Origin of the sequence: Agaribacter flavus (assembly GCF_042646125.1) — a bacterium.
Taxonomy (GTDB): Bacteria; Pseudomonadota; Gammaproteobacteria; order Enterobacterales; family Alteromonadaceae; genus Glaciecola; species Glaciecola flavus.
Window position 1 is genome coordinate 115344 of record NZ_JBHRSW010000005.1, and the last position, 373638, is coordinate 488981.

The window sequence follows — 373638 nt, forward strand, 5'->3', positions numbered from 1 at the left end:
ATGATAGCGATATCGAAACCATCATTCTCCGACTAGAGCGCTTCAGCGGTGGCGGTTTAGACAAGTTGAGAAAGGTGGCACAAGCTATTGAGAATTTCAAAACTTCAGGTAAGCCCGTTTACGCAATTGCAGACTACTACAATAGAAATCAATATTATCTCGCCGCGCACGCCGATAATGTCTATTTGAACCCAATGGGTGGCATGCTAATCGAGGGCTACGCGTATTATGGTAGTTACTATAAAGAAGCCTTAGAAAAACTCAAAGCCTCGCCTCATGTCTTTAAGGTCGGTAAATATAAATCAGCCGTCGAACCATTCATTAGAAACGATATGTCACCCGAAGCAAAAGAAGCTAACGCCGCATGGCTAAACGAGTTATGGGTACAGTATAAAACTGAGGTAGCGGCCGCGAGAGAATTTGAAACTCATAATTTCGACGAAACCTTTGATGTATTTTTGGAAAAATTTGAAAATGTAAATGGTGACTTTGCAGAATACGCGCTCAATAATGGATGGGTAGATGGCCTGCGCACGCGTGAAGAGTTCAGACAAGAAATCACAGAGTTACTGGGCAAAGGCAAAAACGACAGCCCTTTTAACTCTGTCTCATACCACGCTTATCTCAATTTAATTTCGCCTAAAGTCCCCGTACCAGAAGGCGATGGTGACAAAGTTGCTATTGTAGTTGCCAAAGGCACAATACTAGATGGTGATCGCAAACCAGGTACGATAGGCGGTGACTCAACTGCTAGGCTACTGAGAAAAGCAAGACAAGACAACAAAGTAAAAGCGGTTGTTTTGCAAGTAGACTCTGGTGGTGGTAGTGCCTTTGCTTCAGAAGTCATTCGACAAGAAATTGAATTGCTCAAAGCTGCTGGTAAGCCTGTAGTTGCCTCGATGTCTACGTATGCTGCTTCAGGGGGGTATTGGATCTCAGCAAGTGCTGATCACATTCTTGCAGAACCAAACACCATTACTGGTTCAATCGGTATATTTGGATTTTTTGCTACTTTTGAACGCTCTTTCAACTACTTAGGCATACACTCGGACGGTGTCAGTACCAATGAACTAAACGGTATTGCCATTGACCGTCCTTTATCTAGTGGATACGCCAGTTTCATACAAATGAATATTGAACGTGGATACGATAGGTTCATTAGCCTTGTCGCTAATGAGAGAGAAATGACGAAAGAAGCTGTTGATGAAATAGCACAAGGGAGAGTGTGGATAGGCACACAAGCACTTGAGTTAGGCTTAGTTGACGAATTGGGCGGTGTAGACCGTGCTGTCGAAAAAGCAGCGGAGCTTGCTGAAATAAGCGAATATAAAACTACTTACATCAAGCGACAACTAACTAAAGAAGAACAGTTCCTGCAACAGCTTTTCAATGCGTCAGCCAAATGGTTTGATGCTATCGATCTTTCTGTACCTGTAAACCCGTTGATGCAAATCGCAAAAGACGTCGAAAAAGAAATTGCCGAAATTAGCCAACTCAATGATCCTGATGCGGCTTATGTGCTTTGCATGGAATGTCGGGTAGAATAAACTCCATGCCAACTAAGACCCAAAAATAAAGGAAGCATAGCTTCCTTTATTTTTGCCTACATGTTTTGACCTTGCTCATGAGTACAAATCTATTAGCACAAGCCCAAACGACGCTTTCTAGTTTACTTGAAAAGCTCAGCGATACGCAGTTCAGCACAATGCCAAAGCCAAGCATTAGTTTAAACCAAACAGGCACGATTGCGGGTGCTGCGGAGCTGCAAAAAAATAATATCCGTCTGCACCCAAAACTATTTGAACAAAATCGCCAGTATTTTTTACAACAAGTGTTACCTCACGAATTGGCTCACCTCGTCGTATACAAATACTTCGGAAAAGTGAAACCACATGGAAAAGAATGGCAATATCTTATGCAAGACATCTTTCACTGCCCTGCGCACAGAACACATAAGTTAGACATTACTCAACTCGGCATCAAAGGTTTTACATATGCGTGTGATTGTGGGGAAATAGAGCTCAGTGTTCGTCGTCACAATAAAGTGAAAAACAAAAAGCAAATTTACGTGTGTAGAACCTGCAAAAAAGAACTATATTTTATTGCGGATAGAGTGAGTGAGTAATAGTTGCGAAATCGTACTCACAATCGGTCTCGCTCTGTTTAAGACAGTTAAAAAAGCTGCTTAGTAAACGCTTTGTCCAGTTGTTTAAACGCTGAGTTTAATAGTTTTGCTAGTGTCTTAAAGCTTGGCTTTGACGGCGTGTTTTCTAGCGCGCAGCCTTGTTCTTGCATTTTGTTGTACACTTCTTTGTAGAGCAACAAAATATGAGGAGGAAGCGGTTGGTTGGCTCTATGCCCCAGCCAAAACAGCCCCTGTACAGGTAGAGAAAAGAAGAAAATCCCAATAGCCAAAGCCTGCGGTAAATGCGTCACGCCTAAGTAATTCAGCTGCAAAGCAACCATCAGCACCGCAATTGGCGGCATTACTTGTATACCAAATTTAGTAGCAGCAATAATTCTGCACTCTGGAAATAATGAATACAAAGCTGGCTTCATCGGCCAAATAGACATGTACTCATGACCATCTTTTAGATAGCTTGGACGAAACTGGAACATGTTATGAACATTAACTCCTAATGATACCTACTAAAATTCTAGCACAGATGGTAGCCTTATCGGCAATTATAACTTTTCGTTTAGCTATACTCTTCTAGTAGAGTGACTATAATCCTAAATGTTCAAAGAACATAGGCATACAAAAATTAAGTGTACAACAGAATTGATTTACACGAAATAAGCCGTATATATAGAAACAATCGCGATTTTAAAATTTGGAGAATTACATGGCAGATAGCAGACACGTCCCTTTACTTATTTTAGGTTCGGGACCCGCTGGCTATAGTGCAGCCGTATACGCGGCAAGAGCTAATTTGAACCCCGTATTGCTAACGGGTATACAACAAGGTGGTCAGTTGACCACCACTACCGAAGTAGAAAACTGGCCAGGTGATCCTGAAGGCTTAACGGGTCCAGATTTAATGGTAAGAATGCAAAAGCATGCAGAGAAGTTTGATACTGAAATCATATTTGATCACATCAATGAAACAGACTTACTACAACGTCCTTTTACGCTGAAAGGAGATAATGGTACATACACTTGTGACGCACTTATCATAGCCACAGGTGCCTCTGCAAAATACCTCGGATTGGAGTCAGAGCAAGCCTTTATGGGTAAAGGGGTCAGTGCTTGTGCTACCTGTGACGGTTTCTTTTATCGAAATCAAAAAGTGGCAGTTGTAGGCGGCGGTAATACAGCCGTCGAAGAGGCACTATATCTGTCTAACATTGCCTCTGAAGTGCATGTTATTCATAGAAGAGACAGTTTTCGCAGTGAAAAAATTCTCGCCCAACGTTTGTTAGACAAAGCAGAAAATGGCAATGTCGTGCTGCATTTAAATAAGACGCTTGACGAAGTCACAGGAGACGACATGGGTGTCACAGGTATCAATATAAAAGATACCAATACAGGTGAAACTTCTTCGCTGGATATCATGGGTCTCTTTATTGCCATCGGGCACAGTCCAAACACCTCAATATTTGACGGACAACTGGAAATGAAAGATGGCTACATAGTGGTAAACAGTGGGCTAAATGGCAATGCAACTCAGACGAGTGTCCCAGGTGTTTTTGCCGCTGGCGACGTAAGCGACCATATATATAGACAGGCCATCACCTCTGCCGGCACCGGCTGTATGGCTGCCTTAGATGCAGAAAAATACCTCGATGCTTTAGAATAAGTCCTTCGTCGGCTTAAGCTTTGATGATTGAACTTTTTAAGCTTGATCATAGTTTAAACTTTCCTGCCCATCAGCTCGCGTTAAGCGAGCCAAATGGGCTGCTTGCGTTTGGCGGTGATTTAAGTCCCGAACGCTTATTGCATGCCTACAAAAATGGTATATTCCCGTGGTTTAGTGAGGGTGAACCAATATTATGGTGGACGCCAAATCCCCGTGGGATTATCAATTTAACGACTTACCAACCAAGCCGTTCATTGCGCAAAAACGTACGTAAATATAATTATCGCGCGACAATGAACCATGCATTTGACGCTGTTATAAAAAAATGCGCTACCATCCCACGTCATATTGAGAAAAATACAGAAAATCCCAATAGCACTTGGATCACAAACGAGATGATCCATGCTTATATTGATTTGCATTACATGGGTCACGCGCATTCAGTGGAAATTTGGGATACGAACAACACATTAGTAGGTGGTTTGTATGGTATTGCATTGAACAATATATTTTGCGGTGAATCCATGTTTCACGTGAGTACTGATGCTAGTAAGGCGGCGCTTTGGGCACTGGCCGAACATATGAGAGCCTTTGGCATGCCAATCATTGATTGCCAAATGTCTAATCCTCATTTGACCTCACTGGGTTGTGAAGAGATTGATCGCGACAACTTTTTACACATTCTAAAACAAGCATCAGAAACTGAAGTAGGCGCTGAATGTTGGAAAAAACAAACCCTATTCTTCAAATGAAATTTGGCGTAACACAGCGCTTTCCGTGTAATTATTTACAAGGAGAAGAAGAACAACTTCTGGTATGCATGTCACCCAGTGAAGAATTGCCTCAAGTATATGGAAACTTACTGAACAACGGTTTCAGACGTTCAGGTGAGCAATTATATAGACCTCATTGTGCACATTGTAACGCCTGTCAGTCTATCCGAATCATGGTAAATGAGTTTACCTATTCCCGTTCTCAAAAACGTATATTGCAAAAAAACAAATCTCTCACCCTACACGAAAGGCATGACGAGCGGGATGATTATTACCCGTTGTATGAATCGTACATCAATCAAATGCACGCAGACGGCACCATGTTTCCTGCTAACTACGAGCAATATGCTAATTTTGTTCGTTGCCAGTGGCAGCAACCTATCTTTCTTGAAGCGAGAGACGAAGGAAAGTTAGTAGCGGTTGCGGTAACAGACCAAGTAGAGCACGGTTTGTCAGCCTTATATACTTTTTACTCTCCCGATTACCAAGCACGCTCTTTAGGGTCTTTTATGATCCTAAAACAAGTGGCACTCACCAAAGACAAAAATCTGCCTTTTCTGTACCTCGGTTACCAAATTGATGAGTGTCGAAAAATGAATTATAAGCAAAAATTCAAGCCTCATCAGCGCTTGGTGAACCACAAATGGCTTATCTATCGATAAATTATCAGGAAATACTTTACTAATGCCTCAACTTTTTGTATGGTTCGCGCGGCAAAAATTTATCATAAAACGTTGAGGTTACAGCTTTAGATGGCGAAAGAAGATTGTATTGAAATGGAAGGTACGGTTTTAGACACGTTACCAAATACCATGTTCAGAGTAGAGTTAGAAAATGGTCACGTTGTGACAGCTCACATTTCCGGGAAAATGCGCAAAAACTACATTCGTATTTTAACAGGTGATAAGGTAACTGTAGAAATGACCCCTTACGACTTGAGCAAAGGTCGTATTATTTATCGCGCCCGTTAATTTATTGCTGAACGCCATTTAAAAATAAACCCGCTACATGCGGGTTTATTTCTTTATACTAGCAAACCAGGTGTTGTTTTGCCGTTTTATGATTGCGCTTCCTTTTTCGTGTCTTCCACACTGGTGTAAGAGAAAGTTAGTTTTTCTTTGTTCAGCCCTACTTTTACTTCCCCACCTTTGCTTAATTGACCAAACAGTAATTCAGACGCCAACTCTTTCTTAAGCTGCTCTTGAATCACTCTAGCCATGGGTCTCGCTCCCATTGCTTTGTCATAGCCTTTTTCTGCTAACCAAGAACGTGCTTTTTCAGTCACTTCAAGCGAGACACCTTTTGCGTCTAACTGCGCTTGCAACTCGATGATAAATTTATCCACAACTTGTAAAATCACTTCTTGATCTAAGTGATTAAACCATACAATACCATCGAGGCGGTTGCGGAACTCTGGTGTAAAGGTTTTATTAATTTCGGACATTGCATCGTGGCTATGATCTTGTTGCTTAAAGCCTATCGATTTTTTGACTGTCGCCTGTACACCTGCATTGGTGGTCATGACCAAAATCACATTCCTAAAATCAACTTTACGACCGTTATTATCAGTTAAGGTGCCGTGATCCATAACTTGTAGCAATATGTTGTAGATATCGCTATGTGCTTTTTCTATTTCGTCAAGTAACACAACTGAATAGGGATTTTTAATCACCGCATCTGTTAGCAAACCACCTTGGTCATAACCTACATACCCAGGAGGCGCACCAATTAACCGACTGACAGAATGCCTTTCCATATACTCAGACATATCGAAACGAATCAACTCAACCCCCATAATCTTGGCAAGTTGTTGCGTGACTTCCGTTTTACCCACGCCAGTTGGCCCTGCAAATAGAAAGTTAGCTATCGGTTTGGCTTCGCTACCCAAACCTGAGCGAGACAATTGAATCGCGTCATTCAGCTTTTCTATTGCTTCGTCTTGACCAAATACCACCATTTTTAAATTACGCGCCAAGTTCTTCAGTACATCTTTGTCAGATGCTGATACTGATTTTTCTGGTATTCTGGCGATTTTAGAAATGATTTGCTCGATATCGCTTACGCCAATGGTTTTCTTACGCTTAGACTCTGGTAATAAGCGTTGACGCGCGCCAGCTTCATCGATGACATCAATCGCTTTGTCAGGCAATTGTCGTTCATTAATATACTTGGCTGAAAGCTCTGCGGCAGCCTGTAAGGCTTTTTGGGTAAACCTTACACTGTGATGCTCTTCATAGCGCGATTTTAAGCCAATCAAAATTTTTGTGGTGTCTTCTACACTCGGTTCAACCACATCGATTTTTTGGAACCTTCTTGCAAGTGCCCTATCCTTCTCGAAAATACCTTGGTACTCCTGATAGGTAGTAGAGCCTAAGCAACGCAATTCACCACTCGACAATTTAGGCTTGAGTAAATTAGAGGCATCCATTACCCCACCAGAGGCCGCGCCGGCACCAATAATGGTATGGATTTCGTCAATGAATAAAATAGCGTGCTTGTCTTTGCTTAACTCTTTTAATATGCCTTTTAAGCGCTTCTCAAAGTCGCCGCGGTATTTTGTACCAGCTAGCAAACCACCTAAATCAAGCGAATAAATGGTGCTCTCACTGATAACCTCAGGCACATCGTCATTGACGATACGATAAGCCAAACCCTCTGCGATAGCGGTTTTACCCACGCCTGCTTCACCAACCAGTAAAGGATTGTTTTTACGACGACGACACAAAATCTGAATGCTGCGTTCTACTTCACTGTCACGACCGATTAGAGGATCAATTTTGCCCTCTTTTACGGCAACATTTAGGTTAGTTGCATACTTAACGAGCATCGATTGATTCTCTTCAGTATCTGCTCCCTCTTCACTTATTTCTTCCTGCGGACTGTCTTCACTGTCATCGTTTTTACTTACGCCATGTGAAATATAATTGACCACATCTAAACGCGTTACATCTGCTTTTTTGAGGATGTACACGGCTTGAGACTCTTGTTCACTGAAAATCGCCACAAGCACGTTAGCACCTGTCACTTCACCTTTCCCAGAAGATTGAACATGGAAGACTGCGCGTTGTAACACACGTTGAAAACCAAGGGTAGGTTGTGTTTCTCGCTCCACACTCTCATCATCAGAAAGCAAAGGCGTGGTTTCATTTACAAAATCAGTTAGTTCGGCTCTGAGTACGTCTACTTTCGCACCACAGGCTTTTAGGGCTTCATTTGCGGCAATATTGTCCAAGAGCATGAGCAGTAGATGCTCTACTGTCATAAACTCATGTTTATTTTGACGCGCATATACAAAGGCTTCGTTCAAGGTTTGTTCTAAATCTTTATTAAGCATAACTTCCCCTTATTGCGCAGGTTCCATGGAGCACATCAACGGATGTTGGTGTTTTCGAGAATATTGGTTAACCTGCATTACTTTTGTCTCTGCTATCTCTGCAGTATATATGCCACAAACAGCCTTCCCCTGATAATGCACGGTTAGCATTAGCTGGTTCGCCTTGTCTGAATCCATTGCAAAAAACTTCATTAATACCTCAATAACAAAATCCATAGGCGTATAGTCATCATTATTGAGCATTACTTTATACATCGGCGGTGGTTGCGTTTTCTGTCGCTGTTTTTCTAACTGCTTTTCACCTTCTATAGCCATAATAAAACTTTTTGCATCCCAGTTTACATATTAATCATTTTCGACCGTCGAACACTAGAGCCTGTTGGTTTTTACTAACTATTTATACTACAGACAATTCTTCGCTTCACAACCTTAAAAAAGCCTAGGTTTGGTGTGACTAGCTTAGGCTCTTTTAGAGAAGTATGACGCAAAATTCAGTGCAGCAAAAACAGCAAATTAAAAACGACAACCCATCGTGTTTTATAGATAACTTAAAACCAGTTTCTACTTAGAGCTAAACTTTAATGTAAAAGTTTAATCTTTAGTAGCATGGATTTGGTTATTTACTTGACAAATTTATCATCAAGACACTACATTTATACTGTGATGCTTATGTGTTGTGAGTCACGGCAGTCACCACTTGAATGAGTACGCCCAGTGTTTTCCTTGGCGCAATACAATACTTCGTAGTATTTATAGTGGAGACTAGATCAAAAGTTTTCAAGGAATACGAATAGGAAGTTGTATAATGGCAGTTGGTAAAGTTAAGTGGTTCAATAACGCAAAAGGGTTCGGATTTATCGTTCCTGAGGATGGTGGCGAAGATATTTTCGCGCATTACTCAACGATAAAAATGGACGGCTATCGCTCGCTAAAAGCAGGTCAGACGGTGACGTTTGAAATTGAGCAAGGCCCTAAGGGTTTGCATGCAGAAAATATTGATTTGGCGGAAGACGACGAATCAAGTAGGTAAAAGTCGTCTTACCTTTCCAAAGGCGTATTTTCTCATCTCGACACACACTCGATTAGGCAGAGGTTTTCTCTGCCTTATTGTTTTTGGATACTAGCAAGTAGTTCTTTAGCTTCATTTATCTGCTCATCACTACCATTTTCTATGACTTCGTTCAAGACCTCTGACGCTGCCTCATAGTCTTCCATATCAATATATACCTGCGCCAGATCTAAGTTACCTGCTTGGTCAACATCCAGCGTTTCAGGCTTGTTAGCAAGGTTGTCATTCTCTTTCAACTTATCTAGAGAACTACCCAAGTCGAGAGCAAGATCATTGTCAGTTTTAGGATCGGCTACGTCTGACTCTATAATTAAGTCATCGACATCAACAAAGTCTTCAACCGGATCTGTAAAGTCTGGATCTTTTTCATTTTCAGACATCAAGGCGTGAAGATCTAATCCTGAAGCATCAATTTCTTCCTCAAGCTCAGGTGCAGCTGGTGACTTTTCTTCATTAAATGCACTTGGCGCGTCTTCCTCGTCTAGGATATCCGCGACATCATCTATCTCAGCTAAAATCGAGTCGAAATCAGATTCAGCAATCGCAGCTAAATCGTCGCTCTCAGAGTTTTCACCATCGTCCAACGCTTCGCCGTCACTGGAAGCAGTTTCTTCGTCTAACCATTCGTCGAGATCAGGCAAGTCAGCCAAAAAGTCATCGTCGTCGCTCAAGGCTTCATCATTCGTTTTCGGCTCGATTTGTTTGTCCGTGTCATCAGCTTGTTCTGCGTCTGTAGGCGCTGATTCTGAGCCTTCATCTGTATTGTCCGACAATGAAGGAATATCATCCAACAAATCGTCAATGAAGTCTTGATCGCTCTCTTCAGCATCATTCGCTTCGCCCATTTCTTCCAACAGCGAATCTAATTCATCTTTTACTTCATTCTCTTCTGTTAATTCTTCTAACAAATCGTTGGCAAGCGAATCCGTTGAATCAATAGGGAGGGCTTCCGCCTCTAGATCGATTTCTTCACTGTCAACATCGCTCACTGACGCGTCAGTTTGCGGGTCTACTGCTTCACTAGATTCGCCTTGTGTACTGACATTACTCTCGCCATCGTCATTGGTGAATTCTTCCAACAGTTCATCTAGCTCTTGGCTAGCTAATTCATCTTCTGACAATTCTGCAACGAGTTCATCAGACAAGTCATTCGATTCTTCTTGCACTTGATCTGACAACTCTGCCAGTAATTCATCTGGGTCGACGATTTCATCATCGCCCTCAACATTGGCTGAATCAATTTTGCTTTCAATTTCTGAAGAACCCTCTGCCTCTTTTTGTATAGAGTCTGAATCTGCTTCTGAAGTGTCGATAGGGTCATCATCAGATTCAGTATTTTCGTCTAGTGCTTCATCCCTATTTACTGCACTACTAGGTTGACTGTTTTGTTCGAGCAGATCATCAATATCAGTGATGGCTTCGGGCTGCTCATCGGCTTCAAGGGGCGTATCATCATCGGCTACGCTTTCTAAATCAGACAATATTTCGTCGGTAAGTTGATTTATTTCTTCATCTTTTTGATGGATTTGTTGTTCAATTTGATCAATGGTGTTCTCATCAATTTCACCATCTTCGTTTAAACTCACGCCCGTGGGCATTCCATCGTCGTCATCGCCTTGTTCAGTCAGGCCATCAATTTCTAAGGCATTGTCTTCATCGTTGTTTGATGTTTCCTCATTCCCGACAATAGAATCAGCATCAGGATTATTCGATGCATTGTCTTCTGTTGATGTCTCTTCGTCAGCAGCAGACAATTGACCGTCCTGTTCTTCTAAATCCAATGACTCAAGATCTGTAGAATCAGTCTCTACTGTCTTTGCTGCACTCGTATCTTCATCTTCATCATCCGATAAATTAATGGACTCATTGCCCATTTCATCATCGTCGAGATCGATAGACTCGGCGTCAAAGTTGACTTCTCCCGTATCAACCGTGTCTGTTTTATCTATCTCATTATCAGTGGCATTAGGAACCAACATTTCGTCGTCCAAATCACCAAAATCGTCAATATCGTCGACTTTGATTTCATCTAAGCCGTCTTCCAATTGCTCACCAAGAATATCGTCACTGTCTTCTACTGGCAGCTCAGCTTCAAGCGCAGCCATAAGCTCATCAGCCTCAGCCGATGCCGCATCATCAATTTCACCAATGACGAGTTCATCGTCAACAATATCATTGCTTTCTTTTGCTTTCTCTAGTTGTGTTTCTTTCTCAGGAGCTTGTCCCCCAGAAGGACGTCTAAGTAGCCATATTGCTAAAGCGATCAGTACGACTAGAGTAAAACCTGTGCTCAACAAGATTATGCCTGTTGTACTTGTAAGCTTGGTCCATATGGATTCAGATTCTTTTTCTAATTGACGTTGTTGCGCTTCTTTTACGAGGGCAATCAGTTCTTTTTGAAGTACCAATTGTTCGTCTATTTGATCTTGAACATCGCCCTCTACTTTGTTCCGCAAATCGGCAATATCATTGTTGACTTGGTCAAGACGCGCATACAAACGTTTATTCTCGTCTAATAGAGCTTGGACACTATCGATAGATGACGATACCTGGTCTTTGATTGCGCCAAACTGCGCATTTTGCTGACGGTTCAGGGCATTGAGCTGGCTTTGAAGCTGTCGCTGGGTATTAGACAGATCTTCTTGATTAACTAAGGGAACCTCAGGTTTCAAATTTTCTGCTGAAATTTGTCCCGCTTCGTTTGTAGGCTGCACCGAGTTAGCACGTCCAAAGGCGTGATCATCAGCTTCAGCTTTGGCTTTAGCATGCTGGGGGTTCATGCGAGCGATGTAGCGATCACTCGGTAAGCGCAAAGTGGCACCGTTTACCATTGTATTAAAGTTTTGATTTTCAAAAGCTTGTGGATTTAGCTCGTAAATTGCCAGCATGGTTTGATACACAGAAAATTGCGCATCTTGTTTGTATCTGCTAGCTATTCTCCACAAGGTATCAGTCGCATCTATTGGACCATAGACAACACCCGAATACACATCCTCTGCATTTCGCGGACCTTGGATCTGAACTTGAGATTCAACGACGTGAGGGCGAAAACCTATGAGTAACATCACTAACATGAATAATGAAATGCGTTTAATACTCAAAGCTGTGTTCCACCTTTAAAAATATATGCCCCCAACTGACCGTCGGGGAATGGTTATCAACTATTTATCGGCATCAACATAAGATTGTTTACAGGTACTCGGCAATTAGGGCTTCGGCTATTTGGATGCTATTTGTTGCCGCCCCCTTTCTTATATTGTCCGACACCACCCACATATTGATTCCATTCGGGTGAGAAATATCATTGCGCACTCTGCCCACGTGCACACTGTCGTTACCACTAGCCTCACTCACTTGCGTTGGGAAGTCCTCGCGTTTGTCATATAGTGTGACGCCAGGCGCATCAGCAAGTAAGGCTGTAACCTGTTCTGCATCTATTGGTTGATGCGTTTCAATGTGGAGAGCCTCTCCATGACCATAAAAAACCGGTACTCTAACCGCAGTAGCATTGACCAAAATCGTACTATCACCCATAATTTTTTGGGTTTCCCACACCATTTTCATCTCTTCTTTGGTGTAGTCATTGTCCATAAAGACATCTATTTGCGGTATGACATTGAATGCAATTTGACGCGAAAACGCTTTGTCCGTAATGGGTTTGGCATTGAGTAATTCTGCGGTTTGTTTGGCTAAACCCTCAGCAGCACTTTTCCCTGCCCCCGAAACGGACTGATAAGTGCTTACGTTAATTCTGGCAATACCTACTGCCTCATGAATCGGTTTGAGTGCAACAAGCATCTGAATAGTCGAGCAGTTTGGATTAGCGATGATATTTCGATTTCGAAAATCTGCTAAAGCTGACTTATTTACCTCAGGTACAACCAAAGGCACATCATGTTCGTATCTAAACTCAGATGTATTATCAATGACGACACAGCCAGCATCTGCGGCTATCGGTGCATATTTAGCTGATACGCTACCACCAGCGGAGAAAAAGGCCAAATGCACGCTACTCCAATCAAATTCATCGGCATCGATAACGGTGATTTTTTCACCCTTAAAATCAAGCTCATCACCCGCTGAACGCGCGCTGGCGAGCGGAAAAAGTTGATCGATAGGAAATTTGCGCTCTGCCAGCAAGTCGATGATAGTTTGACCAACTAAACCAGTAGCACCCAAAATCGCAACATTGTATGCGTTTGACATATAGAAACATAACCCTTTTACTCAGACGGCATGCCCATCGAGCTTTTACCTAAGAGACTGAAAAGCCAAGTGAGCTTAACGTTAATTTATCTGCAGCGTCATCAACACTTATGTCAACTGCGTCAAACTCTCTTCTTATTGGGTAATTTTTTCGAATGGGCGTAATTGATTCGGATTTTGCCATGTGCTGACGGAAAAAACTATCATCATTTTCAATATCATAGAAACACTTCACGAGGCTACTTAAAGAAGTTTGATTCAAATTTTGATGTGCAAAAGACTGTGTGCAGGCAGTCAATTCATGAGAATGATCCATTTGGGGTAAAAATTCAGCTAAGCTATGTTGTTTTTCCACGCCAAGAAATGCGCAAAGCTTATCGTAAAGTATACTGGTTCCTCTTGCTTTACCCTCCAACGAATGGCCAGCGATATGTGCGGTTGCCAAACGGCAGCGTGACATCAAATCTGTCGATATGTAAGGTTCATTTTCCCAACAATCCATTACTAATTGCGGACAATCGTCATTCATATCGAGTAAGGCTTGAGTATCGATTAGTTCCCCTCGACTTGCACTGACAATATATTGTGAGCTTTGCATACTATTCAGCACATCACTATTAAACATGTGCTTAGTTGGGTATTGCCCATTATGTGTTAGTGGCGCATGCAAAGATATAATATCGGCCTGCAACACCTCTTCGAAGATTGATGAGCTAAAGTTGGCGTCGATGGCTGCTCTAGGCGGGTCATACAATACAACTTGCATACCTAATGCGGTTGCGATGTCTGCAACTTGCTTCCCCACGGCACCTACTCCCACAATAGCGATCTGCTTATTTTTGAGAAGAAAGCCATCCTGTTCAGCCAAATATAACAATGCAGCAAGGACGTACTCGGCCACCGCTCTGGCATTGCAGCCTGCTGCCGATGTCCACGTAATGTTTTTGTCATCTAAAGCGGCTGTATCAAAATGATTTATCCCTGCTGTCGCAGTTCCAACAAATTTAAGATTGTTTCCACATTCAAGTAGCGAGGCGTCAACTTTTGTTGTTGAACGTGTGAGCAGAACATCGGCATTCGCCAGCGCCTCACTAGAGATTTTTCCCAATTCGAAAGGTTCGCATATCCCGATATGCCCAAAGAACGCCTCGGCATAGGGCATGACACTATCATAAAGTATTTTCACGGCTTAACTTACTGATATTTCTTGAATACCAATGATGCGTTTGTGCCGCCAAAACCAAAACTGTTAGACATCGCAAGGTCTACCGCTTGTTCGCGCGCCGTCGTCACAATATCCAAACCTTTCGCTTGATCATCGAGCGTTTCAATATTGATGGAAGGGCTGATAAAGTCGTTTTGCATCATTAACAGCGTAAATATGGCTTCGTGCACCCCTGCTGCACCTAAGGCATGACCAGTTAAAGATTTCGTTGCACTTATTGCTGGACTATTTTCACCAAACACCTCTTGAATCGCTTTGAGTTCTTGCACATCACCCACAGGCGTTGAAGTGCCATGAGTATTCAAATAATCCAGTTTTTGATCGATGCCGTGCATTGCCATACGCATGCATCGAGCCGCGCCTTCGCCTGAAGGAGCGACCATATCATAGCCATCAGATGTTGCACCGTAGCCGACGATTTCGCCATAAATTTTTGCTCCACGCGCAAGCGCATGCTCTAATTCTTCAACGACAACCATACCGCCGCCGCCTGAGCTGACAAAACCATCGCGATTGGCATCATAGGTTCGAGAGGCCAATGCCGGCGTATCATTGTATTGACTTGAAAGTGCACCCATCGCATCAAATTGACTCGAAAGCGACCAATGAAGTTCCTCGCCTCCGCCTGCAAAAACCATGTCTTGTTTACCCAGTTGAATCAGCTCCCAGGCATTGCCAATACAATGTGCACTGGTTGCACACGCCGAGGCGATAGAATAATTCACACCTTTTATCTTGAAAGGTGTCGCCAAACAAGCAGACACAGTGCTTGCCATACAACGCGTTACCATGTAAGGCCCCATTCTTCTTACGCCTTTGGCTCGCAGTATATCCGCAGAGTTCACTTGATTTTCTGACGACGCACCGCCCGAACCCGCAATAATCCCTACCCTCTCACTTGAGTAGTCCTTTTCTTCTAACCCTGCATCTACGATAGCTTGTTGCATAGCTAGGTAGGCGTAACTTGATGCATCCCCCATAAAACGCAAAGCTTTACGGTCGATCATTTCCTTTAGGTCGAGTTTTACATTTCCCCATACTTGGCTTCGCAAGCCCATTTCTGCAAACTGCTCAGAAAATGTAATTCCAGAGCTACCGCTTTTTAATGACTCTGTTACTTCATTAGCATTATTTCCGATACTTGATACAATGCCTAAGCCGGTAATCACTGCGCGTTTCATTTATCACCTTTTAATATTTTACTTCTTTCAATTTCGCCAAAGGGCGGGATCATACTTTTTAGTAAATGCCCGACTAGAATAAAAGTCGCTGTAAAGACTTCAATTATACATGTACTTTCGTTTTTCATTTTTAAAAAACTAATTGTAATTCTAGCCGTCTTTTTACGACAAGGTATAACACAGCCGCAAATTTCGCTATATGTTAGCGGCTTAATCGATTCAACTGGTCTGCTCTTAAGGGTATACTGTCATATAATCAAACAAAAAGTCATTCACAATTTGAATACTTAATGAAAATACAACATGCCGCCGTTAGCTTTAATTCCCATGGAACCCTGATATCCGAAGCCTTCGATGATGTTTACTATTCCAACGATGACGGTATTGCAGAAACACAATATGTGTTTATTGACGGCAATCAACTGAAGCAAAAGTGGTTAAACCATAAGCAAAGTACCTTTGTCATAGGCGAAACTGGCTTTGGTACTGGTTTAAACATCATGTTGGTATTGCAACAATTTAAGCAATTCCGCACCGATAATCCTGATCATGACTTAACACATTTACACGTCATTTCTTTTGAAAAATATCCCTTAGCACAAGATATATTGAACGAAGTAGCCGCACAACGTCCCAGTCTAGAGGCAGAATATAATGCGCTAATTGACATCTACCCCCCTGCACTCTCTGGCCACCATAGACTAGATTTAGTTCATTTTAGTTCGAGCATTGATTTAATTTTGGGTGATATTAACGAATCGATAGAAGAAGTATACGCCTACGAATCCGGTAATGTTGATGCATGGTTTTTGGACGGGTTTGCGCCCAGCAAAAACGAGAGTATGTGGCAACAACGTGTTTTTTCAAACATTGCAAGGCTGAGTAAAGTCGGCGCAAGTTTTGCGACCTTTACTGCCGCGGGAGCCGTCAAGAGAGGGCTTCAGGCTGCTGGTTTTGAGATCACTAAACGCAAAGGCTACGGGCGTAAACGCGAGATGTTAGTCGGTACACTAATCGAAAAACAAAGCGTATGGACGAAGAAACAGCCACCGTGGTTTACTCGCGATACGGGTTCATCTGAAGGGTCGTCAAAAACGCATCCTGCATCAAAAAAAGTGGTGATAGTCGGTGGTGGTCTAGCGGGGGCAACATCCTCTTTGGAGCTATTACGTGCCGGATTTCAAGTCACGCTTGTCTGCGCTGATGAGGCGGTCGCAAGGGGAGCATCAGGCAATAAAATTGGCGGTTTTTACCCTCAGCTACAGGCTGAGGCTGGGATTTCTAGTCAGTTTTATGCACACAGCTTTTTATTTGCAAGACATTGGTACGACCAACTCAACGAACAACAGCCCTTTGAACACGATTGGTGCGGGGTAATACAACTTGGCTTTAATGACAACACGCGCACTCGCTTCCACAAAATGCAACAAAAAGACTTGTGGCCAGATTCATTTGCTCGCGTAATAAACACTCAAGAAGCAAGCGAAAAAGCCAATATTTCCTTACCATTCGGTGGACTGTACATACCCAATGCAGGTTGGATTTCACCAAAATCGCTTACCGAAGCTTGTATTGCTTCATGCCACCATTATGAACACTTTAATTTGTTAACAAATACAAGCCTGCAATCCTATTACTTAGGAAAAACAGGCAGCCCCATCAAGTCAACATGTCGCAATGATACAGACCAAGACTTGCACGTTATTTCTGACTATTTAGTTATTGCAGCTGCGGCTGGCTCGTCACCGTTTTTGAGTGACAATATTCCACTTCGATTAACGCGCGGCCAAGTTGAATATGTAAAGTCAACAGATGATAGCGCTGCGCTAAATACCGTATTGTGCCATAAAGGATACTTTACGCCCGCAGTAGATGGAAGGCACGCGCTGGGGTCAACCTATCACAAAAACGAACGCGGCACAGATTATCGTCTAAGTGATCGAGACCTAAATCTGCATACACATACGCAGGCTATGCAGGACACTGATTTCGCTAAGTGTATAGATATGTTTGCTAGGGAAGCAGAACCAATCGGCAGAGCAGCAATACGTTGTTCCACGCCTGATCACATGCCAATAATAGGTAACATGCCAGATTTTCTTGCCCAAGAAAAACAATATGTAGACTTGTACAAACACAACGATTTTCGTCGCTATCGTCCATCAAGGGTACAAAAAAATGTTTTTCTCTTAACGGGTTTAGGCTCCAGAGGACTCACAACAGCGCCCATCCTAGCGAGAACATTACGGGCACAAATCACACAGTCCTGCTTGCCTCTACCGAATAGTTTACTGAAAGCACTGCAGCCAAATCGCTACAAGATTAGGCAGTGGCTGACAAATAAATGAGTGCCTTGTCTACATACTCACATACTGCGGATGCACTGAATCAACAACAAAGTCGGGTATTAGAATATGTGCTGAAGCAATAACTCTGTTGTCGAGCAAGGAGATAATCCGTGCATTCACAAATGCGCCGTTTGCCTTCCTGATTATCGTACCTGACAAAACATGATCCATAATATTGTTGTTCGCTAACTGAGTAACATCCCTTGAAAATGCAATGTCGCCTCTTGTATTTACCTGAAGCGCGGGCATTAGCTTGTGATCGATCACGGACAAGCCATATGACTGAATTTCTCCGATAAAGTGCTCGGCCAGCTGATTGCCAAGAATTGACGTGGTTTGCAGGGTCTCATCAAGCTCAACAAACGAGCTTACGCCAATACGTAAATGACGGTTGATGCCGACGCTATTTTTGACCAAGGCCATCGACAGTTGCGCGGCATAATCTTCAATGCCTTTATATGAAAAAGAGGGCCGAAATGATTTTACTTGCTGATACTGGCTCATAAGCATCAGGTTTTCGTCAACTTCTACCTGCCCTTGTTTTTGATCTTGCGCACTGCCTCTTACCGAGTTTAAAGAGATTTGTCTAGCGCCTTTGCCGTCTGTATCCTGTAGCTCAGGTGGAAGCTCGCCAGCCAAAGCATATTGCTCGTTGAGCAAATCAGCAATAGTTTGTGGTGGTGTGTAGCCAGCCATGAACATTCTGCCCATTGCACAACCAGACAACACGAAAGCAAGCATGACGTACGCACAGGATTTGAAAATATTTGATTGTTCAGCATGATAGCTGAATTTTAGACAACTTCTCATTTCTATGCCTCGCTATTCACCACGAATGATGCGCACACCATCGAGCACTTCATTTTGACGGCTAGACTCACTCGGCATTAAGGCATCCACGATATAGTAGGGAATAAAACTCTGAGCGCTTGCCACTACTACTTTAGATTCCATACCTAACATCCTAGCATTGACAATATATCCTCCCTGATGTTTGGTCATAGTGCCAGTTAGCACATACTGAATCGGTGTTGAATTATTTAAATCTAAAAAGTCTCTAGACAAAAGATAATCGCCCGTCTCAGTAACGCGAATAAATTGCGTGGCCTTATATTCAACGACTGGCATTCTGAATTTGTGAAATTCGTGCACAAATGACTCTGCCATTTGCTGTCCCAAGAGGTTCGTCTCTTTTAAGTCGCTGTCGATTAGCGAAAAGTGCGTCACTGCCACCGGTGTGCGCTCGGTCACATATTCCATATTGGCGACGAGGTCGTTTGCCATATTCGTCACGTAATGCCCAACGTGTTTAGTTAAAGGTATGCTTTTATATGCGCCAGGTGTATGCGACATCACACTCGGTTTTAGCATTGAACCAAAGGCATCAACATTGCGCGAATCTGCTCGATTCACTAGGCTTTGATCTTGATTAGATTGTTCTGAAACGATATCAACCACTTGTGTATCTTCGACTTGTTCGTCTTTATTACTTTTTACCCAAAAATTATCGAGTGAAGGAAGGCTAGTACATGCACTCAAACTCAATATACCTGCCAACATGCTAATTCGTTTCATCATTACTCTCCTACCCTAGACTTTGCTTTTGCAGGCTTTTCTGCCCGATATAACAAGCCATTTCTTGTTGTCACTTGTTCTCGCTGCCAAAAAATTTCAGCAGGAAAAAATTTGGTTGCCGCCGCTATCACGTCTTTAGTGCGAACATTTATGATACGCGCGTTTACCATGGCACCCATTTCTTGTTCAGTAATCGTGCCAGTTATAAAAAAATCTATGTTTTGTGTGCTGCGAAGGTGCTCAACATTTCTGGACAAGGCACGCTCAGAATCAGCGCCCATAATGATGGTATTCGTCGCTTTGAAGTCTTGTGCAATATAACCCCTACGTACTGCTTCTGTTGTTAAGCCTTGCTCTAACTGATGCCCTAGCAACATCAACGGTCCTTGCTTGTTCAAGTTTTGTTTGAGGGTCGTCACGGGTACAAAACCGGCAACCGCATACCGGTATTGCCGGTCAGCGGCAAGACTAAGAAACAGTTCGTTTGCAAGTTCGTGTGTATACAACTCTGCATTACCCAACGCCTCAGGGGGAGCTGATGAATTTGTTTGAGAGTGACTCTGTACTGCCACTGCACAGCCGCTCAAGGACAACACAATATATACGCACAGCACACTGAGCAAGATACAGGCAAAGCTATTTAGTGTATTCTTCATAAATGCTACTCGTTAATAAACATTATTTGCCACCGAGTCACAAAGTGGCTTGCATGGCTGGGTTTCTAAAAAATCAGTAGCAATAATGAGTCCAGCTTTTCATTTGCACTTAAATAAACTGGTTCAGTAAATAAACGGGGGCAGTGTAAATTATCTTTTCGATAAAAAATCAGCGAGGTATGTGCCGCCTAAACGCACATACTAGACCTGAAAAATAAGAGCAATTCACACTAGGGTCTGTCCTCAGAGTTAGGATTGATTCAGGTCAAAAACTAATCGTTTTAGTAATGTAGTATGGGTATCAGTCCAGTCAAGTCAGGTTAAAAAAGGAACGAGACCATGCGAGCCAACATTGATCTTAGCCAATATGGAATTCAAGACGTCACAGAGCTTGTTTACAACCCGAGTTATGCTCAACTTTTTGAAGAAGAAACACGTACAGACCTTGAAGGGTATGAAAAAGGTATTGTAACTGAATCCGGCGCTGTGGCGGTGAGAACCGGTATTTTTACAGGACGCTCACCTAAAGATAAATACATAGTCAAAGACAAAATAAGCGAAGCGAATTTATGGTGGGACTCGACCCAGTCTCATAATGACAACAAACCTATTTCTGAAGATGTTTGGAAAGAGCTAAAAGCGTTAGTGGTAAAACAGTTGTCTTCAAAAAGACTTTTTGTCGTTGATACATTTTGTGGTGCAAATCCAAAAGTGCGAATGAAAGTCAGGTTTATCGTTGAGGTCGCGTGGCAAGCTCATTTCGTCACCAATATGTTTATTCGTCCAAATAAAGAAGAACTAGCGAATTACGGTGAACCTGATTTTGTTGTACTTAATGGATCAAAAACGAGTAATCCAAATTGGCAAGAACACGGCATGAATTCAGAGGTATTTACCGTGTTCAACATGACTGAAAAAATGCAAGTGATTGGCGGCACTTGGTATGGAGGCGAAATGAAAAAGGGGATGTTCGCAATGATGAACTATTATCTACCCTTAGATCATATGCCGTCTATGCACTGTTCTGCCAATGTGAGTGACACTGGTGAGACTGCGATCTTTTTTGGTCTGTCAGGTACAGGCAAGACCACCCTCTCGACCGATGCAAAACGCAAATTGATTGGTGATGATGAACACGGATGGGATGACGACGGTATTTTTAACTTTGAAGGTGGTTGCTACGCCAAGACCATTGATTTAGATCCCGACAGTGAACCGGATATCTATAAGGCCATCCGACGAGACGCATTATTAGAAAATGTAGTCGTTGACGAGGACGGCAAAGTTGACTATTTCGATCACTCAATTACCGAAAACGGACGCGTTTCTTATCCCATCTATCACATTGAAAACATTGTCAAGCCTGTATCTAGAGGCGGTCATGCTAAGACAGTTATTTTCCTAACTGCAGATGCCTTTGGGGTATTGCCACCTGTTTCCAAGCTAAATTCTGCACAGACAAAATATCATTTTTTGTCTGGCTTTACCGCAAAATTAGCCGGTACTGAACGAGGAATAACAGAGCCTGTCCCCACTTTTTCGGCATGTTTTGGTAAGGCATTTTTAACCCTGCATCCAGTAAAATATGCACAAGAATTAGTTACAAAAATGGAAGCAGTAAATGCGCGAGCGTATTTGGTCAACACAGGTTGGAACGGTTCAGGCAAGCGCATTTCAATCAAAGACACGCGTGCAATTATTGACGCCATTTTGAATGGTTCGATAGAACAGACCGACACTAGCATTTTGCCCATTTTTAACTTGGCCATACCCACCAGCCTACCCAACACGGATCTGAGTATCTTAGATCCAAGAAACACCTACGAAAACTCCGAGGTATGGACTGAGAAAGCGCAAGACTTAGCGTCGCGATTTATTAAAAATTTTGAGCAATACACAAACATTGAGGACGGTGCTGAGTTAGTGAAGGCTGGGCCCCAATTATAAGCAAACAGCGAAAAGGTGGATGAGCCAGCCGGAATTGTCTGGCGAGAATAACGGAAAAAGAAGCACACTATTTTTATTGTGGTGTAATTGCTCTCTTAACAATAATCCTAATGCCGTACTTCTATGTTTTATCGAAAGTTTTGTGGACAATTTGCGACTAACAATTTTCAGGTTAAACAGAGATTATCAACCAGTGTCGTATCGCTTGCATTTGCAATCTTCACCTTTAACAAGCCGACTCTTTGACTAAGCGTTAGCATGAAAAACGAAGAGATAAAGATCCGAATCGCTAGAGCCAGTGACGCACAAGCTCTATCTACCGTGGTAAAGTCATTAGCTCATTTTTACTTAGATGAACCGAAAAATGAGGTGCCAAATTGACTTGTTGCTCTTGTGACTTCCTATCATACGTTTGCTTTAATCAATCGTACTCCATACATAGGAAAGAAAGAGTCACATGTTATTATCTCTAAGCCCTCTGCTTGTGCTTGTGCAATCAACATTCTATCAAAAGGGTCCTTATGATGATTAGGTAAACTACCTGCTTGTTGTCCATGAAACACGGATATTGGTAATTTAGAAAATCCTACTTTCTCGATCACAGCATCAATATCTTCAGGAGCTTCAAGTAAGCCCTTGTTACGCTTAATAGAAATTTCCCAGGATGTAGCAGCACTTACATAAACTTTATTTGCTTCATCACTTATCAATTCGATAGCGTAATTACTCAGCTGATTGTCCCCATTTAACCACCAAAGAAATGCATGGGTATCCAATAACAAGTTTCTCATTAAACCCCAAATTCCTCTGCAATTTCATTCTGCGTTGCGTCAGAGTCAAAATTTTCAGATATCTTAATTTGCCCTTTATACAGGCCAAACACCCTCCTGCCTGAAGGTTTAAAAGGGACAAGCTTTACAGCAGGTTTGCCGCATCTAGCAATAATGACCTCTTCACCTTTCAAAGCTGTTTCTACTAATTGAGACAACTTACTTTTTGCTTCATGCATATTCGCTTGCACAATACACAACCTAGGTTAGCTAATATTAGCTAACACTATAGACGAATAAAAAACGTAGTCAAGCGCCTAAGTGCAATGTTTATTCCTTGCTTACTTTAACCTGAACTGGGGGTAAGGGAGTGTCATGCCAGAGCTTAATTAAACTATACCTAAAGGTCAGTACTCAATCAAAAAGGGCTATAAAACTTTCTGGGAATGAAGGCAGTTTGCGAAAAAGAGACTTAAGTACTGCAATAACAGCCACTGGCATCCACTTCGATGGTCGCAGACGGAAATCTAGTACTAGGATTTTGGATTGCCAAATCACGCTCAACATACTGTTTGAGTACATCATCAACTTGACCACTCGCGCTAAAGCATCCACTCCCTCTAGAGTATGGCCCCAAATAAATCAAGCGATGACGATCATCGATTGCTAGCACAGCAGGTGTGGAAGGAATCAATGGTTTCAACTCTGGATGTTCGTCTAGATTAACATCTATAATTGCAAAGTCTTGATTGGCAGCCCATAAACTCAGCTTGCTTATATGCGTTCTAGCAAGCCACTCACAAAAGCAATCCCCTTGATAGATGTGAAATAACTGTCTTGTCTCTCCAACAGTAGAAAGAGGAGCAAATTTTTCAACCACAGTATATTCAAAGTTCATATCCATGATGGCAGACGACAAGCGCATTTCGGGATCAAACTCACTTTTATTTGACGCCCCAACCCATACAATCAACGACGAACAAAGGATTAACCAACAGACCACGCCGAAAACTATTTTAGTCCTAGATGCCAACATGCGTCTATTGTCGAAATATTTAGTCCAACTTAAACTGACGTAACTGCTGGTTCAATTCGTCTGCCAAGTCATTTAACTTACTTAAATCCTCATGCAAGTAGGCCACTTGTTCTTTTTCACTCGCAAATGAGCTGCTCAAGTTATCCGTATTGCTGCTAATCGTTTTAGATACTTTGGCCTGTTCGTTCGTCGCATTAGAAACATTCGTCACGTTGGCATCCACATTCTCAATACTATCAAACACGATTTTCATGTTAGAGGTGGCGGTTTCTGAAGACGCTACCGCAAGCTCAACAACATCAACACAATCATCCATATTTTTCACCGAATGATTGGCACTTTCTGTCAACATTGCCGTGATTTTTTCTATTTCTTCTGCGCTTTCTTTTGACTTTATCGCTAGGTTGCGCACCTCATCCGCAACAACAGCAAAGCCTCTACCATGCTCCCCAGCACGTGCTGACTCTATCGCAGCGTTTAAAGCCAGTAGGTTTGTTTGTTCAGCAACGGACTTAATAGATTGCATCACCGAAGAGATATTCTCGCATTTATTGCTCAAATCACTGATCGCCTCAGAGGTAGTTTGTAAGGTTGACTTTAACTTGGCAATGTTAGTTTGACTGGTATTTATTGCTTCTGCAGTATCTGTCGTACTTTGCTTTGCGCTTTGTGCAATAGTATTGGCCCCCTGAGAAAGCTGCGCAATATCTTCTACACTAGCAGCTATCCGGCTAATAGACTCAGAGATGGTGAAAACTTGATTATTCTGCTCTTCTACAGTTTCATTTAGCGCCCCTGACGAAGCTCGTACCTTCTCAGCAATTGTCACTAAGGCTGAGCCAACATGCGCAGTTTGTTTAACGAGTCCTTTTACACTCAAGAGCATATTGGTAAACTCTTTTAACTGTGGATCACTGGGAATATTCTTGTCTCTGAGATCCAAGACATCCGGCGCGCTAACAATGTCATTAACAGTGGTTTGAATGTCTTTTGCTACCTTGTAGTCCTTTGCAGAACGCACAGCCAAAAAAGACAAGCCAATGCACTCAAGAATGGCGAATGTGGCATGAATTAAAAGGATATAAAAAGCAGGCGTAGCATCTTCAAATACCATGAGCCCACCACCTGACAATTGCATAACAAAGCCAAGTATGTGATGCACTGCAATAACTAAGGTACCAGTGACCACAACCTTCCAATCTCGATAAATAGATAAAAAGGCCAGCAACATAAACACTTGAAAGTGCATTTCGGTCATGCCTGCCGTTTGCTGCATATGCAACGCTGCCATTAGTTGTAAGGCCGTCGCGACAGCATGATTAGTCAACACTTTCTTAGGGTGTTTAAGACACAAAAAAATAGGGGGTACTAAGATAACGAAACTGGCTACCACCCCCAATAATAGGGTATCTGTGACCAGCCCAATACCAATTGCGGCAAGGGCTTGCAAAACCATAAGGGCAACAAACATTTTTTGTATCGAATTGATTTAAAGCGTATTCGCAGTGGGTTGCGGAGAAATATTGGCGCTGGTACTATTCATCATGCACTCAAGTTCCTCAGCTCATAGAATTGCATCCATTCTCTACAAGGTATAAGTTAAACAATATTATCTTGGTATCGACCAGTGAGGAGAATACTAAATATTGCACTTAAGTGATTCGTTGATCTAGATCAAGCAACTGACAAAGCATGGTATTCACATCTGCTGCATCTTCATCATCTAGCTCTTTTTTGTCGATGGCTGTATCGATGCTTGTGTAAAGCGCCTCACAAAAGCGTTTTGTATATTGATCAATAGTCTCTCGGTCGATTTCACCATCCTGAAGGTCAAAAACTTGGGCGGCAACAACGGATAAATGACCGTGGATATAGCTTGCTGCAAAAAGCTCTTGATCGCTTCCACAATCTATGAATTTATCTAAGAACGCTTCTTTTTTCTGCAAATACTGTTCAAAAGCTTGCGCTAGTACCATGTTTTATTCGCTCCTGACAAAATAAAGTACTTTGTCTTTGTAGCCTGTGATGACCTGGATAGGCCCAGCAAGTTTTGCATCGAGTTTGGTGTCTCCTGTATCCGCTACAAAACCATTTTGTTTTAGACCCAGCAACTTAGATTTCGTGCTAACTACCCACATATCGTCTTTGCTTAATTTAGCCAAAAATGTAGGGCTGAGTTGTTGATTCCCTCTTCCAAATATATGCCCCTGACCACCTATAGCAGTGATTAAAAGTTTACATGGTTTGTCAGCGATTAATGTTTCGAGAGCATAGGCTGTGACATCCTTAGCGACAATTTGACCTTTGTGCATTATATCTACGCCTAGTAAGGTATTATCTAAACCCATATCTTCCATGATGAAATCAATAGTACTTCCCGAGCCGACGACAATATAGTGCTCAGCATGCTCGTCGATAAGTTCTTGCACGGTAGCAGCGATGTCGGCTAACACCAGTTCATTTGATTCTTTGCCCCCTGCTTTGACGGATTGAATATAATGAAGAGATTCGGGTACTGACATCTCGCCGTAATACTTTGCGATAACCTGACCACCTCTAAACGCATCTTCATCAATGTCTTTGACGTCTGCTTGCATGATACTAAGCAACTCGCCATTTACAACTTGTTTTGCCACTATCCCAGCGGCATTGGGTGTCACAGCATATACGCCACTATGAATCTTACAGCCAGCCGGAATACCCAGCATGGCTTGTGAAGGGGAGAATATGTCGCACAAATTCCGAGCCGTGCCGTCGCCCCCCGCAAAAAGTAATAAATCAACACCTATATTAGCGATGGCCTTTGCCGCAGCAATGGTGTCTTCCGCCTCAGATTGCTCATGAGAGCGGTGATAAACCACTTCATATTTAAAGCCCATTTTGTCACAAAGACTTGCCCCCATATCACCATCACAGGTGTAAAATAGGATTTTTTCTCGTAAATCCAGCAGACTTTGCAAGCTTAGCTCACTGCGCTTTAAAGCAGTTTTTTCAGCCCCTGCCTTCAGTGCTTTTTCTCGTACTTCTTTCCCGTCACTGCCCTTTAGTGCTAGCGCGCCGCCAATACCAGCATATGGATTAATAATTAGTCCAATAGAAAAACGCCTCATCATTTAATTCCTATGGGTAAATTTGTCTGCAATAGTTACGGCGGGATTATACTTGGCAGTTTCCTTTACTTTTGTCGCAAAAACGCTTCGAGTATGTCCATATACGCTTTAATTTTTCATTCATGAAAAATAACTTTTTCGACAAAAGTAAAGGAAACTGCCAAGTATGATCTCACCGTACTGTAATAGTACACTTACAAACGAATTTTGTTTCATTTTACAACTTGTTGTTGAGCACAAGCTTAATATCAGATATGGACGTGCCATAAAAATCGAATAAACGCGATAAAAACTGCTTTGCTCGCAGTGGAAAGCCATTATTACAATAGCGGTCTAAAGCATTTAGCACTTTGCTTTCAAAATCTTTGTCATTGACTTCAGACATTGACAAATTGTCGATACTCACGCGAAAACCAGCGTTTGACGCAATAGAAAATGCCCACTCTAGTGCCTGCGGTTTTGACTCGACTTCTTCAAATAATTGCTGTTGACGGGTATTTCTGCCATCTGGAGCATACCAATACCCGTAGTCCACTTTTATTCTTCTCTCTTGACCGGCAATACACCAATGCGCTATTTCGTGCAAAGCGCTAGCAAAATAATTTGCTCGATAAAAGATACGGTGCTGATGACAACACGCATCGACCTCTGGAGTGACACTAATATGTTCCCTGTAACTCTGTGATGCCGGCAAGTAGAGAGGCTCAGAAGCATTTCCAAGTAAGAGAGTGTTTTCAGTCTCAGAAAACTCAGCATTAAATAGCTGCTCCAAGTGTTTGCTTGAATGAATATCAGTACTTAATTTGTGTGGCGCAGGAACTAAACACTTTTGGCTGTCAAACGGCATGGATGTAATGTTTACAACTTGTTTGGGGGCGATTTTATTTAACAGATTATACAGCATTCACTTTTTTTTACTCGCAAAAACAAATCGTGATTATATTCTCAGTGCATTGTAACATGTGATTTCTCTGCTTTATTTATAAATCAAGGAATGAACCTCCATGCACTATTCATGCAAAATGCTTATCATCTTAGTAGCCACTACTTTTGCCAATACCTCAAACGCAAAGGATTTGGTAAATATCAACGATTTTCCCTCGTGGTTTAAAGAATCGATGGCTAGAGAGGCTAGCTTAACAGAGACAAGTAAACTCAAAATTGAATCGCTTGTTATAGAAGGTGAAGTGTTAGGAAGCTATAAACTCGGCGAAAAAGGTGATGATTTTTGGTACTACACCGTGGATATTGGCAGTGCATATCCAGTCGAGTGCTATGTGTTCACCAGTTATGATGGTGCGGCGACTTCATTAAATGCAATCGTCGAAGCCGCTTTATCCAATACCCAAGAATTAAACAAGAAAAGTTTGAGTAGTCGATTTACATATGGATTGGATACGGGGGTAATAAATAGTAGCCCCTACATCACATTTGACGTCTTGTACAATTTAGGCGAAGGCAATGAAAAAGTGGCAGGCGTGATTAAGTCATTGGTATCTGAGAACAATGGTATTTTAAGAATGTGCTTGCATAATGAAATAGGATACAGAGACACATTTCTAAAAACCTTTGAGTCTTTCGTTACAACTATGGATCAGCGAAGTAATGACTCCTTTTTTGAGGCTACATACAAGCTCATTGTCAATAATTTACCAATGGGATATGTGCAAGAAATTTACGCCGTTGACGTTGACGGAGACATAGCCATTGAAAATCGAACAGCGTTAATTGCCCCTGTTGACGCTAACACAGTATCAACAAATGATGTTGTCAGAAGTGCTTGGAGTTCGCCAGATGGTTCGTTGATTAATGCCAATGAATATAGCTTACAGAATGGCAACGTAAATTTTCAGTTTTCCATACAATATATCGATGATTCTTGGCAAGTTGAAGGCACACTGCAAGGCAAAGAAATTAAAAAGACACTGGAATATAACGAATGGTTATTATCCGCTTATGGTAGCTACGTCTCTTTAGAAAATTTAAAAGCATCTGAGGATACCAGTACCGAGCTGTATATGTGGTCACCTGCAGCAGACCCAAGCAATGCAATCCCAGTGAAGTTAAGTCAATTGCCAGAAAATAAAAATGCTAACTTCGAAATTGATATGGGGCCGATTGTCATGCAGTTTTTAGCCGACCAAGACAACATATTTCGAAAAGGCACACTCCAACAAGGTCCAATGACTATGCAAATGTCATTGATACATGCCAAGGGAAAGCCGAAGCTACCATGAAGTATTGCATTTATCGACTTCTTGCATTTTCATTTATCACTGTATCGGCAATTACCAGTGCGCAAACGCCCTCTTTTTTGAGTAATATCCCGATCTCAATAGATGAAAATGTAAAACTTCCTCTAGATAGTAAGATTAGTATTACGCTAATTACCGCTAAGCCCAAAAAGCTTAGCCAAACATTATCAGACAATTTTGATATTGAACCGCTGACTGTGAATGAACAAAGTGTTCAATTACCTCTAACAAAAACATATGTTCACGATCGCAAACAAAGTAGTAAACACCTGCAAGATAGTTTTATTGTCGATTACACTGAACCAAGTGCCAGTGCCTTTACCAAGGAATTTAAAGACAAGTATAAAGAGACGTATCAGTTGTCAGATTTAGAGAGATATGTCAGTGAATACATTACCGAAACGACTTATATCCACGGTTTCAACATAGCGTCGGTTGTAGCGGATACGCGCAGTGGAGACTGCACAGAACATGCGGTACTTTTGGCCGCTCTTGCGCGTTCACTTTCTATTCCTGCAAAAATTGTGTTTGGCACGGCTATTGTTGAAGAGTCGGATAATCTCAATGCTTATGGGCATGCGTGGGTCGAAGTATATCAAAATGACCACTGGCAACTGTTAGATGCCGCTTTGTATGGTGCTATCGGCTCAAAAATATATTATCTACCTGCAAACGAATTAACGAATGAAGGACCCGGGTACGCATTTGGCATCGCCGAGATTGTTGGTTTGCTACCACAAGCCTTACATATAATGAAATAGCCAAATTGTTAAAACCTATTGCGAATCAAACAAATGCTGCCTAGTATACAGTTACTGATTGGAGGTTTTACTAACGCTCATGCTTGATTTCCCGAATGCCTCAGAGCCAGTCGACGATTTACGCGAGCTAAACTGGCTGTTGCCAGCGCCTTATATTGAAGTATGGCGCATTGAGTCTAATGATATTGACCACTACAATCACGTGAATAACACCGCTTACGTCGCGCAAATAGAAGAAGTGGCGTGGGCGCATTCCAATGCAATAGGTCTGAGTATCGAACATTATAAAACCTTAGACCGTGCTATGGTTATACGTCAACATCGCTTAAGTTATATACAGCCATGCCACTTACATGACGAAATAGCCTGCGCGACTTGGATTGTGTTTTGTGACAAAAAGCTGCGATTGCAGCGACAGTTTCAATTTATTTCGATAAAACACGGTAAAACGGTTTTTCACGCGCATACAGATTTTGTCTGTACTGTGTTGTCTACGGGTAAACCCACCCGAATACCGCCACTGTTTGCGGAAATCTACGCTAAACATGTTGTTCAGGATCGAGCCACAATTACTCAAGGCAATGAGCAGACGTGCTGAAATATATACTCTTAGGTATGTTAGCCGCGTCACTGTGTTTAAATGTGCTGCTTTTTTCACAAGTGCAACAAACAAAAGATCAATCGACGACAGCTTCACTATCACCCGTTTTCAAGCCAAAAACACTTGATCATCATGCTGAGTTGCCAAGCAAAAACAAGGTAAAAACATCAAATCCACATACGCAAAACAATGGTCTAGAGAGCAAATTAGAGAATCAAGACAATTCATACACGCATACAGAAAACACCTATTCCCCCGAACATCCAGAGAAATGGGAATACTTACAACTACTTCGCGGTCAAAAACGTCATGGTGAACTGCTAGTCGCTGTGCGCGAATACTTACGCGCATACCCTGATTCGATTCAGGCGCTGTTGCTAGAGGCAGAAACTATCTTTCACACTCAAGCCTTGAATGTAGCTATCGTGCACTATTACGGATTGCGCGAGTTACCTTTAGACGAAAGTCAACGATACGAAGTCGATAAGTTCATTGAAATTCACAGCAACAAGATAATTCAACAATTCAGCAACGACGAAAACTGGGCGCTTCTTGCTACTTTTCTAGAGCCGCTATTTCATATTGATCCAAGTAATCGCCACTATATACTCGCACTCGCCATGGCCTATGGGATGGACGAGCACTTTGGCTTAATGGAGGATATCTTGGCTAGCTTGTCGCCAAACGATCCTCGGGCAGAGCGCTTACGCGCAAAAATTTATCAAACTGAGCAACAAGAACAGGCGCCTAAACTGGCCAATAAGCAGCCGCTACCGAGTTTGCAGGATAGGTTCAATAAAAGCGAACTTAGCAGTATTAGACTGAGAAGACGTGATGCACAATACATAGCCTATGCAAGAATAGCCAAAGCCACGCTTAGTTTACTTGTAGATACAGGCGCGAGCATTACCGCAATCAGCGACACATACTTATCTGCAATAGAAAACACGGGAGAATTCTTAGGGATGTTTCCCGTGCAAACAGCAGGCGGTAAAATCTCAAGTCCGATGTACAAAATTCCCGCTTTATATATCGAAAACACTCGGATTGATCATGTAACGGTTATGGTTTTAAACGACAAAAATCTTGGTGACTTTGACGGCCTGCTCGGCATGAATGTGCTCTCACGGTATAACATCGTTAGTGACGACAACCAAGGTGGAATGATCTTGCGTTTAAATCCAGAATAGTTCGAAATAACTTAGTATAAACTTTCACACGCGCCTCCCCCACTTTATATCGTACAATTCGGCAATTTTTCAATTTGGGATTAACTATGTTTGAAATGTTTATTGCTATTATGTTTGCAGGCTTGCACGCCATTTTTGCCATTAAGGCGGCGTTCAGCTCAGTGTTAATCAATAGTGCAAAACGAAGCAAGTGGGTTGCTTTGTCCTTGCTAGGTGGCTTCGTGGGGCACTTTATCTACTACTCTTTGCAGTTAGACGACGAATACAAATCACTTCGCTCCTAACAATAAGGGTTGGCGGTACGATTGTCATGTTGCTGTGAAAGCGCAGACAATACGATACCGCCAATGCTTTTGTTCTCTAGAGCGTAGCTCTTTAGCCTAAATCTTATGTTCTAGTTCTAGCTCAGGCCTGCCTTTTTTATCGCGGTTTTTTCGCTTGTATTGATACAAAGCAAGACCCGAAATAATTGCGCCTGCCCCTACTACCGTATTGGTTGTTATTATCTCTTCGTTTAACCATGCACCCAGTAAAATGGCAAATACTGGAGTCATCATAGTAATTAAGGCCACTGTACTTGTAGTGAGTTTTTGTAACACAAAAAAATAGCAGACAAAGCCAATCAATGAGCCAAATATCCCCAAGTATAAGATGGATAAAACGGAACGTTCACTCCAAGTTTCGACAGGCAGAGTACCATCCATAAGATACCAAGTAATCAAGTACATTGGCGCAGTAAACAGCATCGAGCCAACCGTAGTTGCTGCGGGGTGTATATCAATCTTGACGGTTTTAATGAGTACCGCACTGTAACTAAAACAAAACACAGCAAACACGATCAATACCATGCCTTTCCACGCATTTTCAGACAAGGCTACACTATCCGAAAAAACGATACCCAATCCAATTATAGCAATAGTAATACCGACAAGCTTATAGCGGCTTAAGCGCGGCTCATCCAATAATTTGTATGCCATGATCCCTGTAAGAATCGGAGACATACCAAACACCAAAGACATTAAGCCTGAAGTGATATAAGCCGCCGCGAGGTAAGAACTATACATGCCACCGAACAAGCCTATCGACGAGTAGGCATACAGTCTGAGCCCACGTGGATGCCGTGGTAAATTAATTCGCCAAATTTTTAAACCGATTGAACCCAAGACTAAAGCGATAGCCATTCTCAAAAATCCCGCCATACTTGGGTGGACTGTTTCGCTGCTCCAAGCCAAACCAAGTGGTGTTGTAGACCATACCAAAACGACAGTGATGTAAGCTATCGCGATTTTCATTTTCTATCTCCTTTTGCTCGTTGTTAAAAACGGAATGAATAGAGATAAAACCCACGAAAATCAACAGTATGTGGATGCGTCTTTATCATTATTGAGGTGCTAAAAGATAAAAGCCGCAGTCTTCACGCTGCGGCTTTTTGAGGTGTTCTATCTAACTAATCAAAAACCACAGCATACCGTAGCCAATAATTGACGACGGTCAATCGGCTATGTAGCTGTGGTTTATGTAGTGTATTCAGAATCATTTAGAAAAAATCTTTTAAATATAAATCAACTAGGGTCGTAGACCCCATCGTGTCCGGAATATTTCCGTCATTGCTATTTTGCAAGAGTAACTCAATAAAAATCGATGTCAATGACAATTTTTTACGAAGCCAAACTGTTAGACGGTGTGATTGCTAGTGCCTTAAAGTGTGGCGGCGAGCCGTGTTCCTTGGTCAATGGCGCGCTTGGCATCTAGTTCTTCAGCGATATCGGCGCCTCCAATCAGGTAGTATGGGATATTAAGACCGTCAACCAAAGTTCTATTGGATAGTTGTCCAGCACAAACCACTACATTGTCTACGGCTAAAACTTGTTTTTCACCATTGATTTTTAGGTGTAAGCCTTGATCGTCTATTGCAAGATATTCTGCACCTGAAAGCATATTAACACCCTTCATCTTCAAACCAGCACGATGTGCCCATCCTGTTGTTTTACCCAAACCAGCACCAAGCTTAGACGTTTTACGCTGCAACAGGTAAATTTCTCTGGGTGACGGTTGCGGTTGAGCTATGACACCCTCCACGCCGCCTCTGGCTTGCAGACTCATGTCTATCCCCCACTCTTTCATAAATGCAGGAATATTAGTGGAGGTGTTGATTTTGCCATGAGACAAAAATTCACTGACATCAAACCCAATTCCACCTGCACCAATTACGGCCACACGCTTACCAACAGGCTTTTTGTGTTTCAGAACATCAATATACGTCAGTACGCTTGGATGGTCATTGCCAGGAATATCCAGCTGCCGAGGTTTAATGCCGGTTGCGACAATGACTTCATCAAAGTTCTCACTGTTTAACATCTCAACCGATGCGGGAGTGTTGAGTTTGATCTTGACCTTATACAAGGCCAATTGTTCTTTGAAATAACGAATGGTCTCGTAAAACTCTTCCTTGCCAGGCACTTGTTTCGCAATGTTAAATTGCCCACCAATTTCGCTATCTGCTTCAAATAATGTGACATCGTGACCACGTTGCGCAGCGGTTAAAGATGCCGCCAAGCCAGCGGGTCCGGCTCCAACAATCGCCACACGCTTGGCGCTGTTCGTGGGTGTAATCACTAGTTCAGTTTCATGGCAAGCGCGAGGGTTAACTAAACAACTAGTCATTTTGCCGTCAAAAACATGATCCAGACACGCTTGATTGCAGGCAATACAGGTATTTATCAAATGAGACTGACCTAGCTTTGCCTTACTCACAAACTCTGGGTCAGCAAGAAATGGACGCGCCATACTTACTAAATCGGCATCTCCACGCTGTAAAACTTCTTCTATAGTTTCAGGTGTATTGATTCTGTTTGAAGTAACGATTGGGATACTCAAGGCTTCACGAAATTTTGCGCTTACCCAAGTAAAGGCTGCTCTGGGAACTTTTGTTGCAATAGTCGGGATACGCGCTTCATGCCAGCCAATACCGGTGTTAATAATAGTTGCGCCAGCTTTTTCTATCGCTAAGCCCAGATCACGTACTTCATCAAAGTTGCTCCCTCCTTCGACCAGATCCAACATCGAAAGACGATAAATGATGATGAATTTATCACCTACTGCTTTCCTCACACGCCGAACAATCTCGACTGGCAAACGCATTCTGTTTGCATAGTCCCCTCCCCAGCTGTCTTGGCGGTGATTGGTGCGCGAAGCAATAAATTGGTTTAAAAAGTAGCCCTCAGATCCCATGATTTCAACGCCATCATATCCTGCTTTTTGAGCTTGCAAGGCTGTATTTACGAAGTCGTTGATTTGTTTTTGGATACCCGCCTCATCCAAGGCTTTCGGTACAAATGGATTAATCGGTGCCTGCAAGGCTGACGGTGCAACTAATTGAGGGTTATATGCATAGCGTCCCGTATGCAGTATTTGCATGCATATTTTTCCACCCTCTGCATGCACGGCTTTTGTCACGACTCTGTGATGTTCAACTGCTTCATCCGAGTCAATTCTTTTCGCTTGGCTATGCGTCGCTCCCTCCTGATTGGGGCCAATTCCGCCAGTCACCATCAAGGCCACGCCACCTTTTGCACGCTCGGCAAAGAAACGCGCCATCCGCACATGCCCATTGGGCACATCCTCTAAGCCAGTGTGCATGGATCCCATGATGATTCTGTTTTTTAGTTGGGTGAATCCCAAATCGAGAGGAGTGAAAATGTGAGGAAACGACTTGTTTGCAACGGGCATAGCACTTCCTTATTTACAAAATTGTATGGGCAAGCGATAGAGGCTGTTTAATCAACTAAATTGTTTGGCATTGATTGACGAAACTCTTGCCAAATTTTACCACTTTCAACGCCGTAATTACGCACAACACTGACCACGCGATCAGATTCTCCTGAATCCAACACTGCCAGTAGGTTGTCATAGTATGTTCGCGCTACTTGTCTCGCACGCTCACTTGAAAAGAAATGGCTACCAATACGTGAATAAATCGTTTTGAAGCCATTCATCATAAGTACATAAACAGGATTATTTGAAGCAAAGGCTAAATCGTGATGCATTTGGTAATCGTTATGAGCGAATGCTTCACCATCTTCACCAATATTTTTGTGACGCTCAATAATTTTGCGGCATTCTTCTGGGTTTTGTCGAAAAGCGCCTCGAATAAATACAGCACTAAGATTAGTACGTGCAGATAATAGGTTGTCCAATAGTTGCGGCTGTCCTTCTTGGTCAAGTCGAGCCAGTGTTTCTAAGATATTAAGCCCACAAGTTTCCCAATAATTATTTACCTTGGTAGGTTTGCCGTGCTGTATGGTAAGCCAACCATCTCTTGCCAAACGCTGTAGTACCTCTCTCAAGGTCGTTCTTGTTACACCGATTAATTCTGATAGTTCTCGCTCTGCAGGTAAAATAGTACCTGGGGGGAAGCGCCCACTCCAGATAGATTCAACAATGTATTCTTCTGCGAATCCTGCAGGACTTTGAGACTTATAAATCATACTCGTTTCATGTAACTATTAAGCAATTGTTAACTGATTGTACCAGATGCTAACCAATAAGGAAGAAGAATCGTTAATTCGGTTTTTTTTGATAAAAAATCAATAATTAACTGACAATGTCGATAAGATCTTTAAAATACGCTCGTTTATCAACATTTATTGGTTCTCTAACTATGCACACTAGCCCACTCATTGCCATCTATCGCAACTTTCTAGGTCCAGCACCAAACTGGTACAAACAAACGATCATTGCATTTTTAATTCTCAATCCATTTCTTTTTATGCTTAACCCCTACCTAGCTGGCTGGGCATTAGTAATCCAATTTATTTTTACCTTGGCGATGGCACTCAAATGTTACCCCCTGCAGCCTGGTGGACTGCTGTTAATTGAAGCCTTGTTTATCGGTATGACCAGCCCAGGACATATGTTGCATGAGATTGAAACAAACATTGAAGTACTTCTACTACTGGTTTTCATGGTCGCCGGTATATATTTCATGAAAGATTTACTGATGTTTTTGTTCACAAAGCTTGTCGTTAAGGTGCGTAACAAGACTATTTTATCCCTGTCATTTATTGCATCCTCAGCGATTTTATCCGCATTTTTAGATGCGCTTACTGTGGTGGCAGTTATCATTGCCGTCGGCTTAGGATTTTATTCGATTTATCACAAAGTCGCCTCAGGTAAAGAGTTTCACAGTGATCACGATCACACCGCGGATCACGATGTATCGCACCCCAAAAAAAATGACCTCGATCACTTTCGCGCTTTCTTGCGTAACTTGATGATGCATTCAGCTATCGGCACAGCTTTGGGTGGCGTGATGACCATGGTCGGTGAGCCACAAAATCTTATCATTGCCGACAAAGCAGATTGGGGATTCTTTGAATTCTTTATTAGGATGTCGCCTATCACCATACCTGTATTCTTCGGTGGCTTAATCACCTGTTGGCTGCTAGAGAAAACAGGGATTTTTAGCTACGGCGCTAAAATGCCCGATGCCGTTAGAGAAATTTTGCGCGATTACGACGCGCATATGGACAGCGAAAGAACACCACGAGATAACGCGCGTTTATTTGTTCAGGCACTAATCGGTGTTTGGTTAGTGGTTGCCCTTGCCGGCCATTTTGCCTCAGTAGGACTAATTGGTCTTAGTGTCATTGTGCTAGCTACATCCATGAGCGGGATTATTGAAGAACATGCGCTCGGAAAAGCGTTTGAAGAAGCCTTGCCTTTTACAGCCTTGCTTTGTGTATTCTTTGGTGTTGTCGCTGTTATAATTGACCAAGGCCTGTTTCAGCCGGTCATTGAGTACGTATTGACCTACGAGGGCGAAACCCAACTCGTCCTTTTCTATCTTGCCAATGGTGTACTATCCATGGTCAGTGACAACGTGTTCGTCGGCTCTGTTTACATAACTGAAGTCGCCGCTGCACTTGAGAAAGGTGAAATCACTCGCGACCAATTTGATTTATTAGCAGTAGCCATCAATACAGGTACCAATTTGCCGAGTGTTGCCACACCTAATGGACAGGCTGCGTTCTTGTTTATGTTAACCTCTGCAATAGCACCATTATTGCGCTTGTCTTACGGCAGAATGGTGCTCATGGCACTGCCTTATACTATCGTACTGACCATTATTGGCCTCGTCATGACTTACTTTAGCTTATACGAAATGACCGAAGTGTTGTATCAGCATCACTTGATTGAACATCATGCCGAATCTGGCGTCAGTCATGATGATAGCGCACATTAAAGCACGTTATTGTTTGCTTGAGTAAGCGCATCAACTATCGTCCCCAAAGCTTGACCTTGGGGACTAATCTTATGCCCCAATATCCCCTTACATTGCAGTGCTTGTAAGCCAATCAAAATCCTTGCTTTTATTAGCAAATACAGTAAATTGACCTTCAATTTTCCTGATTGGACGCCACATGCTCTGCTTATTATCTTGGAGTAAAACCAAACTCCCTTGGCTTATCTTGTTTTCCGTAGCGTTTGCATTAGTCTGCAGTGCCTTGTACTTCCACCATATTTTAGATCATAGACCATGCGTCAAATGCATTTATCAACGTACAGCAATGATTGGCATTGCTTTAAGTGCAGCTTTGCCGTTGGTATATATGCATGTATCTACCCGTATTATTGGCTTGCTTGCTTGGCTTGGACTTTCGCTTTGGGGCTTGAGCGTCGCGCAATCTCATGTCGAGCTTATTTACTTTGATGGGCTATTTATGCCGCCCTGTCCTATTGAGCCGAACTTTCCGTCATTTATGCCCTTGCACCATTGGTTTCCAGATGTGTTTAGCGCAACAGGACAGTGCAACGACAATACTTGGCAGTTTATGAGTATGGGCATGGCAGAATGGATGCGTATAATATTTGGCGTGTTCACGTTAGTGTCGGCTGCCGTCAGTCTGAGTTACCTTATTCGATTTCGTCAAGTGGCCAAGTAACGATATAGTCTTCGAATGCGGTAATATCGACATCGGCTTCGCTAACAGTTTTGTTTCGAATACTCACGCCTAGCGCGTGCATTTTGTTTTTTTTACCCCTATTCAGTAAAGGATGCCAACTCGCTAAGCCTCGCCCCTCATGTAATCTCCGGTAACTGCAAGAGGGTGGCATGAAGAAAATATTAGCTAAGTTTTCTTTTGTTAAGGTGACGCAATCGGGGACGAGTTCTGAGCGCTTTGCGTAGGCCGAGCAGCTACATTTATTGTCATTTAGTAGATAACATGCGATATTGGTATAATGCAGTTGTCCGTCGTCAGCGGGCGTGTCTGTGGGCGTAAAGTCTTCTTCTACCTCATCATCCTCAATAAATTTATGCAAGCAACACTTTGCGCAACCATCACAAATTGCCTCCCACTGTGCTCGATTCATGTCGTGTAAGCTTGTCCCTTCCCAAAACCGCGAGGCAATTAGCTCTGGGGTATACGGGGTATGAATTTTAGCCATAAGCTGTGTCTCTACTCTTCTATGCAAAAGGTCAGCAAACCCGAGTTTCAATCCGAATTATTTCTTTAGATTGGTCATCACTACCCAGCTGCTGTGACAATGAAGCGACGATAGTATCGCCGGAGAACAAAGGCCCTACGCCTTTTGGCGTGCCTGTCATCACAATATCGCCTGGTTCGATAGTGAACTCTTTCGAAGCCTCAGCTAACAAATCCAAGAATGGCCATAACATATATTTTGTATCGCCATTTTGCCGCAGTTCACCGTTGATACTGAGTTGAAAATTAAAATCCAAAGTTTGCGTCTTAGGCATTAAATAAAAGGGCGAAACGGGGCAACTGGCATCAAATGACTTGCATCTCTCCCATGGCAATCCGGCATCTTTGAGCATATTTTGCAGATCACGCAGTGTGAGATCTAGACCCAATGCCACGCCATAAATCGCGTGACGACAAGACTCTCGGCTAGCGTTAGAAAGTTTTTCTCCTATTAGTAAAGCAACTTCTAACTCGTTGTGACATTCCCCGCGATCATTGGGAATACTTAGGGTTTCCGAGAAATCACATAAGGCTGTTTTAGGCTTCATAAACAATACCGGTGAGCCTTTTTTAGGTGATGTTCCCTGACTACCACCCATTTCAACAATATGATCTAAGTAATTTCGTCCAACGCAAAGCACCTTTCCAACGGGTAAATCAATGCTATTGCCGGTGAGGTCTTTGTGAATATAGTCTGCCATATTGCGCCCTTACACTCGTAGTATTGAGAAGTATTATCTATCAGCGGATCTAAAATTTGATATCTGGAATTTTATCTAGGCCATTTTTTACACGGTGGGCTTCCATTAAATCTTCTTGCTTAGGTGGTAACTGCAAATAAAACCCTTGTTCTTCGAATTTTTCTATGAATTTATCTGTAGCCAAACCTGCAATGGTGCGTTTATCAGTTGTATTGACTAACATCACAAACTTAGGCACTCCAAAGGTTTGCATTAAGATTTCAGGCACCTGCGAAAAATCGTCCCGTTTAGCAATGTATAAAAAGGTATCTGCTTTCTTAGCTGACTTATAAACTGCGCAAAGCATTAAACTCGCCTTCATTTGAATCAAAAATTGGGCGTATTTTATCTAAGAGCAAGGTTCTTCGCCATCCCATCAACAAATCAGGTTTAATCCCTCTTTTCTCAAAATCGCAGTTTGCAAACCAACACCACTTTAACAGGTCGTTTATTTGCTTTTTGGACGCAATCATTGGTTCAGGTATACCCGTGCTAGATGAGACATCTGTAATCGTTTTTTTTAACTCACTAACAGCTTTCTTATACTTAGGGAATTCAATCAATCTTTCAATCCTATGCGGATACGTATGTTCTTCTGCAGTTTCAAGCTGTGCAATCATATCCAATATAAGCTGGCCGTAAACGCGCAGTTGTTTTGGCGTGATACCGTGTATACGAGACAACGCGTTCGGACTTTGCGGTAAACGCATTGCAATTTCGAACATGCAGTTTTCTCGCATTATAAAATTAATCGACGTGTTGCTCTCTTGTGCTTTTTCTAAGCGCCATTGGGCTAATAACTTTAAGGCCAACAATTGCTTACCATTCAGTTTCCAATTATTGCCAACATTCATGTATGCATCGTCATTGGGAATGGCGCATTGTTTCTTTTTGATCATGCCCTCACTTTCAGACAAAATGGCGTCGATCAAATTATTCTGTTTCGCCTGCTCAAACAAATTCTCGAACACAATATACAGGTAACTGACATCGGCTGCCGCGTATCTCAACTGCTCTTTTCTCAAAGGTCGAGCTAACCAGTCTGTGCGGGATTCAGTTTTATCCAAGCTGACATGGCATATTTTTTCAACTAAATTAGCGTAACCGATGCTATTACCGATGTTTAAAAAACCTGCAGCAATTTGCGTATCAAATAGCGGCGTAGGATAAGCACCCACATTGTGTTTTAATGCATCTAAATCTTCAGAACAAGAATGAATCACTTTCATTACTGTTTTGTCGGTCAGTAAATCTGCTAATGGCGAAAGATTTTTCACAGATTTAGGATCGAGCAAATAAATTTTTTCACCATCGAAAATCTGCACTAAACCTAAAAGCGGATATAAGGTTTTTGTTCTCACAAATTCCGTGTCCAGCATGATGTAATCAAGAGACTGACAACGCTGACACAGGCTTGCTAAAGCGGGATCTGAATCAATATAAACGAAGTTTTCGTGAAGACAATCAAAGTCGAGACGCATATTAGTCTTTCTTTTCTCTTAATTCTCTGCGCAAAATTTTACCTACATTTGTTTTCGGTAATTCATCTCTAAATTCGACGAACTTCGGTACTTTATAACCCGTCAAAAGCGACTTGCAGTGTTTGATTACTTCTGCTTCTGACAATGAGGGCTTGTTTTTCACGACGAATAGTTTGACAACTTCCCCGCTTACCTCATGGTCGATGCCTACTGCAGCCGCCTCTAATACACCTTCATGCATCGCTGCGACTTCTTCAATTTCATTCGGAAACACATTAAAGCCAGATACCAAGATCATATCTTTTTTTCTGTCAACAATGTACAAGTAACCTTGTTCGTCTATTTTGGCAATATCGCCCGTTGCTAGCCAACCGTCTTTAAGAATTTCAGCCGTAGCGTCTGGACGACCGAGGTACGCACGCATCACTTGAGGACCCTTTACATACAACTCGCCCGCTTCTTCAAGACCTAACTCCCGCCCATCTTCTGATACTATTTTGACTTCTGTCGAAGGTAATGGAATACCTATCGACCCTTTGTATTCACAATCCTTAATAGGATTAACAGATACCACAGGAGAGCATTCAGTTAGACCATAGCCTTCGACTAGCATTTTACCTGTCACTTGCTTCCATTTTTCTGCAACCGGTTTTTGCACGGCCATCCCCCCGCCCAATCCAAACTTAAAGTTTGTAAAGTTGAGGTCAGAAAACCCTGGAGTGTTAAGTAAACCGTTGAACAAAGTATTGACACCCGTTAATACCGCAAAAGGATACTTTTTTAACTCCGCGACAAAGCCTTTCATATCTCTAGGATTAGTAATGAGTAAATTAGGGCAACCATATTTTAGGAATAACAAGCAGTTAGCAGTAAGCGCAAATATATGGTAGAGCGGCAATGCCGTGACCGAAAGATCCTTACCTGGTGTGATTGCCGTTTCAAAAATACCTGACACCTGCTCTAGGTTAGCCACCATATTTCTGTGAGTAAGCATTGCTCCTTTACTAACGCCAGTTGTGCCGCCCGTATATTGTAAAAACGCAATATCATTCCCTGACATAGAAGGTCGAGAATAGTCTTGGGCTTCGCCTTTTTTCAATGCAGCATTAAACCAAGAAGCTTTGTCGATAGAATACTTTGGCACCATTTTCTTGATCTTTTTAATCACAAAGTTCATTAACCAGCGCTTATGCACAGGCATAAGATCAGGAATAGACGTCAGTACCACGTCTTTTACCGGCGTATTTTTAATTACTTTTTCTAGGGTACAAGCAAAGTTTTCGACGATAACGATAGTCTTAACATTCGCATCGTTCAACTGATGCTCAAGCTCTCTTGCGGTATACAGTGGGTTTACATTTACCACGGTCATACCAGCTCGTAGCACGCCAAACAACGCGACAGGGTACTGCAATAGATTTGGCATCATTAAGGCTACTGCGTCACCTTTTTGCAAACCTGAATTTTGAAGATATGCGGCAAACTGCATGGACATCACGTCTAGCTCTTCAAAACTAATAGTCTGCCCCATATTTATAAAAGCAGTTTTATTTGCAAACTGCGACACCGCTTTTTCAAAAATTTCGACTAGGGAAGGTACGATATCGGGATTAATCTCAGCTTCCATCGCCCCCTCATATTCTGCTAACCAAATCTTTTCCACGCCCATACCCTGATCTATAAAAATACTGCTGTAAGTTAAAGCTACATAGCCATGCTGTAGTGGCTATTTCGCATCACTTACAATTTTCATCATTATTGTTAATGTAATAGTAATTGACTGTTTACAAAATTTAAATGAAAGAATGCGTAGCGCCGGTTTTTTGTTGTTTTTTTGGGCGATGCATCATGACAAAACGAGTGTATTTAGCCTTTACATGCTCAGTTTACTGCGCAAGATCATCTGACAAAAAACCTATTAAACGAGCGGCAAGTGGCTTAGCCGATTCCATATGCACGTAATGCCCACCGTTTAGAGAATAAAATGATAAATCGGAAAAATAAACATAACGAGATTCGTATGCCCGCTTCAGTTTTTCGTAACCGTTAAGGCCAAACACAACCAATGTTTTACACTTTATTCCCTGAATAAATGCAATTGCTTGCGCTTCGGTTAATCGCAAGGGTGAGCTTGTTCTTAACTTTCTGTCCGTACGCCAAATATGCTCACCATTGTCATTCAGAGTAAGGTTTCTAGACATAATTAAGCGTGCATCAGCTTCTCGCATTTCGCTTACTTTGAGCCTTGCCTTGACGACTGCATCAAGAGGCTTGGGTTGTTTAATATTTGACATTGTTGCATGTAGGCGAGATTCACAGCAGAGTCTGAGTTGTTCACATGAGGTATCAGCATTTTCTACCAGAGGCCCAAATGACTCGATACACACCAAGCTCTGTATTCGCTCGGGAAAAGTGGCAGCAAACATACTGGCTACAATTCCACCTAAGGAATGCCCAACCAATACAATATCAGACCAATTTTCTTGAACGAGCAGTTTATAAAGATCATAGACGTAATCGCTGAGTTGATAAAAATGCCCGTCAGCATAGTGAGAGGAGTTGCCATGTCCCATCAAGTCTAGTGCGATTACGTGGTAGTCATCCAAATATTGTGAAAGAGGTAAAAAGCTTGCCGCGTTATCCAAATAACCATGTAAACAAACAAGCAAGGGTTTGCCTTGCTTGTTATTTGTTAATCCTGAATATTGCTTATTGTGTACTGAAAAACTGATTTCTTGCAAAAATTCCGCCGTTGCTAAGGCTTGTTAAGGGCAGTTGCTCTTTTCTATACGATAAAGGCCAAAAAACTAGATTTGCACACGCTTGTTGCTATTGCTTTGTTCTGTTCTTTTACGCCATGTAGGTTTTGGCTCAGAAATTTCTGGTTGAACAACACGAGGACTTACAGGTTTGGTAGGCTTCACGGGCACTACTTTTTTCCCCTGAGAATGGCCGCCGTTATATATTACTCTGTAGCGTTCTCTATGCCCCCCAAAAGGGTCATACCATGGGTTAAAAAAATTGCGGCGATAGTGACGACTATACAAGAAAGGAGAGAAACCGATATTATCTACTTGGACTTCCTCTGTTTTCTTCCACATGTAATACCCCACCGCGTCGACGGTTGGGTAAGTATAGTTTTGTTCGCCAATCAGTCCTTGAGAAAAGTCACCCACCTTTCCCACTACAGTGATCAAACGATCAGTTTCGAATACTAATGGATCAACAAAGCCCTCAACAACGGCTTTAAACCTGCCAGGGCTTTCTCCGCCCACATTAGGCTTGCCGGCATTGCCTTCAGGGAATAATACAACTTCTATCTCTGACACATCTTTTTTGTTTTCTACCCCAACAATCTTTCCACCCCAACGGGCAAGTTCGCCTTTTTGAGTTGGCGAGGCTTGGCTCGTATCAATGTTGGTGTAATGGATTAATTTTGCATTTTCATTCACAGAAATTTCTTGCGGAATGGTACTACAGGCTGAAAGACCAAGTATACATATCAAGATACCAAGTGTTTTCATGTTAATCTCCATTTAAGTGACTATAGGCGACCGTAACGCCTTATCTAGTGTGCAAACAACCAGAAAATAAAAAGGGCTTAACAATATAGACCGGTCAATAGCAATAAAGTTCTCATGCATATAGGGTAACAGTATAATCCTCCCCTATCATGCATACAAATCGACCCCCATCAGCTGGCTAAGCGTTTCCCGCTTTTCAGCATATGCAACATTGTTGTAGGCCTCTAGTTGCTTTTGAATCTTGTCCGGCGCATGGGCGTAATTATTGGGTCGCTTAAAAATATCCTCAGCATCTGCTGTCGTAACTAATTTGATGTTCCCTTCCGCTATTTTCAGCGAATCTTCTCTTTCAATAGCGTCTTTTTCTACTACATTCTGATGCTGTGTGACATGAGCGCTTTGGCTGGCATGAGGGTTTACAAACAACATCGGTGATGTGTGTCGAATAGGTTCCATTGCGATTATTTACCCGGTAGTTTTTTCCACGTAACCTTGTCTCTTATGTATGTAGGTGCGATATTAGCAGCACTCACTGTCCCGTTTTGTTTCGCGATATGTTTTGCTAGTGACAACATATATTTAGCATTAGGATACGATACATTTAGTTGTTTGGGTAGTGTCTCGATTTGTAAGGCTTCACGATAAGCGTGGTAGCCTGAACCCACATACGAGCTATCCCTTATTTTTTTAAGCTCGTCACTCAGCTCGTTGGGTGGCAGCACCGCTTCAACGCCAACCAATTTAACTACTTGACTCGAAGGATCGACACTATACATCCCTTTGTAGACTTCTTGCATTCGCGCGTCTATAAGAGCCATGCTGGACTCCACTCTAAAACGCTCATAGTTTTCTTGCGCCATCGTCGCTAGAGTAGAAATCTGCGCTACGGGTAAGTCAGCACCAAAAGACAAGCCTTGTATTGTACTGGCGGCTATTCGCACCCCAGTAAAACTGCCTGGGCCGCAGCCATATGCCAACAACTCCATGTCAGTTAAAGATAGCATGTGTTTAGACAATACTCGATCAATCATCTCGAGTAATTTTTGGCTATGTTGTTGCGGGCATATTTCGAATTCCCCGTCGATAAGGTCACGCGTGCAAATGGCGACACTGCAAGCTTCGGTAGAGGTGTCTATGGCTAATACATTCATTTTATTGATTTACTTCACTCGAACTTGATAAAGATTGTAAAAAAGACGCGACTTTATTTAGGTCTCGTGTTCTCGACATGGCGGGCACACTCTCTAAAAACGTGCTGGCATAATGCTTATTAACGAGCCGATTGTCACATATTACCAAAACCCCCCTGTCATTGTCGTCTCGGATTAACCGCCCTGCTCCCTGTTTAAGCGCAATAACTGCTTGAGGGATCTGAATATCGACAAAGGGGTTGCCGCCAGCATCCCGACAATCTTTTATTCGCGCCTTTAATAGCGGATCATCAGGCGCTGCAAAGGGGAGTTTATCAATCAGCACGCATTGCAAGGCTTCACCTTTTACATCTACACCTTCCCAAAACGCACCCGTAGCAAACAGTGGCAAGTCCCGCTTTTTAACAAATTTGTCGAGTAACGCTTGTTTGCTGGCATCACCTTGTACCAACACTTCTATGTCGTATTTGTCTACTACGCCTTTGGCTACACTGCGCATCATAAAATGGGAGGTGAATAAAAGGAACACTCTTCCTTTACTTGCTTCAATCAATTTATAGCTAATATCGATGAGGTGCTGTTGCATATCTCGGCTACTGGGTGCAGGCAAATATCGAGGTACGCATAACAAGGCTTGCTGTTGGTAATCAAAGGGGCTGGACAGTTGAACCGTCACAGCATGGTTTAAGCCCATCGATTGCTGGTAATGAGAAAAATCACTCCCTACACTTATTGTCGCAGAAGTAAAAATCCACGACGTATCACTCTTACTTACTATTTCTGAAAATTGTTTACTGATATTCAAAGGGGTCATGTGAAATATCAAATGACGTTTTGTGGTTTCATACCACAAACTAACGTCCGCTTGTTGTTTGTTTGTAATTGTCAGCAACTTACTCTGCATCTCAGCCAAACGTTCAAAGTAACGATCGAGATCCTTGTCTCGCCCCTCGTGCACATCTGCCGCCGCGAGCAGTTGCTCGACAATCACCTCTACTCTTTCCAATCGTTGATTAAAATCTTTCGCTGCAAATACTTTGTCTAGTTCGCCTCGCTCAGGATCAACTGCAAAATGTAAGCGCAGGTCTGACAGAGCCTGCTGTGCTTTAAGGGATATCTTCGACAACTGGTCCGCATCTTTAAGGCCAACCTTTTGCGTTTTTTCAATATCAATCAGCAAGTCATTCATTTGACGCGTAGAGAACGACTTTCCAAAGTACTCGCTAGCGATATCTGGGAGTAAATGCGCTTCGTCAAACACAATTGTCTCGGCTTGCGGAATAAGCTCGCCAAAACCATCTTCTTTGAGTGCTAAATCAGCAAAAAATAAATGGTGATTGACTACTACAACATCGGCTTTCATTGCCTGTTGCCGCGCCTTAATCAAGTAACAATCTTCGTAAACCTTGCAGTCTTTTCCTAAACAATTATCGACTGATGAAGTCACCAAAGGTATAACACTTGCCCCTTCTTTTAAGGTGCTGACTTCACCAAGATCGCCTGTTTTCGTTTTTAAACTCCATTTTTTGATCAGCTGATATTCGCTCAGTGTTTGTCGGTCTAAGCGCATGTGGTCACCGCCATTCAGTGACAAACGATGAATACATAAATAATTTGCCCGCCCTTTTAGTAGTGCGGTTTTGCGCGTTTTATCGATGGCTTTTTTGACCATGGGTAAATCTCGAGAAAACAATTGTTCTTGAAGATTTTTTGTGCCGGTCGAGATAATGGTTTTTTTATTTGATAGGATGGCTGGCACCAAATAGGCAAAGGTTTTCCCTGTGCCCGTACCGGCTTCTGCCACGAGTGTTTTTTTGTCTTTAATTGCAAGTTCAATACTTTCTGCGAGGTCAAGTTGAGGCTCGCGAACAGCATATCCCTTCACTAATTTTGAAAGCGCACCTTCATTGCCAAAGAATTGTCTTACGGATGTCATGTTTTGCAAAATATAACAGCGTTTTACGTCCCGAAAACGCTGTATTAGATATGAAATTGACTAGCGGAACAAGACCTTTTCTCGATTAAACCAATGCACACAAAACGCTATCAACAAACCAGCCAATAATACGCTAGAACTAAAAATACCCAATAATTGGAAATAATCCATCGTTCCTTTTATCAGCTCCTTGATAGCCAGCGCTACGTTTGTTAGTGGTATCCAAGCATACACGCCCTTGAGCTCTATACCAGGCATAAGTGCAATCATCACTGGAAAAATCACAACAAACACAAGTGGAGTCATGTAGCCTTGTGCCTCTTTGTATGAGCGTGCGTAAATTGACAAACTCAGTAGAACCGCAGCAAATATAGCCACCAACGGCACTAACATTAAAAATACAAGAAGAAAATCAATGATGCCAATTGCTGCCATGAATTCACCGACCATGGATATTGCCATGCCTTGAGAAAGCACGATACTCCATATTGCGATACTCAGCACGGTCACCAAAGCAGACACCACACCAGCAAAGCAAAGCGTAAAGAATTTTCCTAGGACGATTTGTGTGCGACTGATAGGGGATAACAATAGCGTCTCTAAGGTTCCGCGTTCCTTTTCTCCAGCTCCAATATCGCCTGCTGGTATCATCGCCCCTTGCAGGCAGAGAATGAACAAAAAATATGGGATCATACCGCCAAACGCTGCCCCTTGGCTTTCTCGCTTATCTGCAACATTGACTTTTTCTAATACAAAGGGTTTCACTAAACCCTCTTGTGTGTCTTCATCCACCCCCAAAGTCATGAATGCTTTGCGTTGATACATCGCTGCTAGGGTGTCTAAGACTTCTCTAATGCGATCCTGAACACGGTTGAATTGGGCATCATTCAAGTACACTTTAACCGTGATCTGGCCACTGTTTAAAATATCTTCGCTGTAATTGGCAGGGATAGCGACTAAAAAGTCAGCTTTACCGCTTTTTACAAAGGCTTTAAGCGCATCCTCAGAATCCGATTTGCCATCAAAATTCACCTTTTTTAAACTGGGCATTTCTTCTAGTTGGCGAGCAAGCTCCGTATTTTCAACAGGCGACACCAGTGCAAAGTTTAATTCCTTTGTTTGCGCTTCTGAAAACGCTTCCTGCATGAAATAAACCGCGCCGCCGATAAGTAATGGGAACACTAAAATAGGCAATGCGACCATAAAAAACAGAGTTTTGCGGTCACGTGTTAATTCCAGTACTTCTTTTTTAAAAATCAACCACATTATTGCTTTTCCCCTCTATTTAGACAGGCCATAAATGCCGCATGCAGACCTTCATTCGACTGTTGTTTGAATTCATCTACACTCCCTTCAAAGCTGGTTTCGCCGTAATCAATCACAGCCACTTTGTCGCATAATTCGCTCACTTCATCCAAGTGATGGGTAGAAAAAATAACGGGAACACCGGCTGCTTTGAGAGACTTAATAAATTCTATAACGGTATTGGCGGCCATAATATCTAAGCCTGTTGTCGGCTCATCCAGCACCACAACTTTCGGGTTGTGGACAACGGCTCGAGCAATAGAGGTTTTTTGCTTCATACCTGTTGAGTAATTTTCACTTCTGCGATCTAAAAACGTATGCATATCGAGCTGATCAGCCAGCTGCTCTACTTTGGCAGAAATGTCGGCGTCGCTCATGCCGTTCAATCGTCCAAAATAAGCAATGTTTTCGCGCCCAGTCAATCGACCGTATAAACCTGTAGAACCGGAGAGAAAACCGATTTTTTTGCGCGCCTCAACCGGATTATTGATCACATCTGTATCGCCAATAAAAATACTTCCTTCATCCGCTTGCAATGCCGTCGATAGCACCCGTAAGGTTGTTGTTTTTCCGGCACCGTTTGGCCCTAACAAACCAAGTACTTCGCCTTGCTCACAATACAATTGCACATTTTTAACAGAGTGGAAAAAACGCCCCTGCAAGCGCGGATCTTTTTTGTCTTGCTCACTAAGCTTCTTTGGGTTTTCAATTTTAAACTTTTTTGCTAGCTTGGATATTTTAATCATTTATTGTGTAAATCCTGTTAGAGCGTCAGGGCGTCTATATTGTTTTTCAAACGCTTATGCGAAAAAAGGCTTTATTCCGCCAGCATAGAACAAAGGCTAAACGCTAACAAGATAATGCATTTTTATTTATACAAGAAAATGTTACAAAGCTTGTCAAACAGTCACAATTGTCTTGAGGTACAGAAGTTCGAACTGCATAATCAACGGAAACCAGTTCCCATTTATGGAGTGTAAAGAAAAGTAATGGAATCAGAACAAACAAAAGAAATATCCAATCCGATTCAAGCCGCGAGCGAAGTGTTCTATCGCCCGCAAGCTGTGTTCAACACTATCGGTAAAGTTAATAACTGGTCTTGGATACCATTTATCATCGTTACTGCTCTGCTATTTATACCTTCATATTTGTACTACGGCATGGTCGATTTGGATTGGCTGATTCACCAAATGGCCTTAGCGAATGATCCTGAAGCGAGCCCAGCCGAGCTTGAAAACTTCAAAAGTCAATTGCCAAAAGAAGCAATCATATGGAGTGCCTATGGCATCCCTATCGGCGTAGCTATTGTCAATGCTATTATCGCGGGCTACTACACCTTGGTTACCCGCAACGATGAAGAAAATGTGCAAGGTTATATGGATTGGTACGGTGCTGGATGGTGGATACTAATGCCAACCGTCGTCAACGGTTTGATTGCATGTATTTTGCTGGCGCTGCAAGCGCATGGCACGCAAGTATCCCCTGCCATTGTTTCACCTTTATCACTGGCTTTCATGTTTGGAGTTGAGATTACTTCTGGTTGGTTTAATTTTTTATCTTCTGTACGTCTAGATAGTTTTTGGAGTATTTTGCTGGCTGGATATTGCATAAATTGTTGGACTAGTTATTCTTTTCAAAAATCACTGATATTGGCAGCCGTTCCTTCGTTATTCATTTGGTTACTGTCATTCATGTTTGCCTTATAAACGTGTAATTATGCAATGACAACGGTGGGGTTATAGTTGGCGGTTCCCCTTACTTTTGTCGAAAAATTTATTTTTCATGGATGAAAAATCAAAGCGTATATGGACATACTCGCAGCGGTTTTTCGGCAAAAGTAAGGGGAACCGCCAACTATAAACCCACCTTGATGCAATGAATACCGCTAAGCGCGCTTGTCTTTACTTGCTATTTGATCGCCCAATTCCCCTTACTTCTTGGGCATAAAGTAATTTTCATTATCATAAAAATCCTTGTCTTGCACATCGACATGCCATCCGGGTATGCCGAGCAGAGGCAAGGGTTTTAGTCTTTTCTTTTGCTGAAAAAACGCGTTTTCCCGCAAATATGCACAGAGCAAGTCGTCCATTTGGCTAGTAGACAAAGGCTGTTCAAATGTTGATACGTCAATCACAAGCGCTTTTGCTGTTAATCCTATGAATGGTTCGAGTAACATTTCCCATAGGGCATGACCAAAAACGAAGGGCGTGATGTCAGTAAACCATTTGTCTCTATTTTCAACAAAAAGCGCCTTCCAGTTATGCTCATTGAGCATAGCAGCAACATTTGCATCTTTTACGAACAACACCAAACCACATTCATCAAAATGCGTAATGCGGTCTCGAATGGCGCCGCGAGGTTTACAGCCAATTCTTTTGATTTCATCCATATGCATGCGGTTTAGCAAATTCTTAGTTTTTGGCATTTGTAACCAAATCAGGCCATTAAAAAAGTCGTGCCAATTGCTTTTTCTTGTCGGTATGAAACCGTCTTCAAAGATGATTTCCTCATAATACTTACAACTGAGTTTGGCTGACTTGTCTACACAGTCTTGACTCAAAAAAATTTTATCCAAGCCACTATTGTTGCAAAGTGTTGTCTTGAGATTTTCTATACACTCAGCAGAGAGCAACACATCAATTGGCAAATCGCGGGGTATTAGCTGTTGAAAAATTACACTAAATGCTGAGGAGAGTTTGCCGCTTTGGACTAAATCACAAAATTCAGCTACAGTCTGCGCTTGGTGATACCGTTCGATATTTTCAGGTTTCGCTCTACTAATCAATCAAAATAATCCTTGAAGCACATGTAAGATTGCATAAGGCTAAGGCCTTAAAAATCTACAGGCAATAACATAAAAAGGGAAAAACGATGGAAATGCTAACAAACAATAAGCCAATAATCAGCATTATTGCGTTGGGATGGCTAATGACATTAACGGCTTGCTCAAAAGAGCAAACGGCGGAAACTGCGCCACATAATAACTTTGACGAGATATATAGCAATATATCCGAAACGGAGCTCAAACAACACATCCAAACCTTGTCTTCAGATGAGTTTGGTGGACGGCTGCCCACCACAGAAGGTGAGACAAAAACGGTCGAATATTTAATAGAGCATTTAAAAGAAGCAGGGTTTAAAGGCGGAAACGGCGACAGTTTTTTACAAAAAGTCGAATTAATGCAAATCACCGCTGATGCTGACATGACGCTCAACTTAGGTGAACAAAGTTTAGATTACAAAATAGATATGGTCGCGGGCTCTAAACGCGAACAAGCAGAAATATCACTTGATAACTCGGAAGTCGTATTTTTAGGCTTTGGGGTAAATGCACCCGAATATGAGTGGAACGACTATGCCAATGTCGATGTAAAAGGCAAAACAGTTATCGTACTGGTTAACGACCCGGGGTTTGAGAACCCTGATAGTGGCAAGTTTCAGGGTAAAACGATGACCTACTATGGGCGATGGAGCTATAAATACGAAGAAGCCAGTCGTCAAGGTGCAGAAGCGATTTTTATCGTGCACGAAACAGCCCCAGCCTCTTACGGTTGGTCTGTGGTCGCCAATAGCTGGAGTGGCCCTCAATATGGCTTAGTTAGCAAGGATGCAGGCGCCAGTCGGGTAGCGGTTGAAGGGTGGATTTCTCGCCAAGCGGCAGAAGCACTTTTTGCCGAAGCAGGGCTTAATTTTGAAGATGAGAAAGCAAAAGCATTGCAAGGGCCTTATTCAAAAGCTCTTAAGGTGTCTGCCTCAGTTACGGTCAAAAATAGCATCGAAAAATCCGAGAGTGACAATGTCATTGCCACACTTCCCGGTACTGTGCGTTCGGATGAACACATTATTTACACTGCGCATTGGGATCATCTAGGTAGCGATGCGACAAAAGACGGTGACCATATATATAACGGTGCACATGACAACGCAACAGGCACGGCTGCCTTGTTATCAATGGCAAAGGCCTATGGGAGTTTAAGCCCTAAACCTGAGCGCTCTATTACTATGCTATTTGTTACGGCAGAAGAGCAAGGTTTGTTAGGTTCTAAATATTACGCTGACAACCCCATCATTCCTTTAAACAAAACTGTCGCAAATATAAACCTTGATGCCATGAATGTCTTGGGTCGCACAAAAGACGTAGCTGTAATCGGGAAAGGCAAATCTGAACTAGAAATCTATTTGACAAAAGCGGCTGAAAAACAGAATAGAATCATTACTGAAGAAGACCGACCTGAAGCTGGCTACTATTATCGCAGTGACCATTTTAGCTTTGCTAAACAAGGCGTGCCAGCACTCTACGCAAAAGGAGGTAATCAGGCGATTGATGATGAAACTGCCGCATATCGCAAACGGATGAATGTAATTGTGACAGGCTGTTATCATCAGGTTTGTGATCAATTCAGAGAAAGCTGGGACATTAGCGGCATACTGGAAGATACACAGTTACTATTCGACGTAGGGTATATGATTGCTAACACTGATAGCTGGGCTGCTTGGAGTCCAAGTAGTGAATTCCAGAGAAAATAGCCTTTTTACTTAGGGTCTGTTGACCTTTGGTGTGCAATTTTGCAGCGGTTTGTGCTTCATTTATACAATGCAGAGCGACTGCCGTGTAGTTGTTCTAAATCAAGGAGCGATAAAGCAGTAGAAATGAAGCAAAAGCCCTACCCAGAAGGGTTCAATTATAGTCTATCTGCTCCTTGTTGCAGCCTTTTGACTTAACCCATTAGGCCTGCAAGTCTGCGCCGCGATCAGATAGACTATAATTGAACAAAACTTGTACAACAAAGGTCAACAGACCCTAACCACACACAATGGCGACTTGAAGGTCGCCATTAAAATACAAATAATGATACCCCTCTTTATTCTCAGCCATTCATCATCGATTATTTTTTATCCTATAGCGAAAAAATATGGCATTTAACCGAATAAAAACTTGCAAATATTATCCATCATGGCACATTCACGGTGCATGATAATAAAGGTTGTATTAACAACCAGAATAAAAAGCAATTTTTGATACAGTATTAACAGTAGAAAGTAAAAATTTTAAGTAATCTTCCACTTAGACTGCATCCATTCACGACAGGTAGAGTTTGTTGATCGTTCCATTGTTAACGACCATAAGGCTCAACTAATCACACTTATATGTAGAACAGAGGCGAATCCTTTTATGTGCGGTATTTTTGGTATTCTTGATATTAAATCAGACGCGAGTGAGTTACGCACCTCAGCACTCGAACTGTCTAAGCTACTTAGACATCGCGGCCCTGATTGGTCAGGTATTTGGCATGACGAAAAAGCCATTTTGTGTCACGAGCGTTTAGCAATTGTTGATGTCGATACAGGGGCGCAGCCTCTAGTAAGTGACAATGGCAACCAAGTCCTTGCGGTCAATGGTGAAATATATAATCACGAAGAATTACGCGCAGGTCTTTGCAGTGACTACAATTTTGCAACGCGCTCGGATTGCGAAGTGATATTGCCACTATACCAAAAATTTGGCACTGAATTTATTGATAAGCTAAAAGGTATGTTTGCCTTTATCTTGTACGATAAATCGACAAGCGATTACTTGATCGCACGGGATCACATCGGAATTATTCCGCTTTATACTGGGTTTGATGAACATGGCAACTTCTACGTTGCGTCAGAGATGAAAGCGCTTGTACCGGTTTGTAAAACTGTACAAGAGTTCCCGCCAGGGCACTATATGTTGAATGGAAAGCTCAACAAGTATTATACCCGTGACTGGATGGAATACGACGCGGTTAAGGGCAACGAAACCAATCTCGCAGATTTAAAAGCGGCTTTTGAGAAAGCCGTAAAATCACATTTAATGTCGGATGTCCCCTACGCTGTCCTGCTATCTGGTGGGCTTGATTCATCGTTAGTATCTGCAGTCGCCGCAAAGTACGTGGCTAAACGAGTAGAAGACAACGACAAAACGGATGCGTGGTGGCCTCGCCTACACAGCTTTGCTGTAGGGCTTAAAGGTGCGCCCGATCTACTAGCTGCAAAGAAAGTAGCTGATATGATTGGTACAGTACATCACGAAGTGCACTTTACTATTCAGGAAGGTTTAGATGCCATTCGCGATGTGATTTATCACCTAGAAACTTTCGATACAACGACCATTCGCGCTGCAACACCGATGTACTTAATGACTCGAAAAATTAAAGCGATGGGTATCAAAATGGTATTGTCAGGTGAAGGCTCTGACGAAATATTTGGCGGCTACTTGTATTTCCACAAAGCGCCAAATGACAAAGAGTTGCACGAAGAAACCGTGCGTAAACTTGACCGCTTACACATGTTTGATTGTGCACGAGCCAATAAAGCGACCTCTGCTTGGGGCGTTGAAGCCCGCGTACCGTTCTTAGATAAAGACTTCATTGATGTCGCTATGCGTTTAAACCCACAAGACAAAATGTGTATTGATGGGCGTATGGAAAAGTGGATACTGCGTAAAGCTTTCGATGATGATACTTATTTGCCTGCTGAAGTGTTGTGGCGTCAAAAAGAACAGTTTGGCGACGGTGTAGGATATTCTTGGATAGATTCAATTCGCGACTTTGTTGAGAGTGAAGTGAGTGACCAACAATTAGCGACCGCGGAGTTCCGTTTTCCAATCAACACGCCAGATACCAAAGAAGGGTATTTTTACCGCACGATTTTTGAAGATTTCTTCCCACAAGAGACTGCGGCTAAATGTGTACCAGGCGGTAAATCTATTGCTTGTAGTACTGTTGAAGCACTTGAGTGGGATGCTAGCTTTAAAGAGTCTGCCGATCCATCAGGTCGTTCGATGAAGTCTGTTCACGCCGGTGAGTTTAAAGACTAACCTTCACTGATAAGCCATGTATCCAAACACTTGGGTGCATGGCAACACCTAAATAATAACACTAGCAATTAGCTTATTTTCTCGGTCTATACCATAAACTGGATTTATGAGTGGGTGCACTCATCGGCAACAGTGGGTTAGATAATTCGAAGTATTTAATATTCTCAAAGTTAAGATCCTCTAGTAGTTCTTGAAAATGAGAATAAAATAGCTCGTCAAAGCTGCCGTCATCTATTGCACGCTGAAGCCCCGTCTCTATTAGCTTTGCCAATGTTTTATTTTGTTTATTTACGAAAAAATACATCGCAGTGGGGTATTCAATTGCAAGTCCTGGTTTGAGTACCAGAGCATTAAACTCATCAGACTCCAACTCACTCATGATTTCGACCACAGAACGAGGAAAAAAGTTAGCCACACGACCAGATATCAAGGCCCTTGCTTCAGTGTAATCCCTTGCAGTCACAACATTGAAGCCGTTTGCTTGCAGGATCTTAGTATCAGGCCACGCAATGCCTTGAACTGGTTGATACTCCAATAACTGGTCAATAGTGTTTATTTCTGCAAGCAAAAACGGCTCATCTCTATGTACGATGAACATGCGCCAGCCAATAAGACCTTTGGTAATGGGAATGCGAATTGGCCTAAGCTGGTTTTCGCGGTGCATATCAGTCATTGACCACACCAAATTAACTTCAAGATTTTCCTCAAGACGTTTTAATGATTTTTCCTGACGCATGGGCGCTGAAGATGGCCTTATTTCATATCTCACACCTGTTTTTTCCAAAGCTAGATGCAATAGTGATAAGGGGTACACATAGCGCTCATCATTTTCAACCAAGCTTTGAGGATAAGTGATCACCCAAATTGCCGCATTGGTAGCCATCGAAAAAGTACTGAGGAAAACACAAAAGATGAGCCTCTTCATTGTTTATTCAACACCAATAAACTTGTGTGTTTGCAAGGATAGTCGCCAGTTGTTTTGGATGCACTGATTTACTGCAAAGTCTGTAGCACGCTTTTGCATGCTAATGGGTTGTAAATATACGACAGGAAGAGGCTTAGTTTGACGCTTAGCTAGAATCGATTGCAAATCGTCAACGTGACGTTGCATGGCAACAGGATGCTTAATTTCATTTGCACGTTCAATAGCTGATTGCAAGATTGTATAGCCTCCTTTCATATTAATTTTGGGCGACAAGGTCACCCATGTTTTTTCATGACAACGTATTTCAAATGTACCACTGGTTTCAATTTGTACAGTAAAGCCGCGTTGAATTGCTTCAGATGTTAATGTTTGCAAGTCAAACATACAGGGTTCTCCCCCTGTTATGACAATGTGTTTTGCCAAATATGCTTCTTCTTCAAACAAAATAAACAACTGCTCAACGTCTGTCTCAAAATAATGCGCTGTTTCCTCATTTTCTCGCATGACAATATCAGACTCTCGGACGTTATCTGGTAACACATCCCATGTATGTTTTGTATCGCACCAGGAACATCCCACTGGACAGCCTTGTAAACGCACAAAAATAGACGGTTGACCGGTATGGCTTCCCTCTCCTTGAATGGATTCAAAGATCTCATTTACTAACAACGACGCCATGTATTCCTCAATGTGTTATGGACTATCAATTTAGGTCAAAAACCAAGGTATGTCTAGGGTCTGTTGACCTCTAGTATAGTATACTTGATCGCTCTCCCTCTTTTGTCGCAAAACCGCTGCGAGTATATCCATATACGCTTTAATTTTTCATCCAAGAAAAATAAATTTTGCGACAAAAGAGAGAGAGCGATCAAGTATACTACCCCCGCGATGGGAAACAGATATTGGCTTGGGATTTTATCAGGGATAGCTTAAAATCCTGATATTATTTTTTGCTATTTTAGGTAAGGCGGTAAATGAGTGAAGTAACAAAGGCAAAAGTTGTCGTGATATTCTCTGGTGGCATGGATTCTTTCACCGTTTTACATAAAGCTTTGTCACAAGGCTACGAGGTGTACGCGGTATCTTTTAACTACGGTCAAAGGCATGACAAAGAACTGATATATGCAGCGAACGTTTGTAAGGAACTCAGTATTACCCACAAAATTGTTGATTTAACAAGCTTAAACCCACTTTTAGCTGGCTCTTCGTTGACAGACAATATAGATGTGCCAGAAGGACATTATGAAGAAACGTCAATGAAATCGACAGTGGTACCCAATCGCAACATGATTATGTTATCCATGGCTGTCGGTTATGCTGTCTCGATTTCAGCAGAAGCCGTATATTTTGGCGCACACTCTGGCGACCATGCTATCTACCCAGATTGCAGAACAGAATTCGTTGAAGCGATGAATGCTGTTTGTCAAATCGCCAATTACGCGCCTGTTGATATTCGTGCGCCCTACCTAAAAAATGACAAAATTGAAATACTAGCAGAAGGCTTATCAATGGGACTTGATTACCGAAAAACGTGGACATGTTACAACGGGAGAGACAAAGCCTGCGGAAAATGTGGTGCCTGCCAAGAGCGTTTAGAAGCTTTCGAGAAAAACAAGGCAGTTGACCCACTAGAGTATGAATAAATCATGGATGCCTTGTTGGCGCCCCATGGATGGATCAACGACAAGTTTGTTTTGTAAGTATCTACAATTAAAGCGGAATATAAGCTTTACTTTTGGCTCTCTGACACGAAGTATTCAATTTCTTTAATGCAATACCGAAGCACTGGGTTTAAGCGCGTGTTTTTTCCATTCATGACAAATAAGTCATGTGAAAACGGGAATAAGCTTCCCTTAGCGATCGGCACTAAACCGGTCGCAGCACCCTGCTCTTTCGCAATATAATCAGGCAATAATCCCACGTACTCCCCCGTCATCACGGCTGCCATACAGGCATCAAACGAATCAGAAAAGGTTTGAATAGATAAGCGCTTGTCATTAAATATGTAGTTGGAAGACGATAATCCAGAAATACCAATGGCAGGATAATCTTCGATATTAACATTGTCGGGCAGGCTGTCTGCTTCGCGAAATTTAGCTAATGGATGAGTAGGCGCACAATATAAACGCCCTACGCAACTCACGCCCACAGGGTGAAACATTACCGACTCTGGTTTCACCATATCGTACGTTGATAGCACCAAATGACACTCACCAGACAAAGCGACGTGCTCGACTTCGTTATACAAACGCGTCTGGATATTCACGTGAATGTCATCAAATTTTTTCATGGTGCTTTTAACGGCTTTACTTACCGCAAGTTGCATGGAAGTCGCCAAACCAGCCATCATTACAATGGTAATGTGACCAGAATAATCGTCATGCAAACTTTTTAAATTAAAGACAAAGTTGTCAAAAGCATTAAAAATCCGTTTAGTTTCTTGAAAAACTACTTCGCCTTCTTTTGTCATTTGAAAACCACCCCGTCCGCGGTGGCACAACACTAAGTCCAAGCGTTCCTCAAGCTTTTTAATCGCTGCGCTGATATTAGGTCGCTGCATTCTTAACACGGGTTCGGCAGCGGTGAAGCCATTGCAAGAAGCCACTGCATAAAATACCCGCAGTAACTTAATATCAGATTCTTGTAAGCGATTTAACATAACAATTCCTTCTAACTAGTGCACGTATGCCAAAATATATTTAAGCATAGAGAACCATCTCGAAATAGTTGTACACTTGTTTGGCATTATGTTTAGTTATCGTTTTATATAACTAAAACTTTACACCTTTTCGCTTAAATCGCCAAATTTTAAGACAATTTTACCACTTGATTACGCAGAGACTCGACTTCATCCCGCAATTTTGCTGCTTTTTCAAATTCTAAGTCTCGGGCATGTTCAAACATACGTTTTTCAAGTTTACTTATTTCAGCAACTAAGTCAGTGGCAGACATAGGTGAATAAGACGAAGATTTTTCAGCCACTTTACGCAGTTTGACTTGTCCTTGCCTTGCTTCACCTTCATTTTTATCACCTACGTCCATTATATCAGTGATTGGCTTAACCAAAGCTTGAGGCGTAATGTTGTTTTCTTTATTGAACAACATTTGTTTTTCTCTACGCCGAGCGGTTTCATCCATGGCTTTTTTCATCGATTTGGTGATGCGATCAGCATATAAAATAGCGCGTCCATTGAGGTGGCGAGCTGCCCTACCGATAGTTTGTATCAATGATTTCTCTGCGCGTAGAAAGCCTTCCTTGTCAGCATCTAGAATGGCTACCAGTGATACCTCTGGCATGTCCAAACCTTCTCTCAACAAGTTTATCCCGACAAGTACATCGAACTTCCCAATACGCAAATCCCGAATAATCTCGATTCGCTCAACGGTGTCAATATCAGAATGCAAATAGCGCACGCGTACATCATGCTCACTGAGATAATCAGTTAAGTCTTCCGCCATACGCTTGGTCAAAGTAGTGATCAAGACTCTCTCGTTCAGTGCAACTCGCTTGTTTATTTCGGACAAGACATCGTCTACTTGAGTATTTACTGGGCGCACTTCAATTTCAGGATCTAGCAATCCGGTTGGTCTAACAACCTGCTCGACAAATTCACCATCAGTCTTTTCTAATTCATAGTCCCCGGGTGTCGCCGAAACGTATATGGTTTGTGGTGAAATATGTTCAAACTCTTCAAACTTCAAAGGACGATTGTCCAGTGCAGAAGGCAATCTAAAGCCATACTCAACAAGTGTTTCTTTACGCGAGCGATCCCCCTTATACATTGCTCCAATCTGCGAGACTGTCACATGTGATTCATCAATAAACAAAAGCCCATCAGCCGGAAAATAGTCAATGAGAGTTGGCGGCGGCTCGCCAGGCGCTCTGCCAGAAAGGTAACGAGAGTAGTTTTCAATACCCGAACAATAACCTAGCTCCAACATCATCTCAACATCAAACTGAGTGCGCTGACTGATCCGTTGCTCTTCAAGTAATTTATGATTTTCTTTTAGCTGTTTTTGCCGCTTACTTAACTCCAGCTTGATGTGTTCGACTGCGTCAACTATTTTTTCCCTTGGGGTTACATAGTGCGTTTTAGGAAAAATCGTGGCTCGTACAACATTCTTTTCAATGGTGCCGGTCAGAGGGTCAAAAAAACTAATGCGCTCTATTTCTTCATCAAACAACTCGACCCTAACGGCTTGTTTTTCACTGTCGGCAGGAAAAATATCTATCACATCACCGCGCACCCTAAACGTACCGCGCTCAAACGCTAAGTCATTCCTTGAATATTGCAGTTCTGCGAGCCGACGAAGAATATCACGTTGATTCATGATATCGCCTTGACGAAGATGCAAAAGCATTTTCATATAGCTCTTAGGATCACCCAAGCCGTAGATAGCCGACACTGAAGCGACAATGACGACATCTCGCCGCTCCATCAAGGCTTTAGTCGCAGATAAACGCATTTGCTCAATGTGATCATTTATCGAGGCGTCTTTTTCTATAAACGTATCCGTACTCGGTACATAGGCTTCGGGCTGATAATAGTCATAGTAAGAGACAAAATACTCTACGGCATTTTTAGGAAAAAACTCCTTCATTTCCCCGTAAAGTTGCGCCGCTAAGGTTTTATTATGGGCGAGAATGAGGGTGGGCCGTTGAACCTCTGCAATAACATTTGCCATCGTAAACGTTTTTCCAGAACCGGTCACACCCAGTAGTGTTTGGCATGCTAACCCATCCTCTAAACCTTCTACTAAACTACTTATCGCCTTAGGTTGATCTCCCGCAGGAGAATATTTAGACGCTAATTCAAAACCTTTACTCATTTAAATTTTATGACCCAATTTAATTTGTCGCGGTGGAAACAATACCATCAACTCGATTTTTAACTAATATACGTTTGAACCACAGATAAGATACTACGGCAACTATAAAGTTCGCGATTACGCAAGCCCAAAACAAGCCCAATAAGCCAAACAACAAACTCCCCAAATATACGATTGGGATAAAACACATAAAAAGGCGGATGACACTCAATATAAGCGCGGAAAGTGGCAGATGCATAGCGTTAAATGAAGAGTTAGTTAAAATTACAATACCTTGAAAACCATAACCGAGCGGGACAATAAACAAAAACAATTCAATTTTATCTCGAACTAACTGCTCATCAGCAAATACAGCGGAAATATAAGGTGCAAAAGCAATGAGCAACAAGAACATTAAAAACTGCCATGCCATCACAGTTTTCATGCACAACATATATGCACTTTCGATTCGATGCCATTTATTAGCACCAAAATTCTGACTCAAAAATGGGGGGAGAGACATCGATAAAGCAAGCACAACGATGCAGGCTAATGATTCTAGACGACTACCCACACCCCAAGCCGCTACAGCTTCTGTGCCATAGCTAGCAACAATAGCAGTAATGATCGCCCCAGCAATGGGCGTTAGCATATTGGCGCCAGCCGCCGGTAAGCCAATTTTTAATACGCCAGACGATGCTTGTACAAAGTCCTCAAAGTTCAATAATTTAGCTTCTATTAGTTGCCGTTTGATAGCTAACAAATACAATATCCACACCACACACACCGCCCAAGCAACAGCTGTAGCTATCGCGGCTCCTTTTATCCCAAAAGCGGGTACAGGTCCAAAGCCAAATATAAGCAAGGGGTCTAGCAATGCATTAATGCCGCCACTCACTGCCATGATAACACTTGGCGTTTTAGTATCACCGTTAGCCCGCAATACGCTGTTACCCACCATAGGTAAAGCTAAAAATATGCCAGACAACAGCCAAATCCCCATATAATCGCGAATAAAGGGCATGGTTTCCTCGTTTGCCCCCATTGCCATGAATATTGGTTGCAGCAGCAAGAAACATAACAACGAGAGCAATGCCACCAATAAGACAGACAGTATTATAGCCCCAGTAGCGATAGATTTAGCGTGCTCTGTCTCCCCTCCTCCAAGGTATTTCGCAATGATTGCAGAGGTACCAATACCCAAGCCAATATTCAAACTTATAACGGTAAAAGTGACAGGAAATGTGAAACTGATCGCAGCAAGCTCTGTGGTGCCTAACATACTCACAAAAAACGTATCGACGACCGAAAAAGTCATCAGCATGATCATGGCCAATATCATTGGCATGGTCATATTTAATAGAGTTTTGGGGATATCTCCCTCAAGCATGTTGTTTACTTTAGATTTGTTCAAAGTATTTTTCTTCTTTTTTAGCGCTCATAGCAAACGGAAATTATATCCTAATAATTAGGGGCTGTTGACCTTTGGTGTGCAATTTTGCAGCGGTTTGTGCTTCATGTTTGAAACGCGGAGCGACCGTGGCATGGCTATTCTACTTGTAGGATTGAGATAACAATAGAAATAAAATACGAACTCGCCCTGTAGATTTTGTCCATCGCAAATCTTCGGTGCAACCTGACCAAGATTGCCTACATCATACTCGTACAGGAAATATCAACAAGTCCCTGAAACAGTTTTAGCAAATATGACAGTTTTGTGTATGAGTCGCAGGTTTCTTAGCGTTTGTAAGCTATTAGCTACGACAAAATACTGCCTACTACTTACATGTCAATAAACTGACTCCAAAATGGTATTTGTATGTCAAATTAATATATTTTTTATATATCAAAAAAAGTAACACACAGGGAAGATAAAATAAGCTAACCAGCAACTTTAAATTAGCAATTTCACTAATAAAAAACTTTATCTTATTGAAAAATAAAGAATTAATAGTTTTTAACACGAAATAAAATGAATTTGTTGTTGACAATATGCGTGTATTCAAAATCTGTCTCAAAAAAGTAATCAACATACTTATCCACAGGAAATGTTGATAACCTGCTGCGCCTTAATAATGACGCTATATCCAGCCGTTTTTGTTAAAATTTAGGTAAGTCTCTACTAACCTTTCACGTCTTTTTCTAATGTTACAAATTTATTAAACACTGTTCATGAATACAGTATTCAAACACTTTTTAATACTGAATTGTTATAGTGTAATGACTTTTTAATCCTTTGGTATTTTATAAAAAAGCTTGACAGCAAGCAGTAAAAACTAGGGTCTGTTGACCTTTGGTGTACAAGTTTTGTTCAATTATGGTCTATCTGATCGCGGCGCAGACTTGCAGGCCTAATGGCTTAAGTCAAAAGGCTGCAACAAGGAACAGCAGCTTCTAATAATTTCGGCCTACCGATTATTCACGTTGACGCCAAAAGGAGCAGTGAGAAAGCGCAATATCTTTTGAAAAAAAGGACATTGCTTATACTTTACGCACTTGAAGTCAAAATCGCCGGTATAAATACAAAAAACCAAAAAACCTTATTGACAGTGAGGAACTAGCTGATTAATATGCGCATCCGTTGAAAGTCAGGTCCCCCTTAGCTCAGTTGGTTAGAGCGACGGACTGTTAATCCGCAGGTCCCCCGTTCGAGTCGGGGAGGGGGAGCCAACTTTTAACACAATAAGTATCTGCTCCCCCTTAGCTCAGTTGGTTAGAGCGACGGACTGTTAATCCGCAGGTCCCCCGTTCGAGTCGGGGAGGGGGAGCCACTACTTCTATTCTGTATTTACTCTCCCTTATAGCTCTGTCAACGTCTTGCTTTTTAATACTGAGTGGTTTTCAGTCGAACATACATCCATACATTTTTGCGTAAATTAACTAGAGGCTGTTTATCAAAAACAATAATAACCTTAGGTTTTTCATGTTGTTTACCGCGCAGTAAAAGGCGATAATTGCTAGATTACGTTTCGCCTAAGTTTTTGCACCTTCTGTTTTGGTAAGTAAGCATATATGTCAGAATTATTACTACTACTCGTAGGTACGGTATTAGTTAACAACTTTGTATTGGTACAGTTTTTGGGGCTGTGTCCTTTTATGGGGGTTTCAGGCAAGCTTGAGACAGCTATGGGGATGTCACTTGCGACAACGTTTGTGCTGACTATTGCCTCCATGAGTAGCTACTTGGTTGAGTCATATATTTTGCAACCATTGAATATAGGCTACTTACGCACACTTAGTTTTATTCTTGTTATCGCCGTTGTGGTGCAGTTTACAGAAATGGTGGTGAGGAAAACCAGCCCAACCTTGTACCGCTTGCTCGGTATATTTTTGCCCTTAATTACTACCAACTGTGCCGTGCTCGGCGTCGCATTACTCAATACAACAAAGCAACATACCTTCGTAGAATCGATTGTCTACGGGTTTGGTGCTGCTATTGGCTTCTCTTTTGTATTGGTGTTATTTGCAGCCATGAGAGAACGCTTGGCTGCAGCGGATGTTCCGGCACCATTTAAAGGCGCATCTATCGCGATGATTACGGCTGGTTTGATGTCGCTAGCATTTATGGGCTTTGCAGGTTTAATTGGATGACTTTTACCTTTATTGCCATTCTCGCTTTTGCTTTACTCGCGCTCTGCTTTGGCTTGTTGCTTGGCTATGCGGCAATAAAGTTTAAGGTACAGAGTGATCCTTTAGTTGATCAAATCGACCAAATATTACCGCAAACGCAATGCGGTCAATGTGGTTATCCCGGATGCCGCCCATATGCAGAGGCTATTGCAAATGGTGATGAAATCAATAAATGTCCTCCGGGAGGAGATGCGACCATAAAAGAGCTAGCCGACTTGATGGGCGTAGACGCAAAACCTTTAGATGCTGCTCACGGTGTTGAAGATGTGAAAAAGGTCGCTTACATCCGAGAGGACGAATGCATTGGTTGTACAAAGTGCATCCAAGCTTGCCCAGTAGATGCGATAATTGGTGCCGCTAAGCACATGCATACAGTAATCATTGACGAGTGCACCGGTTGTGACTTATGTGTGGATCCCTGCCCTGTCGACTGCATAGATATGTTGCCGTTGACGCAAAGCACTGAGTCTTGGCAATGGCGTTTTGAAAAAATGACAGTGGGTGATATCCCCATTAAACAGGTTTAATATCAACGATGTTTGCAGATTTTGATCTTGTAATGGAACGGTTAGCAGCTAAACGACTTTGGGATTTTCCAGGTGGAGTGCATCCACTCGACCAAAAATCGTTATCAAACACCGAGAACATCGCTGACGCACCCTTACCCGAAAAGTTATTTATTCCCATCAAGCAGCACATCGGTGTGGACGCAGAACTAATAGTTAACATTGGCGACTACGTAAAAACCGGGCAGGCACTTACCCAAAGTCACAGTCCCTTTGCCGTACCAATACATGCTAGCAGCTCAGGAACCATTGTCGATATCACATCGCACGTCGCTGCACATGCCTCCGGTCTTGAGGAAACCACCGTCGTTATTGCCGTCGATGGTAAAGACAATGCGCTGAACTTTGAGCCCTTGCTAGACTACACCAAATGCGAAAAATCTGAATTGATTGAAGCAATTTGCCAAGCGGGTATAAGTGGCATGGGCGGAGCAGGTTTCCCTACTCACTTAAAGTCGAATAGCAATAAACCCGTTGAGTTTTTAATCATAAATGGTGTCGAATGCGAGCCCTATATCAGTGCCGATGATCGCCTGATGAGAGAACACGCTTGGCAAATAAGACAAGGCATTGACGTTTTGGTTTATTTGTTGTCTCCCAAACAAGTTATTGTGGCGATTGAGGACAATAAACCCGAAGCCTTGGAGACAATGTCCATTGCATGCCAGCAACAGGATAATTACCAAGTTGTCAGCATACCCACTAAATACCCTGCAGGCGGCGAAAAACAACTAATTCAGGTGCTAACGTCCAGAGAAGTCCCATCAAATGGCTTACCTATTGATGTAGGTTGTCTAATGTACAACGTAGGTACCTGCTATGCCGTTGCAGATGCAATAATGGAAGGTAAACCACTTACTAAGCGCGTAGTTACCCTTACTGGCAATGCTCTGACCAAACCACAAAATTATTGGGCATACATTGGTACCCCAGTAGCAGATTTACTTGCGCTGGCTGGATACTCCCCTGAAAAACAAGCTTACCCCAAAGTACTAATGGGCGGCCCAATGATGGGTTTTACCTTAAGTAGCGTAAAAATACCTATCGTAAAAACAACAAATTGTATATTAGCACCTGCAGACGACGAACTGCCATCTCTTGAAGATGAGCGAGCCTGCATTCGCTGCTCTGCCTGTGCCGATGCATGCCCAGTATCCTTACTACCACAGCAAATGTTCTGGTACAGCAAAGCGAAAGAGTATGAAAAGGCAGAAGAGTACAACTTATTTGATTGTATTGAATGCGGCGCATGTGCTTACGTATGTCCGAGTGAAATCCCGCTTGTCCATTATTACCGCATAGCGAAATCAGACATAAAACAACAAAAAGTGGACAAGGAAAAAGCGGAAAAAGCAAGAATTCGCTTCGAAGCAAGAAAAACGCGCCTATTAAAAGAGAAAAAAGCGCGTGACGAAAAGCACCGCTTAGCCGCTCAAGCAAGGCAACAAGCCATGAAGTCTGACAGTAGTGCAAAAGACAAAATAGCGGCAGCACTAGCGCGAGCCAAAGCAAAAAAAGCGGCGGTAACAAACAAAGCTTCATCCACTTCCGAGAAACCCATTTCTCAAACGAATGAACTATCAAATGCTGCGGACAAGCCAACCGAGCCCAAAGCAGACAATACTAATGCAAAAGATGACAAAAAAGCCAAAATAGCCGCAGCAATTGCAAGAGCAAAAGCCAAAAAAGCGCAGCAACAGGAAAAAAACAAACATGAGTAAACTAAATGTAGCGAGCTCGCCGCATCATCATAACAGGCGCGACACCGGCGTTGTGATGCGTATAGTTATGCTTGCTTGTGTGCCTGGCATATTAGCGCAAACTTGGTTTTTTGGTTTTGGTATACTCATACAAATTGTGATTTGCGTACTCAGTGCTGTTTTAGCCGAAAGTGTCATTGTCGAACTGAGAAAAAAGAACACTGAGCGCGTTGTCAAAGATTATAGCGCGGCACTTACTGGCTTACTCTTAGCAATTTGTTTGCCTCCACTAGCGCCTTGGTGGATTGCAGTGATTGGTAGTAGCTTTGCCATTGTGATTGTTAAACAGCTCTACGGCGGCTTAGGTTATAATCTGTTTAATCCTGCCATGGCTGCATACGTGATGCTGCTCATTTCTTTTCCAGTAGAAATGACATCTTGGCTGCCCCCTACTAGTTTAAGTGAACAAAACTACTCACTTTGGGACGCTATCCACACCGTTTTTACCGGATTCACAGCAAATGGATATAGTGTAGACCAGCTGCGTTCAGGCATTGACGGTGTCACGATGGCCACACCACTCGATCATGTTAGAACTCAATTACAGCAGTCATACACTGTACAAGAAGCAATGTCGGCAAACATATTTAGTGGTAGTAACGGTGTAGCTTGGGCACCTGTCGCTTTAGCCTACGCCATTGGTGGACTTATCTTAATAAAAGCAAAGATAATAAACTGGCATATACCCGTCAGTATGATTGTCGGCGGATTACTGGCTGCTTTAGTTTTGTATAGTATCGACAGTTCAGTTTATGCTTCCCCGTGGTTTCATTTAGTAAATGGCAGTCTAATTTTTGGTGCATTTTTCATCGCAACTGATCCTGTATCAGCGTCCACTACCAACAAAGGCCGTCTAATTTTTGGTGCATTAATCGGAATATGGACAATACTAATACGCACTTGGGGTAACTACCCAGACGCCATCGCCTTCGCAGTTATATTGATGAATATGGCTGTACCTTTGATTGACTATTACACGCGTCCTCGTACTTATGGTCACCGCGTAAAAACAAGGGCAAATTCGGGTAAGTAAGCATGATAAAAAAAATAGGAAACAAGGGGCTCATTCTCGCCGCTTTTGCCATTGTCACCACCAGTGCAATTGCTTTCACTTTTGCTATGACGAATGACAAAATAGAAAACGCAAAACAACAGCAGTTACTCATGACATTGAACCAGTTAGTACCTGCATCAAGTCACAACAATTTATTGCACGATGATTGTGTTGTTATCTCTCCCGACCCTCTCTTAAACAATGAAGGTCAGCGAGCATATCGAGCACGTATGGAAGGACAGAATGTTGCCGTATTGATAGAAACCACCGCAGCGGATGGTTACAGTGGAGACATAGATATACTCGTCGCAATAGATGACGAACAAACGGTATTAGGGGCGCGTGTACTTAACCACAAAGAAACGCCTGGCCTGGGTGATAAAATAGACTTGCGCATAAGTGACTGGATTTTGAGCTTTAGTGGTCAAAAATACAGCCAAGACACGCACGCTAGATGGGCGGTGAAAAAGGATGGAGGGCAGTTTGATCAATTCACTGGTGCCACAATTACACCTCGCGCTGTGGTAAAAGCAGTGGCAAAAGCAGCTGAATACACCAATAATAACATTGAATTTTTGTTTAACACTCCCTCAAACTGCTACGATGCGAACACAAATGGCAGGAGTGAGTAAAATAGTATGGCACAATTAAAATCACTGCTTGTTGAAGGTCTGTGGAAAAACAACCCAGCTATCGTACAGCTACTTGGTCTATGCCCTCTCCTTGCCGTTACTGGCACATTTATTAACGGCTTGGGTTTGGGCATTGCCACCACCTTGGTTCTCTTGGGCTCAAATATAACCGTATCGCTAGTCCGGAATGTCGTACCCAACGAAATTAGGATCCCCATATTTGTTATGGTTATTGCTGCTTTTGTTACGGTCACCGAATTATTGATGCATGCCTTTACTTACGAACTATATCTTAGTTTGGGCATTTTTATTCCTTTAATTGTGACCAATTGTGCCATCATTGGTCGTGCAGAAGCCTACGCCTCTAAAAATGCAGTGCAGTTTGCCGCTTTTGATGGACTGATGATGGGGCTGGGCTTTACCATTGTGCTGGTAATATTAGGTGGGATGAGAGAAATTCTTGGCCTCGGTACTCTGTTTTCTGGTGCAGACTTATTATTCGGAGAAAGCGCAAAAGCTTTTACCATTACGGTTTTTAACACCGAAAGTAAATTTTTGCTAGCGATACTACCACCAGGTGCCTTCATCGGTATGGGACTATTAATTGCAGCGAAAAACCTTGTTGACAAAGTAGTCGAACAACGAAGTCTCCAAGGTGCAAATAAAGTGGTTACCCGCGCGCGCGTGACCGGTACAGATTTATAATAATCCCCAGAAAAACAGAATGAAAAAGCCAGTATCAAAGCAAGAAAAAGTCCAAGCAATTATAGAAATTCTTGAAGAGCTTTACCCTGAGACTCCTGTGCCTTTGGATCACAAAGATCCCTATACATTGCTAGTTGCCGTGCTTTTATCAGCACAATGTACCGATGAACGTGTCAACCAAATTACCCCTCTTCTCTTTGAGCGAGCAAATAACCCTTATGATATGGTTAAATTGACGATTGATGAAATCAAAGCAATAATTAAACCCTGCGGCTTATCCCCGATGAAGTCTAAAGGCATTTGGCATCTATCTGAGATGATTATTAAACAACACGATGGGCAAGTTCCGGCAGATTTTAAAGCACTAGAAGCCATGCCCGCAGTGGGTCATAAAACAGCATCTGTTGTGATGGCGCAGGCTTTCAATATACCGGCCTTTCCAGTAGACACCCATATACATCGACTTATGTATAGATGGGGGCTATCAAATGGAAAAAGTGTAGAACAGACCGAAAAAGATGCAAAACGCATTTTCCCAAAAGAAAAATGGAATAAGCTACATTTGCAAATCATTTTTTACGGACGCGAATACTGCCCTGCCAGAGGCTTTTCTTTGGATAAATGTATTATCACCCGACAATACGGACGGCGTAGTTTTATTAATGACGTATTAAAAGCACAAAATAAAAAGAGTAGTAAAACTAGGGTCTGAAATCAAAATAAATAATTACCGACACCGATATTTCATATGTAGCTGAGATTAAACCACATATCTCGCACCAAGTAATTCAATGCGTAATCAGTTATTAGCCGACTAAATGGCCAATTTCCCTTCAAAAAACTCACCTTATCAGTTAGGCCGATGTAACAATAGCTTAGGTAAGATTGCAAAAAAAATGACCGCATTAAGCGGTCATTTAGAGAATCAAATCTAGCAACTACTTGCTATCGCTTGTCTCTCCACAATTGACTTCCACCAGTAACTTGCTTTTGAGTTTGAGTATTAACTTTTTTCATTGTGTACAGCTCCGTCTAATAGATCTTAATGAGAGTAATTTTTAATAGCTTAATGTTATTTGTTTTCTCTAAGAATGCGTTTTCTTAGGAAGCAAATCGATATATTCGTTTGTGGAACACAAAATTAAATGCATCGCTTATTTGCTTCAATACAAAGGTATAAAATAAACTACGTATGATCCATACTTTTTTTTAAAAAAACAGAATAAATATAAAAAACAACAATTCTATTCCAATAACGAATAATAATTGATTGCATTTTAACCATTAGTGCATAAATTAAAGCCTGCGCGTCAAAAAGCGTAGTAAATTCTATACGGTAGTATTGATAAAGCTAACAATGGTAATGAGTGGGAATTCGAACTTTGCTGGAAAAACTTAAAAAATATCTACGACAACTTAAGTATGCTGAACTCGGGATTTAGGGCGCTGCTGGACGGTGTTGCTTATCCCGAGTTTAGCTTAACTAAGCTAAAGCGATTTCGCGGTCGGCAGTGGCAATGGTTTCTTTACGATGGGCTACGCTTATACGCGTAATGTTCATTTCATTCAGAGTGGCGACCACCTTTTTTTCCATCGCATGATCAAGCGCAGATGTTGCTTCGTCCATGAACAGTATCGATGGGTTGGCATACAGGGCACGGGCAATCAAAATACGCTGAACCTGTCCACCACTCAGTGAAGTGCTGTGACTGCCTGCCACTACCGTATGAAACTGCATTGGGAAATGCATAATTTCATCATAAACATGCGCTTTTTTTGCAGCCTCATAAACCCGTTCTTCATCAATTACGGTATCGGCAAAGGCAATGTTCATAAACAACGTGCCAGAAATCAAGCCCTCTTGCTGGCTAATAATAGCAACATGCTTTCGGTAATGTTGTTTGCCTATTGAATGAAGGGGTACATTGTCGATCAATATGTCTCCCTGTGTAGGCTCAATAACACCTGCTAGCAGTTTAATAAGCGTCGTCTTGCCCACACCAGAAGGGCCAGTGATGACTACATGCTCTCCATCTTCAATATCTATATTCAGATTTTCAAATAGAGGGCTTCGCGCACCATCGTGCACGTATGTTAACTGTCGAGTACTGACACGGCCATTTATCTTTTGTTTAATAGCACCATCACCCAACATATTGGCCTCAACATCTTCCACTTCAATATCTGACAATCGATCTAAATCAACCTTCAAAATTTTAAAACTTAAGATATTGTCAACCAATGATTTGCTTTGGGTGGAGAAGATTTCTCTGTAAGCAATAAACGCGAATAGCATACCGAGTGTAATTTCCTGTTGTATTACCGCTAATGCACCGATATACAAAATAATCAAACGCTCTACTTGCCCAAGTAATTCATTACTCGCGGTATACCAAAGCTTTAGTTTCATTTGTACCACACTGGCATTCATTTTCTTTACATAAAATGCTTTCCATTGTTGGTATCTCGCCCCTTCTCTCCCATAAAGCTTTACCGCGAGCATATTGCTTATGGTTTCAAAAAATGTGTGCGACTCTTTCACACTTTCAGTAAAAAATGTGCCTGCAAACAACACCTCTTGACGGACTAGATACGTTCTAAGCCCCCAATAAAATAAAAAGAATCCCCCTGAGATTAAGGCTAAAACAGGCATGTATATAAACATGACTATGATAGTGACTATAGACATCAAGCCATCGATGAAGCCATCTACCAACTGCTCAGTAAAACTCTCCTTTAGCTGGTCTAAAACGCGAAATTTGGTATTGATATCTGCAATGTTTCTAGATTCGAAATAACTGATAGGCAGTCTGACTAAGCGTTGAAAAAAATAAGATGAAAAACTGGCGTGCCAATGATAACCAATGACAATAGACGCCCATCCTCTAAACATTCTCACTACAAAAATAAAAAGCGTTAAGCCAATACCACCAAATATGACTGGCAATAAATACTGGTTTTCACTCACGCCGACAAAATCATCTATAACCACCTGACTCACAAGAGGGATGGTCATTACCATCAATTGCGCAACAAAAGTTAAAACAATTAAATTTAGTAGTCCTTTTGCTAAGCCCTTTGATCGAAAAAATAACTCGCGAAACGTTAACAAAGAGCGCGCTTTTTCGTTCGCTAGCTCCCACGTCGTTTTTGCTGCATTGAAAGCCTCAGCTTGAGCAATCTCGATCATCATTGCATATCCAGTGAAGTGCTTAGCTACCTCTTCTTCTGTCATCAAGATTTTGCCTACGGCAGGATCGTGAATAGTGTACTTTTTCCCATTAATTTTGCTCAGTACAACAAAATGAGACAAGTCCCAGTGTAAGACAGCGGGTAGTGTAAGCTCTGGCATATGCTCCATACCCAGCTCATAGACATCCCCGATTAAGCCCTCGTTCTCACAGATACTGGATAAGTCTGCGATTGACATTCCCTCTTTTCCAAAACGGTATTTACTGCGCAATTGATGTAAAGACACGTCCAAACCATGATGTTGAAAACACATGGTTAGGGATGCTAAGCCACATTCTGACATTTCATTTTGCAAGACAACCGGTGTTTTTTTGCGGTGGCTAAAAAAAGAGATATCCATTTATTTGCAAAGCTCCAACTGTAAACTAAGGCTTTTTATCAAAGCCAAACAACAAATCAAACAAGGATGTCTTATCCACCACAATATCCGAGCCAACAGCCATGCCTGTAACTAAACTCACGTTATCGGGTACTTTGTCTATCGTGGCCTTAACTACAAAATAGGTAGTAGCTTGTAAGCCTTGCCCGTGCTTATTGACCATATTTCCCGGCACCGGAGAGCTTGAGACTGATTGTACTGTCGCTAACAGCGCACCAAACTTATTGACAGGGTAAGCCGACAGCTCAACATGAATTTGATGACCAACTTGAATTTGGCGATAGTTTTTAGCTGGAATGTATAATACGAGGGAGGATTTTTCTCGTGTATTTGAAAGCGTAATAACTGATTGTCCAGATACAACCGGCAAACCTTCCTGAGTGAAAATATTGTCTACCACACAATTGCATGGAGACAAGATCTGCAATCCATCTTGCAAGCGTGCTCTCGCAAGCTGCATACGGTCAATATGTGCTTGTTGACTATGTTTTTCTCGCTGGAAGTTTTCTTCTAGATGCAAGCCTTGCAATGCGAGTGATTTAACCAAGGATTCTTCTTTAAGTAAGTTAGCCTCAATTTGCGCCAATGCGCGCACTTGCTCATCAACTAAGGTCGCAGCAATCAAACCACTTTCCACATTTTTACGGTATCGCTGAAGTACTCGTTCTTCAACAACCAAAGTATTGCGCAACTGCTGGATGATTTTGTGCTGTTCAAGCGATTGCCATTCAAGGTTTTGTTTACTTTCCTGAAAAAATCTATTCGCGTCTTCAATGTGTTTTTTCGCCGTAGTGATTTGTAATTCAATGTCCTGTAAATCTGCATGCAGTTTACGCTGATTTCGGTTTTCGAGTAACAGTAAAACCTGCCCTTCTGTCACCTTCTCGCCCTCACTGACATTTATATTAGAGACAATTTGATCATCCTGATTCACCACCATCTGGTGATAATCTTTACCAGCAATAACTTCGCCTTCGGCCGCCATATGCACAGGTAATTTTATCAAAAATAGGGATAAGACAATAAAAACAAGTAATAGAAGAAATGTGAGTGTATACGCAGACAACTTGGGCGGAGATTGCACAAAAAAGGGTTTTTGGCCTTGAGAAAACACATTATCGACAGATTCCTGTCGATAGGAAACGCGTTCATCAGGTATTTGTTGCTCACTCAAAACGGCCTACTCCAAGCATAAAAAACACCCGTAAAATCATATGTATGAAGAAATCAAAATGAGAGAATAAACGCTAAATCCAGTGAGTTCAACACGATATAAGTACGAAAACACAAATGATTCTTTGTCTCCGAGCCATGGATTTATTCTTATAACACCGCCGCGTGATAATTTTGTTTAAATATCACACACATTTAATCGTATTGTTTATAAATTGCGAATTATTCACCCTGTTTTTCATTCTATACTTTTTCCACCTATTCAGTGATTTGTTGCTCTACCATGTTAAGAAAAATAATTTTTGCCATTACCGTAAGTACAATGACGTGTTCTGCATTCGCTTTTGAATGGAACATCACCTCACTCAGAACGACACTCTCTAGGCCGGATACGAGTCACACGCTCATATTTCAACAACAAAATGATCCTACTCAAAAAACGGCCTTCTTGCTCACGCCTATCAACAATGAGAGATTGGGCTTGTTTGTCGATGTGAACGGCGTAGAGATTGGTTATGCTGTCGACGTCTTGCCTAATGACGTTGAAACTAAAACACAAAATTTTCTTTTTGCTTATCGAAAATTAAAGCATTCAAAAATAACCCTGAACTATCAAATTTTAGAAGGCTTTAACACTGACGTAGAAGATTTAAGCCCCAACGGAATAAGCTCTCAAATACTGGAAGGACAGTTTCTTGAAAACACTAAATCAACGAAGATTGAGTTATTTGGGCAACACAACTTATTCACTTTTAACAATAAAGAATCACTATTCGAACACTTCTTTCTAAATCGCCCCAAATTGAGTGACCGTTTTGATTGGTCTCTGAGCATTGTTGGTGGATGGTCTTTTAAACATCTTTCGCTCGAAAGCCCTGAATCACTGTTATTTCAACCTAGTTTTTTGTCATCCCCCGTTCCCACCGTTGGTAAACTAGAGTCAAACTCGATTAATGCAAATGTAGGCCCATTCCTCTCCGTTAACTTACCGAACAATTTTAACTTCTTTGCCGAATATAAAATCGGTAGAGGACATATAAAGAACACCAATACAGAAACTGGCTTAAAAGAGTCGGGGGACGAAAAAGCGAATGCAATCGGCGCTGGGTTCTCTTGGACATCGAAGGATGAAAAAACCTTGGTATTGCTGCGGGCTTGGAATCAAAAAGGCCGCCACATAGAGACGTCTTTTGGCGATTTGTCAGTGGTTCGGTTCTTCTGAATTTACCATTTAAACTACAAATCCTAGCATAAAAAAAGCCAAGCAACACTATGCTTGGCTTTTGTTCATATCAAAGCTGTAAATTGACCAATGTATCCATCAGCCTAATTACATTTTTAATAAGTGTATTTTGCTTGTAAGTACCAAGTACCACCATTAAAACCAAACGGGCTTGATTCAGAGTACAACTGCCCTAAACCGCCAGCGTCTGGGTTTTCTTCTGGGTAGGTATCAAACAAGTTATCTACACCAACAATAAACTCCAGTTGATCTGACATGCGGTAAGCTACTTGTGCATCAATTAGGACTTCTGCACCAATGCCGGGAACACCGTTTCCAGTATCATCCCATCCACCGTAATACACGGCACGAAGTAACGTTCTGATGTTACCGTCAGTGTGGCTCCATGAGATATTGCCTCGCGTATTAGGCAGCAAATCTTCAATTGCATTCACACGTCCAGCGCTAATCGGATTAACTGTACCGACACTATCTACTTCGGTCTCGTTATAGTTAGCTGCAACCGTGATTCGCGAATCACCACCCATGAAATCAAAATCGATGTTACCAACGATGTCAATACCAGTTGTGGTGGTACCGAAACTGTTAGAGAAGAATCTAAATTCAGAGAGGTCATCCAAGCCCAAGAAATCTTGACGATTAATCACGCCTTGTGCATCAAGTGTGGTCAACGCTTCTGACACAGTAGCGAAGTCTGAGCCAGCACCACCAGCAAAATTCAAGGCAGACAAGAAGTCAACATTTGCACCTAGTGCGACACGATCCGTCAATTCAATATTGTAGTAATCGACTGTCCAGCTTGTACCCGCAACATCAAAACCAATACCAAAGGAATAGTTAACCGCTTCTTCAGGGCCTAATTGTGGACGGCCGTTACCTGCACTTTCAACAAAATCTGCGGCTAGCTGCCCCGCGACTGAAGACAAAGGCAAGGTACCTTGGTCAACCAACACACCGTTCACATTTTGTGTTGTCACGTTAGTGATATTTGCTTGACCGGCAGTGGGTGCGTGGAAACCTGTTGAATAAGCTGCGCGCAATCTGATTTCATCTGTTAGGTGGTAAATACCTGCTAGTTTAAAATCAGTCGTATTGCCAAATTCACTAAAGTCTTCAACACGTACGGCCGTTTGTAGCGTCAACTCTTCGGTAACATCTGCTTCTAAATCAATATAGAAAGCCGTACTGTCTTGAGACGCAGTAGTGGTTGCTGGGAAGCCGCCGAAACCATTTGAACTAGATGCGAAGCCTTGGTCTGCAAGTGGTCCTAAGGCAAAAGAGGCGTTATCTCCAGCATATAAATCAAACTCTTCTTCTCTGTATTCCGCACCAAAGGCAATGTTCAAATCTGAATACAAACCGACATCCAGTGTGTAAACAAAGTTTGCATTAAACAAGGTTTCTGATTGTTTTTGTCCACCGGGCACAAAGTCTCTAGGCGTATCTGGACCTAATGAGGCATTGATTGTATTTCTTATAAAGAAATCAGTTCTGTTTGAACCCTGTTGTGCACTGATATCATAATAAAAGCCGTTTCCGATATTTAACTCGCCTTTCACACCCACAGTAATCGCAGTGTCTTCGTTTGTTCCACCAAAACGCGGTACAAAACCAGCAGGGATGGTCTCGATGAACGAGAAACAGTTGTCATCAGCTGTGACCTGCGCTAAGAACGTAGGATCTGGATTCACGCCGCCTTGACCGCCTAGAGGGATACCGTCAATACATGAGCCACCCATACCCAAACCATCTAAATCACCCACCAATACTGAAGGCACACCATCGTCTGCTCTTAAACCGGTTGCTGGATCAACCAAAGGGCCACGGTAAACACCGCCACGTTGACTAGATGGGCCACCCACTACGTTACGATAGAAGAATCCACCTGTCACCATACGTTCGCCGTAATTACCGAACAAGTAAACCGTGGCTTGCTCACTAATATCGTATTCAGAGTTAACGAATAACTTGATATCGTCTTCTACATCAGGTTGCCCCCAATACTGAGGTACTTCGCTGGTGTAAGTATTGATCAGTTCAAAGTCAGAGACAGGCGTGTAACCATTTGCTATTTGAAAGGCGACATCGTCGCGAACTACAGAACGTACTGTACCGTCAACATCTTTGATTTCGGCCGTAATATTGACGAAACCAGCATCACCCAAAGGCAAACCAGCATTTGCAGATACAACAAAATTGTCGCCGTCACCTTCGAACGTCGAACCATATCTAGCTTGAACTTCGAAGCCCTCAGCATTGTCTTTTAGAATAAAGTTCAAAACACCTGCAATAGCATCAGAACCATACTGTGACGAAGCGCCATCACGTAAAACCTCAACTTGCTTTAATGCCATTGAAGGAATGGCAGAGATATCCACGCCTTGCGCGCCATCAGAAATACCACCACCTAAAAAGGAGATGATTGAACCGCGGTGACGTCTCTTACCGTTAACCAATACCAGTACGTTGTCTGGCGACAAACCACGTAAGTTAGCAGGACGCACGATTGTTGCTGCGTCACTTATAGGCTGTGTGTTTACATCAAACGAAGGTACTGAAGTACGCAATAAATCTTGCACATCAGTTGATGAATTTTGTCTAAATTCTACACCGCCAATGACATCAACAGGCACAGGTGAATCTGCAGCAGAACGATTTGTTACACGCGTGCCGGTAACAATAATATTTTCGGTTTGTGATTCTTCTGCGTTATCTTGAGCTAAGGCGGGTACTGCGATAGTCATTGTACTGACTGCTGAAGCAGCCAAGACACCACTGATTGCCTTAGTGAGTTTTGACATAGAGGTTTTCATGATTTTTTCCCGGTTATTTATTATTCTGTAATATGGCAAGGTTATATTTGTTTTGGTTTGCCATATCGCCAATATGAAATTGACTAGAGGCTGTTTATCTTGATTGATTCTTTTTGTTGGCTCTAAAATTGGATAAAACAAGGCGTAGTTGGTGCAGTTTGGTGGTTCCAAATAAGCCAACTACAACGAAGTACTATCCAATTTTAGAGCCAACAAAAAGAATCAATCAAAATAAACAGCCTCTATTATCTTTATATAGATCAATACGATAAAAAACAAATGATTTATAAGATAAATACCTCCATTTGCGACAAACAGCGGCAATCGCATGCTCAGATTCATCTTTTGGTAATACAAGGGCTTTACGCTTCCGTTTTAATTTTTTTACTCGGTATGCCGCGTTACCGCAAATATCGATATGCAAGCTGGAGTCACTTTTGCGTAAATTAAATCAACTCATCTTTGTTATTTTGCTTAGCCATTATTCCTTCACCTTATGGGCTTTCGACATCATTGCCCATCGTGGTGCATCTGGCTTTTTACCCGAACATACCAAAGAAGCGCTGGTGCTCAGTTATATGCAAGGTGCCGACTACATTGAGCAAGATTTGGTCGCGACCAAAGATGAGCAACTCATTGTATTGCACGATATCCATTTAGAAACCGTGACAAATGTTGAACTGCTTTACCCTAGCAGAAAACGCAGCGACGGCAGATACTATGTGATTGATTTTACGCTAAAAGAATTAAGGAGATTGCAAGTTCACGAAAGAACCGACGCAAATGGCAAGCGGGTGTTTCCTGAGCGTTATGCCGGTTCAGGGTACTTTAGTATTGCTACATTTGAAGAGCACATCGAATTAATAAAAGAATTAAACAAACGATTTGGCACAAACACAGGGTTTTATCCCGAGATCAAATCCCCCGAATTTCACCTAAGTGAGGGTATAGACATAACCAAAATCACTCTGGATGTACTCAACAAACATGGATTAAATAGCCGTGAGGCCAATATTTATGTGCAATGCTTTTACCCGCCAAGCTTGAAACGCATTAGACAAGAGTTCAAGAGTAAGGTGAAGCTGGTGCAGTTATTGGCCGAGAATGATTGGCAAGAATCTTCAGCCAATTATGACGCCTTGAAATCACAACAGGGTATTGAAGAAGTGGCACAATACGCTGATGGCATTGGCCCGTGGCTACCACAAATTTTTGAAGATGGGCATGGTAAACCCAAAGCCTTGTTAAACTATGCTAAAGCAGCGCAGCTGACTATTCACCCATACACGTACAGACAAGATGCCTTATTTGGCAACATGTCTGACGAAGCGTATTTTAATCGGATACGAAGCAGCGGCGTTGACGGCCTATTCACCGACCATATACTCCCATTTATGAAGCTAGATAAGGTGCCTTAGGATTTTGCCATCCTAATAACCACACGTCGGTTTTTAGCTCGATCCAATTGGGTGTCGTTGGGAGAAATATGGCGCTTTTCGCCATAGCCATTTACGTCAATTCTATCACTGTCGACACCCATCGAAGCAAAGTAATCTCTAATCTCATTCGCGCGTTTTATAGAGAGTTGTTCATTTGCCCAACTGCCACCATAGCTGTCCGTAAATCCTGAGACAAGCACTAAGTCGAGAGCCAAATCTTCTTTTAAATACTCACCAATCATATCCAACCGACGCTGAGAATACTTAGTCAATTCAGCACTATTCTTTTTATAACTAAGCACCGTGTACGCAATATCTTCAAAGCTAAAAGGCAGTAAGTTGCTAATACAGTTAGAAAAGCTTTGGTATAGCGGTTCAAAGTTACCCGCATTTAAGCCTACGGCAACTTGATCATTTGGATTTAACCAGTCTTGATACAAGATCGTCGGGAAAAAACCTTTTTCCAGCTCAGTTAACATCTGCCAAGCTGCCTCCTCAGGAAGATCGGCATCGTATTGTTTACGCAAATCCATATTCGCTAGACGCCGCGCTGCTACGCCTGGCATCCACGATGGTGGCTTGGAGTATAATGTTGCGGTGTCATACTTTCCGGGTAACCTTTTCATATCTAAGGTAAACTCTAGATTAAGTTGTTTTGACGCTTCAGACACAAATTGCGCTTGTCCATAGCCTGGTATATCGTGACTCAATTCACACACCAACCTTGTTTGTGTAGACATCGTCCAAGTCGACTCATCAATTTGCGCGATATATTCTCGCATATTAGCATTTGCATGATTCGCATAATTTGTAAAAGCCGCTCCAACAAACAGAATAAAAGCACTTAAGTATTTATTTGCCGTTGAAATGTCAGATACGAAGATTTTTGTCATGTTTTTTGTCATAATACGGTCTGTCTATATGAGTAAGATATCGGCAAAAATTCAACAAAACTTAATGCCCATATTCTATGATTTGTTGACCCTAGGCTCTTACGTGCCTAACTAAAGCGATCGTAGCGCAATTACTAAGTAGACAATATTTTCTGCAAGGAACCTAACTACAATAATGCCAACTTCCTCTTTTCAATTGAAAGACAGATTCAGAGGCTATTTCCCTGTAATCATTGATGTCGAAACTGCGGGTTTTAATGCTAATACAGATGCTATATTGGAAATTGCCGCTATCACCTTAAAAATAAAAGACAATGCCTTTGTAATGGATGAGTGCTTCCATGAGCATGTTGTGCCATTTGAAGGTGCCAATATCGAAAAGGCGGCCATAGAGTTCAACGGTATCGATCCTTTTTGCGCCTTGCGTGGCGCTAAAGCAGAAGATATGGTGTTTAAAGAATTGTGCAAGTTTATACGCAAAGCTCAAAAAAAGTCAGACTGCCAGCGAAGTGTCATCGTGGCTCACAACGCTACTTTCGATCAAGGTTTTGTCAATGCGGCAATCGAGCGCCACAATATAAAGCGCTCCCCTTTCCATCCTTTCGTTTCTTTTGATACCACGTCTTTAGCGGCAATGAGTGTTGGACAAACGGTATTGGTTAAAGCATGCCAAGCAGCAGGAATTAGCTTTGATCAAAATGAAGCGCATTCCGCTTTGTACGACACGCAGAAAACCGCAGAATTATTTTGCTATATGATTAACCGCTACCAAAGTTTGGGTGGGTGGCCATAATGGCTGTTTATCGCTTTGCTATTAAAGAATACAACATAGCCGGATTAAACTATGTTGAGTAGGGGCTTCTAGAATCAAAATTTGTTTTTCATGGACGAAAAACTAAAGCGTATATGGATATACTTGCAGCGTTTTTGATGCTAGCAGACCCTACTCAGCCTAATTCAGCGCAATACAATTCCGCCGTAAAGAAAATAATAATTATTCGCAAAAAAGAACAAAAGTGGCTTGCACTAAGTGTGAATAACAACTATTATCATTTGCAATGATATTTATTAGGAAGCGATAATGTTTGTTTGCATGTGTTACGGCATCACAGATTCACAAATTGAAAAAGCGGTACGTGAAGACGGTATCGGCAATATGCGCGAACTAAAAGCCAAACTAGGTCTCGGCAGTCAATGTGGATCGTGTGTTGAAATGGCTCAAGATATCATCGATACGACTATTGTAGGCGAATCATTGTTTAAAAATGTTGGATAAATTCACGCCCGATTATCTCAGGCGCTTATCAATAAAATTATTCTGCTTCTGACGCTGCTTCTTTTATCAAGGTTTGCAATTCACCTTGTTGAAACATCTCTAAAATAATATCACAGCCGCCAATCAATTCTCCCTTGACCCATAACTGAGGAAAAGTTGGCCAATCGGCATACTTAGGTAATTCCGCACGGATATCCGGATTTTGCAATATGTCAACATACGCAAACTGCTCTCCGCACGACATCAGTGCTTGTGAAGCCTGAGAAGAAAAGCCACAACTTGGCAACTTAGGCGAACCTTTCATGTATAACAACACTGGGTTTTCACTAATTTGCTCTTTAATCTTATCTATTGTTTCCATATTTTTCGCCTTCTAAATCGATAAATTCACAGTTGTGATAACTGTCTGTAAGGTAAGGCCAGCAATGATGAATATCAAGGCGATTTAACAAAATAAAAGATATATCTCATAACCGGTGATCTAGATAACTAGAAAAACAGAAAAAACAGTACTAGATGAAAAACTTATAAGCGTAAGGGTTTAAAAATTAACGACAAACCCCTACTCTCTAGTAGCTTAGAAAACACTTATACTTAATGGAGAAAACACATGGCTTTTGAGTTACCCGCATTACCGTACGAAAAAAATGCATTGGAACCACATATTTCGGCTGAAACGCTTGAATTTCACCACGGTAAACATCACGCCACGTACGTGACTAAACTAAACGGTTTAATCGAAGGAACTGAACTTGCAGATAAGTCCTTAGAAGAGATTGTTAAAACAAGTGACGGCGGTGTATTCAACAATGCTGCACAAATCTGGAATCACACCTTTTACTGGAATAGCTTAAGCCCCAACGGTGGCGGTGAGCCTACTGGCGATGTTGCAGACGCTATCAACGCCAAGTGGGGATCATTTGCTGAGTTTAAAGCTGCGTTCAATGATAAAGCGGTAAACAATTTTGGTTCAAGCTGGACTTGGTTAGTAAAAACAGCAGATGGTAGTTTAGATATCGTTAACACAAGCAATGCTGGCACACCAATCACTGAAGAAGGTGTCGTACCTCTTATCACCGTTGATTTGTGGGAGCACGCTTACTACATCGATTATCGCAATGTTCGTCCAAACTACCTAGAAGGTTTCTGGTCGCTTGTAAATTGGGATTTTGCTGCTGAGAACTTCTCTGCATAAGTGTTTGCAAACAGAATCAGCTAAAAACATTATCTTTTTGTAGGCGTCTACAATAAACAAATGTAACGCAATGTATGCTAAAGGCAGTGTATCGTCACTGCCTTTTTTGTATGTAGGCTGAACTTGGATTAAACAGAAACGACAAAAATAAAAAGCAATAGCTTGCTCCAAAGTTAAGTTTAACTCTTGCTAAATGCCAGTAAATCATTCCCAGTTAATTGATATCCAATCCACTCATTTTTTGGCTTTGCGCCAATCGAATCATAGAAGTCAATGGACGGTGTATTCCAATCAAGTACACTCCACTCAAAGCGACCACATCCTTGTTCTACAGCTATATTCGCAAGGTGTTTGAGCAGCAATTTGCCCGCTCCACAGCCTCTGAATTTTGGAGAAACGTATAAATCCTCTAAGTACAAGCCATTTTTACCTAACCAGGTGGAATAATTGTAAAAATACACAGCGAATCCAATTGCTTTGCCCGCTTGCTCACATATAAGTGCTGACACACTTGAGTTTGCACCAAACATAGATGTTTCGATATCGCGAACAGTGGCCTTTACCTCATGCTCTGCTTTTTCGTAAATAGCAAGTTCGGTGATAAAATGATGAATTAAAGCAGCATCGTTTATGTTTGCTTGTCTAATATTTAGTTTTGTCAAAGTACATTACGCCTTGAATTTATTTAGGTTATTTATAGAAGCTATTGCAGCCATAACATATCAGCTCTTGTGAGAACAATGAATAGAAAACAACGCAAAATTATTCTGTTTAACAAGCCCTATTTGGTCTTAACGCAATTTACCGATCAACAAGGGCGCGCAACCTTAAAAGACTATATCAATATACCCAACATCTATGCGGCAGGACGTCTAGATAGAGATAGCGAGGGCTTGTTAATACTCACAGATGATGGAAAACTAGCCAATCAACTCACCCACCCGAAGAAAAAGACCAGTAAGACTTATTGGGTACAAGTCGAGGGACAGCCCAATGAGGACGCTCTGCAAGCACTACGAAAGGGGCTTGACTTAAAAGATGGCAGAACCTTACCAGCAAAAGTAAGTGTTATCGACGAGCCAGCTGTGTGGCCGAGAACCCCTCCCATACGTGAACGACAGTCCATACCGACGACTTGGCTATCCATCACCATCACCGAAGGGCGTAATCGACAGGTAAGGCGAATGACTGCGCATATTGGGCACCCAACTCTTCGCTTGATAAGATACCGCATTGGTAGCTGGACAATAGACGGTATCGAAAATGGCAGCTATTCGGTCATCGAATAACGATACCTTCCGCATACTTTTTTGCTATAATTCGCGCTCAAAAATTTTAGTCAGCATCGAGTACCCCGTTTTACATGAATAACAGCCACTTAACAGAGCCACTTGAGGACAACGAAAACAACGCCGACATCAAGGTTATCGTTGGTATGTCGGGCGGTGTAGATTCTTCTGTATCAGCGCTTTTACTTAAACAACAGGGCTATCAGGTCGAAGGCCTGTTCATGAAAAACTGGGAAGAAGATGACAATGACAAGTACTGCGCAGCTGCAGAAGATTTAGCGGATGCCCAAGCCATTGCCGACAAACTTGGCATCAAGCTTCATCGTATCAACTTTGCAGCGGAATACTGGGACAATGTATTCGAGTATTTTTTGGAAGAATACAAAGCGGGTCGTACACCCAATCCCGACATCATGTGCAATAAAGAAATCAAGTTTAAAGCCTTTTTAGAATTTGCAGCAGAAGACTTAGGTGCCGACTATATTGCAACTGGGCACTACGTGCAGCGCCGCTTAGTTGACGGCCAATGGCAAATGATACGCGGTTTAGATAACAACAAGGATCAGAGCTATTTTTTGTATACTCTGAGTCACGCTCAAGTTGGCAAAACTTTATTCCCAATCGGTCACTTAGAAAAGCCCGAAGTGCGTAAAATTGCAGAAGCCAATGGCTTAATTACCCACAATAAAAAAGATAGCACGGGTATTTGCTTTATTGGTGAACGAAAATTCAAAGACTTCTTAAGTCAATACCTACCCGCACAACCGGGTATCATTGAAACGGTAGACGGCGAAGTAATTGGTAAGCATGAGGGCTTGATGTATCACACATTAGGCCAACGAAAAGGCCTGTATATTGGCGGTACTAAAGACCACGGTGAAGAACCTTGGTATGTGGTTGGAAAAGACATTCAGCGAAACGTACTGCTTGTCGCCCAAGGCGCAGATCATCCGTCTTTGTACTCTGACGGCTTACTGGCATCACAATTACACTGGGTATCGCGCACCCATTTTACCAAAGCGACAAAATTGGTCGTAAAAACACGATACCGACAAACAGACATTCCCTGCACGCTGTATCCGATAAACGAGGATACGGTAAAAGTGCTCTTTGATACACCGCAAAAAGCCGTTACCCCAGGGCAATCCGCCGTATTTTATCAAGACGACATATGCTTGGGCGGGGCAATAATCGATCAATATATCAAATTAGATGACACACAATCACAACACACCCGCAACACCGATATAGCAGAGAAAGAAGCCAATAATGCTCAATAAAGAACAAGAACAACAGCTTGCCCTAGCTGGGGTGTGTCAATCTGCTTCCTTAGTAAAATCAATTGCACGTCGTGGACAAGCAGATACAGAGGCTTTTGAAGCAAGTATATCCAGTATTTTAGTTACCACACCTGAAAATACGCAGCAGGTGTATGGTGCCATCTCTAATTTACGTGTGGGCTTTAGCACGCTTATTGCTCAGCTGGATAACAGTGGTCAAAAAGACGCTGAATTAACCCGTTACATAGCATCAATGTTAAGCTTGGAGCGAAAACTCGCGAAAAATACAAACGCGATGCAGGAACTTGCTGATCGGGTGTCACATGTGCAGCGCCAACTTGCCCATGTGGATTTTGAACATCAACAAATCATTAGCTCATTGGCAAGTATTTATTCAGACATTGTCAGTCCGCTTGCCCCTAAAATTCAGGTGGCGGGTAACCCAGAATACTTGCGTATTGAATCCAATCAAAAAAAAGTGCGTGCTTTGCTCCTCGCGGGCATTCGCTCTACTGTGCTTTGGCGTCAACTCGGTGGTCGTCGCAGAAGCATACTGTTTTCTCGAAAAAAAATCGTAGCATCAGCTCGAGAAGCGATGCGCCGTATGAACTAACATTTAGGAAATCTAATGGATTTATCTAGCCTCACTGCCCTATCTCCTGTCGATGGTCGATATGGGTCAAAAGCCGCCAGTTTACGCCCATTTTTTAGTGAATTTGGCCTGATTAAACACAGAGTAGAAGTCGAAGTTCGTTGGCTACAGGCTTTGTCAGAACAAACTGAGATCAGCGAAGTTCCCGCGTTTAGTGCAGAAGCAAATGCGCTGCTAAATGACATTGTCGAAAACTTTTCAGAATCTGACGCGCAAAGCATTAAAGACATTGAACGTACAACTAATCACGATGTAAAAGCCGTCGAATATTTCTTAAAGGAAAAGGTACAAGGCTTTGAAGAATTACATCAGGTAAACGAATTCATTCATTTTGCATGTACTTCTGAAGACATCAATAACCTTTCTCACGCACTAATGCTCACAAACGGGCTCAAGCAAGTATTAATCCCGCAATGCCAGTCGTTGATTGATGCCATTGCCGGCTTAGCCCGTGAATATCGCTGTATCCCTATGATGTCTAGAACACATGGTCAACCCGCGTCGCCATCGACAATGGGGAAAGAAATGGCGAATGTAGCGGTGAGATTGCACAGGCAGCTTAAACAAATTAAACAGGTAGAGATCCTTGGCAAAATTAATGGTGCAGTTGGCAATTACAATGCCCATTTGAGTGCCTACCCTAATGTAGACTGGCACGATTTTTCGCAGCGTTTTGTTAAAAGCCTAGGGCTGAGCCACAACCCTTTTACCACGCAAATAGAGCCACATGACTATATTGCCGAACTGTATGACGCCATTGCTAGATTCAACACCATTATCATTGATTTTGATCGCGATGTTTGGGGCTATATTGCGCTCGGTCTGTTTAAGCAAAAAACGATTGCCGGCGAAATTGGCTCTTCAACAATGCCGCATAAAGTCAATCCCATCGACTTTGAAAACTCTGAAGGAAACTTAGGATTGGCAAACGCTGTTCTTAATCACTTGAGTAGCAAACTGCCAGTCAGCAGATGGCAACGCGATTTAACCGATTCGACGGTACTGCGAAACTTAGGTGTCGGGCTTGGCTATGCAGTGATTGCTTACCAAGCGACTCTAAAAGGAATAAGTAAACTACAAGTCAATGAACAAGCACTGCTTGACGACCTTAACAATAACTGGGAATTGCTCGCGGAACCCATTCAAACTGTAATGCGCCGTTATGGCATCGAAAAGCCTTACGAGAAACTAAAAGAACTCACGCGCGGGAAAAAAGTCAATGCCGAAATAATGGCCGATTTTATTGACCAACTTTCATTGAGTGATGAAGTCAAGCTAGAACTTAAAGCACTAACACCTGCAAACTATATCGGTGACGCAATCCGGCTAGTCGATCAGTTGGATGAAACACTAAAATAAACGATACTTTACTCACGTTTAGTCACACGGATGAGACAAATGTGAGCGCCTTTTCACTCACCTCGCCCCCTTTAGCAAAGCAATATACCGCGCCGCAAATATTGTCCCGAATCATTTTCGTTTTATGCGCAGTGGTAAGTCTACAATCGATTAAGCTTTTCTGGTTTGCAGACTACACAAAGCACTTAATTAACATGCTTGTACACGTACTGTTATTTGCTTCGTGTTGGGTAATGCTGCAACGAGGTGCCTTTAGGTCGGCGCGAATTTTATTATTTGTAAGCTATTCAAGCTACATTGGATTTGCCTGCATACTGTGGCAAATGAACCTCAATTTACAATACTTTTACTTACTCGCTATTGTTGTCGCTAGTTTGCTTTATAAAAAGAGGGAATCCGTAGAATTTTATAGTGTTCTTAGCATACTCACCTTATGCTTTATTTCTTTTTTAGTGCAAACAAATTCTATTGAGCTCTTTGCAAATGCCTATAATTACTTAGCCTTCGTAAATAGCATCGTTTTGATGATTTCTTGCGTCTTAAGTGCTATTTATATACGCCGAATGGTTAATGCTAATTGGGAAATATTGAAAAGGCATAGCAGTAATCAGCAGAGCATCGTCGATAAACTCGCCCCGCCTATCTTTGACTTAACAAGGCATTCGCCAACGCTCTTTACCGAAGCAACTGAAATGCAAACCTACTTTTGCAGCGTTGCATATCTCGATTTAGTCAATTCTACACAGTTGATTAAAGAAATAGGCGAGCAAAACGCCTTAACATACTTCCACCAGTTGTTTGTATCCTTCGATGCTGAAGCGCAAAATTTCGACGCCTTTCGAGTAAAAACAAATGGTGATCAATATATTTTTGTTGTGGGGCTTCACGAAAACAGCAATAAGAGCGGGCTGCACAAAGAGAATGCACTTAAAGCTTGTCAGTTAGTCAATGTTCTTTCAAGTGTCATTGAGCAATCTCCCTATTATCCAAGTTTGAATTTCAGAGCCGGGATTGCAAGTGGTGCAGTCTATGCTGGCATAATTAACCCTAATTATCCCAATTTTGATATATGGGGTGAAACGGTCATCCGCGCGTCTCGATTAGAAACTCACGCGAAAAACAAACAAATATTGTTAGACGAACAAACTAGACAGTTTGTTCGAGGAACAATCCCCCTTAACACGCCAAAGCATACCTCACTAAAAGGTTTAGGTAGTACGATGTATGTGTCTATGCAACCAATCTAAAACTTAGTGAGTTGGATTACTGAATATCCAATGGCGCGAAACTTTTTACTAATGTATCGATTGATTTCATTTGCTGAAGATAGGCTTCTAATTTATCCAGAGGTAAGGCGCATGGCCCATCACATTTGGCTTCTTCTGGATTGGGGTGGGATTCAATAAATAGGCCAGCCAAACCTAAGGCCATTCCACTTCTGGCTAGATCGGCTGCTTGACGCCTACGGCCATCCGCAGAATCCGCACGCCCTCCAGGTTTTTGCAAAGCGTGTGTGGCATCAAAAATAACTGGCGCCATTGGCTTCATTTCGTCCATACCCAACATATCTACCACAAGGTTGTTGTAGCCATAACAACTACCCCGCTCGCACAGTAAAATCTTACTGTTTCCGCCCTCTTCAAATTTCTTAACAATGTGGCGCATCTCATGGGGTGCCAAAAACTGTGGCTTTTTAACATTAATTACCGCATCGGTTTTTGCCATTGCCGCCACTAAGTCGGTTTGTCTTGCTAAGAATGCTGGCAGTTGAATAACGTCTGCCACTTCCGCTACTGGTTCAGCTTGGAAAGGTTCATGCACATCGGTGATGATTGGTACCTTGAAGGTAGATTTTATTTCTTCAAAAATCTTCAAGCCTTCTTCCATACCAGGCCCACGGTAGGAGTACATAGACGAGCGATTGGCTTTATCAAACGAGGCTTTAAATACATATGGAATAGCCAGTTTTTGTGTTACCTCGACATATGTTTCGGCGATTTGCATGGCCAAGTCACGAGATTCAAGTACATTCATACCGCCGAACAATACAAAAGGCTTGTCGTTCGCCACTTGAATGCTACCGATATTCACCTGCGTGATCTGTGTCATCTTGCTTCCTTAATTAAAATAAACTGTTTTTAGAAATGGCAATACTTGCCGTCACCGCCAGCCATACGATTGCACTCACTAGGCCAACAATACGCATTGGCGTGTTGCGCGCCCACTTTAATGCATAGGAAGCCGATAGAACGTAAAGGACAAATCCTACCGCTTTGGACGCCAACCACTTATGCTCATATGCGCCAATTTGTACAATCATCAATATGGCGGTAATAATCGCCAGTGTATAAAGAATATGTGGCGCTATCTTCAACACTTTTTTTTGCGCAAAAGACAAGTTAAATATCACACCTACAAAAGCAATGATGACAACTAAAAGGGACAACACCATCGATGTTTGGTGTAAGTGTTTTAACATTGTGTACATGGCGTATCCTTAATTTTATTTTGAAGCGATTTATAAACCGAACTCTGGATAAGCAATAGCGCCCAGCAAGGCTGCAATAGAGTCTTATACTATTTCTTATCCAGAACGCGGTTCATCTTTTATCTGAACTGCCCAACCGTGACTCGCGGTAAATTATTTAAATCCTTGATCGTTTTAATCGCACTAAAGCCGCTTTCGTCTAACAATGTTTGCACTGCATTGTGTTGTTCAAAGCCATGTTCAATACCCAGCCACCCTCCTGCATTCAAGTACTGAGGCGATTGCGCAACAATTTGCTTAATATCAGCCAAACCGCTGTTTGCTGCAACGAGAGCAGAGCGAGGCTCAAAACGCAAATCCCCTTGATGCAAATATTCACTCGATTCTTCAACATAAGGTGGATTGCTGACGATTAAATCGAAGCCTAGCTTATCCTGTTCAAAAACGGAAAACCAATCACTTTGTAAAAATTGCGCCGACAGGCCATTTAGTTTTGCGTTTTGTTCCGCTAAGTGCACCGCACCTTGAATACGATCAACACCATAAACCTGCCAGGATTGTTTTTCGCTAGCCAATGACAAAGCAATGGCCCCCGTGCCAGTGCCGAGGTCAAGCACCCTAGCTTTTTCGTAAAGTGTTAAACTTATCGCCCACTCCACCAATAATTCAGTCTCTGACCTCGGAATTAAGGTGTGAGAATTAGTCATTAGCTCCAAAGTCCAAAAACCGGTTTTGCCAAGAATATAGGCTACCGGTTTACCCGTAGCCCTTTGTTCGATGTACGACATGTAGCGGCTATAGTCTTCACTTGAAATAGCATCGTCGCACTTAAGTATGTATTGCGCAGCAGTAACATCCAGCACAGATTGCATGAATAAGCGCGCTTCAAATAAAGGATCTTGAATCGACACCTGCTTACTATTTGCCAAAAAGATCCGGCCTTGCTCGACCGCCGCTTTAACTAAGGTGCTACTCATACTTGCGCTATGAACCATTGCTGTTCGTTAACTATGATTCGTCAGACAATGCGGCTAATAGGTCAGCTTGATGCTCTTGGCGAATGGGGTCAGCTAAGGCTCCCAAGTCTCCGGCAATCACATCGTCAAGTTTGTACAAGGTTAAGTTTATACGATGATCCGTTACGCGCCCTTGCGGAAAGTTATACGTTCGAATTCTTTCGGAGCGATCACCACTTCCCACTAAAGAACGACGTGTACTGGCTTCTTGTGCATCTCGTTTGTCTTGCTCCAACTGATTTAAACGAGCTTGCAAAACGGACATAGCCTTTGCTCTGTTTTTATGCTGGCTGCGCTCGTCCTGACATTCAACTACCACCCCAGTCGGGATATGTGTTAATCGAATTGCAGAATCTGTTTTGTTGACGTGCTGTCCACCGGCACCTGAGGCGCGAAAGGTATCGACTCTGAGATCAGCTGCATTGATTTCTATCGCTTCGGACTCTGGTATTTCTGGCAATACAGCGACGGTGCATGCAGAAGTATGGATCCGTCCTTGAGATTCTGTTTCCGGTACCCGCTGAACACGGTGACCACCTGACTCAAACTTTAAAATACCGTAGGCGCCCTCACCTGACACATTGGCGATGATCTCCTTGTAGCCACCGTGTTCGCCCTCATTCGCACTCATGATTTCTACGCACCAACCTTTAGTCTCGGCATAGCGTGAATACATTCTGAATAAATCACCGGCAAAAATACCCGCTTCATCACCACCTGCTCCTGCCCTGATCTCAAGAAAGCAACTATTATCATCATTGGGATCTTTGGGTAAAAGCAAAACTTGCAAAGAGATATCCAAATCTTCCAGATTTGCTTTAGCTACTTTCATCTCTTCTTGCGCCATCTCACGCATTTCAGGGTCGTCTTCCTGCATCATTTCTTGAGCTGAGGCAAGATCATCTTGTGCCTGTTTATACGCGCCGAATTGCTTAACCACTTCCTCCAGCTGGGAATACTCTTTTGATAAGGCTTTAAAACGGTTTTGATCGCCAATGACTTCAGGATCACCCAACAGTGCTTGTACTTCTTCAAAGCGCTCAACCAGAGTTTCAAGTTTGTGTATTACGGAGTCTTTCATTTAATTCCTGTTATTATTCGTCTCTATCGACATATTTATCGTTCGCCACCAAGCCAGCTTTGAGTATGTCGATGATCTCAGTATTGCCAGATTTAATGCCCAGCTGCAGAGCTTTCGTTGGACCATGCATTAGTTGTTTGGATAACTTAAAGGCCAAGCTCTTTAAAACCTCACTTGGATCATTTCCTTGAGCAAGCATACGTTCACTATTGCTGACTAGTTCCTTCGTCGCTTGCTCAGCTTGCATTCGATAGGAGCGAATCAAATCAACATGCTTCGCCTGTGCTAACCAATCACTAAAGGCCGATGCTTTCTCTGCCACCAACTGTTTTGCTTGCGCAGCCGCTTGCTCTCGATTGGCCAAATTTTGAGTAATGATGTCTTGTAAATCATCTACCGTGTAAAGGTATGCATCATCTAGTGCTTCAACTTCGTTTTCAATATCTCTAGGGACTGCCAAATCAATCAACAACATCGGTTTATGTTTACGTTGTTTTAGCGCTGTACTCACCATACCCGTGCCAATCAAGGGTAAGGCACTTGCAGTGGAACTTATCACCACATCTGCCTCAGCCAAGTGCGACGGAATCTGGCTAATTGTAATTGCTTCTCCATGAAGTGTTTTAGCTAAACGCTTTGCGTTTTCTAGACTTCTGTTGGCAACCATGATTTGCTTTGCTTTTGCATCGAGCAAATGTTTACCGACCAATTCTATGGTTTCGCCAGCACCGACAAGTAGAATACGGCTTTTGTCAATTGACGAAAAAATCTGCTTGGCGAGTTGCACTGCAGCAAAAGCGACTGAAACTGCATTTGCGCCAATTTCGGTCTGCGATCGCACTTGCTTGGCAACAGAAAAGGTAGTTTGAAACAACTTATCTAGCTGCACACCCACCGTGCCGGCTCGCTTTGCTTCGCTATATGCTTGTTTTACCTGACCTAATATTTGCGGCTCACCCAATATAAGTGAGTCTAATCCACATGCCACTTGCATCAAATGACAAATCGTTGCATCCGTATCATTCTCGTACATGTGAGGACGCAAAGCTTCAGTGTCAACATCGTGAAATACAGCCAGCCAGTTTCCCAAGTCTTCTGTATTTAAACTGTTTGCCACATATACTTCTGTACGATTACACGTTGACAGGATCACTATTTCTTCGCCACCACTTCTTTCCGCGAAAGCACTTAGCGCACGCACCAACTTGTCGGGAGTAAAGGCCACCTGCTCACGCAGAGCCACTGGCGCCGAATTGTGATTAATCCCGATAGAAACAAAAGCCATGGAGTGAGTAAAAAGATACCTTTAATTAAAACCGTCGCATTGTAGTAAAATACGCGGTATTTTAAAATGGCTAAGTGCTTGTTTATTGCCAAAGAGAGGAACAAAACATCAAAAAACTAATACTGTTGGTGCCACTATTGTGGCTTACCGCTTGTGCAATAAAACCGGAAGTGAGTGAAACAAGCCCAGTCATCGCTAATCAAAGCCTACCTGATGCTTGGAAACTATCCGGTAAACTCGCCGTTATCACACCTGAAGAGAGAAAAAGTGCATACCTAAGTTGGCAACAAAAAAATCAAACATTTGATATGGCGCTAACGACTATAGTGGGTTCGTCTGTCGCCAATATGAGCTTTGATGGAAATATCGCCATACTAGAAGCCGATGGCAAAAAATGGCAAGATGTTTCGCCTGACAAGCTCATCGAAAACACCACAAGCTGGTCGATACCTGTTTCTTCTATTGCCGTATGGATGTCCGGACAGTCTGAACCAAGAGATTCTGTTTCTTTTTATGAGAATGGTTTAATTAAAAGCCTGATACCTAGCTGCATAGGATGTGAAGTGTGGCAAATTACTTACAACAGCTATCGTCAATACAGTGTAGCCAAGCATAATCTCGTATTACCTCACAAACTCACTTTAAAAAATTCAAGCAAACAAACTCAAGTAATTATAAGAATAGACAAGTGGCAGGCAGAATGACAGATGTAATTTGGCTCCCCTCTCCAGCAAAAATTAATCTTTTCTTACACATTTGTGGTCAATATCCAAATGGCTATCACAATCTTCAAACACTCTTTCAGTTGCTCGATGTTGGTGATGAAATAGGCTTCGCTGTGCATGATCGTGCAACAATTGAACTTAAAACCCCAATGGCTGGGGTGGCAGAGCAAGATAACCTTATAATAAAAGCCGCTAAGGCATTACAAATTCATACAGGCAGCAACTGTGGTGCGGCCATTTTTGTCAAAAAACACTTGCCGATGGGTGGCGGTATTGGGGGTGGCTCGTCGAATGCAGCAACCGTATTACTGGCGTTGAATGCATTTTGGAAATTGAATCTGCCGTTAACTGAACTGATGGACATTGCCACTACCATTGGCGCAGATGTACCGGTATTTATCAGGGGTAAAACTGGCTTCGCAGAAGGAATCGGAGAAATTATTACGCCGATGGACATACCCGAGCAATGGTATCTTGTCGCGAATCCTGGTGTGCATGTGTCAACACCTGACATATTTCAACACCCAGATTTACCAAGAAACACGCAAATGATAAAAGCGCATGAATACAGCTTTGAAAGTACGCGAAACGACTGCCAAAATTTAGTGTGTAATCTGCAAGGGAAGGTTGCAAAATTATTACAGTGGTTGGTACACTACGCCCCGTCGAGAATGACGGGTACAGGTGCAAGTGTTTTTGCTGTTTTTAACAACAAACATGAAGCACAAAACGTACTCCGACAACTACCAAATGAATTTAAGGGTTTTGTGGCAAAAGGAACGCAAACTTCAGTTTTGCACACAAAACTTGAAGATATTCTTAGAGCAAGTTGATTTCTAATTATTAGTTCATCATTCGCTTCTAGGTAATCGCCGTCAACCAGACTTTACATTAATCGTCAATGCTAGCCTCTCGCCTTTTGCTATCATTGCATCAATATTGCACTGAGGAATATCTTGTGCCAGATATGAAGCTATTTGCAGGAAATGCTGTTCCTGAACTTGCTCAAAAAGTCGCCGAACGTCTATACACCAAACTCGGGAATGCCAGTGTAGGTCGCTTTAGTGACGGTGAAATTTGTGTCGAAATTCATGAAAATGTACGTGGTTCTGACGTTTTCATTATCCAATCAACCTGCGCGCCAACAAACGACAATTTAATGGAATTAATCGTGATGATTGATGCCTTCAGACGGGCATCAGCAGGACGCATTACTGCCGTTATTCCGTATTTTGGATATGCCCGACAAGACCGCCGCGTGCGCAGTGCCCGGGTGCCTATTACCGCTAGAGTCGTCGCTGATTTCTTGTCTAGTGTGGGTGTAGATAGAGTATTAACCGTTGATTTGCATGCCGAGCAAATTCAGGGCTTCTTTGATGTCCCAGTTGACAATGCATTTGGCACACCTATCTTGCTAGATGACATGTTTAAGCGAGATTTTACCTCTCCTGTAGTCGTATCTCCTGATATTGGCGGAGTAGTTAGAGCGCGAGCAACCGCAAAATTGCTAAACGACACGGATTTAGCGATTATTGACAAGCGTCGTCCTAAAGCCAATGTCGCGCAGGTCATGAATATCATAGGTGATGTCAAAGATCGCGACTGTATCATTGTCGATGACATGATTGATACAGGTGGTACCTTGGCGAAAGCGGCTGAGGCACTTAAAGAACACGGTGCTAAGCGCGTGTATGCCTATGCGACCCACGCCGTATTTTCGGGTGATGCGGCCAAGATTCTCGGCGGGTCTGTCATTGATGAAATTATTGTCACAGACAGTATTCCTTTTTGCCCAGAAATACAAAAACTGGATAAGGTGAAAAAACTCACTTTATCCGAAATGCTCGCAGAAACGATTCGACGCATCAGCAACGAAGAGTCTATTTCTGCAATGTTTGAATACTAAATCCCTGCCACAATCAGCGGGGTATTGATTGGTTTCAAATAGATCCATACCTCGGACTACACACCGCATTGAGAAAGTGTTTTTCAATGCGGTTTACGTCAAGCTACAGATTCAGCCTACCCATCTCAATTTGCACAGATAATTTGTTTTATTTTTCATCAATTTTTTGTTCATTTGCATGACAAATGCTGCTACCTTACTTGGTGTATATTAGGGTCTGTTGACCTTTGGTATACAGACCCTAAATACTCATGCACGAATAAAAGTATCATTTTTGAGGGAGACTAATGAATAGCAGTATAATGGCGCGCGAATCTAAAGAAAGTGCAGATTCTATTAGCACACTAATTAAATACAATAGGTCAACTTTTGATGGGCTCGCCGAATCTTTCAAACTTTCGCCTCCACTTGGCATTATGACTGTCGGCCGTGGGAGTTCTGATCATGTTGGCGTCTTTGCAAAGTACTTGTTTGAAACTCAATGTGGAATACCTGTTTTTTCCGCCGCGCCGTCTGTCGCTAGCGTGTTCAACAAAACACTCAACCTGAAGGGCTTTTTAGCTATTGCAATTTCTCAATCAGGTCAAAGCCCAGATATCGTATCTCAATTAAAGTATGCGAAAGAAGGTGGCGCTTATTGTATAGCTATAGTTAACAATAGTTCTTCACCTCTAGCTAAAGTAGCAGATGTAGTGATAGATATGTGTGCAGGAGAAGAGATAGCTGTCGCGGCCACAAAAAGCTACTTGTGTTCTTTAGCTGCATTACTTGGCTTATGTGCAAGTTGGACGAAAGATACGAGCCTGCAAGAATCATTGAAAACATTGCCCAGTCAGCTCGCGCGCGCCGGAAGTATGCCTGCTATGCTAACCAAGGATAACTTCCATATTTCTGAGCGTTGTATAGTGGTGGGTCGCGGGTTTGGCTATGCCATATCTAAAGAGATTGCGCTTAAGCTAAAAGAGGTACTCGGTGTGCAAGCTGAAGCGTTTAGCAGTGCAGAATTTTTGCATGGCCCCGTAACACTGGCATCTAAAACTATTTCTGTTGTATCTATTTCGCTCAATGATGCAACCGGTTACATTCATGATCAAATTGTGCTTGATTTGCAAGCACGAGAGGCAGAGATCATAGATATCTCGGTTGGTGAGGATGTGCACAACTTACTCCAGCCTCTGTTGATTGTGCAGAGATTTTATTTAGATTTGGCTGCACTAGCTGCTTCTAGGGGTTTGAACCCAGACAAGCCACCAGGTCTACAAAAAGTAACGGAAACAAAATAAATACAATTGATAAGGAAAAAAAATGTTCCTACTCATTATTGTCGGCATCCTGTTTTTCATTTTTGGCTTTATTACATGGTTAAATGGCGCGTTGATACCATTTCTGCAAATTGTCAGCAATTTGAATGAGTTTCAAGCGCTACTCGTGGCCTTCTGCTTTTACATCGCTTACACGGTTATGGCATTGCCGATGTCTTGGATATTGGATCGTACCGGATATCGATTGGGTATTGTGTATGGCTTGGTGCTTGTGGGGATCGGAAGCTTTTTGTTTATACCAGCGGCAAAAACGCAAGCTTTTGCCATATTCTTGTTTGCTCAATTTACGATGGGAGCCGGCTTAACCTTGCTTCAAACGGCAGCCAATCCGTATATAGTTAAACTCGGGCCGCATGAATCTGCAGCCGCTAGAATTGCCATCATGGGCATTCTCAATAAACTCGCTGGCGTACTCGCACCGCTTGCATTTACAGCATTGGTTCTCAGTGACTTTTCAAATGTCAGTACAGCTAGTATTGCCGCGCTCTCAGAGGCAGAGAGAAAATTAACCATAAGCAATATGGTGAACAACTTAGTGTTGCCATATTTTGGCATGGGTTTCGTCTTAATATGCTTGGCTATTGCCATGTGGCGCATTTCTCTTCCCGAGATCGAGGAGACAGAGTCCTTACAAGCCTTGCCAACAAAATCTGTGCTACAACACCCTCAATTGATTTGGGGAGCCATAGTCTTGTTTTTCTACGTAGGAATAGAAGTTATTGCAGGCGATACAATCGGACTATATGGATCATCACTCGGACTGGAAAGTGTCACTACACTGACTTCATACACAATGGCCGCTATGGTGATTGGCTATATTGTTGGGCTGGTGCTCATTCCAAAGTTCATAACCCAGCAAAGCATACTTGTCGTATCAGGTATTACGGGGATAATACTTAGCATCGCGATAGTGCTCAGCTCTGACACAAATACTAGCATTGCTGAATTTCTCTGGGGGTGGTCGAATGTGCCTGTTGTGCCAAATTCGATAACTTGTATTGCACTGCTGGGATTGGCAAATGCCATGGTTTGGCCAGCTATTTGGCCACTAGCCTTGGCTGACTTAGGAAAACACACGGCAAGAGGATCTGCACTTTTGATCATGGGAATAGCCGGCGGCGCTATTCTTCCTCTAGTTTATGGAGGGGCGAGCGAGTTGATAAACGCGAAGTACGCATACCTATTGTTGCCGATAGCTTACTTACTGATCGTTTGGTACGGCTCGATAGGATACAAGCTGCGTCCCAAAGAATAGACTGAGGTTTAGTGCAGTGAGCGACACAAAGTGTCTACCTCACCGCTCAACTTTTTTATTCTGTAATGAATGTCAAAACTCCACCCTTTAACAACTCAAAGTGAGTAATTTTATGGTTATTAATTTGCTCACCATTAAACTCTATTCTTTTAACTGGACTAGTCAATTCACCTTGGACTTTTATTTCTAGTTTCTTACTTCCCAAATACAAAAAGATTCGCTCAAAATCAGGTACCCCTAAAACGTATTCTCCACTTGCTGGATTTAGCGGATAAAACCCTAAAGCACTCATCACATACCAAGCCGACATTTGACCAACATCATCATTGCCCGCAAGGCCATCGGCTTGACTGGTGTACATCGTATCGCGTATTTGCCTAATCCTTTGCTCACCTTTTTCTGGTGATCCTGCTAGCGCATATAAATAGGGCACGTGATGAACCGGCTCGTTTCCATGAGCATACTGGCCAATTAACCCAGAAATATCTGGTGATACATCATCCCCGTGCATTTCTGAACTGGTCGTAAAAAGCTCGTCCAATTTATTGACAAAAGGCACGTTCCCGCCAAAAAGCGCAATCAAGCCCTCAACGTCGTGAGGGACAAACCAAGTATATTGCCAAGCATTAGCTTCTGTGTAGTCTGTATTTCGATGCTCAACATGAGTTGGGTTAAATGGCTCCACCCACTTACCATTTTGATCTTTACCCCGCATGAATTGAAGCTCTTTATCAAATAAGGTCTTATACGCGCTTGCCCTATCAGCAAAATAGGCAGCATCATCCTCAGCTGCAATTGACGCGGCTAGTTTTGCAATAGCCCAATCATCAAATGCATACTCAAGTGTTTTTGATACTGCCTCTACTTCCAGTTCTGAAGGTATGTACCCATATTGTTTAAAATGATCAATGCCAAACATGTCTTGCATCGCTGATGCCTTGCTGGCAGATAAGATTTGTTCGGGTTTGAGTGTGGTTAGGCCTTTAAAATAGGCATCAACTAGCACAGGCACAGCATGGTAGCCAATCATGACATCTGTTTCATTTGCCATTAAATCCCATGTAGGTAACAAACGTGTCTCTTCATAAAACCCATACATTGAGTGCATCATTGGGTCTATTAACTTGGGGTGAGTAATGGTCAACAGAGGATGTAACGTTCTGAATGTATCCCACAGTGAAAATAGCGTGTATCTGGGCAGTGCTTTATTTGTTGTGTATAATTTACCGTCTCCACCGGTAAATTGTCCTAATGCATCACTATATAAGTGTGGCGCAATCATCGAATGATAAAATGCCGTATAAAACTTTGTTTTCTTCTCCAAGCTTTGGACGCTATCAATTTCAAAAATATTTAGCTGCTCACGCCACGTTTGCTGGACTTCGTTTTTCACTTTTTCAAAGTCAAAATGCGGTACTTCTAAATCGATGTTGGCTTGTGCTCCGGCAATACTGGCATAGGAAATACCCACTTTAACGACCAGTTCATCGGCTAGTTCTCCAAAATTTAGTACCGCTTCAGACAATATTCCTTGATGTTTATCACCGAGTTTAGGTTCTTTGTTTTCGAAATATTGATGAGAAAAAGGATGATTGAATTCCGCGACAAAATAAACAGTTTGGCGTTTGGCCCACCCTGTTGACCGACGATAACCGACCAACTTAGTATCGCTAATTTTTGAAAATGATGTTTCTGTTGCTTCATCATAATTCTGAGCATAACCCAAATTAAAAATTAGTTTTGCCTCTTTTTTGTAGTCAAAATGATAACGATGAACACCGACGCGTTCACTCGCTGTTAACTCTGCTCGGATGCCTGATTTATCAAGAGAAACTTGGTAATATCCTGCCTGAGCTTGTTCATTTTCTTTGGCGTAAGTATCGTATATCAGTGGCACATTTTTGGTATACTCAGTAAAGACACTATTGTCTTGCTGTGCGATAGTTTGCAGATAATTACCTTGAAAAGGCATCACTAAAACATCCAGTAAGTCCCCCACCCCTGTTCCCGACAAATGCGTATGGCTGAAACCCAAAAGCACATTGTCAGAATAATGATAGCCTGATGTCCAGTCCCACCCCTTTGACGGATTATCTGGACTCAACTGCACCATACCAAAAGGCGCCGTTGCGCCGGGAAAGGTGTGGCCGTGCCCCCCAGTTCCAATAAATGGATCTACATAATCAAGCACATCACTTGAGTGGGTCTCGGTGTGTAAAACTTCCGTAACTTCTCTCTGTAATGAAGAGCACGAAAGTATAGTTGCACTCACTAGCCCAACAACACTTACTTTTAGCAAATAACTCAATCCAAATCGACCGTGCATCACCACATTAAGCCTCCAACTTATCGTACCAGCTTCGCTTTAAAATATAACTCGTGCTTAAGCACACCAAGATTGCCAATAGCATTGCCGAGTAAAGTTGCAAAACTAAATACATAGCAATGAGTACCAAACTAGTTTGCCAAACAATACCCACAAGGACATTGAACACATCTTTCTTCATAGAAGCATGTTTTGTTTCTGGGTTTAATCGACTGACGTTCTCGCGAACAGGCCCCCAGCACCCCCAAGGTCGCACCGTTTTATAAAACTGACTAAGTACATTAAAGTCGTCCGCTGGCGTGAGTAAAGTGGCAACGATCGAGCCAACAGCCCCAGCAAATAACAAAAAGGGAAAAGCGTACAATGGATGTAAACTAGGATAAATAACTGGTAGCGCTAAAGACGCGAGCAAACCACTGAGCATGCCTCCAAAATAGCCGTAACCATTGAAACGCCACCAATGCCACTTCAGTATATTCGCAGCCGAGTACCCACCAAATAGAGCAGCAAATATCCATTGCATGATCTCGTTAATCGAATCTAAAATCCAACCAAAACTGACGCCGACAATAACAATTAACAGGGACACAACATAACTGAGTTTAACGTAGTGAGTTTCACTCTCACTTGGCCTTAAATAACGGCGATATATATCGTTAACAAAATATGCTGGTGCCGCATTAATTGTCGCGGCAAAGGTTGACATGAACGCAGCTAACAAACCAGCTATTAATAATCCAACCAAACCTACCGGAATAAAATTACTGATCGCAAAGGGCAAGACTTGCTCAAAATCAAAGTTCTGCTGGGACGACTGAATATCTGGCCCCATGAAGACCAAGGCAAGCACAGCCAAACCTACAACCATCATATAACGTGGGATAAGCATCACTAAAGACACCACAGCGCTCATTTTGGCTGCATCTTTAGCATCTTTACATGCTAGAATCCGTTGCATATCGTAGCCTGGAACTGGGCCTGCCATACTGGACAATACGCCTTTAAATAGCATCATCATAAAAAACAGGCCAAACAAACTAAAACCATCACTGGCTATCTTGTCATTGACACTATCGATTACCCCACTCCAGTCCAAAGCAAGCTCCCAACCAAAGCTAAGCTCCAACCATCCGTGTGGCACCGCTTTCGCTATCATATCGGGGCTGATTGCTGATATAGCGATAATACCGACAGAAATAGCAGCAAGAGTCATCAGTAAAAACTGTATGATTTCAGTAACTACGACGCTTATCATGCCGCCTTTAATGACGTATAAACTGGTAAGCGTGAATATCGCCAATGCATAGGTATCCGCTGACCATCCCCATGGCAAAAAAACTTCTGAAAACTTTCCGATACCCTTAAAGGCGTAAGCAATAAATCCAACTGCACTGATCAGCGCAAAAACAACAACAATAAGGTGTGATAACTGGGTACCCTTGCCCTCGCCAAATCGACTAGCAAGCCATTCAGCACCGGTCATTGCATTTGAACGCCGCAGCCAAGCAGACAAATAGACCATTAAGAAAATTTGATTAAATACCGGCCAAATCCAAGGTAACCAAGCGCTTTTTAAGCCGTATACAAACATCATTGAGACTAACCACATAGTCCCTGCGATATCAAACATCCCAGATGCATTGGACACCCCGAGTGCCCACCAAGGGATGCGTTTACCTCCCAAGAAGTAGTCTTCAGTATTATTACTTCTTTGTCTGGAGACCCAAATTCCAATTAACAATGTCCCAAGCATATAAGCACAAATGATGACAAGGTCTAAGAGTGATAACTGCATGTAAATCCAGCCTAATTATACGTATCGTAAAGCGAAGTAATTTCCAGTGATTCCTTGACCAGCTCAAGGCCTTGTTGAGCTAGTACATCGTCCTTTATCGAAACGCTTTTTGCAACATTGGGCACTAAATCAAAAAAATTCTCACTAAAATTTTTATCACAAATAGGAAAAGACAAATATACATACCTAACGAGGGTATCTGCAGTTAAGCTAATGCTTATTTGCCCGTCAAGAATGGAAACATCCACAAGAATATTTGGTTTTTTTAAGGGTAACTCCTTGTTTTCTGTAAAATAATAAATACTATTTTCTTTCTCTCCATCTGCATTTTGCCACAGCATCAGTAGGAACACTTCAGCCATATTGACGCCTTCTAACACTTCTTCGAGCATCAGGCTCACGACACTAGAACTGCTATTCCCCGGCGCAATGCAGGTATAATTGGCATGCATGTATTCCTCGCCTGACAGCGACATAAGCTTGATAACAATGTTAAATAAGTATGCTTCAGGGGCGTCATTCAACGCATATATCGTAACGGTATCGCCATCGACATCCGCTGCAATTAATCGATCTCGAAACAATGCTTTTGCCTCATAGTGCGCCGCTTTATATTTACCGTAATAATCAATACTCGACCATGAAGTAACCGGCCAACAATCATTGAGCTGCCAATACAAGGTTCCCATACAAAATGGCTGTGCTTTACGATGAGCCAGAAACGCCGTCCCCAATGCTTGTGCCTGTAATAACTGACTGAGAAATAAAAAACTCTCGAAGTCTTTTGGTGCGTTAAATTCTGCCTCTATGTGTTTTTTAATTATGTTGTTTCCACGAGGGTGTTTTTGATGATTCAACATCGTAGGAGAGTCTAAAAAGTAATCGCTCTCAGGACAAAAGTGTTTGATTGAGGATAGAAGTGGGAATGCTTGAAAGCCATACTCTGACATAAATCGCGGCACGCGCGTTTTAAATTCAGAAAAAGGCAATTCCCCATGCCATACGCCCCAATAATGATTGTCCCCAACAAGATCTTCCTCAGGGCGTTCCCAAAAACTGATGGGAGATGAGGCGATATAATCTATTTCAGGGTGCAGTTCATTTACCAAACTCGGTAAAAGCTGATGAAAAAGCACCTCGTAGTCTTGCTTGAGTTTCGCATATTGGGTATCAGAATAACCAAAATTTTCTTGCCATCCCCAACACTCTATTCCCATTGCAATCTCGTTATTACCGCACCACAGGGCGATACACGGATGACTACGGAGACGTTTAATGTTGCATATCACTTCGTCTTTTACGTTATTTAAAAACGCTTTGTCTGCAGGGTACAGAGTACAAGCAAACATAAAGTCTTGCCAAACTAATATTCCGTGCTTATCTGCCAGTTCATAAAAGTAATCATCTTCATAAATACCGCCTCCCCAGACTCGAAGCATATTCATATTGGCAGCTAAAACGTCAGCAAAAATGGTGTCGTACTTTTCCTTTCTCACTTTTTGCAGAAAACTATCACTTGGAATGTAATTTGCCCCTTTCATAAAGATCGCACGGCCATTGACCTTGAAATAAAATGACTGCCCAAATTCATCCTTTTCCTGAACAAGCTCAATCGTTCTCAAACCAATTTTCTTATCTATACTGCAAAAACGTTGATTGTCGTCTAAGAGGCTCAATGAGAATTCATATAAAAATGGTAACCCTTGACCAACAGGCCACCACAAATTTGGCTTTTCTATCACAAACGACAATTCGACGGTATTAGTGTCCCCTGCTTGCACACTAAGATGTTTTATCGATGGCGCAATATCGACGTTATTGCATTTGGCTACGACGGTCAAATACGTAGAAATCGCACATTCCACCGTCAGACTAAAGGTGAGCTGAACATGCGATTGTTTGTGGCTCTGTGTGGCGTAGGCATCAACTATCTTTGCACCAAAAACAGGAAGCAAGTGTACAGGACGCCAAATACCGCTGGTAACGAACCTTGGCCCCCAATCCCAGCCAAAGTGATAAGGCGCTTTGCGCACATACACACTGAGTTTATTATCTGACTTATCGTTTTCCGCAGGGTAAACCAACCCGTTTTTGGCGGGTAAGTGTTGATTTAAACGAATAGGCGAATAGAAATAAAAATGAAGTGTATTGATGCCGGCTCTCAAATACTCTTTAATGCGTAGACAGTGACTGAGAAACATATTGTCAACGCTTGCGATATGCTTGTCGTTAACACGCACATCACAATAGGTGTCCAGACCCTCACAAAACAATTCCCAATCTAATGCGAGCAACTCTCTCTCTGTCATTTCGAAAGAGGTTTCATATTCCCAATCTTGATGCTCAATCCATTGCAATCGAGTTTCTTCATCGGCATAAAAAGGATCATTAATCACCCCCGCTTCGAGTAAATCAGAAAAGTTACAACCCGGCACAGAGGCTGGTCGCCATGTGTTTGTGCCAGATTGCTTGAATCGCCATTCACAGTTAGCTAGCTTATTTTTCAGTTTCTGCTGCTTGTCACAACTGTGCATGAATAACTCTTCAGCCTTATTCAATATGCAACCCTCCCAACAAAAAATAGCCTGAATTATCGCTTGCTTCAATTTCAATACTGATACGAGTGACTTGTTTACCAGCATGTTTCGCTAAGTCGAGCTTATTGCTATGCCATCCACTTTCACTTGCCTTTTGCTTGCGTAAGAACGATTGTTCAGTTTCGCCCCCTTCAAATTCAAGAAGAATAGAAATCTTGTTCTCAGGCAAATTATTTAACTTTGCAAAGCTATGTATAGTTGCATTTGAAGGGAGTCTGATTGCTGTTTTATACAGGGGGACGATAACACTGTTTTGCGTAAACGCTTTTACATCCACTCGCAATGATGACCCACCCTCATAGGCGTCTGAAAAGTCATATCGAACTTGAACACGCTTGTCGCCATTATTAAATTGTGCAAACTGCCATGTGGGTAAAATGTCTTGTTCTGCCATGTCATGCCAATCCTTGCCTGCGATTTTTTTACCCTTTGACATCTGAATTCGACCGTGTCCAGTGTTGAAGTAGGAAATGAATGGCAACGCTTTAACGACACTTCTAGCAGCGATATGTGCACCTAAACCAGACCACTCATTACTATCGCGAACTGCAATGTTTAAATTATTGCCAGCAAACAAACGTTGCTCAGTTTGATAAAAACGCAGCACATCTTCAGGGTTTTCTTTATATTGACTATATGCAGCTTGTTGGTCGGTTCCAGCAAAATTGAAATTAATGTTGTTTGCAAAAAGAGCCAATGATGATCTAGCCTGACGACCTGCGGGGAAGATATACTCTAGCCACTTATAGCGTGAAAATGCTCTCTGTGCTCTTCTCTCAGGCCATAAGTCCGCGCCAAAATAAATATCATAAGGCGAACGCCCTTTCTTTATTGCTAGCGCTGCGCCTTGGATAAGCATTTCTTCATTCCACCAATAATTAACGAACATAGCATCTGCAGTTGCGGGGCTATCTGGAGAAGCTTGAAACATTGGCAAGTTTTTTTCATTCAGCGTATTTTGCCAACGAACACGTCCATCCATCAGCATTGAATCGTACCAATGAATTTCTATTTCCTGCGGAGATATTTTTGTCAAATATCGCATAAAGGATTGCATTTTTTTTGCGAGCTCACGACCACGTTTTTTGTCAACTTTGCCTTTTACAACTTGCCCTTTATCATCTTTTACGACTTGTAAATCGGTTTCCTGATTGATCAGCCAGCCATCAAAACCATAATATTTCGCCATACTCAATAAACGATGCGCCAAAACAAACCGCCCCTCTTTATCTTGTATCAGCATACGCTCCACGGTGTCTGCACTTCCACCCCATTGTGCAATTCCCAAGAACACTGTACCCAGCACTTTCACACCGTTTTTGTGAGCAGCCTCAACCCATGGGCGAGCGGGAATATTGACGGTTTGATCAGCAGTGCCAGCAAACCAGTTCAAGCTATCGATATACGCCCAATTGGTAAAATTGTATAAATTAAATTGGCTTTGGGGACTGATGTAATTGCCAAAGTTATTCATCCCATCGGGTGCAAGCAATACCTTTGCGTTCACGTCTAGCCCTTTTGTCAGAGGATTTGTAGCTGGATCAATCCGCTCAGCTAGAGGTACCTGACTAACATTACGTGGCTCAGCTAGCGTAGAATCCTTATCCCATTCGAGCGCTTGCGAGAGCGTGAGCGAAAATGGCGGCTCACTGTGTTTAATTTGCGCAAGTACTTGAGAAGAACCAAGTATGACGAGTAATAAAAGTATTAATCTAAGCAAGCTTACTCCTAGCATCTATTAATTGAGAACCGCTTGAGTTTTGCAAGGCATAGTTAAACCCTGACTGAATTGCATATGCGCCCACTTCGCCTCGTTTGTTTATTGCAAGAAAACCAACCTGATATTGACGATAGTCATCCAACTTTGCTGCAATACGAGAAACCGCTTCTTCGCATGCCTCCTGAGGGCTTGCGCCTTGGCGCATGATCTCGACGACAGAAAAACAACCCACTGTCTTCATCATAAGTTCGCCCATACCGGTTGCCGTGGCGGCACCAATATCGTTGTCAACATATAAGCCGGCGCCGATGATGGGTGAGTCACCCACACGCCCACGCATCTTAAACGAGGCACCGCTTGTTGTGCAGGCACCAGACAAATTGCCTTTTTTATCCAACGCAAGCATCCCAATGGTATCGTGGTTTTCTATATTTATCTGAGGTGGCCAGCTTGGGTCTTTTTTCCATGTTTGCCACAATGCTTTTGCTTTTTCAGTAAGTAAGTTTTCTTCTTTAAACCCCTCTGATTTCGCAAAGTCTAAGGCTCCTTCTCCTACAAGCATGACGTGAGGCGTGTTGTCCATGACTTTTCTTGCAACAGCAATAGGATGTTTGATGTTTTCCAAAAAAGCCACCGAACCACAATTCTGCTTGTGATCCATAATACAAGCGTCTAGTGTTACGCGACCCTCGCGGTCTGGATATCCACCATAGCCTACCGTCATTACATTGGGGTCTGCTTCTGGCACCATTACACCTGCCTCAACAGCATCAATGGCTAATCCACCTTTTTGCAAATGTTCCCATGCTACTTTATTCGCAGGCATCCCATGTTCCCACGTAGAGACCACCAAAGGCTTACCAGCTTTTCCAATTGGTGCTGATGAATTGTTGTTCGATGCTGTGCTTGCAAAGCCAAGATTTGACAGAGCGGGAAACGAGGCCAGCACACCAGATAACTTCAGAAAACGTCTTCTGCTATTCATAGGAGTCAACCTTTTATTCAAAGGGAAAGAAAATGTAAGGCTCGGCTAGACAAGGCAACGCTTGCCTAGCCAGAGCACTTAGTTATCCAAACCAATCAACTCGATTTCAGCAATTTGCATTAAATTACTATTACCAGCATTTTTGGATACATTGAAACGATAACTTGTGTACGCAAACCCGTTGGCAACATCAAATGATCTGCGTTGGAACCGGCTGTCAAACGATTCTCCCACCCAAGTGCCGATAACTTCCCAAGTAGCCCCGCCATCGTTGGATCCCCACAACTCAAAGTTTTCGGGATCTCTGTCAGGCGCATCATTTGCACTGGTAACCGCAAGCGCACTCACAACTTTAGCTGATGGCAAGTCAACTTGAACCCAAGCTGGATTGTCAACGGATGGCACACTTGCGTTATCCAACCATTTGGTATTGATGTCATCATCAAAAACCTTGTCTTGATTTTCTCCTTCACTAATACTCGCTCTGGCCGAATAAACTGCTCCATCTGTACTGGAGTGATCAACACCGGCGTATTGAGGGCCAATTAATCCAATTTCTGCAATCTGCATCAAGTTGCTATTACCAAAGTTCTTCGTGATGTTGAATCGATAAGTAGAAAACGGCAGTAAATTGCTGAACACAAAGTTGCGCTGTTGGAAACGCTCATCGAAAGACTCACCTATCCATGCAGCAAGTTCAATCCAAGAATTGCCACCATCATTCGACGCCCAAACACTGAAGTTTTCAGGATCCCGTTCGGGTGCATCATTGGCACTTGTTAATGAAAGCGTATTGACTGTTTTTGCTTCGACCAAGTCTATCTGTACCCAAGAAGGGTCTTCAATAGAAGGTACGCCGGCGTTATCTAACCACTTCGTGTTAGCATCACCGTCAAAAGCTTTGTCTTGATTTTCACCATCTGATATGAAAGCACGGGCAACATAACTGGCACCTTCTGTCCGCGCCTGATTTTGCCCTGGCACTTCAGCACCGATGAGCTCTATTTCAGCTACTTGCATTAGCGAGTCATTACCAAAGTTTTTTGTAATATTTACTCGGTAAATTGAATAGGCAAGTTGATTTTGGAAACTAAAAGATTTACGTTCAAACCTTTCATCAAAAGATTCACCCAGTACACTACCGATTTCAATCCAAGGATCCTCTTCTGAATTACGTGCCCACAAACTGAAGTTTTCTGGATCACGAGACGGCGCATCATTGGCACTTGTGAGTGCAAGCGTGTTGACCGCAACGGGCAAGTCAAAAGTAACTTGAACCCATGCAGGATCTTCCTCAGATGGCACCCCCGCGTTGTCCAACCACTTGGTTTGTGGATCATTATCAAAGGCTTTATCTTGATTTTCACCATCGCTAATAAAGGCACGTGCGACAATGCTTTTAGCTTCGACATCAGAATGATCAAGATCGGCAAAAACAGGACCTAAAAAGTCGAACTCAGCCACTTGAGTAAGGCCGACATCACCCAGGTTTTTAGTAATATCTATGCGGTATATTGGAAAGGCAAGGCCATTGCTGAACGTAAACATTTGGCGCTCAAACCGCTCCTCAAAAGACAAACCAATAAATTCACCCAAGCTAACAAAAGTGAGACCATCAAATGACCCGCTAACGCTAAAGTTTTCAATATCTCTTTCTGGCGCATCATTGGCACTGGTAATAGCTATCGTGTTAACAGCCTGTGACTCTGCAAACTCGATCTGGATCCATGAGGGATCTTCAGCGGATGGCGCCGGCCCAAAGTCATTGTGATCTAACCACTTTGTGTCTGTGCGACCGTCAAAAGCTTTATCTTCTGCCTCACCTTCGCTTATTCTATTGCGTGCTGTAATTGTCGCAGACGCAACGTTTTCAGAGGTGGTAATCTCCTTTATTGGGCCGCTACTCGCCCCATCTTCAATAAATTCAAGCTCAAGATCGACCACCTCTTCAGCGCTTAGCCTTAGCTCTGACAAAAAGGGAACCGCTGAAACACTCGCCAATAAACGCTCTCGCAAAGGCTCTAATGCCAAAGTATCGCCATCTATTGCTGCTTGAATAGCAGCTGAGGCATTTGCCATCTTTTCATTGAAAGTTTCACCTTCGGCTATATTTGCAAAAGCGGCATTAACTAACGAGGCTTTAATAACCGAAGGCGGAGCTAAGTCATCAACACACACTTCTCCGCTATCGCCGGTAGTGCATGTTTGTCCGACAACAAAATTATCGTAGGATTCGGCGCTAATGAGAGGTGTCGTATAAACATTCAAACCAGGCGCAAACACACCAAGACCTTTTAGTGTGGTCTCAGAAAACTCTAACATCGCGGCTTCGAACAACTCTCTAACACCAACATTCCGACCCGCCGCTGCGGCATTATCGATTAAGTTAGAAGCAACGGTAGTTAAAGCACTTGCTTGAAATGAAGCGTCTTGAGTACCGTCAGCAGCGTTCGCATAAGGTACACCGACATAAGTAAAACTTCTTAGTGATGTGCCTTCGAGTGCACCTCCACTAAGTACTTCACCCATCGCCACATCACCGCACATGGGCGCGTCACAAATCATACTTGCGCCAGAGCCTGCAGTGACCATAATTTCCATCATACTATCTAAGCCAAAACCAGCATCGCCTTGGATTTCTATATTAATTTCACCGTTTGCTGAGCTAAGATTATCGCTTGCGATGCTAACATTTGCACCGTTCATCTGAGTGACGGAAACTTCCGCACTTGCAAAAGTTCCCTTAACTGCAGCACCCATTACGTCCGCAGATGTAAAGGTAGCAACAGGCGCTCTCGGTGGTAATTCTTGTGGCTGAGGCTCGTCTGCGCTACAACCAACTAAACTAATAATTGCAACCGTCACGGCAGCTGACAGCTTAAGTTTCTTAAAAGTTTTCATAATATCTTCCTCTATTCAAATCCGTAATTAGCACAGGGTGAGTTTTAAAAGCGGTAGTTCAAGCCGACGAAAAACCGTCGACCACCATAGCCATTGCTTAAAAACCTGTCTTTTGTGTCGTTACCCACATGGGCGTAACTTTCGGACTTGGTTAGATTGATAACAGATGCAGTTGCCGTAAGCTGCTCAGTGATATTGTAGCTTGCGTTAACATCCACTTGTTCATATGTGTCTGTAAAAAAGTTAAGTGTTTCGCCACTAGAAAGCGTAAGTTGGGATTGACCACCGATTGTAGGGCCTGTCTCAACATATGAGGCACGTACGCTGAAATCATCATTTTCATAAAACGCAGAAAAGTTAAACGAATAGTCTGCAGAGCCCACAAATGGGCGTTCACCAATTACCTCACCATCCTGTTCAACCTCTGCGGAGCTGGCTTCATTGTCAGTATAGTTGGTATAGATACCGAAGCCATTTTCAAAGAAATGCTGCCAAGCTATTTCAAACCCTTCTGAAGTAGCGTTGCTGCCGTTGCCTGTCGTAGAAAAATTGGTGACCACTATATCACCACCTGGAGAAATCGCGTTGCCGTTAGCAAGGGTAAAATCTCGAACAGGAACAGTTCTTTGCACGTCTAATTCCAAAGGTACACTAAACCCATCTACCTCTTTGTAGAAGTATGCGAAGCTTAGCCCCGAGCCCTCGCCGTAATAATATTCAAGTGAAAAATCAAACTGATCAGAGGTTTCCGGTTTTAAACTTGAATTGCCTCCTGATCCAGTCCATCCTTCGCGATCGACTAGAGGATTAAAATCGGGCCTAGAGCTTGAATCTGCCGCCCACTCTGCGGAGCGGTAGACTAGGCTTTGAAAACGTCCTAATGCATTGTAATTTGGTCTGGCCAATGTCCTTGCTAGGGCAAAGCGAGCCACCCAATCATCGCTGAAATCCCAAACTATATTTACGCTGGGTAACACTTCAGTGTCAGATTCTTCTTTATCAACGATGACCGTATCTCGCTGAATAGCGACACTTTGAGGTTGGGGGTTACCTTGATCATCAGTTCTATCCAATGCGTAAACAAATCTATCACTGGCAGATGTTGTGGTGGTAGTGTCGACAAAACGTACGCCGAAGTTACCTCTAACTTCCCCCCATTTATAATCAGCTTGCACATAGGCTGCGGTAATTTCTTCTTCTACTTCATAGACAAAGTCATCTTCAAATCGCGTATAACGTACGAAATTTTCATTTAAAATTTCAGCATAGCGGTGCCAATTAACTGCTGGAAAAATATTCGTATTAATAGCACCTGAGATATTATCTAATGGCTGAGCTGCGATAACTTCGGTAAGCAGTGGGATCCCACCGTTTCTAGAATAGTCATCGTCTAAATCGATGCCTCCAGAAGCTTCAGCTGCCGCAATATCGAAATCAGGAGCGAGGTAGAATGTATTTCTGGTATCTCTGCGAATGCCATTTTTGCGGTACTTTGCACCAAAGCGCAGTGTTTCTACTATGCCCCAGTCGACAAACCAGTTTGCATCAATTTGGGCATAATCCTCTTCTTGCGTGCCTGTTTCAAAACTAGAATCAGTCGCGCCAATATCCGCTTCACCACCCAGACCGCTGAGTAAATTTTGATGCATAGCGGGATCAATATAGGTGATCAAGGACTTGTCTTCGAAACTCCAACCATAAAAACGTGAAGAATTTGTACCGTCGATGTTTGAGCCTGAATAGTAAGCAGAACGATATTTTTCTGTCGGTCCCCCTTCAGATTCTGTATGACCCGCTACGGCTCGTATTTCATAGTTGTCACCCTCGTAAGTTGCAAAAAAATCGAAGGTATCTGAAGTGGACTCTTCACGCACAAACTCGCCATTTATTCTTGGAATTTGAGCAATCGCCTCAGAACCGCTCACACCTACCGAATAATCAATACCAACGACGTATTCAGCGTCAGCATTCACTCTGACATCTGTCCAGTAATTAGGATTATTGTGCCACTCAGGGTACTCAAGTTGATGTAAAATGGAATCGAGGCCTAGAGTAAATTGAAAGTAGTTAGCGCCAATTTCAAAACTGTCATTCACCCGCCACTGCGTCGTAAACTGAATGCCAGTGCGCTCTCGGTCTTCTTCAATGATATTTTGTACAAAACTTTGCGGCGCAAACCCTGTCGCACCGCCCTCGACTGGCTGCCCATCGCGTAACTCTGAATATCTGAAATTACTGTTTAAGATATTTACTGCAGAAGATTGAGAACGATTTAAACGGTCTTGGCTGACATACCCAAAGAGAACACCGAAGTCCTCATTTTCATTCTTCCACGAGTAGATACCACTAAACTGTGGCTCATATTTATCTGTCACATCAGCGTAAGTATATTCAACGTTCAATGCACCAGAGTTTCTCTCCATGTTCAAGGGTTTACGGCTGTTCACTATAATGGTACCGCCGATCCCCCCTTCGTCGATTCTGGCCTCTGGGGTTTTGTACACCTCTACTTGTCCTACTAAGTTTGAAGGCAACAATTCAAATGAGAAAGAGCGAGAGGGAGCACCCGGACTGGACGCGATGTAGTTACCATTGAGTTGTGTTAATGTGAGCCTAGGCCCTAGACCACGGATACTTACCGTCGATCCCTCACCGCCATTTCGGGTAATTAACACACCAGGCACCCGTTGTAGGGCGTCTGCCACGTTTTTGTCTGGAAACTTACCGATATCTTCAGCAGTAATAGCGTCAACGACGGCATTAGATAAGCGCTTAGTAGCTAAGTTTTCAGCGGACGATGCTCGAATTCCACGAATTTCGATTTTTTCTACTAATTCTGATTCTTCGTCATTCTCATTATCTGGAGACGTCTGCTGTGCGCTCACTGAACCAATAGATGCCAAAATAGAAAGGCTGATTAACGTTCGCTTAAATTTGAAGCGTTTGTTGCCGAAGTGTGAGTAAACCTTATTGTGAACTGTCATGGTGTTTCCTCTATTTATTAGTATAAGTGCCCTTGGTTTTGTTGCGAAAAGTCCTGTTTTCGCAACAAAACAAGAACCGAGAAACGCTTTATTGTTCTAGCACTACCGACCTTAACAGTGGAGGGCCAGTTTTTATTATTGATGTTTCTCTTATCTGCGTTTTGCAGGTGCTTAATAGACAGAGCTACAAGTGAGCATCTGTCTACTTTTATGCTAGTACCTCCGCCATGTGCAACCGGTTGCAAACAAAGACAAACAAAAACCTGCAACCGGTTACATTTGCACACAAAACAAGCGGGTCATTTTTTAATCTATATTGCTCTGAATAATTTATCAAGGCAAAATTTACACAATTTTAATATTTAGAGGCTGTCTGTCTTTGTTTGTTATTTGTGCTCAACTATCTCTAGTTCGGTACAGGCCCCGTGCTGTCTCTCACCAACAAAGTATAGGGTTTGTACTCTGTAATACTTTGTATAGGCTCACCATTTATCAGTTGAAACAATATTTGCATTGCTCTGCGCCCCATATCAACCGCTGGTTGATCTACCGTTGTTAACGATGGATCCATGTATTCACAGATATCCACATTGTCAAATCCTACTATAGAGATATCTTCAGGTATTCTGAGGCCATGATTTTTTATTGCCTTTATTGCTCCAATTGCAATTTCATCACTAAAGCAATACACAGCGGTTGGTCTATCGGCTAAGGCAAGCAATTTTTCCATTGACTCTTTTCCGCATTGTTTGGTGTATCCGCCGCGCATAAACCAATCTTGATTGAATGGAATGCTGTGCTCTTGCATCACTCGCATTAAACCACCGAGACGGTCGCTAGTAACGTGGCTATCATCTCTGCCCGCTATTGCACCGATTTTCGTATGACCCAAAGATATCAAGTGCTTTGCAACGTCACGACTGGCAGCAAAGTTATCTATCGTGATGTACGGATAAGCATAATCACCGTCGATAGCATCACAGACACTTACCATCGGCACAGTTTTCGCTATCTCTTTATCTTTATCAGCAAAAGGAAATAAATGGTCTAGCTGAATCAAGCCATCTGCTCGATTATTTAAGACCATCTCGGCATATACACGTTCTCGATTTATGTCATCATTGGTATCACCCAATAGCACAGAATACCCAAGCTTTTGCGCTTCTTCTTCGACACCTTGCACTATGCGCGAAAAAAACGGGTTTGTTAGATCCGTGACAATAACCACAACAGTTTGTGTTTTACCCGATGAAAAATTCTTTGCCAAAATGTTGGGCCGATAGCCCAAAGCCTCGACTGCTTTTAACACTTTGTCCCGCGTTTCAGGCAATACCATTTCTGGGTTTTTTAATGCGCGAGAGACGGTTGCGGTAGACACTCCAACCATTTGGGATACTTTTCGCATTGTTGTCATTGCCAAAGTCCTTCATTTTTACGCTTCCGTATGCATGGAAGTTTATGTATTAACTACAATTATTAGCTTGTTACGTGCTATCACACAAGCATTAATACAGATAATACCTTAGTTTTAATTTTCGCTTATTAAAAATAATTTAACAAAATTTCATTGACGAATGCAATCGGTTACATTAGTTTTATAAAATATGTTCATATTTCATTCAATGTCTAGATACTTGAGTGACTGCTTGACGAAAATTGGAGGAAAGCGACATGAAAAATAGAACAGTCACTGTTCTGTTGGCATTACTTACTTTGTCTGGATGCAACAAGGCACCGACACCCAGTGAATTTTCGACGCATTCCATGTCCGTACGCGCTCCCGTTAATTTAGTCGATTCAACTAATTTGGTACAATACGTTAACCCGCTAATCGGCACCGACTCTGAATTCATCTTATCCAACGGTAATACCTACCCTGCTTTAGCAAGACCATGGGGCATGAATTTTTGGACGCCTATGACATCAAAAATGGGCGATGGTTGGACCTATAAATACGATGAGTATACGATCCGTGGATTTAAGCAAACACATCAGCCCAGCCCTTGGCTAAATGACTATGCAGCCTTTTCCTTTATGCCAGTGACCGGTGAATTGAAATTTGAAGAGGAAGCGCGTGCATCATGGTTTTCTCATAAAGCCGAAACAGTCCAGCCTCACTACTATTCTGTCTATTTAGCTGACTACGATGTTGTGACAGAAATTACGCCAACTGAGCGCGCTGCACAGTTTCGCTTTACCTTCCCCGAAACTCAAGATGCGTACATTTTGCTTGATGCTTTCCACAAGGGGTCACATGTAAAGGTTATCCCAGAAGAAAGAAAAATAATTGGCTATGCGCGCAACAATCATGGTGGCGTACCTGAAAACTTCCACAACTACTTTGTGGCTTATTTTGACAAAGATTTTACTCTAGCGCAGACGTGGACAGACGATTGGGAGCTTGCGCCCGAAAAACTTGAGCAAGAGGGTGATCATGTTGGCGCGATCGTGAAATTTTCGACAAAACGAGGCGAACAAGTTAATGTGAAAGTGGCGTCTTCCTTCATCAGCTTAGAACAAGCGGAGCTCAATTTAGCGAGAGAAATTGGCCAAGACGATTTTGACACAACAAAACAAAAAGGCTTTGATGTATGGCAAAAAGAACTAAGTAAAATACAGATAGAAAGCGCTGACTTAGACAAAGTAAAAACCTTCTATTCCTCGTTGTATCGCTTACTACTTTTCCCTCGATCTTTTTATGAATTCGACGAAAACGACTCACTGGTACACTATAGTCCATATAACGGAGAAGTGTTGCCAGGTTATATGTATACAGATAACGGATTTTGGGACACATTCAGAGCCGTATTTCCATTTTTCACCATCATGTACCCCAGCTTTAACGACCAAGTTATGCAAGGACTCGTCAATACCTATAATGAATCTGGATGGTTACCCGAGTGGGCAAGCCCAGGGCATCGAGGCGTGATGATCGGTTCAAATTCAGCAATTAATATCGCGGATGCTTATATCAAAGGAATGAGAAACTACGATGCAGATATCCTTCTAGAGGCTGTACTAAAAAACGCAAATGTTGAAGAGGGTCGCCCTGTATCTTCAGTAGGAAGAGAAGGCCTGAACTTTTATAACGAGTTGGGTTACGTACCTTATGATGTAGGTATACACGAAAATGCAGCCAGAACGCTCGAATATGCTTTTGCCGACTTCAATATAGCCCAAATGGCTACCGCAATGGGAAAACATGAACTCGCACAAAAGTTCTACAAACAGTCCCTCAACTATAAACATCTATTTGACTCAGACACCGGTTGGATGCGAGGAAAAAATGCAGATGGAAGCTTTCAGTCTCCTTTCAACCCGCTGAAATGGGGTGACGCTTTCACTGAGGGGAACGCCCTGCATTATACTTGGTCAGTATTTCACGATGTGCAAGGCCTTATTGATTTAATGGGTGGCGAAGCGGCATTCATCGATAAGTTGGATGAAGTATTCACTATGCCACCTTTGTTCGACGATTCTTATTATGGATTTACTATTCACGAAATACGTGAGATGCAAATTGTGAATATGGGCAACTATGCACATGGCAACCAACCCATACAACACATGATCTATTTATACAATCACGCGCGTCAACCCTATAAAGCTCAAGCAAGATTGCGAGAAGTGATGACTAAGCTATACCTCCCCACGCCCGATGGCTATGCGGGTGATGAAGACAATGGACAAACATCTGCTTGGTACGTATTGAGTGCCCTAGGTTTTTACTCAGTAACACCTGGCGTGCCGCAGTATGTCATCGGCAGTCCACTATTTGACAAGGTAAGCTTGCAACTGGAGAACGGTAATACTGTCGAAATCACCGCTCATGACAACAGCTCAGAGAATGTGTACATAAAGAATATGACAATAAATGATTTGCCTCACAACAAAAGCTGGATTAGCCACGAAACACTCACAAGTGGCGCTAAAATTGATTTCTATATGCAAAGTACCCCGAATAAAGGCTGGGCGACAGCCAGTGATTCTGTCCCCTATTCTATGTCTTTACATTTAGATTCAACGCAAATCAGGGAATAAGTATGCAATCTACAATACCCAACAATACAGCTGGCAACGGCAGTAATACAGAAGTAGCGATAATCGCGCTTAGTGCTTTGTTCTCGTTGTTTTTTATATGGGGCTTTATTACTGCTTTAAATGATATCTTATTACCTTTTTTAAAAGCAGCATTTAGTCTTTCATATTTAGAGGCTGGACTCGTGCAATTTTGTTTCTTTGCTGCCTATTTTGTTGTCTCTCCATTTGCAGGAAAACTACTGGACGAAATTGGTTACAAAAAGGGGATCATCATCGGTCTACTCACAATCGCCTTGGCTTGTTGCCTTTTTTACCCTGCAGCCGCACTCGAGATATATGCATTGTTTTTATTCGCTCTTTTTGTACTTGCAAGTGGTATTGCATTTTTACAAGTGAGTGCCAATCCATATGTTGCAGTTCTTGGACCCGAAAAAACCGCCGCCAGTAGGCTAAATCTCGCGCAAGCAACCAATTCGGTCGGACATACTATTGGCCCATACTTTGGCGCAACACTTATACTTACAAACATGTCCGAACAAAGTAGCGGTGATCCAACAGCGGTGCAAATTCCTTACCTTTTGATCGCAGTCTTTGCTGTAATTATAGCAGTCGTTTTTTCACGCCTTAAACTACCGAACATCAAAGAACACCTCATTGAGTCTTCAAAAACAACAACACTTACGATTAAAAGCCATCCAAATTTAAGTTTCGGTGTGATCGGTATCTTTCTGTACGTGGGAGCAGAAGTGGCTGTCGGTAGCTACTTAGTTAACTACTTTTTGCAACTCGAAGGTTTAAACATGGACAAAGTGACAGCCGGTAAGATGGTCTCTTATTATTGGTTATCCGCAATGATTGGTCGCTTTGCTGGCGCCCTGATAACACGATATATTTCAGCGACTTATGTACTTGCATTCAACAGTATACTCGCGATTGTGATGATCATTGTATCTATCAATACCGATGGCAAGGTAGCGATGTGGAGCATATTACTCGTTGGACTATTCAACTCAATCATGTTCCCTACCATTTTTGCTTTAGCTATCCGAGGCTTGGGAGAACACACAGGGAAAGGATCAGGTTTTCTCTGTCAGGCAATTGTTGGAGGCGCTGTAATTCCAATGATACAAGGCTTTGTTGCCGACAAGGTGTCTTTACAATGGAGCTTTATTGTTCCTGCCGTATGTTATGCATATATCCTCTGGTACGCCATAAGAGGCGCAAATTACAAATCTTCAAACGATACGGTTACCTTATGAAGAAAGTAATATGTTTTGGCGAAGCCCTTATTGATTTTTTAAACACAGCGAACGAAGTACACGACGGGCTTAACATTCCAGTTTTTAATCAGTTTCCCGGTGGCGCTCCCGCAAACGCAGCAGTAGCAGTAGCTAAACTTGGCGGGAGTGCATTTTTTGCAGGGCAAGTTGGCGACGATACTTTCGGTCATTATTTAAAAGACGCACTCAGTCGCTACGGCGTAAATACTAAATTCACTCTATTTCACCCTTCAGCTAAAACGGCTTTGGCTTTTGTAAGTCTGGATACTCAAGGGGAACGTTCCTTTTCTTTTTGTCGTTCTGCAAGCGCTGATCTCCTTGTCAATGCCGAACAGTTTCCGAGTGATCTTTGCGAAACTCAAGACATATTGCATTTATGTAGTAATACGCTGACTACAAATGAGATCGCCAATACTACCTTCTCACTCGCCTCTGTTGCCTTACAAAACAATGCAATAGTCAGTGTCGATGTCAATCTCAGACACAACTTATGGGACAATAATAAAGCCGATAAGTATAGCGTAAATCAGCTGCTTTCCTACGCTAAAGTAATTAAATTTTCGAAAGAAGAACTAGACTACTTATCCAACAAAAGCGAACGAGAATACTTGCAACAATTGTTCGCCCAAAATCGACAGTGCCAACTAATTCTCGTCACCGACGGCGCAAATCCAGTCAGGTACTTTAGCCGTGATTATGCAGGGCAAGTCGACGTGCCCCCCACTACTGTATCTGATACGACTTGTGGGGGTGATAGTTTTATTGGTGGTTTTTTGTTCTGCTTGTCGTCTATACACAATACTAAAGGCATTGACCTTGATGAGGACAGTCTCCAGCGCTTTCTCAAATTTTCAATAGCCTGCGGAGCACACACTGTAGCTAAGCAAGGGGCATTTCCAGCTCTACCAAAGCTAGCCGATGTCTCCAAGCATTTTCCATTTACTGATAAGTCAGTATGTAAAGAACCACAATAGGTAGCAACATCATGTCACCGACTCCCAAATTTTCAGAAAAACAGTTCATTATAGAGCATATCGCCAGTATTCTCTCCTTTTACGACGCACGCATAGACGATGAGGCTGGCGGTTACTACCAAAACTACAAAGATGACGGTACTGTATTTGATAAAGGATTCAAGCAACTTGTTAGCAGTACTCGTTTAGTTGTTAACTATTCTTTAGCTTACTCTTTGTTTGGAAAAGAGGAATACAAACAGCGAGCTTTGCGCGGTATTGCATTTGTCGAAAATGTCCACTGGCAAAAAGACAAAGAGATGTATGCTTGGACCCTACAAGACAACGAAGTGCTAGACATGACCCAACAAGCATATGGCTACGCTTTTGTGCTACTTGCTTATGCAGCCTTGCAAAAATATGACGTAATTCGCTGTGAAGATAAAATTTCCGCAGTGTATTCACTGCTAGAAAAGCGGTTCTGGCAAAATGAATACGGGCTGTATGCAGACGAAATTAGCGCTACTGGAATCCTCAGCGACTATCGTGGACAAAATTCAAATATGCATCTGTGCGAAGCGATGATTTTGGCATATGAGGCAACTCAGCATGAACAGTACTTAGACAAAGCGGAACAATTAGCAAACAACATTTGTTTTCGTCAAGCCCAACTTACAGACGGTTTAGTTTGGGAGCACTATTCTAAAACTTTCTCTCCTGATTGGGATTACAATAAAAACGACCCTAAAAACCTTTACCGACCTTGGGGATTCCAGCCTGGGCACCAAACTGAGTGGACGAAGTTATTGTTATCACTGCATCGGTATCGCCCACTAAACCGCTATGTTGAAAAAGCGACGTCACTGTTTGATATTGCTTACCAAACCGCTTGGGATGAAAAATACGGCGGCCTGATATATGGTTTTACTCCTCAAGACGAATGGTGTGATGAAGACAAGTATTTTTGGGTACAAGCTGAGAGTATTGCTGCTGCGGCCATGTTATACAAGCAAACTGGGAATACAACTTTCTTAAATGCTTATAATAAACTTTGGCAATATTGTTGGGATAATATGATTGATCACACACATGGTGCTTGGTTCAGAATATTACAAAGAGACAATGCGAAGATTAGTGACGAAAAAAGTAGTGCTGGGGCAAAGTGTGATTACCATACTATCTGTGCATGCGCAGAAGTACTGAGAGTTATTGATGAAGCTGACAGTCTAATGTTACAAACTAGTTTTGCTAATAGGTAGCAGATACTAATGCACTACCTTTTACCCCTGCTCTTCCGCCTATGTTCGTTGGTTCTGATAGTATTGGCACTATTTAGCTGTCAGTCTCAACAAACCACGGTTGAGCCAGTACAGACAAAACAAACAGGTTTCGATCCACTTAAATTTGTTGACCCTTTTATTGGTACAGACGGCAAAGGAAAAACGTATCCTGGTGCTACCGTTCCTTACGGCAGAGTTCAACTGTCCCCTAACAATGGAAGAAATGGCTGGGATTGGATATCGGGATACTTTTACCCTGATAATGTGATTGCTGGCTTTGCGCATCAGCATCTGAGCGGCACTGGCGCAGGCGATTTGTATGATATTCTTTTTATGCCAGTAACCTTGCCCACTCAAGAAAAAGTATTGGACGATATTTTAGGGAGGCCTGTCGTCCATTCAAAGTTTAGTCATGCCCAGGAAGAGGCATCGCCTGGCTACTACAAGGTTCACTTGCTTGACTACGATATTGATGTTGAACTGACATCGGCATTGCGAACGGGCGCCCAACGTTACACTTTTAATGATACAAAAAAAACCGCGCACATTAGACTCGATCTTGGCTACAGCAGAAACTGGGATGATACAGTCGCTAGCGAAATTGAGGTAATCGACCCATTCACCATACAAGGTTATCGACTCTCCACAGGTTGGGCAAAAGATCAACGCGTATACTTTTACACGCGATTTTCTCAGGCGATTGACACGCATGAATTAGTCGAAGATAAAAACGACACCCTAGGCTTATTCAGCTTTAACTCGTCAGAAAAAAAACAAATTGAAGTCATGACGGCCATTAGCTCTGTAAGCATAGAAAACGCGAAAGAAAATTTTCACGCTGACATTTCTCCTTCCGACACCTTTGAAACTATTAAAGGTAAAGCGCAGCGGGCATGGCGAAAGCAACTTGGCAAAATCCAAGTCAGTGCTTCTGATGACAATATGATTCAGTTTTACACGGCACTGTACCATGCCTCACTCGCTCCACGTATTTTTTCTGACGTAAACGGCGAGTATAAAGGCCCAGATGGCAATATTCATAAAATGAACGGTAAACGCCGTTATTCATTCTTTTCACTGTGGGATACATTTAGGGCACTACACCCGTGGAATACGCTTTACGCTCCTGAAACCAATGCAGAAATGATGCACTCTCTTATGGCTCACTACGACGTTACGGGGCTGCTGCCAGTATGGAATTTTCAGGGCAACGAAACCAATATGATGATGGGTTATCATGCAGTTCCTGTGCTTGTCGATGCCTATCTAAAGGGCACAGTGAATTTGTCAGGTGAACGTCTTTTAGAGGCTGCCATTGCTAGTGCCACACAAGAGAACTTCGGCATTGGAAGCTATCAATCCATCGGCTATGTGCCATATGAAGAGACCAAATGGAACGTATCAAAAACTCTAGAATACGCCTTTGATGATTGGGCAATACATCGCCTAGCAGCTGCACTCAATAAAAAAACCATTGCAGAAAAATTTCGCTTGCGCTCACTAAATTATCATCAGCATTTTGACCTCGAAAGTGGTTTTATGAGGGCAAAAAGCCGAAATGGCGAGTTTAGGGTGCCATTTGATCCACTCGCCTATCGTCCAGTCGAGGACTACTGTGAGGCAAACGCATGGCAATACACTTTTTTCGTGCCGCATGATGTAAAAGGTTTGATATCACTGTATGGCTCAAACGATAAATTTACAGATAAATTAGATGAAATGTTTAGTATTGAACAAGCCGAAAATGCACTTCCAGAATGGATATCTGGTTATATTGGACAGTATGTTCATGGCAACGAACCAGCTCACCATGTTCCGTACTTATATCAGTATGTGGGTCAAAGCCACAAAACCCAAGCTTTGGTGAGAAAAATAATGGATACACTTTATTCAACCGAGCCTGATGGCTTATGTGGCAACGAGGATGCTGGGCAAATGTCGGCTTGGTACTTATTCAGCGCTTTAGGCTTTTACCCCGTCGATCCTGTTTCTGGTGAATACGTGCTTGGCAGTCCAGAAATCAACAAGGCTATCTGGCAGCTAGATAACGGAAATACACTCCATATCAGTGCTAAGCACCAATCTGCTAAAAATGTATATGTCAAATCGGTGCGATTTAATGGAGAAAAACTCCAAGGAATCAGCATCTCTCATTCTCAATTGATGCAAGGTGGACAACTAGAATTTGAAATGAGTGATAAGCCTTATGAAAACTGATCGCAAAAAGAACAAAAGAATGTACGCAAATAAGCGGGTATTTTGGCGGCAAAACAAAGCAAAGTTGTTTTTGTTAATAGTTGGTTTTGTCTCTTTTAACTTATGTCTACACGCGCAGTCTGACGAACAAGTATCAGAACACAAAGGCACAGAGCGAGTCTCCCTCACCCAATATGTGAATCCCTTTATAGGTACGAGTAACTTTGGTGCAACGCATCCAGGCGCGCAATACCCACATGGTATGGCATCTGTCGTTCCCTTTAATGTTGCCTTTGGAAAAGAAGAAGGGAACATATTTGAAAAAGATGAAAGCTGGCACTCTCGCCCCTATGTGCATGAGAATACCTTTTTAACTGGGTTTAGCCATGTCAATTTGAGCGGTGTAGGCTGCCCTGAACTCGGCGCATTGTTGCTCATGCCAACCTCTGGTGAATTGGAATTAGATCCGCAAAAATATGGTAGCACATACACTAAAGAAGTGGCTTCGCCCGGTTATTACAGCAGCCATTTGAACAAATACAATATAAGAACCGAAGTCACCAGTACTCCTCGTTCTGGGATTAGTCGCTATCATTTCCCTGCAGGCAAAAACCATATCATTTTTAATCTTGGCTTAAGCCTGAGCAATGAAACAGGTGCAATGGTCAAGCGGGTGTCTGATACAGAAATAGAAGGATTCAGAACGATTGGTACTTTTTGCTATCGTCCAGAAGACATCAGACCTGTTTACTTTGTCGCCCAAGTGAGCCAATCACCCTCTGCTTCAGGTGTGTATAAAAAGATGCCGGAATATAAGAACGTTGAAGCTGAATGGGTTAAGTTCAATAACAGTTACAAAACATACGACAATTATTTTCAAGCTATGGCGGGCGATGATGTAGGTGCATATTTCACTTTTCAACATGAACAAGCAACAAGCATTGAAGTAAAAGTAGGAATTTCATACGTAAGCATCGAAAATGCGCGAGCAAACTTAGAAGCAGAACAGCCTAAGTTTAATTTTGACCGGACTCTTGAGCAATCAACAGCAGCTTGGAACAAGCTTTTATCACGCGTAAAAGTCAAAGGCACAGTGCTCAACAAACGTTTGTTTTACACCGCATTATATCACATGCTAATCCATCCAAATCTATTGCAGGACGTCAATGGCGAATACCCCATTATGGGATCACACAGGATTGGTAACACCCAAGGAAAAGATAGATATACGACATTTTCTCTGTGGGATACTAACCGTAATGTCCACCCATTTTTAAGTCTAGTCTACCCAGAATTGCAGTCTGCAATGGTAAACAGTATGGTTGATATGGCTAAAGAAAGTGGTTGGATGCCTAAATGGGAACTACTCAGTATGGAGACCGACGTCATGGTCGGTGATCCGGCTGCGATAGTGATTGCAGACACTTATCTAAAAGGAATTACGGATTTTGATGTCATGTCAGCATATAGCTATCTGAAAAAGGGCAGCGACACATCACAAAATAACCCACTCAGACCTGAAAGTGTTGACTACAATTCACTGGCTTACGTGCCAATTGATGACGAAGGTAGTTGGGATGGCAGTGTGTCCACAAGTTTAGAGTATTATTTGGCTGATTTTGCAATCTCGCAACTTGCCAACGCATTGGGTAAACCTGATGATTCGAAGCGCTACTATCAAAAATCACTGGGGTACAAGCATTTACTTGATCCTGAAACTGGTATGCTACGCCCCAAATTTCGCAGTGGTGAATGGTTTACACCCTATAATCCTGAGTTAGGTAGAAATTTTGAACCCGCTCCTGGTTATGTTGAAGGAAATGCTTGGAATTATCGTTTCTATGTCCCCCATGATGTGCCAGGACTGATTGAAGCACTGGGTGGTTCAGACATATTTCTCGCCGAATTGCAGCGGTGTTTTGAAACAAATAATTATGACATGGCAAACGAACCTGATATCACTTACCCGTTTTTATTCAATTACGTTGAAGGGAGTGCTTGGAAGAGTCAAAAGAAAGTCAAGCAATTGATCAATAAATACTACGCAGATAAGCCTTCAGGTTTACCCGGTAACGACGACGCAGGTACAATGTCAGCATGGCTGGCCTTTAGCATGCTTGGCCTTTACCCTGTAACGCCAGCTAGCACCGAGTACGCCATTGTCACGCCGCAGTTTGAACATATCGAGATAAGTTTGTCAGATAAATACTACGAGGGGAACACCTTAGTTATTGAATCTTCAAGTCAGCAGAAGGACGAGCCTTTCATAGAGTCAGTGCATTTGAATAGCACCAAAATCGACAGTTTTTTTGTTGACCACACGCAGTTAGTTAAAGGTGGTACTTTGCGTTTTCAATTGCAATCTACACCCAATACATCCGTTACTGAACATTGACAATATAACAGGTAAAGCACTTGCGGAATGTCGAAATCTGTTTAGAAACACAAAACCAAATGCTCTGTTTGGAGAATTTGGATAAACTGATCGACTGCGGTGTTAAGCGGGTAGAGCTGTGTGACAATATGGTGGAAGATGGTTTAACGCCATCAATGAAAACTGTTGAAGCTGCTTGCAATTATGTCGATAAGCGACGTTTTTTCAGTTTTGAAAAGCCAGAATTGGTGGTAATGATACGTCTCCACAATGCAGATTTTACCGTTACTCAAGCACAGCTTTCTCAGATGCGTTCACAGATACGCGACGCGAGCAATGCGGGTGCTGAAGGCGTCGTATTTGGCATATTAAACAGATCTAATAATGTTGATAGAACTGCAATGATGAGCTTATGTAAAGAGGCAATAGATTGTAATTTGAACATTAGTTTTCATCGAGCATTTGATGCATTGGATGACGGCGACAATGACATTTCAACCTTACTAGAAATGGGTGTAAAGCGTTTGTTGAGCAGTGGTACGCCTTGGCAAAGCAAACAAAATGCAACAATAGGACTATATAACTTAAATAGGATCCTAAAAAAACTTCCTAAAAATAGACAACTTATTGTCGGTGGCGGTGTCAATGTAAATAATGCGAGTATAATTGAAAGCAACTTGATTAAGTCAGCAACACATACCAAGCAACTTTGGTTACATGCCTATTCTGGTGTACTTTCGGATAACAAAGTGTGTCCCAAGCTTACTCGTCAACTGGTAAACAATCCGCTCTAGGGTCTGTTGACCTTTGGTGTACAGACCCTAGTCAATACTTGTACAGAAAGGTTTAAGATGAAGTCCATCACATTATTCTGTTTTATTTTACTGCTATTTTCTTGTGAAAATAGGCTTGACTCAACTGAAACACAGGCACAGCAATCAAGGACTTCATCGGCCATCGAAAACCTACCTGACAAAAACTCAAATGACATTCTTAGCTTAAAAGGCACGATTCAATATCAACACTTCGAAGGCGGTTTTTACGGTTTCGTTGATAGCAAAGGAAACAAGTACACCCCCATGAATCTTCAAGAAGCATACAGACGGGATGGCATTCGCGTTCGCATACAAGCACGTGAACTCACGCAAATTGCAACAACCACACAGTTTGGTATCCCGATTGAAGTGTTGGCTATTGAAGAAATTGAAAGCAAGAGCAAAAGACAACCCGTTTCGCGGGATTTGTAGACTGAAAATTTAATTATGCGTTCAGATAAAATGGGGCAGAAAGAAGCTGTAATAAATGGGGTGACTAAAATTAAAATTTGTTTCTCATGGATGAGAAACTAAAGCGTATATGGATATACTTGCTGGTTTTTTGATTTTAGTCGCCCCATTTATTACAGCTTCTTTCCGCCCCATTTTATCTAGCCCCTAATAAAGTTTCGTTTGTATCCATCATTGTAAATTGATAGAATGCGCCGCCGCGTAAATCGGCGGTGAATAACTAAAGGTTTTCAAGTACAGGATTATTGGTTCATTCACGAACTACAAACCATCTTGAAAACATTACATTCTGTGATTTGGTCGCAAAATCACATTAACCATTTTATTTGGAGACAATTATGTCTGATGCTATTTTTACTCTGGACGCAGAAGTCCGCACAGACTTGGGGAAAGGTGCGAGCCGCCGCCTACGTCATGCGGGAAAAGTACCTGCGATCATTTATGGCGCTGGTGAAGAGCCTGTTGCTTTAACGCTTGAACACAACAAAGTTATTCAAGCACAAGAATTTGAAGCGTTTTATTCTCATGTACTAACTATCAACATCGATGGCAAAGCCGTTGAAGCGGTAGTAAAAGATATGCAACGTCACGCTTACAAACCAAAAGTCACGCACATCGATTTCCAACGTGTAGTTGCAGGTGAAAAACTCCACACTAACGTGCCTGTGCACTTTATTAATGAAGACACTTGTAAAGGTATCAAACTAGAAGGTGGTCACGCTGAGCATCACATCAACGATATCGAAATCACTTGCCTGCCAAAAGATTTACCTGAGTTTATTGAAGTTGATCTTGCTGAGGTTGCACTTGGTCAAACACTTCACTTATCAGACATTACTTTACCAGCAGGTGTAGAGTCGGTTGAACTTTCTAAAGGTGAAGACCACGACTTAGCAGTAGTGACTGTTAAAGCGGCTAAAGGTGGCGCTTCTGACAGCGACGCTGAAGGCGATGCAGAGGGCGCTGAGGAATAATCAGTGTCGACTTTGCAGTTGATTGTGGGCTTGGGAAATCCAGGCCCAGAATATAAAGATACGCGGCACAATGCAGGTGCCATGTTCGTAGAAAACTTAGCCTCTCGCTTTAATCTTAGTTTGAAGTACGAGGCTAAGTTTTTTGGTTTTACAGGGCGCCTTACTTTACACGGCGAAGATATTCGACTACTCATCCCCACTACTTACATGAACAAAAGTGGGCAAGCGGTATCTGCTATGTGCCGTTTTTACAAAATCCCTACTTCAGCCATGTTGGTCGCGTTCGACGAATTAGACTTTGACCCAGGTATCGCAAAATTTAAAGTAGGGGGAAGTTCCAGCCAAAACGGTATTCGTGACATTGTAAGATCAATGGCAAATGAAAAAGATTTCCTACGGCTACGAATAGGTATCGGTCACCCTGGCCACAAGTCAAAAGTAACGGGGCACGTATTAAGTAAAGCCCCTGCCAAAGAACACGAAAAAATACTTGCCGCTATCGATGAGGCAATGCGTTGCGTAGAGATTCTGATTAAACAGGATTTACTTAGCGCACAACAACGATTACATTCATTTAAAGCAGAATAACTACAGGAACCAAAGATGGGATTTAAATGTGGCATTGTCGGCCTTCCTAATGTTGGAAAATCAACACTTTTTAATGCACTAACTAAGGCTGGTATCGAAGCAGCTAATTTCCCTTTTTGTACTATTGAACCCAACACTGGTGTGGTTCCTGTTCCTGATGTACGACTCGATAAATTAGCTGCCATCGTCAACCCAGAAAAAGTGATCCCAACTACGATGGAATTTGTCGATATAGCAGGTTTAGTGGCGGGTGCTTCAAAAGGTGAAGGGCTGGGAAATAAATTCCTAGCAAACATTCGAGAAACAGATGCGATTGGCCATGTAGTGCGCTGTTTTGATGACCCAAACATTGTGCATGTTGCAGGTAAAGTTAACCCGGCTGAAGATATAGATGTGATCAATACCGAGCTTGCTTTAGCCGACTTAGAAACAACTGAAAAAGCCATTATTCGTGTAGGTAAACGTGCTAAAGGTGGAGACGCAGACGCAAAATTTGAGTTAAAGGTACTTGAAAAACTCCTACCTCATCTAAACGAAGGCGGCCTTCTTCGCGCACTCAGCTTAAGCAAGGAAGAACTTGCTGCCATCAGTTACATGAATTACTTGACGCTAAAACCAACAATGTATGTAGCCAATGTCAATGAAGATGGCTTTGAAAACAATCCATACCTAGAGCAAGTAAAGGCAATTGCCGAAGCAGAAAACGCCGTTGTAGTCAGTGTTTGTGCGGCAATTGAAGCTGATATCGCTGAGCTTGACGAAGAGGATAAAGCTGATTTTATGGAAGAACTTGGTCTAGACGAGCCGGGCTTAAATCGCGTCATTAGAGCCGGTTATGATTTATTGACCTTGCAAACATACTTTACCGCTGGTGTTAAAGAGGTACGAGCATGGACTTACCCCACGGGTGCAACGGCACCGCAAGCAGCGGGTAAAATTCATACTGACTTTGAAAAAGGATTTATTCGCGCCGAAATTGTTGGCTATGATGACTACATTGAGCACAACGGTGAGCAAGGTGCTAAAGATGCAGGTAAATGGCGGCTAGAGGGTAAAGAGTACCTTGTTAAAGATGGTGATGTGATTCATTTTAGGTTTAACGTTTAACTAACCCGTACTCAACAAGTATAAACGCCGCATTTAAAAACAATGTGCAGAGCCCCGAAAGGGGAGCAGTTACTAAAGCGAAAATATATTTTTCATGGATAAAAAATTTAAGCGTACATGGATGTACTCCCTGCGTTTTTCGTTTTAGTAACTACTCCCCTTTCTAGGCTCTGCACTTTTCATATGTAAACGTTCCATTTTTTGCGCCTACATGATTAGGGTCTGTTGACCTTTGGTGTGCAAGTTTTGTTCAATTATAGTCTATCTGATCGCGGCGCAGACTTGCAGGCCTAATGGCTTAAGTCAAAAGGCTGCAACAAGGAGCAGATAGACTATAATTGAACCCTTCTGGGCAGGGCTTGTGCTTCATTTCTACTGCTTTATCGCTCGTTGATGTAGAACAACTACATGACAGTCGCTTTGCATTGTATAAATGAAGCACAAACCGCTGCAAAATTGCACACCAAAGGTTAACAGACCCTATTAAATTTTGATGAAATAACTCACATGTCATGAACCGAAGCCATTTTTCTGCGTAGACTGTTGAAATAATTTTGTTTGTATTCAGGTCGAATACACAGATATAAAGTAAACACACACTATGAACAGAGACATTTCTTTACTTCCTGCCGAAATGCCTTTGCCTAGGGCGCCAAAAGTAGCCTTAAAAGACGGCACAAATTGTATTCCTCAGCACTACCTAAGCTATAAACATAGTTTAAGCTCAGTACAGCATATTGCCTCATTTTTAGATTTTGACCCTGCGTATTTGTTCTTTGTCGATGAGGACAATGCTGGCATATATTTACAAATCGGTATTGTCGGTGCTGATAATTATACGCCCCACGAACAGCAAGAACCCAAAATTGTCTACGGCCGAAAATGGCGCATTGAATCCAATCAACCCTCTTCCGAAATTATTCAAACCGCATTTTTAGCGGTTCAAAAAGCGAGAGAGCACGAAATAAGAGAATTGATAAAATGGCGATATGATGGCGTAGTCACTACTCCATTTAGTTGCCATCATGACCTACCTTTAATGGCCATGTCTAAGCATACGCATGTAGAGAGCCAGAACGAAGCCTTGAGTGAAGGTGATGTATCACGCTTATTAGCGCAGCTTCGCTATGACCATGCCTGTTTTAGCTTAGAAAACATGGTTAAATTAGCTGGCGACAACGTCGCGGTAGCACTCAAGTTGAAACCAAGTTCACATACCCAGCTGCCAGAGTTAAGTGAAGAAACAACCCTCACATGTTTGTGTGAGAGCCTGACTTTAGATCACTTTTTATATTCATTGGTTGACGCCTTAATTAATCTTAGTAACCGATTGGTCGAAGACAAGTTTAGATTTAAAGGTTTTGCCCGCTTCTCCCGTAATAATAGCATCGTTTCCATTGCGTCTTTATCAGCCACCACCCGATATTTTGGTAATATGGCAGACGTAGACGGCTTCGCTGATACGCTCAGCATGGCGAACTATGAGACAGATTACGCACGAGTTCCGGCAATGCCAGAAGGCACGCTTGGAGAGAAGATCGCCCAACAAATGAAAGCCTTTAATATTACTCAAGGCATTATGCCACGTGGAGCAAAAAATGAGCTGTACAGATAATATGCACTCAATTCAACGCACTGCAAAAAAGGGTTGACGCCCACCACTCATATCAGCATAATACGCGCCACTCTGGAAGCACAGAGAAATGTGGCTACGTAGCTCAGCTGGTTAGAGCACATCACTCATAATGATGGGGTCGCAGGTTCGAGTCCCGCCGTAGCCACCAATTAATCAGTGCTTTTAGGTAAATATGCGGAAGTGGTGGAATTGGTAGACACGCTGGATTTAGGTTCCAGTGCTTCACGGCGTGAGAGTTCAAGTCTCTCCTTCCGCACCAAAAGTTGGGGTATAGCCAAGTTGGTAAGGCAGCGGGTTTTGATCCCGCCATTCGTAGGTTCGAGTCCTGCTACCCCAGCCACTTTTGGATATTTACTCAGATACCTCTTAACACCTCTACTGGGGTATAGCCAAGTTGGTAAGGCAGCGGGTTTTGATCCCGCCATTCGTAGGTTCGAGTCCTGCTACCCCAGCCATTTTTATTCATACACATTCACTTCAATAATGCTTTTCACTGTACTTTATCTTTAGTAAAGATAAATTGACACTACACCTGAAAAGACTGTTGTGGTATTTTGAAGGCAGTATCGAAGTCAGTCACTTTCAAGCAAAGTGCATGTCCACCATAAAATAATAACAATAATAGGAATTCTCAGTGATAAATGACGTTGTCGCCTTCGTTAATAATATTCTTTGGGGTCAAGGCCAAGTACTCATATACATGCTATTGATTTGTGGCATTTGGTTTACTGTTAGACTTAAATTTGTGCAGTTACTCGACTTCAAGCACATGTTTAGCTTGCTAAAAAATAGTAACAAAGATGACGAATCTGGCATTAGCTCTTTTCAAGCGCTTTGCACCAGCCTATCAGCACGAGTCGGTACCGGAAACTTAGCAGGTGTGGCTGTCGCTATTTCACTTGGTGGCGCGGGTGCAATATTTTGGATGTGGGTGATTGCTTTTTTGGGTATGGCAACCGGTTATGCCGAAAGTGTGCTTGGTCAAACTTACAAAATACGCGATGCAAATGGTCAATATCGAGGCGGTCCAGCCTATTACATTAAACAAGGCATTAAAAACTCTTGGTTCTCTATCCTGTTCGCGCTCTGTCTGTTTTTTGGTTATGGTTTCGTTTTTAGTGCGGTACAAGCAAATACCATTACCGATGCCATAAACAACAGTTACGGCATCCCAACTCATTATACGGGGCTAGTCATTGCTCTGGTTGCTGGTTTGATCGTGATAGGCGGTTTGCGCGCGATTGCAAAGTTTGCCGAATGGGTCGTGCCTTTTATGGGCATTACCTATGTACTAGTCGCTTTAATTATCACTTTACTTAATATTCAACTGCTGCCAGGTGTCATAGCAGATATCTTCTTGTCTGCTTTTGGCTTGCAAGAAGCAGCAGCAGGTGCATTTGCCGCAGCCGTGAAGAATGGTATTCAGCGTGGTTTATATTCAAATGAAGCAGGTTCAGGAAGTGTGCCACAAGCAGCAGCTAGTGCCTCCCCCGTACCCAATCACCCCGTATCTCAGGGCTACGTGCAAATGCTAGGGGTATTCTTTGATACCATGATTTTGTGTACAGCAACGGCTTTTATTATATTGCTGGGCACTGACACCTCAGTAGGTGAAATGCAAGGTATACAGTTGACGCAACTAGCAATGGAAAGCCATTTGGGTAGCATGGGAGGAGACTTTGTTGCCGCCGCTATTGGCTTCTTTTCCTTTACCTCTGTCGTAGCCAACTATGCCTATGGAGAGAGTAACTTACACCTATTCAAACTAGATAACAAAGTCGGTAAATCGCTTTTCACAGCTGGATACTTGATGATGATCGTGTGGGGCTCTATGGCTTCATTGCCGACCGTTTGGGCTATGGCCGACATGGCATTAGGCTTAATGACCGTCGTCAATGTTATCGCAATTATGATCTTAACCCCAACTGTTATCGCTGTTACTAAAGATTATCAACAAAAGCGAAAATCACAACAAACCATCACCTTTAGCGAAAGTGATTGCGAAATACAGGGTGAACTTGAAGAAAAAATTTGGAAGGGCGAAGCTTAAAAAACGTGTTTTCGATGCTAAAAGTGTCTAGCACCACAATAAAAAATGTAGCGCTAGACACTTATTAGCGATTAGGCCATCGTAACACTCACAGGGCAATGATCCGAACCGTAAATTTCGTTGTGTATTTCAGCGCTTGACACGCGATCTTTAATACTCTGAGAAACTAAAAAGTAATCTATCCTCCAGCCTACATTTCTCTCCCTAGCACCTGCTCGGTAACTCCACCAAGTGTACTTAGCTTCTTCGTGATGTAGTAAGCGAAATGTATCGACAAAGCCTGCGGCACACAAGTTATCGATGCCATCAATTTCTTCCTGCATGTAACCTGCACTTTTGTTGTAATTTGGTTTTGGACGCGCCAAATCAATATCTTTGTGCGCTACGTTTAAATCCCCACAAACGACAACAGGCTTGCCTTTCTCTAACTCTTTTAAATAGTTTAAAAAGTCTGCATCCCATTGCTGGCGATAGCTCAGACGTTTTAAGGCGCTTCCCGAATTTGGCGTATAAACAGTTACTAAATAATAGTCTTCAAACTCTGCACACAAAACACGCCCTTCTTGGTCATGCTCTTCTATTTGAATATCTTTACTCACGCTCAATGGTGCTTTACGAGTGATTATTGCTGTACCCGAGTAACCTTTTTTTATCGCTGAATTAGTGAATATCTCGTAGCCTGATAAATCTTGTAAGGCCTCAAGGACTTGTTCATCTTGCGCCTTAGTCTCTTGCAAGCAAAGAACATCACAGTCTAGAGCGGAAAAAGATCCCCAAAAATCTTTTTTCAGTACCGCCCTCACTCCATTTACGTTCCATGACACTAACTTCATACTCTGTCTCTCTGCAATTAGAAATCGATAAGGTGATGATTATACTTTACATTACAAGGCGATTGACACTATTGTATTGGAGTTAATTGAGAAAGTGTCAGGTAAGGTTCTTCGCGTCAATAAAAAGGAGAGAGTAATGGACAACCTAGAAGAAAATTTTAAGCCTTGGGGAATGGAGTTAAAAGTGTATTTGATGTTGATGCACTTAAGTACATTAGCTGGCTTCGTCATTCCATTTGGAGGGCTCATCCTTCCCATTGTAATGTGGGTGACAAATAAGGAAAACAGCAAAGATATTGATGAGCATGGAAAGGTAGTAATGAATTGGGTGATAAGCGCGATCATCTACTCAATTATTTGCACAATCCTTACTTTCATTCTAATTGGTATTTTAGGGTTTATCGTATTGGGGATATGCGCACTGGTTTTCGCAATAATAGGCGCGATTAAAGCAAATGACGGTATTCTCTGGCATTACCCACTTAGTATTAAATTTTTTAAATGAATCAAAAAAGCTCGGTATCACAACCGAGCTTTTTACATCGTTCCATTTCAGTAAGTACGCTTACCAGCCAGTGATTTCTCGCAAGCCCTTGCCAATATCAGCAAGTGAGCGAACTGTTTTTACACCTGCATCTTCAAGTGCTTTAAACTTATCGTCGGCTGTGCCTTTACCACCAGAAATAATTGCTCCAGCATGCCCCATACGCTTACCTGGAGGAGCAGTAACACCAGCAATGTAAGACACAACAGGCTTGCTTACATGCTCTTTGATGTACTGAGCGGCTTCTTCTTCGGCGGTTCCGCCAATCTCACCAATCATGACAATCGCTTCTGTTTCTGGATCCTTTTCAAACAGGGCTAGAATGTCGATAAAGTTAGAGCCTGGAATCGGATCGCCACCTATACCCACACAACTAGACTGACCAAAACCTTCATCAGTGGTCTGCTTCACGGCTTCATAAGTTAATGTACCGGAACGAGAAACAATGCCAACTTTACCCTTTTTATGGATGTGGCCTGGCATAATACCAATCTTACATTCGTCTGGCGTGATCACACCTGGACAGTTAGGCCCAATCATACGAATGCCTTTGCGATTTACATATTCCTTACAGTAAAGCATATCGATTGTTGGAATGCCTTCAGTTATACACACTATCAATTCGATACCTGCATCAGCCGCTTCGATAATAGAATCTTTACAGAATGGCGCAGGAACATAAATCACGCTTGCTGTAGCACCTGTTGCCGCAACGGCTTCTTTAACAGTATCAAATACGGGTAAACCAAGGTGCTCAGTACCACCTTTACCAGGAGTAACACCACCGACCATCTGAGTACCGTAAGCAATTGCTTGCTCTGAGTGGAAAGTACCTTGACCACCAGTAAAGCCCTGACAGATAACTTTAGTATCTTTATTAATTAAAACGGACATTATTTACCCTCCGCAGCAGCAACTACTTTTTGTGCAGCGTCCGTTAAGGACTCCGCAGCAATGATATCAAGATCGGAACCGGCCAATACCTCACGTCCTAGATCAGCATTTGTCCCTTCTAAACGCACAACTACTGGTACATTCACGCCTACTTCTTTTACCGCACCAATAATACCTTCAGCGATCATGTCACAACGGACGATTCCACCAAAAATATTGACTAGTACTGCTTTTACATTATCGTCAGACAGAATGATTTTAAATGCTTCTGCCACGCGTTCTTTTGTCGCGCCACCACCTACATCGAGGAAGTTAGCTGGCTTTCCACCATGAAGGTTAACGATATCCATGGTGCCCATTGCCAATCCTGCACCATTGACCATACAGCCAACGTTACCGTCAAGTGCAACGTAGTTTAGTTCAAACTGCGCAGCGTGTGCTTCACGTGCATCTTCTTGCGAGGGATCGTGCATTTCACGCACTTTGGGTTGACGATACAAGGCATTGCTATCGACACCTAACTTAGCATCAAGACAGTGTAAATTGCCGTCTTCTTTGATTACTAGTGGGTTGATTTCGATTAATGCAATGTCTAAATCTTCAAACATCTTAGCTAAGCCAAGGAATATTTGTGTGAATTGCTTAACTTGTACGCCTTTAAGACCTAGCTTGAAAGCAATCTCTCTTGCTTGGAATGGTTGAGCGCCTACTAGGGGATCGATTTCAGCTTTTAAGATTTTTTCTGGTGTTTCTTCTGCTACTTTTTCAATTTCAACACCACCCTCTGTCGAGGCCATGAATACGATCTTACGAGAAGTCCGGTCTACGACAGCACCTAAGTACAACTCTTGTGCAATGTCTGTACAAGACTCTACAAGAATTTTACTTACTGGTTGGCCATCAGTGTCTGTTTGATAAGTGACTAAGTTTTTACCCAACCAGTTTTCAGCAAAGGCTTTAATGTCTTCTTTATTTTTAAGTAACTTAACGCCGCCGGCTTTACCACGTCCGCCCGCGTGCACTTGGCACTTAACAACCCATTCTTCGCCGCCGATGCGGTCTGCTGCTTCAACAGCTTCTTCTGGAGTATCAGCAGCATACCCGTCAGATACCGGCAAGCCGTACTCTTTGAATAGCTGTTTACCCTGATATTCATGCAAATTCATGGTGATTTATCCGATCTTTTAGAGTGATTGACTAGGATCTAGTCAGGTTAAGGGACATCGAAATCGCCGTTGATTTCGACGCTATTTTGTTTAAATAAAGGAGCCGTTGGCTCCTTTATTTATGCATTTATCAAACATCCAACAATAGTCGTGTCGGATCTTCGAGCATTTCTTTTACGGTAACCAAGAAGCCAACCGACTCCTTACCGTCAATGAGCCTGTGGTCATAAGACAATGCCAAGTACATCATTGGAAGTATTTCTATCTTACCATCTACAACCATCGCGCGCTCCTGTATTTTATGCATACCTAATATCGCGCTTTGCGGTGGATTGATAATAGGTGTAGACATCAGTGAACCAAAGACACCGCCATTCGTGATGGTAAAGTTTCCACCTTGTAACTCGTCCAATGATAACTTACCGTCGCGACCTTTAATCGCAAGCGTTTTGATGCCTTTTTCTATCCCTGCCATACCTAAGGTATCACAGTCTTTAAGCACTGGAGTAACTAGTCCACGAGGCGTAGATACCGCGATAGAAATATCAAAATAGTTGTGATAACAAATATCATCGCCGTCTAGTGAGGCGTTCACTTCTGGATAACGTTTTAAGGCTTCTGTTACGGCTTTAACGTAAAAAGACATAAAGCCCAATCGAATGCCGTGACGCTTTTCAAAACTCTCTTGATATTGCTTACGCAAATCCATGATGGGCTTCATGTTGACTTCATTAAAGGTTGTCAACATTGCTGTAGAGTTTTTAGCTTCTAACAAACGGTTTGCAATAGTTTTCCGCAAGCGTGTCATCGGTACACGTTTTTCAGTGCGGTCACCCAGCACAAGACTCGGAGCGCTATCCGCTGGTGCACTAGCAGACGGCGTCGGCGCTGCTTTCAAGTGCTTTTCTACATCTTCTTTCGTGATCCTGCCACCTTTACCAGTGCCTTTCACAGAAGCAGGGTCAATGTCTTTCTCTGCCAACAAGCGTCTTACAGAAGGAGACAAGGCATCTTCATCACCGGTACTCTCTGTTGCAGGTGCCGCTGCACTTGGCGCTGAAGCTTTTGCGCCTTCTACAAACTTCGCTATGACTTCTTCTGCAATAACCGTCGCGCCTTCTTCTGCCAAAATTTCACTTAACGCACCATCGGCTGGTGCAACCACTTCTAGCACGACTTTATCCGTTTCGATATCAACAAGATTTTGGTCGCGGCTGACTGGCTCTCCGACTTGGACATGCCAAGTTGCAATGGTTGCATCAGCAACAGATTCAGGCAGTACTGGTACGTTGATATCGCTTACTTTTTGCGAGCCTGTGTCTGCTGATACTGATGGCGAAGCAGTTGGAGCATCAGGAGCTGGGGTTGCTGCGCCTGCTTCTTCGATGCTACCTATAACTTGCTCACCCAGTACTGTCGCATCATCTTCAAACAAAATCTCTCCGACTACACCATCCGCGGGTGAGACTACTTCTAGAACGACTTTATCTGTTTCGATATCAACAAGGTTTTGGTCGCGCGTCACTTTATCACCTGCTTTAACATGCCATGTGGCAATCGTCGCGTCTGCGACAGACTCTGGTAATACGGGAACTTTTATCTCATGTGCCATCGGCTCTTCCTATTTTATCGTGAGTGCGTCTTCGACCAACGCTTTCTGTTGTTGACTGTGGATTGCGGCGTACCCTACTGCTGGAGAAGCAGAGGCAGCACGTCCCGCATAAGTGAGTTTTGCACCTTTTGGAATTGATTCCCAAAAATGGTGTTGACTGCAATACCAAGCGCCTTGATTTTGTGGTTCTTCTTGGCACCAAACCCAATCTTTTACATGACTGTATTGCGCAAAAATTTCATTAATTTCTTGTTGCGGAAATGGGTATAACTGTTCTATTCGGATAATGGCAATATCTTTTTGCTCGCGCTTACGCCGCTCTTCCAACAAATCGTAATAGACTTTACCGGAACACATCACCACACGTTTTACCTGTTGAGCATCAATTTCATCTATCTCTTCGATGACGTTGTGGAACACACCACTTGCTAACTCATCGATAGAGCTCACTGCTAGTGGATGACGCAAGAGTGATTTTGGTGACATCACAATTAAGGGTCTACGCATTGGACGCACCATTTGACGACGTAGCATAGAATAAACTTGAGCAGGGGTTGATGGTACACACACTTGCCAATTGTGATCAGCGCACATCTGTAGGAAGCGTTCAAGTCTAGCCGAGCTATGCTCAGGCCCTTGTCCTTCGTATCCATGCGGAAGTAATACAACTAAGCCGCACAAGCGCCCCCATTTTGCTTCACCTGAAGACAAAAATTGATCGAATACGACCTGTGCACCGTTGGCGAAATCACCAAACTGGGCTTCCCATATTGTTAAGGTCGTTGGTTCGGCGGTGGCATAACCATATTCGAAGGCCATGACCGCTTCTTCAGACAGTACAGAGTCATATATTTCAAACTTACCCTGTTCCTCTGAAATATGCTGTAAAGGAATCAGTGTAGAAGCATCATCTTGATTGTGTAAAACCGCATGTCGGTGAAAGAAAGTACCCCTACCGGAATCTTGACCGGTGATACGGATATTTGTGCCCTCTGCTAACATAGACGCATAGGCTAGATTTTCTGCCATTCCCCAATCGAGTAGTCGCTCCCCCGCTATCATTGATTTGCGGTCGTTATAAAGCTTATTGACCCTTGATTGCAAACGATACTTTTCCGGCACATTTGTAATGGCATGCCCCAGATTGACAATGGTATCTTTTGTTAATGTGGCGTTGTAATCCACATCCCAATCATGGCCAACAAAAGGACTCCAATCGACAGAATGCTCAGTCATGGGTCGCCATTCTTCAACAACACAGGCCCCATGATCCAAAGCCGCGCGATACTCAGTGACTAACTTGTCTATGTCATGCTGCTCGATGGTACCCTCTGCGATCAATTGATCGGCGTATATTTGTCTAGGAACTGGGTGTTTCTTGATTTTTTGATACATTAACGGCTGCGTCGCATTTGGCTCGTCAGCTTCGTTGTGACCATGACGACGATAACACACGAGGTCAATTACGACATCGCGCTTAAATTTATTACGATAGTCCAAGGCTAATTTGGTCACGAAAATGACAGCTTCTGGATCATCAGCGTTAACGTGAAAAATAGGCGCTTGTACCATTTTCGCGATATCAGTGCAGTACTGGGTAGAACGCGTGTCTTCAGTTTTTGACGTGGTAAAGCCTACTTGGTTATTTACGACAATGCGAACTGTACCACCGACCGAGAAGCCTCGCGTTTGCGACATGTTAAATGTCTCTTGGACAACACCTTGACCCGCAATTGCAGAATCGCCATGCACAGTGATAGGTAAAACTAAAGAGCCATCTTTGCAGCCTCTTCTTTCAAGCCTAGCTCTGACTGAGCCTATCACCACAGGATTAACAATTTCCAAGTGGGAAGGGTTAAACGCTAGGGCTAAATGCACGTCTCCGCCTGAAGTTGCAAAGTCAGACGAGTAACCCGCATGGTATTTGACATCCCCTGCTCCCAACGAGGCATCGTGCTTGCCAGAAAATTCGTCAAATAACACTGAGGGGTTTTTACCGAGTACATTTACCAGTACGTTTAAGCGACCGCGGTGAGCCATACCCAGTACAACTTCTTTTGCGCCAGCGGCCCCTGCTTCACTTATTAGAGACTTGAGCATTGGAATAAGCGAATCACCGCCTTCCAAGGAAAATCGTTTAGCTCCTGTAAACTTTGAGCCTAGATATTTTTCCATGCCGTCAGCAGCGATTAGACCTTTAAGAATTTTAATCTTGTCTTCACGCGCCAAAACTGGTTTGGCTTCTACGGATTCTATCCGATGTTGCAACCAACGTTTTTGCTCGGTATCCGTAATATGCATATATTCGGCGCCAATCGAGCCACAATATGTGCGATTAAGTGACTTAAATAGATCACCAAGCTTTAACTTTTCGGCCTCTACCGCGTACGAGCCAAGGCTAAACATAGTATCAAAGTCAGCTTCACTTAAGTTGTGATGTGACAACTCCAGATCGCGTACGCGTTCTTGCTTCCACAACCCTAGTGGGTCTAAGTTTGCGTGCTGATGCCCTCTAAACCGGTAAGCATTGATTAACTGCAGAACTTTGACTTGTCTCTCGTCAGAGGGCGTATCACCTGATGCAATATTGCCGTTTCCAGCACGAGCAAGAGGCCCCAATGCGGCCATCTTCTTAAAATCGTCGCGAATAATAGAATGATTGGATTCAACAGCAACACCATCGACTTTGGGGAGGTCATCAAATATTTGTCGCCAGTTTTCAGGAATATTTTGCGGGTTATCAAGATAAGCTTCGTATAACTCTTCAACATATGCAGCATTTCCGCCAGCCATATGGGAAGAATCCCACCACGCTTTCATCGCGCTATTTTGCATCATTTAGCCTTGATCTTTGTTGATTACTATATTGTATTCTAAGTAGTTTTCTTTTTAAATCTTACACAGCCATATCGGCAGCATTTTTTTACACTTTATTTGTTCAATTGCAAAAAAAATAGCCATCCACACTTGGATAGCTATTTCATTTGTCAAATTAATCTGTTGAACAAGCTACTAATTCCAATTACATTGCTCTTTGAAGTAGCATTGACTTTATCTGACCAATGGCTTTAGTTGGATTTAGCCCCTTAGGACAAACACTCACGCAGTTCATGATACTGTGGCAACGGAACACACTGAACGCATCATCGAGATCACCAAGACGTTCGTCAGTCGCCGTGTCACGACTATCTATCAAGAAGCGATACGCATGTAACAAACCAGCTGGTCCGATAAATTTATCGGGGTTCCACCAGAATGACGGGCAAGATGTTGAACAGCAGGCACAAAGAATACATTCGTATAAGCCATCTAACTTCGCGCGTTCTTCTGGCGACTGTAAATGTTCTCTTGCCGGCGGCTGCTTGGCATCATTGATCAAATAAGGTTTGATCTTTTCATACTGCGTGTAGAACTGAGTCATATCGACAACAAGGTCTCTTACTACCGGTAAGCCTGGTAGAGGACGTACAACGATTTTGCCTGAGCCCAAAGCAGAGATAGGCGTGATACAAGCTAGACCATTTTTGCCGTTCATATTGACGCCGTCAGAGCCACAAACGCCCTCACGACATGAACGTCTAAACGACAAGGTAGGATCTTGCTCTTTTAGCGCCAACAGTGCATCAAGCACCATCATATCCTGCCCTTCTTCGACTTCTAGGGTATAGTCCTGCATATGGGGTGCATCATCCACATCAGGATTGTATCGGTATATCGAAAAGTTTAATTGCATATTGACTACTCCCCTTAGTATGTGCGCGCTTTAGGAGGGAATGCCTCTCTGATTTTCGGCGACATATTTACATCTCGCTTACGCATAGATTCTGTTTCTGGCATGTATATAGAGTGACACAGCCAGTTTTCATCATCACGCTCAGGGAAATCAAAACGACTGTGCGCACCGCGACTTTCGGTTCTGAAGTTTGCAGCAACGGCTGTGCTATATGCAGTTTCCATCAAGTTGTCGAGCTCTAAACACTCTATACGTTGTGTATTGAAGTCACTGCTCTTATCATCAAGACGCGCATGCTTCAGTCTCTCTCGTATTTCCGACAACTCTTTGAGTCCTTCGGCCATAGCATCGCCTTCTCTGAATACCGAGAAGTTGAGTTGCATACACTGTTGCATGTCTTTTTTAATTTGGACGGGGTCTTCTCCCTTGCCTTTTTCTGACGATTCCCATCTATTGAAACGGGACATAGCAGCATCCAGATCGCTTTCTGAAGCGTCAGACTTCACATCAATTTCATCTAGACTTTGCCCTAGATGTAGTCCGGTCGCTCGGCCAAATACGACTAAATCAAGCAGTGAGTTTCCGCCTAGCCTGTTGGCGCCGTGTACAGATACACATGCAATTTCACCACAGGCAAATAATCCTTCGAGTGGTTTTTCGTTACCTTCTGCATCGACAGTGATAACCTGACCGTCCACATTAGTGGGTATTCCGCCCATCATGTAATGGCAAGTTGGTATTACCGGTATTGGCTCTTTAACAGGATCAACATGCGCAAAGGTTCTGGACAACTCCAATATGCCTGGCAAACGGGATTCAAGTACTTCTTTACCCAAGTGATCTAATTTGAGTTTAATGTGTGTACCCCAAGGACCTTCACATCCACGGCCTTCTCGAATTTCTGTCATCATTGAACGCGCGACTACGTCTCGTCCAGCAAGATCTTTGGCATTCGGCGCGTAACGCTCCATAAAGCGCTCGCCATCTTTATTGAGTAGATACCCGCCCTCGCCACGACAACCTTCTGTCACCAGTGTACCTGCGCCAGCAATACCGGTTGGGTGGAACTGCCACATTTCCATGTCTTGTACCGGTGCACCAGCACGCAATGCCATACCCACACCGTCACCCGTGTTAATATGAGCGTTTGTTGTAGACGCATAAATACGTCCTGCGCCACCTGTCGCTAATACGACTGCTTTAGATTTGAAGTAAACAACTTCGCCAGTTTCAATGTCAATAGCCGTACAACCGACAACTTGACCTTGCTGGTTTTTAACTAAATCAAGCGCATACCATTCACTAAATACGGTCGTTTTATTTTTTACGTTTTGCTGATACAGCAGATGAAGCAAGGCATGGCCTGTTCTGTCAGCAGCAGCTGCAGTTCGCGCGGCTTGTTCACCGCCAAAATTTTTTGATTGACCACCAAATGGACGCTGATACACTTTACCGTTTTCGAAGCGAGAAAACGGCAGACCCATGTTTTCCATTTCAATGATGGCTTCTGGTCCAGTTTTACACATGTATTCGATTGCTTCTTGATCACCGATGTAATCAGAGCCTTTTACTGTGTCATACATGTGCCATTCCCAATTGTCTTCATGGCTATTGCCCAAGGCAACAGTAATGCCACCCTGTGCAGAAACAGTATGAGAACGTGTTGGGAAAACTTTTGATAACAATGCGCAAGTCTTGCCGGATTCTGAAATTTGCAGTGCCGCTCGCATTCCTGCGCCGCCGGCACCGATGACAACTGCGTCAAATTCATGTACTGGTAATGTCATGCTATACACCCCACAAAACAAATAATCCAACCGCTACATAAGCAAAAGCGATCAGGTTTAAAACATATTGCAACACCATGCGCAAGCGAGGGGCTTTTACATAATCAGTAAGTACTTGCCACATACCTATTCTGACGTGAAGCAAAATAGCAACTAAAGTGGCTAGCGTGAAAGCTTTCATGTAAACAGAGGCGAACACTTCTTGCCATTGCGCATAGGTATCCAATGGGTGGCTACAAAAGACATAAAGCATGTAAATTGTAAACGCAAAAATGATCGCTGCACTCGCTCTGAGCGTGACGTAGTCTTGGATACCGTTTCGTTTAATACCCGCTTGATTAGTTACCATACCACCACCCCAATCAATACTGTAAGTACAAGCCAAGCACCAATAGCAATATTCGCGCTCAACGCTCCTGAAGATAATTCTTCCCAATATCCCATATCCATAATCACATGGCGAATACCGCCAATAATATGGTAAGCAAGTGCTGATAAGGTTCCGATAATAACAAACTTACCGAAACCACTTTGCATCACATCTTTGACGTACAAAAATCCATTTTCTGACGATAAGGATGTTGCCCATGCCCATAAGACAAAAAGAAGTGCGAAGAACATCGCGACACCGGTAATTCGATGCAAAATGGAAGCCCTACCTGCTGCAGGGAGCTTTATCGTAGTTAGGTCTAGATTTACTGGTCTTTGTTTTTTCACAATAAAAAGCCTGTGGTTGGATCTATTAAATACAATACGGATAAACGCAATCTGTATTCAAACTTTGCTAATATTTACTGAACATTCAGCAAATAAATATGTTAATCAAATGTGAAATATTAAATTTTATATTAACACAAATAACCCTTACTTTTCAGTGGGTTCGAAATATACCAACCCACGCCCTGCATATCAACGAATTGTTACAAGAATAATGCGGGTATGCGCGATACAAGTGTAAAGTGTTATATCCATATATTTTATTAAGAATAAATATCGAACAGAAATGCATTTAAATTGACTTCCTGCAACAATACCAGTAAAAATATCGACACTTTTCCCACCAATGTGAACAATTTGCCAACAAAATTAAACAAATTTCACATTTAATCCGTTTAACACGGAGTTCATTTAACTAGGAGAGTAATGCATGTCAAACGATACTGCCAAGCTGATAGTCGGTGACAAAGAAGTCGAGTTACCCATTCTTGAAGGTACCGAGGGTCACTCGGTTATCGATGTAAGAAGTTTAGGTGCCAACGGGTACTTTACCTTTGACCCCGGCTTCATGGCGACAGGATCATGTGAATCGGCAATTACGTTTATTGACGGCGCGAAGGGCGTTTTATTGCACCGCGGATTTTCAATAGAAGACCTCGCTCGTGACGCAGACTACCTTGAAGTTTGTCATATGCTTCTTCACGGCGAAGCCCCATCTTCTGAACAGTACAAAGAGTTTAAAGAAACCATCACCCGCCATACCATGGTGCATGAACAAATCAATATGTTCTTTCACGGGTTCAGAAACGATTCTCACCCGATGGCAATGTTGTGTGGCACAGTAGGTGCGCTATCTTCTTTCTATCACAGCGACTTGGATGTATCGAATCCCGAGCAACGCAAACGTTCAGCTCATCGTTTGATTGCTAAAATGCCCACGCTAGTAGCCATGTGTTACAAGTACAACATTGGTCAACCTTTTGTTTATCCTCGAAACGATTTGAGCTATGCCGGTAACTTCTTGAACATGATGTTCTCCGTGCCTGCTGAAGAGTACAAAATTAGCCCAGCGGTTGAGCGGGCTATGGATCGTATATTTACGCTGCACGCTGATCACGAACAAAATGCGTCAACATCAACTGTTCGTTTGGCAGGTTCCTCAGGTGCGAATCCTTATGCGTGTATTGCGGCTGGTGTCGCGTCGTTATGGGGCCCTGCTCACGGTGGTGCTAACGAGGCCTGCCTAACCATGCTTGAGGAAATTGGCTCCGTTGACCGTATTCCAGAATTCATTGCCCGAGCAAAAGACAAAAATGATCCATTCCGTTTAATGGGCTTTGGTCACCGTGTTTATAAAAACTACGACCCTCGTGCGACAGTCATGCGTGAAAGCTGTCATGAAGTATTGGCAGAGTTAAAGGTCGACAATCCGCTGCTTGAAGTCGCTATGGAACTTGAGCGTATCGCATTAAGCGACCCTTATTTTGCCGAGAAAAAATTATTCCCTAATGTTGATTTTTACTCTGGTATCGTCCTAAGTGCCATTGGTATACCAACAAATATGTTTACTTGTATTTTTGCACTTGCACGTACTGTTGGTTGGATTTCACACTGGCATGAAATGATGAGTCAGCCTGGCCAAAAAATTGGTCGTCCTCGTCAGTTATATACGGGTGAAACGAAAAGAGATTACGTACCTATCGAAAAATAGTGCGAACAAGCTTGGGTAGTATCTGCATTGATGCTACCCAAGCATTTCAGGTTTATCATATTTATGCCAATTTCAGCAAAAGTACTCGCTTATCTAGGTTTAATACCATTCATTGGCATCCCCATACTCATATTTTCTGAATTACTTTCTGCCTACTCGGGCTATGTTTATTTTGTACAATACTCTGCGATTATTCTGTCTTTTTTTGGCGGAATTCATTGGTATGACGCACTCCAAAAAAAACGAACTAATCACCAACTTTATGTATCGATGGCGCCAAGTATCGTAGCTTGGGGAGCGTTAATATTTTTAGAGGGCAGCATGTTGCTGAGCGTGCTTTCAATCGCGTATATTGCAATACTGATGTACGACAAGTACAACCTAGAATTAGAAAGGCAAGTCGTAATCGAATATACCTTTCTAAGAATAGTGCTGACAACATTAGTGGTACTGTGTCATTTTTTAATGGTGTTAATCTAAGCCATTACTCGCTTTTTATTAAGGCTTCTAGTTCAGCGGTTTTTTGCTGCATCAACGCAAGGTCGTTTTTGGACTCTACATTTAGCCGAATAACGGGTTCAGTATTTGACTTACGCAAATTGAATCGCCAGTTATCAAATTCCAGACCCACGCCATCTGTTTTATCTATCACAACCGCGTCGTCTTGATACTCTTCAACAATTTTCTTGATCGTAAGGCCTGCATCCTTTACCTTAAAATTAATTTCACCAGAAGAAGGAAACGCAAGAATTCTCTCCTTCACCATGGAAGATAAGGGCTTTTTAGTGATACAAAGCATTTCTGCGATAAGTAACCAAGGGATCATGCCTGAATCACAATATGCAAAATCTCGGAAATAGTGGTGGGCACTCATTTCTCCACCATAAATTGCATCTTCTTTACGCATACGCTCTTTAATAAAAGCGTGTCCAGTTTTCGACTTGATTGGTTTGCCACCCGCACTCTTAACAATATCTTCTGTATTCCAATACACGCGGGGATCGTAGATTATACTGGCTCCCTTTTCTTTATGCAGAAAAGCTTGTGCAAGCAGACCAACAATATAATAGCCTTCAATAAATTCGCCATCCGCGTCAAATAAAAAACAACGGTCAAAATCGCCGTCCCAAGCAATACCCATGTCTGCATTGTGTGCTTTTACCACATCCGCGGTATCTGCTCTTGCATCAGGGAGTAGAGGGTTAGGAATACCATTGGGGAAGTCACCGTCGGCTTTGTGATGAACCTTAATAAATTCGACAGGAACATTTTGTTTCTCAAAGAGTAGCTCTAAAGCATCAATCACGTGACCTGCAGCACCGTTGCCCGCATTGACCACGAGCTTTAATGGGGTGAACTTGGCAAAATCCACATAAGTACTTAAGTGCATTAAATAATCGTTAACACAACTTTTTCTTTCGTATTGCTTAGTTTCTAACAGTTTTTGTTCACTCACCGTTGATACGCCGCGAATAAATGCTTCATCCTCAACTAATCCATCTGATGATAACGCTTCTAAGCGCGCAATCACCTCGTCATCATCATAGGTTTCTGCCAAGGCCTTTATTGCATTTAATCCGCTATCACCGCTAATTGGCACCGATTCGGCTTTCACCAATTTCATCCCATTGTAGTTAATTGGGTTATGACTGGCCGTGACTTCTATACCACCATCTACACCGAGAAACTTAGTCGCGAAATATATCTCTTCCGTGCCCGCGAGGCCAATGTCAGTTACAAACGCGCCGCCATCAATTAACCCCGCCGATAAGGCAAGTTTTAACGGTTTCGAGGTATGTCTCACGTCTGCACCCACCACAACCGTTTTTGCTTGTAAATATGAGGCAAATGCTTTCCCGATACGATATGCCACATTTTCATTCAGCTGAGATAATAATTCGCCACGAATATCGTAAGCTTTAAAGCAAGTTATTGTTGTCATCCTAATCTTGTTAATCTAATTTAGTTACTTATGAAGTAAGGCCATCATATTCACAAACGTACGGCTAATCAACTTGTCAATCTTCCCGCTCTATAATCATCCAATGCTTGTTCAATTTCAGACTGGCTATTCATAACAAACGGACCGTATTGCGCCACTGGCTCACCGATTGGCTTAGCACTGACAAATATTGCTTTTCCATCACTACCATTTTGTCCCTGAATTTCAAGGATATCATTAAATTCCAGCACGCCTAACTCTCCTTCTTGCAGTGTATCTTGACCGATTTGCAAGCTACCATCATAAACGTAAACAAACCCTTGATGACTGGAATCCACATCAATACTCACGCTATCATCATGGTATAAATGAATATCAAAAAAACGAGGAGATACCGCATGTGTTTTAATCGGTCCGCTCACGCCCTTGTAAGAACCAGCCAAAATTCTAAGCTTACTCGATTTGTCTAGTTCGTTGGAGGCATTGCCAATACTGAGTTCAGGTACTTGATGACTCTGAATATCCTCATATGCAGGTGTAGACATTTTTTCACTGGACGGTAAGTTCACCCAAAGTTGAAATCCTCGCAATTTGCCCTCTGTTTGTTGGGGCATCTCTTCATGTATTATGCCTTTTCCTGCATTCATCCATTGCAAGCCTCCATCTTCAATTACGCCTTGATTGCCAACAGAGTCTTTGTGTCCCATTTTCCCTTGCAACATATAAGTGACGGTTTGAAATCCTCTATGGGGGTGCGAGGGAAAACCGGCTATATAGTCACTGGCTTGATCCGAGCCGAACTCATCCAACATCAAAAAAGGATCTAAACGCTTTAGTTCACGCTGTCCAATTACACGTTTGAGTTTCACGCCCGCGCCGTCTGATACCTCAAGACCTCTCACTATTTGCTTAACCGTAGTCATATTCACTTTCCTCTATTGTGTGGTGTGTTTAAGGAAATTTCAGGGCCTTTCGGCACTACTTGGCTTGGATTTATCGTCGTATGACTATAATAGTAATGGCGCTTTATATGATCAAAATTGACGGTTTCAGCAACACCTTCAATTTGGTAGAGCGCCTTCATATACTCGTAGATATTTGGGTAATCAGCGATTCTTCTGAGATTACATTTAAAATGCCCTACGTAGACCGGATCAAAGCGTATTAAGGTAGTGAATAAGCGCCAATCAGCCTCAGTGATCGAGTCTCCCGTTAAATAAGGTCTTATTGCCAATATTTCCTCTACTTTATCTAAGGCTTTAAAAAGCGCGACAACGGCGTCACTGTATGCTTCCTGAGTTGTGGCAAAACCCGCTTTATACACACCATTGTTGATACTGTGATAAACAAAATCGTTGATTTCATCAATGCTTGACTGCAACTCGTTGGGGTAATAGTCATCTTGGTTGCCAGTCAGATCATTAAATGCAGAATTAAACATTCTAATGATATCTGCTGACTCATTACTGACTATCGTGTTGGTCTTCATGTCCCAAAGTACCGGTACAGTAACGCGTGTTGTGACCTCAGGCTCTGCCTTTGTGTAGACTTGATGCATGTATTCAAAATTAAACAATGCATCGCCGGTTGCACCATCATAGTCTCCGAATTCCCATCCATTGCTCAGCATGTCAGGACTGACAATCGATACGCCGATATGAGCTTCTAGCGACTTTAACTTTCTGAAAATGAGTGTTCGATGAGCCCATGGACAAGCCAAAGAAACATAAAGATGATATCGCCCAGACTCAGGGGGGAATGCCGCTCCTTCTTCGTTGCTAATGGTATTTCTAAAAAGCGAATCCTGACGAACAAATTTGCCATTGCTGCTTTTAGTATCGTACCATTGGTCTTTCCAAACACCTTCAACTAGTAATCCCATAATAATCTCCGCATTTAAAAGTAGTGTTAACTGAATGAATAAATTAAACCATCTAATTAATCGAATAAAAATGTTAAATTTTCGCTTAAAACTTTCGAATAAATAGATATGTCTTATCAAACTCGATTTTCCGGTATTCGTCGCTTATACGGGTCAGTAGGAGCAGAACGTTTAAAAAATGCACATGTCGCAGTTGTTGGCTTGGGGGGAGTAGGTTCTTGGTCTGTTGAGGCACTTGCGCGCACAGGCATTGGCCAGCTCACCTTGATAGACTTGGACGACATTGTAGAATCTAACATCAATCGGCAACTGCATGCCCTTAGCAATACACTCCACTCAACAAAGGTTGACGAAATGACCGCTCGCGTATTGCAAATCAACCCAGACTGCAAAGTAAATGCTATTGAAGACTTTGTTACCAAAGAAGGGGTTTCCCGTTATCTGGGAACGCAACACGATGTCATTATTGATGCTATCGATGCAGTGGCAGTAAAAGCTGCAATGATCGCTTTTGCGAAACGAAACAAAATAAAAATAATCACTGTCGGCGGCGCTGGAGGGCAAACCAATCCACTATTAACTACCAAAGGTGACCTCGCAAAAACGATTCAAGACCCTTTGTCAGCAAAAGTGCGAAGTGAATTGCGCAGGCTTTATAATTTTAGTAAAAACCCCAAACGCCGGTTTGGTATTGAATGTATTTACAGCACAGAACAACTCAAATTCCCAACCCCTGACGGGGGTGTAAGTCAACAAAAACAGCAAGCACAAGGCAGTGGTAAAATGGATTGTTCGACTGGGTTTGGTGCCTTTGTCGGTGTGACTTCAAGCTTTGGTATGCTTGCCGCTAGCCGAGCAATCGACCACTTGGTTAAGCTAGACCGCCCAACAGGCTCTAATTAGAAACCAACTAACCGTGTTTGTTTTTTTGTGCCGCTTTTTTAAAATCAAAATATGCCGCAACAATCAACCAGATAAAAACAGCCGTAAATAAAAAATAAGGGTTTTCTGCCATTGCCATCACTTGCTCACTCAAAATAGCGGTTCCTGCTATCAACAATAAATAGTACGGTAGATTAAGCAAGCCAGCAAACAAGATCACTTTGCTGCTTTTATTGTCCGCCCCTTGAGCGAACATAAAAAACGCTAGCGAATTAATATGGATCATAGCGAGAAGAAGGTGTTTTAGCTTAGTTTGCTGTGATTGAACCGAGGTATTTCCAAAACGTTTACCAAGGAAAAAATTGATACCTGATCCTAAGGTAGCCGCCAATACCATTGCAATCGTCATATACGCAATCCCCAAAGGGCTTGGATTTGCACCTACAACCAGCACCACAGCAAAAAATTGACCGGGAAAATAAAACCCCACATACAAAATCGACTCTAGTAAAATTATAATAAAAACAATGAAATAAAAACCTGAATCCAAATGCTTGGTGATATTTTCCAGTATTTCCTGTCCTGGCGGTAAAATGTGTAGGCTAACGAGAATACTGAGTAGAGAAAGTGCAACTAAGGCACTTAAAGGTAAAAAAACATTATATTTCATTAATTTCTCAGAATGTTATTAGAGCGGAATTATGTTTTTGGTCATGTAGTCTAATATGTCGAATTGGCTAGAAGAGTTTATGGTTAGTTGATCTTATTGTATTACGTTTTTTTCATTTGCATAATGACAAGCATATATTCAGCCAAAATAGGACTCTCAGCTTGTACCGACCCAAAAGTACTTTAGAACAATGGCGTATTTTGCAAGCTGTTGTAGATTATGGCGGTTACGCGCAAGCGGCAAAGGCACTCAATAAATCGCAATCATCTTTAAATCATGCTGTTACCAAACTCCAAGACCTACTAGACGTAAAAATACTGGAAACGGTAGGTCGAAAAGCCGTGCTGACAGAGGCGGGAAAAGCCCTGCTTAGACGGTCTAGGGACCTAACCAATAGTGTATCATCACTTGAACAACTTGCCGTAAACATCAATCAAGATTGGGAGCCTGAAATCACGCTAGCATTGGATTTAGCTTTTCCACGAAACACAATCTATCAAGCGCTCAAAACATTCATGCCCGAAAGTAGAGGCAGCCGACTACGCATAATTGACACCGTATTAACCGGTACTTTGGACGCGATTACGTCAGCCAGTGCCGACATAGTAATAAGTCTAGCTTTACCAAAAGGCTATCTTGGCGAACCTATTCGTCATATTGAGTTTGTCTTAGTTTGTCATCCTAAACACTACCTTGCTTCACTGCCACAACCTATTTCTACCGAAACCCTTAGTCAACATTTGCAAATAGTGATCTCTGATACATCTGACAGCCCCAAGGAGAATCAAGGTTGGCTAAAATCTGAGCTCAGGTGGACAGTTAGTCAGTTTGATTCAGCGATTGATTTGCTCCGTCAAAACCTTGGTTTTTGCTGGCTGCCACTCCACAAAGTAGAACATTTGTTGAGCACTGCTAAACTGACGCGTTTGTACTTGCAAGGCAGCAGCTACAAACAGTCATCTGCGTTTTTGGTTATTCCAAAGCCTGAGCACAAAGGTCCTGGTGTCTGTTTGTTGGAAAAACTTATTTTACAACAACGTGAGATTGATTTACTTTGCTATGAAAATGCCTCCCAAAAGAACAAAATTGACCATGGAACAAAGTGAACTAGACAAACTAATGAAGTGCAGTGCTGAAGATGCCGTCTCTACCGCACAACTTGAACTTGCCATTACCTTAGACTATTCCCCCGATAGTATTCAATACGTAGACAAGGCGATATTAGGTTTTCTGGATAAATTTTCACATGTAGCATTAGAAGATAAGGCGGTGTTTACGCTTTGCAATATATTTGGTGCATACATCGGAGAAGTGTTCAAAAAGCTTGCCAATGGTACATGGATTTATGCAACAGACAAGTCAGATGCCCCATCTATTTATATGAAAGTGGATGAACACACCTTTGCCTTTGCGGGTGTCTGTTTCGAGAAACTCGTACGTAACCAAAATGTCAGTATTGAAAGTTACTTTGCTAATGCCTTGGGACAAGTCAAAAACTGACTCTATCCATTTATTTTAGAGGCTTTGACCAGTCTTTTCTTAAATGCCGTATGTGTTTGCTTTTTAACACGTAAGATAAAGCAAGGACTGCCCCCCCTAAAGTCAGTGCTCTTGAGATTGAAAAGCTATACGATAATTTATTCACAATATAAATTTGTAAGCTTAAATCGATTAAGCTTGCCATGACTAACAACGCAAACAAAAAAGAAAATAAACGCTGTTTTGATTGTTGCCATATGGAATATCGTCTAGATAATAAAACTAGCGCAAGAACAGCTGGAACCGCAGACATGAGTGACAAATAAAAATCATACTTTTCTGGATAAAAAATTTCCATCATTCTGCTGCTATCATTCGGTACTGATAGTGCCACAACAAAAATGACAATGCCTCGACAAAAAAACAGCAATACAAAATACAAAAATAAGGGAGGCTTTAAACGCCCCCCTTCATCGTAATGACTGAGTGGAAACTCCAACTGCATAATATGACTTCACTCACCAGATATGTAAATCAGTTACTTTTTCTTAAACAGCAAGGTCATCCTATCGCTTTCGCCAATAGCATCGACTGCTGCACGTTTTTCGGCGTCATCCCCTACGCCGTTGTAGCTAGGGGGTAAGCGCCACACTATATCGGACTCTGTTGGTTTGTCCTTTTCATTGGCATTGACTTCACTACTCGCCATCAATTCAAAACCAGCTTTCTCAAAAGCGTTTATCACCAATGATTGTTTTAAATAGCCACGGCTACCATCTGCCCATTCATCAGATGCTGATTCAGGTGCTCGATGTTGTACTACGCCCACTAATCCATCTTTTTTCAAAAGCTTATATGCAGTATCAATTGCTTGCGTCATTGTTCCTGCTTGGCTCTCAAAGCGGTTTAAATTGTGTAAAGCCCGAATGAATAGTACGCGATCAAGCGTGGCGTATGCACTTTTGGGCGCTGAAGCAAAAGTAAACCCAGAGGATCTAATACCATTATCCGTAAACTTGGCAATCTGTTCTGGGAACTTAGTCGTACCTTTAACTAATTCTTGAATACGGTCTTCACTGAAGAAACCAAATAGAGCCCACATGTCATCATTGTAGTTGATACCATGTAACTCGCCCTCTTTACCTAAATATGGAGCCAGTATTTTTGAATACCACCCCCCACCAGGCAGCGCTTCGGCTACCTTCATACCTGGCTCGACTTGGAAAAACGACAACGTTTGCACTGGATGCCTATGTACGTCTCGAGCGCGTTCTTTTGCACTTCGATCAAGTACAATTTTTGCAAGTGCTTCATTGCCATCATGAGCAATAGACGAAAAGCTAAAGCATGTCGCACAAACTAATGCCATTGCAGGCAAAATGGTTCGGGATAATTTATGTGTATTTATCAATGCCGTCTCCTTATTTCTGATTCGTTAAACGTGATTATTCTATGAGGCAGCTTTAGATTACGGCACTGTATCTCAATAGCCGCTATATATGCGAACAGCCACAAGCGCCTAGTCGCTGTATCTCATTTATACGTCTGATATACAGACACAAAAGTATAGTATGAATAAACACCAAGTTTACATATCAGAAACATTTGCTTACCTTTTAATACCGCTTAGTGAACTTTAACAGCACAAGCCATGCGGCATTTAAAAATTTACACATAAAGCAATATTACTGTGCTACCAATTCATCAATAGTAGCAAACAATACTTTTGCCCCTACAATCGATGCCGCTTTATCATAAACGTCTTCTTCGTTTAAGCCCTCTTGTCCGCCAGCTAAATCACTCACCGCGCGGATCACTACCCAGTCTATGTCGTTCACGTATGCAACCTGCCCCACCGCGGCAGATTCCATTTCTGTGACTTCAGCATTGAATACCCGTCTGACCCATTTACGATATTCTCGATTATCTAAAAATACCGATCCTGTCACACCATTTCCACCGACATATAGCTTAGCATTGCGCTCATCGCTCACTGCCTGTGGAGGCATTTTTTCAATTGCTTTGCGCGCTGCATCTAAAAGTCTCGGGCTAGCTGCAAAATATGCGTGATCTTTAGGTTCAGACATACCGTCTTTAATCACGACGACCTCATCAGGATGAATAAAAGCAAAAGGCTCATAGTTGGGAATATGTGGATCAAGCACTCGCCTTTCATCTTGTTTTTTCAAAAACTCAGAATAATAAGTCGGCGGGATATATTCGCCAGGGTTTTGAGGGTCAGGATTTACATAGACACTTTCGTCGTGATAGTACCAACGCTCTGCTACTACCACATCTCCTGGATGAAGCTCAGGATTAACAGCACCAGCAATGCCCATATACAAGACTTGCTTGATTGGGTAGTAATCAAATGCCATTTGCATCGTCATAGCAGCATTGGCAATACTCATACCGGTAGCGAAAAGAACAATGGGTTCTCCCTTATACTCGCCAAAATAATAGGTCACACCTTTTTTTACTTCGGTTTTATTAATACTTGCATCAGGTAAAGCCTCAATAGTGCGCATCACACCTTCCATTTCTGGTGCATATGCAACCACTAATGCTGTATATTCGGGCAGCTTGTTCTCAGGTTTTACGGCTTGATTTTCCCCGCATCCTTGTAAAAATATAATAAAAACAAATAGTAAGCGTTTCATGTAGTTTCACTCCAAAAATAAACTTAGTGAAGCTTAGCAATTCTCACACCAAAACCTGTCCAAATGGTCAAGTTATAGTATAAAGTAGTCTTATTGTACCAAGCTAACGATTGCCCCAATCAAACCACCCAATACGAGTGCTACGTTTGCAAAAAATCCCATCACAAAGCCAGGTGCGCGTTTTTTCGGGTCGTTAACGTAACTAAAATAATATAGTGGGCGGCCAATCACGAATAGTAGTCCAATAGCAGCAGCAATTGTTGGGCTAACAAACGTCGCAAAACCCCATAGAGCGGGTAAAAATATTATAAGTTGTTCAAGTGTATTCTGCTGCACGCGGTACATTCTTTCCCAAGTAGCATTACCAGAAGTTGCAGGTGCGGGAAGCTTAAACTTCTCGCGACCAAATCCTACCTTAAAAGTGAAAAACATGTACTCAAGCAGAGCCACTGTTGTAATTATTGTTGGAAATTCCATGGTATACCCTTTGTTGAAATAATGTGAATAACTGCCTCTACTTGTTCAATGGATATATGACCATTGAACGTAGATGATTGTACGATTTCGTATAGTTTTTTCTGCTAACAATGCTAACTATTTGACGATACATTTTAACGGTTAAATTTGTTTTTTAAACAGGTTGCTTTGCATATCTCAGCGAGAATAGCATAGCGAAGGCAAACCTGAATTGATAGCAGGACGCAGTTGTACATAATTAAAAAACTTTATGTTTTCGGATTCTTTTTGATTCTGGTTTGTCTCTCGTTGGGCACACGAGCAAGTAGTTCTAAAGAAACGTTTATCAAGCCAGAGTTTATCCCCTTCCCCTCATACAATCCTTATACCGTGGAAAAAGCAGCGCTGGGCAAAATGCTGTTCTTCGACCCAAGACTAAGCAAAAACAAGAATATGACTTGTGCGACGTGCCATAATCCAAGCTTCGGTTGGGAAGATGCAACGGCGCTTTCCATTGGCGCACAAAACTCTAAGCTACCTAGACACTCCCCGAGTATTATCAATGCCGCATGGGGAAATAGCTTCTTTTGGGATGGTAGAGCCAAGAGCCTTTAAGAGCAAGCACTGGAGCCGATAGAAAGCCCGATTGAAATAAACTTACCGATTCAAGTAGCAGTGTTTAGGTTATCACAAATACCCTATTACCAAGATTGGTTCACCAAAGTATTTGGTGATGAAGGTATTTCTGCTAGCACAATAGCAAAAGCAATTGCGACATTTGAACGAACCATTGTGTCGGGCGTTTCGCCCTTCGATAGATGGATTAAAGGCGAAGAAACGGCTATTTCTGAAACCGCAAAACAAGGGTTCAGGCTTTTTACTGGAAAGGCAAAGTGTATAAACTGCCACACCGGCTGGAACTTTACTGACCAAGCCTTCCATGACATTGGTCTACCGGGAAGTGATTTAGGTCGTGGCGCATTGACCCAAAACGAACAAGACAATTTTGCTTTCAAAACACCTAGCCTTCGAAACATAGCACAACGCGCGCCCTACATGCATGATGGTCGATTCAACACATTAAGAGATGCAATTGTCAGTTATATATCAGGCGCTAAAAACGATAGGCCAAGCTTATCGCCAGAAATGCAAGTCATCGCGCTCAGTTCTGAGGAAATAGAGGCCATTGAACGGTTTTTAGAATCTCTCACCAGCGAAGACAAAGAAATTACACTTCCATTACTGCCGTTTTAAGGGAATACAATGAGTATTAAACGTAAATTGATGATAAGCGTCTTTGGTCTAATTATTGTATTTAGCCTTATCAGTGCTTACCTAATTTCACTTCTCAATTCACAAGGAAAGCAAACTGTATTTGCGCTGAATCAGCCCCTTATCGCAGTCACTAGTAGCCAACACGCAATGAGTAAGTTTGAAGAAGCCGCCAACTTGGCAAACGCGGTCTTGGCTTGGACAAGTGCGACTTCTGGTGAGCAAAACGCAACGAGGTTTACATTGATAAAAGCTGATTTTGACAAACATTTACTCGACGCACAACGCAACAGCCTGTCCGAGTCATCTAAACAAATTAGCCAAGAAATTCAGGAAAAAGCGCAAAAATGGTTTGAAGATGTTCACAATTACATAGCAGATGAGAAAATCAGTTCGCTGAAAAACATGACGCTTATCGAGCAAGCAAGAGCAGAAATATCTGCACTACTCACGCAGTTTGCTGCTCACACATTAGATGATGCCAATGCCCTCTCAAAATCCGTGGAGGAAAACACCAAAACACAGATTGTCGGTACCATTATCGCTGTTTCTGTGAGCGCGCTTCTTGCCTTAATCTTATCTTTATTTTTAGTATCAAAAATGTTGAAACCGCTAAAATCATTGGCCATTGCTGCCTATGAGCTCTCAAGTGGAGATGGCGATCTAACTAGAAGACTGGACGCAAAAACAAGCGACGAAGTTGGCACATTGTCTACAGAATTTAATGCGTTCATTGGTAAAGTCCAAAAAATAATAGAAGAAGTAGCCACTTCGGTATGGTCGACGCAAAATCAACTGTCCGGACTGGCCTCACTCGCTGAAACAACGCGAACCGGCACAGACTCACAACAAACAGAAATTCAGCATATCAGCCAGTCAATGAATGAGCCGGTTGAACTTGGAAAACAAGCAAAGCTATCAACTGAACTAGCAAATGAGCAAGCAAACAGCATAAATATGGAAGCGCATCACGGCGCACAATTAGCAAAAGAAACAGACGCTGGCATTCACTTGCTAACCGACAGAGTGAGCGGCACCAGCGAAGTTATTCTTGAATTAAATAACGCAAGCGACGAAATCAACGAAATTACTACAGTAATAGAAAGTATCGCTGACCAAACCAACTTGTTGGCACTCAATGCAGCCATTGAAGCAGCTCGAGCTGGTGAAGCAGGAAGAGGGTTTGCAGTGGTTGCTGAAGAAGTCAGAAATCTAGCGATGAAAACCCAAGAGTCGACCTATTCAATTCAAGAAACCATCTCAAAAGTACAAGGTTTTGCAGAGAAAGCTAGTGCATTTATTAAAGAGAGCCAAGACAAAGCCAGTTCTTGTATCGAAATGAATAGTAAAGTAAACGAATCATTGAATCAGGTGTTGAAGAGTGCACAACAAGTTAATGAGACAACTTCAGCCGTGGCAAAATTTACAAGCGAACAAGAAGGTAAAATCTTGCACGTCAATGAGTACTTAACATCGATCAGTAAAATTGCCGACGAAACTGCAGAAGGCAGTAACCAACTGCTTCGTGCGCAAAAAAGCGTAAACGAAGCCATTGAAACTGTCGCAAATAATATTTCTGTATTTAAGTTGGTTAAGCGGTAATTAAACTCAAGCTCCTTTCTCTAAGGTGTGAAGGCACCATGTAGATACTAAGCTTTTTAAAGTACACCCATGATGAAAAAAGCCGCATATCTGTGATATACGGCTTTTTATTTGGTGCGGAAAGCGGGACTTGAACCCGCACGAGCATAGCTCACCACCCCCTCAAGATGGCGTGTCTACCAATTCCACCACTTCCGCAAAAACTGTTTTATTACTGAGGGTCAGACGTGGGTACGTCGTTTCCGTCAGTTTGGTCACTAACCGGCACATCAGATTCATCAACAACAGGTATCGTTGCTTCAACCGGCGCTTCAATGTTTTGAAACTCATCAGCTTCAGTATTCGCACCAGTTGTAATACCACCAATAATTAAGCTGATTAAAAAGAATAAGGTTGCTAATATTGCCGTGGTACGAGTCATAAAGTTACCCGATCCACTTGAGCCAAATACGGTATTTGAACCACCAGCGCCAAAAGATGCGCCTGCTTCAGCACCTTTTCCTTGCTGTATTAATACAAAGCCAATTAACATAATGGCGACGATTAAATAAGCAACTAATAAAATCTCATATAAAGACATTTACTTCCTCTCATTTGCGGCTAGGCAAATATCGCTAAAACTATCCATTTTTAAACTTGCACCGCCTACTAAGGCGCCATCTATATCTGGTTGTGCAAACAATTCAGCAGCATTTTTATCCGAGACACTGCCGCCGTACACTATACGAATACTGTGTGAATCATCACAATATTTGCTTAATCTTTCACGAATAAATGCGTGCACTTCTTGTGCCTGTTCAGGTGTGGCTGTTTTTCCAGTGCCTATAGCCCATACTGGTTCATAAGCAATAACTAAGTTATCCATTGCACCTTTGCAGCTTTCTATCACTGCATCAAGTTGCTCACCCACATAGTCGAACACGCTACCGTTGTCTCTAACTTCGAGAGGCTCACCGACACAAACCAACGGAACACTGCCGTTTTCTAATACCGCTTTTGCCTTTTTCGCAACGATTTCATTTGATTCGTTGTATCGTGCTCTACGCTCTGAGTGCCCGACAATCACATACTTGCAATCGAATTCGGCCAACATCGTCAGAGATATATCACCTGTGTGTGCCCCACTTTCATAATAACTGCAATCTTGTGCACCTATCGAAAAGTTTGCGCTGCTTGTTTCACTTATATATAAGGAAGGTAGACATAACACAACGTCGATGTTTTCAAATACAGGAAATGATCGCTTGAATTGGTGTAACATCGTTAGATTGCCGTTCATTTTCCAATTTCCAGCAACCATCATACGTTTATTTTTTTGCATAAATCCACCTTATGAGCCGCCGCACCACAAAGCGGCGGAGATATTAACTAAGAGCGCTGTAAATAACAAGTAACATAAGCAAAATTTTTACTCATTGTTCAGTATTTTCTACTTCACTTGCTATTTTTTGAGCACATTGTAATGCTAAGTCACTGTCCTCTGCCTCGACCATCACTCGAATCAAAGGCTCAGTTCCACTTTTACGAAGTAAAACTCGTCCTGTATTCCCTAGTAATTTCTCTGCATCACTTAACGATTTCTTGACATTCTTATTCGCCAGTGGGTCTTTTGAATTGGCGTTGTATTTTACATTTATTAAGGTTTGTGGAAACTTAGTATAACCAGAAGCCAGAGAACTAAGTGGAATGTTGGCACGCAACATAGCCGCAATCACCTGTAAACCAGCCACTATACCGTCTCCCGTTGGGGCGTAATCCAAATTCAGCACATGGCCCGAATTTTCCCCTCCAATACACCAGCCATTTTCTAACAAGCGCTCCATTACATATCGATCACCGACGTCCGCACGCTCAAACGGCACACCTAAGTTTTCAATGGCAAGTTGCATAGCTAAATTTGACATTTTTGTACCGACCACACCACCTTTTAACTTACCAGAACGCAATGCATCACGCGCAATAATAAAGATGATTTGGTCACCATCAACAACCTGCCCTTTTTCATCAACCATCATCACCCTATCGCCATCGCCATCAAGTGCAATACCAAAATCGGCTTTGTGTTTTTTCACCGCATCTATCGTCGCCTTCAGTGAGGTCGCCCCAACTTTGCGATTTATGTTTAGCCCGTCAGGAGACGTGCCAATTTCGATGACTTTTGCCCCCAACTCACTGAGTACATTAGGCGCAATATGGTAGGTTGCGCCGTGCGCGCAGTCCACTACGATTTTTAAACCACTCAAAGACAACTCTGAAGGAAAGGTACCTTTACAATATTCAATATAGCGACCTGCAGCATCATTTATTCTTGTGGCTTTTCCTAACTTGTCTGAGTCTACACAGCTCATAGGCAGCTCCATCTGTGCTTCTATTGCCGCTTCTACCGCGTCTGGCAGCTTTCTACCATTTGAAGAAAAAAACTTGATGCCGTTGTCATAATATGGATTGTGAGATGCGCTAATGACTATTCCCGCTTCAGAGCGAAAAGTCTTGGTTAAATATGCAATAGCTGGGGTAGGCATAGGGCCTAACAAGCCAATATTAATACCTGCAGCTGACAGTCCAGCCTCTAGTGCAGACTCAAGCATGTAACCAGAGATCCTCGTGTCTTTACCAATGAGTACTTTATTTGTTCCTTGTCCGGCGAGCACTTTACCGGCAGCCCAGCCCAACTTAGTGACAAACTCAGGGTTTATGGCACTTTGACCAACACGTCCACGAATACCATCTGTGCCAAAGTACTGTCTTTCTGACATATATATTCCTTATTAGCTTACGCTATTAATTTTACCCACGATTTTAACGACATCCATAATAGCGTCTACATCATGAACTCGAAGTATACTTGCCCCATTTAAGGCAGCGATTGTGTGTGTAGATATATCGCCAGCAAGGCGATTTTCAACATCTTTGTTCAATAAATTTCCAATCATACTCTTTCTTGACATACCGGCGAGTACAGGAAGGTCGAATTGAGTGAACTGGGTAAAGTGCTTAAGAAGTTGATAGTTATGATCTAATGTCTTGCCAAAACCAAAGCCAGGATCAAGTATAATTTGGTTGTAGTGAAAACCAGCATGCGTAAGCCGTTCAATTTTATTTCTAAAAAAGTCCAGCACATCATCCACAACAGAGTCGTAGTCTGGTTTATCTTGCATGGTCTTTGGTGCACCTTGCATATGCATGATACACGTTGGAATATGCTTGTCTTTGGCCAATTTGCTTGCCGTTTCTAGTGCGCCATTCATACTCAAGGCTCGCACATCATTGATCAGTGCAGCACCGGCTTCTACCGCTTGTTTCATGACTTCTGGCTTACTCGTATCAATCGATACGATGGTATCAAACCGTTGTGATATGGCTTCAATAACAGGTATTACACGGTTCAACTCTTCTTCTACAGAGATTTCCTCTGCCCCAGGACGCGTTGATTCGCCGCCAACATCAACAAAAGAAGCACCGCTTTGAATCATAATATCCGCTTGACTAATTGCACTATTCAGATTGTTGAATTTTCCTCCGTCCGAAAACGAGTCAGGAGTAACATTTAGGATCCCCATTACTCTAGGCAAGTCAAAATCCAAATATTTTTCGCCAAACTTCATCATTCTTTTGTGTTGCTCTTTGTTACTCTACGCTTATTATCATGGTTTACGAAACGACAAAAAACTGATTAGCCTCTTTTGTATGGTCAATAAAAGACGCTAAGTACCAATCCTCTATTTATCATACAAAATAAATTGCTTTTGTTTAATACCTATATACAAAAACACCGGCAAAGCCGGTGTTTTTATTATGGTTCAATGCCTACTAATTCGACGAAGTGCTTGTTTCACCACCATCTTGTGGCTTATCTTCCTTACCCACGTCAATAGACGCACCACCACTTGGTTTGCCAGAATCTGATTTGTCATCTTTTTGCCAATCAGCCGGCGGCCTAACATCAACTCGTTCCATTAAATCGTCGATCTGCTTGGCATCTATGGTTTCGTATTTCATCAAGGCATCTTTCATAGTGTGAAGAATATCCATATTCTCCTCTAAAATCTTATATGCACGCTGATAGTTGCGGTCGATGATCTCTTTGATTTCGCTGTCAATCGTTCGCGCCGTTTCATCTGAGACATTGGCTGACTTACTCATCGAACGGCCTAAGAATACTTCGCCTTCTTCTTCTGCGTAAAGCTGTGGACCAAGTTTGGCTGACAAACCCCATTGCGTCACCATTTTCTTCGCAATGTCTGTTGCTCGTTCAATATCGTTTGAAGCCCCCGTCGTGACAGCATCTTCACCGTATATAATTTCTTCTGCAATTCGTCCACCAAACAGACTTGAGATCATACTCTCTAAGTGGCGCTTGGTGTAACTGACGCGATCTTGTTCAGGCAAGTACATTGTCACACCCAAAGCTCTCCCGCGAGGAATAATTGACACTTTGTAAACAGGATCGTGTTCAGGTACTAAGCGTCCAACAATAGCATGCCCAGCTTCGTGGTATGCCGTCATTGCCTTTTCTTCCTCCGACATAACCATAGATCGGCGTTCAGTACCCATCATGATCTTGTCTTTTGCTTTTTCAAACTCTTCCATCGAAACCAATCGACGGTTAGCTCGCGCAGCAAATAATGCCGCTTCATTAACCAAATTAGCTAAATCTGCACCAGAGAACCCTGGTGTTCCGCGTGCAATGACCGATGCTTCAACGTCATCTGCAATCGGTACCTTGCGCATGTGTACTTTAAGAATTTGTTCTCTGCCACGAATGTCAGGTAGCCCCACAACAACTTGCCTGTCAAAACGTCCCGGACGCAATAGCGCTGGATCCAGTACATCAGGGCGGTTAGTAGCGGCAATAACAATAATGCCTTCGTGCCCTTCAAAGCCGTCCATTTCTACTAGCATTTGGTTGAGCGTTTGCTCTCTCTCATCGTGACCGCCACCAAGGCCGGCTCCACGCTGACGACCCACTGCATCAATTTCATCAATAAAGATAATACAAGGCGCAGACTTTTTAGCTTGCTCAAACATGTCCCTTACGCGCGACGCACCGACACCCACGAACATCTCGACAAAATCAGAACCAGAGATTGTGAAAAATGGTACTTTCGCTTCACCCGCAATGGCCTTAGCAAGGAGGGTTTTACCCGTTCCTGGAGGACCCACCATTAATACACCCTTCGGGATTTTGCCGCCAAGCTTTTGGAACTTAGTGGGGTCACGCAAGAAGTCGACTAACTCAGTTACTTCTTCTTTTGCTTCGTCACAACCGGCAACATCAGCGAAGGTTGTTTTTATCTGGTCTTCGCTCAGTAGGCGAGCTTTGCTCTTACCAAATGACATCGCTCCTCGACCACCGCCGCCTTGCATCTGACGCATGAAAAAGATCCAAACACCAATGAGCAACAGCATAGGAAACCAAGACACTAAAATCTGTAAAAACCAGTTGGTCTGCTCAGTGGGTTGACCGTATGTCGTCACATTATTCTTTATTAGATCATCCAACAACTTATCGTCGTGAATAGGGATGTAGGTAACAAAGGTTTCATTTGAACGAGTTACGCCTCGAATTTCACGGCCATCTACCGTGACTTCGCGTACATCACCTCGCTGAACATCCTGAATAAAAGATTTATAATCTCTGGTCGTGCCGGCTGTTTCAGAACCGGAGAAATTCTTAAACACCATCATCAACACAACTGCAATGAACAGCCACAAGATGAGATTTTTTGCCATATCGCTCAAACTTATTACCCCTAAAAACTATCAAGTCACGCGTTTAGTGCCACGTATATACCTGAAGATTACTATATTTTATACCCTTTCGCCACCAAATAGACTTCTCGAGAGCGCGCTCTGGAAGAGTCTGGTTTACGCGTCTTAACACTTGCGAATGCCGCTTTCACCGCGCGAAAGTAATCATCAAAACCTTCGCCATGGAAAACTTTTATTACAAAATGTCCGTTCGGTTTGAGTACCTGATGGCACATATCAAGCGCAAGTTCACATAAATACATTGACCTAGCCTGATCAACAGACTGATTTCCACTCATATTTGGTGCCATGTCTGACAATATTATGTCTACGTTGTTCCCGCCAATTTTGGTCAATAATGCGTTGAGCACGGACTCTTCTCTGAAGTCGCCTTGCAAAAAATCAACGCCTGCCAATGAATCCATTGGCAAAATGTCACAAGCAATAACCGTCCCGTTGTCCCCGACTTGCTCGGCACAATACTGGGACCAGCCTCCCGGCGCAGCACCTAAATCAACGACAACATCATTGGTTTTGACCAACTTGTCTTTGTCATTGAGTTCTTCTATTTTAAACACTGCTCTGGAACGCAAGCCTTTTTTTTGTGCTTGCTGAACATATTTGTCATCAAAATGTTCTTTTAGCCACCTTTTACTGCTGGCAGAGTGCTTCTTTTTGGTCATTCAATTATTTCGCTTGTCGCAATGCTAATAAAGTAGAGGTAGAATATAGAAATTCAAGACTCAACTCATACTAATTTAGCTAAATAATTTTATATATGCATTTATCGAACAAACAAAAGCAATACCTGAAGGGTTTGGCACACAATCTCAAACCCGTAATACAACTAGGTGCAAATGGTTTAACAGAGGGGGTTGTGGCTGAAATTGAAAATGCACTCAATCACCACGAACTGATCAAGGTAAAAATTCCGTCCGACGACCGTGACGAAAAAGCCTTAATCATGGACGCGATCGTTGGCGAGACCAGTAGCACTAAGGTACAGAGCATAGGGCATGTTCTAGTAATATACAAACCCAGTGCAGATGCCAAAATAACGCTCCCTAAAGCGTAGCGCGACCGCAGGTATATTGGAGAGAGCAGCTTATTCTGCTTCTCCCCCATTCACTACATTGGCAATGGTATGCAAGCGCTGCACGGCTAAAGAGTGCACAGAGTTTTTTGGGTAACGTCCTTGGCTATTTAGTTTACCTGCTGTTTTCCCCATCAGTAATTCGATGGCTTGGTCGACGTTTTCAACAGAATAAATGTGAAAGGATTTAGCTTCAACTGCGGCAATAACTGTTTTGTTCAATACGAGATTCACGCAATTTGAACGTGGGATAATAACCCCCTGCTCTCCGGTCAAGCCTCGTGTCGCACAAAGCTCAAAGAAACCTTCTATTTTCTCATTCACGCCACCTACTGCTTGCACTTCTCCTAACTGATTGATTGAACCGGTTACCGCCAAGCCTTGCTGAACGGGTAAATCGGTCAATGCAGAAATGAGCGCAATTAACTCAGCCAATGATGCACTATCACCATCTATGTATCCATAAGACTGCTCTAAGGCGATATTGGCACTCAATGTTAGAGGAAAACTTTGAGCATACTTATTACCTAAGTAGCCACTTAACAACATGACACCTTTTGAGTGTATAGACTGCCCCAGTTCAACCTCACGCTCGATGTCTACAATGCCATTGGAGCCGGCATAAACAGTCGCAGTGATACGAGCAGGCGTACCAAAGGACGTGTCGCCTATATCCAATACGGTCAAACCGTTTAATGTGCCGCAGGCTTGCCCTGAAGTACTAATAATGACATGCCCTTCCTGCATATCTTGTAAAAACTGCGAAGACACCCTTCCGGTTCTATATTTTTTTGCATGCAAGGCTTTTTGAACCACGTTTTCGGTAATAGCTTGAAGCTCGTTTTGCTCACAAAAATAGGCCGCTTCGTGCAACAATTCGATAATTTCAGCAAATTTGGCACTCAGTTTTTGTTGGTGTTCGGCTGTACGCAAACTGTAAGTCAACAAAGCAACCAAGGCCGCATCGTCAATATCGTCTATCTTTAGTTTTTGCACTTCTCGCTTGACCCGTTGGATAAACTGGTTCTGCGTTTCTGGACTCAGGGGGATTTCATCATCAAAATCAACCAACACACGGCATAATTCTGGAAACTCATGATCATAATCTTGCAAGGCATAATAAAGATTGCGTGACCCCAGTAAAATGAGTTTTACATCCAGTTCTATGGGCTCAGGGGAGAGTGTGATTGAATTCACCATACCCGGTTCATGTTGCGGTATATCTAAGCGAATATTACCAAACTTTAATGCCAATTTTAGCGAATCCCACACTTGTACATTGGCAAGTAACTTGTCTGCATCTACGACTAAATATCCGCCATTTGCCTTGTGCAATGCGCCTGCCGTAATCATTCTGTAACTTGTATAAACACTGCCTTGTACACTTGTGTACTCTATTTTACCAAATAGATTCTGATAGCTTGGATTAGCTTCGTATATTAAAGGTACAGAAGCTTCTACCTTACTTGCTACCAATACATTCGGCACGTATGTTTCAATAAACACCTCGCGGTGATCGTATTCATCCTGTTTGTCATCTTTAGCACTTGCCCCCAAATGTTCTATCACCGTATCGATTAGATGCGGTTTTAATGCGCTAATGTAGCGCTGAACTTGGAGGTTATCCGCGTATTTGTGTTGAAGTTCTTTAATAAGTGGTCTAATGGCTTGCTCGGTGACTTCTTTTTTTAATTTTTTAAGTTTTTCTGAGCTTTCTCTTTGCCAACCCGGAAGCTCTAACAAAGCTTCCGTTAGCGAATCTTCTAGCGCATCAATCAGCGCATAATACTCTTTTCTGACTTCATCTGGGTAACTGGTAAAATCAGTATCTGAAACGGGTTTACCGTCTACTATCGGCGAAAAACTTATGGTAGAGCCATCTTCTATGAGCGCAACATTTTTACTCAAAGCCTGTGCTTCGACTTGATCAATAGCGTGGTCATACTTTTGCTCGTAATGACGCGCAATTGCTGCTTTTCTGCGCTGGTAGCCAGGGTTTTCATAAGCGCTAGGAAAGGTTGCAAGTACCTCATCCACTAAACCGGTGAAATCGTTAACCAAGGCTTTACTCTGCCCTGCGGACAATTTCAGTACGGAAGGCTCACGCTCATTTTCAAAATTGTTTAAGTAGCACCAGTCAAAGACTTCTGGTGTCCGCCTAAACTCGTTTTTTATATAGTCATTTATGAGAGTAAAACGCCCTGTCGCGTGTTCCCCCATAACGTAAATGTTATAGCCGGTTGATTTGACCCCCAAACCAAACGCTAAGGCTTGTTTTGCGCGCTCTTGTCCGATTAAAAAGTGCTCTGTACTGGATGGATTGGTTTGAGAGCCAACACTAATGATGGGGCTAAGTACTGCTGCACTTAACTGACATTGCTCTACTAATTCTTTACTTGGCTTATGCTTGGTCATGTTCTAACTGTTATCTTTTTTATGTTTCGGTTAAAAAGCGTTCATAAAATCCGTTTTGTACACTAAAAAGCGAGCAAAATGATTGTCGAATACCTAGCTTACACGTTATTCTATAGGGCTATAGCGTAAACTAATTAACAGAGAATAAAAACCAGATGTCCAAGCCTGATGCTTCCACTTCAGTAGATCAGAACACCTACGACCCTAAATCCATCGAGACTCGTATTCAACAGCAGTGGCTAGACAATGCCGTTTTCGATGCTGATCTGGCTCAGGACAAAGAAAAGTTTTATTGTCTAAGCATGTTTCCCTACCCCAGTGGAAGGTTGCACATGGGACATGTGCGCAATTACACCATTGGTGATGTAATCAGTCGTTTTCAGCGCATGCAAGGCAAAAACGTACTGCAACCAATTGGCTGGGATGCCTTTGGTTTACCTGCCGAAAATGCGGCAATTGAGAATAAGACTGCGCCAGCAAAGTGGACAATGAAGAACATTGACTACATGAAAGGGCAATTAAACGCGTTGGGATTTGGCTACGACTGGCGCAGAGAGTTAGCAACCTGCAAACCGGATTATTATCGCTGGGAGCAGTGGTTTTTCACCAAACTATTTGAAAAGGGTTTGGTGTACAAAAAAAATGCAACGGTAAATTGGGATCCTATCGATCAGACTGTTTTAGCTAACGAACAAGTCATTGACGGCAAAGGCTGGCGTTCAGGAGCCGTAGTAGAACGCAAGGAAATCCCCCAATGGTTTATAAAAATTACTGATTATGCCGAAGAATTACTCAGCGATTTAGAAAAGCTAGATAATTGGCCGAACCAAGTCAAACTTGCTCAGAAAAACTGGATTGGTCGCTCGGAAGGCGTTGATTTACGCTTTGATCTTGCCGAGGAAATCGCAGATTACAAAGAGCTTGAAGTCTACACCACTCGGCCAGACACGTTATATGGTGTGAGTTATTTAGCGCTTGCGCCACAACACCCAATATCCATTGCGCTGAGTAAAGAGTCTGATGAACTGGCTGACTTTATCGAGCGCTGCAAGCAAACCAAAACCTCAGAAGCTGAAATGGCGACAATGGAAAAGCTCGGCTTACCTCTGGGTATCGAGGCTATTCATCCGCTTACCGGTAGAAAAATCCCTGTTTGGGTTGCCAACTTTGTATTGATGGATTACGGCTCAGGGGCGGTGATGTCTGTACCCGCACACGACCAACGCGATTGGGAGTTTGCAAGCAAGTATCAACTGCCTATTTTGCAAGTTGTGGAAGCTAAAGAAGGCGATACCGTAGATTTATCAAAATCAGCGTATACGGAAAAAAATACGCTCGTCAACTCTGCAGAGTATTCCGGTTTGAGCTTTTCGGATGCTTTTGATGCGATTGCTAACAAGTTAAAAGAAATGGGGAAAGGCACAAAAACGGTCAATTACCGCTTGCGCGATTGGGGGGTATCACGCCAACGATATTGGGGCTCGCCAATCCCGATCGTTAATGATGATGAAGGTAATTCATACCCTGTCAATCCCGAAGACTTACCTGTTATATTGCCCGAAGACGTCGTCATGGACGGCGTAACCTCGCCCATCAAGTCAGACCCCGAATGGGCAAAAACAAGCCACAATGGCAAATCTGTTACTAGAGAAACAGATACTTTCGATACCTTCATGGAATCGTCGTGGTACTACGCCCGCTATGCATCCGCGCCACAAGACGCCATGCTCGATCCAAATGAAGCAAACTATTGGCTACCTGTAGACCAATATGTAGGCGGCATTGAACATGCCACATTGCATTTATTATATGCTCGTTTCTTCCATAAACTTTTACGAGACGAGGGCCTAGTTGAGAGTGACGAGCCATTCAAACGTTTGTTGTGCCAAGGAATGGTATTGGCCAATGCGTTCTTCAGTAAAGATGACAGTGGCAAAGAAACATGGCATTCGCCAGCTGACGTGGACATAGAGCGGGATGACAAAGGCAGAATCGCTAAAGCATGGCTCAAGTCAAATGGCGAAGCAGTTGAATTTGCAGGTATGATCAAAATGTCTAAGTCAAAAAACAACGGCATTGATCCACAGACAATGATTGACGTTTACGGTGCCGATACAATCCGCTTATACACCATGTTTGCAGCGCCACCAGAACAAGATCTAGAATGGATAGAGTCTGGTGTGGAAGGGGCTAATCGATTCTTGAAGCGCTTGTGGCGTTTAGTTCAAGAGCACATCGTTGCATTACCCTCGAACACCACAATTGACGTCGCTACGTTGACAAAGAAGCAAAAAGAGCTACGCAAAGAAATACACCAAATCATCGCCAAAGTCAGTGATGATATTGGTCGTAGACAAACTTTTAACACTGCCATCGCCAAGTTGATGGAATTGTTAAATGCCTTGAACAAATATGAAGTAAAAGATGAAGGAGATAAAACGGTATTCCACCAAGGTGTCTGCGCACTTGTACAAATGCTTAATCCTGTCACGCCTCACATTTGTGAAGCGCTTTGGCAACTATTGGGTGGTGACAGTAGTTTGCAACATACGCCGTGGCCAACAGCAGATGAATCTGCAATGGTAGACGATGAAAAACTCATCATTGTGCAAGTGAACGGTAAACTAAGAGCAAAAATTACCGTTCCATCAGGGATCGATAAAGCAAGCCTTGAAGCCTTGGCACTTCAGCAAGAAAACGTGAAAAGCTTTACTGATGGTAAAACATTGAGAAAAGTCATTATCGTGCCAGACAAACTTGTGAATATCGTGGCTAATTAGATGCGTGTTAAGCAATTTTTTCGAGCACACACACTAAGTTTATTTCTGGTTTGTTTGTTTTTGAATGCGTGTGGGTTTCACTTAAGAGGCTCACAAGCACTGCCGAGTAATGTCAATACTGTCGTTATTTCGAGTGCGCTGCAATATTCTCCCTTGTCTCGAAGTTTGACCAAACGCCTGCCCATCTATCAACTCACTGGCTTAACGCCAGCGCAAGCGCAAGAACGAGCATTTGAGCAAGGTCAGCTGATGGGCATTGCTTTACAGCCCGAAAACCTTGAACGCCGACTCCTGTCTATTTTCAGTTCGGGGCAAGTAGCTGAATACGAGCTCATATACAGTGTCGACTACGAGGTAAATTTTAGTGGCATGGCACCAATCAAACATACCATGACGGTAACCAGAGAATACCAAGAAGATCCTGACCGCATTTTAGCCAAGTCTCGTGAGTTAGAGTTAATTATGGAAGAAATGCGTATTGAAACAGCTGACCGCATGATTCGTTTGCTGTCTAGCCAATACGCCACTGCGCAAATACGTGAGTGATCGAGACTTTGGCTCAATTTAATCCCAAACAAATTACACAAAAACTCGCGCAAGAAGCGCTTCCTCCTGTACTTTTGATATTTGGTGACGAGCCTCAACAAAAAATAGAGTTAATCGACACGATTAGGCGCGCAGCGGTTTCACAGGGATTCTCAGAGCGACAGCAACTCACGGTAGATAGTGATTTTAGTTGGCATCAATTAACTGACGCCACGCAAACAATGTCTTTGTTCGCCGACAAACAATATATTGAATTAGCGCTACCAAGTGGAAAACCGGGCACACAAGGGGCAAAAGTACTCAGCGAACTTGCGAGCAAGGGACTACAAGATCTCGTTTTACTCATTCATGGAAATCAGGTAGGCAAGGATGTGAAAAATGCCAAGTGGTTCAAACAACTAAGCCAAATCGCTTGGTTTTGCCCAATTTACGAATTGAAAGGCACCCAGCTTAACGCTTGGATCACCGACACAGCTAAGCAACTTGGATTACAAATCGATAGTGATGTCATTGCCTTAATTGCCGAGATGAGCGAAGGCAACTTATTAGCGACTCGCCAAGAACTCGAAAAATTAGCCCTAATTTACCCAAATCAACGTTTAGATCTCCAACAAGTACAAGACGCCATTGTTGATCAATCCCGGTTTAACGTTTTTCAGTTTATTGATGAAGTGATCAACGGAAATATTCAAAAAGCAGTGAAAATACTCCAGCGTTTAGAGAGTGAAGGCCTTGAACCCAATATCATTCTTTGGTCACTGATCAACGAAAATAGAAAGCTTCTCGCTTGTTATTCTCAACTTAAGCAAAACGGGCGTATCAACTTTCCAGCCTTGAGAATATGGCAAACAAAGCAGGGCATGTATCAAAATGCACTTCGTAGATTAGATGAACAAGATTTGGAGAATATGCAATATCAACTGATGCAGGCAGACAGCTTGTTGAAGTCAGAAGTGCCGCAAAAGCCTTATGTATTATTGAGCCACCTAGCTATGCTGTTTGTTCCTTTGCCAGTAACACAGCTAAGTCTTTATTAGGCAGAACTTATGATAAGCGCTTTTTTTGGTGGCACTTTTGATCCACCTCACCTTGGTCATAAAGCGATTATCAACTATGTGCATGCATGTCTGCATATACAGAATATTCAATTGCTACCTTGCCATATTCCGCCACACAAATGCGATGTTGGTGCGCCATCTCAACGCCTAACAATGTGTAAATTGTTGGCAGATGATTTGCCGTATTTGTCGATCAATACTTATGAGTTAAATAAGCACAGCTGCAGCTACACTTTCGACACAGTCAAATATCTCAACACTAAATATCCAAATGACAGTATTGTATTTATTATTGGTGAAGATTCTTTTTTGTCACTTCACAGCTGGTATCGCTGGCAAGAGCTTTTGTTATATTGCCATTTAATAGTGTTACCGAGACTATCAAAAGTAGAGGCAAGCCAAGATGAAGCAAATATTAAAAAGCTAGTTCAAGACAAAAATTTACCGCTTTTGTACAGTATATGTGATGACAGTAATCAAACCATTCCTCAAAATTACAAAAAATATGCGAAATATACGGAAATTCAGACGCTAACAATTGAACAAATGCAGCAAATCCTTAACAATACTAGCCATGGCGCTGTATTTTTAGCTAATGCTCCACACGTAGATATATCATCTACGCAAATTCGACAAGCAGTGCAGGCTGGAAAAAGTATTAATCATTTAGTCCCCGCGCCAGTAAACGAATTTATATTAAACAATAACCTTTACAGAATAGGTGATAATTGAATCAAGAAAAATTTACTCAATTTGTTCAAGACAAATTAGAAGATATGAAGGCCAAAGACATTATAGTCATTGATGTGGCTGAAAAATCCAGTGTGACTGACACCTTAGTGATTTGTTCTGGCACCTCCAAAAGACATGTATCATCTATTGCTAACAACCTCATTGTTGAATGCAAGCATATCGACAAGCCACCGCTATCAGTAGAAGGAAAAGACACCGGCGAATGGGTCTTAGTAGATTTAGGTGAAATAGTGGCTCACATCATGCAGGATGACACGCGTGATTTTTTCCAGCTCGAGAAGTTATGGCAGTAAAATTCAGCTCAGTAAGTTATTCCGGTTAATTACTAGGACAAATGAAAGTACAAATAATTGCGGTTGGGAACAAAATGCCTTCGTGGGTTGTCGAAGGCACCAACGAATACTTAAAACGCTGCCCAGCCGAATTTCGCATAACCTTCACCGAAATTGCACCTGGGAAGCGCGGCAAGAGCGTGAATATTCAAAATACTATTGAGGCCGAAGGCAAAAAATGCCTAGAAGCCGTGCCAAAGGGCAACAGAATTATTGCCCTCGAAGTAAAAGGTAAAGCATGGTCAACGCCACAATTGGCCACGCAAATCGAAACTTGGAAAATGGATGGTCGCAATGTGTCATTATTGATTGGTGGGCCAGAGGGTCTATCCTTGGATTGTAAGCAAGCAGCAGAGCAATGGTGGAGTTTGTCTCCCTTAACCTTACCCCATCCTATGGTCAGAGTCATGGTATCAGAAGCCTTGTATCGCGCATGGACAGTCACGCAAAATCACCCCTATCACCGAGAATAAAATAGAATCATGGCGAAGCAGCGACAGACAATAAGAGATCACACTGCAGAAGCAAACTTGTTTACCAGTCGGGCAATTGTAGCCGTTGTTGTGGTAACCAGTCTGATGATACTTATTCTGGGCAATTTGTATAATCTGCAAATATTACAATTCGAAGATTACCAAACTCGCTCCAATGGCAATAGGATAAAGCTGCTCCCGGTCGCGCCAAATCGCGGCCTAATATATGATCGAAACGGCGTTATTTTAGCTGAAAATCGCCCCGTTTTCAGCTTGGAGATCGTACCTGAAGAAGTAGAGGATCTCGACGCGACACTACAGGCATTGAAAAGCCTTATGTCGTTATCCGACAGCGAGATAGAGGACTTTCACAAGGCGCGTAAACGGCTCCGGCGCTTTAAGCCTGTTAGCCTTCGAACCCAGCTAAGCCATGACGAAGTAGCCTTATTTGCCGCAAACCAACATCACTTTTCTGGTGTAAGCATAGAAGCAAGACTTTCAAGATATTACCCTTTTAAAGATACGCTGACACATATGCTGGGATATGTATCAAGAATCAACAAAAGGGATTTAAAAAAGCTACAGGAAAAAGGATTAGAAGCCAATTACGCGGCAACCCACGACATTGGTAAACAAGGTGTGGAAAAATTTCACGAAGACATACTTCATGGGCAAGTCGGCTATCAGCAAGTTGAAGTAAATAACCAAGGCCGAATTGTTCGAGTATTGGATTTTCAGCCCCCCGTTCCCGGTGCAGATATCGTTCTAAACATCGATATAGAACTACAAAAGAAAGCACAAGCAGAATTAGCGGGACGACGTGGCGCAGTGGTGATTTCTGATACACAAAACGGTGGTATTCTGGCACTGTATAGCAGTCCTAGTTATGACCCTAATTTATTTGTGCACGGAATTAGCCAAAAAGATTATTCGGCACTCTTAAATTCGCGACATAGTCCGCTTTTGAACAGAGCGACACAAGGCCGATATCCTCCAGCATCAACGATAAAACCTCACCTAGCGCTGTTAGGCCTAGAAGAAGAGATTATAAACGAAAAAACAAAAATTCGTGACAGAGGCGTATACCGACTCAGAAATGTGTCACACCGCTGGCGTGACTGGAAGAAGGGCGGACATGGCATTGTGGATATAACGCGTTCAGTCGAGCTTTCCTGCGATACGTTTTACTATGACTTGGCATATCGATTAGGTATTGATCGTATCCATGAGTCGATGACTCAATTTGGTTTCGGTCAATTTACCGGTATTGATTTGCATGAAGAATCCGCTGCCATCATGCCTTCTAGAGGCTGGAAACGGGCTAAATTCAATGAACCCTGGTACATCGGTGACACAATATCCGTAGGGATTGGTCAAAGTTACTGGAATGCCACGCCTTTACAGTTAGTGCAGTCCATTACTTACCTTGCTAACAAAGGCACTCGTTACACGCCTCGCTTGCTAAAAGGCTACATGATTGAAGATGAAGTAATCAATGAACCAATACTAATGAAAGAGCCTTTAGTCATAAAGAATGAAAAAAATTGGGATGTGGTCTTGGACTCTTTGTACGGTACGGTAAACCGAGAACATGGCACAGCTTACCGAGCCTTTCTAAAAACAGACTATATTTCTGCAGGTAAAACAGGTACCGCTCAGCTGTTCTCAGTTGCACAAGACGAAGAATATGAAGAGGAAAATGTCGCTAAAGAGTTGCGAGACAATGCTATGTATGTAGGCTATGCGCCCTATGATTCGCCTGAAATCAGTATTGCTGTCGCTATCGAGAATGCAGGTGGAGGCAGTTCAAACGCAGCCCCATTGGCTAGGAAAGTAATGGACTTTTACTTTTCTCAAAAGCAGGGCATGGTAGCAGCAAATGAACTCGAGCATGTTGATCAAAGTGTTGAGGCCCTAAGTGGCGGCGAATAAAAATAAATTAAAATCCAATAAACCGACCTTTTTAGAGCGCATTCATATTGATGGCTTTTTGTTGTTTTCGCTGATTAGCTTAATGATCGTCGGTCTGCTCACTATATACTCCTCTGGAGGCCAAGACCCCGCGCTTGTACATCGTCAACTGATTCGTCTTGGCTTGGCAATCGGCGTTATGTTTGCTTTAGCGCAAGTGCCTATTTTATTCTATCGCCGCGTCGCAATTTATGCTTATTCTATCGGCGTACTTATGCTTGTCGCTGTTTTGCTTTTTGGTGATGTAGGCAAAGGCGCGCAGCGTTGGTTGGATCTTGGCTTCGTTCGATTCCAACCATCTGAAATCATGAAACTAGCAGTTCCGTTAATGTTAGCTATGTTTATTAGCCGACGCACCCTCCCACCAACATTAACCAATGTTGCTTTAGGTTTTGGGCTGGTATTCTTACCCACTATCCTGATCGCAAAACAACCTGATCTTGGTACGTCATTACTCGTTGCTAGCTCCGGTATATTCGTATTGTTTCTTGCTGGCATGTCGTGGCGACTGATTACCTTTATTAGTGCCTTAGGCTTAACTTTCGCGCCAATCATGTGGTTTTTCTTAATGAAGGAATACCAAAAACAACGCGTAATCACCTTTTTAAACCCCGAAAGTGATCCGCTTGGTTCAGGCTATCATATTATTCAATCGAAAATAGCCATTGGCAGTGGTGGCGCAGAAGGCAAAGGCTGGTTACAAGGTACACAGTCTCAGCTTGAGTTCCTACCTGAACGGCATACCGATTTCATCTTTGCGGTATTTAGTGAAGAGTTTGGCTTATTTGGTGTGTTTGGCCTTTTAGTTATGTACATGTGCATCATACTCAGAGGCTTGTATATTGCCAATCGCGCCCAGGATGCGTTTAGTAAACTTCTTGCAGGTAGTATCACCTTAACCTTTTTTGTTTATGTTTTTGTCAACATGGGCATGGTATCTGGCCTTTTACCGGTGGTAGGCGTACCATTACCTTTAATAAGTTATGGCGGTACATCTATGGTTACATTGCTCGCAGGCTTTGGTATCTTAATGTCGATAAGTACGCAAAGGCGATTGTTGTCACGCGCCACCTAGTGGGTTTGTTGGTACATGGCATATTCCCCATTAGACTATGCAATACACACTTGATAGAAGACTGAGCTATGATAAAAAATACTACATTTAGTTACAGCCATTTTATTGTTGTATCACTACTCTCCGTCATTTTGTCAGCCTGCAGTCTGTCGCCTAAGCCAAATGATAGCCGCTACAGTCAACTCCAAGATTCGGCTCCTAGCTTTAAATACGGTGCCATTGATGCGCAAGAACCGACGCCAGAATTTGTCAAATACAATGTATGGACGAGCCGCCCCTATGAAATTAATGGTAAGTTTTATACGCCCATGCAAACAGGTAAAGGGTTTGAAGAAAGCGGTTATGCCTCGTGGTATGGACAAAAATTCCATGGTCACAAAACAGCAAATGGGGAAATATTCGATATGTTTGCGCTCACTGCCGCGCATAAAACGCTCCCCCTCCCCTCATTTGTTCGCGTAACGCATCAAGAAACCAATCAATCTATTGTCGTGAGAGTGAACGACAGAGGCCCCTTTCACGATCGGCGTATCATCGACCTTTCGTATGCTGCAGCAAAAAAGTTGGGATTTAGAGATAAAGGCGTTGCGCCCGTCAAAATTGAAGTTATTCATGTTGACGCAAACGGAATTGTGAGTACAGGCAAGGCGATAGGGAATCCGGTACATGCATCAAATGAGGCAATCGCGAAAACAACATCAAGGCCAAGCCCAATAAAACCAGTGTCTGCTGACTCACCTACTGATAAACCGCTTGCATCCGGGACATTTGTACAGGTTTTAGCCATGTCAGATGGAAAAAAAGCGAAAGACCTTGCCAGAGGTATTGGTGACTTGCTTCAAAAACCTACGCATACTCCAAAAACAGGGGACTTATACAAACTAAGAATTGGACCATTGGAAAATGAACAAAGTGCCAAAAAAGTAATCCAAGATCTGAAAAATATTGGCTTTGACAAGGCATTTACAATTGAATTGTCAGCCGAATAAATGAAAATCAAGCGTGTTCATCAATTATCACCTGCTTTTGATCTTTATCGTTAGTAATTTGTTGGGTGAGTTATGACTGTGCTTGTTGTAAAATACAATCGAAATTTTATCTTAGAATAATAAATAAAGGTTACTTAATTAAAATGCGCTTATTTAGAAAGCTAGTTTTAGCTCCTGTATTGATCGCCAATCTATGTATTGTAACTAGTGTGCAGGCCTCAGTCGTAATCCCCCCCGCCCCGTCTGTTGAGGCGAGTGGCTTTTTACTCGTGGATCATTCAAACGGACACGTTATTGCTTCCAAAAACGCAGACCAGCGTTTAAACCCTGCCAGTCTCACGAAAATCATGACAGTCTATGTCGTGGGTAAAGAAATTGAGGCGGGTAACATTAGTTTGGAAGACGAAGTCACGATATCCGAGAACGCTTGGGCGAAAAACTTTCCTGATTCTTCAAAAATGTTTATAGAAGTAGGTACTAAAGTCAGTGTACATGAACTTTTGCAAGGCATCATTGTGCAATCAGGGAATGACGCCTGTGTCGCAATAGCCGAGCACATTGCTGGTACTGAGTCGGCCTTTGCTAGCATGATGAATGCACATGCCGTTAGTATTGGTATGACACAAAGCAATTTCGTAAACAGTCATGGCCTACATGATGCCGACCACTACACCTCTCCTCGAGATATGGCCTTGCTGTCGAGCGCTTTAATAAAAGAGCTGCCTGAGATGTATCAGTACTACAGCCAACGAGAGTATGCATATAATGGCATTAAACAGTTTAATCGTAACAGTCTGCTGTGGGACAAAAGCCTAAATGTCGACGGCATAAAAACCGGCCATACATCAGATGCGGGATACAGCTTGATTACTTCTGCAACTCAAGGTGATATGCGTTTAGTGTCTGTTGTAATGGGAACAGAAAGTCAACGCGCCCGTAAAGCAGAAAACAAAAAACTGCTACGCTATGGTTTTAGATTTTTCGAATCCGTTAGTCCCTATAAGATGGGCGACAGCTTTGTTGCGCACCGCATATTCATGGGTGACAAAGACACCGTTGAGCTTGGCATCAATCAGGATACAAATCTCACTATCCCCAGAGGCCAGGCTGATAAACTCAAAGCACACTTCGAAATAAATGAGCAACTTCAAGCGCCGATGGACAAAGGTCAAGAAGTAGGTACTCTACAATTAAAATTGGGCGAAGAGCTTATCGCTAGTTATCCTCTTGTGACCCTTGAAGAAGTGCAAGAAGGGGGGATTTTCGATCGCGCCATGGATTACATCAGTTTAAAACTGGGCTTGGAGGACTAATGGACACACGCTTTGATGAGCTGTTGGACTTTCCTTGTATGCAGACTTTTAAGGTCATGGGTTTAGCAAAAGAAGAATTACCTAGTTTAGTTGTGGCTTGCTTACAAGAATTAGCACCCGGTGACTATTCACCCACGGTCAAGCCAAGTCGCAAAGGTAACTATCACGCAGTGAGCATAGGCGTACGTGTGACCAGTAAGGAACACATGGAAACCATATACAAAGAGCTGGCCAAAATAGATATTGTGCGCGTGGTGTTGTAAACAAAACCCTCATGGAACAAGCGACGATTATTCGCCACTTAGGTACTAGAGAGTATCTACCGACGTGGCAAGCAATGAGAGATTTTACCGAGCATCGGAACGCAAATACCGCTGACGAAATTTGGTTGTGTGAACATCCTCCAGTCTTTACGCAAGGACAAGCAGGTAAAGCTGAGCATGTAATAAACCCAGGCAGCATACCACTCGTCGCTGTTGATCGTGGTGGTCAAGTAACCTACCATGGACCCGGACAGCTCATGATGTACACCTTGTTGGATGTGCGGCGCGGCAAGTGGGGAGTCAAGCAATTGGTTAGCGCACTCGAAGATTGCATTGTAAGCACCTTAGCAGAATATAATATACTGGCCTATGCAAAAAAAGATGCACCCGGTGTGTATGTAGACGATAAAAAGATATGCTCTGTGGGTTTACGCATTCGCAAAGGCGGCGCTTTTCACGGTTTGGCCTTTAATGTCAATATGGATTTATCGCCATTCTTACGTATTAACCCATGTGGTTATGCAGGAATGGAAATGATTGATTGTCAATCATTGGCTGGCCCCTCTACAGTGGCGACAGCAAGTAAATTGGTGGTAAAACACTTTTGCCACTCTCTAAATATTACGAACTTAGTAGATACAGAAGGTTTTGATGAGTAACGCTAGACCTCAAGCAGGCGTAAAGCTGCGTGATAATGAAAAAATGAAGCATATTCCGGTCACGATTGTGCCCACTGAAAAAGAAGACATGCTGCGCAAACCCGAGTGGATAAAAATAAAACTACCACGTACTACCGACCGTATTGAGGAAATCAAAAAAACCTTACGAAAAAATAAGCTTCACAGTGTGTGTGAAGAGGCGAGCTGTCCCAATTTGGCTGAGTGCTTTAACCACGGCACTGCCACCTTTATGATACTCGGTGATATATGCACACGCCGTTGTCCATTTTGTGATGTTGCGCATGGCAAACCCCTTCCACCAAGTGCTGAAGAGCCAGAAAAACTAGCTAAAACGATTGCCGAAATGAAGCTTCGTTATGTTGTTATTACCTCGGTTGACCGAGACGATTTACGCGATGGCGGCGCGCAACATTTTGTCGATTGTATCAAGGCCATTAGAGAACACAGCCCAAGTACAACGATTGAAGTACTTGTACCTGATTTTAGGGGAAGAATGGATCGCGCATTAGACATATTTAAACAAGGCGCTCCAGATGTCTTTAATCACAACTTAGAGACCATTCCAAGACTGTACAGAGAATGTCGACCCGGCGCCAACTACAAATGGTCACTAGAACTTTTGCGCAAATTCAAAGAGCAGCACCCAGACATACCAACCAAGTCGGGCTTGATGATGGGCATGGGCGAAACCAATGAAGAAATGATGCAAGTACTAGCCGATTTACGCGAGCACAAGGTCGAAATGCTTACCTTAGGGCAATACCTGCAACCCAGCAAGTTCCACTACCCTGTGAAACGCTATGTGCCCCCTGCTGAATTTGATCTTTTAGGTGAACACGCCAGAAAAATCGGCTTTAGCCACGCCGCATGTGGCCCAATGGTGCGCTCTAGTTACCATGCCGACAAACAAGCTGCAGGTGAAAAGGTAAAGTAACGCCGTGACGAAAAAGAGTCTTGCCAATGTTTTCATCAGCAAGACTTTTTTGCTAGCTTATTTTATATTTATCCCCATCCAATAGCATACTCGCTACAAACAAAGCGGATCCAATTACAAGGCTTTTTTAGTTGGTGCAACGACGTTTGCAAAAATAAGCCCAGCAACCAAAGACATCAAAATCAAGAATGTCTCTTGCCCTACATGGTCTGCTTGAATGAAATCTTGCCCTGATATCATCGAATTTAAGCCAATATAGGTTTTTGAACCTGGTACGAGTACGATTAAGCCATGCATAGAAATAATTGATGAGGGTTTATTTGCCACGCGCGCAAATACGTTGGCGTAAACCCCTAATACAAAGGCACCGACAAACGCACCCAAGCCTTGCTCCAAATACATAGAACTCATTTTGGTCGATGCATAAGCCACAACGGTGGCTAAGACAGCCCAAGGGAGATCTCTTAATTGTGTTCTGAATATCGCCACCAAGCCCAAACTCAATACAATCACCGCTAGCCACTGTACCCACCCAGGCATCGCTTCAGGTTGTTCAACAGTGTATTCGGCCAACAAAGCTACACTCAAATATATACCCAAAAACGCCCCAAAATATAATTTGAACAACTGCATGATCGCGTCCATTACTCGCGCAGTGCCAGAAACCAAGTTTCGAGTGCTGAGTTCAGCCAAACCAATCGAAAGCGCTAGACCGGGAACGAGTATTATCAATGACGAGAGGATGATCAGCCATATATTTATGCCAGGCAAAACAAAGTGCGAAATCAAGCCAGCCAAAAAAGCGGTACTGAAGGAGGCAACAGGCTCCAACATAAGCTTTACTCGTTTACTCTTTTCTGACCAAATTGTCCATAAATACACAACTAGGCCGAGAATACCCGATATTACAATTTCTCTCACTCCAGCGCCCATCAGAGTTGCAAATGCAGCCGTCGAAGTAGTAAACGCCAAACCAGTTACAAATCTGCCATACGGACTTTTCAAAGCATCTATTTCATCTAAGCGCTTGTCAGCGTCTTCAATACTGATCTTCCCCGCCAAGAGTCTAACCGCGAGTTCATCAGTCAGTGCCAAGGAGTTTAAATCAAGTTCGCCCGGCGTCATGCGTGCGGCATGCGTGTATTCTTCTTCGTGGCGATCACTCCAAATTACAAAGGTCAGCGAAGTCGGCGCAGAGATAAACGAAGCATTGACGCCAAAGTATTCCGCAACTTCCATCAAATAGGCTTCAAGGCGAAATGCTGGCGTACCGTACTTATGCAGCATTTTGCCAAGCTTGACAATAAAACGGCGTATTTGAGTAAATTCTGTTTTGTCCATGAACGGCTTTGTCTCTGAGTAAGGGTCTATGTATTCACTTTCGTGTAATCGACTGCGAGTAAGGTTTTATCTACTACATGTATGTACACTACTCGCAAGGCGCGCATAATAGTGCCAATGATGCAAAAATGTAAAGTATGTTTTTTAAACACGTTCAGATTAGATTTATTAATGATTATATATCCCGAATTTAGGTGACTTAAGGTATAATGCACCAACCATCGATTGTTTGTTTATCGTTCCATGCCCATAACTAACCCTGAGAAGTTTGTAGAAGAGTACTGGCAAAAAAAGCCTTGTGTCATTAGAGATTTTATTCCTGATTTTTCTGATCCCATTGACGAACACGAACTAGCGGGCTTGGCTCAACTCGATGAAATTGACGCGCGCATACTCTCCCAGCACGAAGGGAAATGGACGGTCACACAAGGTCCAATAGAAGATTTTAGTGAACTTTGTATGCATGATTGGACACTGTTAGTTCAAGGCGTCGACAGATATATTGAAGAGGTCGATGCCCTATTTGAACATGTCACTTTTTTACCGGCATGGCGAACCGACGATGTCATGGTCAGCTATTCTGTAAAGAATGCGGGCGTCGGAGCGCATATCGATGAGTACGATGTCTTTATTGTTCAAGGTAAAGGAAGGCGTCGTTGGCAAGTTGGCTTGCCGGGTGAATTTAAGACGCACGTGCCCCATCCCTTGCTACGACTGATCGATGGCTTTTCACCCATAATCGATGTGGAATTAGATCCCGGAGATGCTATTTATATCCCTCCTCATCATCCACACTGCGGTGTTACTATCGAAGATAGCCTAAATTATTCACTGGGTTTTCGAGCTCCCAATACTATCGAACTATTGTTTGGGTTCGTTGATGAGTGTATGGCTAATCGTGACGAGGATACAGCAATACAAAATCATCTCTTTGCTGACTTGCCAAAATTAATGAAGAAACGATACACCGATGCTGATTTGTCACAAAAACGAAAGGCACTACTATCAAATCAACACCTTGTTTCAAACGCTGAGCTACTCGCATTAAAAAAGCAACTTATCAACTTCATTGAAGACGAGAGCACAAATGCGTCTCTTTTGCAGTTTATCAGTCGTCAAGATTTACATCATGACGAACCCATTCAAAATGACTCTGTCGATACAAAGCAAGACTTACTGAATTTACTGAGCACCGGCGTAACGATTGCTAAATCTAGCGGCGTAAAACCCATTTACACCGATTGTTCAGAGCTAGACACCGAGTTTGTTTTTTATGTTGATGGACAGCATTTTTCTGTAGAAAAATCGCTACGCACTCTGTTTAAAAATCTGATCAAGCAGACTGCTTTAGTATTGTCTGCAAATGACCTACAACTCTTGCAGGAGCATGAACAAGGTCTACTCACCCTGCTTGAATTGATCAATGCTGGGTATTATTTTATTAAAGACTAGAGGGTGTCGATAAGCGCGGTAGATAAACGCGCTAATCTGGAAAACATATTTTTCCCATTGAAACGACGGGTTTGTCGTGAGTATTTTGGCTAATATGTGATTCCATTGCATTGCTACCAGCCAAGCATTCATTTGCAAGTAAGGCAAACAGCACAGCTTCTTTGGCATCAGGGTCTAGACCCAAAGTCTCGGTAGTTTGCACCTTATATCTGGGTAATAAATCCCGTATATTATTCATGATTAGAGGATTATGTACCCCACCACCACTCATATATATTTCTACCTTGGTCACCGCGCTTTGTTCCATCTTATTTGCCGTTTTAATGCAGGCTTTAATCCCCTTAGCAATCGACTTTGCAGTCAGGATGCTTAAGCTTGTCAGCACATCAACATGCTGATAAACCTTAGCGGTTTTAGCTAGGCCATTCGGGGTTTTCGCCTTGCAGTCTGTTGTTTCAATAACAACTGGGATTGATGCCATTAGGTCTTCTAAGTACTGTAAACTAAATAACTCTGGCCCTGTTGTTTTAGGCATACTGAGTTCGAAAAAAGGGTGTGCTAACAGCGCTTCAAGTAAAGCGGGTATCGGCTCTCCCTTAGTCGCAAGTTCAGCGTTTTTATCGTAACTTAGGGGGGTAAAATACTTCCTCACATAGGCATCTAGCAAGGTGTTTCCCGGTCCCAAATCAGAACAAACCACGTCTTCAAAATTTGCGCCCTCTGGTATATATGTCAAATTAGCAATACCACCAATGTTGACTAGACAGCGCTTACATTCTTGAGACGCATACAATAGATAGTCGCCATACATAGCTAATGGCGCGCCTTCTCCTCCAGCTGCAATATGACGCTGACGAAAATCTGATAATGTAGTGATTCCGCAAGCTTTAGCGACATGGTCGCCATCGCCTATTTGAAAGGTGGCATTCGGTCTGTGCATTTGTTGATGAAAAGATCTTGGCGCATGGAAAACCGTTTGTCCGTGACTGGCAATGCAATCAACTTCAGATGGTTGAATCCCCCACTCAGCCAACTGTTCCGCAACCAGCTTACCGTGTAAAGCGCCTATTTCTTCATTGAGGATGGTCAACTCCATCATATCCACGCGCCTTTGGGCAAAAACGCGTTGAATACGCTTTTTCATTTTTGCTTGGTACGCTATCGAAATAAACTCACATACTTCGACATCTGTACTGATACCACTCCCTTTAATCCGACAAAGCGCAATATCTAGGCCGTCTAGCGATGTGCCACTCATTAGGCCGACGATTAATCGCTGTTTTTTTTGACTGCTGGCAAACAATCGAGATATATGGTCACGCATTCAGTATATAGAAAATGGGAATATTGATAGTCGAGAATACATCTAAACTAGCCGAAGTGGTAGTGATAGCGACCACATCTGCAAATCTTGCCGCTTCAGTTGTTGACGGTCTATTTCCGTTTATCCTTTAAATTTTACAACTTTCCACTCATGTTCGCGTAAACATAGGCAAACATCGGACAATTCTTTATCAGTCACATACAAGAGCTTACTTAGCTTAACTGATACACCGGGATACAAATGTGAGCGAGAGATAATTTTGGCATTTTTTTGGTAGTTTGCTAAATTCTCCACGTTTTCTTGCTCAACACCTTGCAGCCACTGCAACAAAGCTCGTTCTTCTTCCAAGGCTTGCTTTAGCGTGTCTACTTTTTCTTGTACCTCTGGTGTGTACTCTTTGTTTTTAAATTGAGCATATTGCAATTCGTGATCAGCATTGGTGCTGGCTAAATCTTTGCGCATCTCTCGAAGCCCTTCTAACCGACGGGTAATTTTGTCGTAGCCTTCAGTAAAGTCAACCTCTAACTTACTGCCTGATACTGCTCCCACGTTTCCCGCTTCGATATACCCAAAACTGACAATTTGACAGCCAAATATACTGCCCTGTGGTTGTTCGCCTCGGCCAACGTAGATATTGTCCATACACCGGATTTCACTGTGCGCTATCTGTTTCATCACACGTACTGCGCCCTTTGATTCAATGTAAACACCTTGCGCGTGTTGAAGCGCTACTTCCCCTTTTGCAATAAGCCGACAATCATCGACATCGGGTTTACCCATTACGCCTTGAGTAATAATTATGTCGCCTTCGGATTCAATGATTGCTGACTCAACAAAGCCATTAATCATAATATCACCACTGGCAAAAATTTTCATATTTTCCGTGACATCACCATTCACAATGACAGAACCTTTGAAATTCACATTCCCTGTTTTGACGTTAACACCCTTAGAAATAAATGTGTTGTCGACAGTCATTACACCTTCTAAAAATTTCGGTAAACCGTCGATACTGGCAATGATAAGTTGTTTGTTTTGGGTACTGAGTTCGGTGTTTTCGCCAAGCTTAATTTCGCATTCATCGCCACGCTCTGCTTGGATTTTTTTATTCGTCACCGTAAATCCGGAACGCCCTTGTGAAGGAGGCAATATTTCTGCGATTGTATCGCCTTGTTTGACACAAATGATCTCCCCCAAATCACGCATGTCTACCTTGTTGCCTTCCGCTTTTTTGGGTTGAAGTACTCGTTCTAGTGCATTTTCTACTAGTGGACGCACTCTGGAATTTTTACCTTTTCTCGGCGGTAAGCCTTTAGCAATGATTTCTTTGTGTGTTCTACCCGGCTGTAAGCTCTTTATTTGTTCTACGAGCTTATTGATGATTTTGACACTCCAGCCTCGCACAATACCTTTGTCAGCTAGCGCTTGATGGAAATTGGCAAGTTTGGGTATCGCACCACCAAATGCACCGATAACGGTCATACTCGCTTCCATTTCATCTTCACTAATTTTGACCTTAATCTCAGCGTCTTTTAATTCGGCAACAGGGCATGTAAAAGCCTCGACCTTGCCTTCTCCCGATGCTTTTTTTGCGTTTGCCACTAAGCTGTTTACTGCATCTTCTTTAATGAAGTAGTGACCAAACTCAGATTTTTGGATAAACTTTTTTAGTAGATCAGCTTCAAGTGACGCGTCACACTCGTTGGGAGACACTGTCGCGAGTACAGTGCTATGTTCTTCTGAAAATGATAGCGCTACGCCATTCATGCATCTGCCTTTAGGCTTGAATTGATTGACCTTTGTTAGACCTATCGGCAGAAGTGCTTAGTTTTTAAGCATTAATCTATGACTGTGTGACACTAATAGTAGTCGTATCTTCTTTCTCAATAATTACCGGAATCGACTTTGAAGTCGGGGTAAACGAATCTTCTCCTACACTGTCGAAAGCGACAAGTGGATTCAATTCGGGGTAGTAACCCGCTACGTTACCACGTGGTATGTCGTAAAACTGTACAGTAAAGCCTTTAACTTGGCGTTCAACATTGTCCTCCCATATGGAGCGAATACAAATGCGTTCCATGTCGACCAAACCAAGTTTTTCACCGTCTTTTGGGTGCATGAATAGCACATTGCGGTTTCCTTTCACGCCACGATATCGATCGTCCATACCATAAATAGTTGTGTTGTATTGGTCGTGCGAACGCATGGTTTGCAAAGTCAACACCGTTGCTTTGTTATCCTGCAATAAGGCCTCAGTCGCCATCGAGAAGAGAGAGTCAGGCAAAGCGTCATCTGAAAAATTAGCCTTGCCCGAAGCAGTATTCCATCTTAATTCAGCGGCAGCGTTGACGAGGTGAAAGCCACCGGGTTGATTAAGTTTTTCATTGAATCCATCGAAGCCCTCTATTGTTTGGGCAATAAGATCGCGAATTTTATCGTAGTCAGATGCCATATCTAACCAGTCTATGGGATTTGCCCCCAAGGTTGAATGAGCCATATTGGCTACAATCGCGGTTTCTGACATGCAAAGCGAAGATATAGGTGCGGTATTCCCCGCCGATGCATGTACCATACTAAAAGTGTCTTCTACGGTAATTTTTTGCTCGCCTGCCATTTGCTGGTCAACTTCCGTGCGTCCTAAGCAAGGCAATATCAAGGCATCTTCCGAAACCAACAAGTGCGTCCTATTCAGTTTAGTACTAATCTGCACGTTAAGCTCGGCTGCACGGATTGCTTGCTGAGTAAATTCAGTGTCCGGTGCGGCTGCCGCCAGGTTACCGCCCAAACAAATTAAGACCTTACTTTGTTTGTTATGCAAAGCTTTTAAAGCAGCATATACATTGTGACCATGCTCTTGCGGCATAGCGTGATCTAACACGCGACTCAAGTTATTTAGTAAAGCTTGCGGCGGTTTTTCGTTGATACCCATTGTGCGATTTCCTTGCACATTGCTATGCCCACGCACAGGACATAAACCCGCCCCATTTTTACCTAACTGTCCGGTCAATAAATGTAAATTGGCTATTTCACGGATGGTGGCAACAGAGTGTTTATGCTGTGTCAAACCCATTGCCCAAGTCGAAATAACGCGTTTACTGTGAGCAAAAACATTGGCAGCCTGCATGATTGATTGTTTGTCTATACCTGACTGCTCAACGATGCTCTCCCAAGAAGTTTGCTTAACGGCTTTGGCATAATCTTCAAAGCCTTGCGTGTGGTCATAGACAAAATCACAGTGAATACTGTCTGGGTAACGCTCAAAGATAGTTTTAGCTAAGCCGCGAATAAAAGCCATATCGCCACCTAGTTTTGGGCATAAATATAAATGACTGATATCAACCGATTTTGATGTCAACAACTCAACCGGATTTTGTGGACTGGCGAATTTTTCTAAGGCGACCTCTTTTAAATTATTAATAGTGATAATTTTGCAACCACCTTTTACCGCCTTGCGCAAGGCGTTCATCATACGAGGGTGATTGGTGCCTGGGTTTTGCCCATATACAAATATCGCATCAGCGGCATAAAAATCGTCCAACACCACGGTGCCTTTGCCCACGCCCACAGATTTTGACAAAGCAACGCCACTTGCTTCGTGACACATATTAGAACAATCAGGAAAATTATTTGTGCCTAAGCTTCGACCAAATAATTGATATAGGTATGAGGCTTCATTGCTTGCACGGCCAGATGTATAGAACTCTACTTCATTCGGTGACGCTAATGACTTAAGTTTTGAGCCAATTAGCGCAAAGGCATCTTGCCACGAAATTTCTTCATAGTGCCCTGATTCCTTAGAATAACGCATCGGATGTGTCAGCCTGCCTTGGTATTCGAGCCAGTAATCACTTTGTTTTTTGAGTTTTTGTACACTGTACTTGGCAAAAAACTCAGGTCCAACGGTTTGTTCCGTTGATTCCCAAGCAATGGCCTTGGCACCATTTTCACAAAAATGCAGCATCCCTTCAGTGCTGTCACCCCATGCACATCCGGGGCAATCAAAGCCCCCCGCTTTATTTACCTTCAACAAGTTTTTAATGTTGCTTTTGACACGCCTACTTTGCACAAGCTGCTTGAAGGTAGATGTCACTGAAGGCATCCCCCCCGCTTTATTCGGCTTGTTAATTGTGATCTTGTTGTCTTTCATAGCATTCTCTAAATTTAGTAAATTCGCGGCTCGTCTGTTTTGGGAACATGAATAAGCGTTATATTGTATGTCTTGGCTAGTTTAAGGGCTAAGTCGCTTGGCGAGGCGAAACTGATCAAAACACTCGTGCCAAAACGCGCGATTTTGTGCACCAACTCAGCACCACACCGACTGGTTATCAGTACTGCGCCAGCCTCAGCCCCTACATTATTTAGTCTTAACCGGCCGATCAGTTTATCTAAAGCGTTGTGGCGACCAATGTCTTCCTGACAGTATTCAATATCCAAGTCAGTATTTAGCCAAAATGCAGCATGCATGGCACCACTATTTTGTGCGCGTTGCTGAAATTTATTTACCCTTTTGCGCAATTGACGTAATTGATTTGATTCGAGGGAAATCGTTTTCGCAACAGATGAAGCTGCATAACGAGGTAATTCAGGAAAAACTTGGGACAAAGCTTGCGTGCCACAAACGCCGCAACCGCCCGCACCTCGCATTGCTCTGAGACGATTTTGCAAACCCTGCATACAACGCTTCGCCACCTCACAGTGAGCGGTGATACCCTCAGTGCTGCTGGATAACTCTATCCCATGAATGTCGTAAGTGTTATCTACAATACCTTCGGTAAACAAAAAGCCATGAACAAAATTTTCGATATCATAAGGCGTGAGCATCATCACAACAAAGCTGATGCCATTGATTTCGATCGCTGTTGCCACCTCTTCAGGAAGCGCAATTTCATTCGCTTTTTTGCTGGCATCGCTATGATGGACTGAGGCCTGAGTTATTTTTTGTTTATGCAAAACACTGAACACTCAACTACTGACAAACCTGTGTATGGTAACCGATTTATGCCACTTATTACACCGACAAATTAAGCGGTTTTTCGGTAACAGCAAGTAGCCATTTTTTGGCTAGGGCTTACATTTGGCATGACTATTCAGCGCAGGCTAATCCCGCCCAGATATGAAAGCCCCCAATGCTTGTTAAAAATTGCAAAGCTAGGCTCAACAGGCCATAATTGTGTGTAATAACCGTAAGATTAAAAGCAAATTTGTGAGCATAATGGATGATAAACAAAAACTCTAAAGTCATTGTTATTGATTGGGGAACGACCAATTTTCGTGCTTTTTTGCTTGATAGCAACAACGAGTTGATCAGTGAAACTGCCGCGAACATTGGGCTTTTGTCCATCAATGACGGCAACTTTGCTCGCGCTCTTGCGTCCATTCTAGAAAAATGGCAACCCGACTATAAAGCTATGCCAATCATCATGGCCGGAATGGTTGGTTCAGCAAAAGGTTGGCATAATGTTGATTATGTCAACTGCCCCATGAGCGCTGGAGACTTATGTCACTCTTTGTTTAATTTCCAATTGCCATGGGGGCCAGAAGCCCTAATTGTACCCGGTGTCAGTTATACATCGTCGATTGGCAAAGACGTCATGCGCGGCGAAGAAATACAAATTTTTGGTTTAGCATCACTACTGAAAGCCCATCAATTCGAAGCTGTTTTTCCGGGCACGCACAGCAAACACGTCGTGTTTGAACAAGGCCAGATCCTCAGTTTTGCAACTTACATGACAGGAGAATTATTCTCCATCTTAGATAAACACAGTATTCTGGCAAGTGAAAAAGCTGACAAACATGAGTTTTCAAGCACTGCGTTTTATCGCGGAATCAACGACGCCCAAGACGGACAATTGACCCATCGATTGTTTTTAGCCAGAACACATATGCTGTTTGCGCAGATTCAGGAAAGCGAAGTAGCCGACTACATATCTGGCATGCTTATAGGGCATGAATTGCAATCAAAAGTGGGGCAAAAAGTGGCTATAGTCGGCTCCGAGCATTTGAACGAGCGTTATTTGCTCGCGTGCAAACACATGAACATACAAGCAACAGCTTATGATGGAAACGACTGCTTTGTCGCCGGTGTCAAAGAAATTGTTTTGAATTGTAGGGAGTCTAGTTAGCATATATGGAGATACTCGCTGCGCTTAAAATTTAGTCGGTCATCGCAGCCCAGTATCCTCAGCGACAATGGACTTCCTCATTTATGCCCTTGTCGCGGTGTGCCAACCTGAGTTTGAATACTCACAGTCAACATAAAGCACTAGCCCAAAATAATATTAGTTGATTTGGCAAAGGCACTTCCTACCAATAAAGACGGCAGCAAAGAGCTGAGTGGGCTGTTTCGTCAGTTATTCTCCGATTTGAATGAACATTTTTGTGAGCAAAACAGGCGGGGGTTGAGCTTTAGAGGAAGAACACCGAATTAGCAAAGCAATCAGAAGAAGCTAAGCGCTTGCAAACTATCTATATAGTTGTTCTACTGACCACAACAGCACTCTTTGCCATAACAGGACGTGGTAATGTCGCGATTATTTTTCATCTTAACAATTATATTTTTTACAAATTCGTGCACTCCCTCATACAATGAAGAGTATTATTCAGAGAAATCAAAAAGTGATAAAGTAACCGCGCTTTCATCCATGATGTATAATGAAAGGGTATCTCAGTTAATTAACCTGAGTGATGACCTAATTATTGTCAACGGTGTAATCATTAATGTGTCGGCACAAAGCTATGGTGTACCGCCTGAAGGGGGGCATTACAATGAGTACATAAAAAGCGCTTCCACACAAAAATACATGAATTGGATAAATTTAATAGAGTTAAACACCGATAACTTTATTCCTTCGAAGTCAACATTAGACCAGCTAATCACATTAATGCTGGCTTTAGGTTTCAAAGAATATCATTATGATACAGATTTAGATGCTCATGTATTTCAATCAGGAAGCAGTGTCATGAGAGGTTTTTATGGTATTTTGATTGGTAATGAGGACGCATCAAAGTTTATTATAAATCGCGAAAATTACGATTATTCTACCGAGATAGAAAGTGGTATTTATTACTTTGAATTGAGGTAGATTTCCAAGCCTAATTATCTTTTATTTTATCCAATAAAAGATTAAATTGGCATAAAGTTACTCGTAGAAGAAATTTCACAAGTCAAAACAAGTAAGCAATGTTTTAGAGAAACCTTTTTAGTCGAATCGATGCCTGACTTGAAGTAAGTATAGTTAATCGTTTCGGCTTACCGTTTGACCGTAACGCAGTCGGAGGATGTTCAACGGAGGGCGTCTTGGTTACTGAAAACTGGAGAATGGTATGTCTAAAAATAGCCGTGTTCCTTACGGACCTAAGCAAATCGCATGGTGTGAGCAAGTACCAGCAGGAGCAGAAATTAGCTCACCCGAAAATGACCCAAACGAGGTGTACGTTAGCGTGCCGCCATCGGATGTTGTGGGTTCATTTCCACAGATTGATTATCGCAAATTTGAAATTCCGCCGACGGGTTTGAATGATGCTGAGCGGGATGATGCGCTCGCTCAATTTAAAGAATTTATTGATACGCAGCACGCAAGTTTTGCGGGTTTTCAGGGTAACCAAGACCAAGATTATGCAGGGCGTTATCCCTATCTTTTGGATATGCATGCAAACAATATTGGCGACCCGTTCAGCAGCGGACGTTATACCTTAAATTCAAAGTTTTGCGAACGTGCGGTGTTAGATTATTTTGCTGCACTTTGGAATAACAAATGGCCGCACACAGAAGACTCGGAACAAGAAGATGCCGGACAGCGTTATTGGGGCTATGTTCTTACAATGGGCTTCACGGAAGGTAACATTTATGGTTTGTACAATGCAAGAGACTACTTAAAAGGGCGTTCATTGCTGGAGAAGCAGCAGTCGCAAGACAAAATAGCATCGATTACACGCAGAGGTAGGGAAACCAGAGGGCACCACTTCGTTACAAGTGAACCAATCGAAAATGACAATAACAACGAAAACGCTTACTCTCCCGTTATATTTTATTCAGAAGATGTACACTATTCAGTCGAAAAAGCAGCTACCCTCCTAGAACTGCCTACGTTCAAACAACTTGGCGACAAATTATACCCTGGGCAGTGCCCTATAACTCAAGATGGTGATTGGCCAGACATGGTGCCTTCACATGATTACGATCAGGACAACCCAAAGTCTGGTTCGGTTAGAGTTGAAGAACTCACTAAGCTTGTTTCATTCTTCGTATCTCGTGGTTATCCTCCGATAGTTGTGGCAAATTTAGGCACCACTTGGAAAGGTGCTTATGATGATGTTCCTGCGATCAACACAATGTTTGAAACGCTCGGGCAACAATATCCTTGGTTGTGGGAACGTAAAGTTTGTTACGGGATTGGAGATGATGGACAAAAACTATATGACATCCGCCGCGGCTTTTGGTTACATGTAGACGGTGCTCTCGGCGCCGCTTATCTGCCTTTTGTAGAAATGGCATATAATCGCGGCCTTATTGAATATAAAGGTCCCATATTTGATTTTCGCAATCCTGCTGTAATGAGCGTAGGTTGCTCTATGCATAAATGGTTGGGCGGGCCATGGCCATCCGGTGTATTTCTAACTCGCACCGCTTATCAACTTACACCACCAGATGCAGCGGCTTCATTTTTGGGGACGCCTGATACAACATTAGGCGGCTCTAGGTCAGCCTTTTCACCCATGATTTTTTGGGACTATTTCTCAAGAATGAGCTACGAAGACAATATGCAAAAGGCTTTACAGACTGAACAAGTCGCCGCTTACTTAGAAACTGAACTATTTAAATTTGAAGCCGAGTTGAAACAAAAGTTTGGTGACGATGTTAATTTATGGATAGCTCGTTCCAAATTGAGTTTAACTGTTCGTTTTCGGCTAGTTAACGAAACGTTAAACTACAAATGGTCGCTCGATACTAATCGACTGTGGGTACCCATTTCGGAAGGCAAGCAACAACAACGCTCTTATTCGCACATATTTGTGATGCATTCGGTTGATACTGATCGCATTGATGCTTTTATAGACGACCTACGCCAAACTTCGATCAATGATTGGCATGAAGCGTTTCCTAAAATTGATGTGAGTGCGGTGCCTGAAGCGCCTAACCCGGGCCCTTCTGAGAACTATTAGCGACCTGTCTAGAGGTGAAAACATCATAAGGCACTATCGTCAAAATTAGCTTAGCAAATCATCTTTCTAAAAACACTAGTGAATGATTTGCATAATATTTTGAGCCAATTGCCCTGTCGGAAATGCCTGATCATTTGACAAAACAGCAATAAAATAACCGCTTTGTTCCGAACGCAGTATGTGGCTACTAAAGCCATCAATACCACCTCCGTGTTGATAGAATGGTTCTCCTTCGCTATTTTTCGAGACTATCCAGCCAAAAGCATAGTCAGCTAATCCAACACTATACATTTTTTGCGTAGATGCTTCGGAGATCAAGGAACGTTCGCTCAACCCTTTGTGCCACTTATATAAATCACTAACAGAAGAGGACAAAGCCCCAGACGCGTAAGGCACAGTCATAGAAATCGTGGCGACCGGCATATCATGCAAATACCCCTGCGCAACCTTCCCAAAGCCAATAACATCACTGCCATAGCGACTGTCTCGCATATCCAGTCTATTGAAAATTTCTTCTTGAATAAAGTCTGCGTAAGTCATACCCGTAATTAGCTCAATAATACAGCCTAGTAGTACGTAGTTAGAATTTGAATACTTAAGTTGCTGTCCAGCTGCAAATAGTTTTGATTCATCTTTAAAGATGTTAATCAGCGACTCGGGCGTGTGACTATCCTTTCTAAAGCCCATAAACTCAGGCAATTCCGTATAGTTAACAATGCCACTGGTCATGTTCAATAAGTGCTTTATCAAAATATTGTCGCTATCAGGAAATTGCGGTATACATTTGGATATTGGGTCTTCTGTTGACAGCAAACCACGTTCTTCAAGCATGAGGATAGCCACCGCAGTAAACTGCTTGGAAATGGAACCAATACGAAATTCAGTATGTGGTGTATTTTTAATATCACTTCTACGCGTTGCATATTCGAAACCTCGACTTAACAATATATCGCCTTTTTTCGCGACTAGAATCGAACCTGAAAAATCTTGACTCTCAATATAAGAAGATAGCGACTGATTTTCTAAGGGCGGAGTGAGCCGACTATGCTTCCCGCTCGAGCAGGCCAATAGAAAGGTACTTAAAAGTAGAATCAGTAAAAATTTTGTTTGAGTAATAACCTTATACATAAGTCATCTAAGTTTTCATCCTTTTGAAAACTATAGCATCAATATAAATCAGAAAATGCGGTGATAATGTCAGAAAATGTAAGGCAGACTAACAAATTTTAGAAAATGTACCGCGCTGAGGGAGGAGCTAAACGACAACCCCCTCACCTTGGACTCTCACTTTAGAGGGAAGGAATAAACCACATCATGGGCAGTTAAAAACAAGGTCTTTTCATCTGCCGACAAGGCACAATTTGCCGTTGCTTTGCCTGTTTGAATTCTGGCTAGGAGTTTGCCTTCTGGTGAAAATACCCATACACCACCTGGCCCTGTGCCAAAGATAATGCCTTTCGAGCTCACTGCCATGCCGTCGGGATACCCTGGCTGCCCCGATTTTTTCTTGTATTCAAAGGCATCATATATCACTTGTTTATTACTCGCGTTCCCGCTCTTGTCCAGATCAAATGCATACCAACGCGGCATCTCATTGTCCGATACACCCACGTACAACTTGCGGTTGTCGGGCGACAAACCAATACCATTTGGGAATTTGATACTGTCGTCTATCAATCTGACCGAACCATCCGGCGAAACGGCATAAATACCCATAACGTCTAACTCTCGATGAGGACTCTCTGCACCGCCCGTCAGCCCATAAGTAGGATCAGTAAAATATAAATCACCATTTTTGTGGTAAACCGCATCATTAGGACTGTTGAATCGTTTACCGTCAAACTCCCCTGCTAGAGTAATAAATTTAGGCACGGGTGAGTGTAACGGTGCATCCATTACCGCAACGCGTCTATCACCTTGTTGAAGCAAAACGAGTTGCCCTTCGTTGTTTAACAGCAAACCATTCGATCCCTGCTTAGAATCATGTGGCGCAATACCCGTTGCGCCCGACGGTTCAAGGTATACCGATAAGCCTGCTTGATCACTGTATTTAAGCACTTGGTTATTGGGTATATCAGAAAACAACAAATACCCACCGTCTTTGTCGACCCAAAGCGGGCCTTCTGTCCATTTAAAGCCTTCAGCCAATTTAACTAGCTTGGCGTCTGCAGATAGTATGGCTAGGGCTTCTTTGTCTACTATCTCAACATCTGGACCTGCATGAGATCGGAGTGAAAAGAAAATCACACATAATGCGATTGCTAGTTTTAAGTCTTTTATCTTCATAGTGGTCATCTAATGTTGCGTCGATTGTTTAACTAAGCGCATGAACCCCTTCACATATTCAGTATGTTCACGTTTGTCTTCTTCGTTGCTGACTGCTCGGCATAGCTGACTACCAATTCCCACACCGGCAATACCTGCTTGCAACCATTCAACCACGTTCTCCTTACTGACTCCACCCACAGCCATCAAAGGGATATCATTAAACGGTCCCATGATCCCTTTACAGTAACCAATACCAATATCACCCGCTGGGAAAAGTTTCACAATATCAGCGCCCCACTCGACTGCAAGATTTATTTCTGTTGGCGTTAAAGCGCCCATTAGCACGGGGATATCAGCTTCGTGGGCAAGCTTAACAACGTCTTCGTTAATATTGGGCGTCACCAAAAACTGCGCGCCCGCTTCGACCGCGAGATGGGCTTTTTCAGCATTGGTAATCGTCCCCGCACCAATCAAGATGTCTGGAAAGCGTGCGCGTGCTTTTGCAATTTCTTCAACATAACCAGGAGTATTAGACGTAATTTCTAAGCAACGCATTCCCCCTTCAATCAAACACGCTAAGCACTCAGCTACTTGATTTTGTTCTTTTAATCTTACAATACCGACTACGCGTTCTTGTAAAATTTGCGCTAATATTCCTTGTCTAGATAAGGTCATATACTTCTCTGTCGTTTAATCCAATTTTACTTCTTCAATTTTTCCGATTAGGAATAAATAAGAACACATTCCCGCAACCGCTAAAGCACAAATAAACACTAAAGCAGGTCTAAAGTCACCACCACTGACTAGAAAACCGATAATAACAGGCACAGATACAGCTGAAAGCGCACCAATAAAGTTCATAGCGCCTCCGACCAAGCCTAAATATCGCTTGGGTGATAGCAGTGAAACAAATATCCATGCAATAGAGGCCAAGCCATTCCCAAAGAAAGCAATAGATAAAAAGGTCACGATCCAAAATGTGTCGTCAGTATAGTTAGCACCGATGATACTCGTTGATAGTAACATGCCAGCGATAATAGGAGCCTTGCGCGCGACTTCTTTTGATACTCCCCATTTACGTGTTAAGGCATCTGATACAAATCCTGACACCAAGACGCCACAAAACGCCGCTAAAAATGGAATAGAAGCTAAGAATCCTGACTTAATAAAATCTAAGCCACGGTATTCAACTAAATAAGTGGGGAACCAAGTAAGGAAAAACATCAACACGCCACCCAAGCAAAATTGACCAATGTAAACACCCCACAATTTTCTTACCATGAACACTTTCGCAATGTCTTTCACGGTAAACTTCGTGTTTTCCATTACCGCCGGTGCTTCCTCTTGTTTTTCTACTTTGGCTTTTTGATCTGTTGTGTTGTCTTCGGGGTCACGGTAAAGAATGTACCAAACCACTGCCCATACTATGCCCACCACGCCAGAAATAATGAACAAACCACGCCAACCAAAGTACTCTTGAATAATAGCTAACACAGGAAGTAAAAAGGCTAAACCAATGAATTGCCCAGAGGTATAAACGGCAATCGCGCCGGCGCGCTCATTTTCGTTAAACCATTGGGTGACCACTTTATTGTTACATGGGTATGAGGGTGCCTCAAAAACACCGATTGCCATTCTACAACCAACCAAAGCGGCAAAGGAGCTCACTAAGCCTTGAACAATGGTGGCAATCGACCAAGCAGTAAGAATAAATGGATACAAAATACGAATTTTTATCAAATCAACTGTAATGCCGCCTGGGATTTGAAAAATAGAATAGGTCCAACCAAAAGCAGAGAAAATCAATCCCATTTGCACAGTAGTAAGCGACAAATCTTCACTAAGCGCCCCTGCGGCAACAGAAATATTTGTGCGATCCATATAGTTAATCACAACGGTGATAAACACCATTGCGAGAATACCGTAGCGCCCTTTTTTAGCGACTTCTTGCTCCGTGGCAAGGGTCGATTCTTGCGTCGACTTCTCAGCGTCTTGCATAATTCTACTCACTTTAATTATTGTTCTAATTAGCAACCATTACCAATTTGTGTAACTTCCATCATCTTTATGTAGACGTGGCGCTTCCCAAAACTTGAATGACTGTTCTTTTACTAGTTCTTCGTTAACGTCAATGCCTAGGCCCGGCACTGACAATACCTGCAACATGTTGTTTTCTATGACTGGCGCATTAACAAAATAACGGTCGTAATCACCGTTATTGTCTGTATATTCCAAAATTTCTAACCAAGACAAATTGTTAATTGCCGCACAAAAATGAATAGAAGCAGCGGTACATAAAGGGCTTAGAGGATTGTGCGGCATCATATCAATGTAGTGTGCCTCACACATGGCTGCTATTTTCATTGACTCTGTAAACCCACCTGCGTTGCACACATCAATCCGAGCGAAGTTGGTCAAATTAGATTCTACAAAGGGAGCAAAATGCCATTTGCTGGTAAATTCTTCTCCAATAGCAAACGGAACATTTGTCATTTGACGCAGCATTTTATATGCCTCGGGCGATTCAGCTCGAATGGGCTCTTCCAAGAAATCGAGCGTGCCGGGTGCTAACTTTTCCGTAAAGGAGACAGTTTCTGCCACGGATAGACGGTGATGAAAATCAATGCCTAACACCACCTTATTGCCCAACTCTTCTCTAATACTGTTGAGGCTATCTGCGGCCAGTGGCAGCGCATCGCGTGGCTCGTAACGAGTGGGCTTCGTGCTATCGCCATGCTCACCGGTAGTCAAACGAATACATTGCCAACCCTCTTGGTAAAGACGAATTGCATCGTCGACCACTTCTCTTCCATGGGGTTTGATACTCGTGGCAAATAGCGGTATTTGATTTCGTTGTTTTCCACCCAACAACTGATAAACAGGGACGCCTAAGGCCTTACCTTTCACATCGTAAAGCGCAATGTCTATAGCAGCAATAGCAGCACTGAGGACTCTCCCTCTCTCAAAATACTGACTGCGGTACATTTCTTGCCACATACCGCCTATGTTAAACGCGTCCTGACCGATTAAAAACTGCCTGAAGTGCTCTATGGCACCCATTACTGCTTTTTCCCGTCCGGAAAGCCCAGATTCTCCCCAGCCGTATATGCCTTCGTCTGTCTCTACTTTTACCACACATACATTTCTAAAACCCGCCCAGAATGCATACGCTTTTACGTCCGTTATTTTCACTGTTTACCCGCCGTGTTTATCGAACAACTGTATACACCATGAAGGTGGCTGAAGTTGTTTGATCTGTTTTTCATCACGCACTCTCGCTTTCCGCTGCCAGCGCGCTCGACTATGATGTTATTTTTAACCGTTAGATCAGTTAATGCAACCGTCATAACACATTTAAAAATACATATTACACACAATTTGTTAAAATTAATACAGAGGATTTTAACAACTCACTCATTTTGCAACATTTCATTTAAATAATGTTTGTTTATTGTTAACAGCATATTGCTAACAATTAGAAGTTTTGGTTATCATAAAAATGATCGGGATAGTCATTACCTTGCATATTAATACTGCAAATCAGAACTCAGGAATCATCAATAATGCTGCACAAAATATCTAAACTGTCTTTTAATATTAGCCTCATCTTAAGTTCAACACTCTTGATCAGCGCTTGTCAAAACGAAGCTAATTTGGCCAATGAACAAGAAAACGTTCAGACAAACGAGGCCATTGCTGGTACTGAGCAGGTTCTTACCGATTTAATCACATTTTCTGAGGAGGCATTAGCGCACAAAGTCGACCTCGACGGTATAGAGACCCAATATCTAGATTCCAAAAATAAACTGCAAGTGATATTCTCCAAGGACGCAAGTATCCCAACAATGCGTATTGAACCTGATAGTCCTTGGGATTTATCAAACTTACCTGCTCATAACATTGCGATTGACGTGAAAAATGTGAGTGAGAGTTCGGCGCACTTGTACTTATCGCTCGAAAACCCAGAGGGTAAAAGCCAGCGTCACTCTTTGAGTTTAGCAAAAGGCTTTGAAGGTACTATTTTTGTTCCGATTACGGGAATGGAAGCTGAAACTGAAACAGGGCTTTGGGGTGACGCCCCTATCTGGCCAGATGCAGGCACGATGATGGTCTGGCGCTCTTGGCGCAGCGGCAAACCAGACTTATCTAAACTAGCCAAAGTCGATATTTTCATGATCGGCACGCTAGAAGACAAAACTTTGGAAATAAACAACCTACGCATCAGAAAAAACCCACCATCTGATCCAAACTGGATGAAAGGCATAGTTGACCAGTTTGGTCAAAATACCATGATGGACTATGCAGGCAAAGTAAAGTCTGAGAGTGAATTAAAAGCCTTAGCTAATGCAGAGCTTGCTGCCCTCGCCGCATCAAAAGGTCCTGAACACCGTTCAAAATTTGGTGGTTATACTAAAGGTCCCAAATTAGAAGCTACCGGTTACTTTCGTACCGAAAAAGTAGACGGAAAATGGTGGATGGTTGACCCAGAAGGTTATGTATTTTTCTCTCACGGTCCTGCCAATGTTCGCATGGCGAATATGACTACGCTTACTGGTATTGACTATGATGCACCGGAAATCCGCAAACGACGCGCAGAAGAAGTAACACCTGAAGATTCGATGGGTATCATTAAAATACCCAATGATATAAAAGCGCAAAATTATGTTATCTCACCACTTCGAAACGATATGTTTACTTGGCTACCGGATTATGATCATCCCTTAGCTGAACACTACAGTTATCGTCGTTCGACTCACAAAGGCGCGATTCCCTATGGTGAAACATTCAGTTTTTATCGAGCAAATTTGCATAGGCGATATGGTAACGATGGCAATGAATCCTATTTGCGAAAATGGGAAGAGGTAACAATTGATAGAATGCGCGATTGGGGATTTACTTCATTTGGTAACTGGGTTGATCCGGCCTTTTATGCTGCCAAGCAAGTACCATACTTTGCCAATGGATGGATAATTGGCGATTTTAAAACCTTATCTGGTTATAAGAATCACTGGGGGTTAATGCCCGATCCCTTCGATCCTGTGTTCGCTGAACGCGCTCAATACACCATTGATGTATTAAAGAGGAAGGTGAAAGGCTCGCCTTGGTGTGCAGGTATCTTTATTGATAATGAAAAAAGTTGGGGAGAGCGCACGGGGACTGTTCCTCAGCGTTATGGCGTGATTTTAGATGCACTGTCAAAATCGGTACAAGACAGCCCAGCAAAAGCGGCATTTAGTGAGCGATTAAAAGCAAAGTACGGCAGCATTGACGCGCTAAACAAGGCATGGAACACAAATATAGCGGATTGGTCTGCTTTAGATGCGGGTGTTGAGTTTACTGAATATTCAGATAAATTGGTAGCTGATTTGTCTAGCTTACTAGAAGCATTGGGCGAACAATATTTTGTTGTCGTGCACAATACTCTAGAAAAAGCCCTGCCCAACCACCTATACATGGGTGCGCGTATGGCCAACTGGGGCATGCCCGATGAAATAATCAAAGCATCATTAAAATACTCCGATGTACTCAGTTTCAACATATATGAAGAAGGTGTACAGCCGCATGCTTGGGACTTTTTGGAAGAAGTAGATTTACCCACGGTTATCGGTGAATTCCATATAGGTACGTCTTCTGACTCGGGTATGTTTAATCCTGGGATAGTGCATGCCTCAGACCAACAGGATCGTGCACAAATGTATAAGGACTACATGGCAAGTGTTTTGTCTAAACCTTATATGGTTGGCGCTCATTGGTTTCAATATGTTGACGAACCTCTTACTGGGCGGGCATTCGATGGTGAGAACGCAAACATTGGTTTTGTTAATGTCGCGGATATCCCCTACCCTCATCTAATAGATGCTGTTAAAGACGTGACTTACAACATGTATCAACAACGGCTTGAAAAAGAGTAAAGACAGGATTTATTTATAACGTGCGCCCTAGTGGCACTGACGCACAAAAAAAAAAGCCGCAGTCTTAGGTTGATGCGGCTTTTTTATTTATTCCGAGGTGTTTTTTGCGGATTTCTTTGTCTTACAGAAGCAAGCACTGTATAGACGACACAAGCATACGCAAAATCTACACCTTATCTTTGGCTTCCAGATCCGCAAAAAATTGCAGGGTTTTTGCCAAATGCTCATTCCAGTATTCCCAAGCATGTTCGCCACTAAATGCATCAAAAGAAAAAGTGATATCTGTTTTTTCTAGTTTGGCAACAAGTGCTTGATTAGCTTCAAACAATACATCATCTTTTCCGCAATCAAAACGCAATGGAGGAAGCTTGTCTTGATTGGCAACTAAGGTGTCGAACACATCGCCGTTGTATTCGTCGCTATGTTTGCTCAAAGGTTCTCGCGTTTTTTCGTCAACAAAGTGGACAAAGTCATCCAGTTGCGTGATCGAAGAATGCGCTGATATCCCTGCGAAAACAGAAGGATATTTAGCCCCTAGCCTTAGCGCGCCATAACCGCCCATTGATAGTCCCGAAATATAAACACTTGAATCTTTAGAACACATATCCTGTGTTTGAATAACGGCATCGATCACGTCTTCAACAATCCATTTTTCATAGTTGGCGTTTTCTAAAGGCAAATAACCGCTACCTTCTTGATGTGCGCCATCAGAAGGCATAACCAACACGCACTCTGGCAAGCCCGCTTTGCGTAAGGTCGCGTACACCTCGTGCGCACCACCTAACTGCGACCAAACCCAATGGCTGCCATATACACCGTGTAATAAAATGACAATCGGTAAATCTTTACTCTCTGAGGCTTCACGATATACCGAAATATCAGCTCGCCCATTTAAATGGCTACTATACACCGTCAAGGTAACAAAGTTTTCCGGCGAAAACTTGCTCCCTGATACTTCTAAACGTTGAACGGCCATCTTACACTCCTTAAGTTTATAACAATCACGGAGTCACAGGTTTATTAGCAATCTAATATTGACAGTATCGAAGAAAAAACGCGCTTTCGACCCGCAATTGTAGCCTTAAACTTGTAAATGCTGACTCCTCATTTTACACTTTTTATCTAAAATAATTGTTTAGATATCAATGAAGCAACCTACGATATATTGCGAACCGTTCAGTATTAAAGACGGTTACGATTTTGAAATTCATCATGTAAGCCATCTTCAGCATGATAGTTATTCTTGTTTTGTGCACTTTCACCAAGTACACGAATTCATTTTTTTTGAACAAATTGACGGCACCTATTTTTATCATCAAGGTGAGTCAAGACTGTCTGATTTCGATGCGGTCTTTACACCCGCAATGGAAACTCATAATTTCGAACTCAGCCCAAGAGCCAAATCTTGGTACATAGTGCAGTTTGTGCCTGATGTATTCAATGCGCCTTTGATGGCACAGTTTTCCGAATTATTAAAAACAGGTCTACACCTTCAATTCGATAAAAGTGCACAAACTCGGATACACGAATTGCTGGCTTGGATGCTAAGCGAATACAATAGCAATCCCAAAAGTGCAACGTGTACACAGTTGCTGATTACACTAATTACCTTTGTTTGCGAATATGGTAAAAGTAGTATGACGAATGCACAAACTCATCTATCCGCAAGCACGGGTTTTAAAAAGCTGGCTCCGATTGTTGACGAATTTAGGAATAAGTTAACTATTCATTACTCTTTGGAGCAAGCAGCTGAAAAATGTCACTTGTCACCCTCATATTTTTCGCGCTTGTTTAAAAAGCACTTTCGAGTGCCTTATTCCGACTATCTCGTTCAACATAAATTATATAGTGCTGCTAGAATGCTCAGTCAATCTGACGATTCTGTCACTGACATATCTTACAATCTGGGTTTTTCTAGCCCATCATACTTTATTCGTCAGTTTAAACAGCACTTTAACATGACGCCTCATCAATATAGGCGTCAGCTCTGATTGGTTTTGCTTATTGCTTTATTATTAGTTCTTTAGACAACGCAACACTGCTATCAGAGATAGCGGCTTTGTCGACTAACAAGCCTTTTTTGATGATCTGGGTACCCAGTACGTAAGATTTAGTGTGGTTTACTGCTTCTACACACAACAAGCGCTCACCCAAGAAATACCAGACAGAAAACTGACCTTCATCTTCTTTTCGCACTACCAACTCGTCATAACCTTGGGATAAACCAACAATTTGTAACTTGTACTCATATTGGTCAGACCAAAACCAAGGAACGACAGGTGCTGGGCTTGTGCCTTTTGCTAAAAATTGGGCTGCGCCTTTCGCTTGATCAACTGCATTTTGCACAGACTCCAAGCGGATCCAACGGTCATAAACAGTGCTGTAGTGCTTCGTACAATCACCAATCGCAAAGATATCTGGATCGGAAGTTTGGCAAACACCATTGACTTTTATGCCTTCTTCTACCACCAACCCTGCATTTATAGCGAGTTGTGTATTTAAGCGAACACCCACGCCTACCAAAATAAAATCGGAGGAATACTCACTACCATCACCACAAACAACAAGTTGCTTACAGCCAACTTGTTTAATTTCAACAACGTCTTTACCTGTCTCTAGTGCAATGCCTTTACTTACGTGTAAATCGGATAAAAACTCAGACATAACCGATGAGGTCACACGGGACAAGATTTTTTCTTGCTTCTCAATAACCGTAACTTTGGCACCCAAAGATACAAAAGACGAGGCTGATTCGAGGCCGATATATCCGCCTCCAATAATCACGACTTCCTTATCATTACTTTCGTTGAGCGCAGCCTGAATTGCCTGAACGTCGGCAAAGGTGCGCATAGCAAAATACTTACTCTGACTAAGTAAACCTGGAATAGGTGGAATAAACGCAGAACAACCTGTCGCAATGACCAGCTTGTCATATGGCAAGCTTTCGCCACCATTGAGCGTCAGTTGTTTATTCTCACGATCAATTGCGTCAACCGTTACCCCAAGGCGCAAATCAATCTTGCTATCTGTATAAGCCTTTTCTGCTTTGAGTGGTGTAGACAAACACTCTTCAGATTGTAAGGTCTTCTTCGATAATGGCGGACGGTGATACGGTAACTCGGGATCACTGTCAACGAGCGTTATACTTCCTTGCCACCCCTGTTGACGAAGCGAAAAACCAAAGTTTACGCCACCGTGGCTGGCACCTATGACAACAACATTTTGATTTACATCAGTTTCATTCATTTCAGTACTTTGCATTTACACTTGCCTTAAATTTACTTTGGAGCAACAGTAAATGTCATGCCATCGATTTCATCAGAAACCGGAATTTGACAACACAAACGGCTATATTCGGTCACATTATCATCAAGCTCTAACATATCACTTTCGACTTCTTCTGGAGCACCTAACTTCGCGTAGTCATCAGCTTCCATGTATACATGACAGGTTGCACACGAACACACACCGCCACAATCACCGTCGATACCGTAAATGCCATTTTGCACAGCAAGTTCCATTAATGAACCGCTGTCCCCTTCCACTTCTTCTCTTTCATTTGCTTGCGTGATAAAAATTACTTTTGCCATTTTTTACTCCTGATAATTTAAGCTTATTTTGCAGAAAAACGCATTTGTAGGCTATTAAACCCTACTTTACGAGAAAATTCACCGAGTTGTTCGATGTTTTCATCAGCCTGCAATGCTTCGAATGATTCAACACGTTCAGCTAAGGATACCACTAACTGACGTAAAATTTGACGTGCATGAGTAGCACCTAGACAGTTGTGGTGGCTAAAACCAAAACTAACGTGAGGGTTAACTTTTCTGTCAAAATCGACTTTGTTCGCGTCAGCAAATGTTTTTTCGTCGCGATTTGCTGATGCCCAACACAAAGAAATTCGAGTATCTGCTTTAACTGCGTGTTCACAAACAACAGCATCTTCAGTGGCGACGCGCCCCATTTGAGTAAGCGGCGCAAAATATCGAATGAGTTCTTCTACAGCGCGATTGACAATCTCAGGCTCATCTTTGATGCGTTTTAAGTCACTGATATTTTCTGAAAAATAAGCGATAGTGTTTGTCACTGCGTTAATTACTGTATCTCTACCGCCAGCAAAAGTGAGTATCATCACACCTTTTACTTCTTCTTTCGTTAAACGCTTACCGTTTACTTCAGAGGCAAGGAGCACAGAATAGAGGTCTTCACCAGGAGACGCAATTGCCTTGTCGATTTCCTCATCAATGTAATCGTAAAGAATACTGGCCTTATCGCCATCCAAATCTGAATCTTCACTGCGGAAAACATGGGTTCCCCAATCAATCCAGGTTTGCGCTTTGTCCATGGGTGTATTGAGTAACAAGGTCAAGGCTTTTGACTGTAAAGGTAATGCAAACTCAGAGACCACATCCACACTGTCTGCTGCTAATGCAGTATCGATAGTTTCATCGATAATAGCCTGTAGTCTCTCGCGATAATTTTTTTCCAATGGGCGTTTAAACCAAGGGTCAACTAGATCGCGGTAGCCTTTGTGCTCTGGCGGATCGACTTCAAAAGGTATTTGTCGAGTTTCGCGGATCGCAACTTCAGATGGGATAACAATTCGACCGGGCTTGGCACCTGATTGAAAAGTGGCAGCGTTATGTGCAGCTTTTCTTAGGTCTTTTAGTCTGAGCACCATGTCAACTGGATCGTTTTGGTCGTCCATGTGGCCGATACCCGTTTCAGCACGTTTATCGGCAAATGCGTCAGGAAATTCGCTTACATTTAATTTATTAGAAGCCATATTCACTCTCTTTACAATCAGGTTTGCTAAAGACTATGTCCTCTTCAAGTGTTTTATGAATATCACACTTAAAGAAAACGTCGCCTTGTTAAATTATTGTGAGATGCTAATGGTAATTTGAGGTTAAAAATACACAAATAATGACTATAAATGGTAATTTGATGTCAATTTAAAACCTTGGCTTTATATTTTTGTTAAGGTTTGTGAGCAAAAAGCTCACAAACTTAGTTGCTGTTTTGATAAGTCCCAGAATCCAATATTTGTCTACGGATCTTATATTTACAAATAAAATTCCAGTTCCATGATGCATCATATTTATGGCACAAGCCCCAAGATAAACCTGGGCGTTGAGATGTTTCAGCCTCTGGATCTCTAAACAAGCCGATTGCCTCTGGCGCACCTTTGATGTGTGCTTTAATATCGAAGTTAACTCCGTCTTCGGCAAATTGAACCGTGTTCTTTTCAGGACCATCTGTCGTTAACAAACTGGCCACGCCACCTTCAAAATTCCATACAACGACTTCGTGACCACTATTTGAAATCGGGTTGAGCTCACATTTTGTATAGGGTCCAAGCGGATCATCAGCAAACGCAACACCGTGTTTGATCTCACGACCACCAAAGTTCATGCCCTCCCCCATAGTTTCACCTTTGTAGTACAAACAAAACTTGCCGTTTACGTACAATAAACATGGATCATGGACTTTATGACTATCAAAGCTACCTTTGCTTTTCACCTTAAAGCGACTGTCTTCATCACCGTCCCATTCACCATCTTGACTAGGACTAAGAATCGGTGCATCAGATTTGTTCCAAGGGCCGTAAGGCGAATCAGCCCAAGCAATAGCCACTTGTTCAATTTGACGATTCGTGTACGGTGTTTGTACGGTTTGATAGAGTAAGTAGTACTTTCCATCATGCGCCAAAACCTCAGGTGTGAATACAGCTCTGTCATCAAAACGCCCTGCTTCGCCGGGCTTGACTGCTGGACCTTCTTCTTTCCATGTTTCACCATCTTCTGAAGTAGCGTGCCAGACCTCTGTTAAATCCCACGGAAATACCTTATCGGTAATAGCCCCTCCAAAACCGACTGTTTCACCTTCACCTTTGGTATACCAAACGTGGTATTTACCATCAACAAGAATCACCGACGAAGGATCACGTCGAATTACCCCTTCTTCAAACGCAAAGTCACCCTTTAATGGTGTTACGTCAAACTCAACCATCCAGTCAGAATTTTTTGTATCGTAACCGCGCTCTATTGCTCTTTTTGAAGCCAAGCTTAGGGGCTTTTCATTATTACTCATTGTCTGAATACCTATTTTAACTGGTTATTTTTTAGAAGTTCGCAAATATCTTCAGAGATAATTGCACCTTGATATTGCACAACTGTACTGGCAGTTTGACGTGCATTGTGCAGCGCTACTTGGTGATCGGCGCCGTTTATTTTAGAGCCTAAATAGGCACCTGCGAAGGAATCACCAGCCGCGGTGCTATCAACTTGTTTTTCTGCCGGAACAAAGGGCATGTGTATGGTTTTTTGATTATCGATGTACACAAAATTACCATCATCGTCCGCTTTAAATACCACTTCCTTGATGTCGAATTTAGACAGCAATGCATTGCACGCGTCTACACCTTTAAGTTCAAAAAGTAATTCAAGTTCATCTACACCAGGCAACAACAAATCTGTTGCGCCGAATGCCTTTTCCATCCACCACTTTGCTACCGCCTGGCTTTCCCACAGGATTGGGCGGTAATTAGGGTCAAACGCCACGCATGTGCCTGCTGCAGATAGTGACGACAAAAAAGAAATGAGTTTTTCTCGACTAGCATTATCTAAAATTGCTAGGGTGATACCGGTGAACAAACAGTATTTGGGAGGGTTTGCCAATAGGCTTGCGAAGCTCTCTTCATGGACTTCAACCATACGTTTGGCAGCTGATGAATTTCGCCAATATGTAAAACTCCGTTCGCCCGTTTCCGATAGCTCAATGCCATACAAGCCAAGCGTGGAGTTCTCTAGAACCTTAACGCCACTGCTGTCTAATGATTCATTATCGAGTAATTCGGATAAATTTTCGCTGAATCTGTCTGTGCCGATAGCAGTGAGTAAACCGACACTTATTTTTGAGAACAAGCGCTTTGCATAAATGGCAGTGTTTAATACATCTCCGGCAAACTTAACATCAATACTGTGTTTGTCTGCCCATTGTAGTTCACCGAGAGGTTCACCAATCACAAGTAAGTCTAGCGCTTGCATTTATGTCCTATTTTCATTGATAGTGTTGACGGGGTTCGACAAGGATAAACTGATAAGCAAATCACGCTGTCGCATATACTAAGCACACCAATTGTTACAAAACCCTAACATCTTGGCTATACAAAATAACTGCGTAATCTGTATAAGTTTAACAGTAAAGTCAATAAATTTTTGTTAACAATTTACACGTCATACCCTATACTCAGCCGCAAATTTTAGCTTAGAAAGTAGAGTGAAGAATGAAATTAGAATTCTATGCCCCGATTTGGGGATTTGACGAAATGGATTTTGATGTGTTTATTCAAAGAGTTATAGATAGTGGATTCGACGGAATAGAAATACCCTTCCATATGGGTCTCTCTCTTTCACCTGAGCATCTAAGCAAGATTAAGCAAATCAAATCGGCTGGATTAAAGTACATTGCTCAGCATTACGAAACGGTTTGTTTAGATATTCCGCAGTATAAAAAAGAAATAAGACAGAGGCTCGAACTACTCGCTTCTACCGAGCCTACATTTATCAATAGCCAAACTGGCCGTGATTTTTTCTCTTTCGAAGATAATCTATCGATCATTGATGAATGTGAAGCAGTAGCCCAATACACAGGCGTCAAGCTAGTCCATGAAACGCACCGCGGCCGTTTTAGCTTTGCTAGCCACACAACTGAACAGTTTTTGAATGCGCGCCCTGATCTCAAGTTAAACGCGGATTTAAGCCATTGGTGCTGTGTTGCAGGCACTTTACTTGATGATCAAGAAGATCGATTGCATAGGATGTTTGGTAATATGCATCACATTCACTCTCGTGTGGGGTTTTCTGAAGGTCCACAAATAGCCGATCCAACGGCACCTGAATATGCAAGCACCGTTGCACGCTTTTTATCTTGGTGGTCATCGATACTAGACAAAGCGCAAGCCAGAGGAGAACAGTCCTTTCCCATTACGACAGAATTTGGTCCTGCGCCTTACATGCCTCTAGAGCCACACACGCAACGACCATTATGCGACCAATGGGAAGCCAATATTTATATCAAACAACTAATAAAAGAAAACTATAAGCCTGTTACAACAAACTAAGCTCAGTTGAAATTTTATTTGTACAATCAGCGAGCGCTTGTTTTAGCGCTTGTTCTTTTGCGGCATTTAAGCCTAATCCCATTATTGACAGCGCAGCAATGATTTTTCCATCATTGGCACCAATCAGACTAGAGAGTTCAATGACACCAGGGAGTTTGTCACTGACGTGCCGACAAAATTTCGTTCTGCGTAGCTGATGGATGGTTTCTTTTAGCGAAAATTCGTCATCTTTTGCTTGCTGACTCAACTGCTCATCCCGGTCAATCAGCATCTTTTGTACTTCGGCATTGCTATTTGCCATTAATAGCTTTCCTGCTCCCAGCGAGAATAAATCAAAGAGCGTCCCTTCCATGATTTGCATCGAAATAGCATCGTGACTACTCGCCTGCAGAGCCATCATCGCTTTGCTCTTGTACAAAGTAAACAAATGACAAGAAACACCAAATTCAAAGGCAAACTCTTCCATAACCGGCAACGCTGTTTGTGCGATATGAGACATAGGATCAATTCGCCGCGTCAGAGTAAAAAGCTTCAATGACATTTTATAGCGAGAGGAACTAGGATCTTGTACCAAATAGCCTTTTGCTTCTAAGTTTATCAGTACGCGGTATATCTCGTTGATATTACGATTAATTCCGCATGCAATTTCTGCTTTAGTCAATCCCGTTTTTTGCTCAGATAAAAATTCCAAAATCTCGAAGGCTTTATCTACTGCCGGTACTGAATACTTGTCTGCCATTCTTACTCCTAACAAAATCTCTTTAATTTTGAGTTATTTAGCTACAAAGTCAATATTTTTATAAATGAATACTATTTTCATATTCAAATACTGATGTTATATTTTACCGCTAAATAGATGAGCTGATTGAATGAAACACATGTACATTTTCATAGAGAGGCTCAATGTAATCTTATGGCTATGCTTACCCTCAGGTATTGATATGCTTCAACACCTGTGAATAACATAGTTAACTCAAAATTGTGAGGTAAATGTTGATGGTTAACTTACTAACAAAAGAACAAATTGCTGAGTTTCATGAAAATGGCTACGTAATCGCAAGAGGCTTTTATTCAGAAGCGGAAATTGAAAAACTTCAAAAAAAAGCTTTCTCAGATGATAATTTGTATCAGAACGCTTGGGACAAAAAAGACGCCTCTGGCACCGTAAGTAAAGTAAGCTTGTGGCAAGATTTAGGAGACGACTTGTACTCTATGTTTCCTCGTGGGGAGAGAATGGCAAAGTCTGCAGAATTACTGCTTAATGAGCCAGTGTTTCACACGACAACTAAGGTCATGATGAAAGAGCCATTTGTAGGCGGTGCGTGGGAATGGCATCAAGACTACGGCTATTGGTGCTATGACAACTACCACCTTTACCCCAAGTTGTTGAGTGTCATGGTAGCTATCAACGAGGCAACGGAAGAAAACGGCTGTTTAGAGGTATTGAAAGGCTCTCATCACATTGGTCGTATCGATCATTCAAAAACGGGCGATCAAAAAGGTGCCGACTTGGATTCAGTTGAAGAAGCACTCAAATATCACGAGTTAGTCAAAGTCGAACTTAAGCCAGGTGATACCTTGTTTTTCCACTGTAACCTGCTGCACAAGTCTAATCAGAACCGCTCTGAGAACCCAAGATGGGCAATGATCAGTGCTTACTGCGCGGAGAGCAACAAGCCATACAAAGAGAACGAGCTCATTTATCGCCCTTTAGAAACCGTATCAGATGATGCAATACTCGCGCATACTGAATAATCGGGATATACAAAAAAGGCCGATGCATTTTCATGCACCGGTCGTTGCATCCTGAACTAAAGTTCAGTACACAGGGGGTCTTAGAATTCCTTCCAATATACGGTTTTCTTCTCTAGGTACTGCTCAAGACCGTATTGACCGTCTTCTCCACCCATACCACTCATTTTCCATCCATTGTGGAAACCTTGGTGTTGTTCGCCGATACCTCGATTAACATATACCTCACCCACTTCCATATGTTTGATCGATTGGTGAACATATTTCATGTTTTCAGTATACAAATAGGCAGATAGTCCGTATTCAGAATCGTTCGTGTACGCTATCGCTTCATCAATGCTATTTATTTTGATGATTGGAACGATTGGACCGAAGGTTTCTTCATGCACTAGGTGATTATCCTGTTTGACATCCGTTACAACGGTTGGTGCAAACCAGTTTCCACCTTCAAAGCCTTCTACTGCAATCTCTTCGCCACCAAGTGCGACCGTCGCGCCTTCTTCAACAGACTTAGCTAATATTGACTTAATGTTTGCTATCTCTGCCTTGTTAACTTTAGGTCCCATTTGCGAAGCGGGATCCATAGGATCGCCAACCACAATCGCCTTGGCTTTTTCAATGTACGCCGCCGTAAACTTATCGTATACGTCTGCATGAACATATATGCGCTCTGCACAAGTACAGACCTGACCACAGTTAGCAAAACGCGCATCAATCGCGTCTTGGACAGCTTTATCTAAATCAGCATCTTCCATTACAATAAGCGGTGCTTTGCCGCCCAACTCAAGCATAACAGGCGTTAAATGCTTACCCGCTGCCTGATAAATAATCTGTCCTGCTCGAGTACTGCCAGTCATGGTAATAAGCTTGGTAATGTGACTCTCACACAAAGTCTGACCAACAACAGAGCCTGTTCCGTTAATGATATTCAAGACGCCAGCTGGGATTCCTGCTTCGATAGCTAGTTGACCCAATGCAATGGTAGCTAAAGGCGTTTCTTGCGTCGGTTTTACAACTATCGTGTTGCCCGTAATCAAGGCTGGACCGATCTTACGCCCAGCTAGGGCTAAGGGGAAGTTCCAAGCAGTGATAGCCACAACCACACCACGTGGTACTTTGTGAATAAAGATTTTTTCGTCTTCAGCATCAGAAGGCAGAATGTCGCCTTTGATTTGAAGTGCATGGTCACAGGCATAATCGATAAACGTTGCCGTTACGTCAACTTCCATTTCCGCGACACCAATCAACTTACCTTGTTCTGAAACAAGTAATTCAGCTAAGAATGATCTGTTTTCGCGAATTAAATTGGCAAATGTACGCAAAATAGAAGCGCGTTCACGCGCAGTCTTTTGCGCCCAAGCAGGTTGAGCTGCATTAGCTGTCTCTAGAGCAAGTTCAGCGTCTTCTTTTGTTCCCTTAGGGATAAGACCAACTAATTTACCTGTTGATGGAGAAAGTACTTCAATTGTCTCAGCGGAACTAGAATTGACATACTCACCATTAATAAAATTTTGATTGCTTATTAATTCCATAATTATCTTCCCATCCAGCCGCCATCAACCAGCACAACTGCGCCATTCATATAATCAGATGCTTTAGAAGACAAGAATACCGTTGGGCCTTTAAAGTCTTCTGCTTCTCCCCAACGACCTTGAGGAATACGTGCAAGTATAGATGTCGCACGCTCTGGATCATCTCTCAATGCTTCGGTGTTATCTGTCGCAATATAACCCGGTGCAATTGCGTTAACGTTAACACCATGTGGTGCCCACTCGTTCGCGAGTGCTTTGGTCAACTGTCCTATTGCACCTTTACTGGCCGCATAGCCCGGTACGGTAATACCACCTTGGAAAGTCAATAATGATGCAGTAAAGATAATTTTACCCTGTTTGCGCTCAACCATTCCTTTACCAATTTCACGGCTAAGGATAAATTGAGAGTTCAAGTTGATTTCGATGATTTTATCCCAGTACTCGTCTGGGTGTTCAGTAGCAGGAGCACGCAAAATATTCCCTGCATTATTGACCATGATATCAATCACTGGATGTTCTGCATTTAAGGTGTCTGCAAGTGCTTTTACCGCCGCTCTGTCAGAAAAATCACACTTGTATGCGGTGAACTTCTTGCCCAGTGCAGTGACGCGCTTTTCAATTTCTGAACCTGAGGCAGGTAAAGATGCAGATACCCCAATAATATCAGCACCAGCTTCTGCTAAACCTTCAGCCATTGCCAAACCGATACCACGTGAACACCCTGTTACCAAGGCAACTTTACCCGTTAAGTCAAACATGCCGTTACTCATAGTTCTGCTTTAACCTCACAATTAACCAATGCTTTCATACCAGAAGGATTTCCGTCTAAGCCGCCAAATGCATCTTGAATGCTATCTAAGGCTGTAACAGAAGTAACGAATGAACTGATGTCAATTTTACTATTAGCAAGTAATTCGATAGCCATTTCAAAATCTTGTGCTTCGTAGACTCGCGCACCCACTAGTTCAAGCTCTTTCCAGAAGAATTTAAACAAGTCAACTTGCGGTTTTTGTGTGTGGATAGCCACCATACAAATACGTCCGCGAACAGCGGCAATTTCACCCATTACGTCAACAGCTGGTTGCACGCCTGATACTTCAAATACCGCCTCAGCACCTTTGCCTTCTGTCCAAGCATTAACAACTTCGACAATATCTTCTTTGAGCGGATCGACCGTTTTCAATCCATACTGTTCTGCAAACTTTCGACGTTGTTCATTTACTTCAGAAACAAGTACTTCTGCTCCAACCGCTTTGGCAACTAGCGCAACTAATTGACCGATAGGCCCGCCACCTAGCACAACCACTTGCTCACCGGCTTTTACTTTTGCACGATTAATGTCGTGACATGCCACAGCTAATGGCTCTACAAGCGCACCCTGCTGTTGATTTACATTTTCAGGTAACTTATGAAGTGTTCTTGCTTTTACTGTCCAAGAAGACTGAAAGGCTCCAGGGGTATCAATCCCCATAAATTTGAGGTTTTGGCATACGTGCGTGTTGCCAGCCTTACATGCAGGACACTCGCCGCACCAATCCAATGGACGCACAACGACACGGTCACCGACTTTAAAATCCGTCACACCTTCGCCAAGTTCGGCTACTACACCAGACATTTCATGACCAATTACACTAGGTGGCCCAACACGCTGATCCATTGCGCCGTGATAAATGTGCATGTCTGTACCACAAATACCGACATAGCTTACTGAAAGCCTGACTTCGCCGCTTTCAGGTGCTTGTGCACTGCCTTCGCGAAGGCTAAATGATTTATTACCAATATATTCTGCTGCTAACATAATTGACTCTTATAACTTAACGTAATGCGGTTTAAGAAGGGATTCATCAAACTCAACGCCTATCCCTGGGAGATCGGGTGCAACGGCACGTCCATCGACTAGCTGCAGTGGACAAGTGGTATATTCATCAATTGGGAATGAATGTACTTCCATATTGCCAGCGTTAGGTTGAGAAGCCATCAACGATACATGAAGCTCATGCATACCATGTGTGCAAATGGGCATATTATTCACATACGCCAAATTTGCAACCTTTAACCAACCAGTAATGCCGCCAATATTTGAAGCGTCCGGTTGTAAATAACTCAGTCCAGCATGCCTAATTGCATGATTAAATTCATAAACTGTATGTAAATTTTCGCCCATAGAGAGCGGGATATTTTGCTTTTCGCTGATTTGCTTGTAACCAAATAGATCGTCAGGATTAGTTGGTTCTTCAAACCAGTCGATATTTTGGTCTTCCACTGCTCGCCCAAGCTTGATTGCCTGAGGTACAGTCAATGAATAATTCGCATCGATCATAAAACTTACGTCTTCACCAATCAATGCTCTAACCGCGCGAATGCGATCAATGTCGTCTTGTATATTTGGCTGACCTACTTTAATCTTGACAGACTTAAAGCCTCTGTCCAAATATGACTGTATGTTTGACAGTAATTTTTCTTTTGAGAAGTTTAGGTCGATGCCGCCTGCGTAACAACGAGTAGAATTACTGTGACCACCTGCGACTTGCCATAAAGGCTGATTTAAACGTTTGCAACGAATATCCCATAAAGCAATATCCACAGCAGATATTGCAAAACTCAATATCCCACCGCGGCCTACGTAATGAAGAAATTCATTCATTTTGTGCCAATGCGCTTCTACACGACGTGAATCTTTCCCCGTTACATAGGGAATGAGCTCTTTTTCAATGAGGCTGACGATAGCTTCGCCACCTTTACCACCGGTATACGTGTATCCAACACCTTCGTAACCGTCTTGTGTGTATAATTTACAAACAATTACATCAAAATGAGTATGATCGCCATGCATCGCATCGCTTAATACTTCTTTCAGCGGCACCTTGTATAAGGCCACTTCACCAGCGCGTATATTATACCCGCTAATATCTGCTATACTCTTGGTTGCAACAACGGACATATTGTTTGAACCCATAAAATTTACCATCCCCATAGTGTACATTGTTAACAATTAAATGCCAACTTTTATAGTTGAACAAATTCTAAATATTGCATACAATTTGTTAACAATAATGTATAATTTTAACAATTCCGTAAAGAGCAAATTTATATACTCAAATAACCAAAGATGAAACTTGATACTAAGAATAAGAGACAACAATGTCACAGTTACAAAAGATATTATCTGTAAGAGAGCAAATTGCTGATGTATTGCGCTCTGACATCATTGCTGGCGACTTAAAGCCAAACACCAAACTGAATGAACAACAGTTAGCGGAGCGCTTTGGTACATCGCGCGGTCCAATCAGAGACGTACTCCTCAAACTCACTAAAGAAGGCTTATTAGTCAGTCGCAACAATGTTGGCTCGTCTGTCAGTAGTCCTTTAGATCCCGAATTACAAAAATTAAGCATCGGTATTCGACGAAAAATAGAAGAATTTGCTGTCAAACAACTAGAAGGCAAGCTAACCATTGAGCATTTCACGGACTTAGAAGCCATAATTGAAGAAATGCACGATCATTTCGAAGGCGGTCGCTATACCGAACTCACCAAAACTGACATCGCCTTCCATCAATATTTAGTAGAAGCCGCAGGCGGCGAAGACTTGGTTAACATTTGGTACCCAATTGTTATCCGCATGCGTATGAACTACAAACGTATCACCACCTCAATAAAACTAGTCGAAGAGCACAAGGATATCGTTGACGCACTTAAAGTTAACGACACCAAAGCCGCGATTAACGCCATTAGACGCAATATAAAATAACTCAAAGGCCCTTAAGGCCTTTGAGTAATACAAACAAAATCAAGCTTCTGTTATAGCCAAAGCCGTCAAAAATTCAGAAATTGATCGATTTTAGATAGTCAATGCTTTTCGGGACTTGTTCCATTACGCGATCAGATTCATCCTCTATAAAAAAGTATTTTACCCCGTATTCTTTACCTAACTTGACGACCTCTTCAATACCAACATCACCTTGTCCCAGGACTACCATGGTATCTCGATCGGCACTGCCATCACTGGTATAGGGGGAGCCTTTTGCCCGGTCTTTTAGATGCATGGACGTGAATTTAGTGGGATACTTTTCAAGTAAGGCAAGCGGGTCTTGTGCCCCTTGTTTAATCCAAAACACATCCATCTCAAAGGTCGCATTGGTAGTATTCTGAATAATGTAATCGAGCAATGTGCCATCTTCCCATTTATCGAATTCATATCCATGGGGATGATACTGCAAAGTAATACCATGAGTTGCTAAAATTGCACCGCCATTATTGAGTACTTGTACCGTTTTTTTGGCGTCGTCCAATGTAAACTTTTCGCCATGCGGTGCCCAATATATCGTGGCTAACTTGGCGCCGTAAAAGTGCGCTTTGTAAACCGCTTGCATTGGGTTATCACGAATTTCTTCAAAAGACGAATCAACACTCACAACTTCAAAACCATTTAAATCCAATAGGGCTTTAAACTCTGGCAAAGCGTAACCGTGCAGATTTCCTCCAGCTTCAAGGTAAGAAATCCCCCAGTCACGCACGGTTGACAAAGTACCAGGTACATCTTTTTCCATTTGATTTCTTACACTGTACAACTGTAAACCCATTTCATGAGCCAGCGTATTCAAGGGCAAGCTGCAAGCCATCGCTAGTCCAAGGCAGGCCGCCAATCTTTGTTTACTACTACGCATATTTATCCTCGTGTGCCTATGCTACAAAGCCCTATTTCGTTTAAACATGGGCTTTGCAACTTTTTAATCGTCTAACCAGCTTCACTTACCGCAGTGTGGTTTTGTCCGCGCTTATGCAGATAAAAATATAAGGCTGCAAAGGCAACGATGAGTATGGCGGGTAACACTAGTAAGCTACTCAGCACAGCTTGACCAGAGGCAAGCGCCATTTCATTCTCACTTAAATTCTGTGTCAAGGCCTGCGCCTTTGCTTCGTCCATCCAACGCCCAATAATTGGCGTCCAAATGCTTACTGCAAACATCCCTGCTCCGCCTATTAGCGACATGCCAATTGCACCTGTTTTTGGCGTGTATTCACCTACACAACCTAGCATAGTCGGCCAAAAGTAAGTGACGCCAAGCGCAAAAACAACCGCCGCAAAATAAACGGGTGTTCCTTGCAGCTGACTCATTAAATACAAGCCCAGCGTTGATAATACCGCAGAGGCTACCAGTACACCTACAGGATTTAAAGAATGTACAATTGGACCCGCAAAATATCGCCCAACGGCCATAATACCGGTAACAAGCGCTAAGGTAAGCATGGGGTGTGCCCCTGATGCAGCCAAAATCTCATTGATCCATTGGCCTGTCGCAAGTTCGGTTGTCGCAGTTAATGTCATACATACCACTAAGAAAATGTACAAAGGTGAAAACAAGTTTTTGATGTTTTCAGAAGATGACATGATTAATGGATTGAGTTTTGGGAAATTACTTTTTAACAACATATAACCATAAATTGCCGTAGGGATAAGCATAACCGCTATTTGTAACTCCCAACCATACGACAGCTCAGTCATGCCGGTTGAAACTAATGCGCCAATGACTATCCCGCCTGGGAACCAAACATGGAATTTATTTAGCATGGTTGTTTTGTTGTTTTCGTGCGTTTCTGCTATCAACGGATTGCACGCAGCTTCGACCATACCATTTGCAAAACCGATTAGAAAAGTAGAAATAATTAAGCCCCAAAAGCCACTCGAATAAATGGTCAAAATCAGTCCAACTGCATGACCAATGAACGCAATCCACAGCAGCATTCGCGGGCCAAACATATTATATAAGATACCTCCGACCATCGTCGCAATTGGAAAGCCCAAAAATGCCATAGAACTTATTAACCCAAGCTCAGTACCCGATAGTCCGTATTGAGTACCCAAATCTCCCAATATCCCCGCTCGAATCGCAAAGGTCATAGCTGTCACGGTTAGAGCAATACAACTTAAAATAAATAGTCTGGATTGATCTTGCTGCGTATATTGCGTGTCCATCGTTATATTCCTCTTTTAGAGTCCTAATATTTGCTTGTTTAGCGCTTCGTCAGCGCCACCATCGGCGAAATCATCAAACGCCTTTTCGGTAGGACGAATAAGGTGTTGTTTAATAAATTCTGCGCCTTCTCTTGCACCATCTTCAGGGTGTTTGATACAGCATTCCCACTCTAGTGTGGCCCAGCCGTCAAAGCCGTTCGCCGTTAGTTTAGAAAAGATAGCTTTGAAATCGATTTGTCCATCACCCAATGAACGAAACCTTCCCGGTCGATTAACCCAAGCTTGGTATCCCCCATACACCCCCATTTTCCCCGAAGGGTTAAACTCAGCATCTTTCACATGAAATGCTTTAATGCGTTCATGGTATATATCGATAAACGAGAGATAATCGAGCTGCTGTAAAACAAAGTGACTGGGATCGTATAAAATATTTGCTCTGGGGTGATTGTTAGTTGCTTCTAGGAACATTTCAAAGGTGATACCGTCGTGTAGGTCTTCACCGGGATGCAGTTCATAGCATACATCACAATCCGCTTCATCAAAGGCGTCAAGTATAGGTAACCAACGCTTTCCAAGCGCTTCAAAACCTTGCTCCACCAGTCCAGCTGGACGCTGTGGCCAAGGATAAAAAGTATGCCAAAGCAGCGCGCCTGAAAAACTCGCATGAGACTTTAAGTTCATATGCTTACTTGCTTGGGCTGCGGCTTTCATTTGCGAAATAGCCCATTCAGTTCGCGCTTCAGGTTTACCGTGATACTGTGCAGGAGCAAAGCCGTCAAACATGGCATCATAAGCAGGGTTAACAGCCACAAGCTGCCCTTGAAGGTGGGTGGACAACTCAGTCATCGCGAGACCGTGTTTGTCTAGCGTTGCCAATACATCATTACAGTATTCAACACTTTTTCCGGCCAGCTCTAAATCAAACAAACGGCCATCCCACGAGGGCATTTGAATCCCTTTGTAGCCTAAATCAGCCGCCCACCGACAAATGCTATCCAGCGAATTAAAGGGCGCTTCATCACCAGCAAATTGAGCTAAAAATATTGATGGTCCTTTGATCTCTTTCATCCACTTTCCTTACTTAAGTTCGTTAGCGTCAAGCACAAGTGTGTGCCACTTTTGTTCAGATTGGCTCGCGTAAACGACATTTTCGATAAATGCCATCCCTCTGACCGCGTGTTCAATGCCAGGCACCTCTGCTTCGTCTAGACCGTCACTGCCAAAAATAGCGACTTGTTTTGCAAAATCTTTGTATATATTGGCGAATGCTTCGATATAACCTTCTGGGTGCCCAGCCGGCGTTCTAATCGCCGCTTGCGCTTCAGAGGACAACTCACCTACCCCTACTCGCAATAGTTGAGAGGGTGCATTTTGATATTTTACCCACAAAGAGTTGGGCTCTTCTTGACGCCAAAAAAGACTAGCCTTGTCCCCGTAGACCTTTATCGATAGGTCGTTTTCGTCCCCTACACAAATTTGACTCGCAGAGATAATACCCTTGGCACCTTGCTTGGTTTTAAAGATGACACAGCCATCATCATCCAGTACACGCCCCTCGACGGTTGACGTTAAATCGGCGCATAGCTCAGTAATTTCGTCCTGCGTAATGTATTCAACCAAGTTTGCCGCGTGCACACCAATGTCACCCATACAACAACTTATACCTGCTGTTTTTGGATCTAAGCGCCATTCTGCCTGTTTGTTGTCTTCGCTCGGGGGCGTAGCTAACCAGCCCTGATGATAATGACTCACTACTTTAGTCACTTTGCCTAAGGCTCCATCTTGGACGAGTTGTTTGGCGTGTTTTACCAGTGGGTAACCTAAGTAGGTATGAGTCAATCCGTATAATAAACCGGTCTTGGCAACAATTTTTTCAAGTGCATTCGCTTCAGCTAAGCTAAAGGTCGCCGGCTTGTCACTCAAGACATGAAAACCCGACTCCAATGCTTGTTTAGCGACATCAAAATGTAAATGGTTTGGGGTGACAACTGCCACAAATTCCATACGTTGTTCAGACGGTAAAGCTTTTTCTGCTTCAAACATCTCGGCATAACTTGTATAACAACGCGAATCATCTAAACACAAAGCACGTCCTGTGCGCTTACAATTTTCAGCATCGCGGCTAAACGCGCCACAAACTAGCTCAATGACGCCATCTAAATTAGCGGCCAGGCGATGTACCACACCAATAAATGCGCCTTCTCCGCCGCCGACCATTCCCATTCGAATTTTTCTATGCTGCACTGACATACTTTCCTATTTATCGCAATTGCATTACAAATTTTAATTTACATTTAAATAACATTTTGTGTTAATCAATTTTCGGAGTAAAATGCAACATAATCGGCGCGACTTACAGTTAAAAATATTCATTGAAATGCTATATACATGATAAATATAAATAAAATAGATTTAGATGAAATAACATCGACACAATTTTTATCAATGTTTGACCTGCTTCCAGGCGTATTTTTTTGGATAAAAGACCATCAAGGATGTTTTATGCATGTAAATCAAGCGCTGATCGCACATACGGGAGGAAAGAACAAAAGCGCCTTTTTGGGCAAACAAGACAAAGCGTTTTTCCCACCTCATTTAGCCAAACAATACATGAACGATGATAAGCGAGTAATGAGCGGAGAGCACATTTCCAATCGTTTAGAGTTAAACATGTTAAAAAATGGCGATATGGCTTGGTTTTCCACTTCAAAACGACCACTTTTCAATAAGGACGAAAAAATTATTGGCACTTACGGCTATACTTTTCCTTTAGAGCAGTCGCATATACTCAGCCATGCCGATTTACTCAAGCAGCCAATTTCTTTTATCAAAGAAAATTTTCAACGAGAATTCACCATTGAAGAACTTGCTCAGAAGTGCTTTTTGTCTGTAAGCGCCTTAGAGCGGCGATTTAAAAAACACTTGTCTAAAACGCCAAAGCAATTCATCAACGAATACAGACTCGAGAAGGCGAGACGCTTGTTAATCGAAAGTAGCCTTCCGATAGCGGAAGTCGCAGAAGATTGCGGCTTTCACGATCACAGCTATTTTTCAAAACAATTTGCTAAGATGTTTGGCATGCTTCCCTCTGCTTGCAGGCAAATGCATTACGATGATCCCGATAAACAATGAGAACATTAGGGTCAACATACCCGAGTAAATAGAGCTAAAAAAGTATGCATATAAAACTACTATTCCTTATCAGTCTAATCAGCGTTGTGAAAATGTCATCAGCAAGCCCTTTGTATTCAAACGACCTACTCCTATTAAACAAGCACTTTGAACCCGTCGAGTTGACAAATACACACGGAAAGGTGATTGTTCTCCCAGAATTACAAGGGCGTGTGATGGTAGGCGCTTTCTCCCTTGAGCCTCAACATTCACTTTACGATCAAAGTATTGGGTGGATACACAGAGAATACTTAACAACCAAGCATACCAATCCCAATCAAGCTATCGGAGGTTCGACAAGACTTTGGTTTGCGCCCGAAAAAGGCCCACATGCGATATTTTTTGCGCCTGAACATGCACAAGTGCCAGAAAACATTCGTGTTCCTGATGCAATATCTATGGATGAATACGAAGTGTTAGCAAAGAATAACAGTGAAGTCAGCATGCGCTCGCAGGCAAAAATATTGAGCCATAGTAACTTTGTTTTTGAAATAGAGGTCTTGCGCACTATTACACTTTTTGACGAAACACAGATTTTGCAATCTCTAGAGATAGAAGCTTTAGACGGTATTCATGTTGTTGGCTATCAAGCGAAAACTCAAATAAGTAATATTGGAGCAGACGATTGGTCGCCCGATACTGGCATGTTGTCTATTTGGGATTTAAGTGCATTCGCACCGAGTGATAAAACAACTGTAATCATGCCGTTCAAAGGCAAGCTTAAACAACCAACAACGTATTTTAACGACAATGTGCCTACGCATTTTCATATTGCAAACAATAAGCTTTATTATCGTGCAGATGCTAAGCATATGAATAAAATAGGCATACCAATTGAAAATACCTTACCCTATTTGGGTAGTTACGACGCAGTTCGCAACTTATTGACAATCGTCACATTCAGTTTTAATCAAGAAGACAAATATTATAATAATTCGGTCTGGTTTGAAGAAGGTTATGAGCCCTACAATGGCGAAGCAATTAATTTATTTAATGACGGACCACTTGATGACCAACCGCCTTTTGGTCCTTTTTACGAACTTGAAACTTCATCAAGCGCCAAACCGTTAAAAGCTGGCGCTTCTCAGCAACATATCCATCGCGTATATCATTTAACTGGGCAGCGCAAAGCTTTGAATAAAGTGTCGCTTGCAGTATTGGGCGTGAATTTAGACACGGTAGAAGCCGTGTTTAAATAAGCGCTATTCTAATGAGCACCTAACCTTTAATTTAAAAATTTGTTCACATCACAAATGCAAAAAAGCCGTCATCGCAGAACGAGACGGCTTTTTCACTGCTCAACCAGCACAAGTAGAGCACGGCACACACTTTTAACAATCAAAATCTTTGATAAATACTAGCCCATATCAAAGACAATGTTTGTCTGAGGGTTAATATCACACATATTAAAATTAATTTCAAGGATCGATAACTATATTTTTACTCTTTATTATCATTTGTATTATGTGTAATTTTAATATTGTTGTGATAAAACCCGTTGCGATTCTTATCTGTCGGCTCATTGACAATGGGTAGCGCCCGAAATTTTTCATCGGTTATAGCTTAAGCTTGATTTGCGGAATTGAGAGAAACTACGATTGTTTTTGTGAGCAGGGCGACAACCTTACAGTTGCCCCGCATAAAAAGTGTAGAAGATGGGGAAAGCAGAAGCGCTATCGCTGCGAGGCGATAACGCTTAAAATCTATAATGACGAGACCAGAAGCTACCACTACCACTAATATGCGCTCTAAGTACATTGAGTGCTTGCGTGGAGTCTCGGGAAATAATGGCAGTAAGTAATTCCTGATGTTCTGCTATGCTTTGCTTAATGCGTACCAAATTGATCGGTAAGTTAACGTGCATCGCATGAAGAATTAGGCGATTGCGCTTCCACAAATCTATCGCTTGTTTGTTGTAATGGTGCTTGTAGATAGACCAGTGAAATTCAGTGTCCCAATACCTGAATTCTAAAAGCTCCTCATCAGACATCAGCTCAAGTTTATTCTGGATAGCTTGCGTTTCAGCCAATTGTGAAGCCGTGTGCGTTTCAACAAAGTACTGCAACAAATATGGGTCGAGTAACTGCAGTATTTCAAATACATTCCGCATTGTTTCAAATTCAAATTTTGCAACACTCGCCCCACTATTTGGGGATATTGATACAAAACCTTCACCTTGCAACTGCTTTAATGCTTCTCTAATCGGGTTAATACTTGTATCGTAACGCTTTGCTAATTGTGTTGTAACGAGTCGGTCACCGCTAACAAATACGCCATCAGCAATATCATTCATTATTTTTGCGTAAACTGAGTCAGCGTCAGATAACAAAGGCGATTGCCCTATGCTTTTTTGGTCTTCTGGCATGTTACCCTTGGTAAAGCTTTTATGTGTTAATCTAACAATAATACCTCAAGTTTTTTCAGTAGCAATCTTTGAATGCAAATTAAGATAAAAAACAGTGGTTTTCGTCTAGGGACTACTTACCTTTGCTGATGGTATACTGAGGAAAAAATCATCAAACTATAATGGTTGCCTATGCACAACAACAAAACAGTCTTGGTTACGGGCGGTAATCGGGGAATTGGACTCGGATTGGTAAGCGCTTGTCTAAATCAATCTTACACTGTGGCTTGTACATGCCGTGATCAAACTGCTCTTCCCCAAGAACTGCAACAACATATTGGAAAATCGCTTTTTGTTTTCACGCTGGACGTCCTACAAGACAGTTCAATCAAGGCTTTTGCTAACACAATCAAAGAGAAAGGTATTGTATTCGACTATATCATCAATAGTGCGGGTATCAGCATTGATGAAGCATATGGTAATTGGTCACACGAGGTGTTCATGCACTCATTTGCGGTAAATGCAGTAGGGCCTGCGATATTAATACAAGCGTTGCACAATAATTTGACCAATGGGGTGAAAGTGGTCAACCTATCCTCTGGCCTAGCGAGTATATCAAGCGTACAAAACGGACAAGACATGTACACCGCTTACGCCATGTCAAAAGCGGCAATAAACATGTTAACTAAACAACTCTCACACATCCTATGCGACAAACAAGCAACGGTTGTATCTCTAAATCCAGGCTGGGTGAAAACAGATATGGGGGGCGCGAATGCTACGGATACAGTCGACTATGCTTGTGCCAAAATGCTAGCACTCATCGAGCAATTGCGCACAGCAGATACTGGTCACTTTATTGATTATGACAAGCTTGAGATTCAATTTTAGGCTTTGTTACTTTTTAGCCACTGCCATAAACATCTATAGCTAGCGAAATAAGTTGTAAATCACGGTGGGATTATACTTGGCAGTTCGCCTTACTTTTGTCGCAAAAACACTTCGAGTATGTCCATATACGCTTTGATTTTTTATCCATTGAAAAATAAATTTTTCGACAAAAGTAAGGCGAACTGCCAAGTATAATCCCACCGTGAGTTTTAAATAAACAGCTCGTAAAGTTTTTGACCCAAAACACTATTTTTAGTTATGCTCTTGGTCAATAAGTAAACGCATGATCATATTTTTATAAGAAATTTTCCTATTTGTTACTTATTTTCAATATGATCTTGTTGCCACATACCCTAGGACGCGCGCTTGAAAAGACTTAAACGGTATCAGTACGAGCGTTATGCAATATTGTGTCAATTAGCCTACCCAGACACACCCAATACATATAAAAACGTGATTTCCCCCTTTCATCAGATTCAGCTTACAGACAAGTATGGACGAATGAGTGTCAGGCTATTGTGGCAAGACGACAAAAAAGAAGTGATCATCGTATTCCGAGGCTCTTTAGGGCTGAAAGACTGGCTGGGAAATTGTTGCTGCTTTCCCTCAAAATTAAATGTATACAACGACAGCTACAATGTTCATTGGGGGTTTAAACGGCTGCTTGATGCACCTTTGTACCCAAGCTCTATATCGCCAGATGGCAAGTTACATTCTTTACGTCAAGTTTTATATCATTCGCTTACCCCTCTTCTCAAGCAAGGTAAGCGCTTCTCGTTTATTGGCCATTCATCAGGTGGTGCGGTTGCTGTATTAATGGCAGACTATTACGAACGCGTTCACCCCAAAAGCGTAAAGCGCGTTGTTACCTTCGGGCAGCCGGCGGCGGGTAGTTTATCTTTCCGTCGAAAATATAAGCTGCATAACAGAACGTATCGTATCTGCTGCGACTTAGATATGATCACTTATCTGCCCCCCATACCTTACTATTTTTGGCATGTCGGCAAAATGCTCTGGTTGCATGACGAACAAATCTATGAAAACACGCCTACCTTGCAACGTTTATCTATGTCTTTAAAAAGTTGGTTATTGCGTCCGATTACCTATCACTACATGCGAAAATATATTCGCAATAAAAGCCTGTTTGATGAGCACTAGATTTGGTACTCGAGAATGACACGTTCTCTAAAGGCATATGCGGACCTCGCCTACGTAAACAGCATGCAACTTATGCAATATTATGCATTACACCCAAATGATCACCGCCCCAATAGCGCCAATTATTATTCCTACCATCATCCCCAATAGGCCACAAATCATACCTCGTTTATCAAATAAAGATTTCCCAATTACTTGTTCTAGAGCAATCATCTCCGAATCGTCTTTGACTTTTTTCTCTACTATGGTCTCAATGTCATTTATATCTGGGGAGTCCACCGGTTTTTCTGGCTCTTCCATTTCACGTAGATTCATCGCTAGCTGCTCTGAAAAAACGTGGGCATTTTCTGCTATTGAAATGTTTTCAATAACGCCTGCAGAGGGAGAGACAACTTCAAGCACTACTTTATCTGTTTCAATATCAAATAATTGTTGGTTGCAAGTAACTTGCTGTCCTTCATTCACATAGATATGAATTACTTTAGCATCAGATGTGTTTTCTGGGAGTATTGGTGTTTTTATTTCGGTTTTCATAAACCTTCCTTGGGTTATAACAAGATTGAAGAAAAAGCCAATATTTCACAGCCATTTCCTGCCACGATTGTGTTTTCGCAATAAATACTAATTTGCCTCGATAAACTTGATTTTGCAATGATTTGACTTTTTATCAGTATTTTTTAAAAAATGATGCATCGCGCCTTTTAGATTGCGGTGTATGCGGGCTTTCTTTACGAATGTCTAGTATTGATTTACTCTAGTTTATGTTGCTAACTGCCCGTAGTGAAGTAGTTTTTCGATGTTGTGTATCAAACAGAACAAGTGCCACTGTCCTTGCACCCTTGTCTTTGCCGCGTAAGCTAATTCGATTAAGTCGTTTATTGGCGCCTATGTTTCCAAACAGTGGCTCAAACACCGATACAATCTCGTCTTTATGCACGCTGATAAACGCCGCTTTCGTCGTAAAGTGTGGCACGCTATCACACGACAAGGCTTTGAAAATGATGTTTGTTTCACAGCACCACTGGATTTCTCGACTAGACGTTATCCCTTTGGAATAGGCAAACAATACAATCTTTAATAGCGCTGCGGGGTCATACGCTAAACGCCCCGTGGCATCATTTTTATACTTGGGGTAGAACACCGACAAATCCAACTTCTCTTCAATCAAATAATGAATCGCGTATTCAAATGTACCGGCTTGTAGTTGGTCGAGATAGTTGATCACCACCATCGAATGTTGCTGATAATTGAGGGGCATAAATCGTGGCATAACCAAGGCCTCCTAAGCCTGTTGCGTAATACCTATTTGATCACAAAGTGTGATCGGGGGGAAGTGAAAAGTGATGTTTTTTTGAGCTTGTTTAGGTTTTTCTACAGTCTCAACTTTAAGTTAATGGGCAATTCCACGATGCGATTGCACAGAGGACAGAAAGTGAAGTAAATACAAGCAAAACATAAATCAAAGTGTCTTTATCCTAGAACCACATACCGCCCAGCGTTGGCTGCCTCTCTGCCGCTGTTTGTTATGCCGCGTGCTCTCCTACGAAATTAAGCTCTACCCCATTGCCAGCGGGCTCTGAAAGGAAAAGCTGCACTTGATCCATTTCAGAGACTATCGATTGCTTGTACTCAATACCTTTTGAATCTAACCATTTTTTGGCCGACGGAAGCCCTGTTACTCGGAATGCGAAATGATCTAAATATGTATTTGAGCCAGATCCATTAACTTCAGTCACAGTTAAGTGAATGATTGCTTTATCTGAAGCATAAAGCCAGTACCCCGCGCGACTGAAACTGGGTCGGTTTCCTACTTTAAGGCCCAAAATCTCTTCGTAAAATTCCCGTATATCCTCAATGAGATTTTCTGGCCCGGAAATATTTAGATGATCAATGTCTTCTACTTTCATTGCTTCATGGCATAACGCATCGATAACGAGTTATTAGCTTATAGAGTGACGGTTGCGATTGCAAGCGGCATGTGAAGAGCTGATAATCTCTGTTTAACACTTTGTTATGTCTCGTTGAAAAAAACGTCCATATAAAAAGCATCCTCGAATAGGTAGCTTCAAAGCGCACAGCCAGCTAAGACTTTTGATATTGAACTCTCAGAGTTTCTCTGAAGAATCAGATGATTCAGGTTTCATTAGTTCAATAAAACATACGAGCCCAACTGAAAATAGCTAAAATGTAGACGCTACATTTAGATTCAAATTGCCGAACAAAACAAAATCGTTTAAAAGAAGAGCGATGCAAACCATTAATCCTGCATGAAAGCCCTGATCGGTTCTATTTAGTTTTTTCATAATAGTTGAAACCCAAATACTAGAGACATAACAATTTATCGCAAGCCTACCCGTGGATAAGTTTTCTGTCCCAAGGTCACATATAAAATTTATTCTTTTTTTTCACTATATTTCCTCACACTGCAAATAGCAAGCGTTCTGTGGAATGTCGTTTTTTCACAGTACGGTGCTTGGTTTTTAATGTTGCATATGACTTTAAATAGCACTACTTGTTCCCGTCATACAAATTATCAAATGAACCAGAAAATGGTGCTTTACGGCGGTAGCATACCGAACCCAAAAACCAAACTGCGCTGAGCGCCGAAATTAAAATCTTATGTAGGTATAAATGTTCGCCAGAATGGCTAGATACGTTCATATATTTGAACCTTAGCCACTATTACCAATTATTTCTTTGGCATAATTAGTCGGTTTGTTGTCCTATTGTCATCATCTAAAACGCGTTACCATTTACTTGATTTCTAAAAATGTATTGGGGTGGTGGCTTAAATGTCAGCCAGAAAAAATGATTCTATTGATAAGCGAGTGCCCAAAAATATAGGCATCCTTATGTACGATGGCATGCAAGCATTGGATTTTGTATCGGCAACTGATACCTTCACGGAAGCCAATAGTATTTGTAAAGAACGAGGACTGAGTACGCCATACAAACTCGTCACGATTTCTGCGGGGAATAAAACAATAACATGTGCTGCGGGCATTCAAATGAGGGCAAGTTTCGTCTTAGCTGATTGCCCAGCGCTTCACACGTTGATCATTCCTGGCGGCGAAGGCAGCCGAATTGCTAATCAAGACAAAGAATTAAAAAATTGGCTATCAACACAATTCACATCGGCACAACGCCTTGTATCTATCTGCACAGGCGCTTTTATTTTGGCTATTGTAGACCAGCTCAAAGGGAAGACACTCGCAACTCATTGGCGCTATGCTGAGCTATTGCAGAAACAAAATCCCGACATAAAAGTTGATGGTACTGCTCTACATGTAAAAGACGGTCACATACATTCATCGGGAGGTCTTACCGCAGGTATCGATTTGTGTCTTTTTCTCATCGAAGAAGACCTCGGAAGCGATATCACTCTAAAACTTGCGCGAGAGTTCGTTGTTTATCTGAAACGCCCGGGTAATCAAGCGCAATTTAGTGAGCCGCTAAAACATCAATATACCTCTGACCATCATTTTGCTGAACTGCTTGAATGGATGAATCAAAATGCGCAAAGCGCCATTACGCTAGATCAACTCGCCAGTCGAACCAGTACGAGCCAACGTCATTTTAGTCGCTTATTCAAACAGTATACTAATCAAACACCTATGCAATACTTAGAATCCATTCGCCTTGATAAAGCACGTGTACTGCTAACTACAACAAGTCATAACATCGATGTTATTGCTAGAACAGTTGGAATAGAGAATAGCGATGTCTTTAGGCGGCGTTTTAAACATCATTTCGAAGCGTCACCTACAGAGTACAGGCAACGTTTCTCTTAACCATAGTTCTTGCTATTCGCTGAGCATAACTTCAAAGGAAAGATACAATGAAATTTAAGCTGAAACTTACAGTGTACCAAGTTTTCTTGGTACTCGCATTCATCACTGCCCCTAACACTTGGGCTCATCCAGAAAAAAATGCGAAAAAAGTCGCTATTTTAATGTTTGAAGGCGTTCAAACTATTGATTTTGCTGCACCGTTTGAAGTCTTCAATGCCGCACGATTTGAGGTGTTCACAGTTTCCCCTACTGGTAAGGCAGTATCAAGCGCGATGGGCTTATCTGTTAATCCGAAGTATTCATTCTCATCAATGCCAGCGGCTGACATCATCATTATCCCTGGTGGAAATATCGGCCAGGCAATGGAAGATAAAGCAATCACAAATTGGATTAATCAAAATGAAGCAAATGCGGTTGGTATTTTGAGCATCTGCAATGGCGCATTTCTACTAGCGCAGACAGGTCTACTCGATGGCAACCAAGCAACGACTTTTCACCGCGCCTTTGAATCATTTGAACGAGCATATCCTGAAATCGAGTTAATCCGCGACCAGCGATATGTCGATAATGGTAAAATTATCACTTCAGCAGGACTAGCATCTGGGATAGATAGTTCACTCTATTTAGTTTCAAAGCTAAAAGGTATAGAGAAAGCAAAAGCAATTGCCCTGCATTTAGAATACGACTGGAACCTAGATCAAGGCTTTGTTAGAGGTAAACTAGCCGACAAACACTACCCTAATTGGAACAAGGCGCTTTTTGAAGGATTGAACTTCCAAAAAACACTTGGGGTAGGTGATGAATTACGTTGGAAGAGCGTATTTACTGTATCTGGTGCACAAAATGCGAAGCAACTAAACGACATCTTCAAAGAACAGCTGGAACAAGCAAAAAGTTGGACTAAAAACGAAGCCGAACAGTGGGTAAAAAACACGCCTGATGGCACATGGCAGCTATTTTACGAGTTATCTCCAAAATCTGAGGATACCTTCGAGCTATCATTATATGTTCAAGGTATTTAATCGAAAGCTAGCCTAGTAAATGCGAATTCACGTGACTAGGTCTTGCTTCTTTTTTGATTAAGGACAAGCTTACTAGTGAGTATAAATCCTTACCACTAGGTTGTCCTTGGAGTGTTGTTATGGAGTTTGAAGTTTCTTCACAACTTATCTTAACTATTTGTAATTATGAATCTTCCTTGTGCTGTTACGAATCGTGTGCAGCAGCAATGCTTGTGCAAAATACATACACCTTTTACTGTTCATAATTCTTCTTTTGGTTTATCCTTTGATTGTAAATATTGCAAGTTGTAATTTAGTTAAGCATCGTTATGTAGCCTCACTTCTATAACTTACAATTCGGTTACTTTCATGGATAGGAACTTAATATGTGCTCATTAAATAAAATTTTGGTCGCTTCTGCTCTGGCTTCGATTATATCTCTAGGCGGTTGTATGTCCACTAGCCCGACTTTAGGCGGCGGCAGCGGCAACACAGTGACGGGGGGGGCTGCGGGAGGAAGTAGTGCTAACAACAACACCCAGTTGGAAAAATGTGATACGCCAATAGGAACTGCTTCAATTTTTGAAGATCAGCAATCTGTTTGGTGGCGAGGATATTATTCTCGGTATCCTAAGTTAGGGAGTACTACTCCAGTAATAAGAACAATGATACAGCAATCTAATTGTTTCGTGATCGTTGAACGTGGTGCTGCGATGGCAGCAATGAATAGAGAGCGTCAACTTGCTCAGTCCGGGCAATTAAGGACAGGAAGCAACATTGGCGGTGGGCAAATGGTAACAGCGGACTTTACAATCAGTCCAGAAATACAGTTTGCCGATGAGACTGGCGGTGTGAAAGCTGCCGCTGGAGCACTATTAGGGGGGCTAGGTACTCTTATCGGTGGTAGCTTAGGTAAAAATGAAGCCTCAACTACTTTGCTACTGTTGGACAATCGATCTGGCATTCAAGTTTCCGCAGCTGTAGGCAGCGCATCAAATTATGATTTTGGTTTTCTTGGTGGACTATTTGGTGGAGGATTTGGCGGCGGCGCTCAAACCTTCTCTAAGACACCAGAAGGTAAAGTCATCGTTGCATCTTTTGCTGATTCTTACAACCAGATGGTTAAAGCCTTGCGAAATTATAAACCTCAAAGAGTACAAGGAGGTTTAGGCACTGGCGGTGGTTTAGAAATAGATGGTCAGGTGCAAGCTACACAAGGTGCCAGTATAGTGGAAGCCCCAAGTCAACCGGCAGACGTCGTAATTGAAACGAGAAGCCAAACTAGAGTAACGAGTAATAGTGTGCGTTCACGGGACTCTTACAACTTTGAAATTGATGAATACGATGAAGAGGCGTTCAACAAATATTACCAATGGCTGAAGGATGCTGCTCCAGTGTACACTGCCCTTGCTGCGATAGGTTCTGATCCTAATGCAAATATAGCGGGTGGTATGAATTGGCACCAAGCCCTAGCTTTTCTTGTCGGTCAACTTGATACCCATCGAATAGAGCTAGAAGCATGGCCCTATGATGCTAGGGCTAAAGCGTGGCAAAAAATGGGGAAAAGAATAGAAAGCCACACCAAAATTTTTGAGCGAAACCGTAAGGCGGCTTTAGCGACTGAAAACTTAGATCCAACCTTGCGTTCCACACTAGAAAGTATTCAGTTGGTTACAAAAGAAACTCTATTACCAGAAGGTGTTTGAGTCGACAAATATTAAAACAGTGGTAGCGCAAATTTGTGACAAGCTCAACCCAGAAATTTGAGCTTGTCACTATCTGTATATTGAGTTCGGCATGCTAAAATATTATTTGTAAAATTGCATACCATCATTATGCTGTGCGTTTAAGCAAGAGGCGGTAAATCCGGAAATACTTGATTGATTTGCGCTTGCTTCAAGCCCCAGTGCATTTGTAAACCTCTAGACAACCAATACCGTATATCTGAACTAGGCATGAGATCTCTACCTTGGAGCAGCTGCGCAAGACCCAGCCATTGCCCGTAAACTTGTCCGCCCGACAATAATTGATTTTTGTGCTTTAAGGCGCCGCCAAGTACAAACATTGTTGAGGCACTGCCGTGATCAGTGCCTTTCGTGCCATTCATGGCAACGGTTCTGCCAAATTCAGTGCTGATGAATACAAGGGTGTTTTCCCAATCTGAACCCAGCGAATCTTTCAAGTTTTCCATGCCATCATTTAATTGTGTAAATTGACGAGACAAACGATTTTTTTGGTTGTTGTGCGTGTCCCACCCGCCCATTTCTAACATTGCGCAACGCAGGTTTTGGTCACTAGACAGCAGCCGTCCACACTCCGATGCCAGAGTGGTAAAATTTGCACGCTTTTTCGATTTACTCATCATGCTTTCATTGCTTGATTGGCTTATCGCAGCGGTAATGTTGGGCAATAGCAAACTGTCATTTTGATACATATCTTTTAAACGCTTGAGTAAATCATCGTCAACCTTATCCAAGCTAGACGGATACCAAGTGTGGGGTACTTGGCCGCCTTTAAGAGCAATGGGAGTCGTATGCGCAATTGCTAGCGCTTGTCCTTCTGATACACTCAAGGCTCGGGCTAACCAACCACTTTCATGGTTTGTATCATCCAAGCCTGATTCCATTTGATCTTGGGCATCAAAATGCGAACGTTTACGGTAAGCACTCGCTACCGCAACGACCGCAGAAAGTTCTTTAGCTAAGAATGATTGATGAAAAAAGCTCAGATTGGGATCTAAGGCAAACCCACTGCTCAAAGGTAATAACGGCGTTTTATCCCCCTGATAGTAGGCCTCTCGGTATTTCTTAAAATCGGGATCTGCTGTGGGTGCTAATGCAGACAACCCATCCATAGCCCCCCTCAGAAAGACCCAAATCACTTTGTTTTGTGTTTTGCTAAGCCGTTTTTTATCAGATAACCAAAAACCGCTCGCGGGCATGGAAGATAGTAATACAAGTGAAGCCGCGCTTGATTTTATAAAATCACGTCGTCGCATGCTTACCTCCTTTGAAACTCAGGACTCATTATGAATAACACATAAGCTTGCTGAACACTCTCCGCCCGCCGAATATGTGACAAGGTGTGCGCAGATGCATTCGAACCTAGAAGCACTTCCAGCTCCTTGAGAATATGTTTCTTTTTCTCGCTTTTAACCTGCTTTGCAACATGATTTGCCCATTCTATTCTCGTCATTAGCGCACTGCTTCCCGACCATTTTTCTGCTGTATCAGGGTAACCGGCAGGTGATCTCGCATTGTTGATCCCCTGCCCCAATAAATCTAAACTTTTAAAAATACTGGGGGATGGCGGTAGAACACCAAAACAACAATAGGTACTGATCAGCATTTCTCTTGGTGTTTTAAATTTATGCTGTTCCTTACGCCAACTATCAGGATGTTCAATCAGCGCTTTTACCACACTGGGAATATGCCCACTAGACGCACGCCAAGCTTTTGTCAGCGCATTTATTAGTCCAGAACTGGGGTTATCTGATATGAAGTGCCTCGCCAACTTGGTACATACATGACGAATAGTCGATGGATGCTTTGCTAGCGCATCTAAAATGCCTTCGCCTTGCTCAGGACTATTTGTATCACCTTGTGAATATTCAACGCCGAGTATCTTGCGCTTTCCCGGTTCATGTGCGGCTTTTCGGTATTCAAAACCAGTTGGCTCACCTTTGCGCCCCCTGCCGATGGTCCAGCCTGTTAAGGCTTTCGCTAATTCGATAACATCTTGCTGTTGATAACCACCGTTTACGCCAAGTGTATGTAGCTCAAGAATTTCTCGCGCCAAGTTTTCGTTTAAACCGCGTAATTTATTATTCTTCTTCGCCAGCCTCACAAAACGGCTGTTTGGCCCTACCGAAAACTCGTTGTTCAGATAAATAATCATCGCTGGATGCTGAATCACACTTCGCAACATGCTGGAAAAATGTTGGTTGACGTTTGGCGCGATTGCCTCTGTATCCAAGGTTGGTGCGAGCATACTCATCAATAAGTTCCCCCTACTCACACTAAAATGATTAGCAAAAAAATCTGTTAATCTCGCTTGCAAGGGCTGAGAAGTCTCAATAGCAGAATGAACAATGCCTTCACCGAGTTGTACGGCTTGGTTTAAACACTCGCGCCTAAAGGTTTTAGTGCTTTTTAGTGCTTGTTTATCATTTTTTGCCTCGCGCAGTCTTTGCCGATATTTGTAAAAAGCCTGAATAGCCTGCTCACTACTCCATTCACTCTTTGTATTAATTGCATAGCTAGAAAGCTGCGAAAGCAACCAAGCTTGCGCTTGAGATCTCGTTTTTGAGTTACTGAGTATAGGCGCAGCCGCCTGTCCCGCGCCGTAGGCAAAGCGTTGTAAAGCAATATGAGCATAATTCGTGGGCATGAGGCATCGGCTTTGATTAGTATTTAAACAATATAGAAAACGCTAACCCTGACGACAAGCAGCATTACACAATCTTTACACTACGTTTACTCTAGTGCTGAGGGCTTTTGGCTCTCCGATGTAAGACTTAAAGACAACTCAAGCTTTAGCATATCCAAAGTTAGGAAGATATGGGCTTTACAAAATGCATCTAGAGGCCACCGCAACGCGTTTTCACCTGCATACAGAATAGAGTATAGATTGCGAAGTATAAGAACTGATTGTGACGGAATGTTTAATAAAAAAACACCCCACCCAACAAAGTGAGTGAGATGTTTATCACTGGGACTGTTACTAGAAGGTAGCTCTTACGCCAAATGCAAATCGGCTGCCGAAATTCTCTGCTGCCAAAAACTGATTCTTAAATCGGCCGTGTCGACGCGTCGTCTCTTCGGTTACATTTAAGCCTTCGAAAGTTAAGGTGATGGCGTCGGTCAGATCATAGCTCACACTAAAATCCAATTGTCCGTATGCTTCTGTAAATTGGGGTTCATTTGGGCTGTGGAACTGGTTAGTGTTCAACAAGAAGTCGTCACGCCAGTTGTATGCCACTCTCACTTGAATGCCATCTTTGTCATAAAAACCCACTAAGTTTGCAGAGTCACTTAAGCCTGTCAACGCTACAGTTTGGTCAAAAGAGTTAACATCATATTCTACGCTACCATTAACTGCCGTATAGTTGATTTGCGTACCAAAACCTGACTCGCCAAACATGTGCTGAATCGCTAATTCGACACCATCTACCGTTGCATCTTCCAAGTTTTTAGGCACTTCCACATTAAAGATCACTTCTGGATCGCCCGGATTACCTAAACATGCTGGATTAGGGTTGGTTTGGTTAGAATCTGGACAACCTGGACGCGGGTTGAACGAGGGATCTCTGAGCGGTAAGCCATCAGCACCATTAATTGTCCGAGACTCATTGGTAATACCGATAAAGTTAGATACATACTTCTTAAAATAGCCCGCTGATAAATAGCTGCCATCTTCGTAATACCACTCTAGCGATAAATCAATATTATTTGACGAATACGGCAGAAGATTAGGATCACCTTGTGTCGCATTAAATGGCCCGCCTGGGCGTAAGTTTGTGATAGCGGTTGACGGCGCAATAGCCGTCACATCACTGCGAGTAAGTGTACGACTGTAAGAAAAACGCGCAAACAGATCTTCTTTTAACTCAAGACTCAAATCAAGATTAGGTAAAAATTCTGTATAGCCACCCTCTAGGGTATCCGTTACCGCACCGCCGCTGCCCTGAAATACTGTCCTGATCTCTTCGTCACTGACAAATAACAAGTTTGTCGGCAACGTAGTATTTGAAGAAGCAGTTACGTCAGTATCCTCATAACGCACACCCACATTTATGTTAATGGGAATGTCGTTAAACTCTGTTTCAAAATCCATTGCAATGTAGGCATGAAATGTTTCTTCTTGAACCGAATCAAGGCTAACTGGGTTTTCGGTGATGAGATTTCCATCTACAACGGCTTGATTGACCACACCAGGATCAGCATTGAATTGCACAGGGAAAAGCATATCCCCACCGCTGAAATTGCCACCAATCGTTGACGGAGTGAATGATAAACCAAGGTTAGGTATATCTAAGACATTATATATGACACTAAATCCAAACCGTCTAGTAATGTCAAACTGATAATCCGTATTACCTACACCAAACCTAATGTTCGATAAGGCGCTGTCGCTATCATTTAACCAATCACCGCTGAAAGACCATTCTTTGATGTTGTTTTCAATATCATGCCCTCGAATCACCACAACATCGCCATCAATACTTTCTAATGCATATGGGTCGTAGTTGGCTGGCAAAGGTGCAGGCGCATTTTCATCAAATGTGCGGGTTACTTCGGCAAACACCGACGGTACGTCGTTATCCGTAAAGTCTAAACCGATGTCAACATAACGTTGATCAGGTGGAGTACTGATAACGGTAGTAAACTCACTGATTTGACCGCCTGGTTGCGTCTGAGAAGTTGAATCATGGATATCAAACGCCAATGTGAGGGTGTCTGACACTGTCCAATCAACATTTAAACCATAGGAGTCGTTTTCTGTTTCTACAAGCTGCCTAATTGCACCAAAGTTCAAGCGATGGTTCGTATGACGAGGGTTAATAACGGTGCCGTTGGCATCAACCGTGCCGACTGTGTTCACGTCAGAATCAAACCAAAAGCCGGTTTGAATACGGTCTATTTCCTCGTCAAAACGCGAGCCTGTGTAATCTAATGTAACCGTGATATCTTCGTTAGGCGCAAACTGCCCCACCACTTGGAAGTTTTCTCTTTCGCGCTCATGATCACCATATTCAACCGCAAAGTTTCGCGGCACCCAGTAAAAACCACCGGGATTATTGGGGTTAGACAAGTTTGAACTGTCTATTCCGGTATACACACTACCATTGTCACGCAACCAGCCGTCATTGATTACGGCTTCTTTACGGCTATCACGCAGTGAATTTGCGTAAGCGAGCAATATGCCGAATTTACCGTCTGCAAAAACATTACTATATAATCCAGAGACCTCTGGCGTGATGTCATTTCCAGTTACATTTGTTGTGTCTGCTATGCCTTTTAAGCCTAAGGTAATCTTTTGCTCACCCAACTGGAATGGCTTGGCTGTGCTTAAATTAACCGTTGCGCCAATCCCACCGCTGGTCATATCCGCTTTGCCGGTTTTAAAAACTTGCACGCCAGACACCACTTCAGCAGCGATATGTTGAAAGTTAAAGGCGCGGTTAATCCCTACATCAGTAGATAAAGTCGATGATGTAGGCATTGCCCGACCATTTAGGGTAACCATATTAAAGGTTGGACCAAAACCACGTACCGAAACTTGATTACCTTCATTGTTTGAGCGGTCAATAGAAACGCCGGTAATCCGCTGTAATGATTCGGCTAGGTTCGTATCAGGAAACTTACCAATGTCTTCAGCCGTAATGGCGTCAACGACACCACTTGACTCTCTTTTTATGTTGGCGGAACTCAGTAACGATCCTCTAATGCCAGATACAGAGATTATTTCAAGGTCATCAGCGCTGTCTTCCTGAGCGAAGACCGTACTCGGAGATGATGCTATTCCTACCAACGCTAATGCGACCGCGCCAGAAATCATGTTCTGGCGAAAATCAATCTTAGGTTTCTTCATTGTGTTGTCCAATTTTAATATGAATGTGCAAAGTTATTCAGAGACTGCTCAGCATTGTTTTTTGTACAACTACAAAACAAATTCAAACAAACTCTACTCGTACAGTAAGTAAATCACTGACAAAAATTAACATTTAATAAACATCAGGTTTCCATATTTGCACAATAAAGGAACGCTATCAATCATTTTTAAACATTAATTTAACGTTTATTTGTAAATAATTATGTGTAATTTGATTGATGATTATGTGTTTACTAGTGTTACAGCAGCGCTTTCAAAAGAAACGGTAGGTAATCAATTGGATCTTTATTGTTGGGGGCAGCTGAACTTTGCCGCGCAAGTTCAGCAGGCTCTATGGTCAGTCTTCTTCGGGATCAGGCACATCCACGTTAAATGTGAAGGGTTTACTCGCACTTTTTTCAAACTGTTTTAATTTAGCAATACTTTGTTCAGTAAATACATGCCCTTCTGACAACAGTAAAATATGCTGGTTATTGAATAAGTCTTGCTTGAGTACCATTCCGGGCTCTAGATTTTCAGAACGCATTTGTCCTGCAGCCAATTCGAGGGTCATTTCAGCCGAAATATGAACAAACGTACTCAGTACATTTTCGTCATATTTAGTACCAATATGTTTTCTTAATTCTACGACAGTCTCTTCATCAGTGAGTTTTTGCTCTAACATTTTTCCTTGGCGGAAACGCCAATAGTCCCTGCATACTGCAATTATTCTGCTGCCAAGAGGCACAGGTTCCAGGTTGCCGTTGAGCGGTTCAAACTGCTTTGATATTAACTGGATGCATGCTTCGAGTTTTGTCACGGGTGAGAGTATTTGTGCGGCATAGTCTACTTGCTGCATGTAGCACTTTTTCTCTTCAAAGTTCATCTTAGAAAATGTTTTGCTGTATAACTCAGGAGGTAAACCCAGCATACCAATTTCGCCTATTAGGGCAGCAAAACCAATTTGCTTAGCTTCTTGCGCATCTACCTCCATCGCTTTGGCGACAGCTTTAGCACTATCACTCACTAAACGCGCAAATTCGCCGTCAATATTTGGATTAATAACAATAAGGTTATACAGCACTTTCTCCAAGGCAGAGCTATGTTGCTGAAGGTTTGCCAATGCCTGTTTAATTTGCCGAGTTCTAAGTTGTACTTTTTTGTCCAACTCAGCGTTCATTTCCTTTAGTTGCTTGTTTTGATGTAGCGTTAAGGTTTGAAGGCGTTTGTTTTCAGATTTTAATTTACATCGTTCAACGCCGTCTTCTAGCACTTGCACTAGGTCTTCGTTATCCCAAGGCTTGTTTAAAAACCGATGCGCTTTCCCAAGATTCACGGCATCTTGCAATTGATCCATGTCCGCATAGCCAGTCAGTACTACCCTAAAGGTATCGGGCTGCATTTCAGCTACTTTCGCTAACAACTGCGCCCCATTCATACCAGGCATTTTCATATCAGACACCACGACATCTACCGACTGCTTTTCAAGTAGTGCCAATGCCTTTTCTGCAGAATCGACAAAAAGTAAATCGATGTTTAGCTTGAACAGAGCCCGCTTGATTGACTTTAAGACATTGATTTCGTCGTCAACAAACAGTACTTTTGGTTTAATTTCTTGCGTGTTGTCTGTCATAGTACCACCTGCTCATTTTCGGTATTAATCGGTAGTCGAACAATAAATGTCGCCCCTTGGCCTTCGCTGCTTTGCACATCGATTGTTCCGCCGTGTTCAGTCACAATGCCAATACTGATAGAAAGCCCAAGCCCAGTGCCTTCACCTTCTTTTTTGGTCGTAAAAAAGGGATTAAACAGCTTTGCTTTTGCCGATTCAGAAATCCCTGGGCCAGAATCAGATACCTTAACAAGGATGTCGTCTCTATCCACTTCAGTACTTATGCGCACACGCCCAAATTTTTCAGTCGACTTAATTGCTTGTGCGGCATTGATAAAGATATTAGTAAAGACTTGGCTGATTTTGCCAACGTTGATCGTTGTTTTTGGCAAAGAGCCGAAATCAGTTTCGATATCACAGACATATTTCAGTTCGTTCCTTACCATGTTTAATGTCGTTTTTAGACATTCGTTAAGGTCAAATAGTTGTTTTTCGTCACTGTCTGCACGAGAAAAGAGCTTGAGTCCACTGACTATTTCAGTGACGCGCTGCAAACCCTCATTAGACTCATTCAAGAGATCGCCTATATCTTCATTTATGAATTCTAGGTTTTCTTTGTCCAACAATGCTTTAAGTGCTGGTAACTTTTCTGCTAACTGTTCATGTGTACATGAGGATAACTGTTCAAACTCATGAACAATTAGTTGATAAGTATTTACATAGTCCTTTAAAGTACTTAAGTTACTATTGACAAAACCAATAGGATTATTGATCTCGTGCGCAATACCCGCCGCCAGCTGCCCCACTGAGGCCATTTTTTCTGCTTGCAATAACTGTTGTTGTGTTTCTTTGATCTCTTTGTTTGCTTTAAGCAAATCCTTGTTCTTTTTGGATAAGGCTTTCGTCCTGAGTGCTACTTTTTCTTCTAGGCTCTCGTTTAGCTCTTCTAGCACCTCCCGCTGTTTCTTGTTTAAAGTAAGTTCGTGCTTGAGAGAATCAATGAGCTTGTTAAAGGACACCGCCAACTCAGAAAGTTCATCATTGCCTTTTACTTCGACTTTTACATCGTTAAAGTTACCCGTGCCAATCGCATCACGCACGCGTCTCGCACCTATCCGCAAAAGAGCAAGCTGACGGGTCAAATAGTTCCCCAGTATAAAAGAAAATAAAGCGACTAGTACTAGCTCAACTAGGGCGATGGACACCGACCAGTTTCTTACTTTTGCAATGGCTTGCTGTGTGTTTTTTATGCTTATCCCTAACTCTACTCTTCCGTAGGTGTAATCGCCTTGTTTAATGTCTGCTTGAGTATCAAAAACGCCGTCCTCAACTTGAGTCAGTGAGCTGTCGGGCGCAAACTTTCGTTCAAGCTCATCTGTATCGCCTCGTTGCGTTAACACCTGCCCATTCTGAGCAAAGACGCGCACGTAGGCCAAGTCAGGGTTATTCATCAACTCCTCAGCAAAGACTTCAAGTGACGCCAAGTCATATGACAGCACTGCATCCTTAGTGGTTGTAGCAAACAGCTCAGCCGTCGTTTTTGCGCGATTAATCAGCATTTCGTCAACAATACGAGTTAAAAAGCTGACCGCTGTAAAAATCAATATCACCAGCAACGCAGCTTCAATAAATGCTACACCGCTAATAGTCTTATTGCGCAATGAGATATACATAATTACTTGGCCTTGATGCGGTCAATACCTAGCTTTCTCACGTCTTCCCAATCTTTATCTTGCCCTTTTTCAAAACCAGAGAAAGCAATGCCTTTTAACAGTGCTTGGTTGTTGCTGTCGTCGTTAAGGTTCAGCATAGCATATAGCAGAGCCGCTCGCGTTTGTTCATCAACTGTCGCGGCGGTGGCGATGGCATGTGGCGTGTAACCTGGACTTTTCCAGAGTATGCGTAAATTTTCTCTCGCGTCTGCACGCGTGGCGTTAAAGGTTCTAAGTACACCACCGCCAGCCGGAAATATATTGCGCGATACGTTTAAGTAGACAGAATCATGGGAAGAAACATATTGGGCTTTCACAGCAATCCCCATCGCCGCTAATGTAGACTGCGGAATAATAGTTGCCGCAAAGGCTGCCGGCGCAGGAAATGCTAAGGTAGCGCCCTGCAAATCAGCCAATGATTGAATATTGCTAGCTTTGGGCACGACAATAATACCTCGAATCCTCTTATTTTTTTGTCGCGCTAGAGCTCTATATCCACTGCGCTCACTGAATACAACAAAATGATAAGGATTCATATAAGCAATATCGTACTCTGATTTTGCCAAGCGTGATTCAAATGTGGGTATGTCCTTTGCCGTCGCAAACACGATTTGCTTACCGGTTTTTTCACTTAAATGCGCCATCATTGGCGCCCAAGACTCAGCCAGTTTTTTTGCAGACTGTTGAGGGACAACCCCAAATACCAGGGTCTCTGCAGAACTAAAGCAAGTAAAAAACATTAAGCCTAGCAACACAACATTACGTGATTTCATTTGATCACCTCCTGTAGGAGTACTACTCAAGTATTGATTCAAACAGCGCCAACAAAGCGTGCTGTTCAAATGGTTTAGGCAACGCAAAGTTTGCCCCTAAATCTAGTGCTTCCTTCAATTTATCTTCGGGTAGTGCCGACACTACAACAATCGTCAAAGAGTCAAATATGTCTTTATTACGCACGTATTTAATAACTTCAAACCCATCAACGCCAGGCATGCTTAAATCTAAGGTCATGATGTCGGGTTTGTACTCACTCAATAGTGTGCCAGCTTTAAAACCGTTTTCTGCGATTAAGCTTCGTAAACCCGTTTTTCGCGCTAAACGTTGAATAGCTTTTGCCATTGATAATTCGTCATCCACAATCAGTGCGAGTGGCGCCTCTTTGTTTTTAAGACTGCTAGGAATGGGCATTTTGTGTGCATGCAAAAACGCGACAAGATCATCCCGCAAGACCCTGTTGTTCCCGCGACCGGGTAACTTATAACCTTTCAGTTTTCCAGCATCTATCCAGCGGATCACCGTTCGCAAGGTAACACCACAAAATTTAGCTATTTCACCCGTTGTATAAGACTCTAGTTCTCTGTCTTGCACAATATCCTCTTTTTCCCTTAATCAACTACGCTTGTTTATCACACTACATTATAAGGTCATTAATTACAATAACGACTTTGGTTATTTTTATGACATTTATATTTTTAGTGACATTTGTGACTTATTGTGTATTATACATACAATCAGTGTTCATGAAGTAGGAGAAGCATCTGATGAAAAAGTTAGTCAATACAGCGTTTATACTAGGTGTGCTAGGCGCATCTTATTTACCTCACAATACAGCTACTGCATCTGAAGCAAACATACAACATGCCTTATTCGGCCACGCATTATTGCGATATGAAGATGAAAAACACTTAACAAACCTAGGTAACAGAGAACGAGTGCGTTTGATCGCGCAAGGCGGGATTAAATCGACATGGACAGATAATTGGCAGTCAACAATTCGCCTCAGTACAGGTTTGAAAAACAAGCAAAACGTTCCAGCCGTTACCATCCATCGTTTTAGTGAGCAAAAACAGCCTGATAATGACATATACATTGATCAAGCCTTCATCCAATATTCCACGAGTGCTGTAAAGGTGCGAATAGGAAAACTCCCTTGGCAACTCTATAACGTTACCGACACGTTCTGGGATCGCCACCTCAACCCCTACGGCGTAAGCACGAGCTATGGGATTAGCAGTCATCAGACTATTAATGGCGCCGTACTGTTGCCCTTAGATGGACAGAAAAACTCGGTGGGTAAAATGTACTTAGCGCAATATAAACACCAACATAAAATTGATAGTTTTACTCTAACTTTCGCACCATGGCTGGCAATATATCAGGGTGAAGACGGCGCTATATTTGCTAAACGTGACACGCAATACGACCATCAGTCCCTGCGCTTATCAACAGAAATTAAATACAATAAATGGCAACTGGGTTTTGATGTCGGCAAGGCTTTTGATACGCCGGACAACGATAACAAACAAGACTTTAGCATTAGCAGTGAGTTGCGATATGGTGGACTAAAACAAAAAGGGCATTGGTTACTTCAACTGGGTCACAGCCGAGTCGAACGCTACGCTGTTATTCGAGAGTTTGGGCAAAATGCAAGAGCAGCAGCACTCACCACTAATTTCACTGGCTGGGATATTCGCTGGCGATACAAACTAAACAGTAAGCTTTGGCTAGGTACAAGAGTTAGTAAGCTTAAAAGTATTGTTGGCGCGCCGATACAGAGCAATAGATTCCGCATAGAAGCGCGCTGGGCGTTTTAGTTGTCAGCAGAGCGAGGTCGGCACCATGCAAAATCTACTCATAGTTGATGACGAAAAACATATTTTGGCTGCACTAAAGCGCACTTTTGCGAACCAGCCATACACCTTGTTTACCGCAGCATCAGCAAACGAAGCACTAGATGTGCTCTCGTCAAATGCTATTCAGGTGATGATCACGGACTTTAAAATGCCAGAAAAGAACGGCGCTGAACTCATCAAAAGCGCCTTGCTAGCATACCCCGAAATTGTGCCGATCATGCTAAGTGGACAGGCAGATTATGAGCAAATGGTTCAGCTTATGTCCGCCTGTCATGTACTAAAGTTTATAAAAAAGCCATGGATCAAAGATGATCTACTCGCCTGTGTGCGACAAGCTTTTTATCAACATCAAAAAAACTCTCACAGTAGCTGGCAACATCGCTTAAACAAGCAATCTACCTGCAAAGCACTCCATGAGTTTGATTGTGCTACCTTGCAACTATTGAAAAGCAAACACGATATTGTCATGTGTTTGCTGAATTTGAATAACGCTACCGACATCTGTGAGGCCTTAGGACAAAACACCTGTGAACACATACAAAATATCCTACTCACCAGTGCACACAGGTGTTTGCCATCAAATACCATCTCTTATTGGCACTCCCCGAGCACGGCGATTCTTTGTTTTTCGAAATATGAGCAAAGCACATTTGTGAATTTGTTAGACACTGTGCGACAACAGATTCTAAAAAATACTGAGCAGCAGGTGCCGTTAATGAAACTCGATCTGCGTATTGCCTACCAAACCGTTAACAAGTGTTTTAGTAATATTGAGTTTTTGTTTGAAGAACTAAAGCAAAACTTAAAAACCCTCGATGCCATCAATCATACTATCGCGGTAAACGACGAAGTAAGTGAGAAAAATTCGAGGGAGCGCATTATTCGCACTTCGATGGAAAATGAACTGAGTAATGGTCAATTTAGCTTGGCCATTCAACCCAAAGTAGATCTGAAATCAAACCAAATGCGAAGCGGTGAAATATTGTTACGTTGGGAGCACTCAGATCTCGGCTATTTATCACCAGAAGAGTTTATTGGTTTGGCAGAGGCGCATGGGCAAATTACAAAACTCGGAAACTGGGTAATGGAGCGCAGCATTTCTTTAACCAAAATGATGACACAAGCTGCTAGCACACTGCAGTCTATTTCGGTGAATGTGTCTTCTCGTCAATTGCATGATGAACACTTTATCTCTAATTTGTCCAACACCTTTGAACAATATGACATTGACCCGCAAAAAATAGAACTAGAACTAACCGAAACGTGTATTGCAGAAAATATTGATCACGTAATACCGATGCTAAAACGCCTAAAATCGCTTGGTGTCAGTTTGAGTATGGATGATTTTGGTTCAGGCAGCACCGCCTACAACTACCTAGTTGATTTGCCTATCGATACGCTCAAGCTAGACAAGTGCTTCTCAGACAATTTGAGTCATTCTCAGAAAAAACAAACCTTAGTTAGGAAGCTCATCGAAATATGTCATGACCTTGGCATAAACGTAGTGGCAGAGGGTGTGGAAGACAGGGAGACCTTGGCACTGTATCGCGCATTTAATTGTGACACCGTTCAAGGCTATGTATTTAGCCCCGCCATTGCGCCCGCCGCCTTCAAGGATCTGTTAGTGACGCAGCCTTTTAGATAAATTTGTTGTGTAAGCTAAAACCAGAATAAGATAGGCTAAGTTTTTTATGCGGTCGCAAGACAGGCAGCTTGTCTATAGTCATGCAGACAATAAATTACGATTAAATATAAAGGGACTATATGAAAAACCGGACTTTACTAACCTATCTAATATTAACCTTTTCAAGCATCGCTAGCGCAAGCAAAACGCCTGAGACACTTGCTATGGTTTATCAAGAGCAGTTAAACAATGGAAACATTGAGCAAGCTTTGGCGTATTGGCTCCCCCGAAAAGCTGCCCAATTTAAAAAAGACAATGGCTTGGTTCTATCTCAACTATTTGGCGATATTGAGATTATCAAAAATACCATCAACGGTAGTTGCAATAATTCATCATGCAAAGTTTTTGCTCAGTTCAAAAACAACGACAATGAATTGCAACAGGTAATCTACACATTTGAAGGCGTGAACAATTTAAAACTTAGCAACGTACAAACGCACGGGTATAGGTACGGAGGTTCCTAATTTAAACAATCTAGTTCTTTCAATGTTTGCAGCACCTGTATTAGCTATCATTTTTTCTGTAGTGGGTTATCCGTTTTTTGCGATAATAAATAGAAAAAGAGGTGCGCTTAAATTGGCTCTCCAGCTTCATCCTCTTTCACTATATCTGTTTCCTCACCCGCCTGTGCTAACCATGTCGATATTTCTTGGCTGTCTAACACACGCTCTTTATATTGATTTGCTAAGTCAGACAGTGGCAGATTATAGGTTTTTGCTCTCATGACTACAGGTGTGAACATAGCATCAGCAATCGACCATTCGCCAAACAACCACCCATTTGGAAATGCTGCCATTTGTTCCGACCATATGTCGTCAATTCTCGCCCACTCTTTCGCGGCACCTTCGCTCAAAGTGATTTTTCTAAGTGCTCTACAATTCATTGGTAGTTCATTGCGAACATTCATGAAACCAGAGTGCATTTCACAAGAAATAGCTCGTGCTTTCGCTTTTTGTGCTTTGTCAGTAGGCCAAGCCGCCCCATTGAGATAGTTGTCATTTACATATTCTAAAATAGCCAGCGAGTCCCAAACCTTGATATCACCGTCGACTAGCGCAGGTACTTTTGCGGCAGGGTTAATCTCAGATAAGGTCTGGTAAAATTCTGGGGTAAATAGTGACAGCTTCATCACTTCAGCATTAAGATTAAAGCGTTCAAATATCACCCAAGCGCGCAGTGACCACGTGGAGTAGTTTTGGTTTGCAATGTATAGCTTCATCATGTTCCCTCAATTCTATGAATGTATTTCTAGGTTAAGGTATTGCAGTACAAAGCACTAACGTATAGTTTTTATATAACCTATAAATTTTTTCGATGGATTGGCTGAATAATGGATATCGACACACTTCGTAGCTTTGTTGCTTTCACTGAAACAGGCAGTTTTACTCGCGCGGCAAAACAGATTAACCGCACACAATCTGCCTTCAGTGCACAAATGAAAAAGTTGGAACAAGAGTTATCCGTCAAACTCTTTGAAAAACATGGGCGTAACCTTATTCTTACCGAGGCTGGAAGTTCGCTGCGAGTTGAAGCTGAAAAGATTATTTCATTACACAGTGATACAGTCACCAAAATAAAACGCTATCAAGATAAACAGCCGTTACGATTGGGCTGCCCAGAAGATTACAATGACAATCTACTACCTTTAATCATTGAACGTCTCTACGCCGCAGAACCAACTTGCTCTATTCAAGTTTTTAGCCGCCCAAGTGTGACCTTACGCGAATGGTTGGATGAAGGGAAGATCGATGCCGCAATTGTTACTCGTGCACCGAACAGCGAAGAAGGGTATTGGTTGTGTGCCGACCAAAGCGTATGGATTAGCAGTCCAGACTACGATATTCGCAATACGTCATCTATTCCCTTAGCGCTATTCCAAAAAGATTGTAAATACCACGCAGCGGCAATTGAAACCTTGAGCAAGAGAAAGGTGCCATATCACCTCCTTGCGTGTTGCGACACCTCATCGGCGCAGCGAGCACTCGTCGCAGCGGGTTTAGCTGTTGGCGCAATGGGGAAAATAAGCGTAAGTGGCAAAGTAAAGATTATTGAGAACCTCCCTCCTTTACCCAATGTGGATATTGTGTTGCTTAGCGGCATAGACAAGCATGCGCTATTAGATAAAGTCGATCTAGACAACATTTTCGACAACTAAAAAATACAGATAACTCAATTCAAATTTGCGTCCTTGGTCATAAAAGTAGAATTAATAAATGGAGCTATTTTTAGAGCTATAATAATTTCTGGTGTATGACTTACAAGGTTGCGGTGGTAGGCTAACACAAAAATCATCTGCACAATAAGACGCCAATCGTTAGCAAGGGAGCCTTTGTTCAGATTGTAGTAAAGAACTTATAGCTTGCGGTGTAAACCGCCATCGTTCATTACGGCTACAACCTTACCTTGTTTATCGCGCTGAAATTTGATTTTTTCATCGGTTAATTCACCATTTTGAATGAGCGAGAATATGTCTTTGTCAACATGGGCATATTGATACATTGCATAGTCGATAGTATCGGCGGGTAAATAGAGCAATACCAGTCCACTTCCCCATTTGCCAATATAATACTCGCTATTAAATGGGTTTAAATCATAAAAACCTTCATATTGAGACAAATTAAGGCCATCTATTGAGGTGTCGTCAATTTCATCGCCTCGAGCGATAATTTTATTGAGGTTGTTGATGTAGGCAATCGCTCTGACTTTGTTAGCGGAAGTGTTAAAAGCAAAGCCTTCTTTTTTGGTCAGGTTTAGTTTTAAAAAAGAGTTGTAGCCTGGGCACATACCACCATGCATGGCCCATGTATCACCTTGCTTGTCTTGGTTGACAATAAAACCCAATCCTCGATTACTCTCTACGCTTGAGTGATCGGTTTGATACATTTGCATTAAGGAAGAGGAACTCATCAATTCAGGTGTGCTCGCATCTATTTCCCTAAAGTGCCATTTGGCATATTTTGCCAAATCGGCGCCGTTGCTAGAAATCCCTGCGGCCGGTTGCATTGCTCGAGTTTGATAGAAATTGGCAGGTTGACGTTTGCCATCTCTGTTGATGGCGCTATAACCGATAACGTGTTCATTGCCATACTGGTTTTTGGGAAGTTCTACCACGGAATGCGTCATACCTAGAGGTTCAAATATTTCACTTTCCATATAATCTTTATAACTTTTTTCCGAGACGATCTGGATAATCTGTCCGAGTAGTGCAAATCCTATGTTGCTGTATTCAACTTTTGTATCAAATCTATGCGCCATTTTTTGTTGTGTTAGGCTCTTATAAAAATCGTCTTCTGCCGGAAAATCATGATTCGGGCCACTCCAGTAACTGTGTTTGGTATCTCTAGGCAAACCTGACGTATGGGTTAACAAACTTCTTACTGTTATGGCATCCACATCGTCTCCCTGAATGGAAAACCGAGGCAATAAGTCTTTGACTTTTTGATCTAAGGAGAGCTTACCCTCATCAACCAGCTTCATAATGGCTGTGGCCGTAAATACTTTACTCGATGAGCAGATACTTGATATGGCTTGATCAGTGACTGGTTGTTCGTGACCCACTGCCGCTTTGCCGTAATTTCCAGACCATAGAGTTTGTTGTTTTCTAGTATAACTAGCTGATACAAAGGGTATTTTTTCATAGTCCATTTGTGACTCAATCCACACATTGATGATATTTTTTACGTCTGGGTGAAGCGATGGTTCGGCGTTTTGTGCTCTCACGGCATGAGAGATAGAGACTGACGATAACACACAAATAATAGTCAAAAAATTTTTCAAAATTGCTACCCTTTTATATAGTTGACTATTGGATTCATCATTGCTTGATTTCACCAGTATTGCAACAGCGCTGATTAGAGACGTTTATATAGTCGAATGATGACCACAAAAAGTTTGACTGCTTTGCGCTATTTTTTCAGAAATAAAGGGGTCAATGTAAATTACCTTGTTTAGCTCAATTTGATTGGTTCAGTGCTCCAAGTAAATTTTTAGAACTTGATTGTGTAAATCTATATCGATCAATTGCACTTGTCTGTCACACTCAAAATCATGTATGTTGACATAAACGCGAACCGCTATTGGAGAATAGCTAGCGACGCAATACTTGTATTAAGGCGAAAGAATAATTGTTGTTGAAGTAATACAAACCGGTTGTTTCGAGTACGAAGGTGTTCCCACAATTAAAATAGATGAAGGTAATATATGCAACTCAGTAAAAAACTGTTCTTTATTGTATCGATGACAGCTGCACTAAGTGCGAACGCTGGTAGCTTTAGCGTATCCAGTGAAGATATCGCTCACGGCGAGTTTATGGGCAAAAAACATGAGTTTAGTGGCTTTGGTTGCACGGGCGACGACAAGTCGCCTCAATTATCTTGGAGCAATGCTCCTGAGGGCACCAAGAGTTTTGCGGTAACCGTATATGACCCTGACGCACCAACAGGTAGCGGCTGGTGGCACTGGCAAGTTATCAATATTCCGTCAACCGTAACAACGCTGAAAACTGGTGCTGGCAATGTTAAAAAAAACGCATTGCCTGAGGGAGCCGCTCAAGTCGTAAATGATTATGGTATAGCAGGGTATGGCGGAGCATGTCCACCTAAAGGGCATGGAGCTCATCGTTACTTCTTTACTGTTTACGCTTTGTCGGTTGAGAAGCTTGAGTTACCTGAAGGCGCATCTGGGGCTTTGGCAGGGTATATGATCAAGGCAAATACGATCGAGTCGAGTACGATTCAGGCCTTGTATAAAAGGTAATAAGAAATACTTATTGCCTCTCGTAAACCGCCTACCTCAGTAGGTATTAACCAACAAATGATTTGCTGTTGGGTACAAATACACTAAAAATACAGGTGAGATTGAGTCTGGGCGGAGGGATATGCGCCGCAGACTCACTGGCGAATTGGATAACCTTGAAGAACGTCATCCACAAGCAGCACAACACTCTCCGTCGTTCATCTTGCACCACAGCTCGGGAAAAACCTACATCGTTTGCAGCTAAAGGCGACCAATTTCTCACGTTAGCAATCACCACATTCCACCCGTAAGAAATAGTATTCAAGTCGGTCATAGTGAGGAAATCATCAAACTCACGCTCAACATACTTAGGTAGCAGCAATCAGACGCTACATTGACTCCTTACATGTTCTCACTAAAAAAAGCCCGTTTTAAGCCCATCTCTAATCCACGAATTTCGGCGAGGCCTTTTAACCTGCCAATAGCTGAATAGCCAGGGTTGGTCTTCTTGTTTAAGTCATCGAGTATTTGATGGCCATGATCAGGACGCATGGGAATCGTTTGCTTGTTTCCCGAACTTGCACGCTGGTGTTCTTGTTGTAACAAGGCAAAGACTACCTTGTACATATCGACATCCCCGTCTAAATGCGCAGCTTCGTAAAAGCTATTTGTATTGTCTTCCCTTTGGGTAGCGCGAAGATGTGCAAAATAGATGCGATCTCCAAACTGTTCTATCATGTCCACAAGGTCGTTATCAGCGCGCACGCCATAAGAGCCTGTGCACATCGTAATGCCATTGCACGCTGCGTCTGAAATCGAAACTAACCAACGAATATCGTCAATACTCGACATAATCCTCGGTAAGCCAAGAATTGGTCGCGGGGGGTCATCTGGATGTATGGCTAATTTCACGCCGCAAGCTTGACAGGTAGGCAAAATTTCTTTCAAAAAATAAGCTAAATGCGTCCTAAATCTCGCTTTGTCAATGTACTTGTATGCGTCTAGCTCCATTTGGAATTGTTCAAGCGTATACCCTTCTTCCGCTCCAGGCAGTCCAGCAATAATATTGGTAGTGAGCAAGTTCTTTTCCGAAATAGACAAATTATCGTAATGTTGCTTGGCTCGGGCTTTCTCGTCCTCCGAATATGTACCATCTGCATTGGGGCGTTTGAGTATATACAAATCAAAAGCGGCTAAGGCATCGGCATCAAAACGAAGTGCACGTGAGCCATCAGGTAAGGCATAAGAAAGATCGGTTCTTGTCCAATCCAACACGGGCATAAAGTTATAGCAAATAGTATCAATCCCATGAAAAGCCAAGCTTTTTATTGTTTGCTTGTAGTTTTCAATATATGCCTGATAGCCTTCAGATTGGCGCTTAATGGCTTCGTGAACAGGTACGCTTTCAACCACCGACCAACGCAAGTATTTAGCTTCAATTAGTTTCTTTCGCGCAGCTATCTCTTCAACAGGCCACGCTTCGCCATTTGGGATATGATGTAAAGCAGTGACTACCCCACTCGCTCCCGCTTGACGGATGTCGTCTAAACTGACTGGGTCATGTGGTCCATACCATCTCCATGTTTGTTCCATTGGTTATTATCCTAAATATTTATAAGGTGGATTGGTCAGTTTCAAAGTACTGACATATATAACCTTACTTTTCTGCTTCAGAGACGCGGAGGGATGGTACTTGGCAGCTACTCCGTGATTTAGAAAAAGTAAAAGTGAACATTGATTGACCAATAAAATAAAGGTATGCATAATACATTATTAACATAATATTAACCATTTTTACTACAGAAACTGTAGTGTGTTGATCCTATCTTTGTGGTCAACATGACTCAAAAGGAATGATGTCATGCGAGTTAGATTTAGGCTAAAAACCATGAGCATTTTCTTAGTATACTTGTCCTTGTTTGCTTGTGCGAATTCTCCTCGTACTTTGGACAAGTATTTATCTAACTGGCAAAATATTTATACCTACGGTGAAGTAAAACAAAGTAATGACGAATTGCACTTAATATCGCGTGCAAATTGGTTTTTACTGAGTACAGACAAATATGCAGACTTTGTTTTAGAAGCCGAAGTAAAAATGCCCGAAACCAATGAATACTCAAACTCAGGTATCATTTTTAGAGCACAAGTAGGTGAGCATGAAACTAAAGGCCGATTTGCGTATGGCTATCAAGCTGAGATAGACCCGAGTAAAAGAAAATGGAGCGGCGGCCTATATGAGCAAGGCACCAAGCGCCAATGGCTACACCCCATCCATGATACCCGTTCATTCCCCGATGAAAACTTCAAATTTAACTACTCTCCCGAGTGGAGCGCACTAAAAGCAAATGCCTACAAACATTTGAGTTGGAACAAATACAAGATTCAGGCAAAAGGAAGTGACATAAAGATTTGGGTAAATGACATCCTCACCACACATGTAAAAGACACTAAGTTACGCGAAGGCTATATCGGTATCCAACATCACGGAAGCCACAATTTTGCTAAAAATGGCGACAGAACAAATACCGTGCGCTTTAGAAATATAAAAATAGCCGCTATTTAACACTTACTTAAAAATTGCGATTAGATTGGTGACCAAGTGATATTGCGCTATACCACTTGGCTTTGATTAAGTTGGGCAAGCCGTTAAACTCTAGCTAATCAACTTCTAGTGACAGCCAAGGCCTCTTGCTGCTCTACATTGGCAATATATTCTTGTAGCTTTTCGTCGGCATTTTCACCGAACAGAATTTTGCACGCTTCCTGAATACCTTTTGTGCCAATGATCTCACGCTTGCGCAGAACCATTTCGATTTTTGAGCGTCGGCGCAAAAAGTCTTCCAAGCGAGTGATCATTTCCCGTCTTGCAGCATAGTGCAACTCTGCGCGCAAGTACTCAGCATTTTCCATAAGTTGCTCGGCTTGTGTCGGATCACGCTGAATTTCATCCAATATCTGTAAGGCATTGATATCGTAACGCCGCCAAAGACGCGTGGTTAATTTCTCTGAAGAGTAAGCGGGTGTCATGCTATCGAGGTCAATGAGCTTTGCTCTGTATTCAAACTCTTGTTTTATCTCGGCAGATGACTCGCCATACCACACTTTGTCCTTTTGGCTGAGTTGTATGCCTAAGCCACTCACAATATCACTAATTTCTTCACCAACATTGATACAATCTGTTAGCTTACCACCAAAAATACTTAAATACTTTTTCTCTTTATTAACGTCAATCGCATGCTTTCTTGAAAGTTGAACCCAATCCGCATTTCCGCTTTCACCTTTCACCGCAAGCGGCCTCACGCCGCAACGCTCAGAAATAACGTCTTCTTGTGTCAATGGTTTATCCAAGTCGAGTAAAGCATTCACATTGTCCAAAATAAACTTGCGGTCGTCGTCGGTCACATAAGTGGCCGGATTCTCGACCTTATCGTCGGTGGTACCTATGCATGTTTTTTGACCCATTGGGATCACAAAAAATAAACGACCATCACTAGCAAAAAAGGCAAGTACCTTATCCACTTTTGTCAACTTGTTAACAATCAGATGCACGCCTTTGGAAAACAAATGTCGATGTGCTGTTTTCTCAGCACTGACTTCATTGAAGGCATCGACCATGGGGCCGCAGGCATTAATCACTGACTTAGCTTTAATAGTCAGTTTTTCTTGCGTTTCTTGATCCGTGGCTTGTATCTCCCATAATCCGTCGTTATAAACGCTGCTGTCAGCACTCACATAGTTTGCGACCACGGCGCCATTGTCCATCGATGAGCGGATAAAGTTGTATACAAAACGGGCATCGTTGTCATGCAAAAACGCATCAGAATATTCAAAGCCACCCTGCGCATTAGACACATCTATCGCTGGCTCCAAGTTTTTAATTTTTATGGGTGATAGAAAAATCGGTTTTTTAGTAAAAAATCTCCCCATCACCCAGTACAAAATCGTACCAATAAAAACAAATAACGCGGGAAATCGAAACCCTTTTTGTAGGGTTGTTAAAAATCGTATTTCTCTTACTGTGGAGGGATAGCTGCTCATAAGGTGGTTGCGACTTTTACACAGCTTGTTTACCAATAAATACTCGTGGTTTTCAAGATATTTAATGCCCCCCCATGCCAAGTTGGAACTATTCGACGAAGTTTGTCCAGCAAAGTCACCTTTGTCGATAAGCGCAACGCTGGCGCCTTTTCTGCTCAATGCAGCGGCAGAAACAGCACCATTAATTCCCCCGCCGAGAATAAGTACGTCGTATGTTTCAGAAGCTAGCTTTTTTAGATTAGTCTCACGTAATTGCATTGGATATTTGACTTGATCTATTTATCATATAAATAATATATTAAAATACAGGTTAAATGTAAACGCCTTAACGGAAAACAACGCGGGAATGTTTCTCCAAATGCCACGTTATGTTTACATATGTGATGGGCTGTGTTTCTCTTACTATGGATGGGACGTGTGTTTCTCTTACTATGGATGGGACGAAAACAAAGCGCAAAAGGCAAGTGAAAACTGTAGATAACACAAATATAACTATTAGAATTTAAAAACTGACTTAACTAAGGACGAATAACATCATGCCAACCACAGCGATACTGTCTATAGATCAGGGGACAACCTCCAGCCGCGCCATTGTGTTTTCTTTAGATGGTCAACCATTGGCAAGTGCTCAATATGAATTTAAACAATACTACCCAAAAAATGGTTGGGTTGAGCACGATCCAGAGGAAATTTGGGAAACCACCTATCGAGCATGTGAAGAAGCCCTAGCTGAAGCTGTGGAAAAAGGTATCGAAGTCGTCTCTATCGGCATTACTAATCAAAGAGAAACCACCTTGGTGTGGGACAAGCGCACAGGCAAAGCAATATACAATGCCATTGTCTGGCAGGATCGCCGTACAGCAGAGATTTGTGCAGGTTTACAAGATGCGCTAGATACCGTTAAGACGAAAACAGGACTTTTGCTCGACCCCTATTTTTCATCAACCAAAATTGCATGGATATTGGACAATGTAACAGGCGCTAGGGCGCTAGCTGAGGCGGGTCACCTAGCCTTTGGAACCATCGACACCTTTCTTATTTGGCGATTAACAGGTGGGCAATCGCATGTCACTGACGCCACCAATGCATGTAGAACAAACCTATATAATATCCACAATAATAGTTGGGATGACGAGCTTTTAGCATTATTTGATGTGCCCAAAAGTGTGCTACCAAGCATACTCGATAGTGCCAGCGATTTTGGTACGACGGCCGAACACGTTTTCTATAAGCGCATACCAATAAATGGCGTTGCAGGTGACCAACAAGCCGCGTTATTTGGTCAATGCTGCTTTAATAATGGTGACTTAAAAAGTACCTACGGCACGGGATGTTTCGCCTTACTGAATACAGGTGACACTGCCCTGCCCTCAAAAAACAAGTTGTTGACTACTGTTGCCTATCGTTTAGATGGCAAAACCACCTATGCCTTAGAAGGAGCGATATTTACTGCGGGCGCTAATGTACAGTGGTTAAGAGACGGCATTAAAGTCATCAAGGTAGCGAGGGAAACACAAGCGCTTGCAGAATCTCTCGACTATGATCATGGTGTGTTTCTTGTGCCGGGATTTGCTGGCCTCGGTGCACCACATTGGGAGCCAAAAGCGCGTGCCACCATGTTTGGCATGACGCGCGATACCAACAATGCACATCTAGCGAGAGCGGCGTTGGAAGCGGTGTGTTACCAAACGGCTGATTTACTTCATGCAATGAAACAAGACGGCGCGGCGTCTAAGAGTGTTTGGGTAGACGGCGGTATGGTGGCCAATGATTGGCTTTGTCAGTTTCTCGCCGACATCTTGAATATCGAAGTAAAGCGTCCGGAAATGATGGAGTCCACAGCATTAGGAGCTGCTTATTTGGCGGGTTTAAAACAAGGCCTATACAAAGACTTTTCAGAAATTTCTGGTCACAAAGCACTAGACAAGGCATTTAAACCTAAGATGCAAACAGAAACACGCAGTGAACTCCTGACAAAATGGCAGGTCGCCGTGCAATCTACTCTGCATTTCGCGCGAGCCTAATTGTAACCTTGCAATTGTCCCAAGATAATCGCATTGAGAGCAAGCAAAAGTATCAACTCTAGCTTGCTCTATGCCCGACTCGCAATTTTAAGCAACAAACCATCACTGGCTTTTTCAATTAGGTCGAGGACAAGCTCAAAGCCTTTTTTGCCGCTGTAGTAGGGATCGGGAATTTCTTCAAATTCAGAATCACAAAAGCTCATAAACAGTTTGATCTTATGCTTAAACTCATCTGGGCATCTTTTTAATAAGTCGCGTTCGTTGGCCTTATCCATCGCAATAATCAAATCAAAGCCAGAAAAATCTGTGTCTTGTACACGTCTGCATTGTAGCTTTGACAAGTCATAGCCTCGCGTAAGCGCGACGTCTTGCGAGCGTTTATCGGGTGCTTTACCAATGTGGTAACCACCCGTACCTGCGCTGTCGATCTTTACGTCCACGCCAGACTTATTCGCTTTTTCGCGAAACACGCCCTCTGCGGTAGGGGAGCGACAAATATTACCCAGACAAACAAATAAAAGTGATTGAGGTGTTTCAGTATCCAAAGAGACATCCAATTGTTGCTGTCTTGGCGTTGCATATCACATTCGCCAACTATTTTTTATTCCATGAGATTAGTATAAAACATCACCCCATGGCTTCCAAGTCTCTTAGGCTAGGGTACGTCCTTGACTAGGAAAACAAGCCCATACTTTTGTCGCCAACAAGTCAGCACTCAACAATGTGTGCATTGATCACGGCCAATTTCATACCAGTACTACTTGCTAAACCAAATGTTGCAGATGCATTTACCTTACAACAACATTCTGAGTGTTCAATGTTACTCGAAAATACCATAGGTAGGCATGACTGATTGTTTAGCTCATGACTTTCGTTATCAAAGCATAAATACCCGTCTTTGAGCAATGACAAGTAGGCTTGTTTTTTCAATGTCGCTTGTTTTGCAAATTGATAAGTTTTGCCTGGAACAAAATGCAGACCTTGACAATTTATCTCGCGATAAGCGCGGGTTCGACTCAGATCACCAACAGCAAAAACGCGATTATCTGCGCTATTTTCGTCAACGATCAAACCGATATCAGCTAAATAAGATTTTGTGGGGTCATTGTCATTAAAAAAATTAACCCCCCGAAAAATGACGTCTATGACGCCATATTCTTCGTTATCTGGAAGATTATGATAATGTTTTTCTTTTCCATCAAGGGGGGCTTTTTTAGCCACAATTTGAGTAGCATGGCTCAAGGCTAAAAAGTTCAGTTTTCGTGCTTGTTGTCGAAACGGGTCATCTTTTTCTGTGCCTGACTCTATCAGCATACATGGTATGTTTTGCGAGGCGGTAAAGTCGCCAAATGATCGATAAGAATAGCTGTCATCATAGCGCGCGATTTTGCCTTCGATATAATCTGTCAATTCACAAACAATGCTGCCAATATATTGCATACTAGCCAGTCTCGCTGATGTAAGCGTTTTGTTTTCATCTGGCGGAGGAGCCATCACAGCGAGGAGCGTTTCTTTCCCCCCTATACCAGCGGTATAATGACGGTTTTGGTCGTGAAGATTAAAGGCCAAATTTGCTTGCAGAGAAGATATTAAACGATTTAACACCACGCCTTCGGGTGTTTGTAGTGCCTTTGCATCTCTATTAATGTCCATTCCTTGTGCATTTTCTCTTGTATTCGCTGCCGCCCCATCCGGATTGAGCATGGGTAATAAATAAAGGGTGATCTTATCCTTCCAAAGTTGAAACCATTCTCTCCCAGTTTTGCTATCAACAAACTCGATAAAGTCTATTAGGCTAGCCGTAGCTGTGGGTTCGTCCCCATGCATCTGCGACCAAGCAAATATGCGGAAGTCCCCCGTGCCCATGCTGATCAAGTGAATAGGACGAGATTCGTATGAATGCCCCACTACCGTATGGCTTATATAACCTGCCCCTATGTTTGATATGCATGCTTCAACATCGTCAGGGTAAATATGCGCTTTTCTCAGCGGATCGTTTTTTTTAGCGTACAGATCCTGCAAATAGCTTTGTACCAATAGGTGAGTTTGCATATGTAGAGCGCTTACAATCAATCGAGGCTATATATTGGATCATAGTATAGCCATAGGTGGTGCCCTAATGTCTATGCGCTATGAAAAAATAATTTGCCAAGCCGCTGTTGTTTCGAGAAGTTCATCGCCTTCTGGTGTTTTTTCATCACAATAAGCTACTTCAGCGAGCATTGGCGCATTAAGTAAGTTAGTTAAACTTTGCTTGTTGTGTTTGTAATACGGCATATCTGGCTCGCATTGATTTGCAATCCAACCGATGCAGTTGAGACCGTCTCTCACGATAGCTTCATAAGTGAGTACGGCATGATTCAAGCAACCTAAGCGCATCCCTACAACGAGCACAACCGGCATGTCGTGGGCAATAGCAAAGTCGGATAAATACTCTATGCAAGGCTTACTTGCAGACGTATCTGACTCCTGATCAGATAGAGGTAGTCGCCAGCCACCTGCGCCTTCGGTCAAAACAAAATCAGGAGAGTGTTCCAATAAGCGTCTGTAGTGTTGACTGATTTCTTCCACACCTAAACGCACACCTACTTGTTTGGCGGCAATATGTGGTGCAATGGGCGGCGCAAAAGCAATAGGATTAACCTCATTGTAGTCAAGATCTATTGTGCTGGCTTGTTGAAGAATAAGAGCATCCTCATTGCGTAAACCCTGCGATGTGCGCTCACAACCTGCTGATATCGGTTTGAAACCCGCCGTTCTGCTATATCGAGTACTCATTTTGTTTAAAATCAAACGACTCACGAAGGTCTTGCCTACATCGGTATCGGTGCCTGTAACAAATATAGTTCGCATATAGCTCTCGGTTGTTTTGCTGTTGTCTTGCTGTCGTTATATGGCAGTAATACAAAAGTTAGTCGTTACTTATTGCTTCTGTAAATGAAGAAATAACACTTCATAATTTAATAACAATCCTTTTTCGCTCATGCGAATGCACTGTTCGACTGACTGGTATTCTTGCTTGGACATATACCTGCTTTTTTGCTGCATTGTCGTATTTGCACCAACGGATTTTATTGACATAAGTAAATCTTTTAATGAATCAAATTTCTGCGCAATGCTAATGAGTGAGTTCGATTTAAGACTAAGACGACTTGGTAGTGCATCTAACCATGCTTCACTCGTATGAAAATCATTGACCCTAGGCATATAGCCTGCCTGATCCCAACAAGCTTTAACATGCGAAAACGAAGGGGCGACCATCAATGCCAAATGTGCTTGTCCTCTCGGTATCAATACTCGTGCAATTTCGTTCAACGCTACTGAAGGGCTGTTGCACCACTGAAGCGCCATTGATGAATATACGTTTTGTACTGACGCTTCAATGAATGGTAGTTTGTTCGCGTCTGCCTGAATATAGTAAGGCTTAGGCCGATGAGCTGCCAAGCCTTTTTCATCCAAATTTGGCAAGCTGCTCTGACTATGCCGCAACATGCCATGACTTAAATCGATGTTCAGCCAATGCTGCCTTGTGTCTTCACACTTCTTCTCGCATACTTGGTTCAGCGAACGATAAAGCGCGCCCGTGCCACTGCCTATATCGACAAAATAGGCAACATTGTTTCTCGGTGTGGCCGTTTTCAATATACGGTTTTCTGTAATTTGCTTGCAAAGACGTTCAATCACTTGGGCTTGTACAAAAGCACTCGCATCGTAGCTCGAAGCGGCCTTATCAAATTGTCTCGCCAAAGAAAGTGCTGGCGTTTTTGACTGGTGAGGTATCGTACTCGTTTGTGATTTAGCAATTATCACGCAAATCCACCCACAGCATCACGCGTGATCTCTAAAGCATCAACCAATGCATGAATATCTTCGTTGGAATGCAACGCAGATAAGGTTATTCGCAGACGCTCGCTTCCCTTAGGGACAGTGGGCGTGCGTATAGCAGACACCAATATCCCCAAACGACTGAGTTTGTCTTTCGCCAACATCAGTTTTTCAGTATTCTCCACAAGAATAGGTTGGATAGCGCTGTCAGAGGGCATAAGTGTAATTTGTTTGTCGCCCATTAGTGCTTTAAAACTTGCAATGTTTTGATGAAGTTGTGCGCGTTCTTTTCCTTTGAGCATAATGTCGAGCGCTTTTAACGTCGCCCTTGCAATTGCGGCTGCCGGTGCAGTGCTATATACGTAGTGCCTAGCAAAATTAACAAGATAATCTATGAGTTCCTTACTTCCTGCTAAAAATGCACCTTGCGTCCCAATGGCTTTCCCGAAAGTCCCCATTGTGATGTCTATGGCTTGTTTTTCATGTGCATATTGATAAGAGCCTGAATAACCAAGACCTTGCTCGCCCACGACACCAAAACTATGTGCTTCATCTAGCATTAACAAAGCTTGCGCAGACGATTTTAACGTTACCAAGTCGGCAACAGGCGCACTATCGCCATCCATACTAAATACACCCTCACTCGCTAAAAGCTTGTTGCTACTGGGCAATGACTGCAATTGTCTTTGCGCATGGTCGACGTCATTATGTGCAAAGCGTTTAAAACTGGCGGCCTGTGAAGAGGCGGCTTCAACAAAAGAAGCATGCATGAGTTTATCACTGACAATACCGAGATCGTTTTTCATTCTCGGCTCTCCTTGCGACAACGCCTGACAAACGGCTTGATTGGCAGCAAAACCGGAGCTTAACAGCATAACGCTCTCTTGATTGCACAGTTCCGCCAATGCGGATTCGAGAGACGCGTGTGCTTGGGTATACCCACTCACTACCGGCGATGACGAACTACTGGCACCATATAACGACAAACCTTCAACATAGGCTTGCAATACCTCAGTATGCTGACTCAAGCCTAAGTAATCATTACTGGCAAAATTAATAAAATAATTGCCATCAATTTTTATAACACTATCAGACACTTCCGAAATAGTGACGCGCCGACGAAAAAGCCCATTTGCTTTTCGCTTAGCATTTGCATCCTGAATAAAATGAAACGACACACTCTGGCCTATACAATATGGTGCAATGAAGCCATTATTTACTAGCTTCTAGCGCTAGTTTTTTTGACGATGTTTTTGTCGCATCAAAAAACAACTTATCCGTTTTTTGCGAGGCGATTTCGTCTTGTAAGACTTGCTCATATGCCTCATCTGAATACGTTCTTGTTTTTTCTGAATTTATTCCTAACTTTTTAAACAATTGCACATCGTCATGCGTGTCTGGATTCGAAGTTGTCAATAATTTGCAGCCATAAAAAATGGAGTTTGCGCCCGCCATAAAGCATAAGGCCTGCATTTGCTCATTCATCGACTCTCGGCCTGCACTCAAACGGACATAACTCTTCGGCATTAATATACGGGCGACCGCAATGGTGCGAATAAATTCAAACGGCTCTAAGTCTTTAACCTTATCCAAAGGCGTACCTTCAACTTTTACCAGCATATTGATCGGTACGCTTTCAGGCTGTTTGGGTAGATTTGCTAGCTGCATGAGTAGACCTGAGCGATCATTGGCGCTCTCTCCCATACCCACTATTCCACCCGAGCACACATTCATACCCGCGGCGCGCACATTTTCGAGGGTATCTAATCTGTCTTGATAAGTGCGTGTGCTGATGATCTCACCATAAAATTCTGGAGAGGTATCCAGGTTGTGATTATAGTAGTCTAATCCCGCCTGCTTTAGCGACAATGCTTGTTCGCGTGTCAACATCCCCAAAGTCATACAAGTTTCTAAGCCCAAGCTTTTCACTTCTTTGACCATATCAGTAATGTACGGCATATCCCTATCGCGTGGGTTACGCCACGCAGCACCCATACAAAACCTAGTTGAACCAGCTGCTTTGGCTTCTTTAGCTCGTTGAATCACTTTATCAATTTCTAGCAGCCGCTCTTTTTCTAAGCCAGTATCATAACGCGCACTTTGCGGACAATACTTACAGTCTTCTGGACACGCGCCTGTTTTGATCGACAACAAGGTGCTAACTTGCACATGATTGGGGTCAAAGTTTTGCCTATGAACAGTCTGCGCCTGAAAAAGCAAATCGTTAAACGGCAAGGCAAAAAGTGCATTAATTTCTTCTAAGGTCCAATCTTGACGAAGGTGCGACGAGTGCGAAGTGCTCATAAAAAATAGTTTACTCTGAATTTTAATACGCATAGTCTATGCACACAAACGTCATTGTCAATGACAGCTAAATCCAAAGCTAAACTAAAGGTTATTATTTGAACAACACAGAATTTGACAAACAACACATCTGGCATCCTTATACATCTGCAGTTCATCCTCTCCCCTGTTATGAAGTTGTTGCAGCAAGCGGCACTCGATTAACACTGTCTAGTGGCGAAAGTATCGTAGATGGGATGTCCTCATGGTGGAGTACTATTCATGGCTACAATCATCCAAAACTAAATGAAGCCGCACACTGTCAAATTGAAAAGTTCTCACACGTAATGTTTGGCGGCCTTACTCACGAGCCGGCGGTTCAATTGTGTAAGCGCTTATTAGAAATCGTCCCTGATGGTTTAAATCGGGTATTTTTGGCAGATTCAGGATCCGTGTCTGTTGAAGTGGCAATAAAGATGGCAATCCAATATTGGGCTTGTCAGGGACGACCAGAAAAATCAAAACTCGTTACCCCTCGCAATGGCTATCACGGCGACACCTTTGCTGCAATGTCAGTATGTGACCCCATAAACGGTATGCACAGTTTGTTCAAAAAATCCTTAATTGAACATCACTTCGCGCCTGCACCACAAACCCGTTTTGAGAACACATGGAGTCCTGATGATATTGCGCCTATGCGAGATATTTTTGAAAAACATGCTGAACAACTTGCTGCGTTGGTGCTCGAACCTATAGTTCAGGGTGCGGGAGGCATGCGTATCTATCACCCCGAATACCTCAAACAATGCCGGCAACTATGTGATGAGTTTGATGTTCTACTCATATGCGACGAAATCGCAACAGGCTTTGGGCGCACCGGTAAGTTATTCGCTTGTGAGCACGCGCAAATTACACCGGACATTTTGTGCTTGGGTAAAGCCCTCACAGGTGGTTATATGACACTTGCTGCAACCCTTTGTACAGAACAAGTTGCTTTGGGAGTGTGCGAAGGTGAACCTGGCGTCTTCATGCATGGCCCAACGTTTATGGGCAATCCATTGGCCTGCGCCGTTGCCAATGCGAGTATTGATCTTTTACTCTCAAAGCCATGGCAAACCGATGTGCTGAATATAGAAACGCAACTCAAAAACGAGTTAAGTGAGCTAAAAACGAATGACAAAGTGGCTGACGTGCGAATTTTGGGCGCAATTGGGGTGGTGGAGATGAAGATGCACGTGAATGTTGCTGAAATTCAAAAAGTATTTATTAAGCACGGCGCTTGGATCCGCCCCTTCTCCAAAAACATTTACATCATGCCTCCATTTATTTCCAGTCCACAAGACATCAGTGCACTTTGCGAGGCAATAAAACAGGGAGTCGCCTGTTGCTAGAGCCTTAGGTGTTTGCAACTCAACCCTTAGTTTCTGAATTCAGCGGCATCCAAACCATGCTTTTTCATTAGCTTGTGCATATCGGTTCGATTTCTGCCGGCGAGTGAGGAAGCTTTTGTTACATTTCCATCGGTTAACTGAAGTAGTCGACACAAGTACTTGTATTCAAATGAATCTCTTGCTTCAGTTAAGGTTGGCCAATATTGGGTTTCTTGTGACAACGCTTGCTCAACCAAGCTCGCAGGTATGATTTTACTTGTTGTAAGCGCCACACATCGTTCGACGACATTCACCAGTTGCCTAACATTTCCAGGCCAATCGGCTTTAGTGAGTATATTCATGGCGTCATTTGCGAACTTTCTCACATTGATACCATGCTTCTCCGCGCTTTGTTTGAGTAAATAATCTGCAAGCAGTGGGATATCTTCGAAGCGCTCTTTTAGACTGGGAATACTTAACTCAACCACATTTAAACGATAAAACAAGTCTTCTCTAAAACGTTGATGCTCCATGGCTTCTTTTAGATTGGTATGGGTAGCAGAAATAATCCTTACATCGACATCAATAGACGTGGTACTGCCAACAGGTCGAATCGATCGCTCCTGCAAAGCGCGTAATAGTTTGACTTGCAAACTAAAAGGCATATCACCAATTTCATCCAAAAACAAAGTGCCGCCATTTGCCTCTCGAAACAAACCAATATTTGCCTGCACCGCCCCCGTAAAAGCACCTTTAGCATGGCCGAAGAGTTCTGATTCGAGCAGATTTTCAGGTAGAGCGCCACAATTTATGGCGACAAAGGCTTGGTCTTTTCTGTCAGACGCCTTGTGAATCGCTTTAGCCAAGAGCTCTTTTCCTGTTCCGCTTGCACCAGTTATCAAAACGCTTACATTTTTATTTGCAATTTGTTCAGCCTGTTTGAGTAACCTAAGCATCTCTGGAGACCGAGTGATAATATCTGCCGACCAACTCCCCAGTTCATTCCCACGCGTTTGCGCAATAGCTTGCAATAGGGTTTTTCGCAATTCATCATGGTCGACAGGCTTGGTTAAAAAACTAAACACGCCTCTTTGGGTAGCCGCTACCGCATCTTTGATACTGCCATGAGCAGTCATAATGATGACGGGTAAATTCGGATGCTGATGCAATATTTCATCGAATAGAGATAAGCCATCCATTCCCGGCATTCGTAAATCGCTTAGCACCGCGTCAAAGGATGTATGAAACAATAACCTCAAGGCTTGAGTGCCATTGTCTACACTTGTTACATCAAATCCTTCTGAACCTAGCCGAATGGACATCAAACGCAACAAGCTATCATCGTCGTCTACCAAAAGTAACCGTGGTTTGTGATTCAACTTGTTAGCATCGATACTACTCAAATCATTGACTCCTGTTTTGATCTGCCATATTGGCTTCAATTTTTAATAATTGCTCTACTTGTACGCGTTTTGTTTCCAATTCGGCTTTTCTGTTGGCTAACTTCAGCTCAAGCTCATTCAGTGCTTTTTCCTTGCTGGCATTTAGCTGGCTTAACAGCGTAATTGCTGACTCCATCTCTAATAATTGTTGAGACGGTTGAAAAATCATCACGTCCAACACCTCAGCCATAGGCGGTTCGACGACGGTTAGCAATGAAGTAATCCAATTTTGCGCTCGCAATCTATTTTGATAAGGCGTATCGATTCCCTGACTCAACAATACCTTATGCAGTAACTCCTGTGGCGAATCGCCTAAATTACTGATTATTTTGGCTCGCTCTGACCAGTTATGCTCATCGGCACTCACATACACTTTTGCCCAATGGTTCAACTCACAGAATTCACCGATTAATTCAAAAGACTGGCGAGTCGTGCAAAACCAAGTACTTACAGGTACCTCCGTTATAGTGGGAGGTACGGGTGCTTCCTCTCTACTTAATAGTTGGCAAGCACTCAAAAAAAATACAGATGTAAGCACAAACAGTGATATTTTCATCAACTAAGTCCTCGGTAGCTTAATTTGGAAACAAACATCAAATGAAGCCCTTTCTTCAATCGATATTGCTCCACCGAGCAGTCTCACACAATCTGCCACAATCGACAATCCCAGCCCTGCCCCAATGACTTTGTCGTTGCGTTTTTCAGCACCCCGCTTAAATGGTTCAAATATTTCCATTCGCGCTTCTCGAGGAATGGGCTTGCCATTGTTCATAAAGTCAATCACGACACATTCTTCATCTCGATAGCCTTCTATCTGAATGACATTTCCTTTCTTTCCATAGGCAATTGCATTTGATATTAAGTTGTCTGCAATGCGCCTAAGAAGCTCTTCATCTCCCGCTACGGTTAATGTGTTAAATATTTTTATCTCGACGTCTTGCTCGTTTTGTTGCAGCAATAGACGGTGGTTGTCAGCACTTGCTCTGATAACGGATAACACATTGACTGGCACCAAATCAGGCTCTGCCTGTTGCAGCAATGCGTTATAATCCAATAGTTTGACAACCAGTAAATTCAATCGCTCTGTTGAATTGTCAAGTAATTGCAATACTTCGTACTGCGCTGGATTCAGCTCACCAAGCAAATTGTCTGACAGTATCGCGCAGCCCTCTTTGATACTTGCTAAGGGCGTTTTTAATTCATGTGACGCATGTCGTAAAAGAGCCGTGCGTACTTTTTCCAACTGACGTAAACGTTCACTCAGCCAATACAAATCTTTTTCTACAGCCAAAAGTTCTCTCGGCCCACTCGAGGACTTTGCAGGTACCGATTGACTTGAATTAGCGATTGACTGAATAATCGCTTGTAGCTTTCGAACAGGTTTGACAATGAACTGGGTAGAAAACAAGATAATAATTAGCGAAAGCACAACTAATAATCCTGTAGACCACCCTTGTCTTGCTTGCATATCTGTTAAAAAGCGCTGTTGTTCCTGTACCTTTTGGTCGACATAGCGATTAACATTCCGTTGTAGCGTAATGATCGACTCTTCAAACTTAGCAAGATAAGCATTAACCACCTGTGCATCGTTGAATGTGTGATAATCACGCAACACGGGCACAGCGGTGCGCAAACCGCTACACGCTGGAAATTCCTCTGCTCGCGTGCACAAAGCATCTAATTTGTTCTCAAAACTATCTAAAGACCTATCCGCAATATCTTTTAATTGCGGGTCATTGAGCACTTGGTATTGTTTTATTAAGCGCTGTACGTCTTGGCTCGCACTTATCAAATCCTGCAAGTCTGTCGCCACACTAACAAATAGGCGAGTGTTGTCTGTAGTGATCACACTCACTTGAGAAAAATCTCGTTGACTTTGCAGTAACAAAACGATCAAAGGCACCAAGGAAATTAAAAAACTGATCAGCACCAGTTGCTTAAGCGAGCGTATTTGCAAGTAATTAACCAAGATTTATAAACTTCTAGTAAGGATTGCATAGCATGCTACAAGCATCAATAGTAAGTCACTAAAACTGCTAACTACCCTCGTTGGGATTGAACTCAGCAGTCCCTCCTTATTCATTCGAGAATTCGAGCAATACCGCCGATTAAATAGTAACATTCACAATACAAAGAAAAAGGGACACCCACCACTCGCAAAGCGGGTACCCCCCGAAAACATACTCAACTTATCAACTCTTTGGCTGTTCGTTGCTTTAAAATCATGAATTCACATAATCTAACCAAGCGCTATCATGATTTATCAAGCTTTGTGCCAAAAATATTTTATTTAATGAAATCTGAAACTTACAAAATAATTCGATTAAATTAGTAAAACGCAGGCTTTGTAGAAGTACAATTATGTTGCTAATTGGCTACGCCAGTAATGCCGATAGCCTCTTTAGCATCGATGTTCTGAGGTGTGTTGATCTTTGCTGCACAGTTTTGAAGGGCTGAGGACTATTGTAGAAATATAGAGACAGTCAGTTTTGGTTAAACGCGGTAAACCGCCTTTTCTGGTCGCTATACAGCTGAATAAATAGTGGTGAGACTGACAATTGTGATAATCAATAAAACAAGTAAGTTATAGCCAAAATCATCTGTTTTTCTGCGCGAACGTCGACTTCGGAGCACCAATGCTACCAGGCTCATCAACAAGCACGCTTGTAAAAGCAATAGTAAATATTCAAGATGCGTTTCAGACCAAAACTCCCGGCCTTCAATACCCCAATAGTTTTGTACTCCAGATATAAAATCAGGGCGAGCATAATGAAAGACCAAAAGAGCACATACCAGCATTGACCAAGCCGCAATGTTTAGGCCGACAACAAAGCGATATAGCTTGTCCTGTCCTCGTTGCTTTTTGCGGCGATCAATTGACTGCTCTGGCATTTTCAATTCAGAAATATCAATATTCCCTGCTTTATTGTCTTTATTTGGCATAAATCACAATTTGCCTAGTGTTATCGTAGAATCGGTCAAGTATACTTGTACCACAAAAATGTGTAGAGCGTAATAAAACAGTCCCTAGGGCGTGAAAAACGCTTCTTCATTTTCGGCAGTATTGCCTATGTCTAAAAAGAATGATACGGAGAAATGTATGACGATTGCTTCAGTCGCCGATGTTTTGGCGGGCAAGTATTCAGAGGGGACAAAAATTACAGTTCAGGGATGGGTGCGTACCAAGCGCGATTCCAAAGCAGGTTTATCGTTCATCGCTTTGCATGACGGCAGTTGTTTTGATCCTGTGCAAGTTATTGCATTAAACAGCCTCGACAATTATGACGATATTATCCGCTTAACCACGGGCTGCTCGCTTGTTGCAACCGGTATGATTAAGCAATCAGAAGGAAAAGGGCAATCTCTTGAGATTGAGGGCGAGCAAATAGAAGTGCTTGGATGGGTGGAAAATCCCGATTCATATCCTATGGCTGCCAAAAGGCATAGTATCGAATACTTGAGGGAGTATGCACATCTGAGACCGCGCACAAACATTATTGGCGCTGTGACGCGTGTGAGAAATTGTCTGTCTCAGGCGATTCATCGCTTTTTTCACGAAAAGGGTTACATGTGGATCAGCACGCCCATATTGACCGCATCTGATACTGAAGGCGCAGGTGAGATGTTTAGGGTATCTACCTTGGATATGCTTAATGTACCCAAAACTGAAGCCGGAGAAGTCGACTATAGCCAAGACTTTTTTGGAAAAGAAACCTATCTAACTGTTTCTGGACAATTAAATGTAGAAACCTATTGTTCTGCTATGTCCAAAGTCTATACCTTTGGACCAACATTTAGAGCCGAAAATTCGAATACCAGTCGGCATTTGGCAGAATTTTGGATGGTCGAACCAGAAGTCGCATTTGCTGACTTATCTACCATTGCCCAACTTGCAGAAGACATGTTGAAATATGTGTTCAAAGCCGTGCTTACAGAGCGAGCCGATGACCTTGCTTTTTTTGAACAACGTGTCAACAAAGACGTGGTCAAAAGAATGGAATCAGTTATCGCGTCTGAATTTGTGCGTATGGACTACTCAGAAGCAATAGAAATACTGCAAAACTGTGGAAAATCTTTTGAGTTTCCTGTCGAATGGGGTGTTGACTTGTCCTCTGAACATGAGAGATACATAGCGGAAGAGCACGTAGGGGCTCCGGTAATCATGCAAAACTACCCTAAAGATATCAAAGCCTTCTACATGCGTATCAATGATGATGGCAAGACTGTAGCCGCGATGGATGTACTTGCTCCGGGAATAGGCGAAATAATTGGTGGTTCTCAACGTGAAGAACGTCTTGATGTATTCGACCGACGCTTGGCTGAAATGAATCTATGTCCAGAAGATTATGCTTGGTATCGCGACCTACGCCGATATGGCAGTGTTCCTCACGCTGGATTTGGTTTGGGCTTCGAAAGGCTGGTCGCCTATGTGACTGGCGTAGCCAACGTCAGGGATGTCATTCCATTCCCAAGAACACCTGGCAACGCCAATTATTAATCTCACATCCTGATATCGAACCAATAGCTTAATGCTATTGGTTCATCAATGTAGGCAATACTTTTACTCACCAAACGTCTCTCCCTACCAGTTAATTTACACTTCACAGTTACAAATTGTAGCAGTAGCATACAGATTGTTACATTTGACACATACCTCTGTCACATCTAGTTGATACCATTGGCATAACATCTCTGAGGATCACACTATGAAAAACAAAGTGCTTATTAACATTGGAATAATCCTAGGTATCAGTGCAGTAGCATTCGCCGCCACCTTTGGAATACAGGCTGCGGCTGAAGACAAAGAAGAAAAGGAACCGACTGACACGCGCCCCATCGTCAGTATCGAAACCCTCAGACCGATCAACCACCAAGTAAAAATTAGTGGTTTTGGCGAAGTACTCCCTCTTGAGTCAACAGTATTGGCCGCTCAAGTTAATGGAGAAGTCCTCTCTTGGAATCCTAATTTTGTCAACGGTGGTATCGTTAAGCGCGGAGAAGTACTGTTTACCATTGAGTCCGACGCATACGAAGCAGAAGTATTGCGCGCTGAAGCGCAAGTTTCCTTAGCTGAAGCAACGCTTACCGAAGAGCTAGCAAGACAAAAAGTGGCAAAACGAGAAGCCAAGAATTTACCTAAAAATCAAGTAAGTGACCTCTACTTGCGTAAGCCGCAAGTCCTCAGTGCACAAGCTCAGCTAAAATCGGCAAAAGCCGCCTTGCGTATCGCGAAGCGCGATCTTCAGAAAACCAAAGTTGAAGCGCCTTACGATGCCTTAATTATTTCTAGAGATATTGGCTCAGGGCAATATGTCTCACGAGGCATGCAAGTAGCCAAAATAAACAATATTGAAAGTGCAGAAATAATGATTCCGGTTGCCGGTTTCGACAGTCCATTCTTGTTACCTAACATGGAGGGGGTAACAGCCATGGTGATAACACGTTCACTTGTGCCTGTATATCGAGAAGGCGTGATCGACAGAGATCTGGGGGTAGTTGACCAAAATACACGGATGCAACACTTAGTAATGAGAATCAACGATCCCTATAGTTTGCAATCAAACTTACCAAAATTAAAGTTTGGCTCATATGTGGAAGTCAGTTTTGAAGGAAAGTTACTTGAGAACGTATTCGAAGTACCTCAATCACTGGTAAACAATCGTCTGCTATGGATTGTGAATGATGAGAACAAACTGGAATCGCATCAAGTTGAAGTGCTCAGAGAAGAAGGAAGTAATTTCTACATCTCAAGTGGTGTCAGTGAAGATGACAGAATGGCTAAAAATCTCCCTGAATACCCACAAAATGGTATGGAGGTGCGAATAAAAGACACCGAAGGTAGCCTTATTTCATTTAACCAACGCAACCCTGAGTAGGGGGAATCATGGAAACTAATAACACCAAAGCTATTCCCAGTGGTTTAATTGCATGGTTTACACAAAACCCTGTTGCCGCAAACCTGCTCATGATCTTCATCATGATCATGGGTGGTGTGAGTTATGTCACCATCCAAAAGCAAATGTTTCCTAATATCGAGATAAACTACATCAATGCCTATGTTTCTTACCCCGGTGCTTCACCCAAGGAAATCGAAGAAAACATAGTGATCAAAATTGAAGAATCAGTCAAAGATATTGCGGAAATTAAAAAGAGTGTCGGCAGATCGTGGCGCGGTGGCGGCCGTGTCACAATGGAAATTCACCCCGATATTCATTTGCCCGATGTGTTAGACAAAATTAAAGCTCGCATCGATAGTGTGGCTACCTTTCCTGCCGCGATGGAGCCTATCACTGTTTCGCAGGTAGAATGGCAGCAAGAAGTGATGGAGCTGACACTCTCTGGCGACATGCCACTCAAAGAGCTCAAGCCTATCGCTCAGCAAATAGAAGAAGAGTTGCTACAACTTGGTAACGTCCAACTCGCGAATGCGAATGTGCCCAATGACGAAATTGGGATTGAAGTTTTGCCAGAAATGCTGCGCAAGTACAATTTATCGATTAACGACATTACTCAGGCAATCAGACGCTATTCTGCAAATTTCTCTGCTGGTCAAATACGCACAGAAAGCGGATTGATTGCAGTACGTGTAGAAAATCAATATTACAATGGTGAAGAATTTCGCAACATCCCAGTAAAAATAGGCAACTCAGGATCGCAAGTTACCCTTAAAGATGTCGCCGTAATTAAAGACGGCTTCACGGAAGGTAAACGTTACTTTAAGTTCAATGGCAAGAATGCCATATACATGGATGTGTCGGCGACCAAATCTCAAAACGTATTGCCGGTTGCCGATTCTGTTAAAGCATACTTAGAACAAAAACGCCCAACCTTACCCCAAGGTGTTGAGTTAAATGTCTTGGTTGACATGACTTATTATCTGAATGGTCGGCTTGACATGATGTTAGGAAACTTAACGCAAGGCGCTATTCTTGTCTTCTTAATGCTTGCCTTGTTCCTCAGGTTTAAATTAGCATTTTGGGTGATGATTGGTCTTCCCGTTTGTTTCTTAGGCGCACTAATGCTAATGCCCATGTTTGGCATCACGATCAATATCATTTCTCTATTTGCATTTATTATGGTTCTGGGAATAGTGGTTGATGATGCCATTGTTATTGGAGAAAGTGCCTATTCTGAAATCGAGAAAAACGGCGCTTCCACCAGAAATGTAATAATTGGCGCAAAACGCGTTGCCACCCCTGCCACATTTGGTGTACTGACGACAATCGCGGTATTTGCGCCCTTTGCCTTAACCAGTGGTCCGCAAGGTGACTTTTTTGTCAACATCGCTGGCGTTGTTATTTTTTGCCTTATATTTTCTTTAATTGAATCGAAACTTATACTCCCTGCACATATTGCCAATACCTCGTTTAAACCGCTAAAAGAAAACAGTTGGAGAAACAAGTTTAACAAGGCGTATTTTGGTTTTGTAAATGGTAGGTACAGACGTTTTATCACGCGAGCAACCGAATGGCGCTGGCCAGTGCTATTTGTCTTTATTACTTTGCTAGCGGTTTCTATATCACTGATTAATAATAACTTTGTTCGTTTTGTGCCCGAACCCAAAGTCCCCCACGACTTCCCGAGTATCAGCATAGAAATGAGCGAAACGGTATCAGATGAAACGACGGTGGAAGCATTGAAAACCATTGAAAGAGTCATCCTCGATGAAGAGCAAAAAATCATCAGAGAGTATGGCTCAGGCATGGTGGCCAATGTTCTAGTTTGGAACAACGGACGCAACGAAGGCAGAGTACTGGCGCCACTCGTTGACGAAGACGCTCGCCATTTCGACACCTTCGAGTTAGCCCGCAGATGGCGCGAAAACTTACCAGAAATTCCTGGTATGAAGTCATTTTCAATCCAAGACGATGTCAATGGCGGCGGTGATGGTGGTGAATTTGGTTACCTGTTGTTTGGACCAGATATTGACACCTTGAACGCCGCTGGACGCTACTTTATTGAATTGTTGCAAGAAGAAAAAGGCGTGTTTGATGTTAGTTCGACCATAGACCCCGCGAGCAAAGAAGTGCAAATGCGCCTTAAACCCGTTGCCTATGACTTAGGGTTAGATCTTGCCAATGTCGCCAGCCAAGTGGGAGCAAGCTTCTATGGTGGTGAAGCCCAGCGCGTATTGCGAAACGGTGAGGAAGTCCGCGTGATGGTGAGATATCCTCAGCTAACTCGTGAACGTTTTGCCGATTTGAAATACACGGTGATTTCGACACCCAATGGACAAGAGGTCATGCTCGGAGATGTAGTAGAACTGTATGAAGCGCCCGGTATCAGTTATATTCGCAGAGAGGGAGGCTTCAGGAGCGTTTATGTTTGGGGCAATATCGACGAAGAAACCGTTGAGCCGAACGAACTTACGAAAAACATCAAAGATAACTTATTGCCTCAGATGAAAGCGCGCTTCCCCACCGTGAAAACGGAATTGGGAGGTAAGATTGAGGAGCAACAAACCCAACAGCAAGAGCAAATTATGTTTGCTGTAGCGGGCTTGATCTTGGTTTATGTATTGCTGGCGATTCCTTTAAAAAGCTACGCACAGCCCTTGATCATTATGTCTGTTATTCCCTTTAGTTTTACCGGTGCGATCTTTGGACATTTCATACTCGATATGGACTTGAGCATGTTCTCTACCTTCGGCTTAATTGCGGCAGCGGGTGTAGTGATTAACGACAGTTTGGTCATGACAGACTATGTCAACAAGCGGAGAGCAGAAGGTTATTCGATTAGAGAATCAGTCATTGATGCAGGTTGTGCACGATTTAGAGCGATCACCTTAACCTCAATCACTACCTTTGCGGGTGTACTGCCTATTATGTTTGAAACTAGTTTACAAGCTGGGTTTGTTATCCCAATGGCCGTTGCACTTGGTTTTGCAGTCATGTACGCAACATTAGTTACCCTAATATTAGTGCCTTGCTTGTACTTGATATTGTTGGATTTTTCGAGACCGTTTAAAGCAATATTTAAAAAAATTAACGGTCTATTCAACAAAATCGGTCTCAAACGCAAACAAGCATTGAGTACACAACGCAACTAAACAAGCGATAACTTACAAATAAATAGAAAGCGCCAACGATTCTTTGGCGCTTTTTTATTATCCCTATGGCAGGATTATAGTGGAAAGTTCATCCTCTTTTGTATCAAAACCGCTACGAGTTTATCCAATTGCGTTTTGATTTTTCATGCTGGTAGGCCTTACACTGCGAGGGTTAATTTGGTCAAGATAGCTCCCTGCTTCATCAATCACCATCATATCCTAAACATTTTTTTGCAGACTCCGTTAAACTAAGACTAGAGAAAAACTATTGTGTCTACTTTATGCTTTCCACCGACTTCGATAAAAAGGTACTGAACTACAAAGCGGCAACCGTTATTGTTTGCGCGTTAGTCGTAATCTTCTGTGCTATTGGGGCCAAGAACCTCTACTTTCGTGGCGACTACAAAGTATTTTTTGAGGACGATAACCCTCAGCGCGTCGCCTACGAAAATATGCAACGGGTATTCAGCAAGAATGAAACAGCATCCATCATAATATCCAATAAAGACGGTGATTTGTTTAACCCTCGTAGTTTAGCCTTAATCAAAACGCTTACGGATGAAAGCTGGCAAACGCCTCTTTCCACTCGCGTTGATTCAATCACAAATTTTCAACAAAGCTATGCACAAGATGACGATTTGATTGTTGAGGATCTGGTACTAGAACTTGACTGGTTAACAGATGACTATATCAATACAGTTGAACAGGTGAGTCTGAGCGAGCCCGATTTAGTAAATAAACTAATATCACCCAAGGGCGACGTTGCGATGATCAATATCACGGTTCAATTGCCGGATGGCGACCAAACAAAAGAAATTAGTCAAATCGGCAATCACTTACGAGAAATGCTGGCGCCTTACACAAAAGATTACGACGATCACGAATTTCGTCTCAGCGGCATAGTCATCATGACGGATGCCATGTTTATTGCTGCTTTACAGGACACCGTTACACTATTTCCTCTGATGTTCGCAATCATTGCTATCCTACTTTGCCTATTACTACGATCCATTTATGCCAGTATCATCACTTTAGTGATTGTTAGCTTAAGTGTAGTGGCAACAATGGGACTAGGGGGATGGCTTGGTATGTTTATTAACATTGCTTCAGTCAACGTCCCTATTATTATTACAACCCTTGCCATTGCCGACAGTGTACATGTGCTTTCAAGCATGCGCTTCTACATGTCTAAGGGACTAAATCAGCAAGAAGCAGTACTACAATCAATAGCTCTAAATCGCCTGCCTATCATTATGACAAGTGTCACCACCGCTATCGGTTTTCTTACATTAAACTTTGCAAAAGTACCAATATTATCGGACTTGGGCAACTTAGTAGCAATCGGTGTGTTGTTCGCTTGCGCGTTCTCACTCACACTGCTTCCCGCACTATTGATGTTAAAAAGCATTAAATTTACCCAAGACAAGCAAGATCAAGTGCCAAACAGAGATATTTGGTTGCGGTTTTCAAACAAAATCCACAACAACTACCGATTGATTTTGGTGTCGTCCGTCGGCTTGGTCGTGCTTGGCATTCACATGGCGAGTCACAACAAACTGAACGATATCGCCATAGAATACTTCAATAAAGGTAACGAGTTTAGGCAACACGCGGATTTTCAGCAAGAAAACTTGAGTGGTTTGAGTACGATTGACTTTGCCGTCTATACCGAAATAGAAAACGAAATAAACAACCCCAGCTATTTGAGAGCGATTGAAGCATTTACGAGCTGGTTAGAACAGCAGGAAGAAGTCGATCACGTACTCAGCTTCGCTAACACGATGAAGCGACTGAACATGAACATGGCAAACGACGATCCTGAGGCATATCAGTTACCAGACGAACGCGAAATTGCCGCACAATACTTATTACTTTACGAAATGTCACTGCCATACGGCCTAGACGTCAACAATCAGATAGACATAAACAAGTCTGCTACACGCATTATGGTGACATTAAAAAATTTGGGCAGTGAAGATTTTACAAACTTCGAAATCCGAGCTCTCGAATGGATGAAGATGCACGCACCAGAATACAAAGTAGAGGCTGCAAGTCTTCCTTTGATTTTTGCACATATTGGCCAAGCTAACATGCAGAGTATGATCCAAGGCGCCCTTGTCGCCTTAGTGCTCATTTCCGCCTTATTACTGATTTCACTCAGAAGTATCAAACTCGGTTTAATTAGCCTCATTCCCAATTTACTCCCCGCTTTGTTTGGGTTTGCTATTTGGGCTTTGATTTCTGGCAATATTAGCATGGCACTATCTGTCGTCTTAACAATGACGCTAGGCATCATTGTCGATGATACTGTGCACTTTCTCGTGAAATACCAAAAAGCGAGTAAATTAGGCTACTCTGTAAAAAGATGTGTGCATTTTGCCTATGAAAATGTAGGAAATGCCTTGTCCATCACCACCATCGTGTTGGCTTCAGGTTTTGCAGTGTTAGCTTTTTCCGATTTTGCAATAAACTCAGAGATGGGTACCTTAACGGCTATCATTATTGTGCTTGCTTTATTGATTGATTTGATTGTTTTACCTGCAGTGCTGTTGTTACAAAAAGAACCCAAAGCCAGCACAAAAAATACTTAAGTTTATTGCTGAATATACGACATATAAGCATGAAAGAATTAAACATAGCATACCTGCAATATTTGTAATTCAGTTAGGAAGGAGCAAAGGCCGGAGTGAAAAAAATACTAGTCATAGAAGACTCCGCACTGATGCGAAGGTATTTAAGCGATATCTTGGTTAGCGCGGGATACACCGTTGACTTTGCAAGAGATGGCCTAGATGGTTTGAAAAAACTTGTCGAGTTTAAGCCAGATGTTATTACCCTAGACATCAATATGCCCCAAATGGATGGGCTGGAATGTTTAGAAAAAATCATGAGTACTCAGCCTACACCAGTCATTATGGTTTCCTCGGTAACGGAGAAAGGCGCTATTGCAACATTGGAGGCCTTAGAAAAAGGCGCGGTGGATTATGTAGCAAAACCAAGTGGCTCAATTTCGGCAAATATTAAAGAGGTGCAGCATATTTTACTTGCAAAAATAAAATCCGCTTTTGGTATTAAGCTTTCTTCCTCTGTTAAAGCCAGGTCAACAGCACGCCTGATGACCGAAAAACAAGCACTTTCTTTAGAAAAAACAAAAACGCATGATAGGCGCACATTTGGAAACAAAAAATATGAAATTGTACTGATTGGCGTGTCTACCGGTGGTCCTTCGGTTTTGCAAGAAATCATTCCAAAACTGCCCGCGGATTTTCCAATTCCAATTGTCGTAGCACAACATATGCCCTCACGGTTTACTCAAGTTTTTTCCGAGCGCTTAGATAAATCTTCAAAAGTATCAGTACAAGAAATTAACGGTACGATCGACTTGCGTGCAGGCAATGTATATATCGCAAAAGGCGACTCAGACGTCATAATCTCTCGCAGGGCGGGTGTGTTGGTGGCGGAAATGCATATCATGGATAAAAACCAATTGTGGCACCCAAGTGTCGAACTTATGGTGAGTTCGGCTACGAAAGCAACTGCCGCGGAAAACCTCATCTGTGTACAATTGACGGGTATGGGTAACGATGGAGCCAATGCAATGGCTAAAGCCTACCAAAAAGGCGCGTATACAATTGCTGAATCAGAAGAAACTGCCGCAGTATTTGGTATGCCCAGAGAATTAATACAACAAAACGCCGCACGCGAAATACTGCCAAATCATAAAATACTGGACAGCCTAATCAAGTTAGCGAGAGTGAGTTAGCGAGAGTAAGCTAAGCTGGCAAGTATCAGTTTTTAGACCAAAACAACTAGGGTCTGTTGACCTTTGGTGTGCAATTTTGCAGCGGTTTGTGCTTCATTTATACAATGCAGAGCGACTGTCGTGTAGTTGTTCTACATCAAGGAGCGATAAAGCAGTAGAAATGAAGCACAAGCCCTGCCCAGAAGGGTTCAATTATAGTCTATCTGCCCCTTGTTGCAGCCTTTTGACTTAAGCCATTAGGCCTGCAAGTCTGCGCCGCGATCAGATAGGCTATAATTGAACAAAACTTGTACACCAAAGGTCGACAGACCCTAATAAAGATAAACCTCTACCATTAAAAAGTAAGTAAATTGGGTTCAAGTAAAGCGCATTAATACCTAACCAGAACTCGGGATAAGCAACTCCGTCCAGCAGCGCCCTAAATCCAGAGTTCAGGTTACATAAATTGTTTTACAATATTTTTACGAATATTTAATGCAATTGTGGCGACACTGTGAAATCATATATTTTCACTAGTGAATAATCATACTTACAAGTAAAACCAAACATGAACTTACCCAAGATTCCGTTTCTTTTGGCATTGTTTTTTCTGACACTTGCCGCATGCTCCCCAGTTGAAAAAACCGATAGTGGGACTACGTCAACACAAGATGAACCAACCCCTCCTACTAAATACAATATTCTGTATATAATGACTGACGACCACGCCGCTCACGCAGTTGGTAGCTATGGCGGACGTCTAGCGAGTGTTAACCCCACCCCTGAGTTAGATAAATTGGCAGCCGATGGGCTCACCTTTTCCAATACTTTCGTAACAAATTCAATCTGTACACCAAGCCGAGCAAGCATACTGACGGGACAATATAGTCAAACAAATGGTGTCCTTGATCTGCGAGGTTCACTCACTACTGAACAACAGCATTTACCCAACTTACTCAGAGAGGCTGGTTACGAGACGGCAATCATTGGCAAGTGGCATTTAAAAAAAGAGCCCGGCGCCTTTAATTATTACGAGGTTCTTGAAGGGCAAGGAAAATACTTTGATCCTGAACTTCGTGTTCAGGGAGAAAAAGCATGGCCGCAAAATACTTCTTCTTACAAAGGGCATTCTTCTGATGTCATCACGGATTTAACTATTGAATGGCTTAAAAATAGAGACGCTGATAAACCGTTTTTTTTAATGCATCAGTTTAAAGCCCCTCACGATATGTTTGAATATGCGCCCCGCTATGAAACCTATTTGGCTAATGTTGACATACCAGAACCCAGCGACTTATACAGTTTTGCAGAAAGCTTTGGCTCTATTGCTACAAGAGGAGAAAACGATAGTTTAATTGGACATATTGGCACCTCAGTCTCTCAAAGGCACCTTCGCCGAAGCGTGGGTATTGACCTTGGTGTTGATCCAAACCTAGATGATGAAACTTTCACTAAACTCGCCTATCAGAAATACTTAAAAGCTTACTTACGCTGCGTAAAAGGTGTCGATGACAACATTGCTCGCTTAATCGAAACACTCAAAGAGGAAGGTTTATACGACAAAACCATAATTGTGTATACCTCTGACCAAGGCATGATGCTTGGCGAACACGACTATATCGACAAGCGCTGGATGTGGGAAGAATCAATTAAAATGCCGCTCATTGTTCGTCACCCCGATATGACAACTACAGGCATGACAAATGACATGCTAATCAACAACACCGATTTTGCGCCGACTCTGCTCTCACTAGCAGGTGTCGACGTACCAGAATTTATGCATGGCGCAGATTTCAGCGAGGCAATCTATGGCAATACGCCCAACGATTGGCGAACCGCTACATACTATCGATATTGGACGCACAGAGCGTATCACGACGTACCCGCACATTTTGGCATTCGCAGTAAAGACTACAAGCTTATCTTTTACTATGGTCAAAACTTTATGACCAAGCCCTACCCATACTACGATGCAGATTGGCTCGCTGAAACCGGATTAGCAAACAATGCCATCGCCACGCCTGCTGCATGGGAGCTTTATGATTTAAAAAACGATCCAAATGAACTAAATAATGTTTATGGTGAAGCTAAATACGCTGGCGTTATTGAAGAACTAAAAACAGAGCTTAAACGCCAACGACAAGCATACAACGAAACAGATGAACACTACCCGCATCTACAAGCCATTATTGAGAAGCATTGGAACGACTAATATGAACAACAAACTCTTACCCCCGCATTTGACAAAACTTGTCGCCGTTTTTTTGATGCTTTCTTCACTCCTTGCATGTGGTCAAAAGCAAAGTGAGCAAAGCACTGCCATATCTGTTTTGCCAGAAAAAGAAGCGCAATCAAAAGAAAAGAGTAAACCCAATTTTGTCTTTATTTTTGCTGATGACCAATCGCCTTTTGCCGTAGGTGCATACGGAAATTCACATATTCACACCCCCAATATAGACAACTTGGCAGCACGCGGTGTCAAATTCAATAATGCCTATAATATGGGCGCATGGAATGGCGCGGTGTGCATGGCCTCAAGAGCCATGCTTAATACCGGATTGAGTGTATGGGACGCCCATGCTGTAGATAAAAACGTACGCGCGGGTAAAAGCTTTGAAGCTACATGGTCAATGTTGTTAGAAGAAGCCGGCTACGATACTTATTTGACGGGAAAATGGCATGTTGCGGCGCCTGCTGGCGAAGTATTTCAGCACGTAGCTAATGTGCGTCCTGGTATGCCTGACGATGGTTGGTATCACGATGTTCAGGTAGCAAAATTTGAGGCGTTTTATTCAGGAGAGAGCGAAGCTAAAGATTGGCGTGAATTCATGCCAATTGGATACAACAGACCGCTAGATGAAAACGATACCTCATGGTCACCGACTGACCCAAAATTTGGCGGATTTTGGGAGGGGGGCAAACATTGGAGTGAAGTACTCACTGACGATGCGCTGCACTTTATACAACAAGCGAAAGACAGCCAAAACCCGTTCTTTATGTATCTAGCTTTTAACGCACCGCACGATCCTAGGCAGGCACCTCAGTCTTATATCGACATGTACCCCGTTGCGGACATGCCAATACCCGCTAATTTCAGTGAAGACTATGCTGACAAAGCATATATTGGCAATGGACCTGAACTCAGAGACGCCGCGCTCGCGCCCTTTCCGAGAACCGAATACGCAACAAAAGTGAATTTGCAGGAATATTACGCAATCATTACCCATCTTGATGACCAAGTCGGAAAAATTGTCTCGACTTTGGAGGCTGCTGGGTTAATGGACAACACATACATCATATATACGGCCGATCACGGCTTGGCTGTTGGAGAACACGGCTTATTTGGCAAACAAAATATGTATGAACACAGCGTGCGTGCGCCCTTCATTTTTTTAGGGCCGAATATTCCGTCAAATATGAGCAGTGATATAGATATCTATTTACAGGATGCAATGGCAACAACACTTGAACTTGCAGGTGTTGAAAAGCCAGAGCGGGTGTTTTTCAATAGTCTGGTCGGCATTGCAAAAGGAGAGAGAAAAGAAAGCTACTACCCTGCCATTTATGGCGCTTACATTGATAATCAGCGCATGATCAAAGAAGACGACTACAAACTCATCGTTTACCCTGAGGCAAAACGTTTAAAGTTGTTTAATCTAGCCGACGATCCTATGGAAATGCGAGATTTGTCTTCTTTACCAGAATACGAGCCGAGAATAAAATCGATGTTTCAGGCACTATTGCGCCTGCAAAAAGAAATGAAAGACCCCCTAGATATCAGCGCATTGAGCCCATAGTGTTTTTCGAGCCAATGCCTTATATTGAATGAACTGGGGAATAAACTAAGGAATCAACTAGGATAGCGTGCTGATAAAGCGGTATATATTAAATCGCTGTACTTTTCTGCATTAATGTCAGTGGCATTTAATATTTCGACTAGGTGTTCGTTATCCTCTTTGCCATCCCACAATTTTGTATAGCTGCCCTCTTTATAACCATGATCTTGTCTAAAGAAATTCAGAATATTTTTACCCACATATTGCCTAAATAATTCATTTGCATCCATATCCGTCTGCGTGACAATTTTCATAAACAAAGGCACACTAAAGCGGTTGGCAGCACAAAGGCCTGTCATCAATTGCAAATTGTCTAACAAATTAGCCTTGGCAAAGTTATACTGTTTGCCATCGAAATCGACTGAATGGGTGTCATCGGCTAGTTCCTTTGCAATCACTGATGCCGACTCCTCGATGTCACCGTCAAACTTGATGATAATAGCCGAGAGCGCAAAGTGCCAGATATCGACAAGCTCCATTTGCAGTTGCGGAAGATCTTTTTCCTGATGTTTCCACCATTTCCATCCATGGTGCTCGATGCCCTCGACAGACTCAATCATTGCTGCTCGCAAATAGTCATACCCTGCCGTCAACCACTCGGCATTCACTTTTGTGTTCATTGCATCTTGTAGGTTTAACATGGTTGAAAGTTGGGTGCTAGAAAGCATTGCAGTTCCTTATTTTTATGAGGGCGGGATTATGCTCTGTTAGAGAAAGGCGATTAGAACCAAAAACGCTGCAAGTGTGTCCGTATACGCTTTTGTTTTTTGCACATGAAAAACAAATTTTGATTCTAGTCGCCCAGCTCTAGCACAGTATAAGCGCGCAATATATTCGTTAGTTTTTTTTGGGCATTGTAAACGTCTCACCATGATAATCAAAGCGTAAACTTCTATGTGTAAGTGCTCAGTATGTCCCATATAGACTTGAATTTTAGCTATGATTAGGCTCTACTGCGCGTCACAGTTTAGACTGCCAACAAGGTTACCTTTTGAAAAAAATCGCCATCTTTGTCGACGTTCAAAATATTTATTACACGAGCCGAGACAAGTTTAACAGACCGTTCAACTATCGCCTTTTTTGGCAATACTGTGCTGAGAAATATGACATTGCTTTTGCCTATGCTTATGCAATAGACAAAGGCAACGAGCAACAACAAAAGTTTCAAAGTGCATTGCGCCACATTGGTTTTACCGTCAAGCTAAAGCCTTTTATTCAACGTGCTGATGGCAGTGCCAAAGGTGATTGGGATGTTGGGATCACTATTGATGTCTTAAACACTGCAGCTCTAGTAGACGAAGTGATGTTGCTGTCGGGTGACGGTGATTTTGCTATTTTATTAGACGAAGTCAAAAACAAACATGAATGTCGAACAACTGTGTTTGGTGTACGGGAGCTAAGTGCAAACTCGCTGATTAATTCAGCAGATGCTTTCTTCGAGATAGATGAACGCTGGTTACTTTAGCAGCCACTGATTACGCTATTCCCTTTCGATACAAGAACCGGAAGGGAACTAGCGTAAGTTTGATACGTGCTAAGGTGCACTGACTTTTTGCTGCATTTCAGCAGCCAACGCTTGGATTTTAGGCATCATTTGCATCACCATGTTCTGTGATAAAAGCATAGAGTCTTGCATGATCATCGGCATTTTATTCACCATGGCTTTCCCCACATCCGTCTGATAGAAGGCAATAAGACCGTTTACTTCTTCTTGAGAAAAATGTTTAGCGTAAACATTCACCATTTCAGGTTTAAGCTTTGCCCAACTCATTTCTTCCTTCATTAATGCTACCACTTTATCCATGTATGCATTAATGATGGGTTGCTTTTCAGGTGGAAGATTCATTTGCTGTGACATATTCTGAAACATCCCTCCTACTTGTCCGTATACCGCATCAAGAAGTTTCGACGATTCGGTTAACTCCAACAATTGCTCTACTGACTCGTTAGAGGCTTTTTGTTCCGCCAAAACTTGTAAACTAAATGACAGGGCAAACAGTGCAATCAGCATTTTTTTCATACTATTTCCTTTGTATTGTAGGGTGACAACATGTCACCCGCCGTCAAGATAAAATATATAAATGCAAATCTCAATAACCTTTTGTTATATCAACATAGCTCGGTAGGGTGCCATCTTGACGATAAGCGCGAATGTTTTTAGCCACGATCTCACAGGCAGATTCTGGCAAAGTCGGCGCAGATATATGTGGTAACACTGTTACTTTTGGGTGCATCCATAATTCACTCGATGGTGGCAAAGGTTCTTGTTCAAACACATCTAGTACCGCATAGGCGAGCTTGTCTTTGTTTAAGGCGCTTATCAGCGCTTGCGTGTCAACCACTGCTCCCCTTGAAAAGTTAATCAAAGTACTGCTTTGTGCTGGCATAGATAGGCGGTCTGCATTAAGTAGATGAAAGGTTTCCTTCGTGAGCGGTAACAAGCAAATAATGATGTGCGACTGCTTGAGTAGCGTGTTTAGGCCTGATTCACCCGACAAACACCCTATGTTCGCAATCGATTGTTGAGTGCGACTCCAACCCAAGACTTTAAATCCATTATCAGCTAAACGAAGGGCGCTGCTTTTACCCAATTCCCCAAGTCCGAGCACGCCAACGGTTCTGTTCTTCGCCAAGCAATGAGCAATGCTTTGCCAGTTTCTGTCGCTTTGCTGTTTGGCGTAAATATGCATATTTCTGTGTAAAAACAAAGTCCAGGTGAGTACAGATTCAGACATTACTTCAGCCAAAGTTGGGTCAATCAAGCGAACTATTTTTAAGCCAGAATTAGCTGTATCGCGGAGCAAGCCTTCTATACCCGCCCATAAACTATGCACCCATTTCAAAGAGGTATAACTTGCCAACGCGTTTTTGTCAGGGTTAGCGACTATGGCAAGTTCACATTTAGGTTTTTCACTATCTGATAACGTGGCACCGTCCACAATTTTTTCGTTTGGTAAGGACTGCCTCAACAAAGATAGATAACGCGTTTGCTCACGCGTGTTAAAGTTGGTGATCAATGGTATGGGTGAGTTCATTTTGCAAACAACTGCTCATCATCTTTGAAAGCTTTGAACTCAAGCGCATTGCCACTTGGATCTTGCAGAAACATCGTCGCTTGCTCCCCTACCTCACCTTCAAAGCGAATATAAGGCTCTACAATAAGTTTTGTAGAAAAGCGCCGTAATTTTTGCGCAAGTTGATGCCATTGTTCCCATTCAAGCACGATACCGAAATGCCTTACCGGCACTTGTTTCCCATCAACACCATTTGTTTGCACTGGGGACGTTTCCTCAGGTTTTACATGCGCCGATAGTTGGTGCCCATAAAAGTCAAAGTCAATCCACTTTTGTGCTTCTCGCCCGACTTTTACGTCAAAGCGGGACACATAAAACGAACGTGTTTCTTCTACATCATTTATTGCGATTGCAAGGTGAAAAGGACGCATGGCCTGACTCCCAAGGTAAAAGTGTTTGTATAAAAATTTGGAACAAGTCCTCAAGTAATAAGGCAACTATACACCTATCGCATAGTGTGATTGATTTTATATTTTGATATCGAAATAAAATGAAATAAATAAGCTAAAGGGGTCAATGTAAATTGAACTTAACTCGGGATAAGCAACTTCGCCCAAAAGTAAAGCACTTTCCTCTTATATTGGGTATGGAACATACCAACATAGTCTTTCTTATTGAAGCGAAATAATAAGCCTTTATTTTAATGTAGCTATTTGCTACATTAAAATAAACACGAAAAAGGCAAGATCATGGCTAAGCATACAAGTCCTATGCGTCTTAACGAACAATTGGTTAAAGACGCACAAATCATTGGCTCTACTTTAAACAGAACTACAGCAGAGCAAATCGAGTATTGGTCAGAAGTTGGCAAGCGCGTGAGTGCAAACCTCACACATGCACAAGTCATCAGTTTGTTTCAAGGTAGTGCGTCAATCAAAATAGAAACGCATTGCGAACAAGAAATTAATCCTTTTGATGTCGCAAATGAGGTGAATGCAGACACATCACTTTCACACGACTTGCATAGTCAAGGGAACGTGCTTTATTCGCCTAATACCGATATGACGCATGTAGGTACATTAAAAGCCACATTTCCGAATGGCGAAGTGAAATTTGGTAATTTTGTAAATGGCAATTTTGTTGCTGAACGTGCTAAATCCGAATAATAAGGAAATAATTTGTCGCAACTTAACATTATTGTAGGCGGCAACGGTAGTGGAAAAACAACGTTTTACTATCGCTACTTAAGTCAATACAAGTTACCTTTTTTGAATGCAGACGAGTACGCCAAGCATACATGGCCTGATGCGCCAGAACAACACAGCTATGAAGCAGCCAAACAGATAGAAAAGCTAAGAAGACTGTTTCTGGCTAGTCATCAAAGCTTTTGCTTTGAAACCGTTTTCTCTCATCCGTCTAAAGTGGATTTTATTGCCGATGCCAAGGCGAGAAACTTTAACATCAACCTGTATGTTATTCATATTGATAGCTCACCTGAAACAAATATTGCCCGCGTAAACAATCGCATAAAGCAAGGTGGTCATAGCGTCCCGGAACAAAAAATATCAGAGCGCATTCCTCGCATGCTCAATAATGTAAAACTTGCCATTCCCCTTTGCGATACAGTCTCTTTTTATGACAATACTGATGAGAAAGAAACACATAAGTGTGTCGCAATTTTGCAGTCGAACCAAATTAAAAAGTTCAGAGCTCTTCCAAATTGGGTAAAAAGCATTATTGGTGAAAAATATTGACATTGATGAAAAATTGTTAACGACTCGTTCTGCCCTAATCAAATTTAGATTTAACAGTATGCTACCAATGACAACGTCTTCATCATGTGCTGTGTTGGCAATGTAATGAAGTATTGCAGCGCTTGTTACTTCACCTTATCCTAGTTTCATCTCTTTTGTAAAGGATCAACCGCGCAGGGGGAAATCTTGCCTTTTCAACTTTTCCAGCAACTCTCTGGTTGTCGGTAAGGCGGCGAGGTAACTTGCCTCTGTCTTTTTGTTGCTGTGTAACAGGTGATCAAAATCACGATTTACCCATCCACTTTGCCGAGGTGATTGTAAATTGTGAGAATAACCCATCCCACACAATATATATTGGTAACTCGCCGAAGGAAAAATTTCTACTTGTTCAAAATCATAGTGCCAAGGAGCTTGATGACGCCACCCATCTAACATTTCTTTGAGGCTTTCTGGCCAAGTAGCTTGATCTCTATTTTTTAACCAAAACGCAGAATCCTCTCGCTGACTCAGGGCATAGTGTAGTTTTAAAAAATCGATAATACGCTGCCAGCGGTATAAAAAAGCACGATTGAATCGACGTTCTAGTTGCACCAAAGCGGCAGTATGACTAGGAAACTGCTCGGCGATCATCTTTGCAGACAGTTCCACCAAAGCAATGGAAGAGGCTTCAAGTGGCTCTACAAAACCCGCAGACAAGCCTATAGCAACACAATTCCCTTGCCAGAAACGCGCTCTATGCCCAGGAGTAAAGCTTATATGCCTATACTCACCGCTTGCCTTTGCGTATCGGTCGTTTTGGATATATTGCTCTATAGTAGATTGCGCGTTTTCTTTTGTCGTGAACTGACTAGCATACGCATACCCCATCCCTCGGCGGGTCGGCAGACCAATATCCCAAATCCACCCTGCACTTTGAGCAGTAGACAATGTATTAGACTCTACGGGCGCCAACGATTCGGTATAATTGACCTGCGTCGCGATAGCAGAATCTACGAACAACACATCTTTTTTTGATTTAAACTCGACGCCACAATGCTCACCGAGTAACAGTGATTTGGCTCCTGTACAATCAATAAACAACTGACCTTCAATCTCATGGTTTGCGTGTGTACAAATCGCTTTAATATGACCGTTATCGTGTTTCTTTATGCCAAGCACCTCATCAATCACATGATGAACACTTAGTTTTTCAACACAATGCTGGCGTAAAAACACCGCAAATTTCGCAGCATCGAGATGATAGCCATAATTGCATACCGCTGCATATTCGGGGGTAGTACTTTGTTTTGGCGCCAACATCTGCTCACAAACTTTTGCTTGCGGTGTGGCAAAGTAAGCAAACTCGCCATAGTCTCTCCGCCAATTTTCGCTCAGCCAGTATTCAGCTAGGTTGGTGCGACTAAAATCACTCGGCAGTGTAAAGGGATGCTGATAAATATCGTCCTGCGTATTCTTTCGCCACTGCCTAAACGTAGAACCCTGCTTAAAAGACGCGTGGGTTTCGCGGATAAAATCTGACTCAGAGATGCCCATACTAGCAAGTGTCGCGCGCATAGTGGGTAAGGTGCCTTCCCCCACTCCAATAGGAGGCGTGTGGGCTGATTCAACGAGTGTGACTGTCGGGCGCTTTGGATTGTCTTTCCCGTACCGCTTAATTAAGCTGGCAGAAATTACGCCAGCACTGATCCACCCTGCTGTTCCCCCTCCAACAATCACAACTGAGCGGATAGCTAATGACATCAATGTGGTACTCCCTTGACTAACTTGGAATATGCGGTCTGTTGCTCTATGGCAAGAATGTTAAGGGTCTCAGCCTGCCTGATTTCAATGTTCTTAGCAATATTGCGTTGAATGTCAGAATAAAAAAGCCGCTGTCAATTTAGAGAGCGGCTGGCTTTGTGCAAGGTAAAATGTGACTAGGGAAATATCACAAAACAACACATGAAACTTTTATTTAACATTTATGAAACATAATTTCATACTCTTTCATAAAAATCAACCCAGAATACTACCTATTTAACACCTTTTTTTAGCGTTATTATGTGTAATCTAGTTATTCAGAATAGAATAATGCAAAATCACCGTCCTTGACTGTCAAGCGAATCGAAACATTTTGCAAACATATTCAAGTAGAACCTTGGACAAGGATCGCGGCGGGATTATACTTGGGAGCTTATTCTCTTTTGTCTCAAATTTATTTGTCATAGATGAAAAATCAAAGCGTATATGGATATACTAAAAAAAGATGAACTCCCAGTATAACCAAGCCATAGGGCAAAGGCTTGGTATAAAAAATTAAGTCCAATGTTAAAAAGAATGCAATGACAGAAAACAAACAAACGCAACTAAAATATTTATCTTGGTTTATCGGCTTTTTTTGCCTAATTGAATTGGTCAACTTGATAAGCGGGCGATTACTCAATCAATTTAGCATCTTGCCACGAGACCTCAGTTCTTTGGCTTTCATACTGAGTGCGCCTTTTTTACACGCCAATCTGCATCATTTTTTATCCAATATTATTACCTTAGCCGTGTTCGCTGTTTTGCTACTGCAATATGGAAACAAACATTTCATTAAAGTCAGCATATTATTAATTTTGAGTACTGGCATACTCGTTTGGCTGTTCGGCCGTCAAGCCTATCACTTGGGTGCGAGTGGCTTGGTTTACGGGTATTTTGCCTATTTAGTACTAGCAGGCTGGATGCAAAAGCGAATTTTACTCATGATCATTTCGGTAGGCGTAGCTTTCTTATATGGCGGCATCATCTGGGGCGTGTTACCTAGTCGCCCATACATCTCGTGGGAATCTCATTTGTTCGGTTTTATTTCAGGCCTAGCACTGGCATGGCTTCATCGAGTTAAGTAAGCCGATGTGATGGTCTCCCCGTTCGACTGTCATCTTTTCAACACATAAAGTTAATCTTTCTGTCATCTTAAATACACCAAATTGTCATTTTTCTTCCTAACACTATGCCCACAAAAATATAGCTATAAATTGTGGAGTAAAATATGACATCTGTGTTGAAAAAAGCAGTACTAGCGTCAGCTATCGTTGCAAGCTTGACGGCTTGTAACGGTGATGACGGTGCGCCTGGCCTTAACGGCAGCAACGGTGTGGATGGAAGTGATGGACAAAATGGCTTAACTAGCCTTGTCGTGCAAACCACGCTTCCTGCGATGAGTGAAGCCTGTTTTAACGGTGGTTTAAAGATTCAAAGTGGTCTAGACGCCAACGCTGACGGCAACCTAGATTCAGACGAGGTCAGTGAGACCTCTTTTGTTTGTGCAGGTGCTACCATAAATGAAAGCGTGAACTTTAATCGTCTTGCCTCTTTTCCCGTTTGTAAACAACTTGAACCAAGCTGTAATATAGATGACGAAACAGCCGCAGAAATTGTCGCTATTTCACAAGACAATAGCACGCTAATCTATACGGATAGCCCCAACGAATCAGTCGGATTCGTTGATATAAGCGCAGCCGATATGCCAATGGCAGCAGGCACGCTAAGCTTAACTGGCGAACCCACCTCCGTGGCCGTAAAAGGTAATTTTGCTTTGGTAGGCGTTAACACCTCAGCAGATTTTGTTAACGTCAGTGGACAATTAGATGTTATTGACATCAACACGCAAGCTGTCATTCGTTCTTTGGATTTGGGTGGTCAACCGGATTCGGTGGCAGTCAGTCCTGATGGCAGCTACGTTGCCGTAGTTATCGAAAATGAGCGCGATGAAGACCTTGGAGATGGTGCGCCACCACAATTGCCTGCTGGTAGCTTAGTCATTGTCAATGTCAGCGACGACGACCCAGCAAATTGGACAAGCACAAATGTCGAATTGATTGATTTAGCCGACAAGTTCCCTACCGATCCAGAACCTGAATATGTCGATATCAATACAAATAACGTCGCCGTTGTCACACTGCAAGAAAACAACCATATCGTGCTAGTAAACCTTGTTGACGGCACGATCATAAATGATTTTTCTGCGGGCACGGTAGACTTGGATTGGGTAGATGCAACGGAAGAAGATCCCGCACTCATCTCACAAACAGAGTCACTCAACGATGTACCGCGCGAGCCTGACGGCGTGGCTTGGATTAACAACGAGTATTTCGCCACGGCTGACGAAGGTGATTTAGACGGCGGTAGCCGAGGATTTACCGTATTTAATACTGCAGGTGAAGTGGTATGGACTTCAGGAAATACACTTGATCACTTGGCAGCAAGACTAGGGCACTATCCAGATGGGCGTTCAGGCAACAAAGGAAATGAGCCTGAAAATGTTGAAGTTGGCATATACAACGACGGTCGCTTCTTATTTGTTAATTCAGAGCGCTCAAGTTTAGTCTTTGTATATGACGTTGCCAATCCCGCCCTTCCAGTATTGAAGCAAATATTACCAGCAGGCGCTGCACCCGAAGGCGGCTTGGCCATTCCTTCCATAAATTTACTGGTAGTGGCAAGTGAAGAAGACAATCGCGGTGATAAAATTCGTTCTGTGTTGAATATTTATCAATATGGCTTTGGCTCCGCACAATACCCTACATTGTTATCAGCCGATCGCGCTAATGGCACACCGATTCCTTGGTCAGCCATGTCTGGATTGGCTGCGGATACAAGTGATGCCAATACATTGTATGCTGTTGAGGATAGTTTCTTTAAATCTAACCGCATATTTAAAATTGATGTCGGACAAACGCCCGCTTTGATAGTGGACGAAATCACGCTTTCTGATGCCAACGACGTTTTTGCGGCATTCCCCACATCTGGCGCAACAGAAGACGCTGAAAGCTTTGATGATGTCGATTTAGCAGCGATGATTAATGCTGACAAATCAGTAAACATCGATCCAGAAGGCATTTCGATGGCGTCAGATGGCGGATTTTGGGTGGCCTCAGAAGGTGCTGGTACAATTGGTGACGACAACCGTCCAATTGAAAAACTAAACTTTATTTTTAAAACCGATGCGACAGGTGTTATCGAATCAGTCGTGACCTTGCCCGCAGACGTCAACGCAATGCAACTGCGTTTCGGTTTTGAAGGGATAACCGAGTATAACGGCAAAGCATACGTCGCCTTTCAACGCGCATGGGGACAAGAAACTAACCCACGCATTGGTATATACGACCTTGCGACACAAACATGGAGTTTTGTATTTTATCCACTTGACGCTGTCGAGTCTCAAGATGGTGGCTGGGTTGGTTTATCCGATATCACTGCATTGGGCGAAAACAAGTTCTTAGTACTTGAGCGAGACAACAAAGGTGGACCGGATGCCGCAATCAAGCGTTTGTACACCGTTGATCTGACTGGCGTAGTCGACAATGCAACCCTAGACAAAACACTTGTGCTTGATTTGATCCCTTCACTTGCTGAAACTGGCGCGCTTACTTTTGAAAAAACTGAAGGTACAGCGGTCACTGTCGATGGCGAAGTCTACATCATCAACGACAATGATGGTGTTGACGACAACAGTGGTGAAACTCAGCTAATCAACCTTGGAAAAATACTGAACTAAGTTCAAAATCAATACGCTCTCAGTGACACCCAGTCGATTTGGCTGGGTGTTTTCTTGTAAGCGATGTCCTTTTTTATTTCCCCAATTTGTTACGTGATAAAGCCAAATCGATCAATCCAGTTAAGTTCTCTTTTTTTGGTGATTAGATGAGCTAGCAAAGGTTGATGCAGTGTTCGATTACCGCGTGTTGCTCTACCGAGTCTTTTGCGCCGTTAACGCGAACTACCGCAGTTCGTATGCTTTTGTTTTGTTCATTTCTATTTCTTCAATTCTGTTTCCGAGTTTCAGCAAGGGGCTCAACATGTTTGAGCCAATGATTAAAATGGGGGCATTGTTGACGAATTGTTTCTAGACCTATATCGCCAGCAATCATTGGTCCATGTAGCACCTTGTCATAGCTAGGCATCATTGTTTTAATGGGCTTAGATGGCGCAGTTTGCGGGCTGTCATTAATGTGCTCAGGAGTTTCAAACTCTTCTTTAACTCGCAGCAATTTTTCTTTTCTTCGTGATAGTTAAGCATCGCACTATCTCATGCATTCTCGCTCAAGCCGTAACCTATTGAGTATAAGACAAATTAACACTATACACTACCCATGCGTACAGGGGGCTTTGGGGATAGATTTGAGTTTTTAGCGGGGAAGGTTAAGTTTTTTTTTGGAGAAAGGCCGCCATGAGTGCTTTACATTACCCGTCCCTTGGTATTGCCAGTGTCAACTCCACGCACAATTAGCCCTACCCTGCATAAGTGAGCATAAGTGACATTGTGGATATCATGTTAAGTACTGCGGTATATGGTCAGCAATCACGCACCAAAATCAAAGTCGCGCTGGACGGTTAGCTTTCGGCTAAAGTCATTGTTGTGCTCTCCTTCCGGGGGTGCTCGTAGTGGAGGCAGTGGGCTGATTTGCTCTGATACAGGATTGGTTTTGTCCAAGTGCGCCAGTATTTTTTGAACAACAATCGTGTCTGTGATGCAGGCTATGATTGTCACACTGCGTTTTTCACAACGCTCGCACTCGCTTAGCCTTAACGATGGGCTTGGCAGATTTGTCTTCGCGTAATTTAGTGTCGGGCACAGCAAGAGTCATGGATGCGATAATGCAGCTCTTTAAGCTGTACTTTGGCGCATTTTTGGGAGTTGCCGTTGGTTTCAGTTTGTTCGGTCAAAATGAATTTCAGCCGGCTGCATCTTTACCCTATTGGGCAACGTGGTTAGCTGTCGTATTACTATGTTTTGCGCTGGTTCCGATTTTTCGTACAAGATTGAAACATATTCCGTGGGCTCTAACGTCAGCGCTAATCGCATATAGCACCACTGTCTTTAGCTCGGTATACATGGATCAAACCTTTGGTACTTTCTTAGGTGCATTTGCGCTTGGTGTGTTTGCCAATGTGTTTACGCGCATTGCTAATCAACCGTCTACCATCGTTGCCATGCATGGCTTGATTGTGCTCGTTCCGGGCTCAAAGACCTACATTGGCTTAAATTCTTTTATTTCGGGTCAAGACTTTGTGCAAGCTGATCATGTTGGGCAAGAGGTGTTTCTGATATTCATGTCACTCGTCGCAGGACTGATTTTTGCAAATGTCGTGATGCCTACTAAAAAAGCCTTGTAGGCGAATTTTTGCTAAATTCCGCCTCCATGATCCCATGCAAATAAACCTTCCATTTCCCACACTTTTGCTTCTTTGCTTGAAATGATCGCTTTACCCTGATCTTGCCAAGCATTAAAGCCGCCGGCTACCGACCATACGTTTTCTAGTCCCATCTCGCTCAGTGACTTGGCAGCAAGAGCTGAACGTGCGCCAGACCGGCAATACAAGTAAATAGGGATAGATGCTAATTCTGTCAGAGGGTCTTGGCTGTCTTTGACTTTAGCGTGAGAGGTAATTTCCATTTCTAGCACGCCCCGAGGTATATGCATTGCACCGGGAATAATACCCAGCAAAACTTCTGACTCTTCGCGAATATCGATAACAATTGTATTTTGCTTTAGTGCTTGCTCAAGCGCACTACAATCGCACTGCTTAATGCTATCTTGAGTTACGCCGACTAATTCACGACCGCTTAATAATTTCATAAGAACCCCTTTAGATAAATAGTTGAATACAGGAATGAATGAGCATTCCCATAGCAAGAACAAGAATGATGTAAGCAAAGCCGCGTTTTAGGCTTTGTTGAGGTAATCTCGTGGCTAGGCTTTGACCCACAAAACTGCCGATGACACCAACGAAAGCGAAGACAAACAGTGTGTGCCAATCTAAACTAAACACCATGTTTGAACTTGCAATAAAATGGTTTGCAAGCCCGGCACTGGCATTAAAAAATATAATGGTAAGGCTGGTTGGAACAGCAACTCGCATAGGAACTTGCGCTAATGTGACGAGTGCAGGCACAATCAAAAATCCACCACCAACACCGACTAAACCCGTCACGCCACCTAGACCTAGGCCTGTCATGCCGAGTCTTGCTTTACTTGCCGGTCGGCTTTCTTTTAAAGAGACTTGCTTTGCCAACATGCGCCAAGCCGCAAGAAACATAATACCTGCCAACAGAATAAATTGGAGTTCACCGCTTATCCACATAGACAGCTTGGCGGCCAAAGCACTACCCACCATTCCCGTAATCGATAGCCAGACTGCGGCTCTAAAGTGAATCTCCCCTTTGCGCAAACTGAGCAAGGCGGAAACACCACTGATCGTGGCTACAATGAATAAAGCGCCCACGATAGCCTGCTTTTCATCGAAGCCGAGAGTGTATGCTAATAAAGGCACTGTGATAATCGAGCCGCCTGCACCTAACAAGCCAAGGCTTAAGCCAATTAGTAGGGCACCGAATAAAATAGTTAGCAATTTACTTCCAAATAGTCTTTACATTGTATATTTATAATATACGATATAGATAAGAAATAGCTAGGAGTAATTCATGATTTCGATAAAATATTTTTTTCATCAGGCAAGTTCGACAATCAGCTATGTGGTTTTTGATGAAGCTAGTCGCGAAGCAATGATCATAGATAGCGCTCTGGACTATAGCGCTCATTCAGGCAAATTGTGGACCGATTTTGCCGATCAACAAATTGCATATATCAAGCAAAATAAGCTAAGGCTAGAATGGATTTTAGAAACTCACGCTCATGCTGATCACATTTCGGCAGCACATTACGTAAAGTCCAAGCAAGGTGGAAAAATAGCGGCTGGTGCCGGTATCAAGCAAGTCCAAACCACATTTATAAAGTTTTTTAATTTATCACCTGAAGAACATGCAAGTGATGGCAGTCAGTTTGACCGATTATTTGAAGATAATGACAGCTTTTTGCTGGGCGATAAAACGGTGAAAGTAATTAGTACGCCTGGGCACACAAACGATAGCGTGACTTACTTGATCAAGGACAACGCCTTTGTAGGTGATACCTTGTTTATGCCAGATGCTGGAACGGCAAGATGTGATTTTCCTGGTGGCAGTGCTAATGTACTGTTCGATAGCATCAAAAAGTTACATGATTTACCTGCTCATACTATGCTCTGGATGTGCCACGATTACCAGCCAGAGGGAAGAGAGCTCAAATTTCAGTGCACTGTCGAACAAAGCCGAGCACACAATATTCACGTTCATAACTTGGTCGAACGTGAGGATTTTGTGCGCTTGCGCGAATCGCGAGATGAAACACTCGACATTCCTCAGCTTTTGTATCCGTCGGTACAATTGAATATTTCGGCAGGTCAATTACCCAAAAAGCAAAGTAATGGCATGCGTTACACAAAACAACCTTTGTCATTTTCTGGAGAAATACTATGAATTTTATCGAGCCCCTAATAGGAGGCATCATATTAGGTTTATCATCGCTCTTATTGTTTGTTGCAAGCGGTCGCATTGCAGGTATTTCGGGTATCGTTGGTAGTCTTCTAAGCCAAATGTCGGGCAATGGTTGGCGCTGGATGTTTGTCATTGGCCTTATATTGGGCCCGCTATTAGTAGCGCCTGCGGGGTATTTACTCCCTCAAGTTGACGCTAGTTGGTGGATGATGATTGTTGGAGGTCTATTGGTTGGTTTTGGCAGTACCATTGGTTCAGGTTGTACGAGTGGGCATGGAATCTGTGGCATTGGACGATTGTCGAAGCGCTCGATCAGCTCAGTTGTCGTTTTCATGGTAGTGGCAGCATTAAATGTGTTCTTTATCCGTCATATTCTAGGGGCTGCCTCATGAATTATTTATTTGCGCTTTTAGCCGGCTTAGGTTTTGGGGCTGGTCTCACAATTTCTCGTATGGTTGATCCGCTTGTTGTACTTGCTTTTTTAGATATTGCAGGAGAATGGGACCCAAGCCTTGCTTTTGTAATGGGCGGGGCCTTACTTGTTTTCATACCGGCCTATCAACTTATTGAACGCAGAATGTCAAAACCCTTATTTGAGAAGTCGTTTTTTGTGCCTACTACAGTTACAATCGATAAGCGCCTGATTTCAGGTGCAGTCATTTTTGGCTTGGGCTGGGGAATTTCAGGCATTTGCCCTGGACCAGCAATAGCAAATGTATCGGGCTTAGAAACAAAAGTAATTGGATTTATTGCCGCGATGTTTATTGGCATGATTGCTGCCAACCGTTTGAAAAATAAAGGATAGCGTTAATTAATATGCAAGATTTTGCGAAAATGGAAGCGAATGCACAGCATGCAGTCGATTTACTCAAGACCTTGGGCAACCGTTACCGTTTGATGATCCTCTGCGTGTTGCAAGAAAATGAGATGAGTGTATCTCAGCTCAATGATGTTATTGCGATCCCACAATCGTCATTGTCTCAGCACTTAGCTTGGTTAAGAAAAGAGGCGTACGTGAAAACTCGTCGCGATGCACAAACGATATATTACTCCCTTGATAGTGATGAAGTGAAGGAGGTCATTGCTGTGTTGTACAAGCTATTTTGTCAGGGCGACGAAGCCTAATTTATAAGGTTTACTGAGTTATTCAAGCGGCTCATACACATGAAAATCTGCAAAATGTTCTCTATTTCCCCATAGCTTCACTATTCACCAAAATAAGAAACACTAATTCGCCAAATAAATTGTTTCCCCGTGGTTTCCAGTCTTATAGTCTTTATACAAATTCACAGTAGCGAAAGAGTGCAAAATACACTTCGCTATTCAGTATTGAGGAATACGATGATGAACGATAACTACGCAGGGAAAACAACACTTATTTCTGGCGGTGCTGGTGGTATTAGATTGGCGCTTGCAAAGGAGTTTGGTGCGCTTGGGATGAATGTTGTCATTGCCGATATTGATAAGGCGGCTTTGGGCAATGCAGAGAATGAGTTGAAGAGTATAAGACAAATTAACACTATACACTAGCCATGCGTACAGGGGGCTTTGGGGATAGATTTGATTTTTTAGCGGGGAAGGTTAAGTGTTTTTTTGGAGAAAGGCCGCCATGAGTGCTTTACATTACCTGTTCCTTGGTATTGTCAGTATCAACGCCACACACAATTAGCCCTACCCTGCATAAGTGAGCATAACTGACATTGTGGGTATCATGTTAAGTACTGCGGTATATGGTCAGCAATCACGCACCAAAATCAAAGTCGCGCTGGACGGATCAATGTTAAACACACGCTTGAGGCGCTGAGCCCACGACATCGCCTTCGCATGATAAGGTTTATCTGACGAGATAGTGCCGTTATTCGCCAGTTTAGGGCTGTTCTTCCCACGCTGTGATGCGGTCACTTGGGCTCTTAAGTGACTGTTGGGCGCAAAGACACCAAAAAAGCGAGTACGGTTGAGTCTGGGCGATGGGACAAGTGCCGCTAACTTGCCGATAAAGTCAACGGGGTCGAAAAACACATGCGTGGTGGCATCTGTAAGCTGTATTTAGTTGCTAAAAGCACCTTGCCGCCAACAGAACAATTTCAACCCCTTTACAGGCAATATATTGCCGACAACAACTACACTGCCTACTGCTTCCTTTCCTTTCAGGCATCAGAAGTAATATCAGATAAATTCGCAATGCTATTGCATCATATAGACACTGGAAAACCTAGTATAAATATTAGTTTTAATCTCTTGGCTTGGTCTTTGCTCCTATAGCTGAAATGTTGGATTAATGAGGACTGAATATGCAAATTAATAGCGTACCCTACACAGCGCATACAGGGGCGGTTCAAAGCAGTCAGCAACTTACGACGCCAGACACAACAACTAGCAAGGCGAAAGCCACTGCAACTGATACTGTTACAATTAGCGATGCAGGGAAAAATGCTGAAGCGAAATGGCAGGAAATTTCGAATAAGTATGATATGAGAAATATATCTCTCAATGAAGTCGGGCAATTATCTAGAGAGCTGTTTAACAATGGTCTTGTTTCACAACGTGAAATGTTCGATATGTCTATCCTTCCTGGAATTAACTTCGATGCTAATCAAAAGATGGATTACGTTGACTTTGCAAAACGTCATCTAGTCAGCTTAAAACTGCATGATGATGGTTCAGCAAATATGAAAGGTGCCATTGATGCTTATACAAAGGCCTTTGATATTGTGAAGAAAATTGGCTAAAGATGAAGTAAAGCCCCCTATATTCATCAAGTAATATGGATATGAGTGCCTTGAATGCTATTAGATAAATACAGAATCACTCCAAGCACCAAATGGAAATGGCGTATAGAAGATATAGACGCCCCACCCACACAACAATGAATGCTTTGCACACTACCCATGTGCACAGCAGTCTTAGGGGATAGATTTGAGTTTTTAGAGAGACGGATGAGAGCTCTTTTGGTAAAGGCGACCATTGGTGCTTTACCGAGTCTACTTAGAAGAATGTGCCCAACCGCAGATTCGCTTTATCTTGTTTTCAACATCACTATTTGCAGTGTCAACGCCAAACAACAATATCGATAGTGCTGACAAGGACTCGTCAATTGCATTTGCTTGATATTCAACAAGCAAATCATCGATATTTTTTCCTGATTTTCTTAAAAGTAAATTGAGTACTTCGTATGCGTTATCTGGGTATTGTTCATCATCGATATGTGTGAGCACATCCTGCAGTTCATCTACTGTGTATGATACATAATTTGGTTTATCCATGGTTTTTCCTGATGTCGATGGCAAAGCAATCGCTTTGCCACCTGTAGGTTATCTATTTGAGCTTTCAGAAGTGCGAGAGCTCAATTCACCACACATCTTTCCTAGCAAGTCGCTAGGGTCTGCTGACCTTTGGTGTACAAGTTTTGTTCAATTATAGTCTATCTGATCGCGGCGCAGACTTACAGGCCTAATGGCTTAAGTCAAAAGGCTGCAACAAGGAGCAGATAGACTATAATTGAACAAAACTTGTACACCAAAGGTCAAAAGACCCTAGTATTATCTCTAAATTTATTAACTTTGACCGTATTTATTTACCGCCCGATACCCAAAAAAATAGCATACCCCAACTAACAACCAAACAAACCCCACAACTAGCACTGGTAGCGCTACTTTCTCAGGGTGCCTTATCCATAGTTGAAACGGAAGAACACCTCTTACAACACATATGAATGCAATTGCATAAATACCAAAGCGTAAAAGAGGTAAATTGCGAATGACTTTAGCCGCAGACAGCGCATAACATCCAATTGTGCTAAAAACCAATGCCACAAATACAGTTGCTATTGGTGCCAATAGCGTCCCAGATTCAGCAGAGTGAACGACTGCCTCAGGTGCCATTTGCACAGAATAGCATTGCGGACCAATAGCAATACAAGACATGTGCGCGAGAGCGGTCAAAAAAGCAACAATTGCCGCAATCGCAAGCATTAGACGCCCTTGATTTTTATTCATGGTATTAATCTACCCAGCGACCTTATCCGTATATAATACAAAAAAAATTTAACAGCGAAGGACAATTGAAAACTAGTTATCGTTTATTCGGCGTTCACACACTTTTTCTAAGTTTACTACTTTTGTGTAGTGTTAAAGCCAGCCACGCACAATCATTACAACACAAACTCGATGTACAAATAAGAGCAGATGAGCGTTCAGACAAAGATCTGCGATATCAATATAGAATTCGATACTCTCCCTCCCTCAAGTTCAATCAAACATGGTCAACTCATGGATTTGCAGCTACGGGTGATGACTTTTCCTCTAGTCACAATACATTTGACGATGGATCAGCCGACCGCTTCTACTTACGGCGTTTATTTTTGCGCCATCAAGGTAATTATGGCAAAACTGAACTGGGTGTTATCCCAACGTTCAAAGGGCGCGTATCGTCCAGCGGTTTATCTAAAGACGGTTGGATACAAGGCATTCGCCATGTCAGGGATACCAACTCGAACGCGCAATTAGAAATCGTTGTTGGTCAGCTAAACAAGCTTAATCCCCGACAAGCACTCGACACACCAAACGACATTGACTATGTTGAATTGGAATACTCAGCCTCCATAAATGACTTGTTTTCTTACGAATTCAGTATGGAGCGAATGACATCACTAAACTATTTACGCACCGAGCTTCGCTATCGCACCAAGAAAAGCCAGCATGTCTTCGCTGAATTAGTAAAAAGAGCCAATACCACAAAAGTAAAAACCGTGTTAGGTATCGAGGGAGAAAAGGCGTATCGCAATAGAGACTATGCGTATTTTGCCCATTATTCTTATGTAAGTGGTGAATTTGGCCTTCGTGCCGAATTGACTGAAGATTTCCTAGGTACAGGTCACGGATTTTCTGCGAAACTTGAATCCCAATTTACCTCGCTGCCTTTTGATTGGTTTGTTCGCTTTGACAAGGTTGGCGAAAACAACCGAATATTGGGCGGAATTAAATGGTCTTTATAATCCCCTAACCCACCGTTACGGACGTTATGGGATTGCAGCTTGCGGTGTACTTACTGCCAGAATGAAAATTTGTTTTTCACGGATAAAAGACTAAAGCGTACTAGGATGTACTTGCAGCGTTTTCATTCTGGCAGACAGTGTACTATTAGGTAAAATCTCACCTCGTCGTTAAACACTTATTCGGGCGGCATGACATTGAGTCAAAAGCCACTTTTTGCTATCTTAGCAAAAACTCAATTTCTTCTATCAATGCGCATAAGCCCTCTTATTTCTCCAGATACTGCCGCTCAGGCTGAACAGCTATATACACGCTTTAAAAGCTTGGAAAAACATCAACAAATCGTGTTGATTATCCTAGCCGTTATCTACAAACCCATTGGTATTACAAAGCTAGCAGAAGTAGTTAGAGAGCTTAAATTAATCGGTTTTCTGAACAAAAAAGCTGGATTTTATAGTTTAAGCACTGAAGAAAAATCTCGCTTCGAAAAAATGGGACTTTTACATAATACACGTGAGGGCATGACCATTAACCGCATTTTGGCCAATGTCCTCATGCACCACTTAGACGATTTGGAACAATGCGATGAGGCCATCGGGCAAGACAAGCTGAAGAGTATTATCTATGCAGCAGAACAAGTTGTTCCGGTAGTTACCAGCTTTTATTGGCAAGACCAAAAAACCGACAAACAACGGGTATTTCGAGACTTGTATTTTCTGCAAGAATTTAACAAGTTAGAGGGCGTACTTGAGTTCAACAAAAACCCGCAAATAATTGATCTGAGTGACAATCACATATTGGTCGAACTCTTTTTCCTTCCTTTTAGTTTAGAAGACATACTCAAGCTTCCTGAACTACTTCAATACCAAGCCTTTTCCACTCTGTTTCATTTGTGCTACGTCCAAGGTCAAAGCATTGCTTATGCCCTTACTTGTTTGGAGCAATTTATCCAAGCTCGACCCGACCACAAGCTGTGCCGCTTGCTACTGGCGGAACAATACTTGTATAGCGGTCGTTTGACTGATTTTGAGGATCTTCACGATGTCGAGAATAAATCTTCCTATGCACTTCAGTTGTCAGGAGCCTACCACTTTATTACTGGGCACATTAAAACAGCCATAGAATATTTTGAATTAGCTATCGCCGCAAAAAACAAAATAACGCGGCGAAAAAAGCAATACATTGGTGGTATCTTAGGTGGTTTCTACAAGTTATCCTTAGCTATTCATGCCAGTCAAGTCGACGCGGCTTATTTTGATAACTTGCATTTGCAATGCGAATATGAATATTCAGATCAAAAAACGTTTAGCTACACACTCTCTTTAAACGCTGAACTGCGAAGAATCGTCCGTCGCCTCCAAGATGGTGACGCTTTTGTCCCACAAACTGCTTCCTATAATATGGACGAACGCATCGACTCTTTACTCTCTTGGTTAGATAAATTTAATCAAATTGTTGGTGTAGCTTGGTGCACAAACAAAAACGAAATAAGCTCTGAGCACGCTTACCTAGAGCAAGCTCAAGCATGTACAAGACACTTCAAAGCAATAGGCATGGGCTTATTTGCTAATTTTAGTCAACAAGTTGTGCAGTATCTTCAGTCGGAAGTAATGCAAAATGATGAACAACTTGTGCAGACTAAAGAGGATATCATTTTACTCCCAGATTGCATTTCTACCCGCCCCAAGTGGGAGCATGCATTAGATAGGTTGGTTGCACTTGGACCACAAAGTAATTCTAGCCAATCAGGCGATAATGCTTACAAAGCTGAAGAAAAAAGAGTCCGCATGATTTGGGAGTTACTCATTGGTCGATTTAATGATGAGCTAATCCCAAGAGAACAAAAACGAACGAAAACGGGTTGGAGTAAAGGCCGCGTGGTATCACTTAAGCGCCTCTACGAAGAGACTGATACTTTCACCTATTTGAGTGAGTCTGACCAAAAAATCTGCCGAGCAATTTCAGCCTATCAAGGCTATGGGTATTACGGCAAAACAGAATACGAGTTGGCGGGTTTACCCGCTCTCCGCGCAGCCGTAGATGCACCGAATATCTTTCTAGCAGAAGACTTGAATCAACCTATTGATTTAAGCGAAAAATCACCGGAGTTGCTTGTCAGCCAACAAGGCCAGCAATTGTGCCTGAGCATGGCAGACACAGAACAACTATATGAACAATATGAAGATTTTCTGCATGCCCCTTCAGACTTTGACAATGCGATTAATTCTATTAGCTATGTGGTTAAACAAGTTAGTGAAGGCAAATATCAGCTGGTCATCTTTTCTAAGGAGCATTTAAAAGTACTCAAAATACTCGGTGAAAATGGTTTACTTGTGCCTATTTCAGCCAAAGCGAAAGTACTAGAAGGCATTGCAGCTATCGCCCCTTTCTTGAATATTCAATCTGATATTGCAGAATTAGATACCGGCTTAGAAACGGTAGATTGTGATCCCAATTTAGTGATCAACATCCAACCAATACAACAGGGCTTAGAATTCCATTGCGTCGTCCTGCCCTTTGGGGAGCTAGGCCCCAGTTACAAACCAGGTATAGGCAATGCCAGTTTAAGTGCAGAAATAAATAATCAGCGAGTTGCAACAAACCGCAATTTGGCAAACGAACAAGATTTGCTCGACCAGTTAGATACCCTTTGTCCTGCTTTTTTGTCTATGCCAGACACCAGCCTTATATTGGAAGACACACAACAAGCACTTGAAGCACTTGAGCAACTCGAAGTGGCAGTCAAAGCAGAGTCGATGCCACTCACTCTTCGCTGGCCTAAAGGTAAAAAAATTAAGCTCAGCCAGCCCTTAAGTGGCGAACAAATTCAGCTAGGTGTTAGCAAAAAGAACGAGTGGTTTGACATTTCGGGTGAACTACAAATAAACAATGAAGAGGTCATCGAACTGCGCAAATTGCTCTCGCTTGTCGCTAGCAGCAATGGTCGGTTTGTCAAACTCGATGCTGAACATGTTTTGTCTCTGAGTCATGATTTACGCCAAAAACTCGAACACTTGCAGCAAGTGACTGATGATGGAAAATTCCACCCTTTAGCCAGCTTGCAAGTACAAGAAGCCACCTCTGGCATGCGCATGAAAACAATTCACGCTTGGGATAAACAAACTAAGCGCATGCACGAAGCCAATGCTATTTCGCCCCTTATACCGTCAACCTTGCAAGCAGAATTGAGAGACTATCAACACGAAGGCTTTGATTGGGCGATGCGCTTGGCACATTGGGGAGCCGGTGCATGTTTAGCCGATGACATGGGCTTAGGTAAAACAATGCAAGCTTTGGGTATTTTAGTCGCGAGAGCACAAGGCGGACCAAGCCTAGTGATCGCACCGACATCTGTTTGCTTTAACTGGCAACAAGAAGCGCAAAAGTTTGCCCCTACACTCAACATTAAGGTCTTTTCTGAAGCTACGACGTCATCTCAACGTGCCACTTTGTTGCAGGAGCTAGCGGCATTTGATTGCGTGATCTTGAGTTATGGTTTATTGCAACGCGAAAGTGAGCTGCTGGCTAAAGTCAAATGGCACACTATGATTGCAGATGAAGCACAAGCGCTAAAAAACCCTTTAGCTAAGCGCACAAAGGCGGCCTATGCCCTAAATGCAGACTTTAAGATGATTACTACTGGCACGCCAATCGAAAACGATTTAACAGAGTTGTGGAGCCTTTTCCGGCTGATTAACCCTGGACTACTTGGCAATTTAAAGCAATTTACCAAACGCTATATTCAAGCAATAGAAAATGCGAAAGAAGATAAGCTTGCTGCAAGGAAGGCTCGCCAAGGTTTAAAAACACTGATTCAACCATTTATATTAAGACGTTTAAAGAGTCAGGTACTAACCGAACTGCCTGCGCGCACCAATATCAACATCAGTGTTAGTTTGAGCGAACAAGAACAAGCGTTTTATGAGGCACTGCGCTTAAATGCTATCGACAATATCAGTCAAGCTACAAATACTGCCAATGCAGGAGAGCAGCGAATAAAAATGCTGGCTGAGCTGACTAAACTGAGACAAGCCTGCTGCCACCCCAAGCTTGTGCTTGAAGAAAGCCAGTTACCCAGCGCCAAGTTAGCAGCTTTAGACGAGCTACTTGATGAACTGACTGTGAATAAGCACAAAGCGCTGATTTTTAGCCAGTTTGTTGGGCATTTGCAAATCATCAAGCAACATATCGAAGCAAAGGGGTTTAGTTATCAGTACTTAGACGGGTCAACGCCGCAAAAAGAACGTCAGCGCAGGGTAAATGATTTTCAAAGCGGCGACGGCGAGGTATTTTTAATTAGCTTAAAAGCCGGTGGGTTTGGTTTAAACCTGACCGCAGCGGATTACGTCATCCATATGGATCCTTGGTGGAATCCCGCCGTTGAAGATCAAGCGTCTGATCGTGCGCACCGTATGGGACAAACCCGCCCAGTCACGATTTATCGCTTGATAGCCAAAAACACGATCGAAGAAAAAATTGTTTCTTTGCATCAGCACAAGCGAGACTTAGCAGACAAGTTACTATCAGGCAACGAGCATGCTACAAAGCTCTCCGTAGAGGATATGCTGATTTTGTTAAAAGACACGTTTTAATACTTAATAATCTTAAAAAGGAACGATTAAGCATGAACATAAAGACGAAAGTGAAACAACTAATGTTGTGTGGATTGTGGCTATTTTTTGCTTCATGCTCAAGCGACAACATTGTCCAAACAGAAAATACGGATAAACCTGCTATCGAAGTCAAAGTAGTCGTTGTGACGATGTTCGAAATTGGGGAAGACGAAGGCGATCGGCCTGGGGAATTTCAGCTGTGGAAAGCGGGGCAAAAACTGACTAAACGTTACACTTTCGAACATTCTCATCACGACCTTTACATGAATCCAGAGACAGGTGTTTTAGGTATGGTAACCGGTATGGGTACTGCCAAAGCCGCCTCTGCAGTCATGGCCTTAGGTTTAGATGAACGCTTTGATTTGTCAAATGCATACTGGTTAGTGGCGGGTATTGCGGGCGTTGATCCAGAAGACGCCTCAATTGGCTCAGCTGTGTGGGCAAAGTGGTTAGTAGACGGCGACCTCGCACACCATATCGATGCGCGTGAAATACCAGCCAATTGGTCCAGTCCTTACTTTCCTCTTTTTAGCCAAGCACCCAACTACAACGTTGCCGACGGCGAATACCCTACGCCCTACAATGGCGAAGCTTACCCACTAAACGTGGCACTCGTTGATTGGGCGTTCTCATTGACAAAAGATTTACCCCTTAATGACTACCCCAAAATGCAAGCACTCAGAACAAAATATACAGGCTACCCAAATGCACAAAAACCGCCATTTGTGTTAGTGGGTGATCAGCTAGCTGCATCTACATTTTGGCACGGTAAGTTGCTGACGCAATGGGCGAACGACTGGACGCAATATTGGACACAAGGAAAAGGAAACTTTGTTACCTCGGGTATGGAAGATACAGGTAGTTACCAGTCAATAAGCTATTTACACAATATTGGTAAAGTAGATAAGCATCGATTTATGGTACTTCGCACAGCAAGCAATTATTCGATGCAACCCAAAGGCATCAGTGCGTCGCAAAACCTCAGTATGGAAATGGGGGAAGATGGTTTTGCAGGTATGCAATCTGCGCTGGAAAGTGCGTACATTGTCGGAAGTAAAGTAGTTGATACAATTGTTGAAGACTGGGATCAGTTTAAACTGGCTACGCCGTCAAACGAGTAACGAATATAGGAGAGTACGCCATAGCATACTCTCCTTAGGTGTTGACTAGATACCTTATCCAGTAAGACTATAATCTCGCTATGTGCTGCGCTTCGTTGAAAGACTTATTGGTTAACAACCCGTATATTTTGTCGGGATTTTTTCCGTTTTCAGTAATAAAATCGATGATATTTTGACCGTTACAAGTCACTTTTTCAACCACATACTTTTTGTCAACATGTGCTGTTTTAATTGCCTTGATCGTCTTTAACTTGCTGCCTGACACGGCTGCGACACAGATTTTAGTGCCAGCTTCCGTATCTGCTGCTACAAACTCGTGTGAGGCGCTAGCCTGAAAAGCAAATGCTGCAACTAAGGATAAACTGGTGATAACTTTAGTGAAATTTTTCATATTAACTACCTTTTGTACTATTTGAGCGAAAGTACTTTAGTGATAGCAATGGTGATGCCAAAATAAATTATTTATAATTTTCAATAGCTTAATAAAATTAACCCAAACTTTATATATTCCACACAAAATGCAAACCTGACAAATTAGTTATTTTGACCAATTTTTAGTTTTTTTATAAACAGCCTCTAAGTACTATTCTATTACTTTCGAAACATGTGTCAGTATTCTTTACAATAAATATAGATAAATGATCGCTCATTTATTAAACAACTGATTGCTATGTATTTTTTCTCAATGGTATATTTAATGCTTGTGGAACACGTCTACTTTTGACTAGACGCCATAGGAGAATCATTGTGAAATACCTTCGTAATACTTTCGCAATGTGGCTATTTGTTGTACTGGTCACGCCGTATGCTCAAGCTGTACCTATAACATCTGACCTTACCATTAATGGTGAAGTCAGCTTCGATATTACCTCCTCATTAGCTGAGGGAAATGCAATTCAAACCGCTACCCTATTTAGTGTGTTGGGTGGCACAAACACAAACTCGACAGTGAGTAACACGACCGTGACCGGGGACAATCCCAAGGGAGGTCAACTAACCGACATTGGCGATGGTATTGGACTCAGCTCATCGCTTGAGAGCAGTGGTATTGGTTTTTCTGATGTGTTTGCTTTTGATTATGCGTTTCAAATCACGAATAACTCGTTAAGCCAAGATTACACTATTTCTTTTTTGGCAGAATTTGAAAACTCAGTAAATTCCGAACTAGACGCCTTCGTTGAGAGTCGTTTTATCTTAGAAGACAGTAGCAATACTGAATTCTTCTTCACAGATTTAAGTTCAGACACATTGGTTGGAAACGAAAAAAATGGCAATCCAACTGGCAATACTGGCGGCGTAGAGTCTGATTTTGGCACATTTGGTTTTGACATAGTCGTCGCTGCAGGTCAAATGCTTACCTTTACAGGGGAAGTAAAGCTTGATGGCGAGTCATTTGTTAATGATAGTTTCATGCTCTCATCTAACGATTCATTTATTTCTATTCTCTCAGTCAGTGGTTCTGGCGGGTCTACAAATCCACCTAACCCTGTGCCCTCACCCTATCCAGCACTGTTGTTTTTGGCTGGTTGTGTTGGCGTAGTAGTACGTCGAGTTAAATAACATAGAACCCATAAAACAACGGACACAACAATATGAATATAAAAAAACACTTAACATGTGCTTCCATTTTTACCATTGCACTCACAACCATACTCCTTTCAAGCAAGTCTTACGCTTGCTCCTCTAGCCCTTATATAGGTGGCATGTGCGCTTTTGGAGGGAATTATTCCATACGCGGTTGGTTAAAAACTGACGGCCAATTACTGCCAATTTCTTCCAATACCGCGTTGTTCTCCATTCTAGGTACGACCTATGGAGGGGACGGACGTACTACCTTTGCATTACCCGATTTACGCGGGCGCTCAGCTATCGGCAGTGGCAGAGGACCTGGTCTGCTCGACTATAGATTAGGCCAAAAAGGTGGTGCAGAAACACATATACTGACTCAAGCTCAGTTAGCCGGTCATACACATGGTGCAGTGACAACGGTAAGCAGCGTTGCAAATGATTCAGGATCGTCTGCAGTACTTCGAGCTCTGGCAGCTAGCGCCGATACAAATGTTCCTACGGGCGCTGTACTAGCTAACAGCCCAGCTCGCGAAGAAATCTATAGCAGCGGTGTGCCTAATGTGGACATGGATAGTAGTGCCATTGATTTGTCGTTAAATGTGCAAGTGAACTCTACCGCGACGACCACTATCTCAACGACTGGCAATAGCTCAGCCTTTAATGTTAGAGGGCCCTATTTAACCGTTACCTGGCTAATTGCGACCCAAGGCTTGTTCCCACCCAGAAACTAATAAGATGTTGATAACTCGTTTATCTCGTTGCAAACCGAGCCGACACATAGTCGGCTTGTTTGCATTGCTATTGGCGACTTCCCCCTTATCTGTTTATGCCAATGAGGTTGATGATTGGGCTGCACCTATTCAACAAGCTGATCTTCATAAGGCTGCTGGAAGATATGAAGAAGCACTCACCATATACAAAGAATTTGCAAACAAAGAGAATGGACTCGCTCAGTTCAACGTCGCCCTCTTTTATCAGTTAGGACTGAGCACAAAAACCGACAAGGCAGAGGCATGCCATTGGTTTCATCGAGCAGCCATCAATAATATGCCAGGGGCAATGCAGCAGGTAGGCAACTGTTTCGCACATGGGCTTGGAGGACAAATCGATATAAACCAAGCGATACACTGGTATACGAAAGCCTATCAACAAGGTGTCCATGCTACGTATTGTCAAATAGGGCTGTTATACCTTAAAGGAGAAGGCGTTCAAAAAGATACCGGAAAAGCCGTAGATATGTGTTTAAAGGGTGCCGAACTTGGGGCATTCAATGCACAAGTAGTGATGGCAAAATGGTATTTTTATGGCACTCATGTAAAACAGGATTATCAAAAGGCCTTTTTTTGGTTGCAGTACGCCGCCAACAAAAAGTCCCCAGAATCTGCATTTTTAATGGCCTTGTATTACGATCAAGGTATTGGCATGGAGATTGACTTGAAACAAGCGTTGAGATGGTATGAGATCTCAGCAAGTCAGGCTTATGAAGCGGCTTACCTGCCGACCGCCGCATTATATTGGCAAGCATTTTTAGATCATCAGAAAGAGTCGCTGCTTGCAAAATCCTATTTGTGGGCACAAGCGCATTGCCTGAGTAGTCACGCAGTTTCGCAAGATTCATTGCGTCTAAAAAATAAGATTGAAGATGTCATGCCAAATACATGGCAAGATGCATTGGATGAAAAGGTAGTCGCGCATTTAAACAAATTTCAAAAACATCAACACAACAACAATTGTTAAAATACAAACCGCTGTTCAATTAACTGCAAAATTCACAACTAAAAATAAACCGCCTCTAGCTATCAAAGCTTACGAAAATCTGTCGATATAAGAGCATATAGGCTAAACGTCTAATACTTTAGGCTAAACAGAACCTAGCTACATGACAAAATAAAACGACGATAGCAGTAGACGAACAGAGAAAGGCAAGAGCATGTTTTTGAACAAATTATTTGGAAACTCAGATGCGCAAAATGATGCGTTACATCATTCTGCATCAGAAAAAAAAGTAGAACACAACGCTGAACTAAGCGCATTCATGCTCAGCCATACACCACAAGTTATTGTGGATGAACAAGGGTTAATCCTAAAAACAAATCAAGCCTTCAATACATTTACAACGCACAACAAACATCATCTGAACGCCCTGTTTCCGGGTAACTTTGAATCTCCCGCGTTGAACACACCAATAGCCCAACTTTTTGGCCAAGTAGTCAGCCTTGAAAACATGGGCAATGGTCAGACAATCAGTAAAAACGCCCAAAAAGAAGGCTTCAGCCTTACCTTAACCGTAACAAAATTTAAAGAAAATGGTTCTGGTGGTCTAATAGAGTTAATCGAAACGACAGAGGATATGCATAACAAAACGGTATTACATGCTATGCATCGCTCTCAAGCGATTATAGAATTCTCGCCTGATGGCATCATAAAATCAGCCAACGAAAACTTCTTAAAAACAATTGGATATGATCTAAATGAAATAAAAGGGCAACATCACAAGATGTTTGCCCCTCTGGAGTTGAGAGACTCGCCCGAATATCAGCAGTTTTGGCGTAACTTACGAGAGGGTAAATTCTTTACTGCAGAAATAAAAAGATTGGGAAAAGGCGAAAAAGAAATCTGGCTTTCTGCCTCTTATAACCCTCTTTTTAATGAAGCAGGAGAAGTGGTGGGTGTAATTAAATTTGCCACTGACATCACCGAGCAAAAATTAAAAACGATTGACTATCGTGGCCAAATAAAGGCAATTAACCGAGCTCAGGCCGTGATCGAATTTAATATGGATGGCACGATTATAAAAGCAAACGAGCATTTTCTCGCAGCAACTGGCTACTCAATGAGTGAGATAGAAGGTAAACACCATAAGATTTTTGTGACTCCTGAATACGCGAAAAGCCAAGAGTATAAAGCGTTGTGGTCAAACCTAAATGCGGGGACTTTTTTTAGTGACGAAATTGAGCGTGTGGCTAAAGACGGCACGCGCTTGTGGCTGCAAGCCTCTTATAATCCAATTTTTGATTTGAATGGTAAACCCTACAAAGTAGTTAAATATGCTACTGACGTTACGGAGCGCAAACAAACAATAGAACAAATCAAATCGCTAATTTCGAAAATGACAGATGGCGACTTGACTGGCGCGTTGACACTCGAAAAAGAAAACGAATTCTATGACGTCGCGCAGGCACTCAATTCTTTTATCACCAATATCCGTAACGTGATGATCCAGATTATTAGTTCGTCTCAGCGTACCTACGAGTCAGCGTCAGAAATTTCACAAGCCAATAACGACTTGGCGGGTAGAACAGAATTACAGGTCAATAGTCTTAGAGAGGCCGTTGATACAATGCAATCTTTGTCCGACATGATCACAGCCAATAGCGGCAATGCTAATCAAGCGAACCGTCTGTCTACCGACGCATCCTCTATTGCCAGTACGGGCGGAAAATTAATAGCGGAAGTTGTCAGTACAATGGGCTCGATTACCGAATCTGCAAAAAAGATATCAGAAATAATCGACGTTATCGATGGCATTGCATTTCAAACGAACATTCTGGCACTCAATGCCGCAGTTGAAGCGGCGCGTGCAGGAGAACAAGGCAGAGGTTTTGCCGTAGTGGCATCCGAAGTTAGAACGCTAGCTCAACGTTCGGCAAATGCTGCTAAAGACATAGCTGGATTAATCTCCGATTCAGTTTCAAAAATAGAAAATGGGAATGAGTTAGTAACGCAATCTGGCGATACAATGGGTAAAATTGTGAAGTCGATTAAAGAAGTCACGACCGTCATTGCCGAAATCGACTCTGCTTCGGAAGAGCAAGCCAAAGGTATCCAAAATATTTCTGCGTCAATAAAGGAAATCGACAACATGACCCACAAAAATGTCACTATGACAGAAGAGGCGGCCGTTACATCCGACAACATGAAAGGCCAATCTCAGGCTTTGAACGACTTGGTTACAGGATTTAAACTATCATAAAGTATTGGGATTTGCTTAATACCCCCCCACTATCTTAATATATATCAAACAAGGACTTATTTATAATCAAGCATTTAATGTCACCTACGTTGCTTAACATCCCAGGTACTAAAATGACATCTAGGCTTTCGTTGTGTTGCTTTTTTCTGTTTGCAACTTTTGCCTTCGGTGAGACTCAGGAAGCAGATGAAGCGGATATCGCGACACTCATATTTGCCGCCGACATGCAGGAAATCGACGATCCGGCGACAGGCTATTATGCTGAATTAGACTACCTTGTTCGTTCAATAAAAAGCAAAAACCGTTTTTTTGTTTTTGGCGGAGGATCAATTGGCCCAAGCGCCATGTCAGCTTTCGATCGCGGCAGTCACATCATCGATATTTTAAATTCAATCGAACCTGATGCGATGGGCGTAACAAAACGCGAGTTTAGTTATTTTGAAGATGAGTTATCTCTTAGAGCTTACGAGAGTGCTTTTCCTTTGGTAACAAGTAACGTTATCGACACACGTACCGGAGAAATCATTTCCGGATTAGAGCCTTACGTGACGATTGATAAAGAAAACATCCGCCTTGGTATTATTTCCCTTGTAAACCAGCGAGTGATAGAAGAGTACCTATTAACAAAGGTCAAAATATTAGACCCGCTAGAAACTGTACACAAGCTGTCCAAAATACTGAAAGATGAAGGCGCAGACCTAGTCCTTTTGCATATCAGTTATCCCTTTGAGTTCATAGAAAACTTGCTAAAGAGCAATATTGTTGATCTGGTATTTTTGTCAGATACTCGGCTAAGCCAAAGGTTTCAAAATGAACAGTTTTCCCATCCATCTATTGTGTTGCTAGAAGGTGCTGGTTCCGCAAAAGTCGTCAAAATCAATACACAAGACCAATCTATATCTCAACAAACTATTCAATTGTCATCTCTCCCCGGTGTAAGCGCCACTAATATGCAACTAGACAAGTACAACATGCGCTTGGATCGGCTATTAGATGAAGAGATTGGTACTTGGCAAAATAACACCACTACTCGAAGAGCGAGTGTTAGAAGTGAAGAAAACGCATTCGCTAACTTTATTACCGATGCGCTAAGAGACGCAACGAATACCGATATTGCCTTTATTAATGGAGGTAACATCAGAGGCGATCGCGAATATGTATCGGGCAATATCATCACGCGTAAAGATATCGCGACCGAGCTACCATTTAGAGTTCAAGTTACCGTGTTAACCTTAAAAGGCGAGTATATACTTGAGGCGCTAGAACAAGGTTTAGCCAAGGTTGAGAATTACAAAGGTAGCTACCCACATGTTTCTGGAATGACATTCACATATGATAGTGAAAAAGTGCCAGGCGAAAGGGTCATATCTGCCAAAATAAATGGCACGGCAATAGAACTCACTGGAACTTATCGCGTCGCTACAACGGATTATTTATCACAGGGTGGAGATGGATTGACGGCATTTAAGAAAGGTATTATCGAACGCTCAAGTGAATCGGAAATACCACTCTCTGACATCGTTATTCGAAAAATTCGTGCCTCGCAATCATTTACCTCAACTGTTGATGGGCGTGCCGCGGATCTTGCTAAGCAAAGGACTGAATAAGATGTATAAACAACGAATACTGCGTCAATTCAGCTTTTCAATCCTCTTAACTATGGGCTTGTTCACTGCGGTCATCTCTCTTACTTTAAACTCTTTGTGGGAACTAAAAAACTCGTACAATAATCTATCAAATGAGAGATTGCCGCGTTTAAGTAAAACCAATACTTTGCACCATCAAATCGAACGCCTTATCACATTATCCAAATCCTTGACTGAATCAAAAAATGAACCTGAACGTCAAATTACCATGTCAGAGATAGAAGGTGTACTCCTCGGTATTAATAGGAATGTGGATACTGCGTCGAATGCGTTTTTAAGCAGACAAATGTCAGTTTTGTCGAGGGAAGTGAACGAACTCAATGCACTTATTATCGATAAAATACAAAGTACTGGACGCCTATTTGAACAGGAACAACACTTAGTCGAGACAATCTCAATAGCCACAACTGAGAGAAAGCTGTCAGCACTCGAACAAAAAAAATTAACTGAGCTACTACTGCATATTACGCAAATTCATCAACAAACCCGTATTAACAAAATTAGAAAGATACAAAGCGACATTAGTACCTTGCTAAAAACTTTTCCCTCTTCCAGCGCCAACAATCAAGTATTTGATGTTCTCGGCGAGCATTTACTGGAAGATACTGGGTACATTCAGAACAAAATTGAATCTTTACGCATAATCGGTAGAGCACGGGGACGAGGTAATTTTGTCGCTAACCTAGTGAAAGATGTAGCGAATACCTTAGAATTTCAATCCCGTAAAACGATGTCAGAATCTTTAAAGGAGTCGGCTGAGGTCTCCAGAGCCATAGAGAGCATTACTCACACCAATACAATTATTGTTCTCGTTTCTATCGTCATCTCGCTCTTAGCTATTTACTTGCTCTACAAACGAATAGTGTTACGCTTAGTAGACCTGTCGAAAGATGTAGAACTCGCCTCAAACGACGAAATAGACGAAGTCGCATCGTCGGGTAATGACGAGATCACAAAACTGGCAGACAATGTAAATAATTTCCTGAACAAAGTGAAAGAACAAGAAAAAACCCTATTAGCCTTAAGCAGAAAAGATCCCTTAACAGGCATAGCTAATCGACGCGCATTTGAAAGTACCTTTGAATCGATGATGGCACAAGCCAAACGGCAAGAATGGAACCTGTCGCTTGTATTAGTGGATGTTGACTATTTCAAAAAATACAATGATGAATATGGGCACGCTGAGGGGGACGCCTGTTTACGACTCGTTGCCAATCAACTCAACGAAACCTTGACTCGTTCAACCGACTTTACTGCAAGATATGGCGGTGAAGAATTTGTTTGTTTATTACCTAACACAAATATTGATACCGCAAAGAAAAAAACCGAAGACTTGATTCAAGCTATACTGCAACTGGATATTCCCCATTCACAGTCTCCACATGGCCGCGTGACGGTAAGCGCAGGTGTGGCGACCTTCCCTTTCAACAAAACTAGCAATTGGCCTCCAGAAACCATTATTGAGCAAGCGGACAAGGCTCTTTACCGCGCCAAAGACAAGGGTAGGAACACAATGGACGCTTTTAAGATTTAACATCGCTTAAGACATCCTTTACGTGCTTCAAATCCAATACTTCAATCTCTAAAGCCATTTGGATATAGAGAAACAGTTGCGCCCCCATAGACGCATTGTTTACTTTTGAGCGCAAGGTGCTCTCTGTTTGCGACACGCCAAGTGCCGCTAGCTTTTCCATCAACTGCTTATAGTTGACGCCTTTTTCTATCATTTGAGCGCGAACGATACGCCGTATTGTCTCTTTCATCTCTGGGGAATTAAATTGTGCCATAAAATACCTCTACACTTATTTTGTCCAACATAATAGACAAATATTGACAAATATCAACAAATACTATAAATTGTCTCGAATAAAAGACGTATGTCTTTTATTACAGTTAAATACACCTTGTTATTCCGGTAAATTTATGGAGAAATTGCATATGAATGATCATGTAGAAAAGATGAAACTAAATACAAAGAAGTTTGCTTCAATTGGCATCATGGGTCTTTTGGGGCTTGTTGTCATATTTGGTTCTGTTTATACAGTTGAAGAAGGACACATAGGTATTGTAAAGCGATTTAATGAAGCCAAGTCCCAAGTTAACCCAGGCCTTCATTTCAAAGTTCCGTTTGTTGACTCGGTTGAGTCGATTGAAGTAAGAACCCGTAAAAACGAAGAAAAAATGTCGTCAAGTACAAAAGAGCAAATGCCGGTTACGGTGCACGTGTCTGTGAACTGGACGGTAGATAAATCCTCTGCGCTTGATTTGTTTAGGCAGTATGGTGGTCTGACGCAATTTGAGCAGCGTATACTTGACCCTCGCTTTAGGTCGGCAACAAAGGATGTGATTCCTCGCTTTGAAGCTGAACAATTAATACAAGATCGCGCCACCTCAATTCAGTTAATAGAAAACAACTTAATTGAAGAGATGAAAAGCTTTCCTGTCGTGGTAGACAATATCCAAATTGAGAACATTATACTTCCTCCAAAATATATTCAGTCGATAGAAACCAAGCAAACTGAAAAAAACTTAGCCGCGGCAGAAGAGCACAAACTTGAAAGGCAACGGCTAGAAGCACTTCGAGAAGTAAATACTGCTGACGCAAAAGCACAAGGGATTGTCAAAGTTGCCGAAGCAGAAGCGAATGCAATCCGATTAAAAGGTGAAGCAGAGGCCGCCGCTATAGCTGCGAAAGCAAAAGCACTGAAGGACAACCCCTTAATCGTCACCTTAACGGAGGCACAAAATTGGAATGGTCAACTTCCACAAACCGTACTTGGCGAAAGTGGCATGCCAATCCTAGACCTTAGGAATAAACAAAACTAAGGCTCGAAGCAATAGACTTAGTTGTTTAGTAGCCATGTAAATATATGAAAAAGATGAAGCTCTGTTATTGATTAGCAGGGCTTTTTCATGGTTGCTACATACCACAGTCGGTCGGCATCAACTTGAAGGACAGGACAAAATAGATTTTCTATGGGAGCTATCTGATCATTGTGCGTTGTATGGCGAAGTAGAGTAGATTGATTAGCCTGACGTAGCAGCTCTCATCTGAAGGCAACTGTGACGCACTAAAATTTAAAATGGCGGAGAGAGAGGGATTCGAACCCTCGATACGCTACAAACGTATACACACTTTCCAGGCGTGCGCCTTCAGCCACTCAGCCATCTCTCCGTTATTTTGTAGCGCGCGTATACTAGGTAAAACTTCGACAGGTTGCAAGTCAGAATTTAGTATTACGCGCATAAACGCGGAAGATTTGCGCTATCCTTTCATTTCTGCAGCAAAACTCAACATGCGATTCAATGGGATCATGGCTTTGTCGCGTAAATCCGCATCCACGAATATTTCACGTCCTGCCGGATGAGTTAACGCTTCTTTTAAAGCAACCAAGCCGTTCATTGCCATCCACGGGCAATGTGCACAACTTTTACAGCTTGCACCTTGTCCGGCAGTGGGCGCTTCTATGAACTCCTTATTGGGTTCGAGTTGCTGCATTTTGTAAAAGATGCCTTTGTCAGTTGCCACAATAAATTTTTTGTTGTCCATTGTTTGCGCAGCTTTAATTAGCTGTGAAGTAGAGCCAACTGCATCGGCCATATCAACAACACTTGCCGGTGACTCAGGGTGGACTAAAATTGCGGCATCTGGGTGCAAGTGTTTCGCCTTTTTTAATGCCTGTGAAGAAAACTCATCGTGTACAATACACTCGCCATTCCACATCAACATGTCGGCACCCGTTTGCTTCTGGATGTACGCCCCTAAATGCCGATCGGGTCCCCAAATTATTTTTTTGCCTAAGCTATCTAAGTGTTCGACTATTTCTAACGCAATACTCGATGTTACTACCCAATCTGCGCGGGCTTTAACCGCTGCAGAGGTATTAGCATAAACAACAACGGTGCGCTCAGGATGAGCGTCACAAAATTCCGTAAACTCTTTTTCGGGGCATCCAAGATCAAGTGAGCAAGTAGCCTCCAGTGTTGGCATGAATACACGCTTTTCAGGGCTAAGAATTTTAGCTGTCTCGCCCATAAACTTCACACCCGCAACGACTAAGGTTTGCTCCTTTGCATCGCGCCCAAATCGAGCCATTTCTAAAGAATCTGCTACGCATCCACCAGTATCTTCTGCCAAGGCTTGAATAATGGGGTCAGTGTAATAATGCGCTACCAATGTCGCCTGTTTCTGTTTCAGCAACAATTTGATGTCGCTAATTAATGCTTGCTCGCGATCAAAACTGAGTTTTACGGGCTTGTCAGGAAAAGGATAGTCAATCGGCGCAATTCGCGTGGCTAAAGTCATAGTCAAAATAATGAGTTGATGATGCACTAATTATACACTTAGGTAATAAAAAGTTCATTTTGTTGATGTAAAAATAGAACGATAAGGGAAAAAGTGTGTATCAACGTGGTGGGTCGTGCTGGATTCGAACCAGCGACCAATTGATTAAAAGTCAACTGCTCTACCAACTGAGCTAACGACCCCCATCGATTAATATTTTAGATTGCCTTTGTCGAAAAACTAGTTTTTAAAAGCAAACCAGCTTGAAGCCTCTCTAAAGCGGCGTGCATATTAATGTTAGAACAACAACAATGCAAGCTTGAATCCTAATTTTTTGAGATTTTTGCTTTGAATGCCTAAATATCAGTCAGCTACACTGGCAAACATACTCATTTTGTTACACCGTAAATATGACACACCAGTGTGCAGCTTTTAAAATGGCCTCAGTCGAAACCAACAAATTTGTTATCATCGGCAATGATCACATTATCGCTGTGCTTGACCCTGAAAAAGGGTTCTGTCGTCAGTTCTCTCTCAGGAAATGCGGTCGTTTTATTTATCGTGTTATTAGTAAAACGAAGGTTTTCGACAGAAAAAATATCTAATATCAAACGTTCATCAAATACATTAAAAGTATTGTTTTCAATGAGGATGTTTTTGTTATAGCGTACCTCAGCCTGAAACGCCTTTTCGATACCGGCATCGACATCAATGATTGCCTTTCCCCAAACACTAAACAAGCTGTTATCAAAGACATTATTGCGAATGGTCACGTCAGTCACACCGCCTTGTTCGTACCAATTGACCGCATCACCTTCAAACAATAGGGCTGCGCCGGGAACGTGGAAATAGTTGTCTTCCACTATGGTTTTACCGCGACAATTGAGTAACATGCCTCGCGCCCTATTCCTGCGGATCGTATTACCTTTAATATGTACGAAAGGATAATCTCTAATCTCTGAAATTGAGTCACCGGGTTTAATACGACTATCGATAGGCTTATCAAAGCGTACTAAATTGATTTCTTTGTTGATGCGAGTAACACTTTGTATTGTATTAGTGCCATATGTTCTGAGGCTTTTTCCGTGCACAAGCTCCATTTCATCACCCACATCAATAAAATCAAAGCCCCATTGCTGAGGATGCATCGTTTTAATATAAGCAGTGTGTTCGTCTAGTAGCTCATAAAACATGGCATATATACCATGTATATTTGTGGCGTCATCTTGTTGATTCTCAAATAGGTTATTAATCAAGGCTACTTTGCCAGTGCAGTTGTTAAAATGCGTGGCGTCTGCGGTTGCGCTAATGATCCTGCCCTCTGATGGCGTCACTTTACTATTTTGCATCGTGAAATTGTGACAACGTTGGCCAAGTACCCCCATGCCACCAGCATGATAAATCGTAATATTGTCAAGCAGTACCTCACTACTGTCTGACACAACAAAGCCCGGAAACCTGCGGTATTTTGAACTAAATGTCATAATATTGCCGACTGTGCCTTTTAACACGGGATGAAAAATTCTTATATTTCGATGCCCTTCTAATTTTTTAGCACTTAACCAATGCCCACTGTGTAAGTCTCCGGCCATGTAGGGCGTGGCTCTGGTTTCTGGGTCATATTCAAGCATGCGCTTGAATGCATACTCTTCTGCTTTTTTAGTCGTCAGTCGCCTTTCCAACTTTATGTTTTTTTCAATTTTAGACGGTCGAATATCGTCCGCAGCCAAAAATTCAAGTATTCCCGCTGCGTTGATACGAAAAGGAAAGATTTCAGGAATATGTAAATCCATGTAACCATCACCTACCGCTAGTATTTTTCCTTCGCTGTGAAACGCGCGATAAAAATCAATACTAAAATTGCGTAAGGTGATATTGGCAGAATCTTGTAAAATAAAAGGGTTAATCCCGCCGTGAAAAACGAAGTCAGCGCCCTGCCCGTCAATTTCTATGTTATTTGCGCCAAATAAGGGGAATACCACTCGTTTAAGGCCTTCATCGTTGTTGCTAATGAAAGTATAAGCTTCATGCGCCATTTCAGGATAAAAATGGTAGGTGCCTGGAGCAAAGACAATTTTTTTATTTCCACTTCGCACTGCTTTCTCGATAAGCTCGACGACGGCTCGCGTGCTATCTTGCTTTGTATTTGGCACAATACCGTGCTCTTTTGTGTATAGCACCTCTACATCTGCGCCTTGTAAAGCATAGACGGAACTAGAGAAGACCAAGGAAAAAAACAAAACAACAGCAAGTATTCGAATACTATCACTAGTTGAAAAGACGTTTGTAAATCTACAAGACATGAGCAAATTCCGTTGAACGCTGCCTCACTCGAGCACACAGTGGTCGGCACTACAGCATAGTTGAACAAGGTTATATTGAATTTCTTAGGGAAAGCACTTTCGTGCCTACTCTATTTATCCTGTCTATTAAATCAATTTTCATAACAGCTTCAATTGTTAAAATTTGTTTAACAATTAATTTAATTGTGTAATATTTTAGACACCCAAAGGAGAGCGCTCTCCCGCTTATAAAATATAACTTTACTAGAAGGACTCAACATGGCACATGCAAACATGAAAAGAGTAAATTTTTTGTTATTTTTTGTCTTGTTTGTAACGAGCTGTGGCCAGCATGATGTGCAGACAACAATCGCAACAGACAAACCATCCGCGCCCCCCAACATCATTTGGGTAGTTTTGGAAGATATATCAACCGACCTCGGCACTTATGGACATCCGATTGTTAAAACCCCGAATTTGGATAAAATTGCGTCACAAGGAATAGTATTCGAGAATGCCTTTTCGACATCGTCGGTGTGCTCACCCTCGCGCTCAGCGTTTTTTACCGGTATGCATCAAACTAGCATTGGTGCTCATCATCATCGCAGTCATCTCGACGATGGCTATGCGTTGCCGGAACACGTAAAAATGCTTTCAGAGTATCTACGTGAAGCCGACTATTTCAGCCTACTACTTGGCCCAAAACAGAAAACTGACTTTAACTTTAGTCATGTTACTCAAGCCTTCGACGCCACTGACGGCGAAATTAAGTATTCTGGCGGCGCTTACACACACGCACCGACCGAAACAAAATATTTAGACGGATCCGCATGGCAAGCATACAAACAACAAGCTAAAAATAAGCCTTTTTTCGCTCAAATTAATTTTACCGAGTCACATCGCACATTTGTTGCAGATAGAACCCAGCCCATTAATATTGAGGATGTGTCTCCACCATCGTATTACCCTGATCACAATATCGTTAAACGAGACTGGGCGCTTTATTTAGAGACTATCCAAATGGTTGATAAAAAGGTGGGCAATCTTTTTGCAGAACTAAAAGCGCAAAACGCGCTAGACAATACCATAGTCTTCATTTTTGGTGATCATGGTCGCGCCATGTTGCGCGATAAACAATGGCTATATGACGGTGGTCTGCATGTGCCATTTATTGTATGGGGCAAAGGTATTGAGCAAGGTCAACGGTCAACAGACATGCTTAGCTTGATAGATGTGGCTCCCTCGACATTGGCTTTGGCAGGGATAGACGTACCAGAACATATGGAAGGCAAAGTTATCGTTGGTAAACAAAAACAGAGTGTTGAATATGTTTATGCGCAGCGTGACCGCTGTGATGAAACAGATGATCGCATTAGAGCAGTTATTGGCAAAGATTTTCACTACATAAGAAACTTCATGCCTGACAAGCCTTACACTCAATTTAATGCTTACAAAAAACTTCAATATCCCGTATTAACGCTAATGCAAAAGATGCACGAAGAAAACACGCTGAACAGTGTACAAGCGGCATTTTTTGCTGCAAGAAAACCACTAGAAGAACTGTATGATCGTCACAATGATCCAGAGCAAATCAATAACCTCGCAAACGATCCCAAATATGCCAATGTCTTGTCGCAATATCGAATAGCCTTAGTAAAATGGCAAGAACAAAGTGGTGATATGGGTATGGTCGAAGAGGCACAAAGTGTAAAAGATTATTGGGATAACTTTTTCGAAGAGCACTACGCTGCACAAATGGCCAAACGCGGATTATCGACAGACATTGATCATGACAGCTACCTTGCTTGGTGGGATACATTTTTACTTGAACTAGGCAAATAGTTAGCGAATTGAGTGAAGTACAAGGCTTCCTTGCCTGTACTACTCTCAGATTTATTTTTTGGCTAAATACCTCAGTCGAGTATTTAGCCAGTAACTCACATTAAATTGTTGATCGTAATTGTCATCCCCTTTCTTCGGCTTTTGCCAAGCCTCTCTTGTAGGGATATCGAAATAAAACCCTTTGGCCTCATGCAGTACAGCCGCTATGTTCATGATTTCTAAAACAAGTATTTTGTCATCTGTCGCGTTGATATAGCTAAGTAGAGGAGCTACAGGATCGAAGTCAGAAGTAAGCGTTAAAAATTCGATTGCTCGGGCTTTTACCAAGATATTGGGTTCGGTTGACAACATTTGCTTTACTGTCGTTTGCAGGGAGATTGCTTTATCACCAAAAGCTGACAAGTTAATCAGTGCCCAGTATCTCTCCCACGGCCTGTCTGATTTCAAGGCATTGAGTAGTTGGCTTTTTACTTGTTCAAAATCTTTCAATTGCAAGTTAGCAATGTCCATTAGTGTCTGCATTTCCGCACGATTCTTTTTAGCAAAAGCCATGGGGTCGTTCGCGGCATACTTAACAAGCCAATACTCAGGGTAAAAACCAAGGTCTCCTTTATCTAGCATATGCGCAAACAAAGCGGTTCTCATGTCATTCGCGACTGTAGAAAGGTCTGCTTGATCGATTAGATTTTTGGTTTCGTGGGGATCTGTTTTCAAGTCATATAACGCTTCTGCTGGCTTTTTCTCAAAAAAACTGGATTGAATGCTATTTAACTTTCCAGCTTCAAACAGTGCTTTCCACTCTCTAAATGCATATTGTTTGTAGCGATATTCGTTGAAAAGGCCGTCTGTGTTCATGGGTGTAAAATGACGAACATATTTGTAACGCCCCTTTCTATACGCACGTACAAAGTCGTACTTTTCATCAAACCTATCCGCATACGACCAACTACTATCGCGGCTTGACACGTCTTTTTCTGTCACCCCTTTACCCAAAAACGGCTTGCCATCATAAGAGTCGAGTAGTGGCAATCCAGCCAAATTTGCCAATGTTGGCGCAAAATCGACAAAATTTAGCACACCGTGTTGACGAGTATCTGTGTTAACTTGTTTATCCTCATAGACCAGATGTTTAAAGTTTTCTGGGATCCTCACGACTAGAGGAACGTGTAAGCCCCTCTGATTGATATAGCCTTTACTGCCAGGTAAAACACCACCGTGATCGCCGAAATAAAAAATAAAGGTATCTTCTAATAAATCATCTGCTTTTAACTTTGCAATAACTTCAGCTATCTCTTTATCAACCGCCGTGTGTCTATCCAAATACCTTGCATAAGTGTAGCGAAACACCTCGGTGTCTGGGTAATAGGGCGGTAATGTCACCTCGTCTACTGAATGCGCCGTTGCTTTTGTACCCACATCAGACTCAGGGAAATGTAAGTTTTTCTCATGTGTGGTAGACCAACTTTGCATATAGAAAAACGCTTGCCCTGGTTTACGTTTACGCCAAGTTGCCGATGTGCCACTTTCATTCCAAATTGACGATGGTGCTGTAGTGACAAAATTAAAATCCGTTTTAAAGTTGTTAGCCGTGTAGTAGCCGTTATCCATTAAATATTTGCTTATTGGTACAACTGACTCTGGCAAGGGCACAGGTGAAAATTTCCGATGATAGTTCAACATTAACTTGGGAGTTTCTATGCCAGTAGCCAAAGTCGTGCGGGCGGTGGAGCATACAGGCGTGTTTGAAAAAACCTGATGATAACTTATTCCGTCTTTTGCCAAGGCTTCCACAGAGGGCATGGCTGCGCCGGTGGGATTAAATAGTTTGATATATTGAGGGGAGTTGTCCTCGCTGACTAGCCACACGAAATTTGGTTTCTTTTCCACTGCTGCTACAGATATACTAAAAGCGTTTGCTGCAACAATACATAATAGTTGAAAGCAGACAATCCATTTCTTCATCATAACGTTCTCTACACTTTGCAATTCCTGACTCAGCGCGGCATTCGACGAAGCTTCGGCGCGGTATGGAACGAGTGAAGGTATAAGGCTAGGTTGAGCAATTTGTAAAATCAAAATTTGTTTTTCAGGGATGAAAAACCAAAGCATATATGGATATACTCGCCGCGTTTTTGATTTTACAAATTGCTCAACCTAGCCTTATACCTTCACTCGTTCCATACCGCGCTTGAGCTCGTATTTAATGCATTAAGCACAAATAAATGATAGCGCTATACCAACAAATATATTAACATTTGTGTTAATTTTTATTTTATCTTTTATCACATTTCCTTTGCTTTTCCTGATTACGCCTGTTTTAAAACAACCTCGAAGAAATGTCGATTTCCCTCTAACTTTTAGGAGATGTTATGGTTCGACTCAGTGATGTAGCCGAGAAAGCTGGCGTATCTGCTGCGACTGTATCGCGAGTAGTAAGAGGGGAAGGAAAAGTCGGGGACAAATGTAGAGCGCATGTTAAACAAGTTATCGCCGAAATGGGCTATCGTCCTAATATAAATGCGAGAGCGCTAGCTTCGAAAAAGAACGAAATTATCGGCGTGATCACGCCGAATGTCACACAAGCTTTCTACGGTGCTTTAGTCACAGGCGCCGAAAACGCTGCTCAACAAGTCAACTACCGAGTAATGCTTAACAACTCACACAATCAAATTGATACCGAGTTAGATGCCATTTCTTCATTTAGAGAAAACGGCTCACAAAACATTGTTTATCACAGCAATGTCGCCAGCAATGAGCAGCTTATAAATCTGGCGAAAGAAATACAAGGTCTTGTAGTATTAAACCGATATATTCCAGAGATTGCCCATCGGTGCGTGTGGTTAGACAACACTGCAGGAGGACGGTTATCGGTAAAACACCTGATAGACAAAGGGCATAGAAAATTTGTGTTCTTGGCCTCAAATCAAGATTTGCAAGACCCAGTAGATAGGCTAAAAGGCGCCAAGGGAGCGCTACTGGAAGCCGGCATACCTTGGCTAGAAGAAAATGTCGGTTATATCATGCCTAGCATCGATAACGGCATGAAAGGGATCAGCCAATTACTGGAGCGTAAGTGCGAGTTTACCGCTGTGGTGGCCTTCAATGATTCGCTTGCCATTGGCGCGATGAATCGTTTGCAAGATTTAGGTGTCAAGATCCCTGAAGATGTGTCGGTAATTGGCTTTGACAATACAGATATTTGTAAAGCCTGTCGGCCACAATTAACGACGACTCACTACCCTATTGCAGAGATGGCAAAATATGCCACAGAGTTGTCTTTAAAGCTCACTACGACAGACGAGATTGACTCAACAAAAACCCACCTGTATTTACCTCACGTATATGAGCGCGATTCGGTGGCAACGCGCTCTGCTTGCTGATACCTATTGCACAATAGTATGCCAACCAATGATGATATCACAGTACCAATTGACAGCAGTATTCGCATGCACAGAATACTTGTCTCATCTTGCGTACTTCCCTGCCCCGCGTCAAATCCGAAGATATTTAATGATAGACCGGATAAAACCAAAGCAAGTGCCAAGGCAATTTGAACGAGCCAATTTTTACAACTTAAGATGATGCCTTCTCGTTTAATACCATTTTTCCTGTAGTCAAGCTCAATCTGATCAGCCAGCATTGAAGCGCCTAATACCCCTACTCCAAGCCAAACTAGCGAACCCATTGCCGCGTCAAGCACTAGCCAAAGTTGCGCTCCTGGTACAAAGATAAACCACTTTGCCAATCCTCCCAAACATGCCAGAGCAAACAAAGCTCTGAATGTCTGGACTTTACCGAAAAGAATTGAGCAGCGCGTGATTAGCCATATGCCTAAAATAGCGACGACAGCATACGATGTCGACAATACTCCCTTCCACTTTGCGCCTTGTGAGATATCGCCATCGAACATGTAATAAACAATTAAATAGTAGTCCATGGATGCTGCGTAGACCCCCAACAAGGTCTGAAAAAAAATGATCGCCATTATCAGCCGCAGACCTCGTACTTTGAATGCAGAGCGGATATTGGTAAAAACATTTAGTTTATTGGTGGGCATTTTTTGCTGGCAAGGCTCGACGGCTCTCGTCCGCACAAACGTCGCAGGTACCATAGCCAACAGCGCTATTAGGCAGATTGCTACTCCCAAACCCACGTATTTGATGCCTATACTAAGCCCGCCAAACACACTTAGCTGGGCAAGCGGAATCAGCCATTGACTGAAAAGAGAAGCGGCTTTTGTAAAATACGTAATACTGCCATACACTCTGGTTCGTTCGTGCTTGTCGTTAGTCACCTCGTAAGCCATACAATTTAAGGGCACTATCCAACAGGTTGCCAATAGGTAAAATAGTTGCGTCGCAATAAAAAAATATATTAATTGCTGAGTGCTGTCCCAAGCGGGCGGCACTAGCCAAATACATGCATAAAAGATCGCACTTAGCCAAGGGAACACATAAATAAACGGTCGTCTCCGTCCAAGCTTTCCTTGGTGGTTGTCCGACATTTTTCCAATCCACGGGCCAAATGAACAAGCAACAATGACTGGGATAGTCATCGCTAAGCCGAGCCAAAAAGGGTCAACTCCCAATGTCATTTGATAATAAGGAATAGCAAGCGTATTTACAGTTTGATGAGAGAAAAAAACGGCGATAAAACCCAAGCCTAAAGCATACTTTTCACGCCTTAAGCTCAGGTTAGAAGTTGACGACATACTTGATTAAGTTAAACGATTTGTTAGTTATTTGTTAACTTACCAGTTCACTTTATCAAGCTCAACCGCATCTAGCGGTATTTGTGAGATAATACTCGGTTATTCCGGCGCATCTACTTCATAAATAGACACATTGTCAATCAGTACGTTGGAGTCTGCCGGATTGCCCGCAGGGAAACCATATTCCAACCAGATCACTGAATTATCCAGCCAATTCTGTGAGTTCCAGTTAAGTCCTGAAAACACACTTAAGCCTTCAGGGCTATCATCCGTAATTTGTTTTAATTGAACCAATTGCCAATCATCAGAAACCGCAATATCTCCCGTGATTGTTAGAGTCTCAGGATGCCATCCCCCATCGAAAGCTCTCGCAAAGATAAAAAATTGTGTTGGCTCTGTGCCTAAATTTTTAGCCCAAATGTAGGCGCTAAAATAGTTATCAGAACCCAAACCAATTTCTCGAACCATTGGCTCATCACCACTCCAAACCACAGCGCGGAAACTGGACGGAGTAGAACTTGCGGTCATTTGTAGTGCATGAGTGTTGTCCAAACCTTCCGCAGAGTCAGCGACACTCAATCCACTGCCTCCGTTCCAAGGCCAAGAACCTGCAGGCTGAAAATCGAAATCGCTGTTTGCTGCCATATTACAAGCTATGTTGTCTGTTAACGTAATATTTATTTGCGCTGACAACCCGACATCGTTTTCTGCAATAACAGATATTGGGTTTAAAACCACAGCCCCTTCCCGGTGTATCGTCAAGTAACCATCTTGCACGGTAACAACTGACTCATCCGAGCTTGTCCATGTGACAGGATTGGTAAATCCACTTGCGATGGGCAATTGATTTACTGAGAGCGGGAACGTTGTGCAATCAGGCAGAACGATGTTTTGTGGCAATACCTCACCATCAAAATCGACGATTTGCATACCAATCGGATTTGGAATATCAAAAGTAACGGACAATGGCACTCTTACCTGTACATCAGGATTGTCAACAGACGTAACCACAAGCTCGGTAACCCCTTCTGATAAGCCGGTCACTAATCCTTGCGCATCAACTTGAGCGATACTGGTGTCTTGCACCACCCATTCAAGTGTTTGGTCAGTAGCAAAAACAGGGGCAACATTTGCGACTATATTCAAACCAAAATCAGGTGGCAGTAGAATTTCGTTATGGCTTAAAGAAATTGACTCAACCGGATCCTTTATTCCGTTTACCGTTACCGATATACGGCGAGGTATTTCGTTTCCGTCCGCATCTGTTCTTGTACCTGCGCCGTTATCAATAATATAAGTATAGTCATAAGTAAGACTTTCACCGAAAGCGATTTCACGAGCAAACACGTCAGTATCAATAAACATGCTATTGCCACGCACCACAATTGAATTCAACGGTGGCTCGAGTGAGTCATCTGTACGGTATACATTTCGCAATACGACATTTTCGTTTTCGCCGACTTGCGCACCTTGCAGTAAGTCTTGTTCAACAATGCCCGTTTCTTCGTCTACTATAACCGATAGAGGGCCATCAAATTGTATAGGCTCCCCACCTGCTAAGCCGTTGGAAATCCCTTCTTCCGGACCACCACTACAGCCTGTAAGCAAAATGGTAAATAGACTGAATGCTGTAAATGTTAATTTGTAATTTTTCATCCCATTTCTCCTTTGAGAAAACTGTTTCAAGATGTCCTGCTCGCATTTCCCGAGCAATACACAAGCTGCTCACTAAAAGGTTACGCGAACACTCAAGCGATACTGCCTACCCGTCTTGAATTCGTTATATACTTTACTTGTGTCCACACTGCTGTCTTTTTGTGGATTACCTTCATCAAGCAAAACTCGCTCGCCATTTGCATCCAACTCGCCAAAAAACAAGGCTTTTGAAGTGATGAATGAGCGCGTGGTATCGTCAGTCAGATTGAGCGCATGGAAGCTAAAACTGAGATGTTCGTTAAAATCATAGTTGGCACTGAAGTCAAGTCTATTGGTTTCATCTCTCCATCTCGCAATAGTGCGCGATTCAGAAACAAATTGAATTCCCGTATACCGGTTAGCTAAGCGCAGCTCAATACCATCTTTTTCCCAAAATACGGTAGCGTTCGCACTGTGCCGTGGCGTAAACGCTTGTGGCAGGGGTGCGAGGAAAGTACCAGTATTCTCAATAAATTCAGGGTCATTTTCAGAATCTTGGAAGGTATAATTGAGCTGCACACCCAAACCAGAAAAGGCACCCGGTAGTTCCGAGAAGGTATCAACGTAACTCAGCTCAAAACCTTGTGTAACGGTCTTTTTACCATTTCTTTCTACGCCAATATCTACCTCATGGCAGCCAAAACGCCAGATACCCGTATTTTGCCTAGATATAAAGCGTTCAGGACTACAACCGTCTGCCGGTGTTTGCCCATTTGGCGCAATCAACAAATCACTGACTTCTATGCTTTCAATGTCATATTGTTCACGTATATCTTTGTAATAAAACACATCGTTTACGCGCTGCAAAAAGTCTTTCATATCTTTTCTGAAAAGCGCAATCGACGCTAGGCCAGTATCGTCAAAATACCACTCAAAAGAGAAATCCAAATTATTTGATTTAAGCGGAACCAACTCAGCACTTCCGGCACTACCTCGGCCTCTTTCACCCCAAATATTTTCACTGATGAACGCACCTGGTACTACAGCGTTGAAGCGCGGTCGAGCCATTGTCCGAGAAGCAGCAAAGCGCAGAATAACTTCATCGTTTAAGGCGTAATTGACATTTAAGCTAGGAAGCAGCACAGAATTATCTGAAGCTCCAGACGTCGCAAAGTTACGTTGCCAGTTTTGCGCAATTTCAGCGCCGGTAAACTTATTTAAGAAAGGCACATCGACACGGTTAGTGGTATTGTCAGTCCACGCTCGAAGTCGCCATTCGCTTCGCGGCCCAGAATAGTTATCAAAATCTGGGTGCGTATTTAGTGGATCATTGCGGTCAATACTAACCACATTGCCGGCATCGTCATACGTCACTTGAAGCAGGTGTTCATCACTAAAGGGGTTTTGTAGTATGCCGTTTTCATCGTATACCGGCTGCCAATTATCAGGGAAATCTGGCAACATGCGTCCATCGAACAAATGCGTGACCAATGGCTGATAACATCCCCCAGTTTGCACCGGCAGCTCTGGGAAGGTATTACAATTTGGTAACGAAGTATTCGCTAATTGTTTGCGATACACCAAATCATATGGCACTAACACGTTGTTACTATTGTTATAGTTAACAGTCGTAAAAGAGCGAGACTCGATGTCTGTCTCCACGTAGCGCAAACCCACGTTACCCGTCAATCTAGAATCCATTAAGGAAAAGTTGAATTTTAAGTAGGCCGACTGATTGTCTTGTTTAACGTAGTTAGAACCTGCTGGATTAGGGATCAGAGATACATTGTCTAAATTAAATGCAATCGACAAGGCCTTTTCTGGGTCGATCAAGCCCCAACCAGAGCTAAGAGGAAACCCTTCGGCAGTAACGCCATTTAAAAAATTATTTACAGGAAACGCGTCCGAACTCAAAAACTCCGTGACACGAATAGTCTGTGGCTCACTGCCACCAAATACTTCTTGTCCTTCTTCATTAAATACGGGTACTGCTGTACCGGTAAGACTTTGCCTATCGATTAACACATCTTTTTCACGGGCAGAGGCTTTATAACCAAACTCAATCGTTGTTACTGGTCCCCAATCGACATCCCAATCAAAATCCACGAACAATGACTTGTTAATGTCAGTATTGTCATTGTTATACATGTTCAAACCACTCAAGTGGTGAATATGCAGATCGAAAGGGTTAAAAGAGGTCTCAGTCAAAAATATTGCACGCTCCGAGCTTGTGCCTGGCGGCAAAGAAGCAATGGCATCCCCAAACACAATCGTACAAGGCCCGCCAGAACAATCATAACCTGCAGGCTGAACATCGGCACCATCTACATGGCTAATGTCCCCAGGTAAGGTAAACCATGTGCCGGTACCTGCATCAATGTTGCGCACGGTATTGTCGGTCGTCTTAGAATACCCTGCGGTTAAGTCCATTCTAAAAGTATCACTAAAATCTTGCGTGATCTTTAAGGTTGCCACATTGGTTTCTAGATCTTTTCCTCCAATACCTCTGTTCATACTACCACGGACACGCCTACTCGTATTTTTAACCAGAACGTTGGTGTCTGTGTTAATCGTATACCAATCTACAAATGGGTCTCCATCTTGTCCCTCGGGTCCCCCGTCTGCGAGATTCGTGTTGAATCTTAAACCATGCCGATCCTCCCGAATCTCCTGTTTGGTATGGCTCAAGTCAAGTTGAATATTGGTATTCTCGAAAGGAATATACTCGATTCCCAAGGTAGCCGTTTTTCTGTCTCTTTGGTTTAAATTCAAGAAATAGTTATTATTGGTACGCGTGAATACATGATAGTCTTGAGTGGTCGGTTGCCCTGTTTTTAAATTTCTGGCTTCACCTGCTCTGAATAGGGGTTGCACCTCATCTTCATTATATGATGCAAACAGCGTATCGTTGCGCGTTGATTGAGTTTCAGTCGCAGCCGTTACCAATATACCGACTGTGTCATCAAGAAATTTTTCAGAAAATGAAAAACTTATTTTTTCATCACTTTCTTCAGAAAAATCATTGTATCGGCCTTGAATGGTGATTGATCGAATCGGCTTTTTAACCGAAAGAGGTTTGGCTGTCCTCAAAATCACGTTTGCCCCCAACGACCCTTCATCATGGTCTGCAGAGGGTGTTTTAATTACATCAATAGATGAGAGAATATCTGAAGAAAACGAACTTAAGTCTACCGATTGATCAAATCCGGCATCGCCATTACTTCCTGTCAATCCACTGGTAAGCGCCACTCCATTTAAAGATATTTGATTTTTATCTGCACCGGCTCCTCTCACCGATATCCGCGTTCCCTCGCCATCGGCCTCTTGGATGGATACGCCGGTAATCCGAGACAAGGCATCACCAATATTTTGGTCTGTTGATTTACCAATGTCTTCAGCGTGGATTGAATCCACAATGCTACTAGAAAACCTCTTTTGATTAATCGCTTTCTTTAAGCTGCCTTTGAAACCTTTTACGTTAATGACTTCAATGTCAGCATTTTCTTTGTCTTCTTCATTTGCATCCGTAGCTTCTTGTGCATAAGCATGAAACGAAGAAAGTATAGCAATAGCAACTAAGCTTAATTTGCATTTACTTATCATGGAACAATTCCTCATCCTCGCAATTATTTAAGTGGTTCCAAAAACTAATACAGACTAAATACCTCATGTGTGCGTAATTTAGTCTGCTAGACCCATTGGAACTTCCCACCTCAGAGAGTTTGGCTGCAGGCCTTTAAAAGTAAGAAGGATTGCGCTTACCCTTTTTCTATAGTAGCTAAGTTAATTTACAAAGATCAATATGATTATTAACATAAAACACACAATTAACTTACGTTAATTCGTAAGTTACATTACGCATACAAGGCTAAAAGCGCGGATGGTGGTAAGTGGTTTGAGGCATGCAGAATACGCATTGCCGGATGATTTTCGCATGTAGTGACGATCTCTTTGCTTAACAAGCCAGTCAAGTCCAAGAAATTTATGGCTGTTAGCAGGTGTGGTTTGTTTTTTTAGTCTGGCTACAGACAGTAGGGTTTGTAACAATTTGCATTTAGCACTATATACTGGCTTCGAGTTTATCAATGCGTTTTTTGATTCGGCTTAAAGCAACAGGTGTGATGCCGAGATAAAGCGCAATATCGCGCTGCGTCAACGATGCTAATAGCTGAGGTGATGTGTTACAGAACGATTTGTAACGCTCTTCAGCTGATAAAGAAAGAAACTCATACTCACGTCGCTCTTTTTTAACAGACAATCCCATTAGTATCGTAATCACCTTTTGAGCCACTTCGTGAGAGTTTTTCACCGCATCGATAAGTTGGCTGAATGGCAATTGGATCAGTTGTGAGTCTTGTAAAGCAATGACATTAAAGGTGCAAGCCTCGTGAGTATGCATCGCGCCTAAATTACCTATAACATTGCCAGATTGAATAAAAGATTTAATCGTTTCCTTGCCGTCACTGCCAATGTAGTAAGCCTTAAGTAAACCTTGTTTCAAGAAATATAGACTGTCATCGTTGTCGCCTTGACGAAAAACATAGTTATATTTGGGGCAAACAATCGGCTTACCAGCCTTATTAACAAGATCTTCAAAGTTCATGTTTTATCCAAATTATTAACCTAGGTTAATGCACTCATCAGCAACTTCACCATAATGATGCCATCGAAAACACAAAATTAGTAATTGTTAAGCAGGTATCATTATGTTCTCCACAAATTTGAAAACACTTGAAAATAAAGTGATTATTATTACTGGAGGAACGTCTGGCATTGGCTATGAAATAGTACGTTTATTGGCACCTAAGAATACCGTTATGGTTATTGCCCGCGCAAGTACACGGTTAGATAAACTGAAAAGTGAATTCTCTTCCGTAGAGGTATTCGCCGCAGACTTATCTAAACCAGAGCAGTATGAGAACCTTGCTGCCCAAATTTTACATCGCGTAAACACGATTGACGTATTAGTCAATAATGCCGCCGTTCAATATACACCCACTTTTTTAGACGAGCATTTTTCTTACCATAGCATAGAAAGCGAAATTAACCTGAATTTTAGGTCAATATGCGCACTTAGTTATCTATTATTGCCCGCTTTGCAACATGACGAGCCAAATATACGAGAATCAGCCATAGTCAATATCAATTCTGGCTTGGCATTAGCACCTAAATCAAGCTCTGCAATTTATTGCGCAACCAAAGCCGCTCTAGACGTCTTTTCACAAAGTTTGGCTTATCAGTTAGCACATTCCAACGTGAAAGTAATGCAGGCCTTTTTACCCATAGTTGATACACCCATGACCCGAGGCAGAGGGGAAAATAAGCTCTCTGCAAACCTTGCTGCCCAAGCCATTGTTAGTGGTATTGAAAAAGGTCAACTCGTCAATGATGTTGGCAAGGTGGCCTTATTGCGAGTGTTATTGCGTGTTGCGCCTAGTATCGCCAAAAAAATAATGAAGAGAGCTTAAGCCATGAAACCAAACATTTTTCAAAGATTAATGATGACTTTACTGTTACCTGTGCTGTCTGCACCGACTTTATCTAAATCTACAGCAAGCGCGATACCAGCGAAAGAGGTGACGGTTCGTATTACTAATATTGACGTGAAACGCTCTGGCAGCATTACCCTTATGCTATTTAGCAACACAGGCTTTCCAAAAGACCATAATAAAGCGGTAATGATTGATAAGAAAACCGCCTTACAATCAACGCTCGAATTCCCCGTTAAAATCAACTTAGAGACATTCGCTCTAAAAGTACTACATGACGAAAATGATGACGGCCAAGTTACCAAAAACTGGACAGGCATCTTACCTGCCGAAGGACTAGGCTTTTCAAATGGCGCCAAGATACGATTTGGTCCGCCTTCGTTTAAAAAAGCCAAGTTACGTTTAAACAATATTACTGACACGATCAATATCGCTCTCATCTACCCATAGGATCCAGATATGAAGTCTTTATTAAAAGCCATGCTTGCTTTGGCGCTCTGTTTTGCTAGCACATTTGTTCTACTTAACTTTTCTGGCCTTGTTACGGTCGAAAAAATCGAATCATGGCTAGCCCATGCCCAAACAGTGAATCCAATATTTGTTGCAAGCTTGGTGAGTTTTTTGCTGTTTATCGATTTGTTTATTGCCATGCCGACGCTTACTGTCATGATAATCGGAGGCTATTTTCTTGGATGGCAGCTAGGCGCTTTCTCGGCGATTTCTGGTATCTTATTAGCGGGCATTTGTGGGTATGGATTGAGTGCAAAATATGGAGACAGAATAATTGCACTTATAATTAAAGATCCCCTTAAACGAACGGAGGTGACCAAAACATACCAGCAGCACGGCCCAGTCATCATATTGCTATCTAGGGCTGTGCCTATTCTGCCTGAAGTGTCAGCTTGTATGGCAGGGATGACAAAAATGCCGTTTGGAAAATTTTTAGTATTTTGGCTGATTAGCACCGTCCCTTACGGTCTCATTGCAACGTACGCAGGCTCTATCAGCACGCTAGAAAATCCCAAACCAGCTATACTAGCCGCCGTAGGGCTTACCAGTGCAGCTTGGTTTGGCTGGTTTATGTTCAAGCAGCTCAATCGACAAAAGTAGGCCTATGGCGGTGTTTTTTTACCCTAGCGCGTCTAGTAGAAATTAAGAACAACATCATAAACCAAGGTAAAAACATGCTCCCCCCAGAAGCATTCCCTTCTGCTTGTGGTGTCGCTTGAGTAGATGGCGGTTCAGGCGGTGTGGGTGCCGTGGTTGGTTCAGGAGGTGTTGGCTGAGCATTACCAAAATCAATCACCGGAATTTCCCCACTAAAGGTAATATCTAAAAATCTAAACATACCCGCTTTAATATCGATCGTTAGAGGCATAGCCTGATTGACGCTGTAGGTCTCTTTGCTCAGCAAGTCACTTACTTCCGCAGGACTTATCGTATTGAAGTGCACAATCGCTTGCTTGTCAGAAGGGTTGATAAAACCACTATCAATCAGTGTCAATCGTATATTCTGAGGGCCACTTTGAGCTGCTACCCATGCGACATTTCCAGAAACATTAATGGGCAAAAGTGAGGCAGCATTTTCAATTTCATCTTTAATCGTATTTGCATATGTAGTTGCAGCAAAAGTTTGCGTACCATCAGCAGAGTAATAATGCCGTCCATCGGTATAATATTCTTTCAAACCTTTTTGATACATTGGATGCATCAGATCTGTAAGCTCAAGACGAAACGTTGATTTTTGGGCAAATGCGCCGGTTTGAGGTGGCGTGATCAATACCAAGCCATTGGGATAAGGCGGTAAGAAATTCAATCGCCGTTCGCTGACACCTGCAGCATAAGTAGAGAAGTCCCACGTTGTTGTCGGAGAGCCAGGCCAGCTGCCATTTAAACGCGAAAACACCATGGGATTGTCACGTTCCTCTTGAGCATTATAGTAACTCGTCCATTTCACATCGTTGCCCTCTTCTAGGTAGCGCTGGTCAGGCGGAGCCATGCTCAAATGAACAGGCGATAAACTAATGAGTTCTTCTCGACGAGGCAGGTAAATAAGACCTTTTGCAAGCATACTCCAGAACAAAGACATGTAATTTTGATCAATAGGAAAATTGTCAAAACTTCTCGCGCCCAATGAGGCCGCATAGATCATTTGTCTTAAATAACCATTTGGTAGCATTTGGTGCGAAAACTGCCGAGTACGGTCAAAACTTGTGCTATCACGGGCCACTCTTGCGCCCCATTCGTCTACCACCCCGCTCACCCAAATACCTGTTCTGGCGGCAACGCTTAATTCCATAGATTTGTCTGTTGTTTCTTCCATTGCAGGAATAAACACATCCCTAAACTCACCCGACATCAGACGTGACCATGCTGGTTGATAGACGATCGACTGCCAAAACGTATGTTTGTTTCGCAAAAAGAATTTGGTATTACGACTTCTGCCATATACAGCATGAGGATAGATAAGATCATTGACCATCCATTCGGCATCTTCGTCATAAGCTTCTAGCTCAGGGTAAATCAGAATACTCTTTTTGCCATTTGCGCGATCCATTACTTTCTGGATAGTGTCAGGTGAAAACATGTAGGGGTCATTGCCGTGTCCTGCCCAAAATGATACACCATTTGGGAATGTATAATTTGGTGCCACGATATCGTCTAAAAATTCCTTTTGACTTAAATCGTATTTACGGCGTCCATCTCGTCTATCTCGATACGCCTTATTTTGCATACCTGAGCGATCCCAGTCCTCTGCCCGAGAAGTCCAAAATGATTTTAAAAATATCGGTGAATCATAGTTTTCCTCAATGTCTACATAAACGTCCCGCGCCACACCTGACAAAGAACTAGTGTTCTCAGACATCAACCAAACGGCTTGTGCTTGTTGCTCCCAATCTGGTTTAGAAAAAGTCATCAGTTGCTGTCGAGTCATGCTTGAATTTGCGAGTATTTGTGAGATGTTTCCAGGGGGTACCAGCGCATGATATTCATCCTTCCACGCTGGATCTTCAATGTCTAAAACATGAATTGCCGAACCTCCACTCTGTGCACTTGCTAGTACAAACTTATTTTGCCCCGCAAACTTCCACATATCGTTATAAGAGTATCTAGAGCTAATAACTTCCACTTTACTGGGATCAAGTGACTGTGGGGTAATCAGTACTCTTGAGCCATACAGCGTAAAGAAATGGGGAGTACCGTCTATATCAACCATTTCTGTTTGACTTACTCGATAGCCAAAACGATCAATGCCACTTCGAATTTCAGATATTTTAAAAATATTCTCAGACTGAGAATTGAGATCAAAGACGTTAAAACCCGCATTGTCGATTAGCGAAGAACTCCCCATCATTGCCTTATATTCACCAACTAGGCTTACAACTCGCAAATCCCCTACCACTTTATTGCTTAGTGATTTACTGCGAATCGGCGTGGTTGCATTTGGCAAAAATTCATACAGTGCGCCAGAACCAGCAAGCGTATGGATAACTCCATGTAACAGTAGGCGATCAGTGCCATCTGACTGCGGGAATGGTCGCAAAAAGTTGACTGTATGGCGGTTGTTATCGGGTTTTCGTCCTTGTCCCCAAGGCCGCAAAGTTGAATAGCTAGAAGAGGGTACTTCAGTCAACAGGTTTCCATCGGCATTTAACCAATAAAAACTTAAGTCATAGCCACCAGCTGCAATGTATGCTTGCTCTTGCCCTCTAATAACGGTGACTGCATTCATTGGGACGTCGTTGGGTTTGAATGTCCATTGCGTTTTTCCCGCACTATTCAGGGCGAAGATACTCCCATCAGCATTAGCGATATAAATTTCGCTTTTGCCGTCATTATCGATATCTTGTACCCATATGTCGTGGTTCATAAAGCCCGACAAGGCATTCTTCCATATGATTTCACCCCGAGTATTTAGGGCTAGTATCGCGCCTTCATAAGTACTTGCAATTATGCGGTCTTCACCATCATGCAAAGTGTGTCGAACTTTTGTTATTGTGTGACCAACATCGAAACTTTTAATTGCCCGCTGAGCATAGACATGATTAACAGCAAAAAAAACATAACAAATAAACGCAAAGCTAAAGTAAACCTGCTTCATGCTATATCCTTATATTTGTGCAACCAGTAAACATGCGTTTATTGGTTTGTGTGTTGTGTGCAATCTCACCAGTGTAAATATCTAAATTGAACGAAGTAAATACCTCAAAAACACTTTTTGACTTGTGTTTTTTCGTTGCGTGTTTTGCTTTGTCTGTTTGACAAAGCGATGACAGCGCGATGGATATTATTTGGCTATACTTGCTCGAATAATATACTCTGACTGGCTATAGTATTGAAAATTCAGGTATTCATTGGAGCCGTATCATGCCGATAAAGATGAAGTTATCACTATTCTTTGTACTCTGTAGCCTTAGTTTACTGATGCTGGGAGCTTGTCATGTAAAAACACCACATGAATCAGTTTTAGCAAATAAATTTACAAAGCCTAACATCGTTATTTTTTACGTGGATGATTTAGGTTTTGGTGATCTCAGCGCTTATGGCGCAACCGCTGTATCAACACCAAATATCGATAATTTAGCTAAAAATGGGCTGCGCTTCACAGATGCACATAGTACCGCTGCAACCTGTACACCTTCACGATATTCACTGCTCACAGGTGAATATGCTTTCAGGAAAGGAATAAGAATATTGAGAGGTGATGCGGCAATGGCAATTGATCCGACGCAAGCAACCCTACCCAAGTTACTGCAAAAAAACGGTTACCAAACTGCTGTCGTGGGCAAGTGGCATTTGGGCTTAGGAGATGGCAAAGGACAAATAGACTGGAACAAAGCGATTACTCCTGGACCACTTGAAATTGGTTTTGACTATAGTTTCCTTATCCCTTCAACTGGCGATAGAGTTCCTTCCGTTTACCTCGAAAACCGTCATGTTGTCAATTTAGATCCGAGTGACCCCCTTTACGTCAACTACACAAAAAAAATTGGCAGCAGACCAACCGGCTATGAAAACCCAGAGCTACTCAGACAAGGCGCTGATATGCAACATGACAAAACAATCATCAACGGCATTAGTCGAATAGGTTGGATGCAAGGTGGAAAAAGTGCAGAGTGGGTAGATGAAGATTTTCATACAATAAAAACTGACAAAGCCAAGACCTTTATAAGCGACAATGCCGACAATCCGTTTTTTTTGTATTTCTCATTTCATGATATTCATGTGCCACGTTTACCCAATAAAATGTTCCAAGGAGCAACGGACATGGGTATGCGTGGAGACGCGATAGTCCAAGTAGACTGGATGACTGGTCAAATTGTAGACCATCTAAAAGCGCTAGGATTACTTGAGAATACGCTAATTATTTTTAGTTCTGACAATGGTGCAGTCCTGACCGATGGGTATGACGACGACGCCCTAGAATTAGTTGGTTCGCACAAACCCAATGGGCCTTTTCGAGGCGGCAAATACAGTGCTTTTGAAGCAGGTACTCGTGTTCCCTTTATTGTTCACTACCCCAAAAAGGTTAAGCCTGGGGTGAGTGATGCTTTGTTCGGACAAATAGACTTGTATGCTTCTATTGCTACCTTGCTAACTAGTGAATTGGCGAGCACTGAGGCTATTGATAGTGAAAATCACTTGGCTACTCTTTTTAGCGCCAATAGTGAGGGCAGGCAAACCTTAATAGAAGAAACACCATTTAACCTCTCACTTCGCGATCGGCATTGGAAATATATCCAAGCAACAAACAATCGAGCTAGCTTCGTCAAAGAAAATAAAAACATAGAGGCAGGTGTAGCAGTATTCCCTCAACTATACGACCTTAATTCTGACATTGGGGAGCTAAACAATTTGGCACCCATGATGCCAGCCCGCATCGCGGAAATGGAAAGTAAACTCCTAGCCATTAAATCTAAAACATCTAGGTAAATAAATAGCTTAATGAGCACTGAATAGTGCTCAGTTTTATAGTGCTTTAGTAATGCGTAACTTTTAAACCTGAAAAGTGAGCCAAGGTACCAGGGCCTATCCATAAACCAATGTTTCCACTCACATCGCCTAGTTTCAAGTCATTCACTATGAGACTAGGTTGTTGCTGACCATTCACATATAGCTTAGCAGTCTTACCTTTTACGACAAGCCGGTATTTAGTCCACTCGCCAGGAACAAGATCGGTGTAAGCTTCATATTGACCTGGGTTTTCCTGCCTCAATTTAAACCATGGATAGTTTGGTGAAGAGATGTACTGAATGGTTCTGTTTCTGCGTAATTGATCATTTGCACGCGCATTGGTAGGACGTAAATATATGGCTTCGAATTTGGTCTTATCTGGAGATATTCGAAACGCAAAACCAACAAACCCTCTTGCCATGGCGTGAGCGTCTTTACGAGGCTGGCCTGACAACCATAGCTCTATCTCTCCATCTTTAAATTTCACTCCTTTCAAAATTGCGAATTTGTCATCCTTGTTGTCCGCAACCATAGAGGACTTAACGACTTGAATTGATTGTTTGGCCTTGTAGTTTACCTTCGAAATTGAGGTCTTGTTTGGCCTTGTAGTTTACCTTCGAAATTGAGGTCTTGTTTGGCTCCAAGTCGTCAATGTCAATAGTCTGCGCAAATGGTGATGTAGTCATGCATAACCAATATAAAAATCCGATCAAATAAGCTGCCCTCATGTTTTTTCCTTTTGTCGTATAACGAACTCTGTTGTGATGTAAAATCGGCCTCAATGAGCATTGAGGCCGAAGCAAAATACCTCAAGCCCACTCATAGTGGCTTCAGAAAAACCGTTTGATTTTTCTGTATTTTTTTGTACCAGTTCTTTCTCAAGATATTGCCTTGCTAGTCAAACGACTTAGCAAGCCATAAGCCAATATTTTCACTCATAAAAACAAACACTTAAAAAAATCAAAATGAGCACATGTATCGTTTTAAAGGACTAACGTGCGTTTATGAACAATAAGCAATCCCATTTATTACTAAATTTGTAATAATAAATTATATTATTAGCCAATTATTTCTTAAATAACTTAACCTAGAATCATCTCAGACCTTAAAACACAAACAAACGAGGAAAAGAGATGCGAATTTCACACTACAAAACAATTGTATTTAGTTTTTTGACCGCGATATTAGCGATGAGTGGAGTAAGCCAAGCAACGGAAGATTTTGACCGTGTTCGCTATGGCTATGAAAAAGTTGATGGTTTAGATATTTTCTATCGCGAAGCAGGTGATCCATCAACAACAAAACCTGCTCTTGTGCTATTACACGGGTTTCCATCGTCGTCACATCAATACCGAGAACTTTTGGCAAACTTAGGTGATGATTTTTATTTGATCGCACCTGATTATCCGGGATATGGAGACAGCAGCTTTCCCAGTAAGGAAGAATATACCTATACCTTTGACAATATTGCAGAGACGATGGATAAATTCTTGATCCAACGTGGATTGAATCGCTATGTGTTGATGATCCAAGATTTCGGCGCCCCCATGGGTTTGCGTATAGCAAGCAAACACCCGAATAGGGTTGCGGGATTAGTCGTGATGAATGGTAATGCCTACGAAGAAGGGATCGATAGAAAAGGTTGGGGAAAAGTGGTCGATTATTGGCAAGAAAGAACCCCAGAATTGGAAAAACACATCATTGACAACGTATTTTCATTGGAAGGTTTTAAGTGGCAATATACTCATGGTACACGCAAGCCAGAGGCTATTTTACCCGACAACTGGAACTTGGATTACATGAAGATGTCTCGCCCTGGTCAACACGAAATTCAGCTTGGTATGTTTTATGATTATCAAAACAACATAAAAAAATACCCTGAATGGCAGCAATATTTAAAAACCAATCAACCACCTACGTTGCTAGTTTGGGGGAAAAATGACGCGTTCTTCCCAGTGGCGGGTGCCGAAGGTTACAAGCGTGATTTAAAAGATATCGACTACAATATTCTTGATACTGGGCATTTTGCACTTGAAGAAGAGGCGCCTTTTATAACCAAGAAGATACGCGAGTTTATGAATAAGAAATTTAACTAAAGAATGATAAAGATGGTGGGTCGTGCTGGATTCGAACCAGCGACCAATTGATTAAAAGTCAACTGCTCTACCAACTGAGCTAACGACCCATCATTGAACATTGCGCTTGCAACGGCGGCATATAATACTCATATAAGTGCGCAGTGCAAGTCTTTAATCTGTTTTTTTACAAAAATAAATTTAATTGCTTGGAAACTATACAACTAAGCATACCGGCAGGTCTAATTACCCGCCAGTTGCTCATTAGCTAGGCGAGCGGGTGTACTGTCTGGGTACTCGGCTACGACCTTTTGGAATTGCTGATTAGCGGTAGATAAGTCACCTGATTGTTTGGCTATCATACCTAACTTTAATATAGAATCGGCGCGTTTAGGCGATTGAGTAAAGTTATTGACGACTTGCTCAAATGCATTCTTTGCCTCTGACCACTCTTTTTTGTTGTACAAGAGTTGTCCCAGCCAATAGTAAGCATTATCGGTGTATTCGGAATTTGGGAACTGCGTTAAAAACGTTCTAAACGCCGGAATAGCCGCTTCGTAATCGCGTTGCTTTAAAATTAAGTTTACTGCATTTTGGTAGGCACTTTGTTCGTTGCCAGCCACAGGTGAACTCGGCAATTGAGTAGCCGTAGTGCCACTATTATTATTAATCCCCGAAGGAAACTGACTGGCTACTTGCTGACTTTGTGTTTGCAGCGCAGAGAAGCGATTGTCAATTTCTAAAAACAACTCGCGCTGTCTCTCGAGAATTTTTTCTAACTGATGATTATGCAGTTCAATTGAGCCTCGTATACCATCGACATCACTTTGCAAAATATCTAGCTGTTCTTGCATGCGTTGTTGATTTGAGGTTCGAGACTCTACAATGCGTTCCAATACTGCTAGCCTCTCTTCCACAGCTGATACATCTACATCACTCAACGAAGAAGTTGAAGTGCTGGGGGTAGTTGTATCACTTATATCCACAACGGGTGCTTGCGCTAGGCAAACACCCGACATGATAGACAGGACCAGTGTACTTACAAGTTTTCTATGCATAAGTGACTATTGATAAACAACCACTGCACGACGGTTTTGAGCAAACGCGTACTCAGAAGCACCCATAACCGCAGGCTTTTCTTCACCGTAAGAAACGACAGACATTTGTGAGCTGCTCACACCGGCATTTAAGAAAAAGGTTTCTACGGCTTTAGCACGACGTTCGCCAAGTGCAATATTATAATCAGGCGTACCACGACTATCTGTGTGACCTTCGATTACAATTTCTTGACTTGGGTTTTTCACTAAGAAATCTGCGTGTTTTCTTAACACTGATTGGAACTCAGCTTTAATTGTAGAACGGTCAAAATCAAAATAAACCGTTTGTTGAGCTTCAAGCGCTGCTTTTTCTTTTTCCATTAACGCTTTTGCCTTGCGGAGCTTATCTGCCGCAGCAGCTTCAGCACGCGCTTTTTCAGCTTCGGCTGCTTTCTTCGCTGCTTCAGCTTCTTGCGCAGCAATGGCTGCTTCGTTTGCTTCGGAAGCTTGCTCTTCATCAGGAGAAGCACAGGCCAGCAACGTAAGTGCAGGTAAAGCAATTAATAGAGATTTTAGTTTGTTATTAGTAAGCATGCTTATTAGTCCTTATTTTGGTAATTACTACTTATAATAAAAATGGTGACCAACTCGGCGATTTCACCTGCCCATCTGTTGCAGGTAATAAAGCCTTGAATCTGCCATCGAGTGAAACAAGTGATAGCACTTGTTTACCCTCATGCAACGTACTGTATATAATCATACTTCCGTTTGGTGCAATACTTGGCGATTCATCCAAAAACGTTTTTGTTAACACCAGCATGTTACCCGTCGATAACTGCTGCCTAGCAATATGATAATTACCTTGAGTGCGATTGACCACTACTAAATTTTGATTATCGGGGGTCACCGACGCTCCTAGGTTCATATCACCTTCAAAAGTCAGGCGTCTTGGACGCTTAGTTGCTAAATCTACGCGATAAATCTGCGGTTTACCACCCCGCTCCGAACTAAATATGATACTTTTTCCATCTGGCGTCCAAGATGGCTCAGTATCAATTGTTCGGTTTCGTGTGATTCGTTCTAACTTTCGAGTGGCCAATTCCATGACATAAAGTTCTGGATTACCGTCTTTAGACAGCACCATAGCAAGCTTTTTGCCGTCAGGTGAAAATACGGGTGAACTGTTAATTCCTGGAAAATCCGTGATGAGTGTTCGCTCAGTCGTGTAAATATCTTGAATATATATTTGCGATCGCTTGTTTTCAAAACTCACGTAGGCCAACTTGTTGCCGTCAGGCGACCATGAGGGAGACATCAAGGGTTCTGGCGAAGACAATAAACGCGTTTCGTTAGCACCATCGTAATCTGCAATTACGAGTTGGTAAGGTAGAGGATTCGTCGCGCGATCACGCACCACTACGTATGCTATACGTGTAAGGAAAGCCCCTCTCTCTCCCGTCAAGCGTTCGTATATAATATCGCTCATTATATGCGCGTACTGACGAAAGTCCTCGCTTTGGATATTTTTTTCTCTTCCTTCAATGATGTGGTCTTTGCTGAGTACCAATTTACCATTTACTAGTGCTCTCGATTCACCGCCAGTGATTTGCGCTCTGAGCACATCGACGAGTTCAAAGCTAACCTTGTATGTGTCTGCTCCGGCCGGTTCGATACTGCCAACGACCACTGTATCAATGCCTCGGTTTGCCCAAGCATCGTAATCAACTTCTTCGTCAGTGCTCGGAAATTGCGGCATATCTGACAAGCTGATGGGATTAAATTTACCACTTCTAAGGAGGTTATTCTTGATCACATCACTTAGGTTTTCTGGCAGTACAGTATCACCTGTCCATTTAAATGGCACAATAGCAATAGGGCGCGCGTTGTTAACGCCCTCAGTAATCACAATCTCTAGTTCTGCAGCTCCCCTTGCGCTAATAGCTAACAAAAAGAAAATAAAAAAGTATGAAAAATAGTTAGCGCGTCGTATCATCGTTTAAAGTTTTACCGTTAATTTTAAAGTTTTCATTTGTTCAAATACCTGCGGGTCTTTCGACACAGGTAGAGTCTCGGGTCTCAATACAGCTGATTGTGATGCTCGGCACAAGGCTGCGTCACCACCTTCAATTCTAGTGTCAATAACTAAGCCATTAGACGCCAGTTTCACCGTAATTCTGCACTCTTTACCTTTAGCGCTGTCGTCCACAAATAAGTTCTGATAAATGGTTTGGTATATCAGCGCTCGGTATTTGTCTAATTCGCTCATCACCCTTTTTTGCTGAGCTTCAGCGATCGCGGCCTGCTCTTTTGCCAGCTGCTCTGCCATTTCTTTTTCTAAGGCTTCTTGTTGCGCTTTCTCTTCTGCTACTCTGCGCTGAAACTCGGCTTCTTCTCGTTTAGCTCGTTCCAGTGCACGCTGTTCTTCTTGTCGCTTTTTTTCTTGTTCAGCTTTTTTTCGCGCATCAGCCTCACGCTTTTTTCGCACCGCTTCTTCTTTTCGTTTACGTTCCTGTTCTAGTTTGCGCTTGCGCTCTTTCTCTTGCTGTTGTTTTTTTATTCTATCTAAACGCGCTTGTTCTTTTTTGCGTGCCTGCGCCTCGGCTTCCTGCTGTTTCTTTTTCTTATCCGCTATCGCTTGGGCATCAATAAATACAGCTTTTATCGGTTGCGCTTGCGCACTTGACACCAATGTCTGTTGCTTATCAAACGACACGCTCACAACAAGTGCTAAAACTAGCACAACATGCAAACCAAACGATATCCACAGTGCCTTTTTTTCTTTCACGCCTACCCCTGATTAGGATCAGTCATTAAGCCGACAGACTCTGCACCGGAGTTTTGTAATAAGACCATCATATCAACCACTTTTTCATAACTGACACTTCTATCACCATTCACCACTACGGGTGTTTGTGGTGCTATTTCAAGTCGAGTCTTTACTAGCGCAGCGACCTCTTGAGCTTGCATTGCTTGCTCAGGATTGTCGCCCACATTCAAAAAGTATTGCCCCTCATTGCTGATCGAAACAATCAATATGGTTTCTTGCTCAGTTTCCAAAGTCTGCGCTTCAGCTTTTGGCAAATCGACTGTGACTCCTTGCGTGACCACTTGCGCCGTAGCCATAAATATCACTAACAACACCAACATCACGTCGATATACGGCACCACATTAATTTCAGATACGCGTTTCCGGCGGCGACGAATATACATTTCTAACCTCGTTTAGCGATGCTCTGACGATGCAAAATGGAAGAAAACTCTTCCATAAAATTACCATATGCATTTTCTATTTTTTCGACTTTGGTGCTAAACCGATTGTAAGCGACCACGGCGGGGATAGCGGCGAACAAGCCAATTGCTGTAGCAATCAAGGCTTCCGCAATACCTGGTGCAACCATCTGCAAGGTCGCTTGTTTGACTTGTCCTAATGCAATAAATGCATTCATGATTCCCCACACCGTGCCTAACAAACCGATGTAAGGGGAAATTGACCCAACCGTGGCTAAAAAAGGTAATCTGGCCTCTAACCCGTCGACTTCTCGCGACATGGCAACTCGCATTGCTCGATAGGTACCGTCCATTATAGATTCGTGCACCGTACCAGCGGCTTTATGCAAGCGCACATATTCCTTAAAGCCTGAGCAAAAAATGAGAGAGCAGCCAGACAAACCCTCTTGTTGGCTGTATTCACCGAATAATTGGTTTAAGTCGGCTCCCGACCAAAATTCGTCTTCAAACGCATGCACTTCTTTTTCTGCTTGCGAAAGTGCGCTGTTTCGCTGAAAAATAAAAGCCCAACTAACAACAGAAGTACCAAGTAGCAACAGCATTATTAACTGCACCACTGGGCTAGCCTGTAAAAACAAGCCTATGATTGACATATCATGAGTCACTGCGCATTTCCCTCAATATATTACTTGGGATTTTTACTGGTTTTTGCAAATACGGATCGATACAAGCAATCTTGACTGAACCACTTACCAGTATTTCATCATTATTATTATAAATTTGTTGTTCTATATTAACACTCGCGTTGCCAATTTTCACGGGCTTACACGTTATTGTTAACATTTCATCAAGCTTAGCACTTTTCTTATATGCTAAGCTAATGTCTTTGACGACAAAAGCAATAGATTGTTCCAACAGTTGTTTTTGGCTTACACCGAGCTCCCTTATCCAGTCCGTACGCGCGCGCTCCATGTATTTTAGATAATTTGCATGGTATACAATGCCACCTGCATCAGTGTCTTCAAAATAAACTCGTGCTTCTATAGTATAACTTTTCATTACCACAACAATTTAATTACATTAATAACAAGTATTTAAACCTCGTCCCTGTAAAGTACCCACAAGTCATTCGGATTAGTTTAACTTATCTGAAATCGCAATAATTTTGAATTGTTAGATCAGAAAAAAGCTATAAACTACGACTTAACTTGAAGCAAAGACATGGCTTCTGGTTTTATGAGGATTCCCTTCCGTTAAGTTTTTTGCCCGCTTATTTAGCGGGCTTTTTTGTGCCCCAATGTAATGGGAACATAAGCTTATTTTTTTTCAAAGCCAAAATGTAAGTATGCGCGATCGGTTACCATGCGTCCTCTTGGCGTGCGCTGTAAAAAGCCCTGCTGAATCAAAAATGGTTCAATCACGTCTTCTATTGTTTCTTTTTCTTCACCGATTGCAGCCGCAACATTTTCAAGGCCTACAGGCCCGCCTGCGAACTTTTCAATAATGGAACAAAGTAGCTTTCGATCCATAAAATCAAAACCTTCAACATCCACGTCTAACATTGACAAAGCCGATGACGCAACGGCTTTGGTAATATTGCCATCTGCTTTTATATCAGCATAATCCCTCACTCGGCGTAGCAGGCGATTGGCAATTCTGGGGGTGCCTCTTGAACGTTTGGCAATTTCAATGGCGCCTTCTAGTTGCATATTCATGTTGAGATACTGCGCGCTGCGCATGACGATGTCGGTCAGATCTTTTACATTATAAAACTCAAGACGTTGAACAATACCAAAACGGTCGCGCAAAGGTGAGGTTAAAGAACCCGCCCTTGTTGTCGCGCCTATCAGTGTAAAAGGCGGCAACTCGAGTTTGATTGAACGGGCTGCTGGCCCCTCTCCGATCATAATATCTAACTGATAGTCCTCCATGGCAGGATAAAGCACTTCCTCAACCACTGGGCTCAGACGGTGTATTTCGTCAATGAATAGGACGTCATTCTCTTCCAAGTTTGTAAGCAGTGCGGCTAAATCGCCGGCTTTTTCAAGTACAGGGCCAGATGTTGTCTTTATACTGACGCCCATTTCGTTGGCGACAATATTCGCCAGGGTTGTTTTACCCAATCCAGGTGGACCGAAAATAAGCAAGTGATCAAGGGCGTCATTGCGTTTTCGCGCCGCCTGAATGAATATATCCATTTGCTCACAAACATGATCTTGCCCCGCATAATCACCAAGTAATTTGGGACGAATGGCACGATCAATTTGCTCATCATCGCTTTGCGCTTGTGGGGTGAGTATTCTATCTGCTTCAATCATAACTGTTTACACCATGGATTTTAGTGCTTCACGAATCAGTGTTTCACTGCTGGCATGTTCATCATATATTGCATTGATCGCTTTTTCTGCTTGTGCTTTTTTATACCCCAAGGCCAAAAGCGCACTAGTTGCTTCTTCCTTTGCTAAATTTACAGGTATCAATAATTCTGCCTTATTGATTGAAGGGTTAAGTACATCAACAGCACTCGATACCTCATCGATGTTGGCGACTTTATCTTTTAACTCAACAACTAAACGCTCTGCCGTTTTTTTCCCCACACCGGGCATTTTTACTAGTGCCGTAATGTCTTCTTCCAGTACTGCCTGAATAAATTGAGAAGCCGACATGCCTGATAAAATAGTGCAAGCCAGTTTTGGCCCTACCCCATTTGCTTTAATCAATACGCGAAACAAACCTCGCTCGTATTTATCAATAAAACCAAACAACAGCTGGGCGTCTTCGCGCACGACAAAATGGGTATAAATGGTGGCGGATTCACCGACTTCCGGTAAGTGATAAAAGCTTGTCATCGGTAACTGCACCTCGTAAGCCACACCATTAATGTCCAGCAATATTTCTGGCGGTTGTTTCTCTAGTAGCTTACCGTGTAGTCTTCCAATCATTCCAATGTATACTCTTTTGTTGTGTAATGGCAGCAGAAAAATTTACTGCAACCGACCTCTAACAGTCTTCTTTGCCTGTCCAGACATGCGAATTAAACTTTGTTCAGTATGAAGGTGGCAAAGTGCCACGGCCAACGCATCAGCCGCATCCGCTTGTGGCGCTTTATTAAGTTTTAATATATGCGAAACCATATGTTGCACCTGTGTTTTATCAGCGTTTCCTTTGCCGACAACCGATTGCTTGATTTGACGGGCAGAATATTCAAAAACGGGCATATCTGCATTTGTTGCTGCAACGATGGCAGCGCCCCTTGCTTGTCCAAGTTTAAGTGCTGAGTCAGGATTTTTAGCCATAAAGACTTGTTCAATAGCAAAATGTGTGGGCGAATACTGACGAATAATCTCACTTACGCCGGTGAATACCTTGTGAAGTCGATTAGCCAATATATCATCAGCAACTCGTATACACCCGCTGCCGATATACTCAGTTTTATTTCCCAAGCTTTTTATTACGCCATAACCCGTTACTCTAGACCCCGGGTCAATTCCTAATATAACACTCATTGCTGACCTATGGCATATGCTTTAATGGCAGCTTTATTTGTTTGTGACCACGCGAGCGCAATAGCTTCTTCTTTGCTTAACCAGAGGTAGTCGAGGTGTTCTGTCAATACAATGGGTGATTGCTCGGGTATACATACACTGAATACATGTTCGGTATTTTTTGTGGTGCCTTTGGGATAGCGGTGCAACCAACAATCTCTTATCTTGTACTGGTTAGTTTGCTGGCAATCTTTGATTTGCCCTTTTTTTACATCAAGTACAACACCCAGTTCCTCAGCAATTTCTCGATAAGCTGTTTGTATGGGGGTTTCACCGATTTCCATTGTGCCCGTAACAGACTGCCAAAATTCTGGGTCGTCCTCGCGTTGCAACATCAAGACCCGACCTTGTTCACTGAAAATAACGACCAGAACAGACTCTGGTCTTTTTAAGCCCATGTTAGATGATTACTCGTCTTTAGCTTTAATGTCGATAGCTAGTTCTTTCAATTGTTCTGGATTAGCTCTACCCGGTGCGCTCGTCAAGGGACAAGCCGCAGTAGTTGTTTTTGGAAAAGCCATGACATCGCGTATAGAATCCGCACCTAACATCAACATCACCAACCTATCCAAACCAAATGCTAATCCAGCATGTGGTGGCGTACCATAACGCAAGGCTTCAAGTAAAAAGCCAAATTTCTCTTTAGCTTCTTGCTCAGAAATACCCAGCAACTCAAACACTGTTGCTTGCATATCCATATTATGAATACGTACCGACCCGCCGCCGAGTTCAACACCATTTAACACCATGTCATAGGCATTTGATAAGGCTTTCTCAGGTTCCGCTTTTAAAGCTTCGATACTGTTATCTCGAGGAGCAGTAAATGGGTGATGCAAGGCATGTAAACGATCATCAACACGCTCAAACATAGGAAAATCAATGACCCATAGTGGTTTCCACTCAGCGCTCACCAACTCAAAATCATTACCCAATTTCAAGCGCAGCGCTCCCAATGCTTCCGTGACTGTTGTATTGTCACCCGCACCAAAGAGCAAAATATCCCCATCTTTAGCCTCTGTAGCAGCCATAAGCTTGTTAATGCTTTCTTCATTGAAGAACTTCAATACTGGTGATTGTATGCCCTCTATCCCTTTGCCAAGGTCATTTACTTTCATCCACGCTAGGCCTTTAGCGCCATATATGCCAACAAATTCGCCATATTGATCAATCTGTTTGCGAGACAAACTTGCGCCTCCGGGCACGCAAATACATGCCACGCGTCCATTTTCGTCGTTTGCGGGGCCACTGAATACTTTAAAATCGAGATCCTTGACAATTTCGGCAATATCAACAATTTCTAAGGGGTTGCGTAAGTCGGGTTTGTCGCTGCCATAACGCTGCATTGCCTCTGCATACGTCATTCTTGGAAATTCACCTAAATCAACGTTTAGCAACTGCCTAAACAGCGATGTTATTAGCCCCTGTGTGATTGCCATCACACCATCTGCGTCTAAAAATGAGGTTTCAATATCAATCTGCGTAAATTCAGGTTGGCGATCCGCACGCAAATCTTCATCACGGAAACATTTTACTATTTGATAATATTTATCCATACCACTCATCATCAACAACTGTTTATACAATTGTGGCGATTGTGGCAGTGCAAAAAATTGGCCTTTATAGGTTCGACTGGGAACCAAATAGTCTCGCGCACCTTCTGGCGTGGCGGCAGTAAGAATGGGCGTTTCGATATCCAAAAAATCGGCCTCTTCAAGATAGCGTCTTACCGCAGCTGTCACTTTCGAGCGGAACACCAAACGCTCTGTCATCAGTGGGCGGCGTAGGTCAAGATATCGATACTTTAAGCGCTGTTCTTCAGAGTTTTCTTGATTCCAATCTAAAGGTAAGGCCGGTGCGCGGTTGATAATAGAGAGAGAAGTTGCCAGTACTTCAACACCACCTGTCCGCATAGTTTTGTTTACTTGGCTTTCAGGGCGCGCCCTGACTTTACCGCTAAGTTCAACGCAGAATTCGTTGCGCAACTCATTGGCGGGGGCAAATGCCTGTTCAGCATCAGGCTCTATAACGACTTGAATCACACCTTCCCGATCGCGTAAATCGATAAATATTAGGCCACCCAAATCACGGCGCTTATGCACCCAACCTACTAAGGTCACCTGTTGATCTACAAATTTTTCGTCAATTCGACCGCAATAATCAGTGCGCATTCCAAAACCTTTTTCATTGTAATTTTATTTTGCTGAGTGTAGCCCACTCAATAGACGGCGCATTATAGACCATGCTTGATGTAGGACAAAGTCTGTGAATGGACTTTTTAGGAAAAAACAACCATATGCTGAACATCCAACTGAATCCCAAAGGCTTCACCTACTTGATGATCATGGTGGCTTGGCGCTAAACAAAGTACTTCCTCGCTGTTTGCTAATGCGAGTGTATACATGATATGCGCCCCTCTAAACTGACGCTGGACAACAATGGCTTTGTGTTCACTATGGTCGCGGTGCAGGATATCATCGGGTCTCACCAGCACCTTTACTGGTTGACCATGTTTCAGCTTTTCGTTCTTTTCGGATGAGCTTTCAGGTATCGCTAGGCGCGCTAAAGCCGTTTCGACAAGCTTTTGGCCATCATTGTTCACCACTTTGCCTTGCAAGAATGCCCCTTCACCAATGAAACTGGCGACCTCTATATTTGCGGGCTGATGATACAACTCATAAGCGCTCCCCCATTGCTGGCAAACCCCCTCAGAAAACACGGCAATTTTGTCTGCCATTGCAAATGCTTCTTGTTGATCATGCGTGACAATCAAGGCGGTAATACCAAGCTTTTTAAGCAAAACGCGTAAGTCAAAAGCGAGTTGTTCACGTAAACTCGGATCCAAACTAGAAAACGGCTCATCCATTAATAAGACTTCTGACTGTGGTGCAACCGCTCTGGCTATAGCAACACGCTGCTGTTGCCCGCCTGATAGCTCGTAGGGGTAACGATGCGCCAAGCTGTCTAATTCAACCAAAGACAATACTTCAGATACGCGTTGCGCTTGCTCGGCTTTTGACAAAGTGTGTAATCCATAGGCAACATTTTGTTGCACCGTCATATGGGGAAACAAGCTCAAGTCTTGAAACACCATGGCTATTTTTCTGTCAGCGCTAGCTACATTTTTTTGCTGATCAAACACTTTTCCTTGCTTGAGCTCAACACATCCTGACACTGGCGTATGCAAACCACATAAGGCATGCAAAAAGCTTGATTTTCCGCTACCCGAAGGCCCTAGGATACACGCAATCTCACCGGTTTTTAGATGCAGTTCGTTAACACGGAGTACCGGATCATTGTTATAGGCTATACATAAATCTCGTACTGCTAACACTAAGTTTTACTCCGCTCTAACTGATAAATAAGTAAGCATACTGGTAACAAGCCAATACCGACAATAGCGATCGCGGGTAAAGCGGCATCTATCAAACGCTCATCGCTGGCAAGCTCATGTGCTTTTACCGCTAGAGTATTAAAATTGAAAGGCCTAAGTACTAATGTGGCCGGTAGCTCCTTTAGCACATCAACAAATACAAGGAGTAATGCACTCAACACACTCGACTGCATTAAGGGTAAATGAATACGAGTGAATAAAGCGCTGCGTTTATGGTGTAGACTCAGCGCTGCAGTATCCATTTGCCTAGGCATTCTGGCATAGCCAGTTTCGGTGTTTTGTAGGGCAACACTCAAATATCTGACAGCATAGGCAAAAACCAAAATAGTGATACTACCAGAAATGACAAGTCCCGGTCGCGTATCTAACCACGCCATAGAAAATATATTTATCTGCCTATCTAACCAGCCTGACACACTGATTACTCCTACCGCTACAACCAAGCCAGGTAAGGCATAGCCAAGAGACAGAACTTGTATAATCCTATTGTAGAAAGACTTGTTGGCGTAGCGCGCCAGGGTCGAAAACAACATTGCCAATGCCACTATGATGATAGCCGCGACAAGAGACACGTATAGTGTGTTCCCCAATAAACTGGCAAAGCCCGTTGTATCGGCGTTGGAGTTAAAGAAAGCCCAAATGAACAATTGGCTCGTTGGTATAAAAAACCCAAATAATGGTGGCAACATACAAACTGCGGTTACTAACACAACAGCCTTACCTGTTAACTGTTTAGCTGTATGTTTGCTTTTGGTATTGTTTTGGTATCGCCTAGCGTCTTTTCTGGCGTGTTTTTCTAAGAACAACACTAAAAACACAAAAAGGCACAAGGCAGAAGCGAGTTGTGCAGCGACCTCTCGGTTACCCATGCCAAACCATGTTCTATAAATACCTGTGCTAAAGGTATTCACACCAAAGTAAGCCACCGTACCGTAGTCAGCCAAAGCTTCCATCATAACCAATGCGCCACCGGTAAGTATAGCCGGTCGAGCTATCGGCACAGCAATCAGAAAAAAATGCGAGTATTTACTCCGCCCAGCCAGTGTCGATACTTGTTTTAAGCTAGTAGGCTGACTTTTAAAAGCCGCATAACTGAGTAAATAGACATAGGGATACAAAACCAAGGACAACATCACTATCGCCCCAGCTAAATTTCGGATGTCAGGCAGCACTCGCGTATTTTTTGCTAAACCAAAGGTTGCCTGTATAAACTGCTGGAAAGGCGAGCCAAAGTCCATCAACCCTGTATACGTGTATGCAATAATATAGGCAGGCATAGCCAGCGGCAGCAACAGACATATTTGTACTACGACTTTACCCTTAAAACGATAATTTGCCATTATATAGCCAGCGCCACTTCCAATGAATATGGCACCGCTTGCACTGCCAAAGGCTAAACCAATGCTGTTAACAACATAGTCTGCCAGTACTGTATCAATGAGATGTTGCCAAGTCGCTAAATCGGGCGAAAAAAGACTGGATACGACTGACACGAGGGGAAGTACTAACAAACAGGCAAAAAATAGAGCACTTGTTTTTACCCAAAAAAATCCATTCATTAAATGCTGCCGTACCGCTTTGCTTGTAAAATTTTTACTATAGCTATATCTCCTTTACCGCATAAAGCCGGAGACATAGCCGTACTATTTTGTAGCTTGTTTACTGCCAGCCTGCTCTATCCATAATTTTTAAGGCTTCACCGTTTAATTGTCCCATTTTATTAAAGTCAACTAACTGAGTATCAAACCTACCAAGACTTTCGAGTATTTCACTCCAATCAGCATTTTTTAACACGGGGTATTCCTGGTTTACCTGTGCATACCAAGCTTGCTGCTCAGCCGCCAGCATAAATGTGATTAGCTTTTGTGCATCAGATTTATTAGGAGCGTGCTTTGCAATAGAGATACCAGAAATATTGATATGCGTGCCTCCTTTAGCGGCAGGTGTCCAAGCAATTGCCACCTGCTCTGCTACTTTGCGGGTACTTTCATCTGATGAACTTAGCATTCCCCCTAAGTAATAGGTATTAGCGATCGCATAATCACATTCGCCTGCAATCATAGCCTTGATCTGGTCTCGATCTCCCCCTTTCGGTTTTCTTGCCATGTTTGCTGCAATGCCGCTCGCCCAATCGGCAGTGCGCGCTGCACCATGCTCAATCAACATCGCGGCGGTCATCGATTGATTGTAAATATTACTCGATGAACGCACGCAAATTTTACCTCTGTACTTATCATTTGCGAGTGCCAACATAGATTCAGGCAAGTCATTTGCCGCGCCCTTTTTATACATGATAGCTCTGGCTCGGGTGGTCAAGGCTACCCAGTGCCCCTCTGGGTCAACAAATGAAGTAGAAAGCGTTGGTAGGTCAACATCCAGAGTTTGCGTTAAGCCCATATTTTTAGCACGGACAAGGCGCCCAGCATCCGCCATCACAAGCAAATCAACTGGGGAAAATTCGCCTTCTGACGCTGCTCGACTGATAAGCGCGTCTGCTTTGCCCGTGACCAAATTAACTTTTATCCCTGTTTGCTCAGTAAATTTATCTAGCAAAGGTTTGATAAGTGCTTCTTTTCGTCCAGAATACACGTTGATTTCTGCGGCCACACTTTGACCAACAAAACAAAGAATAAACAATAAGGCTAAAGATTTGATAAGGCCCCCTAAGGATTCCATTTTGTTTTAATGCTAAAGGCTCGGTGGCTTTCAAGTAATCGCCGATATGCGCGAACCTTGCCACCCTCTACGTTATTGATAATAAGTCTCAATTACATTTTAAAAGAAAACAGCGCCTAGTCAACAACAAACTTTACTGCATAATTTGTGTATCTTAGGGTCAGTAGCGCTATACTTATTTGTTCGCTCGTACTTAAAATCGAAAAAACAAACAACTCCATAAGACTGGCACTTATTTTGTATAGCGCATTAACAAAGGACAATTTTATGACAAATTCCAGACTCGTTTATTCCACAGATAGTGGGCGAATAAAAGAAAGTGTGGCACAGGAAGATGTGCCTAAAGGTGATGGTATTGTGCGTCTGCAGCGAATTACCAAAGGCAAAAAAGGTAAAGGTGTGTCACTCATCACTGGATTGGGTTTGTCGGGACAAGACTTGAAAAAACTGTGCAGTGACTTAAAAAAGCAATGCGGATGCGGTGGTGCAATAAAACAGTATGATATTGAAATTCAAGGAGATGTCAGAGAAAAGTTGAAACAGATTCTTGAAACAAAAGGATATAAAGTAAAGCTAGCTGGCGGCTAAAATTGGTCAATTTTAGCGTCATGTTCTCCTTAACTTAAAAAATTTGAGAGCACGCCTTAAAGGCTGTAGACAATATAGAAGGTATGAATGCATAAATTAGACATCACTGACTTACATATACTGTTGGTTGAGCCCTCTGATACCCAGGCAAAAATAATCAGCAAGTTGTTAAAAAGCGCGGACGTAAACAGTGTAGACATAGTCAAAAATGTGACGCAAGCTAAACATGAAATTGCCAAACACGCAGCAGATGTGATTGTGAGTGCCATGTATTTGTCAGACGGTACTGGCTTGGATATCTTACAACACCTCAAAGCAGACGATAGTGCCAACTCAATTCCATTTATGCTGGTATCGAGTGAAACAAGTATATCCAAGCTTGAACAATTCAAACAATCCGGCGTGGCCGCTATACTCCCCAAGCCATTTGAACCAATCCATCTGGAACGCGGTTTAAACGCTAGCTTACAGCTAATGAACACCGAAGAGCTTGATCTAGAAAGCTTTGATATTGAAGAAGTCCGAGTGCTGTTAGTTGATGATAGTAAGCTGGCGAGAAATCATATAAAACGCGTTTTGCAGAACATGGGTATTCAACGTATCACCGAGGCTGAAAACGGCGCACATGCCTTGACTTACTTAAAGGATCTCGAATTTGATCTAGTCGTTACTGACTACAATATGCCTGAAATGGATGGACGCGAACTATCCGAGTTTGTCAGATTTAATCCAGCGACCACGCACATACCAATCATCATGGTCACATCAGAAAATACCCAAAGCGCACATATGAGTAACATACAACAAACGGGCGTAAACGCTTTGTGCGATAAACCCTTTGAGTCTGATGAAGTCAGAGCGATACTCTCTCGATTGCTAGACAATTAAGTCATAGCCCTGAATAATTCTTAGTTAAAACAAAAACTGCATTGACAGGGCGACAGGTGTTTTTTACAGTCCACATATCCAATTGCGGTGTGAAAATTAAAAGTCATGCCGCCTGTAAAAACAAGTATAGGACTCAAGCAAATTGGCAAATGAGGAATTAGCAGCGCTACGTGTCGCAATCACCGAAACAGACAATGAACTACTGTCAATCATTGCAAAGCGTCAACAACTGACCAATCAAGTAGCCGAAACCAAAATAAAGCACCAAATTCAAGTTCGCGATCAAGCACGAGAAGAACAACTGCTCATTAGGTTAATTAAAAAAGGTCAAGAAATAGGTTTAGATCCGCACTTTGTGACCAAATTATTTCACGTAATAATTGAAGATTCGGTACTAAATCAACAATCTTTACTGGCACAACGCGCTAACCCTGATGCGAGCCTCCCGATTAATCGCGTGGCGTTTTTGGGTGAAAAGGGTTCATACAGCTATTTAGCCACGCAGAAATACTTTGCCCGCCGCAGCGGTAAACTTGTTGAAATGGGCTGCAAAAGTTTTGCGGACATCATCGCAACTGTAGAAAGCAGCGAGGCAGATTTTGCCGTATTACCCATTGAAAACACCTCATCAGGCAGTATCAACGAAGTCTACGATCAACTTCAACATACGCGACTTAGCATAGTGGGCGAGCTTACTCACGAAATAAACCATGCTTTACTTGTTCATCAAGATGTTGAAGTAGGCAAAATTAAAACCTTGTATGCCCACCCACAAGTATTTGCTCAATGCAGTCACTTTTTAGCAGAACTGGGTAATGTCGAAGTCAAACCTTGTGATAGTACCTCTGCGGCAATGCTAATTGTAAATGAGTTAAAATCGCCTGAAGTCGCTGCAATTGGCTCGGAAGGCGGCGGCAAATTGCACGGTTTACGCGCTATTCAGTCTAAGCTCGCCAATCAAAAAGAAAACCATAGTCGTTTTATTGTTGTAGCCCGAAACCCAATTAAAGTCCCTCTACAAGTCCCTGCAAAAACCACGATGATCATGTCCACTGTACAAACACCCGGTGCATTGGTTGATGCGCTAACAGTGCTAAAAGAAAATGGCATTGCTATGACAAAACTGGAATCTCGCCCTATTAACGGCAACCCTTGGGAAGAAATGTTCTACGTCGATGTCGAAGGCAATATTGAAGATGGCCCGATGCAAAAAGCGCTTGACGCGCTGCGCAGCATGACACGATATTTTAAAGTACTAGGTTGTTATCCCGTTGAAGAAGTATCACCCACCAGAGTATCCGTCGCCTCTACCCTGACGGATAAGTAATCCAATAGCCAAGCGCGACTTTATTGTTGATACTTAAGAAACAAGGTCACCATCATCCGCAGATGTATGGTGACGTTCCTCAAGCACCCTCACCTACTATGTTTTATTCGGCCTGAACTTAAGAACATGATTTTTCTATACTTACATTGATAAGTCTGAGAACTCTTCTACTATTAATCCTAAGGCTATAATTTCGTAGCCTCAATCATGCACTTGTTGGGGGTAAGGCATGAGCCTATCCATGAATACCAAGTTGAGTTTTGGCTTTGGCGCTTTCGGCAAAGACTTTGCCATTCAAATCGTCTATATCTACATCCTCTATTACTACACCGATGTGGTAGGCGTTTCTGCCGCGGTTGTCGGCACCATATTTTTGTTCGCACGCACATGGGATGCATTTAATGACCCTGTCATGGGCTGGATAGTAAACAGCACCCGTTCGCGTTGGGGAAAGTTTAAACCTTGGATCCTTATCGGCGCGATACTAAATTCCATCGTCTTGTTTGCCGTATTCAGCGCACATCACTTCGAGGGCACCACGCTTATTGTTTATATCGCCATTAGTTATGTACTTTGGGGCATGACTTACACATTAATGGATATTCCTTTTTGGTCACTAGTGCCGACCTTAACGCTAGATAAACGAGAGCGAGAAGAGCTGGTACCTTATCCTAGGTTTTTTGCCAGCCTTGCCTATATCGTTACCGCAGCGGTTACGTTAAAATTTGTCGACTATGTTGGTGGTGAAAACCAAGGTTATGGCTTTCAGGTTTTCACTCTGGTAATCATTTTCTTTTTTATGCTGTCTACCATTATTACCTTGCTCAATGTGCAAGAGCGCTATAGCTCGGGTAATAAAATAGACAAAATAGATAGCGAAGAAGAAAAACTAAGTTTAAAAAAGCTTATATCGTTAATTTACCGCAACGACCAACTAACAACCTTATTGGTGATGTCACTGTCCTACAATGTTGCAACAAATGTCATCTTTGCTTTTGGTATTTATTACTTTACATATGTTTCGGGTGACGCCGATCTGTTTTCTTACTATTTAGCCTATGCTGGTATAGCGAACCTCGCGGCACTTATTGCCTTTCCATGGTTAACAAAGTACATTCCCCGCCAAGCAATCTGGGCGGCCGCCTCAGGTCTCCCTATACTGGGAGCAGTTGTTTTGCTGTTAGCAGGCATATTTTCCCCTCAAAGTGTCATTTTAATATCGACCGCTGGCGTACTTTTTAATGCTGGAATGGGCTTTTTTTGGGTATTAATCGTCATTATGGTTGCCGATACCGTCGACTACGGTGAATATAAGTTAGATGTAAGATGCGAGAGTATTGCTTACGCAGTGCAAACAATGGTGGTGAAAGCCGGCTCAGCAATTGGTGGATTTTTTATTGGCGTACTATTAAGCATGGTTGGCTACATTCCCAACGCAGAGCAAAGCGACGAAACAATACTTGGTATGAAATGGATAATGATAGGTGTACCCAGTTTGTTTTTTGCGATAACGCTTCTTTTTTATTTTCGGTTTTATCAGCTAAATGGACAGTTTCACAACAAAATACAAGCACATTTAACTAACAAATACAGCCAGACAAGCTGATAGCCCTTTGTTACTTTTTTCTCAACAAGTGGCTATCATCTGCTTTTAGTAGCATTTGTTTACTATCAGCAAGACATTGTGATGCATAGTCACCGAACCATTCAGAAACAGTCTTAAATTGAGCAATAAATTTTGCCTTGTCAGACTGTTTCAATAGCTCAGTAGAATCAGTATAACGTTCAATGAAACGTTCTAACAATTGCACATTTTCACTATTCTCAAAAATAATGTCCGCATACAACTCTGGCGCCTGCGCAAACAACCGTCCAACCATTGCCAGCTCTAAGCGATAAATAGGTGAGCTGAAGGCCATTAATTCGTTGATGTCAGGGTCTTCGTTACACAAATGTAGGCCATAGACAAAGCTAGAGAAGTGCCGCATGACTTGTATGATACTCATAGCTTTATCATGTGTATCTGCTTGGCTGATATGCAGCGACGCGCCCCACAACTTCATTTGTTCAAGAAACCAAGCATATTGCGTCTGTCCCCTTCCATGACACACCACAACAACCTGTTTTATCATGCCGGGAGCATCAGGCCCAAACATAGGATGAAGCCCCACAACAGGCCCACTATGCTTACGCAACATCGCAGCTAAAGGCTTGGTTTTAACACTGGTAATGTCAGCGAGTATGCAGTTTTTTGGGAGTTTGGGCAGAGTGTCGATAACACTTTCTGTCTTGTTGATTGGCACGGCGATTATCACTAGCTCAGCATCAGCCAACAAACTCTCTGCCTTGTCCCAGTCATCTTTATCTAAAACACTCACGTCATAGCTAGACTGTGCGAACAAGTTCACGAATACCTTCCCCAAGGCACCATTACCACCGACAACCACCACTCTATTTAAGTTGGGATTTACACGCGCATACTCTGCGTGCTGCGAGTGATAGGACTCTCTGAACGTTCTTCTGAGTATATCTTCAATTAAATCAGGGTTGATACCCGCCTGCTCAGCTTGCTCTCGACGCGCTTGAATTAACGCGCGTTCACGTTCGGGCACATAGACAGGTTTGGCATGTTTACTCTTTAATTGCCCTACCTTAGTCGTGATATCCGTGCGGCGCTTTAACAAATCCACAAGCGCAGAATCAACTTCATCAATCTGTTCTCGTAGTGCAGATAAAGAAGCGTCAAGCGAAGGCTGCTGAGAGTCTGTCATATATCTGCTATATCACTTATTAAGGCGGGTAGGCAACACTGAAGCCAGCTTACGGTTAGCTAAACTAATGAGTTCGTCGGTTTTATCCCAATTAATACAGCCGTCCGTGATGGAGACGCCATAGTCTAATTGCTCAACAGATTTTCCCGTCATGCTTTGATTGCCTTCATTTAAATGGCTTTCTAACATAATGCCAATGATAGAAGTGTTGCCTTCGACAATTTGATTAAACACATTTTCTGCTACCAAGGGTTGACGCGTGTAATCTTTTGATGAGTTAGCATGACTACAGTCTACCACTAGTGCTGAAGTCACCTTTGCTTGATTCAAGGCAGTTTCACATTCTGCTACCGCCACGGAGTCGTAATTTGGCTGCTTACCACCGCGCAAAATAATATGCCCATCAGGATTGCCTTCAGTTTTAATAACACTGACCTGACCTTGCTTATTAATGCCCATAAAATTATGTCCAGACGCGGCTGATTTGAGCGCATTTATCGCAATATCTAAACTTCCATCCGTACCGTTTTTAAAACCAACTGGCATTGACAGACCAGAGGCCATCTCGCGGTGCGTCTGAGATTCAGAAGTTCTTGCACCAATCGCTGCCCAACTAAAATATTCAGCGAGGTATTGCGGACTAATCGGATCAAGCGCTTCTGTCGCGACAGGGATTTCGAGCTCAGCCAAATAATTCAAAAGCTCTCTTGCTGTCCTGAGTCCAGTTTCAATATCAAATGAGTCATCCAAATGGGGATCATTGATCAAGCCTTTCCACCCAGTGGTGGTGCGTGGCTTTTCAAAATATACCCGCATAACAATATACAAGGTATCCTTACACAATTTATGAAGGGCTTTTAGTTTTTGTGCGTATTCTTTCGCAGCAACGACATCATGTATAGAACAGGGGCCACACACGATGAGCAAGCGATGATCTTTACGATGAATAATATCGGAAATTGTGCTTCTAGCAGATTCAACAAAAGCTCTCGCTTTATCACTGATGGGCATTTCATTCGCGAGCTGCTCTGGGCTGACTAGTACCCGTTCTCCACTTACATGTAAATTATTAACACTATCTTTATGCATTGTCTCTATACACTTGCTTAATCGTTAGGGTCTAACTGACTCTCTGTCATGTTATTGCCCTAATATTGGGTAAAAAAAAGAGACCGTAATAAGGCTTGCTGAACTTGTAACATTTATTACACAGCGAGCCCTAAGCCACTAGGCTTATTTTCTGTCGATAGTTTTGAGATCCCTATAAAGTGTGCACGTGCTTTGGTTTTATTTTTAACGCGTGGACGTGTGTTTTAACAAAAGCACGGCACGAGGGCAATATTTTTCTGGAATAAGTCATCCCACAGCTGGATAAACGTAACTAGACTGAATACCCAAAGGAATACCTAAAGACCAATACAATAACAAAAATATCGTCCAAGCGATTAAAATGGTTATGCTATAAGGCAGCATTAGAGAGAGCAACGTGCCTATCCCCGTTGATTTTACGTAACGTTGGCAGTAAATCACGACTAAGGGAAAATAAGGCAACAAGGGAGTGATAATATTTGAAGAGGAATCCCCTACTCGGTATGCAATTTGCGTCAGGTCAGGTGAAATACCCAGTTGCATTAACATCGGCACAAATATTGGGCCAAGCAATGCCCACTTTGCTGAACTAGAGCCAACAAACAAATTCACAAATGCGGTTAAAAACACAATACCAACAACCGTCACCATACTCGGTAGACCGAGGGTTTTTAGTACTTCAGCACCCTCGATAGCTAAGAGAGCCCCCAAGTTCGACTTATTAAATGCATCAATGAAGAGTGCACAAAAGAATGCCATGACAATATAATAACTCATGCCTTGCATAGCCTTAGTCATACTGTCAATAATATCCTTCGTCGAAGAATATGCGCCCGACAGGTAGCCATATACAACACCAGGTAATAAAAACAATAAGAAGATAATAGGGACAATGGACTGCATTATTGGTGCAGCAAATGTAGTGAGATTGCCTTTAGGGTCTCGCATAGGGCTTGATTCAGGTAAAGTAACGGCAACCAATACGATAATACCTAAAAGCATCGACAGACTTGCCCATCTAAGTGCTTTTTTCTGTTTCTCGTTTAGCACTTCGAACTTTGGAATTTCGCTGGGGTCGCCATCCACCTCTACATTTTTTAGACGCGGTTCGATGACTTTATCTGTTAAATACCAAGCGATGCTGATAATTAAAATAGATGAAATAGAGTTAAATATATAGTTGTTTAAAGGGTTAACCTCAATAGTGGGGTCAATGATTCTCGCAGCTTCCTGTGTAAAGCTCTGCAACAAAGGATCGATGGCAGATGGGATAAAATTAGCGCAAAAACCACCACTTACCCCTGCAAAGGCTGCGGCAATCCCCGCCAAGGGATGTCTACCCATGGCATAGAAAATAACGCCCGCAAGTGGAATAACCAATACATACCCAGCGTCCGTTGCAGTATGTGATATAAGCGCAACCAATACCACCATTGGCGTTACAAATGTTTTGGGTGTCGCATCAAGCATCTTTTTCAAGCCAGCGCTAATGAAGCCAGAATGCTCTGCAACACCAACACCTAACATTGCCACCAATACGACGCCCAAAGGTGCAAAACCAGTAAATATCTTGACCATACGACTGAGAAAGTCGGCGATGGAGTCGCCGGTCATTAAGTTATTAACAACAATCGCTTCACCCGTTCTAGGGTCAATAGAATCAAAAGATACATGCGAAAGTGCGGCAGAAAATACCCACACGACCAATAAACAAATGAGGAATATAATCGCAGGATCAGGGAGTTTATTCCCTACAACTTCAACACGATCTAAGGCTCGAGTAACCCATGTAGATTGGGCATTTTGCATAAACTTCTCCGTCGTTTTATTGTTGCTAGCGCTCTTTGACCGACTCTAGCTTTTATTATTATATGCATGAACAGGAGTACATCAGCTGCAATCCTATTTTTGGACAGAGTTTATTATGCGAGAAGTAAAAAATAATGCAATGTGAGAATGCTACAAATATGTACCGGAGGTAAAAGGCTGGATGATAGATGCAGTAAAAGAACTGTCTTAGGGTCTGTTGACCTTTGGTGTGCAATTTTGCAGCGATTTGTGCTTCATTTATACAATGCAGAGCGACTGTCGTGTAGTTGTTCTACATAAAGGAGCGATAAAGCAGTAGAAATGAAGCACAAGCCCTGCCCAGAAGGGTTCAATTATAGTCTATCTGCTCCTTGTTGCAGCCTTTTGACTTAACCCATTAGGCCTGCAAGTCTGCGCCGCGATCAGATAGACTATAATTGAACAAAACTTGTACACCAAAGTTCAACGGACCCTAGTTCATAGAACGGTAAAATCACTCAAATAAAAAGTCATTTTCATGTATTAAAAAACCCGCTATAAAGCGGGTTTTTATTGTTAACGATAACGCAGAATTAATATTAATTAAGCTTTTCTTTGATACGTGCAGACTTACCTGAACGTTCACGTAGATAGTATAGTTTAGCTCTACGAACTGCACCGCGACGTTTCACTTCAATAGAATCGACCGCTGGGCTGTGAGTTTGAAACACACGCTCTACACCTTCACCGCTTGAAATTTTACGAACAGTAAAAGCAGAATGTAAACCGCGGTTACGTTTAGCAATGACAACGCCTTCATAAGCCTGTAGACGCTCTTTGTCACCTTCTTTAACTTTAACTCGCACTACTACTGTGTCACCAGGACCAAATTCTGGTAAATCAGTTTTTAGTTGTGCTTGTTCAATCTTCTTGATGATATCTTGATTGACTTTACTCATCTAATCCTCTCATCCTAGAATAACTGTCATCTTGCTGCATCAGGACTGTCGATATTTTTTAACGAGTGCCTGTTGCTCCTCAGTCAGAGCTAGGTCATTTAACAAATCTGGTCGGCGTTGAAGTGTTCTGATTATGGACTCTTCAAGCCGCCACTGTTTAATTTTTTTGTGATCACCACTCAATAGAACTTTAGGTACGGACAAACCATTAAATGTCTCGGGTCGTGTGTAATGTGGGCAGTCCAATAAACCGTGCGAAAATGAATCCTCGCTGGCCGAATCTTTATGTCCCAACACCCCAGGTACTAATCTCGCTATCGCATCCATAAGTACCATGGCGGGTAACTCACCACCACTTAACACGTAATCACCAATGGACCACTCTTCGTCGACTAAAGTAGCGATTACTCTCTCGTCTATACCTTCATAGCGTCCAGCCACAAGTACCATATCTGCATATCGACTCAACTGCTGTACACCACTAAAGTTCAATTGCGTCCCTTGAGGGGACAAGTAAATCACCTTACTGTCTTCTGCCAATAGCGATTTCGCTTTGGCAATGGCATCTGCTAAAGGTTGCACCATCATCAACATACCGGGTCCACCGCCATAAGGTCGGTCATCAACAGTGCGATGTTTATCGTGAGTAAATTCTCGCGGGTTAATTATATCAACCCTCAATATGCCACTCTTTACCGCCCTGCCAAACACACCTTGTTCGATAAAAGGTGTAAATAACTCGGGGAATAAAGTCACAATACAAAAGCGTTGTATTGCGGCCATTAAAACCCTGGATCCCAGTCCACTGTAACAGTGTTATCTGCCTTATTTACCTCTAATACGACTTCATCATAAATAAAAGGCAATAGGCGTTCTGTTTGCCCAAAAGCGTCATTGTCATTCGCTTTTATTGTCATGACATCATTCGCACCCGTCTCAAACATTTGTTTGATCGTGCCCAAGTTATAACCTTTTGAGGTGACAACTTGCATACCGATAAGATCTTTCCAATAAAAACCGTCATCCAACTCTGGTAGCTGAGACTCTTCTACACTTATTTCTAAATTCTTAATAAGTTCAGCGTCGTTTCTGCTATCGATACCCACTAACTTTGCCACTAGTGCTTTGCCGTGAGTACGCCATTGGTCAACCTTTATTTGTCGACTATCTCCCAAAAACCATGGAATGTAGTCAAATATATCTGTTGGATGCTGAGTAAAGCTGTTAATTTTGACCCAACCGAGTACACCATTTGGTGCGCCAATTTTGCCAACAACTAATTTGCCAGATGCAGAACTCATCTTTACTCCATTCAATCACAACTGCTTAAGCAGCTGCTTTTGCATCCTTTACCAAGCGTGAAACGCGATCTGACAAGCCAGCGCCTTTTCCAACCCAATATTCAACGCGCTCTAAGTCAAGACGTAATCTCTCAGCCTGACCTTGTGCTGTTGGGTTAAAGAAGCCGATGTTTTCAATAAACTTGCCGTTGCGTGCACGGCGGCTGTCAGCCACAACTACTTGATAAAATGGGCGCTTTTTCGCACCACCACGCTGTAAACGAATAGTAACCATATATGCCTCAAACTCGTTGTCGCGTTACCGTTAACAAACCTTATTTGCCTAGTACAGACAAAAAGGTGCGCGAATTATACGCAGATGACTGTTGATTGCAAGGTATTTAGTTATCTATCACTTCTAAATCTTAAGGCAGATTTGCACTTTACGGTAAATGGCTCACTAGAGTACAAAAAGTCGCAAGTGTATCCAGAACAATCCGGCCATAAGCTATGTTTAAAAAGAAGAATTAAAGGGCGTAATTTGAGCAGTGAGTAGAGGAAAGAATGCGACAGCTGCCATTCCCCCTTTTTAAACCTGAATTGTTGGATTGTAAAAATAGCAATCCCCTCTAACTTGTTTAGAGGGGATAAAACTAATAATTATTATTTCAAGCTTTGCTAAGCGCAATTGCTTATTCGAGGTCTAGGTAACGCTAAGTATCACTCGAATCATACAAAACTATACCTACCGAAAGTTATACCTTCGCTTTTGTTCGAATAAAGACAGCCACAAATCCTAAGCCAAACAAAAGAAATATATGTGGACTAGGTACAGGATCTGCGCCACCTGTATCAGTCACTATTTGTCCGATTTTTGCAGTGATAGCAGCAGAATAAGCCGCGAAATCAGATACTGGAATAACGAAACCTGTTGTAGCTGCATTAGGAATAGCAGTGATATCATTTACTATAACACCATCTGCTGCGACTCCAGACGTTCCCAAGCCCGCAATTCTCGCCATCCTTGCTAATGAAGTAGCGTTAGTAATACCCGATCCAACAGCTTCAAAACTAATACCATCAACAAAGCTATTGAAGGCTGCCAATGCAGAATTCTCTGCCGCCGATTGACTATTTGGAGAACCATCAGTAGTAATGTTAAATAACGTTAAATCAGAGCTGTAGGCAGAAAATAACGAAGTGAGATTATCAATTGCGCCCGCAGTATTTGTGCCGCCGCCATTGAACGTAGTAGCCCGCAGTTGAGCTTGAAGGGCAGCGAGGTTACTTGAAGTGACAATAGTGGGGGCAATTACACTTGTAAAGCCAGATGCAAAAGTCGTTACAGCAATTCTATACTCTATTGCACCTGTTGTTGGAATAACAGCAAGTGCATCAGCTAAGGCATCTCTGGTAGTGTTAAAGTTTGTCGTACCGACAGAACCGGACTCATCTAAAGAAAAGCCGAGATTTATTACAGAGGCATTGGCGGATGTTACACTTAAGACTAGACAGGCTAATCCCATAACACCTCTCAAAAGAGTTTTGAGCTTAAACATAAAAATCCTTATTTAGTGATTGTTAAAATAAAATAGCGCATTGAGCTACCTCTATAGCACTTGATAAACGCAATGACATTTATCGTGCGGTAATTAAACTCTTTGCTACCACAAGCTAAAATGCATAAATTAAACCAAAAATAAAAAAGCATATAAATCAACAATATAAAACAAATAGCCCTTAAAAAGTTACTGCAATGTAAAAATACATGACAACTCTTTTGGAGCTTCTGATAAAGGAACAGTGTTGACCACCTCATATATCTGGATATTTATAAATTGCCTCTTGCCACTTTTTTACAAAAATTTCACCCCTGCAGACCTCTTCAATCGTCTTATTAGTAAATCAGTATGTTTATCCCATAAAAAAGGAAAATGTATGTCCACACTCAATACATTAAATCAAAATAGCCCGTCGTTTTTTCAACGAATTGCGTTATTAAGCACACAATCGAGCATTGCGTTTATAATAACTTTTGCCCTATTTATCATTATGCACGAGTTAACTGACGCGGAAGCCGAAGCGCCCATTCGTCCATCTGAATACGTGAATCTTACTTTAGTATTTGAAGAACCCGATGAAAAAACCATAGTAAAACAAACTCTCAAGCCTAAGCCAATAACGACGAGCCCCCCTACTCCCATATTGGTGCCTGTGGAAAAAACCATACCTGGTGAAATTAACCCAACACTTTCATTACAAAAACCAATAATACGAACCAATATAAGCCCCACAATTGGCGCAACCAACTCAACATTGCGGCCTTTATTTCGAACAAACCCTAGATATCCCACCACTGCGGCTAGAGATGGTATCGAGGGCTTTGTAGTGTTATCGTTCGATATAAATACAGCAGGTGAAGTTGAAAACATTACTATCGTAGATGCAAAGCCTAAAGGTATGTTTGAAAGAGCAGCAAGGAGCGCACTGAAAAAATGGAAATATCAACCTCAAACAAAAAATGGTCAACCCACTGCCGTCAGCGCCATGCAGGTTCAATTAGATTTCAGTTTGTCAGATTAAGTGCTCGTACTTTTGTATAGGCTATTAAGGAAAAAGTATGCTATCGATAATACTAAAACAAATTGATGGATTGTTTGCGGCTGGAACAACGAGTAATGACAATTGTCATCGAAACAAAACAGCCACGATAAACCGGCACGCTGCTGTCGTCGAAGCTCTCTACAAAAAGCATAGTAACGAAATATATCACTACATACTTACACTGAGCGATCCCACAAGCGCCGAAGACATTTCACATCAGTTATGGCTGAAATTGATTGAGCAACCCGACAAATACAAACATCTAAGTAATTTTAGAGCATATATCTGACATCCCGCACCCATTTTAAGAATAAATTTGTTGATAGTGGTAGCCTAGGCAGTTGACGATA

At 42.5% G+C, this 373638-nt stretch carries 317 protein-coding genes, 10 tRNA genes and 6 pseudogenes (1 of these 333 cut by a window edge); 151 read left to right on the top strand and 182 right to left on the bottom strand.

Features of this window, described 5'->3' with window-relative positions; genetic code table 11:
* Together sppA and ACFOHL_RS02625 are read left to right on the top strand one after the other, a co-directional pair.
* Positions 1-1547, top strand: the 3' portion of a protein-coding gene (gene sppA / locus ACFOHL_RS02620) for a signal peptide peptidase SppA (RefSeq protein WP_376918645.1). Its footprint begins 319 nt before the window's first position; 1547 of the gene's 1866 nt are visible here — the last part of the coding sequence; its start codon lies off the left edge, out of view; it ends in the stop codon at positions 1545-1547.
* A 77-nt stretch (positions 1548-1624) separates the two neighbouring features.
* Positions 1625-2125 carry a SprT family zinc-dependent metalloprotease gene (locus ACFOHL_RS02625; protein WP_376918646.1) on the top strand — a complete coding sequence of 167 codons (501 nt, stop codon included), beginning with the start codon at positions 1625-1627 and terminating at the stop codon, positions 2123-2125.
* A 47-nt stretch (positions 2126-2172) separates the two neighbouring features.
* Here the strand turns inward: ACFOHL_RS02625 and yfbV are convergent, their stop codons facing one another.
* Positions 2173-2619: a terminus macrodomain insulation protein YfbV gene (yfbV, locus tag ACFOHL_RS02630; RefSeq protein ID WP_376918647.1), complete on the bottom strand. Its 447-nt coding sequence runs from the start codon at positions 2617-2619 to the stop codon at positions 2173-2175.
* Between the two features lie 227 nt (positions 2620-2846).
* Here yfbV and trxB point away from each other — a divergent pair, with 227 nt between their 5' ends.
* The 4 genes from trxB (at position 2847) to infA (ending at position 5544) form a co-directional block, all read left to right on the top strand.
* Positions 2847-3800 carry a thioredoxin-disulfide reductase gene (gene trxB / locus ACFOHL_RS02635; RefSeq protein WP_376918648.1) on the top strand — a complete coding sequence of 318 codons (954 nt, stop codon included), beginning with the start codon at positions 2847-2849 and terminating at the stop codon, positions 3798-3800.
* 23 nt (positions 3801-3823) lie between these two features.
* Entirely contained in the window at positions 3824-4552 is a 729-nt protein-coding gene (gene aat / locus ACFOHL_RS02640) for a leucyl/phenylalanyl-tRNA--protein transferase (RefSeq protein WP_376918649.1), read from the top strand.
* Complete coding sequence (locus tag ACFOHL_RS02645) at positions 4519-5235, top strand: arginyltransferase (RefSeq protein WP_376918650.1); 717 nt, start codon at positions 4519-4521, stop codon at positions 5233-5235. Before aat ends, ACFOHL_RS02645 begins: the two co-directional genes overlap by 34 nt.
* A 90-nt stretch (positions 5236-5325) precedes the next feature.
* Positions 5326-5544: a translation initiation factor IF-1 gene (infA, locus tag ACFOHL_RS02650; RefSeq protein WP_006010397.1), complete on the top strand. Its 219-nt coding sequence runs from the start codon at positions 5326-5328 to the stop codon at positions 5542-5544.
* A gap of 86 nt (positions 5545-5630) precedes the next feature.
* Here infA and clpA read toward each other — a convergent pair whose 3' ends face one another.
* Positions 5631-7907: an ATP-dependent Clp protease ATP-binding subunit ClpA gene (clpA, locus tag ACFOHL_RS02655; RefSeq protein ID WP_376918651.1), complete on the bottom strand. Its 2277-nt coding sequence runs from the start codon at positions 7905-7907 to the stop codon at positions 5631-5633.
* A 9-nt stretch (positions 7908-7916) separates the two neighbouring features.
* On the bottom strand, positions 7917-8222 hold the full coding sequence (clpS, locus tag ACFOHL_RS02660) for an ATP-dependent Clp protease adapter ClpS (protein WP_376918652.1): 306 nt from the start codon (positions 8220-8222) through the stop codon (positions 7917-7919).
* Positions 8223-8712: 490 nt separating this feature from the next.
* On the opposite strand from clpS, the gene cspD reads away from it, so the two are divergent.
* Positions 8713-8937 (top strand): cold shock domain-containing protein CspD, encoded by a 225-nt coding sequence (gene cspD / locus ACFOHL_RS02665; protein WP_376918653.1) that lies wholly within the window; start codon positions 8713-8715, stop codon positions 8935-8937.
* A 74-nt stretch (positions 8938-9011) separates the two neighbouring features.
* On the opposite strand, the gene ACFOHL_RS02670 is transcribed toward cspD, so the two are convergent.
* The 4 genes from ACFOHL_RS02670 to fabB form a co-directional block, all read right to left on the bottom strand.
* A complete protein-coding gene (locus tag ACFOHL_RS02670; protein WP_376918654.1) occupies positions 9012-12077 on the bottom strand; it encodes a FimV/HubP family polar landmark protein in 3066 nt (1021 codons plus the stop codon).
* Positions 12078-12165: 88 nt separating this feature from the next.
* Complete coding sequence (locus tag ACFOHL_RS02675; RefSeq protein ID WP_376918655.1) at positions 12166-13182, bottom strand: aspartate-semialdehyde dehydrogenase; 1017 nt, start codon at positions 13180-13182, stop codon at positions 12166-12168.
* 49 nt (positions 13183-13231) lie between these two features.
* A complete protein-coding gene (locus tag ACFOHL_RS02680; RefSeq protein WP_376918656.1) occupies positions 13232-14368 on the bottom strand; it encodes a 4-phosphoerythronate dehydrogenase in 1137 nt (378 codons plus the stop codon).
* Between the two features lie 8 nt (positions 14369-14376).
* The gene (gene fabB, locus ACFOHL_RS02685; RefSeq protein WP_376918657.1) at positions 14377-15588 is read right to left on the bottom strand and encodes a beta-ketoacyl-ACP synthase I; all 1212 of its coding nucleotides are present in this window, start codon (positions 15586-15588) and stop codon (positions 14377-14379) included.
* Positions 15589-15878: 290 nt separating this feature from the next.
* On the opposite strand from fabB, the gene mnmC reads away from it, so the two are divergent.
* Positions 15879-17936, top strand: coding sequence for a bifunctional tRNA (5-methylaminomethyl-2-thiouridine)(34)-methyltransferase MnmD/FAD-dependent 5-carboxymethylaminomethyl-2-thiouridine(34) oxidoreductase MnmC (gene mnmC / locus ACFOHL_RS02690; RefSeq protein ID WP_376918658.1), 2058 nt, complete (start codon positions 15879-15881; stop codon positions 17934-17936).
* 9 nt (positions 17937-17945) lie between these two features.
* Here the strand turns inward: mnmC and ACFOHL_RS02695 are convergent, their stop codons facing one another.
* From ACFOHL_RS02695 to ACFOHL_RS02705, 3 genes are read right to left on the bottom strand one after another with little or no spacing between them, the layout of a single operon-like run.
* Positions 17946-18746 carry a FlgO family outer membrane protein gene (locus ACFOHL_RS02695; RefSeq protein ID WP_376918659.1) on the bottom strand — a complete coding sequence of 267 codons (801 nt, stop codon included), beginning with the start codon at positions 18744-18746 and terminating at the stop codon, positions 17946-17948.
* 12 nt (positions 18747-18758) lie between these two features.
* Entirely contained in the window at positions 18759-19514 is a 756-nt protein-coding gene (locus ACFOHL_RS02700) for a FlgO family outer membrane protein (protein ID WP_376918660.1), read from the bottom strand.
* Positions 19514-20167 carry a FlgO family outer membrane protein gene (locus ACFOHL_RS02705; RefSeq protein WP_376918661.1) on the bottom strand — a complete coding sequence of 218 codons (654 nt, stop codon included), beginning with the start codon at positions 20165-20167 and terminating at the stop codon, positions 19514-19516. Before ACFOHL_RS02705 ends, ACFOHL_RS02700 begins: the two co-directional genes overlap by 1 nt.
* 339 nt (positions 20168-20506) lie before the next feature.
* Between ACFOHL_RS02705 and pckA the strand changes: the two genes are divergently transcribed.
* Positions 20507-22114 carry a phosphoenolpyruvate carboxykinase (ATP) gene (gene pckA, locus ACFOHL_RS02710; protein WP_376918662.1) on the top strand — a complete coding sequence of 536 codons (1608 nt, stop codon included), beginning with the start codon at positions 20507-20509 and terminating at the stop codon, positions 22112-22114.
* Between the two features lie 258 nt (positions 22115-22372).
* On the top strand, positions 22373-22495 hold the full coding sequence (locus ACFOHL_RS02715; RefSeq protein ID WP_376918663.1) for a hypothetical protein: 123 nt from the start codon (positions 22373-22375) through the stop codon (positions 22493-22495).
* A gap of 23 nt (positions 22496-22518) precedes the next feature.
* Here the strand turns inward: ACFOHL_RS02715 and ACFOHL_RS02720 are convergent, their stop codons facing one another.
* The 7 genes from ACFOHL_RS02720 to ACFOHL_RS02750 form a co-directional block, all read right to left on the bottom strand.
* Positions 22519-22905, bottom strand: a complete 387-nt coding sequence (locus ACFOHL_RS02720; RefSeq protein ID WP_376918664.1) for a type II toxin-antitoxin system VapC family toxin — start codon at positions 22903-22905, stop codon at positions 22519-22521.
* Positions 22905-23135: a type II toxin-antitoxin system Phd/YefM family antitoxin gene (locus ACFOHL_RS02725; RefSeq protein ID WP_376918665.1), complete on the bottom strand. Its 231-nt coding sequence runs from the start codon at positions 23133-23135 to the stop codon at positions 22905-22907. The genes ACFOHL_RS02720 and ACFOHL_RS02725 overlap by 1 nt, the downstream gene beginning before the upstream one ends.
* Positions 23136-23356: 221 nt before the next feature.
* Complete coding sequence (locus ACFOHL_RS02730; protein ID WP_376918666.1) at positions 23357-23920, bottom strand: DUF6436 domain-containing protein; 564 nt, start codon at positions 23918-23920, stop codon at positions 23357-23359.
* 19 nt (positions 23921-23939) lie between these two features.
* Positions 23940-25376 (bottom strand): methyl-accepting chemotaxis protein, encoded by a 1437-nt coding sequence (locus tag ACFOHL_RS02735; protein ID WP_376918667.1) that lies wholly within the window; start codon positions 25374-25376, stop codon positions 23940-23942.
* A gap of 196 nt (positions 25377-25572) precedes the next feature.
* Complete coding sequence (locus ACFOHL_RS02740) at positions 25573-25896, bottom strand: YfcL family protein (RefSeq protein WP_376918668.1); 324 nt, start codon at positions 25894-25896, stop codon at positions 25573-25575.
* 3 nt (positions 25897-25899) lie between these two features.
* The gene (locus tag ACFOHL_RS02745) at positions 25900-27033 is read right to left on the bottom strand and encodes an ATP-NAD kinase family protein (RefSeq protein WP_376918669.1); all 1134 of its coding nucleotides are present in this window, start codon (positions 27031-27033) and stop codon (positions 25900-25902) included.
* Positions 27034-27247: 214 nt separating this feature from the next.
* A complete protein-coding gene (locus tag ACFOHL_RS02750) occupies positions 27248-27934 on the bottom strand; it encodes an elongation factor P hydroxylase (protein WP_376918670.1) in 687 nt (228 codons plus the stop codon).
* 100 nt (positions 27935-28034) lie between these two features.
* On the opposite strand from ACFOHL_RS02750, the gene ACFOHL_RS02755 reads away from it, so the two are divergent.
* The 5 genes from ACFOHL_RS02755 to ACFOHL_RS02775 all read left to right on the top strand — a co-directional run bounded on the left by ACFOHL_RS02755 (position 28035) and on the right by ACFOHL_RS02775 (position 32121).
* Complete coding sequence (locus tag ACFOHL_RS02755; RefSeq protein ID WP_376918671.1) at positions 28035-29267, top strand: hypothetical protein; 1233 nt, start codon at positions 28035-28037, stop codon at positions 29265-29267.
* Positions 29264-30046 carry a transglutaminase-like domain-containing protein gene (locus ACFOHL_RS02760; protein WP_376918672.1) on the top strand — a complete coding sequence of 261 codons (783 nt, stop codon included), beginning with the start codon at positions 29264-29266 and terminating at the stop codon, positions 30044-30046. Before ACFOHL_RS02755 ends, ACFOHL_RS02760 begins: the two co-directional genes overlap by 4 nt.
* A gap of 79 nt (positions 30047-30125) precedes the next feature.
* Complete coding sequence (locus tag ACFOHL_RS02765) at positions 30126-30644, top strand: acyl-CoA thioesterase (RefSeq protein ID WP_376918673.1); 519 nt, start codon at positions 30126-30128, stop codon at positions 30642-30644.
* Complete coding sequence (locus ACFOHL_RS02770) at positions 30638-31837, top strand: retropepsin-like aspartic protease family protein (protein WP_376918674.1); 1200 nt, start codon at positions 30638-30640, stop codon at positions 31835-31837. The genes ACFOHL_RS02765 and ACFOHL_RS02770 overlap by 7 nt, the downstream gene beginning before the upstream one ends.
* A gap of 86 nt (positions 31838-31923) precedes the next feature.
* Entirely contained in the window at positions 31924-32121 is a 198-nt protein-coding gene (locus ACFOHL_RS02775; protein WP_376918675.1) for a hypothetical protein, read from the top strand.
* A 96-nt stretch (positions 32122-32217) separates the two neighbouring features.
* Here the strand turns inward: ACFOHL_RS02775 and ACFOHL_RS02780 are convergent, their stop codons facing one another.
* From ACFOHL_RS02780 to fadR, 3 genes are all read right to left on the bottom strand, one after another.
* Positions 32218-33129 (bottom strand): DMT family transporter, encoded by a 912-nt coding sequence (locus tag ACFOHL_RS02780; protein ID WP_376918676.1) that lies wholly within the window; start codon positions 33127-33129, stop codon positions 32218-32220.
* 406 nt (positions 33130-33535) lie between these two features.
* A complete protein-coding gene (locus ACFOHL_RS02785; RefSeq protein ID WP_376918677.1) occupies positions 33536-35566 on the bottom strand; it encodes an FAD-dependent oxidoreductase in 2031 nt (676 codons plus the stop codon).
* A gap of 47 nt (positions 35567-35613) precedes the next feature.
* Positions 35614-36324 (bottom strand): fatty acid metabolism transcriptional regulator FadR, encoded by a 711-nt coding sequence (gene fadR / locus ACFOHL_RS02790; RefSeq protein ID WP_376918678.1) that lies wholly within the window; start codon positions 36322-36324, stop codon positions 35614-35616.
* A gap of 173 nt (positions 36325-36497) precedes the next feature.
* On the opposite strand from fadR, the gene nhaB reads away from it, so the two are divergent.
* Both nhaB and ACFOHL_RS02800 read left to right on the top strand, forming a co-directional pair.
* Positions 36498-38081, top strand: a complete 1584-nt coding sequence (nhaB, locus tag ACFOHL_RS02795; RefSeq protein ID WP_376918679.1) for a sodium/proton antiporter NhaB — start codon at positions 36498-36500, stop codon at positions 38079-38081.
* 178 nt (positions 38082-38259) lie between these two features.
* On the top strand, positions 38260-38781 hold the full coding sequence (locus ACFOHL_RS02800) for a disulfide bond formation protein B (protein WP_376918680.1): 522 nt from the start codon (positions 38260-38262) through the stop codon (positions 38779-38781).
* On the opposite strand, the gene ACFOHL_RS02805 is transcribed toward ACFOHL_RS02800, so the two are convergent.
* From ACFOHL_RS02805 to ACFOHL_RS02860, 12 genes are all read right to left on the bottom strand, one after another.
* Positions 38753-39250 (bottom strand): YcgN family cysteine cluster protein, encoded by a 498-nt coding sequence (locus ACFOHL_RS02805; RefSeq protein WP_376918953.1) that lies wholly within the window; start codon positions 39248-39250, stop codon positions 38753-38755. The two genes, ACFOHL_RS02800 and ACFOHL_RS02805, sit on opposite strands and share 29 nt — an antisense overlap.
* Before the next feature lie 67 nt (positions 39251-39317).
* On the bottom strand, positions 39318-40025 hold the full coding sequence (locus tag ACFOHL_RS02810) for a fumarylacetoacetate hydrolase family protein (protein WP_376918681.1): 708 nt from the start codon (positions 40023-40025) through the stop codon (positions 39318-39320).
* Positions 40026-40074: 49 nt separating this feature from the next.
* Positions 40075-40371, bottom strand: coding sequence for a YcgL domain-containing protein (locus tag ACFOHL_RS02815; protein ID WP_376918682.1), 297 nt, complete (start codon positions 40369-40371; stop codon positions 40075-40077).
* Positions 40352-41545, bottom strand: coding sequence for a ribonuclease D (gene rnd, locus ACFOHL_RS02820; protein WP_376918683.1), 1194 nt, complete (start codon positions 41543-41545; stop codon positions 40352-40354). Before rnd ends, ACFOHL_RS02815 begins: the two co-directional genes overlap by 20 nt.
* Before the next feature lies 1 nt (position 41546).
* Positions 41547-43208: an AMP-binding protein gene (locus tag ACFOHL_RS02825; RefSeq protein WP_376918684.1), complete on the bottom strand. Its 1662-nt coding sequence runs from the start codon at positions 43206-43208 to the stop codon at positions 41547-41549.
* 223 nt (positions 43209-43431) lie between these two features.
* Entirely contained in the window at positions 43432-44286 is an 855-nt protein-coding gene (locus ACFOHL_RS02830) for an alpha/beta fold hydrolase (protein WP_376918685.1), read from the bottom strand.
* A gap of 66 nt (positions 44287-44352) precedes the next feature.
* On the bottom strand, positions 44353-45069 hold the full coding sequence (locus ACFOHL_RS02835; protein ID WP_376918686.1) for a Slp family lipoprotein: 717 nt from the start codon (positions 45067-45069) through the stop codon (positions 44353-44355).
* 147 nt (positions 45070-45216) lie between these two features.
* Positions 45217-45525 carry a hypothetical protein gene (locus ACFOHL_RS02840; protein WP_376918687.1) on the bottom strand — a complete coding sequence of 103 codons (309 nt, stop codon included), beginning with the start codon at positions 45523-45525 and terminating at the stop codon, positions 45217-45219.
* A 5-nt stretch (positions 45526-45530) separates the two neighbouring features.
* Complete coding sequence (gene tsaB, locus ACFOHL_RS02845) at positions 45531-46220, bottom strand: tRNA (adenosine(37)-N6)-threonylcarbamoyltransferase complex dimerization subunit type 1 TsaB (protein ID WP_376918688.1); 690 nt, start codon at positions 46218-46220, stop codon at positions 45531-45533.
* A 1-nt stretch (position 46221) separates the two neighbouring features.
* Complete coding sequence (locus tag ACFOHL_RS02850; protein ID WP_376918689.1) at positions 46222-48156, bottom strand: ATP-dependent DNA helicase; 1935 nt, start codon at positions 48154-48156, stop codon at positions 46222-46224.
* Between the two features lie 60 nt (positions 48157-48216).
* Positions 48217-49422: an ABC transporter permease gene (locus ACFOHL_RS02855; protein WP_376918690.1), complete on the bottom strand. Its 1206-nt coding sequence runs from the start codon at positions 49420-49422 to the stop codon at positions 48217-48219.
* Positions 49422-50207 (bottom strand): ABC transporter ATP-binding protein, encoded by a 786-nt coding sequence (locus ACFOHL_RS02860; RefSeq protein ID WP_376918691.1) that lies wholly within the window; start codon positions 50205-50207, stop codon positions 49422-49424. Before ACFOHL_RS02860 ends, ACFOHL_RS02855 begins: the two co-directional genes overlap by 1 nt.
* Before the next feature lie 243 nt (positions 50208-50450).
* Between ACFOHL_RS02860 and ACFOHL_RS02865 the strand changes: the two genes are divergently transcribed.
* On the top strand, positions 50451-51167 hold the full coding sequence (locus tag ACFOHL_RS02865; RefSeq protein WP_376918692.1) for a YIP1 family protein: 717 nt from the start codon (positions 50451-50453) through the stop codon (positions 51165-51167).
* Positions 51168-51391: 224 nt separating this feature from the next.
* Here the strand turns inward: ACFOHL_RS02865 and ACFOHL_RS02870 are convergent, their stop codons facing one another.
* On the bottom strand, positions 51392-52246 hold the full coding sequence (locus ACFOHL_RS02870; protein WP_376918693.1) for a DUF3025 domain-containing protein: 855 nt from the start codon (positions 52244-52246) through the stop codon (positions 51392-51394).
* Between the two features lie 143 nt (positions 52247-52389).
* Between ACFOHL_RS02870 and ACFOHL_RS02875 the strand changes: the two genes are divergently transcribed.
* Entirely contained in the window at positions 52390-53988 is a 1599-nt protein-coding gene (locus ACFOHL_RS02875; RefSeq protein WP_376918954.1) for a M28 family metallopeptidase, read from the top strand.
* A gap of 646 nt (positions 53989-54634) precedes the next feature.
* Complete coding sequence (gene asnB, locus ACFOHL_RS02880) at positions 54635-56305, top strand: asparagine synthase B (protein WP_376918694.1); 1671 nt, start codon at positions 54635-54637, stop codon at positions 56303-56305.
* Positions 56306-56378: 73 nt separating this feature from the next.
* Here asnB and ACFOHL_RS02885 read toward each other — a convergent pair whose 3' ends face one another.
* Both ACFOHL_RS02885 and queE read right to left on the bottom strand, forming a co-directional pair.
* The gene (locus ACFOHL_RS02885; protein ID WP_376918695.1) at positions 56379-57230 is read right to left on the bottom strand and encodes an amino acid ABC transporter substrate-binding protein; all 852 of its coding nucleotides are present in this window, start codon (positions 57228-57230) and stop codon (positions 56379-56381) included.
* A gap of 3 nt (positions 57231-57233) precedes the next feature.
* Positions 57234-57908: a 7-carboxy-7-deazaguanine synthase QueE gene (gene queE, locus ACFOHL_RS02890; protein ID WP_376918696.1), complete on the bottom strand. Its 675-nt coding sequence runs from the start codon at positions 57906-57908 to the stop codon at positions 57234-57236.
* Between the two features lie 296 nt (positions 57909-58204).
* On the opposite strand from queE, the gene queC reads away from it, so the two are divergent.
* Complete coding sequence (queC, locus tag ACFOHL_RS02895) at positions 58205-58873, top strand: 7-cyano-7-deazaguanine synthase QueC (RefSeq protein ID WP_376918697.1); 669 nt, start codon at positions 58205-58207, stop codon at positions 58871-58873.
* Between the two features lie 86 nt (positions 58874-58959).
* On the opposite strand, the gene ACFOHL_RS02900 is transcribed toward queC, so the two are convergent.
* The 3 genes from ACFOHL_RS02900 to ACFOHL_RS02910 all read right to left on the bottom strand — a co-directional run bounded on the left by ACFOHL_RS02900 (position 58960) and on the right by ACFOHL_RS02910 (position 63429).
* Complete coding sequence (locus ACFOHL_RS02900; protein ID WP_376918698.1) at positions 58960-59889, bottom strand: LysR family transcriptional regulator; 930 nt, start codon at positions 59887-59889, stop codon at positions 58960-58962.
* A gap of 149 nt (positions 59890-60038) precedes the next feature.
* The gene (uvrB, locus tag ACFOHL_RS02905) at positions 60039-62060 is read right to left on the bottom strand and encodes an excinuclease ABC subunit UvrB (protein ID WP_376918699.1); all 2022 of its coding nucleotides are present in this window, start codon (positions 62058-62060) and stop codon (positions 60039-60041) included.
* A 19-nt stretch (positions 62061-62079) separates the two neighbouring features.
* A complete protein-coding gene (locus ACFOHL_RS02910) occupies positions 62080-63429 on the bottom strand; it encodes an MATE family efflux transporter (RefSeq protein WP_376918955.1) in 1350 nt (449 codons plus the stop codon).
* Between the two features lie 1203 nt (positions 63430-64632).
* On the opposite strand from ACFOHL_RS02910, the gene ACFOHL_RS02915 reads away from it, so the two are divergent.
* From ACFOHL_RS02915 to nth, 9 genes are all read left to right on the top strand, one after another.
* Positions 64633-64709, top strand: a tRNA-Asn gene (locus ACFOHL_RS02915).
* 24 nt (positions 64710-64733) lie between these two features.
* Positions 64734-64810: transfer RNA gene (locus tag ACFOHL_RS02920), tRNA-Asn, on the top strand.
* Between the two features lie 241 nt (positions 64811-65051).
* Entirely contained in the window at positions 65052-65630 is a 579-nt protein-coding gene (gene rsxA, locus ACFOHL_RS02925; protein ID WP_376918700.1) for an electron transport complex subunit RsxA, read from the top strand.
* Positions 65627-66196, top strand: a complete 570-nt coding sequence (gene rsxB, locus ACFOHL_RS02930) for an electron transport complex subunit RsxB (RefSeq protein ID WP_376918701.1) — start codon at positions 65627-65629, stop codon at positions 66194-66196. The genes rsxA and rsxB overlap by 4 nt, the downstream gene beginning before the upstream one ends.
* A gap of 8 nt (positions 66197-66204) precedes the next feature.
* The gene (gene rsxC / locus ACFOHL_RS02935; protein ID WP_376918702.1) at positions 66205-67956 is read left to right on the top strand and encodes an electron transport complex subunit RsxC; all 1752 of its coding nucleotides are present in this window, start codon (positions 66205-66207) and stop codon (positions 67954-67956) included.
* Entirely contained in the window at positions 67949-69028 is a 1080-nt protein-coding gene (rsxD, locus tag ACFOHL_RS02940) for an electron transport complex subunit RsxD (protein WP_376918703.1), read from the top strand. Before rsxC ends, rsxD begins: the two co-directional genes overlap by 8 nt.
* Positions 69029-69030: 2 nt before the next feature.
* The gene (gene rsxG / locus ACFOHL_RS02945; protein WP_376918704.1) at positions 69031-69681 is read left to right on the top strand and encodes an electron transport complex subunit RsxG; all 651 of its coding nucleotides are present in this window, start codon (positions 69031-69033) and stop codon (positions 69679-69681) included.
* A gap of 6 nt (positions 69682-69687) precedes the next feature.
* Positions 69688-70386 carry an electron transport complex subunit E gene (locus tag ACFOHL_RS02950; RefSeq protein WP_376918705.1) on the top strand — a complete coding sequence of 233 codons (699 nt, stop codon included), beginning with the start codon at positions 69688-69690 and terminating at the stop codon, positions 70384-70386.
* A gap of 19 nt (positions 70387-70405) precedes the next feature.
* On the top strand, positions 70406-71098 hold the full coding sequence (gene nth, locus ACFOHL_RS02955; RefSeq protein ID WP_376918706.1) for an endonuclease III: 693 nt from the start codon (positions 70406-70408) through the stop codon (positions 71096-71098).
* Between the two features lie 771 nt (positions 71099-71869).
* Here nth and ACFOHL_RS02960 read toward each other — a convergent pair.
* Positions 71870-73978: a peptidase domain-containing ABC transporter gene (locus tag ACFOHL_RS02960; protein ID WP_376918707.1), complete on the bottom strand. Its 2109-nt coding sequence runs from the start codon at positions 73976-73978 to the stop codon at positions 71870-71872.
* Between the two features lie 25 nt (positions 73979-74003).
* Positions 74004-75191, bottom strand: coding sequence for an HlyD family secretion protein (locus ACFOHL_RS02965; protein ID WP_376918708.1), 1188 nt, complete (start codon positions 75189-75191; stop codon positions 74004-74006).
* Positions 75192-75512: 321 nt separating this feature from the next.
* Between ACFOHL_RS02965 and ACFOHL_RS02970 the strand changes: the two genes are divergently transcribed.
* Positions 75513-76412 (top strand): hypothetical protein, encoded by a 900-nt coding sequence (locus tag ACFOHL_RS02970; protein ID WP_376918709.1) that lies wholly within the window; start codon positions 75513-75515, stop codon positions 76410-76412.
* Between the two features lie 116 nt (positions 76413-76528).
* On the opposite strand, the gene ACFOHL_RS02975 is transcribed toward ACFOHL_RS02970, so the two are convergent.
* Positions 76529-79246, bottom strand: a complete 2718-nt coding sequence (locus ACFOHL_RS02975) for a TonB-dependent receptor plug domain-containing protein (RefSeq protein WP_376918710.1) — start codon at positions 79244-79246, stop codon at positions 76529-76531.
* A 437-nt stretch (positions 79247-79683) separates the two neighbouring features.
* Between ACFOHL_RS02975 and glpQ the strand changes: the two genes are divergently transcribed.
* Positions 79684-80664 carry a glycerophosphodiester phosphodiesterase gene (gene glpQ, locus ACFOHL_RS02980; protein ID WP_376918711.1) on the top strand — a complete coding sequence of 327 codons (981 nt, stop codon included), beginning with the start codon at positions 79684-79686 and terminating at the stop codon, positions 80662-80664.
* Here the strand turns inward: glpQ and ACFOHL_RS02985 are convergent.
* Positions 80661-81467, bottom strand: coding sequence for a flagellar protein MotY (locus ACFOHL_RS02985; RefSeq protein ID WP_376918956.1), 807 nt, complete (start codon positions 81465-81467; stop codon positions 80661-80663). The two genes, glpQ and ACFOHL_RS02985, sit on opposite strands and share 4 nt — an antisense overlap.
* Positions 81468-81753: 286 nt before the next feature.
* On the opposite strand from ACFOHL_RS02985, the gene rnt reads away from it, so the two are divergent.
* Together rnt and ACFOHL_RS02995 are read left to right on the top strand one after the other, a co-directional pair.
* Positions 81754-82371: a ribonuclease T gene (gene rnt, locus ACFOHL_RS02990; protein WP_376918712.1), complete on the top strand. Its 618-nt coding sequence runs from the start codon at positions 81754-81756 to the stop codon at positions 82369-82371.
* A gap of 288 nt (positions 82372-82659) precedes the next feature.
* Positions 82660-82854, top strand: a complete 195-nt coding sequence (locus ACFOHL_RS02995; RefSeq protein ID WP_376918713.1) for a (2Fe-2S)-binding protein — start codon at positions 82660-82662, stop codon at positions 82852-82854.
* Between the two features lie 37 nt (positions 82855-82891).
* On the opposite strand, the gene ACFOHL_RS03000 is transcribed toward ACFOHL_RS02995, so the two are convergent.
* Entirely contained in the window at positions 82892-83215 is a 324-nt protein-coding gene (locus tag ACFOHL_RS03000) for a Grx4 family monothiol glutaredoxin (protein WP_376918714.1), read from the bottom strand.
* A 249-nt stretch (positions 83216-83464) separates the two neighbouring features.
* Here ACFOHL_RS03000 and ACFOHL_RS03005 point away from each other — a divergent pair, with 249 nt between their 5' ends.
* Positions 83465-84049: a Fe-Mn family superoxide dismutase gene (locus tag ACFOHL_RS03005; RefSeq protein WP_376918715.1), complete on the top strand. Its 585-nt coding sequence runs from the start codon at positions 83465-83467 to the stop codon at positions 84047-84049.
* 179 nt (positions 84050-84228) lie between these two features.
* Here the strand turns inward: ACFOHL_RS03005 and ACFOHL_RS03010 are convergent, their stop codons facing one another.
* The gene (locus tag ACFOHL_RS03010) at positions 84229-84711 is read right to left on the bottom strand and encodes a GNAT family N-acetyltransferase (protein WP_376918716.1); all 483 of its coding nucleotides are present in this window, start codon (positions 84709-84711) and stop codon (positions 84229-84231) included.
* 78 nt (positions 84712-84789) lie between these two features.
* On the opposite strand from ACFOHL_RS03010, the gene ACFOHL_RS03015 reads away from it, so the two are divergent.
* From ACFOHL_RS03015 to ACFOHL_RS03035, 5 genes are all read left to right on the top strand, one after another.
* Positions 84790-85338, top strand: a complete 549-nt coding sequence (locus ACFOHL_RS03015; protein ID WP_376918717.1) for a pseudouridine synthase — start codon at positions 84790-84792, stop codon at positions 85336-85338.
* A gap of 74 nt (positions 85339-85412) precedes the next feature.
* The gene (mnmA, locus tag ACFOHL_RS03020; RefSeq protein WP_376918718.1) at positions 85413-86618 is read left to right on the top strand and encodes a tRNA 2-thiouridine(34) synthase MnmA; all 1206 of its coding nucleotides are present in this window, start codon (positions 85413-85415) and stop codon (positions 86616-86618) included.
* On the top strand, positions 86608-87231 hold the full coding sequence (hflD, locus tag ACFOHL_RS03025) for a high frequency lysogenization protein HflD (protein WP_376918719.1): 624 nt from the start codon (positions 86608-86610) through the stop codon (positions 87229-87231). Before mnmA ends, hflD begins: the two co-directional genes overlap by 11 nt.
* Before the next feature lie 15 nt (positions 87232-87246).
* Positions 87247-88629, top strand: coding sequence for an adenylosuccinate lyase (gene purB / locus ACFOHL_RS03030; protein WP_376918720.1), 1383 nt, complete (start codon positions 87247-87249; stop codon positions 88627-88629).
* Between the two features lie 587 nt (positions 88630-89216).
* Positions 89217-89876 (top strand): adenylate/guanylate cyclase domain-containing protein, encoded by a 660-nt coding sequence (locus ACFOHL_RS03035; RefSeq protein ID WP_376918721.1) that lies wholly within the window; start codon positions 89217-89219, stop codon positions 89874-89876.
* Between the two features lie 16 nt (positions 89877-89892).
* Here the strand turns inward: ACFOHL_RS03035 and kdsA are convergent, their stop codons facing one another.
* The 5 genes from kdsA to hemA form a co-directional block, all read right to left on the bottom strand.
* Positions 89893-90738: a 3-deoxy-8-phosphooctulonate synthase gene (kdsA, locus tag ACFOHL_RS03040; protein ID WP_376918722.1), complete on the bottom strand. Its 846-nt coding sequence runs from the start codon at positions 90736-90738 to the stop codon at positions 89893-89895.
* 13 nt (positions 90739-90751) lie between these two features.
* Positions 90752-91117 carry a SirB2 family protein gene (locus tag ACFOHL_RS03045; RefSeq protein ID WP_376918723.1) on the bottom strand — a complete coding sequence of 122 codons (366 nt, stop codon included), beginning with the start codon at positions 91115-91117 and terminating at the stop codon, positions 90752-90754.
* A 119-nt stretch (positions 91118-91236) separates the two neighbouring features.
* Positions 91237-92094 carry a peptide chain release factor N(5)-glutamine methyltransferase gene (gene prmC / locus ACFOHL_RS03050; protein WP_376918724.1) on the bottom strand — a complete coding sequence of 286 codons (858 nt, stop codon included), beginning with the start codon at positions 92092-92094 and terminating at the stop codon, positions 91237-91239.
* 31 nt (positions 92095-92125) lie between these two features.
* Positions 92126-93214, bottom strand: coding sequence for a peptide chain release factor 1 (gene prfA / locus ACFOHL_RS03055; RefSeq protein ID WP_376918725.1), 1089 nt, complete (start codon positions 93212-93214; stop codon positions 92126-92128).
* Between the two features lie 13 nt (positions 93215-93227).
* Positions 93228-94499, bottom strand: coding sequence for a glutamyl-tRNA reductase (gene hemA / locus ACFOHL_RS03060; RefSeq protein WP_376918726.1), 1272 nt, complete (start codon positions 94497-94499; stop codon positions 93228-93230).
* 137 nt (positions 94500-94636) lie between these two features.
* On the opposite strand from hemA, the gene lolB reads away from it, so the two are divergent.
* The 5 genes from lolB (at position 94637) to ACFOHL_RS03085 (ending at position 99707) form a co-directional block, all read left to right on the top strand.
* On the top strand, positions 94637-95203 hold the full coding sequence (lolB, locus tag ACFOHL_RS03065) for a lipoprotein insertase outer membrane protein LolB (RefSeq protein ID WP_376918727.1): 567 nt from the start codon (positions 94637-94639) through the stop codon (positions 95201-95203).
* Positions 95200-96057 (top strand): 4-(cytidine 5'-diphospho)-2-C-methyl-D-erythritol kinase, encoded by an 858-nt coding sequence (gene ispE / locus ACFOHL_RS03070; protein ID WP_376918728.1) that lies wholly within the window; start codon positions 95200-95202, stop codon positions 96055-96057. The genes lolB and ispE overlap by 4 nt, the downstream gene beginning before the upstream one ends.
* 125 nt (positions 96058-96182) lie before the next feature.
* The gene (locus ACFOHL_RS03075; RefSeq protein WP_376918729.1) at positions 96183-97130 is read left to right on the top strand and encodes a ribose-phosphate pyrophosphokinase; all 948 of its coding nucleotides are present in this window, start codon (positions 96183-96185) and stop codon (positions 97128-97130) included.
* 287 nt (positions 97131-97417) lie between these two features.
* Positions 97418-98413 carry a glucosamine-6-phosphate deaminase NagB-II gene (gene nagB-II, locus ACFOHL_RS03080; protein ID WP_376918730.1) on the top strand — a complete coding sequence of 332 codons (996 nt, stop codon included), beginning with the start codon at positions 97418-97420 and terminating at the stop codon, positions 98411-98413.
* A 22-nt stretch (positions 98414-98435) separates the two neighbouring features.
* The gene (locus ACFOHL_RS03085; protein ID WP_376918731.1) at positions 98436-99707 is read left to right on the top strand and encodes a sugar MFS transporter; all 1272 of its coding nucleotides are present in this window, start codon (positions 98436-98438) and stop codon (positions 99705-99707) included.
* Between the two features lie 55 nt (positions 99708-99762).
* On the opposite strand, the gene ACFOHL_RS03090 is transcribed toward ACFOHL_RS03085, so the two are convergent.
* From ACFOHL_RS03090 to ACFOHL_RS03125, 8 genes are all read right to left on the bottom strand, one after another.
* The gene (locus ACFOHL_RS03090) at positions 99763-102033 is read right to left on the bottom strand and encodes a GH92 family glycosyl hydrolase (protein WP_376918732.1); all 2271 of its coding nucleotides are present in this window, start codon (positions 102031-102033) and stop codon (positions 99763-99765) included.
* A gap of 7 nt (positions 102034-102040) precedes the next feature.
* On the bottom strand, positions 102041-103828 hold the full coding sequence (locus tag ACFOHL_RS03095) for a sodium:solute symporter family protein (RefSeq protein WP_376918733.1): 1788 nt from the start codon (positions 103826-103828) through the stop codon (positions 102041-102043).
* Positions 103829-103839: 11 nt separating this feature from the next.
* Positions 103840-106386 carry a beta-mannosidase gene (locus ACFOHL_RS03100; RefSeq protein WP_376918734.1) on the bottom strand — a complete coding sequence of 849 codons (2547 nt, stop codon included), beginning with the start codon at positions 106384-106386 and terminating at the stop codon, positions 103840-103842.
* Positions 106379-108145, bottom strand: a complete 1767-nt coding sequence (locus tag ACFOHL_RS03105) for an endo-beta-N-acetylglucosaminidase (RefSeq protein WP_376918735.1) — start codon at positions 108143-108145, stop codon at positions 106379-106381. Before ACFOHL_RS03105 ends, ACFOHL_RS03100 begins: the two co-directional genes overlap by 8 nt.
* Positions 108138-109130 carry a N(4)-(beta-N-acetylglucosaminyl)-L-asparaginase gene (locus tag ACFOHL_RS03110; RefSeq protein WP_376918736.1) on the bottom strand — a complete coding sequence of 331 codons (993 nt, stop codon included), beginning with the start codon at positions 109128-109130 and terminating at the stop codon, positions 108138-108140. Before ACFOHL_RS03110 ends, ACFOHL_RS03105 begins: the two co-directional genes overlap by 8 nt.
* Before the next feature lie 78 nt (positions 109131-109208).
* Positions 109209-112031 carry a discoidin domain-containing protein gene (locus ACFOHL_RS03115; RefSeq protein ID WP_376918737.1) on the bottom strand — a complete coding sequence of 941 codons (2823 nt, stop codon included), beginning with the start codon at positions 112029-112031 and terminating at the stop codon, positions 109209-109211.
* A 44-nt stretch (positions 112032-112075) separates the two neighbouring features.
* The gene (locus ACFOHL_RS03120; RefSeq protein WP_376918738.1) at positions 112076-115015 is read right to left on the bottom strand and encodes a TonB-dependent receptor; all 2940 of its coding nucleotides are present in this window, start codon (positions 115013-115015) and stop codon (positions 112076-112078) included.
* Positions 115016-115421: 406 nt separating this feature from the next.
* Entirely contained in the window at positions 115422-116429 is a 1008-nt protein-coding gene (locus ACFOHL_RS03125; protein ID WP_376918739.1) for a LacI family DNA-binding transcriptional regulator, read from the bottom strand.
* Between the two features lie 257 nt (positions 116430-116686).
* Here ACFOHL_RS03125 and ACFOHL_RS03130 point away from each other — a divergent pair, with 257 nt between their 5' ends.
* From ACFOHL_RS03130 to ACFOHL_RS03210, 17 genes are all read left to right on the top strand, one after another.
* Positions 116687-119056: a GH92 family glycosyl hydrolase gene (locus tag ACFOHL_RS03130; RefSeq protein WP_376918740.1), complete on the top strand. Its 2370-nt coding sequence runs from the start codon at positions 116687-116689 to the stop codon at positions 119054-119056.
* A gap of 2 nt (positions 119057-119058) precedes the next feature.
* The gene (locus ACFOHL_RS03135; protein WP_376918741.1) at positions 119059-120315 is read left to right on the top strand and encodes a sugar MFS transporter; all 1257 of its coding nucleotides are present in this window, start codon (positions 119059-119061) and stop codon (positions 120313-120315) included.
* Positions 120312-121310 (top strand): carbohydrate kinase family protein, encoded by a 999-nt coding sequence (locus ACFOHL_RS03140; protein WP_376918742.1) that lies wholly within the window; start codon positions 120312-120314, stop codon positions 121308-121310. The genes ACFOHL_RS03135 and ACFOHL_RS03140 overlap by 4 nt, the downstream gene beginning before the upstream one ends.
* Positions 121311-121321: 11 nt before the next feature.
* Positions 121322-122548, top strand: coding sequence for an AGE family epimerase/isomerase (locus tag ACFOHL_RS03145; RefSeq protein ID WP_376918743.1), 1227 nt, complete (start codon positions 121322-121324; stop codon positions 122546-122548).
* A 9-nt stretch (positions 122549-122557) separates the two neighbouring features.
* Positions 122558-124786, top strand: a complete 2229-nt coding sequence (locus ACFOHL_RS03150; protein WP_376918744.1) for a GH92 family glycosyl hydrolase — start codon at positions 122558-122560, stop codon at positions 124784-124786.
* Positions 124776-127160 (top strand): GH92 family glycosyl hydrolase, encoded by a 2385-nt coding sequence (locus ACFOHL_RS03155; protein WP_376918745.1) that lies wholly within the window; start codon positions 124776-124778, stop codon positions 127158-127160. The genes ACFOHL_RS03150 and ACFOHL_RS03155 overlap by 11 nt, the downstream gene beginning before the upstream one ends.
* Positions 127161-127180: 20 nt before the next feature.
* Positions 127181-127933 carry a copper homeostasis protein CutC gene (locus tag ACFOHL_RS03160; RefSeq protein WP_376918746.1) on the top strand — a complete coding sequence of 251 codons (753 nt, stop codon included), beginning with the start codon at positions 127181-127183 and terminating at the stop codon, positions 127931-127933.
* A gap of 57 nt (positions 127934-127990) precedes the next feature.
* Positions 127991-128386, top strand: a complete 396-nt coding sequence (locus tag ACFOHL_RS03165; RefSeq protein ID WP_376918747.1) for a hypothetical protein — start codon at positions 127991-127993, stop codon at positions 128384-128386.
* A gap of 377 nt (positions 128387-128763) precedes the next feature.
* Positions 128764-129399: a 50S ribosomal protein L25/general stress protein Ctc gene (locus tag ACFOHL_RS03170; protein WP_376918748.1), complete on the top strand. Its 636-nt coding sequence runs from the start codon at positions 128764-128766 to the stop codon at positions 129397-129399.
* 3 nt (positions 129400-129402) lie between these two features.
* Positions 129403-129987, top strand: a complete 585-nt coding sequence (gene pth / locus ACFOHL_RS03175; RefSeq protein ID WP_376918749.1) for an aminoacyl-tRNA hydrolase — start codon at positions 129403-129405, stop codon at positions 129985-129987.
* 15 nt (positions 129988-130002) lie between these two features.
* Positions 130003-131094 (top strand): redox-regulated ATPase YchF, encoded by a 1092-nt coding sequence (ychF, locus tag ACFOHL_RS03180; RefSeq protein ID WP_376918750.1) that lies wholly within the window; start codon positions 130003-130005, stop codon positions 131092-131094.
* 601 nt (positions 131095-131695) lie between these two features.
* The gene (locus ACFOHL_RS03185; protein ID WP_376918751.1) at positions 131696-132709 is read left to right on the top strand and encodes a hypothetical protein; all 1014 of its coding nucleotides are present in this window, start codon (positions 131696-131698) and stop codon (positions 132707-132709) included.
* A 92-nt stretch (positions 132710-132801) separates the two neighbouring features.
* Positions 132802-132878 (top strand) — tRNA-Met (locus tag ACFOHL_RS03190).
* A gap of 26 nt (positions 132879-132904) precedes the next feature.
* Positions 132905-132989 (top strand) — tRNA-Leu (locus ACFOHL_RS03195).
* Between the two features lie 5 nt (positions 132990-132994).
* Positions 132995-133070, top strand: a tRNA-Gln gene (locus tag ACFOHL_RS03200).
* Positions 133071-133109: 39 nt separating this feature from the next.
* Positions 133110-133185, top strand: a tRNA-Gln gene (locus tag ACFOHL_RS03205).
* A 179-nt stretch (positions 133186-133364) separates the two neighbouring features.
* On the top strand, positions 133365-134780 hold the full coding sequence (locus tag ACFOHL_RS03210; protein ID WP_376918752.1) for an alanine/glycine:cation symporter family protein: 1416 nt from the start codon (positions 133365-133367) through the stop codon (positions 134778-134780).
* A 71-nt stretch (positions 134781-134851) separates the two neighbouring features.
* Here ACFOHL_RS03210 and ACFOHL_RS03215 read toward each other — a convergent pair whose 3' ends face one another.
* The gene (locus ACFOHL_RS03215; RefSeq protein ID WP_376918753.1) at positions 134852-135613 is read right to left on the bottom strand and encodes an exodeoxyribonuclease III; all 762 of its coding nucleotides are present in this window, start codon (positions 135611-135613) and stop codon (positions 134852-134854) included.
* A 136-nt stretch (positions 135614-135749) separates the two neighbouring features.
* On the opposite strand from ACFOHL_RS03215, the gene ACFOHL_RS03220 reads away from it, so the two are divergent.
* On the top strand, positions 135750-136118 hold the full coding sequence (locus ACFOHL_RS03220) for a DUF4870 domain-containing protein (RefSeq protein WP_376918754.1): 369 nt from the start codon (positions 135750-135752) through the stop codon (positions 136116-136118).
* 60 nt (positions 136119-136178) lie between these two features.
* On the opposite strand, the gene sucD is transcribed toward ACFOHL_RS03220, so the two are convergent.
* From sucD to sdhC, 8 genes are all read right to left on the bottom strand, one after another.
* Positions 136179-137051 carry a succinate--CoA ligase subunit alpha gene (gene sucD / locus ACFOHL_RS03225; RefSeq protein ID WP_376918755.1) on the bottom strand — a complete coding sequence of 291 codons (873 nt, stop codon included), beginning with the start codon at positions 137049-137051 and terminating at the stop codon, positions 136179-136181.
* Positions 137051-138217 (bottom strand): ADP-forming succinate--CoA ligase subunit beta, encoded by a 1167-nt coding sequence (gene sucC / locus ACFOHL_RS03230; RefSeq protein WP_376918756.1) that lies wholly within the window; start codon positions 138215-138217, stop codon positions 137051-137053. The genes sucD and sucC overlap by 1 nt, the downstream gene beginning before the upstream one ends.
* 130 nt (positions 138218-138347) lie before the next feature.
* Entirely contained in the window at positions 138348-139829 is a 1482-nt protein-coding gene (odhB, locus tag ACFOHL_RS03235; RefSeq protein WP_376918757.1) for a 2-oxoglutarate dehydrogenase complex dihydrolipoyllysine-residue succinyltransferase, read from the bottom strand.
* Between the two features lie 9 nt (positions 139830-139838).
* Positions 139839-142664 (bottom strand): 2-oxoglutarate dehydrogenase E1 component, encoded by a 2826-nt coding sequence (locus ACFOHL_RS03240; RefSeq protein ID WP_376918957.1) that lies wholly within the window; start codon positions 142662-142664, stop codon positions 139839-139841.
* 187 nt (positions 142665-142851) lie between these two features.
* On the bottom strand, positions 142852-143562 hold the full coding sequence (locus tag ACFOHL_RS03245) for a succinate dehydrogenase iron-sulfur subunit (protein ID WP_376918758.1): 711 nt from the start codon (positions 143560-143562) through the stop codon (positions 142852-142854).
* Between the two features lie 14 nt (positions 143563-143576).
* Positions 143577-145349 (bottom strand): succinate dehydrogenase flavoprotein subunit, encoded by a 1773-nt coding sequence (sdhA, locus tag ACFOHL_RS03250; protein ID WP_376918759.1) that lies wholly within the window; start codon positions 145347-145349, stop codon positions 143577-143579.
* Between the two features lies 1 nt (position 145350).
* Entirely contained in the window at positions 145351-145698 is a 348-nt protein-coding gene (gene sdhD, locus ACFOHL_RS03255; RefSeq protein ID WP_376918760.1) for a succinate dehydrogenase, hydrophobic membrane anchor protein, read from the bottom strand.
* Positions 145692-146066: a succinate dehydrogenase, cytochrome b556 subunit gene (gene sdhC / locus ACFOHL_RS03260; protein ID WP_376918761.1), complete on the bottom strand. Its 375-nt coding sequence runs from the start codon at positions 146064-146066 to the stop codon at positions 145692-145694. Before sdhC ends, sdhD begins: the two co-directional genes overlap by 7 nt.
* A gap of 430 nt (positions 146067-146496) precedes the next feature.
* On the opposite strand from sdhC, the gene ACFOHL_RS03265 reads away from it, so the two are divergent.
* Both ACFOHL_RS03265 and ACFOHL_RS03270 read left to right on the top strand, forming a co-directional pair.
* Positions 146497-147777 (top strand): citrate synthase, encoded by a 1281-nt coding sequence (locus tag ACFOHL_RS03265; protein WP_376918762.1) that lies wholly within the window; start codon positions 146497-146499, stop codon positions 147775-147777.
* A gap of 63 nt (positions 147778-147840) precedes the next feature.
* Positions 147841-148257 (top strand): DUF3429 domain-containing protein, encoded by a 417-nt coding sequence (locus ACFOHL_RS03270; RefSeq protein WP_376918763.1) that lies wholly within the window; start codon positions 147841-147843, stop codon positions 148255-148257.
* A gap of 4 nt (positions 148258-148261) precedes the next feature.
* Here the strand turns inward: ACFOHL_RS03270 and ACFOHL_RS03275 are convergent, their stop codons facing one another.
* The 3 genes from ACFOHL_RS03275 to ACFOHL_RS03285 all read right to left on the bottom strand — a co-directional run bounded on the left by ACFOHL_RS03275 (position 148262) and on the right by ACFOHL_RS03285 (position 151601).
* Positions 148262-149719 carry a phosphomannomutase CpsG gene (locus ACFOHL_RS03275; RefSeq protein WP_376918764.1) on the bottom strand — a complete coding sequence of 486 codons (1458 nt, stop codon included), beginning with the start codon at positions 149717-149719 and terminating at the stop codon, positions 148262-148264.
* Positions 149720-149787: 68 nt separating this feature from the next.
* Positions 149788-150642 carry a pirin family protein gene (locus tag ACFOHL_RS03280; RefSeq protein ID WP_376918765.1) on the bottom strand — a complete coding sequence of 285 codons (855 nt, stop codon included), beginning with the start codon at positions 150640-150642 and terminating at the stop codon, positions 149788-149790.
* 2 nt (positions 150643-150644) lie between these two features.
* Positions 150645-151601 (bottom strand): glutathione S-transferase family protein, encoded by a 957-nt coding sequence (locus tag ACFOHL_RS03285; protein WP_376918766.1) that lies wholly within the window; start codon positions 151599-151601, stop codon positions 150645-150647.
* Between the two features lie 108 nt (positions 151602-151709).
* Between ACFOHL_RS03285 and tcdA the strand changes: the two genes are divergently transcribed.
* Positions 151710-152504 carry a tRNA cyclic N6-threonylcarbamoyladenosine(37) synthase TcdA gene (gene tcdA, locus ACFOHL_RS03290; RefSeq protein WP_376918767.1) on the top strand — a complete coding sequence of 265 codons (795 nt, stop codon included), beginning with the start codon at positions 151710-151712 and terminating at the stop codon, positions 152502-152504.
* 7 nt (positions 152505-152511) lie between these two features.
* Here tcdA and ACFOHL_RS03295 read toward each other — a convergent pair whose 3' ends face one another.
* Positions 152512-153153 carry a DedA family protein gene (locus ACFOHL_RS03295; RefSeq protein WP_376918768.1) on the bottom strand — a complete coding sequence of 214 codons (642 nt, stop codon included), beginning with the start codon at positions 153151-153153 and terminating at the stop codon, positions 152512-152514.
* A 161-nt stretch (positions 153154-153314) separates the two neighbouring features.
* Here ACFOHL_RS03295 and ACFOHL_RS03300 point away from each other — a divergent pair, with 161 nt between their 5' ends.
* Both ACFOHL_RS03300 and ACFOHL_RS03305 read left to right on the top strand, forming a co-directional pair.
* Entirely contained in the window at positions 153315-154259 is a 945-nt protein-coding gene (locus ACFOHL_RS03300) for a LysR family transcriptional regulator (protein WP_376918769.1), read from the top strand.
* A complete protein-coding gene (locus ACFOHL_RS03305) occupies positions 154246-154653 on the top strand; it encodes a hypothetical protein (protein ID WP_376918770.1) in 408 nt (135 codons plus the stop codon). Before ACFOHL_RS03300 ends, ACFOHL_RS03305 begins: the two co-directional genes overlap by 14 nt.
* A 10-nt stretch (positions 154654-154663) precedes the next feature.
* Here the strand turns inward: ACFOHL_RS03305 and ACFOHL_RS03310 are convergent, their stop codons facing one another.
* The 4 genes from ACFOHL_RS03310 to ACFOHL_RS03325 all read right to left on the bottom strand — a co-directional run bounded on the left by ACFOHL_RS03310 (position 154664) and on the right by ACFOHL_RS03325 (position 157769).
* Complete coding sequence (locus tag ACFOHL_RS03310; protein ID WP_376918771.1) at positions 154664-155137, bottom strand: DUF2919 domain-containing protein; 474 nt, start codon at positions 155135-155137, stop codon at positions 154664-154666.
* A 33-nt stretch (positions 155138-155170) separates the two neighbouring features.
* Positions 155171-156043 (bottom strand): class I SAM-dependent methyltransferase, encoded by an 873-nt coding sequence (locus ACFOHL_RS03315; protein WP_376918772.1) that lies wholly within the window; start codon positions 156041-156043, stop codon positions 155171-155173.
* A gap of 274 nt (positions 156044-156317) precedes the next feature.
* On the bottom strand, positions 156318-157292 hold the full coding sequence (locus ACFOHL_RS03320; RefSeq protein ID WP_376918773.1) for a 5'-methylthioadenosine/S-adenosylhomocysteine nucleosidase: 975 nt from the start codon (positions 157290-157292) through the stop codon (positions 156318-156320).
* A 90-nt stretch (positions 157293-157382) separates the two neighbouring features.
* Positions 157383-157769, bottom strand: coding sequence for an MAPEG family protein (locus ACFOHL_RS03325; protein ID WP_376918774.1), 387 nt, complete (start codon positions 157767-157769; stop codon positions 157383-157385).
* A 369-nt stretch (positions 157770-158138) separates the two neighbouring features.
* On the opposite strand from ACFOHL_RS03325, the pseudogene ACFOHL_RS03330 reads away from it, so the two are divergent.
* The 3 genes and pseudogenes from ACFOHL_RS03330 to ACFOHL_RS03340 all read left to right on the top strand — a co-directional run.
* Positions 158139-158573: pseudogene (locus ACFOHL_RS03330) on the top strand (cytochrome-c peroxidase); the annotation flags it as partial.
* A gap of 18 nt (positions 158574-158591) precedes the next feature.
* A complete protein-coding gene (locus ACFOHL_RS03335) occupies positions 158592-159002 on the top strand; it encodes a cytochrome-c peroxidase (protein ID WP_376918958.1) in 411 nt (136 codons plus the stop codon).
* A 9-nt stretch (positions 159003-159011) separates the two neighbouring features.
* A complete protein-coding gene (locus tag ACFOHL_RS03340) occupies positions 159012-160622 on the top strand; it encodes a methyl-accepting chemotaxis protein (RefSeq protein ID WP_376918775.1) in 1611 nt (536 codons plus the stop codon).
* A gap of 112 nt (positions 160623-160734) precedes the next feature.
* Here the strand turns inward: ACFOHL_RS03340 and ACFOHL_RS03345 are convergent.
* The 7 genes from ACFOHL_RS03345 to rlmE all read right to left on the bottom strand — a co-directional run bounded on the left by ACFOHL_RS03345 (position 160735) and on the right by rlmE (position 167056).
* Positions 160735-160820 (bottom strand) — tRNA-Leu (locus tag ACFOHL_RS03345).
* Between the two features lie 13 nt (positions 160821-160833).
* Positions 160834-161202, bottom strand: coding sequence for a preprotein translocase subunit SecG (gene secG, locus ACFOHL_RS03350; protein ID WP_376918776.1), 369 nt, complete (start codon positions 161200-161202; stop codon positions 160834-160836).
* Positions 161203-161943 carry a triose-phosphate isomerase gene (gene tpiA / locus ACFOHL_RS03355; protein WP_376918777.1) on the bottom strand — a complete coding sequence of 247 codons (741 nt, stop codon included), beginning with the start codon at positions 161941-161943 and terminating at the stop codon, positions 161203-161205. It abuts the gene before it with no gap.
* Between the two features lie 91 nt (positions 161944-162034).
* The gene (glmM, locus tag ACFOHL_RS03360; protein WP_376918778.1) at positions 162035-163378 is read right to left on the bottom strand and encodes a phosphoglucosamine mutase; all 1344 of its coding nucleotides are present in this window, start codon (positions 163376-163378) and stop codon (positions 162035-162037) included.
* A gap of 12 nt (positions 163379-163390) precedes the next feature.
* A complete protein-coding gene (gene folP / locus ACFOHL_RS03365; RefSeq protein ID WP_376918959.1) occupies positions 163391-164227 on the bottom strand; it encodes a dihydropteroate synthase in 837 nt (278 codons plus the stop codon).
* 205 nt (positions 164228-164432) lie between these two features.
* Entirely contained in the window at positions 164433-166364 is a 1932-nt protein-coding gene (ftsH, locus tag ACFOHL_RS03370; RefSeq protein WP_376918779.1) for an ATP-dependent zinc metalloprotease FtsH, read from the bottom strand.
* A gap of 62 nt (positions 166365-166426) precedes the next feature.
* Complete coding sequence (rlmE, locus tag ACFOHL_RS03375) at positions 166427-167056, bottom strand: 23S rRNA (uridine(2552)-2'-O)-methyltransferase RlmE (RefSeq protein WP_376918780.1); 630 nt, start codon at positions 167054-167056, stop codon at positions 166427-166429.
* A 95-nt stretch (positions 167057-167151) separates the two neighbouring features.
* Between rlmE and yhbY the strand changes: the two genes are divergently transcribed.
* Positions 167152-167448, top strand: coding sequence for a ribosome assembly RNA-binding protein YhbY (gene yhbY / locus ACFOHL_RS03380; protein ID WP_376918781.1), 297 nt, complete (start codon positions 167152-167154; stop codon positions 167446-167448).
* A 30-nt stretch (positions 167449-167478) separates the two neighbouring features.
* Here yhbY and ACFOHL_RS03385 read toward each other — a convergent pair whose 3' ends face one another.
* Positions 167479-169881 (bottom strand): Lon protease family protein, encoded by a 2403-nt coding sequence (locus tag ACFOHL_RS03385; RefSeq protein WP_376918782.1) that lies wholly within the window; start codon positions 169879-169881, stop codon positions 167479-167481.
* A gap of 155 nt (positions 169882-170036) precedes the next feature.
* On the opposite strand from ACFOHL_RS03385, the gene leuS reads away from it, so the two are divergent.
* From leuS to lipA, 13 genes are all read left to right on the top strand, one after another.
* Positions 170037-172661: a leucine--tRNA ligase gene (gene leuS, locus ACFOHL_RS03390; RefSeq protein WP_376918783.1), complete on the top strand. Its 2625-nt coding sequence runs from the start codon at positions 170037-170039 to the stop codon at positions 172659-172661.
* Positions 172662-173207, top strand: coding sequence for an LPS-assembly lipoprotein LptE (locus tag ACFOHL_RS03395; RefSeq protein ID WP_376918784.1), 546 nt, complete (start codon positions 172662-172664; stop codon positions 173205-173207).
* Positions 173208-173215: 8 nt separating this feature from the next.
* The gene (holA, locus tag ACFOHL_RS03400; protein WP_376918785.1) at positions 173216-174244 is read left to right on the top strand and encodes a DNA polymerase III subunit delta; all 1029 of its coding nucleotides are present in this window, start codon (positions 173216-173218) and stop codon (positions 174242-174244) included.
* 9 nt (positions 174245-174253) lie between these two features.
* On the top strand, positions 174254-174997 hold the full coding sequence (gene nadD, locus ACFOHL_RS03405; protein ID WP_376918786.1) for a nicotinate (nicotinamide) nucleotide adenylyltransferase: 744 nt from the start codon (positions 174254-174256) through the stop codon (positions 174995-174997).
* Positions 174994-175311 (top strand): ribosome silencing factor, encoded by a 318-nt coding sequence (gene rsfS / locus ACFOHL_RS03410; protein ID WP_376918787.1) that lies wholly within the window; start codon positions 174994-174996, stop codon positions 175309-175311. Before nadD ends, rsfS begins: the two co-directional genes overlap by 4 nt.
* A gap of 41 nt (positions 175312-175352) precedes the next feature.
* Positions 175353-175823, top strand: coding sequence for a 23S rRNA (pseudouridine(1915)-N(3))-methyltransferase RlmH (gene rlmH, locus ACFOHL_RS03415; RefSeq protein WP_376918788.1), 471 nt, complete (start codon positions 175353-175355; stop codon positions 175821-175823).
* 9 nt (positions 175824-175832) lie between these two features.
* Entirely contained in the window at positions 175833-177755 is a 1923-nt protein-coding gene (gene mrdA, locus ACFOHL_RS03420; RefSeq protein ID WP_376918789.1) for a penicillin-binding protein 2, read from the top strand.
* Positions 177742-178869, top strand: coding sequence for a rod shape-determining protein RodA (rodA, locus tag ACFOHL_RS03425; RefSeq protein ID WP_376918790.1), 1128 nt, complete (start codon positions 177742-177744; stop codon positions 178867-178869). The genes mrdA and rodA overlap by 14 nt, the downstream gene beginning before the upstream one ends.
* 68 nt (positions 178870-178937) lie before the next feature.
* Positions 178938-179858 (top strand): septal ring lytic transglycosylase RlpA family protein, encoded by a 921-nt coding sequence (locus ACFOHL_RS03430; RefSeq protein ID WP_376918791.1) that lies wholly within the window; start codon positions 178938-178940, stop codon positions 179856-179858.
* Between the two features lie 143 nt (positions 179859-180001).
* Positions 180002-181171, top strand: a complete 1170-nt coding sequence (locus tag ACFOHL_RS03435; protein ID WP_376918792.1) for a serine hydrolase — start codon at positions 180002-180004, stop codon at positions 181169-181171.
* Complete coding sequence (gene ybeD, locus ACFOHL_RS03440; RefSeq protein WP_376918793.1) at positions 181171-181434, top strand: DUF493 family protein YbeD; 264 nt, start codon at positions 181171-181173, stop codon at positions 181432-181434. Before ACFOHL_RS03435 ends, ybeD begins: the two co-directional genes overlap by 1 nt.
* An 11-nt stretch (positions 181435-181445) precedes the next feature.
* The gene (lipB, locus tag ACFOHL_RS03445) at positions 181446-182093 is read left to right on the top strand and encodes a lipoyl(octanoyl) transferase LipB (RefSeq protein ID WP_376918794.1); all 648 of its coding nucleotides are present in this window, start codon (positions 181446-181448) and stop codon (positions 182091-182093) included.
* A complete protein-coding gene (gene lipA, locus ACFOHL_RS03450; RefSeq protein WP_376918795.1) occupies positions 182086-183048 on the top strand; it encodes a lipoyl synthase in 963 nt (320 codons plus the stop codon). The genes lipB and lipA overlap by 8 nt, the downstream gene beginning before the upstream one ends.
* Before the next feature lie 114 nt (positions 183049-183162).
* Here the strand turns inward: lipA and ACFOHL_RS03455 are convergent, their stop codons facing one another.
* Positions 183163-184389, bottom strand: a complete 1227-nt coding sequence (locus tag ACFOHL_RS03455) for a threonine/serine exporter family protein (protein ID WP_376918796.1) — start codon at positions 184387-184389, stop codon at positions 183163-183165.
* 243 nt (positions 184390-184632) lie between these two features.
* Between ACFOHL_RS03455 and ACFOHL_RS03460 the strand changes: the two genes are divergently transcribed.
* Complete coding sequence (locus ACFOHL_RS03460) at positions 184633-185841, top strand: cupin domain-containing protein (RefSeq protein ID WP_376918797.1); 1209 nt, start codon at positions 184633-184635, stop codon at positions 185839-185841.
* 31 nt (positions 185842-185872) lie between these two features.
* Here ACFOHL_RS03460 and ACFOHL_RS03465 read toward each other — a convergent pair whose 3' ends face one another.
* The 4 genes from ACFOHL_RS03465 to fdhD form a co-directional block, all read right to left on the bottom strand.
* On the bottom strand, positions 185873-187165 hold the full coding sequence (locus ACFOHL_RS03465; RefSeq protein ID WP_376918798.1) for an anhydro-N-acetylmuramic acid kinase: 1293 nt from the start codon (positions 187163-187165) through the stop codon (positions 185873-185875).
* 120 nt (positions 187166-187285) lie between these two features.
* Positions 187286-188932, bottom strand: a complete 1647-nt coding sequence (locus tag ACFOHL_RS03470) for a DUF342 domain-containing protein (protein WP_376918799.1) — start codon at positions 188930-188932, stop codon at positions 187286-187288.
* A gap of 76 nt (positions 188933-189008) precedes the next feature.
* Positions 189009-191312, bottom strand: coding sequence for an FdhF/YdeP family oxidoreductase (locus ACFOHL_RS03475; RefSeq protein WP_376918800.1), 2304 nt, complete (start codon positions 191310-191312; stop codon positions 189009-189011).
* A 14-nt stretch (positions 191313-191326) separates the two neighbouring features.
* The gene (gene fdhD / locus ACFOHL_RS03480; RefSeq protein WP_376918801.1) at positions 191327-192115 is read right to left on the bottom strand and encodes a formate dehydrogenase accessory sulfurtransferase FdhD; all 789 of its coding nucleotides are present in this window, start codon (positions 192113-192115) and stop codon (positions 191327-191329) included.
* A gap of 266 nt (positions 192116-192381) precedes the next feature.
* Here fdhD and ACFOHL_RS03485 point away from each other — a divergent pair, with 266 nt between their 5' ends.
* From ACFOHL_RS03485 to ACFOHL_RS03495, 3 genes are all read left to right on the top strand, one after another.
* Positions 192382-193287: a 2-dehydro-3-deoxygalactonokinase gene (locus ACFOHL_RS03485; RefSeq protein ID WP_376918802.1), complete on the top strand. Its 906-nt coding sequence runs from the start codon at positions 192382-192384 to the stop codon at positions 193285-193287.
* Positions 193288-193806: 519 nt separating this feature from the next.
* Positions 193807-194247 (top strand): hypothetical protein, encoded by a 441-nt coding sequence (locus ACFOHL_RS03490; protein ID WP_376918803.1) that lies wholly within the window; start codon positions 193807-193809, stop codon positions 194245-194247.
* Positions 194248-194488: 241 nt separating this feature from the next.
* Positions 194489-196327, top strand: a complete 1839-nt coding sequence (locus ACFOHL_RS03495; RefSeq protein ID WP_376918804.1) for a pyridoxal-dependent decarboxylase — start codon at positions 194489-194491, stop codon at positions 196325-196327.
* Between the two features lie 75 nt (positions 196328-196402).
* Here the strand turns inward: ACFOHL_RS03495 and ACFOHL_RS03500 are convergent, their stop codons facing one another.
* The 5 genes from ACFOHL_RS03500 to ACFOHL_RS03520 form a co-directional block, all read right to left on the bottom strand.
* The gene (locus tag ACFOHL_RS03500) at positions 196403-197455 is read right to left on the bottom strand and encodes a serine hydrolase domain-containing protein (RefSeq protein WP_376918805.1); all 1053 of its coding nucleotides are present in this window, start codon (positions 197453-197455) and stop codon (positions 196403-196405) included.
* A gap of 156 nt (positions 197456-197611) precedes the next feature.
* A complete protein-coding gene (locus tag ACFOHL_RS03505) occupies positions 197612-198613 on the bottom strand; it encodes an SMP-30/gluconolactonase/LRE family protein (protein WP_376918806.1) in 1002 nt (333 codons plus the stop codon).
* 9 nt (positions 198614-198622) lie between these two features.
* Positions 198623-199270 carry a bifunctional 4-hydroxy-2-oxoglutarate aldolase/2-dehydro-3-deoxy-phosphogluconate aldolase gene (locus tag ACFOHL_RS03510; protein WP_376918807.1) on the bottom strand — a complete coding sequence of 216 codons (648 nt, stop codon included), beginning with the start codon at positions 199268-199270 and terminating at the stop codon, positions 198623-198625.
* Positions 199271-199285: 15 nt separating this feature from the next.
* Complete coding sequence (locus ACFOHL_RS03515) at positions 199286-200593, bottom strand: MFS transporter (protein ID WP_376918808.1); 1308 nt, start codon at positions 200591-200593, stop codon at positions 199286-199288.
* A gap of 39 nt (positions 200594-200632) precedes the next feature.
* Positions 200633-201787, bottom strand: coding sequence for a mandelate racemase/muconate lactonizing enzyme family protein (locus ACFOHL_RS03520; protein WP_376918809.1), 1155 nt, complete (start codon positions 201785-201787; stop codon positions 200633-200635).
* A gap of 371 nt (positions 201788-202158) precedes the next feature.
* Here ACFOHL_RS03520 and ACFOHL_RS03525 point away from each other — a divergent pair, with 371 nt between their 5' ends.
* Positions 202159-204507, top strand: coding sequence for an agarase (locus ACFOHL_RS03525; RefSeq protein WP_376918810.1), 2349 nt, complete (start codon positions 202159-202161; stop codon positions 204505-204507).
* Between the two features lie 166 nt (positions 204508-204673).
* On the opposite strand, the gene ACFOHL_RS03530 is transcribed toward ACFOHL_RS03525, so the two are convergent.
* The gene (locus tag ACFOHL_RS03530) at positions 204674-205483 is read right to left on the bottom strand and encodes an alpha/beta hydrolase (protein WP_376918811.1); all 810 of its coding nucleotides are present in this window, start codon (positions 205481-205483) and stop codon (positions 204674-204676) included.
* A gap of 169 nt (positions 205484-205652) precedes the next feature.
* Between ACFOHL_RS03530 and ACFOHL_RS03535 the strand changes: the two genes are divergently transcribed.
* Positions 205653-206498: a helix-turn-helix transcriptional regulator gene (locus tag ACFOHL_RS03535; protein WP_376918812.1), complete on the top strand. Its 846-nt coding sequence runs from the start codon at positions 205653-205655 to the stop codon at positions 206496-206498.
* Positions 206499-206508: 10 nt separating this feature from the next.
* Here the strand turns inward: ACFOHL_RS03535 and ACFOHL_RS03540 are convergent, their stop codons facing one another.
* The 5 genes from ACFOHL_RS03540 to ACFOHL_RS03560 all read right to left on the bottom strand — a co-directional run bounded on the left by ACFOHL_RS03540 (position 206509) and on the right by ACFOHL_RS03560 (position 211556).
* Complete coding sequence (locus ACFOHL_RS03540) at positions 206509-207768, bottom strand: NAD(P)/FAD-dependent oxidoreductase (RefSeq protein ID WP_376918813.1); 1260 nt, start codon at positions 207766-207768, stop codon at positions 206509-206511.
* Positions 207769-207785: 17 nt separating this feature from the next.
* A complete protein-coding gene (locus ACFOHL_RS03545) occupies positions 207786-208097 on the bottom strand; it encodes a 2Fe-2S iron-sulfur cluster-binding protein (RefSeq protein WP_376918814.1) in 312 nt (103 codons plus the stop codon).
* Positions 208098-208120: 23 nt separating this feature from the next.
* The gene (locus ACFOHL_RS03550) at positions 208121-209293 is read right to left on the bottom strand and encodes a cytochrome P450 (RefSeq protein ID WP_376918815.1); all 1173 of its coding nucleotides are present in this window, start codon (positions 209291-209293) and stop codon (positions 208121-208123) included.
* Between the two features lie 224 nt (positions 209294-209517).
* The gene (locus ACFOHL_RS03555) at positions 209518-210600 is read right to left on the bottom strand and encodes a glycoside hydrolase family 117 protein (protein ID WP_376918816.1); all 1083 of its coding nucleotides are present in this window, start codon (positions 210598-210600) and stop codon (positions 209518-209520) included.
* 11 nt (positions 210601-210611) lie between these two features.
* Positions 210612-211556 carry a sugar kinase gene (locus tag ACFOHL_RS03560; protein ID WP_376918817.1) on the bottom strand — a complete coding sequence of 315 codons (945 nt, stop codon included), beginning with the start codon at positions 211554-211556 and terminating at the stop codon, positions 210612-210614.
* Positions 211557-211795: 239 nt separating this feature from the next.
* Here ACFOHL_RS03560 and ACFOHL_RS03565 point away from each other — a divergent pair, with 239 nt between their 5' ends.
* Positions 211796-212632 carry a sugar phosphate isomerase/epimerase family protein gene (locus ACFOHL_RS03565; RefSeq protein ID WP_376918818.1) on the top strand — a complete coding sequence of 279 codons (837 nt, stop codon included), beginning with the start codon at positions 211796-211798 and terminating at the stop codon, positions 212630-212632.
* Here ACFOHL_RS03565 and ACFOHL_RS03570 read toward each other — a convergent pair.
* The gene (locus ACFOHL_RS03570) at positions 212619-213371 is read right to left on the bottom strand and encodes an IclR family transcriptional regulator (RefSeq protein ID WP_376918819.1); all 753 of its coding nucleotides are present in this window, start codon (positions 213369-213371) and stop codon (positions 212619-212621) included. The genes ACFOHL_RS03565 and ACFOHL_RS03570 overlap by 14 nt on opposite strands.
* Before the next feature lie 257 nt (positions 213372-213628).
* Between ACFOHL_RS03570 and ACFOHL_RS03575 the strand changes: the two genes are divergently transcribed.
* Positions 213629-214387, top strand: a complete 759-nt coding sequence (locus tag ACFOHL_RS03575; protein ID WP_376918820.1) for a phytanoyl-CoA dioxygenase family protein — start codon at positions 213629-213631, stop codon at positions 214385-214387.
* Between the two features lie 80 nt (positions 214388-214467).
* Here ACFOHL_RS03575 and aldA read toward each other — a convergent pair whose 3' ends face one another.
* From aldA to ACFOHL_RS03595, 4 genes are read right to left on the bottom strand one after another with little or no spacing between them, the layout of a single operon-like run.
* The gene (gene aldA, locus ACFOHL_RS03580; RefSeq protein ID WP_376918821.1) at positions 214468-215916 is read right to left on the bottom strand and encodes an aldehyde dehydrogenase; all 1449 of its coding nucleotides are present in this window, start codon (positions 215914-215916) and stop codon (positions 214468-214470) included.
* Between the two features lie 2 nt (positions 215917-215918).
* Positions 215919-216686, bottom strand: a complete 768-nt coding sequence (locus tag ACFOHL_RS03585; RefSeq protein WP_376918822.1) for an SDR family NAD(P)-dependent oxidoreductase — start codon at positions 216684-216686, stop codon at positions 215919-215921.
* Positions 216683-217714 carry a zinc-dependent alcohol dehydrogenase gene (locus tag ACFOHL_RS03590; RefSeq protein ID WP_376918823.1) on the bottom strand — a complete coding sequence of 344 codons (1032 nt, stop codon included), beginning with the start codon at positions 217712-217714 and terminating at the stop codon, positions 216683-216685. Before ACFOHL_RS03590 ends, ACFOHL_RS03585 begins: the two co-directional genes overlap by 4 nt.
* A 9-nt stretch (positions 217715-217723) precedes the next feature.
* Positions 217724-218857, bottom strand: a complete 1134-nt coding sequence (locus tag ACFOHL_RS03595) for a mandelate racemase/muconate lactonizing enzyme family protein (RefSeq protein ID WP_376918960.1) — start codon at positions 218855-218857, stop codon at positions 217724-217726.
* 200 nt (positions 218858-219057) lie between these two features.
* On the opposite strand from ACFOHL_RS03595, the gene ACFOHL_RS03600 reads away from it, so the two are divergent.
* Positions 219058-219666, top strand: a complete 609-nt coding sequence (locus tag ACFOHL_RS03600) for a GntR family transcriptional regulator (protein WP_376918824.1) — start codon at positions 219058-219060, stop codon at positions 219664-219666.
* Between the two features lie 73 nt (positions 219667-219739).
* Here ACFOHL_RS03600 and ACFOHL_RS03605 read toward each other — a convergent pair whose 3' ends face one another.
* The 4 genes from ACFOHL_RS03605 to ACFOHL_RS03620 all read right to left on the bottom strand — a co-directional run bounded on the left by ACFOHL_RS03605 (position 219740) and on the right by ACFOHL_RS03620 (position 224142).
* Positions 219740-220582, bottom strand: a complete 843-nt coding sequence (locus ACFOHL_RS03605; RefSeq protein WP_376918825.1) for a sugar phosphate isomerase/epimerase family protein — start codon at positions 220580-220582, stop codon at positions 219740-219742.
* 71 nt (positions 220583-220653) lie between these two features.
* Positions 220654-221892, bottom strand: a complete 1239-nt coding sequence (locus tag ACFOHL_RS03610; protein ID WP_376918826.1) for an MFS transporter — start codon at positions 221890-221892, stop codon at positions 220654-220656.
* Between the two features lie 15 nt (positions 221893-221907).
* The gene (locus ACFOHL_RS03615) at positions 221908-222960 is read right to left on the bottom strand and encodes a sugar phosphate isomerase/epimerase family protein (RefSeq protein ID WP_376918827.1); all 1053 of its coding nucleotides are present in this window, start codon (positions 222958-222960) and stop codon (positions 221908-221910) included.
* Positions 222961-222969: 9 nt separating this feature from the next.
* Positions 222970-224142 carry a Gfo/Idh/MocA family protein gene (locus ACFOHL_RS03620; RefSeq protein ID WP_376918828.1) on the bottom strand — a complete coding sequence of 391 codons (1173 nt, stop codon included), beginning with the start codon at positions 224140-224142 and terminating at the stop codon, positions 222970-222972.
* Positions 224143-224337: 195 nt separating this feature from the next.
* On the opposite strand from ACFOHL_RS03620, the gene ACFOHL_RS03625 reads away from it, so the two are divergent.
* Both ACFOHL_RS03625 and ACFOHL_RS03630 read left to right on the top strand, forming a co-directional pair.
* Positions 224338-225024, top strand: a complete 687-nt coding sequence (locus ACFOHL_RS03625) for an AraC family transcriptional regulator (protein ID WP_376918961.1) — start codon at positions 224338-224340, stop codon at positions 225022-225024.
* 44 nt (positions 225025-225068) lie between these two features.
* Positions 225069-226262: a DUF6786 family protein gene (locus ACFOHL_RS03630; protein ID WP_376918829.1), complete on the top strand. Its 1194-nt coding sequence runs from the start codon at positions 225069-225071 to the stop codon at positions 226260-226262.
* A 497-nt stretch (positions 226263-226759) separates the two neighbouring features.
* Here ACFOHL_RS03630 and ACFOHL_RS03635 read toward each other — a convergent pair whose 3' ends face one another.
* A complete protein-coding gene (locus ACFOHL_RS03635) occupies positions 226760-227428 on the bottom strand; it encodes a GntR family transcriptional regulator (protein ID WP_376918830.1) in 669 nt (222 codons plus the stop codon).
* Between the two features lie 171 nt (positions 227429-227599).
* Here ACFOHL_RS03635 and ACFOHL_RS03640 point away from each other — a divergent pair, with 171 nt between their 5' ends.
* Positions 227600-228298: an SDR family NAD(P)-dependent oxidoreductase gene (locus tag ACFOHL_RS03640; RefSeq protein ID WP_376918831.1), complete on the top strand. Its 699-nt coding sequence runs from the start codon at positions 227600-227602 to the stop codon at positions 228296-228298.
* A 366-nt stretch (positions 228299-228664) separates the two neighbouring features.
* Complete coding sequence (locus ACFOHL_RS03645; RefSeq protein ID WP_376918832.1) at positions 228665-229456, top strand: lipase family protein; 792 nt, start codon at positions 228665-228667, stop codon at positions 229454-229456.
* A gap of 87 nt (positions 229457-229543) precedes the next feature.
* On the opposite strand, the gene ACFOHL_RS03650 is transcribed toward ACFOHL_RS03645, so the two are convergent.
* The 3 genes and pseudogenes from ACFOHL_RS03650 to ACFOHL_RS03660 all read right to left on the bottom strand — a co-directional run bounded on the left by ACFOHL_RS03650 (position 229544) and on the right by ACFOHL_RS03660 (position 231363).
* On the bottom strand, positions 229544-229990 hold the full coding sequence (locus ACFOHL_RS03650) for a biotin/lipoyl-containing protein (RefSeq protein ID WP_376918833.1): 447 nt from the start codon (positions 229988-229990) through the stop codon (positions 229544-229546).
* A gap of 370 nt (positions 229991-230360) precedes the next feature.
* Positions 230361-230726 (bottom strand): annotated as a pseudogene (locus ACFOHL_RS03655) (transposase); the annotation flags it as partial.
* 253 nt (positions 230727-230979) lie between these two features.
* On the bottom strand, positions 230980-231363 hold the full coding sequence (locus ACFOHL_RS03660) for a hypothetical protein (RefSeq protein WP_376918835.1): 384 nt from the start codon (positions 231361-231363) through the stop codon (positions 230980-230982).
* 885 nt (positions 231364-232248) lie between these two features.
* Here ACFOHL_RS03660 and ACFOHL_RS03665 point away from each other — a divergent pair.
* The 3 genes from ACFOHL_RS03665 (at position 232249) to ACFOHL_RS03675 (ending at position 235954) form a co-directional block, all read left to right on the top strand.
* On the top strand, positions 232249-233247 hold the full coding sequence (locus ACFOHL_RS03665) for a GlxA family transcriptional regulator (protein WP_376918836.1): 999 nt from the start codon (positions 232249-232251) through the stop codon (positions 233245-233247).
* Between the two features lie 47 nt (positions 233248-233294).
* Positions 233295-234269 carry a DJ-1/PfpI family protein gene (locus tag ACFOHL_RS03670; RefSeq protein WP_376918837.1) on the top strand — a complete coding sequence of 325 codons (975 nt, stop codon included), beginning with the start codon at positions 233295-233297 and terminating at the stop codon, positions 234267-234269.
* A 365-nt stretch (positions 234270-234634) separates the two neighbouring features.
* On the top strand, positions 234635-235954 hold the full coding sequence (locus ACFOHL_RS03675; protein ID WP_376918838.1) for a hypothetical protein: 1320 nt from the start codon (positions 234635-234637) through the stop codon (positions 235952-235954).
* A gap of 140 nt (positions 235955-236094) precedes the next feature.
* On the opposite strand, the gene ACFOHL_RS03680 is transcribed toward ACFOHL_RS03675, so the two are convergent.
* From ACFOHL_RS03680 to ACFOHL_RS03710, 7 genes are all read right to left on the bottom strand, one after another.
* Entirely contained in the window at positions 236095-237246 is a 1152-nt protein-coding gene (locus ACFOHL_RS03680) for a DUF1501 domain-containing protein (RefSeq protein ID WP_376918839.1), read from the bottom strand.
* 2 nt (positions 237247-237248) lie between these two features.
* Entirely contained in the window at positions 237249-238637 is a 1389-nt protein-coding gene (locus ACFOHL_RS03685) for a DUF1800 domain-containing protein (RefSeq protein ID WP_376918840.1), read from the bottom strand.
* Positions 238638-238970: 333 nt separating this feature from the next.
* Entirely contained in the window at positions 238971-241841 is a 2871-nt protein-coding gene (locus tag ACFOHL_RS03690) for a TonB-dependent receptor (RefSeq protein WP_376918841.1), read from the bottom strand.
* Between the two features lie 358 nt (positions 241842-242199).
* Complete coding sequence (locus ACFOHL_RS03695; protein ID WP_376918842.1) at positions 242200-243474, bottom strand: response regulator; 1275 nt, start codon at positions 243472-243474, stop codon at positions 242200-242202.
* Complete coding sequence (locus ACFOHL_RS03700; protein WP_376918843.1) at positions 243471-245126, bottom strand: ATP-binding protein; 1656 nt, start codon at positions 245124-245126, stop codon at positions 243471-243473. Before ACFOHL_RS03700 ends, ACFOHL_RS03695 begins: the two co-directional genes overlap by 4 nt.
* A gap of 2 nt (positions 245127-245128) precedes the next feature.
* Positions 245129-245938: a phosphate/phosphite/phosphonate ABC transporter substrate-binding protein gene (locus ACFOHL_RS03705; protein WP_376918844.1), complete on the bottom strand. Its 810-nt coding sequence runs from the start codon at positions 245936-245938 to the stop codon at positions 245129-245131.
* 22 nt (positions 245939-245960) lie between these two features.
* Entirely contained in the window at positions 245961-246533 is a 573-nt protein-coding gene (locus ACFOHL_RS03710) for a response regulator (RefSeq protein WP_376918845.1), read from the bottom strand.
* 173 nt (positions 246534-246706) lie between these two features.
* Between ACFOHL_RS03710 and ACFOHL_RS03715 the strand changes: the two genes are divergently transcribed.
* The 3 genes from ACFOHL_RS03715 (at position 246707) to ACFOHL_RS03725 (ending at position 249946) form a co-directional block, all read left to right on the top strand.
* Positions 246707-247759: a putative porin gene (locus tag ACFOHL_RS03715; protein WP_376918846.1), complete on the top strand. Its 1053-nt coding sequence runs from the start codon at positions 246707-246709 to the stop codon at positions 247757-247759.
* Between the two features lie 25 nt (positions 247760-247784).
* Positions 247785-249443 (top strand): two-component system response regulator, encoded by a 1659-nt coding sequence (locus tag ACFOHL_RS03720; RefSeq protein ID WP_376918847.1) that lies wholly within the window; start codon positions 247785-247787, stop codon positions 249441-249443.
* A 119-nt stretch (positions 249444-249562) separates the two neighbouring features.
* Complete coding sequence (locus ACFOHL_RS03725) at positions 249563-249946, top strand: hypothetical protein (RefSeq protein WP_376918848.1); 384 nt, start codon at positions 249563-249565, stop codon at positions 249944-249946.
* Between the two features lie 107 nt (positions 249947-250053).
* Here ACFOHL_RS03725 and ACFOHL_RS03730 read toward each other — a convergent pair whose 3' ends face one another.
* On the bottom strand, positions 250054-250701 hold the full coding sequence (locus ACFOHL_RS03730) for a glutathione S-transferase family protein (protein ID WP_376918849.1): 648 nt from the start codon (positions 250699-250701) through the stop codon (positions 250054-250056).
* Between the two features lie 111 nt (positions 250702-250812).
* Between ACFOHL_RS03730 and ACFOHL_RS03735 the strand changes: the two genes are divergently transcribed.
* On the top strand, positions 250813-251637 hold the full coding sequence (locus ACFOHL_RS03735) for a LysR family transcriptional regulator (RefSeq protein ID WP_376918850.1): 825 nt from the start codon (positions 250813-250815) through the stop codon (positions 251635-251637).
* 197 nt (positions 251638-251834) lie between these two features.
* Here the strand turns inward: ACFOHL_RS03735 and ACFOHL_RS03740 are convergent, their stop codons facing one another.
* Positions 251835-253259 (bottom strand): serine hydrolase domain-containing protein, encoded by a 1425-nt coding sequence (locus ACFOHL_RS03740; RefSeq protein WP_376918851.1) that lies wholly within the window; start codon positions 253257-253259, stop codon positions 251835-251837.
* Between the two features lie 423 nt (positions 253260-253682).
* Here ACFOHL_RS03740 and ACFOHL_RS03745 point away from each other — a divergent pair, with 423 nt between their 5' ends.
* Positions 253683-254237: a YbhB/YbcL family Raf kinase inhibitor-like protein gene (locus tag ACFOHL_RS03745; RefSeq protein WP_376918852.1), complete on the top strand. Its 555-nt coding sequence runs from the start codon at positions 253683-253685 to the stop codon at positions 254235-254237.
* A 46-nt stretch (positions 254238-254283) separates the two neighbouring features.
* Here ACFOHL_RS03745 and ACFOHL_RS03750 read toward each other — a convergent pair whose 3' ends face one another.
* The gene (locus ACFOHL_RS03750) at positions 254284-254598 is read right to left on the bottom strand and encodes a hypothetical protein (protein WP_376918853.1); all 315 of its coding nucleotides are present in this window, start codon (positions 254596-254598) and stop codon (positions 254284-254286) included.
* Between the two features lie 20 nt (positions 254599-254618).
* Positions 254619-255809 (bottom strand): mannonate dehydratase, encoded by a 1191-nt coding sequence (gene uxuA, locus ACFOHL_RS03755; protein WP_376918854.1) that lies wholly within the window; start codon positions 255807-255809, stop codon positions 254619-254621.
* Positions 255810-256077: 268 nt separating this feature from the next.
* On the opposite strand from uxuA, the gene ACFOHL_RS03760 reads away from it, so the two are divergent.
* Positions 256078-256779: a 3-keto-disaccharide hydrolase gene (locus tag ACFOHL_RS03760; protein WP_376918855.1), complete on the top strand. Its 702-nt coding sequence runs from the start codon at positions 256078-256080 to the stop codon at positions 256777-256779.
* Positions 256780-256877: 98 nt separating this feature from the next.
* Here ACFOHL_RS03760 and ACFOHL_RS03765 read toward each other — a convergent pair whose 3' ends face one another.
* Positions 256878-258512, bottom strand: a complete 1635-nt coding sequence (locus tag ACFOHL_RS03765) for a glycerol-3-phosphate dehydrogenase/oxidase (RefSeq protein ID WP_376918856.1) — start codon at positions 258510-258512, stop codon at positions 256878-256880.
* A gap of 278 nt (positions 258513-258790) precedes the next feature.
* Here ACFOHL_RS03765 and glpK point away from each other — a divergent pair, with 278 nt between their 5' ends.
* Positions 258791-260278, top strand: a complete 1488-nt coding sequence (gene glpK, locus ACFOHL_RS03770) for a glycerol kinase GlpK (RefSeq protein WP_376918857.1) — start codon at positions 258791-258793, stop codon at positions 260276-260278.
* Between the two features lie 68 nt (positions 260279-260346).
* Here glpK and ACFOHL_RS03775 read toward each other — a convergent pair whose 3' ends face one another.
* The 6 genes from ACFOHL_RS03775 to bioB form a co-directional block, all read right to left on the bottom strand.
* The gene (locus ACFOHL_RS03775) at positions 260347-260823 is read right to left on the bottom strand and encodes a low molecular weight protein-tyrosine-phosphatase (RefSeq protein ID WP_376918858.1); all 477 of its coding nucleotides are present in this window, start codon (positions 260821-260823) and stop codon (positions 260347-260349) included.
* Positions 260824-260986: 163 nt separating this feature from the next.
* Entirely contained in the window at positions 260987-262330 is a 1344-nt protein-coding gene (locus ACFOHL_RS03780; RefSeq protein ID WP_376918859.1) for a M14 family zinc carboxypeptidase, read from the bottom strand.
* 78 nt (positions 262331-262408) lie between these two features.
* Positions 262409-263131, bottom strand: a complete 723-nt coding sequence (gene bioD / locus ACFOHL_RS03785; RefSeq protein ID WP_376918860.1) for a dethiobiotin synthase — start codon at positions 263129-263131, stop codon at positions 262409-262411.
* A 69-nt stretch (positions 263132-263200) separates the two neighbouring features.
* Positions 263201-264088: a methyltransferase domain-containing protein gene (locus tag ACFOHL_RS03790; protein WP_376918861.1), complete on the bottom strand. Its 888-nt coding sequence runs from the start codon at positions 264086-264088 to the stop codon at positions 263201-263203.
* Positions 264085-265281 carry an aminotransferase class I/II-fold pyridoxal phosphate-dependent enzyme gene (locus ACFOHL_RS03795; protein ID WP_376918862.1) on the bottom strand — a complete coding sequence of 399 codons (1197 nt, stop codon included), beginning with the start codon at positions 265279-265281 and terminating at the stop codon, positions 264085-264087. Before ACFOHL_RS03795 ends, ACFOHL_RS03790 begins: the two co-directional genes overlap by 4 nt.
* A 34-nt stretch (positions 265282-265315) precedes the next feature.
* Complete coding sequence (gene bioB, locus ACFOHL_RS03800; RefSeq protein ID WP_376918863.1) at positions 265316-266407, bottom strand: biotin synthase BioB; 1092 nt, start codon at positions 266405-266407, stop codon at positions 265316-265318.
* Between the two features lie 98 nt (positions 266408-266505).
* Here bioB and bioA point away from each other — a divergent pair, with 98 nt between their 5' ends.
* Positions 266506-267777, top strand: coding sequence for an adenosylmethionine--8-amino-7-oxononanoate transaminase (bioA, locus tag ACFOHL_RS03805; protein ID WP_376918864.1), 1272 nt, complete (start codon positions 266506-266508; stop codon positions 267775-267777).
* A 26-nt stretch (positions 267778-267803) separates the two neighbouring features.
* Here bioA and ACFOHL_RS03810 read toward each other — a convergent pair whose 3' ends face one another.
* The 4 genes from ACFOHL_RS03810 to ACFOHL_RS03825 form a co-directional block, all read right to left on the bottom strand.
* The gene (locus ACFOHL_RS03810) at positions 267804-269159 is read right to left on the bottom strand and encodes a sigma 54-interacting transcriptional regulator (protein ID WP_376918865.1); all 1356 of its coding nucleotides are present in this window, start codon (positions 269157-269159) and stop codon (positions 267804-267806) included.
* A gap of 1 nt (position 269160) precedes the next feature.
* Complete coding sequence (locus ACFOHL_RS03815; protein WP_376918866.1) at positions 269161-269754, bottom strand: hypothetical protein; 594 nt, start codon at positions 269752-269754, stop codon at positions 269161-269163.
* A 3-nt stretch (positions 269755-269757) separates the two neighbouring features.
* A complete protein-coding gene (locus ACFOHL_RS03820; RefSeq protein WP_376918867.1) occupies positions 269758-271155 on the bottom strand; it encodes a sensor histidine kinase in 1398 nt (465 codons plus the stop codon).
* Between the two features lie 566 nt (positions 271156-271721).
* Complete coding sequence (locus tag ACFOHL_RS03825) at positions 271722-272141, bottom strand: hypothetical protein (protein ID WP_376918868.1); 420 nt, start codon at positions 272139-272141, stop codon at positions 271722-271724.
* 157 nt (positions 272142-272298) lie between these two features.
* Here ACFOHL_RS03825 and asnS point away from each other — a divergent pair, with 157 nt between their 5' ends.
* From asnS to ACFOHL_RS03860, 7 genes are all read left to right on the top strand, one after another.
* Positions 272299-273696, top strand: a complete 1398-nt coding sequence (gene asnS / locus ACFOHL_RS03830; RefSeq protein ID WP_376918869.1) for an asparagine--tRNA ligase — start codon at positions 272299-272301, stop codon at positions 273694-273696.
* A 208-nt stretch (positions 273697-273904) separates the two neighbouring features.
* Positions 273905-275074, top strand: coding sequence for an efflux RND transporter periplasmic adaptor subunit (locus ACFOHL_RS03835; protein ID WP_376918870.1), 1170 nt, complete (start codon positions 273905-273907; stop codon positions 275072-275074).
* 8 nt (positions 275075-275082) lie between these two features.
* Positions 275083-278247 carry an efflux RND transporter permease subunit gene (locus ACFOHL_RS03840; protein ID WP_376918871.1) on the top strand — a complete coding sequence of 1055 codons (3165 nt, stop codon included), beginning with the start codon at positions 275083-275085 and terminating at the stop codon, positions 278245-278247.
* Between the two features lie 281 nt (positions 278248-278528).
* Positions 278529-280838 (top strand): efflux RND transporter permease subunit, encoded by a 2310-nt coding sequence (locus ACFOHL_RS03845; RefSeq protein ID WP_376918872.1) that lies wholly within the window; start codon positions 278529-278531, stop codon positions 280836-280838.
* Between the two features lie 95 nt (positions 280839-280933).
* On the top strand, positions 280934-282010 hold the full coding sequence (cheB, locus tag ACFOHL_RS03850) for a chemotaxis-specific protein-glutamate methyltransferase CheB (protein ID WP_376918873.1): 1077 nt from the start codon (positions 280934-280936) through the stop codon (positions 282008-282010).
* Between the two features lie 547 nt (positions 282011-282557).
* A complete protein-coding gene (locus ACFOHL_RS03855; protein WP_376918874.1) occupies positions 282558-284201 on the top strand; it encodes a sulfatase family protein in 1644 nt (547 codons plus the stop codon).
* 1 nt (position 284202) lies between these two features.
* Positions 284203-285786, top strand: coding sequence for a sulfatase-like hydrolase/transferase (locus ACFOHL_RS03860; RefSeq protein WP_376918875.1), 1584 nt, complete (start codon positions 284203-284205; stop codon positions 285784-285786).
* A gap of 53 nt (positions 285787-285839) precedes the next feature.
* Here the strand turns inward: ACFOHL_RS03860 and ACFOHL_RS03865 are convergent, their stop codons facing one another.
* Positions 285840-286493, bottom strand: coding sequence for a dUTP diphosphatase (locus ACFOHL_RS03865; RefSeq protein ID WP_376918876.1), 654 nt, complete (start codon positions 286491-286493; stop codon positions 285840-285842).
* A gap of 323 nt (positions 286494-286816) precedes the next feature.
* Here ACFOHL_RS03865 and ACFOHL_RS03870 point away from each other — a divergent pair, with 323 nt between their 5' ends.
* Complete coding sequence (locus ACFOHL_RS03870) at positions 286817-287290, top strand: LabA-like NYN domain-containing protein (RefSeq protein ID WP_376918877.1); 474 nt, start codon at positions 286817-286819, stop codon at positions 287288-287290.
* Positions 287291-287359: 69 nt separating this feature from the next.
* Here ACFOHL_RS03870 and ACFOHL_RS03875 read toward each other — a convergent pair whose 3' ends face one another.
* The 3 genes from ACFOHL_RS03875 to ACFOHL_RS03885 all read right to left on the bottom strand — a co-directional run bounded on the left by ACFOHL_RS03875 (position 287360) and on the right by ACFOHL_RS03885 (position 289270).
* Positions 287360-287845 (bottom strand): DUF2059 domain-containing protein, encoded by a 486-nt coding sequence (locus ACFOHL_RS03875; RefSeq protein WP_376918878.1) that lies wholly within the window; start codon positions 287843-287845, stop codon positions 287360-287362.
* Positions 287846-287915: 70 nt separating this feature from the next.
* Positions 287916-288860, bottom strand: coding sequence for a 2-hydroxyacid dehydrogenase (locus tag ACFOHL_RS03880; RefSeq protein ID WP_376918879.1), 945 nt, complete (start codon positions 288858-288860; stop codon positions 287916-287918).
* On the bottom strand, positions 288857-289270 hold the full coding sequence (locus tag ACFOHL_RS03885) for a VOC family protein (RefSeq protein WP_376918880.1): 414 nt from the start codon (positions 289268-289270) through the stop codon (positions 288857-288859). The genes ACFOHL_RS03880 and ACFOHL_RS03885 overlap by 4 nt, the downstream gene beginning before the upstream one ends.
* 318 nt (positions 289271-289588) lie before the next feature.
* Between ACFOHL_RS03885 and ACFOHL_RS03890 the strand changes: the two genes are divergently transcribed.
* Together ACFOHL_RS03890 and ACFOHL_RS03895 are read left to right on the top strand one after the other, a co-directional pair.
* Positions 289589-290005, top strand: a complete 417-nt coding sequence (locus ACFOHL_RS03890; RefSeq protein ID WP_376918881.1) for a TA system antitoxin ParD family protein — start codon at positions 289589-289591, stop codon at positions 290003-290005.
* Between the two features lie 12 nt (positions 290006-290017).
* Entirely contained in the window at positions 290018-290593 is a 576-nt protein-coding gene (locus tag ACFOHL_RS03895; protein ID WP_376918882.1) for an AAA family ATPase, read from the top strand.
* Between the two features lie 165 nt (positions 290594-290758).
* On the opposite strand, the gene ACFOHL_RS03900 is transcribed toward ACFOHL_RS03895, so the two are convergent.
* The gene (locus ACFOHL_RS03900) at positions 290759-292333 is read right to left on the bottom strand and encodes a tryptophan halogenase family protein (RefSeq protein WP_376918883.1); all 1575 of its coding nucleotides are present in this window, start codon (positions 292331-292333) and stop codon (positions 290759-290761) included.
* Positions 292334-292914: 581 nt separating this feature from the next.
* On the opposite strand from ACFOHL_RS03900, the gene ACFOHL_RS03905 reads away from it, so the two are divergent.
* Complete coding sequence (locus ACFOHL_RS03905; protein WP_376918884.1) at positions 292915-293460, top strand: rhomboid family intramembrane serine protease; 546 nt, start codon at positions 292915-292917, stop codon at positions 293458-293460.
* A gap of 143 nt (positions 293461-293603) precedes the next feature.
* Positions 293604-296111 (top strand): esterase-like activity of phytase family protein, encoded by a 2508-nt coding sequence (locus tag ACFOHL_RS03910; protein WP_376918885.1) that lies wholly within the window; start codon positions 293604-293606, stop codon positions 296109-296111.
* Positions 296112-296376: 265 nt separating this feature from the next.
* Here ACFOHL_RS03910 and ACFOHL_RS03915 read toward each other — a convergent pair whose 3' ends face one another.
* Both ACFOHL_RS03915 and ACFOHL_RS03920 read right to left on the bottom strand, forming a co-directional pair.
* Positions 296377-296604, bottom strand: coding sequence for a DUF4276 family protein (locus ACFOHL_RS03915; RefSeq protein WP_376918886.1), 228 nt, complete (start codon positions 296602-296604; stop codon positions 296377-296379).
* Positions 296605-296915: 311 nt separating this feature from the next.
* Positions 296916-297104 carry a hypothetical protein gene (locus tag ACFOHL_RS03920; RefSeq protein ID WP_376918887.1) on the bottom strand — a complete coding sequence of 63 codons (189 nt, stop codon included), beginning with the start codon at positions 297102-297104 and terminating at the stop codon, positions 296916-296918.
* Positions 297105-297133: 29 nt separating this feature from the next.
* On the opposite strand from ACFOHL_RS03920, the pseudogene ACFOHL_RS03925 reads away from it, so the two are divergent.
* Positions 297134-297730, top strand: a pseudogene (locus ACFOHL_RS03925) (threonine/serine exporter family protein); the annotation flags it as partial.
* Between the two features lie 11 nt (positions 297731-297741).
* On the opposite strand, the gene ACFOHL_RS03930 reads toward ACFOHL_RS03925, so the two are convergent.
* Both ACFOHL_RS03930 and ACFOHL_RS03935 read right to left on the bottom strand, forming a co-directional pair.
* Positions 297742-298194, bottom strand: coding sequence for a rhodanese-like domain-containing protein (locus ACFOHL_RS03930; RefSeq protein WP_376918888.1), 453 nt, complete (start codon positions 298192-298194; stop codon positions 297742-297744).
* A gap of 10 nt (positions 298195-298204) precedes the next feature.
* Positions 298205-298966: a sulfite exporter TauE/SafE family protein gene (locus tag ACFOHL_RS03935; RefSeq protein WP_376918889.1), complete on the bottom strand. Its 762-nt coding sequence runs from the start codon at positions 298964-298966 to the stop codon at positions 298205-298207.
* Positions 298967-299039: 73 nt separating this feature from the next.
* Here ACFOHL_RS03935 and ACFOHL_RS03940 point away from each other — a divergent pair, with 73 nt between their 5' ends.
* The 5 genes from ACFOHL_RS03940 (at position 299040) to ACFOHL_RS03960 (ending at position 301460) form a co-directional block, all read left to right on the top strand.
* The gene (locus ACFOHL_RS03940) at positions 299040-299912 is read left to right on the top strand and encodes an MBL fold metallo-hydrolase (RefSeq protein ID WP_376918890.1); all 873 of its coding nucleotides are present in this window, start codon (positions 299040-299042) and stop codon (positions 299910-299912) included.
* Positions 299909-300322, top strand: a complete 414-nt coding sequence (locus ACFOHL_RS03945; protein WP_376918891.1) for a YeeE/YedE family protein — start codon at positions 299909-299911, stop codon at positions 300320-300322. Before ACFOHL_RS03940 ends, ACFOHL_RS03945 begins: the two co-directional genes overlap by 4 nt.
* Positions 300319-300735 (top strand): DUF6691 family protein, encoded by a 417-nt coding sequence (locus tag ACFOHL_RS03950; RefSeq protein WP_376918892.1) that lies wholly within the window; start codon positions 300319-300321, stop codon positions 300733-300735. Before ACFOHL_RS03945 ends, ACFOHL_RS03950 begins: the two co-directional genes overlap by 4 nt.
* Before the next feature lie 11 nt (positions 300736-300746).
* Positions 300747-301055: an ArsR/SmtB family transcription factor gene (locus ACFOHL_RS03955; RefSeq protein ID WP_376918893.1), complete on the top strand. Its 309-nt coding sequence runs from the start codon at positions 300747-300749 to the stop codon at positions 301053-301055.
* Positions 301056-301271: 216 nt separating this feature from the next.
* Positions 301272-301460 (top strand): hypothetical protein, encoded by a 189-nt coding sequence (locus ACFOHL_RS03960; protein WP_376918894.1) that lies wholly within the window; start codon positions 301272-301274, stop codon positions 301458-301460.
* 348 nt (positions 301461-301808) lie between these two features.
* Here ACFOHL_RS03960 and ACFOHL_RS03965 read toward each other — a convergent pair.
* Positions 301809-301964: pseudogene (locus ACFOHL_RS03965) on the bottom strand (transposase); the annotation flags it as partial.
* A 257-nt stretch (positions 301965-302221) separates the two neighbouring features.
* Here ACFOHL_RS03965 and ACFOHL_RS03970 point away from each other — a divergent pair.
* Positions 302222-302659, top strand: coding sequence for a hypothetical protein (locus ACFOHL_RS03970; protein ID WP_376918895.1), 438 nt, complete (start codon positions 302222-302224; stop codon positions 302657-302659).
* A gap of 252 nt (positions 302660-302911) precedes the next feature.
* Here ACFOHL_RS03970 and ACFOHL_RS03975 read toward each other — a convergent pair whose 3' ends face one another.
* Together ACFOHL_RS03975 and ACFOHL_RS03980 are read right to left on the bottom strand one after the other, a co-directional pair.
* The gene (locus tag ACFOHL_RS03975; protein ID WP_376918896.1) at positions 302912-303193 is read right to left on the bottom strand and encodes a hypothetical protein; all 282 of its coding nucleotides are present in this window, start codon (positions 303191-303193) and stop codon (positions 302912-302914) included.
* A gap of 291 nt (positions 303194-303484) precedes the next feature.
* Complete coding sequence (locus ACFOHL_RS03980) at positions 303485-303925, bottom strand: hypothetical protein (RefSeq protein ID WP_376918897.1); 441 nt, start codon at positions 303923-303925, stop codon at positions 303485-303487.
* Between the two features lie 122 nt (positions 303926-304047).
* Here ACFOHL_RS03980 and ACFOHL_RS03985 point away from each other — a divergent pair, with 122 nt between their 5' ends.
* The 3 genes and pseudogenes from ACFOHL_RS03985 to ACFOHL_RS03995 all read left to right on the top strand — a co-directional run.
* Positions 304048-304923: a hypothetical protein gene (locus ACFOHL_RS03985; protein ID WP_376918898.1), complete on the top strand. Its 876-nt coding sequence runs from the start codon at positions 304048-304050 to the stop codon at positions 304921-304923.
* Between the two features lie 249 nt (positions 304924-305172).
* Entirely contained in the window at positions 305173-309513 is a 4341-nt protein-coding gene (locus ACFOHL_RS03990; protein ID WP_376918962.1) for a DEAD/DEAH box helicase, read from the top strand.
* 62 nt (positions 309514-309575) lie between these two features.
* Positions 309576-310643: pseudogene (locus ACFOHL_RS03995) on the top strand (purine nucleoside permease); the annotation flags it as partial.
* Positions 310644-310722: 79 nt separating this feature from the next.
* Here ACFOHL_RS03995 and ACFOHL_RS04000 read toward each other — a convergent pair.
* Positions 310723-311046 carry a DUF3718 domain-containing protein gene (locus ACFOHL_RS04000; RefSeq protein WP_376918899.1) on the bottom strand — a complete coding sequence of 108 codons (324 nt, stop codon included), beginning with the start codon at positions 311044-311046 and terminating at the stop codon, positions 310723-310725.
* Positions 311047-311402: 356 nt separating this feature from the next.
* On the opposite strand from ACFOHL_RS04000, the gene ACFOHL_RS04005 reads away from it, so the two are divergent.
* The 6 genes from ACFOHL_RS04005 to ACFOHL_RS04030 all read left to right on the top strand — a co-directional run bounded on the left by ACFOHL_RS04005 (position 311403) and on the right by ACFOHL_RS04030 (position 319377).
* Positions 311403-312215: a hypothetical protein gene (locus ACFOHL_RS04005; protein WP_376918900.1), complete on the top strand. Its 813-nt coding sequence runs from the start codon at positions 311403-311405 to the stop codon at positions 312213-312215.
* A 32-nt stretch (positions 312216-312247) separates the two neighbouring features.
* Positions 312248-312955: a phage tail protein gene (locus tag ACFOHL_RS04010; protein WP_376918901.1), complete on the top strand. Its 708-nt coding sequence runs from the start codon at positions 312248-312250 to the stop codon at positions 312953-312955.
* Between the two features lie 4 nt (positions 312956-312959).
* A complete protein-coding gene (locus ACFOHL_RS04015) occupies positions 312960-313961 on the top strand; it encodes a tetratricopeptide repeat protein (RefSeq protein WP_376918902.1) in 1002 nt (333 codons plus the stop codon).
* A 193-nt stretch (positions 313962-314154) separates the two neighbouring features.
* Entirely contained in the window at positions 314155-316197 is a 2043-nt protein-coding gene (locus tag ACFOHL_RS04020) for a methyl-accepting chemotaxis protein (RefSeq protein ID WP_376918903.1), read from the top strand.
* A 113-nt stretch (positions 316198-316310) separates the two neighbouring features.
* Entirely contained in the window at positions 316311-317804 is a 1494-nt protein-coding gene (locus ACFOHL_RS04025) for a bifunctional metallophosphatase/5'-nucleotidase (protein WP_376918904.1), read from the top strand.
* 1 nt (position 317805) lies between these two features.
* The gene (locus ACFOHL_RS04030; protein WP_376918905.1) at positions 317806-319377 is read left to right on the top strand and encodes a diguanylate cyclase; all 1572 of its coding nucleotides are present in this window, start codon (positions 317806-317808) and stop codon (positions 319375-319377) included.
* On the opposite strand, the gene ACFOHL_RS04035 is transcribed toward ACFOHL_RS04030, so the two are convergent.
* Positions 319367-319630: a DUF6471 domain-containing protein gene (locus tag ACFOHL_RS04035; RefSeq protein WP_376918906.1), complete on the bottom strand. Its 264-nt coding sequence runs from the start codon at positions 319628-319630 to the stop codon at positions 319367-319369. The two genes, ACFOHL_RS04030 and ACFOHL_RS04035, sit on opposite strands and share 11 nt — an antisense overlap.
* A gap of 211 nt (positions 319631-319841) precedes the next feature.
* Here ACFOHL_RS04035 and ACFOHL_RS04040 point away from each other — a divergent pair, with 211 nt between their 5' ends.
* A complete protein-coding gene (locus tag ACFOHL_RS04040; RefSeq protein ID WP_449188738.1) occupies positions 319842-320669 on the top strand; it encodes a prohibitin family protein in 828 nt (275 codons plus the stop codon).
* Positions 320670-320927: 258 nt separating this feature from the next.
* Here ACFOHL_RS04040 and ACFOHL_RS04045 read toward each other — a convergent pair.
* The 4 genes from ACFOHL_RS04045 to ACFOHL_RS04060 form a co-directional block, all read right to left on the bottom strand.
* Positions 320928-321018 (bottom strand) — tRNA-Ser (locus ACFOHL_RS04045).
* A 90-nt stretch (positions 321019-321108) separates the two neighbouring features.
* A complete protein-coding gene (gene nadA / locus ACFOHL_RS04050; protein WP_376918963.1) occupies positions 321109-322149 on the bottom strand; it encodes a quinolinate synthase NadA in 1041 nt (346 codons plus the stop codon).
* Positions 322150-322255: 106 nt separating this feature from the next.
* A tRNA-Lys gene (locus tag ACFOHL_RS04055) sits at positions 322256-322331 on the bottom strand.
* Between the two features lie 240 nt (positions 322332-322571).
* Entirely contained in the window at positions 322572-324431 is a 1860-nt protein-coding gene (locus ACFOHL_RS04060; protein ID WP_376918908.1) for a right-handed parallel beta-helix repeat-containing protein, read from the bottom strand.
* A 258-nt stretch (positions 324432-324689) separates the two neighbouring features.
* Here ACFOHL_RS04060 and ACFOHL_RS04065 point away from each other — a divergent pair, with 258 nt between their 5' ends.
* Complete coding sequence (locus ACFOHL_RS04065) at positions 324690-326252, top strand: sulfatase family protein (RefSeq protein WP_376918909.1); 1563 nt, start codon at positions 324690-324692, stop codon at positions 326250-326252.
* Positions 326253-326303: 51 nt separating this feature from the next.
* Here the strand turns inward: ACFOHL_RS04065 and ACFOHL_RS04070 are convergent, their stop codons facing one another.
* Positions 326304-328361 (bottom strand): sulfatase family protein, encoded by a 2058-nt coding sequence (locus ACFOHL_RS04070; RefSeq protein ID WP_376918910.1) that lies wholly within the window; start codon positions 328359-328361, stop codon positions 326304-326306.
* Between the two features lie 260 nt (positions 328362-328621).
* Between ACFOHL_RS04070 and ACFOHL_RS04075 the strand changes: the two genes are divergently transcribed.
* Entirely contained in the window at positions 328622-329632 is a 1011-nt protein-coding gene (locus ACFOHL_RS04075) for a LacI family DNA-binding transcriptional regulator (protein ID WP_376918911.1), read from the top strand.
* On the opposite strand, the gene ACFOHL_RS04080 is transcribed toward ACFOHL_RS04075, so the two are convergent.
* From ACFOHL_RS04080 to ACFOHL_RS04095, 4 genes are all read right to left on the bottom strand, one after another.
* Complete coding sequence (locus ACFOHL_RS04080) at positions 329587-330963, bottom strand: MFS transporter (RefSeq protein WP_376918912.1); 1377 nt, start codon at positions 330961-330963, stop codon at positions 329587-329589. The two genes, ACFOHL_RS04075 and ACFOHL_RS04080, sit on opposite strands and share 46 nt — an antisense overlap.
* A 99-nt stretch (positions 330964-331062) precedes the next feature.
* Positions 331063-332619 carry an Ig-like domain-containing protein gene (locus tag ACFOHL_RS04085; protein WP_376918913.1) on the bottom strand — a complete coding sequence of 519 codons (1557 nt, stop codon included), beginning with the start codon at positions 332617-332619 and terminating at the stop codon, positions 331063-331065.
* A 72-nt stretch (positions 332620-332691) separates the two neighbouring features.
* Positions 332692-336201, bottom strand: a complete 3510-nt coding sequence (locus tag ACFOHL_RS04090; RefSeq protein WP_376918914.1) for a TonB-dependent receptor domain-containing protein — start codon at positions 336199-336201, stop codon at positions 332692-332694.
* A gap of 457 nt (positions 336202-336658) precedes the next feature.
* Positions 336659-337201: a Crp/Fnr family transcriptional regulator gene (locus ACFOHL_RS04095; protein ID WP_376918915.1), complete on the bottom strand. Its 543-nt coding sequence runs from the start codon at positions 337199-337201 to the stop codon at positions 336659-336661.
* 103 nt (positions 337202-337304) lie between these two features.
* Here ACFOHL_RS04095 and ACFOHL_RS04100 point away from each other — a divergent pair, with 103 nt between their 5' ends.
* The 3 genes from ACFOHL_RS04100 to ACFOHL_RS04110 are packed head-to-tail and all read left to right on the top strand — an operon-like array spanning position 337305 to position 339197.
* Complete coding sequence (locus ACFOHL_RS04100) at positions 337305-338066, top strand: SDR family oxidoreductase (protein WP_376918916.1); 762 nt, start codon at positions 337305-337307, stop codon at positions 338064-338066.
* A 3-nt stretch (positions 338067-338069) separates the two neighbouring features.
* Positions 338070-338537 carry a DUF2141 domain-containing protein gene (locus tag ACFOHL_RS04105; protein ID WP_376918917.1) on the top strand — a complete coding sequence of 156 codons (468 nt, stop codon included), beginning with the start codon at positions 338070-338072 and terminating at the stop codon, positions 338535-338537.
* A 9-nt stretch (positions 338538-338546) separates the two neighbouring features.
* Positions 338547-339197, top strand: coding sequence for a TVP38/TMEM64 family protein (locus ACFOHL_RS04110; protein WP_376918918.1), 651 nt, complete (start codon positions 338547-338549; stop codon positions 339195-339197).
* On the opposite strand, the gene ACFOHL_RS04115 is transcribed toward ACFOHL_RS04110, so the two are convergent.
* Positions 339181-342189 carry a hypothetical protein gene (locus tag ACFOHL_RS04115; protein ID WP_376918919.1) on the bottom strand — a complete coding sequence of 1003 codons (3009 nt, stop codon included), beginning with the start codon at positions 342187-342189 and terminating at the stop codon, positions 339181-339183. The genes ACFOHL_RS04110 and ACFOHL_RS04115 overlap by 17 nt on opposite strands.
* A 266-nt stretch (positions 342190-342455) precedes the next feature.
* On the opposite strand from ACFOHL_RS04115, the gene ACFOHL_RS04120 reads away from it, so the two are divergent.
* Entirely contained in the window at positions 342456-344021 is a 1566-nt protein-coding gene (locus ACFOHL_RS04120) for a sulfatase family protein (RefSeq protein ID WP_376918920.1), read from the top strand.
* 46 nt (positions 344022-344067) lie between these two features.
* Here ACFOHL_RS04120 and ACFOHL_RS04125 read toward each other — a convergent pair whose 3' ends face one another.
* A complete protein-coding gene (locus ACFOHL_RS04125; protein WP_376918964.1) occupies positions 344068-344628 on the bottom strand; it encodes a family 16 glycoside hydrolase in 561 nt (186 codons plus the stop codon).
* Between the two features lie 547 nt (positions 344629-345175).
* Here ACFOHL_RS04125 and ACFOHL_RS04130 point away from each other — a divergent pair.
* Positions 345176-346138: an alpha/beta fold hydrolase gene (locus ACFOHL_RS04130; protein WP_376918921.1), complete on the top strand. Its 963-nt coding sequence runs from the start codon at positions 345176-345178 to the stop codon at positions 346136-346138.
* 13 nt (positions 346139-346151) lie between these two features.
* On the opposite strand, the gene ACFOHL_RS04135 is transcribed toward ACFOHL_RS04130, so the two are convergent.
* The 16 genes from ACFOHL_RS04135 to ACFOHL_RS04210 all read right to left on the bottom strand — a co-directional run bounded on the left by ACFOHL_RS04135 (position 346152) and on the right by ACFOHL_RS04210 (position 359994).
* Positions 346152-346227, bottom strand: a tRNA-Lys gene (locus ACFOHL_RS04135).
* Between the two features lie 132 nt (positions 346228-346359).
* The gene (gene ybgF / locus ACFOHL_RS04140) at positions 346360-347175 is read right to left on the bottom strand and encodes a tol-pal system protein YbgF (RefSeq protein ID WP_376918922.1); all 816 of its coding nucleotides are present in this window, start codon (positions 347173-347175) and stop codon (positions 346360-346362) included.
* Between the two features lie 6 nt (positions 347176-347181).
* Entirely contained in the window at positions 347182-347748 is a 567-nt protein-coding gene (gene pal, locus ACFOHL_RS04145; RefSeq protein WP_376918923.1) for a peptidoglycan-associated lipoprotein Pal, read from the bottom strand.
* 31 nt (positions 347749-347779) lie between these two features.
* Complete coding sequence (gene tolB / locus ACFOHL_RS04150; RefSeq protein ID WP_376918924.1) at positions 347780-349147, bottom strand: Tol-Pal system beta propeller repeat protein TolB; 1368 nt, start codon at positions 349145-349147, stop codon at positions 347780-347782.
* 3 nt (positions 349148-349150) lie between these two features.
* On the bottom strand, positions 349151-349939 hold the full coding sequence (tolA, locus tag ACFOHL_RS04155; RefSeq protein WP_376918925.1) for a cell envelope integrity protein TolA: 789 nt from the start codon (positions 349937-349939) through the stop codon (positions 349151-349153).
* Positions 349940-349941: 2 nt separating this feature from the next.
* The gene (gene tolR, locus ACFOHL_RS04160) at positions 349942-350364 is read right to left on the bottom strand and encodes a protein TolR (RefSeq protein ID WP_376918926.1); all 423 of its coding nucleotides are present in this window, start codon (positions 350362-350364) and stop codon (positions 349942-349944) included.
* Between the two features lie 2 nt (positions 350365-350366).
* On the bottom strand, positions 350367-351035 hold the full coding sequence (tolQ, locus tag ACFOHL_RS04165) for a protein TolQ (RefSeq protein ID WP_376918965.1): 669 nt from the start codon (positions 351033-351035) through the stop codon (positions 350367-350369).
* A gap of 1 nt (position 351036) precedes the next feature.
* Positions 351037-351441, bottom strand: a complete 405-nt coding sequence (ybgC, locus tag ACFOHL_RS04170; protein ID WP_376918927.1) for a tol-pal system-associated acyl-CoA thioesterase — start codon at positions 351439-351441, stop codon at positions 351037-351039.
* Between the two features lie 257 nt (positions 351442-351698).
* Positions 351699-352700: a Holliday junction branch migration DNA helicase RuvB gene (gene ruvB / locus ACFOHL_RS04175; protein ID WP_376918928.1), complete on the bottom strand. Its 1002-nt coding sequence runs from the start codon at positions 352698-352700 to the stop codon at positions 351699-351701.
* Between the two features lie 6 nt (positions 352701-352706).
* Positions 352707-353324 (bottom strand): Holliday junction branch migration protein RuvA, encoded by a 618-nt coding sequence (gene ruvA, locus ACFOHL_RS04180; protein WP_376918929.1) that lies wholly within the window; start codon positions 353322-353324, stop codon positions 352707-352709.
* Between the two features lie 42 nt (positions 353325-353366).
* Positions 353367-353888, bottom strand: a complete 522-nt coding sequence (gene ruvC / locus ACFOHL_RS04185; RefSeq protein WP_376918930.1) for a crossover junction endodeoxyribonuclease RuvC — start codon at positions 353886-353888, stop codon at positions 353367-353369.
* Positions 353885-354325, bottom strand: coding sequence for a dihydroneopterin triphosphate diphosphatase (gene nudB, locus ACFOHL_RS04190; protein ID WP_376918931.1), 441 nt, complete (start codon positions 354323-354325; stop codon positions 353885-353887). Before nudB ends, ruvC begins: the two co-directional genes overlap by 4 nt.
* Before the next feature lie 9 nt (positions 354326-354334).
* Positions 354335-356095, bottom strand: coding sequence for an aspartate--tRNA ligase (gene aspS / locus ACFOHL_RS04195; RefSeq protein WP_376918932.1), 1761 nt, complete (start codon positions 356093-356095; stop codon positions 354335-354337).
* A 107-nt stretch (positions 356096-356202) separates the two neighbouring features.
* Positions 356203-357258 carry an ABC transporter ATP-binding protein gene (locus tag ACFOHL_RS04200; protein ID WP_376918933.1) on the bottom strand — a complete coding sequence of 352 codons (1056 nt, stop codon included), beginning with the start codon at positions 357256-357258 and terminating at the stop codon, positions 356203-356205.
* Complete coding sequence (locus ACFOHL_RS04205) at positions 357258-358877, bottom strand: ABC transporter permease (protein ID WP_376918934.1); 1620 nt, start codon at positions 358875-358877, stop codon at positions 357258-357260. Before ACFOHL_RS04205 ends, ACFOHL_RS04200 begins: the two co-directional genes overlap by 1 nt.
* A gap of 100 nt (positions 358878-358977) precedes the next feature.
* Positions 358978-359994 (bottom strand): extracellular solute-binding protein, encoded by a 1017-nt coding sequence (locus ACFOHL_RS04210; RefSeq protein ID WP_376918935.1) that lies wholly within the window; start codon positions 359992-359994, stop codon positions 358978-358980.
* Between the two features lie 267 nt (positions 359995-360261).
* Between ACFOHL_RS04210 and yciH the strand changes: the two genes are divergently transcribed.
* The 4 genes from yciH (at position 360262) to melB (ending at position 364403) form a co-directional block, all read left to right on the top strand.
* On the top strand, positions 360262-360582 hold the full coding sequence (gene yciH, locus ACFOHL_RS04215) for a stress response translation initiation inhibitor YciH (protein WP_376918936.1): 321 nt from the start codon (positions 360262-360264) through the stop codon (positions 360580-360582).
* An 87-nt stretch (positions 360583-360669) separates the two neighbouring features.
* On the top strand, positions 360670-361470 hold the full coding sequence (locus tag ACFOHL_RS04220; RefSeq protein ID WP_376918937.1) for a response regulator: 801 nt from the start codon (positions 360670-360672) through the stop codon (positions 361468-361470).
* A 142-nt stretch (positions 361471-361612) separates the two neighbouring features.
* Positions 361613-362797 carry a prephenate dehydratase gene (gene pheA / locus ACFOHL_RS04225; protein WP_376918938.1) on the top strand — a complete coding sequence of 395 codons (1185 nt, stop codon included), beginning with the start codon at positions 361613-361615 and terminating at the stop codon, positions 362795-362797.
* A gap of 229 nt (positions 362798-363026) precedes the next feature.
* Positions 363027-364403, top strand: coding sequence for a melibiose:sodium transporter MelB (gene melB, locus ACFOHL_RS04230; protein WP_376918939.1), 1377 nt, complete (start codon positions 363027-363029; stop codon positions 364401-364403).
* A gap of 10 nt (positions 364404-364413) precedes the next feature.
* Here the strand turns inward: melB and tyrA are convergent, their stop codons facing one another.
* The 8 genes and pseudogenes from tyrA to ACFOHL_RS04270 all read right to left on the bottom strand — a co-directional run bounded on the left by tyrA (position 364414) and on the right by ACFOHL_RS04270 (position 372243).
* The gene (gene tyrA / locus ACFOHL_RS04235) at positions 364414-365568 is read right to left on the bottom strand and encodes a bifunctional chorismate mutase/prephenate dehydrogenase (protein ID WP_376918940.1); all 1155 of its coding nucleotides are present in this window, start codon (positions 365566-365568) and stop codon (positions 364414-364416) included.
* A gap of 12 nt (positions 365569-365580) precedes the next feature.
* Entirely contained in the window at positions 365581-366657 is a 1077-nt protein-coding gene (locus ACFOHL_RS04240; RefSeq protein ID WP_376918941.1) for a 3-deoxy-7-phosphoheptulonate synthase, read from the bottom strand.
* A 267-nt stretch (positions 366658-366924) separates the two neighbouring features.
* Positions 366925-368466 carry an AbgT family transporter gene (locus tag ACFOHL_RS04245; RefSeq protein ID WP_376918942.1) on the bottom strand — a complete coding sequence of 514 codons (1542 nt, stop codon included), beginning with the start codon at positions 368464-368466 and terminating at the stop codon, positions 366925-366927.
* 578 nt (positions 368467-369044) lie between these two features.
* Positions 369045-369404: a 50S ribosomal protein L19 gene (rplS, locus tag ACFOHL_RS04250; protein ID WP_284218408.1), complete on the bottom strand. Its 360-nt coding sequence runs from the start codon at positions 369402-369404 to the stop codon at positions 369045-369047.
* Positions 369397-370187: pseudogene (gene trmD, locus ACFOHL_RS04255) on the bottom strand (tRNA (guanosine(37)-N1)-methyltransferase TrmD). Before trmD ends, rplS begins: the two are co-directional and overlap by 8 nt.
* Positions 370187-370705 (bottom strand): ribosome maturation factor RimM, encoded by a 519-nt coding sequence (gene rimM, locus ACFOHL_RS04260; protein WP_376918943.1) that lies wholly within the window; start codon positions 370703-370705, stop codon positions 370187-370189. Before rimM ends, trmD begins: the two are co-directional and overlap by 1 nt.
* A gap of 25 nt (positions 370706-370730) precedes the next feature.
* A complete protein-coding gene (gene rpsP, locus ACFOHL_RS04265; protein ID WP_376918944.1) occupies positions 370731-370979 on the bottom strand; it encodes a 30S ribosomal protein S16 in 249 nt (82 codons plus the stop codon).
* Between the two features lie 460 nt (positions 370980-371439).
* Complete coding sequence (locus ACFOHL_RS04270; RefSeq protein WP_376918945.1) at positions 371440-372243, bottom strand: vWA domain-containing protein; 804 nt, start codon at positions 372241-372243, stop codon at positions 371440-371442.
* A gap of 379 nt (positions 372244-372622) precedes the next feature.
* Here ACFOHL_RS04270 and ACFOHL_RS04275 point away from each other — a divergent pair, with 379 nt between their 5' ends.
* Both ACFOHL_RS04275 and ACFOHL_RS04280 read left to right on the top strand, forming a co-directional pair.
* Positions 372623-373267, top strand: a complete 645-nt coding sequence (locus ACFOHL_RS04275) for an energy transducer TonB (protein WP_376918946.1) — start codon at positions 372623-372625, stop codon at positions 373265-373267.
* A gap of 37 nt (positions 373268-373304) precedes the next feature.
* Positions 373305-373577, top strand: coding sequence for an RNA polymerase sigma factor (locus ACFOHL_RS04280; protein ID WP_376918947.1), 273 nt, complete (start codon positions 373305-373307; stop codon positions 373575-373577).
* Positions 373578-373638: the final 61 nt, after the last annotated feature.

Excerpts from the sequence above, each read along its gene's own strand:
- ACFOHL_RS02625 (WP_376918646.1), top strand. The coding sequence starts at position 1,625 with ATGAGTACAAATCTATTAGCACAAGCCCAAACGACGCTTTCTAGTTTA.
- yfbV (WP_376918647.1), bottom strand. The coding sequence starts at position 2,619 with ATGTTCCAGTTTCGTCCAAGCTATCTAAAAGATGGTCATGAGTACATG.
- trxB (WP_376918648.1), top strand. The coding sequence starts at position 2,847 with ATGGCAGATAGCAGACACGTCCCTTTACTTATTTTAGGTTCGGGACCC.
- aat (WP_376918649.1), top strand. The coding sequence starts at position 3,824 with ATGATTGAACTTTTTAAGCTTGATCATAGTTTAAACTTTCCTGCCCAT.
- ACFOHL_RS02645 (WP_376918650.1), top strand. The coding sequence starts at position 4,519 with ATGTTGGAAAAAACAAACCCTATTCTTCAAATGAAATTTGGCGTAACA.
- infA (WP_006010397.1), top strand. The coding sequence starts at position 5,326 with ATGGCGAAAGAAGATTGTATTGAAATGGAAGGTACGGTTTTAGACACG.
- clpA (WP_376918651.1), bottom strand. The coding sequence starts at position 7,907 with ATGCTTAATAAAGATTTAGAACAAACCTTGAACGAAGCCTTTGTATAT.
- clpS (WP_376918652.1), bottom strand. The coding sequence starts at position 8,222 with ATGGCTATAGAAGGTGAAAAGCAGTTAGAAAAACAGCGACAGAAAACG.
- cspD (WP_376918653.1), top strand. The coding sequence starts at position 8,713 with ATGGCAGTTGGTAAAGTTAAGTGGTTCAATAACGCAAAAGGGTTCGGA.
- ACFOHL_RS02675 (WP_376918655.1), bottom strand. The coding sequence starts at position 13,182 with ATGTCAAACGCATACAATGTTGCGATTTTGGGTGCTACTGGTTTAGTT.
- fabB (WP_376918657.1), bottom strand. The coding sequence starts at position 15,588 with ATGAAACGCGCAGTGATTACCGGCTTAGGCATTGTATCAAGTATCGGA.
- mnmC (WP_376918658.1), top strand. The coding sequence starts at position 15,879 with ATGAAAATACAACATGCCGCCGTTAGCTTTAATTCCCATGGAACCCTG.
- ACFOHL_RS02695 (WP_376918659.1), bottom strand. The coding sequence starts at position 18,746 with ATGAGAAGTTGTCTAAAATTCAGCTATCATGCTGAACAATCAAATATT.
- ACFOHL_RS02700 (WP_376918660.1), bottom strand. The coding sequence starts at position 19,514 with ATGATGAAACGAATTAGCATGTTGGCAGGTATATTGAGTTTGAGTGCA.
- ACFOHL_RS02705 (WP_376918661.1), bottom strand. The coding sequence starts at position 20,167 with ATGAAGAATACACTAAATAGCTTTGCCTGTATCTTGCTCAGTGTGCTG.
- pckA (WP_376918662.1), top strand. The coding sequence starts at position 20,507 with ATGCGAGCCAACATTGATCTTAGCCAATATGGAATTCAAGACGTCACA.
- ACFOHL_RS02715 (WP_376918663.1), top strand. The coding sequence starts at position 22,373 with ATGAAAAACGAAGAGATAAAGATCCGAATCGCTAGAGCCAGTGACGCA.
- ACFOHL_RS02720 (WP_376918664.1), bottom strand. The coding sequence starts at position 22,905 with ATGAGAAACTTGTTATTGGATACCCATGCATTTCTTTGGTGGTTAAAT.
- ACFOHL_RS02730 (WP_376918666.1), bottom strand. The coding sequence starts at position 23,920 with ATGTTGGCATCTAGGACTAAAATAGTTTTCGGCGTGGTCTGTTGGTTA.
- ACFOHL_RS02735 (WP_376918667.1), bottom strand. The coding sequence starts at position 25,376 with ATGGTTTTGCAAGCCCTTGCCGCAATTGGTATTGGGCTGGTCACAGAT.
- ACFOHL_RS02740 (WP_376918668.1), bottom strand. The coding sequence starts at position 25,896 with ATGGTACTAGCGCAAGCTTTTGAACAGTATTTGCAGAAAAAAGAAGCG.
- ACFOHL_RS02745 (WP_376918669.1), bottom strand. The coding sequence starts at position 27,033 with ATGATGAGGCGTTTTTCTATTGGACTAATTATTAATCCATATGCTGGT.
- ACFOHL_RS02750 (WP_376918670.1), bottom strand. The coding sequence starts at position 27,934 with ATGCTGTATAATCTGTTAAATAAAATCGCCCCCAAACAAGTTGTAAAC.
- ACFOHL_RS02755 (WP_376918671.1), top strand. The coding sequence starts at position 28,035 with ATGCACTATTCATGCAAAATGCTTATCATCTTAGTAGCCACTACTTTT.
- ACFOHL_RS02760 (WP_376918672.1), top strand. The coding sequence starts at position 29,264 with ATGAAGTATTGCATTTATCGACTTCTTGCATTTTCATTTATCACTGTA.
- ACFOHL_RS02765 (WP_376918673.1), top strand. The coding sequence starts at position 30,126 with ATGCTTGATTTCCCGAATGCCTCAGAGCCAGTCGACGATTTACGCGAG.
- ACFOHL_RS02775 (WP_376918675.1), top strand. The coding sequence starts at position 31,924 with ATGTTTGAAATGTTTATTGCTATTATGTTTGCAGGCTTGCACGCCATT.
- ACFOHL_RS02780 (WP_376918676.1), bottom strand. The coding sequence starts at position 33,129 with ATGAAAATCGCGATAGCTTACATCACTGTCGTTTTGGTATGGTCTACA.
- ACFOHL_RS02785 (WP_376918677.1), bottom strand. The coding sequence starts at position 35,566 with ATGCCCGTTGCAAACAAGTCGTTTCCTCACATTTTCACTCCTCTCGAT.
- fadR (WP_376918678.1), bottom strand. The coding sequence starts at position 36,324 with ATGATTTATAAGTCTCAAAGTCCTGCAGGATTCGCAGAAGAATACATT.
- nhaB (WP_376918679.1), top strand. The coding sequence starts at position 36,498 with ATGCACACTAGCCCACTCATTGCCATCTATCGCAACTTTCTAGGTCCA.
- ACFOHL_RS02800 (WP_376918680.1), top strand. The coding sequence starts at position 38,260 with ATGCTCTGCTTATTATCTTGGAGTAAAACCAAACTCCCTTGGCTTATC.
- ACFOHL_RS02810 (WP_376918681.1), bottom strand. The coding sequence starts at position 40,025 with ATGGCAGACTATATTCACAAAGACCTCACCGGCAATAGCATTGATTTA.
- ACFOHL_RS02815 (WP_376918682.1), bottom strand. The coding sequence starts at position 40,371 with ATGCTTTGCGCAGTTTATAAGTCAGCTAAGAAAGCAGATACCTTTTTA.
- rnd (WP_376918683.1), bottom strand. The coding sequence starts at position 41,545 with ATGCGTCTCGACTTTGATTGTCTTCACGAAAACTTCGTTTATATTGAT.
- ACFOHL_RS02835 (WP_376918686.1), bottom strand. The coding sequence starts at position 45,069 with ATGAAAACACTTGGTATCTTGATATGTATACTTGGTCTTTCAGCCTGT.
- ACFOHL_RS02840 (WP_376918687.1), bottom strand. The coding sequence starts at position 45,525 with ATGGAACCTATTCGACACACATCACCGATGTTGTTTGTAAACCCTCAT.
- tsaB (WP_376918688.1), bottom strand. The coding sequence starts at position 46,220 with ATGAATGTATTAGCCATAGACACCTCTACCGAAGCTTGCAGTGTCGCC.
- ACFOHL_RS02850 (WP_376918689.1), bottom strand. The coding sequence starts at position 48,156 with ATGACATCCGTAAGACAATTCTTTGGCAATGAAGGTGCGCTTTCAAAA.
- ACFOHL_RS02855 (WP_376918690.1), bottom strand. The coding sequence starts at position 49,422 with ATGTGGTTGATTTTTAAAAAAGAAGTACTGGAATTAACACGTGACCGC.
- ACFOHL_RS02860 (WP_376918691.1), bottom strand. The coding sequence starts at position 50,207 with ATGATTAAAATATCCAAGCTAGCAAAAAAGTTTAAAATTGAAAACCCA.
- ACFOHL_RS02865 (WP_376918692.1), top strand. The coding sequence starts at position 50,451 with ATGGAATCAGAACAAACAAAAGAAATATCCAATCCGATTCAAGCCGCG.
- ACFOHL_RS02875 (WP_376918954.1), top strand. The coding sequence starts at position 52,390 with ATGACATTAACGGCTTGCTCAAAAGAGCAAACGGCGGAAACTGCGCCA.
- asnB (WP_376918694.1), top strand. The coding sequence starts at position 54,635 with ATGTGCGGTATTTTTGGTATTCTTGATATTAAATCAGACGCGAGTGAG.
- ACFOHL_RS02885 (WP_376918695.1), bottom strand. The coding sequence starts at position 57,230 with ATGAAGAGGCTCATCTTTTGTGTTTTCCTCAGTACTTTTTCGATGGCT.
- queE (WP_376918696.1), bottom strand. The coding sequence starts at position 57,908 with ATGGCGTCGTTGTTAGTAAATGAGATCTTTGAATCCATTCAAGGAGAG.
- queC (WP_376918697.1), top strand. The coding sequence starts at position 58,205 with ATGAGTGAAGTAACAAAGGCAAAAGTTGTCGTGATATTCTCTGGTGGC.
- ACFOHL_RS02900 (WP_376918698.1), bottom strand. The coding sequence starts at position 59,889 with ATGTTAAATCGCTTACAAGAATCTGATATTAAGTTACTGCGGGTATTT.
- uvrB (WP_376918699.1), bottom strand. The coding sequence starts at position 62,060 with ATGAGTAAAGGTTTTGAATTAGCGTCTAAATATTCTCCTGCGGGAGAT.
- ACFOHL_RS02910 (WP_376918955.1), bottom strand. The coding sequence starts at position 63,429 with ATGCTTGAGGGAGATATCCCCAAAACTCTATTAAATATGACCATGCCA.
- rsxA (WP_376918700.1), top strand. The coding sequence starts at position 65,052 with ATGTCAGAATTATTACTACTACTCGTAGGTACGGTATTAGTTAACAAC.
- rsxB (WP_376918701.1), top strand. The coding sequence starts at position 65,627 with ATGACTTTTACCTTTATTGCCATTCTCGCTTTTGCTTTACTCGCGCTC.
- rsxC (WP_376918702.1), top strand. The coding sequence starts at position 66,205 with ATGTTTGCAGATTTTGATCTTGTAATGGAACGGTTAGCAGCTAAACGA.
- rsxD (WP_376918703.1), top strand. The coding sequence starts at position 67,949 with ATGAGTAAACTAAATGTAGCGAGCTCGCCGCATCATCATAACAGGCGC.
- rsxG (WP_376918704.1), top strand. The coding sequence starts at position 69,031 with ATGATAAAAAAAATAGGAAACAAGGGGCTCATTCTCGCCGCTTTTGCC.
- ACFOHL_RS02950 (WP_376918705.1), top strand. The coding sequence starts at position 69,688 with ATGGCACAATTAAAATCACTGCTTGTTGAAGGTCTGTGGAAAAACAAC.
- nth (WP_376918706.1), top strand. The coding sequence starts at position 70,406 with ATGAAAAAGCCAGTATCAAAGCAAGAAAAAGTCCAAGCAATTATAGAA.
- ACFOHL_RS02960 (WP_376918707.1), bottom strand. The coding sequence starts at position 73,978 with ATGGATATCTCTTTTTTTAGCCACCGCAAAAAAACACCGGTTGTCTTG.
- ACFOHL_RS02970 (WP_376918709.1), top strand. The coding sequence starts at position 75,513 with ATGACGTGTTCTGCATTCGCTTTTGAATGGAACATCACCTCACTCAGA.
- ACFOHL_RS02975 (WP_376918710.1), bottom strand. The coding sequence starts at position 79,246 with ATGAAAACCTCTATGTCAAAACTCACTAAGGCAATCAGTGGTGTCTTG.
- ACFOHL_RS02985 (WP_376918956.1), bottom strand. The coding sequence starts at position 81,467 with ATGCGAGAATATATCGCGCAAATTGATGAGTCGACTTGGACGATGTCT.
- rnt (WP_376918712.1), top strand. The coding sequence starts at position 81,754 with ATGCCAACTTCCTCTTTTCAATTGAAAGACAGATTCAGAGGCTATTTC.
- ACFOHL_RS02995 (WP_376918713.1), top strand. The coding sequence starts at position 82,660 with ATGTTTGTTTGCATGTGTTACGGCATCACAGATTCACAAATTGAAAAA.
- ACFOHL_RS03000 (WP_376918714.1), bottom strand. The coding sequence starts at position 83,215 with ATGGAAACAATAGATAAGATTAAAGAGCAAATTAGTGAAAACCCAGTG.
- ACFOHL_RS03005 (WP_376918715.1), top strand. The coding sequence starts at position 83,465 with ATGGCTTTTGAGTTACCCGCATTACCGTACGAAAAAAATGCATTGGAA.
- ACFOHL_RS03015 (WP_376918717.1), top strand. The coding sequence starts at position 84,790 with ATGAATAGAAAACAACGCAAAATTATTCTGTTTAACAAGCCCTATTTG.
- mnmA (WP_376918718.1), top strand. The coding sequence starts at position 85,413 with ATGAATAACAGCCACTTAACAGAGCCACTTGAGGACAACGAAAACAAC.
- hflD (WP_376918719.1), top strand. The coding sequence starts at position 86,608 with ATGCTCAATAAAGAACAAGAACAACAGCTTGCCCTAGCTGGGGTGTGT.
- purB (WP_376918720.1), top strand. The coding sequence starts at position 87,247 with ATGGATTTATCTAGCCTCACTGCCCTATCTCCTGTCGATGGTCGATAT.
- kdsA (WP_376918722.1), bottom strand. The coding sequence starts at position 90,738 with ATGACACAGATCACGCAGGTGAATATCGGTAGCATTCAAGTGGCGAAC.
- ACFOHL_RS03045 (WP_376918723.1), bottom strand. The coding sequence starts at position 91,117 with ATGTACACAATGTTAAAACACTTACACCAAACATCGATGGTGTTGTCC.
- prmC (WP_376918724.1), bottom strand. The coding sequence starts at position 92,094 with ATGAGTAGCACCTTAGTTAAAGCGGCGGTCGAGCAAGGCCGGATCTTT.
- prfA (WP_376918725.1), bottom strand. The coding sequence starts at position 93,214 with ATGAAAGACTCCGTAATACACAAACTTGAAACTCTGGTTGAGCGCTTT.
- hemA (WP_376918726.1), bottom strand. The coding sequence starts at position 94,499 with ATGGCTTTTGTTTCTATCGGGATTAATCACAATTCGGCGCCAGTGGCT.
- ispE (WP_376918728.1), top strand. The coding sequence starts at position 95,200 with ATGACAGATGTAATTTGGCTCCCCTCTCCAGCAAAAATTAATCTTTTC.
- nagB-II (WP_376918730.1), top strand. The coding sequence starts at position 97,418 with ATGAATAGCAGTATAATGGCGCGCGAATCTAAAGAAAGTGCAGATTCT.
- ACFOHL_RS03085 (WP_376918731.1), top strand. The coding sequence starts at position 98,436 with ATGTTCCTACTCATTATTGTCGGCATCCTGTTTTTCATTTTTGGCTTT.
- ACFOHL_RS03090 (WP_376918732.1), bottom strand. The coding sequence starts at position 102,033 with ATGCACGGTCGATTTGGATTGAGTTATTTGCTAAAAGTAAGTGTTGTT.
- ACFOHL_RS03095 (WP_376918733.1), bottom strand. The coding sequence starts at position 103,828 with ATGCAGTTATCACTCTTAGACCTTGTCATCATTTGTGCTTATATGCTT.
- ACFOHL_RS03110 (WP_376918736.1), bottom strand. The coding sequence starts at position 109,130 with ATGAATAGCAGAAGACGTTTTCTGAAGTTATCTGGTGTGCTGGCCTCG.
- ACFOHL_RS03115 (WP_376918737.1), bottom strand. The coding sequence starts at position 112,031 with ATGAAAACTTTTAAGAAACTTAAGCTGTCAGCTGCCGTGACGGTTGCA.
- ACFOHL_RS03120 (WP_376918738.1), bottom strand. The coding sequence starts at position 115,015 with ATGACAGTTCACAATAAGGTTTACTCACACTTCGGCAACAAACGCTTC.
- ACFOHL_RS03125 (WP_376918739.1), bottom strand. The coding sequence starts at position 116,429 with ATGACAACAATGCGAAAAGTATCCCAAATGGTTGGAGTGTCTACCGCA.
- ACFOHL_RS03130 (WP_376918740.1), top strand. The coding sequence starts at position 116,687 with ATGAAAAATAGAACAGTCACTGTTCTGTTGGCATTACTTACTTTGTCT.
- ACFOHL_RS03135 (WP_376918741.1), top strand. The coding sequence starts at position 119,059 with ATGCAATCTACAATACCCAACAATACAGCTGGCAACGGCAGTAATACA.
- ACFOHL_RS03140 (WP_376918742.1), top strand. The coding sequence starts at position 120,312 with ATGAAGAAAGTAATATGTTTTGGCGAAGCCCTTATTGATTTTTTAAAC.
- ACFOHL_RS03145 (WP_376918743.1), top strand. The coding sequence starts at position 121,322 with ATGTCACCGACTCCCAAATTTTCAGAAAAACAGTTCATTATAGAGCAT.
- ACFOHL_RS03150 (WP_376918744.1), top strand. The coding sequence starts at position 122,558 with ATGCACTACCTTTTACCCCTGCTCTTCCGCCTATGTTCGTTGGTTCTG.
- ACFOHL_RS03155 (WP_376918745.1), top strand. The coding sequence starts at position 124,776 with ATGAAAACTGATCGCAAAAAGAACAAAAGAATGTACGCAAATAAGCGG.
- ACFOHL_RS03165 (WP_376918747.1), top strand. The coding sequence starts at position 127,991 with ATGAAGTCCATCACATTATTCTGTTTTATTTTACTGCTATTTTCTTGT.
- ACFOHL_RS03170 (WP_376918748.1), top strand. The coding sequence starts at position 128,764 with ATGTCTGATGCTATTTTTACTCTGGACGCAGAAGTCCGCACAGACTTG.
- ychF (WP_376918750.1), top strand. The coding sequence starts at position 130,003 with ATGGGATTTAAATGTGGCATTGTCGGCCTTCCTAATGTTGGAAAATCA.
- ACFOHL_RS03185 (WP_376918751.1), top strand. The coding sequence starts at position 131,696 with ATGAACAGAGACATTTCTTTACTTCCTGCCGAAATGCCTTTGCCTAGG.
- ACFOHL_RS03215 (WP_376918753.1), bottom strand. The coding sequence starts at position 135,613 with ATGAAGTTAGTGTCATGGAACGTAAATGGAGTGAGGGCGGTACTGAAA.
- ACFOHL_RS03220 (WP_376918754.1), top strand. The coding sequence starts at position 135,750 with ATGGACAACCTAGAAGAAAATTTTAAGCCTTGGGGAATGGAGTTAAAA.
- sucD (WP_376918755.1), bottom strand. The coding sequence starts at position 137,051 with ATGTCCGTTTTAATTAATAAAGATACTAAAGTTATCTGTCAGGGCTTT.
- sucC (WP_376918756.1), bottom strand. The coding sequence starts at position 138,217 with ATGAATTTGCATGAATATCAGGGTAAACAGCTATTCAAAGAGTACGGC.
- odhB (WP_376918757.1), bottom strand. The coding sequence starts at position 139,829 with ATGGCACATGAGATAAAAGTTCCCGTATTACCAGAGTCTGTCGCAGAC.
- ACFOHL_RS03240 (WP_376918957.1), bottom strand. The coding sequence starts at position 142,664 with ATGCAAAATAGCGCGATGAAAGCGTGGTGGGATTCTTCCCATATGGCT.
- ACFOHL_RS03245 (WP_376918758.1), bottom strand. The coding sequence starts at position 143,562 with ATGCAATTAAACTTTTCGATATACCGATACAATCCTGATGTGGATGAT.
- sdhA (WP_376918759.1), bottom strand. The coding sequence starts at position 145,349 with ATGACATTACCAGTACATGAATTTGACGCAGTTGTCATCGGTGCCGGC.
- sdhD (WP_376918760.1), bottom strand. The coding sequence starts at position 145,698 with ATGGTAACTAATCAAGCGGGTATTAAACGAAACGGTATCCAAGACTAC.
- ACFOHL_RS03265 (WP_376918762.1), top strand. The coding sequence starts at position 146,497 with ATGTCAAACGATACTGCCAAGCTGATAGTCGGTGACAAAGAAGTCGAG.
- ACFOHL_RS03270 (WP_376918763.1), top strand. The coding sequence starts at position 147,841 with ATGCCAATTTCAGCAAAAGTACTCGCTTATCTAGGTTTAATACCATTC.
- ACFOHL_RS03275 (WP_376918764.1), bottom strand. The coding sequence starts at position 149,719 with ATGACAACAATAACTTGCTTTAAAGCTTACGATATTCGTGGCGAATTA.
- ACFOHL_RS03280 (WP_376918765.1), bottom strand. The coding sequence starts at position 150,642 with ATGACTACGGTTAAGCAAATAGTGAGAGGTCTTGAGGTATCAGACGGC.
- ACFOHL_RS03285 (WP_376918766.1), bottom strand. The coding sequence starts at position 151,601 with ATGGGATTACTAGTTGAAGGTGTTTGGAAAGACCAATGGTACGATACT.
- tcdA (WP_376918767.1), top strand. The coding sequence starts at position 151,710 with ATGTCTTATCAAACTCGATTTTCCGGTATTCGTCGCTTATACGGGTCA.
- ACFOHL_RS03295 (WP_376918768.1), bottom strand. The coding sequence starts at position 153,153 with ATGAAATATAATGTTTTTTTACCTTTAAGTGCCTTAGTTGCACTTTCT.
- ACFOHL_RS03305 (WP_376918770.1), top strand. The coding sequence starts at position 154,246 with ATGGAACAAAGTGAACTAGACAAACTAATGAAGTGCAGTGCTGAAGAT.
- ACFOHL_RS03310 (WP_376918771.1), bottom strand. The coding sequence starts at position 155,137 with ATGCAGTTGGAGTTTCCACTCAGTCATTACGATGAAGGGGGGCGTTTA.
- ACFOHL_RS03320 (WP_376918773.1), bottom strand. The coding sequence starts at position 157,292 with ATGAAACGCTTACTATTTGTTTTTATTATATTTTTACAAGGATGCGGG.
- ACFOHL_RS03325 (WP_376918774.1), bottom strand. The coding sequence starts at position 157,769 with ATGGAATTTCCAACAATAATTACAACAGTGGCTCTGCTTGAGTACATG.
- ACFOHL_RS03340 (WP_376918775.1), top strand. The coding sequence starts at position 159,012 with ATGAGTATTAAACGTAAATTGATGATAAGCGTCTTTGGTCTAATTATT.
- secG (WP_376918776.1), bottom strand. The coding sequence starts at position 161,202 with ATGTCTTTATATGAGATTTTATTAGTTGCTTATTTAATCGTCGCCATT.
- tpiA (WP_376918777.1), bottom strand. The coding sequence starts at position 161,943 with ATGCAAAAAAATAAACGTATGATGGTTGCTGGAAATTGGAAAATGAAC.
- glmM (WP_376918778.1), bottom strand. The coding sequence starts at position 163,378 with ATGTCAGAAAGACAGTACTTTGGCACAGATGGTATTCGTGGACGTGTT.
- folP (WP_376918959.1), bottom strand. The coding sequence starts at position 164,227 with ATGAAGTTTGGCGAAAAATATTTGGATTTTGACTTGCCTAGAGTAATG.
- rlmE (WP_376918780.1), bottom strand. The coding sequence starts at position 167,056 with ATGACCAAAAAGAAGCACTCTGCCAGCAGTAAAAGGTGGCTAAAAGAA.
- yhbY (WP_376918781.1), top strand. The coding sequence starts at position 167,152 with ATGCATTTATCGAACAAACAAAAGCAATACCTGAAGGGTTTGGCACAC.
- ACFOHL_RS03385 (WP_376918782.1), bottom strand. The coding sequence starts at position 169,881 with ATGACCAAGCATAAGCCAAGTAAAGAATTAGTAGAGCAATGTCAGTTA.
- leuS (WP_376918783.1), top strand. The coding sequence starts at position 170,037 with ATGTCCAAGCCTGATGCTTCCACTTCAGTAGATCAGAACACCTACGAC.
- ACFOHL_RS03395 (WP_376918784.1), top strand. The coding sequence starts at position 172,662 with ATGCGTGTTAAGCAATTTTTTCGAGCACACACACTAAGTTTATTTCTG.
- nadD (WP_376918786.1), top strand. The coding sequence starts at position 174,254 with ATGATAAGCGCTTTTTTTGGTGGCACTTTTGATCCACCTCACCTTGGT.
- rlmH (WP_376918788.1), top strand. The coding sequence starts at position 175,353 with ATGAAAGTACAAATAATTGCGGTTGGGAACAAAATGCCTTCGTGGGTT.
- mrdA (WP_376918789.1), top strand. The coding sequence starts at position 175,833 with ATGGCGAAGCAGCGACAGACAATAAGAGATCACACTGCAGAAGCAAAC.
- ACFOHL_RS03430 (WP_376918791.1), top strand. The coding sequence starts at position 178,938 with ATGATAAAAAATACTACATTTAGTTACAGCCATTTTATTGTTGTATCA.
- ACFOHL_RS03435 (WP_376918792.1), top strand. The coding sequence starts at position 180,002 with ATGCGCTTATTTAGAAAGCTAGTTTTAGCTCCTGTATTGATCGCCAAT.
- ybeD (WP_376918793.1), top strand. The coding sequence starts at position 181,171 with ATGGACACACGCTTTGATGAGCTGTTGGACTTTCCTTGTATGCAGACT.
- lipB (WP_376918794.1), top strand. The coding sequence starts at position 181,446 with ATGGAACAAGCGACGATTATTCGCCACTTAGGTACTAGAGAGTATCTA.
- lipA (WP_376918795.1), top strand. The coding sequence starts at position 182,086 with ATGAGTAACGCTAGACCTCAAGCAGGCGTAAAGCTGCGTGATAATGAA.
- ACFOHL_RS03455 (WP_376918796.1), bottom strand. The coding sequence starts at position 184,389 with ATGGACAAAACAGAATTTACTCAAATACGCCGTTTTATTGTCAAGCTT.
- ACFOHL_RS03460 (WP_376918797.1), top strand. The coding sequence starts at position 184,633 with ATGCCCATAACTAACCCTGAGAAGTTTGTAGAAGAGTACTGGCAAAAA.
- ACFOHL_RS03465 (WP_376918798.1), bottom strand. The coding sequence starts at position 187,165 with ATGCGTGACCATATATCTCGATTGTTTGCCAGCAGTCAAAAAAAACAG.
- ACFOHL_RS03470 (WP_376918799.1), bottom strand. The coding sequence starts at position 188,932 with ATGAATGGCGTAGCGCTATCATTTTCAGAAGAACATAGCACTGTACTC.
- ACFOHL_RS03475 (WP_376918800.1), bottom strand. The coding sequence starts at position 191,312 with ATGAAAGACAACAAGATCACAATTAACAAGCCGAATAAAGCGGGGGGG.
- ACFOHL_RS03485 (WP_376918802.1), top strand. The coding sequence starts at position 192,382 with ATGATAAACAAAAACTCTAAAGTCATTGTTATTGATTGGGGAACGACC.
- ACFOHL_RS03490 (WP_376918803.1), top strand. The coding sequence starts at position 193,807 with ATGATGTATAATGAAAGGGTATCTCAGTTAATTAACCTGAGTGATGAC.
- ACFOHL_RS03495 (WP_376918804.1), top strand. The coding sequence starts at position 194,489 with ATGTCTAAAAATAGCCGTGTTCCTTACGGACCTAAGCAAATCGCATGG.
- ACFOHL_RS03500 (WP_376918805.1), bottom strand. The coding sequence starts at position 197,455 with ATGTATAAGGTTATTACTCAAACAAAATTTTTACTGATTCTACTTTTA.
- ACFOHL_RS03505 (WP_376918806.1), bottom strand. The coding sequence starts at position 198,613 with ATGAAGATAAAAGACTTAAAACTAGCAATCGCATTATGTGTGATTTTC.
- ACFOHL_RS03510 (WP_376918807.1), bottom strand. The coding sequence starts at position 199,270 with ATGACCTTATCTAGACAAGGAATATTAGCGCAAATTTTACAAGAACGC.
- ACFOHL_RS03515 (WP_376918808.1), bottom strand. The coding sequence starts at position 200,593 with ATGCAAGACGCTGAGAAGTCGACGCAAGAATCGACCCTTGCCACGGAG.
- ACFOHL_RS03525 (WP_376918810.1), top strand. The coding sequence starts at position 202,159 with ATGCTGCACAAAATATCTAAACTGTCTTTTAATATTAGCCTCATCTTA.
- ACFOHL_RS03530 (WP_376918811.1), bottom strand. The coding sequence starts at position 205,483 with ATGGCCGTTCAACGTTTAGAAGTATCAGGGAGCAAGTTTTCGCCGGAA.
- ACFOHL_RS03535 (WP_376918812.1), top strand. The coding sequence starts at position 205,653 with ATGAAGCAACCTACGATATATTGCGAACCGTTCAGTATTAAAGACGGT.
- ACFOHL_RS03540 (WP_376918813.1), bottom strand. The coding sequence starts at position 207,768 with ATGCAAAGTACTGAAATGAATGAAACTGATGTAAATCAAAATGTTGTT.
- ACFOHL_RS03545 (WP_376918814.1), bottom strand. The coding sequence starts at position 208,097 with ATGGCAAAAGTAATTTTTATCACGCAAGCAAATGAAAGAGAAGAAGTG.
- ACFOHL_RS03550 (WP_376918815.1), bottom strand. The coding sequence starts at position 209,293 with ATGGCTTCTAATAAATTAAATGTAAGCGAATTTCCTGACGCATTTGCC.
- ACFOHL_RS03555 (WP_376918816.1), bottom strand. The coding sequence starts at position 210,600 with ATGAGTAATAATGAAAAGCCCCTAAGCTTGGCTTCAAAAAGAGCAATA.
- ACFOHL_RS03560 (WP_376918817.1), bottom strand. The coding sequence starts at position 211,556 with ATGCAAGCGCTAGACTTACTTGTGATTGGTGAACCTCTCGGTGAACTA.
- ACFOHL_RS03565 (WP_376918818.1), top strand. The coding sequence starts at position 211,796 with ATGAAATTAGAATTCTATGCCCCGATTTGGGGATTTGACGAAATGGAT.
- ACFOHL_RS03570 (WP_376918819.1), bottom strand. The coding sequence starts at position 213,371 with ATGGCAGACAAGTATTCAGTACCGGCAGTAGATAAAGCCTTCGAGATT.
- ACFOHL_RS03575 (WP_376918820.1), top strand. The coding sequence starts at position 213,629 with ATGGTTAACTTACTAACAAAAGAACAAATTGCTGAGTTTCATGAAAAT.
- aldA (WP_376918821.1), bottom strand. The coding sequence starts at position 215,916 with ATGGAATTAATAAGCAATCAAAATTTTATTAATGGTGAGTATGTCAAT.
- ACFOHL_RS03585 (WP_376918822.1), bottom strand. The coding sequence starts at position 216,686 with ATGAGTAACGGCATGTTTGACTTAACGGGTAAAGTTGCCTTGGTAACA.
- ACFOHL_RS03590 (WP_376918823.1), bottom strand. The coding sequence starts at position 217,714 with ATGTTAGCAGCAGAATATATTGGTAATAAATCATTTAGCCTTCGCGAA.
- ACFOHL_RS03595 (WP_376918960.1), bottom strand. The coding sequence starts at position 218,857 with ATGTCCGTTGTTGCAACCAAGAGTATAGCAGATATTAGCGGGTATAAT.
- ACFOHL_RS03600 (WP_376918824.1), top strand. The coding sequence starts at position 219,058 with ATGTCACAGTTACAAAAGATATTATCTGTAAGAGAGCAAATTGCTGAT.
- ACFOHL_RS03605 (WP_376918825.1), bottom strand. The coding sequence starts at position 220,582 with ATGCGTAGTAGTAAACAAAGATTGGCGGCCTGCCTTGGACTAGCGATG.
- ACFOHL_RS03610 (WP_376918826.1), bottom strand. The coding sequence starts at position 221,892 with ATGGACACGCAATATACGCAGCAAGATCAATCCAGACTATTTATTTTA.
- ACFOHL_RS03615 (WP_376918827.1), bottom strand. The coding sequence starts at position 222,960 with ATGAAAGAGATCAAAGGACCATCAATATTTTTAGCTCAATTTGCTGGT.
- ACFOHL_RS03620 (WP_376918828.1), bottom strand. The coding sequence starts at position 224,142 with ATGTCAGTGCAGCATAGAAAAATTCGAATGGGAATGGTCGGCGGCGGA.
- ACFOHL_RS03625 (WP_376918961.1), top strand. The coding sequence starts at position 224,338 with ATGTTTGACCTGCTTCCAGGCGTATTTTTTTGGATAAAAGACCATCAA.
- ACFOHL_RS03630 (WP_376918829.1), top strand. The coding sequence starts at position 225,069 with ATGCATATAAAACTACTATTCCTTATCAGTCTAATCAGCGTTGTGAAA.
- ACFOHL_RS03635 (WP_376918830.1), bottom strand. The coding sequence starts at position 227,428 with ATGCCAGAAGACCAAAAAAGCATAGGGCAATCGCCTTTGTTATCTGAC.
- ACFOHL_RS03640 (WP_376918831.1), top strand. The coding sequence starts at position 227,600 with ATGCACAACAACAAAACAGTCTTGGTTACGGGCGGTAATCGGGGAATT.
- ACFOHL_RS03650 (WP_376918833.1), bottom strand. The coding sequence starts at position 229,990 with ATGAAAACCGAAATAAAAACACCAATACTCCCAGAAAACACATCTGAT.
- ACFOHL_RS03660 (WP_376918835.1), bottom strand. The coding sequence starts at position 231,363 with ATGAAAGTAGAAGACATTGATCATCTAAATATTTCCGGGCCAGAAAAT.
- ACFOHL_RS03665 (WP_376918836.1), top strand. The coding sequence starts at position 232,249 with ATGTCAGCCAGAAAAAATGATTCTATTGATAAGCGAGTGCCCAAAAAT.
- ACFOHL_RS03670 (WP_376918837.1), top strand. The coding sequence starts at position 233,295 with ATGAAATTTAAGCTGAAACTTACAGTGTACCAAGTTTTCTTGGTACTC.
- ACFOHL_RS03675 (WP_376918838.1), top strand. The coding sequence starts at position 234,635 with ATGTGCTCATTAAATAAAATTTTGGTCGCTTCTGCTCTGGCTTCGATT.
- ACFOHL_RS03680 (WP_376918839.1), bottom strand. The coding sequence starts at position 237,246 with ATGCGACGACGTGATTTTATAAAATCAAGCGCGGCTTCACTTGTATTA.
- ACFOHL_RS03685 (WP_376918840.1), bottom strand. The coding sequence starts at position 238,637 with ATGCCCACGAATTATGCTCATATTGCTTTACAACGCTTTGCCTACGGC.
- ACFOHL_RS03690 (WP_376918841.1), bottom strand. The coding sequence starts at position 241,841 with ATGAAGAAACCTAAGATTGATTTTCGCCAGAACATGATTTCTGGCGCG.
- ACFOHL_RS03695 (WP_376918842.1), bottom strand. The coding sequence starts at position 243,474 with ATGACAGACAACACGCAAGAAATTAAACCAAAAGTACTGTTTGTTGAC.
- ACFOHL_RS03700 (WP_376918843.1), bottom strand. The coding sequence starts at position 245,126 with ATGTATATCTCATTGCGCAATAAGACTATTAGCGGTGTAGCATTTATT.
- ACFOHL_RS03705 (WP_376918844.1), bottom strand. The coding sequence starts at position 245,938 with ATGAAATCACGTAATGTTGTGTTGCTAGGCTTAATGTTTTTTACTTGC.
- ACFOHL_RS03715 (WP_376918846.1), top strand. The coding sequence starts at position 246,707 with ATGAAAAAGTTAGTCAATACAGCGTTTATACTAGGTGTGCTAGGCGCA.
- ACFOHL_RS03720 (WP_376918847.1), top strand. The coding sequence starts at position 247,785 with ATGCAAAATCTACTCATAGTTGATGACGAAAAACATATTTTGGCTGCA.
- ACFOHL_RS03725 (WP_376918848.1), top strand. The coding sequence starts at position 249,563 with ATGAAAAACCGGACTTTACTAACCTATCTAATATTAACCTTTTCAAGC.
- ACFOHL_RS03730 (WP_376918849.1), bottom strand. The coding sequence starts at position 250,701 with ATGAAGCTATACATTGCAAACCAAAACTACTCCACGTGGTCACTGCGC.
- ACFOHL_RS03735 (WP_376918850.1), top strand. The coding sequence starts at position 250,813 with ATGGATATCGACACACTTCGTAGCTTTGTTGCTTTCACTGAAACAGGC.
- ACFOHL_RS03745 (WP_376918852.1), top strand. The coding sequence starts at position 253,683 with ATGCAACTCAGTAAAAAACTGTTCTTTATTGTATCGATGACAGCTGCA.
- uxuA (WP_376918854.1), bottom strand. The coding sequence starts at position 255,809 with ATGGAACAAACATGGAGATGGTATGGACCACATGACCCAGTCAGTTTA.
- ACFOHL_RS03760 (WP_376918855.1), top strand. The coding sequence starts at position 256,078 with ATGCGAGTTAGATTTAGGCTAAAAACCATGAGCATTTTCTTAGTATAC.
- ACFOHL_RS03765 (WP_376918856.1), bottom strand. The coding sequence starts at position 258,512 with ATGCAATTACGTGAGACTAATCTAAAAAAGCTAGCTTCTGAAACATAC.
- glpK (WP_376918857.1), top strand. The coding sequence starts at position 258,791 with ATGCCAACCACAGCGATACTGTCTATAGATCAGGGGACAACCTCCAGC.
- ACFOHL_RS03780 (WP_376918859.1), bottom strand. The coding sequence starts at position 262,330 with ATGCAAACTCACCTATTGGTACAAAGCTATTTGCAGGATCTGTACGCT.
- bioD (WP_376918860.1), bottom strand. The coding sequence starts at position 263,131 with ATGCGAACTATATTTGTTACAGGCACCGATACCGATGTAGGCAAGACC.
- bioB (WP_376918863.1), bottom strand. The coding sequence starts at position 266,407 with ATGAGCACTTCGCACTCGTCGCACCTTCGTCAAGATTGGACCTTAGAA.
- ACFOHL_RS03815 (WP_376918866.1), bottom strand. The coding sequence starts at position 269,754 with ATGAAAATATCACTGTTTGTGCTTACATCTGTATTTTTTTTGAGTGCT.
- ACFOHL_RS03825 (WP_376918868.1), bottom strand. The coding sequence starts at position 272,141 with ATGCCAAATAAAGACAATAAAGCAGGGAATATTGATATTTCTGAATTG.
- asnS (WP_376918869.1), top strand. The coding sequence starts at position 272,299 with ATGACGATTGCTTCAGTCGCCGATGTTTTGGCGGGCAAGTATTCAGAG.
- ACFOHL_RS03835 (WP_376918870.1), top strand. The coding sequence starts at position 273,905 with ATGAAAAACAAAGTGCTTATTAACATTGGAATAATCCTAGGTATCAGT.
- ACFOHL_RS03840 (WP_376918871.1), top strand. The coding sequence starts at position 275,083 with ATGGAAACTAATAACACCAAAGCTATTCCCAGTGGTTTAATTGCATGG.
- ACFOHL_RS03845 (WP_376918872.1), top strand. The coding sequence starts at position 278,529 with ATGCTTTCCACCGACTTCGATAAAAAGGTACTGAACTACAAAGCGGCA.
- ACFOHL_RS03855 (WP_376918874.1), top strand. The coding sequence starts at position 282,558 with ATGAACTTACCCAAGATTCCGTTTCTTTTGGCATTGTTTTTTCTGACA.
- ACFOHL_RS03860 (WP_376918875.1), top strand. The coding sequence starts at position 284,203 with ATGAACAACAAACTCTTACCCCCGCATTTGACAAAACTTGTCGCCGTT.
- ACFOHL_RS03865 (WP_376918876.1), bottom strand. The coding sequence starts at position 286,493 with ATGCTTTCTAGCACCCAACTTTCAACCATGTTAAACCTACAAGATGCA.
- ACFOHL_RS03875 (WP_376918878.1), bottom strand. The coding sequence starts at position 287,845 with ATGAAAAAAATGCTGATTGCACTGTTTGCCCTGTCATTTAGTTTACAA.
- ACFOHL_RS03880 (WP_376918879.1), bottom strand. The coding sequence starts at position 288,860 with ATGAACTCACCCATACCATTGATCACCAACTTTAACACGCGTGAGCAA.
- ACFOHL_RS03885 (WP_376918880.1), bottom strand. The coding sequence starts at position 289,270 with ATGCGTCCTTTTCACCTTGCAATCGCAATAAATGATGTAGAAGAAACA.
- ACFOHL_RS03890 (WP_376918881.1), top strand. The coding sequence starts at position 289,589 with ATGGCTAAGCATACAAGTCCTATGCGTCTTAACGAACAATTGGTTAAA.
- ACFOHL_RS03900 (WP_376918883.1), bottom strand. The coding sequence starts at position 292,333 with ATGTCATTAGCTATCCGCTCAGTTGTGATTGTTGGAGGGGGAACAGCA.
- ACFOHL_RS03905 (WP_376918884.1), top strand. The coding sequence starts at position 292,915 with ATGACAGAAAACAAACAAACGCAACTAAAATATTTATCTTGGTTTATC.
- ACFOHL_RS03910 (WP_376918885.1), top strand. The coding sequence starts at position 293,604 with ATGACATCTGTGTTGAAAAAAGCAGTACTAGCGTCAGCTATCGTTGCA.
- ACFOHL_RS03930 (WP_376918888.1), bottom strand. The coding sequence starts at position 298,194 with ATGAAATTATTAAGCGGTCGTGAATTAGTCGGCGTAACTCAAGATAGC.
- ACFOHL_RS03940 (WP_376918890.1), top strand. The coding sequence starts at position 299,040 with ATGATTTCGATAAAATATTTTTTTCATCAGGCAAGTTCGACAATCAGC.
- ACFOHL_RS03945 (WP_376918891.1), top strand. The coding sequence starts at position 299,909 with ATGAATTTTATCGAGCCCCTAATAGGAGGCATCATATTAGGTTTATCA.
- ACFOHL_RS03950 (WP_376918892.1), top strand. The coding sequence starts at position 300,319 with ATGAATTATTTATTTGCGCTTTTAGCCGGCTTAGGTTTTGGGGCTGGT.
- ACFOHL_RS03955 (WP_376918893.1), top strand. The coding sequence starts at position 300,747 with ATGCAAGATTTTGCGAAAATGGAAGCGAATGCACAGCATGCAGTCGAT.
- ACFOHL_RS03960 (WP_376918894.1), top strand. The coding sequence starts at position 301,272 with ATGATGAACGATAACTACGCAGGGAAAACAACACTTATTTCTGGCGGT.
- ACFOHL_RS03970 (WP_376918895.1), top strand. The coding sequence starts at position 302,222 with ATGCAAATTAATAGCGTACCCTACACAGCGCATACAGGGGCGGTTCAA.
- ACFOHL_RS03975 (WP_376918896.1), bottom strand. The coding sequence starts at position 303,193 with ATGGATAAACCAAATTATGTATCATACACAGTAGATGAACTGCAGGAT.
- ACFOHL_RS03980 (WP_376918897.1), bottom strand. The coding sequence starts at position 303,925 with ATGAATAAAAATCAAGGGCGTCTAATGCTTGCGATTGCGGCAATTGTT.
- ACFOHL_RS03990 (WP_376918962.1), top strand. The coding sequence starts at position 305,173 with ATGCGCATAAGCCCTCTTATTTCTCCAGATACTGCCGCTCAGGCTGAA.
- ACFOHL_RS04000 (WP_376918899.1), bottom strand. The coding sequence starts at position 311,046 with ATGAAAAATTTCACTAAAGTTATCACCAGTTTATCCTTAGTTGCAGCA.
- ACFOHL_RS04010 (WP_376918901.1), top strand. The coding sequence starts at position 312,248 with ATGAATATAAAAAAACACTTAACATGTGCTTCCATTTTTACCATTGCA.
- ACFOHL_RS04015 (WP_376918902.1), top strand. The coding sequence starts at position 312,960 with ATGTTGATAACTCGTTTATCTCGTTGCAAACCGAGCCGACACATAGTC.
- ACFOHL_RS04020 (WP_376918903.1), top strand. The coding sequence starts at position 314,155 with ATGTTTTTGAACAAATTATTTGGAAACTCAGATGCGCAAAATGATGCG.
- ACFOHL_RS04025 (WP_376918904.1), top strand. The coding sequence starts at position 316,311 with ATGACATCTAGGCTTTCGTTGTGTTGCTTTTTTCTGTTTGCAACTTTT.
- ACFOHL_RS04030 (WP_376918905.1), top strand. The coding sequence starts at position 317,806 with ATGTATAAACAACGAATACTGCGTCAATTCAGCTTTTCAATCCTCTTA.
- ACFOHL_RS04035 (WP_376918906.1), bottom strand. The coding sequence starts at position 319,630 with ATGGCACAATTTAATTCCCCAGAGATGAAAGAGACAATACGGCGTATC.
- ACFOHL_RS04040 (WP_449188738.1), top strand. The coding sequence starts at position 319,842 with ATGGGTCTTTTGGGGCTTGTTGTCATATTTGGTTCTGTTTATACAGTT.
- nadA (WP_376918963.1), bottom strand. The coding sequence starts at position 322,149 with ATGACTTTAGCCACGCGAATTGCGCCGATTGACTATCCTTTTCCTGAC.
- ACFOHL_RS04060 (WP_376918908.1), bottom strand. The coding sequence starts at position 324,431 with ATGTCTTGTAGATTTACAAACGTCTTTTCAACTAGTGATAGTATTCGA.
- ACFOHL_RS04065 (WP_376918909.1), top strand. The coding sequence starts at position 324,690 with ATGGCACATGCAAACATGAAAAGAGTAAATTTTTTGTTATTTTTTGTC.
- ACFOHL_RS04070 (WP_376918910.1), bottom strand. The coding sequence starts at position 328,361 with ATGCTTTGGTTTTTCATCCCTGAAAAACAAATTTTGATTTTACAAATT.
- ACFOHL_RS04075 (WP_376918911.1), top strand. The coding sequence starts at position 328,622 with ATGGTTCGACTCAGTGATGTAGCCGAGAAAGCTGGCGTATCTGCTGCG.
- ACFOHL_RS04080 (WP_376918912.1), bottom strand. The coding sequence starts at position 330,963 with ATGTCGTCAACTTCTAACCTGAGCTTAAGGCGTGAAAAGTATGCTTTA.
- ACFOHL_RS04085 (WP_376918913.1), bottom strand. The coding sequence starts at position 332,619 with ATGAAAAATTACAAATTAACATTTACAGCATTCAGTCTATTTACCATT.
- ACFOHL_RS04090 (WP_376918914.1), bottom strand. The coding sequence starts at position 336,201 with ATGATAAGTAAATGCAAATTAAGCTTAGTTGCTATTGCTATACTTTCT.
- ACFOHL_RS04095 (WP_376918915.1), bottom strand. The coding sequence starts at position 337,201 with ATGAACTTTGAAGATCTTGTTAATAAGGCTGGTAAGCCGATTGTTTGC.
- ACFOHL_RS04100 (WP_376918916.1), top strand. The coding sequence starts at position 337,305 with ATGTTCTCCACAAATTTGAAAACACTTGAAAATAAAGTGATTATTATT.
- ACFOHL_RS04105 (WP_376918917.1), top strand. The coding sequence starts at position 338,070 with ATGAAACCAAACATTTTTCAAAGATTAATGATGACTTTACTGTTACCT.
- ACFOHL_RS04110 (WP_376918918.1), top strand. The coding sequence starts at position 338,547 with ATGAAGTCTTTATTAAAAGCCATGCTTGCTTTGGCGCTCTGTTTTGCT.
- ACFOHL_RS04115 (WP_376918919.1), bottom strand. The coding sequence starts at position 342,189 with ATGAAGCAGGTTTACTTTAGCTTTGCGTTTATTTGTTATGTTTTTTTT.
- ACFOHL_RS04120 (WP_376918920.1), top strand. The coding sequence starts at position 342,456 with ATGCCGATAAAGATGAAGTTATCACTATTCTTTGTACTCTGTAGCCTT.
- ACFOHL_RS04130 (WP_376918921.1), top strand. The coding sequence starts at position 345,176 with ATGCGAATTTCACACTACAAAACAATTGTATTTAGTTTTTTGACCGCG.
- ybgF (WP_376918922.1), bottom strand. The coding sequence starts at position 347,175 with ATGCATAGAAAACTTGTAAGTACACTGGTCCTGTCTATCATGTCGGGT.
- pal (WP_376918923.1), bottom strand. The coding sequence starts at position 347,748 with ATGCTTACTAATAACAAACTAAAATCTCTATTAATTGCTTTACCTGCA.
- tolB (WP_376918924.1), bottom strand. The coding sequence starts at position 349,147 with ATGATACGACGCGCTAACTATTTTTCATACTTTTTTATTTTCTTTTTG.
- tolR (WP_376918926.1), bottom strand. The coding sequence starts at position 350,364 with ATGTATATTCGTCGCCGCCGGAAACGCGTATCTGAAATTAATGTGGTG.
- tolQ (WP_376918965.1), bottom strand. The coding sequence starts at position 351,035 with ATGTCAATCATAGGCTTGTTTTTACAGGCTAGCCCAGTGGTGCAGTTA.
- ybgC (WP_376918927.1), bottom strand. The coding sequence starts at position 351,441 with ATGAAAAGTTATACTATAGAAGCACGAGTTTATTTTGAAGACACTGAT.
- ruvB (WP_376918928.1), bottom strand. The coding sequence starts at position 352,700 with ATGATTGAAGCAGATAGAATACTCACCCCACAAGCGCAAAGCGATGAT.
- ruvA (WP_376918929.1), bottom strand. The coding sequence starts at position 353,324 with ATGATTGGAAGACTACACGGTAAGCTACTAGAGAAACAACCGCCAGAA.
- ruvC (WP_376918930.1), bottom strand. The coding sequence starts at position 353,888 with ATGAGTGTTATATTAGGAATTGACCCGGGGTCTAGAGTAACGGGTTAT.
- nudB (WP_376918931.1), bottom strand. The coding sequence starts at position 354,325 with ATGGGCTTAAAAAGACCAGAGTCTGTTCTGGTCGTTATTTTCAGTGAA.
- aspS (WP_376918932.1), bottom strand. The coding sequence starts at position 356,095 with ATGCGCACTGATTATTGCGGTCGAATTGACGAAAAATTTGTAGATCAA.
- ACFOHL_RS04205 (WP_376918934.1), bottom strand. The coding sequence starts at position 358,877 with ATGAATGGATTTTTTTGGGTAAAAACAAGTGCTCTATTTTTTGCCTGT.
- ACFOHL_RS04210 (WP_376918935.1), bottom strand. The coding sequence starts at position 359,994 with ATGGAATCCTTAGGGGGCCTTATCAAATCTTTAGCCTTATTGTTTATT.
- yciH (WP_376918936.1), top strand. The coding sequence starts at position 360,262 with ATGACAAATTCCAGACTCGTTTATTCCACAGATAGTGGGCGAATAAAA.
- ACFOHL_RS04220 (WP_376918937.1), top strand. The coding sequence starts at position 360,670 with ATGCATAAATTAGACATCACTGACTTACATATACTGTTGGTTGAGCCC.
- melB (WP_376918939.1), top strand. The coding sequence starts at position 363,027 with ATGAGCCTATCCATGAATACCAAGTTGAGTTTTGGCTTTGGCGCTTTC.
- tyrA (WP_376918940.1), bottom strand. The coding sequence starts at position 365,568 with ATGACAGACTCTCAGCAGCCTTCGCTTGACGCTTCTTTATCTGCACTA.
- ACFOHL_RS04240 (WP_376918941.1), bottom strand. The coding sequence starts at position 366,657 with ATGCATAAAGATAGTGTTAATAATTTACATGTAAGTGGAGAACGGGTA.
- ACFOHL_RS04245 (WP_376918942.1), bottom strand. The coding sequence starts at position 368,466 with ATGCAAAATGCCCAATCTACATGGGTTACTCGAGCCTTAGATCGTGTT.
- rplS (WP_284218408.1), bottom strand. The coding sequence starts at position 369,404 with ATGAGTAAAGTCAATCAAGATATCATCAAGAAGATTGAACAAGCACAA.
- rimM (WP_376918943.1), bottom strand. The coding sequence starts at position 370,705 with ATGAGTTCTGCATCTGGCAAATTAGTTGTTGGCAAAATTGGCGCACCA.
- rpsP (WP_376918944.1), bottom strand. The coding sequence starts at position 370,979 with ATGGTTACTATTCGTTTACAGCGTGGTGGTGCGAAAAAGCGCCCATTT.
- ACFOHL_RS04270 (WP_376918945.1), bottom strand. The coding sequence starts at position 372,243 with ATGTTTAAGCTCAAAACTCTTTTGAGAGGTGTTATGGGATTAGCCTGT.
- ACFOHL_RS04275 (WP_376918946.1), top strand. The coding sequence starts at position 372,623 with ATGTCCACACTCAATACATTAAATCAAAATAGCCCGTCGTTTTTTCAA.
- ACFOHL_RS04280 (WP_376918947.1), top strand. The coding sequence starts at position 373,305 with ATGCTATCGATAATACTAAAACAAATTGATGGATTGTTTGCGGCTGGA.